General features: G+C 35.9%; 382 protein-coding genes, 3 tRNA genes, 2 other RNA genes and 6 pseudogenes (1 of these 393 only partly in view). 206 read left to right on the forward strand and 187 right to left on the reverse strand.

All coding sequences use genetic code 11. The features are described from left to right. From ABEB31_RS00005 to ABEB31_RS00020, 6 genes are all read right to left on the reverse strand, one after another. The coding region (locus tag ABEB31_RS00005) for a DUF6443 domain-containing protein (RefSeq protein WP_347049128.1) at positions 1–3,467 on the reverse strand (3,467 nt) is incomplete at its 3' end. 17 nt (positions 3,468–3,484) lie between these two features. Beyond that, positions 3,485–6,793 carry a hypothetical protein gene (locus ABEB31_RS00010; RefSeq protein WP_347049129.1) on the reverse strand — a complete coding sequence of 1,103 codons (3,309 nt, stop codon included), beginning with the start codon at positions 6,791–6,793 and terminating at the stop codon, positions 3,485–3,487. A gap of 61 nt (positions 6,794–6,854) precedes the next feature. Then, positions 6,855–8,510 carry a T9SS type A sorting domain-containing protein gene (locus ABEB31_RS00015; protein ID WP_347049130.1) on the reverse strand — a complete coding sequence of 552 codons (1,656 nt, stop codon included), beginning with the start codon at positions 8,508–8,510 and terminating at the stop codon, positions 6,855–6,857. Positions 8,511–9,106: 596 nt separating this feature from the next. Beyond that, positions 9,107–9,286 (reverse strand): DUF1254 domain-containing protein, encoded by a 180-nt coding sequence (locus tag ABEB31_RS21635; RefSeq protein WP_430408221.1) that lies wholly within the window; start codon positions 9,284–9,286, stop codon positions 9,107–9,109. After that, positions 9,286–9,501, reverse strand: coding sequence for a DUF1254 domain-containing protein (locus tag ABEB31_RS21640; protein WP_430408222.1), 216 nt, complete (start codon positions 9,499–9,501; stop codon positions 9,286–9,288). Before ABEB31_RS21640 ends, ABEB31_RS21635 begins: the two co-directional genes overlap by 1 nt. A 27-nt stretch (positions 9,502–9,528) precedes the next feature. Then, a complete protein-coding gene (locus ABEB31_RS00020; protein ID WP_347049132.1) occupies positions 9,529–9,825 on the reverse strand; it encodes a hypothetical protein in 297 nt (98 codons plus the stop codon). Between the two features lie 602 nt (positions 9,826–10,427). Here ABEB31_RS00020 and ABEB31_RS00025 point away from each other — a divergent pair. Beyond that, positions 10,428–10,742 carry a GNAT family N-acetyltransferase gene (locus tag ABEB31_RS00025; RefSeq protein ID WP_347049134.1) on the forward strand — a complete coding sequence of 105 codons (315 nt, stop codon included), beginning with the start codon at positions 10,428–10,430 and terminating at the stop codon, positions 10,740–10,742. 174 nt (positions 10,743–10,916) lie between these two features. Here ABEB31_RS00025 and ABEB31_RS00030 read toward each other — a convergent pair whose 3' ends face one another. The 3 genes from ABEB31_RS00030 to ABEB31_RS00040 all read right to left on the reverse strand — a co-directional run bounded on the left by ABEB31_RS00030 (position 10,917) and on the right by ABEB31_RS00040 (position 13,438). Beyond that, entirely contained in the window at positions 10,917–11,876 is a 960-nt protein-coding gene (locus tag ABEB31_RS00030; RefSeq protein ID WP_347049135.1) for a nitrilase family protein, read from the reverse strand. Between the two features lie 36 nt (positions 11,877–11,912). Next, a complete protein-coding gene (locus tag ABEB31_RS00035; protein WP_347049137.1) occupies positions 11,913–12,725 on the reverse strand; it encodes an AraC family transcriptional regulator in 813 nt (270 codons plus the stop codon). 101 nt (positions 12,726–12,826) lie between these two features. After that, positions 12,827–13,438 (reverse strand): GrpB family protein, encoded by a 612-nt coding sequence (locus tag ABEB31_RS00040; protein WP_347049139.1) that lies wholly within the window; start codon positions 13,436–13,438, stop codon positions 12,827–12,829. A gap of 323 nt (positions 13,439–13,761) precedes the next feature. On the opposite strand from ABEB31_RS00040, the gene ABEB31_RS00045 reads away from it, so the two are divergent. Continuing rightward, on the forward strand, positions 13,762–14,676 hold the full coding sequence (locus ABEB31_RS00045) for a helix-turn-helix domain-containing protein (protein ID WP_347049141.1): 915 nt from the start codon (positions 13,762–13,764) through the stop codon (positions 14,674–14,676). A gap of 87 nt (positions 14,677–14,763) precedes the next feature. On the opposite strand, the gene ABEB31_RS00050 is transcribed toward ABEB31_RS00045, so the two are convergent. Further along, positions 14,764–15,207: a GNAT family N-acetyltransferase gene (locus ABEB31_RS00050; RefSeq protein ID WP_347049143.1), complete on the reverse strand. Its 444-nt coding sequence runs from the start codon at positions 15,205–15,207 to the stop codon at positions 14,764–14,766. Positions 15,208–16,032: 825 nt separating this feature from the next. On the opposite strand from ABEB31_RS00050, the gene ABEB31_RS00055 reads away from it, so the two are divergent. From ABEB31_RS00055 to ABEB31_RS00065, 3 genes are all read left to right on the forward strand, one after another. Next, the gene (locus tag ABEB31_RS00055; protein WP_347049145.1) at positions 16,033–16,683 is read left to right on the forward strand and encodes a GIN domain-containing protein; all 651 of its coding nucleotides are present in this window, start codon (positions 16,033–16,035) and stop codon (positions 16,681–16,683) included. Positions 16,684–17,045: 362 nt separating this feature from the next. Further along, complete coding sequence (locus tag ABEB31_RS00060; RefSeq protein ID WP_347049147.1) at positions 17,046–17,576, forward strand: dihydrofolate reductase family protein; 531 nt, start codon at positions 17,046–17,048, stop codon at positions 17,574–17,576. A gap of 570 nt (positions 17,577–18,146) precedes the next feature. Beyond that, on the forward strand, positions 18,147–18,302 hold the full coding sequence (locus ABEB31_RS00065) for a hypothetical protein (RefSeq protein WP_347049149.1): 156 nt from the start codon (positions 18,147–18,149) through the stop codon (positions 18,300–18,302). 286 nt (positions 18,303–18,588) lie between these two features. On the opposite strand, the gene ABEB31_RS00070 is transcribed toward ABEB31_RS00065, so the two are convergent. From ABEB31_RS00070 to ABEB31_RS00080, 3 genes are all read right to left on the reverse strand, one after another. Beyond that, positions 18,589–18,822 carry a hypothetical protein gene (locus ABEB31_RS00070; RefSeq protein WP_347049151.1) on the reverse strand — a complete coding sequence of 78 codons (234 nt, stop codon included), beginning with the start codon at positions 18,820–18,822 and terminating at the stop codon, positions 18,589–18,591. A 358-nt stretch (positions 18,823–19,180) separates the two neighbouring features. Further along, positions 19,181–19,429, reverse strand: a complete 249-nt coding sequence (locus ABEB31_RS00075) for a hypothetical protein (RefSeq protein WP_347049153.1) — start codon at positions 19,427–19,429, stop codon at positions 19,181–19,183. A gap of 128 nt (positions 19,430–19,557) precedes the next feature. Continuing rightward, on the reverse strand, positions 19,558–20,250 hold the full coding sequence (locus ABEB31_RS00080; RefSeq protein ID WP_347049155.1) for a CPBP family intramembrane glutamic endopeptidase: 693 nt from the start codon (positions 20,248–20,250) through the stop codon (positions 19,558–19,560). 84 nt (positions 20,251–20,334) lie between these two features. Between ABEB31_RS00080 and ABEB31_RS00085 the strand changes: the two genes are divergently transcribed. Further along, positions 20,335–20,778, forward strand: a complete 444-nt coding sequence (locus tag ABEB31_RS00085; protein WP_347049157.1) for a helix-turn-helix domain-containing protein — start codon at positions 20,335–20,337, stop codon at positions 20,776–20,778. 678 nt (positions 20,779–21,456) lie between these two features. After that, on the forward strand, positions 21,457–21,849 hold the full coding sequence (locus tag ABEB31_RS00090) for a carboxypeptidase-like regulatory domain-containing protein (protein ID WP_347049159.1): 393 nt from the start codon (positions 21,457–21,459) through the stop codon (positions 21,847–21,849). Between the two features lie 80 nt (positions 21,850–21,929). Here the strand turns inward: ABEB31_RS00090 and ABEB31_RS21645 are convergent. The 4 genes and pseudogenes from ABEB31_RS21645 to ABEB31_RS00115 all read right to left on the reverse strand — a co-directional run bounded on the left by ABEB31_RS21645 (position 21,930) and on the right by ABEB31_RS00115 (position 24,143). Next, positions 21,930–22,594: pseudogene (locus ABEB31_RS21645) on the reverse strand (IS6 family transposase). Positions 22,595–22,710: 116 nt separating this feature from the next. Further along, positions 22,711–22,938, reverse strand: a complete 228-nt coding sequence (locus tag ABEB31_RS00105) for a hypothetical protein (protein ID WP_347049164.1) — start codon at positions 22,936–22,938, stop codon at positions 22,711–22,713. Positions 22,939–23,027: 89 nt separating this feature from the next. Continuing rightward, positions 23,028–23,480: a response regulator gene (locus ABEB31_RS00110; RefSeq protein ID WP_347049165.1), complete on the reverse strand. Its 453-nt coding sequence runs from the start codon at positions 23,478–23,480 to the stop codon at positions 23,028–23,030. A 282-nt stretch (positions 23,481–23,762) separates the two neighbouring features. Continuing rightward, positions 23,763–24,143, reverse strand: a complete 381-nt coding sequence (locus tag ABEB31_RS00115) for a response regulator (protein WP_347049166.1) — start codon at positions 24,141–24,143, stop codon at positions 23,763–23,765. Positions 24,144–24,633: 490 nt separating this feature from the next. On the opposite strand from ABEB31_RS00115, the gene ABEB31_RS00120 reads away from it, so the two are divergent. Then, complete coding sequence (locus tag ABEB31_RS00120; RefSeq protein ID WP_347049168.1) at positions 24,634–25,059, forward strand: response regulator; 426 nt, start codon at positions 24,634–24,636, stop codon at positions 25,057–25,059. Between the two features lie 272 nt (positions 25,060–25,331). On the opposite strand, the gene ABEB31_RS00125 is transcribed toward ABEB31_RS00120, so the two are convergent. From ABEB31_RS00125 to ABEB31_RS00145, 5 genes and pseudogenes are all read right to left on the reverse strand, one after another. After that, entirely contained in the window at positions 25,332–25,574 is a 243-nt protein-coding gene (locus ABEB31_RS00125) for a helix-turn-helix domain-containing protein (protein WP_347049169.1), read from the reverse strand. A 43-nt stretch (positions 25,575–25,617) separates the two neighbouring features. Beyond that, positions 25,618–26,022 carry a response regulator gene (locus ABEB31_RS00130; RefSeq protein ID WP_347049171.1) on the reverse strand — a complete coding sequence of 135 codons (405 nt, stop codon included), beginning with the start codon at positions 26,020–26,022 and terminating at the stop codon, positions 25,618–25,620. Next, positions 26,019–26,429 (reverse strand): sensor histidine kinase, encoded by a 411-nt coding sequence (locus ABEB31_RS00135; RefSeq protein ID WP_347050026.1) that lies wholly within the window; start codon positions 26,427–26,429, stop codon positions 26,019–26,021. The genes ABEB31_RS00130 and ABEB31_RS00135 overlap by 4 nt, the downstream gene beginning before the upstream one ends. A 78-nt stretch (positions 26,430–26,507) precedes the next feature. Beyond that, positions 26,508–27,068, reverse strand: a pseudogene (locus ABEB31_RS00140) (PAS domain S-box protein); the annotation flags it as partial. Positions 27,069–27,080: 12 nt separating this feature from the next. Further along, positions 27,081–28,637: a PAS domain S-box protein gene (locus tag ABEB31_RS00145; RefSeq protein ID WP_347049173.1), complete on the reverse strand. Its 1,557-nt coding sequence runs from the start codon at positions 28,635–28,637 to the stop codon at positions 27,081–27,083. Positions 28,638–30,122: 1,485 nt separating this feature from the next. On the opposite strand from ABEB31_RS00145, the gene ABEB31_RS00150 reads away from it, so the two are divergent. The 3 genes from ABEB31_RS00150 to ABEB31_RS00160 are packed head-to-tail and all read left to right on the forward strand — an operon-like array spanning position 30,123 to position 32,020. Further along, on the forward strand, positions 30,123–30,971 hold the full coding sequence (locus ABEB31_RS00150; protein ID WP_347049175.1) for an alpha/beta hydrolase: 849 nt from the start codon (positions 30,123–30,125) through the stop codon (positions 30,969–30,971). 1 nt (position 30,972) lies between these two features. Then, positions 30,973–31,440: an RNA polymerase sigma factor gene (locus ABEB31_RS00155; RefSeq protein ID WP_347049177.1), complete on the forward strand. Its 468-nt coding sequence runs from the start codon at positions 30,973–30,975 to the stop codon at positions 31,438–31,440. Then, positions 31,433–32,020, forward strand: a complete 588-nt coding sequence (locus ABEB31_RS00160) for a hypothetical protein (protein ID WP_347049178.1) — start codon at positions 31,433–31,435, stop codon at positions 32,018–32,020. The genes ABEB31_RS00155 and ABEB31_RS00160 overlap by 8 nt, the downstream gene beginning before the upstream one ends. 585 nt (positions 32,021–32,605) lie before the next feature. Here the strand turns inward: ABEB31_RS00160 and ABEB31_RS00165 are convergent. After that, positions 32,606–32,986, reverse strand: coding sequence for a response regulator (locus tag ABEB31_RS00165; protein ID WP_347049180.1), 381 nt, complete (start codon positions 32,984–32,986; stop codon positions 32,606–32,608). A 506-nt stretch (positions 32,987–33,492) separates the two neighbouring features. On the opposite strand from ABEB31_RS00165, the gene ABEB31_RS00170 reads away from it, so the two are divergent. After that, positions 33,493–34,104, forward strand: coding sequence for a hypothetical protein (locus ABEB31_RS00170; RefSeq protein ID WP_347049182.1), 612 nt, complete (start codon positions 33,493–33,495; stop codon positions 34,102–34,104). Between the two features lie 156 nt (positions 34,105–34,260). On the opposite strand, the gene ABEB31_RS00175 is transcribed toward ABEB31_RS00170, so the two are convergent. The 3 genes from ABEB31_RS00175 to ABEB31_RS00185 form a co-directional block, all read right to left on the reverse strand. Then, positions 34,261–34,443 (reverse strand): PLDc N-terminal domain-containing protein, encoded by a 183-nt coding sequence (locus tag ABEB31_RS00175; protein ID WP_347049184.1) that lies wholly within the window; start codon positions 34,441–34,443, stop codon positions 34,261–34,263. Positions 34,444–34,464: 21 nt separating this feature from the next. Beyond that, positions 34,465–35,142, reverse strand: a complete 678-nt coding sequence (locus ABEB31_RS00180) for a hypothetical protein (RefSeq protein ID WP_347049185.1) — start codon at positions 35,140–35,142, stop codon at positions 34,465–34,467. 365 nt (positions 35,143–35,507) lie between these two features. Next, the gene (locus tag ABEB31_RS00185) at positions 35,508–36,146 is read right to left on the reverse strand and encodes an NAD(P)H-binding protein (protein ID WP_347049186.1); all 639 of its coding nucleotides are present in this window, start codon (positions 36,144–36,146) and stop codon (positions 35,508–35,510) included. Positions 36,147–36,511: 365 nt separating this feature from the next. Between ABEB31_RS00185 and ABEB31_RS21650 the strand changes: the two genes are divergently transcribed. Next, positions 36,512–36,679 carry a DUF6965 family protein gene (locus ABEB31_RS21650; protein WP_430408217.1) on the forward strand — a complete coding sequence of 56 codons (168 nt, stop codon included), beginning with the start codon at positions 36,512–36,514 and terminating at the stop codon, positions 36,677–36,679. Positions 36,680–36,766: 87 nt separating this feature from the next. On the opposite strand, the gene ABEB31_RS00190 is transcribed toward ABEB31_RS21650, so the two are convergent. After that, positions 36,767–37,216, reverse strand: coding sequence for a response regulator (locus ABEB31_RS00190; RefSeq protein ID WP_347049188.1), 450 nt, complete (start codon positions 37,214–37,216; stop codon positions 36,767–36,769). Positions 37,217–37,926: 710 nt separating this feature from the next. Between ABEB31_RS00190 and ABEB31_RS00195 the strand changes: the two genes are divergently transcribed. The 3 genes from ABEB31_RS00195 to ABEB31_RS00205 all read left to right on the forward strand — a co-directional run bounded on the left by ABEB31_RS00195 (position 37,927) and on the right by ABEB31_RS00205 (position 41,043). Continuing rightward, entirely contained in the window at positions 37,927–38,442 is a 516-nt protein-coding gene (locus ABEB31_RS00195) for an alpha-ketoglutarate-dependent dioxygenase AlkB family protein (RefSeq protein WP_347049190.1), read from the forward strand. Between the two features lie 256 nt (positions 38,443–38,698). Further along, positions 38,699–39,577, forward strand: coding sequence for an ATP-dependent helicase (locus ABEB31_RS00200; RefSeq protein ID WP_347049192.1), 879 nt, complete (start codon positions 38,699–38,701; stop codon positions 39,575–39,577). A 17-nt stretch (positions 39,578–39,594) separates the two neighbouring features. Continuing rightward, positions 39,595–41,043 (forward strand): ATP-dependent helicase, encoded by a 1,449-nt coding sequence (locus ABEB31_RS00205; protein WP_347050027.1) that lies wholly within the window; start codon positions 39,595–39,597, stop codon positions 41,041–41,043. A 42-nt stretch (positions 41,044–41,085) separates the two neighbouring features. Here the strand turns inward: ABEB31_RS00205 and xseB are convergent, their stop codons facing one another. The 3 genes from xseB to ABEB31_RS00220 are packed head-to-tail and all read right to left on the reverse strand — an operon-like array spanning position 41,086 to position 42,429. Next, positions 41,086–41,304, reverse strand: a complete 219-nt coding sequence (gene xseB / locus ABEB31_RS00210) for an exodeoxyribonuclease VII small subunit (protein WP_347049193.1) — start codon at positions 41,302–41,304, stop codon at positions 41,086–41,088. Continuing rightward, positions 41,279–41,545 carry an exodeoxyribonuclease VII large subunit gene (locus ABEB31_RS00215; protein ID WP_430408218.1) on the reverse strand — a complete coding sequence of 89 codons (267 nt, stop codon included), beginning with the start codon at positions 41,543–41,545 and terminating at the stop codon, positions 41,279–41,281. The genes xseB and ABEB31_RS00215 overlap by 26 nt, the downstream gene beginning before the upstream one ends. A gap of 26 nt (positions 41,546–41,571) precedes the next feature. Beyond that, the gene (locus ABEB31_RS00220; protein ID WP_347049197.1) at positions 41,572–42,429 is read right to left on the reverse strand and encodes an exodeoxyribonuclease VII large subunit; all 858 of its coding nucleotides are present in this window, start codon (positions 42,427–42,429) and stop codon (positions 41,572–41,574) included. Positions 42,430–42,983: 554 nt separating this feature from the next. Between ABEB31_RS00220 and ABEB31_RS00225 the strand changes: the two genes are divergently transcribed. Further along, the gene (locus tag ABEB31_RS00225) at positions 42,984–43,262 is read left to right on the forward strand and encodes a hypothetical protein (protein WP_347049199.1); all 279 of its coding nucleotides are present in this window, start codon (positions 42,984–42,986) and stop codon (positions 43,260–43,262) included. Positions 43,263–43,598: 336 nt separating this feature from the next. Here ABEB31_RS00225 and ABEB31_RS00230 read toward each other — a convergent pair whose 3' ends face one another. Together ABEB31_RS00230 and ABEB31_RS00235 are read right to left on the reverse strand one after the other, a co-directional pair. Beyond that, entirely contained in the window at positions 43,599–44,690 is a 1,092-nt protein-coding gene (locus tag ABEB31_RS00230; RefSeq protein ID WP_347049201.1) for a sensor histidine kinase, read from the reverse strand. A gap of 407 nt (positions 44,691–45,097) precedes the next feature. Continuing rightward, complete coding sequence (locus tag ABEB31_RS00235; protein ID WP_347050028.1) at positions 45,098–45,661, reverse strand: YciE/YciF ferroxidase family protein; 564 nt, start codon at positions 45,659–45,661, stop codon at positions 45,098–45,100. 1,872 nt (positions 45,662–47,533) lie between these two features. Here ABEB31_RS00235 and ABEB31_RS00240 point away from each other — a divergent pair. The 5 genes from ABEB31_RS00240 to ABEB31_RS21655 all read left to right on the forward strand — a co-directional run bounded on the left by ABEB31_RS00240 (position 47,534) and on the right by ABEB31_RS21655 (position 55,030). Then, complete coding sequence (locus ABEB31_RS00240; protein WP_347049203.1) at positions 47,534–47,728, forward strand: hypothetical protein; 195 nt, start codon at positions 47,534–47,536, stop codon at positions 47,726–47,728. A gap of 714 nt (positions 47,729–48,442) precedes the next feature. Continuing rightward, on the forward strand, positions 48,443–50,431 hold the full coding sequence (locus ABEB31_RS00245; protein WP_347049205.1) for an ATP-binding protein: 1,989 nt from the start codon (positions 48,443–48,445) through the stop codon (positions 50,429–50,431). Positions 50,432–51,107: 676 nt separating this feature from the next. After that, on the forward strand, positions 51,108–52,619 hold the full coding sequence (locus ABEB31_RS00250) for a PAS domain-containing sensor histidine kinase (RefSeq protein WP_347049207.1): 1,512 nt from the start codon (positions 51,108–51,110) through the stop codon (positions 52,617–52,619). 1,085 nt (positions 52,620–53,704) lie between these two features. Then, positions 53,705–54,172 carry a LamG-like jellyroll fold domain-containing protein gene (locus ABEB31_RS00255; RefSeq protein WP_347049209.1) on the forward strand — a complete coding sequence of 156 codons (468 nt, stop codon included), beginning with the start codon at positions 53,705–53,707 and terminating at the stop codon, positions 54,170–54,172. 642 nt (positions 54,173–54,814) lie between these two features. Then, entirely contained in the window at positions 54,815–55,030 is a 216-nt protein-coding gene (locus ABEB31_RS21655; protein WP_430408223.1) for an ATP-binding protein, read from the forward strand. Between the two features lie 418 nt (positions 55,031–55,448). Here the strand turns inward: ABEB31_RS21655 and ABEB31_RS00260 are convergent, their stop codons facing one another. Next, positions 55,449–55,709 (reverse strand): hypothetical protein, encoded by a 261-nt coding sequence (locus tag ABEB31_RS00260; RefSeq protein ID WP_347049211.1) that lies wholly within the window; start codon positions 55,707–55,709, stop codon positions 55,449–55,451. Between the two features lie 229 nt (positions 55,710–55,938). Here ABEB31_RS00260 and ABEB31_RS00265 point away from each other — a divergent pair, with 229 nt between their 5' ends. Continuing rightward, positions 55,939–56,355 carry a hypothetical protein gene (locus ABEB31_RS00265; RefSeq protein ID WP_347049213.1) on the forward strand — a complete coding sequence of 139 codons (417 nt, stop codon included), beginning with the start codon at positions 55,939–55,941 and terminating at the stop codon, positions 56,353–56,355. A gap of 399 nt (positions 56,356–56,754) precedes the next feature. On the opposite strand, the gene ABEB31_RS00270 is transcribed toward ABEB31_RS00265, so the two are convergent. The 4 genes from ABEB31_RS00270 to ABEB31_RS00285 form a co-directional block, all read right to left on the reverse strand. After that, positions 56,755–56,901: a cold-shock protein gene (locus ABEB31_RS00270; protein WP_347049214.1), complete on the reverse strand. Its 147-nt coding sequence runs from the start codon at positions 56,899–56,901 to the stop codon at positions 56,755–56,757. Between the two features lie 203 nt (positions 56,902–57,104). Next, the gene (locus ABEB31_RS00275) at positions 57,105–58,343 is read right to left on the reverse strand and encodes an ATP-binding protein (protein WP_347049215.1); all 1,239 of its coding nucleotides are present in this window, start codon (positions 58,341–58,343) and stop codon (positions 57,105–57,107) included. 45 nt (positions 58,344–58,388) lie between these two features. After that, positions 58,389–58,832 (reverse strand): response regulator, encoded by a 444-nt coding sequence (locus ABEB31_RS00280; protein ID WP_347049217.1) that lies wholly within the window; start codon positions 58,830–58,832, stop codon positions 58,389–58,391. Between the two features lie 12 nt (positions 58,833–58,844). Next, on the reverse strand, positions 58,845–60,167 hold the full coding sequence (locus ABEB31_RS00285) for a sensor histidine kinase (RefSeq protein WP_347049218.1): 1,323 nt from the start codon (positions 60,165–60,167) through the stop codon (positions 58,845–58,847). A gap of 431 nt (positions 60,168–60,598) precedes the next feature. Here ABEB31_RS00285 and ABEB31_RS00290 point away from each other — a divergent pair, with 431 nt between their 5' ends. From ABEB31_RS00290 to ABEB31_RS00305, 4 genes are all read left to right on the forward strand, one after another. After that, positions 60,599–62,173: a Na+/H+ antiporter gene (locus tag ABEB31_RS00290; RefSeq protein WP_347049220.1), complete on the forward strand. Its 1,575-nt coding sequence runs from the start codon at positions 60,599–60,601 to the stop codon at positions 62,171–62,173. A 700-nt stretch (positions 62,174–62,873) separates the two neighbouring features. Beyond that, positions 62,874–63,731 (forward strand): helix-turn-helix domain-containing protein, encoded by an 858-nt coding sequence (locus tag ABEB31_RS00295; RefSeq protein WP_347049221.1) that lies wholly within the window; start codon positions 62,874–62,876, stop codon positions 63,729–63,731. Between the two features lie 78 nt (positions 63,732–63,809). Next, positions 63,810–64,976 (forward strand): FAD-dependent monooxygenase, encoded by a 1,167-nt coding sequence (locus ABEB31_RS00300; protein WP_347049223.1) that lies wholly within the window; start codon positions 63,810–63,812, stop codon positions 64,974–64,976. After that, positions 64,973–65,683: an FAD-binding oxidoreductase gene (locus ABEB31_RS00305; RefSeq protein ID WP_347049225.1), complete on the forward strand. Its 711-nt coding sequence runs from the start codon at positions 64,973–64,975 to the stop codon at positions 65,681–65,683. Before ABEB31_RS00300 ends, ABEB31_RS00305 begins: the two co-directional genes overlap by 4 nt. Before the next feature lie 755 nt (positions 65,684–66,438). On the opposite strand, the gene ABEB31_RS00310 is transcribed toward ABEB31_RS00305, so the two are convergent. Continuing rightward, positions 66,439–67,317 (reverse strand): LysR family transcriptional regulator, encoded by an 879-nt coding sequence (locus tag ABEB31_RS00310; protein WP_347049226.1) that lies wholly within the window; start codon positions 67,315–67,317, stop codon positions 66,439–66,441. A 188-nt stretch (positions 67,318–67,505) separates the two neighbouring features. Between ABEB31_RS00310 and ABEB31_RS00315 the strand changes: the two genes are divergently transcribed. The 6 genes and pseudogenes from ABEB31_RS00315 (at position 67,506) to ABEB31_RS00335 (ending at position 71,298) form a co-directional block, all read left to right on the forward strand. Further along, positions 67,506–68,024 (forward strand): GNAT family N-acetyltransferase, encoded by a 519-nt coding sequence (locus tag ABEB31_RS00315; protein WP_347049228.1) that lies wholly within the window; start codon positions 67,506–67,508, stop codon positions 68,022–68,024. A gap of 247 nt (positions 68,025–68,271) precedes the next feature. Further along, a complete protein-coding gene (locus ABEB31_RS00320; RefSeq protein ID WP_347049230.1) occupies positions 68,272–68,475 on the forward strand; it encodes a transposase in 204 nt (67 codons plus the stop codon). A 58-nt stretch (positions 68,476–68,533) separates the two neighbouring features. After that, the gene (locus ABEB31_RS00325; RefSeq protein WP_347049232.1) at positions 68,534–69,001 is read left to right on the forward strand and encodes an IS3 family transposase; all 468 of its coding nucleotides are present in this window, start codon (positions 68,534–68,536) and stop codon (positions 68,999–69,001) included. Between the two features lie 266 nt (positions 69,002–69,267). Next, a complete protein-coding gene (locus ABEB31_RS21660; protein WP_430408224.1) occupies positions 69,268–69,396 on the forward strand; it encodes an IS3 family transposase in 129 nt (42 codons plus the stop codon). Between the two features lie 390 nt (positions 69,397–69,786). Beyond that, positions 69,787–70,584, forward strand: a pseudogene (locus ABEB31_RS00330) (cation:proton antiporter); the annotation flags it as partial. A 417-nt stretch (positions 70,585–71,001) separates the two neighbouring features. Beyond that, the gene (locus tag ABEB31_RS00335; RefSeq protein ID WP_347049234.1) at positions 71,002–71,298 is read left to right on the forward strand and encodes a hypothetical protein; all 297 of its coding nucleotides are present in this window, start codon (positions 71,002–71,004) and stop codon (positions 71,296–71,298) included. A 614-nt stretch (positions 71,299–71,912) separates the two neighbouring features. Here ABEB31_RS00335 and ABEB31_RS21665 read toward each other — a convergent pair. The 10 genes and pseudogenes from ABEB31_RS21665 to ABEB31_RS00385 form a co-directional block, all read right to left on the reverse strand. After that, positions 71,913–72,308: pseudogene (locus tag ABEB31_RS21665) on the reverse strand (DKNYY domain-containing protein). 304 nt (positions 72,309–72,612) lie between these two features. Next, a complete protein-coding gene (locus ABEB31_RS00345; protein WP_347049236.1) occupies positions 72,613–73,170 on the reverse strand; it encodes a hypothetical protein in 558 nt (185 codons plus the stop codon). A 345-nt stretch (positions 73,171–73,515) separates the two neighbouring features. Beyond that, positions 73,516–73,707, reverse strand: coding sequence for a cold-shock protein (locus ABEB31_RS00350; protein WP_347049238.1), 192 nt, complete (start codon positions 73,705–73,707; stop codon positions 73,516–73,518). 490 nt (positions 73,708–74,197) lie between these two features. Then, complete coding sequence (locus ABEB31_RS00355) at positions 74,198–75,097, reverse strand: glycerophosphodiester phosphodiesterase family protein (RefSeq protein WP_347049240.1); 900 nt, start codon at positions 75,095–75,097, stop codon at positions 74,198–74,200. A gap of 13 nt (positions 75,098–75,110) precedes the next feature. Then, positions 75,111–76,685 (reverse strand): calcineurin-like phosphoesterase C-terminal domain-containing protein, encoded by a 1,575-nt coding sequence (locus tag ABEB31_RS00360; protein WP_347049241.1) that lies wholly within the window; start codon positions 76,683–76,685, stop codon positions 75,111–75,113. A gap of 9 nt (positions 76,686–76,694) precedes the next feature. After that, positions 76,695–78,128 (reverse strand): SusD/RagB family nutrient-binding outer membrane lipoprotein, encoded by a 1,434-nt coding sequence (locus tag ABEB31_RS00365; protein WP_347049243.1) that lies wholly within the window; start codon positions 78,126–78,128, stop codon positions 76,695–76,697. A gap of 7 nt (positions 78,129–78,135) precedes the next feature. Beyond that, positions 78,136–81,513, reverse strand: coding sequence for a SusC/RagA family TonB-linked outer membrane protein (locus tag ABEB31_RS00370; RefSeq protein ID WP_347049245.1), 3,378 nt, complete (start codon positions 81,511–81,513; stop codon positions 78,136–78,138). 142 nt (positions 81,514–81,655) lie between these two features. Next, positions 81,656–82,585, reverse strand: coding sequence for a FecR family protein (locus ABEB31_RS00375; RefSeq protein ID WP_347049246.1), 930 nt, complete (start codon positions 82,583–82,585; stop codon positions 81,656–81,658). Between the two features lie 89 nt (positions 82,586–82,674). After that, positions 82,675–83,262: an RNA polymerase sigma factor gene (locus tag ABEB31_RS00380; RefSeq protein WP_347049248.1), complete on the reverse strand. Its 588-nt coding sequence runs from the start codon at positions 83,260–83,262 to the stop codon at positions 82,675–82,677. Between the two features lie 284 nt (positions 83,263–83,546). Further along, the gene (locus tag ABEB31_RS00385) at positions 83,547–84,569 is read right to left on the reverse strand and encodes an LLM class flavin-dependent oxidoreductase (RefSeq protein ID WP_347049250.1); all 1,023 of its coding nucleotides are present in this window, start codon (positions 84,567–84,569) and stop codon (positions 83,547–83,549) included. Between the two features lie 206 nt (positions 84,570–84,775). Between ABEB31_RS00385 and ABEB31_RS00390 the strand changes: the two genes are divergently transcribed. Beyond that, positions 84,776–85,294 (forward strand): hypothetical protein, encoded by a 519-nt coding sequence (locus tag ABEB31_RS00390; RefSeq protein WP_347049252.1) that lies wholly within the window; start codon positions 84,776–84,778, stop codon positions 85,292–85,294. 55 nt (positions 85,295–85,349) lie between these two features. After that, the gene (locus ABEB31_RS00395; RefSeq protein ID WP_347049254.1) at positions 85,350–85,703 is read left to right on the forward strand and encodes a nuclear transport factor 2 family protein; all 354 of its coding nucleotides are present in this window, start codon (positions 85,350–85,352) and stop codon (positions 85,701–85,703) included. Positions 85,704–85,797: 94 nt separating this feature from the next. Here ABEB31_RS00395 and ABEB31_RS00400 read toward each other — a convergent pair whose 3' ends face one another. Then, positions 85,798–88,146: a TonB-dependent receptor gene (locus ABEB31_RS00400; protein WP_347049255.1), complete on the reverse strand. Its 2,349-nt coding sequence runs from the start codon at positions 88,144–88,146 to the stop codon at positions 85,798–85,800. 292 nt (positions 88,147–88,438) lie between these two features. On the opposite strand from ABEB31_RS00400, the gene ABEB31_RS00405 reads away from it, so the two are divergent. The 4 genes from ABEB31_RS00405 to ABEB31_RS00420 all read left to right on the forward strand — a co-directional run bounded on the left by ABEB31_RS00405 (position 88,439) and on the right by ABEB31_RS00420 (position 91,696). Then, entirely contained in the window at positions 88,439–89,440 is a 1,002-nt protein-coding gene (locus ABEB31_RS00405; protein ID WP_347049257.1) for a sensor histidine kinase, read from the forward strand. 5 nt (positions 89,441–89,445) lie between these two features. Further along, positions 89,446–90,150: a LytR/AlgR family response regulator transcription factor gene (locus tag ABEB31_RS00410; RefSeq protein WP_347049259.1), complete on the forward strand. Its 705-nt coding sequence runs from the start codon at positions 89,446–89,448 to the stop codon at positions 90,148–90,150. Positions 90,151–90,230: 80 nt separating this feature from the next. Then, a complete protein-coding gene (locus tag ABEB31_RS00415) occupies positions 90,231–90,839 on the forward strand; it encodes an AraC family transcriptional regulator (protein WP_347049261.1) in 609 nt (202 codons plus the stop codon). Positions 90,840–91,126: 287 nt separating this feature from the next. After that, entirely contained in the window at positions 91,127–91,696 is a 570-nt protein-coding gene (locus ABEB31_RS00420; RefSeq protein ID WP_347049263.1) for an NAD(P)H-dependent oxidoreductase, read from the forward strand. A gap of 80 nt (positions 91,697–91,776) precedes the next feature. On the opposite strand, the gene ABEB31_RS00425 is transcribed toward ABEB31_RS00420, so the two are convergent. The 5 genes from ABEB31_RS00425 to ABEB31_RS00445 form a co-directional block, all read right to left on the reverse strand. After that, a complete protein-coding gene (locus ABEB31_RS00425) occupies positions 91,777–93,063 on the reverse strand; it encodes a DUF6624 domain-containing protein (protein WP_347049265.1) in 1,287 nt (428 codons plus the stop codon). Positions 93,064–93,309: 246 nt separating this feature from the next. Next, positions 93,310–95,256, reverse strand: coding sequence for an OmpA family protein (locus tag ABEB31_RS00430; protein WP_488168024.1), 1,947 nt, complete (start codon positions 95,254–95,256; stop codon positions 93,310–93,312). 2 nt (positions 95,257–95,258) lie between these two features. Next, complete coding sequence (locus ABEB31_RS00435) at positions 95,259–96,167, reverse strand: PorP/SprF family type IX secretion system membrane protein (RefSeq protein WP_347049269.1); 909 nt, start codon at positions 96,165–96,167, stop codon at positions 95,259–95,261. A gap of 62 nt (positions 96,168–96,229) precedes the next feature. Next, a complete protein-coding gene (locus tag ABEB31_RS00440; RefSeq protein ID WP_347049271.1) occupies positions 96,230–103,741 on the reverse strand; it encodes an Ig-like domain-containing protein in 7,512 nt (2,503 codons plus the stop codon). Between the two features lie 11 nt (positions 103,742–103,752). Next, entirely contained in the window at positions 103,753–104,454 is a 702-nt protein-coding gene (locus ABEB31_RS00445; RefSeq protein WP_347049273.1) for a hypothetical protein, read from the reverse strand. Positions 104,455–105,061: 607 nt separating this feature from the next. Between ABEB31_RS00445 and ABEB31_RS00450 the strand changes: the two genes are divergently transcribed. Beyond that, a complete protein-coding gene (locus tag ABEB31_RS00450; protein WP_347049275.1) occupies positions 105,062–106,606 on the forward strand; it encodes a helix-turn-helix domain-containing protein in 1,545 nt (514 codons plus the stop codon). A 55-nt stretch (positions 106,607–106,661) separates the two neighbouring features. Here ABEB31_RS00450 and ABEB31_RS00455 read toward each other — a convergent pair whose 3' ends face one another. Then, positions 106,662–107,369, reverse strand: coding sequence for a DUF1826 domain-containing protein (locus tag ABEB31_RS00455; RefSeq protein WP_347049276.1), 708 nt, complete (start codon positions 107,367–107,369; stop codon positions 106,662–106,664). Between the two features lie 296 nt (positions 107,370–107,665). Here ABEB31_RS00455 and ABEB31_RS00460 point away from each other — a divergent pair, with 296 nt between their 5' ends. After that, positions 107,666–108,058, forward strand: coding sequence for a Rid family hydrolase (locus ABEB31_RS00460; RefSeq protein ID WP_347049278.1), 393 nt, complete (start codon positions 107,666–107,668; stop codon positions 108,056–108,058). Positions 108,059–108,337: 279 nt separating this feature from the next. Here ABEB31_RS00460 and ABEB31_RS00465 read toward each other — a convergent pair whose 3' ends face one another. Beyond that, positions 108,338–109,903 (reverse strand): arylsulfatase, encoded by a 1,566-nt coding sequence (locus ABEB31_RS00465; protein WP_347049279.1) that lies wholly within the window; start codon positions 109,901–109,903, stop codon positions 108,338–108,340. A gap of 652 nt (positions 109,904–110,555) precedes the next feature. Between ABEB31_RS00465 and ABEB31_RS00470 the strand changes: the two genes are divergently transcribed. The 3 genes from ABEB31_RS00470 to ABEB31_RS00480 all read left to right on the forward strand — a co-directional run bounded on the left by ABEB31_RS00470 (position 110,556) and on the right by ABEB31_RS00480 (position 114,863). Beyond that, a complete protein-coding gene (locus ABEB31_RS00470; RefSeq protein WP_347049281.1) occupies positions 110,556–113,807 on the forward strand; it encodes a PAS domain S-box protein in 3,252 nt (1,083 codons plus the stop codon). Between the two features lie 57 nt (positions 113,808–113,864). Continuing rightward, a complete protein-coding gene (locus tag ABEB31_RS00475) occupies positions 113,865–114,257 on the forward strand; it encodes a response regulator (protein ID WP_347049283.1) in 393 nt (130 codons plus the stop codon). A gap of 87 nt (positions 114,258–114,344) precedes the next feature. Further along, positions 114,345–114,863 (forward strand): DUF421 domain-containing protein, encoded by a 519-nt coding sequence (locus tag ABEB31_RS00480; RefSeq protein ID WP_347049285.1) that lies wholly within the window; start codon positions 114,345–114,347, stop codon positions 114,861–114,863. Between the two features lie 5 nt (positions 114,864–114,868). Here ABEB31_RS00480 and ABEB31_RS00485 read toward each other — a convergent pair whose 3' ends face one another. Further along, the gene (locus tag ABEB31_RS00485; RefSeq protein WP_347049287.1) at positions 114,869–116,002 is read right to left on the reverse strand and encodes a sensor histidine kinase; all 1,134 of its coding nucleotides are present in this window, start codon (positions 116,000–116,002) and stop codon (positions 114,869–114,871) included. 232 nt (positions 116,003–116,234) lie between these two features. Here ABEB31_RS00485 and ABEB31_RS00490 point away from each other — a divergent pair, with 232 nt between their 5' ends. The 3 genes from ABEB31_RS00490 (at position 116,235) to ABEB31_RS00500 (ending at position 118,779) form a co-directional block, all read left to right on the forward strand. Continuing rightward, positions 116,235–116,918 carry an SDR family NAD(P)-dependent oxidoreductase gene (locus ABEB31_RS00490; protein ID WP_347049288.1) on the forward strand — a complete coding sequence of 228 codons (684 nt, stop codon included), beginning with the start codon at positions 116,235–116,237 and terminating at the stop codon, positions 116,916–116,918. 11 nt (positions 116,919–116,929) lie between these two features. Next, positions 116,930–118,348 (forward strand): SDR family oxidoreductase, encoded by a 1,419-nt coding sequence (locus ABEB31_RS00495; RefSeq protein ID WP_347049290.1) that lies wholly within the window; start codon positions 116,930–116,932, stop codon positions 118,346–118,348. 206 nt (positions 118,349–118,554) lie between these two features. Beyond that, the gene (locus ABEB31_RS00500) at positions 118,555–118,779 is read left to right on the forward strand and encodes a hypothetical protein (RefSeq protein ID WP_347049292.1); all 225 of its coding nucleotides are present in this window, start codon (positions 118,555–118,557) and stop codon (positions 118,777–118,779) included. A gap of 74 nt (positions 118,780–118,853) precedes the next feature. On the opposite strand, the gene ABEB31_RS00505 is transcribed toward ABEB31_RS00500, so the two are convergent. The 5 genes from ABEB31_RS00505 to ABEB31_RS00525 all read right to left on the reverse strand — a co-directional run bounded on the left by ABEB31_RS00505 (position 118,854) and on the right by ABEB31_RS00525 (position 125,308). Beyond that, a complete protein-coding gene (locus ABEB31_RS00505; protein ID WP_347049293.1) occupies positions 118,854–120,212 on the reverse strand; it encodes an NAD-dependent succinate-semialdehyde dehydrogenase in 1,359 nt (452 codons plus the stop codon). A 150-nt stretch (positions 120,213–120,362) separates the two neighbouring features. Then, a complete protein-coding gene (locus ABEB31_RS00510; RefSeq protein ID WP_347049294.1) occupies positions 120,363–121,472 on the reverse strand; it encodes a catalase family protein in 1,110 nt (369 codons plus the stop codon). A gap of 85 nt (positions 121,473–121,557) precedes the next feature. Next, entirely contained in the window at positions 121,558–123,795 is a 2,238-nt protein-coding gene (locus ABEB31_RS00515; protein WP_347049295.1) for a xanthine dehydrogenase family protein molybdopterin-binding subunit, read from the reverse strand. Positions 123,796–123,813: 18 nt separating this feature from the next. Continuing rightward, the gene (locus tag ABEB31_RS00520; protein ID WP_347049297.1) at positions 123,814–124,830 is read right to left on the reverse strand and encodes an FAD binding domain-containing protein; all 1,017 of its coding nucleotides are present in this window, start codon (positions 124,828–124,830) and stop codon (positions 123,814–123,816) included. Beyond that, a complete protein-coding gene (locus ABEB31_RS00525; protein ID WP_347049299.1) occupies positions 124,823–125,308 on the reverse strand; it encodes a (2Fe-2S)-binding protein in 486 nt (161 codons plus the stop codon). The genes ABEB31_RS00520 and ABEB31_RS00525 overlap by 8 nt, the downstream gene beginning before the upstream one ends. 339 nt (positions 125,309–125,647) lie before the next feature. Between ABEB31_RS00525 and ABEB31_RS00530 the strand changes: the two genes are divergently transcribed. The 4 genes from ABEB31_RS00530 (at position 125,648) to ABEB31_RS00545 (ending at position 130,486) form a co-directional block, all read left to right on the forward strand. Continuing rightward, entirely contained in the window at positions 125,648–125,959 is a 312-nt protein-coding gene (locus ABEB31_RS00530; RefSeq protein ID WP_347049301.1) for a hypothetical protein, read from the forward strand. Positions 125,960–126,110: 151 nt separating this feature from the next. Next, positions 126,111–129,410, forward strand: coding sequence for a CheR family methyltransferase (locus ABEB31_RS00535; protein ID WP_347049302.1), 3,300 nt, complete (start codon positions 126,111–126,113; stop codon positions 129,408–129,410). A 21-nt stretch (positions 129,411–129,431) separates the two neighbouring features. Further along, a complete protein-coding gene (locus tag ABEB31_RS00540) occupies positions 129,432–129,854 on the forward strand; it encodes a response regulator (protein ID WP_347049303.1) in 423 nt (140 codons plus the stop codon). A 173-nt stretch (positions 129,855–130,027) separates the two neighbouring features. Then, positions 130,028–130,486 (forward strand): RNA methyltransferase, encoded by a 459-nt coding sequence (locus ABEB31_RS00545; protein ID WP_347050029.1) that lies wholly within the window; start codon positions 130,028–130,030, stop codon positions 130,484–130,486. Positions 130,487–130,558: 72 nt separating this feature from the next. On the opposite strand, the gene ABEB31_RS00550 is transcribed toward ABEB31_RS00545, so the two are convergent. From ABEB31_RS00550 to ABEB31_RS00610, 13 genes are all read right to left on the reverse strand, one after another. After that, entirely contained in the window at positions 130,559–131,926 is a 1,368-nt protein-coding gene (locus tag ABEB31_RS00550) for an efflux transporter outer membrane subunit (protein ID WP_347049304.1), read from the reverse strand. Then, a complete protein-coding gene (locus tag ABEB31_RS00555; RefSeq protein ID WP_347049305.1) occupies positions 131,916–135,089 on the reverse strand; it encodes an efflux RND transporter permease subunit in 3,174 nt (1,057 codons plus the stop codon). The genes ABEB31_RS00550 and ABEB31_RS00555 overlap by 11 nt, the downstream gene beginning before the upstream one ends. Before the next feature lie 15 nt (positions 135,090–135,104). Further along, positions 135,105–136,259, reverse strand: coding sequence for an efflux RND transporter periplasmic adaptor subunit (locus tag ABEB31_RS00560; RefSeq protein ID WP_347049307.1), 1,155 nt, complete (start codon positions 136,257–136,259; stop codon positions 135,105–135,107). Between the two features lie 57 nt (positions 136,260–136,316). Further along, complete coding sequence (locus tag ABEB31_RS00565; protein WP_347049308.1) at positions 136,317–137,279, reverse strand: hypothetical protein; 963 nt, start codon at positions 137,277–137,279, stop codon at positions 136,317–136,319. Positions 137,280–137,893: 614 nt separating this feature from the next. After that, complete coding sequence (locus tag ABEB31_RS00570; RefSeq protein ID WP_347049310.1) at positions 137,894–139,051, reverse strand: hypothetical protein; 1,158 nt, start codon at positions 139,049–139,051, stop codon at positions 137,894–137,896. Between the two features lie 308 nt (positions 139,052–139,359). Beyond that, complete coding sequence (locus ABEB31_RS00575) at positions 139,360–139,842, reverse strand: hypothetical protein (protein WP_347049311.1); 483 nt, start codon at positions 139,840–139,842, stop codon at positions 139,360–139,362. A 14-nt stretch (positions 139,843–139,856) separates the two neighbouring features. After that, the gene (locus ABEB31_RS00580; RefSeq protein ID WP_347049312.1) at positions 139,857–140,477 is read right to left on the reverse strand and encodes an OmpA family protein; all 621 of its coding nucleotides are present in this window, start codon (positions 140,475–140,477) and stop codon (positions 139,857–139,859) included. A 50-nt stretch (positions 140,478–140,527) separates the two neighbouring features. Then, positions 140,528–141,601, reverse strand: coding sequence for a hypothetical protein (locus ABEB31_RS00585; protein ID WP_347049314.1), 1,074 nt, complete (start codon positions 141,599–141,601; stop codon positions 140,528–140,530). A 44-nt stretch (positions 141,602–141,645) separates the two neighbouring features. Beyond that, positions 141,646–142,194, reverse strand: a complete 549-nt coding sequence (locus ABEB31_RS00590) for a YybH family protein (protein WP_347049315.1) — start codon at positions 142,192–142,194, stop codon at positions 141,646–141,648. Positions 142,195–142,236: 42 nt separating this feature from the next. Further along, entirely contained in the window at positions 142,237–143,523 is a 1,287-nt protein-coding gene (locus ABEB31_RS00595) for a hypothetical protein (RefSeq protein WP_347049317.1), read from the reverse strand. Between the two features lie 48 nt (positions 143,524–143,571). Next, positions 143,572–144,690: an amidohydrolase family protein gene (locus tag ABEB31_RS00600; RefSeq protein WP_347049319.1), complete on the reverse strand. Its 1,119-nt coding sequence runs from the start codon at positions 144,688–144,690 to the stop codon at positions 143,572–143,574. A 27-nt stretch (positions 144,691–144,717) separates the two neighbouring features. Further along, a complete protein-coding gene (gene glsA / locus ABEB31_RS00605; protein WP_347049320.1) occupies positions 144,718–145,734 on the reverse strand; it encodes a glutaminase A in 1,017 nt (338 codons plus the stop codon). Positions 145,735–145,789: 55 nt separating this feature from the next. Then, positions 145,790–147,013, reverse strand: a complete 1,224-nt coding sequence (locus ABEB31_RS00610; RefSeq protein ID WP_347049322.1) for a DcaP family trimeric outer membrane transporter — start codon at positions 147,011–147,013, stop codon at positions 145,790–145,792. A gap of 302 nt (positions 147,014–147,315) precedes the next feature. Between ABEB31_RS00610 and ABEB31_RS00615 the strand changes: the two genes are divergently transcribed. From ABEB31_RS00615 to ABEB31_RS00625, 3 genes are all read left to right on the forward strand, one after another. Then, the gene (locus tag ABEB31_RS00615) at positions 147,316–148,887 is read left to right on the forward strand and encodes a tetratricopeptide repeat protein (protein ID WP_347049323.1); all 1,572 of its coding nucleotides are present in this window, start codon (positions 147,316–147,318) and stop codon (positions 148,885–148,887) included. A 145-nt stretch (positions 148,888–149,032) separates the two neighbouring features. Further along, on the forward strand, positions 149,033–149,980 hold the full coding sequence (locus ABEB31_RS00620; RefSeq protein WP_347049324.1) for a hypothetical protein: 948 nt from the start codon (positions 149,033–149,035) through the stop codon (positions 149,978–149,980). A gap of 163 nt (positions 149,981–150,143) precedes the next feature. After that, positions 150,144–150,908, forward strand: coding sequence for a phosphatase PAP2 family protein (locus tag ABEB31_RS00625; RefSeq protein ID WP_347049326.1), 765 nt, complete (start codon positions 150,144–150,146; stop codon positions 150,906–150,908). 119 nt (positions 150,909–151,027) lie between these two features. Here the strand turns inward: ABEB31_RS00625 and ABEB31_RS00630 are convergent, their stop codons facing one another. The 3 genes from ABEB31_RS00630 to ABEB31_RS00640 form a co-directional block, all read right to left on the reverse strand. Further along, on the reverse strand, positions 151,028–151,480 hold the full coding sequence (locus ABEB31_RS00630; protein WP_347049327.1) for an Hsp20/alpha crystallin family protein: 453 nt from the start codon (positions 151,478–151,480) through the stop codon (positions 151,028–151,030). Between the two features lie 259 nt (positions 151,481–151,739). After that, positions 151,740–153,305 carry a SusD/RagB family nutrient-binding outer membrane lipoprotein gene (locus ABEB31_RS00635; RefSeq protein ID WP_347049328.1) on the reverse strand — a complete coding sequence of 522 codons (1,566 nt, stop codon included), beginning with the start codon at positions 153,303–153,305 and terminating at the stop codon, positions 151,740–151,742. A 29-nt stretch (positions 153,306–153,334) separates the two neighbouring features. Beyond that, positions 153,335–156,655, reverse strand: a complete 3,321-nt coding sequence (locus ABEB31_RS00640) for a SusC/RagA family TonB-linked outer membrane protein (RefSeq protein WP_347049329.1) — start codon at positions 156,653–156,655, stop codon at positions 153,335–153,337. A 997-nt stretch (positions 156,656–157,652) separates the two neighbouring features. Between ABEB31_RS00640 and ABEB31_RS00645 the strand changes: the two genes are divergently transcribed. From ABEB31_RS00645 to ligD, 3 genes are all read left to right on the forward strand, one after another. Next, entirely contained in the window at positions 157,653–157,877 is a 225-nt protein-coding gene (locus ABEB31_RS00645) for a hypothetical protein (protein WP_347049330.1), read from the forward strand. 30 nt (positions 157,878–157,907) lie between these two features. After that, positions 157,908–158,087, forward strand: coding sequence for a DUF3606 domain-containing protein (locus tag ABEB31_RS00650; protein WP_347049331.1), 180 nt, complete (start codon positions 157,908–157,910; stop codon positions 158,085–158,087). A 122-nt stretch (positions 158,088–158,209) separates the two neighbouring features. After that, positions 158,210–160,261, forward strand: a complete 2,052-nt coding sequence (gene ligD, locus ABEB31_RS00655) for a DNA ligase D (protein WP_347049333.1) — start codon at positions 158,210–158,212, stop codon at positions 160,259–160,261. A gap of 44 nt (positions 160,262–160,305) precedes the next feature. Here ligD and ABEB31_RS00660 read toward each other — a convergent pair whose 3' ends face one another. The 10 genes from ABEB31_RS00660 to ABEB31_RS00705 all read right to left on the reverse strand — a co-directional run bounded on the left by ABEB31_RS00660 (position 160,306) and on the right by ABEB31_RS00705 (position 169,914). Beyond that, complete coding sequence (locus ABEB31_RS00660) at positions 160,306–162,327, reverse strand: PAS domain-containing sensor histidine kinase (protein WP_347049334.1); 2,022 nt, start codon at positions 162,325–162,327, stop codon at positions 160,306–160,308. Between the two features lie 321 nt (positions 162,328–162,648). Continuing rightward, positions 162,649–163,161 carry a PRC-barrel domain-containing protein gene (locus tag ABEB31_RS00665; protein WP_347049336.1) on the reverse strand — a complete coding sequence of 171 codons (513 nt, stop codon included), beginning with the start codon at positions 163,159–163,161 and terminating at the stop codon, positions 162,649–162,651. A gap of 60 nt (positions 163,162–163,221) precedes the next feature. Further along, positions 163,222–163,377: a hypothetical protein gene (locus ABEB31_RS00670; RefSeq protein WP_347049338.1), complete on the reverse strand. Its 156-nt coding sequence runs from the start codon at positions 163,375–163,377 to the stop codon at positions 163,222–163,224. A gap of 210 nt (positions 163,378–163,587) precedes the next feature. Beyond that, positions 163,588–164,031: a Rid family detoxifying hydrolase gene (locus ABEB31_RS00675; protein ID WP_347049340.1), complete on the reverse strand. Its 444-nt coding sequence runs from the start codon at positions 164,029–164,031 to the stop codon at positions 163,588–163,590. A gap of 78 nt (positions 164,032–164,109) precedes the next feature. Then, positions 164,110–165,021, reverse strand: coding sequence for an alpha/beta fold hydrolase (locus ABEB31_RS00680; protein ID WP_347049342.1), 912 nt, complete (start codon positions 165,019–165,021; stop codon positions 164,110–164,112). A 226-nt stretch (positions 165,022–165,247) separates the two neighbouring features. Beyond that, positions 165,248–166,078: a helix-turn-helix domain-containing protein gene (locus tag ABEB31_RS00685; protein WP_347049344.1), complete on the reverse strand. Its 831-nt coding sequence runs from the start codon at positions 166,076–166,078 to the stop codon at positions 165,248–165,250. Between the two features lie 133 nt (positions 166,079–166,211). Further along, the gene (locus tag ABEB31_RS00690; RefSeq protein WP_347049345.1) at positions 166,212–166,817 is read right to left on the reverse strand and encodes a murein L,D-transpeptidase catalytic domain-containing protein; all 606 of its coding nucleotides are present in this window, start codon (positions 166,815–166,817) and stop codon (positions 166,212–166,214) included. 319 nt (positions 166,818–167,136) lie between these two features. Beyond that, positions 167,137–167,499 carry an SPW repeat domain-containing protein gene (locus tag ABEB31_RS00695; protein WP_347049347.1) on the reverse strand — a complete coding sequence of 121 codons (363 nt, stop codon included), beginning with the start codon at positions 167,497–167,499 and terminating at the stop codon, positions 167,137–167,139. 141 nt (positions 167,500–167,640) lie between these two features. Further along, positions 167,641–168,774, reverse strand: coding sequence for a Gfo/Idh/MocA family protein (locus ABEB31_RS00700; protein ID WP_347049349.1), 1,134 nt, complete (start codon positions 168,772–168,774; stop codon positions 167,641–167,643). Between the two features lie 183 nt (positions 168,775–168,957). Next, a complete protein-coding gene (locus ABEB31_RS00705) occupies positions 168,958–169,914 on the reverse strand; it encodes an SDR family NAD(P)-dependent oxidoreductase (protein ID WP_347049350.1) in 957 nt (318 codons plus the stop codon). 427 nt (positions 169,915–170,341) lie between these two features. Here ABEB31_RS00705 and ABEB31_RS00710 point away from each other — a divergent pair, with 427 nt between their 5' ends. Continuing rightward, the gene (locus tag ABEB31_RS00710) at positions 170,342–170,656 is read left to right on the forward strand and encodes a hypothetical protein (RefSeq protein ID WP_347049352.1); all 315 of its coding nucleotides are present in this window, start codon (positions 170,342–170,344) and stop codon (positions 170,654–170,656) included. A gap of 31 nt (positions 170,657–170,687) precedes the next feature. Beyond that, on the forward strand, positions 170,688–171,053 hold the full coding sequence (locus ABEB31_RS00715; RefSeq protein ID WP_347049353.1) for a hypothetical protein: 366 nt from the start codon (positions 170,688–170,690) through the stop codon (positions 171,051–171,053). A 237-nt stretch (positions 171,054–171,290) separates the two neighbouring features. On the opposite strand, the gene ABEB31_RS00720 is transcribed toward ABEB31_RS00715, so the two are convergent. Further along, positions 171,291–172,043, reverse strand: a complete 753-nt coding sequence (locus ABEB31_RS00720) for a transporter (RefSeq protein WP_347049355.1) — start codon at positions 172,041–172,043, stop codon at positions 171,291–171,293. Between the two features lie 111 nt (positions 172,044–172,154). Next, positions 172,155–172,739, reverse strand: a complete 585-nt coding sequence (locus ABEB31_RS00725) for a YciE/YciF ferroxidase family protein (RefSeq protein ID WP_347049356.1) — start codon at positions 172,737–172,739, stop codon at positions 172,155–172,157. 323 nt (positions 172,740–173,062) lie between these two features. On the opposite strand from ABEB31_RS00725, the gene ABEB31_RS00730 reads away from it, so the two are divergent. The 5 genes from ABEB31_RS00730 (at position 173,063) to ABEB31_RS00750 (ending at position 178,275) form a co-directional block, all read left to right on the forward strand. Further along, complete coding sequence (locus ABEB31_RS00730) at positions 173,063–175,249, forward strand: hypothetical protein (protein ID WP_347049358.1); 2,187 nt, start codon at positions 173,063–173,065, stop codon at positions 175,247–175,249. 28 nt (positions 175,250–175,277) lie between these two features. Further along, positions 175,278–176,033: an SDR family oxidoreductase gene (locus ABEB31_RS00735; protein ID WP_347049359.1), complete on the forward strand. Its 756-nt coding sequence runs from the start codon at positions 175,278–175,280 to the stop codon at positions 176,031–176,033. Positions 176,034–176,173: 140 nt separating this feature from the next. Continuing rightward, entirely contained in the window at positions 176,174–177,328 is a 1,155-nt protein-coding gene (locus tag ABEB31_RS00740) for a zinc-dependent alcohol dehydrogenase (protein WP_347049360.1), read from the forward strand. An 18-nt stretch (positions 177,329–177,346) separates the two neighbouring features. Continuing rightward, positions 177,347–177,886, forward strand: coding sequence for a hypothetical protein (locus ABEB31_RS00745; RefSeq protein ID WP_347049361.1), 540 nt, complete (start codon positions 177,347–177,349; stop codon positions 177,884–177,886). Positions 177,887–177,912: 26 nt separating this feature from the next. Continuing rightward, positions 177,913–178,275, forward strand: a complete 363-nt coding sequence (locus ABEB31_RS00750; RefSeq protein WP_347049362.1) for an SPW repeat domain-containing protein — start codon at positions 177,913–177,915, stop codon at positions 178,273–178,275. An 85-nt stretch (positions 178,276–178,360) separates the two neighbouring features. On the opposite strand, the gene ABEB31_RS00755 is transcribed toward ABEB31_RS00750, so the two are convergent. Then, positions 178,361–178,615, reverse strand: coding sequence for a hypothetical protein (locus ABEB31_RS00755; RefSeq protein WP_347049363.1), 255 nt, complete (start codon positions 178,613–178,615; stop codon positions 178,361–178,363). Positions 178,616–179,177: 562 nt separating this feature from the next. Here ABEB31_RS00755 and ABEB31_RS00760 point away from each other — a divergent pair. The 5 genes from ABEB31_RS00760 to ABEB31_RS00780 all read left to right on the forward strand — a co-directional run bounded on the left by ABEB31_RS00760 (position 179,178) and on the right by ABEB31_RS00780 (position 191,169). Beyond that, entirely contained in the window at positions 179,178–182,429 is a 3,252-nt protein-coding gene (locus tag ABEB31_RS00760; RefSeq protein ID WP_347049364.1) for a CheR family methyltransferase, read from the forward strand. Between the two features lie 148 nt (positions 182,430–182,577). Then, positions 182,578–183,696, forward strand: coding sequence for a chemotaxis protein CheB (locus ABEB31_RS00765; protein ID WP_347049366.1), 1,119 nt, complete (start codon positions 182,578–182,580; stop codon positions 183,694–183,696). A gap of 24 nt (positions 183,697–183,720) precedes the next feature. Then, positions 183,721–189,915, forward strand: a complete 6,195-nt coding sequence (locus tag ABEB31_RS00770; RefSeq protein ID WP_347049368.1) for a CheR family methyltransferase — start codon at positions 183,721–183,723, stop codon at positions 189,913–189,915. A gap of 29 nt (positions 189,916–189,944) precedes the next feature. Next, on the forward strand, positions 189,945–190,379 hold the full coding sequence (locus tag ABEB31_RS00775) for a response regulator (protein WP_347049370.1): 435 nt from the start codon (positions 189,945–189,947) through the stop codon (positions 190,377–190,379). Between the two features lie 61 nt (positions 190,380–190,440). Beyond that, positions 190,441–191,169 carry a DUF2243 domain-containing protein gene (locus tag ABEB31_RS00780; protein ID WP_347049371.1) on the forward strand — a complete coding sequence of 243 codons (729 nt, stop codon included), beginning with the start codon at positions 190,441–190,443 and terminating at the stop codon, positions 191,167–191,169. Positions 191,170–191,278: 109 nt separating this feature from the next. Here the strand turns inward: ABEB31_RS00780 and ABEB31_RS00785 are convergent, their stop codons facing one another. After that, positions 191,279–191,593 carry a hypothetical protein gene (locus ABEB31_RS00785; RefSeq protein WP_347049373.1) on the reverse strand — a complete coding sequence of 105 codons (315 nt, stop codon included), beginning with the start codon at positions 191,591–191,593 and terminating at the stop codon, positions 191,279–191,281. A gap of 65 nt (positions 191,594–191,658) precedes the next feature. Continuing rightward, a complete protein-coding gene (locus tag ABEB31_RS00790) occupies positions 191,659–191,931 on the reverse strand; it encodes a hypothetical protein (RefSeq protein WP_347049375.1) in 273 nt (90 codons plus the stop codon). A 362-nt stretch (positions 191,932–192,293) separates the two neighbouring features. Between ABEB31_RS00790 and ABEB31_RS00795 the strand changes: the two genes are divergently transcribed. The 12 genes from ABEB31_RS00795 to ABEB31_RS00850 all read left to right on the forward strand — a co-directional run bounded on the left by ABEB31_RS00795 (position 192,294) and on the right by ABEB31_RS00850 (position 203,400). After that, entirely contained in the window at positions 192,294–194,435 is a 2,142-nt protein-coding gene (locus ABEB31_RS00795; protein WP_347049376.1) for a catalase, read from the forward strand. Between the two features lie 17 nt (positions 194,436–194,452). Then, positions 194,453–195,043 (forward strand): YciE/YciF ferroxidase family protein, encoded by a 591-nt coding sequence (locus ABEB31_RS00800; protein WP_347049378.1) that lies wholly within the window; start codon positions 194,453–194,455, stop codon positions 195,041–195,043. 216 nt (positions 195,044–195,259) lie between these two features. After that, entirely contained in the window at positions 195,260–196,396 is a 1,137-nt protein-coding gene (locus ABEB31_RS00805; RefSeq protein WP_347049379.1) for a glycosyltransferase, read from the forward strand. After that, on the forward strand, positions 196,393–197,526 hold the full coding sequence (gene glf, locus ABEB31_RS00810) for a UDP-galactopyranose mutase (protein WP_347049381.1): 1,134 nt from the start codon (positions 196,393–196,395) through the stop codon (positions 197,524–197,526). The genes ABEB31_RS00805 and glf overlap by 4 nt, the downstream gene beginning before the upstream one ends. Beyond that, positions 197,526–198,665, forward strand: a complete 1,140-nt coding sequence (locus ABEB31_RS00815; RefSeq protein ID WP_347049383.1) for a hypothetical protein — start codon at positions 197,526–197,528, stop codon at positions 198,663–198,665. Before glf ends, ABEB31_RS00815 begins: the two co-directional genes overlap by 1 nt. 22 nt (positions 198,666–198,687) lie before the next feature. After that, a complete protein-coding gene (locus ABEB31_RS00820; protein ID WP_347049384.1) occupies positions 198,688–199,128 on the forward strand; it encodes an adenylyltransferase/cytidyltransferase family protein in 441 nt (146 codons plus the stop codon). Next, a complete protein-coding gene (locus ABEB31_RS00825) occupies positions 199,128–199,745 on the forward strand; it encodes an SET domain-containing protein (RefSeq protein ID WP_347049385.1) in 618 nt (205 codons plus the stop codon). The genes ABEB31_RS00820 and ABEB31_RS00825 overlap by 1 nt, the downstream gene beginning before the upstream one ends. A 23-nt stretch (positions 199,746–199,768) precedes the next feature. Further along, positions 199,769–200,251, forward strand: a complete 483-nt coding sequence (locus ABEB31_RS00830) for a CinA family protein (protein WP_347049386.1) — start codon at positions 199,769–199,771, stop codon at positions 200,249–200,251. 224 nt (positions 200,252–200,475) lie between these two features. Next, positions 200,476–200,880: a hypothetical protein gene (locus ABEB31_RS00835; protein WP_347049387.1), complete on the forward strand. Its 405-nt coding sequence runs from the start codon at positions 200,476–200,478 to the stop codon at positions 200,878–200,880. A gap of 52 nt (positions 200,881–200,932) precedes the next feature. Further along, positions 200,933–201,673: a DUF72 domain-containing protein gene (locus tag ABEB31_RS00840; protein WP_347049389.1), complete on the forward strand. Its 741-nt coding sequence runs from the start codon at positions 200,933–200,935 to the stop codon at positions 201,671–201,673. Positions 201,674–202,038: 365 nt separating this feature from the next. Further along, a complete protein-coding gene (locus ABEB31_RS00845) occupies positions 202,039–202,833 on the forward strand; it encodes a PhzF family phenazine biosynthesis protein (RefSeq protein WP_347049390.1) in 795 nt (264 codons plus the stop codon). A gap of 90 nt (positions 202,834–202,923) precedes the next feature. Beyond that, positions 202,924–203,400 carry a hypothetical protein gene (locus ABEB31_RS00850; RefSeq protein WP_347049391.1) on the forward strand — a complete coding sequence of 159 codons (477 nt, stop codon included), beginning with the start codon at positions 202,924–202,926 and terminating at the stop codon, positions 203,398–203,400. 106 nt (positions 203,401–203,506) lie between these two features. Here ABEB31_RS00850 and ABEB31_RS00855 read toward each other — a convergent pair whose 3' ends face one another. Then, a complete protein-coding gene (locus ABEB31_RS00855; protein ID WP_347049393.1) occupies positions 203,507–203,971 on the reverse strand; it encodes a hypothetical protein in 465 nt (154 codons plus the stop codon). Positions 203,972–204,148: 177 nt separating this feature from the next. Beyond that, positions 204,149–204,832, reverse strand: a complete 684-nt coding sequence (locus ABEB31_RS00860; protein WP_347049394.1) for a S24 family peptidase — start codon at positions 204,830–204,832, stop codon at positions 204,149–204,151. A gap of 156 nt (positions 204,833–204,988) precedes the next feature. Here ABEB31_RS00860 and ABEB31_RS00865 point away from each other — a divergent pair, with 156 nt between their 5' ends. The 32 genes from ABEB31_RS00865 to ABEB31_RS01020 all read left to right on the forward strand — a co-directional run bounded on the left by ABEB31_RS00865 (position 204,989) and on the right by ABEB31_RS01020 (position 250,240). Continuing rightward, positions 204,989–205,399 carry a hypothetical protein gene (locus tag ABEB31_RS00865; protein ID WP_347049395.1) on the forward strand — a complete coding sequence of 137 codons (411 nt, stop codon included), beginning with the start codon at positions 204,989–204,991 and terminating at the stop codon, positions 205,397–205,399. Between the two features lie 18 nt (positions 205,400–205,417). Further along, positions 205,418–206,128 (forward strand): DUF3164 family protein, encoded by a 711-nt coding sequence (locus ABEB31_RS00870; RefSeq protein ID WP_347049396.1) that lies wholly within the window; start codon positions 205,418–205,420, stop codon positions 206,126–206,128. Continuing rightward, the gene (locus tag ABEB31_RS00875) at positions 206,118–206,279 is read left to right on the forward strand and encodes a hypothetical protein (RefSeq protein WP_347049397.1); all 162 of its coding nucleotides are present in this window, start codon (positions 206,118–206,120) and stop codon (positions 206,277–206,279) included. Before ABEB31_RS00870 ends, ABEB31_RS00875 begins: the two co-directional genes overlap by 11 nt. A 1,516-nt stretch (positions 206,280–207,795) precedes the next feature. Continuing rightward, positions 207,796–207,936 (forward strand): hypothetical protein, encoded by a 141-nt coding sequence (locus ABEB31_RS00880; protein WP_347049399.1) that lies wholly within the window; start codon positions 207,796–207,798, stop codon positions 207,934–207,936. After that, positions 207,929–208,219, forward strand: a complete 291-nt coding sequence (locus tag ABEB31_RS00885; RefSeq protein WP_347049401.1) for a hypothetical protein — start codon at positions 207,929–207,931, stop codon at positions 208,217–208,219. Before ABEB31_RS00880 ends, ABEB31_RS00885 begins: the two co-directional genes overlap by 8 nt. A gap of 571 nt (positions 208,220–208,790) precedes the next feature. Beyond that, on the forward strand, positions 208,791–209,036 hold the full coding sequence (locus ABEB31_RS00890) for a hypothetical protein (RefSeq protein WP_347049403.1): 246 nt from the start codon (positions 208,791–208,793) through the stop codon (positions 209,034–209,036). A 272-nt stretch (positions 209,037–209,308) separates the two neighbouring features. After that, entirely contained in the window at positions 209,309–209,596 is a 288-nt protein-coding gene (locus tag ABEB31_RS00895) for a hypothetical protein (RefSeq protein WP_347049405.1), read from the forward strand. Next, the gene (locus ABEB31_RS00900) at positions 209,593–210,045 is read left to right on the forward strand and encodes a CHAP domain-containing protein (protein ID WP_347049407.1); all 453 of its coding nucleotides are present in this window, start codon (positions 209,593–209,595) and stop codon (positions 210,043–210,045) included. The genes ABEB31_RS00895 and ABEB31_RS00900 overlap by 4 nt, the downstream gene beginning before the upstream one ends. Positions 210,046–210,074: 29 nt before the next feature. After that, positions 210,075–210,566 (forward strand): hypothetical protein, encoded by a 492-nt coding sequence (locus ABEB31_RS00905; RefSeq protein ID WP_347049408.1) that lies wholly within the window; start codon positions 210,075–210,077, stop codon positions 210,564–210,566. Positions 210,567–210,636: 70 nt separating this feature from the next. Beyond that, the gene (locus ABEB31_RS00910) at positions 210,637–212,709 is read left to right on the forward strand and encodes a hypothetical protein (protein ID WP_347049409.1); all 2,073 of its coding nucleotides are present in this window, start codon (positions 210,637–210,639) and stop codon (positions 212,707–212,709) included. A 25-nt stretch (positions 212,710–212,734) separates the two neighbouring features. Beyond that, positions 212,735–216,457 (forward strand): hypothetical protein, encoded by a 3,723-nt coding sequence (locus ABEB31_RS00915; RefSeq protein ID WP_347049410.1) that lies wholly within the window; start codon positions 212,735–212,737, stop codon positions 216,455–216,457. A gap of 5 nt (positions 216,458–216,462) precedes the next feature. Continuing rightward, positions 216,463–217,605, forward strand: a complete 1,143-nt coding sequence (locus tag ABEB31_RS00920; protein ID WP_347049412.1) for a hypothetical protein — start codon at positions 216,463–216,465, stop codon at positions 217,603–217,605. A 593-nt stretch (positions 217,606–218,198) separates the two neighbouring features. Further along, positions 218,199–222,014 (forward strand): hypothetical protein, encoded by a 3,816-nt coding sequence (locus ABEB31_RS00925; RefSeq protein ID WP_347049413.1) that lies wholly within the window; start codon positions 218,199–218,201, stop codon positions 222,012–222,014. A 405-nt stretch (positions 222,015–222,419) separates the two neighbouring features. Next, complete coding sequence (locus tag ABEB31_RS00930; RefSeq protein ID WP_347049414.1) at positions 222,420–225,203, forward strand: hypothetical protein; 2,784 nt, start codon at positions 222,420–222,422, stop codon at positions 225,201–225,203. Between the two features lie 22 nt (positions 225,204–225,225). Continuing rightward, on the forward strand, positions 225,226–231,054 hold the full coding sequence (locus tag ABEB31_RS00935) for a VWA domain-containing protein (protein WP_347049415.1): 5,829 nt from the start codon (positions 225,226–225,228) through the stop codon (positions 231,052–231,054). A gap of 95 nt (positions 231,055–231,149) precedes the next feature. Continuing rightward, the gene (locus ABEB31_RS00940) at positions 231,150–234,128 is read left to right on the forward strand and encodes a hypothetical protein (RefSeq protein WP_347049416.1); all 2,979 of its coding nucleotides are present in this window, start codon (positions 231,150–231,152) and stop codon (positions 234,126–234,128) included. 92 nt (positions 234,129–234,220) lie between these two features. Continuing rightward, positions 234,221–234,493 (forward strand): hypothetical protein, encoded by a 273-nt coding sequence (locus tag ABEB31_RS00945; protein WP_347049417.1) that lies wholly within the window; start codon positions 234,221–234,223, stop codon positions 234,491–234,493. Between the two features lie 4 nt (positions 234,494–234,497). Continuing rightward, on the forward strand, positions 234,498–234,839 hold the full coding sequence (locus ABEB31_RS00950; protein WP_347049418.1) for a hypothetical protein: 342 nt from the start codon (positions 234,498–234,500) through the stop codon (positions 234,837–234,839). Between the two features lie 118 nt (positions 234,840–234,957). Then, a complete protein-coding gene (locus tag ABEB31_RS00955) occupies positions 234,958–235,755 on the forward strand; it encodes a DUF5977 domain-containing protein (RefSeq protein ID WP_347049419.1) in 798 nt (265 codons plus the stop codon). A gap of 12 nt (positions 235,756–235,767) precedes the next feature. Next, complete coding sequence (locus ABEB31_RS00960) at positions 235,768–236,640, forward strand: DUF5977 domain-containing protein (RefSeq protein ID WP_347049421.1); 873 nt, start codon at positions 235,768–235,770, stop codon at positions 236,638–236,640. A 196-nt stretch (positions 236,641–236,836) separates the two neighbouring features. Next, positions 236,837–239,977, forward strand: coding sequence for a tail fiber domain-containing protein (locus tag ABEB31_RS00965; RefSeq protein ID WP_347049423.1), 3,141 nt, complete (start codon positions 236,837–236,839; stop codon positions 239,975–239,977). Continuing rightward, positions 239,978–240,691 carry a hypothetical protein gene (locus tag ABEB31_RS00970; protein WP_347049424.1) on the forward strand — a complete coding sequence of 238 codons (714 nt, stop codon included), beginning with the start codon at positions 239,978–239,980 and terminating at the stop codon, positions 240,689–240,691. Between the two features lie 28 nt (positions 240,692–240,719). Beyond that, positions 240,720–241,046, forward strand: a complete 327-nt coding sequence (locus tag ABEB31_RS00975) for a hypothetical protein (protein ID WP_347049425.1) — start codon at positions 240,720–240,722, stop codon at positions 241,044–241,046. Then, on the forward strand, positions 241,027–241,704 hold the full coding sequence (locus ABEB31_RS00980) for a hypothetical protein (protein ID WP_347049427.1): 678 nt from the start codon (positions 241,027–241,029) through the stop codon (positions 241,702–241,704). The genes ABEB31_RS00975 and ABEB31_RS00980 overlap by 20 nt, the downstream gene beginning before the upstream one ends. Next, entirely contained in the window at positions 241,664–242,329 is a 666-nt protein-coding gene (locus tag ABEB31_RS00985) for a hypothetical protein (protein WP_347049428.1), read from the forward strand. Before ABEB31_RS00980 ends, ABEB31_RS00985 begins: the two co-directional genes overlap by 41 nt. A 53-nt stretch (positions 242,330–242,382) precedes the next feature. Then, positions 242,383–246,432, forward strand: coding sequence for a tail fiber domain-containing protein (locus ABEB31_RS00990; RefSeq protein WP_347049430.1), 4,050 nt, complete (start codon positions 242,383–242,385; stop codon positions 246,430–246,432). Further along, a complete protein-coding gene (locus tag ABEB31_RS00995) occupies positions 246,432–247,655 on the forward strand; it encodes a hypothetical protein (protein WP_347049432.1) in 1,224 nt (407 codons plus the stop codon). The genes ABEB31_RS00990 and ABEB31_RS00995 overlap by 1 nt, the downstream gene beginning before the upstream one ends. A gap of 1 nt (position 247,656) precedes the next feature. Beyond that, positions 247,657–247,995, forward strand: a complete 339-nt coding sequence (locus tag ABEB31_RS01000; protein WP_347049434.1) for an SET domain-containing protein-lysine N-methyltransferase — start codon at positions 247,657–247,659, stop codon at positions 247,993–247,995. A gap of 368 nt (positions 247,996–248,363) precedes the next feature. Further along, positions 248,364–249,368: an SDR family oxidoreductase gene (locus tag ABEB31_RS01005; RefSeq protein ID WP_347049436.1), complete on the forward strand. Its 1,005-nt coding sequence runs from the start codon at positions 248,364–248,366 to the stop codon at positions 249,366–249,368. 51 nt (positions 249,369–249,419) lie between these two features. Next, positions 249,420–249,623, forward strand: coding sequence for a DUF2188 domain-containing protein (locus tag ABEB31_RS01010; protein WP_347049438.1), 204 nt, complete (start codon positions 249,420–249,422; stop codon positions 249,621–249,623). After that, positions 249,613–249,861: a hypothetical protein gene (locus tag ABEB31_RS01015; RefSeq protein ID WP_347049440.1), complete on the forward strand. Its 249-nt coding sequence runs from the start codon at positions 249,613–249,615 to the stop codon at positions 249,859–249,861. The genes ABEB31_RS01010 and ABEB31_RS01015 overlap by 11 nt, the downstream gene beginning before the upstream one ends. Before the next feature lie 25 nt (positions 249,862–249,886). Further along, entirely contained in the window at positions 249,887–250,240 is a 354-nt protein-coding gene (locus ABEB31_RS01020) for a hypothetical protein (protein ID WP_347049442.1), read from the forward strand. 102 nt (positions 250,241–250,342) lie between these two features. On the opposite strand, the gene ABEB31_RS01025 is transcribed toward ABEB31_RS01020, so the two are convergent. Then, positions 250,343–250,780, reverse strand: a complete 438-nt coding sequence (locus tag ABEB31_RS01025) for a hypothetical protein (protein ID WP_347049443.1) — start codon at positions 250,778–250,780, stop codon at positions 250,343–250,345. Between the two features lie 191 nt (positions 250,781–250,971). Between ABEB31_RS01025 and ABEB31_RS01030 the strand changes: the two genes are divergently transcribed. Then, on the forward strand, positions 250,972–251,604 hold the full coding sequence (locus ABEB31_RS01030; RefSeq protein WP_347049445.1) for a DNA-3-methyladenine glycosylase: 633 nt from the start codon (positions 250,972–250,974) through the stop codon (positions 251,602–251,604). Between the two features lie 42 nt (positions 251,605–251,646). Here the strand turns inward: ABEB31_RS01030 and ABEB31_RS01035 are convergent, their stop codons facing one another. Then, positions 251,647–251,943: a hypothetical protein gene (locus ABEB31_RS01035; protein ID WP_347049446.1), complete on the reverse strand. Its 297-nt coding sequence runs from the start codon at positions 251,941–251,943 to the stop codon at positions 251,647–251,649. Positions 251,944–252,188: 245 nt separating this feature from the next. Here ABEB31_RS01035 and ABEB31_RS01040 point away from each other — a divergent pair, with 245 nt between their 5' ends. From ABEB31_RS01040 to ABEB31_RS01050, 3 genes are all read left to right on the forward strand, one after another. Continuing rightward, positions 252,189–252,767 carry a flavodoxin family protein gene (locus ABEB31_RS01040; protein ID WP_347049448.1) on the forward strand — a complete coding sequence of 193 codons (579 nt, stop codon included), beginning with the start codon at positions 252,189–252,191 and terminating at the stop codon, positions 252,765–252,767. 53 nt (positions 252,768–252,820) lie between these two features. Beyond that, positions 252,821–253,498 carry an SRPBCC family protein gene (locus ABEB31_RS01045; protein ID WP_347049449.1) on the forward strand — a complete coding sequence of 226 codons (678 nt, stop codon included), beginning with the start codon at positions 252,821–252,823 and terminating at the stop codon, positions 253,496–253,498. A gap of 148 nt (positions 253,499–253,646) precedes the next feature. After that, complete coding sequence (locus ABEB31_RS01050) at positions 253,647–254,303, forward strand: DUF6766 family protein (protein WP_347049450.1); 657 nt, start codon at positions 253,647–253,649, stop codon at positions 254,301–254,303. Positions 254,304–254,393: 90 nt separating this feature from the next. Here the strand turns inward: ABEB31_RS01050 and ABEB31_RS01055 are convergent, their stop codons facing one another. Next, entirely contained in the window at positions 254,394–255,563 is a 1,170-nt protein-coding gene (locus tag ABEB31_RS01055; protein ID WP_347049451.1) for a zinc-dependent alcohol dehydrogenase, read from the reverse strand. 198 nt (positions 255,564–255,761) lie between these two features. Between ABEB31_RS01055 and ABEB31_RS01060 the strand changes: the two genes are divergently transcribed. Continuing rightward, entirely contained in the window at positions 255,762–255,938 is a 177-nt protein-coding gene (locus ABEB31_RS01060) for a hypothetical protein (protein WP_347049452.1), read from the forward strand. Positions 255,939–256,010: 72 nt separating this feature from the next. On the opposite strand, the gene ABEB31_RS01065 is transcribed toward ABEB31_RS01060, so the two are convergent. Together ABEB31_RS01065 and ABEB31_RS01070 are read right to left on the reverse strand one after the other, a co-directional pair. Next, entirely contained in the window at positions 256,011–256,283 is a 273-nt protein-coding gene (locus ABEB31_RS01065; RefSeq protein WP_347049453.1) for a hypothetical protein, read from the reverse strand. Positions 256,284–256,386: 103 nt separating this feature from the next. After that, positions 256,387–256,986: a YciE/YciF ferroxidase family protein gene (locus ABEB31_RS01070; protein WP_347049455.1), complete on the reverse strand. Its 600-nt coding sequence runs from the start codon at positions 256,984–256,986 to the stop codon at positions 256,387–256,389. Between the two features lie 204 nt (positions 256,987–257,190). On the opposite strand from ABEB31_RS01070, the gene ABEB31_RS01075 reads away from it, so the two are divergent. From ABEB31_RS01075 to ABEB31_RS01085, 3 genes are all read left to right on the forward strand, one after another. Further along, on the forward strand, positions 257,191–257,562 hold the full coding sequence (locus ABEB31_RS01075) for a SpoIIAA family protein (RefSeq protein ID WP_347049456.1): 372 nt from the start codon (positions 257,191–257,193) through the stop codon (positions 257,560–257,562). Between the two features lies 1 nt (position 257,563). Next, a complete protein-coding gene (locus ABEB31_RS01080) occupies positions 257,564–258,283 on the forward strand; it encodes a YqjF family protein (RefSeq protein WP_347049458.1) in 720 nt (239 codons plus the stop codon). Positions 258,284–258,422: 139 nt separating this feature from the next. Beyond that, positions 258,423–258,737, forward strand: a complete 315-nt coding sequence (locus ABEB31_RS01085) for a hypothetical protein (protein WP_347049459.1) — start codon at positions 258,423–258,425, stop codon at positions 258,735–258,737. Positions 258,738–258,800: 63 nt separating this feature from the next. Here the strand turns inward: ABEB31_RS01085 and ABEB31_RS01090 are convergent, their stop codons facing one another. The 3 genes from ABEB31_RS01090 to ABEB31_RS01100 all read right to left on the reverse strand — a co-directional run bounded on the left by ABEB31_RS01090 (position 258,801) and on the right by ABEB31_RS01100 (position 262,139). Further along, on the reverse strand, positions 258,801–260,564 hold the full coding sequence (locus ABEB31_RS01090) for a mechanosensitive ion channel family protein (RefSeq protein WP_347049460.1): 1,764 nt from the start codon (positions 260,562–260,564) through the stop codon (positions 258,801–258,803). Between the two features lie 192 nt (positions 260,565–260,756). Then, positions 260,757–261,449, reverse strand: coding sequence for an SIMPL domain-containing protein (locus ABEB31_RS01095; RefSeq protein WP_347049462.1), 693 nt, complete (start codon positions 261,447–261,449; stop codon positions 260,757–260,759). A 51-nt stretch (positions 261,450–261,500) separates the two neighbouring features. Further along, the gene (locus tag ABEB31_RS01100; protein ID WP_347049464.1) at positions 261,501–262,139 is read right to left on the reverse strand and encodes a rhomboid family intramembrane serine protease; all 639 of its coding nucleotides are present in this window, start codon (positions 262,137–262,139) and stop codon (positions 261,501–261,503) included. 112 nt (positions 262,140–262,251) lie between these two features. Between ABEB31_RS01100 and ABEB31_RS01105 the strand changes: the two genes are divergently transcribed. Both ABEB31_RS01105 and ABEB31_RS01110 read left to right on the forward strand, forming a co-directional pair. Then, positions 262,252–263,124 (forward strand): lysophospholipid acyltransferase family protein, encoded by an 873-nt coding sequence (locus ABEB31_RS01105; RefSeq protein ID WP_347049465.1) that lies wholly within the window; start codon positions 262,252–262,254, stop codon positions 263,122–263,124. 202 nt (positions 263,125–263,326) lie between these two features. Next, positions 263,327–264,805 carry a glycosyl hydrolase gene (locus ABEB31_RS01110; protein ID WP_347049466.1) on the forward strand — a complete coding sequence of 493 codons (1,479 nt, stop codon included), beginning with the start codon at positions 263,327–263,329 and terminating at the stop codon, positions 264,803–264,805. Between the two features lie 69 nt (positions 264,806–264,874). Here the strand turns inward: ABEB31_RS01110 and glmM are convergent, their stop codons facing one another. Next, the gene (gene glmM / locus ABEB31_RS01115; RefSeq protein ID WP_347049467.1) at positions 264,875–266,263 is read right to left on the reverse strand and encodes a phosphoglucosamine mutase; all 1,389 of its coding nucleotides are present in this window, start codon (positions 266,261–266,263) and stop codon (positions 264,875–264,877) included. Between the two features lie 204 nt (positions 266,264–266,467). Here glmM and ABEB31_RS01120 point away from each other — a divergent pair, with 204 nt between their 5' ends. The 10 genes from ABEB31_RS01120 (at position 266,468) to ABEB31_RS01165 (ending at position 281,843) form a co-directional block, all read left to right on the forward strand. Then, complete coding sequence (locus tag ABEB31_RS01120; protein ID WP_347049469.1) at positions 266,468–267,052, forward strand: acyl carrier protein phosphodiesterase; 585 nt, start codon at positions 266,468–266,470, stop codon at positions 267,050–267,052. Positions 267,053–267,083: 31 nt separating this feature from the next. Continuing rightward, complete coding sequence (gene ggt / locus ABEB31_RS01125) at positions 267,084–268,772, forward strand: gamma-glutamyltransferase (protein WP_347049471.1); 1,689 nt, start codon at positions 267,084–267,086, stop codon at positions 268,770–268,772. Between the two features lie 71 nt (positions 268,773–268,843). Next, complete coding sequence (locus ABEB31_RS01130; RefSeq protein ID WP_347049472.1) at positions 268,844–270,628, forward strand: chloride channel protein; 1,785 nt, start codon at positions 268,844–268,846, stop codon at positions 270,626–270,628. Between the two features lie 59 nt (positions 270,629–270,687). Continuing rightward, positions 270,688–271,641: a Fic family protein gene (locus tag ABEB31_RS01135; protein ID WP_347049474.1), complete on the forward strand. Its 954-nt coding sequence runs from the start codon at positions 270,688–270,690 to the stop codon at positions 271,639–271,641. A gap of 100 nt (positions 271,642–271,741) precedes the next feature. Then, a complete protein-coding gene (gene uvrA / locus ABEB31_RS01140; RefSeq protein ID WP_347049476.1) occupies positions 271,742–274,573 on the forward strand; it encodes an excinuclease ABC subunit UvrA in 2,832 nt (943 codons plus the stop codon). A gap of 29 nt (positions 274,574–274,602) precedes the next feature. Beyond that, the gene (locus tag ABEB31_RS01145) at positions 274,603–274,833 is read left to right on the forward strand and encodes an addiction module protein (protein ID WP_347049478.1); all 231 of its coding nucleotides are present in this window, start codon (positions 274,603–274,605) and stop codon (positions 274,831–274,833) included. Positions 274,834–274,848: 15 nt separating this feature from the next. Continuing rightward, positions 274,849–275,136, forward strand: a complete 288-nt coding sequence (locus ABEB31_RS01150) for a type II toxin-antitoxin system RelE/ParE family toxin (RefSeq protein ID WP_347050030.1) — start codon at positions 274,849–274,851, stop codon at positions 275,134–275,136. A gap of 361 nt (positions 275,137–275,497) precedes the next feature. Continuing rightward, a complete protein-coding gene (locus ABEB31_RS01155; protein WP_347049479.1) occupies positions 275,498–276,226 on the forward strand; it encodes an LOG family protein in 729 nt (242 codons plus the stop codon). Between the two features lie 269 nt (positions 276,227–276,495). Further along, positions 276,496–279,243: a gluzincin family metallopeptidase gene (locus tag ABEB31_RS01160; protein WP_347050031.1), complete on the forward strand. Its 2,748-nt coding sequence runs from the start codon at positions 276,496–276,498 to the stop codon at positions 279,241–279,243. Positions 279,244–279,431: 188 nt separating this feature from the next. Continuing rightward, entirely contained in the window at positions 279,432–281,843 is a 2,412-nt protein-coding gene (locus ABEB31_RS01165; protein WP_347049480.1) for an alpha-ketoacid dehydrogenase subunit alpha/beta, read from the forward strand. A gap of 227 nt (positions 281,844–282,070) precedes the next feature. Here the strand turns inward: ABEB31_RS01165 and kdsB are convergent, their stop codons facing one another. The 3 genes from kdsB to ABEB31_RS01180 form a co-directional block, all read right to left on the reverse strand. Continuing rightward, the gene (gene kdsB / locus ABEB31_RS01170) at positions 282,071–282,805 is read right to left on the reverse strand and encodes a 3-deoxy-manno-octulosonate cytidylyltransferase (protein WP_347049481.1); all 735 of its coding nucleotides are present in this window, start codon (positions 282,803–282,805) and stop codon (positions 282,071–282,073) included. A 23-nt stretch (positions 282,806–282,828) separates the two neighbouring features. Then, positions 282,829–283,659, reverse strand: coding sequence for a 4,5-DOPA-extradiol-dioxygenase (gene ygiD, locus ABEB31_RS01175; RefSeq protein ID WP_347049482.1), 831 nt, complete (start codon positions 283,657–283,659; stop codon positions 282,829–282,831). A 79-nt stretch (positions 283,660–283,738) separates the two neighbouring features. After that, entirely contained in the window at positions 283,739–285,148 is a 1,410-nt protein-coding gene (locus ABEB31_RS01180) for an ATP-dependent DNA helicase (RefSeq protein WP_347049484.1), read from the reverse strand. 314 nt (positions 285,149–285,462) lie between these two features. Between ABEB31_RS01180 and ABEB31_RS01185 the strand changes: the two genes are divergently transcribed. Both ABEB31_RS01185 and ABEB31_RS01190 read left to right on the forward strand, forming a co-directional pair. After that, on the forward strand, positions 285,463–286,284 hold the full coding sequence (locus ABEB31_RS01185; RefSeq protein WP_347049485.1) for a DUF3822 family protein: 822 nt from the start codon (positions 285,463–285,465) through the stop codon (positions 286,282–286,284). Next, on the forward strand, positions 286,281–286,886 hold the full coding sequence (locus ABEB31_RS01190; RefSeq protein ID WP_347049487.1) for an RsmD family RNA methyltransferase: 606 nt from the start codon (positions 286,281–286,283) through the stop codon (positions 286,884–286,886). Before ABEB31_RS01185 ends, ABEB31_RS01190 begins: the two co-directional genes overlap by 4 nt. Before the next feature lie 50 nt (positions 286,887–286,936). On the opposite strand, the gene ABEB31_RS01195 is transcribed toward ABEB31_RS01190, so the two are convergent. Beyond that, positions 286,937–289,051, reverse strand: coding sequence for a TonB-dependent receptor domain-containing protein (locus tag ABEB31_RS01195; RefSeq protein WP_347049488.1), 2,115 nt, complete (start codon positions 289,049–289,051; stop codon positions 286,937–286,939). Positions 289,052–289,189: 138 nt separating this feature from the next. Between ABEB31_RS01195 and ABEB31_RS01200 the strand changes: the two genes are divergently transcribed. The 3 genes from ABEB31_RS01200 to ABEB31_RS01210 all read left to right on the forward strand — a co-directional run bounded on the left by ABEB31_RS01200 (position 289,190) and on the right by ABEB31_RS01210 (position 291,595). Continuing rightward, entirely contained in the window at positions 289,190–290,548 is a 1,359-nt protein-coding gene (locus ABEB31_RS01200) for a sensor histidine kinase (RefSeq protein WP_347049490.1), read from the forward strand. Positions 290,549–290,558: 10 nt separating this feature from the next. Further along, positions 290,559–291,248: a response regulator transcription factor gene (locus tag ABEB31_RS01205; RefSeq protein ID WP_347049491.1), complete on the forward strand. Its 690-nt coding sequence runs from the start codon at positions 290,559–290,561 to the stop codon at positions 291,246–291,248. A 152-nt stretch (positions 291,249–291,400) separates the two neighbouring features. Next, positions 291,401–291,595, forward strand: a complete 195-nt coding sequence (locus ABEB31_RS01210) for a hypothetical protein (RefSeq protein WP_347049493.1) — start codon at positions 291,401–291,403, stop codon at positions 291,593–291,595. A gap of 176 nt (positions 291,596–291,771) precedes the next feature. Here the strand turns inward: ABEB31_RS01210 and ABEB31_RS01215 are convergent, their stop codons facing one another. Both ABEB31_RS01215 and rnpB read right to left on the reverse strand, forming a co-directional pair. Next, positions 291,772–293,019: a cation:dicarboxylate symporter family transporter gene (locus ABEB31_RS01215; protein WP_347049495.1), complete on the reverse strand. Its 1,248-nt coding sequence runs from the start codon at positions 293,017–293,019 to the stop codon at positions 291,772–291,774. A 30-nt stretch (positions 293,020–293,049) separates the two neighbouring features. After that, positions 293,050–293,386, reverse strand: an RNA gene (gene rnpB, locus ABEB31_RS01220) — RNase P RNA component class A. Between the two features lie 105 nt (positions 293,387–293,491). Here rnpB and ABEB31_RS01225 point away from each other — a divergent pair. Both ABEB31_RS01225 and ABEB31_RS01230 read left to right on the forward strand, forming a co-directional pair. Further along, complete coding sequence (locus ABEB31_RS01225) at positions 293,492–294,004, forward strand: hypothetical protein (protein WP_347049498.1); 513 nt, start codon at positions 293,492–293,494, stop codon at positions 294,002–294,004. 98 nt (positions 294,005–294,102) lie between these two features. Beyond that, positions 294,103–294,396, forward strand: a complete 294-nt coding sequence (locus ABEB31_RS01230) for an SH3 domain-containing protein (protein WP_347049500.1) — start codon at positions 294,103–294,105, stop codon at positions 294,394–294,396. 103 nt (positions 294,397–294,499) lie between these two features. Here ABEB31_RS01230 and ABEB31_RS01235 read toward each other — a convergent pair whose 3' ends face one another. From ABEB31_RS01235 to ABEB31_RS01250, 4 genes are all read right to left on the reverse strand, one after another. Further along, positions 294,500–294,871, reverse strand: coding sequence for a LysM peptidoglycan-binding domain-containing protein (locus tag ABEB31_RS01235; protein ID WP_347049502.1), 372 nt, complete (start codon positions 294,869–294,871; stop codon positions 294,500–294,502). A gap of 6 nt (positions 294,872–294,877) precedes the next feature. Continuing rightward, on the reverse strand, positions 294,878–295,357 hold the full coding sequence (locus ABEB31_RS01240; protein WP_347049504.1) for a BON domain-containing protein: 480 nt from the start codon (positions 295,355–295,357) through the stop codon (positions 294,878–294,880). An 84-nt stretch (positions 295,358–295,441) separates the two neighbouring features. Further along, the gene (locus ABEB31_RS01245; protein WP_347049506.1) at positions 295,442–295,930 is read right to left on the reverse strand and encodes a hypothetical protein; all 489 of its coding nucleotides are present in this window, start codon (positions 295,928–295,930) and stop codon (positions 295,442–295,444) included. Positions 295,931–295,969: 39 nt separating this feature from the next. After that, positions 295,970–296,797, reverse strand: coding sequence for a hypothetical protein (locus ABEB31_RS01250; protein WP_347049507.1), 828 nt, complete (start codon positions 296,795–296,797; stop codon positions 295,970–295,972). Between the two features lie 203 nt (positions 296,798–297,000). On the opposite strand from ABEB31_RS01250, the gene dnaX reads away from it, so the two are divergent. Next, positions 297,001–298,086, forward strand: coding sequence for a DNA polymerase III subunit gamma/tau (gene dnaX / locus ABEB31_RS01255; RefSeq protein WP_347049508.1), 1,086 nt, complete (start codon positions 297,001–297,003; stop codon positions 298,084–298,086). Positions 298,087–298,349: 263 nt separating this feature from the next. After that, entirely contained in the window at positions 298,350–298,766 is a 417-nt protein-coding gene (locus tag ABEB31_RS01260) for a DNA polymerase III subunit gamma/tau (protein ID WP_347049510.1), read from the forward strand. Between the two features lie 20 nt (positions 298,767–298,786). Here ABEB31_RS01260 and ABEB31_RS01265 read toward each other — a convergent pair whose 3' ends face one another. The 5 genes from ABEB31_RS01265 to ABEB31_RS01285 all read right to left on the reverse strand — a co-directional run bounded on the left by ABEB31_RS01265 (position 298,787) and on the right by ABEB31_RS01285 (position 303,653). Further along, positions 298,787–299,365, reverse strand: coding sequence for an NAD(P)H-dependent oxidoreductase (locus ABEB31_RS01265; protein ID WP_347049511.1), 579 nt, complete (start codon positions 299,363–299,365; stop codon positions 298,787–298,789). A gap of 169 nt (positions 299,366–299,534) precedes the next feature. Beyond that, positions 299,535–300,095: a Crp/Fnr family transcriptional regulator gene (locus tag ABEB31_RS01270; protein WP_347049512.1), complete on the reverse strand. Its 561-nt coding sequence runs from the start codon at positions 300,093–300,095 to the stop codon at positions 299,535–299,537. A gap of 64 nt (positions 300,096–300,159) precedes the next feature. Beyond that, entirely contained in the window at positions 300,160–301,050 is an 891-nt protein-coding gene (locus tag ABEB31_RS01275; protein ID WP_347049513.1) for a Ppx/GppA phosphatase family protein, read from the reverse strand. A gap of 30 nt (positions 301,051–301,080) precedes the next feature. After that, positions 301,081–303,162, reverse strand: coding sequence for a polyphosphate kinase 1 (gene ppk1 / locus ABEB31_RS01280; protein WP_347049514.1), 2,082 nt, complete (start codon positions 303,160–303,162; stop codon positions 301,081–301,083). A 5-nt stretch (positions 303,163–303,167) separates the two neighbouring features. Beyond that, positions 303,168–303,653 carry a SixA phosphatase family protein gene (locus tag ABEB31_RS01285; protein ID WP_347049515.1) on the reverse strand — a complete coding sequence of 162 codons (486 nt, stop codon included), beginning with the start codon at positions 303,651–303,653 and terminating at the stop codon, positions 303,168–303,170. A 488-nt stretch (positions 303,654–304,141) separates the two neighbouring features. Here ABEB31_RS01285 and ABEB31_RS01290 point away from each other — a divergent pair, with 488 nt between their 5' ends. The 4 genes from ABEB31_RS01290 (at position 304,142) to ABEB31_RS01305 (ending at position 313,472) form a co-directional block, all read left to right on the forward strand. Beyond that, complete coding sequence (locus ABEB31_RS01290; RefSeq protein ID WP_347049517.1) at positions 304,142–304,696, forward strand: hypothetical protein; 555 nt, start codon at positions 304,142–304,144, stop codon at positions 304,694–304,696. Between the two features lie 15 nt (positions 304,697–304,711). After that, on the forward strand, positions 304,712–310,513 hold the full coding sequence (locus tag ABEB31_RS01295; RefSeq protein ID WP_347049518.1) for a T9SS type B sorting domain-containing protein: 5,802 nt from the start codon (positions 304,712–304,714) through the stop codon (positions 310,511–310,513). A 93-nt stretch (positions 310,514–310,606) separates the two neighbouring features. Further along, positions 310,607–311,518: a PorP/SprF family type IX secretion system membrane protein gene (locus ABEB31_RS01300; protein ID WP_347049519.1), complete on the forward strand. Its 912-nt coding sequence runs from the start codon at positions 310,607–310,609 to the stop codon at positions 311,516–311,518. Positions 311,519–311,528: 10 nt separating this feature from the next. Continuing rightward, a complete protein-coding gene (locus ABEB31_RS01305) occupies positions 311,529–313,472 on the forward strand; it encodes an OmpA family protein (RefSeq protein ID WP_347049520.1) in 1,944 nt (647 codons plus the stop codon). 115 nt (positions 313,473–313,587) lie between these two features. Here the strand turns inward: ABEB31_RS01305 and ABEB31_RS01310 are convergent, their stop codons facing one another. From ABEB31_RS01310 to pyrR, 7 genes are all read right to left on the reverse strand, one after another. After that, positions 313,588–314,127 carry a DMP19 family protein gene (locus ABEB31_RS01310; protein ID WP_347049522.1) on the reverse strand — a complete coding sequence of 180 codons (540 nt, stop codon included), beginning with the start codon at positions 314,125–314,127 and terminating at the stop codon, positions 313,588–313,590. Between the two features lie 152 nt (positions 314,128–314,279). Further along, a complete protein-coding gene (locus ABEB31_RS01315) occupies positions 314,280–314,783 on the reverse strand; it encodes a CAP domain-containing protein (protein WP_347049523.1) in 504 nt (167 codons plus the stop codon). 173 nt (positions 314,784–314,956) lie between these two features. Continuing rightward, positions 314,957–315,601, reverse strand: coding sequence for a pyridoxamine 5'-phosphate oxidase (gene pdxH, locus ABEB31_RS01320; protein WP_347049525.1), 645 nt, complete (start codon positions 315,599–315,601; stop codon positions 314,957–314,959). Positions 315,602–315,716: 115 nt separating this feature from the next. Next, the gene (locus ABEB31_RS01325) at positions 315,717–316,622 is read right to left on the reverse strand and encodes a ribonuclease Z (RefSeq protein WP_347049527.1); all 906 of its coding nucleotides are present in this window, start codon (positions 316,620–316,622) and stop codon (positions 315,717–315,719) included. 85 nt (positions 316,623–316,707) lie between these two features. Further along, entirely contained in the window at positions 316,708–317,040 is a 333-nt protein-coding gene (locus ABEB31_RS01330; protein WP_347049529.1) for a ribonuclease Z, read from the reverse strand. A 168-nt stretch (positions 317,041–317,208) separates the two neighbouring features. Next, positions 317,209–318,135 (reverse strand): aspartate carbamoyltransferase catalytic subunit, encoded by a 927-nt coding sequence (locus ABEB31_RS01335; protein WP_347049531.1) that lies wholly within the window; start codon positions 318,133–318,135, stop codon positions 317,209–317,211. A 157-nt stretch (positions 318,136–318,292) separates the two neighbouring features. After that, a complete protein-coding gene (gene pyrR, locus ABEB31_RS01340) occupies positions 318,293–318,832 on the reverse strand; it encodes a bifunctional pyr operon transcriptional regulator/uracil phosphoribosyltransferase PyrR (RefSeq protein WP_347049533.1) in 540 nt (179 codons plus the stop codon). Positions 318,833–319,086: 254 nt separating this feature from the next. On the opposite strand from pyrR, the gene ABEB31_RS01345 reads away from it, so the two are divergent. Beyond that, positions 319,087–320,001 (forward strand): class I SAM-dependent methyltransferase, encoded by a 915-nt coding sequence (locus tag ABEB31_RS01345; RefSeq protein WP_347049535.1) that lies wholly within the window; start codon positions 319,087–319,089, stop codon positions 319,999–320,001. A gap of 144 nt (positions 320,002–320,145) precedes the next feature. Next, positions 320,146–320,316: a hypothetical protein gene (locus ABEB31_RS01350; RefSeq protein WP_347049536.1), complete on the forward strand. Its 171-nt coding sequence runs from the start codon at positions 320,146–320,148 to the stop codon at positions 320,314–320,316. 44 nt (positions 320,317–320,360) lie between these two features. On the opposite strand, the gene ABEB31_RS01355 is transcribed toward ABEB31_RS01350, so the two are convergent. The 9 genes and pseudogenes from ABEB31_RS01355 to ABEB31_RS01390 all read right to left on the reverse strand — a co-directional run bounded on the left by ABEB31_RS01355 (position 320,361) and on the right by ABEB31_RS01390 (position 338,231). Next, complete coding sequence (locus ABEB31_RS01355) at positions 320,361–321,980, reverse strand: ABC-F family ATP-binding cassette domain-containing protein (RefSeq protein WP_347049538.1); 1,620 nt, start codon at positions 321,978–321,980, stop codon at positions 320,361–320,363. Between the two features lie 367 nt (positions 321,981–322,347). Further along, positions 322,348–323,106, reverse strand: a complete 759-nt coding sequence (locus ABEB31_RS01360) for a TlpA family protein disulfide reductase (protein WP_347049540.1) — start codon at positions 323,104–323,106, stop codon at positions 322,348–322,350. Positions 323,107–323,171: 65 nt separating this feature from the next. After that, entirely contained in the window at positions 323,172–323,462 is a 291-nt protein-coding gene (locus ABEB31_RS01365; RefSeq protein WP_347049541.1) for a hypothetical protein, read from the reverse strand. A gap of 147 nt (positions 323,463–323,609) precedes the next feature. Continuing rightward, positions 323,610–323,741 (reverse strand): annotated as a pseudogene (locus ABEB31_RS21670) (DUF3592 domain-containing protein); the annotation flags it as partial. Positions 323,742–324,128: 387 nt separating this feature from the next. After that, positions 324,129–328,862, reverse strand: coding sequence for a T9SS-translocated chitinase ChiA (gene chiA, locus ABEB31_RS01370; RefSeq protein WP_347049543.1), 4,734 nt, complete (start codon positions 328,860–328,862; stop codon positions 324,129–324,131). 486 nt (positions 328,863–329,348) lie between these two features. Continuing rightward, entirely contained in the window at positions 329,349–331,415 is a 2,067-nt protein-coding gene (locus ABEB31_RS01375; protein ID WP_347049544.1) for a beta-N-acetylhexosaminidase, read from the reverse strand. Between the two features lie 144 nt (positions 331,416–331,559). Beyond that, the gene (nagB, locus tag ABEB31_RS01380; protein WP_347049546.1) at positions 331,560–333,497 is read right to left on the reverse strand and encodes a glucosamine-6-phosphate deaminase; all 1,938 of its coding nucleotides are present in this window, start codon (positions 333,495–333,497) and stop codon (positions 331,560–331,562) included. 107 nt (positions 333,498–333,604) lie between these two features. Continuing rightward, positions 333,605–335,179, reverse strand: a complete 1,575-nt coding sequence (locus tag ABEB31_RS01385; protein WP_347049548.1) for a RagB/SusD family nutrient uptake outer membrane protein — start codon at positions 335,177–335,179, stop codon at positions 333,605–333,607. 10 nt (positions 335,180–335,189) lie between these two features. Next, positions 335,190–338,231 (reverse strand): SusC/RagA family TonB-linked outer membrane protein, encoded by a 3,042-nt coding sequence (locus ABEB31_RS01390; protein ID WP_347049550.1) that lies wholly within the window; start codon positions 338,229–338,231, stop codon positions 335,190–335,192. A 273-nt stretch (positions 338,232–338,504) separates the two neighbouring features. Here ABEB31_RS01390 and ABEB31_RS01395 point away from each other — a divergent pair, with 273 nt between their 5' ends. The 3 genes from ABEB31_RS01395 to ABEB31_RS01405 all read left to right on the forward strand — a co-directional run bounded on the left by ABEB31_RS01395 (position 338,505) and on the right by ABEB31_RS01405 (position 341,891). Then, positions 338,505–339,557 carry a sensor histidine kinase gene (locus tag ABEB31_RS01395; protein WP_347049552.1) on the forward strand — a complete coding sequence of 351 codons (1,053 nt, stop codon included), beginning with the start codon at positions 338,505–338,507 and terminating at the stop codon, positions 339,555–339,557. Beyond that, positions 339,547–340,248 (forward strand): LytR/AlgR family response regulator transcription factor, encoded by a 702-nt coding sequence (locus ABEB31_RS01400; RefSeq protein ID WP_347049553.1) that lies wholly within the window; start codon positions 339,547–339,549, stop codon positions 340,246–340,248. The genes ABEB31_RS01395 and ABEB31_RS01400 overlap by 11 nt, the downstream gene beginning before the upstream one ends. A gap of 173 nt (positions 340,249–340,421) precedes the next feature. Further along, a complete protein-coding gene (locus tag ABEB31_RS01405) occupies positions 340,422–341,891 on the forward strand; it encodes an MFS transporter (RefSeq protein ID WP_347049555.1) in 1,470 nt (489 codons plus the stop codon). Positions 341,892–341,980: 89 nt separating this feature from the next. Here the strand turns inward: ABEB31_RS01405 and ABEB31_RS01410 are convergent, their stop codons facing one another. Together ABEB31_RS01410 and fsa are read right to left on the reverse strand one after the other, a co-directional pair. Continuing rightward, positions 341,981–342,478, reverse strand: coding sequence for a hypothetical protein (locus tag ABEB31_RS01410; RefSeq protein WP_347049557.1), 498 nt, complete (start codon positions 342,476–342,478; stop codon positions 341,981–341,983). A gap of 89 nt (positions 342,479–342,567) precedes the next feature. Next, positions 342,568–343,224 (reverse strand): fructose-6-phosphate aldolase, encoded by a 657-nt coding sequence (gene fsa, locus ABEB31_RS01415; RefSeq protein ID WP_347049559.1) that lies wholly within the window; start codon positions 343,222–343,224, stop codon positions 342,568–342,570. A 284-nt stretch (positions 343,225–343,508) separates the two neighbouring features. On the opposite strand from fsa, the gene ABEB31_RS01420 reads away from it, so the two are divergent. Continuing rightward, positions 343,509–344,831 (forward strand): GAF domain-containing sensor histidine kinase, encoded by a 1,323-nt coding sequence (locus tag ABEB31_RS01420; RefSeq protein ID WP_347049561.1) that lies wholly within the window; start codon positions 343,509–343,511, stop codon positions 344,829–344,831. A 139-nt stretch (positions 344,832–344,970) separates the two neighbouring features. On the opposite strand, the gene ABEB31_RS01425 is transcribed toward ABEB31_RS01420, so the two are convergent. Then, positions 344,971–345,774 (reverse strand): SDR family oxidoreductase, encoded by an 804-nt coding sequence (locus ABEB31_RS01425; RefSeq protein WP_347049562.1) that lies wholly within the window; start codon positions 345,772–345,774, stop codon positions 344,971–344,973. Positions 345,775–345,941: 167 nt separating this feature from the next. Continuing rightward, positions 345,942–346,039, reverse strand: an RNA gene (ffs, locus tag ABEB31_RS01430) — signal recognition particle sRNA small type. An 88-nt stretch (positions 346,040–346,127) separates the two neighbouring features. On the opposite strand from ffs, the gene ABEB31_RS01435 reads away from it, so the two are divergent. Together ABEB31_RS01435 and hutI are read left to right on the forward strand one after the other, a co-directional pair. Then, the gene (locus ABEB31_RS01435; protein WP_347049563.1) at positions 346,128–347,180 is read left to right on the forward strand and encodes a glutaminyl-peptide cyclotransferase; all 1,053 of its coding nucleotides are present in this window, start codon (positions 346,128–346,130) and stop codon (positions 347,178–347,180) included. Positions 347,181–347,276: 96 nt separating this feature from the next. Further along, positions 347,277–348,515, forward strand: a complete 1,239-nt coding sequence (gene hutI / locus ABEB31_RS01440) for an imidazolonepropionase (RefSeq protein ID WP_347049564.1) — start codon at positions 347,277–347,279, stop codon at positions 348,513–348,515. A 99-nt stretch (positions 348,516–348,614) separates the two neighbouring features. Here the strand turns inward: hutI and ABEB31_RS01445 are convergent, their stop codons facing one another. Continuing rightward, positions 348,615–349,493, reverse strand: a complete 879-nt coding sequence (locus ABEB31_RS01445; RefSeq protein ID WP_347049565.1) for a hypothetical protein — start codon at positions 349,491–349,493, stop codon at positions 348,615–348,617. Positions 349,494–349,589: 96 nt separating this feature from the next. Between ABEB31_RS01445 and ABEB31_RS01450 the strand changes: the two genes are divergently transcribed. After that, the gene (locus ABEB31_RS01450) at positions 349,590–350,627 is read left to right on the forward strand and encodes a formimidoylglutamase (protein WP_347049566.1); all 1,038 of its coding nucleotides are present in this window, start codon (positions 349,590–349,592) and stop codon (positions 350,625–350,627) included. A gap of 136 nt (positions 350,628–350,763) precedes the next feature. After that, complete coding sequence (locus ABEB31_RS01455; RefSeq protein ID WP_347049567.1) at positions 350,764–352,011, forward strand: DEAD/DEAH box helicase; 1,248 nt, start codon at positions 350,764–350,766, stop codon at positions 352,009–352,011. Here ABEB31_RS01455 and ABEB31_RS01460 read toward each other — a convergent pair. From ABEB31_RS01460 to aroC, 3 genes are all read right to left on the reverse strand, one after another. Then, entirely contained in the window at positions 352,008–354,191 is a 2,184-nt protein-coding gene (locus tag ABEB31_RS01460; RefSeq protein ID WP_347049568.1) for an ATP-binding protein, read from the reverse strand. The two genes, ABEB31_RS01455 and ABEB31_RS01460, sit on opposite strands and share 4 nt — an antisense overlap. A 135-nt stretch (positions 354,192–354,326) precedes the next feature. Beyond that, positions 354,327–355,607 (reverse strand): dicarboxylate/amino acid:cation symporter, encoded by a 1,281-nt coding sequence (locus ABEB31_RS01465; protein ID WP_347049569.1) that lies wholly within the window; start codon positions 355,605–355,607, stop codon positions 354,327–354,329. Positions 355,608–355,659: 52 nt separating this feature from the next. Further along, complete coding sequence (gene aroC / locus ABEB31_RS01470) at positions 355,660–356,718, reverse strand: chorismate synthase (protein ID WP_347049570.1); 1,059 nt, start codon at positions 356,716–356,718, stop codon at positions 355,660–355,662. Between the two features lie 188 nt (positions 356,719–356,906). Between aroC and ABEB31_RS01475 the strand changes: the two genes are divergently transcribed. Continuing rightward, the gene (locus ABEB31_RS01475; RefSeq protein ID WP_347049571.1) at positions 356,907–357,731 is read left to right on the forward strand and encodes a UDP-2,3-diacylglucosamine diphosphatase; all 825 of its coding nucleotides are present in this window, start codon (positions 356,907–356,909) and stop codon (positions 357,729–357,731) included. Positions 357,732–357,858: 127 nt separating this feature from the next. Beyond that, positions 357,859–358,356 carry a hypothetical protein gene (locus tag ABEB31_RS01480; protein WP_347049572.1) on the forward strand — a complete coding sequence of 166 codons (498 nt, stop codon included), beginning with the start codon at positions 357,859–357,861 and terminating at the stop codon, positions 358,354–358,356. Positions 358,357–358,513: 157 nt separating this feature from the next. On the opposite strand, the gene ABEB31_RS01485 is transcribed toward ABEB31_RS01480, so the two are convergent. The 7 genes from ABEB31_RS01485 to ABEB31_RS01515 form a co-directional block, all read right to left on the reverse strand. Continuing rightward, a complete protein-coding gene (locus ABEB31_RS01485) occupies positions 358,514–358,936 on the reverse strand; it encodes a protease complex subunit PrcB family protein (RefSeq protein ID WP_347049573.1) in 423 nt (140 codons plus the stop codon). Between the two features lie 16 nt (positions 358,937–358,952). Further along, positions 358,953–360,098: an N-acetyl-alpha-D-glucosaminyl L-malate synthase BshA gene (gene bshA, locus ABEB31_RS01490; protein WP_347049574.1), complete on the reverse strand. Its 1,146-nt coding sequence runs from the start codon at positions 360,096–360,098 to the stop codon at positions 358,953–358,955. 364 nt (positions 360,099–360,462) lie between these two features. Further along, a complete protein-coding gene (locus tag ABEB31_RS01495; protein WP_347049575.1) occupies positions 360,463–360,945 on the reverse strand; it encodes an ABC transporter ATPase in 483 nt (160 codons plus the stop codon). A gap of 128 nt (positions 360,946–361,073) precedes the next feature. Next, positions 361,074–361,865, reverse strand: coding sequence for a (Fe-S)-binding protein (locus tag ABEB31_RS01500; protein ID WP_347049576.1), 792 nt, complete (start codon positions 361,863–361,865; stop codon positions 361,074–361,076). Positions 361,866–361,993: 128 nt separating this feature from the next. Further along, entirely contained in the window at positions 361,994–363,331 is a 1,338-nt protein-coding gene (locus ABEB31_RS01505; RefSeq protein ID WP_347049577.1) for a 4Fe-4S dicluster domain-containing protein, read from the reverse strand. 6 nt (positions 363,332–363,337) lie between these two features. Beyond that, positions 363,338–364,303, reverse strand: a complete 966-nt coding sequence (locus ABEB31_RS01510; RefSeq protein ID WP_347049578.1) for an MlaD family protein — start codon at positions 364,301–364,303, stop codon at positions 363,338–363,340. A gap of 50 nt (positions 364,304–364,353) precedes the next feature. Continuing rightward, complete coding sequence (locus ABEB31_RS01515) at positions 364,354–365,478, reverse strand: N-acetylmuramoyl-L-alanine amidase family protein (protein WP_347049579.1); 1,125 nt, start codon at positions 365,476–365,478, stop codon at positions 364,354–364,356. 81 nt (positions 365,479–365,559) lie between these two features. Between ABEB31_RS01515 and ABEB31_RS01520 the strand changes: the two genes are divergently transcribed. Then, positions 365,560–368,262: a putative LPS assembly protein LptD gene (locus ABEB31_RS01520; protein ID WP_347049580.1), complete on the forward strand. Its 2,703-nt coding sequence runs from the start codon at positions 365,560–365,562 to the stop codon at positions 368,260–368,262. Positions 368,263–368,290: 28 nt separating this feature from the next. Next, positions 368,291–368,671, forward strand: coding sequence for a Rid family detoxifying hydrolase (locus ABEB31_RS01525; RefSeq protein ID WP_347049581.1), 381 nt, complete (start codon positions 368,291–368,293; stop codon positions 368,669–368,671). On the opposite strand, the gene ABEB31_RS01530 is transcribed toward ABEB31_RS01525, so the two are convergent. The 5 genes from ABEB31_RS01530 to ABEB31_RS01550 form a co-directional block, all read right to left on the reverse strand. Continuing rightward, on the reverse strand, positions 368,652–369,026 hold the full coding sequence (locus tag ABEB31_RS01530; RefSeq protein WP_095954421.1) for a methylglyoxal synthase: 375 nt from the start codon (positions 369,024–369,026) through the stop codon (positions 368,652–368,654). The genes ABEB31_RS01525 and ABEB31_RS01530 overlap by 20 nt on opposite strands. A 10-nt stretch (positions 369,027–369,036) precedes the next feature. Further along, positions 369,037–369,888, reverse strand: a complete 852-nt coding sequence (locus ABEB31_RS01535; RefSeq protein WP_347049582.1) for an N-acetylglucosamine kinase — start codon at positions 369,886–369,888, stop codon at positions 369,037–369,039. A 130-nt stretch (positions 369,889–370,018) separates the two neighbouring features. Continuing rightward, positions 370,019–371,023: a type I glyceraldehyde-3-phosphate dehydrogenase gene (gap, locus tag ABEB31_RS01540; protein ID WP_347049583.1), complete on the reverse strand. Its 1,005-nt coding sequence runs from the start codon at positions 371,021–371,023 to the stop codon at positions 370,019–370,021. A gap of 91 nt (positions 371,024–371,114) precedes the next feature. Next, on the reverse strand, positions 371,115–372,101 hold the full coding sequence (gene pfkA, locus ABEB31_RS01545; RefSeq protein WP_347049584.1) for a 6-phosphofructokinase: 987 nt from the start codon (positions 372,099–372,101) through the stop codon (positions 371,115–371,117). A gap of 307 nt (positions 372,102–372,408) precedes the next feature. After that, positions 372,409–376,920, reverse strand: a complete 4,512-nt coding sequence (locus tag ABEB31_RS01550; RefSeq protein ID WP_347050032.1) for a translocation/assembly module TamB domain-containing protein — start codon at positions 376,918–376,920, stop codon at positions 372,409–372,411. Positions 376,921–377,127: 207 nt separating this feature from the next. Here ABEB31_RS01550 and tsaD point away from each other — a divergent pair, with 207 nt between their 5' ends. The 8 genes from tsaD (at position 377,128) to ABEB31_RS01590 (ending at position 384,328) form a co-directional block, all read left to right on the forward strand. Beyond that, on the forward strand, positions 377,128–378,144 hold the full coding sequence (gene tsaD / locus ABEB31_RS01555) for a tRNA (adenosine(37)-N6)-threonylcarbamoyltransferase complex transferase subunit TsaD (RefSeq protein WP_347049585.1): 1,017 nt from the start codon (positions 377,128–377,130) through the stop codon (positions 378,142–378,144). A gap of 3 nt (positions 378,145–378,147) precedes the next feature. Then, positions 378,148–378,855, forward strand: coding sequence for a 16S rRNA (uracil(1498)-N(3))-methyltransferase (locus ABEB31_RS01560; RefSeq protein ID WP_347049586.1), 708 nt, complete (start codon positions 378,148–378,150; stop codon positions 378,853–378,855). Positions 378,856–378,907: 52 nt separating this feature from the next. Beyond that, positions 378,908–379,546: a DUF4159 domain-containing protein gene (locus ABEB31_RS01565; protein ID WP_347049587.1), complete on the forward strand. Its 639-nt coding sequence runs from the start codon at positions 378,908–378,910 to the stop codon at positions 379,544–379,546. Positions 379,547–379,556: 10 nt separating this feature from the next. Beyond that, positions 379,557–380,054, forward strand: coding sequence for a TrmH family RNA methyltransferase (locus tag ABEB31_RS01570; protein ID WP_347050033.1), 498 nt, complete (start codon positions 379,557–379,559; stop codon positions 380,052–380,054). A 355-nt stretch (positions 380,055–380,409) separates the two neighbouring features. Then, on the forward strand, positions 380,410–381,369 hold the full coding sequence (locus tag ABEB31_RS01575; protein WP_347049588.1) for a zinc metalloprotease: 960 nt from the start codon (positions 380,410–380,412) through the stop codon (positions 381,367–381,369). Between the two features lie 107 nt (positions 381,370–381,476). Next, positions 381,477–382,568, forward strand: a complete 1,092-nt coding sequence (locus tag ABEB31_RS01580) for an AI-2E family transporter (RefSeq protein ID WP_347049589.1) — start codon at positions 381,477–381,479, stop codon at positions 382,566–382,568. Between the two features lie 2 nt (positions 382,569–382,570). Further along, positions 382,571–383,752 (forward strand): THUMP-like domain-containing protein, encoded by a 1,182-nt coding sequence (locus tag ABEB31_RS01585; protein WP_347049590.1) that lies wholly within the window; start codon positions 382,571–382,573, stop codon positions 383,750–383,752. A 3-nt stretch (positions 383,753–383,755) separates the two neighbouring features. After that, entirely contained in the window at positions 383,756–384,328 is a 573-nt protein-coding gene (locus ABEB31_RS01590; protein WP_347049591.1) for a hypothetical protein, read from the forward strand. Here the strand turns inward: ABEB31_RS01590 and ABEB31_RS01595 are convergent, their stop codons facing one another. From ABEB31_RS01595 to ABEB31_RS01605, 3 genes are all read right to left on the reverse strand, one after another. Next, positions 384,329–384,973 (reverse strand): M15 family metallopeptidase, encoded by a 645-nt coding sequence (locus ABEB31_RS01595; RefSeq protein ID WP_347049592.1) that lies wholly within the window; start codon positions 384,971–384,973, stop codon positions 384,329–384,331. A gap of 72 nt (positions 384,974–385,045) precedes the next feature. Next, entirely contained in the window at positions 385,046–386,149 is a 1,104-nt protein-coding gene (locus tag ABEB31_RS01600) for a fatty acid desaturase family protein (protein ID WP_347049593.1), read from the reverse strand. 157 nt (positions 386,150–386,306) lie between these two features. Continuing rightward, positions 386,307–386,633: a helix-turn-helix domain-containing protein gene (locus tag ABEB31_RS01605; protein ID WP_347049594.1), complete on the reverse strand. Its 327-nt coding sequence runs from the start codon at positions 386,631–386,633 to the stop codon at positions 386,307–386,309. A gap of 125 nt (positions 386,634–386,758) precedes the next feature. On the opposite strand from ABEB31_RS01605, the gene ABEB31_RS01610 reads away from it, so the two are divergent. Beyond that, entirely contained in the window at positions 386,759–387,028 is a 270-nt protein-coding gene (locus tag ABEB31_RS01610) for a hypothetical protein (protein WP_347049595.1), read from the forward strand. A gap of 68 nt (positions 387,029–387,096) precedes the next feature. Here ABEB31_RS01610 and ABEB31_RS01615 read toward each other — a convergent pair whose 3' ends face one another. The 5 genes from ABEB31_RS01615 to ABEB31_RS01635 form a co-directional block, all read right to left on the reverse strand. After that, positions 387,097–387,918 carry a phospholipase A gene (locus ABEB31_RS01615; protein ID WP_347049596.1) on the reverse strand — a complete coding sequence of 274 codons (822 nt, stop codon included), beginning with the start codon at positions 387,916–387,918 and terminating at the stop codon, positions 387,097–387,099. Positions 387,919–388,154: 236 nt separating this feature from the next. After that, complete coding sequence (locus ABEB31_RS01620; RefSeq protein ID WP_347049597.1) at positions 388,155–389,510, reverse strand: TlpA family protein disulfide reductase; 1,356 nt, start codon at positions 389,508–389,510, stop codon at positions 388,155–388,157. A gap of 532 nt (positions 389,511–390,042) precedes the next feature. Continuing rightward, a tRNA-Arg gene (locus ABEB31_RS01625) sits at positions 390,043–390,116 on the reverse strand. A 30-nt stretch (positions 390,117–390,146) separates the two neighbouring features. Continuing rightward, positions 390,147–390,221 (reverse strand) — tRNA-Pro (locus ABEB31_RS01630). 15 nt (positions 390,222–390,236) lie between these two features. Then, positions 390,237–390,320 (reverse strand) — tRNA-Ser (locus ABEB31_RS01635). A gap of 239 nt (positions 390,321–390,559) precedes the next feature. Between ABEB31_RS01635 and ABEB31_RS01640 the strand changes: the two genes are divergently transcribed. The 3 genes from ABEB31_RS01640 (at position 390,560) to ABEB31_RS01650 (ending at position 393,638) form a co-directional block, all read left to right on the forward strand. Then, positions 390,560–391,738 carry an acetyl-CoA C-acyltransferase gene (locus ABEB31_RS01640; RefSeq protein WP_347049598.1) on the forward strand — a complete coding sequence of 393 codons (1,179 nt, stop codon included), beginning with the start codon at positions 390,560–390,562 and terminating at the stop codon, positions 391,736–391,738. Between the two features lie 68 nt (positions 391,739–391,806). Next, a complete protein-coding gene (locus tag ABEB31_RS01645; protein ID WP_347049599.1) occupies positions 391,807–392,568 on the forward strand; it encodes a C40 family peptidase in 762 nt (253 codons plus the stop codon). 17 nt (positions 392,569–392,585) lie between these two features. Next, complete coding sequence (locus ABEB31_RS01650) at positions 392,586–393,638, forward strand: SMI1/KNR4 family protein (protein ID WP_347049600.1); 1,053 nt, start codon at positions 392,586–392,588, stop codon at positions 393,636–393,638. Between the two features lie 191 nt (positions 393,639–393,829). Here ABEB31_RS01650 and ABEB31_RS01655 read toward each other — a convergent pair whose 3' ends face one another. Beyond that, positions 393,830–394,675, reverse strand: coding sequence for an AraC family transcriptional regulator (locus ABEB31_RS01655; RefSeq protein WP_347049601.1), 846 nt, complete (start codon positions 394,673–394,675; stop codon positions 393,830–393,832). Between the two features lie 116 nt (positions 394,676–394,791). On the opposite strand from ABEB31_RS01655, the gene ABEB31_RS01660 reads away from it, so the two are divergent. The 3 genes from ABEB31_RS01660 to ABEB31_RS01670 all read left to right on the forward strand — a co-directional run bounded on the left by ABEB31_RS01660 (position 394,792) and on the right by ABEB31_RS01670 (position 397,060). Continuing rightward, the gene (locus ABEB31_RS01660; protein ID WP_347049602.1) at positions 394,792–395,778 is read left to right on the forward strand and encodes an aldo/keto reductase; all 987 of its coding nucleotides are present in this window, start codon (positions 394,792–394,794) and stop codon (positions 395,776–395,778) included. 395 nt (positions 395,779–396,173) lie between these two features. Next, the gene (locus tag ABEB31_RS01665) at positions 396,174–396,779 is read left to right on the forward strand and encodes an NAD(P)H-dependent oxidoreductase (protein WP_347049603.1); all 606 of its coding nucleotides are present in this window, start codon (positions 396,174–396,176) and stop codon (positions 396,777–396,779) included. 2 nt (positions 396,780–396,781) lie between these two features. After that, the gene (locus tag ABEB31_RS01670) at positions 396,782–397,060 is read left to right on the forward strand and encodes a putative quinol monooxygenase (protein ID WP_347049604.1); all 279 of its coding nucleotides are present in this window, start codon (positions 396,782–396,784) and stop codon (positions 397,058–397,060) included. Between the two features lie 90 nt (positions 397,061–397,150). Here ABEB31_RS01670 and ABEB31_RS01675 read toward each other — a convergent pair whose 3' ends face one another. After that, complete coding sequence (locus ABEB31_RS01675) at positions 397,151–397,858, reverse strand: class I SAM-dependent methyltransferase (protein WP_347049605.1); 708 nt, start codon at positions 397,856–397,858, stop codon at positions 397,151–397,153. Between the two features lie 155 nt (positions 397,859–398,013). On the opposite strand from ABEB31_RS01675, the gene ABEB31_RS01680 reads away from it, so the two are divergent. Continuing rightward, the gene (locus ABEB31_RS01680; RefSeq protein ID WP_347049606.1) at positions 398,014–398,895 is read left to right on the forward strand and encodes a LysR family transcriptional regulator; all 882 of its coding nucleotides are present in this window, start codon (positions 398,014–398,016) and stop codon (positions 398,893–398,895) included. Between the two features lie 429 nt (positions 398,896–399,324). Further along, positions 399,325–400,614 carry a DUF2130 domain-containing protein gene (locus tag ABEB31_RS01685; RefSeq protein ID WP_347049607.1) on the forward strand — a complete coding sequence of 430 codons (1,290 nt, stop codon included), beginning with the start codon at positions 399,325–399,327 and terminating at the stop codon, positions 400,612–400,614. Between the two features lie 231 nt (positions 400,615–400,845). Here ABEB31_RS01685 and ABEB31_RS01690 read toward each other — a convergent pair whose 3' ends face one another. Then, complete coding sequence (locus tag ABEB31_RS01690; protein ID WP_347049608.1) at positions 400,846–401,619, reverse strand: META domain-containing protein; 774 nt, start codon at positions 401,617–401,619, stop codon at positions 400,846–400,848. Between the two features lie 264 nt (positions 401,620–401,883). On the opposite strand from ABEB31_RS01690, the gene nirB reads away from it, so the two are divergent. The 11 genes from nirB to ABEB31_RS01745 all read left to right on the forward strand — a co-directional run bounded on the left by nirB (position 401,884) and on the right by ABEB31_RS01745 (position 414,358). Beyond that, positions 401,884–404,397 (forward strand): nitrite reductase large subunit NirB, encoded by a 2,514-nt coding sequence (gene nirB / locus ABEB31_RS01695; protein ID WP_347049609.1) that lies wholly within the window; start codon positions 401,884–401,886, stop codon positions 404,395–404,397. 269 nt (positions 404,398–404,666) lie between these two features. Next, a complete protein-coding gene (gene nirD / locus ABEB31_RS01700) occupies positions 404,667–405,044 on the forward strand; it encodes a nitrite reductase small subunit NirD (protein ID WP_347049610.1) in 378 nt (125 codons plus the stop codon). Between the two features lie 137 nt (positions 405,045–405,181). Beyond that, positions 405,182–405,766 carry a DUF4202 domain-containing protein gene (locus ABEB31_RS01705; protein WP_347049611.1) on the forward strand — a complete coding sequence of 195 codons (585 nt, stop codon included), beginning with the start codon at positions 405,182–405,184 and terminating at the stop codon, positions 405,764–405,766. Between the two features lie 6 nt (positions 405,767–405,772). Beyond that, positions 405,773–407,584, forward strand: coding sequence for a PAS domain-containing sensor histidine kinase (locus ABEB31_RS01710; protein ID WP_347049612.1), 1,812 nt, complete (start codon positions 405,773–405,775; stop codon positions 407,582–407,584). A gap of 578 nt (positions 407,585–408,162) precedes the next feature. After that, the gene (locus ABEB31_RS01715; protein WP_347049613.1) at positions 408,163–408,822 is read left to right on the forward strand and encodes a response regulator; all 660 of its coding nucleotides are present in this window, start codon (positions 408,163–408,165) and stop codon (positions 408,820–408,822) included. Between the two features lie 96 nt (positions 408,823–408,918). After that, positions 408,919–410,403: an MFS transporter gene (locus tag ABEB31_RS01720; protein WP_347049614.1), complete on the forward strand. Its 1,485-nt coding sequence runs from the start codon at positions 408,919–408,921 to the stop codon at positions 410,401–410,403. Between the two features lie 90 nt (positions 410,404–410,493). Next, positions 410,494–411,753: an alginate export family protein gene (locus tag ABEB31_RS01725; protein WP_347049615.1), complete on the forward strand. Its 1,260-nt coding sequence runs from the start codon at positions 410,494–410,496 to the stop codon at positions 411,751–411,753. Positions 411,754–411,890: 137 nt separating this feature from the next. Beyond that, a complete protein-coding gene (locus ABEB31_RS01730; protein ID WP_347049616.1) occupies positions 411,891–412,256 on the forward strand; it encodes a hypothetical protein in 366 nt (121 codons plus the stop codon). Between the two features lie 128 nt (positions 412,257–412,384). Beyond that, a complete protein-coding gene (locus tag ABEB31_RS01735; RefSeq protein ID WP_347049617.1) occupies positions 412,385–413,089 on the forward strand; it encodes a hypothetical protein in 705 nt (234 codons plus the stop codon). A 33-nt stretch (positions 413,090–413,122) separates the two neighbouring features. Beyond that, complete coding sequence (locus tag ABEB31_RS01740; protein WP_347049618.1) at positions 413,123–413,743, forward strand: class I SAM-dependent methyltransferase; 621 nt, start codon at positions 413,123–413,125, stop codon at positions 413,741–413,743. Between the two features lie 12 nt (positions 413,744–413,755). Continuing rightward, positions 413,756–414,358, forward strand: a complete 603-nt coding sequence (locus tag ABEB31_RS01745; protein ID WP_347049619.1) for a transglycosylase domain-containing protein — start codon at positions 413,756–413,758, stop codon at positions 414,356–414,358. On the opposite strand, the gene ABEB31_RS01750 is transcribed toward ABEB31_RS01745, so the two are convergent. After that, positions 414,355–415,059, reverse strand: coding sequence for a Crp/Fnr family transcriptional regulator (locus ABEB31_RS01750; protein WP_347049620.1), 705 nt, complete (start codon positions 415,057–415,059; stop codon positions 414,355–414,357). The genes ABEB31_RS01745 and ABEB31_RS01750 overlap by 4 nt on opposite strands. Before the next feature lie 181 nt (positions 415,060–415,240). Between ABEB31_RS01750 and ABEB31_RS01755 the strand changes: the two genes are divergently transcribed. The 3 genes from ABEB31_RS01755 (at position 415,241) to ABEB31_RS01765 (ending at position 421,250) form a co-directional block, all read left to right on the forward strand. Further along, positions 415,241–418,759, forward strand: a complete 3,519-nt coding sequence (locus ABEB31_RS01755) for a molybdopterin-dependent oxidoreductase (protein ID WP_347049621.1) — start codon at positions 415,241–415,243, stop codon at positions 418,757–418,759. Between the two features lie 275 nt (positions 418,760–419,034). Continuing rightward, the gene (locus ABEB31_RS01760; protein WP_347049622.1) at positions 419,035–420,465 is read left to right on the forward strand and encodes a rubredoxin; all 1,431 of its coding nucleotides are present in this window, start codon (positions 419,035–419,037) and stop codon (positions 420,463–420,465) included. Positions 420,466–420,602: 137 nt separating this feature from the next. Continuing rightward, positions 420,603–421,250, forward strand: coding sequence for a hypothetical protein (locus ABEB31_RS01765; protein ID WP_347049623.1), 648 nt, complete (start codon positions 420,603–420,605; stop codon positions 421,248–421,250). A gap of 99 nt (positions 421,251–421,349) precedes the next feature. Here ABEB31_RS01765 and moaA read toward each other — a convergent pair whose 3' ends face one another. From moaA to ABEB31_RS01850, 17 genes and pseudogenes are all read right to left on the reverse strand, one after another. Then, the gene (moaA, locus tag ABEB31_RS01770) at positions 421,350–422,357 is read right to left on the reverse strand and encodes a GTP 3',8-cyclase MoaA (protein WP_347049624.1); all 1,008 of its coding nucleotides are present in this window, start codon (positions 422,355–422,357) and stop codon (positions 421,350–421,352) included. Then, positions 422,344–423,258, reverse strand: coding sequence for a bifunctional molybdenum cofactor biosynthesis protein MoaC/MoaB (gene moaCB, locus ABEB31_RS01775; RefSeq protein ID WP_347049625.1), 915 nt, complete (start codon positions 423,256–423,258; stop codon positions 422,344–422,346). The genes moaA and moaCB overlap by 14 nt, the downstream gene beginning before the upstream one ends. 1 nt (position 423,259) lies before the next feature. Continuing rightward, the gene (locus tag ABEB31_RS01780) at positions 423,260–423,691 is read right to left on the reverse strand and encodes a molybdenum cofactor biosynthesis protein MoaE (RefSeq protein ID WP_347049626.1); all 432 of its coding nucleotides are present in this window, start codon (positions 423,689–423,691) and stop codon (positions 423,260–423,262) included. Positions 423,692–423,858: 167 nt separating this feature from the next. Then, positions 423,859–424,932 (reverse strand): molybdopterin-synthase adenylyltransferase MoeB, encoded by a 1,074-nt coding sequence (gene moeB, locus ABEB31_RS01785; RefSeq protein WP_347049627.1) that lies wholly within the window; start codon positions 424,930–424,932, stop codon positions 423,859–423,861. Between the two features lie 3 nt (positions 424,933–424,935). Then, positions 424,936–425,175, reverse strand: a complete 240-nt coding sequence (locus tag ABEB31_RS01790) for a MoaD/ThiS family protein (protein ID WP_347049628.1) — start codon at positions 425,173–425,175, stop codon at positions 424,936–424,938. A 2-nt stretch (positions 425,176–425,177) separates the two neighbouring features. Further along, positions 425,178–425,966, reverse strand: coding sequence for a uroporphyrinogen-III C-methyltransferase (gene cobA, locus ABEB31_RS01795; RefSeq protein ID WP_347049629.1), 789 nt, complete (start codon positions 425,964–425,966; stop codon positions 425,178–425,180). Between the two features lie 5 nt (positions 425,967–425,971). Further along, positions 425,972–426,541 carry a molybdenum cofactor guanylyltransferase gene (locus tag ABEB31_RS01800; RefSeq protein WP_347049630.1) on the reverse strand — a complete coding sequence of 190 codons (570 nt, stop codon included), beginning with the start codon at positions 426,539–426,541 and terminating at the stop codon, positions 425,972–425,974. 221 nt (positions 426,542–426,762) lie between these two features. Next, positions 426,763–427,509 (reverse strand): sulfite exporter TauE/SafE family protein, encoded by a 747-nt coding sequence (locus tag ABEB31_RS01805; RefSeq protein WP_347049631.1) that lies wholly within the window; start codon positions 427,507–427,509, stop codon positions 426,763–426,765. Positions 427,510–427,828: 319 nt separating this feature from the next. Continuing rightward, the gene (locus ABEB31_RS01810) at positions 427,829–429,001 is read right to left on the reverse strand and encodes a molybdopterin molybdotransferase MoeA (protein WP_347049632.1); all 1,173 of its coding nucleotides are present in this window, start codon (positions 428,999–429,001) and stop codon (positions 427,829–427,831) included. A gap of 164 nt (positions 429,002–429,165) precedes the next feature. Next, positions 429,166–429,414 (reverse strand): DUF6755 family protein, encoded by a 249-nt coding sequence (locus ABEB31_RS01815; protein WP_347049633.1) that lies wholly within the window; start codon positions 429,412–429,414, stop codon positions 429,166–429,168. A gap of 16 nt (positions 429,415–429,430) precedes the next feature. Beyond that, positions 429,431–429,943 (reverse strand): QcrA and Rieske domain-containing protein, encoded by a 513-nt coding sequence (locus tag ABEB31_RS01820; protein ID WP_347049634.1) that lies wholly within the window; start codon positions 429,941–429,943, stop codon positions 429,431–429,433. Between the two features lie 10 nt (positions 429,944–429,953). Further along, positions 429,954–430,523: a 4Fe-4S dicluster domain-containing protein gene (locus ABEB31_RS01825; RefSeq protein ID WP_347049635.1), complete on the reverse strand. Its 570-nt coding sequence runs from the start codon at positions 430,521–430,523 to the stop codon at positions 429,954–429,956. Between the two features lie 18 nt (positions 430,524–430,541). Then, positions 430,542–432,758 carry a molybdopterin oxidoreductase family protein gene (locus ABEB31_RS01830; RefSeq protein ID WP_347049636.1) on the reverse strand — a complete coding sequence of 739 codons (2,217 nt, stop codon included), beginning with the start codon at positions 432,756–432,758 and terminating at the stop codon, positions 430,542–430,544. An 82-nt stretch (positions 432,759–432,840) separates the two neighbouring features. Continuing rightward, positions 432,841–433,890, reverse strand: coding sequence for an MFS transporter (locus ABEB31_RS01835; protein ID WP_347049637.1), 1,050 nt, complete (start codon positions 433,888–433,890; stop codon positions 432,841–432,843). Positions 433,891–433,918: 28 nt separating this feature from the next. Next, the gene (locus tag ABEB31_RS01840) at positions 433,919–435,511 is read right to left on the reverse strand and encodes an MFS transporter (protein WP_347049638.1); all 1,593 of its coding nucleotides are present in this window, start codon (positions 435,509–435,511) and stop codon (positions 433,919–433,921) included. Positions 435,512–435,532: 21 nt separating this feature from the next. After that, the gene (locus ABEB31_RS01845; RefSeq protein ID WP_347049639.1) at positions 435,533–435,736 is read right to left on the reverse strand and encodes a hypothetical protein; all 204 of its coding nucleotides are present in this window, start codon (positions 435,734–435,736) and stop codon (positions 435,533–435,535) included. 228 nt (positions 435,737–435,964) lie between these two features. Then, positions 435,965–437,436 (reverse strand): annotated as a pseudogene (locus ABEB31_RS01850) (MFS transporter). A gap of 934 nt (positions 437,437–438,370) precedes the next feature. Between ABEB31_RS01850 and ABEB31_RS01855 the strand changes: the two are divergent. The 4 genes from ABEB31_RS01855 to ABEB31_RS01870 all read left to right on the forward strand — a co-directional run bounded on the left by ABEB31_RS01855 (position 438,371) and on the right by ABEB31_RS01870 (position 446,333). Beyond that, on the forward strand, positions 438,371–441,493 hold the full coding sequence (locus tag ABEB31_RS01855; RefSeq protein WP_347049640.1) for a SusC/RagA family TonB-linked outer membrane protein: 3,123 nt from the start codon (positions 438,371–438,373) through the stop codon (positions 441,491–441,493). Between the two features lie 11 nt (positions 441,494–441,504). Continuing rightward, a complete protein-coding gene (locus ABEB31_RS01860; RefSeq protein WP_347049641.1) occupies positions 441,505–442,977 on the forward strand; it encodes a RagB/SusD family nutrient uptake outer membrane protein in 1,473 nt (490 codons plus the stop codon). Positions 442,978–443,120: 143 nt separating this feature from the next. Continuing rightward, positions 443,121–445,037 (forward strand): arylsulfatase, encoded by a 1,917-nt coding sequence (locus ABEB31_RS01865; RefSeq protein WP_347049642.1) that lies wholly within the window; start codon positions 443,121–443,123, stop codon positions 445,035–445,037. Between the two features lie 243 nt (positions 445,038–445,280). Beyond that, positions 445,281–446,333 (forward strand): sterol desaturase family protein, encoded by a 1,053-nt coding sequence (locus ABEB31_RS01870; protein WP_347049643.1) that lies wholly within the window; start codon positions 445,281–445,283, stop codon positions 446,331–446,333. 74 nt (positions 446,334–446,407) lie between these two features. On the opposite strand, the gene rocD is transcribed toward ABEB31_RS01870, so the two are convergent. Then, entirely contained in the window at positions 446,408–447,661 is a 1,254-nt protein-coding gene (rocD, locus tag ABEB31_RS01875) for an ornithine--oxo-acid transaminase (protein ID WP_347049644.1), read from the reverse strand. A gap of 207 nt (positions 447,662–447,868) precedes the next feature. Here rocD and ABEB31_RS01880 point away from each other — a divergent pair, with 207 nt between their 5' ends. The 4 genes from ABEB31_RS01880 (at position 447,869) to ABEB31_RS01895 (ending at position 451,236) form a co-directional block, all read left to right on the forward strand. Then, a complete protein-coding gene (locus tag ABEB31_RS01880) occupies positions 447,869–448,321 on the forward strand; it encodes an Lrp/AsnC family transcriptional regulator (protein WP_347049645.1) in 453 nt (150 codons plus the stop codon). A gap of 107 nt (positions 448,322–448,428) precedes the next feature. Continuing rightward, positions 448,429–449,202, forward strand: a complete 774-nt coding sequence (locus tag ABEB31_RS01885) for a dienelactone hydrolase family protein (protein WP_347049646.1) — start codon at positions 448,429–448,431, stop codon at positions 449,200–449,202. 39 nt (positions 449,203–449,241) lie between these two features. Then, a complete protein-coding gene (locus ABEB31_RS01890) occupies positions 449,242–450,210 on the forward strand; it encodes a DUF3667 domain-containing protein (protein WP_347049647.1) in 969 nt (322 codons plus the stop codon). A 9-nt stretch (positions 450,211–450,219) separates the two neighbouring features. After that, a complete protein-coding gene (locus ABEB31_RS01895) occupies positions 450,220–451,236 on the forward strand; it encodes a M28 family peptidase (protein WP_347049648.1) in 1,017 nt (338 codons plus the stop codon). A 157-nt stretch (positions 451,237–451,393) separates the two neighbouring features. On the opposite strand, the gene rho is transcribed toward ABEB31_RS01895, so the two are convergent. Next, complete coding sequence (rho, locus tag ABEB31_RS01900; RefSeq protein ID WP_347049649.1) at positions 451,394–453,223, reverse strand: transcription termination factor Rho; 1,830 nt, start codon at positions 453,221–453,223, stop codon at positions 451,394–451,396. A 183-nt stretch (positions 453,224–453,406) separates the two neighbouring features. Between rho and ABEB31_RS01905 the strand changes: the two genes are divergently transcribed. From ABEB31_RS01905 to ABEB31_RS01915, 3 genes are all read left to right on the forward strand, one after another. Beyond that, positions 453,407–453,817, forward strand: coding sequence for a DUF4293 domain-containing protein (locus ABEB31_RS01905; protein WP_347049650.1), 411 nt, complete (start codon positions 453,407–453,409; stop codon positions 453,815–453,817). A 118-nt stretch (positions 453,818–453,935) separates the two neighbouring features. Continuing rightward, positions 453,936–454,595, forward strand: coding sequence for a response regulator (locus ABEB31_RS01910; RefSeq protein WP_347049651.1), 660 nt, complete (start codon positions 453,936–453,938; stop codon positions 454,593–454,595). A gap of 10 nt (positions 454,596–454,605) precedes the next feature. Further along, positions 454,606–455,511 carry a sensor histidine kinase gene (locus tag ABEB31_RS01915; RefSeq protein WP_347049652.1) on the forward strand — a complete coding sequence of 302 codons (906 nt, stop codon included), beginning with the start codon at positions 454,606–454,608 and terminating at the stop codon, positions 455,509–455,511. A gap of 1 nt (position 455,512) precedes the next feature. Here the strand turns inward: ABEB31_RS01915 and ABEB31_RS01920 are convergent, their stop codons facing one another. After that, a complete protein-coding gene (locus ABEB31_RS01920) occupies positions 455,513–456,007 on the reverse strand; it encodes a metallophosphoesterase family protein (RefSeq protein ID WP_347049653.1) in 495 nt (164 codons plus the stop codon). 347 nt (positions 456,008–456,354) lie between these two features. Here ABEB31_RS01920 and truA point away from each other — a divergent pair, with 347 nt between their 5' ends. The 4 genes from truA to ABEB31_RS01940 form a co-directional block, all read left to right on the forward strand. Next, positions 456,355–457,089, forward strand: a complete 735-nt coding sequence (gene truA, locus ABEB31_RS01925; protein WP_347049654.1) for a tRNA pseudouridine(38-40) synthase TruA — start codon at positions 456,355–456,357, stop codon at positions 457,087–457,089. An 84-nt stretch (positions 457,090–457,173) separates the two neighbouring features. Continuing rightward, positions 457,174–458,928, forward strand: coding sequence for an ABC transporter ATP-binding protein (locus tag ABEB31_RS01930; protein ID WP_347049655.1), 1,755 nt, complete (start codon positions 457,174–457,176; stop codon positions 458,926–458,928). Positions 458,929–459,000: 72 nt separating this feature from the next. Then, positions 459,001–460,518 carry a histidine kinase gene (locus tag ABEB31_RS01935; RefSeq protein ID WP_347049656.1) on the forward strand — a complete coding sequence of 506 codons (1,518 nt, stop codon included), beginning with the start codon at positions 459,001–459,003 and terminating at the stop codon, positions 460,516–460,518. A gap of 85 nt (positions 460,519–460,603) precedes the next feature. After that, positions 460,604–461,373, forward strand: partial view of a zinc-dependent metalloprotease gene (locus ABEB31_RS01940; protein WP_347049657.1) — the beginning only. The gene runs 1,825 nt beyond the window's last position; the window shows 770 of its 2,595 coding nt (coding positions 1–770); its start codon is at positions 460,604–460,606; its stop codon lies beyond the right edge, outside the window.

Here is a 461,373-nt window from a genome sequence, read left to right on the forward strand (position 1 = left end):
TCCAGTTTTATTTCATGACCGCTTCCCATTGCCCACGAATTCCCCGGAGCTGCCTGTTTTAAGATTCTGTTTAACGGTGAAGGTTCAAATTGTTTTTCTGAATATGGATTGGATGTATTATCATAGTTTTGTGTATTGTAGAAAGTTGCTGTATTATCTTTTGCATTGGTTTCGAATGCCATATTGGATGACGAAGAAACATACGGTAGATATTCCATATTCTGTCTCCCAAAATTGTCATAACCAATATGAGTTATAATATCTGTACCTGTAGCTGATTGCCTGTTAGCAATTTGCTGTATAGGCCTTCCCAATCCATCAAAATAAGTTATACTGGTGTGTACCTGTTCCAAAGAAGGAGATTCTATAACGGTATCTGTGGGTTCCTTATATTTTTTTGTAATTATATAATTATAATCTGAAGGAGTTACAATGTTACTACAATCTGAACTGCTCCCTGCCATTTGCGGGCAATTATCAGAGTTATTGCGCACATAATTACCGCTTGGAATTGTACATTGTTCCACATAATTTGAAGCATCACCTAACCCATCTAAATCATTATCAGCATACCATTTCGTATTTGGATTCATACCAGACTCTGAATCATTACAATCTAAATTATTGGAAACATAACCATTAGGCAGTATACTGTAATACACATTTACAGCAGCATTTCCATAACCGTCCCCATCGGCATCGTGATAAAAATATTGAGGTGCAATATTGGTTATATTTGCTGTGCTGTCATTGTAGTCTGATGAATTTCGCACATATCCCACTGGTTGGACACATTGTATTGCAGTTGTCGTTAACGCTCCATAACCATCTCCATCTGTATCTCTGTACCAGATTGTATTTGGACTAAGAGATGTATCACTGTCATTACAATCTAAATTATTTGTAACATAACCTCCAGGCTTAAAGCTGTAGTATACATTTGCAGATTCATTTCCATAACCATCTCCATCGGCATCCTGATAAAAATACTGAGGTGCAACATTAATGATATTTACTGTACCATCATTGTAATCGCCGGCTTGGCTAACATAGCCACTTAGCTGAAAACAGCTTGTCGCCGTTATCGCTGTATTTCCATAACCATCTCCATCGGCATCCTGATACCAAACTGTATTCGGATTTAAAGATGCATCACTATCATTACAATCCAGATTATTGGAAACATAGCCACTAGGCACATAACTATAGTAAACATAAATAGCAGCACTCCCATAACCATCTGCATCTGCATCTCTGTAAAAATATTGCGGTGCAACATTTGTTATGTTAACATTACTATCATCGAAATCACCTGCCTGCCTTATATAACCAATCGGTTTTGTACAACTATTAACTATAATTGCCGAATTTCCATAACCATCTGCGTCAGCATCCTGATACCAAATTGTATTAGGATTTAAAGCACTGTCACCATCGTTACAATCATAATTATTGGCTACATATCCGCCAGGCGCGTAACTATAATACACATAAATCGATGGGTTTCCATACCCGTCACCATCTGCATCAAGATAAAAATATTGCGGCGCAATATTGATTATATTTCCCGTAGTATCATCATAATCTCCTGCTTGTCTGATATAACCATTTGGCTGAGTACAATTGTTTGCAGTCAATGACCCGTTTCCGTACCCATCGGCATCGGCATCTCTGTACCAGACCGTATTTGGGTGTAAAGAACCGTCTGCATCATTACAGTCATAATTATTTGTGACAAAACCAGCTGGCAAATAACTGTAATAAACATAAACAGATGGATTTCCATATCCGTCATTGTCAGTGTCCTGATAGAAATATTGTGGAGCAATGTTGGTGATATTTCCTGTAGAGTCATTATAATCTGCTGCATTACGCACATAACCTGCCGGCTGCGTGCATGACGAAGTCAGTACACCTGCGTTTCCATAACCATCACCATCTGTATCCTGATACCAGGAAGTAGTTGGATTTAAGGAAGCATCTGCATCATTACAATCATTATTAGTTGCAACAAAACCTGCTGGCATATAACTATAGTAAACATAAACAGATGGATTTCCATAACCATCTCCGTCAGAATCCTGATAGAAATAGTTGGGTGCAACATTGGTAATATTTGCAGTAGTATCATTATAATCTGATGCAATACGTACATATCCTGAGGGTTGTGAACAGGAGGCGAGTGAAACACTTCCATTTCCATATCCATCTCCATCAGCGTCCTGATACCAAAATGTGTTAGGATTAGTTGTAAAATCAAAATCATTACAGTCTAAATTGTTGGCCACATAACCATTTGGCAGATTACTATAATAAACATATGCTGATTGGCTTCCATAAGAATCACCGTCGAAATCTTTGTAAAAATATTGGGGCGCTATATTCGTAATATTCGCAGTAGAATCATCATAATCTAATGCATTTCTTACATAACCTGAAGGCCTCGCACAGCTTACAGTTGTAATCCCTCCATTTCCGTACCCATCAGCATCCGCGTCACGGTACCACACTGTATTTGGATTTTGAGTAGCATCATAATCATTACAATCCAAACTGTTGGTCACATACCGTGCTGGCTGTACACTATAATAAACCGTAGTAGCTGGATCGCCAAAACCGTCACCGTCCAGATCTCGGGAATAATACTCCGGAGAAATATTAGTAATATTAACGTTATTATCGTCATAATCTTCAAAATTGAGGACATAACCAGGAAATCCTCCACATTTTTTTATACTAATTAAATCATTTCCATATCCATCTCCATCGGCATCCTTATACCAAGTAGTATTTGGATTAATTCTCGCATCGGAATCATTACAATCAGAACTGTTCGTTACATAGCCGGCTGGCTTATAACTGTAATAAACAGAAGCAGATCCGTTACCATATCCATCTCCATCGGCATCCTGATAAAAATATTGCGGTGCAACATTCATAACATTGGATGTAGAATCATCATAATCTGATGCATTTCGAACATACCCGCTAGGAGCAGTACATTGTTTCGCTGTTATCGACACCGTTCCATAACCATCAGCATCAGCATCGCGATACCAGATTGTATTTGGATTGATTGTGGCATCAGAATCATTACAATCCGTATTATTACCAACTTGATATGCGCGTTTTACACTAATATAAAGTCCTGTAGCCGGATCCCCAAATGTGTCACTATCACGATCGCTATAAAACCAATTGGGAGGAATATTTGTTATATAATAATTTGTGTCATTCAAATCTGTATTATTAGCCACATATCCTGCCGGCTGATTTGTGCTCTTAATTGGAGTCCATTCGAGTCCTTTTTCTCCGAATCCGTCTCCGTCTTCATCCCTATACCAATATGTTGCGACTCCTGCTGCTTGTACTGCTGTTGGCGCTACCATTGGACTAACCTCAGGGGTTTGTGCATGACAAATATTTACAATTATAAATAAAACAGTCGAAAGTAGTTTTGTTTTCATAAATAATAATTAAATGCCTAGTTTTTATAATGATAGATATTTTCTGTGAGCAACTTTCCTCTACTGTCTTTCACCCATTTTAATCTCAACTCTTCATCATATTCATAATATGAAGTCATTCCTTTTGGATCTGTGATACTTGTAACGCCAACTAAAGGATTATAGGTGTATGTTGAAACGAATGCATTTGGCACGGAATCTCTAAATAAATTTAAAGCCTTTCGGAGCTTCTGTTCTGAGCATTCTTGAGACATACAGTTATCTGAATCATTATTTGAAAGTGTCTGCAGATTTGAAATTATTTCAGCAGGAATCGCTGTATAGGCAGCATTATCAATTTTTGCTATTGGCTGGGTTTTATTGTAGCCCCAAATTATTGATGTATTTACACCAATTTTATTATGATACTGAAGAATATTTCCTTTGTTATCTCTTAGATCAATAACATCTTGTTCCTCCAATACTTGTAATCCAACAGATTTAGATAGGCTTTTTGGTAAAACAGTTCCGTTGCCAAAATCTTTATAATTAATCTGTTTTGTAGTTATTAAATTATTATCTCTAAATATTTTTTCTGTTACAACTTCGTTAATTCTATTAGCAGTTACTAAGTTGTTTATAATGGGTTGGGCTGCTATTTGATTTGAAAAATAAGAGTATAGTTTTTCAGTTTTAATATCTGCCAGTCCATTATTGAATATTTCCTTTGTTACAAAAGGAAAGTTTGAGTCGTATTCATAATCTACAGTTGTACTTAAAGTTTTTGTATTAAAGTGTGAAATATTTGTTTTCTTGGTTAAGAGATTTTGAGAAACTGGTAAATTTGATTTAATAGTAAGACTTATTCCTTCACGATGACTTGTAGTGCAAGTTTCTTCTAGACCTCCAAAATAAATTGTTACCTGATATGGAAATGTTTTGAGTTCTCTATAAGAATAATCGTTTATTTCTTGATCCAAAATTTGATTAGCTGAATTATATATAGTTTTATTGATTAGCTTTCCTCTTCTGCTTTCGTTATCTACAAAAGTCATCATTGGATATGAAGTGTTTTTTATAAAAAGACAACTACAAGCTGTGCAATTTGAATCGGTTTGGTTATTAATTCTTACTTCAGGAGTATTTGGGAATTCTAGAGGAGAAGAAAATTCATATTTTGTATAGCCATTGTCTATTTCTGTTTCTGTAATTTTCGAATATCCAACAAAACTTCCAGAAGTCAATTCAATACCTCCTTTGGCCATATCATAAACCGCAAATGATTTTGCCATCATAGTATCGGCGTAAAAGTCGCTTATATTAGCAAATTTTGGAATGTTATTAATATACCCAGAAGATTTACCATATTGATCTAGGTAAGAATAACTTACTTTTTTGAGTTGATTGTTATTATCTGTCAATTTTTGAGACTTTATTCTTGCGCCTCCTGATAAATAAGTTTCACCTTGATACTGGAATTGGTTATTTTCGTATTCAAATTCAGAACTTCCTCCTGAAGGGTAAGTAATCTTTTTTAATAATCCAGTTAAAGAGTAAGCATTTGGAATTAGACTGTAATTTCCTGGAATAATTTGAAAATTATTGTTGTTCGCCAGTTGAAATGGTAAGATAGAATTTATATAGTTGTTTTTATAAAAATAAAGTTCAGGTGTTAAAAGAACATTTGAGTTATTATCGGGAACACCATTGTTATTATAATAGCCTAAAAAATCATGTTCTAAAGACCCTCTTTTTGGCAATTTATTACTATATTCATAATCAAAAGTGTACGAATTAGATTTACTGTCGTTGCCAAAGATTTGAATACTTTCTAGTTTTAATCTTTTGCAATCAGGATCATCACAATTTTCTTTAGAATTAAAATAAGAATAGTTTAATACAAATCGTTTTACAATAATATTGTTATTATTTTTAACAATTATCTCTGTCAATGCATTTTCCCCTAGATAATCTTCTCTTCTTAATCCGTATTGAAAATTAACAGTCCCTTCCTCATAAGAAATGGAGGTCAATCTTTTACGTTTAGGATTCTTAGTCATCGAATTCATCTTTAAATAATTGTAAGGATCATTAGGAGCATACATAGCTATCATACATTTATTTAATGAATTTTCATTTTGAGGAGAACCTATTGTAAGATTTACAGGGGTATCAACTAAGATGTTATTTTCGATATTAGGATTTGCATAAGTTTGATAAAGAAAATCTACTGTTTTGTTGGTTTGGCTATCTTCAATTTGGCTTAAATTCCAAGTATGTATTCTTTTATTGTAATAATTGGCATGATAACTATTTATAATATCCATGCCGTTACTACTGCAAATTGCACCTGGAACGGGAATGATTCCAAAGGGACGATAAAAAGTTTCATTTACTTCTTCTTCATTAAATTTATATTTAACACCATTTGTATTTACAACATTAAATTCGTAGAAATCTTTGATTTTCTTTCCTGCTGTAATTTGATGATATGGGTTTGCATTTAAAAGGCTTAAATTATTCTCACCTAGATTTACATAATTGTAAAATCCATAACCAGGATTAGCTCTTTTATCAATAACTAACGAAGCCATCTTAATACCTGAATTGTCTAAAAAAGTAGTAGTTATACCATTATTATTATTTGGATAAATATCTTTTTCTGTATTATTTGAGGTTATAAATTTAGAACTCAATCCAGGAGCATTTACAATAAAGGTATCTGGTAAATCTGGATGAAAGTAACCTCCTGGATAGGGTATTGCAGAATCGGCCCAATATTTGCCATTTACACCATCAACCTCATTTTCATCTATATCCTCTCTATAAACAAAGCAAGGCGAATCATTAGGAAAATTTGAGTATCTGTAATAAGTTGCAAAAACGGGAATTCTTGCATTTATCTTTCTATTATTCCCTTGTCGGTTAATTATTGGGTAAATATGTATGCCTGTATCTCCACCATCTTGATAGTCCGTTCCGATTTGAGAATCATTATCAGGGATGTCATTAACAATTCTAATAATACTCCCTCCTGCATTTAAAACCCAGCCCATACCAACAGAGGTAGCTCGATCATCAACTTTAATACCCCCTGAGTCATAATTTATACTTATAGGAACATTGATATTTCCTGATTTTATTTCAAAAATTGGAATTTTAACATCTGTTTTGCCCGTATATAAATTTACCTCAGTGATATTATATTTTTGAAAAGCCATTACATCTGGAGAGGCACTAAATATTTTTTCTGGAACTGGGTTTATAATTTGTGAGAAAACACCAAAATTGCTAAATATTAGTATTATTGAGAGCAGGATATGACGTTTTCTTCGAAATATTTTCATAATTCTATTTTCTTTTAATAAATTAATGAGATAAGTTTTATTTTAGAATTTCTTGTAAATTTTATTTAACAGATTTTATTACTTTAACCGATTCGGTCTTAACATCAGTCTGGATTTTAATGATATAAACGCCCTCCGCATAGTGGGTGAGGTCCACCGGAACTGTCCGGCTTGAGATATCAAAATGCTGTAGGGTTCGTCCCAGCATATCAAATAATGACGCCGTTCCTTCTGTAAAGTCATATCCGATAATCACATTTGTATAGGTAGACGCAGGATTTGGAATTGCCTCAATACTGGCTTTAATTTTTTCGACTTTGGTTTTATCCTTTAATTTTACAACCCAGAAATCGTTTGACCCAATATTTGAGTTTTTATCTTTTGAAGATCCATTAGAAGTGCCCGCCATCAAATATCCGCCGTCTCGGGTCTGAACTAATTTTCTAAGAATATCTTCACCACCGCTTCCCACACTTTTACTCCAGATTTCTTCACCTTTATCACTGATTTTTAAAGCCATATAATCATTTATACCGTCTTTTTCGTTGGCAATTAATCCAACTGCTTTAGAAGCCAGACCTGCGCCACCTCGTCTTGGCGCTGAATTTCGCGCATGGCCTCCAATTAAATACGTACTATCATTATTTTCAACTAAAGAAGTTAAGATGTCAACTTTTCCAAAATCAAATGTTTTACTCCAGACCACACTCCCTTCTTCATTCAATTTAAGAATCCAATAATCAGTTCCATTAGCTACAATTCCTCCCTCTGTAGTTAGGGCATTAGAACTATTTGAATTTCCTCCAACTATAAAACCTCCATCTTGAGTCTGATGGATTACATACGGCTGATCATCACCATCACCTCCATATGTTTTCTGCCATTGTATGGCACCTTTGTCATCTATTTTCAAAATCCAATAATCTCCAGCACTTTTTGCTGCCTCGGTTTTTTCTCCCGATACAGGCGAATTCGAATAACCTGCCAAAATATAGCCATTATCTAAAGTCTGTTCTATGCTTCTTAATATATCAGAATACTGACCTCCATAGGTCTTCTGCCATTCTACAGTACCCTGCCTGTCCAGCTTTACAATCCAGTAATCCATATTTCCCCTGCTCTTCTCCGATTTTACGTACGGATCGCTGCTGAAGCTTTTTTCATTCAATTTGGAACTTGAAATTGATTTTGGACTAGAGCTCGATGACCCTCCTAAAATGTACCCCCCGTCCCACGTCTGGAACGCACAAAGCAGTTCTTCCTGACCATCACCACCGATAGTTCGCTGCCATTGTTCATCGCCGGTGGCATTAAGTTTTATTACCCAGAAATCAGAAAGCCCTTTACAATTTTCTTTTTTCTGAAAACTTTTAGATGAACTGGAAGTCCCGGCAAGAATAAACCCACCGTCACTCGTATTTTTTATACTTTGAAGAAGATCAAAACCGGAACCGCCAAAACTTTTCTGCCATTCAAGTTCACCGTTTTCTTTCATCTTCCAGATCCAGTAATCTAAATCGCCGTGATTTTCCTGCTCTTTATTTCCTGTTTTTTCAGAAAGAGAACTTCCTGCTAAAATAAAACCATAATCAGCAGTGGGCTGGGCATCAAAAAGATAGTCCGCATGTGTGCCTCCATACGATTTCTCCCACAGAATATCCTGTGAATTACTTAAAAATGGCACTAAAAAAGAAATGAGTAGGTAAAGTTTCCGCATAAGCATCTTTATAAAATTGGGTGTTATTATAATTATGCGGCGAATATAATTTAAGAAAAGCTATTTATTTTACGGGATTCCGTAAAGCTTTAATTTTTGTTTAATTTGGTGACATGAAATTTGATGAATAGAAAATATATTACTAAATGTAAATGAGTTAGCAATTTTATTTATTTATATATATATATATATAAAAAGGGAAATAAGCGCTAAATCAGACTTAAAATTTTCAAGTCATCTGTAAAATGGTTCGAAAATTGTCCCGTTACGGCTACAAAGACAAATTAAAAGCCTGATAAATCAAAAATTTATCAGGCTTTTTTGTGGTTCGAAAAATCTTTTTTCAATTTCTTAAAATTTTAAACTCCTGTATTTTCAGGTGAATTGGGTTCGAGTCCCGTTAAGTTAACTGAAAAAAAATCTAATTTGAAAGTTTGTCTTCGATACACCTAAAATGTGTAATCTATTTAAGCTTAATACCCGACTATCTAGGCCCTGCAGTACTCCGGAAAGAAGAAAAACGCCTGCGGGCTGATTAAGGATTTTCCGATTCGCAAAATGTTTTCGGAAAAGCTTGCCATTAGGCCTGTTTATAATCATTTCCCTTTACTAAATATCGCAAAAATACCATCGGTCTTTTCCAAAACTGAAACAGACCCCTTGAGATCCTTCGGATCCTTAAAAAATCCCCTCCAAAAAACAAAGACACCATAGGTACGGCTGCGATATACATAAAATCCTTCGGGAATAGACCCTGTATAATCCGGCGGTAAAATTAGGTACTTCCCGCCTGCACTTTATCTGGTCCCGGCAGACCTACATCACCGCACCATTTCTTACCATTGATCTCAGTTTCAGAGCATATGGGACGTTGCCAGAAATCATCCAAAATCCCCTGAAGACCCGGAGGTGCATCAATGACCATGGGACCATCCTCTTTTAAATCCAGATATCCAAGCGCGTAGATAACATCCGAATTGGGAGTAGTTATAAGGGTTTTGGCATTAAGTCTGTTTTTTCAGATAGGAAGAATATTGTATCCTTTTCCAAAGTCTTTTTCTGAGCCATCCTTCATTCCATACATATTTATTGCAGGAATTGCCCAGAGATATGCTTGTGTTGCCCTCTGGAATAAAAGTTCATCCTTTAGCTGTTGGATTGCCTGCTCGGTTGGGTAACCCTGTTTAAAATCCAGTGAAGCAAGTGCATCATATCTGGCAGCAATTTTGTCTGGCGATTGGGCGTGGCAAAATGCTGCCGCAAAAAATAATAACATACTGCATGAACTAATTGATAGTAATTTTTGTGCTTTCAAAAGATATAGTCTTAGGTTAAATGATTGACAATCTCGATAAAATATCAGGCTGTCTTAAGTAATGGCGCAAACAAAAAAAAACCAAGTTAACATCCTGACTACAAAAAACTTACAAAATAGTTATAAGAATTTCACCCCTACAACTGTTAAATAATTTATTATATCGAAAGTCTGTCCGTAATCTAATGTTATTTTGGCAAGACCTGAAAAGCCCGGCCTTGCTTTGGTTTATGGACACGGACAAGTCTTGCTCCGGAAATAAGACAAAAGCATACAGGGTCTTTGATAAAAGAAAGAGGGAAGCATAGGTATATTATGGATAAAGGGCATTCAGGAAGAAAAGCAGTGCGCTTTGAGATGAATACATAAAGGCTACCCCCTGAACCTACGAAGTATTGTAAAGGACACTGGCTAAAATTTCTTAGTCACAAGCTAAAATGATTTAGTATATATTCTTATATTGGCTTAAAATCTTACTAGGGGCACAAAGCCAATTACAAAAAGCCGTATTAGTGCTGTTTTATGGCTAGTATAAATTTGTTAGCGGCAAGTGTTACGAATGAAAAGACAACCAAAATAAACGACAAATCAAAAACCTACGGTTGACAGAGAAAAAATTATTAAAAACTACATTGAGAGTTTTATGCTTTGTTGGAGAACCAAACAGTGCCGGGGAAGTTGAAATTGGTTACGGAACCTATGAAACGTTTCGAAAAAAAGGCTACATGACGGAAGCCGTTGGTGGAATTATTGACTGGGCGGGCAAACAACCCAATATCAAAACCATTGTTGCATCTACTGATAAAACAAACCAGGCTTCGTCAAGTGTTCTTGAAAAAAACAATTTTCTAAAGATCGGTCAAACCGAAAACTTAAACAACTGGGCGCTAAGATTCCACACAGGAGATGCATTATGAATTAGTATAGCCCTAAAAATTACCAATTATGCAAAATATTTTTTAAACCATCATACGTGTGCTATTATAAGTTATATTTTTTGACGCCTGTCCATTCCGTTCTCTATCCAATACCTTTTTTTTCCGGCTTCCATTGCCCAAAATTATCAAAACATGTGACTAAAAAACACATTCCTATATTTGATCATCACCAGTTAGCCACGCCACTTTCTGCTGCGAATTGTGGGGAGCTCCTATAATATTTTTGTAAAGTTCGGGCCTTCTGGCTTTAATATATCTGCTGCCCCCTGCTGCTGCAAGTTTCTCTTTGGTGATAAGAGCAATAGCAATATCGTCACCCAAAGCAGTACATTCTGCCATTAGGGTCCCGAAAGGATCAACAATCATGGAGCACCCGTTTTTAAGCTGGTCATCATCCATTCCGATTGGATTTGAAAACACGCAATACAGGGCGTTATCATATGCCCTGGCGGGAAGCCATCTCATAAGCCATTCCCTTCCCGTGGTACCATTGAATTCTGCCCGAAGCTGTTGGGTTTGCTTATCTCTATTGTACCACAGCTCCGGATCAACAAATCCGGCACCAGGTCTTGGAGAGGGCGTACACATTGTAACATGAGGCATCAGCAGAATATCGGCTCCCAATAGCTTGGTTGCCCTGACGTTTTCGATTATATTATTGTCATAACAAATAAGGATACCCAGTTTCCATCCATAAAGCGTGAAAACGCAATATTGATTTCCAGGGCTGATGTGCGGATTGATAAAAGGATGCAGCTTCCTGTATTTGGCAACTATTCCTGACTTATCTACACATACATAGGCTTTAAATAAATTGTCATTCTGATCCTTTTCAAATAAGCCGGCACAAACTGCAATATTATTTTTTTCCGCAATTTCTCTAAGTTTCTCTACACTTTTACTTTCTGGCAGGTACTCTGCGGTATCCAGCATCTCCTGCTTGCTTAATTTCATGGCGAATGTATAACCGGTCACCGAACATTCATGAAAAACCGCAATATTGGCCCCTTCCAGCGCTGCCCTTTGCGACAGTTCAGCAATTTTCTGTAAATTATACTCTTTATCGTTACTTTTATTTTCAAATTGTGCCGTGGCAATTTTTATATCATCCATATCTTTTTTTGCACAAATTTATATTCTCATTTTCAACTATAATTGTACATTTTCGTCACGATACAATAGAACATTAACTGCCAGATGATTTTCAATTCTAGTGTAGCTGCCCGGTGTAAGTCCGGTAAATCGGCGAAACTCACGTATAAGATGTGCCTGGTCATAGTAGCCTGCATCATAGGCAAGCGCAGTAAGTTTTCCTTTCGCTTTTAGGTCCCTGACACCGCCAAGATAATGGTGCAGCCTTATAATTCCTCCCAGTTTTTTGGGGCTCAGACCAACAGCATCATTAAAAGCCCTCTCTAGTGAGCGCTGCTGCCAGCCTGTATGGCCCATAAGCTCTGCCGCAGTGAAAATACCATTGCGCCTTAGCATCCAGTGCGTTGTGCAGGACAACATAGCATGAAGCGGTGATTGCATTACTATTTTTCTTTTGAAAAAATGGTCAACCAAATGTGCCATGGCTTCCATGCTATCGGATTGCTCGAGCCTTTCCTGAAGTTCATTTGTTCCCGCTCCGAATATATCCTGGGAATCCGCCAGCATACTCTTTAACAGGTTTGCATTAATGCCCAGCAGACTATGCATTCCGAAGGGATGAAAAACCACAATAGCAAGAGAAATGCTTTTATTGGTACTTAAGGTCTTATAATCAGTAATCTGCCCATATACAAATGTTCTGGGCAATACTTGCTGATCTGTGGACAAAATGGTGGAATTGAGGCAGAAAACAACCCCGGTATTGCCGTCTGCAAATATCCGCAGCGCTCTTGCTATTGGCCCGCCACTGTTTATAAACAGGTAATGCTTTATATAGGGGCGAAGTTCCGGTGATGGAAGGATCTGCATGAGTAAATTGTTTAAAATAACTTAATAAAAAATAGTATTCAAATTGAAAGGTACGGCTCAAATTCCCCTCCTGATTACACACTCGGGGGACACTGCTATCATTATTCCTTGCTTTTATTATCGCTAACCATGTTTACCTTGCGGATTTCCCCCAATTCACTTTCGGAAAGGCCGCATTGTCTTAAAGCACCACTTATAAATTCCGTTTTATCGGAGACATACTGTCCAATGGACTCAGAACTAGCAGCAAGCTGGTATTTTAAATTGGCGTAGCGGGCTGCAGCCTCTGTATTATTCCTAAGATAATTTCTGAAACTGATATGGTTCTTCAGGGCAGTACTTCCCTTAATGCAGACATACAGATTATGTTTCATCCACATCTTGGATGGGTCTGTAAAAGGAATAAAAGGTGAATCAGCTGTAAACACATACCGCTCCGGGATCTCAACTATCCCTTTGCCAGTATAGCCCAGCTTTTCCAGTTTTTCAGTTATAGAGGGCAACGCACTGGCATCATCAATAATGAGGTCGATATCCAGTACAGGTTTGCTGGCAAGCCCCCAAACAGAAGTGCTGCCTATATGTTCTATTCCAGAAAGCAGGCCGCAAAGCTGTTCCTGATACACTTCTGAAAGCTGCTCAAATGCAATGCCCCATTGAGGCGAATAAGGTTCTACCACTATTTTCATGATGTACTGTTGCTGTTTTTTCAAATTTATAAAATTAAGCTGGGTCCAGCCTGGGCTACTATATTCTTTTACTGCTAAAATATGTAACGGTTCCATGGAAAATATACCTGCAAAGAATAAAATTCTACGGCAAAAGTATTATTAATTTTTGCCGTTAATAGCGCTTATGGGCACCAGCAGGAACATTTTTCTAAAATCTCTCTTGCGCCTGAGCTTGTTAAAAGTCATACAAAAATAAAGGTCCTGAATTTTTTTAATTAATTTAGCCGAAATCACAGTCCAGTGCCCAAAATATAAACGGCGCTGGCAATTATATAAGCAAGCTATAGTTTAATACCTGTTTTTTTATGCACACGCCTTTGGCACATCAGCGGTTGGATCAAATCTACGATTCTGAAATCATTAATCTGCGCAATATCAAGATTGTAAGCAACCATGCAACGAATATAGACAATGTCATTTTATATGAAAATGCGGACACATCTCCTTTTAAAAGAAAGGAGGATGTGGTACTTACATTGCTGCTTGATGGCAAAATCAATTCTTTTTATCAGGGGATTAATAATGAATTCCAGGCCAGTTCCCGCAGCTGCACCTTTGTTTATAGCCCCAATGATAACCAATACGAGATACCAGGTTCCCAGCATATTGACAGCATGGCCCTGGGGATCAACAAACTTTTTTTTCAGGAGATCCTAAATAGCGAAGACCGATGGATGAACCGGATGCTTAATCAGATAGAAAAGAATCAACCTTTCAGCCTTTCCAAAACCCCATATAAATTAACCCCTGAAATGTACTCCACCCTTCAAAAGATCAGGAACACCCAATTTTCTGGCAGCTTACGGACCCTTCACCTCCAGGGGCTGATGAGCGAACTGCTGCTGCAGCAGTTCCAGGAGATAAAAACCTCAGAAAACACACTGTACCATTCATCCTTAAAAGAAAGGGACATAAAAAAAATAAAAGACCTTAAAATGTACATTGACATACATTACCTGGACGATTTGACACTGGATTTCCTCGCACGCCTCTGCGGACTCAATACTTTTAAAGTAAAAACGGGCTTTAAGTCAATTTACGGCAAAAGTGTCTTTGAGTACATACGTGGAAAACGAATGGAGCATGCCTCGCTATTATTGCTGGAGGGCGGAAATACTATTTCTGAAGTTGCCTACCTTTTAGGCTATCAATATGTGCAGCACTTTTCAACAGCTTTCAAAAAACATTTTGGCGTACGGCCTGCAAAATTTAAATTCTGATCTGTGAATTATTAATGGAATTCAATTGACCGGATCACCTTTGCCAGAAGCTCTCTTCTCAATAATAAAAACCATCTTTACACCTTTTTAATTAAGTCTCATATGTATCAAGGGATAAGGTTTGCCTAATGCATCTGTTTCAGTACGCCCTGCCGGCTTAAAGCCTAATTTTAAATAAAAAGCCACTGCGCCCAGGTTTTGTTCGTTAACATCCACTGCGTTGCAATCCAGACTGTCCACTGCAAATGTCATTAGGGCTTTTCCTATGCCTTTGGAAAAGTGCGTCGGGCTTACAAAAAGCATTTCCACATTTTCTCGGTCAACACCTATAAACCCGGCAATTTCATCTTCAATATGTATACAGTACAGATCGACTTGTTTTAAATAATTATCCAGCAGAAGCTGCCTGTAGATAAGAAGGTCCTCTGCTACTAGAAAATTATGCGTCGCACGTACTGACTTTTCCCAAAGTGTTATAAGATCATTACGTTGTGCTGTATCTGGCACTTTTTCAATATTATATTTATTCATGTTTGTATAAATTAAATTCTATTAAAATTCCAAATCTCTTAATGACTTAGAAAAAACAGTGAATAGTCGTGATCCTTTAAAATATAAAAATATTAATTTGGTTCCTTTACAAATACTGCTGTTTTATCTGGTCTTAATTGGTAAGATTATTTAACCGCTGTCGCTGGATTTCGTAAAAACTTTCAGTTACTTTAAAATAAAAAACAGATACATTGTCCTTTAATCTGGCATTTTAGATGCTCTTTAAATTTTACTATAATACTGATTTTGCTGATGCAAAATCGGAACTATAAACTAAAGCTCCCCGCCCCATACATTTATAAACTTTTAATTGAGCTTGTTTTTTTAACCACAGCAAATTTATAACTGGATTTTTTACTAAACTACTATAAAAGTATTTTAACTTACCATTAAAGTATTTTACTTCGCCCAATTTCGATTAGGTTCTGCAAATTTAAAATTACACTATTAATATGTGAGAACTCTTTTAAGCAAATGTCAAAATGAATACAGAATTAGAGTATTCACAAACTTTGCATACACATGATTTATCTGCTGGCCCCGGGCACTATCGGTCAATTGCTTAGATCATCAGGTTTTCATTTGTGATGCATAGCTGTTGTGTGTGAGCCAGGTCTGTGCATTTTCTTTTTGTAAAACAACTTCAAAAATTATACTTTTTGCGTAGCTGAAAATACTTTACAGGTAAGTGCGCGTTGAAACGAAATTCTACTTTTGCGTTCAATTTCGAGCCTATTTATTATGGCATTCATTAGTAATACCATAAAACTGAACAAATCTTTAATCTTTTAAATCTGAATTGTTATGAAAAATATTTTTTATATTGTAATCTCAGTGGTATTCTTTGCCAGCTGTGATGATGATTCCCTAGTAGCTAGTGGCAGGAGCGCAACTGAGACTCGTGCTCTTGAAAGTTTTAACAAATTAAACATCAATGCCGCAAGAGACATTAAGGTCGTGTACTCAGATCAAACAGGAATTACCCTTACAGGTAGCGACAACCTGTTAAGTCACTTGCGCTCCAGTGTTAGGAACGAACAGCTTGACCTTTATTATGACCAGGATCAGATCAATCATGACGATCTGGAAATTACCATTACACTTCCTTATTTTAAAGAGTTGCGAATAAATGGCAGGCGTCAACTAACAACGTATGGTTCCTTTGATTATACTGATAATATCAACATAACTAGTAATGGTGAAAATGAAATGGAATCCGTTGATGATTTTGCTGCTGGAAATCTCAATATAAGCCTGACAGGTGCTGGAAAAGCAGACTTCCGGAGATTGTCCGGATCTAATGCGAAGGCTTCGATAATCGGCGGAGGAACTATTTATTTAAAAGCGGAACAATCCCTGACCGCTCAAATACATGGCAGTGGACAGATATACTACGCTGGCCATCCTCAGATAACCTCCGATATCACCGGCACAGGTTCAATCTGGTCATTGTAGCTCGTATTTTACATACTTACGCTTATCGTGCAGCAGCACCTTGGAGCAGATACCTTTCAGTTAAGCTTAAAGCTAAAGAAAGGATTGCTGCGAAGCTTTTCAAGAGAAGTGGGTTAAAGTCCGCATAGGTTCTATACTCTGAAAGGAATTTGCGAAACAATCACCCTACGGAAAGTAACCCGCGAATTAAACTTGCTGAACTGGTATATCTAACAGGGCTTCTATGACCAGGCCCACTTATTAGGATTTAAATAACATACCCATTAAGGCCCAAAGAGTTTTGTACTATAATTTTGAAAAGTTAAATTTCATACAATTTTCGATTGATCCAAAAAACGAAATTTGCCAAAAATTAAATATTTATGAGAAAAGTAATCCTTTATATCGCAACAAGTCTAGACGGCTACATTGCCCAGCCAAATGACGACCTTAGTTTTCTTTCCATTGTAGAACAAGAGGGGCAAGATTATGGCTACGCGGACTTCATAAAAACTGTAGACGCAGTCATTGTTGGACGAAAAACCTACGACAAGGTAATTTCTATGGGCTTTGACTTTCCACATGCCGACAAGGATGCCTACATTATCACAAGAACGTCAAGACCAAATATAGGTAACATAAAGTTTTATACAGGCGGCCTTAAAGCGCTTGTCGAAGAACTTAAATTAAAGAATGGAAAAAATATATTCTGTGACGGTGGAGCAGAAATTGTAAACGAACTCCTGAAATCCGACCTCATTGACGAGTTTATTATTTCTATCATACCAATCCTGGCCGGCAATGGGACAAAACTATTCACGGACGGCAGACCTGAACAAAAAATAGAATTTGTTTCAGTCAAATCCTTCGAGAAAGGTTTAACACAACTTCATTACAAGCGTGCAGTCCAATAACCAAATAAATCTAAGACAAGAATCCCGAACTGCTGACACGGGTTTGGCAAAAGTTGCGGTTCAGTGGTTAGCAGACATATACTAGTTAATCAAAGATTGGCTGTGCATCAACTTCCATGATGAAAACCGCCAAACCGCCACTTTCCCCAAGCCGAAAACCTAAGCAGCAAGCTATGAGACAGAACGACACATAAACCCTGACGACAAACAGCATTAATTTCATTCTTGTTCGGCAGTTTTATGTGGACTTTATCTCTTAATTTCACAGCCAACATGTAGCAATTCAATTGATAAATTAGCATTAAAGACTTATTCCCAGGCTGGCAAGCATCTTGCACGGATACGCAGACAAAATCAATAAAGCATTTCTAAAACAATCACGATGTATTTAACCTAGATATTCTATCGCGCGTATGAAGGCCGAAGGAGATATATTCAAAGGTGCACTGCAGAAAGGCATCGACATGAAAAAAGCGCTGGCTAAAGCACAGAGCATCTTTTTTTGAGAAATTCACAGATTAGCTGCAATTGATAAAAGCAGAACTGGAAATAAATTATAAACGGGAGATTATGAAAACAGCATATTTTTTGACCGGATCCTGTAACGATCAGGATAATGATTTTGAACTCAAAATCACCATAGCTGACAACCCAGAAAATGACAACCAGGATACTTCGAGCTTACTGATATTTCATCTGAAAACAAGCTGCTATGGCAGGCTTTGAAACCCGCTTTATTAGCGGCACTGAATGCGGTGGATGACTTTATAAATGAAAACAAAATTAATGCTGTACAGCAAGATATTGACGTCACCTGTCCGTGATCATGAAGTGGACAAGGAACTGGAAGGATTTATTTTAAACAGGCTGGAATTGATCAGGTCTGCCTGTAATAATGAGCATTTACCGTACTGATGAGAAGGCCTTAAATTAATATAACAGCAGATCGGCAAAACATTGCGCTGCTGTATTTACCCATACCAAAGTCCAGGATGGCTGCAGGCAGCAAAACTCATTCAATGTATTTAATTTTAGCTTTAGCAAACTCGTCCAAAATTTGCTGCACGGATTGTTCCACAGCTCTGGCGATCAAGGTAGACTGCAGCAGGTAATTATAAACGTAATCAAATACGGTTTTTTGAGTTTCATCCAATTTCCTTAGTGGATTTTCCTGAATAGAAGCTGCAAAAGTATCTTCCAAATGTATTTTCAAATCCTTTTCAAATTGTTCTAGTAATTCTTTCATTTTTTTTGAAATTTATTATATGTTACGTTCCAAAGTACAATGGAATTTAAAAAATAGTTTCAATCACCAGGTACTTTAATGGAACTATCGTACCATGTTACTCCAGCATCAGTATCATCAATGTATCTTAAAATTCGCTAAAATGTTAAGTCTGACTCAGCACTAGCCCCGATAGAAGTGGAAATCCTTTTGTGACGGGTTTCGGCACAAAAGAGTGGAACGTATAGCGGGAAAAGCTCCTAAAAAATAATATTTAATGATCTCTAACTGCTTTTTTAGTACCACATACATAATCTAAAAGCGCCTCTTCATTGATAAGGCGCTTTTTTGTAATGCTTTTTACAGAATTTTAAGCCCCTTACTTAAAAATCGATATACTGTCCTCAAGCTTTTCCCTTGCAATATATGCCGTAATGAATTCCCGAACCTCACTGTCAGTTTCGGTCCAAATGTCAAATGAATTGATATGGAAATCCTCGTCCTGATCCACAATGTGGATGATCTCGGTGTAGCCCTTTGAGATCAGACTGCCTTTTAATTTAATAATACTTGACTGCTGTCTGCCGTCCAGCTCTTTTCGAACCTTCAACTTCATCCCCTTTTCCATGGCCTGTAATTTAAAATAGTATGTTTTGGTATTTCCTATTAAATATAAAAATTATAAAATAATATTTAGTTTAAGGTCGGAAATTTAACCTGCCTCAAATATTCAAAGTGACAGTATGGGCTGTGAGTCTAGTTTACTTTTTTTACAGTGAAATATAAATGTAATCCCAAATACATCACAATACTTGGAAAAATACCTGTAAACAAAGACAAAAATAAATTACTAAGATCTGAAAGTCCGGTTTTGGAAACCTGGTAAAATAGCAGGGAGCCGTAGGGTTCTTTCCCTTTAAAGAGAGCCTGGGCCAGATTCCAGCTGAAGTGCATTCCCAGGGCAAGCCATATAGTGCCGGATTTAATAAAAGCACCTGCCCATACATAACCTGCTAATCCGGTAATAATAAAAATATACATCATCGGTACGATACCCGCTCCAAACAATTCATAGGAAAACCAATGATAAAATCCGAAACAAAGTGCTGAAAATATTCTGGCAGTTTTTGCATTTATAGTCTTTGCCAGCAAGTAAAGCAGAAAACCGCGGAAAACAAGTTCTTCCGTTAAAGCCGCAATAAAATAATAACGTGCTGCTGCTCCTAACAGAAAGAAATCAACAGGCTCCTTTATTTTCCATCTTATAAGGCGTATTGCGCTGTCGATCCATATAGTGGAAAAGCATAATACTGCGACCAGCACCATACTGATAATAAAATACAGCATCCTTTTCCTGGCAGGTAAGATGCCCAGTACATCCCACTGTTTTCCATACATAAGAAAAGCAATTACAGAAGATAAAACGAATAAAAGTGCTACTCCCAACATATCGTAATAAATTTATTGAATTAATACGGCAAACTTATATTTTTGTTTAATAAAATAGTGACGTCAAACACAAATGGCGTTTAAATGACATGTACAATTATGCAGTATGATAAAATTAAAATCGGTGAATCTGTTAAATCACAAAGGCTGGCAAAGGGATGGACGCAGCATCATCTCTCGCATATTAGCGGCATAGGCCTGCGGTCAATCCAAAGGATAGAGAATGGAGAGGTCGATGCGCGGATGTACACCCTTAAGATACTGCAGGAAAAACTCAATTTTCAATTCAATGAAACTCATTTAAAACCTTCCCCGTCCCCGCTCGATTACAAAGAAAAAAAAATCGGCCGCAGCCGGGTTGGAAAAATTGTATTATCTTACGCAACCGGCATCATAATAGTAATTTTAGCGGGAATATTTCTGACCCGCTCGGCCGCTTTCCCGGAAACAAACTTTGAATCCTTTATATTTATAAGCAGTATAATAACTTTATTCAGCTTTATGCTATTTTATATTTGGAGAAAATAAGTTTGTAATGGAATTCATTTTTTTTCCAAAAAAATTATAAGTTATTTTTTAAAATAGTTCATAAACGGGTTTTAATGTAGACCGTTTTAACACAGAAAGTAAAGGCTGTCTTTTTTTTAGAATTGAATACAATACCAAACTAACTGCTTTTTGAAATGAAACCCCGAGCGGTACAGCCAAACCAAATTCACAAAGCCGCTAAGGACAAACACTAAATGCAGTAAGCGACTTTTTCAGATCATCCAGAACTTGTTGCGCGACTGAGGCAAAATGCTGATTTATTTCTCATAAAAAACTGATTTGAATTTAAATGCAGTATCGGTGCATTAAGCTTCAAAATTAACTTAAGACACTGTAATAAAATACCGCGTAAAACTTAATGTCGAAACATTACTATGCTTATTATTGCTATATTTGCATGATAGCGCGCCAGCGGCACCATTCGGATTAAAAAGCTGGCCAAACAGTCAAAACCAATATGTCATTTCCTCCGGATGTACAATATACTCAAAAACCATATAGCCAAGTTCGCACAGGTCTCAGACAATGACTTTGAGCAGATCAAAAAATACTTCAACATAAAAGAAACGTGTAAAAAAGAAAATCTGCTAAAGGAGGGACAGATCTGCCGGCATCATTATTTTGTTTTGGAAGGCCTGCTTAGAAAGTTTTATATTAATGAGAAAGGCACCGAGCAGACCACTGATAAATGTTGTTCTTAAAAATTCAAAGTATGGCACATTTACAAATGAAGATGGCTATTTTGAACTTAGCAGAATAAGAGAAAATAATTATACACTTCAAGTATCTTTAACAGGTTATGAAACTTCTGAACAAGAACTTACTGTAGAGAACGGAAAAACAACTACAATAAATGTGCAACTGAAAGTCTCTAATAAAGAGCTGGAAGAAGTGGTCATTAATAATAGAAAAAGTTTAATTTCTAAGAAAACTACTTACGTAGCGAGAATGCCACTTAAAAACATTGAAAATCCACAAGTCTATAATGTTATCCATAAAGAATTGATTCAGGAGCAGGTTGTTATTGATATTGCAGGTGCTGTCTTATAAAACTGCTTTAAAGCCAAATCTGGAAAGAAATGGTTCTCTCATTAGCCATGTCAATCCGAAATAATTCAGGAATCCCAAAATTATGCAACCAATTTACAGAATGATTTGAACATGCTTATTCCTAGGTTAAGCATCTGATTTTTTCTTAACATGTGCAGAACTTCAATTCCTGCCCAGGTTCTTCTGGCAGACGCAAAACTTTTAAAACCCAAACCGTTTTGTATCCGCTACTTTATGAAACGATGGTCCTGTTCCACCATATTGTTGAGATTTTTTTGCACTGCCGGATTTTAATCTTTGAGAATGACCGTTTGTTATAAACCCATATTGCGCTGTTTTAGAGCCGCTTGTGTCTATATCCATTACTGTTGGCTGGTAATTATTTTTTATCGCTTTATCAGGAATGACTGTGCACTCATCCTTTTTCTTCTTCTGGTCAAAAGAAAATCCACCGTATTACCACATTTATCAACAGCCCGATACAAATAAAACCAGATACCTTTTACTTTTATATAAGTATCACGCATTGCCAGCTGGCCCCGACTCTGCTCTTTCCTTTTTTCATCTGAGATTCAACCATTGGAGTAAATTTAAATACCCAACGTTGGATCGTCGCGTGATCAACTGCTATTCCACGCATTTTCATTATTTCCTCAATATCCCTGTAGCTCAATGTAAATCTCAACTTGAAATAAACAGCCTGCAAAATAATGGCTTTGGGATAATAATGACCTCTCGTATTCATAAAATATATTTTGAACGTCTAAAGATATTATTTATTAAACAGATGCGACAGAACCCAGCGAATGACCCAGCCCAGTAAACTATAGTGAATGATACCTAGTTGCAGCACTCCAAAACTTATGCCGGTCCGCATATTTTAAGCTCGCGATAAAACAATTTATATCGCTTATTAGACGAATATCGGATCACAATTGTATCGTCAAAATCTTTATAGGCAAAATCCAACAGGTACTTTCTGAAATCCCCTGGCAGTTCCGGTATAAGAAATACTTTCATAATTTTGCCGCGCGTGTTTGTAAGCTCCGGATAGTTGAGTTTTTCAATAAGTGCCTCTTCATATATCATAAATTAATTTTTAGGTGATAAGAATAGGCGTAAAAAAGAAATAGGATGCCAGGTACCATGATTTGCACACTGGGAGGGAGTAGGTAAAATTAGAGGAGTCGGAACTTCTTCTTGCAATGCTCTGTGAGCTGCCAGTCTATTTCCAGTACTGCTGCTAAAAAGGTTTTCAGTACATCAAAGCTGTTGGGCTTTAGGGCGTAAAAGTTTGCTCCTAGCTCCAGCGCTTTCTCAATATTTTCGGGATCATTACTGGTAGAAAGTATAATAATATTAATTTCCTTGGCACTTCCTTCCTTTTTGCGTATCTCTTCCAGACATTCCAGCCCTGACTTTCCGGGCATATTAATATCCAGAAACAATATCGCCGGGATAGGATCCGATATGGTGCTGAGTATGTGCATCAGGTGCATGCCGTCCCCTGCTTGGGTAAGGATCACCGAGGGATCAACTTCCCTCAGCGCTTCGACAAAGAGTTCGCGGTCGTCTTCATCGTCGTCGGCCAGGTATATATAACGGGCAGATTTTTGTTTTTCTAGTGACATCGTGCTATTTTTTTTGTAAAACATAAAACAAGAATTTAAAAATGTGCAAATGTTTATACAAGTATATAAGTAACTGAAATCGATAAACAACCGAATTATAACCTTAACGGTTATGAATACTAAAGGTACTCTTTTATTTAAGAAAAGTAGGGTAAAAAAGTTTAAAAAAAAAATTCTTTAGCAAGGTTATCAATAGTACTCCTGATCCGGTTGATACCCATTAACTATAGCCAAACCATACAACCTGACAACGGTCGGTTCTAACTTTTATATTAGGATTGCCTATGCATTCAGTACAAGACGCAATATTTCCCTTAGCGCCTCGAAGCTCCCGGGTTTTGAGATAAACTGATCCGTGTCATTTACCAGTGAGAGCTGTTCGGCTGCGGCCTTCGAATAGGAAGAATACAGTACAACGGGAATATCCCTGAAACGTTCATGGTCTTGCAGTTTTTCGCGAAGATCCTGCCCGTTTATTGACGGCATATTCAAATCAAGGAATATTATCTCGGGCAGACTCTCAGCCCGTTGAAGGAGCTCTAAAGCCTGTAACGGATTGCTTTCAAAGCGGAACCGTATGCCGGCGTTTAGGGATTGCACTGCTTCGGCGAACAATTCGCCGTCATCTTTATCATCATCGATTAACCATATATTTCGGTACATAATAAAACATTTTGACTGTCGTACGACTGTCCGTTGGCGTATAATTTCTCAATAGGAAAGTTAAGAGTAACTTTAAAGTACCGGATCGACAATGGACTTTAGGAACACTCCGGTGTCTGGTGCCTGATTCAGTACGGCATAAAATTAAATATTCTCCATGATGCACTTTTACATAAATCCTGCCAGCAGTTACAAAATATAAACGACTGATTTAAAAATATCTAAGATCTGCCTGCTCAATAATCGAACCCTAAAAATTAAATCGCTGATCAGCTCTTATTTTTAGACTGCAATTTTTACGATCGGCATGCAGTTGCACCGTTTAAAGTCCAAAAATCCTGATAAATTATCCAAAACGGCATTAGATTAATAGATTTACCATTACCTTTATGCTTTCAACAACGTAGAGTATATAAGTGGAACAGACTAATTGCGATCAAGCGAGATTGCAATTCTACTACACGAATGCAGACAACATAAAAAGCAGGTCATGAATAAAAAAGGAGCTATTATCATTATAGAAGACGATCTGGACGATCAGGATCTTTTTAGGACGGTATTTGAAGAACTGGACTATAAAAACCAGATTCTGTTTTTCGGCGACGGCCAAGAGGCGCTTACACATCTCAAAGAAAGCAGGGATGAACCCTTTATTGTTTTTTCGGACATTAATATGCCTAAATTAAACGGTATAGAACTCAGAAATCAGATAATCGAGAATGAGAGCATCCGTTTAAAGACCATACCCTACCTGTTTTTCACCACAAGTGCCGCACAGCAGGATGTTATTAATGCCTACTCTAAATCAATCCAGGGATTCTTTGTAAAGCCGTCGGATTTTGAAGAACTAAAAGATACCGTCCAAACCATTGTAAAGTACTGGCAAAAATGTGTATCACCCAATTATGTATCGTGAAGCATTCTTATTCTTACCTGACCTTTAGCCGGGCAAGCGAACGTTATCGAGACACAAGGACCTGCATTAGAGGGATTGCTGTATTTAAAAAACCAAAGTAAGACCGTAAATACCATTCTAATATAAACTTTTTGAAGCATCGGTTGTGGTGGACATTCTCTGTAGAGTGGACAGAGACGCTAAATCGGCGCCTTTTCTGGAGCTTGCCCCCGCATTTCTGCTCATATGGTTCAGCATATTTTACCTGCAACCTAAAAAAAATTTACTGCACGTTATCGGTATTCTATCCCGACAATTTTTGCCCGATTTCCATTGTATCTCACAAATCGTTCTAATCCTGCGGATTTGATCCAGTCCAGGAGTTCGGACTTTATAAAATAAAGCTTCTTGCCGTGTTTGTTAACCGGGATCTCATTGCGGCATACCTTGGAATAGATGGTCGCCACGGAAAGATCAACCAGTTTGGACGCCTGTAGTATGGTAAGAAACTCCGGATCAGGACAACAAATGGCCACTGGAGAATCCCCATTTACACGATGGACTTCCTATACGGATCACTTACATTATCCGGTCCAGAAAATCTTTAGTAATGGGTTTCACCTGAAAAGAGACCACATTTTTATCCGCATCCGATCGGGCAATGTCCTGCTTATCAATTGTGGAGGACACAATATAAGTCCTGATTTCGTTTTTTAAAGAGGCGTCAAATTTGTCGTACTCTGCCAGAAATTCAAACCCCGACATTAAAGGCATATAGATATCCACAAAGATCACGTCGGGAAGCAAGGCTTTTTCATCCTGATGATCTTTCAGATATTTAAGGGCCTCTTCTGCAGAGGTATAAAGCAAAACATTGCTGCCAAAATTGTTTTTCGAAACCATCCGTGATGTGATATACAAATCGACACTATTGTCATCTATTATCATTACGGTATCAAATTTTGCCCCAGATGCTGCACTCATAGTTTTAAATTTTTTAGTGTGATAGTAAATGTTGTCCCAATGCCTTCTTCAGACTGTATTTCTATGGAACCCTCAAGTAATTCCAAAGCATCCTTTACGATATAAAGTCCAATGCCCGAACCGCTTTTTTTGACTGAAAGGCGAAAAAACATCTCATATATCCTTTGATGGTATTGTGGGGCAATACCCATTCCGTTGTCTGCAATGCTGAACTCAAAGCCTTTATTATCTGAATATCCGGTAATTTTTATAAATCTCCCGGGCTCTTCTTTTCTGTGGTATTTGATGGCATTGGAAATGAGGTTCTCCAAAACCGTGTTCAAACGCAGGCTGTCAGAGTAGAAAGGCTCTTTTTCCGTGATGTCAACTTGATAGTGAATACCTCTTGCGTCGGGCAGATCCTTCATCGAATCCACGATCTCCACTATGGTTTGCTGAAGCGGAATTTTTTCCACTTCAAGGCCTGCACGGTTATTTCGCGAATAGCTTAAAATGTTTTTAATGAACTCATCCAGGCGATTGACGCTAGTGCGTATCAGCCCGACATGAAAAAGCGTGTCATCCTCCTGGCTTTCTGACTCAATGAAAGCCAATAGTCCTAAAATAGAAGTAAGGGGAGAGCGCAGGTCATGGGATACACTGTATACAAATTTATCCAGTTCTGCATTGGTTTTGATCAGGTCGCGGTTTCTTTTTTCGAGATTTACTTCTGCTTTTATGCGGTCGGTGATGTCATGGGATAGGATTAACCTTGCCGGGGATCCTTCGTATTTAATATCGTGCGCCACGATTTCCACAGGAATAATAGTACCGTCTTTTTTCAGGTGGTTCCATTTTCCGCGATTGTAATTCGATCCGTTAATCTTGGAGGGATCGCTCGATTTTATAAAATGATCCCGATCATCAAATGGCCGTATGTCCAGAGCGGTCATAGCAAGGAATTCTTTGCGGCTGTACCCGTACTGAAGTACCGCCATTTTGTTTACATCCAGGAATTTAAAAGTCTTTAAGTCAATCACCCACATCGACATGGGATTGTTATCAAAGAGATGCCGGTATTATTTCTCGCTTTTCCTTAACTCGTGCCGTGCGAGTCTTACCTCTGTAAGGTCAGCCAGTACAATCACAGCTCCTGTTATCTCGCCCTGATCATTACGAAAAGGGACAGGGTAAGGCAGCACATTACGCTTGTCACCGTTAGGACGTTCAATAACTATCTCCCTGCCCAGACTGGGCTGTTCTCCCTCCAGGTCTGCAATGAGCGTACCTAAACTATATGGTTTGTATATGCTCTTATTATTATAAATATTCCACGAATCGTACCATAAATCCTTCCCTATTTCCGGCTCTCTTCCCCAAAGCGCGGCTGCGGCTTTATTATAGGTCAGGATCCGCCCTTCAGCATCACAGGAATAGGTGGCCACGGGTGATTTCTGAATTAGATCCCGGTACATCTTTTCGCGTTCTTCAATTTTTTTTCTCGATATAACCTGCTCTGTTACATCATTGGCAAAGAAAAGGATGCCGTCCACCTGGTTATCAACATCTCGGTGCGCCTGATAGATAAAGTTCAGATAAGCATCCGTTAAGGTACCATTGCCCTGTCGATCCAATTGAATACGCATTTCATTGGCCGAAAAGGGTTCTCCTGTTTTATAGACCTGATCCAATATCTCGAAAATTCCCTGCGAGCCCAGTTCCGGCAATACTTCTCTTACCGTTTTTCCAATAATATCCTTTCTACCGATTAATTGTAAAAAAAGCTCGTTTGCCAGTTCATAAACGTGGTTGGGTCCTTTTATAATCCCCATAGAGGATGGTGCCTGCGAATACAGATTGTGAAAACGCCGCCTTTCTATCTCAAATGCTTTTTCAATGTTTTTTTTCGAGGTAATATCCCTTCCGATACCATAACTCACTTTATACTGTTCGTCATAGCTCACAGACCAGAGCAGGCAGACCGAACTGCCATTTTTATGCAGGAATCTTTTCTCAGGTATATTGGACTGTTCGCTTTTTACCGCACTGTCGGCCATCTCAGGCCCGCAACAATCTTCCTTAAAGAGCAAGTCCTTGTATTGTTTACCGATGAGTTCGTGGATCTTGTAGCCCAAAATGTTCTCAAACGCGCTGTTCACATACAATAACCTGCCCTTTTCATCGAGACAGCAAACCATATCCATCGTCAGGTCCAACATTTTGGCGAAGTCCAATGAAGGCCGCTCAGGAATAATTACCGCATTTGGACTTTCATTATATAAAACAGCTTTAACACTAGCAGGTAAAAGATTCAGGTTCTCTTTTAGAATTACATCATAAGCCCCGATACGGACCAGCGTAATTGCTTTTTCCACCGTAATGGCCTGGGCGATAAAAATAAAAGGGATATGTGGAGCCAATTGCTTTTTGATGCTGAAAAACGATGCACCCTTCGCTCCCTCCAGCGTATAAGTGCAGATAATCAGGTGAGGCTTAAAATGGTGAATGGCTGTTGTAAATTCCTCTACGGAGCCGACAATTTCCGTAATACAGGTCACGCCACCGTTTGATAGTTCCTGGCCAATTAACCCAGCCTGGACGGGATACCGCTCGACAATTAATATTTTTGTTTCCATAGCCATTCCCTTTTAATTCCAGTACTTATCAGCACAATTTATCTCTGTTTTTAATTTTCTGGAGAATCCCCTGGGCCATTTGGCAAGCAGAAAACAACACTTGACAGTTGCCTAAACAGCGGTACAAAAGTGTATTGATGCGCTTAAGATAATACAGACTATCCTCAAAATGACTATTTATCCAGCTTGCCCCTAACCCAGCGCAGTGCTGGTTTTCTCTAAAATCTCGATTCACTAAAAGTAATGGAGTAAGGAGCATCGAGTAAAAAAACATATGGAGGTTCCTAAATTTAAAACTTTTATTTGTTCGTTCCTTAAATATATAAAATTGTATCATATTATCTTTTATATTTTAATTGATTTTTTACAGATTTTGCACTTATAGCGAAGCTGGGGTTGGATTGAAATTGGAATTGGGTACTACAGGTTGCGCAAGTTATATTCCGGATACCGGAGTTTCCAATACATACTTAGGGAACCTTCTATTTCGGACTTAAATGGCAAATCGTTGACCGTAAAAGCACCTTTCTGTTAGTATGAACGAACCGGTGGGCAGCTGTATTGCGGGGACCGGATCGGCAAACCCGCGCAATTATACTGGCTGCTTCCATTGGAAACGCCGAAGTACGCCAATAGTATCAAAGTGTCTTAGCACAGTTCTCACACTGTGGAAACCCTATTTTACAAGCGGGGCTAGACCTAACCTTATCAGATACGAAATGCCACCCTTTGTATGAGTTTTTTTTTACTGCCCCATAAAACATCATCCTAAGGATTCATTAAGCCATTATATAAAATAGGCTGCCAGTGGCAGCCTATCAATTTCCATGAAGATCTTTCCTTATAGTAACTAAAACAAACAAAGCTTAAAATCCCAATCGTCCAAAAAACAATCTTAAACTGAGCCTGTAAAGCAGACATTCATTAATCTGTATAGGACTTCAATACATGCTTAGCAATTTTAAGACGCCTACAAGAAAGGCATTTTTACAATTTTTCAATGCTTGTACATAATTGCCATATCATAATAATGCGCCTCTCGGGTCCGAAATCAATGGTATTGCTAAGATTGCCCTTTACCAACTACACACGGGTATTTCAGTTAAACATACTAAGGGCGGGGATTGGGACAGTCAACGTGAAAGATTCCTTGAAAGATTGGAGATTTAGATTCGGTGCTCAATGTCTGGTCTTCGAGTTCGCCCAGACCGCTAGAAAACGCACAGATATTTTCGCCACGAATTGTGCGGATCTCGCAAATTTCTTTTGGCACTTGCTATATGCAGGGGATAAAGGAAGCAACTCTACTTCTAAATCCCTTTTTGCGAAAATCTTTGCGCCCTTTGCGGTCAAACCCACTCCAACATTGGAATTGGTCCCTAAGCTTGGTTATTTAATTGAAATTTAAAAAAACTTTGTAACATTTTAATAGTTGTCGTATCAAAAGCATGGATCCGATTATTTATAAACTTAAAAACTATTATAATGAAAAAATATATTGTCTTAATTATCGCATTCTTATTTTCCGCATTGTGCTTAAATGTCTTTGGACAGACAAAATCATATCCGTTTGAAGTGGTAAAGACGGGAAACGGAAAACAATCAATCCTTTTTATTCCGGGGTTTGCTTCTTCCGGAGCAGTGTGGAATGAAACCAAAGCTAATTTCGAAAAAGAATTTACCTGTTATACTTTGACAATGGCTGGATTCGCCGGAGTAAAAGCACAGTCAGATCCTTCATTGGAAAACTGGAAAAATGAAATTGCTGCTTATATCAAAGAAAATAAAATTGAAAAGCCCATTGTAATTGGACACAGTATGGGCGGCGGATTGGCTCTTGCCCTGGCTGCAGATTATCCGGAACTAATAGGGAAAATTGTGGTTGTTGATGCGCTTCCATGTCTTGCGGCTTTAAGTGATCCTTCTTTTAAATCGAAAGAAAATATAGATTGTTCTGCAACTGTAAAGCAAATGACAGAACTTACGGAAAGTCAGTTTTATGATATGCAAAAACAAACGATGCCGAGACTTTTGGCAGATCGGTCTAAATTGGAAATGGTTGTTGACTGGAGTGTAAAATCGGACAGAACTACATTTGGGCAAATGTATTGTGACTTTTTTAATGTCGATTTAAGAGAAAGGATTTCTAAAATAAAATGTCCCTCGTTAATTTTATTAGAAGCCTATTTTATAAATTTAAAGCCGGCAATCGACGGACAATATCAAAACCTGAAAACGGGTAATTTTAAATATGCGTCTAAAGGCCTGCATTTTATAATGTATGATGATACAGCTTGGTATGTGGAGCAGTTACATAATTTTATAAAATCTTAAAATGGAATTCGAAGAAATTTACAGGGTTTACTGGGACAGGATTTTCAGGCTTTGTATGGGTTTTGTAAACGATTATGACGCAGCACAGGATTTGGCTCAGGAAACGTTTATTATCGTCTGGCAGAAGTTGGAGACCTTTAGAAATGAATCGGCTATTGGAACCTGGATTTTCAGGATTGCTTCCAATAATTGTTTACGGCAGATTGAAAAACAAAAACGTTTCCCAAAATCAGAATTGCCAGTTCATCTTTCAGAAGAAAAACAAAATTCAACAGAACCTCAGATTCAGTTTTTGTATAAATGTATCGCAGAACTTCCGGAAACGGACCGTATTATTGTTTCATTAGAATTAGAAGATGTCAAACAAGCAGAAATAGCTAGAATAGTCGGGCTTTCTGAAACTAATGTGAGAGTGAAAATTCACCGAATCAAAGAAAAACTGACTCAAAAATTTAAACAAAATGGATAATATAAATTTCAACGATTTATGGAAAAAACAAACCGTAAGTCAACCCAATATAGAAGATTTGAAAAATAGATTGAAGGAGTTTAAAAAAGCGGCTTTAAAAACCATGTGGAAAGTTAATATCCTGCTTTCACTAACATCTGTTTTTATTGTTTTTATCTGGATTTATTTTCAGCCGCAATTTATTTCGACAAAAATCGGAATTGTATTAACGATACTGGCAATGGTAATGTATGTGATCTTGTACAATAGATTATCAGAACATTACAGAAATATAGACACCGATCAAAGCAATCAGGAATATCTTCAAAAATTGATTTTAATTAAAAGGAAACAGCAATTTATGCAGACCAAAGGAATTACCTGGTATTTTTTGCTGTTAATTGCAGGAATCTGTTTGTATATGTATGAATATGCGTCGAGAATGAATATTGAATTCGCAATTTTGACTTATGCCATCACACTATTATGGATTGGCTTTAACTGGTTTTATCTGCGTCCGAAACAAATTAAAAAACAACAGCAGAAAATAAACAGTCTAATTGAAAAGTTTGAAGAAGTTGACCGTCAACTCAGATTATAAAAAAAGCTTCGTTATCAAGCGTGCTACACTCGCAAGGCCATAAAGATCCAAATGAAAATACAGGAAAGGGCGCAACATCGAGCATGAGGTAGACAGCAAGCCCTGACGACAATGAAAACGGAACAGCATATGGCGCAGTAGGCGCAGCAAGCAATTGAAGTGCAGCTATAAAAGCTGATATTTTAAGTCATTATTTCTAAAATAAATAATCAGCAGCGACGATTTAAAAAAATCCCACAGCATAGCTCCCGTACAAATACGAATCGAGATCATTTACTGAGCAGATGATATATGCAATGTCAGAAGGGAAGACTGCAAAGGAACGTTGACCAGGCAGATCATTGTGCCCGGGCCGTTGCGCGGGAGCTTTCAATATTTCCGTTGGCTGGATAGCGCCGCGGGAGTTGGAAAATAGTAGAAATGAAGTACAAAAGCTGGATGTGACGGTTTTCTTCAATATAGCAACGCCACTAAATACCTGTCGCCCAATTCAGAAATAAAGGCCACCTACCTGTCTCATCTGATCCCGATACTCCGGGCCTGTCAAAGAAATAAAAGGAAGTAATCGTACCTAACCAGCAAAATTCAAAGCAGTTCTGTGAGCATTTCTTTGAGCTCCTGAAAAGTATTGGGCTTGGAAATGTAACGCACCTCGGTATTGTTTTTCTCAAACCATCTCACCATTACTTCTTCGGGCGGCGTTGACATCACAATTACCTCGATATTCTTTAATTTCTCGGCATTGCGCATCCGCTTTAAAAACTCAAGCCCGTTTACCACAGGCATATTATAATCCAGAAATATGAGATCAGGCAGATCTTCCGCGGCGGTTAAGTGCTCATACGCTCTGGACGGATCGAGCTCTGTACGGCATATTACATCTTTCTGTGCAGCTTTGGCTGCTTGGAGGAATAACTGCGTATCGTCCTTATCGTCATCAATAAGCAGTATATTTTTATAAGGCATGTTTGGCTCGTTGTTTTTTAATTCAGGGATATATTTAAGGTCAAAGTTACTACTTTTCCACCGGAAGTGCCAAAGTAATCCTGCTTAATTACTTGTAAACAGGGGTCTATTTAAATTACTACTCCATACCTTTTATGGCTGACATCCTATCTGCTTTCTCCTTGGGACCATCAGTTGCTATCCGGTGAAATCTTTGCCGGAAAGGGATGTGCAAGGCAGCACTGGGCAGGTTTGCATCACCAAAGCCATTTAATTGCTTTACAATGATTAAGTGCTACTTTAAACGCGAGGCGATAATAGAATAAACTAAAAACATACAGACATTCATAAAGACAATTGAAAACGGATGTTACAAAAAAAACACCGCCAGTACTTTTTAGTGGCAGTAGGATTATTTATGGAAAAATGTAGCTTAAAATTTCTATATTAGCCAGACGCATTTTCAGAGTAAATCATTTAAAAAAGCAGCAACTTGCTTAGTGTTTAACGCTGCCACGGTTAACATTATGGATTTAGGAATTTTCACGAACTTTTGGGACGGAAGACCCCATCATCTGCCCTTTCTGAGTTTAACAGCACTACCTTGTGATGAAACGCAAAACTGCAATTTACAATGGAGTATTTCAAAACTGGAAGCTATACTGCAATCCAACCCGGATCCAACCATAGCAGAGGGTATCAGACTGTTATTACAACAGGACAACTGGAGGATGCACCTGGTAGGAGCAGTCTCCATGCTATTGATCAAAAAAGCAACGAGAGAAGATTTAATAGGGTTATTTTGGGAACGACTCTCGAAAGGTTCATGGGTTTCTCCACAATTACTGGTAGTACTTTCCATATCGGACAAGTCCTTTAACAGCAAAGGACAAATAATATTAGAGCAGGGCTTTAAGATCCATTATGCAACGCGCTCACCTATGGACCATCCCGGGTCAAGAGCAGGCATACCCACAACGATATCAGAGAATAAAATTATGGCTGTGATAAATTATTTACTGTATGATGTCATTGAAGATAATGATGATAATAATCATGCGGGATCGTTAGCAAAAAACTGGGAAGAAAGGTTATACGATTTAATGGATGCCAACATACTTAAGCATGGAAATTTTTAAATGCCGCCCTTATATAAATTGGCACTAAATCAAGGCAATCATCTAAATAGAAGACCTACTTTTTTTACGATGAAACAAAAGAGCTGCCCCCGGGCAGCTCTTTTTAATCATAAAAGCGCGAGAACATCCAGTCACCGGTTTTTTGGATTATTAGCATTATGATCCCCTTGCAGCCACAAAATACGCTATACTGCCAAAAAGTGGAAATCCCAAAATCAGTATACACCACAGGAGCTTCTTATCTGAAGAAAGTGAAGACCTCCCTAAAGCGTAAAGGGTATAAAGCATAAAACAAATAAGGGACAGTACAAAAAGCTGCCAGTAAAAGCTTGAATCCATATGGCTTAATTTTAAGCAAAATCAACTCCCTAATGCGCAGATAAAAGTACCCACATTATTATTGTTTTTATACGGGGTAAAGTATCCATAAATATCACATTTTCTGGTATATACCGTCCCTACGCCCTCGAGGAAAATATTGTAATGCAGCAGGCCGTAAATTTTTACATAATTAGGAGCTGCACCCCTTTTGTAGGTTGCTTCAATCATTTCATAGGATACCCCCAGGGTATAGCCTAACAGTCCGGCCTGCGCTGATTTAATACCCTGATCACTAGTGGTTTCCATATACAGCCTGTAATACCAAAATGCAAAGTAAATATCAAACAGCGCCCCCCTGACCGGAATCTGCTGTTCAAAACGGGTGATTTCCGGATTATTGTAATAATCCCAATAATCCCAGCTGCCGGCACTTCCCTCACCACTGGCCAATGGATTAAGGGCGGGAATATCTACACCCCCTTTTTTAGCATTTGAGTTAAGCTCAGGGGTAGCATATTGCGGGTCAGGGAATAAGTTTTCCAATTCATCCACTGAATTTAACACAATTTTATTGCTGCTGTCCCTAAGTGTATCGGTAAATTGGACGTCCTTAGGATCAAGCCCCAGGGCGTTGAACTTTTCAAGAATTTTTTTTTGCTTTGCTTCCTGCTGGGATGCCGGTAAAGGTGCGGCCTGTGCTTGCTGGTTTTCATCCATGGTACAGGAATTTCCTGCTAATACTACTGCTATTAATAAACAGGTTCGAAAAAACAATCTCATAATAAGGATTTAAAGTTACAATTTTTTTAAATCGGCTTTTCTTTTTTGTAGTCTAAAGTTTATAAATCAAAAAAAAAACCGGCGCGAAGGTATTTAAAAAAAAACTTACCTTATACCCGTAAAAATACCTGTTTTTTTTAAATGGAATGGTATCCCCACGCTGTTGCTTTGCAGCAGAAGCGGCCCGGGAACAAAGTCCATCTTTTAATAAACAGTCTGGCTTCTTCAGTATATCGGTTATACGAGTGGTGAGGTTGTTGCGGAAAGCTACGAACACCTGCTGTATGTACGGTGTACCGGATTCAAAATTCAGCTATCTCCTGAAGTTTTAAAACAGAGGTTCCCTGAGGTAATGTCCAGGGCGCCTTGGCCAGTTTCATGGCCAGGATTTCGGTGGGAAGAGCCTTATAGCGGTTCAAAAGACCCAACCTGTTGAAAAAGCCAAGGAATTTCAGCACTACTTTCTCAGCGGTTCTATCAGTTCCCTGACGTAAAAGCGGCCCTGGCCGAAAAATGATATATTGTCCGAAACCCAGCTCCGCAATTGTGGTTTCCAGTTCCCCTTTCATCCTGGAATAGAACACCCTGCTTTTGACCGAAGCGTCCGATGAGGAAACCAAAACTACCGAACTGACCCTGTTCAGCCGGGCAATTTTAGCAAAGCCGGCAGGAATCCCATAATCTACCTCCCATTGTTTTTGCCGGGAGCCGGCATCTTTAAGTGTAGTGCCCAGACAGGAAAAAACAACATCCCCCTTAATATATTCCCGATAGGGATTCAGATTGGAAAAGTCAATCACATGTTCGGTCAGTTTAGGATGTAACCTCCCGGTGGGGCGCCGTACAAAAATAGTTACCGCGGTGTAATGGTCGTCCTGTATGAGTTGGTCTAACAGGAATCTACCCGTGGCTCCTGTCGCCCCTATCAATAATGCTTTCATAGATCCCTGATTAAAGTTAACAGTATAAGTGCGGTGAGGAATCGCAAATAGATACCTAGCCTAAGATACGAAAAAAAAGCTTTGAATACGATGTGAAGTAATCCTTTCCATTATATTTCAAAGCGCAGCGTTCACACCGAACTCAATGAAAAACTTGCCCGTCTGGGGGCAGAAAAAAAAAGGTAAAAAGAAAAAAGAAGTGTAAACGGCTTTTCTATTTTGGCATAAAGAACAGCAAAATCCCCCACGCAACCAGACCCACAGGCTGTTATTGCTCTTGTCCCCTATTGGTTTTAGCTTTAATTTCGTGGTATGAATCACGAAGAAATAAAACGTCATTTCGAGAACTATCTCCCCCTGGGGAAGTGGATTGGACCCCTTGGGCCAAAATCAGCGACACCCCGATTTTTCTGAAGAGCTGGTATATCGGCATCCAGAACTTTAACGGCCCTCTGGACCGCTGTCCGGCCTGGTGGCACCTGAGGGATTTCCATATCCTAATCAAAAAAGACAGCATCGTACGCTTCAACTGAAAATAACGTTGAGCAAATTCCCGGACGAGCGTCAGCTGACACAGAAGTTGTGGTTTAAAACGCACTATGGGAGCTAAATTTGAAAACTCACCAGAGCAGGAATTTTGTTTTATTTCTTACAAAAGTACTCCAGTCTATTGCCATTACGTTTGTCAGCAGGCTTTTAAGCTCGGGATATGTACTGGGCTTCACAGCATAAAAATCGGCCCCCAGTTCAAAGCAGCGCTGTATATTGGAAGGGTTACTGCTGGTCGAGAGCATGATTACTTTTATGTCAGTGAACCGCTCGTTCCCACTGCGAATTTCTTCCAGGCATTCAAAACCGTTTTTTACGGGCATGTTGATGTCCAGGAAAATGATTTCCGGTAGCCTCTGTTGTGCCTGATGAAGTAATTTCATGAGCTGGCTTCCGTCCGCAGACGTGTATACCCGTACAGGAATACCCAGGTCCTCCACAGCATCAACAAACACCATCCTGTCGTCTTCATCATCATCTGCCAGATAAATAACTGTATGTGTATTCGGTCGTGTTGACATGGCTTTAAAATTAGGCAGTTACAGAAGACAAAAATCTAAAAATTCACAAATGCCCCTAGAATCTTGGCCTGGCAATTGTAACCGATAAACAATCGAATTATATCCGTGAACGGGTTTAATACTCCTCAAATATAGGCCTTTTTCCTCCATTAAATGACATATTGCGCGATGGAATATAGATTGGCAAAATAAAAACACCAATTACTGCATCATCCTCAATATACACTCTCCAGTATAACATTGTCCTATAGTACTCCTTAATGACGATGCGTAATTTCGAATAACAGGATTTTAACTATAAATACGTCCTTCACAGGGCCTGCAATTGGCAATTAATTTTGTTATCATTTGTAACACCTTAATTACAAAATATTGTCGCCATCTGTGTTAATTTTGATCTTCTAAGATAACAGCTAATGAAGTGCAGTACAATCTATCAGAATTACGACTTTTTGTCTCTTTTAAAACAGAACTATTAAGGGGTTGATGGATTCTTGGATTAGAAAAAAGTGTAGACCGTTGCGGTCAATTCATGACATACTATCGAAATTTTAACATGTCGCCAAAAAAGGGAAAATCTACGTCTAACACAACGCCCGCTATCCGCAGTAGCCTGAAACGGATATCGCGAACATAAAACAAAGAGCGGATGACGAATTCGACCGGGGCCATCAGGGAAAGTAAATTAAGTCCAACTAAATGTGAAAAAAATGATGCTATTTGATGACACTGAACTTTTCTCATCCGGCTGCGCAGGCAGAAGAATATTTGACGCTCCGTATGCCGATCTGCTGCTGATCGATAATTTTTTCCCTAAGGAAGAATCCGATCACTATTATAATTTTTTACTACACACTACCCAATGGCGCCAATACGAGATGCCCATGTATGATAAGGTAGTCACTGCTCCGAGAATGATTGCCTGGTACGGGGACACCAATAGTCCTGAGCGCAAGTCCAATCCCGAATGGCCCCGAGAGCTGCTGCTTATTCGGGAGCGTGTAGAGCTCGCAACCCGCATCAGCTTTAATGCTGTGCTGCTGAACCTTTACCGGAACGGCGGAGACGGGGTGGGATGGCACAGTGATTGGACTTACTCGAGCAATAAAAACATGAATATTGCTTCGGTTACCTTTGGTGAAACGCGTATGTTCCGCCTGCGCCATAAAGTGCTCAAAGGTATCCCACCAATTGAATCCCGCTGCATCACGGCACCTTTCTGCTGATGGCCGGAAACACCAATACCTGGTGGGAGCATCAGGTACCCAAAACGGCAAGACCCGTATTGCCCAGGATCAACCTTACTTTTAGACAGACCAGGGATATCTGATGCCATCAGGCAGATGCTATTCTATTGGTTCTCAAGACCGTCCCATTGGAATAAATTCCCTAAATTTGTGCATCACAGCGCTCTGTCCCTATCGCTGTTTTTAAGGGGTCTGCCTTATAGTCTGCCTTTAATTATTTTAATATTATTCTGTTATGACCGATCCGATTTTAGAGAACCTTAATCCCAAACAGCTTCAGGCAGTTAAAACCACTGAGGGTTATGTGCGTGTTATTGCCGGTGCCGGTTCGGGGAAAACAAAGGCGCTGACCTCCCGTTTTGCCTATATCGTGGACAGGCTCGGCATCAACTCTTCCAATATCCTGTGCGTGACCTTTACCAACAAGGCGGCCCAGGAAATGAAAAAACGCGTCAAGGCGCTTATCGGCGATCTTTATGATGTGAGTTTCATCACCACCTATCACGGTTTTTGCGTTCGCTTTTTGCGGGAGGAAATAAACAAGATCCACTACCCGAAAAACTTTATCATACTGGATGCCGACGACCAGAAAACCATCCTTAGGGAGGTGTTCACCGAACTGGATATCAATTCCAAAAACCTGACTTTCAAACAGGTTCTCCGCTTTATCTCCAAACAGAAAAGCACCTCGGATTACCTGGGATACATGATTGAGAACAAAACCTTTATTGCTGATGAAAAAGACTCGCTTTCCAGTCAGGTCTACCAGAAATACCTCGACAAACAAAAACGCAACTATGCCCTGGATTTTGATGACCTGATCCACTTTACGGCATTCATTTTAGACAGCAATCCCGACGTGCTTTCCAAATGGCAGCAAATGCTGCATTACATACAAGTAGATGAGGCGCAGGACAGCTCCGACAGCCAGTTCCACCTCGTGGAGATGCTCTCGCGCGTACACCAGAACCTTTTTCTGGTAGGCGACCCGGATCAGACTATCTACGAGTGGCGGGGGGCTAAACCTGAATATCTCGTCGACTTCGACCAGATGTTCCCCGATACCCAGACCATCATCATGAACCAAATTACCGCTCCACGCCCAACATCCTGAAAGTCGGCAACCATATTATCAAAAACAACAAGATCAGGGTAGACAAGGATATGGTAACCGAGAATCCCGAAGGGGTTGAAGTGGTGCATTTCCACGGCAAAAATGATTTCGAGGAAACGCTTTGGGTGGCAACAGAGATCAAGGAAATAGTAAAGACCGAAAATGCGTCCTATTCCGATATCACGATACTCTACCGCTCGAACCATCTCTCCCGTAATATTGAGCAGGCACTCATCAAGGACAATATCCCGTATATCATTTTTGGCGGGGTACGCTTTTTTGAACGCAAAGAAATCAAGGATGTACTCTCTTTTTTAAGGCTGATTGTCCAGGGGGACAACTTCTCATTCCTTCGCCTGTTCAACCATCCTACAAGGGGACTGGGCAAAAAGTTCATCGAAAGGCTGAGCCTTCTGGCCGGGGAACAGAACCTCTCGCTGCTTGAGGCATTGGAACGAAATGTACAAGATAAGGAACTCCATAAAAAAGGTGCGCTAGATTTTCTCAGCTTGGTCGCCGAACTAAAAAAAGATGCCGATACGGATTCCATATCAGATCTTGTAAAGATTATACTGGACAAAAGCGGGCTTTCCGAGCTCTATCGCAAGGACGGTGATGAGGACAGGCTCGAGAACATCAAGGAACTGGTAAGCTCTATGCTGCTGCTGGAAAAAGAAAACAACGGTCCGGTGAATATTGTCGAATACCTGCAGGAGGTTGCCCTTTACACCGATCTGGATAAGGATACCGAAAATCAGGACAAGGTGCGCCTAATGACCATTCACATCTCCAAGGGACTGGAATTCCCATACGTATTTTTGTGCGGGTTTACCGAAGGGGTGCTTCCAAGTGCGCTTTCGATCAAAGAAAGAAGAAAACGTGCCATCGAGGAAGAAAGACGGTTGATGTATGTAGCGGTGACAAGGGCCGAAAAAAGGTTCTACATGACCGATTCCGAAGGCTTTAATTTCACAACGGGACTCAACAAATACCCGTCCCGGTTCCTTTTTGAAATCAAAGAGGAATTCTATGTGCGTAAAGGAAAACTCTCTGCTGGGATCCTGCAGAACGCCCAAACTAGCGCTGCTGCAAAAACTTTAGAAGATACTGCCTTTTCCGTCGGGGATCTGGTCCTGCACCCGGTATGGAACACAGGGCAGATACAGCATGTGGACAGGGAAAAAAACCAGTATAGTGTCCACTTTTTTGAGATGGGAAAAGAAAAACCGATTGATTTTGCTTTTCGTTTTCTCACTGCCGCATCCGATGGACATCAGGGTTCCTCCCCTGCTGAACTTTTAAGCTTTCAGGAAAGCCTGAAAACCGCTCCGGATCCTTTTCAGGATGAGGAGCAATCCAGCGCTGAAGCTGATGCTGTTTTCAAAAACGAAGACCGTACTGACAGGTTTGATAACGACACTGAAAAAGAAGATCCGGAAAAAAAGTGGTACAAGCCGTGGAAGTAAACACCCACTGTTACCATGAACTTATTTACCGGGGGATCATTATCATTTTTCAGAATCCGGCTGCTTCTCCATACCGTCTATAATTTTGCCCACTTCGGTCTCGGTTGCCTTTAGCCTGCCCTGGCAGAACGCAATAAGCTCAGAGGCCCTTTTTACCTTAACGGCAAGTTCATCTACTGAAATGGTTTCATTTTCTATTTCCCCGGAAATTGCTGTAAGATCATTCCAGGCCTTCTCATAGGTCAGTGTCTCTTCCATCATAGGTTTCTTTGCTTGTAACGGTGGTTTTAAGTAGGGTATCGTAAAGGATTACTTCTATATGGTCTCCTTCTTTTATCTGCTCTGTACTGCTGGTAATTTTCGCCTGGACCCTCACCACGGCATATCCTTTTTTAAGGATGTTCCGAGGGGACATCATCCGGATGCTTTTCTGCATATGCTCCAGATTCAGCTTCCCGGTTTTCAGGTACCCGGCTGTAAAAAGCTTGAGGTTTGCTGCCATAAATACTATCTCATTCCTGCGGCGCTTCATAAGGTCTGCGAGAGGTTCGCGGTCCTCTGCCCGGTTAAGGCGAGCTGCCGATTGTTCTCATGCAGGATGTCTTTCACATTTCCGGCGAGTTTTTGCCTGGTACCATACAGCTGTTCTTTGTGCCGGGTCAGCAATTCAAATGAACTACGGGAAATATTTTTCTTGAGCACTTCGAGCTCCTTGTATTGGTTTAAGAACAGCTTCTGGGACTTAATTACGATATGCTGCTGAAGCGAAAGCAGTCCCAGTTCAAATTTTCGGTTGTGGGCAATAATAAATTCAGCGGCCTTGGTCGGGGTTTTGGTATGGGTGTGCGCCATTAAATCCGTGATACTTACATTTTTCTGGTGTCCGATCCCCGTGATAATAGGAATGGGAAACTTGGCTGTTGCTCTTCCGATGCTGTAATTGTCAAAAATCAGAAAGTCCGACTGTGCCCCTCCGCCCCTTGTAATGACCAAGGCATCGTACGGGATACCACTGTTATAGACCTCTATGAGTTTATTTAAAAAAAGTTTTGCATTGTTGTCTCCCTGCACTATCGTATAATAAGCATCAATCTGGAAGCTATAACCAAAATCATTGTGCTGCAGGGTATGACGGAAATCCTCATTACCCGCCGAATTGCTCGCTGATATAACGGCAACCCTCTGGATCACCACCGGGAGTTTCAGACGGCTGTTCAGTGTCGAATATCCCTCAGGGGTCTTACTTATATAATCATTTTCGGCTTCCAGTCTTTTAAGGGTGGCATTTCGCTGTTGTTCCAAAACACCCAGCGTGAAATTTACGTCTATATCCAGCACATTTACAGAGAGCCCGTACAGCGGATGGTAATCCACACTGACCTTCACCAGTACATGAAGGTTGTTGCTAAAACGCTGTCCGGTCTTCTTTTCAAAATCAGACAGGTGAACCGAGCCCTCACCCCATGCCTTGCCATAATTTTCGCGGTTATGGCACTGTTCTTTTTCCCTTTCTCCACCAGCTCAAAATAATGGATCTTTTTATCGGCCCTAAAGCTGTGACTGGTCACATCGGCCACTACCTAATAGGTGACACCTTTAAAGCGGTCCTGCACCGCCTGATGGATTTTGTGGTTAAGCGCGGAGAGAGTGATAATGTTTTCAGGTACCATAGCCTTTTGAAAATAGTTTCCTTTCTTTGTATTTCGTTTAAGCAGCTAAGATAGCAATAATCATCCACAAACATCTAATTGTCCCCATCGTTCGATCTATAATTTAACATCTTTTTTATTGGGGTACTACTGCTTTTTATTATTTTTACGTTTCATGTAACGCTATAACATCTTGGCGCAAAAACACGAGAGGAGAAGAGGCTCTCAACAGGTCTAAACTGCGTAAGCACACTAATATAAATATTTCAGCAAGAAGAACACATCAACATCATGCCGAAGACAATACATCTTAGGGTCAAAAAAGAAATGGACAGCCACGGCATGCAAAAAGTGCTCAAATTTAAGGGCGCTCTTATCAAAGGCTGTTACACGGAAATAATCCATATAGCGGATAAGGATGAAATTTTCCACCTGAATTTCTTCACTGTTTCTGCGGAGGATAAAAAACCCGCCGAAGAATTTATACGGCGTTATATCCAGGAAAATAACATCGGAGACCTCGTCTTCCTGATCAACGATAGTATAAAACCTGTCGTTCAACCCAAATAAGATCCGACCGGCCCCATCGCACAATTTTTCACCCTAACATAACTCTCGTCCATCCTGCAACTAAGGCCACCAGCACGTTGCTTTTATATATTTGCATCTCCAGTAACCACGCTGGCGCATATCCCTGCAGATGGTAGTATGATCAACAGAATTCCTCGCACTTTCCTGAGATCTTTTACAGATCCTGAACTTATGAAAAATTATACGGGCCAATGGATCACGAAAAGCACACGTCAAAAGAGCTTGACAAACTTATATTGAGAGGCTATTATTATTATTATTATTATTATTATTATTAACCTAAACATTACAAAATAAATAAACACTTCACAGAAATTAAAAAACAAGTTTTACCGAGGTTCCTTTAGAAATTGCACTGCTAATAAGCAGTCTACAGTTAATTTTTTCCGCAAGATTTAAAACAAGCTGCAAGCCCACCCCTATTCCTTTTTCGTTTGCCGTACCCCGTGTTGTTTTGTAATTGTTATCCATGATTCCATCGACCATATCCCCCGTCATTCCAATGCCATTATCTGACACCACTAATTCGCGGGCCGTGGCATTGATTGAGATCAACCCCCCTTGATGTGAGAACTTTATAGCGTTTGAGATCAGATTCCTGACAATAACAGTAAGGATTTCCGTGTCACATTTGATATCAACGAGCTTCTTCACATTGCAGGTTATTTTGATATTCTTTTTTTCATAAATGCATTTATAAACTTTAAGCACTCCCTCTAATAATACTTCAAAATCGATTAAAGTTACATTGAGCTGAATAGTATTAAAATTATGTCTTGCCCAGGCAAAAGTGGTATCCAGTAGTTTTAAGACCTCTGTGGATTCTTCTTTTATAAGCTGCATTAGTTCGGTAAATTCCTGTGGGGAAATTTCTGAGTTTTCGCCCAGAGTTGATATTGAAATCAGGTTTGCAATTGGACTTTTTAGATCATGCCCCAAAATTGAAAGCATTCTTTCATTATTACCATTATTTTTCTTTAATTTCTGTTGGAGCCTTACCTCGCTGTTAATATTGACAAAGACCGTAATATGTATATCATTTATAATGGAATCTTTTATCTGATACCATTTTTTCTTCCCGGACTTGAGAGTCAACTGTGCTTTGATTTTTACGTTTTTTTTTCTTTTTTTCCTGAAAGTAGTGTCTTTGGATTTCCAAAGATTTAAGACCTCACTGCGATAATTTTCGTCGGGATACAATAACTCGTTAAGCTTTACTGCATTGCCAGCCTCCTTTAAATTATAACCTATTTTATCTATAAAATTCTGGTTGAAGTATAAATAGTAATTTACAGTACCTATCCGTTCTGAAAGAATAATTGGGTAGGGTAAAAAATCAGCCAGTCTCTGTAAATGTGAACCGGCTGTTTCGAAATTCTCCTGCGCGCATACCATATTTGAATCCATTTTCTTTAGTAACTTCCGCCTATGAAATTAATCTCTTTTTGTTTAAACCTGAAAGCACGATGCTGAACAGTAAATTAAATGCTTTAATATGTACATATATCGTTATTTGAATGCTGTTGATGAAAGCCCTCATATAAATAGATATTCCGCAAAAAAGATTCTGTCATTGGAAGATAGCCACCAGCAGTTGGGTTTACATGCTAATGCATTGCCATACGCTAAAGAAACTAATCTTATCTATGACCGGGCCATTACAGCGGTAAATTTAAACTTACGGCAGAACTTCTGCAGATTATAACCTGCTACCTTATCATTCCGCCATACCCTTAAGACACTAATGGTATGAGAAAGGCCTGTACTTGAAGTACAGGCCTGGTATCTTGTTGTAGGCTGGGATAATAGTTAAATTACTGCTGTTTCTGATCTTCTTCATTAGCATCAAAATTAATCGTATTATACGCTGCTTGAGTTAACAATGTATCGGCTTCTTTTTCTTCTGCTAAAGTTTTCTCCAGTAGCAATACAGTGTCATCTTCGCCCAGCGTAGTTGCAAATGCAGCCAGCGTGCCGTATGTAGCAATTTCATAATGCTCTATCTTTTGTGAAGCGGCGATAATTCCGGCATCCCGTACAGGCCCTACTTCGGTTTGCTCCATGATACTTTCCCCTTCTTTGATAAGTCCTTCCATTGCATCACATTTCTTGGCTACAGCTTTCTCCCCGATTAATGAAAAAATTTTTTCCAGTCTTTTCACCTGCTCTTGTGTAATCGCAAGATGGTCGTTTATTGCTGTGATAAGATTTTCCGATGTTGCATTTTTAGCCATTTTAGGCAGTGCTTTGGTCAGTGCTTTCTCAGCCCAGTATATATCTTTTAATGAATCCACAAATAATTCCCTTAGGCCTTCGGCGGCTGATGCTTTCGCTTTTGCAGTGCCACTGGACTTTCCTGCTGCGGCCTTACTGTCCATTTTTGAAGAGACATTTTTCGCCTTACCTGCTGTAGTATTTTTTGCCGTCGTTGCCATACATTTTTTTTCAAAAGATTTATTCAAATATACAAAGGCATTTTAAAGCCCGTATTACATAATACCATCAATTGTATTACAATATTCAAACCTCCAGATGTAATGTTTATAATGCCTTCTTATAATGAACTATACATTAAATGAACATAAAATCAAGGGCTTCGGCTCCATCCTTAAACATGCAGAAGTTGTTGGTGAAGCCGCTTTTGTTAAGCGCGCGTTTAGTAAGCATAGCGTCATCTATAGTGTCCTCTGCAAATAAAATTTCGATATCGCCGTAATTCATTATCTTTAAAATTTAACGGTTTATTTTAGGAAGTGTAAAGTATAAGCTTGCACCGTCATTTAACTTTGACTTTGTCCATACCTTTCCATGATGCCATGTTATTATTTTTTGTACAATTGAAGACCAATACCGGTGCCGTCAAATTCATCTTGGGAGTGCAGCCTTTGGAAAACCCCCAAGATTTTGTCATAATACGTCATGTCAAAGCATGCCCCATTGTCCTACACACAGTAAACTACCCGGTCTTTTTTAAGATTTGATGTAATATTAACAATAGTCTGAGGTTTATATTTGGAATATTTCACTGCATTTGAAATTAAATTGAGCCAGACCTCTCTAATTAAGGAGTGGTCGCTTAGGGTCAGATCTAGCCGTCCACTTCAAATACTGGAATAGTATGTCCTTTTTCAACTTCCATTTCACTGATCAACCCCTCAACTAACGAAACCATGTTGATACTTTCAATGGACCCCCCTTGCGTCCCAACTTACTAAAAGCCAGAAGGTCATCAATAAGAAGTCTCATTTTTTTGAATTTTGAATGACAACCTGCAGCATTTTCTTTCCCTTCTGACCAATTAATCAGCATGATCCTCAAAGAAAGTTTGCATATATCCATTAATGACACGTATAAGAGCCCTTAAGTCGTGTGAAACCATATAAGAAAACGACTCTAATTCTTCCTGCGCTTTTTTTGAGTTCCTTATTAGCAAGCAGCAGCTCACTTGCTTTTTTCTCCTGATAGGCAAGTTCTAAATTAGTAACTACCAGTTGTGCAGCACCCTTTGATTCTCCACCTTTCTTTTTTGCTTCAGGATGTTTTCACGGGCTAGTTTTTTATGGGCAATAATCAATGCAGCTGCCCGTTTTTGTTCTTCCTTACTTAATAGGGTAAGTTGGTAATCTTGTACAAGCTGATATTGAAATAGAAAAACTTACTAAGCACTGTAATAAGGACGAAATACCACAGTGTATTTTTATAGATGTCAATTATTGATTTAAATGTGAGCACAATACTGCATTTCACACGCTGAGGAATATAAAATAAAAACATAAGCAGATTGACCAAAAAAGAGAAATAAAAAAGAGCTGCGTTGCAGCTCTAATCGCTTTTATACAGTCAGAAGGCGTGTAAACGTATAAATAATTATACAGCGGGCTTTATCCAAATTAATGTTCAAAAGTACTAATTTAATTCCTTATAACTATTATTAAGCTCTATTTATTATCAAAAAAAATCTACAAGACATCATTAATAACATTAGTGTTACACGAAGTGAATTTAAGCAGGCAAAATATTCAAATATCTTATAATGTCAAGGAAGTAAATCAGAGCTGCTTTTGTTCTTTTTTATGTGAAGATGATCCCTTCTCCTTTCAATTATAAGTAAAGCTACCCTTTACATCCTCTTTTTCAGTCAGGCACGGCTTAAATTGCTGCATTAATGCAATGTCCCTAATATTTTGGTTTTCGTAAAAAATACCTCGTAAAAATCGCTGATTGCTAATTATTTAAACTACCTTTAAAGAATGAATGATATTTATACCACAATCAATAAAGTAAACGCACTGGCAGACCGGATTGATTCGCGCTGTGATGACCTGCGTAAAATCATTGATTTTATCAGAACTTATACCGATAATATTGATGATTATTTGATAGCCACCTCAAAGTTTACCAGAAAAATAAGTACAGAGAAAACGCTTGGGACAAATCTGGAATAGAGAACAAATACTATAGCAGAGACTTCCCAACTAGGGGTGAGGTAAATTTTGATTACAGCAACTGATTTGATAAGGTTCCTACTCCTAGAAAATGTTTTAGCAGTTAATAATAAATTCAGAACCATAATTCTTGTATATTCCTATTTCTTCTTTTACTTATCAAATAGATGAAAATGGTGTAAAAAATATCGAAAATTATATAAAATAAATGACATTAGATGGTCTTAAATTCGTATCAAGCGAGAAAGCCTAGGCTTTGTAACTGTTCAATAATTCCAGGAGCTCAGCACAATATCTCGTAACTAACATCTAAAAACGTTCGCATTGATTAATTCTGTAATGGGACTTACCGCAGTTGCATTTATATCAATTCTTATCCTGTCAATCTTACCTTGGGCTGTCCACCCATTAGTAGTCGCTAAAAGCTGCTTATTATGTACCGCTCCAATTCAGACCTTACAAACACTAATAACCATGCAGGAGTTCCAAAAAAAAATTATTTTTTTGTGGTTCCACTATATTATTACTCAATGGCGAGGAATTCCACCGAAATTCCAAATCCATAGCACCGATATGATCAGTTTGCGATTTTTTCATCACCCAATGTTCTTTTATGTCTTCCCGAAGGTAAAGCCTGACATTGCTTTAGATCTTGCGACCGTATGAAGCTTAAAAAATTTAAAATCAATTTGTCCATAATATAATTTAAACCCTATGAATATCGAAAACCAGCTGGAACTTTACTTACTAGTTATGAATGCGCCAGTCGGTATCTGTGTTCTGGATGCTCAATCCCTTAAAGCCGAGATCGTAAATGACAGCTATGTAGCGGCAACCGGAAAGCCGCGCGAAGCAATCCTGGGTCATTTCCATTGGGATACCTTTTCGGAAGTACGCCATCTTTATGAAAATACACTGGCTGATGTGGTCACTTCAGGACATCCCTATTCCGTGAGCGAAGCGAAAGTCAGCCTGTTCAAACAGGGCAAGGAAGAAACTATTTACTTAAGTTTTGTTTATGCGCCGCTTAAAGACTCGACCGGAATAGTAAAAAAGGTGGCAGTTTGGGTTATGGATCATACCCAGCAAGTCACCCAAAGGCAGAGGGTGGAAGAAAGCGAAAAGTTTGCGCGTACCGTCTTCTATAATTCTCCCGTAGCAAAACTGGTTTACACCGGACCTTCAATGGTTTTACGGGAGGCCAATGAGAAAATGCTCGAAATATTTGGCAGAGGGGATTCCATTATCGGCATGCCAATCATGGAAGCGGTACCGGAGATGAAAGAAACCCATTTATTCCAGGCATATCATCAGGTATTAAGCACCGGGGAAACTCACAGCGAAACGGCTGTCCGTATTATGTTTGTCAGAAATGGATCACCATATTATGGTTATTATGACTACACATATAAACCTTTACCTGATGCGGAAGGAAAAATCCACGGGGTCATATGTACTGCTATAGATGTAACCGAGCAGGTTATGGCGCGCAACAAGCTACAGGAGGCCGAACAAAGCATGCGTGGCGCAGTGGATCTTGCCCAGCTGGGAACCTGGAGTATTGATGTGGCATCCAATGGACTAACATATTCCGATCGCCTGATAGAATGGTTTGGCTATGATCCTGCTGCCAAGGACTATAATGAAGTCATACCCATCCTGCTGGAAGAAGATCAGGAAAGGGTAGCCAAAGCAGTAGCTTGGGCACTAAACCCTGAGTCGGGCGGGTTGTATGATGAAACTTACACCGTGATCCATCCCAATACCGGAAAAAAAAGAATCCTGCATGCACAAGGCAAAACCGTTTTTGATCCTGAAGGCAACCCCATACGAATGAACGGGACCGCACAAGACGTTACTATCCAGACCGAACTTCAGATCGAACTGGAAAATTTGGTTCAGGAGCGTACCGAAGAGCTTGGCGCCGTAATAGAAGAATTGCGGGCTACTAATGAAGAACTGGAACAGACCAATGTACAATTGCTGCAATTGAATGAGGAACTCGAGCAGTTTGCCTACATTGCCTCCCATGACCTGCAGGAACCACTACGCAAGATCAGCACGTTTACAGGACTGTTACAGGGCAGGATTGAAAGCCATCTTGATGCAAAATCACTGAGCTATATCGATAAAATAAAAGATGCAGCCTCTCGTATGGGTAAACTCATCCGGGATGTTCTCGCCTATTCCGCCCTGCCCAAAGATGAGCAAGTTTTTGTTGAAGTGAACCTGGAAGAAATTGCTCGACAAACCCTCGAAGACTATGAGGTGGTAATAGAGCGCACCGGAGCCCAAATAACCAGGAACGCACTACCGGTTATCACAGGTATTCCCCTTCAGATGTCCCAGTTGTTTTTTAACCTGATCGGTAATGCCCTAAAATTTATACAGCCCGGGACCAAACCTACCATTCATATTCACTGCAGTGTTGCCGCACCTGAGGAGATTCATTTACTTACATTAAATAAAGCGCTGTCCTACTATAAAATTCAATTCACCGATAACGGCATTGGAATGAGGCCAGAAGATACTCATAAAATTTTCAACATCTTCCAAAAACTGCATGGAAGCACTGAATTTGCCGGTACGGGTATCGGGCTTGCAATGTGCAAAAAAATTGTACAGAATCATAATGGCGATATCAATGCTGATGAAAGTACTGCAAATGGCGCGGTGTTTAATGTGTATCTGCCAAAATCTTAAGAATACGTTGGATTAATAATCCACTTATAAATCTGCCTGCTCCATGGACGTCCAAAATTCCACATCATTACAGTTTTATATCAAGCTTGCGGTATCTTTGTAAGTACAGCAGGCAGTATCCCTATTTGATCAACGTGCAAAAAAGACCTTGTTCGAAAATCTTATCCTCTTATTGAAGCGTTCTTAATCAAACTGTGCTATTTCTGATCTTTACGGCCATCGAGCAAACTTAAACGAACGGCAAACCACTTAAAGATCATCTCCACAAGTAGTTAGATTATTAAAATGTTTTATTGACAATGTCCGTACTGGAATAAATTACCAAATCTTTATTTAACATGGTTCGGGAATTGATGAAATAATTTATCTAAATTTTAGCGCCCATTATTTTTAATCAACGCTTTACATCAAAATATCCAAGCTACTGCTTCGTATCAAAGCCTTTCTTTCTTTCTTTCTTTCTTTCTTTCTTTCTTTCTTTCTTTCTTTCTTATATAAGCATTTTCCAAGTCTATGAGAATGGTAAAACGGTCGTTATTAATTATAATACTAAATTGATATGCTATGTGGGATCGCCTTGATTTTTCACTTACTTTTATGGAAATTTTTATAATTCTGACAATTAAATTTGCTGTTCTCATGGCATTTTTAACTTATCGCTGCAAAATAGCCCCCTATGGAACAAAAACTACTCCTGCTTACTGACATGGTCAACCATTCCCCCTTTCCTATGGCGGTGTATTTAGGCGATGATCTAATTATTGAATCAGCTAACCCAGCCATTATACAGGCCTGGGGAAAAGGTGCGGATATTCTGGGCAAAAGGTATATTGATGTGGTACCGGAGATACAGCAGCAACATATCTACGGAGAGGCTGTACAGGTCTATCAAACGGGTGTCCCCTATCATGCGAAGGATAAAAAAGTGGATTTGGAAATAGAGGGAGTAATGACTTCCTATTACTTCAATTACAGCTTTACCCCACTGTTTGACAAGAAGGGCAATGTTTACGGGATAATGAACACCGGCCTTGATGTAACGGACCTGCATCTTGCGCACCAGCAACTCCGGCTCTCCAATGAAAGACTGCGCATTGCAGTTGACGCTTCGGGTATGGGCACCTATGAAATTGACCTTGCTACCAAAGAAATAAAAACATCCGAGAATTTCAACTTAATCTGGGCAGTTAATTCGCAGGAACAACCAATACTCACAAACGAAATGCTCGTTGCCCGTATGCATCCCCAGGACGTGTGTGTCCGCGACCGGGCATTAGCCGAAGGCAACCGCACCGGCCTGATTAATTACGAGATCCGAATCAAAAACGGCACGGACTATAAATGGATTAAGGTCAATGCCAAGATCATTACAGATGAATCCAACAGGCCCTGTACTATTATCGGAATCACACAGGACATTCACCGGCAGAAAGAATTTGCCGAGGAGCTAGAAAAGCAGGTCGTTGCCAATACCCGGGAGCTGACCCGGTCCAACGAGGACCTGCTCCACTTTGCACACGTTGTGAGCCATGATTTGAGAGAACCGGTGCGGAAAATCAACTTTTTCAATGCGCTGCTTCAGACGCAATCCGATGTGCCCCTGAATAATAAACAACTGGGGTATGCAGCCAAAATCACCAGAGCAGCGGACCGTATGCAGAATCTTATCGAAGGGATTTTAGCCTATTCTACGATAAATAACTCCACGCAGCCCATAGCCCCGGTCTCATTGCATCATATCCTGGGCAACATCCGGACAGATCTTGAGCTTGTCATTGAACAAAAAAATGCCCAGATTAGCATCGGAACCCTTCCGGAGGTTGAGGCTGCACCCATACTTATGCATCAATTATTTTACAATCTGGTTCAAAATTCACTGAAGTTTTCTAAAGCCGATATACCGCCTCATATCGTGATCCATACCTCGCCAACGGACAAGGAGGGTTATGTACAAATCGAGGTGGAAGATAATGGTATTGGTATCGAGGAACAGTATACGGAGAAAGTATTCAACGCCTTTGAGCGGCTGCATTCCAAAGACCGCTATGAAGGCAATGGGCTGGGACTATCCTTATGTAGAAAAATCGTAAAGCGCCACAAAGGCGTAATAACGGCTGGTGGAGCAGCGGGTAAAGGGGCAAATTTTACCATTTTACTTCCACTGAAACAAACAGGGCCTTTTATCTGAAAACCGACGCCTACTTGCAACGGACAATCGGAACAGCACTTGTAAAGGAACTCCTTTGAGTGCCTTGGGCGTATCATAGTTAGTATCTGTACAGCAGAATAATTACTGCCAGTGTGTGAGTTTAATTTCCTCTACAGCATCTTCAAGTAAAAGATTAAAGACTACAAAATAGTGAGAGAAAACAAAAAACAATAACTAACTAACTAACTAACTAACTAACTAAGAATCATCGACAACTTACCCATTCCTCCTGTCACTCCAAAAGCTTAGTATTGATGCGCTTACATTTTCTGCAATTGTAGCAGAGGTAAAATGGCAGAATCGGAATTCGCAAAGTATTTATCTAATACCTCTTCCCTGATATTTCCTGAATATGTTTAAAATTAACTTTACACTACTTTAGAAAGATGTTTACTAATGCTGGAGATACTAAAAATTGCGCTCCAAATAACTCCTCTTTGGCATAACTAGCTAATTTTAAACAAATTAATAAGACGAGGTAAATAAATAAACCACATTGTAAAAATAAACTCACAATTACTATATAACCAGTATTTAGCTTATCTAAGCGACTTTAATCCTAAAATTTAATAAAAATAAAACATAATTATCAGAAAAAATTACGCAACATAATCATATTCTATTATTTTTTGTAATAAATTTGATACAATTCAACTCTATTTCCAAGCCTATGATAAAGAATAATACTTTCAACTTAATTTTATAAGAATATTCGTTCTCCAATATAACATAGTTTAAAATTAGCGAATTCTCCTTCATTCATTCTGAAGAAAAAACGCATAAAATATGTTGTATTTGCGATGTCACTTCTAAATCTGATTTGTGGTAGTAACATTTATCACCTTATTTTTTAATTAGTTATTCAAAGGGTACGCCTCGATCTGAACACGCCATTGCTTTTTAAGATCAGTCAGGCACGCAAAAAAGTCTTTGACCCTTTTTGAGTACTTGTATTTATAAATTAATGCACTCCATATTTCATCCCATAACAGGCTCGCGAATTTCTTATGAAATTAAAACTGCGACTGTTAAAGACTTTTACCTACTCACTTAACCTTTATTCTATGAAGAAAATTTTACTTTTATTTATTGTCCTTCTCAGCATATTTGGCCTAAGAGGATATGCTCAGATTGGTTACAAATTTACTGGATCGCAGAATCAAATTGTAACTTCCGGTGATCTAAGCAATTACATCTCCAACCGTAACGCTCTGACGGTTGAATTTTGGGCCAGGTCATCAGCTAATAGTAATCTACTGTTTACAAGCATTTATGTTCCAGGTTCTGCAGGGCAAACTGAATTAGGCGGATTTGGACTTTATCAAAATACATTGATCGTATCCATTGGTTCTGATTTTGCAGGGTTTTCACAATCTGTTGATTTAGGCAGCAGGCTATCACCTGTAGGATGGCACCATTTCGCTTATGTATATAATGGTGCCGATTGGTTTTTTTACGTAGATGGTGCCTTAATAAGCTCAAATCCGGATCAGGAAGCATTAGGCGGCGCCACACCGAACTACAGTACGTAACTTGATTTTAAGATATATGCCTTTCGGGAATCCACCAATGCAAACTCGAAAGTGAATCGGTTGTGAGAGGCCACTGTTTTTCAAAAGAAATTTTTTCCCTAATTTACCAACGAGGAATTGGAGCAAACCAATGTACAATTACTCCAATTGAACCAGGAACTCGAACAGTTTGCCTACATTGCCTCACATGACCTGCAGGAACCCCTACGGAAGATCAGCACGTTCACGGGTTTTTACAGGGCAGGATCGGAAGCCAACTTGACGCAAAATCACTGAGCCATATCGATAAAATAAAAGATGCAACCACTCGTATGGGCAAGCTTATACGCGATGTACTCGCCATTCGGCCCTGCCTAAAGACGATCAGGTCTTTGTGGCTGTAGATCTGGAAGTAATAGCTCAAAATTCACTTGAAGATTATGAGGTGGCAATAGAGAGCACTAGGGCAAATAACCTGGGACGAACTGCCGATCATCAAAGGTAGTCCCCTACAGATGTCCCAGTTGTTTTTTAACCTGATAGGCAATGCCCCTAAAATTTATACAGACAGGGATCAAGCCTACGGTTCATATTCATTGTAGTGTTGCCTCCGATGAAGAAATTCACTCGGTTGGTCTAAGTAAAGCGCTGTCCTATTATTAAATTCAATTCACCGATAACGGCATCGGGATACGGCCGGAGGATGCTCCTAAAATTTTTAACATCTTCCAAAAACTGCATGGAAGCAGTGAATTTGCCGGAACGGGGATTGGGCTTGCAATGTGCAAAAAAATTGTTCAGAATCATAATGACGATATCAATGCTGATGAAAGTACTGAAAATGGCGCAGTATTTAATGTGTATCTGCCTAAATTATGAAAAAATACATTTGCGTCAATAATGCTCATATAAGTCTGCCAGCTCAATGAACATCCATATGACTTGGGATATTATCAGCACTAACAGCAATTACAAATAGTTAAAAACTTACTTAAAAATTAAATTCATTAAAAAACCACCTAAGTCGCGTACTTATGGGGGTTTATATTTACCTAATCACTAATTTGCGTAGAAATCAATCCCCAGCAGGATATCCAAACCCAATTCACAAGGCCAACGAAAGACAGCCTCTAGCTTCAATAAGCCAATCTCTTCAAATCCTCCATTAAAATGATTTGTAATCCGTCCTTTATGGGTCACAAACAAGCCAAACAGCGCCAATTGAAGACAATTGGCGCTGTTTTTTTATATCCTTGCTTATTTTTATTAGTCCAAAAAGCGGGGCTCCTCAGCAGCCCTAGCCCCGATAGCAGTGAAATCCTTTTGTGCCGGGGTTCGGCACAAAAGATTGGAACGAATAGCGGGAAGAGCTGCTAAAAATACCTTCAAAGGAAAGATTTAATTTATAGACCCCACACTGAATTGCGGCATGATCCACAAGCACTCCTCTAATTTTCATTATTTCCTCAACATCACGGTAACTAAGTGTAAATCTTAATTTAAAATCTACTGCCTGAAGGATGATATATTTTGGATAACAATGACCTTTGGTATTCATTTTTTTGACGAGTTTGAAATTATAAAGATAAAGTTATTCCCAAATGCGACAGAATAGATCCAGTAAAGCATATCTTTATTACAGCTGTTTTCTTAAAACTTTGCTTTTTATTTCCAGCAGGGCTATATATTTAGTACCTTCATAGAAATAATATCACATATCATGCAAAAAATGGATATTATGAAGTTTTAGAAATTATTTTAAAACACTAACCATTAAAATTTAGATTATGAAAAGAATCACATTACTTTTAGCTCTTATTTTTACAGTAGTTTCATCTGCCCAGACCATTACATCTAAACTGGAAGATGCAAACACCGCCCAGTATTCCCTGCTTGAAAAAGTAAATAAGTATTACCCGGACATTACGTTGAACAAGGCCATTACAAACTTCTATGCAGATGATAAAATTATAGATTCCCAGCAGTCATTTGATTTAAAGGGAACAAAGTTTTCAAGCTATAAGCTGGGAATCGAACCGGACAATAAAAAATTATTGTTCGAATATGTTACCGATGAAACAGGAAAAGTTTACGGAGATGTTTCGCTTTTCAAAGGAAGTGTCTTAAGAACAACATTTACCGAAAGGACCGGTGTGGCTGAAGTTTCATTAAACGGAAAATCTGTTTATCAGACTAAAATTTAATTTAGAACCTAAAGATTATATTCTAAAAGCATACGCCCAGAGGCGTATGCTTTTTTAATTTATCAGCTTTTTTGGAATAGGAAAATTTAAGTATACTTATTGAATCCTGGGTATAAGCATTGAAACACTTGGAAATACCTTACGGGTCTTAACCCTGAACTACTGCTATAAACTCTTATATGATCAGCATCAAATAAACCCAACTTATCTCTGGAAACAAAAAAAGCCTCTAAAATAATTAATTTAGAGGCTTTGAAATTTTAAAGCGTTTTTGTGGTTGTTTATTTTTTGGCTAAAAAACGCATTTGGTATAAGCAGATGCTGTTAAGAGATAATTATATTATTATTATTATTAAGCTATATCACTACATTTACTTCGTTAGGACCTTTACGGCCTTCCTAGATATCATATCTTAGCGCGTCTTCCTGACGAACGTTTTCTGATAAACCTGAAACATGGATGAAAACTTCGTCACCTCCATTACTTGGAGTAATAAATCCAAAACCTTTTTCTTCGTTGAAGAATTTTACTGAACCTTCTTGCATTTTATAAATTTAATTTTGTTAAAGGTAATCTATTTCATAATACATAATTGAAAAACAGCATTTTATATTTCATTTTAGAGATGAAAAAACAATTCGAAAATACAAAAATCCACATCTGATTTGATTTAAAAGAAAAATCCAATGAAAATTTGGTCTTCTTTCCTGTGAATAATTCACTATGACCTAAACTGAAATTAAAATCATTACGACAGGTCACTCTCTTCTACAGCCGGGATATAAATATCAAAAACCGCCCCTTCATTTAACTTTCCGCTGGCTGTAATAATTCCGTTATGATTCTCCACAATTTTCTTTACAATAGCCAGGCCAATCCCCGTACCTGAATACTGCTCAGGATGATGAAGTCTCTGAAAAATCACAAAAATAATTTCATTGAAATCTGCTTCAAAACCTATTCCGTTATCTTTAAAGCTTAGATGCCAGTAATCACATTTTAGTGAACTGTTATTTAAATTAAGCAGTTTAAAATCATTATTGGTAATTACAGCAGATTCTATGATGATTTGCGGCACAGCACAGGGAGCTGAAAATTTTAGGGCATTACTTAGTAAATTATGAAACAGTTGCCTAAATTGAAATATTCTAACATTTACCGGCACCAATTCTTTAATTTCTATAACGGCTCGTTTTTCTGAAATATCATCTTTTAGCTCCTCTTTAACATCTTCAATAATTGTACGAAGATCATTGATTTCATAAGTATCTTGTACAATACTGACTCTTGAGAAATTTAATAAATCCTCTATAAGCTGCCGCATTCTGGTGGCTGCCACATGTATTCTTTCTATACTGCTTTTTCCTGATTCACTCAGGTTTTCCATCTCTTTTTCCCTAATGACAGAAATAAAAGTCTGGATTTTACGAAGCGGCTCCTGAAGATCATGACTGGATATAAAATTAAAAGCCAAAAGCTCTTTATTTGCATTGAGCAGTTCAATAGTCCTTTTTTCTTTTTCAGTATTTTGAATCTCTAACTCCTGATTGGCAAGCAGCAGTTCGGCAGTTTGTGTTTTTAATTTTTCAAGCAATTCCTCTTTTTCATGTCTTTCTTCTGCTTCTTTTAAGGCGCGGATTACTTTTTGCGGCAGAGCTTCCAGATTCTCTTTTGAGGAAAAATCAGTCACTCCTTTTTTCATCAGCATCACCGCATTGTGCTCTCCTACTGTCCCGGAAACAATAATAAAAGGTATTTTTAGATTCCTGTTTTGTACTATTTCAAAAGCCGTTACGGCATCAAACGCAGGTAAAGAATAGTCTGACAATACAATATCAGGATTAAATAAATCTAAAGACTTTTCAAATTCTTTTCTTGCGTCCACCACCTCTGATGTAAAGGTTATACCTGATTTTTGTAAATAACGGACAAGTAAACCAGCATCATCTATATTATCCTCAATGATAAGAATTTTGATTTTACTCATTTATTTTCAAGGTTGTTTAGCATTATTAAAAAATTGAAAAAGTTCTTAAAGTGGCGGCTGGCTCAGTATCATCCAATACATCCCCATTTCCTTTATAGCATTAAAAAAATTATTACTGTCTACAGGTTTAACTATATAACTGTTAGCACCAAGACTATAACACTTAGCAATATCAGGATCTTCCTGAGAAGAAGTTAGTATTACAACTGGGATAGACTTAAAGTCCGGATCGTTTTTTACTTTTTCAAGTACCTGTAAACCCGAAATCTTAGGCATTTTTAAGTCTAAAAGAAGAAGTTTGGGATGTGCTTTAGCATTTCTTACTGAGTACATGCCCCTGCAGTACATAAAATCTAAGGCTTCAGCGCCATCCTTTACATGTAAAAGTTTGTTCGTAAAACCGCTTTTGTTAAGTGCACGTATGGTAAGCATAGCGTCATCCATACTGTCCTCTGCAAATAAAATTTCTATATCGTCGTAATTCTTCATTTATTTTTTTGTTTAACTGTCTATATTAGGAAGCGAAAAGTAAAAACTGGCACCAGCATTTAATTTTGACTTTGCCCAAACCTTACCATGGTGCCGGTTTATTATTTTATGCACTATGGCAAGACCAATACCTGTTCCGTCAAATTCATCCTGTGAATGAAGCCGTTGAAAAACGCCAAAGATTTTATCATAGTAAGTCATATCAAAGCCCGCTCCATTGTCTTTGACACAATAAATTACTTTATCTTTTTTAAGGATCGAAGTGATCTTAATGAGGGTCTGCGGTTTATATTTTGAATATTTTACAGCATTTGAAATTAAATTCAGCCAAACCTGTTTCATTAATGACTGGTCTCCGACAGCCGGTTCAAGTTCCTTAATTTCAAATGTGGGTATATTATCCCCTTTTTCAACCATAATTTCATTGATCAATCCTTCTACCAACGCAGCCATATCTATCTTGGCCGTGGATACTTGTTTGCGTCCCAGCTTACTAAAAGCAAGCAGATCATCAATAAGCAACCCCATTTTTTTAGAATTTTGAATTACAACATCTAAAATTTTCCTTCCCTCATGACCAATTGAACCGGCATGATCTTCAATAAAAATCTGTGTATATCCATTAATGGCACGTATTGGAGCTCTTAAATCGTGGGAAACCGAATATGAAAATGACTCTAGTTCTTCCTGTGCTTTTTTGAGCTCATTATTGGCAAGAGTTAGTTCCTTCGCTCTTTTCTCCTGATAGGCAAGCTCTAAATTGGTAACAACTAATTCTGCTGCTCGCTTTTCCTTCTCAACTTTTCTTTTTTGTTTGAGGATATTTTCACTGGCCAATTTCTTATTGGCTATAATTAATGCAGCCGCTCTCTTTTCTTTTTCCTTACTTAGTACGGCAAGCTCCTTATAAGCAGCTACCAGTTCTATTGCCCGCTTTTCTTTCTGTTCGTTCTGAAATTCAAGTTCTTTATTGGCAATAATAAGTTCTGCTGCCCTCTTTTCTTTTTCTTCATTTTGAAATGCAAGTTCTTTATTGGCAGCAATGAGTTTTTCTACCAGTTTTTCTTTTTCATTATTTTGAATAGAAAGTCTTTTGTTGGCAATAATCAACTGCGCTGCATTATTTTCTGCGTTATCCTGCTTAGAAGTTTTTTGAATAGAAGATACTGCCGCTGTTTTTTTTTGATTATCAGTATTTCCGCTTTTCGAAGACTTACCGGTAAGAAATATATTCCTATTTTGTTCTTTGCTTTTTTCTTGAAAGATGCGTTCTTCCGTAGAAGAAACGGTTTGATCTTCATCTTTTTTTTCTTGCCTGCCCATAATAATACGCATTGTATTTTAAAAATAAGGGCAATGATTTGCTGGAAAACAACCTATATTTTATGTTGCTAAATTAATCTTACCAAAGTTTGTGTAAGATCTTATAATTACTGCTGACTCTTTTCGTCTACAGCAATTTATAATATTGAAAGTATACATGACGAATATAGTCAAAATTAGAGACCGAAACTAATTTCTGAACTAGTAATAAATTATAAACCTTTAAATTTCCATTTAAACACTATTTTTTGAGATTTAAAATTTTTTTTTAAACTTAAAACTATATATTAGTATAAATCCTTCTGCGTATATCACTTTACAAATGTTTTTTATAAAGCCGTCAGTAGTTTTGTAGTTGCTATTTATCTACATGAGAATAAACATATTGCACTTAAATACATTTGCCACAATTGGACATTATAAATTAAATTTAACAACATTAAATGCTTGACAATTTTCCTTTTTATTTAGGCTTACTAATCGTTATCCTGCTTTTGATTATGCTTGCGCATAAAATTAAAGTAGCGTATCCTATACTTTTAATTTTGGCAGGACTGGCTATCAGCTTTATTCCCGGAGTTCCTGTTATTATTATTGAGCCTGAACTTATCTTTTTTATATTCCTGCCGCCATTGTTATATGAAGCAGCATGGACCGTTTCATGGAAAGAAATGTGGCGCTGGCGCCGTATTATTACCAGTTTTGCTTTTATAGTTGTTTTTCTCTCAGCTCTTTCTGTAGCGTTAGTTGCTAATTATATTTTCCCTGGCTTTTCGTTAGCATTAGGATTTTTACTTGGAGGAATTGTTTCTCCTCCAGACGCAGTCAGTGCAGGAGCTATTTTAAAATTTGTAAAAGTTCCTAAAACAATATCATCCATATTAGAAGGAGAAAGTTTATTGAATGATGCTTCATCCTTAATTATTTTCAGGTTTGCCATGATTGCTGTTGCAACAGAGCAGTTTCTATTTTATAAGGCAGCGATAAGTTTCAGCTGGATGATCTTTGGAGGTGTTGGAATTGGATTATTGATAGGATGGCTCTTTATGAAAGCCCACAAATACCTGCCAACTGATGCCAACGTTGATATTGTACTTTCTTTACTAACTCCATATATTATTTATCTTGCTGCCGAAAAAATGCACAGCTCAGGAGTTTTGGCTGTAGTAAGCGGCGGTTTACTGCTGGCCAATAACAGGCATCTTTTTCTGACCAGTAAATCCCGTCTGCAGGGAATAAATGTTTGGAAAAGTTTTTGTTTTATATTGAATGGATTAGTTTTCATGCTGATCGGTTTGGACTTACCAGAAATTACCAAAGGACTTGAAGATGTAAGCCTTACCACAGCAATTGGTTATGGCATATTAATAACACTTGTTTTGATAGTGAGCAGAATTCTGTCATCTTATTTTACAGTATTTGTTAAACTGTTTGCAAGTAAATTTGTAAAAACTGACCCGAGTGAAAATCCCGATTTTAAAACCCCTTTTATTCTTGGCTGGACCGGCATGAGAGGTGTCGTATCTTTAGCGGCCGCCTTATCAATACCTGTGTATTTAAATAACGGAAATGGATTCCCACAGCGTAACCTTATTTTGTTTATCACCTTTGTTGTTATTCTTCTAACACTTGTTATTCAAGGGCTTACACTTCCTTATTTTGTTCGAAAAATGCAATTTGACAGTAATGACGATACTTCATCTCATGAGCAGGCCCGCATCCTCTTACGCCAGGAATTAGGTGAATATGCTTTACACTATTTAAAAACCACATACTCTGACCAGATTGAAGATAATATACCGCTACAACAGCTTATAGAAAAATGGGAACATCGAAATACCACACTCGATGACGAATCAATAGCTGTCGACCTTAAAATTATATACATTGATCTGCTGGATCAGCAGCGAAAATGGCTTCGAAATAAAAATAAAGAAGATCAATCTTTAGATGAGTCCATAATTAAAAGACAGATGCACTATCTTGATGTGGAAGAGGAGAAATTACGATATTTTTAATATCATGGAGAAACTATTAAAAATGCGATAATAAAACTTTTTAAAGTAATTACTAAACGACGCAATGTTGTACTAACGAATAGTGAATTCTATTTTAAAGTCCTTAACACTGTGACGAAAAAAGCTTCAGATCTCATGAGACTTTTATTTTAATCTATTCATTACGCACATCTCGATTAGTCAAATAAAAATTTAAAATCTTTATACTTATAAATTTATCTTGGTAATATAATAGCAACTATTAATTTTATAAAATAATAACAAGCAATATGTCCGAAGACATTCGATAGTTATTTTATTGATCTTCCGAAAAAAAATATATCGAGTGCTAGATTGACTATTGTTGTTGACCTAATCGTGTTTCATCGAGATTTCAACCGTATATGGAAGCTAATTAACAAAAAATTCCACTTTCCTAGGGCAATTAGATATATCTTGAATGACGGCTCAAGTTGGATCCTGACATGAAGTTAATGCAGAAGAAAAGATTACAGATGCCTTTTTAAAAGTAGTGTCAACACTCGTCTGAGAATTAAGATGCGAATCAATGCAAAAGTAGAAAAGCAATTAATAAAGTAAAACAATATTATTTTATTATACTACTTTTGAAAATTATTTTGAGTTCATTTTACAATGCGCACCACCAGCATTTGCTGCCCACATAAATAGAACGCCCACTTTGCACAATAAATCAACACTTATGCATAATAAATCCGAAAGTCTCTCTTTAAAAACTATGTCTGACAGGTTCAATTCAGGTATAGCCGTTGGAAGAGCTACAATTAAATTTTTACGCACTTTTGAAGAAGCAGCACATCCACACCGGGATGATTATCATCTATTTTTCATTCAGGAAAAAGGATCTACTCCAATCGAAATTGACTTTCAAAAATATGAAATGCAGCCATCTTCAATCATCTATGTCACCCCATATCAAGTACATCGAATGGGGCCATTTGAAAATATAACTGCAAGCTTTTTAGCAATTAGCAATGAAAACCTGAATTCAGAATACCTGATACTCCTGAAAGATATTGCACCTGCAAAACCGTTAATATTAAACGGCGAAACGTTTTCTGTAATCTCTCAAGCTATATTACTTGCAGTAAGATTATCGGAAAGACATTATGATAAATTATATCATTCACTGCTAAAAGACAGCTGCAATACATTAGTTGCTCTACTTGCCTCACAGTATTTAGAACTCTCCAAGTCTATGGATGCACCGTCAAGATTTGAGACGATCACAAAAGCTTTTAGAGTATTATTGGAGCGTAATTATTTATTAAATAAAAAACCTACTGAGTACGCTCAAATGCTTAATATATCCACTGCCTATTTAAATGAGTGCGTCAAAAACATTACAGGCCATTCTGTTTCGTATCATATACAGCAACGCGTTGTTTTAGAGAGTAAACGATTATTATATTATACAGATAAATCTGTAAAAGAAATTGCCTCAAATTTAGGTTATGACGACTACCCATATTTTTCCCGTTTGTTCACTAAGGTTACTGGAATGACAGCTTTAGCTTTTCGACGTACACACCGCGATTAATCCAATACTTACCCTTTTTCATGCATAGTTTATCCTACTTAGGAGATGTTCCTTTGTAAAACATAAACTTCATATAAAATGGAAACAGAAAAAAAAATAAAGGTGTTAATCTCTGGTGCGAGTGTTGCAGGACTAACCACAGCCTATTGGCTTTTAGAATACGGCTTTAATGTGACTATTGTTGAACGTGCCCCATACATCCGGGCAGGTGGCCAGGCACTTGATGTACGTGGACCAGCATTAGAAGTGGCTGAACGCATGGGGATCTTAGAAGACATTCACGTCAACAGCACACACCTAAACGGAATGATCATTGTCGACGCTTCCAGCGGTAAAGAACTTTCCAGAACTACCGAACACACTATTACTCGAGGAAAACATGACAGCCCGGATGTTGAAGTGTTGCGTGATGACCTTTTACGCGTGTTACTTAAAGCGGTTGGCAGTAAAGCGGAATATATTTTCAATGACACTATAGTATCAATCAGTTCGGAAAAAGAAGGTGTCGATGTAACTTTTTCTAATGCTTCTGCCAAACAGTTCGACCTTGTAATTGGCGCAGACGGACTGCATTCAAATGTACGAAAAAAAGTGTTCGGAGATGAAAAACAATATATGCGTTATCTTGGACATTACGTTGCCATCTTTACCATTCCTAATATATTGGACCTAGACCATTGGGAAGTTATATATCAACATAATGACGCACCCGTTGCTGCGTACATTGTTAAGGAGCGAGAAAGTGCAGCAAGAGTATATCTAGGTTTTAGCAACGATACGCCATTGGAGTATGACTACCACGATATTAACATTCAAAAACGAATGATTACTGAGCGTACTGCAAATGTTGGCAAGGATATACCGAAAATACTCGAATATATGCAGGAGTCTAAAAATTTCTACTTCGATTCCATGAATCAAATATTAATGGACACTTGGTCCAAAGGAAAAGTTACACTTGTAGGCGATGCAGGTTATAGCGTATCGGTTTCACTCGGCCAGGGAACGACAGTCGCAATGGTCGGCGCCTATGTGTTGGCGGGAGAATTGGCCACTCACAAAAATGATTTGCAAAAAGGATTAAATAGCTATGAAGTCGCACTGAGAGATTATGTTGAACTTAATCAGAAACTTGCGTATAATTCTAATGATGAAATACAGCAAGAAAGCATGGCAGATCCTAATCATATTCCTGACTTTACACAATCTATAGTTCCATTTAAACTAAAAGAATATTTATTATGATTTCCAGCGTTCCGAAGTGGGTCAGTACTTTATTTGGAGATTCGATGCGTCCAAATGTAATTGTCTTTCAAACTCATTACATCACTGCATACATAAAACGTATCCGGTTTCAAGGTGATATATCTAAATGGAATTTCCACATTGGCTATGCGAGCGTCATTCGTGTAAGCGAATCAGAATTTAGGAATTATACAATTGAGTATCACGACAAGGAACTAGGTTTTTTTGATATTATTTTTCACATTCATGGCAATGGAGTAGGAAGCCACTATATCGACAGCTTAAATATAGGTGATGAAATTTTTATTGGTCCTCCACGGGGAAAGTCCCTGTATGTACCCAGTAGAAAGCAATATTATATTTTTGGCGATGAAACTTCATTGGGGCTTGCCTGTACTTTTCTTCCCGTTTTAAAACAAAATGGGCATCATTTCCATTTCTGCTTTGAATTAGATGACGCTAATAAAAATGTTCCCAAGTTATTGAACCTTGAAAACTATTCAGTATTTGCCAAAACTAACTTATTTAATAATGAAAAATGGATTGATGAATTGTCCTTTTTCAAAACTTCTGGCTTAATGACTACAATTTTTGTATTGACAGGCAATGCGCGATCCGTTCAAACTTTCAGGTACATGTTGAAAAAAAATAAGGGGGTAGAAATTTCATCTCAAGGTTACTGGTTGGCAGGAAAAAAAGGTTTGTGATCAGCCACCCTTATGGATATGATTTATGAAATCATAAGGTTTCAAATAACTTCAAAATTCAAACTCTACCGGCGTGTATAATTGTAGTATAAACCTGAATGATTGCGCTAATATTTATAATTGACAGTCGAAAAGAATCGCTAGAGCCATAACAACGCTGTTCAACGACTAAAGTTTTTGCATGCAACTTTATTGTGATTAAAAAAAAGTTACAATAGAATGTCCGCATTTGCTCATAGCAGGTACATTAGCGTCAACTAAAACTGATACACCTGCTTTTATTGACCATAATTAAAGGCTGGTAGCCGTTTTTGGGGTAAAAAACTGCAACATTTTACCCCATTTAATGGGCAAACTTATTTTTATAAGTTCAAGTTCTCTAGTTAACAATATCCAGTTTTTGGCGTAATAATTGCCCCAAAGATCATATCTCTGTAAGCCAAATCTGATTCATCTGTTTTTTCATGACAAAGATAGAAGTATAAAAAATAACAAAAATATATGAGCTTTCAGTTTTAGTTATCTATATAAAGTGGATTTATTTGGGTTTTAAGATTTTGGATTTAATACTTTCTGTAACAAAACCTAAGGAGAAGTCATAGCATTTATGTTGCAGATTATGGAACATAGATATTTAAATATCAAAAAGCAGCAAAACCACTTTTTGCCAAAGTAACTTTGAATCGGATGTACCATTCTTAATTTCAACCTTAATTTTTTTTAAACAACAAATGATCTACTCCATTTAAGTTATACTAGAGTTGAATTTGATCTCTAAGGACTACTTTTAAAACATTGGATAACACTGGATGATGTTCATTAGCACGCCAATTAATATATAAATCTGTTTTAAAAGGCAAAGAAATAAAACGGATACCCGGAATTTCATGGTAAATATATGAATCGGGCAAAATTGCAATTCCAAAACCTTTTTTTACTAATGCGATAATGGCTGAGCCAAATTCTGATTGGAGCGCTGCATTAGGCACCAAATCAAATGATCGAAATAGCTGATTGATAATTTCACTATAACTACTATGGCCATCTTTAATAGGTAATATAATTTTTTCTTCCTGAAGATTTTGTTTTGTTATATCCTCGAATGAACGGAAATGATGTTTTTCCTGTACAACAATTGCTATAGAATCTGTATGAATTTTTTCAGACCTTATATCTTCAGATTTATTAATGTCTCTCGTAATAGCAATATCAATTTTATAATTTCTTAAAAAATCCTGCTGATCTTCATATCGTACCTGCACTAATTCTATCTTAAGATCTGGAAATGCGGATAATATACGACTAAGAAGCTCGGGTATTAGTGAGGCTGATATGGAATCTGGATGCGACACGGTTACGGTTCCGCTTTCTCCCAACTGAATTTGTCTGGCGTGCTCGTGAAGAAAGGCCAATTCGCTTATTTTTACTTCCCACTTTTTTTGCAAAAATTCCCCCGCAGCTGTAAGTTTAACATTCCTTTTGTTTCTATCAAAAAGTCTGATGTCCAACTCTGCTTCCAAAGATTGAATCTGTCTAGAAAGGGCAGACTGTGTAATATTCATTTTGCCTGCGGTGTTCCAAAAGTGCAGTTCTTTGGCTAAAGCGAGAAAATATTTAATCTGTTGTAAGTCCATTGATGCAATTTAAGCATTAATAAATAAAAAATCAGCATTTTATAGAACTGCTAATTAACATAATTTTGCAGGATAAATAATTGTATAAAGTAATTCTGTTAAGATTTAATTTTTGAAACATTTCAAATTGAATAGTGACAGTTGAAATTTTACACTGCACACTCTACTAATTAAAATAACAACAAATTATGGAAAACATAGAAATCAAACGGGTAAGTACGAAAGACATTATCAGTTTACAAGAAATTGGACGAAAAACTTTTGCAGAAACTTTTTCTGAGAGCAACACAGCAGAAAACATGACAAAATATTTAGAGGAAGGTTTTGCAGCAAATAAACTTCTTGAAGAAATTAAACAAACTGATTCGGAATTTTATTTTGCAAACGTTAACGGTAATGTAGTAGGTTATTTGAAGTTAAACACCGGACAATCGCAAACAGAAATGCAGGATCACAAAGCATTAGAAATAGAACGTATTTATGTACTTGCTGCCTACCATGGAAAAAAGATTGGACAATTGCTATATGAAAAAGCAATGGAGGTCTCTACCAAGGTTAAATCAAATTACGTATGGCTTGGAGTATGGGAAAAAAACGTACGTGCAATTCGGTTTTACGAAAAAAATGGATTTATTGCTTTTGATAAACATATTTTCAAATTAGGAGATGACGACCAAGTAGACATTATGATGAAAAAAATATTGTAATGGGAAAAAAATATTTTTTACTGTTAATTGTAATTGGAGTTGATACCTCTTTTGCGACTAAATTCTTAGGCAGTGTTTTTCTGAAGCAATAAAAAATGAAGATATAGCCTAAAATTTCTGACTGGAGTTGATACCTTTTTTGCGACTAAAAGCTTAGGCAGTGTTTATCTGAAGCAGTAAAAAATGATGATATATTGCCTAAAATTTGTGACTGGCAGCTAATTTTATTTCTGCTAATTTTAACAGCATGAAAAATACGAGGAGAACCTTTACTTTAAGCTTTAAGATTCTGGCCGCTTCCATGAGCATCCACTGCGGAAGAGTCTGTGACGTGGCAAGAGAACTCAACATTAGTACAAGTACCCTTCAGCACTGGAAGAAGCTTTACCAAGAAGGAAGATTTACCATAAAGAAAACTCCCACCGAAATATCCTATAAAAATGAGCTGTAGAAGCTTCGAAAGGGACATCCTAAAAAAAGGCTCAAAATATCTTCTCCAAGAGCGGCGGGTGAAATATGAATTCATTAGAGAAAATGCTGAAGTATTTCCTGTCGACAAGATGTGCCGGATTTTTCAGATTCACAAAAGCAGTTTCTTCCGATGGAGGAAAAGAGCACCCACTGCAAAGTCAGTTCGGAAAGCCTATATAATAAAAGAAATTATAAGAATTTACCACTGGAGCCAATGCCGATACGGAAGCCCTAGAATTGCTAAAGAATTAGATTCCATCGGGATAAAAGTTTCCAGAAAATTTATTGGGCAGATTAAGAAGGAAAACCATCTGAGAAGCATTGCAAAATCATATAAAAAAACTACAAGCCCACCCCGCAATAACAGATCATCAGAAAACAGATTAGAACAGAATTTTAAGGCAGCCAGAAGAAACGAAATCTGGGTTTCTGATATAACGTACATCGAAATAGATGTAGGCTGGATCAATCTCACTGTGGTGATAGCCTTTTTGACCGCAAAGTGATCGGCTGGTCAATCAGCGAAACAATGAGAGCAAAAGATACCAGCATCACCTCTTTAACAAAAGCTCTTTTAACGTACATTGTAGAACAATAAGGAACTACTCTTTCAATCTGACAAAGAAAAGCAATATGCCCGCCGTGAGTTTATTGCTTTATTAGTCTCAAATAAAATAACCCAAAGCATGAGCCGAAAAGGAAACTGCTATGATAACGCAATGGCAGAAAGCTACTTCAAGACATTAGAGGTAGAACTGGTACCAAAATAAATATAAGACTAAGCGAAAGCAGAAAATCAATAACCGATTATATCGAGAACTTTTACAACACCTGCAGAAGACATTCTGCACTCGGAAACTTAACGATCGAAGAATTTCAGAATCAGCAGGCAATCAAATAATAGCTTTTCTTATGATGCTAGAATTAAACTGGGAGCACAATCGATGCATGTATATTTACAAGAACTTATAATACTGTATTAAAACAATTTAAAGGCTCAAGTTCGAAACATTACTAAACATCAAAAATGTTATAAAAATCATTGATCTGAGTTTTGTGGCAGAATTGTGGCACTTCCAATTTTAGAAAAGTAAAAGCCCAATAAAATCAATACTTACGTTTTTAGGTTCGAAACTGTATATTAAAATAATTTGTTTTAAAGTGGAAATCGTTGTGCCGGGGTTCGGCACAAAAGATTGGAACGCATGGAGGGAGAAAGCATAAAATAATTGTACTTATATGAATTTACCACAATTTGACATTATAAATTAATTCACGAACACACACATATATGCTTGATCATTTCCCTTTTTATTTAGGCTTACTAATCGTTATCCTGCTTTTGATTATGCTTGCGCATAAAATTAAAGTAGCATATCCTATACTTTTAATTTTGGCAGGACTGGCTATCAGCTTTATTCCCGGAGTTCCTGTTATTATTATTGAGCCTGAATTGATATTTTTTATATTTCTGCCGCCACTGTTATATGAAGCAGCATGGACCGTTTCCTGGAAAGAAATGTGGCGCTGGCGTCGTATCATTACGAGTTTTGCTTTTTTAGTCGTTTTTTTCTCGGCACTGTCCGTAGCTTTAGTAGCCAATTATATATTGCCAGGCTTCTCGTTATCATTAGGATTTTTACTTGGTGGTATTGTTTCTCCTCCAGACGCAGTCAGTGCAGGAGCTATTTTAAAATTTGTAAAAGTTCCCAAAACAATATCATCCATATTAGAAGGAGAAAGTCTATTGAATGATGCTTCATCCTTAATTATTTTCAGGTTTGCCATGATTGCCGTTGCCACGGAGCAGTTTTTATTTTATAAAGCAGCAGTAAGTTTCAGCTGGATGATTTTTGGAGGTGTTGGAATTGGATTATTGATAGGATGGCTCTTTATGAAAGCACACAAATACCTGCCAACGGATGCTAATGTAGACATTGTACTCTCATTACTTACTCCATATATTATTGATCTTGCTGCCGAAAAAATGCACAGCTCAGGAGTATTGGCTGTGGTAAGCGGCGGTTTACTGCTGGCTAATAACAGGCATCGTTTTTTGACCAGTAAATCCCGTCTGCAGGGAATAAACTTTAAATATGAAATTTTAAAAAATAAGGGCGTATTATTGCGCCCTTAACATTATCCTCATTTTTTCGTTAGCAAATCAATTTACCCTCAAACAGTAATTCATAGAGCCAAAGAAATACAATTTCTACTTAGACATTAAAATCATTTCAAATCCTCTATAATATTTGTAGAATTGTATATTAATTTAATGCCATAAACCAATTGTGTTTTTATATTTTTTGCATCATCCCCAGCAGGACATCTAAACCAAATTTACATAGCAAATGGAAGACAGACACTACATGTAGTAAGCCAATTGCTTCAAATCATCCAAAAAAGATTTTGAAATTTGTCCTGTTCCTGTCACTCTAATTAACAAATAAACCATACTTATTCGTAATAAATAATTGATTACATTTGAGTTAAAAATAACCAGAAGATGATTAATCAAAATGAAAACTGGAAAATTACTCCTGAGAAGGCACTTAAAATGCTAGCCGACGAGGGCATGAATGTTACCCTTGATCAAGCTGCGGAAATACTATCTTTTTTAAGACTTATGGCAGAAATTACAGTGAAGAAATTTTTAAAAGGTCCAGAAAGTGTGGAAGCGGCAGAAGATCTTGTTTTATATAAAAAATATGAAAAACCAACTAAAAGCCAAGAGAGAAAAAATGACACTGCCGAAGGAAAAATTTACTGCGGTACCTGTAATTTTTTAAACAATAATTTTTAAGCAGAGATTTTGGCCTCGTATTATTGAATTAAATTTGATATTAGCTAAATAAAGAATTTTTAACAATGTAAACCATCATAATTTTGTAGCAGAATCGTGGCACATTGAATTTGGAGGCTACTTTTTTACAACAAAAAGCTAAGGAATTCTCAAAGGACTTTCCATCTGAGAAGCATCAAAAATTAAATTTATCAATAATAAAAAAAATATTCATATATTTACAATCAAATTCGGAATAATTTCACTGAATATCAATTAGTTAAAGATCTATAAAAGCAACAATTAAAATTCAGGTGCAGAATCGGTGCAATTAGGTTTAAGACATCATAAAAACGTAGCATAGATGCGGTTTTGCGCGATATCGTTCGAATCCTGCTCTCCCCACAAAAAGTCCTAATCTTAGATTAGGACTTTTTTTATGATTAAATTCATAAAATAAAAAACCTGCAAAATCATATGATTGGCAGGTTTTTTATTTTTAGGGCATTTCAGTTTTATAAAATACTCTAAAATTCTATGACAGAATCGTGGAACATTCAGATCATCAAAAATGTGCCACAGAATTTGAGATGTATAATTATATTTTGCGTCATATTAATTACCACATTAAACAACTATTCTTCTCCTTTTGGAATCCGGAACGTCTTGACATTCGCATTTCGAATTTGTTCTCCGTAAAAAAAGACATAATTTTTATCTTTTGAATAATTTTTATCGCCATATGAATTTTTGTTTACGAAATCTATAATTTCAAATGTTTAAGGATCGGCATTCTTTATTATTATACCTTTTAGATAGACATATCTCTTATCTTTACCATAACCCGCTTCAAGTTCTTCAAAACTATCAGGGTCGGCATTTTTAGCTAAAATCTTATGTCCGTGCCCGCCGTGTTCTGCAAAAGATGTGGGTTGTATTACATAATAAATATTGTTTTTATCTGTAATATAACCGTCACTACAGCTGGCTAGAATAAATGACGTAATTAGAATTAACAGTGATTTTTTCATTATTCAATATTAAGTGCTTAAAAGATGGCTATTTTAGTGTTTTAGAAGTATTTTTATATTGATTAGACTCAAAGCACCTGCGTTATATGCGATAGCAATAGAGTTAACATACTTAGTTAAAACTGTAGCCAGAATTACTTTTCCATAGTTGACCTTCACTTGTTGTCCATAAGGAACAGCTGCCTTACGTACTGCTTCACCTGTAAAAGAAGAATCTATAACAGGGATATAACATGGAGATTTATTATGAGCTTTGGTTGGTCTCTTTTCATACTTATAACTGTGCGGGATTCTAACATTAAAATCAATAGGCCTTGCTGCCGGAGATGGTTAGGATATGCTGGGTTTCAATCGAAGGACAACAGTGCCCGTCATTTTCTGCATACTCCAATTTTTGCACATAAATTTTACCGTTATTGATTTTGTCAAACCGGAACATGGTCTCGGGTTCATATCCCGCTATAACTTTAACATCAAACCCACTGTTCTGATACAGGGTCAAACCTTGTCCTACAATGGCATTTCCCCCATCTTTTGGGACAAGGACAAAGTATATCGCAACATCCTCGATGCCGTCACCGGTAAAATCCCCTGTATAGGATTCCTGACCGTCGAGTACCGCATCGTGGGACGCCATGATTTTGGGCAGGTATTTTTGAAATTTACTTTCAGCGAGTCGAACCGCTTCGTTGGTAGTTATTTTTGGCCTGTTGCCCTGAACTTCCTTAAGGGACAGTTCTCTTTCTTTTAACAATAACTCCTTCTCCTTGAGTTCTAATTCTTTCTCACTTTTTGAAGTATTACAGCTTGTAAAAAATAGTGATAAAAGTACTATAACAGTTATTTTGGTCTTGATGTTCATCTGGATATAATTTTTTTAGGATTTACACTCACCAAATATAGGATTGTATTATTTTGAAATAAGAAAAACTTCCGAAATATTTTGAAGAATATTAAACAACCGTATTAAATTTTCAATTAATGAGGACTACAAATCCAATTACTGATTTTGTGATGGATTTGAATTACCACTTAATCTGTGTGATCGAATTTGCTATAAAATAAGTCATGTGTTGTCCTGAAAAAGCCTCTAAAATCAATAATTTTAGAGGCTTTGAAATTTTAAAGCTTTTTTTTAGTTGTTTAATTTTTGGCAAAAAAAAGCATCTGTTATTAGCAGATGCTGTTAAGAGATAATTATAGTATATTAAGCTATCACTACATTTACTGCGTTAGGACCTTTACGGCCTTCTTGGATATCGTATCTTACCGCGTCATCCTGACGAACGTTTTCTGATAAACCTGAAACATGGACGAAAACTTCGTCACCTCCATTACTTGGAGTAATAAATCCAAAACCTTTTTCTTCGTTGAAGAATTTTACTGTACCTTCTTGCATTTTATAAATTTAATTTTGTTAAAGGTAATCTATTTTATAATACATAATTGAAAAACAGCATTTTATATTTTTTTTTATTTCAGAGATGAAAAAACTATTCGAAAATGGAAAAATCACATCTGATTTGATTGAAAAGTAAAATCCCGTAAAGATTTAAACTTCATAGTTTATTTCACACAAATAGCTAAGATGAATTTTACTGCTTAGCAGTTTTCATTTTGTGACATAATCTTGGCGCATTATATTCTTACCAATACTTTTGACTAAGCAGGTTTTAATCATCAAACGATCTGTAAAATATTTTTCAGAATTGCATTTTGGTAAATATTACAGTAATCCTCACAAAATTTTTACAGGCAGGGTTGAGTTTTTGTTAAATATTAAGGTTGTAGTTGTTTGTAATTTTTACTAAAATTTAGGTACTACTTTTAAAAAAAAGGCCTTCAAAAATTGAAGGCCAAATAAAAAAACACAAAACCTGAAAAAACTTTTACAGTTTTCTCAAAACTCTTTCCGGATAATCCGTTATAATTCCGTCAACCTTTAGCTTAAACATAGCATCGATATCCTGCTCATCATTAACCGTCCATGGAATAACTTTTATTTGCATAGATCGCAGGGAATTTACCGCTTCTTTATTCAGTAATTTATAATTCGGACTATAAATTTCAGGTTTAAAATCAAGCTGTGAAAGATTTTTACTAACAGCACCTTCTCCCACCAAATACGCGATTTTTATTTTTGGATATTCTTTATGCATCACATTTAATACAACAGGATCAAAAGACTGAATGTTAATTTTCTCCTCCATCCTCTTTTCCTTAATGATTTGCATCACCATCTTAACAAAAGCCTCCGGTTGCGGCTGACTTTTACCATATTCTAATTTTTCAGATTTGATTTCGATATTGTATCTCACAGGTCTTAGATTATTTTTGGCGATATATTGCTCCACATTATCCATTATCTCAGACAATAAAGGTTTGTACGTTTTTTGTCTTTGTTGCTGTGGAAAAGCAGTATTTCCACGGGAACCGCTGTCAAACTTTCTAATGCTGTCATACGTCATTTCATAGAGATTGTAACTCTTTTGCTTTTCCTTAGAAACTGGTTTTCCATCAAGATCCAGCATATATTGAGAAGACATAAAAGGTTCGTGAGAAACAACAACTTTTTGATCTTTAGAAATTACAACGTCAAGCTCCAGAACATCAACTCCTTTTTTGATAGCACTAATAAACGCAGGAATGGAATTTTCCGGAAAATTACCGCGATCGCCACGATGTCCCTGAACTTCTGTTTTACTTTTTGAAGTGACGGTTTTTTGAATTCCGCAGGAACAGATTGCCATAACAGCAATTACAATACTTATATTTTTGATTTCTAGCATTTTACTAAACCAATTATTTTACTTTATCAATCCTGTAGCTGCTGGTAGATGTATGAGTTTTACCAAACATATCTGTAGCTTTTATCTCGATTTTGTGTTCCCCAATCGCAAGATCAGAAGGTATATTTCCTCTCCAGACGTGTGTGCTTTTTTCCGGATCTGATGAACGTTTTCCAGGCATCAGCACTTCCGATAATTCCCATTCGTAAACCAATTCTACATACGACGGATCCTGTACTTCGACATACTCCATTTCTTTCCATTCGCCCTGATCGACACGATATAGCACTTTATCTTTTTTACTTCCCATAAAGAAATTAGCAAAAACCCCAGATTTGGTACGCTTTCCTTTTGCCACTACTTTTGGGACGAAAACTTTCATTTGATAATTATCCGGTTTGCCTGCGACTTTATAATCTACCGTGTATTTATTGCCATTAAAATGTATAAAAGCATAACCTTTTGGAGTTCCGTCTCTCATAACAGAGATTGGAATTCCTTTTTCATCCAGTTTTCCCGAATACCAGTCACCTGAGGTTGTACCAATATTATAATGATGATGTGGATTTTCCTGTAACCATCCGTCTTTTTTATCGAAAAAATCCTGTCGCTGTAAATGTGTATGGGCTGAAAGTGAAAGCGTATTTGGAAAATCTTTCAACAATTCAAATAATTTCTGGCGGTCTGAATCTCTAAAAGAATCATCTTTACTGTCCGGCTCACTAATTGGAATATGAAACGCCATTACGATTAAATTGTCTTTTGGAACCGTCTTTAAATCGTTTTCTATAAACTGCATTTGCTCCTCTGTAAAACCTCCCCAATATCCCTGATGGTCTCTCGGGTCAGGATATAAAACATCATCAAGAATAATAAAATGCGCTTTGCCATAATTAAAAGCATAATTGGCTGGTCCAAAATGTGCTTCATACGTTTCATCGGCCAGATTATCTGCTTTAGCATCAAAATTTAAATCATGATTTCCGAGAAGATTGTACCACGGAATTCCGATTTTTTTAACGGCCTGAATATATGGATTGAATAAACTGAGATCGTTTCCGACCAAATCTCCCATACTTAATCCGAACGGAATGTTTTTAATTCCTTCTACTTCAGAAACAATGCCTCTTGTAAAAAAATCTACTTCTTCCAGCGTATACGGCTGTGGATCTCCAAAAACCAGCGCTGTAAAATCAGTATCTTCTTTTTGCGGTATCAATCCAAAATCTAAGGATTCGGGAAGTTTTCCTGTTGGAGCAACACCTTCGAACTTTCCTTTGGGAGAACCAGCAGGTTTATGATTGTAGAAAAATTGAGGCAGATTGTCTTTATTGACCTGAATCCCGTAACCAGAAGGTTTGATTACCGCAACTATATTATCATTTTGAACCGGAAGTTCATAATTTCCCTTCTTATCGGTCAGAACCACTTCGCGCCCGTTTGTTATGGCAACATTGGCGATTCCTTTTTCCTTCTTTTCTTTTTTACCGTTTTGATTTAAATCTTCAAATACGATTCCCTTTACAGTTGTTTGTGCTGTCAGAATACTGCAAAACAATGCTGCACTAAATATAAATGTCTTTTTCATCTTTAAAATTTATTTATCCCACCAAACTTTAGTATTAATATTGTCTCCTCCTACCATTTCAACTGCTTCCAGATAGTTTGCATTATTTTTAATCTGCTGATTATCCGGATACGTAAATCTTGACGGCATAACTGCGCCATTCAGCATCGCTGTTGTTTTAGGAAGTACAGGAAATCCGGTACGGCGGTATTCAAACCATTGCTGGTAATCTGTAAAATACAATGCATAATATTTTTGCAGCATGATTCTTTCTAAAGTTCCGTCGTATTTCGCTTCCGGTTTATCAAAATAAGTTGCAGGAGTTACCGCTTTTAATTGTTCAATTCCAGCTCTGACGCCTTTTTCGTAATGTGAAGCAGCGTCAGCAATAAGACCTCTTTGAGCCAATTCTGCTTTGATAAATTCAACCTCGGCAAACGTCAGAATGAAAATCTGCATTGGATTTTGTACCTGCACATTATAAAGTGTTGAAGCATTGTACTTAAACTGCGAATCTGCACCAGCATACCCGCTGTCAATTCCTTTAAATCCTATCGGTGCATTGGTAACCAAAGCTGTCGCACCAGTTGCAATTACCGCTCTTCTTGGATCTTCAAGTATGTTTAAATTGTCAATGAAAAAAGAAGCCATTTTGATACTCAGATTAAAATCCTGAGGTCTTCCCCATGGAGAAACATTTGGAGAAACACCTGTTATCTTCAAAATCGCACTTTCAGCGGTATTGGTAAAAACAGGATAAATTTCAGGATGATTGGCCATATACGTCAGTTTCTCAAAAGCACCGGTTTCGGTTCTGTTCGAAACCCTTAACAACAATCTCATTTTGAGAGAATTGGTGAATTTCTTCCATTTCAGCACATTATTCTGAAACAAAATATCCTCTGTATAAATCATCGGTTTGCTTACATCATAAAGTGTATTCGCTTTTTCTAAATCTGATAATAGTGTTTCATAAATAAACTCCTGCGTATCATACTTTGGATACAAAATAGCATCTTCCCCACGAACTGCTTCCGTCATCGGAACCGGTCCAAAAAGATCCGTAAGATTTGCATAAACCAGTGCATTTAAAGTTAATGCCACAGCTTCATAATTTCCGTCTCCGGCTTTTACTGAAGCGATACGCATTTCTCTGATATTGGACAACCATTTGTAATAATTATTCCAGGCTGAGTTTCCAATATTATTACTCACATCATAACGGTGCAAACCTCCGGTAATACTTGGAAAAGGAAGTGAAACCTGCATTAAATTGAATGTTACATCTGCACTTTGAGTCGCATTTTGCGAAGCTATTCCGTAAATAATCGGATTCAGTAAAGTGCCCGGACTTATTTCGGTGATAAGATTTGGGTTTTCGTTTAGTTCTTCAAAACCTCCCGAACAGGAAATACTAAAGCCCGTAAGCAAGAGTAGTATTGCAGTAATTTTTATCTTTTTCATTTTATAATTATAAAGTCAAACTTAAATTGAAACCATAAGTAGCCGGAGAAGGCATCTGCCCCATTTCTATACCCGGCAAAATTGTATCTCCGTTTAATGCAGCGGTTTCCGGATCGTATATTGGAAAATCTGAAACTGTTGCTAAATCTCTGCCGAAAACTGAAAACTGAACCGATTGTAATCCCGTATTTCTCAGCCATCTTTTTGGCATATTATATTGAAAACTGATTTCGCGAAGTTTTCCAAAAGAAGCATCAAAAGAGTTTGATTCAATATTGGCTCTTCGATAATAACGTACGTACCAGTCTGCTGTTGCTGCCTTTTTGGTATTGGGAGAAAAAGATCCATCTGCATTCTGGACCACGCCATCACCAATGATAAAGCCATCTGCCCTGCCCATTTCATTAGAGTTCAATTTTCCTTGTTCGGCAAGTTTGTGATGCGTCTGCGAATATATAATACCGCCGTACTGACCGTCTACTGTAACATTCATGGTAAAATTTCCAATTGAAAAACTATTGGTAAAACCTGCTTTCCATTTTGGGCTCGCATCGCCAATATATTGTATTTCTTCAGGATATGCCGGAAGCCCCGCATTATCGTATACAATTTTACCTTCGGGAGATCTCACAAATCCGAAACCGTAAATAGCACTTGTCGTACCGCCCACTTTAGCGATAATGGAAGCCGTTCCTCCGGTACCGATTATCTGCTGTCCGTCGATTCCTTCGGGTAATTCCATTACCTTATTCCAGTTACGGGACCAGTTTACAGTTGAATTCCATCTGAAATTCTCATTATCAATAATTTTTCCGCCAAGGACAAGTTCAATACCGCGGTTTTTAACTTTACCTCCATTCAAAACTGCACCGCTGTAACCGGTAGAAAAGTCCATCGGAATATCAATTATCTGATTTTTGGTCACACTTTCGTATACTGTCGCATCAGCTGTAAGTCTGTTTTTAAGCATTCTGATTTCAAACCCTGTTTCGAAACTGGTGGTGATTTCAGGTTTGAAATGATCATTATATAAAACAGTCAGCGTCTGTGCAGAACTTGGAAAAGCACTTTGTCCGTAATATTTCTGCGTTTTATAAGGTTCCGTATCATTTCCTACCTGTGCAAAAGACAGTCGGTATTTTAAGAAATCAATAGATTTTGGAAGTGCAAACATTTCAGAAACCACGGCACTGGTATTAATTGACGGATAGAAGAACGAATTGTTCTCTACCGGAAGTGTACTTGTCCAGTCATTTCTCCCCGTTACGTCAACAAAAAGCATATCGCGGTACGACAATGAAACTAGACCGTATAAACTGTTCATTTTTTTATTTGCATCGCCCAAAGTCAGAATTGGCGCACTTGAACCGTTGGATAATTTATAAACACCCGGTACAACTAAACCTGTAACTTCTGCCTCTGTTCTTCTGTACTTATAACTCATCGCGTTTCCTCCTGCTGAAGCTGCAAGTGAGAATTTACCTCCAAAGTCTTTTTTATAAGAAAGCAAAAAGTCTGAGTTGATTTCCTGTTTGAAAACATCCTGTCTTTCATAAAATCCTTTTGCATATCTGTTGATACTGTAAGGTCTTTTTTGTTCTCTGGTCTGATTATAAGTGTTCATAGAAGAACGCAGCATCAAATCTAAATTTGGAGACAAAGTAATATTGGCAAAAATATTTCCAACGATCTGATCACTATCCAACGTATTAGTTGCTTCATAAGCAATCAGATACGGATTATCGATAAATGAACTAAAAGGATGCAGCTGCTGAATCTGTTCTTTACCTTTCTCCCAAATTGGCCGGTACCAGTCTAAATCAATATTGGGTTGTTGAAAAATCATGAAATAGGCAATTGAGCCGTTATTGTATCCCGTAGATGGAAGATTGTCACTGTTCCTGGTATTGTAATTTACAGTTGAACCTAATTTTATCTTGTCTGAAACCTGATAATTAGCGTTAACCGCTGCTGTAACTCTGTCAAAACCAGTATTGGGCATGATCCATTCATTTTTTTGATTCCCCAAAGAAAGTCGCATGGATCCTTTAGTGTCACCGCCCTGAATGGAAATATTATTATTTAAAGTGACACCTGTTCTCCAGAAATCTTTACGGTTATCTCTGTACGATTGCCACGGAAGTCTTTCTGCCGATTGTCCCTGCAGCACAGGATCATACTGGTAAAAATTCTGACCTGTAAAAGCAGGTCCCCACGCACTGCTTGTGCCACTGGTTGAAGTTCCGTCAGCAGAATTTCCGTACGAATAATACTGATTACCGGCAGCATCTGGTGAATTTCCTGTTCCCTGTCCGTATTTATATTGGTAATCCGGCCATCTCTGGATGACATCGAAAGTTGCTCCGGTATTAAAAGAAATTCCCAAACCTTTATTTTTCTTACCCGATTTTGTAGTAATAATGAGGGCACCGTTTGCCGCACGGCTGCCGTAAAGCGCAGTTGCACCTGCACCTTTAAGAACTGTTACCGCATCAATATCATCGAGATTAAGATCTGAGATTCCGTTTCCGTAATCAATTGGAGAATCTTCTCCCATATAGGCACTTGTAGACCCGGATGTTGTCATCTCTGCATTGACCGGAACTCCGTCTACCACTATCAATGCATAATTTCCTTTTGGACTTAACGATCTGTTTCCTCTAAGCGTGATTTGTTGTGAATTTAAAGGTCCGGAACCTGTAGAAGTTATACTTAATCCTGCCACTTTACCTTTAAGTCCGGAAGACCAGTTATTAGGTCTTCCCTGAGATAAATTTTCAGATTTAATAGTCTGCTGCGAAAATCCCAGTCGTTTTTCTTCTCTTTTAATTCCTAAAGCCGTTACTACCACTTCATTTAGTTCGCTGGTGCTTAATTTCATAGTCACGGTAATCAGACCGGTACCGGCAGCAACTTCCTGCGAAACATATCCCATATAAGAAACGACAAGAATAGCAGATGAACCAACCGCAAAACTGAAATTCCCTTCCATATCTGTCATCGTGCTGGTTCGGGTTCCTTTTTCAAGAATTGTAACGCCTGGCATCGGCATACCACTTTCGTCCAGAACTTTTCCGCGGACGTTTAGCTGCGCGCGAAGATTACTGGTAACCGTAATGGTATTATTGAGTTTTCTAAAAGACAGTCCTGTTTTAGCTGCTATTTTTGTCAGCACGCCGTCCAGACTTTCCTTTTCTGCATAGATCGAAATACGTTGTGAAGTACCCGATATTTTTTCATCAAAAACAAAAGTAAAAGTCGTTTTCTGTTCTACTGCTTTAAAAAACTCGGTAATGGTCGCGTCTTTTAGATTAAGACTTATTTGTACGTCTTTCCCGGACTGACCTGAGGCAAATCCGTTAAGGGAAAAAATGAATAAAATCATTAAATAAAGATTTTTCATCTTTATATACTTATTGAAAAAAAATTGTAGTTTCGTGTTCATTACTATTAGGCTATAAATTTTATTTTTAGTCTGTTTTAAATCGCCCGTTTCCGTTGCACCGGAGGCGGGTTTTGTTTTTCTTTTAAGGCGTCTTTTTTCTTATAATGATTTGGTTTTTAGTTGTGTAATTTATTTGCAGCTGTTTTAAATAGGCAATACTTTCCAGTACATTTTCAAGTTTCTCATCCTTAAATTTTCCTGAAATTGTAAGATTATTCAGCTCCGGATCTTCAATTGTAATAGAGACATTGTACCAGTTTTCTATGATTTTAACCGTTTCAGAAAGTTTGGTGTTTTTAAGAATAATGGTATTGCTGATCCACGCAATTTTATCGTCGCTGTTTTCTGTAGAAATTTGTAAATCAAAATTTTTAATTAAATCGGCCTGTTGGTTTTTTGTGATCTGTACTTTTTTACCTGTTGGTGAAGTAACCTCTACTTTACCTGTAATCACACTGACTTTCGTATCATGATGATTATAAGAATTAATATCGAATGAAGTTCCTAAAACCCTGACTTTAACGTCATGTGTCTGTACGACAAATGGTCGTTTTACATCTCTGAATACTTTAAAATAAGCTTGTCCGGCAAGTTCTATATTTCTAATATTTTCAAATTCCTCAGGATAAGTGACGCTGCTGTTAGAGTTTAATACAATGACACTGCCGTCTTCAAGAAAAATTTCTTTCTTTTCTCCTTTGGCTGTAATTTGGGTAATTAATGCTGGTTTAAAAGCAAATTTTGCAGCAGTAAAAGCGATTGTAAGTCCGATAACTAAAACCGCGGCCACTTTTAATGCTTTTCGTATTGTGTATTTTTTCGGTTTAACCTGTAATTCTAAAAGTATTTTATTTAGCATTACAGTACCTTTTTCATCAGACAGCTGATTTTCTGCAGTTGCTGATTGTTCCTGCATCTTATCAAAAAATGTTTCAACGGCCATTTTCTCTTCAGGTGTGCAGGTACCTTGTTCATATTTTTTTGCCAGAAGCAAAAAGTTTTCTTTTTTCAAAATAGGTGCTTTTATAAACAAGTCACATTTTTTGAGTAGAACAAGTAGTCGAAAATACAGGCTTAACGTTTTCTTAAAACGTGTACTTTTTAGTTAACATAAAAGAACGCTGCCCAGTAAAAAAGAAGATAATTATACGATGTCGAATTTAAACGAAGCTGCTTAAGTGCATTGCTGATATGTTTCTCTACGGTATGAATTGACAAATTGAGTTTTGCCGCAATTTCAGCATTTGTAAAATGGTCCATTCTGCTGAGTAAAAAAACTTCCCGGCATTTAGGAGTCAGTTTGTCGATTTGATCCGTTATATTTTTTTCAAAATCAATATATTCCAGGTCATTTAACGATAAACCCGGATCCGGAATTGTTTCTAAAACTTCAATATGCTGCTGATCGAATTTTAGGTTTCTAATTTGATTGGCAATTTTATATTTCACCGATTTAAAAAGGTACGCTTCAAGATTTAAGATTACGGTATTGGATGCATTTTTCCAAAGACTTATAAAGATTTCCTGAACAATGTCATCGCAGACTGCCTCATCTTTATAAATCTTAAAAGCGTACGAATACAGCTTTTTCCAATATCGGTTAAAAACAATTGAAAAAGCAGCATCATTCCCCTCAAAAATTAATTTCTGAAGCTCCTCATCTGTCATTTTCAAAAGGTCTTTTTTCATAATTCGCAAAAAGCAAATGAAAAACAACCTGTATAAAATACCTAAAAAGTCAATTTAACTTTGTGTTAAATTAAACAGAAGCTTTAAAATGAAATCCCGACCTTGATTAGCAAGTTTATAAAGAGAATAAAGTTACTGAAGCATTTTTAAAATTAGACTATGGCTTATTTGGTAAATGATTGGAGCGTTATTAAAAAATGGCGCTTATCAGGCGCCACTTTTTTTTATATAGAGGAATAGAAAATTTCCCCGTAAGAGTTAATTTTTTATTTTTTTTTTAATTGTTAACGCCATCCTAACCCGGGTGCGACATGTTTGAGGATAGACGACAACACATGCACATTATAATCTACTCCCAGTGTATTGGGTATGGTCAGCAGTACGGTGTCCGCTTCCTGAATCGCTTCATCCTGAGCCAACTCTGCAATTAGCTTATCGGGTTCGGCGGCATAACTTTTTCCAAAGATGGCGCGTTTGTCTGCTTCAATATTACCAAAGCTATCCGATCCTTTACCCTGATTGCCAAAATAATAACGGTCCTGATCGTTAACCAGTGCAAAAATAGACCGGCTTACCGACACCCGTGGTTCGCGCTCATGTCCGGCATTTTTCCAGGCTTCTTTGTAGAGCCTGATCTGTTCGGCCTGTTGAATGTGAAAAGGTTTTCCGTTTTCATCAAACTTAAGAGTAGAGCTCTGCAGATGCATGCCGTTTTCTGCTGCCCAAACAGCAGTTGCATTAGAAGCGGCTCCCCACCAGATTCGATCTGCAAGTCCTTCTGAATACGGTTCAATTCGCAATAAGCCCGGTGGATTTGGAAACATCGGATTCGGGTTTGGCTGTGCAAATCCTTCTCCATTCAGCATTTTTAAAAATGTTAAGGCTTTTCTGCGCCCCATATCTGCGTCGGTTTCCCCTTCCATAGGTTCATAACCAAAAGAGCGCCAGCCTTCCATAACCTGTTCCGGTGATCCCCTGCTGATTCCCAATTGCAGGCGTCCTTCGGAAATCAGGTCCGCGGCACCCGCATCTTCCGCCATGTAAAGCGGATTTTCATAGCGCATATCAATTACACCAGTACCGATTTCGATCTTACTGGTTTTGGCTCCTATAGCAGAAAGCAAAGGAAAAGGCGAAGCAAGCTGTCTTGCAAAGTGATGTACCCTGAAATAAGCACCATCGATCCCTATCTCCTCAGCAGCGACTGCCAGATCAATAGACTGCAGCAGTGTGTCTGCTGCAGTACGGGCTTTATAAGAAGGATGATCGGCCCAGTGTCCAAAAGATAAAAATCCTATTTTCTTCATAAAAAATGCCTTTATTTACTCTCTCAAATATACGAAATCATTTCTGAAGATCTTGGGGAACTATTTCGCAATAACAATTCTTTTAGATCGTAACTTCCAAATCTCATATATTTTATTTTCACAACTTCTTTATAATCTATAAATTAGTGTTTAGAAAGTTTTTAAAATCTTTACTTTCTCGCTCTAAATATAAAACTATAATGATGATGAAATACGGTATTTTTTTATTAGCAATTCTATTTATAGCAATGAATGGCTGCGAATCTTCAAAGGTGGCCGATTTTAATAAATCGCTCGAACGATCGGAACGTAAAGCTTTTCAAATCATTGTGGGTAAAGAAGGTTCGGAAAACAAAAAGCTTAAATGTCTCGGAAAAGGGGATTATAAAGGTGCTATAGCGGCTGTGGAGCAACAGGCTGTAGAGTTTGACAGTTTGATTGCGAATATTAGGAAGCTTTCTACTGAGGGCATCCCGGACGGAGAGCCATTAAAAACTGCTTCCATTGCCTATTATCAGTCTCTTAAAGAACTTCATTTCTTTGATCGCAAAGAAATAGAGCAACAAGCACTTATTCAAACCTTAAAAAACGAGGAACGAAATACTTCCCAAAATACTCTTATTTCGCTCGCACGTAAAAAGAAAATGCTTTACAATAAGGTGTACGAGAAAGAGGCGCTTCTGCAAACCGCAACCGAAAACTTTAATGCTTCAAATGGCTTTTGATATCAGTAAAATTATAATTATCTTTAATAAGCAATAAAATTAAATTTCATATACAATGTCCCAAAACCACGAAGAAATATTATTAAAAGCAAACGCAGCAGTTCAGGAAGGAAATCATGAAGGATTTCTGGCTTTCTGCTCAGATGATATTAAATGGACCTTTGTTGGCGATCAGGTGCTCGAAGGAAAAGAGGCCATACGTGAATATATGGCCCAAACTTATCTTACACCTCCTGAATTTAATATTGAGACGACCATCGCTGAAGGTGATTTTCTTACTGTCATTGGCACTATCAACCTAAAAGATGAAAATGGTAAAACCACTTATTATGAATACTGTGATATCTGGAAGTTCAAAGACGGCCTGATGACAGATTTAAAAGCTTTTGTGATCGAAAGTAAAGGATAATTTTCTCATTTCAAACTCATATTAAAACGGTTACTGCAACTGCACTTCATTATATTTATATTGGATTTTATGCATTGAAAGCTGAACCTGACTATTACATCGAAGCCGGTAATCTGTCAGCTTCTGATTTGTTACGGTTAAAACGGTACATTACGGTCAGGTTTACATATCTACCCTGAGATTTATACTCTGAATCTATATAATAAGCTGCTGTTTTGGTTTCGCTTTTTCTGATTTGGGAATCGAAAAGGTTGTTTACATTTAAGGTTACGGACATTTTTTCGCCAAGAAAATCTTTACTCAAACCTAGATTGGCGCTGTATTGTGCTTCGGTAGCCGTTTGCACGCCCTGATTTTTACCACGGTATCTGAAACTAAAATCTCCTGAGATAATTTTCGGAAATTTGATAACCGAGCGAAAATTAGACAACCACGTCTGATCTTCGGCATTATAACTTACCTCCTTATAATTTCCTTCTTGTGTAAAATGGTAATAATTAAAATCTAATGACAAGCGAAGCCAGCTAGCAGGACTATAAGTTGTAGAAACTTCGGCACCATAACGATTTTCTGTTCCCAGATTTACAGGAGTATTAATAAAATAATTCTCATCGGTACGTTCTACAATATATTCGAAAAAATTAGTCGTATGCTTGTAATATAGTGATGGATTAATGCTGAACTTTCCTGGTTTTGCCAAAACGGTAAACTCAAAAGAATCGGTATACATTGGATTTAAATCCGGATTTCCAACTGTAAGGTTTCTCAGGTCTGAAAGTCCTGCAAACGGATTTAGCTGCCAGAATCTTGGTCGGTTAATACGCTTACTGTAACTAAACTGCAAATCTGTTTTGGATGTTAAATTGTAAACTAAATGCACTGTCGGAAATAAATTGATGTAATTTTTACTATTATTAAAAGTGTTTTTTTGATCCGAAATTTTGATGTCTGATAATTCAGATCGTAAACCTAATAAGTAATTAAATCTTTTTATTTTGCTTCCAAATTGAAAATAAGCACTGTATAGATTTTCATCATAGTTTAATTTATTGGTAAACTGATTTTGTAACACGTCATCTAAAATGGTGTAATAATCACTTCTTATAGCTCTTAAATCACTTCTGATTCCCATTTCGATTTTTGAATTTTCACTAATCGGATTAACAAAATCAGATTTTAAAAAAATATCATTACTGTGCTCAATATCATTAGTATATAAATTAGAAACAGGCGACTGATCGGGAAACATTCGCTGTTGGTCAATGTATTGATTTTCATTATCATTCCAGAAAACATATTGCAGGCTCGAAGTCCATTTTTTATCTTTTTTATCAAATGTTTTTGCATAATTTAACTCTAAAACATTGTAAATCTGAGGTTCCACATATTCTTGAGATCTGGAAACGATACTATCTGTTACATTATTTGCGTCTGCATAGTTGTAATTGTATTTGCTGTTTTCTCTGTTAATATTTCTGGAACGATAGTAACTTCCTGTCAATGTGTTTTTATCATTTATATAATAATCACCTCCAATGTAAATACTGGCAGTCTCATTGCTCCTTTTAATGTCATTATATTGATTTAAAAAACTCGTAATGCCGTTATTTAGGTTTCTTTGAAATTGTTTTTCATAACCATAGATGTTCATCTCACGATAACCCAGATTGGAGAAAAGATTTATTTTTTCTGTCTTGTAACTCACATTGGCATTGACATTATAATTTTCAGGATTTCCAATTCCCGCCTGCAGCGAACCATTAAACCCTTTGAGGCTGTTCTTTTTCAAAATAATATTGATGATTCCTCCGCCGCCCTGCGCTTCATAAGCAGCAGACGGATTTGTAATAACTTCTACCTTTTCAATATTGGCTGCCGAAATTTGCGACAGACCGTTATTTGCGGCTAAAATGGAAGGTTTTCCGTTAATTAAAACCGTTACGCTGCTGTTACCTCTAAGACTGACAACTCCGGCAACGTCTACATTTACAGATGGAACATTGTTTAAAATATCATTGGCAGATCCGCCTCGTGCCAAAATATCTTTTCCGACATTAAATACTTTTTTATCCAATTTAAGTTCAACAGCCGACTTTTCGGCAACAACACTTACTTCTTCTAATTGGTTCACTTCCTCATCCAGCGAAATATTCTGAACCAAATCGTTATTCAGTTGAAAGGTTTCAGAAGTAAAATTTTTATAAGACATGAATTCGGCTTTTAACTGATAAGTTCCCGAAACAGATTTTAAAATGTAATTTCCATTTTCATCAGAAACTGCTTGTTTTGTTTTTTGAGATGACGACAGCAAAGTGACGGTTACGTATGGCAACGGTTGTTTTGTTTTAGCATCTGTGATTTTTCCTTTGATGGTAAATTCGGCTGATTGTGCAAAAGTTGTAAATCCGAATAGTAATGCGATTAATAACAGGAATTGTTTCATTTTTGATTGATTTAAGAATTTGAAGCAAAACTCAGGATTAATTACAGTCAAAATTCTCACGCATGACAGAAGCATCATTATAGGCGATAAATGATGCAAAAAAGGTTTTATATTGCGTTTATAGGCTATTTCTATTTGTTGGTATCTTTTTTTTACATGTTCATCGACAACTTATATCTGTTTGCAAATAAATTGTAATTTTGACTGCATGACACCATTTGAAAAGATAATAAACTCCGCTACAGCCCATAGAATAAGTACGCACATACTTTTTTGGATTCTTATTTTTATAATGTTTTTTAGTAAAAACACGTCTTCCAATCCCGAAGAATTAAAGATTGATCTCTTGTACACCATATATTATGAGATTTTTTCGATCATTGGCGCTTATTTTTTATCGTACCGAATTTTGCCCCGTTTGATGGCCTCTCAAAAACATAACTGGGTTTGGGCAGAGCTTATTTTTGGAAGTTATGTTGTTTGCGTTATTGCCCGATTAACAATGGTTTATGTATTGGAGCCAATTACGCGAACACCGCCTTTTGGCCAGGAACCTGTAGCAGAAATCCTGACTGATCTGCCTACTTTGTTTGCTTCTTATTTTTTGCACATACTTTCCTTATCTGTCTTTTTTATTTTTATAAAATTGATAAAAGACCAGTATATCATTCAGAAAAGATCTTTATTGCTGGAAAAACAAAAAGCTGAAACCGAATTGAAAATTCTGAAAGCGCAATTAAATCCTCATTTTTTATTCAATACGCTCAATAACATTTATTCACTTTCTGTGACAAATTCTCCTATTACCTCACAATCAATCGCTGTATTATCAGAAATATTAGATTGCATTTTATACCGCTGCAGCAGTACTTATGTACCTCTTTCGCAGGAAATTAATTTACTTGAAAATTATATTTCACTTGAAAAATTGCGATATGACGACCGTCTCAGCGTAGTTTTTAATCATGAAATGGATCATAACGGCCAGATTGCACCTCTTATATTACTTTCTTTGGTCGAAAATGCATTTAAACACGGCGCCGGAGAAGATATTGGAAGTGCTCCGAAAATCGAAATTGATTTAAAATTACAAAACGACACTTTTAATTTTACGATTCGAAATACGATCAGTAAAGTGGAATCTAAAACCGAAAGCGGTAAAATCGGACTCAGTAATATCGTGCAGCAGCTTGATAAAATTTATCCGGAAAATTATACTTTTAACGTAACCAAAACCGATTACGATTTTACTGCTCAGTTAAAAATAAATCTGGCATCACAATATATAATTTAATCCAAATGAAAATAAAATGTTTATTAGTCGACGACGAACCTTTAGCAATCAGCTTGTTACAAAACCACATCAGTAAATTAGATTATTTAGAAGTGGTTGCTACATGTCCGAATGCGTTAAAGGCCGCAGAAGTTTTAAGAACTACCGCTGTCGATCTGATGTTTTTAGATATTAAGATGCCGCAGATTACAGGAATTGATTTCTTAAAGACTTTACGAAATCCTCCTTCTGTTATTTTTACTACTGCTTATCGCGAATATGCACTCGAAAGTTATGAGCTTGAGATTGTGGATTATCTTCTAAAACCCATAACTTTTGACCGCTTTTTTAAGGCGACTGATCGTTATTTACGAATAAGCGCCCCTGTAAATAATAAAGTTGTTGCGCCATTGCAGGAAGATTTTATTTACATTAAAAACGGAGCAAAATTTAATAAAATCAATGTGGAGTCTGTTTTATATATCGAAAGTGTAAAGGATTATATTATTGTACATCAGAAAGACGGCATAAAACTCAATGCTAAATATAAAATCAGCGATATTGAAATGGAATTACAGGATAAAAATTTCCTTCGTATACACCGCTCTTTTATCATTAATTTGAAAAATATTACAGCCTTTACAGCGTATGATGTTGAAATTGGCCAGATTGAAATACCGATTGGCGCCAGTTATAAGGAATATGTTTTTAAAATGCTTAAAAAGAATTAGATGCAGAAGGTCTTTTGAAAGTGAATCAGCTAAATATTTACTATTTACTACTGCAATTCGTGCAAATAAAAAGTTTAAAAATGAGTCATCAATCAGGATACAATGATTTTAGGATAGAAGTTCCAAAGGAGTACGAAAACTTTTTTACTCATTTTTATTTTGCTGAAAACAATTCGTCTGAAGAAATTACAAAAACATTATTACCAAGCTATCAGACCATTTGCGTTTTTAGTTTTGATGCGAAAGTTTTTTTTCATTCTAAACAAAATACGAAAATCGAAGTTGCGCAATGTCTTATTCTGGGTCCGATAAAGCAGGCTTTTGATTATTCTCTGGCAAGCGGTGCAAAAATAATGGTCGCCAATTTTAAGGATGATGCCTTTTACCGCTTCTTTGGCGATGCTTCTGTTGCAGAGCATGTTCCGCTGAACCCTGATGATGTATTAAATGAGAATTGCTTTTCTGTATTGTGGAATGAACTCAATACCATAAGTGACAAACAACGTAAAGCAAATCATATTCTACAATTCTGCACTCCTTATTTACGACAACAAAACAGCATTTCTGAACAGCTTTTAAATTTTAAGGATCAGGCATTAAATCCGATAAAATCAGTAGCCGGATCAAACAACCTGACTGAAAGAAATGTACAGCTCATTCATAAAAAACATCTGGGGTTATTCTGCTAAAGAGATAAGCCGCCATCAGCGTTTTTTAAAAGCTGTAGAACTCGTACAAAATATGGCTTTGTCCAATTCTAAGGCGGACTGGTTTGATGTGGTTAACAAATGCGGTTATTACGACCAAAGTCAGTTGATACATGATTTTAAACATTATACCCATTTGAGTCCTTCAAAATATCTCAAATTTCAACAGGATATTTGTTATCCAAAAAGCTGATTTCGTTTCGTTACAATTTTAGCAGATCCTTGTATTGTAGTTTTGTCTCATCAAATCATTTAAAAAATTAGAAACGATGAAACATTTAATCATTTATGCGCACCCAAATCCTGGCAGTTTAAGCAGTTATTTTAAAAACACACTGACTGCACATCTTCAAAATAATAATCATGAAGTTGTAGTAAGGGATTTATATCAGTTAAATTTTGACTGTACACTTTCTCTCGAAGACATGAATGGCCAGCGAAAAGGACAAGTGGCAGCTGATGTGGCGGCAGAACAGGAATTTATTACATGGGCAGACTGCATTTCCTTTGTACATCCTATTTGGTGGACCGGAATGCCTGCCATAATGAAAGGCTATATCGACAGGGTTTTCAGTTATGGGTTTGCTTATCGTTATGATCAGGGAATACAAAAAGGACTTCTTACCGGTAAACAGGCATTTATTATAAACACCCACGGAAAATCTCATGAAGAGTACGCTGCCATTGGCATGGATAAAGCGCTTTCACTAACTTCAGATAAAGGCATTTACACCTACTGCGGCTTAGAGATTAAAAAGCATTTTTTTTTCGATAAAGCAGACAGAGCGGCAAAGGAAGATGTTGAGAAGTGGACCAAGCAAATTATTTCCGCTTTATAGTCTGAAATTAACCCTGATTTAAATATAAAACTGACTAAGATTTTGTTGCAACTAATGGAAACAGCGCTAAAACAAAAAACCTAAAAAGTAAACGATGCAAGCCTGTTATACAGACTTACCCACCGCGGCTCTTTATATAATGTTTTAAAAGCATTTTGCTTAGCCAATTGTGCTTTTGTTAAACTTTTTCTGAGATCGTTTAGTTCTAAAAAATCTAAGGCTATACTTTTGTACTGCGGTTCGTTATTTTCAGCGGCTATTTTTGAAAAAATAATGGCCGCTTCAAAATGATTTTCATTGCTCATTCCGCCTAAGTAGGTTGACGCAGTGTTGTAATAATCATATGTTTTCTGAAACTGTTTTTTTGTATAGAAATATTTTGCGCTGTCAATTAAAATTCTGACATGATCTTGGTAAAGTGAATCCTTAATCTTTGATTCTTTAGCATCCAAATTATCATAAGAGAATCCATAGTTAAGTGCATAAACAGCAAGAGGTTTTAATCCTAATTCTTTTCTTCTCACATCTGCCAAATATTCCTCACTAATAGGTCTGAAGGCAGAAGCTTCTCCATTATTCGTCCAGACCACTTGTGTTCCAAATAGTTGCTTGTAATTTAAATTACATTGAACTCTATCATACAGAAAAGCGTAATTTTCCATATCGATTTCTGTACTTGCTTTTAATTTCTTCATTTCTGACAATACCTCTTGTTGAAATAAAACATCATTGTCAGCATGTTGCACAATTAACCATAAATTATTCTGTCCGTCTTTCCCTATTTGAGATTTTTTGAGCCATCCATATTGCTTTATAATTTCTTTTGCCCGTATTAGATTTTTTATATCCGACTCCTGAATTGCCTTATCCAGTATTTCAGTCCGGTTATCTTCTTTATTTTGTATCTTTTCGTACCGAAGCTTTTGATCATTAAGCGTCATAAAATTAATTTCTCTTCGTAAAGAGGGCAATACAATTCTTTTCTCCAATTGTTGCTCGACAACATAAGACTGTTGTTTTATCACATTCCATCTTTCGCTGTAGTTTTCTCTTAAATAATCAAAATAGGGATCAAATGACAGCCAGTCTGCTTCTGTCCATCCCGCGGATAAGGCAAGATTGAGATAATGAAAAGCTTTTTCAGCATTACCATCCAGTGAATAAACGCCCGCAATTTTGTAAGCAGTTAATGCATCGGGTTGTTTTATCTTTAGCGCTTCCTCATACAATCTAATCGCATTTTTTGGGTTTTTCTGTAGATGAAACAAACCTGCTTTTGCCAATAAGATTTCATAATCATGTTCTGACTGTGCCTTTACAGGCAACATAAATAAAAGACAGAAAGAAAGTATTATTAATGATTTCATACAGGTCGAATCAAAGGTCATTTAAAACTCATAAAAGACACAAACTTTTTATAAAAAAACATGAGATAACACATTGATTACTAAATAATCAACAAAGATTTAAAGATAATACATTTTACAAAAAATACCACTGAAATATTTCATCTAAAAATAAATGAGCCCTATACAATACCGGGCTCATTTATTATCAAATTAAATTAAAATTCATTTACAGTTTTACTGCAATCTGTTTTTAAGGATTCTGACTTATAAGGATAAGATTAAAAACTCACTTCTTCTGTTGGCAAGATGCTCGTCTTCTGTGCACTTTACGCCGTCTTTGCAACGGTTAAGCAGTTTGCTTTCGCCATATCCTTTTCCTCTTAGACGGTTTGCATCGACACTGTTTTTAACCAGCCATGCAATAATAGCTTTTGCTCTTTTATCTGATAAAACTAAATTATATTGAACTGAAGCTCTACTATCTGTGTGTGAACGGATGTCTATTCTCATTTTTGGATATTCCTGCATTACTGCTAAAATTTTATTCAGTTCAACCGTTGCTTTGTCTGTAATTAGCGCTTTGCCCAAATCAAAATAGATTAATGAAATGTCTAATGTTTTAGCTAAATCTGTTCCTACTTTAATCGTGCTAAGAGCAGGCATATTTGGTATTATTTCTTTTTCCAAAATAAAATCCAGCTTATTTTCCGGGTTGGTAGAAATTGCAAGACGATTTTCTTTGACCGGATATCCTGATTTTTCCACTCTTACCGTATAGTTTTTATTGCAATTTACCTTAAAACTATATTTTCCGTCTTTTCCTGATACTGTTTCTGCCACAACCTGATTTTTTTCATCAAGTAAAATTAATTTGGCTTCTGCTATAACAGCATTCGTTTTACTGTCAAAAACAGTTCCTGCTAAGGTTCTCTCGCAAACTAATTTTTTGGTTTCTGTAAATTTGTAAATATCATCGTTCCCCTTTTTATTCGAAGAAAAATAACCTTTTCTGGTATTACTGTCGATTATAAAAGCAAAATCATCAAAATTGGTATTTACAGGTTCCCCGATATTCTGAACCTGATCGAAAGTTCCGTTCTCTAAAATTTTCGAAACAAAAATATCCAGTCCGCCAAGTCCCGGGCGGCCGTCTGTAGCAAAATACAATTCGTTATCGCCAGATATAAAAGGAAAAGTTTCTCTTCCTTCTGTATTAATTCCGGATCCAAGATTCTCCGGTTTTCCAAATGTGCCATCGGCATTAATATTTACGCTGAACAAATCTGACTGACCTAAAGTTCCGGGCATATCTGATGCAAAATACAGTTTCTTTTCATCTGCACTTAAAGCCGGATGCGCTGTACTGTAACTATCACTGTTAAATGGAAGTTCTTTCACGTTTTCCCATTTACCATCTACAAGCTGTGCTTTGTATAATTTCAGAAGAGTGATGTTTTTATCATCTTTACCTCTAACGCCATTTAGAAAGTTGTTTCTTGTAAAATACATGGCTTTTCCATCTTTTGTAAAAATCGGAGAAGACTCATTAAATTTTGAATTTACTTCTTTATTTAATAAAACGGGATTAATGAGATTTCCGTCGGGTTTGATCTCTGCGATATATAAATTTGCAAAAGATTTATTCGTCCATTTAAATACTTTTAAATCCTTTTTACCCAATTGACGGGTCGAACTAAAAACAATGTTATGATTTAAAAAGGCACTTCCAAAATCGGACTGATCCGAATTTATACTGGTAAAAGATATATCAAACCTTCCTGAGTTAAATCTGATCTGCTCGATATAGTTTTTATTATTTTCGAACAAAACTCCTCTGCTGTCTGTATTTATTTTTTTATTGAATTCGTCCAGCATCTTATCCGATTTCACATAATTCCCCACCGCTTTAAGAGACTGAGCATATCTGTAAAAATATTCCGGTTCCTGCTGTGCATTCATCACAAAAAGCTTATCGTACCAGACTACTGCATTTATTAAGTCGGCATTAAAATAATAAGCATTTCCAAGCCTCTGAAACATTTTTTCATCCTGATACCCTTTAGCGGCAAGCTTCTCATAAATTGCAATTGCATCCGCGTAAGCGTACTCATTATATTCTTTTTCTGCTTTATTCAAAAGTGCTTTCTGGGCTATTCCGCTAAAGAAAAAAAGCAATAAAAACAGGGTGTATATTATTTTTTTCATTTTCATAATTAAAAGAATCTTGGTGAAGTTATACGGCTGTAATTATTCAAAAACTCATAACGCAGGAAGATCTCATGTGAACCTGAATTGTAGTGGTTTAAATTTGTTGTTTCATGATCATAAGCATAGCCGATATACATGTTTTTGTTGATCTGGAAACCAGCCATTGCACTCAGAGCAGCGCTCCATCTGTACGATACACCGGCAACAAATTTATCATTAAACATAAAGTTTGCAGAAACATCAACCTGTAATGGAGAACCTTCAACCATTTTGGCCAGAGCGGCAGGTTTGAATTTTATCATTTCGTATCGGTCTAAATTAAATACATACCCGGCGATTAAGTAGTAATTAATTTTATCTTTAAATATTGCTGTTTCATTATCATCGTAACGGTTTGTCTCGATAAAATTGGGCACAGATAAACCGATATAACCTTTGTCTGAGTGCCAATACACGCCTGCTCCAACATTAGGCGTAAATTTATTTTTAAAATTTGAAAACTGCTCATCACCCTGATCTTCGGGAGTTAATTTACTCGGATCAAGATTAAAAATGTTTCCCGATCCTTTAATTCCGAATGAAAGTTTCGTTGTAGCAGAGGTCGGTATTGAATAGGAGAAATCTACTGAAAAGTTATTTTCGTTTGTAGGTCCTATTTTATCATTTATTAAAGAAAAACCTAATCCTATCTTATCATTTACAGGTGTATTCAATGATAAGGTACTGGTTTCAGGCGCACCATCAAGTCCAACCCATTGGGTGCGATACAGACCAAAAACACTCATTACTCCTCTCGAACCGGCGTAGGCGGGATTTATAGTAATGGTATTGTGCATATATTGTGTAAACTGTGCGTCCTGTTGGGCAAAACCTGCCACAGAACAAAACAATAAAACTAAAGCTAATTTTTTCATCTTTTTATTTTTAAAATAATGGCTTAACCTATGGCTAAGCCATTTTTATTACTATGGAAATATTATCTGGTCAGATATAAGTAGCCCGCTTCCTGTTGAGGTTTAGACTGATTGTCTTTGTATCTCAATATGTAATAATATGTTCCTTCCGGCAACCCGTTTGATTCTTTTACTGTTGTTCTTCCTTCTGAGAAACCTTTAAACACGATATCATTGTTGTTATAGTGATCTCTTTCAAAAACCAACACGCCCCAACGGTTGTAAATCTGAACTGTATTGTCCGGGTAACACTCGATTCCTCTAATGTAAAATCTTGTGTTTTTTTCGTCACCGTTTAAAGAAACCGCATTAAAGATTTTTATACTACAACCATCCTTTAATTCAATGACAGTCGGAGTATCACCGTCGATATTCTCAGAATCTGAAATATCAGAAGTACTAACACCTTTTTGAGTAAATCCGGAAACTGTTGCCTGATTACTTACTAAACCGGCAATTATGTCTGCCTGAGTCAGCACATATTTTCCTGTAAATGTCATGGTATCGCTTTCTCCTACCGCTAAATTGACTGGTCCGCCGTTGATTACTACTCCAGGTAAGAGATCAGCAATTGTAATGTTTTGAAGTGCGGTATTACCTGTATTTTTAACTGTAAAAGTATAGGTTATCGTCTCTCCTGCTTCGGCAGTTCCATTTCCGTTAGTATCATTCAATGACGCTTTCATGATAAGCGATATTGCAGGAACCTCAACAAAAATGTGAACGGTTGCCGTAGTACAATTTGATGCATTGGCTTTTTCGCAGATTTGATAAGTCAGATCGTAATTTCCGCCCGGAGTTCCCGGTGCAACATCAATTGTTCCGTCTGCATTAAGAGTTATTCCGGTTGGGAAATTTTGTCCTTTTATAGTAACATCTGCAGGATTAACCGGAACACCATTTAATTTGTCATTATCTAAAACATTGACTACTTCTAATGAACCGTTAATTCCGTCTGCAATACTATTGTCATTATCATTTCCTGCTTCGATTCCGAATTGAGGTCTTGCGCTGCATCCCGATAAAGCAGAAGGATAGTTTACACTAACAGATTTAGTAGGGTTTAATGAAAACTGCATGTTAACCGCCGGTCTTGTTAATTCAAATCCGTCATTACCTTCTGTCCATTGTCCTTTAACCAATACCCATCCTGGCCAGTCGGTTGGTTTGTTATTTGCGTTTAAAATTGTTCCGGGCCACAATACCGTTCCATTTAGAGGCATATTAGTTTGTGTGGCCACAATATTGTTTGCGCTGTCAATCCAGTTGATTGTAACTAATCCTTTTGGTGTAAAGTTATCTGCTGCAACATTATAAGTGACATAAGCAGCGTTGTCTGAACAAAAACTGGTTGCAGTTACTGTGATTTCCGGTGCAACAACTGTCACAGAAACAGTTGCAGAAGAACAGTTGCTGTTATTAGCCTTTTCGCAAATCTCGTACGTAAGTGTATACGTACCTGCCGGAGCATTTGGTGCTAAGTCAGCAGTTCCGTCCGGGTTAAGCGTCAATATTCCTTTAGGATCCGGAGTTACTGTTTTAATAGTAACATCTGTAACTACAATTGGATTGTTATCTAAAGTATCGTTGTCTAAAATATTGATAACTTTAACCACTTCATTGATACCTACAACTGAACCAGCTTCATCTTTAACTGCGTTCAATTGTGATTTTACCACCGGTATTGTAACGATTGCAGGTGTTGCATCAATTGATCCGTTATTGTCGGTTGCAGTAAAAGTAAAAGTATCGTTCCCTGCAAATGCACCGCTTGGATCATAAGTCAATATTGCGGCTTCTGCTGGTGTTAAAACCTGATTAGCTACAACAGGAATACCGTTTAAAGCTAATATTCCGTTGGCTGGTAAGGTCAATACGATATAATTTACAATAGTTCCGTCGCCGTCTGAAGCTGTTAACGCATCGATTACCGTCGCACCAGCTTTAGAAGGAATAACAGAATTAGTTTGGTCATTGGCAACAGGCGCGTTATTTACAACCGGAATTGTTATAACTGCTGATGTGGAAACTGCTCCAAGATTATCTGTTGCTGTAAAAGTAAACGTGTCATTTCCTGTAAATGCTCCGTTTGGCTCATAAGTTAATTGAGCTGCCTCAGAAGGTGTCAATACTTGTCCTGCCGTTACAATTGTTCCATTTAATTTTAAAATTCCGCCTGCCGGCAACGTAATAATGGTATAATTAGTAATTGTACCATCAATATCTGTTGCAGAAAGCGCATTAATCGGAGTTTCTCCCGCATTTGACGACATGCTGTTATTACTATCAGCATTTGCAACCGGATTATCATTAACAGCCGTAACTGTTATAACCTGATTAGCCGTAGCAGTCCCTGCTTTTCCATCGCTGATTTCATAAGGGAACTGGATTGCTGTAGCTGAATTAAAATTAGCATCTGGTGTAAAAGTAATCAAGCCGGTAGCCGAGATATTTACTTTTCCGTTAGGAACGGTGATTTCCTGAACCCCGCCAGTTAAAGTGGTTCCGTTGATTGAGGTAATAGTTAAAGTGTCACCGTCAACATCTGTATCTGAGTTTAACGGATTTAATGTTACAGAACTATCTTCTGAAACCGTATAAGAATCGTCAACCGCAACCGGATTATCATTAACAGCTGTAACCGCTATGATCTGATTGGCCGTAGCAGTCCCTCCTTTTCCATCGCTGATTTCATAAGGAAACTGGATTGCTGTAGCGGAATTAAAATTAGCATCCGCTATGAAAGTAATTACGCCAGCCGCCGAGATATTTACTTTTCCGTTAGGAACGGTGATTTCCTGAACGCCTCCAGTTAAGGCAATTCCATTAATTGAAGTGATTGTTAAAGTATCACCATCAACATCTGTATCTGCATTTAACGGATTTAATGGTATTGAAGAATCTTCTGCAACGGTATACGAATCGTCAACCGCAACAGGATTATCGTTAACAGCCGTAACCGCTATGATCTGATTGGCCGTCGAAGTCCCGCCTTTTCCGTCGCTGATTTCGTAAGGGAACTGGATTGCCGTTGTCGAATTAAAATTAGCATCTGGTGTAAAAGTAATTACACCGGTAGCCGAGATATTTACTTTTCCGTTAGGAACGGTGATTTCCTGAACGCCTCCAGTTAAGGCAATTCCATTAATTGAAGTGATTGTTAAAGTATCACCGTCAACATCTGTATCTGAATGTAACGGATTTAATATTACAGAACTATCTTCTGAAACCGTATAAGAATCGTCAACCGCAACTGGTTTATCATTTACTGCCGTAACTGTTATGATCTGATTTGCCGTAGCAGTACCGCCTTTTCCGTCGCTGATTTCGTAAGGGAACTGGATGGCTGTAGCTGAATTAAAATTAGCATCCGCTATGAAAGTAATTACACCTGTAGCTGAGATATTTACTTTTCCGTTTGGAACGGTAATTTCCTGAACGCCTCCAGTTAAGGCAATTCCATTAATTGAAGTGATTGTTAAAGTATCACCATCAACATCTGTATCTGCATTTAACGGATTTAATGGTATTGAAGAATCTTCTGAAACCGTATAAGAATCGTCAACCGCAACTGGGTTATCATTTACTGCCGTAACTATTATGATCTGATTTGCCGTGGCAGTTCCTCCTTTTCCGTCGCTGATTTCGTAAGGGAACTGGATGGCTGTAGCTGAATTAAAATTAGCATCTGGTGTAAAAGTAATTACGCCAGTAGCTGAGATATTTACTTTTCCGTTTGGAACGGTAATTTCCTGAACGCCTCCAGTTAAGGCAATTCCATTAATTGAAGTGATTGTTAAAGTATCACCATCAACATCTGTATCTGCATTTAACGGATTTAATGGTATTGAAGAATCTTCTGCAACCGTATAAGTATCGTCAACTGCAACTGGGTTATCATTTACTGCCGTAACTGTTATAACCTGATTGGCTGTAGCAGTCCCTCCTTTTCCATCGCTGATTTCGTAAGGGAACTGGATTGCTGTAGCAGAATTAAAATTGGCATCTGCTATGAAAGTAATTACACCTGTAGCTGAGATATTTACTTTTCCGTTTGGAACGGTGATTTCCTGAACTCCGCCCGTTACAGTGGTTCCGTTGATTGAGGTAATAGTTAAAGTATCACCGTCAACATCTGCATCTAAATTTAACGGATTTAATGTTACAGTACTATCTTCTGCAACGGTATAAGAATCGTCAACTGCCACCGGATTATCATTTACTGCCGTAACTGTAATAATCTGATTGGCCGTAGCAGTACCGCCTTTTCCGTCGCTGATTTCGTAAGGAAACTGGATTGCTGTAGCAGAATTAAAATTAGCATCTGGTGTAAAAGTAATCAAGCCGGTAGCCGAGATATTTACTTTTCCGTTAGGAACGGTGATTTCCTGAACGCCTCCAGTTAAGGCCATTCCATTAATTGAAATGATTGTTAACGTATCACCGTCAACATCTGTATCTAAATTTAACGGATTTAATGCTACAGAAGTATCTTCTGAAACCGTATAAGAATCGTCAACGGCAACTGGGTTATCATTTACTGCCGTAACTGTTATGATCTGATTTGCCGTGGCAGTTCCTCCTTTTCCGTCGCTGATTTCGTAAGGGAACTGGATTGCTGTAGCAGAATTAAAATTGGCATCTGCTATGAAAGTAATTACACCTGTAGCTGAGATATTTACTTTTCCGTTTGAAACGGTAATTTCCTGAATCCCGCCCGTTAAAGTGGTTCCGTTGATTGAGGTAATAGTTAAAGTATCACCGTCAACATCTGTATCTAAATTTAACGGATTTAATGCTACAGAACTATCTTCTGAAACGGTATACGAATCGTCAATTGCAACCGGATTATCATTAACAGCATTCACCAAAAATGTAATATCCGCAGAATCACACAGTCCTAATGCATCACATAAAGTATACGTGATTTTTGCTGTACCATTATAGTTATTTGCCGGATTAAAAGTTACAATTCCTGTAGTGGTATTTAAAGTCCAAACTCCTTTAGCATCAGAAAATGTAGTCTGAATACCAGCGGTTAAAGGATCTAAATCTATTGTAAACTGATTTGCTCCATTTACTGGCGCAGTTGGATTTCCGTCAGAGTCGGTATCATTAACAAGTATCGCAACAGAACCGTCTGCTCCGTCTTCAGTTAAAGGAAAGGCAGTACGATCATCGTCATTTGCTACCGGCGCGTGATTCACAACAGGAGTTACTGATCCGGAATTATTAACCGGAGTTGGATCATTCTGCACTCCAGTGATCGTAGCGGTATTAATATACGAACCTGTTGCATTTACCGTCGCAGTAATGATAAGTGTTTCACTTACGCCATTAGCTAGAGAACCAACTGTCCAATCGGGCGCAAGCCAAGTTCCCGCTGATGGCGTTGCACTTACAAAAGTATATCCTGAAGGAAGAGAATCGGTAACAACAACTCCTGTAGCCGCACTTGGCCCTGAATTCGATGCTGTTATCGTAAATTTAACCGTGTCTCCCACATTAGGAGTACTCTTATCTACTGATTTAGTAACCGAAAGATTCGTTTGAATTATTGGCGTAGCTGTAGCAGAATTATTGGTAGTGCCCGTTTCAGGATTATTTCCGGAAATCGTAGCTGTATTTGCGTATGATCCTGTAGGATTTACTGTGGCAGTTACCGTTAGGGTAGCACTTGCCGCGTTTGCAAGATTACCAATTGTCCAGTCTGGTGCTGTCCATGTTCCTGCTGAAGGTACTGCACTGACAAAAGTATATCCTGAAGGAAGTGCATCATTAATTACAACTCCTGTTGCTTTGTAAGGACCATTATTTATAGCAGTAATTGTAAATACACTATTGCTTCCTACACTGGCATTTGTATTATCGACCACTTTTGTAACCTGAAGATCTACCGGACAAAGCGCGGCGTCAAAGTTTCGTGTCGTAACGGATGTTCCTCCACAAGCAGTTGTTACAGAATATTGAACAGAAACTGTACCGACTCCGGTAAAACTTAAAGTATTTCCCGATAATGTCCCGGGACCGCTTAGTATACTTAATGTACCTCCGGTTGGTGTTGGATTTAATAATACAGGATCATCCACACAATATTTAGAATTAGGTCCTCCTCCCGTTGAAATGGGCTGAATTGCAGGATTGGATTCTGCTCCGCAAATTTGTACATTAGCTGTAGCAAAAGTATAACTTTTTTCTGTTGCACTAGTACTATTACCATCACCCATACTACCGCTAATTCTATGACCAACGTAACCGAATTTAGTTTGGCAATTTTTAACAATCATCGAAGTATGACCTCCTGTTTCAACTGCAAGAATATCATCTGTTGGACTGAGACCATTTGGCATAATAGGATCTGACGGATTATTTGTAGTTCCAAGTAAGGAGCCGTTATTATTTCCAAACGCATAAATGTTCTTGCTGTCATTAATTACATTTACACTACCGTATTGGGAATCATGCTCTTGGGAGCTAAACCATTTAATATTGTTCATAACAGGACCTGTTGCAGAAGTATATCTGGGCTGTACCCAGGACAACCTGTCAGTAACTGTCCAATCTCCAAGTTCTCTGTTAGAATTTTCACCCACTCCGTACAAGTTTCCATCTGTGGCTAAAATATAATAAGATCTCGAAGTTCCATTTCCTGATGAACCAATCATTTTTGGAGTTATTCCGGAAGGAATTGTCATTTGGACTGCTGTGGTCTGATCCGCAATTACAGCAGAATTATTACCTAAATATACATTTTTTCCCCAGACATAAACAGTTCCATCTGACCTCAAAGCCATAAGTCCTTCATAGGATCCTCTACAAGCTACGACATCGGTAAGAAATGGATTCCCGTTCGCAGAAGTAGTAACTCTATACCATTTAGTTGCCGAAGTTGCACCAGTTCCGTTTCCTCTCATATTCAAACTTTGCGAAATTACCCAGACATCTCCACTACAAGTAGTTATTGCTAATGTCTTATAAGTCGCAAACAACATTTTTACATCTCCTGGACTTACACCTGCTGGTAAACCATTCGTATTTCCATCAATTGTTAGTTTTTGAAAGGCTGCACTACTGGTAATTGACTCATCAAGAACAGAACCTTCAGTAGCCCACGCATATAAACCGTCTGTGGCTAAAAGAATTCCCTGCACAGTATTTGACGAAAAACTTCCAAGTCCCGCCTTTAAAGGAGTAGCAGTAGTCAAAGCTGGAAAATTGGCGACATTCACTGTTAACGGAGTCAGTTGGTTTGATGTGCCATTATTTGCAATTTTTTCTCCCCATACCTGAAAGGAACCGTTAGAGGTTCTCACCACTGTAGTATGAAAACTCGAAACAAAATTATCATACTCTATAGTTGCAGCATTATTGTTTGAAGCAGTACCAAAGTTCGATAGATCGGTATTGGGACATCCCAAAACAGGAGTCGCACATTGTCCATGTGAAATCTGAATGAATATAAAAAATACAAAAAGAAGACAAATTGCCTTTTTTATATTTAATCCTCTATTTAAATTAAAGTAGTTTTTTATCATAATTGATCCTGTTATTTTATTATCTGAGGAAGATTGTACGTTTGTACCTGATTGCTGAAATCATAAAAATCAAACATCAGATACGTTTCCTCATTAATGATTCCTGACACTTTATATTTTAATAATTGAGTTTTATTCAGGCTGACTGCTTTTTCCATAGGCTCAGCAGTCATTGAAACTCCCAATCCGGCTATAAAAAGACCCGGCGCAGGTAATTTCGCAATAGAATTATCTGTATTGTTAATTATCACAGGAACTGTGATAATTAAATTGGTGTAGTTTTTCCCTTTGGAAATCTTTTCAGAAAAGGAAATTTTTGAAAAATCAAAAGATAATTTTACAGCTGCAACTTTTATTTTGAATCTGTCTGCAAACACTGGATGATCACATTCGCCTTCATGCTTTTTATTTTCCTGATAATTTATCTCATATTCACCAGGCTCAGCAAATACGTAATCGTTAATTTCATTTCCACGAATGGTTTTGAAAATACTTTTATTAGAATTAGCGATGCTCCATGTTACAGATTCATCGATAGTTCCAAAATCAATTTTTTCACCAAAAGAAATGGTTTTGTAAAACTGCTCAGAATTAAGGTTGAAGTTGTTCTGGGCTGTCGATTTGTAGCTAATAAACAAGATCGAAAAGAAAATGTAAATTAGGACTTTTTCATTTTTTAAACTGAAATGTTTCCAGTAAATAGTCTTAGTCATAATTGAAAATTTAGTTGAACACAGCTTTCGCTAATTGTGCGCGAAATTAATATTTACATAAAGTTTCCTGAGACCGTTACTTGTTCTATTACGCAAAAAGACAAATATTTATTGCATAATAAATCCGTATAATACTAGTTTACAGATTTTTACAAAAAACAGCTTTTCTACTGCCATTTGTAAATTTTGATCCGAAATATTTTGGTTACACCCAAAAGTCGTTATCCAACGACGATTTTTATTTCTGATTTAATGATACTTGATAAAATTCTTACCTAGTGTCGAAAACGTATTTCTATTTAAATCAATTAACTACACCGATTTCGTAATTTATATAATGTCATCACCACAAAATACAAATACACATTATAATTGTTTTATTTTTGCATGGCTTTATAAACTTCCAATTTCAGGGATTTCCAAAATTTATGCGAAGCCGATCTAATTATTTCAGTTGTATTTTATAACTTAAGAATTTGATGTTGTTAAGAAAATCCGGAAGTTTCTGTCTTTTAAAAAAATTCTGTAAATTAGAATGTCATTTTAGTTTTAATACCTTAACAAAAAACACCACCTACTTGCCATTAATTTAAATTTTACGACCTATATGCACTTCAAATCATTTTTACTGCTGATTGCCCTTGTTGTTTCTAATCAATTTAATTATTCTCAAAATTCAAAATACGACAAGGTTTTTGCCGAAACTGCTCAGGTTCTGTTAAGTTCTGATCCAAAAAAAGCGTTAAGCAATACCGATTATCTTTATAAAATTTCGCAAAATAATGCTGAAAAAATTAAAGCCTTTATGCTTAGGGCTACACTATTGCGCCAGTATGGTTTACGTAATGAAGCCATTACATCTCTAAAACGGGCAGACAGCATAGCAATTGTTGACAAAAATTATACACAGCAGGCAAGAATAAATGGTTTTCTCTCTACGCTGCATCGTGAAAACGAAATTTACAGCTTAGGAAAAATTTATTTGCAGAAAGCTTTGGCGGTAAGTAAGAAAATAGAAGATAAAAATGAAATGTACAGATTTCAGGGAAACCTCTCTCAGGAAATCGCATATTACGAAATGTACGCTTCTAATTATGCTAAAGCAATTGCACATCTTAAAAGTGGAAATATACTATTTAAAAAAGCCGGATCCAGTATCGATATCAACTTTCAAACGGCTGTAAATGATGAGCTGATCGCCAAAAATTATCTGTCCTTGCATCAGGTTGATTCTGCATTATTCTATTTTGAAAAAGCTTACGACGAGCTCGAAGATTCCCAATCTGCCAATAGTCCGTTAAAAGGTTTTATACTGAATGGCCTGGCAAACGTATACGCCCAAATGGGGGATAATCAAAAAGCGCAACTTCATTATAACAAAGCAGAACAGATAGCAGATGAATCAAATTTCTTTACTTTAAAGCAGGAAGTTTATACCTCTTTATTAGAGTTTTATAAAAAGACCGATAATAAAAAATACATTTTATATAATGAAAAAAATTCTAAACTAACCAAAGACGACGAGCAGAGCAGAAAAATTATTGCAGATGATTTAATCAAAACACTTCATAAAAACCAGATTAAAAGTAAATCGCAATACGAAAAAAGCAAATTTATTATTGTAGGTTGCAGCATTCTGGTCATTTTGATTTTGATAGCGTTTTTTACTTATAAAAGACGTCAGGATTATAAAAAATTTAAAACTTTTATCAGCAAAAACGAAACAGTTTACGATAAAGCAGAAACAGCTCCGAAGAAAGAAACTACCAAAGAATACATGTCGGAAGCCACTGAAAACACCATCTTAAATAGTATAAAGGAGTTTGAAAAATCGCACTTTTACCTGAACAAAGATATTTCGTTAAATACCGTAGCAGCCGACCTGGGAATAAATCACCGCTATTTATCTTATGTGATAAATAAAAACACCTCTAAGGATTTTGCTGGTTATATCAATGAGTTAAGGATCAATTACATTGTAGACCGCTTAAAAAATGATCCTAATTATTTGAAGTATAAAATTAGTTACCTTGCTGATCAGGCAGGCTTTTCGTCTCACAGTCGATTTACCATTACCTTCAAAAAAATAACCGGAGTTTCACCATTAGATTTTATACGATATCTGCAAAATGAACAACCTGATGTGTCATAAGTGATTATCAAAACATTATATAAAAAGCTTTGAGATTTCAAATCAACAAATTTCATTAACAGATCAACAATAGGCGATATTCACCCTCATTTTCTATTGGTGCTCTGTGAATACAGGGCAACACTTGTTGCTTAGGATGATCGACAGCCAGGCGCCAAAGATGCATTTTACCTAAGTTAACGGGTTTTGCATCTTCGTTTGCCTGATAATGCAAATCAAAAAAATTATCTTTTAAAAAGTTTTCAAATTCCTCCTCTGTTCCATTATGCAGCTCTTTTAGTTGTGCGCGGACTTCCGGAATCCTAATTTTCTGCCTTGCCTGTGAATTGGAAATAATATCACTTGCCGCTCCGTGATAGGTACACAAAAATGTATCTGTTGCAATGGGAGACCGATCAACATGAAAAGAGTAGACATCGGTTGATATAAAGTCAAATTCATCATCCCGTTCATAGCATTTTAGCAGATTAAGCGAGGGCGAAGCTCCAAAATCAGTCAGCAGTTGTAAATCATTTAAAATTATTTGCCTTGCCGTATTTCCCTTTTCTGAGAGTTGGAGCGCTATTAAATCTTTGGCATAAATTTCTGTTATATTTTCCCGTACATCTAATTGTATAAAGAGTTGGTTTACAATTTCGTTAAAATCGCCATCTGGATTTCTGTACCAGCATAACGCATTTGTTTCTCCTTTGAAATCGGTATCAACGAGCTCAGAAAAAGTGGAAACAATACCAATTTGATTACTAGAAAATGTATTGATCATCGAAAAAAATATTTAAAAATAAGTGATTTATGCATCACAAAAATAAGTAATACTAAGTTGCATGTCCTATTTATACCTCTAAACTTAAAATTTAAAATTGAACATTTAGACATTAAAACAGCAAGCTGGTCTTCTACTCGTGTACTAATAATGTATCTGTTTATTAAATATTTAATAAAATAACGAAATGTCGTAAAACAAATTCATAGTATTCATTCCTTATTAACTCACAATGAGAGATTTATATAATTGGCGTAATCATAGCATTACTATTTTAAATAGTAAAAACTTAAAGTATGTTAAACTTAAAAAAAGAGCTGGGCACCTTAAATATGCCCTGGGAAAAAGAATATGGTTATGCGCAAGCCGTAAAAAATGGAGATACGCTATGGATTTCAGGACAATTGGGTCATGACAGTGAGGGCAATCTTGGAGTTGGAATGGAAGATCAGTTCATTAAAACTTACGAAAACATTAAAATTCTTTTAAATAATTTTGATATGAATGAGGATGATATTGTAGAAGAAGTTATTTACGTGACAGATATGGCATCTGCATTTCAGGCAAGGAAAAAATTAGGAAGGTCCTTTTATCCGGATCCCCAAAGAGTTGCCAGCAGTATTGTTGCGGTAACCGAACTGGCACTACCGGGACAAATGGTAGAAATAAAAATTGTAGCTAAAAGTTAAAGCCTGATTTAATCTCAATACTAAATCATAAAAAAAGTATTTCAGTATTTTCAAAGATGTCAACTAAATAGCTAAAGATTTTAGAACCTGAAAAAAGAAAAACCGGCGTAAATTCCGGTTTTCTTTTTTTTACATTTAGATATATCATAAGGGCAAATTTTATTTTATTTAGGATCTCAGTTTTACAAATTCCAATCTTAAAACAGCAGTCCGTAAAATAAGGTCCAAAAATGCAGTCTTTTTTTTGCATTATTAAAATTCACCAAAAGTCTTTAAATCTTATTTATACTCCTGAGGAATAATCTTTGGAAGTCCCTCGCCAAATGGAATATATTCTTTATTGGGCACTTTTTTCATTTCCTCAAATAATTGTATAACATGCGGTGCCATATACATTCCGGCCCATCCATTGTCACTGCCGCTAAAATGTCCGGGAGAATTTCCGTTATCAGGGGCTGCACCGTTAAAAGTCATATCATAATGTTCTGCAGGATCCCATTGCAAATCGTAAGTAGCGACAACCTTTAGAGGTTTATCTGTCCCCAGCCAGCTGTCTTTGGCGGTAAACAGAAATTTAAAATTTTTAACCCTTACAGCACCGAATGTCTGTCCTGCAAAATAAATAAAGCTATCTCTTATTCCGGGTCCTGTACCTAGTAAAGATGCGCTTAAATCGAGACCGTCAAAAATTATTGTTTTACCTGAATTGTCTTTCCATTCATGAGTTGGAACCGGCTGTCCAATAATAGATGCTATAGTAGGCCACCAGTCCATATGAGAAAACATATCCATATTAACAGTACCGTTTTTAATATGTCCGGGCCACCATGCAAGTGCAGGACAACGGAAACCGCCTTCGTAAACAGAACCTTTCATCCCTCTAAAAGGAGTATATCCTGCATCTGGCCACGCATCTATCCACGCTCCATTATCTGTAGTCCAGATTACTAACGTATTTTCTGCAATTCCTGCATCCCGTACAGCCTGTAATATCTGCCCGCAATTATCGTCCATTTCCATCAAAGCATCTAGGTAGATTCCTCCACCGGGAGATTTACCTTTCCATCTTGGTGATGGATTATTTGGATTGTGCACTTTTTCAAAACATACTGTAGCAAAAAAAGGTTTATCATCTTTGGCGTGTTTCTTTATATATTCAACTGTTGATTCACGCATTTCGTCATCGACCGTAGCTAAATCATCAAAGCCCACTTTCTTCTTTACCACTTTTGCAGGCTGACCGGCTTTACCTTCAAATTCGCCAAGATTTATACTTTCCCAGACTTTCATAAATGCTGCATCATCTGATGGAAAATTAGGGTGAAGCGGTTTGTAATCGTATGCATATACACCTGCATAATAAGGAAGCATATGGTACATCTCATCAAAACCATGTTCTGTTGGGTAGTTTGCCTGTTTATCGCCTAAATGCCACTTACCAACAAATACGGTCGAATAACCAGCCTTCTTCATCGCTTGTGCTATGGTAGGCGTTTCTTTTGAAAGTCCGTTTGGATCGCCCGGAACCAAAACAGCAGAAAGTGCAGTACGCACCGGAATACGACCGGTAATAAAGGACGCACGACCAGCAGTGCAGCTTGCCTGTCCGTAGTAATTCACAAATCTGGCACCTTCATTAGCCATTCTGTCAAGATTGGGTGTGGGTGCGCCACGCATAACTCCCCCGCCATAACTTCCAAGGTCGCCCCAACCAACATCATCTGTCATTATCATAATAACATTCGGCTTATCCTTTTTTTGCGCAGCTAGTGGCAGCGACAAAAGTAAGCTTGCAATTAGCACCACATTTAAAATCATTCTTTTGTTTTTGTATTTTAAAATCATATGCTTATAAATTAATAGTTAAGTAGCAAAAAATCGGATTAGCGTATCTAGAATAAATAGCAGACAGATTATTATTGAGAAATAGCTGTATTTATATTATCTGCGAAGTTATCCATCCGAAGTAATTATAATTTTTCAATGAGCAGATTGACGTTTTTGACTATTCTGAAGAAACATCACAAGTGTCTGGATGTAATTAAGCACTATTGCTTTACTATTAAACTTTCAGCAGTAGATGTTTTATATATCAAAATTTAGTAAATAAAAATTAATAATTACTAAACCCATAAAGCTATATAAAACAGATAATTACACAATCAAAGATAAATTATTTTATTTAAAACAACAAAATATAAACATTAAATTTCTTACACGTTGTCATTTATTTAAAAGTAGGGAACGCCTATGTAAAAAAATAAAGTTTCTGGTATAAAAATCATTACAAAGTCAGCTTCGAATTTTAAAATTTAATAACGGTCTATTCATATTAAAAGAGAAATTATTCTGAAACAGCATAGCTTATTTTATTGATTTTAAATTGATACTAAAAAGCGGTCTTTTATTTGGGCTACTATTTAATTTACTACATTTACACACAATCAGAAACATATTGACAACAGTCCCCCCCGACTGTCTCTAAAAACAACATCACTTGAATAATACCGATAATAACTCCGATTACTTTTTTCTTCAAAACGGCGGAGAAGCAGCAGAAATCATTCGGAATATTGACTGGTCGTCTAACGTACTTGGAACACCCGATAATTGGCCTGAAAGCCTTAAAAACACTGTCGCTACCATTTTATCATCCAAATTCCCTATGTTTCTTTGGTGGGGAGAAGAGCTGATTCAATTTTACAACGATTCGTACAGACCAAGCCTTGGAACTGCCGGAAAGCATCCAAAAGCTATGGGACAAAAAGGCGCGGATTCCTGGCAGGAAATCTGGTATTTTATTCATCCGCTTATTACTAAAGTGCTTTCTACAGGTGAAAGTGTCTGGTATGAAGACCTGCTGCTGCCCATTTACCGAAATGGACAACTTGAAGACGTCTACTGGACTTTCAGTTACAGTCCTGTTCGCGATGACAACAGGAATATTAAAGGCGTACTGGTAGTCTGCAATGAAACTACTGAAAAAGTAAATTACAACCGAAAACTTAAAGAAAATAAAGAAGAGCTGGAGTTTGCAATTAATGCTGCGGAATTCGGAACTTTTGATCTTAATCCTGAAACCAACAGGTTTTCTGCCAACGCCAGATTAAAAGAATGGTTTGGTCTTAAGGCAGATGATGAAATCCTCCTTAGCAGCGCTACAGCAGCTATAGCAGAATATGACAGGGATAATGTTAACACTGCCATTAACAGGGCGTTGCAATATGAATCTGGCGGAAAATTTGACATTCAATATACAATTATTAATCCGCGAACAAAAAAGGACCGCATCGTACACGCACTAGGCAAGGCCTGGTTTGATGATGATAAAAAAGCATACCGTTTTAACGGCACTTTACAGGATATAACTGCACATCGTAAAACCGCCGAAGATCTTGTAAAATCACGACAGCTTACCGACCTGACTATTAAAAGTATGGGGCTCGGCCTTTTTAATGTTGACTTTTCAAACAACACCATAGATTATTCGCCGGAATTTGCTAAGATAATTTCCGGATCGGATAAAAAGCATCTTAGCCGCAAAGATTTTCTAAAATATGTACATCCGGATGATCTGGCACTTCGTGCTCAGGCCATTGACAACGGCATTCAGAATGGTACTTTTTATTATACGCCAAGGGTAATTTGGGATGATGGGAGCATTCACCGCGTTGCAATTTCTGCAGCAAGGATGATCAACTCAAACGGAGCCGTCACCGCTTTTTCCGGTACTGTAGCCGATGTTACCGAACAGGAGCAAAACCGTATTGCGCTGGAACAGGCTGAGTCTATATTGCAGCAGACCAAACGGGATGCCGACACACTTTTTCAAAACGTTACAGACAGTTCCCCAACCGGTTTATGGCTCTCTAATCAGGAAGGTACTCTTACCTATTTTAATAAAACACTAATTGAATTTACAGGACTAACTACTCAGGAGCTTCTAAAGGGCGGATGGTCTTCTGTTATTATCGAGGAAGATTTTAAAAATGCTGTGAAAGCTTATCAGGAAGCCATTGCCAAAAGAAGCCACTTTGATGTACTTTTCAGAGCGAGAAAAAACAATGGCGAGGTAATCTGGTGCCGTGCAGCTGGTGATCCCTTTTATGATGCAGACGGAAGTTATGCCGGTTATGCCGGTTTCTGCATGGATATGGACGAAATTATTTCTGGCCGTAAAGCAATTAGTGAAAGTCAGGAACGTATCAGCCTTATGATCGAGCAGTCTCCTGTTGCCATTTGCCTTTTCACCGGCAGTGATATGAAAATTGAGATTGCAAATGATATCATGATCAGTTATTGGGGCAAGGACAAATCAGTAATCGGTCAGCCGATGGAAGTTGCCGTACCGGAATTGAAAAGCCAGCCCTTCCTGGATATCCTGAATCAGGTATACATTACAGGAGAAACCTATTACGGTCGCGCTATGCCGGCCGACCTTAAAATAAACGGCGTGTTGAGCACCTATTATTTTGATTTTACCTACACTCCTATCCGTGACTCCAAAGGGGAAATTTATGGAATAATGGATATTGCCATTGATATTACCGATCAGGTAATTGCATCTAAAAAACTGGATGAAACACGTATAGCCCTAGCGGGTGCCATTGAACTTGCAGAACTTGCTACCTGGCGTCTCGATCTTGCAGCAAACAGCATTTTATGCTCTACGCGATTCAAGAACTGGCTAGGACTCTCCAATCATGTCGCACCTGTAGAAGAACTTTTTGAACTTATCGCTGAAACACACAGGCACAAAGTCATTCATTCGATTAATGAGGCATTAAAGCCCGGTTCATCAGATTTTTATGATTACGAATTTCCGATTACGAATAAACGTACCGGACAAGTTCGTATCATTCATGCCAACGCACAGGTACTTTATAATAAAGACGGCAGTGCGGAATGCCTGAGCGGAACAGCCCAGGATGTTACCAAGGAACGTGAGTTGCAGGAAGAACTGAAATTTAAGGTTAAGGAGCGCACCGCAGAACTGGATGCCGCCAATGCAGAACTGCTAACCAGTAATCAGGAGCTTAAACAATTTGCTTATATTGCCTCGCATGATTTGCAGGAACCTGTTCGTAAAATAAGTGTTTTTACAGAAATGCTTAAAAACAGTCTCGAAAAAAATCCGTCAAAAGCCGCTGTTTATCTTGAAAAAATTACAAACTCCACCAAAAGGATGGAAACGCTTATTAAGGACGTATTGGGATTCTCACAATTATCGAGTGCTGTTAAGAAATTTGAATCTGTTGATCTCAACACCGTACTGCAGGATATTATAAATGAATTTGACCTTACAATTGAGCAGAAAAACGCTGTTATAACGAGTCAAGATCTTCCTGTCATTGAAGCCATACCACTTCAAATGTCGCAACTTTTTGGTAACCTGATATCCAATGCATTGAAATACAGTAAAGCAGAGATCACACCTAATATTCATGTTAGTTCTGAAATACTTTCAGACACGCAGAACAAAATCGACAGTACTTATTTTCGTATTGGAAAATATGCTAAAATTATAGTGAGAGATAACGGGATCGGATTCAGTCAGGCGTATGCGGAACAGATATTTAATATATTTCAGCGTTTGCACGGAAGAGATGAATTTGCAGGAACCGGGATCGGACTGGCAATGTGCCGCAGGATACTTCAGAACCATAATGGGAGCATCACTGCAGAATCGGAAGAAGGCATTGGTACATCTTTTATCATTATTATACCTTTAAAACAACATTTATATTAAAAAAACGGACATCCGTATGAAATGACGTATATTTGTCGGCAGATGCCGAACTTCCATATGAAAACAGTACTTTTAATTGACGATGATGCCGATGACCGTGAAATATTTCAGGAAATACTTTTTTCTCTAAATCTGAATATAAGATATGAAGAAGCCCGAAACGGTGCTCACGCAGTTGAAAAATTAAACACACAATCTTTCCAAAAACCGGATTTGATTTTTCTGGATCTCAATATGCCCGTAATGGATGGCAGGCAATTTCTATTACATATCAAACAGGAAGACACTTACAGCGATATCCCGGTCATTATTTATTCTACTTCTTCAAGTGAAGAAGACAAAGCTTTTGCCCTTAAAAATAATGCTGCGCTATTTATGACCAAACATTATTCTATGACACAGCTTGAAAAAGATCTTAGAAAAACCATTACTGCGTTTTTAGGATTTTAATCTCTTCATTATAATTAAAAAAAACAACATATCTCCTTTAATTATTGTAAATTAGAGTAAGTATTAACATGCACTAATTAAACATTAATGAAAGAAGTTTTTTTTCGGGACTGGCAAAGTCTGGGAATTGTTGCCCTGACAGCTATTATAGCCTTTATTACACTTTTTCTTTTTGTGCGGATTTCCGGCAAAAGAACGCTTGCCAAACTTAATGCCTTTGATTTCGTTGTTTCGATTGCACTTGGTTCTACACTTTCAGATATGATGCTTGCCACTGTACCTGTTGTTGAGGGAGCTGTAGTTCTTTTTCTTATCATTTTAATGCAATACACCTTTGCTTGGCTCGCAAGATCTTCGGCTACGATGGAAAAAATAATCAATACAGAACCACATGTTGTTTTCTACGATAATCATTTTCTGGAAAAAACAATGCTTCGTGAAGGCATCACTCAGGAAGAGATTTATGCAGCCATCAGATCGTCAGGAACCGATCAGATTGATGATGTCAAAGCAGTAATAATGGAACTCAATGGTACAATGACAGTTGTAAAAAAATCAACAGTTGCAGGTCCAAGCTCAATGGATGATTTGAAAATCCCGCTGTAATGTTTTTAAATATTTTCCTTTAGCTGTTTAAGCGGCAAGATGACGATAAATTCAGCACCATCATCTTTTTGACTTTTAACACTAATTTTACCGGAATGTCTTTTTACAATTTTTTTACAAAGAGAAAGTCCGAGACCATTTCCCTCATACTGATCTTTAGAATGCAGTCTTTCAAAATTATTAAATATGCGTTCTGAAAAAGCTTCATCAAATCCGATTCCGTTATCTTTTATTGTAATTTCTACGCAAGATATTGCATTATATTCTATTGTTTTACATGAGATTATAATTCTTGGTGGCACATCTGCCTTAGAAAATTTAAGCGCATTTTGAATCAGATTATAAAACAGCTGTGTAATAAGAATTGGCGCTCCTTCGATTACGGGAAATGTACTGAGCACTAAAACAGCTCCTTTTTCTTCAATGATAAGTTCAAGATCAGCTTTTATATTTTCAATTACCTCATCAAGATTTACTTTTTCAATTTGCTGAGTAGTATTATCAATTGTAGAATAAGCGAGAATTCCTTCTATAATATTCTCCATTCTCTGTGTAGATTTCTCGATCTTACTAAGATATTTTTTTACGTTATCTGTAAAGACAGCTTTTTTCTCATCTCGCAAAAGTGCCTCAAATATCTTAATTTTTCTGATGGGTTCACGCAAGTCGTGACTTACTATACTGGCAAAGTGAAGAAGGTCATCATTAGATCGTCGCAGCTCCTGAGTCTGCTGCAGTTCTTCCTCAACTTTTTGTCTGGCAAAATTTACATCTGTCACATCTACACCCGTATTCATTACGGCATATACTTCTCCGTTTTCGTTATAAAGTGGTGTAAAACTATAATTAAAATAATGAAGTCTGCTGATGCCATCAATTACCAAATTCACTTTTTTATTTGTTTCATGAAAAGGAATTCCGGTTTTAAGTACTCCAACTGCCTCTTCAAAAAAAGCATCGTTTTTAACTTCAGGAAGTACTTCCAGATAATTTTTTCCGATTATCTGACTGCCTTTACCCCACGCCTCCATCATTGCCTGATTGGCAAGTATTATTTTTAACTGATATCCTTCTAACACTGCTATAGGTATAGGAGCCATTTGAATTATATCTTCTAAAAGCTTAATATGTTGATTCATAATAGTATAATTATATCAGATTAAATGCAATTGTTGTTTAAAAGGAATTTACTTGATTCCTCCAAACAAAATATGCAGATCCGGTTGTCGAAGATAAAAATAATTACGCATATTTTGTTTAATATTTTCGTAAAATAGTTAAACAATTACTACCTTTAATTTAGAATAAGAATATTTGACATCAGAACATTCGAAAATCATTTACTTTATAAGGAATTAAAAATCGTGCGATATGAAAAAAGTGGTAATAATTGGAGGCAGTAAAGGAATTGGTAATGCACTCCTGATCGAAAAACTAAAAGATAGTGTAGTATATAATCTAAGCCGCACCACGCCCGATATTGCGGATAAAAACCTGATTCATTTTTCTGTAGATATTTTAAAGGACGAACTTCCAGAAATAGAGAGTATTGACTCTCTAATCTACTGCCCGGGCTCCATCAACCTGAAACCAATTCAGAGTCTGAGTGTTGATGATTTTAGAAATGATTATGAAATAAATGTTATAGGAGCCGTCAAAGTAATTCAGAAATATCTTCCCGTTTTAAAAAAAGGAAATGATCCTTCTATAGTATTGTTTAGTACTGTGGCCGTAAAATTAGGAATGCCCTTTCATGCCAGCATCGCAGCTTCAAAATCTGCTGTAGAAGGACTTGTAAAATCCCTTGCTGCCGAACTGGCGGGTTCAGTGCGGATCAACGCTATAGCACCCACCATAACTGAGACATCCCTTTCAGTATCAATATTAAGAAATGACAGAATGAAAGAAGCCATGAAGGAACGCCATCCGCTTAAAAATTACCTTCAGCCCAAAGAAGTAGCAAAAATGGCAGATTATCTTATTTCTGAGAATGCATCATCAATTTCCGGTCAGATCTTTACGATGGATTACGGATTGGTGAGTTTTAAATTATAACAAACACAGACATGAAAATTCTTTTAACAGGCGCAACAGGATATATAGGAAAACGGCTTTTACCGATGCTACTCAAAGATGGTCACGAAGTAGTTTGCTGTGTCAGAGACAAAAGCAGATTTAATTATTCCGTAACATTATCTGATAATCTAAAAGTAATTGAAACGGATTTTCTAAATCCCGATACTCTTGCCCATATTCCTGAGGATATCGATGCAGCCTATTATTTAATTCACTCCATGTCTGATACTGCAGGAAATTATGACGAGATGGAAAGCGAATCGGCTCACAACTTTATAAAAAGACTCAATGCAACAGCCGCCCGTCAGATTATTTACCTCAGCGGAATTGTGAATGATACATCCTTATCCAAACATTTGTCATCCCGAAAAGCTGTCGAAGATATTTTAAACAGCGGAAATGTTCCTCTTACTACTTTGAGAGCGGGAATTATTGTTGGATCCGGCAGTGCCTCATTTGAAATAATTCGTGATCTCGTAGACAAACTTCCGGTCATGATTACACCAAAATGGCTCAATACCAAATGCCAGCCAATAGCTATTACAGATGTACTCGAAATTTTATTACGATCACTTTTAAATCCGCAAACTTACAATCAGAATTTTGATATTGGAGGTCCGGACATCCTTACATACAAAGAAATGCTTTTGCGTTTTGCAAAAGCCAAAAAATTAAAACGTTACATCTTTACAATTCCAGTAATGACTCCTAAATTGTCCTCATACTGGCTTTATTTTGTAACCTCTACTTCTTATAAACTGGCTTCCTCCTTAGTCAGCAGTATGAAGGTAGAAGTCATTTGCAGCGACAATCGCATTAATGCTGTTTTAGGAATTAGCCCCATTACATACGAAAAGGCATTGGAGCGTGCGCTGCAGAAAATACAGGAAGACGATATCGTATCGAGCTGGAAAGATTCCCTGGCTAACGGTCGTTTTAAAGGAAGCCTCAGCCAATATCTCAAAGTTCCAAAAAAGGATTGTTATATAGACCGCAGAAAAATGAAAATTGTAAATCGTGACTATACAATTGACAGAATCTGGTCAATTGGCGGCGAAACAGGTTGGTATTACGGAGACTGGCTTTGGAGTTTACGCGGTTTTATTGATAAAATTTTTGGTGGTGTTGGCACCAGAAGAGGACGAACTCATAAAAATGCACTGTTTCCAGGTGATGCACTTGATTTTTGGCGTGTCGTTTACGCTGATCGTCAGCAGGGAAAATTAGTTTTGTATGCCGAAATGAAATTACCAGGCGAAGCATGGCTGGAGTTTAAGATCATTAATAATACTTTATATCAGGCAGCTACTTTTAGACCAAAAGGTATTTTAGGAAAATTGTACTGGTATTCGGTTCTGCCTTTTCATGGTTTTATTTTTAAAGGAATGCTTAACAGGCTGATCATGTAACGTAATCTTGTAAATACTTTAAATGATCCCATGCAGAAGACTTTATAAATCAATTTTAAAAATTAGAAACAAAAAGTTACAGTTTTATCAAAATTAAATTACCGATTTTGGAGTGTCTTGTGAAACAGATCATAAAAGGAATGATAAAGTAATTTTTAAATGTTAAATTATTTGTTTAAATTAGAGAAACATTAAATCAAAAAGAAATGAATTTATCAAAAATACTAGGTATTGTACTAATTGCGATTAGTTTATCGGTTGGTTATATAGGAGCAAATAAAATTGCAGACAGCACAAAGGAAATTAATTTTTTAGGACTAAAAATTGACGCTTCAAATGAGTCCGGACAACAGCAAGGCTATATTTATTTAGGGCTTGCAGTTCTGCTTTTTGCCGGAGGATTGTATACCATACAAAAATCTGGAAAATAAAAGATTGATCCTTATTGATATTATAATATGCGTAACAGCAAAAAACCCGCATTAAAATAATGCGGGTTTTGCTTTTAATATTTGTTAATGTAAACCGTCTTCTTATTTACAAATTCCTGAATACCGTCCTGCGAAAGTTCACGTCCATATCCTGAGTTTTTGGTTCCTCCAAAAGGCAGCCTCTGATCGCTTTTTACCAGTTCGTTTACAAACACAGCACCTTCATCCAATTTCGGTATTAATCTGGATGCTTTTTCAAAATCCTCAGTAAAAATGGTAACTCCGAGTCCAAAAGGACTATTATTCGAGAGTGCAACCGCTTCATCTTCATTCTTAAAAGTTGTAATTCCGATTACCGGACCAAAAATTTCTTCTTTAAAAACAGACATATCAGCAGTAACATTTCCTACCACGGTGGGTTCGAAATACGCTTTATTTCTTTTACCACCCAGCAATACTTCTGCTCCTTTATCCAAAGCATTCTGGAGTTGTTTTTCTAATTCTTCGGCAAGGTCAACGCGTGCCATTGTGCCTATTGTGGTTTCCTTAAGTAATGGATCTCCCGGTTGAAGTTCTTTTACAGCTTCTAGAAAAGCCTTTGTAAATTCTTCTGCGATCGGCTCTTCTACCAGCAGCCGCTTTCCGGCAATACAACTTTGTCCTGCATTTTGAAAACGGGCCTGTACACAGGTTTTCACCGTTTGCTCAAGATTACAGTCTGCAAAAACAATCAGAGCATTGCTGCCACCAAGTTCGAGTACTGTTTTTTTAATTTCACTTCCGGCTGTGGCTGCTACAGATCTTCCTGCTGCCTCGCTTCCTGTTAATGTAACCGCTTTAACTTTCGGATTTCTAATGATTTCTTCAATCATCTTGCTCCCGATAGGCAAATTAGTAAAACAGCCTTGAGGAAAACCTGCTTTTTCGAATATTTTCTGAATACTGTCTGCGCATTGCATTACATTACTGGCATGTTTTAATAGTCCGACATTACCAGCCATGAGCGCCGGTACTGCAAAACGCATAACCTGCCAGAACGGATAATTCCATGGCATAATTGCTAAAACAATTCCTATTGGTTCAAAACTAACATAACTCTTATACGCTTCTGTATCTATTACTTTATCCGCAAGATGTTTAGAGGCATTATCTGCATAATAATCACATAAATTGGCGCACTTTTCTATTTCTGCTATAGATTGAGTAATAGGTTTTCCCATCTCCTGAGTAATAATGCGGGCATATTCCTGGGCATTGGTCCGCAATTCATTTCCTGCAGCTTTCATCAATACGGCACGTTCTGAAAAGGAAACTTCTCTCCAGTACTTGAACTGCTCATCTGCCCTGTTAATGGCAACCTCAATATCTTTCTTATCGAATTCGGCTACCTCGTACACTACCTCCTGTGTATAAGGATTTATAGACTTTATCATAACTTATTATTTTATCCTGTATCTTTTTTAAAATCTTATAAAAGGTACAATTTATTTTGATTTTTATAATATAAAAAAAAGAGTTCTTTAGCAGAACTCTTTTTCAGTAAGGAATGTCATTTTAGAATATTGAATACATTAAAACCTTTTTTATTCCGGCAAATCTTCAATACTTAATGGCTCTTTTCTTGGCTGTGCGTTCATATGATGTCTGTATTGACTTGAAGTTTCGTATGCCAGCTTACGAATGCGCATAATATTTCCCAAAGGGCGATGCTCCGGCAGACAATGAAAAGGATTAAAACTTAAAACATCATCAGCGTACACACGTCTTTCCGGACTAAAGGTTTGCTGAGGTTTAAAAGTAAGCTTTGCAATGGGCTGATAAGGACTTTTATCCTCAGGCCACTGTATCGAACCATCTTCAACAGGCATTATGCCCAGATCGGTACAAAGCTGGGCACTCATTTCATATTCTGCTGTACCATTCTCAAAAAAATCTGAGATGATTTTAGTTAAAAAAGCATTTTCATCAGCCTCGATAATTTCGTCATCAAGCTTTTTTCCGGCCAGCTCCTTAACATTTTCAGATAATGGCCGTACATTTATTTTGGCGATATAATCTCCAAATCGCAAAGCAGCCATACTGAAATAAGTGTCTCCAAGAATATGCGGGCCAGGCGCGCTTAAGTTGTTTGTATCATCTGCAAGACCTACTGCTGCCAAAACATTCTGAACTCCTACAGCCGCCTTTTGTGCTACCTTCTGAAACAGTTCTCCACTGTTAGCCTGACTTTCCAGGCCTTCCTGCATTTTAAGATATTCCCGAATAGTTCCGGTCGGTATAACTGGATAGTTAACCAGTAGAAAATCCTGTGTAACAGCATCAGATAATTCCGGAAGAAGTTTCGCTCCTTCTACCCCAATTATTTTTATAGCCATACCTCTAAACGCCGACATTTTATCGGGTACAATAGATCCCTGAGCAGTAGAAAAACGAACAATAACCGGATACGTTTTAGGAGTACGAAATAAACCCTGAGCCAGATGTGACGGAAGATTATCATAAACCTGAAGTTCGCCTTTTAGTATCCCATGACTTTTTGAATGAGCATCTCTGATGGCATGACGGTATTTCTCGTACATCAAACGGTTTACTCTGGCCATAGAGTCTACAATTTTTCGGCTAATTTCCTGTTCATCAGGCTGTATGGTTTCTATACTATCATTATATAGAATATATGGATTAGAATCTGTCATAAGGCTATTTTAATTTGTTTAATTAAATTTTAATTTACGGTCGTAGTTGATCGTCTTTAATCAGATTTCTTAAGAAAAAATAAGTCTACAAAAGCTGATCAAAATGTATGGGAAGATTATTGATACGCTTTCCCGTGGCATGAAAAATAGCATTCGCTACCGCTGCCGGAATAGCCGTAAGCCCGATCTCCCCTACTCCTTTAACGCCAAGCTCATTGATTAATGCATCTTTTTCTTCCACAAAAATCACATCCATTTCCGGGATATCGGCGTGCACCGGAATATGATATTCAGCCAGATTGGCATTCATATATTTACCAAACTGTTGGTCAATTATGGTTTCTTCGTGCAGCGCTTTACTTATTCCCCAAATCATGGAACCCAATATCTGGCTCTTTGCTGTCTTGGGATTTATAATTTTTCCGGCTGCAACTGCGGTTACCACCTTTGTAACGGTTATCGTGCCCAAATCTTTATCAACTTCGACTTCTACAAAGGAAGCGCTATGAGTTGCCTTCGTGAATTTTCGTAGTTTTAGAAGATCAGGACCGCCCATTTTGGTGACTTTAATTGCTTTTCCATTATTTGCCGCAATTATCTCGGCAAACGAAATGCTAAACCCGGAATTATTTTTCACGCCGATTTTACCGTTCTTAAAAAGAATCTCATCATTTTTCAGATTCTTAAAAGGCAAGTCAGGCTGGTCTTTTAATACTTTGATAATTTTTTCTTTTAATTCTTTTACTGCAACTACAATAGCTGCTCCGGTTGAAGCCGTTATTGCAGAACCTCCCTGAAACATAGAAAAAGGTTTTTTACTGTCGCCATAAGAAAAAGTAACATCATCGAGGGAAAGTCCCAGCTCATCTGCAGCAATCTGAGTCATTACGGTAAAAGTTCCTGTACCAATGTCGGTTGTTGCGTTGCTTATTTCCAGTTTTCCTTCTTTGGTTAAGATAGCCTGAACCCGGGCAGGAAATTGATATGCATCCCAGATTCCTGTTGCCATTCCCCATCCTACCAGTCGGTTTCCTCTTGTGGTACTGCACGGTTCCGGATTTCGCAAATGCCATCCAAATTTTTCTGCACCCTTTTCATAGCATTGTTTTAACTCTTTACTGGTAAAAGGTTTTTGCGTAGAAGGATCTATTTCTGAATAATTTTTTAAACGAAATTCCAACGGATCCATTTTTAGTTTATAAGCCAGTTCATCCATAATACATTCTATCGCATGCATACCCGAAACACCTCCCGGCGCTCTCATATCTATAGGAGTGGCCAGATCAAGAGGAGCAAGTTTGTATTCGTATAATGTATTGGCGGCAGGATAAAGCTTATGACTCCAGGTAACCAGTATTTCATTGTAATCTTCATATCTGGAAGTCTCTCCAATGGCTTTATGATTCATGGCTGTGACTTTCCCTGCCTCATCAGTGGCAAATTTAAGAGATTGTATCACCTGCGGACGATGGCCAAAAGAGAACATTTGTTTTCTTTCTAAAACAACGCGTACATTTCTTTTTAATTCAAGAGAAGCCATAACACAAAGAAATAACTGATATTGTGGTCGTAACCCTGATCCAAAAGCACCACCGACAAACGGAGCAAGCACTCGCACATCTTTGTATTTTAGTCCAAACACATTGGCCACATACAATTGATTATTTATGGTTCCCTGAGTTTTGTCGTATATTAAAAGTTTGCCTTCACCCTCGTAAACGGTAGTCGTAGCAAATAATTCTAATGGATTGTGATGTTCGGTACCATGAAAGTAAACTGCTTCCGATTTAAAAGGAGCTTTTTCGTATGCTTCAAAAAAATCTCCTGTCGGTTTTGGCGGAGGTGGTTTTAATGGCGTTGACAACCCTTTTTTAGGTTCTCTCGCCCGATCGGTGTTTTCCTGGAGCAAAGTTTCAAAAGCTTCTTGTTCATAAGTAAATCTGATTAGCTGTGCCGCATATCGCGCTGTTTCAAAATCTTCTGCTACAACCAATGCAATGGGCTGGCCATTGTACCTGATTTTATTATCGCTCAGTGGTTTAAAAACGGTTCCCGGCGGCGCGTCCATATCGGCATACTGTAAATCAAACCATGCCAGACCCGGACGGTTTTCATGGGTAAATATTTTGATAACCCCATTCACTTTTAATGCGTCGGCAGGATCTACACTTAAAATCTTACCTTTTGTTATAGTACTGCTTACCACGTACCCATATAATAAATCGGGTACGTGATATTCTGCGGCATATTTAGCGCCGCCTGTTACTTTTTCAAATCCTTCGATCCGGCTGACCGGTTGTCCTACTAAAGGTTTATTTTCCATTTCATTTATCATTTAGGATTAAAGGGACGGGCGGGCGCCGGGTCTTTGTGTTTTCGGATTGAGTGCCATAAAACAAGCTCGGATAATAGCACGTTTCGCCAGTGGAATCTTGAAATTATTTTCTCCTCTTCCCTGCGCGCCATCCAGAATTATATCGGCTGCATGGGCAAAGTTCTGTTCTGTTGCCTGCTTATCCTGTAAAAAATCTTCTGCTTCTGTTACACGCCATGGTTTATGCGCTACTCCTCCTAAAGCTATTCGCGCTTTTGCGATATGTTTTCCGTTTACTTCAAAACCAACACCCACCGATACTAGTGCAAATGCATACGAATGACGGTCGCGAAGTTTTAAATAGGTATAATTTTCTGAAAATTTATTGGGAGGAAGATCTATCGAAATAATTATCTCTCCTTTTTGTAAAGTATTATCCAAGTGAGGTCTATCATCCGGAAGGCGATGAAAGTCTGCAAAGGCAATACTTCTCTCGCCATCAGGACCTTTCACATTCACAACCGCCTCCAGAGCAGCCAGTGCCACACACATGTCGGACGGAAAAACTGCAATACAATCTTCACTTGTACCTACTATAGCGTGCATGCGATTGAAACCTTTTATAGCAGGACATCCTGATCCCGGAACCCGTTTATTGCAGGGAACATCGGGATCATAATAGTAATAACAACGCGTTTTTTGCAATAGATTTCCGCCGTTGCTGGCCATATTTCTAATTTGTGCAGAAGCTCCCGCTAAAATTGCTTTAGACAATAAGGGATAGCGTTCTTCAATTAAAGGATGATAAGCGGTAGTGGCATTTCTAACTAACGCACCCAGACGAATACCGCCATTTTCCAGTTCACGGATCTCATTTAAATCTGCTATATCATTTATATCAACAAGTGTCTCCGGATTTGTTAAGTTATATTTCCAAAGATCCAGAATGTTTGTACCTCCGGCTATAAATATGGCTCCATCCTGCAAAACACTCTGGATTGCGTCATTTACGGTCACTTCTTTTTTGTACTGAAAATTATTCATGATTACCTCCCTTCATAACCTGCATAATAGCATCTATTATACCGGCATTTGCACCACATCGGCAGAGATTTCCACTCATTAATTCTTTTACATCTTCACGGTCCTCTGCTTTTCCTTCCTGCATCATACCAATTGCACTGCAAATTTGTCCGGGCGTACAATAGCCGCATTGAAATGCATCATTCTCAATAAAAGCTTTTTGTAATGGATGAAGTTCGGAGTTTTCTGCTACTCCTTCTATAGTCGTAATTTCACTTCCGTTTTTCATCACGGCAAGTGTCATACAGCTCAGGATTCTTTTTCCGTCGCATAAAACTGTGCAGGCGCCGCATTGTCCGTGGTCGCATCCTTTTTTGGTTCCGGTTAAATGGAGTCTGTCCCGAAGTGTATCCAGTAATGATACCCAGGGAAGTATATCGAGTGTATAATCTTTATGATTAACAGTTAGTGTGGTTTTCATTAAAGGCTTATCCTTCATAATCATTTGATTTATAGCGTATATGCTCAAACAAATCTATTCAAACAATTTGCATTTCATCTTATATTATAGTGTTTGATATTTATATAATTTCCGTAAGATTATTTAGATAATGCTATTTAGTATAAGTGAAGCAGTATTTTTAAATAAAATCTAAAAATATCCATATCGGATGACCTTCACTAAATGCAAAATTCCTTGCTATATTTCATTAATAAATTATCGTAACTCTTTAAATTATATAAACATGCCAGAGAATCCTATAAATGAAAATGTTGACATAGCACATACTTTTGGATAAATATTAAGAGATAAATAATTCAGCAATATAAATATCACATGAAATCACAATCACATACTTTCCAAAATTCTAATTTGCGTACTTCATTTAACGCACAATCTTCGACTCTTTTCGTTGATGCAGAATTTAGTCCTGAAATGCAAAGCACAACCGAATTAATCGACTTACATTATAAATATGATGATGAACCGGATTTTGACTGCGAATTCCTGCACAGTTCGGCTCTACATTATGACGACAATGAAAGCACCATTGATCCCGATCAGGAAGAAGATTTAACAGATCATTATAATGACAGAACCTGGGATATGGATATGTACGATCCTTATTTAGAATCTACTTATTATTAAGACTTCGAGAAATTAGAACAAGTAAAAATGAACTTAAAAACGATGGATTAATTGTTATTTGATAATCTGTTTGTTTACAAATTTTCATCTTTATTTTTAAATTAGTTTAAATATGCTTTGATGCTCTAAAGTCAATAGTTATCTTTGAAATATGGACAATACCAGTGATAAAATTTTTGACATACGAAAACAAAGTTTTCCTATAGTTGGCGTTGCAGCATCATTAGAAAATCATGAAGACGTTATTAAGCTTGTAAAAAATCTCCCTTCTGTAAGTGGTATGTCCTTTATTTTATATTTGGAGAACAGACAGGAATCGGAAACTGAGCTAATTAAGCAACTTACTGAAAATACAAAATCGGAGGTCGTTGTTATTGAGCCCGGAAATTTTTTAGAACCTGATAAACTGTATATCTTTAAGCATGATCAGACTCTGTCGCACAGTCATGGCACTTTATCTGTAACAAGCAGAAAAAACAGCGTTGATTCACTATCTTCGATAGATCATTTTTTTGTGTCTCTTGCACTGGCATGCAAAGAATTTTCGCGCGCCATATTACTTTCCGAAAACAAAACAGATGGTTTTATTGGTTTAAATTATATAAAGGAACAAGGCGGAACTGCATTTGCCCGACTTTCTGAAGCTACTCATGAGTACAGCCGAAATTATAATGACTCTTTATCTGAAACAGCCGACTTTGTATTAAAAGTTGAAGATATTCCTTCACAATTAATGCTTTTAGAATCGGTTTATGATTCTAATTATTCTATGAATCCGGATAAGGATAAAAATATACTTCAGGGCGATGATGATATTTATATTGCGATATTAAATCTCCTGCGCCAAAATACCGGTAATGATTTTTCAAATTACAGACAGCCGACAATTCGAAGAAGAATTGCGCGCAGAATGGTAATTGCCAAAATCAGTAATTCAATAGAATATCTTGAATTTATTAAAGATAACCCGGTTGAACTGGATTTACTTTTTAACGATCTGCTAATTCCTGTTACTGATTTTTTCAGGGACTCTCAGGTTTTTAAAATGCTTCCGGAAGTGGTATTTCCTAAGATTTTGGAAAACAAAAAAAATCAGGAAGGAATCAGAATTTGGGTTGCAGGCTGCTCGACCGGACAAGAGGCTTATTCCATAGCAATCTCATTGCACGAATATCTTGCTTCGAAAAATATTTCTTTAAAAGTACAGATTTTTGCTTCAGACATATCTGAAAAATCTATCTCAAAAGCACGTGCCGGGATTTACTCCCGTCAGGATATAAGACGTGTATCCGAGAATCGCCTTGCAAGATATTTTACAAAAATCGAAAGTTCCTATCATATCAATAAGGAAATTCGTGATCTCTGTATTTTTGCATCACATAACTTTATTAAAGATCCGCCTTTTGCCAAACTCGACCTTGTCTCTTGTCGCAACGCGCTTATTTATCTGGATTCTTATCTTCAGAAAAAAGCATTTAAAACCTTCCACTACGGATTGTTGTCAACCGGTATGCTTTTACTGGGCAAATCTGAATCTACCAGTTACACACCCGGATTATTTGAACCTTTATCTAAAAATTTAAAGCTTTTTAATCGTCTTAACGGTGTCAACGCTAAAATTCCAATTTCGAGAGAAAGACTTGATACTGTTTCTTCTTCCCGTTCAAAGGCAGTAAAAAAAGAACTTTCTCAGCCCAATTATCAGGAAGCAGCACAGAACATTCTTTATAATCACTATACACCCGCAGCGGTTATTGTGAATGAAAAAAAGGAGATTATTCATTTTCATGGTGATACCGGCGCTTTCCTGCTTTCCCCGCAAGGGAAACCAAATTTCAATATTCTGGAAATGGTGCGTGAAGGACTTGCATTTGAGGTTCGTTCTGCGCTGCTGGACGCCCGAACCACACAGCAAAAAGCCATCAAAACTTCTATCCCGTTGAAAGACAGGAAATATATGGCCGATATTGAAGTGGTTCCGTTAACCTCTGACATTGAAGAAAAACACTATCTGGTTTTATTTCGTAAGAGCGTTAAAATAGTCGGAGAGGATTTGGATAATGAAGGTGTTAAAGGCAAAGCGGAGAAAAGAATTAAAACCCTGGAAAAGGAAATTGAGCAGTTAAGGGAAGATATTAAAAAAGTTACCGAAGACCAGGAATTATCAAACGAGGAACTGCAGAGTGCCAACGAGGAATTACTAAGCACCAGTGAAGAACTCCAGACTTTAAATGAAGAGCTTGAAACTTCTGCAGAACAGCTTCAGTCTAACAACGAAGAGTTGCTGGCTATGAATGAAGAACTGGTGGACCGACAGGAACAACTTGTTTTTTCACGTCTTTATGCCGAAGCTATTATTGAAAATATTAGAGAACCATTAATAATTATTAATAAGGAGCTGCGTGTAAAAAGTGCCAATGCTTCTTTTTATAATCATTTTTCAACGAATGAAGAAGCAATTGAAGGCCGCGTCATTTTTGATACCATTATTGGTGTCGGAACTCTCGCCGATTTACGTCATCAAATAGAACTCTCACTTTCCAAAGGCATAAAACTGGATAATGTAGAGGTTAAAATAGTGATGAACAACGGCAATGAGATGACAATGATTATGAATGTAAGACCTATAAGCGACAATAAGCTTGGAGAGCCTTTAGCATTGCTTGCTTTTGAAGATATTACTGACCTGCTTCGTACCAATAAAGTATTGGAATTTACCAACCATGACCTGGAAGATAAAAACAAACAGCTGGCTTCGTTTACTGCTGTTGCCAGTCATGATTTGCAGGAACCTTTAAGAAAAATCAGTATTTTTTCGGGCATGATCATTAAGAATAAAAACAATATTCTTTCAGAAGAATCAACCGGGCACCTTAACCGTATACTGGTAAGTGCCGGCCGAATGCAGCATCTTATTGATGATCTGCTGATGTATTCTAAGGTTACAAGTGTAAATCAGGGTGATTTTGTGGAGACCGATTTATCACAGCTTATTAATGATGCCTGCGATGAAATTGATGACATGATCCTGAATAAAAAAGGTATCGTTAAAGTGGGAGAAATACCTGCTTTGAAAACAATTCCGGCTTTAATTCGTCAGGTATTTATCAATTTAATATCCAATTCGCTAAAATACAGTAAAGAAAATGAGTCGCCTATTATCACCATTACGGCTTCTGCAGGCGGACCACCGTCAGGTTTTTTAACTGCTGCTAAAACCAATTTTATTAATATAAGTGTTAAAGATAATGGTATTGGTTTTCCGGAAACAGTTGGAGCACGATTGTTCGACCCATTTTTCAGACTGCATACTAAGGAAGAATATGAAGGAACAGGGATTGGCCTTGCATTATGTAAAAAAATAATGGACCTGCATTCTGGTTTTATAACATGTATAGGAGAAAGTGGAAAAGGTTCTGAGTTTAACCTCTATTTCCCTATTTTTACATGATAAAACTATAAAACAAATTGTATGTCAAAATCGGGACCCATAATTATACTTGAAGACGATCAGGATGACAAGCACCTGATGGAAAGAATTTTAAATGAGATTGGAGTTAAAAACGAGCTGGTTTACCTCAGCAATGGTGATGAAGCACTGGAATATTTGTACAAAGCTACTAAATCTTTGTTCCTCATTTTTTGCGATATCAACTTACATGGAATGAACGGGTTGGAGCTCAAAAGAAAAATAGATAATGATCCGTATTTGAGATTAAAGAGTATTCCTTTTGTATTTTATTCTACTTCTGTGCGTCAGGAACAGGTTATCGAAGCTTATTCTGAACTTACTATTCAGGGCTTTTTTAAGAAAGAAAATGATATTACTGATGCCAGAAATACGATTACCACAATTATAGAATACTGGAAACTTTGCAGACATCCTAACAAATAATATTTTGATTTTCTAAATAGTATTCGTTTCGATTATCTACAATTAGTTATATGTGAGTCGGTTCAAACTTTATTATTTAAATTTTAAAAATTGATATAATAATATCCGATACTGAAATTTTGTTCAGCCAATAAAAATTGATTTATACAATTACAGTTTGTATTTTTGCCGGCATGAATGATAATTTTATAAATGAATATTTTGGTATCGGAATACAAAATGGTAAAACGCCTGAAAATTTGGGTGTATTATGGCGATCGGCTCAAAATTTAGGCGCTACTTTTATATTTACCATAGGCAATCGCTACGCCAAACAGGCCTCTGATACTCACGATGCGGTAAAATCAATTCCGTATTTTCATTATGATACTTTTGAAGCTTTTTTTGAAAACTTACCAAAAGGAGCGCGATTGGTTGGCGTTGAACTAAATGAAAAAGCTGTTTCCCTGGAGACCTTTGAACATCCGCGTCGCTGTGTTTATCTCTTAGGCGCAGAAGATCATGGTTTATCTAAAAAAGTAATGGAAAAGTGTCATCATTTAGTGCAGTTTAAATCTGAAAAAAGTTTAAATGTGGCAGTCGCGGGAACCATTATTATGTACGACAGAAACTTATCTAAACCGCGATCATAGCAATTATTGATTGATCTAATATTGCTATGGATTTCTGTTAAGTTGTTATTTATAAAAAAGAAATCTTTAGCTTTAGTTCCAGCCTCCGCCAAGAGCTTTATACAGCTGCATTGTTGAGCTGAGTTGATACTGGGTCAACGATGAAAGACTTAATTCTGCTTCAAATAACGAACGCTGCACTTCTAAAACTTCCAGATAAGAAGTATATCCGTTATAATATCTGGCTTCAGATAATTCGAGGTTCTTTTTTGCAGCAAGCACTTGTTTGTTTTTTGCAATCCATTCTTCTTTGTATTTTTTCACATTTTGTAAAGACTGCTCTACTTCTGCTACAGCAATTATACAGGTTTTTTGATAGTTTAATTTGGATTCTTCGGCAATTTGTCTGTAAATTTCGACCCTTCTTTTATTTTTTCCGAAATTAAAAACGGGGCCTGCTAAAGAGGCACTTGCATTTTGCAGGTAAGAAGAGCTATTGAATAAATCGCTGACATGATTATTGGCAAAACCCGCAAAAGCTGCAATATTAAATGATGGAAAACGCATGGCCTGAGCCACTCCAATTCTCTCGTTGGCCGCTCTGTAAGTCATTTCGGCCTGATTTACATCGGGTCTGTTACGTAATAAAACTGACGGAATAGAAACAGGAATTGTATTAGCAACCTGAAGTTCCGTATTTGTTTTTCCGCGCGGAATCGCTCCAGGCATCTGACCGGTTAAAATCGATATGGTGTTTTCTAAATATGTTATTTGTCTTTCGGCAGCCGGGATCTCGGCTTCGGCAATAGCTACTTGTTGTTCTATCTGTGCTTTGTCAACTTCAGAAACATATCCGCCTTTAAATCTTTCATTAATAATATCAAAAGCTTTTTGTCTGGTGAGCAAGGTGTTCTGCGCGATTAATAACTGGTTATCATAGTCCCGAAGCTGAAAATATGCCACTGCTATATCATTTACCAAATTTGACAAGATAACTTTTCTGCCCTCATCACTGGCAATTAATTCATCTCTTACCGCTCTGTTTTCATGACGAATTTTACCCCAAAAATCCAATTCCCACGAAAGCGTTGCAGAAGCGTTAGAAGGCAGAAAAGCATTTTCATTACTATTTACAGTTGCATTATAACCTATATTAGGTAGTAAATCTGCTTTGGTATAACCCAATTCGGCACGTGTGCGCTCGATACGGGTCAGAGCAATTTTTAAATCATAATTATTTTCTAATCCTTTGCGTATCAAGCCAACCAAAACCTCATCATTAAAAAGTTCAAACCATTTTATATTGACTACAGATGCCAGAGTGTCGGCATTTGCAGTTCCATATTTAAAAGAGGCCGCTTTTTCGGTTTCGGGTTTTGAGTATTTAGGTCCAACCAGACAGCCTGCAGGCAGCAATGCAAGAAAAAGAATAACAACGATTATTTTAAATTTATTCTTCATGATCTGCAGTTTTTGAATCCATATTAGTCTCTGTTTCTACAACGTCATTTTTCTTTTTGCCAAAGTTCTCGATCATAACAAACAGTCCCGGAACAATTAAAACTCCAAGAATTGTCGCAATCAGCATTCCGCTAAAAACGGCCATTCCCATTACAATACGGGCTTGTGAACCGGCACCTGTTGCGGTAAGTAAAGGGACAACACCGAGAATAAAAGCAAATGCAGTCATAAGAATAGGACGGAAACGCAGTTTTGCAGCGACCATCGCCGATTCGTACAGCGGTTTTCCTTTCTCGTATTCTTCTTTTGCAAATTCCACAATCAGGATGGCATTTTTAGCTACCAGTCCGATTAATAATACTAGTCCGATTTGTGCAAACACATTATTGACATACGCATCGCTTCCTATTCTCGCGAGGAGCAATCCTAAGAAAGCGCCGAAGACCGCAAATGGCGCACCAAGCAATACGCTAAAAGGTAATTTCCAACTTTCGTATTGCGCCGCCAGAATTAAAAAAACAAAAATCAAAGCCATTAAAAATACCGTGCCGCCGCCCGGAGAATGTTTTTCCTGATAGGATAAGTTGATATAATCATAACTCATATCTGCGGGAAGCGTTTCTTTGGCAACTTGCTCTAAGGCATCTAAAGCCTGTGCACTGCTGTAACCATCATTTGGGCTACCTCCGATCTCAGCAGAACGGAATAAATTCAGACGGTTTGTAAAATCAGGTCCGGTCACTTTGGTTGTAGTTACCAAAGTAGAAATGGGCAGCATGTCGCCATTATTGTTTTTGACATAAATCAGGTTTAAATTTTCGGGTCTTACCCTGTCAATTGCTTCTCCCTGCAGATAGACTTTATACTGACGTCCAAAACGGTTGAAATCATTCACGTACGATCCGCCTAAAAAAGCGCCCAGTGCTTCGGTAACTTTGGAAACCGGTACACCTAATTTCATGGCTTTATCGTTATCTATTTCTAATTTAATCTGTGGAGTTCCGGCATTAAAAGTGGTATAAATTCTTTTTATCTCCGGTCGCTTTTGAGCAGCCGCAATAAATGCCTGAGTTTGTTCTGCGAGATACTGCGGGGTATTTCCACCTCTGTCCTGCAGCATCAGACTAAAACCTGCCGATGCGCCCAGACCCTGAATTGCGGGCGGGCCAAAAGAAAAAGCAGTTGCTGTCGTAATTTGTGTGGCCAGTCTTTTATTTAACCTGTCGACAAATTGTTTTGCGGTTTCGTCTCTTTCTTCCCATGGTTTGAGGGATATAAAAATAAATGCATTGTTGGGCTGATAGGAATTAGTCAGCATACTAAAACCGTTTATGGTAGTATAAGAAAGTATCGATTTTTCTTCTTTTAAAAAACTATCGACTTTTTTTGAAATTTCATCGGTGCGCTGTATCGAAGAAGCCGGCGGTAATGCAATATTCACCAACACATAACCCTGATCTTCTTCTGGTATAAATCCTAATGGGATTTTTTTCCCCAAGACAACTACTGCCAGTATGATTATCACTAATAAACCAATTATGCAAAATGATTTTTTAGCAAAAAATGTCGCTCCCTTAATATAGCCGCCTGTAACTTTTTCGAAAATTCTATTGAATCCCGTGAAAAATCTGGCAAGCCATCCTGTTTGTTCTTCTACAGGTTTTGTGGGTTTTAAAAGCATCGCACACAGAGCCGGACTCAGCGACAAAGCACTAAAAGCCGAAAAAGCAACTGAGACTGCAATGGTAATAGCAAACTGCTGATAAAAACGTCCTGTAATTCCGGGTGTCATCGCTACCGGAACGAAAACCGCAATTAAGATCAGGGCAATGGCAATTACAGGACCCGATACTTCACGCATGGCCTGAATTGTGGCCTCCCTAGGAGTTTTGCCTTTTTCGATATGATGTATCACGGCTTCTACCACGACAATTGCATCATCGACTACAATACCGATGGCCAGCACCAATCCTAATAATGAAAGTGTATTGATCGAAAATCCCAATAAGGGAAATACAGCAATAGTACCAATTAATGAAACGGGAACGGTGATTAACGGAATTAAAGTAGCCCGCCAGTTTTGAAGAAAAATGAACACTACGAGGATAACCAGTAAAACAGCTTCAAATAAAGTATGAACAATGTCATCAACTCCAGCCGTAATTGCTAATGTGGTGTCTAATGATTCCTGATACACAATGTCTTTCGGAAATTTTGCAGACATCGATTTCATGGCACTTTTGGCCAGTTCTGCAACTTCGAGAGCATTACTTCCCGGCATCTGGTATACAGCAATTACAGCACTTGGCGAACTATTTCTGCGGGCGGTTGAACTGTAATTTTCTGTCCCCAGCTCGATTCTTGAAATGTCATGTAAAAGAACCTGAGAGCCGTCTTCCTTACTTCTGACTACTATATTATTAAATTGTTTTTCTGTTATCAAACGATCCTGCAATGTAACTCCATAAGTAAATTCGGTACCCAGAGGAGCAGGTTCTGCACCAAATTTTCCACCCGGACTAATCATGTTCTGCGCATTCAGTGCATTTTTCACATCGTCTACCGTTATGCCTAATTTACTCATGATGTCAGCATTAAGCCAGATTCTCATCGAGTAATCACTTCCCCCAAAGAGGGAAACCTCTCCCACTCCTTTTATACGGGCCAACTGATCTACAATATTAATACTCGCATAATTATTTAGAAACTTAGCATCGTATTTTGGATTGGATGATGTCACGGTAAATAACATCATGGGGAATGACAATGATTTTTTTACCACCACACCTTGTTGTTTTACACTTGCCGGCATAAAAGGTGACGATTGGTTCTGTCTGTTTTGAGTGAGCATATTGGCATTATCCAGATTGGTACCCACATCAAACGTTACTTCTATCGTACACGCACCGTCTGAAGTATTAGTCGATTTCATGTACAGCATATTCTCTACTCCGTTCACTTTTTGCTCGATTGGCGTGGCAACGGCCTGTTCTACATTTAAGGCATTTGCTCCTGTAAAACTGGTTGTAATTTTTACTACAGGCGGATTGATATCCGGATATTGTGATACCGGCGTTTTTTGTAGTGCCAGCAATCCCAGGATTACGATTATGATACTAATAACCATCGCGACGATTGGTCTTCTAACGAAAAATTCTCCCATAATGTATTTTTTAAGTTAGCGCTGATTATTTTCTGTTTTGTCAGGATTCCAGTCTAATAGCTTTGGTGTTATTACACTTCCGCTTTTTAACAGAGAAGTACCTCCAAAAGCTACTTTATCATTTGCAGTTAAGCCTTTTGTAACAATGTAAGCATCTTTATAAGCAGGTCCTACCTCTATTATTTTCATTTCAACTTTATTGTCATTTCCCACAACATAAACTTGCGAAACACCCTGCATTTCGATAACAGAACGTTGCGGAACTATCACAGCGTCTTTTCTTACGTCTGTTACTACAGCTACTTTTACAAATTGTCCGGGACGAATTAATCTGTCCGGATTTGCAAATGATGCTTCTAGTGTTACGGCCCCTGTAGTAGGATCTATCTGTCGGTCTGAAAAGCTGATTTTTCCTTTTTCAGGATAAACAGAGCGGTCTGATAATATGAGCGAAATTGATTTTCCGGCGCCAATCAAACTTGAATTTTTCTTAGATATTTCTCTAAAAATCCTTAGGTATTCCTGTTCACTCAAAGTAAACCGGACTCTTACATCTCCTAAATCTGAAACTGTATTTAAAACAGATGCTGCGCCAGGACGCACATAATCACCTACTCTGACTTTTGAAATGCCGATTAATCCTGTTATTGGAGAGAGAATTCTGGTGTATCCCAATTCTATTCTCGAATTGGAAAGACCGGCTCTTGAAGCTTTTAGTGAAGCGACTGAAGCATTATAAGACGCTTTGGCAGCTATTAGTTCCCTTTGGCTTACTGCATTCATCTTAGCCAGCGGTATCATCATATCATAATCTGATTTTGTTTTGGCCAAACGCGCTTCAACCTCAGCAACAGATCCTTCTGCCTCGTTTACTTTAGCTTTAAATGGTAAAGGATCGATCGTATATAATAATTGGCCTTTTTTTACAACAGTTCCTTCATTAAAATTAAGGCTTTCTATAACCCCGTCTATTCTCGGATTGATTTGAATATCAGACTGGCCAAATGTCTGTCCGGTAAATTCAGATTCTAAACGGACATCCTGCTGAACTACTTTCACTACTGCAATTTCCAAAGGTTTTGGGGCCGGCGGTACTTCTTTTTTACAAGCAGCCAAAAAAACAGTGAAACTGGCAATAGAAACTATTCTTATTCTCTTCAAAGCATCCATACAATTATTTTTAAATTAATAGACTACGAAAAATGTTCTGCTGACTATTTTAAATTTTTATTCTCCAAAAGGTTTTCTGCTTCCAAATGCGTATGAAACGGTAAATAAAGGACCATTATATCCCCATTTAATATGACCATCCAGTTTGTCTTTTACAACATCTATAGTAAAGTTCATTCCGCTGTATCCCAAAGCCAGATCGAGATCCGGAAGCAACTGGTACATCACCGACAGATTATAACTAATAATTTTTCCTTTGAAATCATTTACTTTAAGAGAGAAATAATTCAGGTTTCCGTTGATGACAAATTTGTCTGTAAATGCATAACCTCCCCAGATTCCCAGATCGGGCAGCGGCGCCGTAAAATTAAATTTATCATTATAGTTCAGTTCAGCATTTTGTGCGGTAAGACCAATTCCGATATCCGTTGCAAGGGTATGCGTTCCAATCATAAGACCTAATTCGTATTTAGGTTTCAGAAAAAAAGCATAGCCATAAGAAAATAAATACATATTGATCTTAAAATAAGAATCTACAGTAGCATTTACAGGATAAGTATGATCGCCAAATTCTAATGTTTTTTGTAATTGATGGGTGGTGGAGCGATCGAGATGAAAATACCCCAAATCAAATCTGGATCTTCTTGAAGCGCGCCATTGTAAATTACCTAAAAAAGTAGTTGTCGCTTTTTTAAATCCCAGATTGTCTTCAAAATCAATTTCGGTCCCTTCAGAATTGGCGTCACTACCGACTCTTACATTGGTTCCGTTTACCGGAATAAACACTCCTGCTGTTATTTTAAAACGTCTGACAAACCAGGGTGGTGTAGGCTTCGGTTTTTTATAAAATTCAAGATCGTCTGTCTCGATGTTTAACGAGTCGGTTTGAATACTGTTATTTTGAATAGCTGCAGGAATACTGGCGGTGGTACTCTCTCTCAAATCCTGTGAAAAAGTTTTTACTGACAATAAAATTGTTGCAAGAATCAAAGCGTTGGTAATGGTAACTTTATAATTCATAGCTTACTTTTTATGTGTGAATGAATAATTTATTTATACCGGCTTAGAAATTTTAGTATTTCCTCTTCTAATTCTACAGACAAAGACTCGTAATCAGCCTTTGATTGTCGATCTTCTTCTGACTTCTTCTTGTACTTTTCAATATTAATTTTACTCGTACAATAATCATCGCATATTGCCTTAAATTCATCATCCGTTAAATACAGGATTATGATAGACTCCATGAAATTCTCAAACTTATCTATATAGAGAGCTTTGGGAACAGCCATACTTTTTAAATCATTTAAACTAGTACTAACTTTTTTTCAGAACAGATTATGAAGATTTAATCTTATCATAATCAAATGGTTATAAAACATCATAAAATTAAATAATTACATTGATCAATTTCTGTTATTAACTGTTAAACGACGTTAAATAGATAGATTAAAATACTGATTATCAGTAATTTAAGGAATTAAAATGTGCTTTAGAAACGATATACTTCACTATTTTTTTGAGCAAAAGAATCGCTTTAGTGTATAATAAAATTATACTTCAAAACAGGGATACAGATAACTGCACCGCAATTATTAGTTGCAGTGACAAGTAAATCAATATAAATGGAAGAAAAATTAAAGAGGAGAATTAAAACGGGGGGTATTGTCTTTTCTCAGCAGATTGACCCATGTCAAATTATGAAGTGCATGCCGGCAGTTCGGATCTATTTTAAGTGCATTTGCAGAACATTCATAACCCGCTTTTAGTGGATCCGGAACTGTTTCTATGGCCAGTAAAATACCATCAAGATATAATTCTCCGAGCATGGCCAATGCTAGTGCACGTTTTGGGTGTGTGTTCACGGTTTCCTGCAATGCTGTAACGGCGCCCTTAAAATTTTCTACAGAAAAAGACCGCTGGTATCGGTAATAACTATAAACTCCGTCCCTGATTTTTGCATTTGGTAACTTGTTCATCGAAGATTCCCGGGCTATTTCCTGAAAAATGCTGCCGTAATATCCTCCCAATGCACCGAGAAAACTTTGTACAATTTCATCGCATATTTCAAACATTCCATATTTGAGCACTTTATCAATTAACTTCGTCATCATCACTTCGCCGGTTGCTGTGGATAAAAGATTAATTCTGATACGCACTCTTTTTTCTATAAACTGAAGGCAGCCATTGATAATATAATCTGCATTTAGCAACTTTCCTGCTTCCAGAATATTATGATTAATGTTGGAAGTCATTTCTTTGGAAAAATAGCCAATTACCGAAATATCCTGAAACCGGGACAATTCGGCACTGACTTCTTCTGCTAAAAGAAGGGAAAAAGAAGCATGATCTTTTTTTTCAGATAAAGATTTAAAAGGAAATATCGCTACGATTGGTTTTTTGTCCGGGGAGGGATCCGGAGTTAATCTGCCCTTTTTAACTGGAACTTTTGATCGCCTTGTAAAATGAGGAATATACGAACCTTTTGGAATTTCAATATATATCGGATTGTTTTTTCCTTCACCATTATAATATTGGTCTAATGCTCTTCTAAGCCTTCCAGCGTGAATGCGTACGACTGCATCATCATTACAATTAAACCCCGGCGGGCGCTTAAGGACGTCTACGGCGATATTATATTCTTTAATACTTTGAAATCTGTTTTGGACAGTTTCAGTTACAATGTATTCTAAAAATTTAGAAAGGGTTGGAGAACTTTTAAAGCCAGCGAAACCAAGTACACGCTGCAGTTCGTAATCAATTTCTTCAGAAGAGAACATTTCAGGATTTTGCATACAACTATTTCTATTTTAGTTAACACTTTTATAAAAACTTGCTATGTGCGTATATAAATGTAAATGTACGTGATTGACTACAACAAAAATATATAAAAAGCTTTTATAAAAATTAACTTATGTAAAGAAATAGATTAAATGCAGGAAAAAAGTGCTAAATGAACAAAAAGAAAGATTTTTCATTCATATTTTTAAACTAAGAAGTGATAATATCAGTAATATTTAAGAAGCCGTCCACCTTCTGACCGTGTGTAGGAGGCATTTCATCATTCCTACTCTGTTTTCGGCTTCTTATTTATGATAAATAATTATTTTTTTGAAGTGTGTTTAAGTTCATCTATAAATGGAATTGCATCCTGCATTTCGGCCCTGATGATAACCTGCAGGTATTGCTCTAATTGAACAAACTTTGCAGCGCTGGTTCCGCCAATTTCTTTTTTTAATTTAGAATGTGTTTTTGATAATAATTTATCAAAATCAATAATATTCTTCAAATTGGCCTCTGTTAATTCTGAAGCTTTTGCATCACTCAGGACATCATAATTGGCGGCATACTCATCGAGGATTTTTAACTTTGTTGCTCCGAGCGCTTTTCGCTCCACTTCATAAGCATCATAAATTTTTTGAAAGGCAGTAGCTTTCGGTTCTGTAAGCGGGATATATTCTTTTATTACCTCCTGCTTACTTTTACCATAAATCTGCTGGATCAATGCCAGATCATCAGACATGGAAGATTGTGCTGATAAGTTTGCTGTAAAAGCAAGTACTACTAGTATTATTATCTTTTTCATATTACAGGTTTTAATTATTTACTGAAATCATAACTTAACGAAGCACCAAGACCAAACTGAAACGTAGAAACATAATCTGAAACTCCCACTAAACCGTAGTATGTCCAGTAATAATCGTTACCTACTGCTGCTGACATCGATTCGAGATAGGCATGCAGGTTTATTGAAAGCGGAGAATTGGTTTTGATTTTTACACCTGCTTTAATATCCCATGCAAAATAAGTTCCGTTGCCGCTTTGTGGAGTTTCCAGAATTCCCAGACCTCCACCTGCACCAAGAAAAGGCATTACAGTATCGGAGCTTAATTTGAAATAATGTGTATAATCCAGCAGTATATAATTTAATGCGCTTTTATCATCATCGCTGTTGATCTGCTCATTATTTAGTCCGTATACAGGTAAATTGCTGTCGAGTCTTTTATATTTTAATTCGATTGAACTGTTTTCCATAAAAAAATATTCCAGTCCGGCTCCATATTCAAATCCGTCTTCCACAGTGGCGTGGGAAACATCAAAATCTACTCTGTCCGAAAAGGTATAACCTCCGTATAAATTAAGCAGAAAAGAGTTTGAACTTTGGGCTGAAGCTCCTATAGAGCTTAAAATAAAGATGAGTAATAAATGTGCACTTTTCATAATGTTGATTTTTTAGTTAAATGAAATAATGTTTGACCGGGTATTCTAACTTATCTTCTTCGTCCGCCTCCGCCCATGCCGCCTCCCATTCCACCACCTGATCGTCCGGAACTAAAACTGCTTGCGTTTGTGGTACGTCCTGATCCCTGAGAAAAATTATTACTGGAGGAACGTGTGGCAGATCCTGATGAAGAACGGTTTGAAGTTCCTGCGGATGGCGCTTTTGAATCGCGTCCTGTGTTGTTTCTAGTGCCGGCCGACGTATTTGAGCCCCGATTTGAAGTTCCTGCAGAAGGTTTTGCAGAGGCACGGTTGGCAGCAGTATTTCCCGTATTGTATTTACCATTCGCCCTGTTGTTGGTTACGGTGTTTGACCTCATTTTGTTATTGTTGTAATTGTTGTAATTATTTCTGTTATTAATAATTACGGTATTTCCTCCTCCATAATGTCCACCATGATAACCTCCGTGATGGTGATAGTGATTGTGCCTGTAAATTCCCACTGCCATAACTGTAAAAGCAGCAAAATAAGGAGGATAAAATCCATAATAATAAGGAGGATAATACGGAACATAAGCTGGAGAATACACATATTGAACAATCGGAACGGTCTCTACAACTACTGTTGTTGTTGCAGGAGCGCTCTTTACAGGTTCTGTGCCCGTATAGGCAGGATTTGAAGTAACAGCAGGACTCCCTTTCTTTGATGGCTCTATAACATAATTTTTGCCATACAGATTTTCGTCCCCTACAATCTGCAGACTTACTTTTCCTTTTTTATCTTTATCAACCAGAATAACAGCGACATCCTGAGTTTCTTTTTTACTAACGGCGACCTGTAGAATAAACGTAAAAGACGATTCCTTTTGTTTGGTAACCACTTTTATAAAGTCAACCTTTTTATCCAGATCCAGATCCAGGTTATTTACACCTGATTTCTGTTCATTTAACTTTTTTTCAAAATCTTCAATCGTCTTGGATTTTTGAAAAAGATCCAGAACGGCATACAGATCCAGGTTATCACCAGGAAGTCCCAGCGCAGGCTGATCATCGGATTGGCAAAATACGTTTTGCGCTAAAAGGCAAAATACTGCCAGAAGAGAAATTCTTATATTGTTTTTCATATTGTTTTTGATTAAATAAAAACGAATACCTAAGCTTAAAGCTATTATTTAGAAACCGGAACGCTTTTCAGTTTCTGGTCCTGCAACGCCGTCGAATCTGCCATACTATATTCTCTTTCCTGAATAGACATATTTGAAGTACTCATATCCCGTACGCAGAAGTAGGTCCCGTTTCTTTTTTGAAACAGGCTCATATAATTACCCTGATTTACTACCATGTCCGTATTGTCCATCACTTTAAACAACCCTATTTCTACAACCTGATTGGCATCATCAGAAATAAAAACTTCCTGAGTTGTGTAAGAAATAGTATTGTGGTCTTTCGATATATTATCCCTTAAAAAAATCACAATAGAATCTTTTCCTACTAACGGTGGCATATTTTGGTAGTAACTAATTGCATCATCAGCATAATAGCCAATGCTTTTAATTATTCTGGCATTATATGTATTGGCAAATTCGGTTTCCTTTTCCTGAATTTCTTTTTTGATTTTTTCCTTATCAATGACAGGAGCATCCTCTTTTTTATTGCAGCTGTTAACCAATATAAGTACGCCGGCAATTACGAGTATTTTAATTTTTTCAGTTATCATATTCTAACAATTTAAGTTTAACGATTTACGAATGCAGCCTTTTTAGTAATTCAATTCGACATTGAGCATTCCGATTATTCCTTTTGAGCCTACCTGCGTAGGATAACTTAAATACCCAACGGGAGAGTGACTTTCGTACATGATTTCGGGATTGATCCTGAAAAATTTGGTTTTAAAAGGAAACCAGTTAAAACCGCCGGTTATTTCATACGGCTTTCCATAATCGCCATTTATGTAAGAGTATGTGGTATAAAACTGAAGTGTTTTATCAACCAGCATGGCAGATCCCTGGAGTGAATAACCTGTATCCGTTAGCTCAGTAACCGGGATTGGACCAGTTGATTCGAAATCTGAAATCCATCGGACATAAAATTCCGCATCCAGCGAAAAACCATTGTATTTAATTCCGGTATTGAAAGACGTCATTTGATACTTTGCGTTGATTACCTGAGTGTTTGGAGCAAATGCATTTAGGGCGAAAATCCCTGTACCGTCAGACAATCGTATTTGTGAATTCTCCGGTGCATCGGCATCTGGCTGCGACTGGCGGTTTTCTGTACTTCTGGTGTAAGCGCCTCCAAGAAGTGTTGCGATTTTCTTGTGCTTTTCGTAATCTCCATAAGTAGGGATTCTTCCAAAATTTCCGGTTGTCCACCAGAGAGCACCACTCCAGGTATCAATTTTATTATCCAATTGACCCGCATCTACACCCAACTGACTCAGGTTGTTACCAAGCATTGTTTTGTAAAATAGATTATCTGTGATTTGTCCCTGTGCATAAATACCGGTCGTAAAAGATCCCCTGAAGTATTCTTCGGCAATTGGTCTTGCGTCGCTTCTGAGCCATTCCGGCCATTGTCCCAGGATAGAGCGAACAGAAGGAAGTCCGTTAATTCCAAGTCCTATTTCAAAATATTTATTGAATTTATATTGAAGATTCCCCGCAACAACAACCTGTGCGCCTTGTCCTAAAGTGGCATTAGAAGTCCAGACAAAAACGGTATATCTTATTTTAGGATCGGCAACCCAGCCTCTAAAATAAAGATTCGCTTTTTGAAACATGATATCATTTCGTCTGTCGATTGGAATTACCTCGCCATTATGATTGGTGTAACTGTCGTCGATTCCCATTTGATTTAAATAGCGCGCCAGTGTATAGAAGGAAAGCGTCATAGATCCGAATTTGCTGTCTACGAGTTTAAAACCGCTTCCGCCACGATGTACTTCTTCGGGTAATTCCTGCAGCGTGCTGTCGGCTGGTGCATTGTTTATCTGAGCCCATGAAGAGCAGGTGCAGATCAAGGATAGTATTATATATTTTACTCGCATATCGATGAGATTTTTTTGTTAAAGAGCATATAAATCATTGGGTAATAACTACTGTTTTATGTTGGCTGACTCCCATTTCCTTACTTTCCGGCGTGCATCGTCAAAGAGTCTTATGTAATTTTGTTTCCTGATTTTTTCGCTTGTTTCGGGTTTCAAAACTTTAAATAAAGGGGCATACATTTCATACACCGCCATATAAAATTTCTGATCCGGCGGCGCCACTACATCAGTTCCAAATAAGAACCGGTCCGGATATTTATCCATTAAGGTGGCACATCTCTGTGTTACTTCCGGCGACGAAATAATATATTTGGCCACCTCATCCCAGGAAATATCAAAATAAACATTTGAAAAAGCCGGATCTTCCAGAATATCCATTACGATATCTATATGGTTTGGTGCTCTTTTATCAGAGGATTCATTTCCATAACCTGCGGGATATACAATTCGTCCCAGCCCTATATGTGCCCAGATAATGGTAGTTTTTTGATGGCGTTTTAATAACTCCTTCATTTCATTAAGATATACAGGCTCTGTTATTTGTTTTGCCATTGGTATATCCATATCATTATGAAGTATCACCACTAATCCTGTTTTTCCTGCAAAATCAAGAATGCTGTCCAAAGCAGGATTGGTAAGACTTGCCACTTCTCCGGCCACTTTTGCAGAAACGAATTCCTTATGTACAGAGAATTCTCCAATACCTGTAAATACTCCCGGAAAAGTTCGCAGTACGCGCTCAATATGTTTGTACGCATACATATCTGACGGATTAAATCCTGTAATCATAGGGTCAAAACGTGCTTGCTGTTCTTTGGTGAGTGATTTAAACTGCATGGCAATAAATGCATCTGTAAAAGAGTAATAATACAAAGGAGCATCAGTTTGCAGATAATAGGTCGGACTGTATTTGCCTGAATTCTGGTACGACCACTGCTGCTGCAGCGGAATACCAAATAAGGTTGATCGCCCGGCCTTATCGCCCATTATGTCCAGAAATTTAGTAACTGTAATTCCTTCCTGAATATAATTTGTTAAATGAAAGTGGCTGTCATTAAATAAATACGCTTCTTGTGAAGTCGCTTTTTGCCCAAATAACATCGAAACAGGCACTATTAAAGCAAATATTCCGATAAGCAACCTTGTTTTTTTTCGTACCTGATTCATATATTATGCTTTAATTATGTGAACTGATTATTTTAAAGGCTGTACAACAAAAGGATTGGCTTTAAGTTCTTTGACGATTTCAAAAATCGCCCTTTGTGCTTTAATACTGTTTCCGACCTCATTTAGTGGCGGGGAAATAACTGCAATTCCGAATTTTCCGGGGCAAACCGCTATAATGCCGCCTCCTACTCCACTTTTTCCGGGTAAACCAACTGCATAAAGCCATTGTCCGGAATCATCATATAATCCCGCCGTTGACATGATTCCCATCGTGAAAGCACAAGTTTCAGGAGATACCACTTTTTCTTTCGTCACCGGATTTAATCCTCCGTTTGCCAATGTTGAGGCCATAACCGCAAGATCTTTGGCATTTACATTAATAGCGCATTGTTTAGTATAAACATCTGTAGACTGAACAGGATCAAAATACATACGCCCATACGCATATAGTAAATGCGCAATAGCCTGATTTCTAAGATTATCTCCGGCCTCACTTATATAAACTGGCATATTTAATTTTAATTTTGTTCCTGCAAATGCATTATGTGTATCCAGAATGTTTTTCCATTTGGCTACAGAATCATTTCCTTTTACCATACTTACTGCAGCTATCGCTCCGGGATTTACAAGCGGATTTATTTCTTTTCCTTTTTGAAGTTCAATTGCGACAATAGAATTAAATCGTAGTCCGGTTGCGTCTACACCAATTTTGTCTGCCAGGACTTTTGGCCCCTGCTCCTCAATCACTCTTGCCAGAGTAAAAACTTTTGAAATGGACTGAATGGAAATACGCTGATTAAGATCACCTTTGCTGTACACTTTTCCATCTACAGTGACGATCGCAATACCAAAAATAGAAGGATCAACATTGGCGAGTTCTTTAATATAATCTGCATTTTTCCCTTCTTTGACATCCTTAAATTTATCGTATGCATGATCGATGGCCGCTTGATAATCAACCGATTTCTGAGCCTGGATCTGAGGAATAAAAATGAGAAGTATTAACGCTGTGAGCATAATACTCAATCGTAAATTTGTTTTCATATTGTACTAATTATGTTTTTATTTATTTGAATTTTATCTGTAGTGCCTCTAACTATTACTGATTTTTTTTGTAAAACACTTCCGAGAAATTATACTTAAAAGAGAATTGTATTTTAGAGATCGAAGTACTCCATCCATCTCTGAAGTTCTCACGATCTCCCCATTGGAACTCGGCTCCCATCATACAATTTTTTACAGGTGTATAAAGAAGATTGACTATTGCATATTGTCCTTTCTTAAACGAATTGTCTGTCTGAGCGTCCGAATTGTCGATATCAATCATCGAATATCCCAGTGCCGTGCTAAATTTATTACTCCAGTTATGGTCAATAAAGGCAACAATACCCATAAGAGGTAATGCCACTCCTTTGACAGGTTTTACCGCATTTCCGGGATTGTTTTGCAGACCAATATCTACAGGAGCATCATTCATATAGTTTTGAATTCCCTCTCCATAAACGATTTGACCTCTAAAAACATCATTTTTGGTAAACTTTAAATTGGTGCTTAAATTTAATCCCCAGCCAAGGGCATCTCCGGACAAATCAAACTGATCGTTGTTTTGGTCTTTCCATTCGATTTTTCTGAGCATTCCTGCTAATTCCACATAGCCCCAACTACTGCCGTATCGGTATTCTGCAGAAAGATCGGGTAATGAAAATCTTGGATAAACGCCCTGCAACTCTACACGATTGGCATATTCGCCCTGATCTGCACTCGCCCCAGGTCGCTCTAATGCAATTGTTAAACGTGTATCACCCTGAATAGGCATATAACGAATCTGGATATTCCTAAAAAATACCATTCCGGTTGGTCCCCAGTATTCAAGCGTATTAGGGAACACGTCAATATCCATAAAAGGACTCCAGGTCTGGCCGGCGCCGAATTTTCCTAATTCCGCGTAAGCGTGACGCAGACGAAAAGTAGTCTGACCTGCATCTGCGCCTGTCCCGAATAATTCAAATTCAAATTGGGTTTTCAATTCACCAATTCCGGTATCAAAGTAATTTTTAAAACCTAATCTGGTCTGTCGGACTGATGCATAATAATTTCCGTCAACTCCATATTCATTCTCATAGGATGGTAATTTAGTAGGTCTTACTACATCGTACCAATCGCTTTGTATCTGGTTAAAATTATAACCAACATCCGTCATAATAAACCCATAAATTTCCATGCTTTTCTCTTGTTCCTGAGCCTGCACTACATTTATGAAAACAAAATAAATTAAAGTGGCCGAATGGAGTATCCGCACCATTTGTACAAATTTTTCTTTCATTGTCGATTGTTATTTAATTTAGTGTTGGTTTTAATGCTGATAAATAATTTTCTTAAAGTTGTTTCTATAACGACTTAAATTCTATTGAAACCTTTATTTATCGCCTGCTATTAACCTGATAGCTAAACAAATGTATTTACATAATCGCCGTCATTTAAGTTATTAACGGTTACATTTAACAGTTAAATCAGAAAATAACTACTTAAAATGTTAAAGAAATTCTAATGCTATATTTAAATAATTTAACTTTGAGAAGTTTTAAAAAGTTTATAACTACTTTATTACCAAAAAGATAAATAGATATGGAAGCTTTAAATACAATTTCTCACGACAAGATTTACAGTGAACTGGATAACGTTTTGAAGTTTAGCTCATTTAAAAGTTCTACCACATTAAGTAAGTTTATCAAATACATTGTTACCGAAACTTTAGAAGGACGGAGACAGTACATAAAAGAATATACAATAGCCGTTAACGTGCTGAATAAGTCTGTAGACTTTAATTCTAATGACGATGCAGTAGTTCGCATACATGCCGGAAGGCTGAGAAGAATTCTTCTCGATTATTATCATACAGAAGGAAAAGAGAATTTGGTTGTAATTCATGTTCCAAAAGGCTGTTACGTTCCTGAGTTTACTTATAAGAATAAAGAAACTCCGCGCGAAGCGAATATTGATAATACTAATCCGATTGTTGCCGTTTTCCCTTTTAAATTAATGACGCAAAAGCCGAATTTAGAAATCCTGCCAGAAATTTTGTGTGAAGAGATTTGTGCCGAACTTTCACTTTTTGAAGAGATTGCAGTTATCGGACATTTTTCTCCGGATATCATTGGGAAAATTGATGAAAATATTTTAGAAGCGGCACAATTAGCCGGAGCAGATTTTATTATTACCGGTCTTATTAAATGTGTAGCCAAAAAACTTCAGATTAGAATTAGTCTTTTAAATTCGAAAACCGGACGTTACATTATGACGCGATCATTTGAGGACGATAATGTGAAAAATATTGCCAAGATCCAAAACAATATCGTACATGCGACCGCTTGTCTTATTGGCGGTTATTATGGCATTATCTTCAAAGAAATCATCAAAACTTCGTCTTCCGGAAAATCTAATAATATAGTATTATGGAATGCGATTTTCAATTATTATAAGTATCAGTGTTCGTTTACTGTAGAAAATTATACTACTGCCTTCAATAGTGTCAATGATGCGGTTAAACTATATCCCGACCACGCCGGTCTGTGGGCAATGCTTGGTGAATTGTATATAAATTCGCTTGCACACGGCATTGATAATGATAAAATGCAAATTGAGGAAGCATATCGCTGTGTAATAAAATCACTTAAAGCAGATCCAAATTGCCAGCACGCCTGGCATACACTTACGTGGATTAACTGCTTTAAGAAGGATTATGATGGCTGCCTGGAAACTGCTAGCCAATGTATCAAAATAAATCCCAATGCATCGGGAATGGTTTGTGGTGTAGGCTGCATCCTAATTTTTGCAGGTCATTACGAAAAAGGATTTTTAATAATGAATAATGCAATTGAGACTAATCCATCCTATCCGTGGTGGATACATATTGGTTATTGCTGTTATTACATTAATAAACAAGACTTTAACAAAGCATATTACTGGGTATATAAACTGGAATCTGAAGAAAATATTTGGGATCCACTTCTTAAAGCAGCTTGTTTATCGCTGTTGGATGAAGAAGAAAAAGCTAAAAAATATTTGGCAAAGCTGCTTGAGATACAACCCAATACAAATGAAATTCAATACATGCTCTCTAATTTCATTATCTGCACAAATTCTGTCTCACAAATTCTTTTCAGTATGGAAAAAATTGGATTTGAGATTGCAGTTTAGCATCCTTCTCAATTTAATTTTAAGGAGTGATGACATACTTTTTATCAGTAATACTTCTAATGGCAAATCTATAATGTTTTGGTTAAATTTTATAAAATGAAATAAAATCTAAACAACACTTTTGTAGGAATTAAATAGGTAATAAATGTTAAGACAGCTTTTTTATTTATACTTACTATTTCCCATTTTTTGTTCTGGACAGAAGGACGCATATAATCCTAAAATTATATGGGCTATCGAAACCTATGCTTATTTAAAAGGTCAGACCGCCGCGCTGCAAAAAATCGCCACAGAATTTCCTTCTTTACGAAATGATGTAGCAGCTACTGAATCAAATCTCAATAAAACATTTGGCAATGCAGAGCATAATATAAAACAATATCTTAAAGAAGAACTCGACAGTGCACAGCTCTTGAAATTTCATAATCAACTGGATTCACTTTTACATGAACAGTTGTTACATCCTGTTGAAAAAGAACAATACGCCCGTGATTTCATGCTGAGTGCTACAGAAAGATCAAAAAAGATTTCTAATACGGCCTTGTCAAGAGGGATTCTGGCGTTTAAATACCATCATAATCCTCATCAGGAAATTACAGACGGACATGTGCACTTTTTTGAGACCAGAAATCATCCCAAAGCAGATGACGTAGATGTAAAAATTCCGATCCCAAAAAGCTGGCTTGCGGAAGAAGCTGAAATGCCGCAAACAATTCAGCAGTTTACGAGCTGTAACGGAAACGGAATTGAAAAAATACTGCTGGTTGTTCATGATCTCCCAGCTGAACTGAATAAAATTACGCTGAACGAAAAATCAATTTTAACTTTTATTTCTCCCGAAACCAATGTGATTCGTATAGAAAAATTTAAAATGGATGATAGTACGGCTTTTATGGTCGAGGTTGAGGAATTAGTGGAAACTGAAGCTGACATGAAAATAAGAATGCTTCAGTTTATGCTGCTAAAAGACGAAAAATTATATTGTCTTCAGGGAAGTATTGGACCAACTGATCGCAGCGAAGATCTTGGGAAAGAAATTAAGAAATACGAACCGTTATTCCGTCTTGTAGCATCTCAGACACGCTTTGATTAACTTGGAATCGTATAGTTTCAAAGCATTTTCGTGACTTTACAAACCAAAAAAGACCACAATTCAGGCAAAATCAACTATTGTTTCTCAATGTAAATTATGCTATCTTGGAGTAAGCAATCAGATGTAAAAAAAATAAAACTTACTTTCTAAAACAGCTGCTTACATGAGAAAAACCATTCTCCTACTTTTATTATTTATGTTCGGAAGAGCGGCAGCACAAAATCTGACTGCAGCAGATAGTACAACTACGTTTCAAGATTCTGTATCTAACATTAGATTTAACTATAAGCAGCTTATAATTCCCGCCGTGCTGATTGGCTACGGATTCTGGGGAAACGAGAGCGGGCAGATAAAAAGTTTTAACCATCAGATTCGGGATGAGTTTACAGAAGATATTGACCGAAAAGTATCAATAGATGATTTTTCGCGGTACGTACCTGCAATTTCTGTTTACGCATTAAATGCATTTGGTGAAAAAGGAAAAAATACGATGCGGGACCGTTCTGTTATTTTGGCGACCTCAACAATTTTGACTGTCGGATCGGTTTTAGCATTAAAGTCAACTACAAATGTCGAAAGACCGGACGGAACTTCAAATAACTCTTTTCCTTCCGGTCATACCGCAATTGCATTTGCCGGCGCCGAGTTTCTCTATCAGGAATATAAAGATAAATCGGTCTGGTACGGAGTTGCCGGTTATACAGTCGCAATAGGCACAGGTGTATTTCGAATGTACAATAACAGACACTGGCTCACAGATGTAGCCGCAGGTGCCGGTATCGGAATTCTAAGCACAAAGATCGCTTACTGGACGAATCCTTATATTACCCGAAAATTATTCGGAAATAAAACCGAAAAATCAACTTCCTTACTCGTTCCATCCTATAACGGAAGAGACTTTACGGTATGCTTTGTAAAAACATTTTAAATAACTCGCTGCTAATTTTTTAAGCTTAGTACTGGAATCCTTTTCCGTTTTTCCATCTAAAGAAATACATAAAAAAAAGCTGCCCTATTAAGGCAGCTTTATATCTGAAAGATGTAAAATTAAAAGATGTCGATCATCCTTGGAGCTTTTTGTTTTGCCTGCTCCATTTTTGGAATGGATAATAATAAGAGTCCGTTTTCGTAACGGGCACTGATTTTCTCCTCATCGACTACATTTTTTGGTAGTACAAAACTTCGTTGAAAAGACTGATAACTAAACTCCCTGCGGATGTAATTTTCTTCCTCAGTGTTTAATTCGTTCTCTTTAACCGAAGAAATAATCAATTGTCCGTTATCCAGCGTAATCTTAAAGTCTTCTTTGTTCATACCCGGAGCGGCAACTTCAACTTCATAATTGTCGGCAGTTTCTTTAATGTTTACTGACGGCAGCGTAGTACTTGTTGTAGAAAAATTGTTGTTTTCCCAATTGAAAAGATCGCGGCCAAAAACATCATCAAAAAACAAACGCTGGAATGCAGGTACGCGGTTTCCATTTCTTTTAATAAGATTCATAACTGTAATTTTTAAAATTGTTATACAATAAATTTTTGAACGTACATCTATAGATGCAATACTAAAAAAACAAATAATATGCCAGTAGAAAATTATGACATTTTTTCAGAATCTGATTCTGAAAAAATGTCATAAAAAGCTTTTAATAGCATTATAATTTTAGTAAGAACTAATTTCCATTTCAGAGCTTTATAAAATAAAAAAAACCTTGATTGAAAATTACAATCAAGGTTTACAGGACGTTAGTAACTCTAAAATACTATTTTACATCCCAGAAAATTTTAGCGCCTAAATTATCATTTGCTTTAACAGCATTGTAATTATCAGCATTATAAACACTTTCTGAATTTGGATATGTCCAGCGTGTAGGAGGAGTTTTTCTAATTGTACTTGTTTCATCTTCCTGGAATGTTAAAACCGGAAGTTTTAGTCTTCTTTGTTCTGCCCATGCTTCATCTGCCTGCATTATATTGTAGTGAATGTACTTTTGAAAAGCGATTAATGCCAATTGATCTGAGGTTGTCGTTGCACCTGCAAAATTGATTGCGGTAATATATGCATTGATCTGCGTAGCTGTTGGCTCAACAGTTGGTTTCCAGTCCAAAATATCTGCCTTATCTCCTAATCTTACATAATATTCTACAGATTGTCCAATTGCTTTTTCATAATAAGTTTTTGCTGTTGCCGCATTTCCATTTCTTGTATAATATTCTGCCAGAAGTAAGTTTACCTCGGCCGCATTTATTAATGTTCCCGGAAGCCATTTATTTCTACTGATAACAGATCTGTTGTACACTGCTATTTTACCATCAACAATTGACTTTTCCTGAACACCTGATGTTAAGGTTGGGTCTAGTCCGGTAAAAACTGTCGCCGTTGTCCCTTTTTCAAAAAGCCATGGCAAACGTGGATCTGCATTTGCATTCATGTGGTCGATCATTAACTTAGGAGCTACATTATTATAACCTGTTTCTAATGCATCGATAAAGCCAGATGTATCTAAATCTATATCCTGGGTATAAACTTTAAACGCGATATTCTCTGCATTCTCATCTACCAGTTTTCCTTCATTGATTATTTCTGCTATTTCACTATTTGCTCTTGCACTAAAAGACGGAACTGCAGAAACCCTGTTCAGGATTCGCAATCTCAATGAGTTACAATAATTTTTCCATGCTGCCAGATCTCCCTTATTGATAAGATCCTGGTTTTTAAATTCTAAACCTACTTTAGTCGATAAAGTAATTGAATTTAACTCCCCTGAAAAAGTTTTTAATTCGTCCAGCATTTTGGTATAAAGCTCCGTCTGATTGTCATACTTTGCTGATGCGTTTGCATAATTACCTCCTGTCGAGCTGATTTTACCAGCTTCAGAAAAAGGAATATCACCAAAATTATCAATCATTTTTTGTGTATGATCGTACAAATAAATCGTCGAAGTAATGGTATAAATCCTATTCTCTGCCTGTTCTCCTGCAGGTAAAGCAGCCATTACTTTTTCTAATTCTCTGTATTGGGTAATAAACCTGTAATATCTGTTCCATCTGTCGTTAACTGCTGCTCCCGGTATGTAACGTCCGGTTGAGTTTAGAAATCCGTGAGCTTGAGTATAGTTCAGAGAAGTCGTTCTTAATACTGTAAAATAATTCCAATAAGATGGAATAACATCCTCAAAATTAACTTTCATAAAACCAGCATACTGTTTAGGTACAGTGGTCGATGTAACTGTAGAAGGATCTCGGTAGGCATTTTCAAAATCATTCTGCGTACATGAAGCTAAGAGAAGTGCTGTTACAGCGAGTGATGTATAAAATAATTTTCTCATGTCGTATTTTTTTAATTATAAATTATCAATTAGAAAGAAGCTCGCAGCATTGCCCCAAAACTTCTGGTAGATGGAGTAAGTCCGGCATTATTAACATTCTGCGACCATCTTGAACCTGATGTAGTAGCCTCAGCATCCATATCCTTAATTGTTCTGTACAGGTAAAATAAATTACGTCCGAATACAGAAAAACTTAATTTGGAAGCGCCTATTTTTTCAGCCCATGCAGATGGCATATTGAAGCCCAATGATACCTCTCTAAGTTTTACATAATTGTTTTTCTGAATATATAAATCATAACGGGAACTACTGTATTGAGGACCACCCCAGTTATACGTCATATTATAATAACCTGCCTGAGAAATAACGTTTGTATTTGGTGAGCCATCTGTAGTAACACCATCCATTAACATTCCATCACGATATAATGTTTGTCCGGCAGGTCCTGTAGTTGCGCTGTTAGGTACCTGAACCCCTCTACCATTTTCCATATAATATGTTAAACCACCGCGATCATTCGTGCTGTAATTTAAACTTTCTTCAGTAAGACCTCTGGAGTGCATCCAGTTAATACCTGTTGGCATTAAGTATCCTCCGTAAGAATAATCAATATTCACATCTAATGTTACAAATTTATAGGTAAATGTGTTCAACAAACCTCCTACACCCTGAGGAGTTGCGGTTCCGTATTTCTCCCATTTATCTCCGTCGATCATGTAATATCCGTCAGAATCAACCATTTTGTTGCCATTTGCATCTGTCTTTAATGGATGTGCATAAATTCCGCCCATCGGCTGTCCTACTACAGATTTCAACTGCGCTGCAGATCCATCATAGTCTGCATGAAGTAATTCTGTTGCTCCATTTGCCAGCTTAATAATTTTATTGATATTTTTTGCCCAGTTTACTGTAACATCCCACGAAAAACTTTCGGTTCTAAAAGGAGATGCAGTAAGTGAAACTTCGAATCCTTTATTGCTGAGTTCTCCCACATTGGCTAAAATCGAGGTTGCCCCTGTCGTTGGAGCCAAAGTCAAATCAAGAATTTGATCTTTAATAGTGGCGTTATAATACGAAACATCCAGACCTAATCTTCTGTCAAAGAATTTCGTTTCAAAACCAAATTCATATTCTGTTTTCATTTCCGGTTTAATGCCTTCATTTCCATATTTTGACGGAGAAGTCGTAATTAGTACCGGAGTTGCTGTTCCCTGATTACCTAAAGAAGTCTGCGAAAACGCAATATTGGCAGCATAACGATCAGGATAATTACCTACAATACCCCAGGACCCACGCATTTTTGCATAGCTAATGAATTCTGGCAGCGGCACAGCATCAGAAAGTACGAAACTTGAGTTTACAGATGGATAGGTAAAAGCGTTATTATTAGGATTCATAGTCGAAGTTCTGTCTCTTCTCACCGTACCTTCAACAAATAAATAATTTTTATAGCTTAAATTTAAAGTTCCAAATACTGCATCTTTTATAATTTCATATTTAGATGATGTACTTGTAGGAGTGTTAACAGATGAATTCATATCGTACCACCCTTCAACACTCAAACCTCCATTAGTAGAACGGGAAAGAAATTTACCGGTTTCCTGTGATCCTGAATATCCAAGAACGGCACTTAAATTAAAATTATCTGTAATTTTTTTATTGTACGTTAGCAGCAAATCCCCGTATAAAATGTTGTAATCATTCGAATCAATTAAATAAGAACCAGGTCCAAATCCGTAGATTATTGGTTTATCAACAGGGTTTCTCGATTCAATATTAACAGATGTTAAATCGGTAGAAACACGGCCACGCAATGATAGCTCTTTTGTAATAGTAAGTGTTTCTGTAATACTGGCAATCAGACGATTTGTAATTTCATCCTGCTGATTCGCATTTACATTCCAGAAAAAATCACCAATATCTGCTTTAAAACCATTACGAATAATGTTTTCATTTGGTGTTAGACTTTGATTTGTTCCTGTCACATACTTATAGCCCAAACTTGTTTTGTATCTTGCTTTGTACCAGTCCCCATTATCAAAAGGGCTCAACATTCCTGTAAAATTATTAACCAGACGATCCAAGGCAAAAGTACGATTGGCAATATTTTGGTTCATGTAACTTACAATTACATCAGTTTTAGAATGGGAGCCCGTTTTGAATGAAGCATTTAAGTTGAAAGTATTTTTCTTATTGGTATTTCCCATACTTAATCCTTCAGATTCTGTATGTGTATAGGAAAAACGCAAATTGGAGTTTTCCGTATTATTGGTAAGGGCAAAATTTGTTGTTCCATCCCAGGCATTTTGGAATAAATTTTTATATCCATTTTTCTGAGCAGAGTACGGACGAATTACTCCATCCCAGGACATAATTGGCTGTCCGTCAAACCACGGCCCAAAATTATTTGAGCTAGCTGATACTCCTCTGGTATCATTTATACCGTCGCCATTTGTATCATAATGAGCAAAACCGTCCGGAGCCAGATAACCGGTTGAATAATTTGCGTTGGTCCATCCTGGTCCTCTTTCATATTGAAATCTGGGCAGATAAGCAATTGAATTATTAGAATAACTAGTGCTAAAATCTACACCCAATCCTTTTTTTCCTTTTCCTGATTTAGAAGTAATCAATACAACACCGTTTACAGCTTCGGAGCCATATAATGCAGCAGCTGAAGCTCCTTTAAGAATAGAAATATTCTCTATATCTTCTGGATTTATATCTGCCAGACCATTACTCTTTACACGTTGTTGGTTCCAGTAATCACTATTATTTACCTCTCCATCGCGAATCGGAACACCATCCAAAACAATTAAAGGCTGATTTTTACCGGTTATAGAGTTTAATCCACGAATCTGTATATTAATTGCTCCGGCTCCTCCGGGAGTAGATGAAACCCGAACGCCAGGCGCCTTTCCATACAAAGAGTTAGCAATTGTTGGAGACGCAGTTTTTACAATCGCATCTGCTTTAATTGTACTTGTAGCATATCCGATTGATTTATTCCTTTTAGATTGTCCTAATGCCGTAACGGTAAGACCATCTAATTCGTTAGTGGCACCTGCCAGTTTTACTACTATTCCTTCTGCCGCTTTTACTTCTGTGGTTTTAAATCCTACGGAGCTTATAATTAGAGTGGCTCCGGGTTTTACTGCTATTTTAAAAGCACCATTTTCATCTGTAATAGTTTCCTGATTTGTGCCTTTCTCTTTGACATTGACAGAAGGTACAGGAATATTTGCATTATCTCTGATTACACCAGATATAGTATTGTTCTGAGCATGTGTTTCATGAAAACACATCAACGTTAGAAAAACTAACAACACTTCATACAACAGTTTTTTCATATTAATTTGGTTTGATTGGAAATTGGTTTGTTTGGTTTTTTAGCTTTCGAAATTATCTTAGAGAGAAAAAATCAAAAACAGTCTTAATTACTTTCCTTTTAGTGGAAGTCATAATTATTTGAACTTGCATACTTTTATCTTTTTTTCATAAGCATTTTTTTTGGTGATTAATAATTAACTGGCGGATAATAAATATTTGATAAATCGATTTAGTAAATCGATTTAGCGATTGCATTAAAAAATTTCCTAAAAAGATTCTATTGTAAGATTTGTATTTTTTGCAACGTTGACTGCTTAATAAATAGTTGAATTCTTCTTTGCATCTGACTAATTTCGAGAGACAGTTTTTAGATTAATTCAACGACTCTAAAATGTTAATTTTATATTAAAATCAACCCCACGTTGTTAAACAAATATAAATATTTTATTGATTTATAAATATCATTTAAACTGTTTTAACCTTATAAAAATGTTTATTTTTAACTTTAAAATTTAACATTTACTTGCTATACCGCATTATTACTGACATTTATTCATTTTTTAATGAAGAAAATTTATCACAAAAAAAACACAATTTAACAATTTGAAGAGCGTGGAGATTTTTTTAGATTTGAAATTCTACAGCCTCTTTTTGATGCAAAAAAACACCTTAAACAGGAACTAAATGTTATTCATAGTTTGACATTTGTCATTCGTCTAAATTTTATATTAAAAAATATTTCAATTGAAAATTGAGTCTTCGAAGAGTGCATTTCGACATTTTTTATCAAAAAAAGCGAGGGACTGAAAAAATTTAATGAAATATCACTTTTAATTTTTTCCACCAACATCTATTTTTAACAAGATCGGATATAAAAATATTACCTTGATTTTTTAGTTTTTAATTACAACGAGTATTTGTCAAGGTGATAATTAAATAATAAATGCTTTTTTTTCTGTAAGTATATTTTAATCTATCAAATTAATTTTAGTTGATTAATCTTAAAAAAAAGTAATTATGGAAAATACATCAAATTTCAGTGCCGAGGATTTGCAAAAATGTCCTTATCACAGTCAGCTTTTAAATATGCAGGGGAATAACGATTCGAAAGAAAATACAGGTGACTGGGATGACCTAGATAGCAATGATGATGCAGGAACAGATCCTGATCGTAATGAACAGGGCGGAAACGATAATTCGGGAGGTGCCGGAAGCACTGGAAGCGCAGCAACAAACAGTTAAAAAAACTTTCTAACCTTAAATACAAATATCATGAGCGACGATTTAAACAAAAAAGGATCACAAGACAGGTCACGAATCAATATGAATGAAGACCATGAAGTAGCATACTGGACCGAAAAATTCAATGTTACAAGAGAAGAACTCCAGCAGGCAGTTGATCAGGCAGGCAGTTCTGCAGATGCCGTAGAACAGGCACTTCGCAGTAAATAACACACTAAAATATCCCCGTCATGACTATGCCGGGGATTTTTATCTTTATTGATTTCTGTTAAGCTTTCCTGACCAATCTTCTAATACTTATTAAGAAAGTCTCATTTACTAATAACCATCAGATGAAAAAGAAAAATGTGAATTCCGAAAATGATGAAAGCCTGAATATTCTTCTTGAAAAAGGCATTAATACTTCTATTCCAAAAGGGGTTAAACCTATGTTGGCCTCACTTGTTAATGCACCTTTCGATGATCCGCTTTGGAACTTTGAAGTGAAATGGGACGGTTACAGATCAATTGCTTATATAGAAAAAGGAAAAGCGGAGCTTGCTTCACGAAATAACAAATCATTTACCGGCAAGTATTATCCCATAACAGAAGCTTTAGAAAAATGGTCAAATGATACCGTTTTAGATGGGGAAATTCTGGTAATTCAGGATGATGGAAAAGCCGATTTTAGCGCACTACAAAACTGGCGAAGTGAAGCAGACGGACATTTAGTATATTATGTTTTTGATATTTTATGGTATAATGGTATAAATCTTACGGAGCTTCCATTATCAGAACGACAGGAAATCCTAAAAAAGATAATGCCTACAAATGATGACCGTGTACGCCTAAGTCAAAGTTTTAGCGGAGGTATCGATTTTTTTGAAGCAGCAAAAAAAATGGGACTGGAAGGCATAATGGCTAAAAGAAAAGATTCAACTTACATTCAGGACAGTAGAAATAAACAGTGGCTTAAAATTAAAGTCAATAAACGACAGGAAGTTGTAATTGCCGGTTACACTAAGAATGACACTTCTTCAAAACTATTCAGTTCACTACTTTTAGGAATTTATCAAAATGGAGAACTTCGCTACACCGGAAAAGTTGGTACAGGATTTACCGATAAAATGCAGAAAGAAATGATGCAGCAATTTACACCGCTCATCACCACAAAAATTCCTTTTGCTACCGAGCCGGATATTAACAAGCCTTCGCGCTTTCGTCCTAACCCTCCGCATGCGCAGGCCGTCTGGTTAAAGCCATCGCTTATCTGTGAGGTGAGCTTCGCCGAGATTACCTCAGACGGAGTATTCCGCCATGCTTCTTTTGAAGGAATGCGAAATGACAAAAAGGCAACAGATGTGGTATTGGAAACAGCGGAGTCATCGTCTTCTGCCCTTCAAAAAAACAAATCGAATGACAACGCAAAAAATAAATCCCCTTTAACTGCGCCTGAAACTACTGGACGCAAAACTCTTTTAAATCCAACAGAAGAGACACAGTCTAAAAAAATTAAAGGAGAAGTTATTAAATTTTCAAACCTCAGCAAAGTTTACTGGCCCGAAGACGGTTTCACTAAACGTGATCTGTTTAATTACTATTATCAGGCCGCAGAGTTTATTTTGCCTTATCTTAAAGATCGTCCTTTATCACTTAACCGATTTCCCGGAGGTATTCACGGAAAAAGCTTCTATCAGAAAGATGTTAAAGGGAAAGCTCCGGATTGGGCAGAAACTTTTCCTTATACAACTAGTGACGGAGAAGCCAAAGAATTTCTGGTTGGTGGCGATGAGAAAACACTTTTATATATGGCGACACTTGGCTGTATTGAAATGAATCCGTGGTTTAGCCGGACGCAGCATCCCGATAATCCCGATTACTGCGTAATCGATTTAGATCCTGACCAGAATAGTTTTGAGCAGGTTATTGAGGCCGCCTGCGAAGTAAAAAACATACTCGATGCACTGGAAATTACCGGCTATGTTAAAACGTCAGGTTCAACAGGAATTCACATCTATATTCCACTTGGTGCAAAATATGATTATGATCAGTCGCAAATGTTCGGAAAACTCATTGTTTCGATTGTTCACGAGCAACTCCCTGATTTTACCAGTATGGAGCGCCAGATCAAAAACCGGGATGGTAAGATGTATCTCGATTTTCTTCAGAACCGTCCGGGCGCAACCATTGCATGCCCCTACTCACTTCGTCCTAAAATCGGTGCAACAGTTTCGATGCCGCTGCATTGGGAAGAAGTAAAAAAAGGTCTGACAATGAAAGATTTTACAATAGAAAATTCCATAGCCCGCATGCGAGCTGAAGGCGATATTTTTAAGGGTTCGCTTCAGAAAGGAATCGATATGAAAAAAGCTTTAGCGAAGGCGCAGTCATTATTTTTTAAATAAGAGACCAAGCCATAATATAAAAAACAGTTTAAATCATTAAACTTTTAGTACAGAAATTTAGAGATGCTGCCTGTAGCTTTATCATTGATAGTTAAAGGAAGATAGATATTGAAATTTGCGCCATTCTCAGAACTTCCTTCAGCCGTTATGACGCCCTGATGATTGTATACAATTTTTTTACAAATAGACAATCCTATTCCGGTTCCCTCAAACTGCGATTTATTGTGCAATCTCTCGAATATTCCGAAGATTTTATCAGCCTCTTCTGGTCTAAAACCTATTCCATTATCGCTAACCGTTATTTTTACATATTCCTGATCATCAAAAAGTTCCAGTCGTTCTAATTCGTTTCTGTCAGCCTGAAAAGTCTGAATGCTAATGTGAGGTGAACTTCCCTCATGGTGAAATTTTAAAGCGTTCCCAATTAAATTACTAAAAAGCTGGGTTAACTGGAGTGCCTGTCCCGGAATGAACGGCAACTCTGAAAAAGAAATCACAGCCTGCTTTTGCTCTATAAGAAGCTCAAAGTCAGATAAGATTCCGTCAAGAACTTCATTAAGGTTAACCGGTAAAAATTCGCTTACTTGCTTATTAAGCTGCGCATATCCCAGAACATCTTTCACCAAAGCCTGCATTCTGCCAGCCGACTGACCGATTTTTTTAAGCTGTTCCTGCGATTTTTGATCAATCGTTTGTCCGATCTTACCCTCCAGCAGCTGTGTAAAAATACTAATCTTACGCAACGGTTCCTGCAGGTCATGAGATGCTATATAGGCAAATTGCGCCAATTCTGAGTTAGAACGTGCTAAATCTTCGTTTGCCGCTACCAGCTGCACTGTTCTTAATTTAACGAGTTCTTCAACCCTTTGACGCGCAAGTACCTGTTCTGTTACATCATTTGCTATTGCAATTACACCAAGAACTTCACCTGCACCGTCTTTGTACGGTGAGTAAATAAAATTAAGATATACTATTTCTGGTTTGCCATAACGTATCAGTTTTACAGGTCTCTCATTAGAAATAGAGGCTTCTCCGGTTCTGTAAACGCTATCCAGAAGCGCTTCAAGTCCTTGCTCACGTGCATCTGGAAGCCCTTCGAATATGGGTTTGTCCATTACCTCCTCTTTGGCTTTGCCCCACAAATCGATAATAGAATCATTAGCTACCTCTACTGTATGAAGTGGTCCCGTCAAAAGACACATCGATACAGGAGACTGTAATATCAGATTAACAAAATTGGTATGGCTTTGCTCAACTTTAAGTTTTGCGAGATTTAATGCTGTTACATCTGCGGCAGTATTCATTACACCATACACTTTTCCCTGCTCATCAAAAAGCGGAGTAAAACTATAATTGAAATAGAATGTCTGCAGCTCATTCTGAAACATAAGATCAACCGGCTGATTGTAAGCATGAAAAGGAATTCCGGCATGAAAAACATTTAAGAGCTTAGGATAAATTTCCTGATCTGCCAATTCGGGAAGAACATCAAAGTAAGTTTTCCCAACTATGTCTGACCCTTTATCCCAAACATCGATAATAGACTGGTTTGCCAGTGTAATTCGCATTTCAGGACCTTCATAAACACCAATTGGAAAAGGGACATTTTCCAGCAGGGTTTGAAGTCTCCATACTGTTTCGCTGATTTCAGAACAAATAATTAATACTCCATCTGCATTTTCCGTATCTCCATAAATCGGACTGTAGTTACAACTGTAAAATTTATTTCGAAACTTTGTTTGATTTTTGAAGTAAGACTGTTTATCCTCTGCATCATTTACTTCCCGGGATTGCATTATTTCTTTTACTAAAGGTCCGAAGATATTCCATGTTTCAGGATTTTCAGAACCACTATTTCCAATGGTGCTTTTAGCATTACTATCTTCATGAAAATTACAGAAAAAAGCATCATTAAAAAACTGTATGTTTTCCTGACCCCAATAAAGCATCATCGGGATTTCAGATGTCATCAAAATCCCAAGAGATGTTCTTAAACCCGAAGGCCATTTATCCGGTTGTTGTAAAGAATTAAGACTCCAGTCAAAGTCACGTATTACAGCGCTCATCTGGGCACGATTCGGGAGAAAATAAAAATTATTATAGTTTGCAGGTTGGTAATTGTTCATGTGATCTATCAAAGTCAGATTGATAAGGCGCATTGTATGTTCTACGCTATGCTCAAAGGTAATTTTTTTTTACACAATTGCGATAACTATTGTTGTATTACATTATAGATTGTCCGGAATTTCGGCGATTCTGAAAATAAAAAATAAAAATTAGCGGATTAATCCTATGCATTTCCAGTTCTTAATCAAATGTATAAGCACAAAAAAAAAGATCAAACCGTAAATGGTTTGATCTTTTTTTGTGATGATAAAATAATCCGGTTAGTGATTATCAAATTCCCTGCGATTGTAAAAAGTATCATCTTCGCTGTCATAGCCAAATTGTGACTCATCTTCAGGATAGTACGATCTCATTACTCTTCTTTCATAATTTCTGTCAAAATTATGTTGCTGATTATATCTGCTTGTTTTTCTAAAAGTATCATATCCGATACTGTTAGCCATAACAATTTTGGTGTCTTTATTTATGCTCACAGATCCAATTGGGATAATGATATGACTGTCTCCGTCTTTATAGACAAATTCTCTTCCATTATCATTAACTATTGCATCATGCACTTCATTTTTGCTGTCGTCAATTAAACCTTTATCTACATTTACATCCAGATAGACAACGCGTTGCATATCTTTATTTACCCATAGATTGTCAATTTTACCAATTGTTCGGTTATCAGCATCAACTATTTTCCATCCGCGTACGTCAGAATAGTTGGAAGCTATTTTATAATCAGAAAGTTCATCCAGTCTGTATAAATTTCTATGTTTATTTTCCATACATTCAATTTTAATATTATATTTTCCCTAAATCTAATTGCAGTAAACCTAAAATGATTTTTATTCTGCAGTTGTAGTATTTTCAACTTCTACTCTGTTTTCAACCTGTGAATCAGTATCTCTTAAAAACACATAATATACCAATGCTGCGATTAACAGAACAGCAACGATCCACGGCCATACGGGTTTCTTTTTTTCGATTTTAATTTCTGCCATAACTTTTTTTTTTAGTATTATACTTTTAATAGTATCCTAAAGGTACAAAGGAGAACAGAGTATGTTGTACTTAATTTCAGACAGAAGTTATACAATTCCCAGTAGTGTAAAAGTCTAATATTATGCATATTATAGAAAATAATAGCATCAAAAATTGAGAATCAATTCTGCAAAAGAGATTATTAATAACAATAATTATATGTAAACAGTTTATTTTCTGATTTTTACCGCGATGCATTCTATTTCTATAGCTGCTTGTTTTGGTAATGCTGCTATTTGAATAGTACTTCGCGCAGGAAAGTGATTTTGAAAATAACCCGCGTAGATCTTATTCACGACAGCGAACTGTTGCATGTCGGTAATAAAAATAGTCACTTTTGTTATATGATTTAAATCGGACTCGTTGTCTTTAAGTATGATCTTTAAATTTTCAAATATTTGTATGGTCTGTTCCTGTAAACCGTCTTTTAGCATAGTTGATTTTGGGTCAATACCAATCTGTCCCGAAACAAAAATTAAATCCCCGTAATTTATTGAAGTGCTGTAGGGTCCAATTGGGGCAGGCAGCGTAGAATGATTTACTGTCCTGATTGTTTTTGCAGTATTGCAGGACGATATAGTTAGTACAAGTATAATTAAAATTATTCTTTTCATTGCCATTGTTTTTATTTAACAGATAAAAAAAAAGGGACTGACTTCTGATCAATCCCATTTTATTTTAATTGCTATTACTTATTTTTTAATGAATTTTAATAATTCTGAATTAAATTTTTCCAACTCTTCAATAAATAAAGCATGACCACTTTTTTCTAAAGGAACCAATGTAGAATTAGAAAGAAGTCCGTGCATTTGTTCTGCCAAGTCATAAGAACAGATTTTATCCAGTTTACCATGAAGAATCAATGTTGGAATTTTAATTTTTTTCAAATCATCACGTAAGTCTGTGTCTCTAAGTGTTTTTAAACCTTCAGCCATTGCATAAGGCGAAGCCTGCGCCTGAATTGTTCCCAACCATGCACCATATCCGGCAGAAACACTAGTTGCGTTGGCAGGAAATATTTGACCGAAATTCTCCAATAGCTGTGGTCGGTTTGTGTTATTTAACTGAATTAATCCGTCAACATCTGCTTTTGTCCAGTTGCCATAGTTAAAATCGGCTCTTTTTGTCCAGATTGGTGCTGCTGCGCCAAATAAGGCTAATTTAGAAATGTGTGCTGCATTGTATTTTGCCGCATAATGAATTACTGTTGCACCTCCCATAGAAAAACCTCCTAATGTTGCATTTTCTATTTTCAGTTTATCCAGAACCACTTTGATATCATCTGCAAAAACATCATAATTATATTTTCCGCCCGGTTTATCAGATTGTCCAAAACCTCTAAGGCTTATTCCGATCACACGATATCCTTTTTCAACAAAATAAGCATATTGATATTCGTACATGGCATCGCTCAATGGCCATCCGTGGATTAAAACTATTGGTTGTCCGTCCCCAAGATCTGTAACATGAAGTTTTACATTTTTCTCTACTTCGATAAATTCTTCCCTTCCATAAGAAGCAGGTGCTCTTTTTGTTTGCGCAAAAGATTGCATAGTAATTAATAGTGCAGTAAATAGTCCGATTGATAAGATTAAATTTTTCATTTTTGTAAATTTTAAAATTGATTATTTTTATATTGTTAATTTGATATTGCAAAGTTGCATCAATTGTAACCCCACAACAATGGACGGTTTTCTCTTTGAACTGCACTTTTTTCCCCTTTCTACAGAAATAGCTCTTATATTCCCATTAAAGTTCTTTTTGTGACTTTTTTTAAAACAAAAAAGCATGACTTTTCAGCCATGCTTTTTCAATATAGAGTTATTTATTTTAAAACTGCTTTCGGAAAGAAAGCGGAGAAATTCCGGTACTTTTTGTAAAAAACCTGATGAAGTAAGCATCATCATCATAGTTTAAACTGAAAGCAATTTCTTTGACAGAAAGTGCTGTATGAGCCAAAAGTCGTTTGCTTTCCAGAATAATCCTGTTTTTAATAATGTCGTTTGGGGTATCCTTGCTTACCAGTCCTATTTTCTTACTGAGATTTTTCGGAGTTAAAAACAACATTTCGGCGTAATCTGAAACCGTATGATGTGTTTTATAATGCTGCTCGACTAACTTACTGAACTTTCTTAGAAACTGAACATCCGACTGTTGGTCTTTTTCTGATAAAAGATGCTGCTGTTTCCATATTCGTGTTGATTTTAAAATGATGAGTTTTAATAAGATTCGCAGCATTTCTTCTGTATTTGAATCTTCATCTTCCATTTCAGCTTTTATCTCTCCGATTATTTTCTGAATGTCGGCTGACTGGCTTTCATTTAATTTAATAAATGGAATTTCAAAAACATTATTATATAGGATGCCATCACATGCCACTTCCTGGTCATGAATTTCAATACAATAAAAATCCCGGTTAAAATGCAGCAAAAGTTCACCACCAAATTCTGCTCCTATCGGTTTTACAATCACTTTGGGATTTATAAAAAGCAATGAATCGGTTTCAATCTGAAATTCCTGAAAATCAACATGTACTTTAATATTCTTTGGGAGAAAAAGTACTTTTATATGATCATCAATTTTAATTAATGTTGTCGGATCAAGATCCTGAGAAGTAAAATTAAGATTGCCAAATTGTTTGAACGAGAATTCTTTAAGCATATTTATATTTGATTTTAGGCAGTTGTATAGAAGAGAAAAGTATTAGACGAATACTCTGCTCCAGCCACAAATATAAATTATAAAGGCTTATTTTTTTAAAGATAGCTTAGAATTACCCTTAAGAAAACACTAATTAATAGTAAACAGAAAGCATGATTTTAGAATTTGAACTTTCAATGATCTTTTCCAATCTTTTGAAAAATAATTCGCTAACCATTGGGCAACCGTGACTATTGATGATGTAGTATTCTTTTTCCTCATCTGGTACTTCTTTGTAACAGTGCAGGACTACAGCTCTTTTCATTGCATTGTTATTACTTGCATCAAGACCAGAAAGTCTGAAAGCTTTTCCGAAAACGCCTTTATAAGATTTTTCAATGGCATATCTCCCAAGTGAAGTGCAGTTAGAATTGGGAAGATTACTAAATTGCAGTATATCGCCTTTGATTCCGGTTTCAGAACCCGATCCGTGTGCTACTAAACCTTGATCAATGATTTCATTTTTCTCCAAATCATAAACAAAAAAACGGTTTTTACCGGATTTGATTTTCATATCAACCAGAAAAGCAATTTTCTTATTATAATTTTTATCACTTGCAGTAAACGATTTGATTTCGTTAACATGTTCGTTGAGTCTTGCAAATTCAAGCTCAGATAAAATTTCTTTTTTATTTGCTACATTAAAAGTAGTAAAAGAACTTAAAGAGAAAAGAAGCGTCGCTATAATAAGTATTCTCATAAATAATTAGAAGTAAGTTAAACAGATTTGGGATCTTTTATTATTCACTAATTGTTGGTTGCAAAATTATATACAAATCTTATACAATTCCCATGTCGAATGTTAAAGATATGATAAATATTTTAAAATCAAAATGTTATAGTAAAAAAAAAAATTCCAGCCGTAATAACCCGTTAATTAAATGAGAAGAAAATAAAATTAATTTTAGAAAACGCTTAAAAACAGTTCTAAAATGAAGTCTGTTCATTTATAGCCATAAAAAAAGGCAGAATATATCTGCCTTTTTGCTCATTATAAAATATAAACCTGGGTAAATTTATTAAAATCTACTAAGACTATTATTTTGTGTTTTTGTTCCAAGACTTATAATTATGGTCATAACTCCAAAAAAAAGATGTGGGAAAAATACTTTTCCTGCAAAACCAAATATCCATGGTGAGAGAGCAAAAAACAATCCGGTTACTACCTCAATAACCACATGTACTTCTACCGGTAACAGTTTATAAAGTCCAGCTTCGTAATCTGTATGCAGCGCTAAAAACAGTGTAAAGATTCCGAAGATATAAAATATAAGGCTTTGTGCGGTGTGCGCTTCCAAATGCATTACTGAAGGTATAAAAAGAAGAAGTATTCCTATTGTGTAGTCCAGATAGCCATGGAACTTTGTGTCTAAAAATTTCATATTATAATTATTTTTTAAAATGTAAAGCAAATTTACAAACCCGATACCCAAAACACTTTACATTTCAAAGCTTCGGGTTTATATAATTTCATGGGAAACGCCCATTACTGTACATTCTAATTTTAATATAAGTTTTCTAATCTAACGTGAAGCCAAAACTGCAGTTTGCAGCGCTTCGAAAGCATCTTCAATAGTGATCGTCAAAACGTGTTCTTTATTTTCTATTTTTTGAATGATATCAGAAAGTATGAGCTGTACGCAGCTTCCATAGACTTCTCCTTTGCTTTTTTGAATTTCAAAAGTTCCGGAAACCGTCTCATCAACATCGTATGCAATACCTCCGGCCGTAATACCTGTTTTCTTTTGTTCTTCTGTTTCTGCAGAACCCCAGCCTTCAGGTCTTGATTCATCGCCCACTTTAGAAAAAATTTCCGAAGCAGATTCGCTCCACCCTGGCAAATTGTTAAGTTGCTGTTTGGTCTGTGAATTAACCAGCGCCTTTACTTTTCCTTTCATCGGCATCCAGCCTTCAATTTCTATCCTTGCCAGATCAAATGCAAGCTGAATGGTAGTCTGCTCAAAGAATCCCGGACCAGAAAAAGCATGGTAATAAGATGCTATCAGCCCTTCGTTATATAGTACCATTGCAGAAACGCGGTCACGTTGGTTCTCATTTCGTTTATGGGAAACGCCGCAAACTTCCTGGCGTTGCTGGCCACTCAATGCATTAATGATATCAAAAAAATGCACACCATGTTCTACCATAATTCCACCTGACATTTCTTTATTCCAAAACCAATGTTCGACAGGCAGCGCTTCATCCTGTGCATAATTATTAACCACCGCGTGACGCATTTGACCAAATACTCCACTTTGGGATAATTCTTTTATGGTCTGAATAATAGGATTATAACGAATCATGTGATCAACGGTGATAACACTGCCGGTTTCTTTTTGTACAGCCAAAATCTGTTCGGCCTCTTCTATCGTTATGGCAATTGGTTTTTCAAGCAAAACATGTTTCCCTGCCTTCATCGCTGCACAGGCCATTTCAGCATGCATTCCGGGCGGAGTGACAATACTTACAATATCAATTTCCGGATTTTTAATAAGATCTTCCCAGTTTTTATACAGCCTAAATTTATCATTCTCTTCGTTGCTTGATCCATGATCTGCAATGGCTATTATTTCGGCATTTTCGAGTTTAGACCACCAATGATGCAGAAATTTACCGAAACCTCCATATCCAATTATTCCAATTTTATATTTTTTCATAGTTTTTTAATTTCTTTTAAAGTCAGGGACTAATTGAGTCGGGCTATCGTTTAGCGTATTAATTTTTATTTTATTTTCTATCGGAGATTTTTTCTCCTGCCCGTAAATGGTAAGACTTATACAGCTGATAATTAATATCAACAGTAATAATAATTTGATTTTCATAGTACAAAGTATATAAGGTTATTGATCTTTTTTAGTTTCGGGTTTCAATTTTCTTTTTTTATAAAGCTTCATTCTTTCGGCAGCACCGTCAGACACACCTTTACCTTCCGGCATAGGTTGGTACAATGAACCTTTGGTGTCCGGCGCTTCAGGTCCGGTTTCGATCTGATATTTTTGAGAGAGGTTTCCGCTGAGCCATTCACTAAATCTCGGAAAAACATTGGCACTAAACGATGCGCCTTTAGCCTTCCAGCCCACCGGTACAACTTTAGAAGGACGGAGCGATTTGCGAAGAACAGCATTTACTACTTTATCCGGCTGATCCATCATGGCCATTTTGGGTTCTACCCCGGTATAGTTGGCAGAATGTCGCCAAATCGGAGTATCAACAGCCCACGGCTCTATAACAACAACTTTAATTTTATCGTAGCCATTTAGCCTGAGCTCCTGCGAAATAGAAAGACTGAGACTTCTTACACCAGCTTTTGAAGCGGCATAACCTGTTTGGTAAGCCAGCGGGATTTCACTCTCTACCGATCCCATATTGATTAGTACGCCTTCTTTTTGTTTTATAAATTGGTCAATAGCAACCCTGCTTCCGTAGAAAAAACCTTTTAAATTTACATCTACAACACGCGCCTGATCCTCAACAGGTACTTCCCAAAAGCGACCCATTGCCGCAACGCCTGCCATATTAATCCAGACATCAATTTTATTGAATTGTTTTACTGCAGCTTCAGAGACACTTTTAACCTCATCGAGTTTGCTGATATCTGCTGTAACAACAATAGCCTTTCCGCCGGAATTCCTAATGATATCGGCAATTTCCTCGAGCAATTCTGTTCTTCTCGCAACTAGTACAACATTGGCTTTATACCTTCCTAACTCCTGCGCAACACCACGTCCCATTCCGCTCGAGGCACCAATAATGACGTACGTTTTTCCGGCAATTTTCTCTTGACCTGATTGGCCCATTTTCCAGGTTGTGCAGCCCTGCAATAAGAGCAAACAGAACATAAATGCGCATAGTCTGAAAAATTGATTATATCTATATAACTTCATATAATTATTATTATTCTTTTAAAAGAAAATCACATAATCTCTCTTTTGACTTTCATTTGTTTTAAACCAAACAATAAAATTGCAGATTTTCGATAGTATAAAGTTGAACTGATTTTTTCGAAAACACTTATAAGATTTTTAAACCTATTTGTATAATTATCACGATATCAATAATTTGAATATAACATTATTATCTTTGGAAAAAAGGTTAGAAGTTCTATGTTCTACTTACATATCATAATCATTCTGCTAATTATATAATGTAGCTTTCAAATTATATAAAATGACACCATTTAAAGCTTGTAGTTTTAAACTTATAACTATAAACTAAACTACACGTATGGAAAATTTAATTAGCCCGGAGAACCTTGAGGAAATAAGAGAAGCGATAGAAAGTAAGATTGCCAATGTTCCAGGTCATTATATATTATGTGGCGCATTGGGATCGCTGCTGCTGTCGACTTACCTTGATAAATTCGGCAAAAAAGATGCCGCCTCAGCTATTGGCAAACTTGCAATTCCTTTTATCGGAATCGGATTGACAAAATATAAAGACTTTATTAAAGAGGGTGTTGAACAGCTGGAATCTGTAGCAAACGTTTCAGAGAATGAGAATTCCTCAAACCAACTGCAGAGTACTTCTGCAATCGGATAAAAAATTAATTAATCTATTAAATACTAAAGCTATGAGAACAAATAATTATCAAAATTACAATCAGGACGAGGGTAATTTTACTGAAAACAATCACGATTATCAAAGTGATTATGAGCAATATGTTGGAGACGAAAATAATTTAGAAGAACCAATGCTGCTAAATGACAATAGTTACCTGGACAGCGAATTCTCTAACGAACTTGACAGCAATGATTCTGATCAGGATTTTGACGAAAGCAGTCTTGAAGAGGAAGATCTGGAAGAAGGAAATCCTGATGATGAGCTAGAAGAAGAAGAGGATGATTGGGAAGATAATAACGATGACGATTGGGAAGATGATGAAGAAAATGGTGATGAACCTGATACTTTTGCTGACGACAGCTTAAAAGTAGATTAGTCATGAAACACAATCGAATCTTATTTCAAAATTAATGGCAGGCTACAAGAGTATCCTGCCATTTTTTTAAGAATATTTTATAACGAATAATAAGTTTTTCTTTCCTCTTTTCTCTTTCCACTTTCCTCTTTCCTCTTTCCTCTTTCCTCTTTCCTCTTTCCTCTTTCCACTTTCCACTTTCCTCTTTCCTCTTTCTTCTTTCCTCTTTCCTCTTTTCTCTTCTTTCTTTCCTACTCCTTAAATTCGAATTGAAAACCCCACTGCTTCAAAAAAGTGATGGTATTCGCCGTCTTTTTTAGTGCATTCCCAGCCGAGTGCCAAATCGAGCTGCACATCGGGATTAAGCCGCAGCGACAAACCACCGTCTATCCATTGTTCACCCCTATGGGCGACAGAAAAATTTCCAAAACTTTCTGCAAAGGCCTGAAGTTTATCCGTGATTTTTAAATTGGGAGCAATCGTATAAAAGTATTGAGGCTGAGTCGAAATTCCGTCCCATTTCACACCTGCATTATATCCTAAATCACTTTTCTCAGATAATTTATTTCGCATCACCAATCGCAATTCCGGCGCAATATGTTGAGATTTAAAACCCTTCGCCTCCACTTTCGGAATCTGGAATTGTGCAATAAAAGATACAGCCGGAATGACACCTTTTTCGTCATTAATCTTAATTTTAGTTCCAATTTTCAGTTCCTGTAATCCATAACTTTCCGGCTCCTCCGTTTTAGTATAGGCAAATTCTGTTATAAGCCTAAGTTCTATATTTTCATGAAGTCCGTATTTACTTAGAATTTCGGGAGCTGTTAACTCCATTTGATTTGAGGCGGTCTGTTCATGTTTCAAACCGGTTTCAAACTGGAATCGTCCTTTTGGTACCAAAGCAGAGTTTTCGGTCTGGTCGGGACGATCTGTTTCAATTTCTTCCTGTGCGGCAGCGGCAAAAGAAATAAGAAAGGCAAAAAGTGTTATCGCATTTAATAATTTCATTTTTCAATATGTTTGATGAGACAAATTTCTACATTCATTCCTCCATCTTTATTATATTATAATATGTACTGTTTATATAATTTATGATACAGATATTTCTTCTGGATCAGCTTATAAATTGTGAGGCTTATAATGAGGGGCAGTAATATATTTATTTTCATCTATTGCGGCATCAAAATTTATAGTGTTCTGTGACGCGTCTGTGAGCAAAATATCTATTTTTCTGCTATTGGCTACAGCACTTTCAAAATCTCCGATTATAGCATCTTCACCTAACATTCTGCCAACAATTTCCAGAGACCGATAAGTTGCAATATGATAATGCAGTATTTTTTGTAAAGCAGAAATTATGGCAGCATCTCTTACAGGTCCTTTTTTTCTTTTTTCGAAAAGAATCGTAAATTCATTGATAAGTGATTGCATTCCGGGAGATTTCTTACCCCGAGCAGTGATTCCTGCATCATTTAGTATTTTAACTGTTTTGGCTGCATGTAATTTTGTAAGCTTTTTATAATCCTTAATTACAAAGGATAGATTTGGCGAGCCAACGTTGTATATAATTTTAGAAAGTACTGTGGCAGATAATTCCCTTTCTGCCCACAAAACTTCTTTTAGTCTGTGTATAAAAAATTTATGCAGCGACCAGAAAAGAGGAACATCTTCATTTAATCTAGGCTTTTTAAAATTAATTTTCATACCTGTAAGTGTTTAAAATTATAACTAAACTTAAAATCAATTTTAAGTTCCTGTTTACATATATAAAATTATGCGTTACATAATTCACGATAATATTTCAGTAAACAGTATTGTGAAAAGATTTTTTTTAAAGAAAAAAGACCAAGCTCAACAAATCTCCAAAAGATTCACATTTAGGGATATTTTGTCATTATAAAAAAGTTGATTTCTTTAAAATCTATAAATTCTGACGGAAATTCTGTAAGAAAAACACAAACTGTAGTTTGAAATTTGATAATCAACAACTTGTCAATTTTAATCATTCAACTATAAACACTTTTATTATGCAGGCAGTTTCACCTTGGGCTACAACAGCTCAAACCGATATTGAGATTAATGTACCGTTATTAACAAAAGAAATTTCAGGTTATACGTTTGAAGTTTTCAATTCAGGAGATTCCATTTGGATTGTAAGCAAAGGACCAAAAAATGAAAGATTTGGTTTTCGCGTTGCATTTGCCTTAAATAGCTTTTTTGAGGTGGAAGATATTGTGGATGACGAAAATAAAATCACAATTAATTTAAAAAGCGGACATGGAAAGTATGAGGTGTATATCGATTTTCCCAAAACCGATATTCCTCCGCTTTTACATTATAAGACAACATTTACCGCAAATCAGGCACTTCTTATTCCGTATTGGCCTAAAGATGTAATACCCTTGACCGACAATGGTATTATCGAAAATACAATTGGTAAAATTCATGTCCATCAGGTGGGTACCAGAACAGGTCTCATTTTTGCCAGTGTGCAGAAACCAAAAAAATGTACGTTGTTTTACTTCCAAAACCTCAGCTCGATGTCTGAGTATTGCGAAGCTACCAAAACTTCCCTGGGAGAAACCGTTGGCGGAACATGGCCCGAGATTGGGTTTAATTTACCGAAAACAATGGAAAATCCTATTCCGGCAGGAAAAAAATTCGTAATTTCTGATGCGTATGTTTTATTGGGAGATGAACTAAAAGAAGACCCTTCAAAACTCTGCGCAGAATATTTAGAAAACCTTGCACAGATTTATATGGTTATCCCGCATCCGGAAACCGAATATCACGAATGGACAGACATTGTGCAGAAAACCAGCGAACATCTCTACAATAATAAAGGTTGCTGGACACAAACCAAAGGATTCCCTTATCTAAATGCCTACCTGACTGATTATGAAACACCCGCTGAAAGTATGGTGCAGCTTGCCGTTTTAATACCGCTGAAGGAATACGAAAAGTGGGATGGCGCACAAAGCCCGATATCGAGAGATTTGGCAGGCGGTATAAGTGCTTTTTACGATCCAAAAATCAATTGTATTACACGCTGGCATCCCGCACTTCAGGATAAACTGGATCAGTCTGAAGAGCAAAAAAAAGATACTACCATGGATTCCTGGTATTTACATCATCCCTTAATTAATCTGACCAGACTTGCATTAGACGGAAATAAGGAAGCAAAAGAACTGGTAGTAAACTCAATTGACTTTGTGATTAAAGCGGCGCATCATTTTAAATATGAATGGCCTGTCTTTTACAATGTTGAAACTTTTGAAGTTATAAAAGAAGAAACAGAGCCCGGAAAAGGCGGAGAAAAAGATGTACCCGGTGCTTATGCACACTTAATGCTGTTGGTGTACAAACTTACAAAGGATAAAAAATTCCTTAACGAAGCTGAAAAAGCCGCTAAACAACTTACACAATGCGGATTCGATATTTTTTATCAGGCAAATAATACGGCTTTTGCCGCTAATGCCTTACTCGAACTGTATAAAATTACAGGGGAAAAAATTTATTTGGATACCAGTTATATGTGTCTTGCAGGAGTTTTTAAAAACGTTCAGGTATGGGATTGTCAGTATGGCTTTGGAAAGAATTACGCTAATTATTTTTCTGTCTTTCCCCTTAATGACGCACCTTACTGTGCTGCTTACGAAGAAATGGAAGTTTATGCAGCGCTTACAGAATACATGATCCAGGCCAAAGATGTAGAAATCCTGCCTGCACTGCGCGTGCTGATACCGGAGTTTGTAAAGTATGCCGTTAACCGAATTCCTTATTATTTTCCTTCTCTGCTTCCCGAAGATATGTTGTCTGAAGAAGTTAAAACAGGAGAAATTCAAAAAGATCTGTGGATTCCGCTTGAAGATCTTTACACAGGCTGGGAACAAAGTGGACAGGTAGGTCAGGAAGTTTACGGTGTCGGTTCTGCCTTTGCTATCGTTCCGCGGCAATACATTAAAGCAAATGATGATTTTATGATTTTCATTGACTATCCTGTGACTAATTATACCAAAAGAAAAGACACAGTAACCATTAGAATCGATGGAAACGAAAACATGAATTGCGATTTGAAAATCATAAAAAGGGGTACTAAAAAAATAAATGCAGAAGTAACCCAAAAAAGAAAAGCTGTAAGCCCATTTAAGAAAAGCGCTGATATGCACGAATATAAAATAAGTGGGCAAGGCACCATCACAGTAAAATTTTAAATAATAAAACTAAATAAAACAACAGTTTATGGAAAACTTATCTAATTATTTTGGACAGAATATTGACAGAAAACGTATTGTTATAACAGGCGGCACTACCGGAATTGGAAAAGCCACTGCCGAACTGCTGGCTTCATTGGGAGGCCATGTTTTTATTTTTGGAAGAGATAAAGATGACTTTGATAAAGCAATCGGCGATATTAAACAACACGCCGAAGGAGAGGTTTACGGCATAACCGCCGATATATCCAAAAAAGAAGATATTGAATTAGTCTGGAAAGAAATTGACAATACACTGGGCGGCATAGATATTTTAATAAACAATGCTGCCGTACCTGCCGACGGAATTGTCGAGGAAGAATACGAAAGCATTAAATACATTCTTGAAACAAACATTTTGGGTTACATCGCTTTTACTAAAGAAGCGGTTTCCAGAATGACGGAAGAAAAAGCCGGTCACATTGTTAACATCGGATCAATGAGCGCAGAAACACGCGAAGAGACGGGAACGATCTACGTAGCAACAAAAGCTTCTATACAAGGATTTACCGCGGCACTTCGTAAAGAAATAAATCCGCTTGGAATAAAAGTTTCACTTATTGAACCCGGTTCTGTTATGAGTGACCTTCAGCCTGCACCAAAAGAAGAACAGCGGGAAAATATAAAGAAATTAGAAATGATGAAACCCGAAGATATTGCAATGAACATTTTATTCTGCTTATCACAGCCAAAAAGATGCGATGTAGTAACAATTCAGGTCAGACCACATCTCCAGCTTATTTAAACGCAAAATCTATTTGCCAAGATTCTCAATATAGAAATTACAAATAATTTATGACGGTGCAATAGGAACTATTCCTGCATGTTGGTGCCCGATACAATAACAATAAAGATTACTGAAGTTTAATTTAAATAAATAAAAATATGTTAGCAATGAACTATCGCGGGCCACACAGAGTCCGTATTGACAAGGATAGACCTATTCCTGAAATTTTACATCCCGATGATGCCATTGTAAAGGTACTGCGTTCCTGCATCTGCGGATCTGACCTTCACCTCTATCATGGTCTTGTACCGGATACCCGAATCGGATCTACATTTGGTCATGAATTTATTGGAGAAATTGTAGAAGTAGGTTCCGGAGTAGATAAAGTAAAAATAGGAGATCGTGTAATGGTCCCGTTTAATATTGCCTGCGGAAAATGTGCTTTCTGCCGTCAGGAATTATATGGGAATTGCCATGAATCAAATCCGGAAGCAACTGCAGTTGGCGGAATATTTGGTTATTCTCATACTGCCGGAGGTTATGATGGCGGTCAGGCCGAATATGTACGTGTTCCTTACGCGAATGTAGGTCCTGTTGTAATACCAGACTGGATGGATCCTGATGATGCAGTGCTTCTAACAGATGTTGTACCAACAGGTTATCAGGCAGCAGAAATGGGTGGTATTCAACCTGGAGATACAGTGGTAGTTTTTGGGGCCGGACCAATTGGAATTATGGCTGCAAAATGCTCCTGGCTTTTTGGAGCAGGACGTGTGATCATAATAGATCATATAGATTATCGTCTGGAATTTGCCGAGAAATATGCCCAATGTGAAGCTTTTAATTTTAATTCGATCGGCGATCCGGTGGTGTTTTTAAAAACTATAACAGATTCTCTTGGTGCAGATGTCTGTATTGATGCCGTCGGATGCGAAGCGGCCGGGAACGCAATTAATACCCTTACCGGCAGAAGACTTCTCCTTCAGGGCGGGTCGACAACAGCATTGCACTGGGCAATAAATGGTGTTAAAAAAGGCGGTATCGTTTCGATTGTTGGTGTTTATGGTCCGATCGACAGTTTGATCCCGATTGGAAATGTCGTGAACAAAGGAATTACTATTCGCGCCAATCAGGCTTCTGTTAAACGATTACTACCAAGACTTATCGATCACGTACAATCTGGAGTTCTAAATCCAAAAGGATTAATTACCCATCGCATTCCTCTTGAAGAAGTGGGTGAAGCGTATCATATATTTTCATCCAAATTAGATAACTGTATAAAAACTGTTTTAGTACCGCCATCTGCGGGCTAATATTTAAACTTTACAATTATGATAACAGATCAGACAAACCCGGAAGATTTTACAAATAAAAGACGAGGCAATCACAACCATATAAAAGGTTGGGGAGTTGACATTAATACAGAAAATGACCCTACATATCCTATCAAAAAGCGAAATGACGATGAGCACAAAGGCTATGCCTGGGAGCGTCCGGAGTTACAGGAGGAAACCGTAGAAATACTTCAATCTGTAGAAAGACCGAACCTTACAGCAGTTTACGGCACATCAAAACCGCCATCCGGATTAAGCGGCATGATAAGAAGAATTGCTTATATGTACAGCGAATCCAGTTACGGACGCTGGCTGCCGCTCATGCTTGCGGACCGAATAGATATGATGGAAGGTATTCTGGAAGATTTTACAAAAGGACATGTTCCTAATATTCCAAAAGAAATAGGCTTAAAATCGGAGTGGAAATACAACAGGGAAAAATTCCTTATCAAAACTGCTGTAAAAGTCCTGATCGTGGGAGCTGCATTAGCGGTAATTTTTTCCTCTTCTAAAAAATCGCGCCAGACACAACTGTAGGTTTTTATTAATCAAAATTTTATATCATGAAACCAATTGATACTAAGACCCATGGATATTTAGATTATATTATGGGTATATTTCTTGTTGCAGCGCCTTCGCTGTTTAGTTTTGAAATGAATGCGATGCAAAGCTATGTTTTTTACATTGCAGGTATTGCTGCTATAGTTTACAGCCTTCTCACTAGTTATGAATTGGGACTGATTAAAATAATTCCGATGAAAATCCATTTGGTACTGGATCTTATGTCTGGTATTTTTCTGGCGCTTTCGCCATGGATTTTTCACTTTTCAGATCAGGTTTATGTACCTCATCTGATTTTAGGAATAATTGAAATTCTGGCTGCGGTTCTTACTAATTCCAGACCTGCAGTAGCAATTAAAGCTTAGATAAAATTATAATAAAAAAAATAAAGCTGCTTCTTTTAATATAAGAAGCAGCTTTATTGCTTTAAAGAAAAATATTTAAATAAAATTAGTTTCCAGGTTTATCCTGAGCGTCATGGCCGTCTTGTTTTACAAGCTTATTATAAATACCCAAAAGTAAAAACGGAGAAGCCCATTGTCCTACAAATAAGGCATTGTGTTTGCTTCCCATACATTTTAATGCCAGTGAAGTTCCCATAGCCGCTAATGAAGCGTACAAAAATAAATCAGAAGGGATTTTTGAAGTTTGTTCCTCAATTGCTTTAGCCGTGCGGCCTTCGGTGTTTTCATTTTCTAATAACATAACATTTAGTTTTTATAATTAATATGATTGCAAAGTATAACATCATACTGTTGTCTGCTTACAGAATTAAACTTCAATGTTACAATATCCAAATTATTGAGAATCAATTAAATTCATACTTTTAAAAATTGAAATTCATAAATTAGACAAGCTTATACAATAGTATATCGCCCACACCAACATGTGAATTATAAAAAAATCGATTAAAATTATATAAATACAATTTGAGGTGTTCCTCTATATTTACCTCCCGCTCAAATTATAATCATTATGAAATAATCAATCATATATAAGAATAATCTCAGTATAAATTAATAAGGTAACAAAAAGGAGAAAGTGATATTCAGCATTCACTATAGATCCCTCCACGTATGCTTTTAAGTGTGCAATACTTATTTTCTCCAGCAAAACTGCAGGGAGGATTTTTTTTGTTTATTAGTATATGATTACTGTATTTTATTTTGTAATTTGCTATATAATAAATAGTTAACAACTTATATTATCGGTTCGGGACATTATTTTTTAAGCAGTATTAAAAACTGCACATTTAAAATTGAAGGATATGAACATCGCTGAACTAAATAACAACATTACCTCTATATTTCCGGTTGTAGGAATTGCTTCTGCAGCGTCTGAAATTAAGGCGTTACAAGAAATTATATCAAATCTGCCTGAAGATTCGGGAATGGCATATATCATTATTGAAAATCTTGCCATTCCGCAGCACGAAGATTTGACTGATTTACTTTTGGACTCTGCCAAATTGCCCGTACACGAAATCGTAAGCACGGTAGAACTTCACCCAAATAATATTTATATTATTCCGCAAGGTAATTTTCTGGTGTGGGAAAACGAAACTTTACAGCTAAAACCATCGACCAGAAGTACTAAACCAACCAATAGCCTTGACCTGTTTTTCGAAGCTCTGGCAGAAAAATACGGTTCTTATGCGGTTGGTATGCTATTGTCATGGTCATCCCTTGACGGAGCGGCAGGTCTTAAGAAATTAAAAGAGCTTGGCGGAGCGGCAGTTTCTGCTGTTAATAAAGCCGGTTTCTCTCATAATGATAAGATAGCAGAATTTATAGATTATTTTACAACTGCAGATAATGCGGCGTTACAGCTTCTTGAGATCAAAAATAGTTATCAGACGAATCACGCATATGTCGAAGAAGACATTTCACAATTTGATGAAAAGATTTTTGAGGATATTCTGGAGGTAATTTCTTTAAGAACCCAAACCAATTTTCATAAATACAAACCGCAGACACTTCGCAGGAGAATCGCCAAAAGAATGGTGCTGACTAAACAGGAGTCTGCAGAAAAGTACCTTAATCTTCTAAAAGAAAACAAAAAGGAACAAGATTTATTGTTTAATGATTTTCTGATTTCGGTAACATACTTTTTCAGGGATCCCGTATTTTTTGAAAGTCTGCAGACAAATGTTTTTCCTGCTTTAATAGATAGTATCAAAGGAAAAGAATTAAGAATCTGGTCGGCTGGCTGCTCTACCGGTGAGGAAGTATATTCGCTGGCAATATGTCTGGACGAATATTTACAGAAGACCGATAACACAGATATCGCAGTTAAGATTTTTGCTTCAGATATATCTGAGAAATGCGTTGAAAAAGCCCGAACTGGCGTATACGCAGCTCAGGATTTGAAAAATGTGAGCGAAAAAAGACTTTCGTCGTATTTTACTAAAAGAGACAGTGGTTATTACATTAATAAAGCGATACGTGATACCTGTATTTTTGCTGTACATGATTTAACCAAAGATTTTCCTTTCTCTAAAATCGACTTTATAGTATGCCGCAATGTTCTTATTTATTTTAATACAGAACTGCAGGGACAAGTATTATCAGCATTTCATTATGCACTTCGGGAAAATGGCTTTTTATTTCTCGGAAAGGCAGAGACAGCACTTACAATTCCGAATTTATTTTCTGCTGTTGAAAAGCAGGAGAAAATTTTCATGCGCCAGGATGCAGCTGTCCGCTTAACACCGAATCTGCTTTTAAAAGAAGAAAGTAAAGTAAAAACCGCAGCTCCTCCCGCTCGTTCTGTTGAAAAAGATTACAGAACCATAACGGCAGACATAATTTTAGAAAACTATTCTCCGGCAGCAGTTTTAGTAAACGAAGATCTGGAAATTGTCCATTTTCATGGCGATACCAGTCCATTTTTACAGCCGCCCGCGGGGACGCCAAGTTTTAATGTTATAAATATGCTGCATCAGGAGGTGCGCAATGAATTGAAAAATGCAATCGTAAAAGTTCAAAGCGAGAAAAAAAATATTGAAGTCCTTAATATTGCAGTAAAAAACCAATCGTTTCTTACTTCATTTGAGGTTGTTTATCTTCCTTCTTACAAGGATTTACTTCTGGTTATTTTCTACAGAAAGTCAATTTTGGATCGTACTGATAATAAAAAAGGAGAAAGCTCCGGAGAATTCTTATCGCTTCAGGATGATTACAGACAATTAAACGAGGAACAGCAGATTTATTTTGAAGAACTTCAAACCACTAATGAAGAATTACTAAGAAGAACAGAAGAACTGCAGTTGTTAAATGAGCAGCTTGAGACTACAGCTGAAGAACTTTTATCCAATAATGAGGAATTATCCTGTACGAACGATGAACTTCAAAATCGCCGAAACGAGCTTTCTTCGATGCGAAATTTTTATGAATCGATTGTAAAAACTATCAGGGAACCCTTGCTTATAATAGACCAGAATTTTATTGTGCGCAGTGCAAATCCTGCATTCTATCATTATTTTAGAACTCAGGAAGAACACACAGAAGGAATTTCGATATTTGAACTGGAAAATTCGCAATGGAATTCACCCGAGATCAAGGAATCCATTCTTAACAAAATCAGAAAAAAAGAGACGGTTGAAAATGTTAAAATTGAATTTGACCTGGGTCAGGGAAGAAAAAAAATCATGCTGGTTAATACCGCTAACATTCTGGATTCCATTCCTGAAGGTATGATTTTGATTGCACTGGAAGACATTACAGATCTGGAACAAAGCAATGAAATCTTAAAAAATAAAAATGCAGAATTAGAAAACAGAACCCGACAGCTTGAATCTTTTACACTTGCCGCCAGTCATAATTTACTGGAGCCAATTCGAAAAATTCACATGTTTGGAAAAAAAATCATAGACAGCGACTCATCATTGCCTGAATCTGTTCAGCATAATGTGAACCGACTCCTGAATACTGCTGTTAATATGAATCAGCTTATTGAAGATCTCATTAACTTCTCTAAGATCAATTTTGCAGAAAAAAAATTCAAAAAAACCGATTTGAATATTGTATTAAAAAAAGCGCTTAACGATCTTAAATACATTATAAATGAGCGAAAAGCGATTATATCAGCAGATCCTCTTCCGCCCATGAATATTATTCCGTGGCAGATGCACCTGCTTTTTACGCATCTCATTTCAAATGCAATAAAATATGCTAAACAAGATACGCAGCCTCAAATAAAAATAGAGTTGAACTTTACCGATATTGAAGAAATTAACAATATAGATATGAGGCCTCATACAGAGTATATTAAATTATCTATTATCGATAACGGTATTGGTTTCAGCAAAAATTTTGAAACTTTAATCTTTAACCCGTTTTACAAACTTGAAAGTAATGATATGCAGTACGGAACCGGACTTGGACTAACATTGGTGCAGAAAATTGTATGGAACCACAAAGGTTTTATTAAAGCGTCAAGTTCGCCGGGAGAAGGTACCGCTATCTATATTTTTCTGCCTTTAGAAAATTCACTGATTGAAAATTATAGTCAGAACTAATTTAAATCCTTATAATTGACGGATCAATACTCCATTGATTCGTCAATTTCATATTCATTTATAAGAGACTGCCATTACTTAGAATAAAGTGTACTAATTAAATGAATTGTTTTTGGATTAGGAAACTGCTGCGTTAATAAAATTAGAAATGGCTAAAAACTCCAATCAGATAACTGTTAAAAGGTCTGAAACAAAAACGAGCAGAGCAAAACTCTCCGATCATCCTATTATCGTAATCGGCGCATCTGCAGGCGGATTTGATGTTATAAAGACAATAATCCGAAATCTCCCTGCAAATTTTCAGCCTCCCATATTTATCGTCTGGCATACAGGAGCAGAAATTCAGGGAGTTATGCCAGGTGTACTTAGTAAACTTAATAATATACCGGCGGCCTATGCCGAAGATAATGAAGAAATCCGGTTAAACCGGATTTACATAGCGCCTCCGGATTATCATCTGCTTCTGCAGAACGATAGTATACGTCTGACACACGGTCCTAAAGAAAATCACTTTCGCCCTGCTATAGATCCGTTATTTCGATCTGCAGCTTATAATTTCGGAAACCGTGTTATCGGAGTTATTTTATCAGGAGCATTAGATGATGGAACCGTGGGATTGTGGCGGATAAAAAACAGTGGCGGAATAGCTGTGGTACAAAGTCCCGGTGATGCAGAAGTACCCTCTATGCCTCAAAGTGTTATAAGAGAAGTTGCCGTTGATTATTGTGCTCCTGCGGCAGATATTGCCGGTATTCTGGCCAGAGTCTCCAAAAGTAGAAATGAAAATCAAAATCCGATAATCCGAGATAAGAGAACAGAAACAGAATTGCTTTCTGCCGCTGGTGATAAAAATGCAGCCCGGGAATCTTTTGCCATGGGCGAACTTTCTCCTCTGACATGCCCGGAATGCAACGGCGTACTGGCCAAAATAACAGAAGGAGGATTTTCCCGATACCGCTGCCACACGGGTCATGCTTTTTCTGCCGACACGCTGCTGGCGACGCTTCACGAAAGAGTGGAAAATGATTTATTTACTGCCTTAGCCGGAATTGATGAAAGCATATTTCTCCTGAATCATATTGGCGATCATCTTGCCGAAATCAACAAGTCGCAGATGGCCGCACTTTATTTTTTAAAAGCAAAAGAAACCGAAGCACATGCAGACGCATTGCGAATTACAGTAAAAAATTACGAACAGTTAAGCAATGCCAAATTACAGTTTGATATAAAAAATCTGAAAGATGTGAAAAATGAAACTAAATGTTAACTTTGTTTCATTGTTAAAAATACTATGAAAAAAAACGACGCTGACAACAATAGCAAAGATGTAAGACAGTTACAGCAGAAACCCAAACAGAATGAATTCCTAATTGTAGGAATTGGTGCTTCTGCAGGCGGTATCCAGGCACTTCAGGAATTTTTCAGGTACGTGCCTGAAGACAGTGGTATTGCCTATGTCGTAATATTGCATCTTTCGCCAGATCATGACAGCGCACTAACTGCTGTTTTACAGCGTGAAACCAAACTCGAGGTCACAAAGGTTACAGATAAACAACGGGTTTATCCAAATCATATTTATGTCGTATCGCCCAACAAACATCTCAAAATAGAGGGTGATGTTCTTATGGCAAGCACTAATGTACTGATGGAAGAGCGTCGCGCGCCTGTAGATATCTTTTTCCGTACTATGGCAGATGAATTTGGACCGCGTTCTATTGCCGTGGTTTTATCCGGTACGGGTGCAAACGGATCTATGGGATTAAAACGTGTTAAAGAACGAGGCGGCGCGTGTTTTGTTCAAAATCCACGCGAGGCAGAATTCAACGAAATGCCCCGCAGTGCGATTTCTACTCAAATGGTTGACGAAGTATTGCCGGTTGCAAAGATTCCGGAAAAGATTATTTCGTATAAAAACAGCATCAGCAAAGTAGAAATTATAGACGAGCCCGAAAGAAGAACAAACGATCAACAACAGGCACTACGTGAAATTTTTACGCATCTAAGATTGCGTACCGGTCATGATTTTACAAATTATAAACGTCCGACATTACTGAGAAGAATTGAAAGAAGAATAAACATCAGCGGTCTTCCCGACCTTCCCTCCTATGCTTCCTATCTTCACAGTAATCCTGATGAGCCGGCTTCACTGCTCAAAGACCTTTTAATTTCGGTTACTAATTTTTTCAGGGACAAAAAGCCTTTTGAACTTATTGAAGCTGAAGTCCTGCCTTTGCTTTTTAAAAACAAAACCAGCGAAGATCAGGTACGTATATGGATTCCTGGCTGTGCTACAGGAGAAGAAGCGTATTCTCTGGCTATTTTATGTGCCGAAATTACGCTGGGTGCGATAGATGCTCCAAAAGTGCAGATATTTGCAACCGATATTGATGAAGCAGCAATTGCACATGCCCGTGAAGGATTATATAGTTTAAATGATACAGCAGATGTAACCAACGAAAGACTTCGCCGATTCTTTAACAAAGAAGGTGATATGTACAGAATTCGTCGTGAGATACGCGAAACTATAATGTTTGCAGCGCACAATGTTCTCAAAGATCCGCCGTTTTCTCATCTGGATATGGTAAGCTGTCGAAATGTGATGATCTACCTTAATCAGGTAGCGCAGGAAAGAGTTATAGAAACTTTTCATTTTGCATTAAAACCGGGAGCCTTTTTATTTCTTGGCACATCTGAATCTGTAGACGGTGCTAGCGATTTATATTCTGTACATAACCGTGAAAACCATATCTTTCAAAGAAGACAGGTTACGCCACGCTCTTACCCTATTCCGGAATCTACACCAACACTTCATTTTGAAAAATTCAAAAATGACGATACCTCACAGGAAAAAGAAAAAAAGATACTCGACCGCATTTCTTTCGGAGATCTGCACCAGCAGCTACTAGAAGAATATGCACCGCCCTCTCTGGTAATAAATGAAGAATTTGAAATCCTCCATCTGACGGAGCGCGCAGGTCAGTTTTTGCAGATTTCAGGAGGAGAACCTTCAAAAAATCTTCTGAAATTAATACGATCAGAGCTGCGACTGGAACTAAGATCTGCCTTATATCAGTCGGCACAAAGACAGTCGGCCGTAGAAGCACGCGGATTAAAAGTTAATATTGGAGACAAAACCGAAATCATTAATATTAAGGTCCGCCCTGTCCTGCGTTCGGGAGATACAGCCAAAGGTTTTATATTGATTATTTTTGAACCCGGCAGCAATGAAAGCGGTCATGAGATTCTATTATCCTCTGATGAGCCTTTGGCCAAACAAATGGAAGAAGAATTAATAAGGGTCAAAATCCAGCTTCGCACGGCAAACGAACAGCATGATTTTCAGGCGGAAGAAATGAAAGCTTCCAATGAGGAACTTCAGGCGATGAATGAAGAATTACGTTCTGCTGCAGAAGAACTCGAAACCAGTAAAGAAGAACTTCAATCTATTAATGAAGAGCTCAGAACGGTTAATCAGGAGTTAAAGGTTAAAATTGAGGAAACGAGTATTGCCAGCAATAATCTGCAGAACATCATTAATTCTACAGATATCGGGACTATATTTCTGGACAGAAGTTTCAGGGTAGCCCTATACACTCCTGCTGCAGGAGGTATTTTTAACTTAATACCTGCCGATTACGGACGTCCGCTGAGCGATATCACACACAAACTCGAATATAAAGAATTACAACGAGATGCAGAAAGCGTACTCGATAAACTCAATGTAATTGAGAAGGAAGTCAGAACTATTGACGGCAATGTTTATTTGATGCGTTTAACGCCTTATCGTACAGATGAAGACCGTATTAATGGTATAATTATCACGTTTGTAAACATAACAGAACTAAAACTAGCAGAAGAAGCGCTGCGCTCCGCAGAAGAAAAATACAGACTGCAACTCGAACATCAGGTTGAAGAACGTACTGCTGAACTTAAAATAAGCAGGGACCAGTATAGAACTGCGGCAGAAGAAATTCAACAAAAACAAGAATTGTTACAAGCCACAATGGACAGTTCACCGGATATGATACAGGTTTTTGAGGCAGTAAGAGACAGCAAAGGCGAAATTGTAGATTTCCGTTGGATCTTGAACAATCATGCGGCAGAAGAAACATACGGTGATGTAATTGGCCAAAGTCTGCTGACACTTAATCCGGGTGTGGTGAAAGAAGGCATTTTCGATACCCTGAAGCAAGTAGTAGAAACCGGAATGGCAAATCAGTCAGAGCACCATTATGCTCATGAACAGTTTAATGACTGGTTTCAGCAATCTGCCGTTAAGCTGAATGATGGCGTAGTAACAACAACAATAAAAATTACGGAACTTAAAAAAGCAGAACAGGAAATTAAATCCGGCAGAGAATTTTTAAGATCCATACTTGATAATTCATTAGATGTAATCCAGGTATTTAAAGCCGTAAGAGATAAGGACGGCAAAATCATAGATTTTATCTGGCTGGTACAGAATATTAAAGGAGTCGAAGAAAATGAGAATGTGGTGGGCGAAAGACTTCTGACCAAAAATCCTGGTATTATAGACTCTGGTATTTTTGACAAACTCGTTCAGGTTACCGAAACAGGAATACCACTGGAACATGAACAATATTACTCCTCTGAACAGTTTAACGACAATTGGTTTTATCAGGCAATGGTTAAACAGGATGACGGAGTGGTCATGACCAGCCGAAACATTACCGAACAAATTAAAGCAGAAAGAGAACTTCTTGGACTAAAAGACGAATTAGCTCAAAAAGCCAATGATCGTTATCTCGAACTTTTTAATTCGATAGATGAAGGTTTCTGTATAGTAAAAATGCTGTTTGATGAAAATGGAAAACCGTATGATTATCGTTTTATCGAAGCCAACAAAGCTTTTAACAGACATACCGGCATAGATGATGCTGTAGGTCATACAATGCTGGAAATTCATCCGGACCACGAACCTATCTGGTTTGAGATTTACGGCAGAATTGCTAAAACATTACAGCCCGAACGATTTGAGAATGAAGCAAAAGCACTGGGATGCTTTTACGAAGTGTATGCATTTCCTACCGGCAATCCCGAAGATTACATGGTTGGTGTCTTATTTAATGATATCACGCAGCGTAAAAAAGAGGAAAACAAACAGCGGGCACTTCTTGAACTGAGTGATACACTGCGTCCTCTTACCGATTCGCTGGAGATAAAAAAGGCCGCAATGAGATTGAGCGCTTCAGTACTGCAGGCTGACAGTGCCTGCTATTATGAAGTCGAAAATGAACAGTGGAACGGAGCGCCTCATGGGTATACCATTGACGGAATTTGTGCGCTGGAAAAATTTCCAACAGCTGAATTTGACAAGCACTGGCTCGATTATTTTTCGAAAAATGAATTTCTTGCGATCGAAAATATAAATTCTGATGGACGATTTACCGAAAAGGAAAGAAGTTTCTGGAAAAAAAGCGGGATCAAAAGCGGAATTGGAGTTCCGTTTATAAAAACAGGACAGCTTGCTGCGATTTTGGTTGTTAATACAATCGAACCGCGTCATTGGACTACCGACGAAATAACACTGCTGCGAGACATTGCCCAAAGAACCTGGACAGCAGTAGACAGAGCGCATGCAGCAGAAGCCCTGCAATTATCAAAAGAAAAATACCATCATTTATTTGATGCTATAGATGAAGGCTACTGTATTATAGAAGTGCATTTTGATGAAAATGAACGACCTTACAACTGGACCTTTATAGAAGTAAATCCTGCTTTCGAAAAAAACAACGGATTGGTAAATGCAACCGGAAAAACGATTCTTGAAATGGCTCCGGATATTGAACATAAATGGTTTGAGATCTACGGACGTATAGCCAAAACCGGCGAACCACTTCGTTTCAAAGAAAATTCTACAGCACTCAAACGCCACTTCGATCTCTATGCATTTCCTGTCGGAAGAGCGGGCGAAAACTTAGTAGCTGTAATTTTTACCGATATATCTAAACGTGTATTAGCAGAAGAGGCTTTAAGACATTCAGAAGAGCGCTTACGTGTGACGATGAAAAGTGCTATAGATTTTGTAATCATTACCATCGATGGAGACGGCAATATTGACCAATGGAATACCGGTGCAGAGCAAATTTTAGGCTATACCGCAGAGGAAGTTCATGGTAAGCCTTTCGCTATTATTTTTACAGAGGAAGATCAGGCAGATAATATTCCACACAAAGAATTACAGATCGCACGCGAGCGAGGCATTGCAGAAGACGGTCGCTGGCATCGCCATAAAGATGGTACTCATTTTTTTATGAGTGGTATTGTAAGGCCAATTTACAATCCGGAATTAACCGGATATGTAAAGGTAGCGCGTGATATGACCGGACAGCAACAGGCACAAGAGCAGCTTCGCATTTATGAGGAACGCTCTCGAATTGCATTGGAATCTGCCGGAATGGCTTCCTGGGACTGGAATATTCAGCAGGACCTTATAAGCTGGAATGAAAATCATTATAGTATATTGGGTATTAAAGCCGAAGATCAGAAAATAGATACTCATTTTTTTATTCAGTTTGTACATCCGGAAGATCAGGCCCGTGTTATGACTATGTTGCAGGAAGCGGTTGAAAATGCAGGAGAGTTCCGCGATGAATTCCGCATTATCAAGGCAGACAACCAGGCAGAATTATGGATGAAAGGTTATGGAAGCACCGTAAACAGCGAAGACGGACGTGCAGTACGAATGGTTGGTGTTATGTTTGACATTACCGAACAAAAACAGTTTACCGAAGAATTAACCCGTCAGGTAAAAGAAAGAACAATAGAACTGGAGCGCTCAAATGATGATTTACGACAATTTGCGCATGTAGCCAGTCATGATTTAAAAGAACCTGTTAGAAAAATCAGAACATTTAATAACAGAATTTTAGAAGAGTTTAGCGATGTAATTCCGGAAGACGTCAGATCTTATTTAATGCGAATAGAAATTGCAGCTGCAAGGATGTACGCAATGATAGATGGCGTATTGCATTATTCAAAACTGGGCAGCGAAGAGGAAGAACTTGAAGTAATCGATCTTAACGAAATTATAATGGCTATCCGCACCGATCTTGAAATACTGATTGAAAGTAAATCGGCAACCATTGTCAGTGAAAAATTGCCATTTATTAAAGCGCATTCGACTCTAATATATCAGCTTTTTTATAATATTATACTTAATTCATTAAAATTCGCAAAAACCAGCGAGCCTTCACAAATTAAAATTGTAGCTTTGATAGAGAATCAACAAAAAGGCAGGTTTTGCAAGATTAAAATTCAGGACAATGGTATCGGATTTAGGCCAGAGCAGTCTCAAACTATCTTTAATACTTTTACCCGATTAAATGCTGCTGATAAATATGAAGGTTCCGGAATTGGACTGGCATTATGCAAAAAAATAATTGAACGTTACCATGGTACTATTTCAGCAGAAGGAGTACCGGGAGTTGGAGCGACATTTACAATTTTACTGCCTATAGATTAAAAAAGTATATAAATTTCACCCAAAAAATTATGCCTTATCATATATTATTAATAGACGATGATCAGGATGATCGGGATTTTTTTCTTGATGCTGCTGCCGTTGTATCAAACGAATTGATAGTTACGGCATTGCAAAATGGTGTTAATTTAATATCAGATTTAATCAGTGGTGAATTACAGTTTCCTGACCTTATTTTTCTGGATATCAATGTTCCGGAAATGGATGGATGGACCTGTCTTTCAAACCTAAAAGAAAATGTAGACTATGCCCATATACCGGTTATTATGTATTCTACCTCTAACTATCAGGAAGATGCCAAAAGAGCAAATGCAGGCGGCGCATTAAGTTTTTTAAGCAAGCCGTTTGATTTTAAAGATTTAAAAGAGGCTTTGAATGAAGTTCTGAAAATGCTCCAAACAGGAAATATTAGTAATCTTCCCGTAAATTCTAAATGGTTTAAATAATAATCTCATTCTCTTTTAAGCTGATTAGTATAGCATTTATTTAATTTTAAATTCTACAGCGATGAAAAAATCACCTACATCTTTCGCAGGGAAAACAAAACTCCTGAATACGGCTTTGAGTATTGTATTTATTCTATTTACCATAAATGGATATTCCTGTGTAAACTGTAACCAGGAAGTACAGGACGGCATTCAACAAAGCTTGTATGAGAATCATTTTTCTATGTTTACAGCTTTTATCGTGCTGGCAATTGTAGTTATACTTTTAGTATATCTTACAATTAAAAATTTAAAAATTATCCGTGATAGTGACCATCATACATTATCGGCATTACCGCTTAAATACACGGCCATGGTTTTGGGAATTGGCCTGGGTGGATTTGCAGATGGCATCGTGCTTCATCAGATTTTACAGTGGCACGAAATGCTGACTAATAAACTTCCATCAACTACTATAGTTTCTAAAAGCGTCAATATGTTTTGGGACGGAATTTTTCATCTTTTTACATTTTTGATTACGCTAACCGGAATTTATTTATTTTGGAATTTACTTCAGCATTTCCACATTAATAAATCCAGGAATCTTCTAACCGGAGGTTTACTTTGCGGATGGGGAATTTTTAATGTGATTGAAGGCGTTATCAATCACCAGATATTAAAACTGCACAATGTTAGAGAGTTCAGCAGTCATACAGATTTATGGAATTATGGTTTCCTGTCTTTTGGACTTCTTTTAATAATTGGCGGATGGCTTCTTATGCGTAAAACAAATAATCAGCTAAAATCTTAAAGTTATTATTGCTATTTACTTTTAATATATTTTAAATAAAGAAGCCTGTTGTGAAATATCACAACAGGCTTCGGGGTTTAAATAATAAGTAAGTAAGAATGATTGCTTTTTACTTGGCATTATCAGTTCCGGATCCCGAGCCTGAACTTCCTCCGGTTCCCGTTCCATCTGTTCCGGTACCACTCGTTCCTGTTCCGTCTGTACCTGTTCCTGTTCCATTCGCGTCTTGTCCGCTTGCAGCAGGATCTGTTACGTGCGTTGTATCAGTAGCAGTTGCCATAGTATCAGTTGTTTGCTGTGTTTCTGTTTCATTGCTATAGCCGCTTCCTTCTTCAGGAGTAGTACTATTATTATTTTTGCATGAAAATAATAAACCCGTGAATCCTGCAAGTAATACGATTTTGTAATTAAAGAATGTTTTCATAATAATAAATTTTAGTTTTTAATTTTATTGAATTGGAAATTGTATCCATTGCAGACCCAGCATTATTAAGGTCTTGTAGTTCCGCCTACAGAATCTTTTCTTTGTGGAACAGTCTCTGTACTACCTGATTTTGTTGTTCCTTTTTTGTGTTTATGATTACTGTTTACCGTATCTGTCTTACGTGTAGTACTTGTACTTTTTTGAGTTGTAGTCTTACTTTTTTTACTGTAAACCGTATCAGATTTTGTTTTAGACTGTTTGGTCTTCTGTGGTGTGTCCTGAGCAGATGCAAATGCAAAGCATAATAACATACTGCAGGTTAAAATTAAATTTTTCATAATTAATTTTTTAGTTAATAAATTGACTGTTAAATAAATGCATTATTGTATTTGACAAATTTTAGAAGAAATAAAAGTTGATTTTTACAATAAAACCTTTAAAATTTATAGGATTGCCATAATTGATTGAAGGATCCTATATATTATTTTATCATTTTTTAGCTAGTAATCTCAGATTTTCGTTTTATAAGAATTTGACTTTATGGTAATCCTATAATCATATTGATTAATTATATAAAAATGGTGTGTATCAGCAAATTAAATTTGAGATGCTGAAAAAATATACTTTCCTATTTTGTAATCCAGCATTTTTATTTTGACTGTAAAATCCTCAAAATAGTTAACTAATAAGATTATTTTTTATGAAAAACTTGCAAAACGAAAAACAACGCGATTTATCGACAAACAAATCAGATGGCACAAATAAAGTCCTGACTACCAATCAGGGTGTGAGCATCAATGATGACAACAATTCGCTGAAAGCCGGCGAAAGAGGCCCTTCCTTACTGGAAGATTTTATACTCCGTGAAAAGATTACCCATTTTGACCACGAGAGAATTCCGGAACGAGTTGTACACGCCAGAGGTTCCGGAGCACACGGATTTTTTGAAGTAACCAATCCGATTCCAGAGTTAACAAAAGCTGGATTTCTGCAGGAAGCTGGTCAGAAAACACCTGTTTTTGCAAGATTTTCAACAGTAGCAGGTTCCCGAGGTTCTACCGATCTTGCAAGAGATGTAAGAGGATTTGCTGTTAAGTTTTACACTCAGGAAGGTGTTTATGATCTAGTGGCAAATAATATTCCTGTATTTTTTATTCAGGATGCATCAAAATTTCCAGATTTAGTACATGCCGTAAAACCAGAGCCTCATAACGAAATGCCTCAGGCGTCTTCTGCACACGATACATTTTGGGATTTTATTTCGCTTATGCCAGAATCTATGCACATGATTATGTGGGTAATGTCAGATCGTGCGATTCCGAGAAGTTACAGAATGATGGAAGGATTTGGTGTACACACTTTCCGTTTGGTAAATGCTGAAGAACAATCTGTGTTTGTAAAATTTCACTGGAAACCAAAATTAGGAACCCACGCAGTTGCCTGGGATGAAGCTCAGAAAATCTCAGGAAAAAATCCTGATTATCACAGAGAAGATTTATGGGATGCAATTGAAATGGGGAATTTCCCGGAATGGGAATTAGGAGTGCAAGTTATTCCGACGGAAGACGAACACAAATATGATTTTGATCTTCTGGACCCGACAAAAATAGTTCCAGAAGAATTAGTTCCTGTAACTATTGTGGGAAGAATGGTACTGAATAAAAATCCTGATAATTTCTTCTCAGAGACAGAGCAAATCGCTTTTCACCCAGGGCATGTTGTTCCGGGAATCGATTTTACAAATGATCCGTTACTTCAGGGAAGATTATTTTCTTATACCGATACACAGTTAACAAGATTAGGCGGACCTAATTTCCATGAAATACCAATCAACAGAAGTATCGCACCGACTCATAACAACCAACGTGATGGATTTATGCGTCAGGAAGTGAATGTTGGAAGAGTAAGTTATCATCCAAATTCACTTGGCGGAGGATGTCCTTATCAGGCTAAAATTGCCGAGGGAGGATTTTCTAGCTTCAACGAAAGAATCGAAGCGCATAAAGTTAGAGAAAGAAGCGAAAGCTTTGCAGATCATTTTGGTCAGGCAAAATTATTCTTTAACAGCCAGACACCCGAAGAAAAAAGCCACATTGTAAAAGCGCTTCGTTTTGAGCTTGGTAAAGTAGAAACCACAGCGATCCGGGTAAGAATGCTTGGCTTATTATCTCAGGTTGATGCAACCCTTGCAGAAAAAGTAGCAATTGGTCTTGGAGCAACTGTACCTCCTACATTAGAGTTTCCTGTTAACAAAGGAGTTTCTCCGGAAAACGAAGGTGGTGATCAGGAGCCAAAAACTGTCGAGCAAGAAGTTTCTTCGTCTGATGCGTTGAGTATGATAAAAAACCCAACCAACTCTCCTACTATAGAATCACGTAAAGTAGCAATTCTTTGTTCTGATGGTGTTTCTGAAAGTGCAGTGATGAATATGAAAGACGCGTTGAAAAAAGAAGGCGCAAAAGGTTTTGTAGTAGCACCTCACTTAGGATCAGTATTAACAGATTCTGATGGAGCACTTTCTGCAGAATTTAGTTTCCTTACCGCATCATCTGTTTTATTTGATGCTGTTTATATTCCTCACGGAATTGGATTAAATGTTCTTGCAGAAAATGACGATGTAATGGAATACTTAAACGATGCTTACAAACATTGTAAAGTGATCGGCGCAGACGGCGATGCTTCTGCAATTGTTAGTGCAGCACCTTTTGCTTCCAAAATAACAAACGAGGACTCAGGAATTATTTTAACCAACGAGACGGGATCTCAGGAATTTGCCCAGGATTTTATAAACGCAATGTATCTGCACCGTTTTTGGGACCGTGAACCAAACTTATACCTTTAATATAAAAAAATACAACAATGAAAAATTCAGAAAAACCAAATCAAACGAATACTACGCAGCCAAAAACTGCCAAAAATAATGCAAAAAGTAACATCAGCATGGTAGAACCATCATCTGACGCTGCTTCAGAATTAAAAGAATTATTTATTGACAGCTTAAAAGATATTTACTGGGCAGAAAATGCACTTGTCGGTGCACTTCCTAAGATGGCTGCAAATGCAACATCTGCCGGACTTTCGAGCACAATATTAGAACATCTGGCTGTAACGCAGCTTCAGGTTTCAAGACTGGAACAAATTTTTGAACTTCTGGGAGAAAAAGCCGAAGGAAAAAAATGCGAAGCTATGGCAGGTTTATTAAAAGAAGGCGATACTATCCTTGAAGAAACAATGCCGGGCGCCGTAAGAGATGCCGGAATCATTGCCGCTTCACAAAAAATCGAGCACTATGAAATTGCTACGTACGGTACATTATGTGCTTTTGCAAAAACTTTAGGCGAAAATGACGCTGCAAAATTATTAACACAAACACTTGCAGAAGAAAAAGAAGCAGACTGTTTATTGAATGATGTTGCACTAAATAGTGTAAATGTTGTGGCAGCAGAATAACACAAAAATTAAATCATTTCTTTGTTTTTTTCCAAAAGCATCTGTACTTCGGTCCAGGTGCTTTTTTTTTAAAATGATAAATAATACAAAATAAGTTTCAACTGTTAATTATGTAACTCTTGCGCATTTATTTGTAAGAAATGACCGAACTGCCCCTATACATTTGTTTTCACTCTTTACAAACAATATGAGTTAAATAACTAATAATTAAACATTATGATAAACAATTTAAAAAAAACAATAGCAGGCAGAGAGGCACAGAAAAGTGCGGCAGATGAACAAGCTCAGTATTATGATATGATAGTTTTTTGTCATTTAAGATGGCAGTTTGTTTATCAAAGACCTCAGCATATCATTAGCCGTATGGCCGAAACTATGAAAGTTCTGTTTATTGAAGAACCGGTGAGAAATCATGAAAATAAAGCTTCCGGTAATTTATTTGCTGTTAGTGAAAACATTAATGTATTACAGCCAAATGTAGATGATATTGCTTCTATCGCAAACATAATTCCCGAGTATGTAAAAAACAAAAATGTTTCTGTAGGATGGTTTTATTCGGCATCATTCTGCCCGCTTATAGAATCCTTTCAGTTTGATACAACAGTATATGACTGTATGGATGAACTTTCTTTATTTAAAGGAGCACCAGCGCATTTAATCGATCAGGAAAAATATTTAATGGCGAATGCAGATATCATTTTTACCGGCGGAAAATCATTATACGAATCAAAAAAACAATTCCATAACAATGTGCATTGTTTTCCAAGTTCTGTAGATCAGGATCATTTTGCACAGGCATTAAAAAATATTTCGATTCCTGGAGATATTGGAGATATTAAAGGTCCAATTGTGGGTTATTATGGTGTCATAGATGAAAGAATAGATTTAGCATTAATTGAGGAAACGGCTAAAAATCTGCCAAATGTTTCTTTTGTTATGGTTGGGCCGCTTGCTAAAATTAGTGACAATGACCTGCCTAAAGCTGCAAATATTCATTATTTAGGAATGAAATGTTATAACGAACTGCCTTTTTACCTAAAAGCCTTTGATCTTGCCATGATGCCTTTTGCATTAAACGACGCTACAAAATACATCAGCCCGACGAAAACGCTGGAATATATGGCGGCAAGAAAACCAATTATTTCAACCAAAATTATGGATGTTGTTCGTGATTACAGCGATTGCATAGAGTTAATCGAAAATGCGGATGACTTTACCAATGTAATTACGTTTTTATGCGAAGATCACGATTGTGAAGATATGGAAGTGAGATATGATAAAATACTTCAGGATACTTCATGGGATCAGACAGCTTCTAAAATGAAATCAATCATTAAATCTTTTGCCAAATGAAACCAATCGACATTTTAATTATTGGAGCCGGTATATCTGGCTCCGTATTAGCAGAACGTTACGCTTCTATTGGAAAAAAAGTTCTGATTATTGAAAAAAGAAATCATATCGCAGGAAACTGCTATGACTATATAGACGAAAACGGAATCCTGGTTTCTAAATACGGTGCGCACTTATTTCATACCAATGAAGAATCGGTTTGGAAATATGTAAATAAATTTTCAGACTGGTACCCGTGGGAACATAAAGTCGTGGCCAGAGTCGATGATAAAACAGTGCCTATTCCTGTCAATATAACGACGGTAAATCAATTATTTGGCAGTAGTATTACTACCGAGGAAGAGATGAAGAACTGGCTGGAAAGCAACAGAACTCCTATAGAAAAACCATCCAACGGAGAAGAAGCGGTTTTAAATCGTGTGGGACCGGTTTTATACGAGAAAATGTTCAAGCATTATACCAAAAAACAATGGGACAAATATCCGGCAGAACTTGATGCTTCTGTATTGGATCGTATTCCTGTACGAACCAATTACGACGACCGTTATTTTTCTGATTCCTTTCAGGCACTTCCAACCGGGGGTTACACGCAGTTGTTCGAAAATATTCTGGATCATCCGAATATTGAAGTTCTCTTAGAAACGGATTATTTTGATGTAAAAGACCAGTACAAAGGTTATGAAAAACTGTTTTACACCGGTCCGGTTGACCGTTTTTTCGAATTCAAACACAGCATGCTCGATAAACTCGAATATCGTTCTATCAACTTTGTGAGTGAAACCGTAGATGACGAGTTCTTTCAGGAAAACTCAGTTGTCAACTATCCGGGAACCGAAGTAGACTTTACCAGAATTATCGAATACAAACATTTTGGAAATCAGAAATCTGACAAAACTACGGTAGTTAGAGAATATACGGTAGATGAAGGAGAACCTTATTATCCGGTTCCGAATCCGAAAAATCAGGAAATATATTCGCGTTACAAACAAGAAGCAGATAAATTAATTGACATCCACTTTGTAGGAAGACTGGCCAATTATAAATACTTTAATATGGATCAGGCTTTTAAAAATGCTCTGGATTTGTTTGAAGAGCTGGAAAAAGACAACCAATTTAAAACAGCTGGATAATGGCGATATTCAATACTTTTTTTATGGGCGGATTTGAATGTGCCGACCACATTAACCGCTCGGGCGAAAGAGTAAATCTACTCAGGGAAACACAGCATGATAGTCGCTTTTATGAAGATTATAAAGCTCTGGTTTCAATTGGTATTAAAACAGTCCGCGAAGGCATCTGCTGGAGCGATGTCGAAAGTGCTCCGGGAGTTTTTGATTTTTCGGAAATCCTTAAGCGAATAAGAATTGCCGAAGAACTTGGCGTACAACAGATTTGGGATTTGATTCATTTTGGATATGCTGACGGAATATATCCAACCCATCCCCTGTTCTGCCAGCGTTTTGAGCAGTTGTGCGAAGCTTTTGCCGTATTTCATAAACAGCATTCGAAACAGCCGCTTTTGGTTGTACCCATTAATGAAATCAGCTTTTTGTCCTGGCATTCGGGTGATGTTCGCGGTACAGTTCCTTTTGCAGTAAACAGCGGTTGGGATATTAAATATCATCTTTGTAAAGCTGCGATTCTGGGTATAAAAAAACTTAAAAGTACCAATCCCGACTGCACAATTATATTGGTAGAACCTTTGGTTAAGATTCATCCCACAGACGAATATCAGGATGTCTCTGCCAGTAATGAACATCAGTTTCAGGCCATGGATATTATTGCCGGAAGAATTTGCCCGGAACTCGGTGGATCTGAGGATTTTCTCGAAATTCTGGGTTTTAATTATTATTGGAATTGTCAATGGAAAGGAAACGGGCAATCGCTGGACTGGCCAGATACAGAGAAAAAAAGAGCCCCATTCTCAGAATTACTGCAAAATGCGTACGAAAGATATAAGAAACCTGTAATTATTTCTGAAACCGGACACTTCGGTATCGGACGTGTCGAATGGATCGAAGAAATTACGGCCGAATGTGTGATAGCAAGAGACAATGGGGTCGATCTACTGGGTATTTGCATTTATCCGGTTACCGACAGGCCAGACTGGGATAATCTCACTAAATATTGTGATTGCGGAATTTGGGATCTGGATCATGAAAAAAACAGAATTCCGGATTTACAATACATTGACGCTATTTTAAAAGCGCAGCATTCCATAAAGAAAAAGAAAAATATACTGGGTGAGATAGTAGATTTTTTTAGTTAATGTTTAATGAAAAACTGAAGTGATGGAACTAATAAAAACGATAACCGGAATTACATTTAGTGCATTTGATTTATTGCATGCCGGACACGTTAAAATGCTGGAAGAAGCAAAAGCACACTGTGATTATTTAATTGTCGGATTACAAACAGATCCAACAATAGACAGACCCGAGAAAAACAAACCAACACAAACTGTTGTAGAAAGATATATTCAGCTAAAAGCCTGCAAATTTGTTGACGAAATTATACCCTACGCTACCGAGCAGGACCTGCAGGATATTCTTCAGGCGTTTCCGATCGATGTACGCATTCTGGGAGACGAATATAAAGATCAGAATTTTACCGGCCGCGAATACTGCGAAAAGATGGGCATCAAACTAATTTATAATCAACGCAATCATCGTTTCTCCAGCAGCGGACTTAGAAGAGAGGTATATGAATGTGAATGTTTAAAAAAAGTATAATGATACATCCAGATACAGAAGTACGATTTATAAGTCCTGAAAAAGGATACGGACTTGTGGCTACAAAATTAATTCCGAAAGGCACAATAACCTGGGTACAGTGCGAACTGGATCAGATTTTTGCAAGGGATAAGGTGGAGAATTTAAATCCCATTATAAAAAAATATCTCGAAACCTATTCTTTTACTAACAAAGATGGAGATCTGGTATTGTGTTCAGATAATGGCAAATTTGTAAATCACAGTTTTAAGCCAAGTTGTTTTAGCACCGCCTATGATTTTGAAATAGCAATTAGAGACATTCATCCGGGCGAAGAACTTACAGATGATTATGGTTATTTAAATGTAGAAGAACCTTTTGATGTTATTGATGAAGGAACCGTGAGAAAAACGGTATATCCGGATGACATTCTTACTTTTTATAAAGAATGGGACGAACTAATCCGAATAAATGCTCCAAAAGTCCTGGAAACAAAACAAGTATTATTGGATTTAATACCAAAATATACCTGGAAGGAATTCTGTAACGGAATCGATAACCCGTCTCAGATGAAATCTATTAAAGAATGCTATTACGACCAAAAAAGAACTCTTAACAGCGTTTCTCATCAAATTTAATAACAAATTTAAATCGCAATTATATGCCATCAGAAATTGTTAAAAAATGTAGTAAAGCCATAAAAGCAAAAGGATGGAATATTGCTTTTGCAGAAAGTGTAACGGCAGGACGAATGTCAGCAGAATTCTCTATGACAGAATTTTCAGGCTCGATACTCAGAGGAGGAATCGTGTGTTATGAAGTCTGGGTAAAGGAACAGATCTTAAAAGTTCCGCATGCCGCGATCGAAAAACATACTCCCGAATCTGCTGAAGTAACACAAATACTGGCACAGCAGGCATCTCAAATTTTCAATTCAAAAATCACGGTTGCCATAACCGGATTAGCTTCTCCGGGAGGAAGTGAAACGGAAGAGAAACCCGTTGGCACCATATTTTTTCACATCATCATGCCGAATGAAAAAATAAAACACCGGGAAGTTTTCAGTGGTTCACCGGAAGAAATTGTGATGCAGGCGATCGATAAAACCGCTGAGCTTATTTTTCTTAATCTTTCCAATTTATAAAATAAATCCTATTGGCGTTTTTAGTTTGATACAGGGTTTAGCTTCAAACGATCAAAATGATACTCTTTCTCACTGGAAATCTGTGAATTATACAATTACAATAGTTTTACTTATAAAAATTATATGCTAAATGCCTCTACTTTTACCATATAAGATTTTAAACCCTTTAGAAAACAGGCAAGACGCCTTATCTCTATACAATCACTAACTTAAATAATTATATTATGAATACCACACAAAACAACAGCGAAGATCAATTTTATCAGTTTGATAACGAACAATATGAAACCAATAACAAGATGTCTGCAGCAGACCATTCTATTAGCGACAATGCAGAACCGGATTATGGCGATGACCTTGTAAACGAAGAACTGGATCAAAATTTCGATAACGAAAATCTGGGTTCTGACAACTACCAGGAAAATTTAGGAAACGACGACGATATCGATAACGAATTTGATATTGAAGAATCTACCGAATTTGATAACGATGAGTTTGACGAGGAAAGTACAGATTTTGACAGCGATGATGAAGATTCATTTGAGGATGAAGATGACGATACTTTTGAAGCAAAATATGATTCTTTTGATGACGAAGAAAATGATACAAATTCAAATCGTAACTTATAAAAAGTTCGTACAAAGCCCTTCTAACAGAAGGGTTTTGTATGTTATTTAATTTATGAAAAAGCATACTATTCATATTGGGACCTCGGGCTGGTCATACAAGCACTGGCGTGGCACTTTTTATCCCAACGAAATAAAAGTTAAAGACCATTTTGCTTATTATGTCAGGATGTTTAATACAGTTGAAATCAACAATACCTTTTATGGAATGCCCGCTGATGAAACTTTTTTAAACTGGCAAAAAAATGTTCCTGACGATTTTGTTTATGTAATAAAAGCCAATCGATTTATTACACACATGAAAAAACTTCATGATCCTGCAGAAAGTATCCTTTCGTTTATGCAGAAGATCGAAATTCTGGGCAAGAAATTGGGTGCAGTTTTATTTCAGCTCCCTCCTTTTCTGAAAGTTGATACAAGATTATTAGAAAATTTTCTTCTCGCACTTCCTCCTCAACATCGATATATTTTTGAATTTCGCAATACAGAATGGTACATTCCTGAAGTTTATGAGATTCTTAAAAAACACAACATCGCATTCTGCATTTATGAACTGGCCGGGCACACTTCACCATTAGAAATAACCGCAGATTTTGTTTATTTACGGTTACATGGTCCCGGTGCCAACAAATATCAGGGAAGTTATTCTGACGAGACTTTAATGAAATGGGCAAAAGAATGCAAAACATGGTTAATAACCAAAGACGTATTTGTTTACTTTGATAATGATGAACAGGGTTTTGCAGCATTTAATGCCTTGCGATTGCGGGAATTAATTTCCGATATTTCTACATAACAAACATGGAAATTATATAACATCTGAGATTAATTATGAAAGATTGAAATTTCCGTCAAATTTATTTTCGGATACTATAAAATCATAATTATGAAAATCCCTTACATACCATTTGTACTATTAATTTTTATATCCGTTTTATTGTACAGCTGCTCTGAGCATTGCGATGATGAAGATTACACAAGAGATCAAAAAGATCAGGCCGCACGAGTGATTATTGACTCATTGAAAGTTAATAGTGTGGACTAGTTAATACATACTTTTGAGAGAATTAATATTTTTGAAAATCGTCATTGTCATAACTCTATAATGACAAAGAAATGATAAATTTGATCATACAAATTTAATCTGCGATAAATCTAAATATGAAAACCTATTTTGTTGATTCTTTCACCAATCAAAAATTTAAAGGGAATCCGGCCGCTGTCTGTCTTGCAGAAACAGATCTGGATAATGCTACAATGCAAAATATTGCAACTGAAATTGGTTTTTCTGAAACCGCTTTCATTAAAAAAATCCAGGAAAGTAATTATAGCATTAGATTTTTCACTCCAAAAATGGAAATTTCCTTATGCGGACATGCAACACTGGCAGCATCCAAAATAATTTTTGATACCATAAAACCGGAGAATATAACTTTTATCAATTGCGACGGTATTGAATTAAAAATCGAAAAATTTAATGATAAAATTGTCATGGAATTTCCTGTGTACGAAACAATTGAATTTGATGTTTCAACAGCAGTACTTAAAGCAATTGGAATAGACAGCACCATTAACATTCGATTCTGCGAAGACCGAAAAATCGTTTTAATTGAAATTGATGGTTCTGAAAAACTTGCCCAACTGCAACCAGATTTTGCGACTTTATTCCATTCAATTACCGGCATTAACGGAATATTGGTAACAGCAAAATCAAACACCCCTGAATTTGATTTCCACTACCGCTATTTTTGGCCTTGGGCGGGTACAAATGAAGATCCCGTTACAGGTGGTGTACAAACTTTTCTAACGAAATATTGGGCAGATAAACTTCAAAAAAATAAATTTAAGGCTTTCCAGTCTTCTTCCCGAACCGGTAAAATGGATACTGAATTACTTGGAAACAAAGTCCTGATTTATGGAGAAGCCGTTACCGTTTTGGAAGGAATTTTGAAATAGAACTTGATTTTATTACAAAATTCAGGTAATATTATGTAACAAAATATTTGAGTGAAAAATTTAAATTTGAGTACTAATAAAAATATTATTATGAAAAATTTCTCCATACTATTATTCTCTATTCTCTTTTTTTCATGCCAGCAAAAAGAAAATAAGCATGAAAATCCAGAAGCAAATCCAGAGATAGAAAACAAGGAAATAATCACTGAAAAAGCACCAAGAGAGAACACTCAAACGGGCGATACCATTTTCATGAATTATCAGGACGATAAAGGCATGTACACTGCAGAAGGTTCAGTAGACTCTGTGCGCACCAGAATATATATTAAATTTAAAAATGAAAATCCGGGTCAATTAAACGGACAAATTATTCCTGCTGCAGGCAAAGGAAACATTCGGTTTAACCAAATTATTTTTCCGGATAAAAGCTCAGATGGGCCTTTTGGAATGGATTTAAAATTGGATCTTCCACAAAAAGGAAATCATATACTTGTAATTGGACACTCGCAAATGGCAGACAATCCTTATTTTGGAACATTTAAGGTTGAATTAGAAGTTAAGAAATAAGTAATTAATCTTGCTGCCTCTTAAGAAAATAAACATGAAATTATTATTCCTAAAACGCAAAATAGGTGTTGAACTATTTGAAGTATTATTGATTTGTGAAAAAGAATCACTTAACTGATTTGGTGATGTAGATATTCTCTATCTCATCAATTATCTTTAACCCGTCTTCGATTTCCTTCGCGGTCTGGGTCTTTTTTAAATTTGTTTGTGAAGACAAAAATTCTATTTTACTTTTGTAAAAATCTATCTGCTCCAATAAGAATTCAAGTTTTTCTTTTAATAAACTATTCTCAGAAACAAGCATTTTATATTCTAAATCCTTATTATGAGAAGAATTCTGTTCGTTTAAACTTATATATCTCCCAATTTCAATTTTATCAGAAAGCAAATAGTCAAAACTTATTTCAAGCAAATCATGCAGTTTAACAATAAAATCAAGTTTGGGCGTTGTGTCTTTCCTATAATTACGAATATTTGCCTCGCTCGTATTCATCGCTTTTGCGAAGGAACTATTGTTTCCTTTAAATTCCTTAACTGCTATGTCGTCAATCTTTTCATTTATCGTACTCATATAACCAATGTTAAGAAATAATACCAAATGGGTTTGGTACTGGTTTCGAATTTAAGTACAAATTTAAAAAAAATTATGGAATCTCTATAAGGTTTCGAAGTCAGTAAAGACAAAAAAGGAATTTCAAATAATTGAAATTCCTTTTTTTTATCTAAATTCTGGGCAACAGAAATCACTTTACATCATAGTGTTTATACGAATACTAGCTTTTATAAGTGCCAGTGCTGATATTTTTGAAATATGAATATCTTTTGGCTGATGATGTGAATTTTGACTTACCAATTTTACAAATTCTTTTCCCTGTTCTGATTTCTGAACATACTTTACAGTAATATATTCCTCCCAATCGTTAAGTTTAACACTTAAAAGATACATTTCACCAAAAAATACATTTTCAAATTCTGTTTCTTTATACAAAATTATATCTCCTGATTTTAACAGAGGATACATACTATCTCCTGTGACAGAAATAGCTCCGTCACACTTTGGCAGATTCGGAATTTTAATCGTATCTAAAATTCGCTGGGGCTTTCCGCTATTAAATAATTCTTTAAGACCTGCAACAGCTTCAAGATCATACAATGGTATTTCCTGGCTTAAATGCAATGAGTCGATCGTTTTTCTGTCATTATTCATAATTACAATATCTGTTTTATTTTCTTTCAACATTGATCCGTTTCCAGTCAATAGCCATTCGGAATTTATATCCGGAAAGTGATGTAATATTTTACATGCTTTGTCCGTTCCCATATTACTGCTGTTATCTAAAAACTTATTGGAGAATCCTAAATCATTACAGAATTTATATTTACTAATTCCCATATAATCAATGTATTCCTTTATTCTTTCAGTTGATCCCATTGGAAGTGTAATTTTTTACGTTAAAAATTTGTTTTGATGTATTATTTTACATTATATTTGCAAAGTAAAGAAATTAAAACGGAAAAATGAAATATTTTTTCAGATAAAATAACCACTATTAAGTACCAAAAAACATTAATCCTAAATATATAAAAAATGAAAATTAATAAAATTGAAGAAAAAATCGGTGAACTCGAAAACTGGCTGCTCAAAAACCCAAATAGCTCCGAAAGAAATTTAGTTGATTCTGATTTAAAAGAATTAGAAACACTATTAGACGAAAAAAGAAAAACCAGAAGACAAATCCAACAACGTATTGCATTACTTTATTTAGCACTTCAGTTTTGTTCTGAAAAATCGAAAACGTTTACATCCGGGGAAAGAATATGCATCAACCAGGAGCGTTTTCAATGGATGCACATTCTGGAAAACGAAACAGCATCACCCCGACCGGTTTCATCTGTCATAGAAAATAAAATTATAGACATTTCCAAACTGGCTTTGCTATACAACTTCAAACCTTATTACGAAGACCCTCTTAAAGAAGAAACTGAAATCACACTATAATAATTAAAAACAAATACCATGAACACTTCAATTACAAACATTCCGGCTATCGATTTATCTCAGTTTTCTGCACAACAGCTTAAAGAAGCTTTAAGTCAGATAGAAAGTAAAAAAACAGAGGAGAGAGAAACGTATAAAAAGCTGGTTGCAGAAACAATTCCCAAAGCCCTTTCAAAACTTCAAAAAACATCAGAAATGATCCGTAACGTGAAAACAGAAACATTTCAATTATTTGAAACTATCTTAGATTTAAAAAACCAGGTTTATGGTTTTAAAGAAAAACAAATGTCGCACACTTTCTCTAATGATAATGAAGAAATCACAATTGGATACCGCATTAATGAAGGCTGGGACGACACTGTAACGATCGGTATTGAAAAAGTCCAGAATTTCATCTCCTCTCTTTCAACTAGTAAGGAAACTGCTTCATTGGTTAAAATTGTATTTAATCTTCTAAAAAAAGATGCGAAAGGAAACCTAAAAGGCTCAAGAGTTTTGGAATTACAAAAACTAACAAAAGAATTTAATAATGCTGAATTTTCAGATGGTGTGGAAATTATCGCATCATCCTTTAGACCAATTCGTTCAAGCTGGTTTATTGAAGCAAGCACTATTAATAAAAACGGAACCAGAACCAGTATTCCACTTTCTATGTCTTCTGTAGATTTTTTACACGGTTATGCTTTTAATTTTTTTAACCAACAAAACCAACATACAAATGCAGCCTAGTCACGACATCTACACATCGGTACTTTTGGCAATTTTATTAGTTGCAACCAATTTAAAACCTATTTTAATGTTTCAGGAATGGCTGAGCTTTAAAATAAATACAACTTACAAACAATATATAAATGAGCGTAAAAACAAGGCTCATAATTAATCAGGTAAGCAAAATAACACAAAACCACGATTAAACATATCATACCAATTTATAAAGAACAGCTTACTGCAACACTAACATGAAACATTTTAACTTTTAAATAAAAATCAATCCTATGGCAACAACTTAAATACCACAAAAACTTCATCCCATTCTCTAATCATTTATACTTTATCATTATGCCTATCTCAAGTCAAAGAAGTCTCGGAATTCAGAAAAACAAATTACTTAGATATAAACTTATCAAAGAATTATATCAAAAACACAAAACGGAAGACATTCCTACCACCGTTGTGTGGCGTAAATATGTATACCCCGTTTATCCAATATCACGAACTACATTGTATGAAATTCTATGTACTCCAATTACAATAGAATTAAAAAAAATTGAAGAATTAATAGTTAGTCAAAAACTATTATCATAATTCAATATCTAAAAACCAGATTATAAAATCTGAACTCACTTTACCTTACAATACTGTAAACACTTCGTACATTATTGTTTAAAAACCTTGCACTTACTTTTTTAAAATATTATATAATCTCATCTTTACCTTCTCTACCATTTTTAGAAAATGGCAATTTAATCTGAGAAAGATTCGTCTGAAAATTTCACAATGCAAAAAGCCTGTACATTTTACAGGCTTTTGCTATAGTGTAGATTATTTTAAATTTTGAATATATTTTACAAAATGTTAAATAAATAATAATTGAAATATAAAATTCATTGTTGTTCATTTAAAATCTCAAATAATCCATTCGTTAAATTTTAGCTATTTCTCAGAAATCCATTTGAGTGATAATCCATTTTGTGAAAAAATCAAAATTTAGCTTGAGTAAAGCAAAAAAATTTAATAATGAAATTTTTATTAAATGTTAATTTTGAACGGATGTTTTCTAATAGAAAAGAGCATTACGTGAAACCTCAAATTTAGCACCCACAATATTGCGAATTTTACTACTTAACCTATAAACAACATAATCATGCTTACCAAAAAATTAGAGTACATAAAATTATTACGCAAATTATTTCTCGAAGGAAAAATAAGTATTGAATTACTTGAAGCCTTACTTATATCTGAAAAAGAATCATTTAACTAATTACTTTGATTTGAAATTTCGAATAAAGCCCAGTCCCAATCCTGCGTTCAGGGCTTTTTTTACTACTTCTTTAACTTATAAGGAAGTTGTCATCGATCTTGACTCTCTGAAAATTATATCTCTTCTAGCGCATCAATAACACGAAACTAATTTCGAATATTAAATTATACGATTCTGAACTACACATGGTAATTTCGAATTGATAACTGTGCAACATACCTACAATATCTTATATCTCTATTGTTATAAAATTAAATAGTTTCTTAAAGCTACAATCAATATTTATCGAAATATTTTTCGTTTTTATTTGTTTATTCGAAATAACTTTCGATATTTGTTCCGGATCCAAAAATAATTCTTTTAATAATTATTGAACTTAAGAAAAATAAATATTAACAAACCTAAACTGAATTAAATGACAATTTCACAAATAAATGAAAAAATACAAAAGCTCGAAACATGGCTTATTAAAAATCCTGACAGCCAGGAAAGAAGCCTAATTGAATATGACCTGAAAAAATTACGAACTATTTTACAATTAAGAAAAAATGAATAGATCTCAAATTATTGAACGTATCGCGCAACTTTATATCGCTCTTCAATTTTGCTCTGAAAAAATTAAAACGTTTACATCCGGGGAAAGAATATGCATTAATCAGGAACGATTTCAATGGTTACATATTTTGGATAATCCGGAATCAGAGCCACGCAGAATATCGCCTCTATTAGAAAATAAAGTTAAAGATGTTTCAAGACTTGTTATGAAATATGACTTTAAACCCTATTACGCTGATCCCTTTACAGAAGAAAATGAAGATAGAACTATAATAGAAAATTAAAGTTCAAATCAATTACTCATTTACTAATAAATAAAACCAAAAAAACTATGCAACCTAATAATGATATTTACGCTTCTTTGCTTTTGGGCGCTCTTTTAATTGCGACCAATTTAAAACCGATCATAATCTTTCGCGAATGGATCAATTTCAAAATTCATTCCAGCTTTAAACAATATCAAAGTCAGCGCAAAAATAAGCCTAATACATAAATTAGGTTATACAAAGATTTGCATACCCTATACAACACAAGCTTTACCACTAGCTATCAAATAAAAATTCCTGTTTTCATCTAAGCGAGAGAAAACAGGAACTACAAAACGGGCGCTTTCTGCCCTGTTCAAATAACACAAAACCATTTTTTTCCTGAAGTCCCAGCTTTTTAAGCATTGGGAACAGTATTGTCGTGGAAACTGCAGACTTAACTAGACATTGCAGCATAACTTCAGAACGAAGTTCCGGACAGTTGCGACTTTAGGAGAACAGCCATTGATATATTAGGATCAAATGGTTTTGATTATCTGTTATAGTATTAATTATCTAAAACAATTCTTTAATCTTTTACAAATTTATTATGCCAATATCCAATAACAGAAGCCTCGGAATTCAAAAAAATAAACTTTTACGTTACAAGCTCATCAAAGAGTTGTATCAAAAACATAAAACGGAAGATATTCCGACAACTGTGGTCTGGCGTAAATATGTTTATCCTGTCTATCCGATTTCACGCACAACATTGTACGAGATCCTGTGCACTCCCATCACTTCTGAACTAAAAAAAATAGACGAAATGATTCTGAACCAGAATAAAGCTTCATAGCAGAATTGTTCTGCAAAGATGTGCCTTTTTCTATAGTAAAAAAGACTGTTGTTCGTTGTCTGAACAACTGTGTAAAGCTCCAGACTATAAGTGTTTAAGTACCTTGCATTCATTTTTTTTACCTCTTTTTTAAGCTAATCTTTGTACTCTCAAAAGGAAACAACTACAGCAATAAAACAGAAAATTAAGGCCATATTTCTTCAAAAAAATACTTCTCTAAGCTGTTTCCTGAAAACATATTTAACCTAACAACTATTTTTTAAACATTCAAAATGGAACAGTTTCTATACCCCACTCTTACCGCATTTTTTGCGGCATTTATAACCTGGTTTTTCTCGATGAGAAAATCTTTGGCTCAGGACAGAGCCGCCGAACTTGACAACGCAGTAAGCGCCGTAAAATATTACCGCGATCTGCTGGACGATCTTACTGCCAGATTAACCGCTGCTACCAATACGATCAAAAAAATGGAAATACAACATAGAGAGCTCATGTTGGTTAACCAACAATTGGTAGATGAATTACAAAAATTTAAACAACTAAATGGAAAACAGCAATGACACTAGCCGAAAAAACTTTAGAAATTGCCACTGCACAGGTTGGTGTGGAAGAGATGCCAAGAAATAGTAACGCTGGTCCCGAAGTCGAAATTTATCTAAGAAGTGTCGGACTTGCAAAAGGATATCCGTGGTGCATGGCTTTTGTTTACTGGTGTTCTCAGAAAGCCGCATTGCAGTTAGGACTTAAAAATCCTTTAAAGAAAACCGGAGGTGTATTAGATCAGTACAATTCCAGTAAAAGTCTTGTAAAAAAAGAACCTCAGCCCGGAGATGTCTTTATCATCGATTTTAAAAACGGAACAGGACACGCCGGAATTGTTGATAAAGTTGCAGGATCTCTTATCTATACCATCGAAGGAAATACTACTGACATGGGCGGCCGTGAAGGTTACAAAGTTGCCCGAAGAAAAAGAGAGATTAAAAGCATTAAAAGCTTTTTAAGACTCTAAAAAACATACTATAAATCCAATTATAACTTATGATGAATCATCTAAAACGTCTTGTTTTTTTGTTTTTTTCAGTCTTAGTTCTGGTTTCGTGTAAAAGCCCGAAGCCGGTTCTAAGCGAAGAAAAAACCAAAACGATTACTATCAAAGAAACGGTACATGATACTGTTTTTAAAATTCAGAAAGACAGCAGTTCTTTCAAAGCATTATTAGAATGTCAAAACGGAAAAGTAGTTGTTAAGAATGTTACTCAGGCCGAACCAGGGCGTAAATTAAAAAGCCCAAAGGTTCGTCTTGAGAACAACAAACTTAACGTCGACTGCGAACTCAAAGAACAGGAACTCTACGCCCGCTGGAAATCGCAACAGAAAAATGAAACCGAAGTAAAAACGATCAACACCACAAAATTTGTCAATTATTTGACTTTCTGGCAAAAGGTGCAGATCTGGCTGGGGAGGATTTTTCTGGTGGTGCTGGTTTATTATGCTGCCAAACCAATTGCGAGATTCTATAGGCTATTCTAAGTGGCTTGCCATTTTATACAATAATTCATTCTAAAACTTCAATTGAATTTTAGATCTAAAAAACAAACATATGTCAAAAATATTTTTTTTTACGAAGGAAAGTTCAATCCAAACTGATCAGTTAGCTGAGTTAGCCTTTGGACAACTTCCTGATGTGGATAATGTTGAAAAATACAATTTAGATAATAAGTTTTCTGTTACAGAAGGCGCACCAGCTTATGCCATTACAAAATCATTAGTACTAGCAATGCCAACTGCCAATTCATCATTACTAAACATTGCACTGCTGCCACTAAATACTTATGTCAGCGGCTTCCCAATTAAGATGTTCATTTACAGAGGAATTCAAAAGTCTTCTTTGGTTGACAATCTTGAAAATATACCAGAGTCAGATGGCTCCTGGAGTTCAGACAATATTCTTAAAGTAATAAAAGATGTTCAGACCAAGTTAAACACTAAAAACGGTACCAATTTAACTGCTAAGTCCGATTGCTTAGGATTGAATTTTTCATCGCTTCCAGACAGCACTTTTATCGAAAAAATATTTTTTGATGATACGGATAGTTTTCATCCTTTGATTGTTGAGGGAGGATGTCAAATCGGAAAATTTGCCGGAGGATCTAATCTTGCCGGAATTGAGGTAATACTTGATATGATTGGTTATGAACCAACATTAAAACTCTTAATGGCTTCAAGCCATAGTCTTGAAATTCCAAAACTAGTAATTGACAGCGGTTTGAACGAAGTAGAAAAACTCAAATTAAAATTCAATAACCGATTTAAGAAAGAAGAAATTCTAAGCTATCTGGATATTACGGCTTTTTATGGTGCAACAAAAAATCAAGGGCTAAGGGTAAAAGGTGCTGATAACGGAAATGACTTTTTAAGTAGGTTCTATAACAAGAACACTGTTTATATTGACATCAGAGACGATTGGGGCTTTTCATACAATCACTTCTTTAAATTCAAAGATGAGTTAAATGTTGGTTTTTATTCTGCAGACAGTAATGTTAAAGATCCTGTATATTCCCCAATGAATTATTATACCAATTGGCCAATTCTTAAAATTACCAATCAGGTTTATAATAACAGTAAAAAATGGTTTCATATCAAAATACCTATTGGAATTGGCAGCCCTGTAAACGCAAACTTCTTATCATCTTATGTGGGCAAAATTTCAACAGAAGTTGATACGACGCAAAAAAAACATTTTATAATTGCAGATGGTGACGGCAGTAATTCTATACAATTTGAAGAATCTGAAGCAATTAAACTAAAGAACTGGAAATATGGAGATAATAAATTAGGGGCAAATTACTTCCTTCTAAAAAAATCTACAAAAGGAAATGGTAATAATAATGAGTTTCAAAATTTACCATCGATATGGGATAATCTTTTCTCGTTAAAGATGAATAATATTTTTGGGTTTGATGATTTAATTGATGGCGACTTTAGAGTATACAATTACTCCTCTATTAACTCTCCAATAGTTATAGATTCTAAAAGAGGTGAAGCTTACTTACCTGCTTCAGGAATCGCTATCGATAAAAATCATGTGACATTTTTTTCTTATAAAGACGAGGTTGTACATAAAGAAACAACAAGTAAAGCAGATAATCCTGTTGCATTGATTGGTAAAGGCAAATTTAATTTAAAATTTGATACTGCTGATTACGATTACGAAAATACAACACATCCACACATTGGCTTTTTGAATCAAATTGTAAAAACTTCTAAAATTGGAAACTTTGAGCTGAATAAATTCTCAGTTACTGATTCAGAAAGCAACAATACTGTTAGATTTCTTTCATACTCAAGATCTGGAGATTATAGTGAGAATGATATTGTTTTTGAGACTTTTGAAACCATTACTTTCACTCATGAAGAGTATAATGCATTAAAAACATATCAGCAAAATCAAAATAATGAATTTCCTAATCATCCAGCATATGTAAAATGTAAGGAGTATAACTTCACCGAATATTCAAAATTTGCAGTAGAAGAATATACTCTAACATTAGGAGTGCCATTACTAATTGAAAACGAAGACACTTCTCTACTTTATGTTGATATCATTGATTCAATTGATGATATCACATACAATAATTTACCCATTAGCTTCACTAGTGCAGCTGTAGACTAAAATTAAATAATAAAGATTATTAATTATGCCAATATACACATCCAAAAACGCTATAAACAACGTTCCTCTAGCTGAAAAAAATCAAACTAACAATGATGGCGGAGGTAAACTTCACTGTTTACTTTTCCAAGACAATTCCCGTTTAGTAGATATAGCTAGAGGCGGTATAAAAACATCTCCATTAAAAATTGGAGATGAAAATGAAGCTGTTAGATTAGTTAAGGTTGCATTAAATTTTATTGATGAAAGGGATGATCTATACCCTGCATATAATATTTCTGAACTAGATGTGAACTCATATAAATTTGACTTAAATCTAAAAGATGCAATTACTCTCTTTCAAGAAAAGTTTAATATTCCGATTACAAGTGTGATCGATTGTATAACAATACTAAAAATAGATAGTAAATTTCTAGGAGATGAATTTTTCGATGCTCAAAGAAAAAAATATATCGGAAGGTCAAGTAATAAGGAATTTAGTTTCGTACAACAATCTCTTACAAATAATAAATATGAATATACAATCTCATTTCGTGAAAATGACCAACCTATTAAAATTGAATTAGATACAGTTCTTAAAGGAAAAATAGTTCGAAAAGATATTCTTGTTAATGATAAAATAAATATCGATTTATCAAATAAGACCAAAAATGAAATTCTAAATAAACCTGAAGTACAGCAAATATTTTCAAGTTATAATATTGACGGTCAGAATTTTATCGCAATTCTTAATCCCGCAGAAACTAAAGTGCAATACAGTACCGCAAATAGTTATACTAATACTTATATATTAGATTACCCAGAAGAAGAAGAAAACACCCCTCCGTTATTATTTGATGACGAAGATGCCAAATTACATAAAATAGAAGATGGTGACTCTCCTGAAAAAATAATTCTTGATAATTATTATGGAGGTGGCGGTTCCCCAATTATGGATCCGTATAATAACACGGTAATATTTACTCTCCCCGAAAGAAAGGCATTTCCTGCCGCGAAAAGAAAATATGATTCCCGCTTTCAATTTTATCTTAATTTGTTATATTACTATAATTCAGAAGAAAAAGGTTCAAGCGTAAAAGAATGGGGATTAGTAAAAGCTAATGATTATCAAAGGTATCCGGTTAACCATCTAAATGATATAAATATTTTTGAAAATGAATTTTATGAAGATGAGCCAAAAACTGCATTACCCAATTATTATCGTTTTTTAAAAGAAATGGAAAGGTTGAATCCTAATAGTAAAATTGAGTTTGACAGCAATGGGAATACAACTTCGTTTTCAACCATAAAAGGGAAAAACATTAGAATTCCTTCAAGAAAGTTTGCTGATTCTATGTATTATTTTCTAAACTTCAGGCCAAACGAAATGTTAACGCCTGTAACTGTTCCGCCTACTACTCCTAATACTCAACCTACATCGGTTATGGACTATGTTATTGATGAAGTTTTAGATCTTTTTGTTAACAGAGCGGGTACATCTCTTGAGAATATTGTTGAGACTGGTCTAGATTATGTTGACGAAATGGTAGATGACGCAATTGCATTGTATCAGGAAGCTGCAGAGTTTTTTAAAAAAGCATATAATTTTGCTATTGACGTTTTGACTAAATATTGGCCAAGAGGTCTTGGAGGTACTATTGCAATTGGAGGAAGCATCACCTGGGGTATTCCAATTCAAACAAAAGGGAATGTAGAAAGAAGTCTTTCTCGAAAAATGTCCAAAGAAAAAGAATTAATAATTGTCTATAGTACTCAATCAACATTTGGAGTCGGAGCTGATGTAGCAGCCGGAACAAGTCTAGGATTCCATACAGGAGGGCACGGTACCTCCCAGAAAAAATTCGGATTAAATGTAGGTGCAGGTGCAGGAAAATCATATGATATTAAAATTGGTAATGAATATGAATTTCCAGTTAGAAAAGAGGAAACAGCATTATTAACTATGATTATTAATGTTTTCGGAGGAGCAATGGTAAATGCTACAGCTGATGTATTAGAATACTTTGATGTCATAAACTTAAATCCAAGGCAATACTTAACAAAATTTGAAGTTTCCTTCGAAAAAAGCCTTACTGGCTGGGCAGGCGCACAAGTAGGAGTTGATACAGGAAATGGTATAAGTACACCAACACAAAACCAAGATACACCAGCTCAACAAGATAACAATAGAGGTTATGGATTTATAGATAATATTTTCAATAAATTACCCGGTATGGGCGCTACAGGTGAAGCAGCTTTTAAAAGTGGCGTTGCTTTTAGTTATCAGGTAGACTATGGAGACAACCCTTTAACTAAAGATCATTCAGGCAGAGTTTTTAAGACTATCGAGATTGATACAAACTATTATTCCCAAAATACTTTAAGTTTTGGACTATTGGGTGGCTTTCTAAAAAAATTATTTATAAAATTACTTCCTGGAGCAGACTTGGTAGGAGCCTTTTTTAATGCAATCTCATTTGATAAGGGAACGATGTTTGGCGTCAAATATAAATTAGATAGAATTGACTCTGCTGATTCTCTAGGTCCTGGTGATTTCGATTTTACTGGTCAAAATGTCATTGTCGATACCCTTAGTGGTCATTCTATAAAATATTCTAGCCCAGGAGAAAAGGTAATCAAACAAATTTCATTGTACTATAGCACTTTTACAGGGGATGTTAATTCTCTTTGTCAGCCTGGTACCGAAATAAAATACAACTTTAATGTCGGTACTCTTTATCAGATGATTAAAGATAGGGAAACTTACGATTATAACTTTGAAAACGTTTTATCATTATTTAGAAGTATAGAATTTCACAAAAAAGTTGGTGCTTTAAATATTAACACAGGACAAACCAAACTTGTCCGAGTAAAAATGCCTGACAAAAGCCTTACTGGTCAAATTGTGGGTGCGCATAGAGGTACTGCAAAACCTGAAGCCGAATTAATCTCTAGAATGTTAGAACAATCTTTAAAATTAAGCAAATCAAATACATTTTTTGAAGGAGGATTAGCAATTGATGTAAAAATGGAACTAGAAACAAATCTAGTAGCTAAAGCAATAAAATTTTATCTAAAAAAACTCAATTATAAGTATGTCACTTTAAACACTCCTGCTCAAAGAAAAACATTCGAAGATAAACTAGAAGAAAAAAGACGTCAAATTCATAATATAATTAAAGAAAAAGAGAAAGAGAAAGTTAATCCAAATGCCACCGAAAATCAAACAGTAGCTGCATTAGGAGCTGATTATTATGAAAAACTTTTTGATGATAATAAATCAGGAATCTATCCAGGCACTAGTATTGTAGGTTTAAATGCTGAAATGGATAAATATATAAAATTGGCACCTCCAGTAAATTATGTTACTGCCTTACTAAGATTTTTAAAGGGTCTTAATCATTTTGACCTCTATCTTAATAATAAAAAACCATCACGTGGGACAGATCTTGATTATGGAATAACTAAAATTATCGATTATTTTAATTTTATTGCTACTTTAGCACAACTTGATGTAACATTAGAAGCAAAAGCTGGTGCCAGCTTTGGAGGAACCGTAAAAGCAGGGGAAGGAGCAACTATCGGTGCAACACTTGAAGCATTGGCTGAAATAAACTATCAAGCCCAATTATATAAAAATGGAAATTTAACATTTTTAGACCCGGAAGATCCTTTACGAATTACTTACGAAAAAATACGTGGTTTGTTAGGTTATCAAAAAGAAAGCAAACGTATTGCAGCAAAAACAGTATTGCAGACCTTAAAATAATAATTATGAAGAAAACATTTTATTTTATTTTCATTTATTTAACATTATTCTCAACAACATTTTTAAACGGGCAGAATTCAAACAGGTATAATCTATTTTATTCTGAAAAAAATGAAATAAATTTAAAAGGTTCTGTAAAATCAGCTCATACATTCTACTCCAAAATCAATGAAAATCTTCCAAAAAATATTAAAAATGCTATCCAATTAAATAATGGTGCTCCTTGGGTTTACCCATATTTAGAGCTTTATAAAAATGGCTCTCAAAAAATCGCTGTAAATGGGATTCCAAATTTTGGCTTAACAAATCTTTCTTTGAAGGAGGTTAATGTTAATTATTCTAATTATGATAGCAAAGACCTTGAAAAAAAAGAAAGCAAAAAAACGGTTTATAAAAAGTATCCCCAAAATAGTGATTATTATTTACTATTAAAGCCAAATGTTGATAAGTATACCTTTTCTAAGTATTTAGATTCTACAGGAACAAATGAAGTATATCAGAAAGATTTAATCCAAAGTCTATATGTTTATCAATATGATAATAAAGGAAGAATAAAAGAAGAATTAGAATATGTTTTAGACCCTATAGATTCTGTACCCCTAAAAAAATATAATGTTCAATACTTTGATATTAAAATATTATTCTTTTACAACGAAAAAGACCAGGTTATAAGCCAAAAAATTGTTTCCGGCCCAGAGAATGAGGAACAAATAAAATCTTATTCTTTTAATGCATTAAATACCGAATATGAATTTTGTAGTGATTTACAATTGAAGTATAAATACGATAACCAAGGTCGTATGACTCAAGCATTGTTTTATGGAGATGGCGAAACTATATCTAAAGAAGATTATATCTATCATTCTACAAAAGATTATGTAGAAAAAGTAAAATATTATGTCACAGGGCCAGGAGAAATTTCTAGTCCTACAAGGAACTTTCTAAAAACATTTAACGAACAAGGTGATATAATTGAAAAAGAATTTATTCCTAATTATCCTGAACAAAATCTTGATGTTAAAAAACTCTACTATACCTACGAATACGACAGCCATAACAACTGGATAAAATGCAACATGTTTCTTGAAGGAACCCCAGATGGAGAACCCACTTTGGTTGCCGAAAGAAAAATCGAATACTACAATTAGTTTTTTTACAAAACACTATCTCAATTACTGCGCTTACGTTTTAGGCGCAGTAAAAGATAGTTTTATACTTCATTAAACAGACATATTATCTGACAATTCATTCTACATAAGTAGATTCCTAAAATCTCATCCGTTGAGATCAAATTGATATTGGAAGTTCTCCAAAAATCAAACCATTTCCTACTCTCAATATTTTTATTGTTGAGTAAAAAATCGCTTTTGCTCTTCTTCAAGGGCTCTCTTTTTACTTTGCAAAAGGTAAGTTGTCCACTTTCTGTACAACTTTGTCAAGTATCAAAATACAAGTGTTCAACGACCTTGCAGTTGTTTTTTTTAGCACTTTTTTTTGTAAATCTTTGCAATGTCAAAAAGTAATAAGACTCTAATAAAGAGCATCCTGCATTCAAAAACTACTTCTAAACAGAGTAGTGAAAAATTCAAAAAATACTTTTCGAAATTATTATTGTCCTCTTTTTTAAGTAAGGAATACAGAGTATTCATGTCTTTTCAAAAAGAAAATTATCCTGCTGAGACAGAAGACAAATTTTGAATAGTGATCTACAAACCACTAACAAAGAAATAAATTTAAAAATATGTCAAATCAAATAATGCACCCGTCATTAAGCCAGTTATTACCATTGGACAAGATTCCAAATGAGTTAGAGGCGATTAGAGATGCACTTGCCAGTCTTTTTGATTCTGTTTATGTCAAAAATCTTATTGCTAGTCAGAGTTACGATAACTCTTCTGGTTTTTACAGCATGACATTGACCACATACAATTCACTTGGGCTGGATATTCCGCTTGCTCAGGATTTAAAACTGGTTTTAAATCCTACTGTAGATGGTAATACCGAAATTCCTATCAGCTTTGATTACTCCTGGATTATTCTAAAATATATTAATGACTTCAATTTTGAATCATTTGATAATGCTGTCGAATCTGTATTGCGCATCCTTTTTGAATTGGCAGAAATAAATGAAAAAACATTTTTAAATGAGGTTATCAATACCTTCTATCCGGGAGCAAATGCACTTGTAGACTTTGTTAATCAATTTAATAGTGTTCATACAGACGCATTAACAACTTTAAGCGACAGTAATGCCTCATTTGATAATCAGTTAGAACATTTGTCTCAGCAGATAGGAAGTTTAGACATTGACTTGCTAAAATTTGCTTATGATAGTCTTCTAAATGTAGGAAATGAAGGATTAGATCGTTTGAAAATATTATTTGCCCGCTATTTCGACAATATTGAAAAAAACATCAAAGAAGCCCTGACTCTTCAGTTTAGAATGGCTATAAATGAAATAAGCGTTGGATTGCAATTTCCTCATAAATGGTTACAGCCTGTTTACACCGGAACTGAAAGTGTTGATGGACTGGAACTTGATGAACCATTACCGGAAAACTATTTTAGCTACCTAAAATTTGATGTAGGAAGTTTAGAATATTCCTCGAATCGCGGATTTATCTTTAATAATATTTCAAGTTTTAGTTTAAACAGATCTATGATCGGAAACACTGGATTAATCGCAGAGTTTTCAGGATTAAAAGTAGATTTAAGCAGAGATAAAAATATAGCCGAAGCCGATGCAGATGGCAGAGGTTCAGCATTTAGAGGTGTGTACGCTGAAAAGGCCGCAATAAAATTACCTGAAAAATGGTTTAACAAAGAGAATGATGCCACATTACAAATTACCGGTAAACAATTATTAATTGGTACTGAAGGTGGAATCTCAGGAACAATCGGATTAGAATCTCTAATTGTTGGTAATCCCGTTGGAGAAACAGATTACATGTGGTTTAAATTGGCAAAAAGTTTCAGGGTTGGTTTTAACAAATTTGATATTTCTTTTAAACAAAATAGAGTAATCTCATCAAACATCAAGGGTGCAATAGAAATTAATAAACTAAAATTTCCTGAAGACCATCCATTAAAAGGAAAACCTTTTCATGTTGATATCGAAGGCCACTTATACGACGACGGAGATTTTAACTTAACCGCTTCTTTTGATAAAGCAAATGAACCAAAAGCGAACTTATTTGATTTAGTAAACTTCGACTTCCACAGTTTTGAACTAGGCAAACAAGATGAAGATTATTATATAGGAACTTCTTGTTACGTTTCTTTCCCTGAAGGAACATTAATAAACCGATTAACCAAAGGCCAAGGTTTTGACGTAGAAAAACTACGTATTTACAGCGATGGAAATATTGAAGTTGAGGGTGGTTCTATACCGATTCCGATTAGTTTATCTGTAAATCTTGGACCTGTCCAGATGGCCGTAAGCAATATCAACTTTGGTTCTACTCAAATTAACGGACGTAAATATAATTTCTGGGGATTTGATGGCGCGATCAGTGTCAATCCTTTAGGGTTAGATGCACGTGGTGAAGGAGTTAAATACTACTACTCTACAGATGATGGCCCAAAAGATTCATTCTTAAGAATTCAGACTATTGAAGTCGATTTGATGATTCCGGGAACGGCTACAGAAGAATCGGCTATGGCGATTATTCATGGTATGATTTCACTTCCTCAGCCTGGAGTTTCACCGGAATTTATGGGTGAGGTTTCCTTAAAATTACCGAAAGCAAAAATCACAGGAAGTGTAGGAATGCGTTTTGCGCCTAAATACCCAGCATTCTTAGTAGATGCAAGTATTGAATTACCAACTGGTATTCCGCTTGGATTTATTTCTATTACCGGTTTTAGAGGTTTATTAGGATTCAGATATGTGGCAACTAAACAGGCTGCCGGATTAACAACAGATAATTCCTGGTACGAATTCTACAAACATCCTAAAGCGGGTATTAATATTCGTAAATTCAGCGGTCCGCCCGACTCTATGCAGTATAAATCACCATTTTCTATTGGTGCGGGTGCAACTTTTGAAACAACGGGAGGAACTATTCTGACACTTCGGGCGATGTTGTTACTTTCTCTTCCGACCTTATTTTACATCGAAGCCGGATTAAGCGTTCTGAGTGATCGTTTAGGACCAATTGAAAAAGATCAGAGTACTCCCCCATTCTTTGCCATGGTTGCCTTTGGTGATGATTCGCTTGAAATGGCTGCAGGAGCCGATTTCCAGATGCCTAAAACAGGTGGCGAAATAATTCAGTTACATGCTTTATTAGAAGCTGGTTTCTTTTTCAAAAATCAGAAACCATGGTATATCAATCTTGGATCTAAAAAAGATCCTATTGTGGCGAGAATCCTGACTTTATTTACTGCTAAAGCATTCCTTATGCTTTCTGCCCAGGGAATTGAAGCCGGTGCCAGATTAGACTTTAAACTGCAAAAAAGTTTTGGACCTGCTAAAGTCAAATTATGGGCTTACTTAGAAATGGGTGGGAAAATTTCATTCAAACGTCCTCAAATGGGTGGTTATATTGCTGCAGGAGGAGGAATTCAGATTAAAATCTGGATCATCAATGTCGAAATTGTTCTCGATACTATCTTCTCTGTCGAATCTTTCAAACCATTCCTTATTTATGCAAAACTGGAATTAAGTGTTCGTGTAAAAATTGCCTTTGTAAGAGTTCGTAAAACATTTCTGATTGAGCTTCAGTGGGACATTAACAGAATTGTTGACCGTACGCCTTACAGTCCTCTTCCTATGGGAACATTCGGAGATGTTAACGACAACAGAACAGCTGAGTCTGTAAAAGGGGTACACATGCTTACGAATGAAGCATATTTGCTTAATTATTTTTCAAATGAACCTCTTAATGCAGATGGAATTTCCAGCGTAATTCCTTTAGATACGTTTATCGATATTAAAATGGCTAAGGGGGTTTTACCTAACAAAAGTCTGAATAAAGTAATCGGCGGTTATACCGCAGATGCTAAAAACTACACGGATATGATGCCTCCTGAAGGAATATCTAAAGCAGGCAGAAAACTTCGTCAGGTAAAACATGAATATGCAATTGAATCGATTGGATTAAAATCCTGGAACGAAAAGACAAATAAATGGGTACCCTATCATCCTTTTGAAGCGGTTACTCCAGAAGATTCCAGAGGACTCGTAAGTAATTTACCCTGGGCACAATGGCAAAAAGTAATTGATCAGTATGATAGTATTCGAGTACTGGCAACCAATCCGTTCTCTTATTTGAGCGCGGGTGAACCTGGCTGGCATGTTCCGGAACAATTCGGAATTACTCCTTCAAAATTATTCTGTATCTCAGATCAAATTGAAGAGGAATCTGTGAATTTCTTAAATAAAAAAATTGGAAAACGTTATTACGTACCAACGCAATATGGAGCAGATAAAATCAATGGCTTGTTTTTTAAACTGGTTGGAGAAGCTCCGGAAATTGTAGACGGAAAACTTATTGATGGTGATTTTATGAGCATCACGGGCGAAAGGAATCCGTTTGGTTTTAGAAGATCTTAATCATTCAAAAACTATGATAAGTTAGAAATTATCTTCCCTGAAGGAGCTATTGAACCTTCTTTAAAAATTACAACGCATGCAAAAACAGTTAAAGTTAGTGCTTACACATCCTATTTTGAGAAGGGCGACAAGTTACCTAAATATAAATTTGTCCAAATTCGTAAATCTAATAGTGGTTCAGTTTCAGATGAAGTAACTTATACCAAAGCTGAGTTAAATTCTTGTATCAAATTATTCGATAATGTTACTGATCTAGCACTAAAAGATAAAATCGATAAAATTGTTATTAGTCCGGTTGCTGCATATGCAGAGGCTATTTTAGATGTTCGTAATAAGATCGCTGCATTATTTGATGCAACTTACGCTTCTGAAGATGGAGAATTTACTGTTCTTGAACCAAGTGATTTGGAAGAGTTTGACAGATTGATGGCACTATTAGCGCAATTAAAAGCAGATGCTGGTAACGACAATCCAACTGGAACTTCTGCTCCATTAACTTTTACCCGTTTTTACGGATACAACGGAAAAGCGGTTTATAATTTTGATAAAGTTTTCAAATATAATGACACTTATTTAGTTTCATTTCATCCGCAGCCCAATACTACTGTTATTGCTCAAATTGATGCCAAAGGTAATCTTATAAGAGAACGTTTATTGAATGGTGTAGTAACATCAATGCAGGTTATAAATGATAATTTATTAATTACTCAAGCTTTAGATGCAACACAGTGCAAAGGAATCGGAGAAGCAGTAATCAATGATGATTTTATTGTAGGTTGTGTAACTCCTGCCCGCACTACAGCTATCATTGAACTTGATCCTGAGTTAAATAAAAACTTTGGAATGCAATATTTGAACACGTATTCTACAGGTTACAATAAAGTAGTGCCTCTTTCAAATAATGAATTGTTTTGGGTGAACACTTTAGACAATGCAACTCAAATTAACTGGGTTAACGGTACGGATCGTTCAATCATTAAACGTCTAAAAATTGACGAAATCGCCATTAAAGTTCTTCAACATAATGCTACTGATTTTAGTTTAATTACCAATAATAAAAAAATCATTCGCTTCAGTATTAATACAAGTACAAAAGCGATTTCGGTTACAGATACTAAAGTAATTTCTGAGGCATCTGTTTCAGAAATTAAAGATGCAGTGATTGCAAACGGAAAAGTTTTACTTACTGTTAAATTGACGAACGGAAAATTTGGATTAGCACAAATTAACGGAACAAATATCGACATCGTGAAAAACGATACCATTTTTGATTCTGCCGTTTATTTGTCTAATAAAACTTTAGCAGACAATTCGGTTCTTGCTTATAATCAAAAATATCTGTTTGTATTTAATACTTCATTGACTCTGACAAGATTAATTGAAAGAGGAAGCGAAGATGATAATGCAACTATTGTCAACATTCAAAACGAGCCATCAGTTAATGAAATTTTGATGCTTTCGTCTAAAGCAAATGAAAAAGGAATTTATTTCTCTCTGTTTAATGATCAATTTGACAACTGTTCTTTACATCCTGCAACCACTGTTTCTGTAATTTCGTCTGCTTCTGCCCTGACAATTGGCACTGCAAATTCCACGGCACTTGATATTGTTGAAAAATTGGAGTACAGTAAAGGTACAAGATCTTCAAAACTGCTTACTATCAATAATGTAATTTGTACCGCAGGAGGAAATTCTGATGATGATCCTGAATTAGATTACACTACTTACATTCAACAAATTAATTGGTTAAGTAAAGAAAGTATAATGCATAATTTAACTATTCCGAGTTCTCAGGAAGTCATGGAAGATAACCAGGCAATGGAAGCGGCAATTCAGAATACGGTTCAGCCTATCTGGAGACCCAATACTAAGTACTGTCTTAGTTTTACTTTAACCGATAGGGTTGATGATAAAGACACGACCAAATTTAATTACCATTATGGTTTCAGGACTTTAGGACCTGTTGGACACTTCCCTGTTCCAGATCCGGTTCTTCTGCCTAGCCCGGATGCACCGCCGAAAAATGAGTTAACAAACTTGTCAAAATCACCTTTGACTTCTTTGAGACAATATTTAGATTACAACCGTTCTTACCCTAATGCTGATGGAAGTTTATTATTATCTAAACCTTCATTCTACGGAAATGAACAATGCAAAATCTCGTTGTTCTTTAAAAATCCTTATGTCTCTCACATGCTTAGAGATTGGGAAGCCTATGGCGGAAAAGGTGCAATTGATGGCGCATTAAATCTTATTATCAAAGATCCTTTAAACGATGTTGTTATTCCATATCCTTTACCAACTGAAGTAACATCATATCCTAAAGCTGAAGAAAAAAATGCGGACTGGGTTGACGATAATGATCCCAGAATTCCTTTAAACATTAAAATGTTGCAAAACATGATTAAAGGAAGTACTGATTTACAATGTACGATTCAAATTGGATCGGCTCTAAAACCAAAATCTTTTGGATATGAAGTAAAACTTACAGATTTAAAACCTTCAAAGTTATACACCATTTTAGCTAAAAATTATTTTGATGATAACGAAGATAAAATTGCAACCGATAATGAAAACGTATTAATACATCAATTTGGCTTCCAGACTTCCCGCTACAGAGATTTTGCCGAACAGGTAAATAGTTTTGAGATTGATGCAACAACGTCAAGAAAAGCTCTATTTGATATTCCTTTAAGTTTAACTGAAGATCAGATTACTTCTTTAAACAATGTGATTTTTGGTCACACCGATACATTTAGCAAATCGATTGCTCTGAAATACCAGCATTTATTTGATCGTGCAGTAGAAGGTATTTTAAAATTGTCGCCTTTAGATCCTGCTCAGTCAACAGAGGTTAACCGAATTATTAATACTGATACTGATGAGATTGTAGCACTTTTAATTCGTAATCCGGAACCGTTCAATATTCCTAAAATTCCATTAGAAGAAATTCAGAATACAGTTTCTGTTGTCGACGATGCCGGAACAAAAATGTCAAACTATAAAGTATTGCATTCTAAAGATTATTCTCAAATTCTGATTATGAATAACAGTAAAAAAATTACTGATCCAACTTTAAACATCAAGTTTGAATACAGAATGTGGAATAATAACGGAACAGTTGGCGCAAATGCTACTGCATTAACAGTTCGTGTTGATCAGCCTGTAATCTTAGCTGTAGAAATATAAATCCTTAAAAAAACAATAAAAAATGAGTTCTATAAATCTTCAAGAAAGCCAATCCTCAGGTTGCGAAACGTATATCGCTATCGTAGTCGATGAGTCGGGTTCGATAAATGGAAACGAAGCGCAGCAAATACGTGATGGGCTGACTTCATTTATCAATTCTCAGCCTCAGAGTAAAATTACGCTTTCGTTAATCGGAATGTCAAATAGCGACAGTAATACAAGATCAGAGCATGTTATTCAAAAAAGAATTTTAGGTAATGCCGCTGCTTTTCAAAGCTGGATAAATGCTTTTGGTTTAAGATCTGCCGATCCTCAATCCGATCACTGGGCATCTGGTCTGGAAGTCGTAAATAGCTTAACTGTAGTTCCGGACATTGTTGTGGTAGTTACAGATGGTTTGCAGGTAAATGATAATGATTTACTGAAAAATTTATACAATAATCTAAATGATAAATCGCATGTTTTTGTTTACGGTGTTACAAGCACCGTAGACAATGCTGTCGAACTTATAACTCCGCTTACTACCTTTTTAGGAAAAGCCCCGGTTGCAAAAACCAGCGGACTTACGATCCTAAATACTGATTACATCAGAGTTCCGGATTTTAGCACTTTAGGATCTGAATTAAATCAACTTGCAGGTGCTTTGTCTGGTGCACAAATCGGATGTTTACCAAATGTCAGCATTGTGCAAAACAAAATGGTTTATCCTGCATTAAAAAAAGGTTTTGCCGTGCATCAAAGTGCCGGAACTTTAGTCCTTAGAAATAAAAGCCGCGTGGCTCTTACACTTCCTGCGGGGACAAGGATTCACAATGCTAGTAGTATTGATGGTCTGGTTTTTAAACTTCAGGATACTGTTGTGATTCCAGGTTTAGCAAATTTAGAAGTGGCAATCCGAATTGACGGAAGTCCGGTTGTAATGGGTACTTTCAATGCTGCTATTTCTTTAGTAAATGTTAGCAATCCCGGTAATGCGTTTCAGATTAGTTTTAATGTAAGCAAAGAGGTTCAAATTGTTGAAATGACTTCTGGAAAAACAGCTTTACAATCGACTAGTTTACAAATTACTGCTGCCGGTTCTAAAGGTATTGACAGTACAAAGGGAATTCATCTTCGTTGGCTTTTGGCTGGAGAATTGGGTGAAAACCATCTTCCGAAAGGAGATTTATTTACAGGAGTTAATTCTAATTACAATAAAAAAGATGATTTCGTAAAAGTTTACAGAGCTCCTTATACCAAAGTTAAGCACACAATTGATTTAGCCCAAAAACCTAAGTCAACAGATACTATCAATGCATTATGGGTTTATAAAACATCAGATCCGCAAAGATCGATCTATGTTTATTTTAGAAACAAAGCAAAATACCTTTCAACCAAAGCAAGTATTAACCCTGCTCAAAATCCGTCAGGTTTTATTCAGGCTTACGGAAACAATATTATTGAGATTGAGAATAAAAGTGATTTGTTCTTTGCTGCAGAATTAACTTTCAATTCTACTGTTAGTTCAAGCGTTGTTAAAATAGAAACTTTATCTGTTGCAGAAAATAAAATTGCAGCACCAAAAAGACTTACTAACAGGAAAACTTATACCTCAGCTCAGGCAGGAAATGTGCGTGTCATTGCAGAAAACGGAAGAAGTATTCGACTTAAAGCCAACAATTGTATAGTAAATAAAATCGAATTTGAATTCTATTCTGATTTTATCCAAAATGCAAATGAAAATGCGCTTTGGGACCTAAAAGGGAAGTATGCTTTAACTCTTGATGACAATAAAGCATTTGAACAATTAGAGCCGAAATTGAATACTGTTCACGGAAAGTGGTTAAAGTTTAATGATGAAGAATATGTAAACGTAAACAATTATAAAGATAAATGGAAACGCGCGACAGCCGAAGATGATAAGAACATCAAAGAAGTTGTACAAAGTTACATTGATTTGAGTGTTAACGATCTAAATCCGAAAGCTGAAGAACTTGTAAAGTTCAATGACAATATTCCGACCAACGATCCTAAACCAGGAGAAACAGCAGAATTTGCAGAGAATTCTACAAAAATCTCCAATCTGGACTTGTTGAACATTGCTGCCAATGATTATCATATTGCCAGAATGTTAGGTTTGGGATGTATCGATATTGATGAAACGGTTCTTTCCGGAGAGTTTATTTATCTGACAGAATATGTTACACTTAAAAACTTAGAAGGAGGTTCGACACCAAAAGAAGTACAGCATCTTTCTATGAGTATTCCAACTTCTGTAAACACAGAACGTTTGCCTCTTCCGGTGCAATTAAGCAAATTTTTACCAGGATTAAATGCAGGTTCAGAGGAAGAAGAACAGGCAAAAATTACCGATCCGGATGGTTATAGCTTTGACGGCAAGAAAAGATACATCAGTTTGTTTATGAATGATATTAAAGATTACAGTGTAAATACTGCATTCTTTGATGCTACTGAAGAATTTGACGGAAGTTCTTTCACCTTCCCAATTTATGCTGGTGTTGATTACAAATTTAAAGGGGAGACAGGCTGGCAAAAACCAGAATTAGCCTCCGACACAGCCTACTCAAACGTTAAAAAAGATTTATCTATCGGTTCTTATGAGCCAGCGCCGATTATTATTCCGGAATCAGGAAAATCATTTTTGAATGTTCGTCAGGAAAAAACCGGTCAGCAAACGTATGTTTATCAAGGGTATGGAATTAATATCTTTTCGAGAGCAACATCTGGAAGACAATTAGAGGTTAAATCACATATTAAACCCAAAAACACGTTGTTGCCTCCGACAGGTATAAATCCGTTACTAATTACGGAAGAAAACCCTTTGATGTTTACATCAATTAATGAACAGATCAAATTTAAAGAACTTAATGATAACACGGCTATAACAGATAAAACATACATTCGACTTTTATTTGAGTATGGTGCAATTCAGGAATTACAAAATTATCCGATTCCTGATGATATGAGTACCGAAAATGCTTTGCTTGCCGATACTATTTTCCCTGATAATGAAGAACTTTTTGCTGACTATTTTAATGTGTATTACAGAGATAGTCTGCCTCAGGTTGAGCATGCCAAAATTTTGAACATCACAAATAGTCCCACAAATGAGCTTACTTCAATTATTAGAATTCAGGAATACACAATTCTGAGTAGTGGCGAAGAAATTAAAATCAACCTAACTAATACTAATAAAAACAGATTTGTTGGAGGTATTCTGACAGTTGGAGAGTTAAATTATATTATTCAGAATATTACTATTGTAAATTCAGCAGGAAAATTTAACTATGCAGATGTTGAAGTACTTAAAAAAGAAGTAAGCGATAGTCTTGTTTCTGATGGAGATGCTACAATAGATTCTGAACAAATTAAAGATGTCAAAAAACCTGTTAATGGATTATGCACTTTAGTGGAGAATATGCTAACGAGTGAAAACTGGAATCAGCCAAGCCCGCTTAATTTTCAGGTTCAGTTGCCACAAGCTCTGAAAAATGTTAACCGAGAGATTATTTCGCAAAAAGACAGTCAGGGAAGTGACTCTTTACAGATTGAAAAGACTAGAGGAATTTGGCATGATGAGGTATTGATTGAAGAAGTTTTAGAAAAAGCCTATCAGGTAGATGCAAACGGAGAATATGTATTGGATAATAATGAAAGTCCAATTCTCTTACCTGAAACAGAAAATAAACATTTTGGTTTGTACAAACTGACTTTTAACGGATATCAACTCGCACAACATCCACAGTATAACTCTGAAAACGGACACTCTGTTGAATGGATGAATGGCTCGGTTCGCTTATTTACAGATAGCTGTTTTAATGGTTCAAATCCGATTCCGGTAAAATCCAGAAAAGAATTTAAAGTCGTTAGAACTGAATCTAAAACAACCGGAGAATTAGTGGTTTACATTAATGATCCAAACTTTAAAATTAAAAAAGACGGAAGCCAATTGGTGGATCCAACTTATGATAAAATTATTGTTGGAACAAAAAAAGTAAATTACTCTCCAGGTTACAAAATATATCTTTTTGCAGATGCGGCAAACGGAATTACAGCGGCAAACATTCAGCCAAGAGCAGGAGAAAATACCCATTATTCCATTTTCGGAATCAGCAGTCATTCTAATTATTTAAATTATGATTCCAGAATTAGTGTTCCAAGTCCGATGTATGCCGTAAGGATTGAAAAACCAGTTAAACCCGAAGATGTACAAGGTCCTTTGTATGCAACAAGACCCGATTTCTTTAACCGATCAACTTATACTCTGACCACCAGATACACACATCAACCTTACGGAATGTTGCATTACAGAGCTAGCGATCAGGCATTATTAAATGCTTTGTACAAAACTGCGACAATGGCAAATATTCGCGAAGAACTGGGTAAACTCGGCGGTAATAATGAAGTTTATTTCACCAACAGATGGCAAAATTTCTTAGATCTTGAAGGTCTAATTACAAAGAACAATGTTATGAATCCGACTGATTTACTTGGACCTGAGGAAAAACCTAATGTATTGCCTCTGAGAGAACCGCTACATTATACAGAATATCCCGTTAATGGTGATCCATTGCTTAGATATCGTTTTCCAGTTCCGGACAGTGAATTCTTTATTAAGTCTATTAATGACTTTATTAAATGGCATAATGAGTCACATCCTCCGGCATTACATGCTCCAGAAATTGAGTCGCTTAATACTTTAAACGATATCATAATTTCGACAAAACATGGAATTGAAAGAAATCTGCTAGCGATTCATTTTATCGAACAAGTCATTCATGCCACATTTGTACCACTTACTGAAGTACCTGTTATTTATGAATATATTAAAGGGAATGATTACGTTCCTGTTAATAAGAAACAAACGATTAAAGACAAAAATGGAAATGTTTTAAAATATCCGGATCCGGAACTTGACATTGCACCTATGATGAAAATCACAGACGCAACCAATTTTAAAACTCAATTTACTGATTTCACTCTGGACGGAAATTCACAAGACGTTTATTTCTATGGTGTTCGTGAGATGGATATTAAGCTAAACTTTAGTGATTTCAGTACATTTTGGGGGCCTGTAAAATTAGTAGCTTCAAATCCGCCACAGACTCCGGAGATTAAACGAATCATGCCAGTTCTGGAAAATGAAGTTTTAGGAATTAAACCTGCTATTCAGATAGAACTAAACGCTTACAAACCAGAATATAACATTAAAAAAATTAATATCTATCGTGCAAAAAACATGCTGGATGCGCAATCCATCAGAATGATGACAGCTGTCAAAGAGATTTTGATTACCGAAGATACGTTATCTACTGATTTTAATAGCGTCTGGACCGTTTATGATGAATTTGAAGACTTAGAAAATGTCCCTTACGGAGAAGGTATCTTTTACAGAATTACAGTTTCAAGAGAAATTGAATATGCAGATCCAAGTTCAACAGAACTTAATCCAATTATCAATATTGATTACACACCATCTCAACCCTCAAAAATCACGGCTACGGTGATTGCTGATACTGTTTCGCCAGAATCTCCGGTTTTAACAGCTTCGGGAGATGTAATGGGAGAAAATGAATCGATTCTAAAACCTGTTGTTTTCAGTTGGGGAAAAACGGTTCATAATGGTAAATATCATTTGTATAAAATGAATAATCAAGGAAACTGGGATAAGATTCAGGAGAAAGTTTCAAATGAAGAAACCGTTACATTGACTTTACTGGAAACTAAATTAACCACGGATGAATTGATTATCAAAAACGCTGATGACGAAAGAATCTACCATCATTTCAAAGTAATTGCCGAAAACTCATCGGGAATGTACAGCAGCGAAGAAAAAATTCTAACTCTTTAAAATCCAAATTAAAAATACCAATGAAGTAAAATTCATTGGTATTTTAAATCAGTGATCAAATAAATATTTACAGCAAGAAAATAAAATTAAATAACATGGCAACAAGCAGAATTAACATTGGCAATAAATTCAAAAATGCTGATATCCCTTCAGAAAATGACTTTGAAGAAATCTTTGACAGTTTTGTTCATAAAGACGAAGACAAGGCCAATTTTCAAATGGTCGAAACAGGAACAGATAATGAGCATTATGTAACTCCTGCCCTTTTGCGTACAGGTTTACAAAATATCGGAATCATCACCGGAAACAGTTACATGCCTGTTAAAGAGCATTTTGACAGCTTTATCGGCAGTACTTTACCCTTAGAAAAACTACCTGTAAAATTTAGTGTTCAGGCATTTAAAAATGGCCAATTATTATTAGAAAAGGAAAATCCGGGAGATGAAGGAGATTACACGATTAATTACGATACCGCAGTAATCACTTTTTCTTCTAATATTGACAACAGAAATATTGAAGTAGATTATTGGTACAAAAACCTAACACCAAATCCAGGTGGAGGTTCTGGTCAACAAATTGATTTTGGCAGTTTTTTACATACATCTGGAAACGAAACCAAAAACGGAATCCTGACTTTCAACAATACTACTCCAACCTCAACAAGCGGAATTGTATTAACTAATAGCGGTGCAGATGCAAATGCAAAAGTACTGGATGTCACAGTTACCGGAGCAGGAAGTGGAGTTTCTGTTCAGAATACAGCAGCTGGAACAGGTATTAAATTATCAAATACCGGAACCGGTGTAGGAATTTCTTTGAACTCAACGGCCACTGCTTCGGGAGATCTTTTACAAGTATCGAAAGATAATGTTGTAAAAGCTAAAATTGATAAAGACGGAAATGTAACTGCTGCTAAATTTGTTACTTCTGGAGGAACAGAAGACAAATTTGTAAAGGGAGACGGTTCTCTTGATCCTAAAACTTATGCTGAAGACACTAAAGTAATTCACACTACTGGAAACGAATCCAAAGACGGGGCTTTAAATCTAACACATAATGATGCTGTTCAGGATGTTTTAACAATTACAAAAAACAATAGTGCAAACTGTTTAAAATTAGTTCAAAACTCTAGTTCAAATGCTACCACTTCTACTTTTGATACAGGAAGTGAGGATGTCAACAGAAAAGCAATCAGCATTCAGAAAATAACAGTAGAAAAAGCCTTTATTACACATGATGGAAATGTCTCAGGAACTTCATTTACAACCTTAAACGAAAAAGCCGACATTACCGATGGATTCTTGACTTTAGCGAATTCTGCTTCTCCAGCTGCAATGACAGATCATGCAAAATTATATGCCAAAAAAGACGGTGCTAATACCGACATGTATGTAATGGGTAGTGATGGTGTTGAGAAGAAGATTGGTGCAAGTGGTGACCTGAGTAATGTATTACATAAAACAGGTTATGCTACAGAAACCAAAACTGGAGAGTTAGTAATTGATAGTGGAATAAATGGTGATAGCGGATTTATGTTAAGTAAATTACCTACTTTTATAAATAGTGCCCCACATTCTACAGGACTTGATAATGATTATAATCTATGTAGACTTCCAAATGGTGATTTATTAACTCAATCATCAAGAGCTCCTTACAATGTTAGCATAAGCCCATCGGGTGGAGGTACTCCCTCGTCATATAATGTGACATCATACAGCTCTACTGCTTATATGAAGTCTTTCCCTAATGGAGATGTTTTACTTTCTAATTCAAATGGAACAAATGTTGAAAAAATACCATTTGGAGGTGGAAGCAAAGTTGTATATTCAAATGAAAGAAAGTATGATGATATAGTTATACTAGCAAATGGTGACTTCTTGGGTGTTTTTAACACTAACGTTTATAAGGTTCCTTTTGGAGGTGGAGCTTCAACTATATTTGCTACAGGATTTATTGCACTTAGATCAATTACTGAGCTCCCGAACGGAGATATTATAGTTGCAGATGGCTACAATGATAATATGACTCTTTATAAAATACCTCCTGGCGGCGGATCAAAAACAGTATATCTAAGCGGTAATTACTCATTTAGAAGATTACTTTCATTTTCTAATGGTGATATTTTGTTCCACTATCTTAATGTTGTATACAAAGTTCCCTTTGGAGGAGGATCTCCGATTATATATGCCTCTGGATTTGAATATTCAATCACAGGCCTTATCATTTTAAATTCAAATGAGATTCTCGTAGGTCAACTATATAGTATTGTTAAAGTAAGTGGTTCAATCTCTAAAAATGTTCTTACAACAGATTCTGCAGGAAAAGTAATAAAAACAACTTACTTAGAAGATGTTCAATATGTAAAATCTTCTGAACTGAATAATTATATTGATAAAACAAGTAATCAAACTATAACAGGAATTAAGACTTTTAATAGTAGCAGCACAGATCTCGGTATGATATCTATGACCTCTACTAGAGGTTCTATACCTCTAATAAAACTTGCAAATTCTGGGCTAGGTAGTACATGTATTAATTCAATTCAAAATGATACTGTAGGACGAAACCTTGTATTGACTGCCGGTCCAGAATCAACAGGATTTGCTATTGAATCAGTAAATAATGGTTTATCTACATTTTCATTAAATAAAGAAGGAAATGTAACTGCAAATTCTTATATCAAAAAAAACGGTACATCGATACAATATCTTATGGCAGATGGATCTGTAACGACTTCTTCTCCTCAAGCATTGCCTTATAAGGTTTATACTGCTATATTAACTCAAACATCTACAAATGATCCCGTTGCGAATGTTTTGGAAAACACTTTGGGAGGAACAGTTGTGTGGACTCGTACAGGAATTGGCAATTACTTGGGAACGCTAGCAAATGCATTTACGATGAGCAAAACTATTGCATTTATAACACTTGGCGGGTCTGTTAGCTCTCAACCACATAACATTGCATGTTTTGCTAATTCATCAAATACAGTACTAATTCAAGCAGCTAGAGCCGGAGTAAATTCAGATAGTGATATGGCTCCCGCATCAATAGAGATAAGAGTTTATAACTAATAAAAGAAGTCTATAATTTTTTTCTAAATTAATCAATTTAGAAAAAGATACGACTTATAACAACAAAACGAAAAACAATTAAAATAATAAAGATGAAAACACAAGAAATGAAAAAAGAAGAAGCAAAAACAATTAACGTAGAGCAATTAAAGAAATTACAAGACTTTAATGTCTTTATGGATAAAGCGAGATTATCGCTGGGAGAATTATCGATTCAGTATGAGTTTCAAAAAGCCGATATTTTGAGTCAGATTGCCGTTCAGCAGCAAAATTTTAATGAGTTGGAAAAAGCAATCAAAGACGAATACGGAGATATTCGTGTGAATATCGAAACCGGCGAAATTGTAAAACAGGAAGCAGAATAAATTCTTGAAAACAGTTTTAGAACAGCTATCAGGAGCCACCAATTTGTTCGTTTTTTTAACGTGGTTCCTTTTAGCTTTTATCGGGGCTTTTACGGCCGTGGTAATTCGGGCGAAATTTAAATACAAGTATAGTATCGATACTCCATATCGTTGGTCCTGGTCGTTTTTACTTCAGGATAATCTTGTCAATCTGACCATTGGATTTTTCATTTCGCTTCTCTTCTTCAGATTTACCAGTCAGTGTTTGCAGGCAAATCTAAACATTTGGCTTGCATTTATTCTTGGCGGAACTTCTAACGAATTAGCATTGCAATTCGTAAAATTTAGCCTTAGCGCTAGAAAATAACTTCATGTCCGGCGAAGCAGTTTAAAATTTCTTCTTAAAATTTTACTCAATATTCTTCATTCAAACTATTTCATTCGAAATAGTAATGGACAAACTATAATCATTTATTAGATAAAATATGGAATACTATAACATTGCAAAGTCACTGACTGCAGCAAAAAATGACTGCGCTGCCGGAGTCAAAGGAAGTTCCGTAACTCTTACCGCAAATCCGAATCAGTTTGTATCTACAGTAAGTGTAGCAGATGCCAATGCAAAAGCCGATGCATGGTTAGCCGCAAATGTTCAGGCTTATGCAAACAATGCAGGAACCTGCAGGGTTACGGCATGGAGAGGTGCAAATCCTTCTTGTGTTATTGAGCCTACAGTAACATTGTCGCCTTTTAACTATATGGTCATCCGATACAAATGGGCATTAGGAGCCGGACAGGATTTTGACACCTACACCGGAATCGTAAACTCTGGAACTTCTTTGGACAACAAATGGATGGGATGGGGCCACGGATTCAACAACGAAATTCCCGAAAATGCTCAGGCTGCGAACTCCTACCTCATTTGGGCAGGTGATAATACCCAGGCAAATGGCGTAGAGAGCTGTCTTGTAAATTTTAGTAAAATAACAACTGACTACCCTACTCTAAATACTGTTCAGGTAAGAATGGCCGGATCATGGTACAGAACATTAGGTACCGGAAACATCGATGTTGAAATAGTTACCTATCAGGGCGGGACAATGGTAAAATCAGGTTATGACATTATTAATGTTGGCGGTACTATGGTAGATCAAAAGAATTTTTCTAAAAAAGTATCTATACAGGGTACCAATTTGTCAAAAAATATTGAAGCTGTCACTAACCTTGGGTTCATTACCTACATCAAAGATTCTGCTACAGGGCAAATTGTAATTAAATACTAAAAAAACAAAAATATGGGAAATACAGGATATAAATCTTTTGCGGAACTTGAGCTATATTATGTTGATGACGGAAGTTCTGCAGGTCAAAAAAAACCAAATGTAGTGACAGATCCGGATTATATTGCACCTGTTTTAGATACTGTTACATGTGCGCCTAGCACAAGATATTACAGCGTAGAAAAAAAATTAAGTGCGAAAAAAAATAACTGTGGAACGGGATATAGCGGAAGTACCGTAACACTTACTTCTTATCCAAATCAATTTTTTTCGACAGTAAGTCAGGCAGATGCCAATGCACAGGCAGATGTGTGGCTGGCTGCCAACGTTCAAACTTATGCAAACAATTCCGGAACGTGCGAGAAAACGTATACACCTCCAACAGGTGGCGGTGGTAGTGGATGTTTTGTTGAAGGAACTTTGATCACATTGCCGGACGGAACAACAAAAGCAATTGAAGAACTTACACTTGATCAATTATTGCTTTCTACTGAAATTCATACACTTAACGATACCAATAATGCCGATGAATTGTATAAATGGTCATGTGCTTATTTAGCTGAAAACAGGATTACATCGCCTATCACAAAAATTACAAAACAAACAGCTGACAGAACTATTATCGTAAATAATGGATTGTTTGAGGCCACTCCTACTCACTTGCAGTTAATTCAGCGAAATGGACATTGGAGATTTATTCCTTTAGACGATATTTTGGTTGGAGACAATTTGTACACCATTGATGAAAAAATTATACCAGTGACTTCAGTAGTAATTAATTTGGAAAAACGAAACATCTATCCAATGACATTAAATCCTTTTCATACCTATTTTGCAAATGGAATTTTAACACATAATTATAAACAACCATTGGCTAATGATGATTAAATAAAGCATCAACTTAATCAATAAAAATAGTCTCTTCGTTTAAAAACGTTATAAATATTTAATCCAAATTCTACAGAAAAATTCTTTTGAAATTGATCCTCAATAATCTTAGTCAAAAAAGAATGTAGAATTTGGATTTGCGTTTATATCATTTTAAACAAAAAATTTTAAAAGCATGTAATTACATAAAATAAAAATGGATACCAATCACAACAGAATAAAAGTCTCTGACTTAGAAATAAATGAAGCAAACAAAATTTTAACTACAAACGATAATGGTGAATTAGAATTTAGCGACATAAGTGATATTAAAATCGACAGTTATAACTCACTTGATTACATTATTCCCGGCAAGGCTTTAGACGCAAGGCAGGGAAAGGTTTTAAAAGATTTAATCGATAACGCAAATCAGTTGCTTGCTTCTGATAATATTGATTTGAATACACTTCAGAAATTAGGCGACGCAATTGAAGTAGTAAATACTTCATTAAATACAATATCTCATGATATAAATGAAGTAAAAACGAGTAGTTATAACGCTTTAGATTGTATCATTCCCGGAAAAATCTTAGATGCAAGACAAGGAAAAATTTTAAAGGATTTAATTGATGATGCAAATGAATTACTCGTTTCTGACAATATCGATTTAAATACACTTCAGAAATTGGGTGATGCAATTGAAGTTGTCCGCAATTCTTTAAGCAACATTTTGGTAAATGATTTAGCCACTGGAGGTTCTGCAAAAGCATTAACAGCTGAAATGGGCAAAAATCTGCAAAACAATAAAGTAGATAAAATTGCCGGTAAAAGTTTAATTTCTGATAGCGAAATTAGCCGTTTGTCAACACTTTCAAATTATACACATCCGGCAAATCATCCGGCATCTATCATTACTCAGGACAGTAGTAACAGATTTGTAACCGACTCTGAAAAAGCTTCATGGAATGCTAAACAATCATCTCTTGGTTATACCGCAGAAAATAGTATCAATAAAAATGCCGCAAATGGTTACGCCGGACTTGGCGCAGACGGGAAATTGATTTCTTCCCAACTTCCTTCAATTACTGTTAATGATACATTTGTGATTGCTACCCATGCTGAAATGCTGGCGTTAACAGTTCAAACCGGAGACGTTGCAGTGAGAACTGATTTGAATAAATCTTTTATTTTAAAAGGTACAAATCCAGCCGTTTTAAGCGATTGGCAGGAATTATTAACGCCAACCAGTGATGTTACTACTGTTTTTGGTCGTAACGGAGCAATAATTTCTCAGGCCGGAGATTATTCAGCAGATCAGATTACAGAAACTTCAGGTAGAAAGTTTCAATCTGCAAATCAGCAGGCATTTAACGATGCTACTTCCAGTATTCAAAATCAATTAAATTCAAAAGCTTCTGTGGATGGTTCAAATGTTTATGGTAACTGGCCAATTAATATTTCAGGTAATTCCAATTCCTCGGCATACTCTAGTCTTTTATCGAGAAACAATGACACTGGAAATTTAATTACATCTTTTAGAAACACAACTGCTGGTAACAAAAGCTGGCACGATGGAAATAGTGAGATTGATGCTCCGATAGGTGGTCAATGGTTCAATGTTGAATCTATGAGACATTCGAATGCATCAAACGTGTATGGAACTCAGCAGGCATATTTATGGGGAGGAGGAAACCCCGACATGTATTTACGTCAAGTAAATAACGACAGTTTTGGTGCATGGGCACGAGTCTTAAACTCTACCAACTATTCTTCTTATTCAAGCTTTTCAGATGTTGTTTCTTCTGGAAATGGTTTTCAAACATCAGCATTTGCAGTTAATACAAGAAACAGAATTTGGTCTTTTGGTAATGCAGATGGATTTGGTTTAAGTTATTTCCAAGGAACTTCTGGTCTATATAGCACAGATTCTATAGGAATCCATTTTGGAGACCCTACAAATAATGGATCCCAATTTATTTTTGCCAGTAATGGTGATTTGCTTACGGGCGGATTAACAACCAGTAATGCTTTGGGTGTAAACCAAACAAACGGAGGCGGACAAGGAATTTCGTTGTATTCCGGAGCTGTAAATGGTATGCCTTCTTATGGATTGATGTTTGCCACAACATCAAATTTTGGTGGTCACGGATCAGTTGGCGGCGATTGGGCGACTTATTTTACAATGGCCGGCGCTAATAACCGAGGCTGGATTTTCCGTTCCGAAAGCAATAATGTAGCGAGTATAAGTGCAACTGGAGTGTTTACGGGATCAAACTTTGTTGGATCATTGTCAGGAAATGCCAGCACTGCAACTATAGCAAATCAGATGAATTGGACCAATTATGGAGCAGGCCATATAATTTTCGATGCTTCATCTTCATTATCTCCGTCAGGCAGATCAATAAATAATCTTAATTCTGAAATTCCCTGGACAACAACTTTTCCAACTCTAATGGGCTGGAACGGAAGTAATACTTACGGAGTAAGAGTTGATACATCCAGAATTTCAGACAGATCGCTACGTGCCAATGGCAATTTTTATATTGATGACAACTATGGTAATGGGGTTGTTGGTGTATACTCTTCAACAAGATATCAGGGTGTTTTCGCCATGGGTGATGCTTATAAATTATCTGATGATGGTACTGCTACTAATAATTGTTACGGCCTGGCATGGACACATTCTAATGTCGGCGGTCAGTCAATAGCAGGACTTGAACATCAACTTTTAGTTTTAAACGCCGGAGTAACTAAAACATCAATTGGTAACGGGATTTGGACTTCAGGAGCTGTGACAGGATCAAGATTTGCTGCTGGTTATGACGCTGGTGTTGCGAATTCATTTTCTTGCGATGGATGGTTTAGATCTGGAGGACCTTCTGGTTGGTTCAACGGAAGTTATGGCGGTGGTATATGGATGCAAAATACTACAAACGTTGAAATTTATGGCAACAAACAACTTTTAGTTAACAATAATATTACTGCTACAGGAGATGTAATTGCATACTATTCTGATGAACGTTTGAAAACCAGAAAAGGCAATATTACTAATGCGATCGATAAAGTTAAGACTCTGAATGGCTTTTATTATAAAAACAATGGTTTGGCAAAAAGCTTTGGTTATAAATCCGAGGATTTACAAGTTGGACTTTCTGCCCAGGAAGTACAAGCAATCCTGCCAGAGGTAGTTACTATGGCTCCTTTTGACAGAGAAATTGCAGAAGACGGAACTGAAGTTTCTAAAACAGGAGAAGACTACTTAACTGTAAATTATGCAAAAATAGTTCCGCTTTTGGTTGAGGCTATCAAGGAACAACAGATACAAATAGAATATTTATTAACTCAAATTAATCAATAAATGGCAATAGGTTCTAATGGTCCGTTATCAATAAGTACTATTTGTGTAGAGAAAAGCATTTCTTCGACAAATGCCTCTCTGGCTACATTATCAACAACTAATATTAATACTGCGAGTCTCTCAAAACCAAATGGTAATGCACCGTATAATATTAGTGAATTTTACAGTTACAATCATACGGCAACTGCTCCATCATTAACTATTACAGGATACAATTCTGGCTATATTTATTTTATTGTTAGCGGGACAGGTTATTCACCTTCCGTATTGACGTTGAAATATAGTACGACTTCTGCTAACGGACCTTGGACCTCCGGTACAGCCGGATCTACTTCTCCCAGAAATGTAAGTATTCCCTCGGTAACTACCTGGTATCAATTACAGGATACAAATACACCATCCATACTTTCAAATGTCTATCAATATACTATTTCAGATACAACCCCTCCCCCTGCACCAATCTTAACAGGAACTTTTAACAACACTCAGAGAGCACTTACTTTATCATGGAGTGCTGTAAGTGATCCATCAGGTCCTGTCTCTTACAAGGTATATTCCAGCAATGTCCAAAGGACAGTGGTTTCATCTGGAACATCTATAACATTATATGGAGCATGGATATCTACAGGATATAACTCGTGGACAGTCCGGTCTGTAGATGCAGCCGGAAATACTTCTGCAAACAGTAACGCTTACATATTCACAGCTTCTTAAAAGCAATTGACAACTAAAAAAATAAAAAATGACAAAACTAATTAAACACAGTAAAGAAAATATAGGCGTAAAACATAATGCGACTAATTATACTGCAACAAGCAATGATTTAAAAGGTCATCTTCAGGGAATTGATCATGCTTTGGGAAACAATCCAGGAGGATCCGGATCTGCTCAGAATAATTTTGCCAGAAATTTGTATATCAATCTATATGATTTACATGAATTTGGGGCTGAAGAAGACATGTTAACAGCAATTAACAGTTACATTTTGACGTTACCGGCTTCTCAAAAAACAATATTAGATACTGACAGCAAAGTTAATATTGTCTTATATGAAGGAAGATATAGCTAATAAAAAAAGAGTATACATCTGTTCTTATTTTAAAGAAAAAACTATTCGGAAATCCTATTTCAATATAAATATAGCATTATATACTAAGCTAGGTTACGATATAATAGTTTTATGGATGAATAACGAAAAAGACAAAATCATTCAGGAAAACATACAATATATACATTCAGATATTGTAAACGCGTCTACTGCAAGAAATAAATTACTACAGCTATTTTATAATTCACAATGTACCGAAGCAGTATTTAGCGATGATGATACAATCATTCTTAATCCAGAAATATTAGAAAAAAAGATTGATGATTTTGACATATTAAGTTACATAATAAATCTAAACAGCAAAATATTAGATCGTCCAATATTTTTATCCGGAATATTTAAAATAAAAAACCTGAAACTTAGTAATAAAAAGATGATTTTTTTTGACGAAAACTTAGAATCAAATCAGGATGTAGATTTTGGGTATAATGCGAATCATAACGGTATTAAGATTAAGAATGTATTCACAAAGGATATTCTCAATGATCAGAAAAACTCTGTTATGTTTCAAGATAAAAAAGATCGAAATAGAAAAAAAGAAGAAAGTATAAAAACTATAATAAAAAAATGGAATAACCATGGAAAACACATATCCACAATATCCTATAATGGAAGTTAAATTTATTTATGAGTTAACAAATATTGGCAAAGGAATAATACCAACTCTCGAAGCTCAAAACTTAACTTTAATATATTCATATATAGAGATCCCGGGCACACCTTCGTGGCAAGAAACTTTAGGGGATTATCCGATTCTTTACGGATCAGTTGAAATCCAAACATTTCATAGCATTTTCAAACATTTCGCAGCAAATAATGGTTCTTTTGATTCTAATTATAATCGTGGCTTTTACATGATTGATGGAACTGATGAAGCATTTTTCAACAATAAGGATTTAGTCGGAATTGGAACAGAAACTAACGATAGCAGTTTACAAAAAGGGATGTTTTTTTCGAAAACAAAATCAAGAGTAGTTGACAATTATACTCAAAAAGGACTTGAAAACGAGGGCGATTACGAGGCAAATTTTACTTCCAGAAGTTTAGTGACAAAACAATATGTAGATAACCGAACTGTAGCTAATAATACTACAACTGCATTGAGTAAATCTCAGTTAAACACATCTTATCCGTTAGCGATTACAGGCTTCAAAGTTCAGTGTCTAAACATAACTCAGGGAGCATTAATGTATGAAAAAACAGCTACCGGCTGGTTACAATATGCTGTACAAGTAGTTGCTTAGAATGCATAGAAAAATCAGTAAACAAATTTTTCAAAAATTAAAAATTAATTCAAATGAGTACAAATCATAACAGAATAAAAGTATCCGACTTAGAAACAAGCGCACCAAATAAAATTTTGGTAACTAATCAGGATGGAGAACTATCATTTAGTGATGCTGGGAATCTTGGCTTAGGAGCCAGTAATTTCAAAAAAGAAAATTTTGAGTTTCAGGGCTCAAAAATATTTATATTATCAGAACCTGCATTAAATATATTATCAGTAGTTGTAGATGGTATCATTTTAAATGGGACTGCCGGTGCCCCTTTGCAGTATAGAATGAACAATTCCACTACATTAGAGATCCTTGACGAAATGCTTTTAGGCGAGGATTTTTGGGTAAGTATCACCTATAATTACACAGGCTCGGTTGATGGTGAACCCGCTCCAGGAAGTTATAACTCAGATCAAATTGCAGAGACAGAAAACAGAAAATTCCAATCTGCTAATCAAAAATTATTCAACGACGCTACCTCCAGTATTCAGACACAATTAGATACAAAAGAACCGGCAATTCCATCTGGTGTGAGTTCTCAATATTTTAGAGGTGATAAAACGTGGCAAACTCTTGACAAAACCAAAATTGGTTTAGCAAGTGTTGATAATACTGCAGATGCGGCTAAAAATGTTTTGTCTGCCACTAAACTAGCTACAGCAAGAACAATCAACGGAGTTGCTTTTGATGGTTCTTCAAATATTACTATTAATGCTACAGACGCAACTTCAAGAATTGCCTCTAGCGAAAAAGGTGCAGCAAATGGTGTTGCAACCCTTGATGCAAGCGGAATTATTCCTACAGCACAATTACCAAGTTATGTTGATGATGTTTTAGAATTTACAAATCTCGCAGGCTTTCCTGCAGCTGGAGAGACAGGAAAAATTTTTGTTGCAAAAGATACAAACAAAACGTATCGTTGGAGCGGAACTGCCTATGTTTATATCACAAGCGGTGCAGTAGACAGCGTGGCAGGTAAAACTGGCGTGGTAACTTTGGCAAAAACCGACGTAGGTTTGGCAAGTGTCGACAATACTGCCGATGCAGCTAAAAATGTCTTATCAGCAACTAAGTTAACAACTTCAAGAACGATTAATGGCGTTGCTTTTGATGGCTCTGCGAATATTACAATTGTTGACGCTACAAAAGAAAACAGTATTGGTCTTGGTACAACAACTCAATACTTCAGAGGTGACAAAACCTGGCAATCACATGATAAAACATCTGTTGGGCTTGCAAATGTTGATAATACTGCTGATGCAGCTAAAAATGTATTATCCTCAGCTAAATTAACTACAGCAAGAACAATTAATGGCGTTGCTTTTGACGGTTCTGCTAATATAACAATAAATGCAACAGACTCAACTTCAAGAATTGCCGCCAGCGAAAAAGGTGCAGCAAATGGCGTTGCAACTCTTGACGCAAATGGAACGATTACTGCATCGCAATTGCCAGGTTCTGTTGATGATGTATTAGAATTTTCAAATTTAGCTGGGTTTCCTGCAACTGGCGAATCCAGAAAAATTTATGTTGCAAATGACAGCAATAAAATTTATCGCTGGAGCGGAAGTGCTTATATCCTGATTACAAGTGGGGCAGTTGATAGTGTTGCAGGAAAAATAGGTATAGTAACACTTTCTAAGGCCGATGTAGGATTAGCAAGTGTTGATAATATTGCCGATGTTGCAAAAAGTGTTTTGTCAGCTACTAAACTAACAACAGCAAGAACAATTAACGGAATTGCTTTCGATGGTTCTGCTAATATCACCATTACAGATACAACTAAAGAAAATAGTATTAGTGCAGGTACACCAACTCAATATCTAAGAGGAGATAAAACATGGCAACAACTAAATACTGCTAATGTTGTTGAATCGGATAATCTATATTTTACTAATGCCAGAAGTATTGCTTCAGCCTTAACTGGTTATACATCTTCGACGGGAACAATTGCAGCAACTGACACCATTTTATCAGCCATCGGCAAATTAAATGGAAATGACGCATTAAAAGCGCCAATTGCTTCACCAACATTTACAGGAACAGTTACTGCTCCGACTTTTGTTGGAACATTGACCGGAAATGCAGCTTCTGCCACAAAATTGTCTAATCCAAGAACAATTAATGGCATTTCTTTTGACGGTTCTACTAATATTACAATAAATGCAACAGATACAACTGCAAGAATTGCATCCAGTGAAAAAGGTGTTGCCAACGGAGTTGCAACCCTTGACTCAAGCGGAATTATTCCGGCATTACAATTACCAAGTTATGTCGATGATGTTTTGGAATTTACAAATTTAGCAGGTTTTCCTGTAACTGGTGAAACCGGAAAAATCTATGTCTCAAAAGATACGAATAAAACGTATCGCTGGAGCGGAACTGCTTATGTCTACATTACCAGTGGAGCAGTCGACAGTGTGGCAGGCAAAACTGGCGTAGTAACACTAACTAAGGCTGACGTGGGATTAGCAAGTGTTGACAACACTTCGGACGCAGCAAAAAGTGTTTTGTCGGCAACAAAATTAACGACAGCAAGGACAATTAACGGAGTAGGTTTTGATGGTTCAGTAAATATCACCATTACTGATTCTACAAAGGAAAATAATATCACTGCGGGTACAACTTCCCAATATTGGAGAGGTGATAAAACCTGGCAATCTCATGATAAAATTTCTGTTGGTCTTGGCAATATTGATAATACAGCGGATGCGGCTAAAAATGTTTTATCTGCTACAAAGCTTACTACAGCAAGAACAATCAATGGAGTATTGTTCGATGGCTCTGCAAATATTACAATGAAAGTAGTGCCTCATCAGGATGATACACGTTCTGGTCTAAATTATAACACTGCCTTAACATCGGGATTTTATAATGTTGATTCTGTGGGAACAAATGGTCCCGGCACTTCGTACAATAATCTTATTGTAGCAAAAGGAATCGATACTGGTCTACAAATTGCGGGTGGTCATAACAATGATACATTATGGTTTAGAGGATGGAGTTCATCGGGATCATCTTTTACCCCTTGGAGAAGAATAGTACACGACGGCAATTTCAACTTATATTCTCCGTCTTTAAATGGAGCCGGAGCAAATGGAACATGGGGAATAAACATTAACGGTAGTGCGAATGGCTCAGCAAGATATGTAGACTTATTACCTAACAGAACCGATGCTGCAGCTTATCCAATATTATGGGGTGTTAATCAAGCTACCAATCCAGTAACTGGCAATGCCTCAACTTATGCTTTTTCATGTGATGCTGTAAAAATTCAATCTAGTACAGGTACAGTAATAGCCAATAACTTTAGTGGCACTGGAACAAATTTAACTGGCACCGCCGGATCATTAAATATCGGGGGAAATGCCGAAACTTCAACTTCTTCAAAAAGAATATCATTCCTGGATGGTCCGAGAACACTGTCCGATAGATTACCAAACACATTTGCAAGATCCGTAAATTTTGACTTTGTCAATGCTGCGACAGTTGGCGGATCTGGTAATTATGGAGGTGTTATGACATTTGCTCCATGGGATGGTCTTTCATCATCCACCGGAGATTCGTCGTATCAATTGGCCTTCAGAAATGAATCTGGAGTGAATGGTTCAGGATTACCAGGACTTAGGATTCGTAAAGGTATTGACACTACATGGGGAGGTTGGTATGATATTTTACATTCTGGTAATTATACCTCGTTTTCAGCTTTTTCAGGAGCGATTACCGGAGCATCATTAACAGTTTCCGGAGATGTTACAGCATTTTCTGATGTTAGAGTTAAAGAAAACATCAGACCTATTGAAAATGTTATTGAAAAAATAAAAGCTTCCCGTGGAGTAATTTATGATAGAATTGATACCAAAGAAAAAAATAATATTGGCTTTATAGCTCAGGAGCTTGAACAATCTTTTCCTGAATTAGTAATAACTCAAAAAAACGGAACAAAAGCGGTTAAATATCAAAATGCTGCTGCTGTACTATTTGAAGCTGTTAAAGAACAACAGAAACAAATTGAAAATCAAGATAAAAAATTGAAATTTATTCTAGAACATTTAAATTTAAAATTATAATGGCACTTTCTACAAACGGTTCTATTTCTATGGGAGATATAAATCAGGAAATAGGCAGAGCCAGAACAGCATCCATATCTTTGGATGCCGCCGAAAATGGTTCTTATGCAACTATTAATCAAAGTAGTCCTAACAAGCCTTCAAGTACAAATCCTGCGACAATAAGTGAGTGGCGTGGTTATAATCATACTGCAACCGCTCCTTCTATTGTTTTAAACAGCTATAGTAATGGTTATCTTTACTTTACAGTAAGTGGAACTGGATATTCTCCTTCAGCTTTGACTGTAAAAAAGAGTATAACTTCTGCAACAGGGCCCTGGACTAACGAAACTGCAGGACCCAATTCGCCAAGAACTGTTGCAGTTCCGACAGTAACTACATGGTATATGATTGAAGATGCAAGTAATCCTTCGATATACTCTAATGTATATCAGCATATAAGCGCTTTAGACACAACTCCTCCAAGTATTCCGGATAGTTTGGCTTGCGATCAGGGAAGCGGAGTAAGATCAATGTATGTTTCCTGGAATCCTTCTACAGATAATAAAGGGGTTACAGGCTACGAATTACAAAGAAGAACAGGCGCAGGCGTATGGTCTACCAAATATGTGGGTCCAAATATATTTTACCAAGATGAGGGAAGTTATAGTACCACATACTCATTTCAAGTCAGAGCATTTGACGCAGCAGGGAATTATTCCGCCTATTCAGCCATAGCAACCTGGAAAACAGGAGCAACTAGTTGCTTTGTCGAGGGAACATTAATAAGCTTACCAGATGGTACACAAAGAGCTATTGAGACATTACAAGTTGATAACTTAGTACTTTCTGCTGAAATTCGTACTCTAACTGATACTAACAATGTAAAAGAACTTTACAAGTGGTATAGCAGTCATTTATCAGAAAACAGAGTTACAGCCCCAATTACCTACATTGAACAAAAAATAGCTTACGAAACTATCATTATTAATAATGGTTTATTAGAAGCTACTCCTCTACATTCTCAATTAATTCAAAGAGATGAGGTATGGAAATTCATTCCAATCGGTGAAGTTATTGTTGGAGATAATTTATATGGAATTGACAAAAAAATCATTCCTGTAACTTCTATAGCTATTAATCGTGAAAAACGAAGTATTTATCCGATGTCTTTAAGTCCTTCTCATATTTATTTCGCGAATGGGATTTTGACACATAATATCAAACCTAAAGATCCGGTTTAAAATGAAATACAAAATCAATAGAGAAGATTTAACAAATATTAAAATAACTGCTATTGAAGATATTCTTCCTAATGAATCGATTGGTATCTGGGTAAGTACTATACCAATGGGTAATAAATCCAGATACCTTTTTCAATGTAACATGCCAAAAAAATGGTATGAGACAGATGATTTAGGAAGATATTGTAATCATTCTCCAACACCTAATACAGTGGTAGATAAAATCCACGACAATCTAGAGCTCACAGCGAGAATAACTATACTATCCGGAATGGAAATATTTGTCGATTACAAGCAAATAACTGAACACACAGGATATATTCCCGACATTAATTTTTAGAAAAAGCTTTGTTTAAAACATTAAAAATAAATAAATGGTCATTCGCAATTTTAATGAATATGTTAAGTCTACATATCCACAGTATTATAACGCAATAAATATCCTACTTAAATAACAAAATTTTCTTTTTAATAAATTATAGATTACTAATCTATTACGATTAAGTCCTGATGAATTCAGGACTTTTTTATTATAAAAAATTTAAAATCAATTAGGTAGTGCTCGTTAATCTTATCAATTTAACATTCTAATAAAATTTAATAAACAGCACATATTATGTAACAAGTCAAAATAATTATATAAAATACTGATAATCAAGTTCATTAGTTTAGTAATATAAAAGATTTACTAATTCAAAGTTTTTAATTATGGACAATAAAAACAAAATATCAAGACGAACGGCATTAACAAGTATGGGGGCAATATGTCTTACGACTGCTTTTACTCCTGTTTTAGGTGCTGATTTTTCTTTAGATGAAAAAAATGCTTCGACACTTCCTGAAGATCCCACAACAAAATATCCCCGTCCTCCTTTTAAGGAACAGAAACAGCCATGGCCCGGACTGGTAAGTAAAATGGATCCACGTCCTGATCATGGCGAAAAAAGTTATAAAGGTTCCGGACGACTGAAAGGCCGTAAAGCATTAATAACAGGTGGCGATTCTGGTATGGGAAGAGCTGCTGCAATTGCTTATGCACGTGAAGGTGCCGATGTGGCTATTAATTATTATCCTAATGAAGAGGAAGATGCTCAGGAAGTAATTCAGCTTATAAAGGCAGAAGGCAGAAAAGCAGTTGCGATTCCGGGAGATTTAAGAGATGAAAGTTTTTGTACGTCATTGGTAAATCAGGCAGCAAAGGCACTTGGCGGACTCGACATTGTGGTTAATAATGCTGCAAGACAACAAACTCATGCATCTATTCTGGATATTTCAACAGACGATTTTGATGCTACAATGAAAACTAATATTTATGCTCCATTCTGGATTATAAAAGCGGCTTTACCGTATTTAAAACCAGGTTCTTCTATTATCGGTACCAGTTCTGTACAGGCTTATGCGCCTACCGAAGATTTATATGATTATGCACAGACCAAAGCTGCAACTACCAATTATATCAAATCACTGGCAAAACAACTGGCGCCAAAAGGTATCAGAGTAAATGGTGTTGCACCGGGACCAATCTGGACACCTCTTCAGGTTAGTGGCGGAGCAACAATGGAAAAACTAAAACAATTTGGTTCTCAAACACCAATGGGCAGACCGGGACAGCCGGCAGAACTTGCTTCTATTTATGTACAGCTAGCTGCCGAAGACGCGAGTTATGCAACGGGACAAATATACGGGTCAAGTGGTGGTGAAGGTAATCCTTAATCACTGAGAAGTGTATAGAATAGCTTAAAATTAATTTAAAAAGTAAAAATTATGCCTTGGTACAACGGAGACTATCCTCCATCCTATAAAAATCAACCGGATGAACTGAGAGAAAAAGCTGTTGAAATAGCCAACGCTCTCCTTCAGGACGGTACAGAAGAAGGGATCGCAATTGCAACAGGATTAAAACAAGCGCGGGAACTTCTTAAAAATCACGGAGTACATAACGATAAAAACAAACATCATGGAAAATAACAATCAGGATTCTGAAAATAGAAACGAAGAAACCAATCAAAATGCCAATAGTGCTTACAGCGGATCAGGAAGTATGCAGCCCGGCGGTAACGAGGGCCAGGCAGGTCGCTTAAATGATTACTCTGAAGAAGCCGAAGTGGAAGATGAAAAACAAGCGAACGGAAAAAATGATCAAAACAATCCGGAAGGAAAAAGTATCGATGAAGCAACAGATCCTTCAAAGCTTTCTAAACTTTAATTATTAACTCACTAAATTAAATATTATGTCAAGAGAAAACTATGATAACTACGATCAGGAAGATTTTGGTTATTACGCAGCCGACGATTCTATCAATTCTGAAACAATGGAAAATAAAGATCCTGCTATCAATCAGCACCAGAATGATTCAGACAGACACACTCATACCTCAACTCATTATGAGAGCGAAAACAGTCATTCTTATCAATCAGATGACCAGGAAAATGACCCTTCAGATCCATTCTTTCAAAAAAACGCACCAATAGCACAGGATTTGGATAATGATCTGAGAGGCGAAGACGATGATTTTGATAATGATGCCGACAGAAGAACTTTGGATGAAGAAAAGGCAGATGAAGATGAGGATGAAGATTATTAAATCTCAAATAATTGAATTTGTTATTCAAAAGTAAATCCTGAAATGAATTTCGTAAAATTCGTTTCAGGATTTATTTTTTATGTGAATATTAAAAGTAGCTATTTAATCGGCTGCGTATTTATTGTTCCAATACAACATCAGTAAAAGAGTTACAATAATGCAGGATGCGCTTCCTTCAAAAAATAAAGAAATACAATACGATGCAACTGACGGTTCTCCACCAAACATAAATGCTTCAGAAAGAGAGGTTACATAACGATCTCCGCCTTTGGCATAACTGTAAATAAGAAGTGCCACAATACTTATAACTACAGCTGTAAATGAAGTAACCATAGCCGATATAGCATTGGGAACAAAACCGTTTTTTCCTTCCGCAAGATTCATTTTCAGAGTTCTGTTTACTCCGTAGAAAATAAATAATACATTAAGAAGTCTCAGATAAAACAGATTGGAGAGATTTAGAAGTTCCATTACTAAAAAGAACAATCCAATTCCGACAAAGATCAGAATTCCGTTAATAATTTCTTTAGGTAGTTTCATAATTGCTAATTTAATTTGTCAAATATTTAATAAACAGTGATTTACAAAATAACTAAAGAATTCGTGAAGATGATTTTAGGATTTATTCTATTAATTACAAAATGCCCATTAAGTAAAAAGGCTTTTTTATTTGCTAATGTGCCAATTGCACCTTAAATTTAATACGATCAATATTTGCCTTTAAAAGAAAAATGAAAAACTCGTCAACATTTAAACCTGCCAAATTAACATTTCCCTATTATCAGAATTTGGATGTGCTTTTTCTTGCCCGGGATTTACTGGGAAAAGTGCTCTGCACCATGATAGACGGAAAATTATCCTCAGGGATTATAGTCGAGACTGAAGCTTATATGGGCGCCATCGATAAGGCATCTCACGCTTATGGCGGAAGAAGAACTAACAGAACTGAAACTCTTTATAGCCAAGGAGGTATTTCGTATGTTTATTTGTGTTACGGCATTCATTACTTATTCAATATTGTGACTGCATCAGAAGGTGAACCTCATGCGGTTTTGATACGTGCAGTTGAACCGCTGGAAGGTATTGATCTGATTGAGAGCAGACGAAATATGAATGCCGCAAATGCGCGAATTTCGTCCGGGCCGGGTTCTGCAGCAAAAGCGTTGGGAATTGATTCTACTTTTAATAAAAAAGCATTAGACGGCGAAGAAATTTGGGTAGAAGATCACGGAATTAAATACGATAGTAATGCTATTGCAAGCGTTCCCCGCGTAGGTGTTTACTACGCGGAGGACCATGCACTTCTTCCCTGGCGTTTTTTTGTTAAGGAAAATAAATATGTCAGCAAACCCAACAAATTATAAAAGAACTATAAAAGTAATTTCTTTTACAATCTCAAAAAAGATTTATTTAACTGAATCTCTTCTAATATTTTCATTTCCTTTTTCAGTAGAACCGGCGGTTCCGGATCCTGTACTGCCTTCGCCAGTCGCTCCGGTTGTACCCTGCTTACCGCTTTGATCGATTTCTGGCGTTGCTGTTGAATCCATTGCCGGACTAATCGTATCTACAGACATATCCATAGAGTCTGTTTGGGTTGCGTCTGAATTTGCATTTTCGTTATTATCGTTTTTCTTGCACGAAACTACGAATGCTGCTGCTAAAAGCAACATTGCGATTTTTGTTTTCAATTGTGTTTTCATAATGTCAAAATTTCATTTGTAAATTTTCTAAACTCAAATATAAAATACTGATTAGCAAACATTTTACATAATTTCCAAAAGGATTTATAGATGCAACAAACTATAAATGTAAAATCTGTAAATGAAATATTTAATCGTGTAAATAAAATCTGTTTAAATATCGGAAATTTGAGTGAATTGAAATGTCTTCAAAATCAAACCTTTATAAAATATTGATCTGAAGCAAAAATTAAATTAGTACAATTATGAAAGCTGTTATCTTATTAGCCACATTAAAAAAAACCGGTATATCCAACACAGAAATCCTAGTAGACTTTTTTAGCTCCTTCCTTTCCAAACAAAATATTGATTTTGAAATTATCAAGTTGATGGATCACAATATTCTTCCGGGAAGTTATACGCATCTTGATGTGGAGGATGACTGGCCGGGAATTTATGATAAAATAATAGCGGCTGATATTATATTGTTTGCCACTCCAATTTGGTGGAACAATCATTCCTCTGAATTGCAGAAATGCATCGAACGTCTTGATGAGGTTTATGATATTATAAATTCTGGTGAAGATTCTCCGCTTGACGGAAAACTGGGCGGCGTTATTATAACAGGAGATTCTGACGGAGTTGAGCATGTAACCGGAAATATTGCCAACTTTTTCTCCTGCCTGGGAGTAACAGTTCCGGCTTACACATCTTTGGGTGTAATCTGGGAAGGACACGGTAAAGACTCGAAAAAGACAAAAGCACAAATAAAACAATATTATACAAAAAACTACAGCGAAGACGCAAGTGCTATGGCAGAATCGCTTGCCAAAGCTGCAAAATAAATTGATGTACCGCAAAAAGTCATCTAAATACTAATATTCAAAAACTTAAAGCTATGAACACAACGACATTAAAACGAAATCTGACATCAAAACCTTTATTAAAGACTAATGTGTCAACTTTAGAGAGAATCTTAATGGTTACCAGCGGAGCTTATCTTTTATACAATGGATTATCTAAACAAAATAAAAATATTGCCAAAGCCGGAACTGGCGGTGCAATGCTTTTAAGAGGAATTTCAGGATATTGTCCGATATACGATGCTGCAGGTCATTTGATGAATGACAAAGCTTCTAATGTTAATATCAGAATCAACAGTGTGATCAACAAACCGGTAAGTGAGGTGTATGCTTTTTGGAGAAATCTGGAAAATCTGCCGAAATTCATGAATCACCTGGATTCTGTAAGATCTGTGAGCTCCACTATTTCAGAATGGACTGCAAAAGGTCCGGCTGGTCTTGGAAAAATTTCATGGAATGCAGAAATCGTAAGAGATGAAAAAGAACAGCTTTTAAGCTGGAATTCAATTGAAGGATCTACGATTAAAAATGCAGGAAAAGTAACTTTCAAATCCAAAGGAAATGCAACCGAAATAGATGTTACCATCTCTTACCATGCTCCACTAGGAGTAGCCGGAGAAAGTGCCGCTAAATTACTGAATCCTTATTTTGAAAAAATGGTGAAAGATGATATCTCTAACCTGAAATTATATCTGGAATCTGGTCAGAATTAATTATATTCAATTATAAAACGTCTCTTATTAAGAGGCGTTTTTTTTATAAAATCAAAACATCAATGCGAAAACTATAAACAGACAAGTAAATCATGTAATATTTTATTTGTTATTTATTTGAAATTTGAGTTAAATAATAAGATACAAAATGAAAACATTTCTTAAAAATAACGGATTATGCATTTGCTTTCTGACATTATTTATTGTGTCGTTTGCAGGCCAGGTAATTTTAGGTTACAAAGAACACAATAAGGAACTTGTTGACGAAGGAGCGGCAATTATTGGGCTTGCTTCTTATCTCACTTCCGGACATTTTTTTCAATCTACTTTTGAAAACTGGGAAAGCGAATTTCTCCAGATGGCCTTACTGGTTATATTTACCATTTTCTTAAAACAAAAGGGATCTTCGGAATCTAAAAAAATTGATGAACCCGAAGAAGTGGACCGTCAGCCGGATCCTAATAAAAAAGATGCACCCTGGCCGGTAAAAAAAGGCGGTTTTATTTTAAAAATATACAAACATTCACTTACAATTGTGCTTTTGTTATTGTTTGTAATCTCTTTTGTAATTCACTTTTATGGAAGTTTAAAAGATGAAAATGAACAGCTTTTGAGAAAGGGCCAACAACTGGAAACAGTTTCTTCTTATATGGGAAATTCAAGATTCTGGTTTGAATCTTTTCAGAACTGGCAAAGCGAATTCTTATCTGTTTTTGCTATTGTCATGTTATCAATTTATTTCCGTCAAATTGGTTCTTCACAATCCAAACCTGTAGACGCACCACATATGGAAACGGGGGAATAATATTAAAAAATACTGGTTTTCAGATAAAAAAAATTAAAGGTGGAGTTCCGTAAATAGGGAACTTCACCTTTAATTTTTATTTCTTAACTTTTATTTCCATGGATCTAAAACAACTTTGACACAATTATCTTCTTTCTTTTTAAATATTTCATAGGCATGAGCTATTTCAGACAGCGGCAATCTGTGCGTAATAATATCATCCAGTTTCACTTTTCCCTGTACTACATATTCCATTAGTTTATCTATATGTTTGTGGGCAGGCGCTTGTCCTCCTTTCAGAACAATTCCTTTATCAAAAAATTGTCCTAACGGAAAATTATCATAATTCACAGGATAAACTCCCAATACAGAAACAATACCATTTCTTCTAACGGCGCTCATACAAGCCTCGAGTACTTTGATAGACCCTTTTTCAAAATTAATTGTAGCCTTAATGCGATCGCCTATATTTCTGTCGGGTTCAAAACCAACGGCATCTATACAGACGTCAGCACCACGCCCATTTGTCATCGCTCTGATTTGCTCAATTACATCCTTAGGACCATCTTCCCATAACAATGTTACAGAATCTGTTGTCGCTTTTGCCTTATCAAGTCTGTACTGTACGGTATCGACAATAATAACCAGACCAGCGCCTCTTAGCCACGCACTTTTTGCAGCCATAATTCCGACAGGACCTGCTCCAAAAATAGCAACCGTTTCGCCCCCTTTAACTTCTCCCCAGTCAACACCTGTATAACCGGTTGGAAAAATATCTGTTAAAAAAAGCAATTGTTCATCAGATAAATCTTCGGGCACAACTCTTGGTCCGTAGTTTGCATATGGAACCCTTACATATTGCGCCTGTCCACCGTCATAACCACCATATAAATCTGTATAACCAAAAAGTGCTCCTCCTTTTTCTGTAGCTATCCCTCCTTCAGGGCCATAATTCTCGGGATTACTGTGCTCGCAATTTCCAGGCGAATCATGATTACAAAAAAAACAATTTCCGCAAGCGATAGGAAAAGGAACTACCACACGGTCACCTCGTTTTAAATGAGTAACGCTCGAACCTGTTTCTTCAACAATTCCCATAAATTCGTGCCCTAAAACCATCGGTCTGGGCTGCGGAAATCCACCTGAATAAATATGCAGATCTGAGCCACAAATGGCTGTCGAAGTTACCTTTAAAATAATATCATCTTTTTCTTTTAAGATCGGATCGTCGACCGTGTCATATTTGATAGAACCCGGTCCGTGAATAACAGCTGCTTTCATAATAATATCTTTAAAATTAGAATCACTAAGTAACTATAAATAAAATAGTTAAGATTACATTATTTAAACACATTTTTACATAACCTCAAACTTAATTGAAAATTTGTGATGCTTTAAATCCTATAAAATCTGCGCTTAAAAATGTAATCGGAATAGTTAATTATTTTTAAAATTTGTTTTATAAAAATCATAGTTATTATGGAAGCAAAATTTAAAAAAGGTCAGGATGTAAAACAGGAATTTGGCGGGCCAGTTATGAAAGTAATTGGTTTTGAACCTGAATTAATAGAAAATATTATTACACAATGGGAAGATGAGGAAGGAACTATAATTACCGGAAAATTTATGGACTCTGTTTTGGTTCCTGCCGAATAATTTTATAAAGTAAAATTTATTAAAAAGAAGAGCGGGCAGTCTACTATAGACTGCCCGCTCTTCTTTTTAATATTAACTATTAGTGGATTCGCTTCCCGTGCTTCCTGCACCTCCACTGTTATCATTACCGAGATTTTCTTCATTATCCTTCTCGTTTTCATTCTCATCCCAGTCACCTTCGTCGCCCCAGTCTCCTGTATTTGGTTTTTGGGCAGGATCTCTGAATGTTTCTCCTTTTTCTTCTTCGCTATCGGGGAATGACATCTGGTATGCAGGATTTATTCCCATCTCTTCCTGATGGTTACTTTCGCGGATCCAATCAGCATTATTAACATTATTTTCCATGATATTAATTTTAAACGATCATAAATGTGTTTTTTATTTAAAAAAAACCTGTAATCAAACAACTTGGTTACGATTACAGGTTTTTTTCAAATTCTGATGAGAATTATTTTTCGTTTTCATCTTCTTCAGAAGCATCAAAATTGATTGTGTTGTAAGCTGCCTCAGTTAAGATTGTATCAGCTTCTTTTTCTTCTTCCAGAGTTTGTTGCAATAAAGCGGCTGCATCCTCTTCTTCCAAAGTAAGTGCAAAAGCAGCTAATGTACCGTAAGATGCAATTTCGTAATGTTCAATTTTTTGAGAAGCACTAATGATTCCCGCATCGCGCACCGGCCCTTGCTGCGTTTCTTCCATAATGCTTTCGCCTTCTTTAATCAAACCTTCCATAGCATCACATTTCTTTGCTGTAGCTTTCTCTCCTAAGATTTCAAAAACCTGCTCTAATCGTTCTACCTGACCCTGAGTTACTGTAAGGTGTTCATTGATTGCAGTAATAAGGTTTTCTGAAGTTGCATTTTTCGCCATTTTAGGAAGTGCTTTTGTTAAAGCTTTTTCTGCCCAGTATATATCTTTTAAAGAGTCTATAAATAATTCTCTTAAGCCTTCAGCAGCGTTAGATTTTGCTTTTACTGCTCTACCTTTAGATTGTGTTTGTTTTGCGGGAGCTTTTTTTGTACTTGTTTTTTTAGTTTCTGTAGTTTTCATAATAATATTTTTTTTGATAATTAAACTATTCCAAATTTAGATTTCAATACCATACTCTTTTTACAGAATTACGCCAGTTAATTATAAAATAAACATTTTTAATTAATTGTTATTCAAATAGATATTCTATAAATTCTAAATTTTATTTTATAAAAAACTATTATCATCAATATTTACTTTTAAATAAAATCAAAAATTATTACTATGATACAGATAATTGAAGCACCAGAAAACGTCGCTGCTTTCAGAGCTATTGGTGAAGTTACGGCAGATGATTACAAAAATGTTCTTATTCCGGAAGTGACCAGACTTGTGGAGAAAATAAACGAAATTAACTTTTTATTTCTGATTGATACAGAAATCAAAAATTTTACGGCAGCTGCCTGGATGGAAGATGCTTTGCTGGGTTTAAAAAATCTAGGGAAATGGAATCGCGCTGCAATCGTAACCGATTCTGATAAAGCTATAACTTTTACAAACGGATTTAGCTATTTTGTTCCGGGCGAGTTTAAAGGCTTTGCTAAAGATAAATACAATGAGGCGCTGAATTGGGTAGCAAACGGTGATACAAAGTAATATGGCTTCGATAAAAGAAATACTGAACTTTACCAGAAACAGGCAATATCCCTTACCTCAGAGAAAATGGAAATTTTATCAGGAATGGCATAAAACCTTGTTTTTTCATTGGGAAGTTCCGGTTTCTTTTTTAGAACAATATATTCCTGAAGATTTAGAACTCGATACGTACCAAAATAGGGCATGGATTTCTCATGTTTCTTTTGAAGTAAAGAATATGAGAATTCGAAACCTTCCTCCTTTTCCGTATGTATCAAATTTTGAGGAAATCAATATCCGGACATACGTTATTAAAGATGGTATTCCCGGAATCTTCATGCTTTCTATAGAAACCAATAAATTAATTGAGGTTCTCCTTACACGAACATTTATGGGACTTCCTTATCAAAAAGCCATAATTAAACGCCAGAAGAATCAACTGTTTTCAAGAAGTGAAAAATTAGATCATCATCTTGACATCAAAATAGGAAAAACCACTTCTCTCCGAAAAAAAACCGAATTAGACATCTGGCTAACCGAAAGACTTTCGCTTTATGATGTCTGCAATAAGAAGATTTGCCGTTTTGACATTCATCATATGGAATGGAACCTGACAGATCCGGAAGTTACTATAAACGAAATCAGATACGAAACTGAAAAATACAGCTTACATACTTATCCTGATAAAATTCATTATGCAGATAAGATCCAGGTGCTGTTGTGGGGGAAAATCAAGGCATGAAGGGTTCCGTAAAATGTAAATTTAGTAACGCGTAGCTTTAAATTGTATAATTTATTTTTTTTGTAAAGTTCTACTTTTAAATACTCTAATTAGAATTAGAATTAGACCAACTCTCGCTATTAATTAAAATTTATATATTATGACACCTGAAAACTACTTTAATTCGAATCAGCACTATGATGGTGATTTGACATCATACGAAGAACAGCTTCTTTTGAATTACGATAATTATCTGGAAGCTCCACTTACAGGTTTTATGGCTTCTCATAATCATTATGCAATTAACCTTGATAGTCTTCAGGACGAAGAACTCGAAGACGATATGGAATCAGAATATGATGAGAACGACTGGGAAGAGGTAGAAAATGATCTTGACGACGACTTAGTAGAACACTATGATGAAAATGAGCGCGATGTCGACACATTTTCTGAAGATGGATATAAAGTCGATTAAATAAAATATTAAAAAAGCTGATGATTATTTCATCAGCTTTTTTGTTATGGAGCTTATTATAAATTATAATTCATTTTTAAAACTTCCCTCTCCGGGATATTGTATGGATCCTTTTAATTCTTCAATTCTTTTTGGATCAAATTTTGGAAGTTGCAATTCGTTTTGTTCTTTCCATTTTTTCACAGTTTCAGAGACTTCGGCCGATTTTTCTTCCGATATCGGAGTTTCTCTTGCCATATAAATTGTCTGTGAAGGATACGCCAAAGATGTTCCGCTTTTTTCAATAATATCCATCATTCGTAACAATATATCTTCCTGCACTTCTTGTGAAATTTCAAAAGTTACTGCTTCAATGTAGGCTGTTATTTCTACTTTTAAGGCATCAGTTGTTATTCCTGTAAAGCGGACAACAGGAGACGAATTTAAAATCTCCGGATGCGAATACAGCAGCGTCCTCAACTCTATTAACAAAAAGCGCATTTGATCCGGAGTAGTATCCATTCTGAAATTAAAAATCGGATTAAAGAAATAGCGATCCCTGTGCGCAAAATTTTCTATTTTACTGGCAGATAATTGTCCGTTCGGAATGGTCACAATTGTGCGCGCAGACGTACGCAACGTAGTAGAACGCATCCCGATAGATTCGACGGTTCCTTTAATATCGTCGACTCTGCAGAAATCTCCCACTCGTAGCGGCTGGTCGGCAATAAGGCTTACACTGCCCACAAAATTTTCAATTGTTTTTTGCGCACCCAATGCCAATGCTATACCTCCAATTCCAAGGGCGGCCAATCCGGCTGTAACATCTACACCAATGATTCCGAGTATCGCTATAATTCCGATAAAGACTATAGCCACTTTGGTGGTGCGGCTCAAAAATAATATAGCTGAAACCGCAGAAATTCGTCCGCGTCTGTTCATTCTGCTGCGGGCGTACAAACTGACGAAATCGGTCATTCTCCACAGTAATAATAAAAAAGCAACGATTCCGATGGTGATTATAATAATGCTAAATCGCTGCCGCACTACAATAGAAATCCCGATACGCTGCGTAAATGCAACAAACAAAATGACAGCCAGATACATTTCTACCGGCAACGAAAAAGCATCTATTATTGCCAGTCCTTTTTCGCTGTTGGCTTTTTTCCATAATTTCTGAGTCAGAAAAACGGTCAGAAAAATTAGTAATCGCGCAAGAAAATAAGATACAACCGTCATAATTACAATAACAGCCCAATGTCCAATTGGAACATTTCCTAATTTTGTTTCTTTTAAAACTTTCGGAAGAATTTTATCTAAAAATGTTTTCTCGCCTTTAATATCAGCCGACAATATTGCATCTACAGTTTCAGAAGAAAACAGCCATATTGCGGGCTCACTATCATCGGACTGATTTTCGACATATATCGGAATAGAATTTTTATCTGTCGCTATATTTCCAACAAAATCCACTCCTGTCGCTAAATCATCATCTATACGGCCCAGTTCTTTATTACTGATAATTGATGAGGGTGAAAAATTTCCTCCCTGATCTAAAAGCTGCTGAAAAGTCTTTACAATCCTTATTCTTTCGGCATTTTTTCTGTAAGAGCGTTTGCTTAGCACAAAATATTGACTTGCGCGCAGATAATTCTGGTCTCCAATGGCTTTAATAAACCCATTTACTGTTCCCTGCGGCGATCTTCTGCCGAGAGAATCATCCGGAATTTTAGCCTCTTCTTCGGCAGGTTTAACTGAACCCAGAAGCTGTGCCTGCATCAGATCTGGCTTTATCAGTAAGGCCAGAAACAAAAAAGACAACAGCAAACGCTTTATACCTAAAATCATGTTTTACTTATTAGTAGTTCAATTACTAAAATAAGAATTATTAAAGAAAAAAGAAAGCTGAAACTTCCTTCTAACCATTAAAATTTCATTAAAAAGTTATTTAGAAATTCTTTTAAACAAAAAATCCAAATTCCGGAGAGATCCGAAATTTGGATTATATCCCGAAGTTCCGGGATTGAAATTTTATAAGGTTTAGTCTAAAACAAAACTTACGCTCACATTTGCTGTAATTTCTATTTCTCCAATTGCAAGGGTTTCATTAGAAGCGCCTCCCATAGAATCTGCTTCTTTCATTCTCATCGCAGCATACATTGGTTGCGGATGGTAAACCTGAGAATTGTCAGAAATTGTAAATGCTTTACCTACTTTTTGCCCTAAAACAGAAACGTATTCTTCGGCTTTAACTTTTGCATCTTTCATCGCCAGTTTTCTTGCTTCAGACTGGTATTGTGCTAACTTAGAAGATTCAAAAGAAACTCTGTCAATACGGTTAATACCTTGCTGAACAAGACCTTCCATTAATTCATCATACTTAGACAAATCTTTAACTACAATTTCAACAGTTTGGGTAGCATTATAAGAAGTTTTCTTTTTCTCATAATCGTACTGCGGATTAAGAGCTACTTGTTTTGTTTTAAAATCTGCTGTTGGAATATTCATTTTTTTGATGAATTTCAGAACCGCATCCATTTTTTCGTCGTTTTGTTTTTTAACGTCTTTAGCATTATTCCCTTTTGTTTCAACCGAAGCAGAAATACAAACCTGATCCGGAGCAACTTTTACTTTTCCCTCTCCATTAACATTAATTAGAGGTATTTGTTTGATTTCCTGGCCGTAAGACATAGTCATAAACATGATTGTTAAAAATAATACTAGTTTTTTCATTTTTGTTAAATTTTAATATTTAGTTATAGCATTCCAAAAGTTGTGCCAGCATTACAGTTTTCCTAATTTTGCCATTCCAAAAAGTATCAAAATCGGAATCGCCAATAGTATCACCATCAATGTATTGTCTGTAAGCAGGGAGGGCTGTTTGATCAATGTAATTAAATATCCGCCAATAGCACCTCCAAAATGTGCTGTATGGCCAATATTGTCATTTTTAGCCTTCATTCCGTAGATGGAATATAATAAATATAAAATTCCGAAAATATAGGCTGGCATCGGGATAATAAAAAATACTCCAAGCATCATATCAGGCTGTAATAATATCGCCGAATACAAAACCCCTGTTACTGCACCCGAAGCTCCAACGGCACGATAACTGTAATCATTTTTATGCAATAACATGGTAAGAAGGTTTCCGAAAATCAAACTTCCGAAATAAATTAAAACAAAAGAAAAGTTACCAAGCCAGTTTAAAACTACGGGAGCAAAAAAGTAAAGTGTCAGCATATTGAAAATCAAATGCATCATATCTACATGTAAAAAACCCGATGATAACATTCTGATTTGTTCGCCGGAACGAATACTTCCTACATGAAATTCGTATTTCCTAAAAAAATAAAGATCATTAAAACCTTTGTAACTTATAACAGCGTTTGCAATGATAATCGCCACTAAAATGATATTCATAAATAATAATTATTGTGAATTGTAAATATAATCATTCTTAAAGATAAGTTAGCAAGATTGCAAAATATCCATCGTTAATCATTTTTCATTTATCTTTGTAAAAAAAAATTAGATGCAGTTTCTCGTTTACATTTTAGCCTACCCTTTACTTTGGCTGATTTCTATACTTCCTTTTCCTATATTTTATTTGTTCTCCGATTTTGTATACTTTCTGGTTTACAGAGTTATAGGATATCGTAAAAAAGTCGTGCGCGAAAACCTGGCGCTTACTTTACCACATCTTACTATTTCTGAAAGAAAGGAAATTGAAAAGAAATTCTACAAACATATGTGTGATATGTTTTTGGAGATGATTAAAACCATGAGTATCTCAGCCGAAGAAATGGAAAAGAGATTTCATGTAACTAATATAGATCTGGTACTGGATTATGCAAAAAAAGGAAAAAGTGTCATCCTGGTAGCTTCGCATTATGCGAGTTACGAATGGTTACTGACTATAAATAAAAAAATTGGCTTTCAGGGAGTTGCCATTTATAAAAAACTTGCAAATCCGTATTTTGATAAATTAATTCGAAAAATCCGGACAAAATATGACACTGAGCTAATTGAAACCCGAAAAGCAATCCCAACCATGGCGCAAAACCAGCGTGACGGAATTTTAAGCATGTACGGACTCGCAAGCGATCAGTCGCCCAAACTGGACCGAATTTTTCATTCTATGCCCTTTCTTGGTATTGAAGTACCTGTGCATACGGGAGCAGAAATGCTGGCAAAAAAATATGATCTTGCTGTTATAATGGTAAAAGTAACAAAAGTAAAAAGAGGATATTATGAAGCTACATTTTTGACTCTTGCAGATGATTCGAAACAATTTGAAGATTTTGAAATTACCGAAATGTATTTACAGGAATTAGAAAAACAAATCCTTGAAGCTCCTGAATTTTATTTATGGACGCACAAAAGATGGAAGCACCGCATTAAATAATCTACCAAACAAATCAACAAAAAGTCTGAAAAGCAAAACTGTTTTTCGGGCTTTTGTTTTTTATGAAAGTCTTAGATCTCCAAATTATATCCTGTATAGCTTATTTGATGTGTTTTTGTAATGATTTTTAAAATGGATAAAAAAGAGAAACAATTTAAATTTGAATTCTCTAATCTATCTAATAAAACAAAAATTAGTAACCATGATCAAAAAATTACTTCTTTGCATTTCAATATCGTTTTGTTTTTGGACAGTTTCCGCACAAAGTCCGAAAAGAGGAATCGCTTACGGAAATCATTCCAAAAATGATATTCTGGCTTTACAGCCAGGCATTTCCTGGTGGTACAACTGGTCACCAGAACCGGAAACTGCTATTAATCCTGATTATCAATCCTTATCAGTTGAATTTGTACCAATGGCGTGGGGCAAAATCAGTGATGCGGATCTGCAGGCCTTTATCGATAAAATAAAACCGGGCGCAAAATACCTTCTTGCGTTTAACGAACCTAATTTTAATGACGGTGCACGTTTAACACCTCAGGAAGCGGTAAATGCCTGGGGAAATATTGAAAAAATAGCGGCAGCAAAAAACCTGGAGATTGTGAGTGCTTCACCAGCTTATAACGGTCCTGCGAACTATGGCGGAATTTCAGATCCGGTGGTATGGCACAATCAGTTCTTTCAATTATGCCCAAACTGCAAGGTAGATTATATCGCATTTCATACTTATGATGATACCGCGGGATCTGTAATTGGCGTTACCGGACTTCTTAAAAAATTCAACCGCCCTATCTGGGTTACCGAATTTGCAAACCGGGTGATACAAAGCGCTGCAGATAAAACTGCATTTATGAAACAGATTCTTACCAGTTTTGAAAACGATCCGGATATTTACCGTTACTCGTGGTTTACGGGAAGAGTTCCTTCTAACTGGACCGATATGCAGGAAGGCCAACTTTTGGGAGCAGATGGTGTTTTGAGACCAATTGGAACCGAATATATCAATGTACCGTACAATTCTAAAAAAATGACGGTTCCCGGCAGAATTACGGCAAACAAACACTATAGAAGAAAAGGAACAGGACTACAAGCTACAACTGACTCAGGAACAGGTCAGAATGTTTGTTTTAGCAATGCAGGTGACTGGAATGAATTTATGCTTAATGTTGCTCAAGCCGGAACTTATAATATGACTTTTAGAATGGCGGCATTTGCCGATGGTAAATTTGACATTAGCGTAAACGGCATCAAAGTAAAAACAGACGAAACTTTTACCGCGACAGGAGACTACCAGACATGGGGGAATAAAACCGTTAATGGAATTGCACTTACTCAGGGTGAAGTTTATTTGAGAATTCATTTTAAAACAAACGATTTAAATTTCAATTTTATTGATGTCGCAGCCGCAAATTTGGGAGGTGAGGATCATAGTTTAGACCAGGATAGTTTTACGATTTATCCAAATCCGGTTAAAAACCAATCGACTTTGCATATAAAATCTAAAGTGATTGAGCCTCTAACCTTAAAAGTAATTGATATGAAAGGTGACATCTGCTTTTCTTCCAGCGATTATTTTACGAATGAAGATATTAAAATCGGCGAAAAACTCGCGCCTGGCGTTTATATTGTAAATGCTTCTTATGGCAACATTAAAAAGTCTGTCAAAATAATTAAAAACTAAATTAATTATTCAATAAAAAAATCCTCTTTCTGAAATTTCAAAAAGAGGATATTATTTATAGCCGAAGTATTAAATTCCGGCAATTACTTTTATTTCATCAATAATTCTCAATGCCAATTTATCTGCAGCATCCTGAGAAGGCGCTTCGGTATAAATACGGATAATTGGCTCTGTATTTGATTTTCTTAAATGAACCCATTCTGTAGCAAAATCAATTTTTACACCATCAATTGTAGAAATATCTTCGTTTTTGTATTTTTCTGTCATTTGAGTCAGAATCGCATCGACATCGATTTGAGGTGTCAGTTCGATTTTATTTTTGCTCATATAATATTCAGGATATGAAGCTCTCAACGCAGAAACTGACATTTTTTTGTTTGCTAAATGTGTCAAGAATAACGCCACTCCAACCAAACTGTCACGTCCGTAATGCAATTCCGGATAAATGATTCCGCCATTACCTTCACCACCAATTACCGCATTATTTTTCTTCATTAATTCTACCACATTTACCTCTCCTACTGCACTTGCTTCATAGCTGCCGCCGTTAGAATTGGTAACGTCTCTCAAAGCTCTAGAAGAAGACATATTCGAAACTGTATTTCCCGGAGTTTTACTCAAAACGTAATCTGCACAGGCAACTAAAGTATATTCTTCACCAAACATTTCTCCATCCTCAGAAATAAAAGCCAGACGGTCAACATCCGGGTCAACCACAATTCCTAAGTCTGCCTTTTCCTTTACAACCAATTCAGAAATATCCGTTAAATGCTCTTTTAACGGCTCCGGATTATGTGGGAAATGTCCGTTTGGTTCGCAGTATAATTCGACAACTTCAACTCCCATTAATTTTAAAATTTTCGGGATGATAATTCCTCCCGAAGAATTTACACCGTCCACAACCACTTTAAATTTAGCCGCTTTAACCGCTTCGATATCTACTAATGGAAGATTCAGGACTTCATCAATATGAATATCCATGTAGGCATCATTAATTGTAATTTCGCCTAAACTATCTACATCCGAGAAATCGAAAGCTTCTGCATCGGCAATTTCAAGAATTTTTGCTCCGTCTGCACCGCTTAAAAATTCTCCTTTTGCATTTAATAATTTTAACGCATTCCATTGTTTTGGATTATGCGATGCCGTTAAAATAATTCCGCCATCTGCTTTTTCAAGTGGTACGGCAACTTCAACTGTTGGTGTTGTGGAAAGTCCAAGGTCAATAACATTAATTCCTAAACCAATTAAAGTATTCACAACTAAATTATGAATCATTGGTCCCGAAATTCTTGCGTCACGGCCAATTACAACAGTCAATTTATCTTTAGCAATATTATTTTTTAAGAAAGTTCCGTATGCAGATGCAAACTTCACAGCATCTACAGGAGTAAGATTGTCTCCGACTTTTCCTCCGATCGTTCCACGGATTCCGGAAATAGATTTTATTAAAGTCATTTTTATGAGTTAGGGTTATTTTTTTACAAATATAACAAAGTTGCCGGGTTACTGAGGCGCTAAGTTTGCAAGAATTCACATAAAACTATAAGAAAGTACTTTCAGAAGACTATTTTTATAACAAAACCATTTAAAAAAGTTTTTATACATTTACTAAATAACTTAGAAACTTAGTCGCTAAGTATCTCAGAAACTTTAAGAAAAATGAATTTCCTAGCCCATATATATCTTTCCGGAGAAAACGATCTGATTAAAATTGGGAATTTTATGGCCGATGGAATTCGCGGTAAACAATTCGCGCATTTTCCAGAAGATGTTCAAAAAGGCATTTTACTGCATCGGTTTATTGATACTTATACCGATTCCCACGATATTTTCAGAACGAGCACCAAACGCTTACATGACCGATACCATCATTACGCCGGTGTTATTGTAGATATTGTATATGATCATTTTCTGGCAAAAAACTGGGCAAAATATTCTGATGAAAAACTGGAAGATTTTATCCATAGATTTTATAATTCATTACATGAGAATTATGATATTCTAACTGAGAAAACACAGGGTTTAATGCCGTATATGATTGAAAGAAACTGGTTATTGAGTTATCGTACAGTCGAAGGAATTCATCAAATCCTTACTCAAATGGACCGTCGCTCTAAGAACATTTCTAAAATGCAGTTTGCCGTTGAAGAACTAAGAGAATTTTACGACGAATTTGAACAGGAATTTACATTATTCTTCGAAGAAATTAAAGTGAAAGCTAAAGAAAAATTAAACGCTCTTTAATTGCTTTATTTCAATTAAATCTCATTATAATATGAAAAAAATTACGCTTTTACTGGCATTTATTTTTATATCTAATATTCAGGCACAGCAGGCAAACCCCCATCCAACAGGTTTAGTTGTCACTAAAGCGATGGTGGTTTCTGCCCGTGAGGAAGCTTCAAAAATCGGAGCCGACATTATGAAAAGAGGCGGTAATGCTTTTGACGCAATGGTCGGGACAGAACTGGCGCTGGCAGTTTCTTTCCCGTTTGCCGGAAACATTGGCGGAGGCGGTTTTATGGTATACAGAAAAGCAAATGGCGAAACAGGTTCCCTGGATTATCGCGAAAAAGCGCCTTTAGCAGCATCGAAAGACATGTTTCTGGATGAAAATGGAAATGTAATAAAAGGCAAAAGTACCGAAACCGCTTTGGCTATTGGCGTTCCGGGAACTATTGCAGGCGTTTTTGCTGTTCATAAAAAATATGGCACAATGCCAATTGCAAAGATTCTTGAACCTGTAATCGCACTGGCAGAAAGAGGTGTTGTGGTGACAAAGAAACAAGAAAAAAGCTTAAAGGATTATCACGAAAGTATTGTAAAAATAAACGGAGAAAACTCGCTGCTTTCAGGAAATTTCAAAGAAAATGATACTATAAAATATCCGGCGCTTGCAAAGACTTTAAAAAGAATTCAGAAAAAAGGAAGAAATGAATTCTACAAAGGTGAAACTGCAAAAATACTGGTAAAATACCTGAAACAAAAAGGCGGTATTATTACGCTGGAAGATTTAGCAAAATACGAAGCCAAATGGAGAAAACCTTTACAGTTTACTTATAAAGATTTAAAAATTACGTCAATGGCGCCTCCAAGCAGCGGAGGAATTTGTCTGGCCCAGATTCTAAAAATGCTGGAACCGTATGATTTATCCAAAATGGGACACAATACAGCCGAGGCTATTCAGTTCATTATTGAAGCTGAGAGAAGAGCTTATGCCGACAGAAGTTTCTTTTTGGGTGATCCTGATTTTGTCAAAATCCCGGTAAAAGAATTATTGGCAAAAGAATATTTAACCAACCGAATGGTAAGTTTTAATCCTGAAAAAGCAACTCTTTCTTCTGAAATAAAAGAAGGAACTGTAAATTATGCTGAAAGTACCGAAACCACACATTATTCTATCGTAGACCAGTTCGGAAATGCAATTGCCGCGACTACGACATTAAATGATGGGTACGGTTCTAAATATTATTGTGACGAATTGGGTTTTTTCCTTAATAATGAGATGGACGATTTTAGTGCCAAACCAGGTTCTCCAAATATGTTTGGTTTAGTGGGTAACGAAGCCAATAGTATTGCACCTCAAAAAAGAATGCTGAGTTCGATGACGCCAACAATTGTCGAGAAAAACGGAAAATTATTTATGGTGGTAGGAACACCGGGCGGTTCGACGATTATAACTTCTGTTTTGCAGACAATTTTAAATGTTTACGAATATAATCTAAGCATGCAGGAAGCTGTAAATGCACCTCGTTTTCATCATCAATGGCTTCCAGATTTAATAACTTTCGAACCCAATACTTTTGAATCCGGAACAATTGACAAACTCAAATCCAAAAATTACCTGATCAATGAAAAGCCAACTCCTATAATAGGAAAAGTAGATGCTATTTTAGTTTTACCGGATAAAAAACTCGAAGGAGGAGCCGATTTTAGAGGCGATGATAAGGCTGTTGGATTTTAATAGTTCCCCTATTTGTTTTTTTATCTAAGATTATAACCTAATTTTGTAAAACCGATAATTTAAAAACCCAAATGTTAAAAAAATATTTCAGAAGACTCGAAAGCATAATTGCTTTGGCACAATCCTTAATGACCCCAAAGCAGTTTATTTTTTTATCAAGTGTTTTAATTGGTATATCGTGTTCCCTTGCGGTAATTGTTCTGAAAACCTTTGCGCACAGTGTTTTTTCATTCGCAACATACATTAACGAAATTTTAAAATTAAGCTTCATCAATAGTATTTTGCCAATCGTAGGTATTTTATTAACTGTTTTTGTGGTTAAAAAAGTGCTGAATGGAACCATTCAAAAAGGAACTTCTCAAATATTATATGCCGTAGCAAAAAAAGCAAGTATAATTCCGAAAAAGCAAATGTACGCCCAAATTGTTACCAGTTCCTTGACTGTTGGCCTTGGAGGTTCTGCAGGTTTAGAAAGTCCGATTGTGATTACCGGTGCTGCATTTGGTTCTAATTTTGCGCAAAATTATAAATTACAATATAAAGACAGAACGTTATTAATTGGATGTGGAGTTGCAGCAGGAATTGCAGCCGCTTTTAACGCGCCAATAGCGGGAGTGCTTTTTGCAATCGAAGTTTTATTGGTCGATGTAAGTATTTCTGCCTTTACTCCTATTATGATTTCTGCTGCAACTGGTGCTTTGGTTTCTGCTATTGTCCTGGACGAAACCATTTTATTGAGTTTTAAAAAGCAAGAAACATTCGACTTTCATAACATTCCTTTTTACGTACTTTTGGGAGTACTGACGGGATTAGCGGCGATTTATTATTCCCGTAACTTTCAACGTGTCGAACATTATTTTTCGAAACAGCAGATCGATCCGTATAAAAAAGCTTTGATCGGTTCTTCGCTGTTAGCCTTATTAATTTTTATTTTTCCGACACTTTTTGGTGAAGGATATGAAAGTATAAAAACGCTTTCTGAAGCAGATCCGGGGAAAATTTTGGATAATACATTGTTTGCCGATTTTAGAAACAATCAGTGGGTTTTACTGCTTTTTGTTGGTGCGACGATGATGATGAAAGTTTTTGCTTCCGGACTAACACTTGGAAGTGGAGGAAACGGAGGAAACTTTGCCCCTTCTTTATTTTTAGGTTCTTATTTGGGCTATTTCTTTTCTAAATTTATTTCCTTAATCGGATTATCAAAACTTCCGATTTCTAATTTTACAATGGTCGGAATGGCCGGAATCTTAAGCGGTCTTTTCCACGCGCCACTTACGGCCATATTCTTAATTGCAGAAATTACAGGAGGTTACGGTTTGATGATTCCGCTTATGATAGTTTCCTCTATAAGTTTTGCGATCTCAAAACGTTTCGAAAAATATTCGCTTGACGTAAAAGGCCTTGCCAAGAAAGGCCACGCATTTACCAGTAATAAGGATTCTAACATATTATCGACTTTGGATATTGACGCAATCATTCAATGTGACTATTTAACCGTGCATCCGGAGGAGAATCTAAGCAAATTAGTCGACTTGATTTCACATTCTAATCAGGTTGTTTTTGCTGTTGTAAATCATGACAAAGATCTCGTTGGTGTCGTGCATTTTAACGATATCAGAGAAATTATTTTTAATGCGTATCGTGTAAAATATACTTTGATTAAGGATGTAATGAAAACACCACTGGCTACAATTTCATCTCACGATAGTATGGAAATTGTAATGCGTAAATTCGAAACCACAAAATCGGCTTTTCTTCCGGTTTTAAGAGATGGAAAATATCACGGCTTTATCTCCAAATCCATAGCGCTTGAAGCTTACAGAACCAAACTACGTTCTATGACAATTGAATAGCTTAATATCGGATAAGTTAAAAATTTTATTTATCCGATATTAAAAATTATCTTTGTCGGATGTGGAACATCGATTTAACATATCGCTCAGAATTTGAATCAACCTTTGAAAGATTGTATCAAAAAAGACAGGATCTGCAGAACAGCAGACCGCTGCCTAACATCGCCTTGAATAAAATCCGCGAAAGCTTATCTTTAGAATGGACTTATAACTCCAATAGTATCGAAGGAAATACAATGAGTTTAAGAGAAACTCAAATGGTTATTCAGGAAGGAATTACCATTAAAGGAAAATCGCTTAGAGAACATTTTGAAACTCACAATCACGATAAAGCGATTGATTATCTGTATGCGATTGTTGGCGAAGATTATAAACTTAGAAGTATCGATATACTTTCAATACATGGTTTAGTGTTAAGATCTATTGAAGATAATTTTGCAGGAAGAATTCGCAATGGAGGCGTTCGCATTTCCGGCGCTAATTTTATGCCTCCAAATGCTAATAAGGTTTCAGATTTTTTGGATGAACTGATTGATTTTGTTAATACAAATCCTTTGGGTTTAAATGATGTAGAATTAGCCACTCTTTACCATCATAAACTAGTCTGGATTCATCCTTTTTTTGATGGAAATGGACGCACAGTCCGTTTGAGTATGAATTTACTTTTAATGCGTTGTGGTTTTCCCCCGGCTATTATTTTAAAAAATGACCAAAAAAAATACTACGAAGCTCTAAATCAAGCCAATAATGGCAATTATCATAAACTTATACTTCTAATGTGTCAGGCTTTAGAAAGAACATTAAATATTTATTTGAATTCGATGCCAGGTTACGATAATGATTTTCAGAAAATTTCTGACATCGTACGTGAACCGCAGACGCCATACGGACAAGAATATATAAGTTTATTGGCCAGAACAGGTAAAATTGACGCATATAAAGAAGGCAGAAATTGGTACACAACCAAGGAAGCAATTGAAAATTATATGCAAAACAGGCAAAGAAAACGCTAATCAATAATAGCTTATTTTGTTATTAATTGTAACATAAAGTTTTGCTATCGAGCACAAAAAGACCAAATCAAAGTGGTAACTTTGCGTTTTGCTCAAAATTATGTTAGAAAAAGACAATACTATAGAAGTTCTTGGTGCAAGAGTTCACAATCTAAAAAACATTGATATTTCTATTCCGCGCGAAAAACTGGTTGTAATAACCGGTTTATCAGGCTCAGGAAAATCATCATTGGCATTTGACACTATTTATGCCGAAGGTCAGCGTCGATACGTTGAAACTTTTTCGGCCTATGCCAGACAATTCCTTGGCGGACTGGAACGTCCGGACGTTGACAAGATTGACGGACTTTCTCCTGTTATTGCAATTGAACAAAAAACAACCAGTAAAAGTCCGCGTTCTACCGTTGGAACTATTACCGAAATTTACGATTTCCTTAGGCTTTTATACGCTCGTGGAGCTGATGCATACAGTTACAATACCGGCGAAAAAATGGTTTCCTATTCTGATGAACAGATAAAAGATCTGATTATTGAAGATTATAATGGAAAACGAATCAATATCCTTGCGCCGGTCATTAAAGCCAGAAAGGGACATTATGCAGAATTATTCCAGCAGATCACCAAACAGGGATTTCTGAAAGTTCGTGTAAATGGCGATGTTCAGGATTTGGTTTCAGGAATGAAACTGGATCGTTATAAAACCCATGATATTGAAATTGTAGTAGACAGAATGGTTATTGAAGATAACCCAGACACCCAAAAAAGACTGGCAGAAAGTATAAATACTGCCATGCACCACGGCGAAGATGTCTTGATGATTTTAGATCAGGATTCGAATGAAGTGCGCTATTTCAGTAGAAATTTAATGTGCCCATCAACCGGAATTTCTTATCAAAATCCGGAGCCAAATTTGTTTTCATTCAACTCACCAAAAGGTGCCTGTCCACACTGTAACGGATTAGGAACTGTGAATGAAATCAATGTAAAAAAGATTATCCCAAATCCGAAATTATCTATTAAAGGCGGTGGATTTGCTCCATTGGGTGAATACAAATCTTCGTGGATCTTCAAACAACTGGAAACCATTGGAGAAAAATACGGTTTTAAAATAACCGATGCCATTGAGAAAATTCCGGAAGAAGCCATGACGATGATTTTGTATGGCGGAAAAGATAAATTTGCGGTAAATTCAAAAGATCTTGGTGTAACCCGTGAATACAAAATTGATTTTGAAGGAATTTCTAATTTCATCAAAAATCAATATGACGAAAGCGCCACAACCAGCATTAAACGTTGGGCAAAAGATTTTATGGATGAAATTCCATGTCCGGTTTGTGAAGGTTCACGTTTGAAAAAAGAAGCACAATTTTTTAGAGTGAATGGCAAAAATATCACCGAATTGTGTGATATGGACATCTCGGATTTAACAGCCTGGTTTCAGGATTTAAATAGTCATTTATCTGACAAACAGCTTTTAATTGCTTCTGAAGTAGTTAAAGAAATTAAAGACCGACTGAACTTTTTAATGAATGTTGGACTTAATTATCTGGCTTTAAGCCGAAGTTCAAAATCACTTTCGGGTGGTGAAGCACAGCGTATTCGTCTCGCTACACAAATTGGTTCACAATTGGTTGGAGTTTTATATATTTTAGATGAGCCAAGTATTGGTTTACATCAAAGAGATAACGAAAAACTGATTAAATCACTGGAACAATTACGTGATATTGGTAACTCGGTTATTGTTGTCGAGCACGACAAAGACATGATCGAAACAGCAGATTATGTAATTGACATCGGGCCAAAAGCAGGAAAATATGGTGGTGAAATCATTAGTATTGGAACACCGGAGGAAACTTTAAAATCGGATACTATTACCGCTCAATACCTGAATGGTAAAATGAAGTTGGAGATTCCGAAAGAAAGAAGAAAAGGAAACGGCAAATTCTTAAAACTAACCGGAGCGACCGGAAACAACCTGAAAAATGTTTCAATTGAGATTCCGCTTGGTCAATTAATCTGTGTTACGGGAGTTTCTGGAAGTGGGAAATCGACTTTAATTAACGAAACCCTCTACCCGATTCTGAATGCGTATTATTTTAACGGAGTTAAAAAACCACAACCTTATAAAAAAATTGAAGGTTTAGAACATATAGATAAAGTTATCGATATTGACCAAAGTCCGATTGGAAGAACGCCACGTTCCAATCCAGCAACTTATACAGAGGTTTTCACCGAAATCAGAAATCTGTTTACGATGACTTCTGAAAGTATGATTCGCGGTTACAAAGCCGGGCGTTTTAGTTTTAACGTAAAAGGCGGACGTTGTGAAACCTGTGAAGGTTCTGGTGTACGAACTATTGAAATGAACTTTCTGCCAGATGTATATGTTGAATGCGAAACCTGTCAGGGAAAACGTTTTAACAGAGAAACCCTGGAAATTCGTTACAAAGGAAAATCCATTTCTGATGTTTTGGATATGACAGTTGATGAAGCAGTTCCGTTTTTTGAAAATATTCCGAAGATTTACAGAAAAATCAAAACGATCCAGGATGTAGGTTTAGGTTATATCACACTTGGTCAGCAAAGTACAACACTTTCTGGTGGAGAAGCGCAACGTATTAAACTTGCAGGAGAATTATCTAAAAAAGATACCGGAAATACATTTTATATTTTAGATGAGCCTACAACCGGGCTGCATTTCGAAGACATTCGCGTTTTAATGGAAGTCATCAATAAACTGGTTGATAAAGGAAATACGATTCTGGTTATTGAACATAATATGGACGTTATTAAACTTGCCGATTATATTATTGATATTGGCCCCGAAGGCGGAAAAGGCGGTGGGCAGCTGATCGCGAAAGGAACTCCGGAACAAGTAGCTAAGAATAAAAATAGTTACACGGCTAAGTTTTTGAAAAAAGAATTATCTTAGTATTTAATATTTACAAAATATTTTTGATTATGAACGGTTTAAGTTTAAAAGTAGATTTGGATTTTAAAGAATTACTAAAAGTAGTTAAACAATTATCTCCTGCTGAAAAATTAAAACTCAATGATGTAATTTGGAAAGACAATGATTTTGAAATACCTGAAGAACATCAGAGGATTGTTTTAAGCAGAATTGAAAAAAGTAAAAATTCACCTGAAAGAATGCTTGATTGGGATGAAGTTTCAGATTTACCTATTCAATAAAAATGTACCAGATAGATAGATGAGAACGCCTTAAAAGATTTGAGGGAAATTGTTAAGTGGTATAGTGAGCAATCGCAAAATTTAGGGACTAGATTTCATAAACAAGTCAAATCTCAGATTAACTATTTAAAAACATATCCCTTTGTATGTACCATTCGTTATCAGAATATTCGATGCATGCTTGTTAAGAAATTTCCATTTATGATTCATTATATAGTAAATGAAGAATTAAATGTTGTAGAGATTTATTCTATATTCCACACCAGCAGAAATCCAGAAATTTGGAATTCCGAAAAGAGATAAAGCAAAAAAATATTTAGCGCCAAAAAGTAACATAATTCACTGATAATGAATCAAAAGTCTCAAATTGATTATTATCATAAGATTACTTTTGGATTATAATTTGTGTTTTCTGTAACAATTCTGGAAAAAAGAGTTAATTTAGTGTCCGCTTTTTCTGAAAAATGTAAAGTTTAAAGAAAGATTTTTCAATTAAACCAATTGTTTATTTTGAACCAACTGCCCTAGCCCTGATGGGAGCGGCATCCTTTTGTGGTGGGGTTCACCACAAAAGATACAGCGGACAGCAGGAAATAGCTTCTTCCTCTGACTACGCTCAGGATGAAAAAAAACATAAATAAAATAATAAACTAAAATACCTAAAATGAGATTAGAAGATTTTGATAATGACGAAGATAGAGTAATTCAGGACCGTTTGAAACAAAAAACGTGGAATGAGATCCGAACCAATGACAGCTGGGCGATTTTTAAAATTATGTCGGAGTTTGTAAATGGTTACGAAGCAATGGGTCGTATTGGTCCGTGTGTTTCTATTTTTGGATCGGCCAGAACAAAACCGGACGACAAATATTATTTACTGGCTGAAAAAATAGCTTTCAAAATTAGTAAGGCAGGTTACGGTGTAATTACAGGTGGAGGACCCGGAATTATGGAAGCCGGAAATAAAGGTGCACATTTAGGCGGCGGAATTTCGGTTGGACTGAATATTGAACTTCCTTTTGAGCAGCATTTTAACCCTTATATTGATCACGATAAAAACCTGAATTTTGACTATTTCTTTGTGAGAAAAGTTATGTTTGTCAAATATTCACAAGGTTTTGTTGTTATGCCGGGTGGTTTCGGAACTTTAGACGAAATGTTTGAGGCCATAACATTAATTCAAACCAAGAAAATTGGAAAATTCCCAATTATTTTAGTCGGAGTTGAATTTTGGTCTGGACTAATCGAATGGGTAAAAACAGTTTTGGTTGAAAAAATGCAAACCGTAAGCCCAGACGATTTGAATTTGTTTAAGATTGTAGACACTGAAGATGAGGTTGTTGAGGCTTTAGATAAGTTCTACAAAAAATACGATCTTAGTCCGAATTTCTAAAATTTTTTTTTTCAGCAGAAAATATTTCATAATAAATATATTCGCCGTTTGGGGCTCAAATACCTAAAGTATCGTAAAAATTGAAAGCTGTTTTATAAACAGCTTTTTTTATGTTATTTTTACAAAAACCAAAGTTACGATAAGTCCGTAACTTAGATATATCCTGTAATTTTTAAGCCAGTTTTTTTTTGAAAGTATTTTATAAAATTATCTGCCCATTATTAGTTTTATTCTTTTCGATGAAACTATCTGCACAACATCAGTCGAAGATGGAAGTGGCGGTAAATCTTGAACTTAAAACACTAAATATCAAACAGGATATTACGTATTATAATACTTCAAACGACTCACTGACTTCGATTGTTTTAAATGACTGGAATAATGCTTTTGAAAATAAAAATACGCCTTTAGCCAAACGTTTTTCAGATGAATTTTACAGAGGATTTCATTTGGCAAAAGCAGCCGACAGAGGAAAGACGACTATTATCAATCTTACAGGTAACGATTTAACTGCACTTGAATGGGAAAGAACTGCGGAAAATCCTGATTATATAATTGTAAAGCTGAATCGTAAGCTTCTTCCGAACGAAAAAATCGATATTCATCTTAATTATATTTCAAAAATACCGAATGATAAATTTACCCGTTTTGGCTTTGATCAGAACGGCGGAATGGCTTTAAAAAACTGGTTTTTAAGTCCGGCGCGGTTTGAAAACAGCAGTTTTATTAAATATAACAATTTTAATCTGGATGACATTGCAAATGCTGCAACCGATTATGAACTTGAAATTAAAATTCCAAATCCATATTCATTAACCACAGATTTAAATTCGGTTTCAAAAAATGTCACTAATCCGGAGTATAGCATTTATAAATTTACAGGAAAAAACAGAACCGATTTTAATCTCTATATTGAAAAACAAAATCACTTTAAAACTTTTGATAACGGATTAATTGAAGTTTCTACCGATTTAAAAAGTAAGCGAATTGATGACATTCAGAAAGCTGTAATTATAGATCGTATTGTTTCTTTTGCAGAAAGTTTTATTGGCGAATATCCACATGAAAAAATAGTAGTTTCCCAAATCGATTATGACCGAAATCCTTTTTACGGATTAAATCAGCTGCCGTCATTTATCAGTCCGTTTTCAGATGATTTTATATTTGAAATTCAGTTTTTAAAAACATTCTTAAACAATTACCTCAAGAACAGTCTCCGTTTAGATCCACGAAAAGACAATTGGGTTTACGACGGAATCCAGATTTATGCGATGATGCATTATATGGATGAACATCATAAAGATCAAAAAATGCTCGGAAGGCTTTCGGATATGAAACTTTTTAAAAGCTACCATATTACCAATCTCACATTTAATGAGCAGTACAGCTATTATTATATGCTGATGGCACGTAAAAATCTGGATCAGCCATTGGGAGATTCCAAAAATACACTAATCAAATTCAACGAACAAATTGCAGGTAAATATCGAGCTGGTCTTAGTCTTAGATATTTAGATGATTATTTAAACCACAACATTGTACCCGAAAGTTTAAAAGAATTTTACAATCTGAATAAAGTTGGACAATCAAACCGTTATGACTTAGAGAAAATCTTAACCAAAAAAAGTCCAAAGAATATAGAGTGGTTTTTTAATACCATAATTGATTCCCGAGATATTATTGATTATAAATTTTCTCATGTTTCCAGAACGGCTGACAGTGTAAAATTTTCAATTAATAATAAAACCGGAATTTATGCTCCGATTCCTGTTTACGGAATCAGGAAAAATCAAATTGTCTTTAAAGAATGGATTGAGCCCAAAACCAGGGATTCTGTTTATGAATTTGACAGAAAAAATGCAGATAAAATTGTCATCAACTACGATAATGAAGTTCCAGAATTCAATCAAAGAAACAACTGGCGATCTCTAAAGAGTATTTCTTTCAACCGTCCTGTCAAATTTAATTTTGCCAAAGATTTAGAAGATCCATATTACAACCAAATCCTATATTTGCCGACTCTATATTATAATTATTACGACGGATTTACACCCGGAATTCGCTTTAGTAACAAAACCATTCTGGACAAACCTTTTAATTTTGACATAAATCCTGCGTATTCGCTAAAAGCCGGAACATTGTCTGGATCTTCGGCATTTTCATGGAGTCAATATTACAGAAACAGTACTTTATATAATGTTCGCTATTCGATAAGTCAGAACTTTTTTCATTATGCACCAGATGCTACTTACCTGAGATTAAACCCGATGGTACAGTTTCGTATTCGCGAAAAAGATCTCAGGGACAATAGAAAACAAATGTTTTTATTCCGCCAGGTTATTGTAAATCGGGAAGCAAGTGAATATATCACAGACAATTCAGAACCTAATTATTCGATTTTTAATGCCCGATATTCCAATACCAAAACAGAATTAATAAATCATTTTAATTTCATGACCGATTTACAATTTGCCGGAGAATTTGGCAAGGTGTCGGGGGAAATTGAATACAGAAGATTATTTCAAAATAACCGAAAATTAAATTTGCGACTATTTGCCGGAAGCTTTTTATACAATACCACAAATTCAGATTATTTCAGTTTTGGTTTAGACCGTCCGACCGATTATTTGTTCGATTATAATCTTTTTGGAAGATCTGAAAGTACCGGCTTTTTTAGTCAGCAATATGTCAATGCAGAGGGAGGTTTTAAATCACTGATAGAACCCTCCTACGCCAATCAATGGATGACCACTTTCAACGCCAGTTATGCCGTATGGAACTGGATAGAATTGTATGGTGATGTTGGTTTTCTAAAAAATAAACATCAAAATCCGTTCTTTGCTTATGATACCGGAGTGCGTTTAAATCTGGTTCCGGATTATTTTGAGCTTTATTTTCCGGTGTACAGCAATAACGGCTGGGAAATAACACAAACAAAATACAACGAAAAAGTTAGATTTATAATTACTTTCTCTCCTAAAACATTACTTACTCTTTTTACCCGAAAATGGTTTTAATTAAATAAATTTTAATCAAAAACATAAATTATTATCAATAATTATAGATTAAAAATAAATATAACATAAATAAAATACGTAGTTTTTTCATTTTAAATAGAAATAATTAAATTATATTTATTTTAAAGAATTATGATTATTGATTGTTTTTAAGTAATTTCGCGTCATAAACATGAGCCTTCCAGATTATGATAAAAGAAAAAAACAATACTACGCTGACATTTGAAGATTTCAAAACTGAGGTATTGAATGATTACAGAATCGCTGTTACAAGCCGTGAATGTAGCCTTTTAGGTCGAAAAGAAGTTTTAACAGGAAAAGCTAAATTTGGAATTTTCGGAGACGGAAAAGAAGTTCCTCAGCTTGCAATGGCAAAGGCTTTTAAAAACGGAGACTTTCGTTCCGGATATTATCGCGATCAGACTTTTATGATGGCTATTGGCGAATTAACTGCCAAACAGTTTTTTGCCGGTTTATATGGTCACACCGATCTGGACTTTGATCCCATGTCTGCAGGAAGACAAATGGGCGGACATTTTGTAACGCACAGTTTAAACGAAGACGGTTCCTGGAAAGATTTAACCAAACAGAAAAACTCAAGCGCAGACATATCTCCAACAGCCGGGCAAATGCCCCGTTTATTGGGATTGGCACAAGCCTCTAAAATTTATAGAAATGTTGACGGAATAACCATTAAGGAGAAATTTTCTGTTGATGGAAACGAAGTTGCCTGGGGAACTATTGGTAATGCCAGTACTTCTGAAGGTTTGTTTTTTGAAACTATAAATGCCGCGGGAGTTTTACAGGTTCCGATGGTAATGAGCGTCTGGGATGATGAATACGGAATTTCCGTTCATGCTAAACATCAGACAACTAAAGAAAATATTTCTGAAATATTAAAAGGATACCAACGTGATGAGGATTCTAAAGGTTATGAAATCTTCAGAGTTAAAGGCTGGGATTACGCCGAATTGGTTTCGACTTATGAAAGAGCCGGAGCAATTGCACGCGAACAGCATATTCCGGTTTTAATACACGTTAACGAATTAACGCAACCACAAGGACACTCTACTTCGGGTTCGCACGAGCGCTACAAAAGTGGAGACAGACTTGCCTGGGAGAGAGATTTTGACTGTATTCGTCAAATGCGTTTATGGATGATTGCCATAAATATTGCTTCTCCGGAAGAATTAGCCGAGCTGGATTTTGAATTAAAGAAAGAGGTTCTGGAAGCTAAAAAACAAGCCTGGAACGATTTTATCAATCCAATTATAGAAGATCAAAAAAATCTTCTTGCTTTGCTGGAACAAATTGCAGAGGCAAGTATCAACCACAAAGACAAAATAAAAAAATATATTGCTGAATTAAGCGCTATAAAATCGCCTTTAAAGAAAGAAATGCTTTCTATTACAAGAAAGATTTTGCGTTTTATTGAAGTCCCAAACAGCAGAAAATTATTATCGGACTGGATCACTAATTATATTAGTGCGACACAGGGTAGATTCAGCAGTAATCTTTATTCTGAATCGGACAAAAATGTTTTTTCTGTTGAAAAGGTTCTTCCAAAATATGCTGAAAATGCAAAACCGGATTCTGACGGAAGAATGATTATTCGGGATAATTTTGACGCTTTGTTTACTAAATATCCGGAGACTTTAATTTTTGGTGAAGACGTTGGGAATATCGGAGACGTTAATCAAGGTCTTGAAGGAATGCAGGAAAAATACGGTGAACTTCGTGTTGCCGATGTTGGTATTCGTGAAGCTACGATTATTGGTCAGGGAATCGGGATGGCATTGAGAGGATTACGCCCAATTGCTGAAATTCAGTATTTGGATTATCTATTGTATGCAATTCAGATCATGAGTGACGATTTGGCTACACTTCAATACAGAACCGTTGGAAAACAAAAAGCGCCGTTAATCATCAGAACCCGCGGACATCGTCTGGAAGGAATCTGGCATTCGGGATCTCCTATGGGAATGATTATTAATGCGATTCGTGGAATACACGTTTTGGTTCCGAGAGATATGACTCAGGCAGCAGGGTTTTACAATACACTTCTGGAGTGCGATGAACCAGCTTTAGTGATTGAATGTTTAAACGGATACCGTCTAAAAGAAAAAACGCCACTTAATTTTGGTGAATTTAAAACACCAATTGGAGTTGTTGAGACTTTAAGAGAAGGTACTGACATTACTTTGGTTTCTTACGGATCTACTTTAAGATTGGTTCAGCAGGCTGCCGGAGAATTAGCAGAAATCGGAATTAATTGCGAAGTAATCGATATTCAGTCTTTACTTCCATTCGATATTAATAAAGATATTGTAAAAAGTATTGCAAAAACAAATCGTGTTTTGGTAATTGACGAAGATGTTCCCGGTGGAGCTTCGGCGTATATTTTACAACAAATTCTGGAGGAACAGGATGCTTATAAATACCTGGACAGCAAACCACAGACTTTGGCTGCAAAAGCACACAGACCTGCTTACGGAACTGATGGAGATTATTTCTCTAAACCTTCTGCAGAAGATATTTATGAGAAAGTTTACGGAATGATGAATGAAGTTAATCCTTCTAAGTTTCCTGAATTGTATTAATTAGATTTTAAATTTTAGTCTCGATCCCGAAGCCTCGGGACGGGATAGATTTTAGATTTTATAATAGAAAAAGCTCCATTCGGAGCTTTTCTTGTTTAATCCATCTTATGCCACAATCTTGTCATCCTGACGAAGGAAGGATCTCCGCGACGTGAGTAACCAACGAAGATCCTTCCTTCGTCAGGATGACATACATTATCGAAATCTTTATTTTAATATTCATTTTTTTATCTAGAAGCCAAAATACCCCTCGCCTTTTCCAAATCTTCAGCAGTATCAATTCCAATACTTATATGAGTCGTTTCAACCATTTTAATACGTTTTCCGAATTCTAAATAGCGAAGTTGTTCCAGTTTCTCTGATGCTTCAAGAGATTTCATCGGAAGGCTGTAAAAATCTAATAATGCCTGTTTTCTAAAAGCATAAATTCCTATATGCTGAAAGTAACGAACTCCTGCGCTTATATCTCGCGGATACGGAATTACAGATCTTGAAAAATACAACGCAAACTGCGACTGATCAACGACAACTTTCACATTATTGGGATTATTGATTTCATCCTCATTTTTAATTTCGCGCATCAGCGAAGCGAGATCAACTTTATTCTCAGCATCATTTTTAAAAACCGATAAAACTTGTTCCAAAGGTTCTGCTTCTGTAAAAGGTTCATCACCCTGAACATTTACTACAATATCAACATCTAAATCCGAAATCGCTTCGGCAATTCGGTCGCTACCGGATTCGTGTTCCTTGATACTCATAATCGCTTTTCCGCCATTTGAAATAATTTCATCAAAAATCAAATTGGAATCTGTAACCACAAAAACATCCTGAAATAAGTTTGTAGAAACTGCAGCTTCATACGTTCTTAAAATTACTGTCTTGCCTCCTAAATCCTGCATTAGTTTTGCAGGAAAACGTGTTGAAGCATATCTCGCCGGAATTACCGCTATTATTTTCATTTTATATCTTTAAAATTATTTATCTACATTATTTTTACTGAAGTCATACTTAAAGAACCCGCTAATAATTTATCGTTGAACAAACTCAAATCATCGGTTTTATCTTTTAATCCTAATGAGTATAACAAAGGAAGATAATGTTCCGGCGTTGGAATTGCTAGTTGCAGGGCTTTATTCAATCTCTCAAAATTAATTAAAGGATCAAAATTTCCCTCCAACAAATAATTGTTTACCGTTTCCCTTGCTTCTATCGCCCAATCGTAACCATAATTGTCCTTATCGAAATTCCTGAAATCAACCATCCTGAGATTATGTACAATGTTTCCGCTTCCAATTATTAAAACGCCTTTATAACGTAAAGACTGAAGTTTCTGGGCCAGTTCAAAATGATATTGTCCCGATTTGGTATAATCGATACTTAACTGAATTACCGGAACATTTGCTTTGGGATATAAATGTTTGATCACACTCCAGGCACCATGATCTAATCCCCAGTGTTCGTCTAACTCGACCAAAACCGGATCCAGGATTTTTTGTGTTTCAACAGCCAGTTCCGGACTTCCTTTAGCCGGATATTCTACATCAAAAAGTGCTTGTGGGAAACCTCCAAAATCATGAATCGTTCTGGGCATTTCCATCGCCGTAACTTTTGTTCCTTTGGTAAACCAGTGTGCAGAAACGCACAAAATAGCATTTGGCTGAGGTAAAGTCTTAGCCAAATCCCGAAAACCGGCCACAAACTGATTTTCCTCAATAGCGTTCATAGGGCTGCCGTGTCCTAAAAAAAGAACCGGCATTTTATCGGTATTCGAAAACGAAGAAGAAATCGAATGTAAATCCTGTAGTGTTGTCATCGTTTAGACTTTTTTTTGCCACGAATTCACGATTTTTAATCTTTAGAATAATTTAATTCGTGAATTCGTGGCCAATCAACTATTCTTCAAAACTTTCGTCTTTAAAGCCAATCAAATATAACTTATTTTTGGCACGTGTCATGGCCGTATAAAGCCATCTGATATAATCGCGGTCAATTCCGTTTGGAAGATACGGCTGTTCGATAAAAACTGTATTCCACTGCCCTCCCTGCGATTTATGACATGTAATGGCATAAGAGAATTTAACCTGTAAGCCATTAAAGTATTCGTTTTCTTTTACTTTTTGAAATCTTTTATATTTAGTCGGTTCGTCTTCGTAATCTTTCATCACTTCTTCGTACAAACGATTCGATTCTTCATACGTTAGAGATGGAGATTCACTTTTTAAAGTATCTAAAATTAAAACCGTTTCGAACGGAATTTGATTGGGATAATCGACCATTCTGATTTTGACTTTCGCAAAAGTAAATCCGTATAATTCTTTGATTCCGAAAAGTTCCAAAACTTCAATAATATCTCCATTGGCGATAAATCCCGCTTCATCGGTTTCTTTTAGCCAGAAATAATTATTTTTTACGACCATCAGGAAATCACCAACAGAAAGCTCACTTTCTTTAAATAAAATCCGGCTGCGAATTTGTTCATTGTATTGATTGGCTCTTTTATTAGACCTTACAATAAAAGCAGTGTCTTCGATACTCCAGTTACTGTACGCGGTATTTATTGCATCCTGAATATCATAACCATCTGTTAATCTCACAATATCCTTAAATCGCTTAACATTGAATTTAAACTCTGTAAGAAAACTTTCTTTTAGCAGTTCACGAAGTTCTGTGGCATTGTATAAAATACCCGAACTTTCTTCCTGACGCATTACTTCGTCGAGTTCGATATGTTCGATTTCCTTATCATAATGCACGCCCAAAGTTTGTATATCCAGGGCGGGACTAATATCTAAATTCACCGGAGGCAGCTGGGCAGTATCTCCCAGAAGAATCATTTTACAATTATTTCCTGAATAGACATAATGTATTAAATCGTCTAAAAGTGAACCGCTGTCCAGCGTACTGTCTGAAATCATAGAAGCTTCATCGACTATAAAAATGGTATTTTTATGTTTGTTGACCTGTTTGGTAAAAGCGATTCCTCCACCTGAAGATTTCTTCGGAAAATATATTTTTTTATGAATAGTAAATGCCGGTGTATTCGAGTAGTTGGCGATTACTTTTGCAGCCCGACCCGTTGGTGCCAACAGCACGTATTTTTTATTTATATCCTGAAGATTATTGACAATAGTAGATATAACAGTTGTTTTTCCGGTTCCGGCATATCCTTTCAAAACGAAAATGGTGTCGTTTTGCGGTTCGGTTAGGAAAATAGCAATCTTTTGAAAAAAAATATCCTGCTTATGAGTCGGAGCAAATGGAAATCGTTTTTGTAAAATACCGTAAAACAGTGCAGAATTCATAAAATAATATTGAAATACAAAGTTCGCCTTTTTTAATGGCAATTTCAACTTTAAATTTTTAAACACATTAACCATGTCTTCAGAATAGCAAATCAGCGTCATCAGCGTTAAACAACTTCTCATTAACTTTAATGAACTTAAATCACTAATATGTGTTCAAAAAATCTAATAAACCTTTTTCTTAACCTTGTTTTAAAACGCAATTGAAATTGTTTTTTGAAATTGCAATTATTATTGTTCCTTTTTAATTTGTAAGTTTGTGACGCCTAAAATTCTTTCTTGACTTAAAACAGGTAACGAATTGTAAATCAACTATGTCATTACAAAACACCAACATCACTTCAAAAATTTATAAAAAACTTTCAATTCAGGTTTCCCTGACCGGATTTTCATATTGCTGTTTTGATACTTTAAATAATATTATTACTTCTTTTAAAGAGGTTCAGTTTGAAACCACTAATAAAACTACCAGAATTGAAGAATTGTACAGTGATGCATTTAAAAACAATCCTGACTTAAAAGCAAGTTACGATGAAATAATGGTGATTCATGAAAATAATCTTTCCACGTTTGTGCCGACAGCCTTATTTGATGAAAATTATCTGGGAAGTTACCTTCAGTATACTACCAAAGTCTTTGAAACAGATTTTTTTACTTACGATACGATTTCAAACTATCAGATGAATGCGGTTTATATTCCGTACGTGAATATCAATAATTTCCTGATTGACAACGTTGGTTCTTTCGACTACAAACACGCTAACAGCATTTTGGTAGAAAAAATTCTGGACAATTCACGAAATAATGACGACAAGAAAATGGTCGTAAATTTTAATCCCGGGAATTTTGAAATTATTGTGGTACAGAATCAGAAACTGCTGTTGTTTAATTCATTTGAATATCAGACACCCGAAGATTTTATTTATTATATTCTTTTTACAGCAGAACAACTAAGTCTGAATCCGGAAAGTTTTAAATTAGAATTACTGGGTACTATTACAGAAAATGATGCTTTTTATGCTATTGCATACAAATATATCCGCCATATTTCTTTTATGGATGTTAGTACGCTGAAAGAGAAAAACAGCTTTACAACTGCTCAAAATCAAAAACATTATATCTTATTTCAATCATGAGAATCATTTCAGGAAAATACAAAGGACGCAGAATTTTTCCGCCAAAAAATCTACCTGTACGCCCCACTACTGATATGAGTAAGGAAGCATTATTTAATGTTTTAAACAACCATTTTAGTTTTGACGGCTTAAAGGTTTTGGATTTATTTGCGGGAACGGGAAATATCAGTTTTGAGTTCGCTTCACGCGGAAGTGCTCCAATTACCTCTGTAGACGGAGATTTTGGCTGTGTTAAATTCATAAAACAAATTTCATCAGAATTTGATTTTGATATCGCTGCAACCAAAAGTGATGTTTTTAAATTTCTGGAAAATGCCAAAACTACTTACGACATCATTTTTGCCGATCCACCTTACGGACTGGATCAGGCCACTTTTGAGAAAATTGTTTTAACGGTTTTTGAAAGAGATTTACTAGAGGAAGACGGAATGATGATAATCGAACATTCTAAATATACCAAAATGGACCATTTGAGTAATTTTTCCTTTCAGAAAAGTTATGGTGGATCTTTCTTTAGTTTTTTCGAATTAAATTCTACCGATGACGATGAGGAATTGCCAAATGAGAGTTCGAAAAAAGAAACAGAAGAAGACGAAGGATAATAGTCTTTGTAAAGTATAAAAAATCCCTTAGTTATAAGGGATTTTTATTTTTATTTAATTCGATTCTCGTTTTCATCTACCGTTTTCTTTTTAAACTCCGATTCCGTTATTTTTCCAAAAGAGTATCGAAGCGTAATGGAAATCTCATTAGCATCAACCAGATACCGTCCTCTCGAACTTACATTATTGACCGTAAATCGATCGATATAAATAGTATTTTTAAAAATATCATTATAATTTAAAGTCAGATTCCAGTTTTTACCTAAAGCTTTCGCCAAAGACAAATCAAAAATCAACTTTGCATTTCGCTCAAAAACGCCTTCTTTTTGCTTGGTTGTACCCCAAAATGATAAAACAAATGCAAAATTCTTTGGCAGTTTAAAAGTGTTATTAGAATAGTAATATAAATAGGTTCTGGAAGAATTAAAAACTGCCGATTCATCTTCAATTTTGTTAGTTGCAAAAACTAATGAATTTATGTTTGTCCATATTTTATAAGTAAAAGGCAACGCAAATTCGATATTATAACCTGATTCCTTCTGAAAATTTTTCTCCGTAAAAGTCAATATGTTATTTTGATTATCAAACACAAAATCCTGATAAGTTGGATTTTTATTCTGATAAAAAGTAAGCTTTACAGATTTGTCATGATACTGGAAGACACCCGAAATCACATCGGCAAAAGTTGGTCCTAAATTAATATTGCTCCCATAAACAAAATAAGGATTTATATACGTTGCAATCATACTTAATGAAGAATAATTGGGTCGCGAAATACTTCTTGAGTAATCGACACTTACACTTTTTGTGCTGTCAATTGCAAATGAAACCTGGGCCTTCGGAAAAACATTGGCGTAGTTTTTATCAATTAAAAGAAAATTATCTGTACTGTATTTTCCCCTTACATTTGTATTTTCAATTCGTAATCCAACGGAGAAATCCAGTTTATTAATTTTCCCTGAAAGTTGTGTGTAAGCTGCAAGATTATATTCTTTAAAATTATAGTTAAAAGCAGTATCTTCCTTTTTCTCATAATCAAAAACATCATAATCCGATTTCGATTTTGCCAATGAATAAAGTCCGCCGTATTCCCAGTTCATTCCATTTTTAAACTTTTTTTTCAAATCAATCCGGCCGGAAAATACATTTACATTAAATTTTTGGTCACGATTTTGAGATAATTCAAGTTCTGTTTCATTAAAATTATTTTGAACCAAACTCCACAAATGCTGATTAAAATTTGAAGCCTGAAAACCAGCAAATAATTTAGTATCTATTGCTTTTATTTTCCTGGAATAATTTACAAATGAATTAATGAAATTTTTTGAACTTGAATTCTCACTCCACGTAAAAACATTATTTATCTCGCCCTGATTGTTATTGAATGTAAACGTGTTAATATCAAAAACATCTCTTTTCAATTTATCATTTACATTTATTGAAAAATAATCTTCATCGTTAATTTTATAAAACAGCCCTGCTCCAAAAATATATTCATTTACATCAGAAATTGCGGTTACATCATAATTGGAGATAATATTTGCCTGAGGAATTTGATAAGCAATACCATGGTTTTCCCAGGGATTCCGTCGATTGTAGTTTAGATTGGCTTTCCATTCTAATTTGTCTTTTTTAAAACTGGAATTAAACCCGAAATAATTATTATAATTCTTTTTAAACGAAGCTGTTTCAGAAGCATCGGTTTTAAAACCATCTTTCTTACTTAATTTTCTTGCAATTAAAATTACGGCGCGGCCCTCGGCTTCATATTTAGAAGACGGATTCTGTATAATTTCGATAGTTTTGATATCAGAAACACTTAAAGCGTTTAAATCATTCATTCCGACTCTTTGATTGTCGATATAAATTAACGGAGTTCCTTTACCCACAATTGAAATACTTTCCCGATTGGAACCTATCTGAACCAAAGGAAGTTTTGCGAGTAAGTCGACGGGATTTGGAATCGAATTATAAACCGAATTGGCTACATCTACCTTTATATTGCCGTTATTATTTGTAAATGTTTTTTTATTCTGAGTAACTACGACTTCTTTCAGTTCTTTAGAAATGGAATCTTTTTTTATTTCATTCTGAGCATTTCCGAGCAGCGAAAACAAAAAGAAATATACTATTATGAAAATCTTTAAAGGCAAATAAATATTCATTCTTAAAAATAGTTTGGGTTATGATGATACAAAAGTGAATCAGAAAAGAGTTTTTGAAAGTTAATTGGAGGTTAATGCAGGGTTAATCTGTGCATTGTGTGATAAAAGCACTATTTTTGAAACAGATTTAATAATGATATGAAGCAAAGAATCAACCTCTTAATAACATTTTCTGCTGTGGCGCTTATTGTCCTCACAATGGTGCAATGTTATTTGGTTAAAACCACTTATGATTATAAAGTGGCGCAGTTTCATACTCAAATCAAAAATGAAATTGCACAGATTACCAATAATTACAGTGATATAGATTCTGCCTTTATTTCTAAAAAAGAGATTTTATATAAAGAACTATCAGAGCGTTATATTGAAGGAAAAAATAACAAATTTCAAATCCGAAAAAGTATTATTGAAAATGAATTCAGAGACTCTGTAACTCAGAAAATTCAACGCAAACTGGAGCGTGACCTTCCTAATTTTAAAATTGATTTTGCAATCGTTCTTAACAAATTTATATTGTATAAAAGCACTCAGAAATCTGATACTATTTTTTCTGAAAAACCATTTATACAAAATAAACTGTATGGTAATCTTAACTCTTTAAATCAGGCTTTTCTGGTGCGAAATTATGTCGGAACCACCAATGCCAATCTTGCCGGAGTAGATTATAAATTACTGACGGAGGATTCTATGTACGTTTCTGTTGTCGATTGGGAAATGATTATTTTAAGACGAATGACGTTAATTCTGGTTTTGTCTTTGCTATCTGTTATAACCTTGATCAGTCTTTTTGTAATTGCTATTAAAGCTTTAATCAAACAGAAAAAAGTTAGTGATGTTAAAACCGATTTTATTAATAATATTACACACGAACTTAAAACTCCTTTGGCCACTCTGGGAATTTCGACTAAAATTCTGGAGCAGAAAAACATTCGTGACAACGACGAAAATTTCAACATGATTGTGAATACTATTTCACGTCAGAACAATCGTCTTCAGAATTTAATCGATCAGGTGATGGCCAATTCTTTGGCTGAAAATGAGATTGAACTTCAGAAAGAAAAAATCGAAACAGAAGATTTCCTTTTGTCAATAGTGAATGATTTCAAAATCACATTTCCAAAAATCCATCTTAAAACTGATTTTCAAACACAAAAAACAATTTTGATTCTGGATAAATTTCATGTAACAACTGCGTTTTTAAATGTTTTGGAAAATGCTGTAAAATATGGTTCAGATACCATTACTGTTAAAACCAGTATTATTGAGAACCACTTTTCTATCAGTTTTGAAGACAACGGAATAGGCATTTCAAAAAGCAAACAATCGCTTCTTTTCGATAAGTTTTATCGTGTAGAACAAGGAAATCTGCATAATACAAAAGGCTTAGGTTTAGGGCTTTATTATGTCGATCAAATTATTAAAGCGCATCAGGGTTCTATTGCCGTTATGAGTGATTTAGGAAAAGGTGCCATTTTTACCATTAATTTTAAAGTTTAAATTCTTCCTCTTGAAAAAAATACTTTTAGCCGAAGACGATTCTGATTTTGCTGTAATTCTGAAACAATATTTAGAACTGCACGAATACGAAGTTATCTGGGCAGCAAATGGTGAAATAGCTTTAGATTATTTTAAAAACCAAACTTTTGATATTTGTGTTTTTGATGTGATGATGCCCAAACTCGACGGATTTTCGCTGGCAGAAAAAATAATCAAAATCAACCCCGAAACTCCTTTTATTTTTCTGACAGCCAGAAAACTAAAAGAAGATAAAATTATTGGTCTTAAACTCGGCGCCGACGATTATATTGTAAAACCTTTTGAAGCCGATGAACTTATTCTTCGTCTGCAAAATATATTAAAGCGGGTAGAGCAAAAAAGAAGCCTTAACGGAAATAATATTATCGAAATCGGTTCGTATATTTTTGATAATGAACGTCTAACGCTCAATAGTCAAAATCATATACAGCAGCTTACCGAGAAAGAAGCTTCTCTTATTGAGTATTTATTCCTCAACCACAATCAATTATTAAAAAGGGAACAAATCTTAATGTCGGTATGGAAAAATGACGATTATTTCTCGGGCCGCAGTATGGATGTTTTTATTAGCCGACTACGAAAATATTTTAATTCTGATCCAAAAATCAGCATCGAAAGCGTGCGGAATGTGGGGTTAGAATTTAAAATAAAGAAGGATTGATCATAGAGTGCTTTTATTATTAAAGGAGTATTAAAGAAAAACTTCATAATTCCCAATTATATCAGATGCAAAAGATATAATTTTCGTAATCAATTGTATAATAAACAAATAACAAATCCATTATACATTTGATTAACATTAAACTAAAAGTCATGAACCTAAAACGCTTTTTTGGAGGCTTATTGACGATTCTGGGAATCGTAGGCCTTATTTATACTGCTGTTATTTTCGCCGGAACTTCCGGCGAAACACGCGATGTAAAATCACTTATTATATATGGAATTCTTGGAATAGTTTTCTTCATGTCGGGCATTAGTCTGGTTAGAGCTACTAAGGACGAAGCTTAATATCTTGTGGGTGCTAATAGGCTAAGTTACTAACGTGCTAAGTTTCTTCCACATCCTAAAACTTCTTTTTCTCTCGCAGATTTTGTAAATTTTGGAGATTTAATTAAAATCTGCTTAATCTGCGGGAAAAAGACTTTGTGACTTAACGTCTTCGTGGCAAATCTTCCCTAAAAACCTTATTCTCTAACCGGATCAAGATTCAACTCTGTAAAATCCCGTTCTGTTTTTGAGATTATAATAGTAGCCACTGTATTTCCTATAAGATTGGTAATGGCTCTGGCTTCGCTCATAAATTTATCTACGCCCAATAAAAATGCCAAGCCTTCAACCGGAATTTTATGAAGTGCTGTCAGTGTTGAGGCTAAAACAATAAATCCGCTTCCGGTTACGCCGGCTGCTCCTTTTGATGTAATCATTAAAATGCCAATCACGGTCAGAATCTCAAAAAAGCTCAGATGTACATCATACAATTGTGCAATAAATAAAACCGCCATTGACAAATAGATAGAGGTTCCGTCAAGATTGAAGGAATAACCAGTTGGAATTACTAATCCCACAACTGATTTACTACAACCCATTTTTTCCAGTTTTACCATAATACTCGGCAAAGCAGCTTCCGAAGATGAAGTTCCTAAAACCAGTAAAAGCTCTTCTTTAATATATTTCAAAATCGAAAATATACTTATTTTATAATACTGAAGTATACTTCCTAATACTAAAAACACGAAAAGTGCCATTGTGAGATAAACGCAAAGCATCAGTTTTCCAAGCGGAATCAAAGTTGCCAGTCCAAATTTACCGATTGTATACGCCATTCCGCCAAAGGCACCAATTGGCGCCAGATACATAATATATTTTAATCCTGTAAAAACAACTTTGGAAAATCGCTCGAGAATCAGAATAGTCTGTTCTCTTTTTTTATAAAAATTCAAAGCGATTCCGCAAATAATGGCAACCAATAAAACCTGTAATGTAAAGTTGGAGAGGAAAAAATTGAACCACGAAAAATGTTCCGCAGTTCCTCGTGTGTATTGAGTCGCATCGCCAAAAGTCAAACCTGATTTGTCTATTTTGCCCGGTTTAAAGATATAAGCTACAGATACACCAATAGCGAGCGCTACTGTCGAAACCACTTCAAAATAAGCCAAAGCTTTAACACCAATTCTGCCTACTTTTTTTAAATTTCCCATTCCAGAGATTCCCAGAAGAATCGTCAGAAAAATAATCGGTCCGATGAAGAGAGAAATCAGCTGTATAAATTTCTTTCCAAGAAATTCCATTTTAACCCCGTTTTGCGGAGAAAAGTGTCCCAGTACAATACCGGCAATAATGGCAATTAAAACCCAGAAAGTAAGATTGGTGACAATCGTCGTTAAAAGATTTTTCTTAGGTGATGAAGAAGAATTAGGGGCAGAAATATTCATGAAAATTAGTTAGATAGTTCACAAATATATAAAAAATGCAGACCTGTAAGCCGGATTCTGTTCTTGTCTTATTTTGCAACAAGACAATACCTTATCATTTATCTAGATCCAGCATTACTACTGGACTCCATCTACCTACCCTTCGGCAACGAACGAGAAGCTCTTAAATGCCGATATACTTGGTATTTCACCGCATAGAGTTTACCTGGTTTCACTACAGCATTACCTGTACATACTTTCTGCTGCACTTGTCCTAATCTCATCCGAAGACGTGACCGACGGGCGTTACCCGCTATGCTTCTCTGTGGTGTCCGGACTTTCCTCCCTCCCATCCATAAGACGAGACGACGATAAGGCGGTCTGCGCTGCAAAAGTAGCGATTTATAGAGTAAGAATTCGAAAATTTTATTATTTTAGTTTTTTAGAATTATATAATTAAATCTAAAAACGTAACCTTTAATTTTTTACATCTTTGAAAAAATTTTTAATCTCAATTCTTATCGTTGTTGCTCTTGTTTATCTCTCCGGAAAATTTTACAATATTTATCACGATAATAATTTATTGGAAACTGAAACCGTTGTAAACATTTACCCTAATCTTCCTGATCATAAAGTCGATGAATTCTTTAATCTTCCAAAAGGAACATTTGACAGTAAAAAACATCAAATTTTGTATAGTTTTGTAAAATCCGATGGCTATTTGCTTGACTATTATCTAAATTTACCTATTTACAATTACCAAAACAGAAATAACATTAATTGCGAGGAAAGCTATTCAAACGAAAAACATTCACGTATTTCAAGAAATGAAATTGTTGATGACGGAATGTTATATGTAAGATTATCAAGTGATTTACGAGCTGGCACTTCCAAAGCAAAATCACAATCAAATCTTGCGATTAAAACGCTGCCAATCAGTTTTACATTTGGTAAAATCAACAGTGTAATTGTTAATGAGAAAGGAACCATCAGATATTGCCCTTGATACAACTGCGGTCATTTTTGTTATTTAAAACAATTCTTCTAACTTTTTAATTTTAAATTGGTTATCTTTAAAATTCAGTAATTTTTAAAGTCAGTATTATGAAAAGAATGTATCATTACGCAACTGTTTCAAAAGCTTTAGATCAATTGAATGAGAAAGGGTTTACCTGCGATTTTAATTTAAATGCAGATATGATTAAGAAAAATCCCGAGAAATTTGAAATTGTTCATGTGTATCGATACGAGGGAGAATCGGACCCGGGCGATGAAGCAGTTGTATACGGAATTAAATCTGTAACAGGCAAAAAAGGAGTCTACGTAGCGGGTTTTTCGGCCGATTCTGATCAGGAAACGGCAAAATTTTTATTTGATTTGAGTATTAGAGGAAGGTAAATTCTTTAGGCTTAAAAATGTAAAATCCAAATTCCAATTGTGCAGATGCAGAATTGGAATTTGGATTTTTTAATTGAATCTTTTAAATCTTCGCGATTCGAAATTATAGCGTCGGAATCTTTAGTTTCCATCCCGGCTGAATTAGATCAGGGTTTGAAATAATATCTTTATTGGCTTCAAAAATATCCTGCCAGGTCACACCATATGCTTTGGCTATTTTAGAAAGTGAATCTCCGGATTCTACAGTATATTCTCTTGATGCTCCTTCGATAACATCAATATTCATTACCAGATCTGCAGAGCGATAATCGGGATCTATTTTATTATAGGCATCCCAAATTTTATCCTTATCTGCCGCAGATTTCGCTGTACCATCAATATATAGTACATTATTTTGTTCTCTCACTTCTAAATTAGAAACTCCTAATTGAGAAGCAAGATCTGTTACACCTTTATACTTATCCTGTAAATTCATACTGCCTTATTTTACAATTAATTTATTATCTACTTTTCCGGGTTTTAGTTCCTGCAGACTTTGCATTAAAGGCTGTAATTTTTCTCTTTTGATTTCGCCAGAAAGTGTTACAACACCACCAACTACAGTTACACTAACTCCATCGTAAGCATCTACTACTTTGTGCACAGATTTATCCAGCTCTGCATCTGAATTAATCACAACAGTTGCCGCAGCAGGTTCCTGATTTGCTCTTGCAAGTTCACAAGTGTTCACGACAGATTTTACTCCTTTTACCGCTTTTACACTTTTTTCAATATTTTTTTTGAAAATTTCATCCTCACAAGTACCTGTAATAGTGGCCACTCCTTCGTGAACTGTAACTTGTACGCCCGGGCTATCGCCTAATTTTTCAGTGATTGCTTTTTCAATATCTGCATCTTTTGGAGCGCATGACGCAAAAGACAACGCAAGGACCATTCCTAATAAGATTGATTTAAATTTCATAATGATATATTTTTAATAATTAACCTTTTCAAAATTAAACAGATTAAGTATCAAATCATTATAGGAATGTTAATTGGTTTTATATCATTTCCAGTTATTCGCCTCCCGTAATTTAAGCAGCAATTCTTGCATTTGAGTTGCAGGCATTTTCACTGCCGATTCTACTTTTAAATTCTCTTCAGTAATAATCAAAACTTCCTGGTTATCTTCTACGAAACCCGATGGATAACTTTCAAAGCTAGGATTCGAAATTAAAGTTTCTTTTTTACCATCGTTAAACCAACCATAATTTACTTCATAAATAACCTTATTTTCTAAAATTTGAATCGTTTCCTGCCCATAAGTATTCCACAAAGCTATTCGAAGTGAATAAAAGCCTATTAAGGAGAAAATACCTATTGAAATGAAATAACCAATATGTAAGCCGCTTCCCAATACGATACCGAAAATTGTGCCTACTATCGGAAAAGCAAAAAAAGCAAAAGCCAGAATAAACAATATTAATCTTACTATATAAGGAGATTTTTTTACTTTTAAATTTAAAATATTGTTTTGAAAAGAATGTTGTTGCATGTATATTTTTTTATTTCTTAATAACTTTTCGTGCCTGATTTAAAAGAAACTTACTCTCAAAGGAACTTTTGTTCTCGCTATATTTCCTTTATAATTTCCAGGATTCCAATTATTATATTTTTCCTGAATTGTTTGTATTGCGAAATTTATTAATTTCTGTTTAAGCTCTTTATCTTTAAAACTCGAATGATAATAACTTACTTCAAACTGGGTTAAAGTTCCATTTTTTTCAACAATGAAATCTAAATAAAGAAAAATGTATTTTTTCAAACTTTGCTTTATTGGTAAATTTGTTTTTAAGGTTAAATAATAATCATTTTCAAAATAAACTTTTTTGTCTAATGATTGAGGCATTTCTTCTTTTTTCAAATCAAAAACATTTATTACTGCATTATTTTGGTTAATGTTTTTTATAAATAATTTTTGAGCTTCATTTTCAATTTCCGAAATATAATTCTCTCCATATTTTTCTTTCATTTTCAAATTAATATAATCTTTGTAGCAACCTCTTGTATGACCTTCATAATCTACACAACCCAGCTCTTCAATTCCTAATTTAAATCCTTTACTTTTTAACACAACTTCAATTTCAGCTTGATAAGGTATTGAATTACATCCATAACATATAGTCTGTACATAAACACCTTTATGTTTTTTAAGATCTTTTTTTGCTCTTTCCACAGAAAAAAAACAAAGAGAATCCGATGATGGGGGATTCATCAAATATTTTATATCCATAGTTTTCTTTTGTGGAAGTTTAATCGTCGAAATATCTAATGAATTCTTTACTTTTTTATAAGGCTGATCTACACAACTAACCATAAAAAGTATTAAAAAAATATAGAAAATCAGGTATTGTTTAATCATCTTCAGCTAATTGTTTGGGCTAAATTAATCCTTTTTTCATTACAAAAAATAAATACCAAAATTGAAATAAAGAATTACATTTATGTAAAGCCCTTAATCACAAATGATAAATATTTTATATTTCGAATGGTTAGAATCTTTCAATTTTTAAATTTTTAAATCCGTAAATTATACTCTATATTTGCTATCGAATAAAAGAGAATATGGAACAATTTGTAGTATCGGCTCGTAAGTATCGCCCGCAGACCTTTAAGGATGTTGTGGGGCAGAAAGCCATTACCAACACTTTGTTGAATGCTATTGACAGCAATCACCTTGCTTCTGCTCTTTTGTTTACAGGACCTCGTGGAGTTGGTAAAACTACCTGTGCACGTATTTTGGCCAGAAAGATAAACCAGCCCGGTTACGACGATCCGACGGAGGATTTTGCATTTAACGTTTTTGAGTTAGATGCCGCTTCCAACAACTCTGTTGATGATATTAGAAGTCTTATTGATCAGGTTCGAATTCCACCGCAAACCGGACAGTATAAGGTTTATATTATTGATGAGGTTCATATGTTGTCTTCGGCTGCTTTTAATGCTTTTCTTAAGACATTGGAAGAACCGCCAAAACATGCTATTTTCATTTTAGCGACAACAGAAAAACACAAAATTATCCCGACGATATTATCCCGTTGCCAGATTTTTGATTTTAAAAGAATTACAGTTAAGGATGCTAAAGAGCATCTGGCTGAAGTTGCTGCAAGTCAGGGAATTAATTTCGAAGACGATGCACTGCACATTATTGCGCAAAAAGCAGATGGCGCTATGCGTGACGCTTTGTCGATTTTTGACCGTGTGGTTTCTTATTGCGGAACCAATTTAACACGTCAGGCTGTAACGGAAAACCTAAACGTTTTAGATTACGAAACGTATATTTCTGTCACGGATCTTATTTTAGAAAATAAAATTCCGGATCTCCTTTTGGCTTACAATGATATTCTGTCCAAAGGATTTGACGGACATCATTTTATAGCCGGCCTTGCTTCGCATTTTAGAGATTTATTGGTAAGCAAAACCCCTGCCACTATTGCTTTATTAGAAGTTGGAGAACAAGCACAGCAAATGTATGCCGCACAGTCTCAGAAATGTTCCCAAGATTTTCTGTTAAGAGGAATTGATATTGCCAACGACTGTGATTTAAAATACAAACTAAGTCAGAACCAACGTCTTTTGGTTGAATTATGTCTGATGCAACTGGCCTCTATCAACTTTGATGGAGAAAAAAAAAAGCTGAGCAATTCATAATTCCGCCCGTTTACTTTAAAAATGGAGGTTATTCTATTGTTGAAGTCCAAAATCCAAAACCTATTGTCGAAAATGCTTCGGTAATACAAAACCAGTCATCTTCAACTGAAAAAACGGAAGATGCTCCACAAAATACGATTCCGCAACCCGCACAAGTTGTTGAAAATCTGAAAGTTCAGACGCCAGAAACTCCCAAAACAGAAACCAATAATACCCCAAAAGTCTCTGCTTTTTCGCTCGCCAGTATTCGTAAGAAAAAAGAAATGGAAGCCAGCAGCAAATCCTACGTTAAACCGACTTCTGTTTTACCGACGGAAGAATTTAACGAGACAGACATGCGTCTTCATTGGAATAAATATGCAGAGCGTCTGGGACAAAAAGGACTGAAGATAATGGAATCTATTTTATTGATTAATGATCCTATTTTGGAAGGTACCACAATTACATACGAATTGCCAAATGAAGGTTCCAAACTGGATTTTGAAAGTCAGATGAATGGATTATTGGGTTATTTAAAAGGACATTTGCATAATCATGATATCACTATCGATGTTATTGTAAACGAGCAGGTAGAAATGAAGAGAACGTACAACAATCAGGATCGTTATAATCGCTTTTTAGAAATAAATCCAAACATTGAACTTTTACGCTCAACATTTGGATTAGATTTGAAGGAGTAATTTTTCGCAAAAAATCTCGTTTATTTATTTTTAAGACCTAAATCATAGACTTTTTCAAGCCATTTTTTTCTTTGTTCTTCGGCGGCAGTTTTTACAATTCCGATATAGCTTACTTTTATTGGCTTTACTCCGCAAAATTCTAAAGTTGATTTCTTTAACTGATTGACGCTTGGTCTTCCAAAAGCAAGACGATAATACCAACCCGGCTGATCTAAAGTAGTGATAATGTGCGCGGTTTTCCCTTTAAGCAATTTGTCCCACCAAACGGAATTTTCCCGGTATTGAAATGTCATTCCCGGCAAAAACAAACGATCAATAAAGCCTTTGGTAATAGCCGGAAGTCCGCCCCACCAAACGGGATGCAACCAGACCAGATGATCGGCTCTTTTTATTTTCTCCCAGGATTCTACTAAATCCGGTTCTAAATCTGTTCGTTTTTGGTAACCAAACTTTAAATTCGGATTGAAGTTTAAATTTGCAATTGTAATAGTTTCGACAGCTGCTCCTGAAGCAATAGCGCCATTTTTATACGATTCTGCTAGTGCGAAATTGAAGCTTTCGGCATTTGGGTGTCCGTTTATAATCAGTATTTTTTTCATAGTAATGTTTTTCCAAAAATACTTTTTGCGATTTTTCTTTTACAGGACAAATGTCCTAAAAACGCTCTTTATTATTTCATGCAGGTTGGGCAGATGCTGATGATTAAGATTTTACAGATTTCTCTATAATCCTGCATGTCTTACTTGTCTTGAATCTGCTAATTTTATGCTAAATTACAGCTTTCCTGATGCGGCTTAAGTGTCTTGGTGTTACTCCTAAATACGAAGCTAAATATTGCAGCGGAATTAGCTGTACATATCTTTGATGATTTTTATAAAGCTCCTCATATCGCTGGGCAGCGGAAAATTTCTGAAATGAAACCATGCGCTTGTGAAGATTGACAAATTCCAGTTCAGTGAGTTTTCTACCGGTTTCCTGCCAGTTGAAACCTGATTGATAGAGTTTTTCCAGATCTTTTCTATTTAAAACCTGTAACTCTGTATCGGCGAGTGCCTGAATATTTTCTTCTGCTTTTTCTTCTGTAATAAAACTGGCAAAAGAAGCCATAAACTCATTTTCAAAAGCAAAACAATTGGTAATTTCATCTCCTTTATGGTTGACGAAGAAAGAACGCAGAATTCCTTTTTTTATAAAGACAACTTCATTACAAACTTCATTTTCAGTCAATAAAAGCTCTCCTTTTTTTAAGGTACGAAATTGTACTAAATCATCTAAAAGATTTAATTCCACGTCAGAAAAATTTTGAACGGATTTAAAAACTGATTTCATAAGATAATTTTGCCACGAATTAATAAATTATACAGCAACTAATGGAAAATCCGTGGCTAAAAAATTAAATTTTTCCGTAATACATTGCTTTTACGATCCCATCAGAAAGTCCGATTTTAGGAACATAAATTTGTCTGGCACCGCTCCATTTCATTGCATTCAGATAAATTCTGGTGGCGTGGATAATTACGTCTGCACGGTCAGAATTCAAACCTAATTCTGCAATTCTCTGTTCGTAAGTCAATGAATTTAAAAAAGCATATTGCGAGTTGACATAAATGTACGAAAGCGGCTTTTCCTGCTGTTTTCCGGACATTTTAAACAGTTTATTAATGTTTCCGCCAGAACCAATTAAGGTAACCTCATGATAGTCTGCTGTATTAGTCTTGATCCATTTTTCGATTTCATCCCAAACCACATCGTGTACCATATTATTCAGCAAACGAACGGTTCCGGCTTTAAAAGATCTTGAATTAATTAATTTACCGTCAGAAAACAATGTAAATTCTGTACTTCCACCACCCACATCAACAAATAAATAGGTTTCGTCTGATTTTATTAAATGATGTAAATCAGTCGATGCAATAATAGCCGCTTCTTTTTTACCGTCTATAATTTCGATTTTTATGTCGGCTTTTTTCTTAATTAATGCCACAACTTCTTTGGCGTTGTATGCTTCGCGCATTGCAGAAGTTGCAAAGGCCATATAACGCTCTACTTTATGTACTTTCATCAAAAGATTGAATGCTTTCATGGCATCAACCATTCGGTCTATATTTTCGGGTGAAATTTCTCCAACAGTAAAGGCATCCTGCCCCAGACGAATCGGCACACGAACGAGGGAACTTTTATTAAACTGCGGTTCTTTACCATCCTGCTCCACAACATTAGATATCAATAGCCTCATGGCATTTGATCCGATATCTATTGCTGCAAACTTCCTAATATTAATCATGCTCACTTTATGATTTGAAATTGGTTTTTATTATAATTTTACTTTTTGAGGAACCTGTTCTAACAATGCTAATTTATTCTGGTAATATTTATAGGTCTCAAACTGGGCTCTAAATGGAGCATGATGATTTTTCGGCTTATATTTATTATCTAATTTATAAGAATGATATCTCACTTTTACATTTCCTTTCCAGGCAATATTAAAATTATCAATCAATTCTTTTTTAATTTCAAGATCGTAAATAGGACATGTAACTTCTACTCTTCCATCAAGATTTCTGGTCATGAAATCGGCAGACGAAATATAAACTTCGGTTAAACCTGCATTTCCAAAAATATATACTCTTGTATGTTCCAGATAGTTATCTACAATGCTAATGGCTTCTATGTTTTCGCTCATTCCGGGAATTCCGGGAATCAACGAACAAATTCCTCTTACCTGCAACTGAATTTTCACTCCGGCATTACTGGCTTCGTATAATTTATCTATCATTTTAAAATCAGATAAACTATTCATTTTTAATTTAATATGCGTTTTTCTTCCTGCCAGTGCGTGAAGAATTTCGCGGTCAATCAGTTTTATAAATTTCGTTCTGGTATAATGTGGTGATACAATTAAATGTTTGTATCGGTGTACTCTGTAATTGATATCAAAAAACTCAAATATCTTTGAGGTATCTTTTAAAATTCCCTGATGACATGTTAAAAGCGTTACATCTGTATATATTTTAGCTGTAGACTCGTTAAAGTTACCGGTCGAAATAAATCCGTATCGACGGTTTTTACCTTCCTCTAATCTTTCTATAACACATATCTTACTGTGGACTTTTAGACCTTTTATTCCAAAAATAAGTTCAATACCTTCTGTCTGCATTTGCTCTGCATATGAAATATTAGAAGCTTCATCAAAACGCGCCTGAAGTTCTATCTGAACGACAACCCTTTTACCGTTTTTTGCTGCATTTATCAATGAACTGATTATCTGAGAGTTCTTTGCCAAACGGTACAAAGTAATTTTGATGCTCGTCACTTTAGGATCTAATGCTGCTTCCCTAAGGAACTTTGTCAGATAAGAAAAGGACTGATAAGGTGCATGTACCAAATAGTCTTTTTTTGAAATCTTTTCTAAAATACTACCTTCCAGACTTAGCCCCGGAACCGGTAAAGGTTCGTTTGGTTTGTATAATAAATCGAAGCGTCCCAGATTGGGAAAGTCCATATAGTCTCGGCGGTTGTGATATCTTCCGCCGGGAATGATACTGTCTGTTTCTACTATTTTCATTTTATCCAGAAAGAAATGAAGCGTATCATCTTCAATTAAACTATCATAAATAAAACGGACAGGCTCTCCCATTCTTCGGTCTTTCACAGACGAAGATATTTTTTCGAGCATACTTTTACTCAAATCACTGTCGATATCTAATTGTGCATCCCGGGTAATTTTGATCATGTGGGCAGAAACACTCTTATAATCGAATATATTGAATATGTTTTTAAGCTTAAAACGAATTACATCGTCAATTAAAATGACATATTGTTTTTCATCTTCAGAAGGAAGAACCACAAATCGGTTTATGTTTTTCGGAATCTCGATTAGAGCATATCTAACCTCATCGTTATTGAGTTCCAGACGAACGGCCAAGTATCCTAAAGTATCTTTTAAGATTGGAAAAACGGCCAGATCATTTAAGATAATGGTAACCAGTTCGGGACTTAATTTTTGTGTATAAAAGTCTTTTAAAAAACATTCCTGTTGTGGGGTAATCTGGGTTTCGTTAATAATAAAAATATTTTCAGCTTCAAGCTCGGCTTCGATATTTCCAAGAATACGCAGACTTTCAGACTGTTGTTGTATAACAATTTCTGTGATATCTTTAATTAACTGATGAGCAGAAACACCTCCTAAATATTTTTCGCCAGAAATACCAGAGAGACTTAATCGTCGAATGGCTGCATAACGAACCCTGAAAAATTCGTCTAAATTGTTCGAAAAAATTCCAACAAAACGCAGTCTGTCTAAAAGTGGTACCGTATTGTCTGCTGCTTCCTGAAGCACGCGCGCATTAAACGCCAGCCAGCTTTTTTCTCTATCAATATATTTCTGTTCGTACACGGTTATTATTTTAAATCTTTGGGGAAAATTGTTTTATGTGTTTTGCCTTTACTGATAGTGTCCCAACTCTCGGCATCAAATTGCAATGAAACAAAGCCGGACGTGGGTACATTCTCTATAAAAACATCCCCAAATTTATTAACAAAATTTGTAATAGCCTCGTTATGTCCGAAAAGAATAACGCTTTCGAAACTATTATCACATGATTTGATAACTTTTTCCAGTTGTTTTTCGTCAAAAGTATAAAGATCGTCTTTGTAAATAATACTCTCAATAGGATACGAAAGATTTTGTGCAAATATCAAGGCTGTCTCTGAAGCTCTGGCGGCAGGACTGCTCCAGATTATGAAAGTTTTCGGAAGATAATCTGATATATGTAATGATACATCATGTGCAGCCAGAATTCCTCTTTTCATCAAAGGGCGATCGAAATCTTTTAGCGGTGCTTCCCAGCTGGATTTGGCATGACGTATTAAAATGAGATTTTTCATAAGCTTCAATTTTTTAATATCCTGATACGGAAATTATTCAAGTTCTAATTTACAAAAGTTATTTTAAACGCTTTCCTTTTTTTAATTCTGTTAACACTAAATCAAAATTTTAACAGGAATGTATAAGTCTGAACTAGTCTGTATAACAAAACAATCAAAATCTGAAAAATGTTGTTCCTGTACTTCATCTATGAAATGAGTACTTAGTCGAGGTTTTCTAATTTTATAGATTTTTAACTAAAACACTGAATATTAACCACTTAAAAAGTTTAAAAAGTTCTTGTTTTAAAACAAAAATCAAATAATTAAGATAAAATTTTGATAGTCTTTTTGTTAAAAAATGTTCTTTTAGACGGAATTTTTTGCTAAAAAAGAACACTTCAACGAGTTTTTAGGTTAGTTACAGATAAAAAATTTAATTCGAAAAAGTCTCGTATAACTTTGATTTTGTTAAAATTCCATAAACATTTAAAATCAGATATTAAGATATGAGAACTAAATCTACTCTTGAAAAAGCAGTAAAATTTGTTTCAAATTGTAAGTACATTTTTTCTTTTAAAAAGAACATCTTTCAAAAAAACACTTTTTTCATTTTGTTATTTCTATTAACTGCAAATGTATTCAGTCAGACTGAAAATGTAGATTTATATATAGCAAATCTGGAAAATTCCGGTCAGATTGCACGACGAGATCAGCTTAAACATCTTTTATACGGTTTACAGTCTGCTGTTTATTCTTCACCTAATGGAGAAATTAAAGTTTATGGAGAAAAACCTACTGCACTTTTTTCGAGTATCCAATCAATCAATACTCTCAATTTATCTGCCCACTCAAAAAAAGACATCCAAATTGTTACTATAAAAATTGACAGCACTTCCGATTTAAATCAATCAATAGATCTAAACGCCTTTTCTGATTTCGAAAATCTCAAATACATTTTTATTATTTCTCAGGTTCCGACAACTGCCTCTGTCATTAATAATTTAATTAAAAATGACTCTTCAAAGTACACTCTAATGTATAAAATTTCTATTGGCGGATAATTAAAAGCTCTTATTATGAAAAAAAAATACTCTCCATATTTTGTGTTTTACGCCCTTTCTATGCTCTTATGCGGATTTTCTTTTACAGCAAACTCACAAGTAATTGTTCCGTTTAAAGAAAGAACTTCTTCGTATTCACCCATTAAAACGAATTATAAAATTAAAGGCAATTTTACAATGATGGGGAACACAAACCTGACTTTGCAAAATTATGATATACATGAAACCAATGGCCCTAATCCGATGGTATACGTTGATGTAGATAATGATTCTCAAACTATTAATTCTTCATCTTCAACTTTAGATCTCCCAGATGATAATGGCACAAAATTAACCAGTTGCTATACTATCGTTTATGCGGGTTTATACTGGACAGGCAGGGTTACGGACGATGCCATTAGTCCCAACTCTTTTGATGTAACCAAAAACGGGATAACCACAAACTTAGATAAAAGAAAAATTTTATTTAAAGGACCTAATGAAAATTCATACGATGAGTTTACGGCTACAGAAATTCATTTCCCTACAAATTCTGACCTCAATATGTATACCGCTTACGCTGAAGTTACAGATTATGTGCGAAAAAATGGCGTTGGCGATTATTTTGCAGCCAATATTGCGGTAACTGAAGGCACTGATGGTGGCGCAATTGGAAAATATGCCGGTTGGGGATTGGTAGTTGTTTACGAAAATTCTAAAATGAAAAACAGAGACATCACCGTTTTTGATGGTCATGCATTTGTACAAAACAATATAACGGCCAGTCATACTTTTCCTGTTTCGGGATTTAACTCGGTTACTTCGGGCCCAGTCGGAATTAAATTGGGAGTTATGGCAGGAGAAGGCGATATTAATTATGATGGTGATTATTTTCAAATTGAAAAATTGAACACCAATAACTTTTTGAGTTTGAGTCGTCCTGGAAATTCAACTAATAATTTCTTCAATTCGACTATTAATACCGGAGGAAATAACCGAAATCCAAATTTAGCTAATAATTCGGGTATTGATATCAGCATGTTTGATCTTCCGAATACGAACAAGGATATTATTGGAAATAATCAGACTTCGACGACTTTTAGATACGGATCTACTGTCGATACGTACGTTATTTTTTCGATTGTAATGGCAATAGATGCCTATGTTCCCGAAATAGAAGGTGTTCTTTCTGCGACAACTGTTAATGGAAATCCTGCTGGTGCGGGTCCGTATACGGTAATGCCTGGTCAGGAACTTGGTTATAAAGTTCAGATCAAAAACAGCGGAACTGAAGCTGTACAGAATAGTAGAATTGTGATTCCAATTCCGTACAACGCTTCTTTTATTGCCGGAAGTTTAGCCGGAACCGTCAATTTTTCTCCATTGCCTTCACCAAACTCTTTAACTTATGAACCAACAATTGGTGCCAATGGTTCTATTGTTTGGGAAATTGGTACTTTACCATTACCTGCTGATCCAAATACTGTTTTAGCAGAGATGACATTTACCTTTAAATCGACAGAGAATTGTGCACTCCTTAAAAATTCAGGCTGCAGCAATCTCATTCAGGTTGGTGGTAGTTTAAGCGGTCAGGGAACTATTTCTACTGTTAACGTAACCGACAAACCTTTAATTTTAGGTTTTACATCATCTGGAAACTGTCAGGGCACATCGATTGCAGGTCCGCTTTCAACAACCATAGATTCCGCCAATTATACGAATGTCAATTGTCAGGCCATTTCTCCGATGATTTCGTTTACTTTTTGTAATCTCAATTCCTCCATTCCAATTACAGATGTAACGGGTTCATTTCCTTCTGGTTCTACGTTTTATAACGCTTATCCTGTAGTTTCAGGAACTACAACACAGTATAATATAAATAATCCATTTCCGGCTACGGTGGGGAAATCCACATATTATGCAATTCCTCCCGGAGCTGCTGCCGGATGCTATTTTGAATTTACGATCACTATCGAAAGCATCACCAGTACTCCGGTGGTAGAAAGTCCGATCAATTATTGTGTAGGCGATACTGCATTACCCTTAACTGCGACTCCAACAAAACCTGAATATGTTTTATATTATTATGAAACCGAAACATCGACAGGGCAACAATCCATTACACCTTCATCTACAACTGCCGGTCAGTTTACTTATTATGTGGCCGAAGGAAAAACGAATGCCTGTATTGGCCCTAAAAAAGCCATTGTAGTAAATATAAATGCCAAACCAACTGTTACAATAACCAATCCACTTCCTGTTTGTGCACCAGCGTCTTCTGCAGATTTAACTGCTGCAAATATCACCGCTGGAAGCACAACCGGGTTAACCTTTACGTATTGGAGTGATGCTGCTGCAACAATTCCATACGCAGATTTTACTGCTGCCCTTCCCGGCACCTATTACATAAAAGGGACAAATGCATCAAATTGTTACGATATTAAACCGGTCGTAATCACCAAAAGTACAATTGAAATTACAGAATTAACCTCTTCTCATACTGATGTAAAATGTTTTAATGCCTCTACAGGAGCTATTACAATTAACAATGCGTCAGGCGGAGTTGCTCCCTACATTTATTTCTGGACAAAAAATGGATCTGCTTATGCCAGTAATTCTCAGAACTTAACCAATTTAGGATTTGGCGTTTATGAAGTAACCGCATCAGATGCAAACGGCTGTCAGGGAACTTTAATTATCTCTATTTTACAACCTAATGAAGTTTTATCTGTAAGTGCTTCTCAAACAGATGTAACTTGCGGCGGTGGCAATGATGGCTCTGCAACAGTAATCGTTGCCGGAGGAACTGCAGGATATACCTATTCATGGAATACAAATCCGGTTCAGAACACTTCTCAGGCTACAAACCTTACAGCAGGTAATTATACAGTTACGGTTACGGATGCCAATGGATGTACCATTTCTGAGTCGTTTACAATTTTAGATGGAGATTTGGTTAAACCGATTATCAATCCGTTACCTCAGGTTACTGTTATTAATTGTCCTGAAGAGCCCGTTTTTGAACAGGCTATGGCGACAGATAATAGTGACACTATTTCTACTTTGACTTATATCGATAACGTTGTCCAGGGAAATTGCCCCAATTCATACACCAAAACCAGAACCTGGACTGCAGAAGATTCCTGTGGAAATATTTCGCTTCCCGCCAGCCAGACCATTATCGTACAGGACATCTCTGCGCCCGTTTGGCTGACTCCAACCGCATCTTTAGACAAAACAATAGAATGCAGCGATGCAAATGCGCTGACTCAGGCTCAGGCATTATTTCCAACTGCTTCAGATTCCTGTGATAGTGATGTCACAAACATTACAAAAATAAGTGGTTCATTTGTCGCTTCTGCAGATTGTAGCACTACGGGAACTTATACCAATACATGGACGGTAACGGACGATTGCGGAAATCTCTCTGATGCATTCACGCAGGTAATCTCTATTCAGGATACCACTATGCCGGTATTTACAGGAAATCTTCCCATGGATATTGAGGTATCATGTGATGCAGTTCCTGAACCTGCAGAGGTGCACGCTAGTGATAATTGCAGTGATAATCTTCCAATTGTATTTTCAGAAGTAAAATCTAATATTCAAAATGGCTGTATGTCTAATTATACGTTAACCCGTAATTGGAAAACCAGCGATTGTGCCGGAAATACTGCTTCTTATACTCAGATTATTACTGTGAAAGATACACAAGCTCCTACCGGAACTGCATCCGCGAATGTAATGAATTTAGGCAGTATTGATTTGATTCCAATTGGAAATCCTGCAGACATTACAGATGCCGCCGATAATTGCAGTCCAATAGTAAATATTACGGTAACAGATTCTAATAATGGATGTGATGGAAACTTCTACATCTTAACCAGAACTTACACTTTAACCGATTGTGCCGGCAATAAGACAGAACTTGTTCAGACCTTTAGTGTAGATTGTAAAGTTCGCAAAAGCATTGTTGCAAATGATGATACTGCCGGACCAATTGCCGGTGAAAATCACATTACTGCAAATGTCTTAAATGTGTTTTCAAATGACACTTTGGATGGTGCAGCAATAACAAAATCTGATGTTATTTTAACGACAGTCACACCAAATACCTATTTGCAATTAAATCCGGATGGTTCGGTAGATGTATTGCCAAATGCACCAGTTGGAACATTAACAATGGTATATCAAATTTGTGAAGCAGCCCAAACAGATAACTGTGATACTGCAACTGTTTCCATTACAATCGAAGCGCCAAAAATGACCGTTACCGCTACAGCTATTTGTGTTAATGATGTTCCATATGTTGATTACGTGGTCACTCCAATAAATTTCACTCCTGTGAATGGTGTAACAATTTCGTGGGCAGACAATGCAAACAACATCATTACAACTTCTGCAGATTTACCTTTGAAAGGCAGAATATTATGGCCAGGAGCAATTGTTGATGGAAATGGAAAAGGAATTGACTGGCCGGGATGGATTTTTGAAGACAATAAATGGATTCAGGGTGCTGACGGATTTGAAAAATTACGTCCAACTGCTAATCTAATTGTGACTTTAAATCCGAGTGAGACTGTTATCGTTACTTATCCTCCTTCAGATCCCTATTGCACCGCAAAACCCACATTTGCAATTGTGGCCAATGATGATAATCCTGCGCCAGTTAACGGACTTACAGGAGCCAACAACATCATAAATGTTTTGACTAATGATATCCTAAACGGTACTGCAGTAAATATAAATGATGTTACACTGTCAGTTACTATTCCAGATCCAAAAGGTGTTATAACATTAAATCCTGATGGTTCTGTAAATGTTGCGCCCAATACACCTGCAGGCACTTACTCTTTAACTTACCAAATTTGCGAAAAGGCAGACTTTGGAAACTGTGATACCGCAGTTGTTACCGTAATCGTAAATTCACCGGCTCCTCCAACTCCAGTTGTTGCAAATGATGATAATTACAATATTATGGGCTGTAATGCTTTCGGAATAGTGGGTAATGTTTTCGGTAATGATTTTAAAGGAACAAGTCCGGCAACATTACAGCTCGTAGACTTGACGCTTCTTAACGAAGATAATAGTTTTAAAACAGATCCTAATATTACTATTGACAACTCCGGAAATGTAACTGTTTCAGGATTGACGCCACCGGGAACTTATACTTACAGTTACAGGATCTGCGATAAATTAAGTGCCGATAACTGTGATACCGCAATTATTACCATTACGGTTCCTGCAAATGGAAGTACTGAATTTGCCAGTACAGCCTGTACAGATGATTCTACTCTCATCAATTTAACAGAGTTACTTCCCGAGGGAAGTCCGTTAAACGGAAAATGGCTGGATAAGAGCAACAGTAATACACTTCAGGGCAATATTTTTAATCCTTTTGGATTAGCATTGGGCAATTACGCATTTGAATATACGATTACAGATGAAAATTGTCCCCGAAAAATCATTCTTAATATGGAAGTAAACAACGACTGTAAAGTTTTAGCCTGCGGAAATCTATTAGCACATAATGCATTCACACCTAATGGTGATGGATTGAACGATAATTTTGAAATTGATAACATCAATGATTTAACCTGCTATCCTGAAAATACAGTAGAAATATATAATCGCTGGGGAATTTTAGTTTTCGAAACCAAAAATTATAATAACAATACAAACGCTTTCGACGGAACCTCCAGAGGAAGAACAACCGTTAAACAATCTGACGGACTGCCAACAGGAACCTATTATTATATTATCAATTACAAATCTTTAGATGGAAATAACAATGTTCAGGATAATAATCTAAACGGTTATTTATACCTGTCCAAATAAAAACCATCGAAATCTGATCCATTTTAAATAAGATAATTGAATGATTTTAAAACTTAAGATCACTACAATTATTTGAATCACAAAATATCTACTATGAGAACAATATTATTTTTATTCGTCATTTTGTTAGTTACCTATTCCGGACATGCGCAGCAAGATGCGCAGTTTACCCAGTATATGTACAATACAATCAATATAAATCCTGCCTATGCCGGTTCCCGTGGCGCTTTGAGTGTATTTGCCTTACACCGTGATCAATGGATAGGATTAGACGGAGCTCCGAAAACAAATGCCATTTCTGTAAATACTCCGATTAACAACAGTAATGTGGGACTTGGCGTATCATTAGTTAATGATAAAATCGGACCTACCACAGAAAATCAGTTTTCCGTTGATCTTTCTTATACTATTCCAACATCAGATAATTGGAAACTTTCTTTTGGTATAAAAGGTTCTGCTAACATCTTCAATCTTGATGTAAGCAAATTAAATCCGGCAGATCAGGGCGATCCGCAATTTCAAAATCTCGAAAACGACTTTTCTCCTAATGTCGGTGCCGGTATTTATTGGCATTCTGATAAGGCATACATCGGATTATCCGTTCCTAACTTCATTCAGACAAACCGTTATAACGATAATGATGTGGCTATTTATAAAGACCAGATCAACTATTATTTAATGGGTGGTTATATTTTTGATTTTTCTCAGGAAATAAAATTCAAACCTGCCGTTTTAACCAAAATTGTTGAAGGTGCTCCACTTCAGGTAGATGTATCGGCGAATTTTCTATTTTTTGAAAAACTGACATTGGGAGTTGCCTACCGTTGGGATGCTGCCGTAAGTGCAATGGCAGGATTTCAACTTACAGATGCCATGTATATTGGTTATGGGTATGATAACGAAACAACTCAATTAAGGAAATACAATTCGGGCTCGCATGAAATTTTTCTGCGTTTTGAATTATTCAAAAATAATAGCAAAATGACAACACCTCGTTTCTTCTAAAAAAAATATCATGAAAAACTTTACTCTTCTTTTCCTCCTTATTTTAAGCGTTTCTACACAAAAAAATTATGCACAACAGACAAAAGTAAATTCAGGGGACAAAAAATATGACAGTTATGCCTACGTAAACGCGATTAAAACCTATGAAAAAGTAGCCAATAAAGGGTATAAATCTGAAGACATGTTTAAAAAACTGGGCAACTCTTATTATTTCAATTCTGATTTCAACGGAGCTGCAAAATGGTACGGCGAATTATTTGCAATGAACAGCACTGTTGAAGCTGAATATTACTACAGATACGCACAGTCATTAAAATCCATTGGTCAGACCGCTAAGGCTAATACGTTATTAGACGAATTTTACAGTAAATCAAAAAATGATACCCGAGCCAAATTATATAAAGAAGATGTAAATTATCTGGACGAGATAAAGGCCAATTCCGGAAGATATAAAATTGAAGATGCCGGAATAAACAGTAAATACTCCGACTACGGAAGTTTTACTGCTAACAACAAAATCTATTTTGCCTCAGCAAGAGATACCGGAAATTTTTCGCAGCGCAAACATACCTGGACGGGCGAATATTTTACTAATATCTACAATGCCGACCTTGATCCCGAAACGGGAAGTGCGCTTAAAGTAAACAAGTTTAAATCTGCTATAAATACAAAATTCCATGAAGCCTCGCCCGTTTTTACCCAGGACGGAAAAACAGTTTATTTTACGAGAAATAACTTTGTTAATGGAAAAAAAGGGAAAAATGACAATAAAGTAACTTTAATTAAAATTTACAAAGCCACTTTAGGAATCGATAATAAATGGGGCAACATACTGGAACTGCCTTTCAACAGCGATAATTACAGTACTGCACATCCAGCGTTGAGTCCTGATGAAAAAACATTGTATTTTACTTCTGATATGCCGGGAACCATCGGACAATCTGATTTATACAAAGTCAGTATTAATTCAAATGGCGGCTATGGAACACCCGAAAACCTCGGAAATACTATTAATACCGAAGGCAAAGAAACCTTTCCTTTTGTAACCAATGAAAATGAAATTTATTTCTCTTCTGACGGACATCCCGGTTTAGGAGGATTAGATGTATTTGTCGCGAATATTGACAATGAAGGCAAAGTCAGCAACATACAAAATGTTGGAGCTGATGTTAATTCTCCTAAGGATGATTTTGCTTATAGCATTGATCCCGTTTCCAGAAGAGGGTATTTCAGTTCCAATAAAGACGGCGGACAAGGTTCTGATGATATTTACAAATTTGAGGAAACAAGGAAACTAAAATGTATACAGGAACTTGAAGGGATTATTACAGACTTAGAAACCGGTATTATTCTACCGGGCACAAAAGTGACCTTATATGATAACCAGATGACAGTTAAAAATTCTACAGTCTCAGATGAATCGGGAAAATATTCATTTGCTGTTGAATGTGGTAAAACTTATTTTGTAAGGGCCGAAAAACCAGAATATCAAACTAAAGAAGTAAGTATTACCATTGCAAAATCAAGTGGTAAAACGAATTTGCCTATTGCTCTGGAAAAAGAAAATTGTAAGGTTACAATTGGAGATGATTTAGGTGTTTGTTTTGGAATAAAAATGATTTATTTTGATCTGGATAAATCGAATATCCGAACCGAAGCCGCATTAGATCTTGAGAAAATATTAGTGGTTTTAAATGAAAATCCAACCATGAAAATAGATATCCGATCTCATACAGACAGCAGAGCAACAAAGAAATACAATAAATCCTTATCTGATCGAAGAGCAAAATCAACAATTCAATGGTTAATTAAAAACGGAGTAGCTCCAAATCGCTTAACAGGAAAAGGTTATGGTGAAACACAATTAGTAAACAAATGTTCAGACGGCGTTGCTTGCAGCGAATCACAACATCAGGAAAATCGTCGAAGCGAATTTATTATTACTGCTTTATAAATTAAAGCAGAACGTAGTATTGCTTAAAAACTGCCTAAAATTTAGGCAGTTTTTCTATTATTTTTAATTATTAACTTTGTAAAAAAGAAAGATCAAAATGGTTAAATCATTTTTTTTATTCCCGGGCAATTTTTTTACCTGTAATTTTTTCCAGTTCGGTATACATATCTTCTTCTGATAATGGCTGAAGTTTAGGATGATTTCGAAGCCATTCTGCATTTAATTGAACAATATCTTCGTCTAAGGAATAAAATGAGCTATTTCTTAATTGTTCCCTTGTTGGATTTGGACCAAAATAATCTCTTTCTAAAAAGGCATTTAATTTCTCTTCACCAAGCTCATAAACTTTTAAGCTTTGTTCTTTAAAAAGTTCCAGATTTTTATGTGCGCCCATTTTCTCCAGCCCTTTTATAATAATCTCATTTAAACTTTCATTCCACTTTGAATTCCATACAAATTGAGAAAAATTTCCGTTTTTGTATTGTGCTGTATAATAATCAACATAATAACTTGCCAAGGCATCTTCATTAATATCATTTTCATCAACATCTTCTTGCAATAAAAGATTAGTTACTGAAATATTAGAGCTTATGATATAATATACATCACTACTCTCAAATGAATTTTTTGACACAATAATTTTATCTATTTTCATAACTGTTTGTTTAAAACGTAAACATAAGAATAAGCTACATATAAATATGTTTTAAGTTTTTTAAATATCTGTCCCAAAGTCTAAAAATAAAAAGTCGTCGCAACTCAAAGAACTGCAACGACTTCTAAAAAACCAACCTGTTCAATTACTTTCTAAATTTTGGCAAAAATATTAGTGTAGTACTTTTTGCCTGTCGCCGGATCTGTGGAAACAGATAATCCGAAATGCGTATAATCACCTTCGATATTTTCTTTGTGTCCCGGACTATCCAGCCATGCTTTTACAGCTGCCTCTGGAGTTTTATAATTATAAGCCACGTTCTCGCCTACTTTTATAGCTCCTAAAACCTGCATAATATTTTTTGATCTTTCAGCAAAATCATTGTGATTCACCACATTATTGGCTATCATATATAAATTATGTTCTTCACATTTGTATGATATATGATTTATTTGTTCCAAAGTTTTCAAACCAATACTCAAACGGTATTCGTTTATTAACCTCATAGTTTCGATCTCTGTATCGTTGTAAGTATAATTGGAAACAAGCGCTTTGACAGAAGTATTATCCACGCTTCCTTCTACAGTATCGGCAGAACATGAGTTCATTGCGATCAGAATCGCAATGAACAACATGATGCGCATAATCTTTTTCATAATCAACAGCATTTTAGCGGTTTAAAGTAGATGTTGGGGCAAATCCTTTAAATTTATTTTTGAATAATTTCGTCTAATTTTCTGTGTCAAACATATTCAATTGGTCGCTAAACTACAAATATAATCGATGAAATGCATTAAGTTTTTTCAGATAAATATAAAAATCTTACAAATCAGGAAGATAATCGTTCAATTTTCCATGAAAAATCAGATTGACTGGTATAACGTATCCTGTCATGGAGTCTGTTCGCTCTTCCCTGCCAAAATTCTACCTGTAACGGTGTAACAATATATCCTCCCCAATTTTCGGGTCTCGGGATTGCTTTTCCTTCAAAATCTGCTTCTAACTTTTTTAAACTATCTTCTAAAAAAGTCCTGGACGGAATCACGTCACTTTGGTTCGAAACAATAGCACCCAGTTTACTTCCGTCAGGACGGGAATCAAAATAATTGTCGGATATAATTTCAGATGTCTTCTGAGCTATTCCCTTAATAATTACCTGACGTTCCATTTCCTGCCAGAAAAAAGAAAGACAAACATGCGGATTGGCTTCTATTGCTTTTCCTTTTTCAGAATTATAATTGGTATAAAAAATAAATCCTTCTTCAGAGAATTTCTTTAAAAGCACCACACGTGATTTTGGAAATCCGTCAAGGCCAATAGTAGATACGGTCATGGCATTAACTTCTCCGCTTCCGTCGAAATCCTCCACTTCATGAAACCAACGATTAAAAAGATTAATCGGATCTTCCGGAATGTTGCTTTCCAGTAATTCACTCTTCTCGTACGATTTTCTATAATTGCTTAAATCACTCATTTTTTAGATTTTTAGACTTCTTAGATAGTTAGACATCTTAGAGGTTTGTTTTTTTTACATTTTATCTTTAAGGTTACAAAATCTAGTAGATTAGCACCTTAGAATCTTAGTTTCTTTAAAAATCAAAAGAAAGTCCGTCATCTCCCAATAGGACATTCGGAAAAATGGTTTCTGCTTCCCTTTTAAAAAGTTCAATTCCGTCGTAACGCGTAGAATAATGACCTAAAATTAGCTTTTTAACATTGGCTTTTAAAGCAATAGTTGCAGCTTCTTTTGCTGTTGAATGCAATGTTTTTTGTGCTAAGGCAGCTTCAGAATCTAAAAAGGTAGATTCATGATATAGAATATCAACATTCTGAATAACAGGAATTATTTCTTCATTATAAACGGTATCCGAACAGAAAGCATAACTTTTTGGCGGCTCGGGATCAAAAGTCAGTTTTTCGTTTTCAACAACAGTTCCGTCATCGAGCGTTACGTTACCGCCGTTTTTAATCTTCTGATAATAAGCGATATGAATATTATATTGCTGCACAGCTTCTATATTCAGTTTTCTTTCAGCAGGTTTTTCCTGAAATAAATATCCGTTTGTGTAAACACGATGTTTTAGCGGAATCGTTTTTACAATTACTTTGGCATCTTCAAAAATCACTTCACTGTTTTTCGATTCCAATTCATGGAAAAAAAGACTGTAAGTTGTCCAGGATTCTGTCAGTTTCAATTGAAGAAGAATTAATTCCTTTATTCCTTTTGGACCATAAACGTGTAAATCTGTCGTTCTTCCCAAAAGGGAAAAGGTAGAAATTGTTCCAATTAATCCATATAAATGATCTCCATGGAGATGGGAGATAAAAATTTGATTAATTTTAGAAAATTTGATTTTATTTTTGCGTAGCTGAACCTGAGTTCCTTCGCCACAATCAATTAAAAATAATCGGTTTCTAATTTCTAAAACCTGCGAAGTCGGATTCGTAAGCGTTCTGGGAGTTGCGGCATAACAGCCAAGTATCGTTAATTTCAATTGTTTATTCGTTTATTTGGTAAATCGTTTAATCGTTCAAAATTAAATCAAAATCGATTAAACGGTTAAACGAATAAACCAATATTTAAAATCCTAAATCTCTTTCGATTTCTTCCATCTCAATAATGTCGTGCGCCTCCAAAAGAGAAGGAACAACGGCTAATTTATCTGAAATAGCATTAAAATCAAGATCTGAAGCCACAATTACAAATGATTTTTTTGCTTTTTTATGAACTTTAGAAAGCGGTAAAAAAAGTTTCAAATCGTTTTCTGTCACCGAAGCATCCGCTGTCAAATCGATTATAATATTTTGTTTTTCAAAGGTTTTAAACTGCTGTGTTACTTTTTCAACAAAAGCAGTCACATCTCCCTGAGTATCTTTTATTGTAGTGGTATGTCCTTTTTGATCTACTTTCATTTTTTAAAATTATGGGGCTTATATAAAAATTGATTCCTAAGAGCTAAGGTACGAAGTTTTTTTACTTTTTTGTTTCAGGTTTTTTTAGTTTCAGGTTTCAGGTTGAATACTATTGTCCGTCTGTGCAAAGTAGTTTACACAACTTTAAACTTAAACCTGAAACAAAATTTATTGAATTTTAGACGCCAAAAGATAAATAACTGCCATTCTGATTGCTACACCGTTTTCTACCTGATTCAAAATTACAGATTGACCGGAGTCCGCAACCTCAGAAGTAATCTCCACTCCCCTGTTGATTGGTCCCGGGTGCATGATGACGATTTCTTTGCCAAGAGAATCCAAAAGTGGTTTGTCTACACCGTATTGCTGTGCATATTCGCGTGTTGAAGGGAAGAAATTAACATCCATACGTTCATTTTGTACACGAAGCATATTGGCCACATCACACCATTCCAAAGCTTTTCTAAGATTGGGTTCAACCGTAACTCCTAAAGATTCAATATACCTCGGAATCAGTGTTTTGGGCCCGCAAACTTTTACTTCTGCGCCCTGTAGCTGCAAAGCATATATATTAGAAAGTGCCACTCTTGAGTGCAGAACATCACCTACAATAACTACTTTTTTTCCGGCTACATCGCCCAATTTTTCGCGAATTGAATAACTATCCAGTAAAGCCTGCGTTGGGTGTTCGTGCGCTCCGTCTCCGGCATTTACGATACTTGCTTTGACATTTTTGGATAAAAAATAAGCCGCTCCGGGATTGGAGTGGCGCATTACAACCATGTCAACTTTCATGGAAAGGATATTATTAACAGTATCAATCAGGGTCTCTCCTTTTTTAACCGATGACTGAGCCGCAGAAAAACTGATTACATCAGCAGATAAACGTTTCTGCGCTAATTCGAAAGAGAGTTTCGTCCTTGTACTGTTTTCGAAAAAGATATTGGCAATGGTTATATCTCGTAATGAAGGAACTTTTTTAATAGGTCGGTTAATGACTTCTTTAAAATGATCTGCCGTTTCAAAAATCAGGTTAATATCATTCTCATTGATATATTTTATTCCTAATAAATGATTTACGCTTAATTCTTTCATCTTTATTGTTTAATTGTTTATTTGTTGAATCGTTTAATCGTTTGCTTTGCGATTAAACAGTTAAACGATTTAACGGTTAACCTATTTTTATAATTTTTAAATTGAGTAATCGAAATGAATCGATTAAACAATTAACCGATTAAACGATTAACCAAATTTAATTTGTCACTAAATGAACCACATCTTCACCATCATTTTCTTTCCAGCTCACAATTACTTTTTCGCCGTTAATAGCATCTACCTGACGACCGCGATAATCGGGCTGAATGGGTAAATGACGGCTGAAACGTCTGTCAATCAAAACTAATAATTCGATTTCTGAAGGTCGCCCAAAAGACTGAATCGCTGTTAACGCCGAGCGAATGCTTCTTCCCGTAAACAATACATCATCAATAAAAATGACTTTTTTGTCTTCGACTATAAAATTGATTTGGGTTTTATTGGCTTCAAGCGGTTTTTCGGTACGACGAAAATCATCTCTGAAGAAAGTAATGTCCAGATATCCCAAGGAAATTTCAGGAACCTTATATTCGTTTTCTAATATTTGTTTTAAACGTTCAGCTAAAAAAACACCGCGAGGCTGAATTCCCACCAAAATAGTATTCGAAAAATCTAAGTGTTTCTCAATTAACTGACAAGCCAAACGATGGAGTATGATAGTAACTTCTTTTGAATTAAGTAATACTTTTTGGCTCATAATAACTGATATATTTAGTTGGGCAAATATACGGAATCAAAATTTATTTGTTGGTCATTGAAAGAGGATTTTATCTCGCCGGGGTATAAAAACATCAAAGCTGTTGTTTTAATTTATAATAAAATATTCGATATTCTTTAATGCTTCTCCAAAATTAAAATCATAATTTTAGCCACTTTATTTAAAATTAAGATTCATCAAAAAACAACTGTCTTACTTCAGAAAAGTAAAGTCAACATTTTTACAATCTCCTTATGATATTAAAACGTAAAATTAAAAATCTCGTAAACAAACTACCTTATGTAAGAACATTGTATAAGCAAAGTTTAAATTCTCATTACCCTAACGGGCATTTTTATTCTCCGGTTATTTCACTTGAAGAGGTTAAGCAAAGAGAAGCTGATATATGGAAAAACACAGAAATTGACGGCATTCCGGGAATTGATTTACGTACCGAAGCGCAAAAAGACCTCATTAAGCAATTTTCTCAATATTATGGTGACATGCCCTTTAAGGCAGAAAAACAGAATGATTTCAGGTATAATTTTGAAAATCCTTACTACTCTTATACCGATGCCATTATCCTATATTCTTTTATAAGACATTTTAAACCAAGAAGAATTATAGAAATTGGTTCCGGTTTTTCATCTGCCGTTATGCTAGATACCAATGAAATTTTCTTTAATAATGAAATCGATCTGACATTTATCGATCCCTATCCTGAAAGACTGGAATCCTTACTAACAAAAGATGACACTGAGAGAACAACATTAATAAAAACCGATGTTCAGGTAATTTCATTAGATGTATTTAAAAAACTCGAATCAGGAGATATTTTATTTATAGACAGTACACATGTGTCCAAAACAGGTAGTGATGTAAATTATATTCTATTTGAAATCTTACCAATTCTTAATCCGGGTGTTTTAATTCATTTCCACGATATTTTTTACCCTTTTGAATATCCTAAGGAATGGGTTTATAAAGGATTTAACTGGAACGAAGATTATATTTTAAAAGCGTTTTTGATGTACAATCAAAAATTTGAAATTAAAGTTTTTTCTGAATACCTACATAAGCATCATAAAGACATCTTTTCACAATTGCCTTTAACCTATTTAAATCCCGGAGGAAATTTATGGATTGAAAAATTAATTTTTAATAAGTAATGGAGTTCGGTATTATTTAAAAGCATACAATTATCAATGAAGTGATTTGTAAATCCAAATCCTAAAACATTTCTCAAAAATTATATAAAACATTTCTCCCCATCCTGAAGTAATTTTATTAAAGCAATTTAAAACAACAAAATCATGCAAAATAAAATACTAAGATTGTTAATGGTATTCGTTATACTGTTTTCATTTACAAGCTGTGAAGTTATTGGAGACATTTTTAAAGCCGGAATGGGCGTTGGAATCTTCATCGTTATATTTATAATCGCTATTGTAATCTGGATCTTTACCCGATTTTTTAAGAGATAAGACATAAAAAAATCCCGTTATTTTCATAACGGGATTTTTTTTTTTTAAAGATTATACATCTTCTTTCTTTGTTCCTGAATCTTTTCATCATCAAGATATTCGTCAAATGTCATGTAACGGTCAATTACTCCGTTTGGTGTTAGTTCTACAATTCGGTTACCAACAGTTTGCGCAAACTCGTGGTCATGCGTTGTAAAAATTACAGAACCTTTAAAGTTTTTCAAAGAGTTATTAAAAGCTGTAATCGACTCCAGATCTAAGTGGTTTGTTGGTTCATCCAGCATTAAAACGTTTGCACGCTCCATCATCATTCTGGATAACATACAACGCACTTTTTCTCCTCCGGATAAAACTCTCGATGTTTTTAAGGCTTCTTCTCCAGAGAAAATCATTTTCCCTAAGAATCCTCTAATAAAAACCTCATCGCGTTCTTCTTCTGTCTTGGCGTATTGACGTAACCAGTCTACTAAAGTTAAATCATTCTCGAAGAAATCATGGTTTTCAGCTGGTAAATAAGCCTGATTGGTTGTAATTCCCCAGTCAAAAGTTCCGGAGTCTGCTTTTTGTTCTCCGTTTAAGATTTCGTAGAAAGCTGTTGTAGCACGTGAATCTTTAGAGAAAAGAACAATTTTGTCGCCTTTTGCCATATTCAAATCAACATCTTTAAACAAAATTTCTCCATCTACAGAAGCTGCTAAATTTTCTACATTCAAAATCTGATCTCCGGCTTCACGATCCTGATCGAAGATAATTGCAGGGTAACGACGGCTGGAAGGTTTGATTTCAGAAATATTCAATTTAGAAATCATTTTTTTACGGGAAGTTGCCTGTTTCGATTTCGCCACGTTGGCGCTAAAACGACGAATAAATTCTTCAAGCTCCTGTTTCTTTTCTTCCGCTTTTTTGTTTTGCTGTGCACGCTGTTTTGCCGCTAATTGACTAGACTCGTACCAGAACGTATAGTTTCCGGAATAGTGATTGATTTTTCCGAAATCAATATCAGAAATATGGGTACAAACCGCATCTAAAAAGTGACGGTCGTGAGAAACTACAATTACAGTGTTTTCATAATTTGCCAGGAAGTTTTCTAACCATGCGATGGTTTCAAAATCCAGGTCGTTGGTTGGCTCATCCATAATCAATACATCAGGATTTCCAAAAAGTGCCTGCGCCAAAAGCACACGAACTTTCATTTTTCCTTCCATATCGGCCATTAAGGTATAATGATGCTCTTCGTTAATTCCTAAGTTAGACAACATCGATGCTGCGTCAGAATCTGCGTTCCAGCCATTCATTTCTTCAAACTGAACCTGAAGTTCACCAATTCTGTCTGCGTTTTTATCGTTGTAGTCTAAATAAAGTTCATCCATTTCTTTTTTAACAGCATACAAAACTTTATTTCCCATTAAAACGGTTTCCAAAACCGTATGTTCGTCGAACATGTTGTGGTTCTGGTTCAAAACCGACATACGTTTTCCCGGCTCCAGGTGAATGTGACCGGAAGTTGGGTCCATATCGCCCGAAATGATTTTTAAGAATGTAGATTTTCCAGCACCATTGGCTCCAATAACGCCGTAAATATTTCCGTGAGTGAATGTGGTATTTACTTCGTCAAACAAAATTCGTTTGCCAAATTGTACTGATAAATTATTGACTGTTAACATGAATGTCTTTTTAATTAATTTGGTGCAAAAGTAGTGAAAAAGGTTCTAAGTTGCAAAGATGCTGAGGTGCTATGTTTTTTTTTGAACCATATAAGTTATATAAGTTCATTTAAAAGAAATGCTAGACGTATTTCGTCTCGCAAAGTCGCTAAGACGCAAAGTTTTTTATTGATTGTCACCCACAGTTTGTCATTTCGACGAAGGAGAAATCTCCGCGAGTAGCTCGACAAGCAAAAGAGCCAATCTTTGTAGAGTTTCTAATGTGATTTATCCTTTCAGACGAAATGAGAAAAACTTAGCGTCTTCGCGTCTTTGCGGGATTCTCTCAATACAAAACTTAAAATTATCTTATATACCTTAAATGGTTTTAAATTTTTTCCAAAGCAACTTCTAAACTTTTATAATTATTTAAAACCTTCGCAATTTTCCCTTCTTTATTAATGATGAAATGGGTTGGGAATGCATTCAATTGCAAAGTAGTATTCATATATTCCTTCATGTTGGGAATAACAGAATAGGACAATGGTTTTCTGGCCAGAAATGTTTTTAATTGTTCGGGAGTATCTTCTGCAAGACTTATAAAAACGATATCTTTTCTGTTTTTGTATTTTTCGACTAATGCGTTTACGGCTGGAAATTCTTTTATACAGGCGGCGCAGTGTATGTACCAACATTTTATTACAATGATTTTTCCTTTCATAGTTTCGTTTGAAACTTCATTTCCGTCTAAATCTTTAAAGGAAAAATGCGGAAAAGGTTTTCCTTCCATTTCATAATTTTTCAAAGCATCAAAAGCTTCCTGATTAATAGTTGCTTTGATACTTGAATCTGATTTTGGCTGGATTTTAAATAATTTATAGTAAACTGAATCCTGAGATTTTAAACGAATTGGAATATAATTTTCGTTTGTTAATGCATTTAGAAATTCTTCCTTTGTCATTTCTTTTGAAGATGCATCAAGAGCTGTAAAATCACTGGAAAGCATTATATTTTTGTTATAAGCAGACCATGTTTCGAATGTTTTCTGAATTTGAATAGGATCTGCATCGGGATTTCCGAATTTTTCCTGACTGAAAGAATTTGTAATTATTAAAAAGAAAACTAAAAAATGGATTGACTTTTTCATTAAATGAAATAAAAATAAATGAGCAGCAAAATTACTCAAAAGTTTATTTAAATCCGGATCTGAAGTTAACTATTCAATTTCCGTAAAAATGAAATATCCATGTAGTATTTCTTTGGATTTACCGGATCAATTAGGACTTTTATTTCTTCTGTCAGAATATAATTTGCCGGATCAAACCAAATATTTTCGCTTTTAAACAAGTGTAATTCGTTTGTTGAGGGATTGAGCCATTGGCTATAAATAACAAACGGACTTCTTCCATTTACTTTGTAACTGGTGTTTAATGCTACATTGTCGAATTTTGTTGTAATTTGTTTTCCATTAAATTTTAAATCGTCAATTCTCTTTTGTTTCATTTTACCTACTAAAATAATGAAGAATCCAATTAAAAAGAAAACGGTTCCAGTAATTCCGAGAATTAAAGTTCCAAGCCACAAAGAAGCAAATCCGTTAATACTTGCATCGTGAGGATTTACCTGATCGTAAAAAATTTCTACGATTTCGCCTTCATTATAACTCGGAGGATTACTGCCTACAGATGAAGTATATTCTATCTGTTTCCCGTTATTTGTTGTAAAAGAAACAACCGGTCTGTAGGTTGTAGATTTATCAGATCTTGAAGCTATTAATTCTATAACGGGCCTTTAGTAGTTACTGCTTTGTCTAAAAAGGTTTGTTTGTCCTGATAAAGAAAAAAGGCACCGCCTAATAAAGCTAAGCCGATAATAGGGAAGATGAATTTTATAATTTTCATTTGGGTTGGTTGTACTGTTAATATTGATGTAAAAATATCGAAATAGATCAGAATTATTAATTATTGTCCTTCAATAAAATAAAAAAACCCGACAATGAAAATTGCCGGGCTTATAATGCGCGCCTCTACGTGAAAACCAAATAACAAATCACTTAAATTCGCTGCATTTATTCGAAATAAAAAATAGATTAAAAAATAAATAACCAAACTCAATTTTAACCCTACCAGATTTCTCTTTTATTTCGTTTTTGTCCATTCTTAGTTTTTCTTAGTTTAAAAAGTTGATTACTTTGAATGATTTTTTGTTTCCTGCTTTGTCTGTTACAATTACTACAAACAATTGTTTTGTTGAAAAACTATAGCTTTGAAGCAGTACTTCTTTATTATTCTGAATGTTTTTATGATTCACTAATAATTGTCCCGTAGAATTAAAAACGTCTACCTGAGCAATATTTTCTGTATCATTTGTAACTGATAGTGCATCGTTTTTAAAATACACTAAAGTGCTGTTACTGACTTCGATTTTATCGACTGCCAATGTTTTTGCTGTTGCTAATGATGCAAAATAAGCTGCATACGCTTTAGATAATTCAGACGAATTACCACAAGAAGAAGCATCCCAGTTTACAGACCAGGTCATTAAACCTCTCAAATTAGGATAAGGTCCGCCTGACTGCATGGTATATATTCTTCCGGAAAAAGTGGTTCCTGTTCTTAAATAATGTAAAGCACTAATTCCTTCTGCCGGCGTAATATAACCGCTGCCTGCCGCACTTGGACAAGCGGGTAATCCGATAAGAACTTTTGATGGTGGTAAGGCATCAAAATGCATTCCGGTTGTACCAATATTAAAGCCCTTTACAAGCATATCTGTTAGCGCTGTTACCATGTTTGCTCTCTTAGCTGATCCGTAATATTGACCATCTAATCCGTTTTCTCCACCTGTATTGTACAATTGTACTGCTAATAAATCCAATTCGTTACGTAAGTTTTGAATGATTGGTAGGAAAGAACCAAAAGTATCCGTATAGGTAGAATATCCTCCTTGTACATATTGTGTTTCCGGCGCTGCAGTTAGTAAAAATCCAGTACCATAGTAGGTTTTTAATTCTTTGAAAGCATCTACTACATTTTTTAATCTTGGATAAGCAGAAATACCAGCATAAGAAATATCTCGTAAACCTCCTGCATTAAAATTCATGGATCCGCCTTCAAAATCAATATCAACTCCATCAAATTGATACTCGTCAATAATGGCTTTCAGACCATTAACAAAAATATTTTTTTGCGTTACATTGTCTAAAACAACGTGACCATTCTGACCTCCGATAGAGACAATAACCGGAACACCGCTATCTCTTAAAGATTTTATATCATTTTTCAACAATTGCTTGTTGAAAACACCATTCGTCAGATATCTAGTGTCATTCGTTGTTAATACCGGCGTATATCCGTCTCGATTAACTGTTTCTATAAAAGCATAATCAACTACGTTAAACTTGCTTCCTACAATTTGAGAAAAATATAAGAACGGAGCAGATGTATTTTCCCAGGAATGTGCATATCCTAAAAGAACTTTAGACGGAAGCGGGATAAATCTATTAGTGCTTACCGGAGCAATTTTGATAGTGTTGTTTAAAGTAGTTACGCCAGATTTATTATCGGTTGCTTTAATTACAACCAGATAATCCTGATAAGCTGACGGCGTAAAATTGTAGGTATAAGTATTGTTTGCAGCCGCAGTCATATTAAAAGTACCGCCATTGATTGTAATGGTAACACCTGAAACCGATCCGTCACTGTCAACAGCGGTAACTGAAATGGGTACAACCTGAAAAGAACTTTGATTTACAGTGGTATTCGATGGTGAACTCCATGTAATGACCGGCAATGAATTTGGACAGTTTGTGCCTGAACAATTTAATGTAAAACTATATGTTTTTGAATCTGTTGTTCCGTTTGAAGCAGTAGCTGTAACAGTTAACGTATGAGAAAGCGAAAACTGATTTGCTGCTGGTGTCCAAATCGCTGTATATGTTCCCGAAGAATTGGAAGCACTCAAACTTTGCCCGTCTAAACTAAATACAACAGATGAAATTGTAGTAGCATCGGCAGCACTTAAGCCAACTGTTGCAACAAAATTAACTGCTGATCCTAAATTTATAGCAATCGCCGAAGCTGTTGGCGCTGTAATGGCCACCACTGGTTTAGTAGCAACTACCGCTTGTCTGTTAAAATTATAAACTGTTGGCGTTGTCGGCACGGCAAAGTTGGCTAAGTTGTTTGGGTAATAAGTCACTTCACCATTTTCCCATGTGTTTAATTTTAAACTTAAAATTTGCGTATAACCTGCGACAACAGTATTATCGAAAGTATAATTTCCCTGTGCATCTGTTGTTGCCAAAACGCTTTTCCAGCTATGTGTATTATCTGTCCATGGCAGAACCAATTCTACTTTTGCTCCTGAAACCGGAGTTGAACCATTTTTAACGCTTCCGCTGATTAAATTTGTAGCCGCAGCCAATGCTACTTTTGCTGTAGAACTTGTATTGAAATTATAAACTGTCGGATTTGCCGGAATTGCAAAGTTTGCCAGATTATTTGGAAAATAAGCTACTTCTGAATTCTGCCAGGAGTTTAATTTTAAACTTAAAGCTTGTGTATAACCATCAGTAACTGAATTATCAAAACTGTATTTTCCCTGAGCATCTGTTATTGCAATAACACTTTTCCAGTTGTGTGTATTATCTGTCCACGGCAAAACCAATTCTACTTTTGCTCCTGAAACCGGCGTTGAACCATTTTTAACAGTTCCGCTGATCTTACCTGAAACTGAAACAACATCCTGACTAAAGTTTAATGTTTTGTTTGCATTCAAATTTGTATAAACCGTAGACGCCGGAGTAAACGTTTGTCCACTCAAAGCTGCCGTTACAGTATAATTTCCGCCGGAAGGCAAACTAAGCGAATAGACTCCGCTTGTATTGGTAACAGCCGTAAAATTTCCTCCTGTTGAAGATGCTGTTACCGTTACACCGGAAACCGGAATTGAATTATTTAAAACTGTACCGCTAACAGTGTAATTTACCACTATAGCACCTTGCGTGAAATTTAATGTTTTATTACTGTCAATGGCATTGTAAACTGTAGATGCAGGTGTATAAGAGAAGCCAGTTTTAGAAGCAGTAACGGTAAAATTTAATCCTGCAGTTAATCCTGCAATACTGTACACTCCGCTTGCATTTGATACCGCTGTTAAAGTTGTAGTGCCGGAAACTGCAGAAACTGTTACACCCGAAACTGGTGTTGTTCCGTCAAGAACTGTTCCGCTTACTGTATATAAAGGCTGCGTTCCCTGAATAGTAATTCCGGTCTGATTTATTGTCACATTTGTTAAACTAACCGGTACAAAAGTATAAGAAGCTTTTAAAGCTGTTAGCGAATAATTTTGACCTGAAGTTAAACTATTAAAAGTGAAATTTCCTGTTGCAGAAACTATTGTTTGCAGTACAACATTACTTGAATTTCGCAACTCAACTGTAACATCTGTAACCAAAGTCGATCCATTTTTTGCAGAACCGGAAATGCTTACTGTTCCGGGAGTAATCCCTCCGAAAGACGTATCAACCTGATTCAATAATGAATTCGGAATCGAACCTCTGGTATCCTGAGACAATTCCCAAATCATACCTCCGGCAAGATTTTTTGATTTTATATATTGAACTTTTAAATCCATTGATTGTTTATCTTCATAAGAAATAAACTGTTTTAAAGTCGCATTGTATAAATAAGGAACCTTTGTTGTGTTGTCAAAATAACGAACCCATCCTGCAGAAGCAGCACTTGGCGTTACTAACATTGTACTTGGATCCAGATAAGCATGTGAATTGGTAACCGGATTTCCGACTAAATCGCAAATCTCTATACTTCCTGATTTTTCACAGGCGGCGGAACCATCCCATGTTCCCGTTGGGTTTTGTGGATTCGTACATCCCGGAACAATATCTCTGGGTGCTGAAACGAATAATCCGTTGGTTGAATTTGTAGCAACGTGATCGAATTTTTTTCCGTAGAAAGGCAATCCCATGATTAGTTTATTCGCAGGAAAACCAACAACATTTAAAAATTGATTGGTTAATTCATCTAAAGATTCAGATTGTGCAGCTCCGTATAAAGGATCATTGGGATTTCCACTTGCGTATAATGGAGCATTGTAACAGGTCTTGTCGTACCAGTTACCTCCAAAATCATATCCAAAATAAGTAATATAATCACAATAAGTCGAAATATCCTCTGTCATCCCGTATTGCGATCTGTTATTTGGTCCTAAATATTGTTTGGAAACATTTCTAACATTATTTCCGGCAGCAATGGTAACCAGTTTATTTGGCATTGCCTGACGCATTGCTTTTAATAAATAAACTAAATTCTTGTTGTCATCCGGACTATATTTTTGTGGAGGAACCGGAGAACCATTAACAATTTCGGTTCCGTCTGTTCCGCCGGACAGCGGGTATTCCCAGTCAATATCAAATCCGTCAATAAAAGGATAAGTTGTAATAAAATTTGCCATATCTGCAGCCAGCGCCGCTCTTGCCACCGGACTGGCAGCAATTGGAGAAAGATCCTGACCTTTGGTCCATCCTCCAACAGAAATTAAAATTTTTAAATGGGGATACTTTTGTTTGAGTTTCATTAAATCGTAAAAGTTTCCTTTTACGGGAGCGTCCCACGGAATTCCACCTTCCATATGCTCATAATCGGCATAAGTGTCCAAACATTTCAACTTTGTATTCTCCGGATGCGCCGGGTCAAAAGTTGTTCCATAAAAAGAATAATTCAAATGCGTCAATTTACTTCCGTCAATCTTGGGGACATTAAAATCCCGGGCATAGATCGACCATTGCGCATAATACCCAACTACTTTTTTTCCGTGTGCCGGTTGTGCAAACGTAAGTAAGGGAAACAGTAACAAAAAAAGCAATCTGTAATAATGTTTCATAATAATTAATATTGGTTAATAGAAAATAAATACTCCAATTTCAATGTTTACGCGTTTCGCATAAAACAATTCATTCAGCCCGATACAAAAACTGCATCTCGCCGGAAACAAATTCATAATTACATTTCTAAACAGTACGTACTATTACCAATACCATAAACATTAGTAAGCAGTTGTTCTGTTTATTCAACTTTTAATTCAGTATTACATTCAATAAGATAAATCTGGGGAAACCTTAATCATCATAAATACTTTTTTGTCATGTTTACTATTACTCTTTTTCTTTATTTGGTTTTTAAAGGTTAATAATTCAATTCATACATCATGTTGTGGAACATATTTTTTTTATAAATTTTGAAAAGCTTGCTGATTAAAATTCGCCACAATTATCTCTACCGGAAACTCCAATAGAGATAATTAATTATTAACTCTAAATAACAATATGATGGCGATTTACTTCATTCAACACTAATCCAAAACCTAACTTTAGATTAATTTTTTAAGACTATTATAAACTGACAATTCAACATCAGCATGGTCTTTTGTATTACATTCTTCAATTAACGCTTTTAAATCGTCTGCTTTTAATTTTGATTTATTATCCAAAACCAAAAGCATCTCCTGCGATACATCGTTTAATTTTTTCGATAAGGGTAAAATTGGCTGAACAAGCGGTGCATTAGTACTCAATTCAACTAAACCTTTATTTACGGCAATCCATTTGGTGAAGAATGCGGTTACTTTTGCTTTATTTTCGGGAGTTTTAGATTTTAAATACTGATTTACAGCTTCATCAAAAGCCAGGGAATCTTTCGCATCCGGTCCGCAGGCATCGGCAAACAAGGTAAACGGAGAATACATTTGGTATTCTGTTCCGCCTTTATTTCTGGTGTAGCCTTTTAATGGCTCGCATACATTGGTAAATTCGTTAAGAGATTTTATATTCTGGTTATTTGAAATATTTCTCAAAATCACTGCTTTATTTCGAATATGTGTTAATCCTAATTCTTCTAGTCTGAAAGAAACCACTTCAAGACGTTTACGCATATTAGCGACATCTGTAATATCTTCTGCAGACCAAAGTCTTTCGGCGATTGCAGCCGTTCTTGGCCAGACTCTGGAATCTACCGTTTCCGGCGTTACCAGTTCTGTCCACATTGTAGCTTCGCCACCCAGAATTCTTGCTTTTTCTTCGGCCGTTAAATTGCCGTCTTTTGGCATGGGATCATTTAAATAATGACTTGCAACGGGATACATCAAATCGATATAATAACCATTGGACAAAACTGTTTTATATCCTTTTTTAACAGCATCTACAAGAGATTGTCCTGCGGCCATACCTTCGTTCGGACCTCTCCATGAATGTACAATTGCTTCTTTAGATAAATCTTTAGTTAATATTTCTTCCCATCCCATTAATTGTTTTCCGTGTTTCTTTAACATAGGAGCCAATTGCATCGTAAAATAAGTCTGTAATTCGTGGTTGGTTTTTAAATTATGTTTCTTTTTAAACTCCTGAATTTTAGGGTTTGCATCCCAGTCCTTTCCTTCGTTCTCATCTCCTCCAATATGGAAGTAAGCTCCCGGAAACAAAGGGCAAACCTCATCAAAAACTTCACTTAAAATCTGATATGTTTTAGGATTTGAAGGATCTAATGTCGGCGAAAAAATACCTGCATTTCTTTCAATTCCATAGGTCGCAATTGCGGTGCCCTGAATATTTTTTTCGGATGTTCCTCCTGTCAGCGTGGTTACTTTACTGCCAATTTCCGGATAAGCCGTTAAAATTGCAGAACCGTGACCCGGAACATCTATTTCCGGAACAATTAAAATACCGCGTGCATCGGCATATTTTACGATATTTTTAATTTCCTCTTGTGTGTAGTACATCCCGTCTGAAGCCAAATCAATAAACTTGGGATGTTTTTTCATTTCAATTCTCCATCCCTGATCATCAACCAGATGCCAGTGAAAAACATTCATTTTCATTGCTGCCAGTCCATCAATATTTCTTTTAATAACATCAACCGGCTGAAAATGTCTTGAAGCATCAATCATCAAACCTCTCCATGTAAATCGTGGAAAATCTGAAATTTTTGAAGCCGGAAAATAAAAAGATGAAGCGTTGTTTTGAAGCATTTGCAACAAGGTTTCTAAACCATGCAAAGCACCTAAATCGCTTGATGCATTTAAGGTAATTTTGTTTGAAGTAATATCCAGATGGTAACTTTCGTCTTCGTATATACCAATTTTACCGCTTTTGGTGCAATTGATTTGTAATTCTGCATTTGGGACCTCATTTAATTTAGCAATAAATCCCTGCTCAAAAAATATTCCTGTTCTACCATCTAATCGGCGCAAAAAACGCGTTACTCCACCAAAAATTCTTGGGTTTGGATTACCTGTAATGTTTACTTTAAAATTTTTAGTTAAATTAAAATTACCGTCATTAATAACAACACTCTGAGGCCATGGCATAAGATTTAGCTGCTCTTTCTGGATTTGAGCACCCGCAGATATGCCTGCAAATAATAGTACAAATAGATATTTCATTTTTTTCTTTTTTTTGTTTTTGGATGTTTTAATATCCTAAATATATAAAAAACAAAACTCAGAGTGACATCTGCATACCTCACTTTGCCATGAGGTCAATCTGGATTTTGTTTCTATTTTTATTCTTTGAAGAATTGCTGACGTTTAGTAATCAAAACGCTTAAAAGCTTCTATTGCTTCATACTCCGCGAGACCTAACTCATCATACAGAATAGCCGTGTTTTTGTTTCGGTCTTCTGCCCTAACCCAGAATTCACGGGAGTCATTTCCCTGAAACATCACTCTGTCTTTTTGAGATTGGTGGTACAAAATAGCATGGCGCTTTAATAAAACTTCTGACGGACTTAAAGGAACTGCCATATCTATTTCATGAATATCCCACTCGTGCCAGGCTCCTCTATAAAGCCACAGCCAGCAGTCGTCCATGTATTTTTCTGGTTTAAGTTCTTTTAATGCTGCAAAAATCGCATTAAGACAAACTTCATGTGTACCGTGCGGATCTGCAAGATCTCCAGCCGCAAAAACCTGATGCGGTTTTATTTTAGCAATAATATCTTTTACAATAGCAATATCTTCCGGCCCTAACGGATTCTTTTTAACCTGTCCGGTTTCATAAAAAGGAAGATCTAAGAAATGTGTGTTCTCATCTTTCAAACCAATATATCGGGTTGCAGCGTAAGATTCTCTTCTTCTGATTAGTCCTTTTAGTTTTCTAACTTCTAAAGAGTCTATTTGATTCCCAGATTTGTTGTTTAAAAATTCAATTACTTCTTTAAAATTAATACCCAAAGATTCTTCTCCAATAAAATCACTTGCCACTTCAGCAAATTTCAGAGCTTCGTCGTCTGTAACCGCAATATTTCCGGAAGTCTGATAGACCACATGAACGTCGTGACCCTGCTTGATTAATTTTGAAAAAGTGCCTCCCATCGAAATAACATCATCATCGGGATGCGGACTAAAAAGAATTACTCTTTTCTTTGCCGGATTTGCTCTTTCGGGACGATGTGAATCATCTGTATTGGGCTTTCCTCCGGGCCATCCGGTAATGGTATGCTGCAAAATATTAAACATATTGATGTTCATATCATAAGCAGAACCTCCCTGCGCCAAAAGATCAGACATCCCGTTGTTATTATAATCACGGTCTGTTAATTTTAAAATAGATTGTTTTGTTTTCTGACACAGCCACACAATTGCCTTGCTTTTTAATTCTGGTGTCCAAAGACATTCGCCAACCAGCCAGGGCGTTTTGAAACGGGTTAATTCGGATGCTGCAGACTGATCTAAAACAAAAGTCGCATTAGGATGATTTTGCAAAAATGTCGCCGGAATTTCAGAACTTATATCGCCCTGAATTGTCCTTTTGATGATTTCGGCTTTATTTTGTCCCCAGGCCATCAAAACAATTCGTTTGGATCTCAAAATTGTAGAAACTCCCATTGTGATAGCACGTTTTGGGACATTATCAATACCATTAAAAGCAGATGAAGCATCGACTCTGGTAATGTGATCTAATGTAATAATTCGGGTTCCTGAGTTGATGTGTGAGCCTGGCTCGTTAAAGCCTACGTGTCCCGTACGACCAATTCCAAGCAATTGAAAATCAAGACCACCTGCATTTTTAATATTCATTTCATAGTCAATACAGTATTGATTTATTTCTTCAATAGCGACAGTACCGTCAGGAATATTTACGTTTTCCGGCTTTATATCAATATGATTAAAAAGATGCTGATGCATGAAATAATGATAGCTCTGATTATTCTCTTTTGTCATTGGATAATATTCATCCAGATTAAAAGTGATTACATTACTAAAACTCAGTCCTTCTTCTTTGTGCATTCTCACCAATTCTTCATACACTTTTATAGGTGAAGAACCTGTTGCTAAACCTAAAACACAGGATTTGTTTTTCTCCTGTTTAGATCTAATAAGCTGCGCAATCTCCTGCGCGACAATCACAGAAGCTTCTACTGAGCCTTTGAAGATTTCGTTATGAATTTTTTCAAATCGGGTTTCTTCAAATTTTCCAGCGCTTTTATAACTGATGTCAGGTTTTATTTCTAAAGCACTTTTCATTTCTTTTTCTTTTTTGTAGTCTTTACCATTTTGGTTCAAGAATAGCATAGACAGCTTTCGCCGTCTATACCATCTTACTAACCAAACTTACATTCTCTTGTTTTTTCTTAGAAATTTGGAGCATTAACATCCCACCATGTTCTGGTTCCTCCATTGTCCGGACCGCCAAGTTTTGCGATACCCGTTTTAAGGCCTTCTGGATTTCCATCTTTTTCTGTCGAAACAAAGTTTATTCTTCTTACTCCTAAATCGCTATTAATTGCACCGCCACTTTGATTGTTAAGAATTGGCAATAATTTAGGATAACCAGTTCTGCGGTGCTCTGCCCAAGCTTCCATACCATCAGGGAAGTTAGCGATCCATTTTTGAGTAATGATTTTTTGTAATTTAACTTCATTACTTGCTGCATGATCCCATGCAACAGTAACTTTATTTACAGCCAAACCACTGTTAAAAGCAACAACCGGATCTACGTAATCTTTAGCCATTTTTACATTATCAGCCATATAATCTGCAGCACCACCAGTAGAAAGCTGCGTAAAAGAAGCAGTAATACCGGCTTTGTAGAATGTTTCAGCATCGCCGCCCATGTTCCATCCTCTCAGGGCTCCTTCCGCTCTTAAGAAGTAAACTTCTGCTGTATTTAGCCAAACCACTTGTTTGTCTTCATCTATGATCTTACCAAAATTCGAAAATTTCATATGTAAGGCTTTTTCACCAAGAATTCCACCAGTACGTATTCCCTTGTATTGACCGGGAAATTGTTCAGATGTTTTAAAGTATACATTCATTCGGGGATCATTATATCCTCCCATAATCGACTCCATATCAGCAGACATTCTACTATCATTATAGTCATAAGCTGCTACTCTCAGCGGATGCTGCGCTACATCTTTATTTACTATAAAGCTATCTGAAGCAACTGTCATTACACCAAATTTTTGATTAACCGCTTTTTCAGCTTCTGCTTTAGCCAGTGTAGGATTTGCTTTTACAATACGCATGGCAAGTCTTAATCTCAGGGAGTTTGCATATCTAACCCACTTTGTATAATCTCCTTTGTATGTTGAACGATCCGTGTTTGTAAAAGAACTTGCTTCTCCGGCGTCAATTCTTTTTGTTAATTCTGTTACGGCAAAATCAAGGTCTTTAAACATCAGGTTATAAGCTTCTTCCTGAGAATCATATCCAATTGCAGCATCAGTAGTCCCTAATTTGGAGTAAACGATTGGTCCCCAAGCATCGGCAGCTTTATGTAAAGTCTGAACTTTAATAATTGTAGCCAAAGCATAAAATTCATCATACTTACCTTTTGATTCTCTTTCAACTTTCAGGAAATTTGACATCACTTGTGCATAGATTGCCTCCCATCCCCAAAGGTTCCAGTTGTCAGAAAGTGCATAAGAAAGATTGTTATTTCCATCAAAACCAGGTGCGGTAGTATAGCCTCCCCACGTATTTCCAGATAAGTCAATGGCAACCTGATATTTCCAACCCGGAGTATTGACCATTACGTTCTCAAACATATTTTTGAAAGGTCCTTTAATATGATTAAAGTCCTGTGTTGTTTCGTCATAGGTAAAACCATCAGGATTACTGTTGACATCATCGAAATTATCTGTACAACCTACTAAAGCCAAAAGACCAAAACAGATTAATGATTTTTTTATATTTGTTTTCATGAGATTTTAATTAGAAAGTTACATTTAAATTAAGACCAATGCTTCTTGTTGATGGCAAACCATAAATATCAACCCCCTGCAAGCCCTGACCTGTACTTAAAGCAATGTTTGGATCAAAAGGTGCATCTTTATAGATAAAGAATAGATTTCTCGCTATTACTGACAATGTTGCAGAATTAACGAATGGTAATGTTTTTTTGTTAAAAGTGTAACCAATTGAAACTTCTCTTAAACTTACGTTTGTAGCATCATATACATACTCCGCAGTAGCACCATTAAGTCCTCCAACAGCTTCGTAATATTTTTGAGGATCCATAGAAGTTACTTTTGTACCATCTGGTTTAACTGCGTTGATAGCGACTCCACCTGCATTTCTTGCATCTCCACTCCTTTGTGAAACTCCGTACCAGTCGTTCATAGATTCTGTAATACTCATTACATCTCCGCCAAAACGTCCGTCAATTAAGAAGTTAGCTGTAAAAGAACCAAATTTAAATGAGTTTGACCAGCCTAACATAAAATCAGGGTTTGCATTACCAACCTCATGAAAGTCAGCTTCAACAGCTAAATTGCCATCTGCATCAAGCATAATTTCTCCCTGATCGTTTCTAACAATACCTTTACCTTCAATAACTCCAAATGGTCTTCCTTCAGTTAAGGCATATCTGTAATTAATATTGTTTACCGGAGTCAACGGAATTGTTCCTCCTAATTCTTCAGGAATAGATTTTACTTTGTTTTTGTTCTGAGAATAATTTACAGTAGTATCCCATGAAAATTTATCTCCAGTCACGATTTTTCCTGTCACGACAACCTCAAAACCTTTATTTTCGATACTACCTGCGTTAATTCCGTAGAATGTATAACCGTAAGGATTTGTTGCAGGAGCAGGAACCTGAATGTATTGATTTTTAGTTTCTGAGTTATAATAAGAAACTTCAAAACCGAATCTGTTGTTGAACATTCTCCACTCTGTACCAAATTCAAATTCTGATTTTAATTCTGGTTTCAATGATTCTCCCGGTCTTGGCCCAACAACAGGAGGGATAATTAAACCTCCCTGAACAGTTGATCTTGGAGAAGTTACAAATGCTGAAACGTCATTTCCAACTTCTGCATAAGTTCCTCTTATTTTTCCAAAATTAATCCATTCCGGCATTGTTGCCATTTCACTGATAAGAGCGGTAACCCCTACAGAAGGATAAAAGTATGATCCGGTATCTGTATTTACTAAAGTAGAAGACCAGTCGTTACGTCCTGTAACATCCAGATATAACATGTTTTTATAACCAAAAGTTGCAGAAGCAAAAATAGACTGTACCTCTCTTGAAGAGCCTGTAGACTGAAGACTTAAATTGTCAACTCCGCTTGCACCTGCAAAATTACCTAAAGTAAAAAGGTTAGCATTTACAAGTCCGCCAACAATTCCCGAATCCAATGTAGTAGCATGGTTAGCTAGAGTATTATTAATACTTGCTCCCACTATAGCATTAAAAGAAAAATCTTCATTGAAATTGGTATTGATTTTAGCAATCAAATCCCCATAACGCTGCGTACTTAATGTCCCCACATTTATATATCTACCATTTATATGAGATAATGAAGTATTTGTAGTAGCGTATATTCTTTTATCAAAATCATTTTCAATTCTGTTATAGCTATATCTTGCAGCAATACTTAACCAGTTGTTTGCTTTATAATCTACAGCTAGGTTTCCATTAAAGAAACTATCAGTATCAACAGATTTGTTTCTGTTGATTAACCAATATGGGTTTTGTACATATATATCTGAAGTAGAATAAAAATTTTGTCCGTATAAATTTCTTGAAGGGATAAAAGTTTCATAATTATCTCTGTAAAAATTAAAATCGTTTGCTCTCTGGAATAAATATACTCCTGTCAAAGGATTTGAATAAAGTCCATTAACCGGCCTGTTATCAATCGTTTGGCTTGTATATTTAGCATCAGCAGAAACAGTTAATTTATTATTGAAAAATTTACCTGTCTGACGTATTCCAAAATTATTTTTCTTTAATCCATTTCCTTCTATAATTCCTGAAGCAGAAGTATTTGCATAAGACAAACTAGTTGTAGAGACATCTGTTCCCGTTGTAAATGCTAATGAAGTAATTTGTGTAACCCCAGTCTTAAAGAAGTCTTCTACGAAATCATTCGATGCTACTTTACCTCCCCATGATTTCTGAGCATCTACTGTACCATAATCATTTTGGAATTTTGGTAAAGAGTGAACAGATTCAAAAGTAGTAACAGAAGAAACTGCTAGATTTGAAGTATTTTCTTTACTCTTTTTAGAAGAAAGTAAAATAACCCCATTTGCTCCCTGTGAACCGTATAATACAGAAGCTGCCGCACCTTTAAGCACAGTCATACCCTCGTAATCGTCAGGATTAATTAAAGACACCACATCTCCACCATCACGGTTACCTCCTGCAGTACTACCAAAAGAATCATTAGGCTGATTTGAACTTCCGTTATACAAAGGGATACCATCAATAACATAAAGTGGCTGACTGTTCATGATGGAAGAATTTCCACGAATTACAACTTTTGTAGATCCTCCGGTACCACCAGAACTTTTTGTTACAGCAACACCCGCAATTTTACCAGCTATTGTATTGATAACGTTAGCATCCTTAACACGGGTTAATTCTTCTCCTTTAAGTTCCTGAGCTGAATAAGTTAGAGATTTTCTTGTTTTTTTAACACCAAGAGAAGTTACCACTACTTCGTTTAATGCATTTGATGCAGCTGGTATCATTTTTACATTTAATGTAGCAGCATCTCCCACAACAATTGTCTGCGTCTCAAGCCCCACATAAGTAAAAACTAAGCTTTGACCTTTTTGAACTTCTATTGAATACAATCCGTCAAAATCGGTAGTTGTCCCTTTTTGACCTCCTTGTACCGCAACAGAGGCTCCTGGCAACGGCATACCATCAGAATCTGTAATCACACCTTTGACACTTTTTACCTGAGCAAGAGAGACCTGCGCCGTAAAAACAATCATAAAGATTAAGAAAATTTTTTTCATGTTTATTTTATTTTGTTAGTTATGAGGTAAAATTATTCTTAAGATACTGTTAAAAAAAATAAATTAAACCAACGACAATAAATTTTAAACCAACGACATAAAATATTCAATAATGCGTTTCACGAAAACGTTTTATACCAAAAAAAAGATACTTTTACGATTATTTATTGAAATTTTATTCAAAAGAATTGTTATTTTACCTTTAATTGTTTAAAGTTGCACCATAATTAAACAGGGTTATGAAAAACCAAATATTGCCTAATTGTAAGACCATTGAAAGAAATTCGAAAAGTTAAATTTGACATCAAACTTCAAAATCATTTTTGGTTCTGGGGAGTATATTTTACACTAAACTTTTTAAGGTGGGGAGCTTACTTTAATGATTATCCGTATGCGTTCAAATCCAACTTAATAGAATTTTCGCTGGTAATTCCGCTGGTTTATTTAAACTTGTTTGTTCTGGTACCAAAATATGTATTGAAGCAGAAATACATTCAGTACACCGCATGGCTTTTAGTTAGTCTGTTTGGCATTTATCTGCTTAAAACGGCCCTGACCTATTATATCATCTCCGAAAATATATGGCCGGAAGCCAACAGAGAATATCATCCTTTTGAAATTAACCATATTGTAGCCGTTTGTATCGGCGAATTATATGTTCTCGCAATGGCATCTTCTGTCTATCTTACTTTAACCTGGCTGCGCGAACGTGAAAGAAACAGATCCTTACGTGAAAATCAATTTAAGATCAAACTGAAATATTTAGAAAATCAGATTCAGCCACATTTTTTCTTCAATACCTTAAATAATCTTTACGCTTTATCATTAGAATCATCAAAAAAAGTTCCGGATGTGATTATAAAACTCTCTAATTTAATGGAATATGTATTGTACGATGTAAAAGGAACAAAGTTTGTCCCTTTAATTAAAGAGATCGATTATATTCAGAATTATATTGAAATCGAAAAATTGCGTTTTGAAAATGTTGAGGTTACCATTAATCTCGAATCCAATATTGAAGATGTAGTGGTGCCTCCGTTAATATTTATTTCTTTAGTAGAAAATGCATTTAAGCACGGTGGTTTAAATAACAGGAATTTAAAAATCAAGATTAATTGCAAAGTTATAGACAACAAAACACTGGATTTTGAGATCTTAAATAATTTTGTAATTTCACAAAATTATAATCCTAAAAAAGGAATTGGCTTAGTTAATACAAAAAAGAGATTAAAGTTAATTTACAAAAACGAATTTAGCCTTAAAAACAAAACCAAATTCAATTTCTATATAATCAGATTACAAATACCTATCCGGAATGAAGATTAAATGCGTGTTAATTGATGATGAACCTTTGGCGATCAAAGTGCTGCAGAATTACTTTACTAATTTTACAGACTTTGAAGTTATTGCGACATTCAACAACTCTCTCGAAGCTCTGGATTTTATAAACAGCACCGCTGTCGATGCTGTCTTTCTGGATATTAACATGCCCATGATGACAGGTTTTGAACTGATAAGCCTTATTGAAAGTAAAACAAAAGTTATTATTACAACAGCTTTCAGAGAATTTGCTGCTGAAAGTTATGATCTGGATGTTTTAGATTATTTGGTAAAGCCAATCCCTCTTCCGCGATTTATAAAATGCATTAATAAAATTACAACCGAATACAATTTAAAAAACAACATTAAGGTCGAAACGTCCAAAGTTGATTCGCATATTTTTATCAAAGTCGATAAAAAAATGATGAAAATTAATATCGAAGAAATCTTGTTTGTTGAAGGAATGAAAGAATATATTAAAGTTGTCACTCCTGATAAAACCTACATTACACACAAATCTTTAACCTCATTATCGGAAGAATTGCCGGCCGAGCGCTTCCTTCGAATTCATAAATCTTATGTAATCGCGTTAAATAAAGTAAAATCTATCGAAGGCAACCGCATTCAGATACAATCTTACACGATTCCGATAGGAAGAAACTACAGTAAAGATGTTAAAAATAAGATATTAGAATAATTCAACTCTTAAATCATAAATAGATGAGGTTAAAATTAACACTTTGTTGAAAAAAGAACGTCGTTGGTATAATTTTAACATTATTTTTGTCTTTTTATTTTTTTTTGATAATCCTAACAAATATATTTACGGTCTTCAAAAAACATTAAAATAAAATTAACCTCATCATTATTATGACTTCAGAAAATGTACAAACCAAGTGGGGACAATTTATCTCTTTGATAATTGTTTTCTTCTTCTGGGGATTTGTTGGTTCTGCCAATGACATCCTGATTCCGGTATTCAAAAAAGTATTTACGCTATCGCAGGTACAATCACAATTAGTAGCATGGGCATTCTATGCCGCTTATTTTGTGGGTTCCATTATATTCTTTTTAGTATCTTTAAAAAGAGACGTTTTACAGCAATTTGGCTACAAAAAAACACTTGCCGCAGGTTTACTCCTTTCTGCGGTAGGATCATTTTTATTTATCCCTGCAGCAACTATGGAAAGTTTCCCTTTCTTCCTGGCTGCTTTATTCACAGTAGGATTAGGTTTCTCGATTCAACAAATCGTTGCCAATCCTTTAGCTATTAAAATGGGAAGCCCGGAAACAGGCGCACACCGTTTAACGTTAGCGGGTGGTATCAACTCTTTCGGAACCACTATTGGTGCTATCTTACTAGGAATTGCCCTTTTCGGAATGGGAGACAATAAAAAAACAAACCTTTCTTTAGAAGACATCAAATTACCTTTTATCATTTTAGGACTTGCTTTTATTGTAGTAGCAATTTTTATGTACTTTTCAAAAATCGAAGATCCTGCAAAAGCAGACGTTGAAGAAGTAAAAGTTGCACATACAAAATTTAATATTTTAGACTATCCACAATTATACTTAGGTATGTTAGGGATTTTTATCTACGTAGGAACAGAAGTTACCATCATCAGTAACTTACCTGCATTATTACACACAGCAGAATTTGGAAACATTCTGGAAGATGCCATTGCACCTTTCATTGCCTTATACTGGGGAAGTTTAATGATCGGAAGATGGAATGGTGGTGTAAACGTATTCAACACTTCAAACCTCGTAAATACTGCGCTTAAATTTATTGTTCCGGCTTTGGCTTTTGGCGTAATTATAGGAGCAAATATATTTGCTGCACACGATGTTTCATCTTTCTACATTTACCCTTTCTGGATTTTACTTTTCATTGCAGTAAGTTTCGTAGGCGGAAAAAATGCCGGAAAAACATTAATGCTTTTCGGAATCTCGGGACTTTTAATGATGGTTTTAGGATTGGTGTGGCCAGATCCGCAAATTGCTAAATTCTTCTTTATCTCAGGCGGTTTATTCTTATCTATTATGTGGCCTTCAATCTTCGATTTAGCAATCGCAGGTTTAGGAAAAAACACAGGTAAAGCGTCATCTTTCTTAATCATGATGATTCTTGGTGGTGGAGTTATTCCGTTAGTACAAGGAAGTATTTGTGACTTAGATGCTACACATCCGGACGGAATTATGGGTATTACTTATACGCATTTCTCTTACGTAGTACCACTTTTAGGATTTGCTTATTTAGCATTCTATGGTTTTTATTGTCCAAAAATATTGAGAAGACAAGGTGTAAGTCACGTTATAAGTGAAGGCGGAGGACATTAATCTTATTATAAAATAAAAAAGTGCCGATTACTAAGTAATCGGCACTTTTTTATTTGCAGTAAATGCAATAGTACCAAAAAGTAAATCTACTATTTTGCCGAAATTACTGCATTTAGATTTTTCTTAAAAATAGCTTTATCCTTGGCTGAAATCGAATAGACCACATCCTTATCTGCGTGAACAATAATCTTGTCGACATCGGCAGCCAAAAGGGCTTTCGGATCCTTAATCTTCAACGTACAGGCGCCGTCAAAAAATCCATCCTCTTCAATTGTTTTTCTGGCTTCGATAACAGTACCATCACTTAAAACGGCAGAAATAGTCATCTCACTGTTTAATGTCTTCGAATAAAAACCATCCATCACCAGAAGTAACCGATAAATATTTTTCAATTCCGGACCTTTAAATTCATGCCTCGTAATATTGTACTTGAGACCTTTGGCTAAAACAGGAAACTTTAGCGAGCAATCCAATTCATAAGTAGCAACATCACCGGCTTCGTTGACAGAAGTAATAACTTTTGCCGACTGTGCATGAAGCGATAAATTCGTTACAACATAACACACAAATAAGAGTATAACTTTCATATTCAATTATTTAAGGTTGATATAAAAGTAAATAAAAAACGTCTTTCCCGTTAGAAAAAGACGTTTTTTTATATGTATGTTACCTCGAATTATTTATTTCCTTTCTCGAAGTCAGCAACAAACTGAGCTAAACCAATATCCGTTAATGGGTGTTTTAACAAACCATAAATTGCAGAAAGAGGTCCGGTCATCACATCAGCACCAATTTTAGCACAATTTACAATGTGCATAGTGTGACGTACAGAAGCCGCCAAAATCTGAGTTTCGTACCCGTAATTATCGTAGATTTCTCTAATTTCCTGAATGAGGTTCAAACCATCAACAGAAACATCATCCAGACGGCCAATAAAAGGAGAAACATAAGTTGCACCAGCTTTTGCAGCCAATAAAGCCTGACCAGCAGAAAAAACAAGAGTTACATTCGTTTTAATTCCTTTATCAGAAAAATATTTTGCAGCCATTACGCCTTCTTTAGTCATTGGTAATTTCACCACGATTTGATCGTGTAATTCAGCCAGCTCCTCACCTTCTTTAACCATTCCGTCAAAGTCAAGCGCATTAACTTCAGCACTTACATCACCTTCTACAAGATTGCAAATGTCAACATAATGCTTCAGGATATTATTTTTTCCGGTAATACCTTCCTTCGCCATCAAAGACGGGTTAGTCGTTACACCATCCAAAACACCTAAAGCCTGTGCTTCTTTAATCTGAGCTAAATTAGCTGTGTCAATAAAAAATTTCATAATTTATATTATTTAAATTGTGTTGATTTTCAGGGCGTGACCATATTTGCAAAAGGCGCACTTATCAGATCGCATATAAGCGCCTTTTTCAAATCTGGTCGGGCTATCCACACTACTTCGGTAGTTTGCTTCTATCCCTCACGCGATTCACGTGCAAAATTACAACTTATAATTTCAAAAAGTAAATTCTTAAAAAATAATTACAAATTAAACAATTTAGTGAAATAAAAACACCAACGCCCAAAGCAAATTATTTTGTACTTTTAAAAAATAAATAATTACCAGTGTTAGAAGAAAATTTTAAACAAGACATCCTGAATATCCAGAGTATACCAATGGTTCCAAAATTGCTTAGCGTAATTTGCCAGAGTACCGGAATGGGATTTGCGGCGGTTGCCAGAGTTACCGAAGACCGATGGATTACCTGCGCTTCTGAAGATCATCTTAATTTCGGACTAAAATCCGGAGACGAATTGGAAATTAAAACAACCATTTGCGATGATATTCGAAAAAATGTACAGCCTGTAATTATAGACAACGTTAGCGAAGATCCCGATTTTCGTGATCATCACACACCCGCTTTATACGGATTGCAAAGTTATATTTCGATGCCCATAATTCGCCAGGACGGAACTTTTTTTGGTACTCTTTGTGCAATTGATCCAAAACCGAACAGTTTAAAAACATTCAAGGTAAGAGAAATGTTTACCCTTTTTGCCGATTTAATTTCCTTTCACATTGAAGCAATCGAGCAGGGAGTCGAAAACAAATCTATTTTAAAAGAAAAAAGTAACCTACTAAAAAAGACGGAAGGCCAGAAAAAAGAAGCAGAAAGACAAAAATCAGACGCGGAGCAAAAACTAATCGAAAAAAACATTTCACTCGAAAAAATGAATAGTGAACTCGAAGCTTTTAATTACATTTCGAGTCACGATCTTCAGGAACCATTACGAAAAATTCAATTCTTTACCGATACAATTGAAAAAGAAGAGTTCGAGAATCTTTCTGAAAAAGCCAAATATGCATTTGACAAAATTCGTGTTTCGGCGCTTAGAATGCAAAATTTAATAAACGACCTCCTTACCTATTCTAAAACCAAATTTGACGAACGTAAATTTGAATTAAAAGACTTAAACAGCATTGCCAATGATGTTATCGAAGATCTTACAGAAGAAGTAAAAAATAAAGACATTCAATTTGAAATAGGCAAATTAGGATTTCTAAATGTAATCGAATTTCAATTTCGTCAATTATTATACAATCTCATCAGTAATTCGATCAAATTCTCCCACCCTGACAGAAAATTAATTATCAGCGTCACATCAGCTATCATCAAAGGCTCCGATGAAAATCACAGCAAACTGGATCCAAATGTATTCTATTATCACCTTAAGGTTTCAGATAATGGTATTGGTTTTGACCCGGCATTCACCGAGAAGATATTTGGTCTTTTTCAGGCTTTACACACAAAACCCCTAAAAAGCACTGGTATCGGACTTACCATTGTAAAGAGGATCGCAGAAAACCATAAAGGCTTTGTAAAAGCAGAAGGTATTTTAAATGAAGGCGCGACTTTTAATATCTTTATTCCGGTAAAGAATAATTAAATTTTGCTTTATAGTATTAAAATGTACTATCTAAAAATAGTTTTAGAAGTCTTAATGTTGACTAAAAAAAAGTAATAAAATAAAAATGCGGGAATAAACATATATTTCCGCATTTTTTATCTGATATTTCGACCCATCACTACAACTTGTAATGATTCATCAACATCTTTTCATACATTTTATCTGGCAGTGCGCGTTTTAATACAATGGAGAATTTCTGCATAAAAGCGCCCACTTTATAATGCACATTTGGTTTTTGAGTCTGAATTATTTTATAAACCGCTTCTGCCATTTCGTTTGGGTTACTTCCTGCATCTACATGATCATTCATTGTAGCAAGCATGTCGCCGTACACTTTTTCATAAGCAGAGTTTTTAATAACCGGCGCATGATAACGACCCGCGGCAATATTAGTGGCAAAATCTCCTGGCGCTACGTTTGTAATTTCGATTCCGAAAGACTTTACTTCCATTCGCAATGCTTCGGTAATTAATTCCAATGCCCCTTTGGAAGCCGAATAAACACTTCTGTAAGGCAGTCCCATATATCCTGCAATAGATGTAATATTGATGATAAGTCCGGACTTTTGTTCACGCATTTGAGGCAAAGCAGCTTTCATCACCTCAATCGGACCAAAGAAATTAGTTTCAAAATTATTTCTTATTTCCGCTGTCGGAATTTCTTCTAAAGGTCCGGTTATACCGACTCCGGCGTTATTGATAACAATATCCAATCTTCCCGAAGCGGCAATAATTTTTTGAACAGCAGTTTGTATCGATTCTGCATTTCGGGCATCTAATGCTACTAACGGAAAAACTGAATTTAAAACCCTTTCCGGATTTCTGCTCGTTCCGTAAACAATAAAGCCTTTGTGATGCAAAAATTCTCCAATAGATTTCCCGATTCCGGATGAACCGCCGGTAATTAAAACTACTTTACTCATTATTTAGGATAGATGTTAAATGTTATAAGTTAAATGTATTTGCGGTCTTTAAAAATCATTCTTCGGCTAAAACTTTTATCTTCTAACCAATAACTTCTAACTTCCAGCAGGGTAAAAATAAAAAAATCTTCCCATAAGGAAGATTACAAATTAAATATTCTAAAAAAAAATGGCAAGCGACCTACATCGCACCGCTCAACCACGTACCCTTGCTATGTTCCCATCCTGGGGGAGTCTGCAGGAGCTGGTCGTGTAGGACTTGCCGGTGCAAATATACAACCTTTTTATATTTTTGCAAGACCTTTGCCGCAATAAAAATATCGTCGTATATTGCCTTATTCAAATTTTAAACTATGAAAAAATATAACTTCCTAACTTTCATTTTATTAGGAATCACATTAGTTGGATGTGGAGAAAAAAATAAAGGTGAAAATTCTTTATTTACAATCGATGATTCTGCTTTTCCGGCTCATCTTACCCAAAAAGAAGTACTTTCAATCGGAATTTTAAACCCAAAATCGAAAGAAATCGATAGTATTGCTTACTTTGTAAATGACCAAAGAGTTGGAGGCACAAAAGGTGCTGAAGATTTTAGATTTGAATTAATAGATCAAAAATTAGGATATCAATACCTGAAAGCTAAAGTATATTTTGACGGAGATTCGTCTGATGCTAACAAAAGAATAGAATTGGTTTCGGATATTGAACCAAAACTTCTTAAGTACAAAGTTGTAAATACTTTTCCTCACGACAAGAAGGATTTTACAGAAGGATTCGAATTTTACAATGATACATTATATGAAAGTACGGGACAGGAAGGCGCTTCTTTTATTAAAAAGTATGATTACAAAACCGGAAAAATTTTCAAAAAGATCGATTTGGAGCAAAAATATTTTGGGGAAGGAATCACTTTCATTAATGGAAAATTATTTCAATTAACGTATAAAAATAAAACTGGTTTTATATACGATGCGAAGACTTTAAAACTTGAAAAAACATTTGCTTACGAAAAAGATATTGAGGGTTGGGGAATGACAAATGATGGAAAATTTATCTACCAGACAGATGGTACAGAAAAAATCTGGAAGGTTGATCCTGCAACTCAAAAAATGGTTGATTTTATCAATGTTTATTCAGGAGATTCTAAAATAAAAGCTATTAATGAATTAGAATGGATTAACGGAAAAATATATACTAATGTCTGGTTTAAAGATGCAATTGCGGTTGTAAATCCAAATACTGGAGCTGTTGAAGGAATTTTAAATTTATCTGATCTGAGAAAAACGATGACAGATATTACTAAAGACGACGTTCTAAATGGAATTGCTTATAATCCTAAAACTAAAACCATTTTTATTACAGGAAAAAACTGGAGCAAAATGTTCGAAATTACAGTTTCAGAATAAAAGTAATACTCCATAATCTAAAACACAAATTTCACCAATTACCACAAATTCTGAGTGTTAATTCGTGAAATTTGTGTTTTTATACTACTTTCAAATATGACAACACTTATAACTAACATTCAAGAATTACTGCAAGTTCGGGAAACTTCAATTGAAAAAGTTTCAGGTGCAGAGATGGCACTTCTTCCGACCATAAAAAATGCTTATTTGCTTCTTAAAGATAATCTTATTGAAGATTTTGGTATGATGGAAAACCTTCCGGAAACAAAAGCAGATAAAATTATCGATGCAACAGGAAAGGTTGTTTTGCCTTCGTGGTGCGACAGTCACACACATATAGTGTACTCGGGAAATCGCGAGCAGGAATTTGTTGATCGAATAAACGGACTTTCGTACGAAGAAATCGCAAATCGCGGCGGGGGAATTTTAAATTCTGCTAAAAAACTCAACGACAGTACCGAAGATGAAATTTACGAACAATCTAAAGTTCGTCTGGAAGAAGTAATGCATTTAGGAACGGGAGCTGTAGAAATAAAATCCGGTTACGGTTTAACCGTTGACGGCGAACTGAAAATGCTTCGTGTCATAAAAAAGCTTGCAGAAAATTATCCGGTCACCATCAAGGCCACTTTCTTAGGAGCGCATGCTTTTCCGTCACATTACAAAGAAAACAAAGAAGGATATTTAGACGAAATCATTAACGAAATGCTGCCTGAAATTGCTAAAAACAAGTTAGCCGATTTTGTAGATGTATTTTGCGAAAACGGTTATTTTTCTGTAGAAGAAACAGAAAAAATTATGGAAGCAGGACTGGCTTTTGGTTTGAAAGCTAAAATTCACGTCAATCAATTTAATTCTATAGGCGGCATTCAGGCCGGGGTTAAATTTAAGGCGCTTTCTGTAGATCATCTTGAAGTTATGAATCCGGAAGATATTGAAGCTTTAAAAGATACCGAAACTATGCCGGTCGCATTGCCTTCGTGTTCTTATTTTTTAAGCATTCCGTATACTCCGGCAAGAGACATGATTGAATCCGGATTACCACTAGCGTTAGCAACCGATTTTAATCCGGGTTCTACTCCGTCCGGAAACATGAATTTTGTAGTAGCCACGGCATGCATTAAAATGAAAATGACACCCGAAGAGGCTATCAATGCCGCAACAATTAACGGAGCTTACGCAATGGGAATTTCTGAGACGCACGGAAGTATTACAAAGGGCAAAAAAGCCAATTTAATCCTTACGAAACCCATTTCATCATACTACCAGATTCCGTACGCTTTTGGAAGTAATTTAATTGAATCTGTTTTTATTGAAGGACAAATTCTTTCTTAAAATTTTTACTTATATTTTTTCCAAAATTAGCCAAAAAAAAAGGTCTGTGAAAATCACAGACCTTTAATATCAAAGTGGTATTCTTATCCTTATGGCCGATTATCTTAAACTGAAACTAGTTTTAGATACTAATTCATCATTATCAAATACATTGATAAAATAAGTTCCTTTAGGAAAATCTTTTCCTGGAAGATCCTGAACAACATTTACAGATTTATTTTCGTACTGCACTGTTGTTTTAAAGCTATAAGTTAAAGTGTTGTCACCAAAACTTTCCGTTTTCTTATCGCCTAAAACATTGTTTTTTGCATCGATAACCTGTACATAATACGTTTTATCTCCAGACTTTGCAATTTGGTTTTCAGCAATTGTAAAACTAATTTTTAAAATGTCAGCACGGCTTGCTTTATCTGTTTCAATTTGTTTTCCTGAGCTTCTCATTTTGTAAGCTGCAGTTTTTGTGTTCAGAATTGAAAGCTTAGAACCTTTTTCTACTGTTTTAGCCAATTCTTCGTTTTGACCTACCAATACTTCATTGTATTTTTTTGATTCTCCTAAAACTACAATTGTACTGTCTCTCTGTGTTGTTAAAACTCCATTTTGTTTTTTCAACTCATCGTTTTCAGCAACCATAGTTTTCATTTTGCTTTGCATTGCCTGAACCTGAGATTTGTATTTAGAAACATCTCCTTTAGATTTATTCAAATCATCCATTAAAGCGACAACTTTATCTCTCTCCTGGATTAATTCGTCAGACATAGAAGTGTTTTCAGCAATTGCAGCATCATAAGTTGCTTTTAATTCCTGCAAATCTTTCATAACAGATTCTTTTTCTGTTAATGTTGTTGTCAGTTCTGTTTTTTGAACATCTGAATCAGAAGACAATTTAAAAATATACACTAAGCTACCAATAAGTAGGACTGCTAAAACTGCGATTACCGCCTTTAGACTTGAATTGTTGTTCTTTGGGTTTTCCATATTTAATAATTTTCTTAATAACAAATTTAACAATTAATATAAGGTAATAACGTAAGTTTGTACAATTATATTATTTTTGGAAAATATTTTTTTTTAATGGAGAAACTGATCCCTTTTACTATTAATGATTTAGCAAAAGTCACAAATCATCGAAGTGGTGAAATAAAATTCGGAGAAAAAATGATTGTCATTCCGCCTGGAGTAGACAAGGTTGATTTTCTTAAAGAAAGCGAAGCTAAATATGTACTCTTAGGAATTCCTGAAGATATTGGTGTACGTGCCAATTACGGAAGACCCGGAGCGGCATCAGCGTGGCAGTCTGCGATAAAAAGCATTGCCAATATTCAACATAACCGCTTTTCTAAAGGAAGCACAATCATTGTCTTAGGCCATATCGATGTTACAACAGAAATGCGTGAAGTCGAAAACCTGGATTTTAATGATGTTGATGATCGTTCTAAACTAAGTCAGCTCGTTGAAAAAATCGATAAGGAAGTATCTCACATTATTTTTACCATTATTAAAGCCGGAAAAACTCCGATAATTATTGGCGGAGGTCATAATAATGCTTACGGAAATATTAAAGGTGCCGCTTTAGCGAAAGGAAAACCGGTAAATGCAATCAATTTTGATGCGCATTCAGATTTCAGGATTCTCGAAGGTCGTCACAGCGGAAACGGGTTTTCATATGCTTATGAAGAAGGTTTCTTAAAAAAGTATTTCATATTTGGTCTTCATGAAAATTACACTTCAAAAAGCGTATTGGATATTATTAAAAAACTGGAAGACCGTGTTCGCTACAATACCTATGACAGTGTAAACATCCGAAAAGAAAAAGATTTTAATCGTGAAATGATTACCGCTTTGGATTTCGTTAAAAACGATGCCTTCGGAATCGAGATTGATCTGGACGCCATTCCTAATATTGCCAGCAGCGCTATGACCATTAGTGGTTTTTCGGTTGAAGAATTAAGACAATTTGTTTCTTTTTTCGGCGAACATAAAAATGCTGCCTATATACATATCTGCGAAGGCGCACCCGATTTAGACATTGCCCCAAACCATAATTTAATTGGAAAACTGATTGGTTATCTGGTAACCGATTTTATAAAGGCAAATATCGAAAAAGACTGAACTTTACATATAAATCCGTTTTTAAAAAAGGTGCTTTTGCCAAATAAAAGTCAATTCAAACAAACGATTGACTGAATAAACCTATCTTTGCACAGCATTTTAGTACTTATAACTAAAATGCTTTAATACCTAAGATATGTTATTCGAAGATTTATCACTTTCAAAAAGTATACAAAAAGCCGTATTTGAAGAAGGCTATTTAAATCCAACTCCTATTCAGGAGCAGTCCATTCCGATTGTTCTTGCAGGAAGAGATTTAATTGGCTGTGCGCAGACGGGAACCGGAAAAACGGCAGCATTTGCTATTCCAATCATACACCAATTACACCGAATTGTAGGCTCATCAAAAAAAGCCAAACAAATTCGCGCCCTTATAGTTACTCCAACCCGTGAACTGGCCGTACAAATTGGAGAAAGCTTTGAAACTTATGCCAAATATACGAACCTAACACAGTTGACTATTTTTGGAGGTGTTTCTCAAAACCCGCAGGTCGATACGCTAAAAAAAGGAATCGATATATTAGTAGCAACTCCGGGAAGATTATTAGACCTTCAGAAACAAGGCTTTATCGATCTGGATCATTTGCATACATTAGTCCTGGATGAAGCAGATCAAATGCTGGACATGGGTTTTATCAATGATGTCAAAAAAATTGTAAAACTGACTCCAAAAAACAGACAAACACTTCTTTTCTCAGCCACGATGCCAATTGCAATTCGTGAACTGGCAGAAATGTTTTTGACTGATCCTGAAAAAGTAGAAGTTTCTCCCGTTTCCTCAACAGCTGAAAATGTAGAACAACGTATTTATTTTGTCGATAAAACAGAAAAAAGAAATTTATTATATCATTTGATTAAAGAAGAAAATCTGTCCAATGTCCTGGTTTTTTCAAGAACTAAACATGGCGCAGACAATGTTGTAAAGGCACTCAGAAAAAAAGATATTCCGGCAGAAGCCATTCACGGAGATAAATCTCAAAATGCAAGACAGCGCGTTCTGGATGCTTTTAAAAATAAAGAAGTAGGTGTTTTGGTAGCTACAGATATTGCGGCTAGAGGAATTGATATCGAACAGCTTCCTTTTGTAATTAATTTTGATTTACCCAATATTCCCGAAACGTATGTGCACCGAATTGGCCGTACAGGACGTGCAGGAAATGGTGGAATCGCGATTTCATTTTGTGGAAAAGATGAGCTTCCGTATTGGAAAGACATTCAGAAATTAATCAAAGTGGATGTAAAAACAATAGCAGATCATCCATTCCAATGGCATTCAGGAAGTCCGGAAGCCGGAGAAAAGCCTAAAAGCTCCAACAGAAGCGGCGGTGCACACAAATCGAGAAAATCTGAAACTTCTAAGAAAAACAAAAAACGCTGGTACTAAACAGCGTTTTTTTCATTTATAAGGTAGTTTATAATCTTAAACAATTTGACAGGCTCAAATGGTTTAATAATAATATCATTTATGCCCGATGAAATTGCTTCATCTGTAATTTCATCTTTATCAAAGGCGGTCAACGCTACAACCGGCGTATCTATTCCCATTAAACGAATTCTTTTCGTGGTTTCAAATCCGTTCATCATAGGCATGTTGATATCCATCAGAATGAGATCAAATTCGTCATTTTCCAAAACTTTAAGCGCTCCAAAACCATCATCAACCACTTTACAGAAGTAATTGTTTTTTTCGATTATTTTTCGTGTCACCAACTGATTAATCAAATTATCTTCTACAACCAGTATTCTGTAAATTTCACTTGATGTAAGATCGACTTCAATTTCATTAATAATAGTTTTGGTTTTGACTAAATCATGCTCAAACGAAATTGTAAAAGAAAATGAAGTCCCTTTTCCAATGTCGCTCTCAAGCGTAATCGTACTTCCGAATAAAGTAAGCAGTCGTTTAACAATACTGAGTCCGAGTCCGGTTCCCTGATAATCTTCTTCTTTACGCCCAACCTGGACAAATTTCTCGAATATTTTGCTTTGATCGGCAAACGCAATTCCCACCCCGTTATCTTTTATTATGAATTCCAGAAAATTCAGTTTGCCTTCAACTTTACTTAAGCGGACCGTAATTTCGACCTCTCCGTCTTTTGTAAACTTCAAAGCGTTACTTACTAAATTCATCAGGATCTGCGACAAACGAAGTTTATCACCAATTAAATATTCGGGAATATTGGGATCAATATCGATGTAAATCCTGTTATTATTTTTCTGCGAAAGAAAAGACAAAGAGTTTTTAATAACAATAATTTCATCTGATATATTAAAAGTCAAATTCTCTAAAACGACCTTATTCTCTTCAATCTTATTAATTTGAAGTATATCATTAACCAATGATAACAAATAACGGGCAGAAAATTTAAGAGAACTCAGATGCTGACTTTTAGACAATTCCTTATGTTCTTCCAGCAACATGTTTGTAATACCAACAACACCGTATAACGGAGTACGTAATTCATGGCTTATGGTCGAAATAAACTGAGTTTTGAGCAAGGAAGCCTCTTCTGCTATTTCTTTTGCTTTTAAAAGCTCTAAATTATGTTTTTTCTTAAATCGGATATTTTGTACTAAGGTTATAATTAAAAATACCAGAATAAATGAAGTCAAAACAAAAAGGATAACAATAATCCGTGATTTTTTTAAGCTCTGCGATTGTTCTACCTTTTCACTTTCAATTTTATCAATATGTCTTTTGTATTCATCCAGTTCCAGACTCATTCCCGCCAGAGAAGCTTTTTTGATTTTCTTTTCGCCATACAATTCATCAGAAATCTCGTGATGCTTAATAAGGTTTTCATAAGCTTCTTTATGTCTTTTTATCTTATCCAGAAATTTAGAATATTCCAAATACACATGTGTAAGATCCGATCTGTCTTCTGAAGCCATCCCGGATTGAATTGCAGTTAAAAAAAACGTATTTGCTGCTTCATTTTCCTTTTTATGACTTAGATAAATACCGTTGAGCATATTTACAATAGTACTGGTCGAGGTGTCTCCGTATTTATCTTTATTACTGTTTAGATATTTTAAATAAAAAGAACCTTCATTAAAATTCCCGGCATCAAAATAAGCCCAGGTGACATTCACATAAGTGAAATAAACCTGCCTGAGATCATTAATTTTGAAACCATAAGCAATTGATTTTTTATAATAACGAATTCCTTCTTCAAAACGTTTTTTCTCGAAGCAAAACATGTTGCCCAAATTATTGTAGAGATCACATTTTAAGGAATCGTTCGTTGTTTTATTGGCGTAGAAAAGACTTTTTTTATAGAAGAAAATTGCTTTATCAAAATCGGCTAATTCATTGTAATTAGCTGCAATAATATTATATGATCTGGAAATTAAACAGTAGTCTTTTATAACGGTTGCCGAATTGAGTGCAGATCTGGAAAGAATTAAAGATTGTTCAAAATTCGATTCTCTAAAATTGAGTAAAGCGTTTTTTACGAGTTTATCAATCTTAGGATCTGTATTACAGTCAGACTGAGCCACAGCCAAAGTGCCAGAGCAGTTCAGCAGAAGATATAAAAATAAAAAAATCCGTATTTGGGGCATTAATCGGCTAGTTTCGCCAAATATACACTTTAAAATAAAAGAAAGCTGTATTTATCAATAAAATACAGCTTTTCTATACTATTTTTTAGCTCTTTAATCCAGTAAAAACCAGATACGTAGGCTAAATATTACGTATTATTCAGTGAGGTCTGTTTCCATACCTTTTCCGTCTTCCCATTGTCCTACAACAGAGGTTGCAAGGGCATTTCCTAAAACATTGGTCGCACTTCTAAACATATCGCAGAAATGATCGATTGGCAAAATTAATGCTATTCCCTCAATTGGAATATCAAACATTCCGCAGGTAGCTGCAACTACAACCAAACTGGCTCTGGGAACACCTGCAATACCTTTACTGGTCAACATTAAAACCAAAAGCATGGCCATTTGTGTACCTAAATCCAAATGAACGTTGTAGAACTGTGCAATGAAGATACTCGCAAAAGTCATGTACATCATACTACCGTCAAGATTAAAAGAATAGCCAAGTGGTAACATGAAAGAAACAATTTTATCTTTTACCCCAAAACCTTCCAATTCTTCAGTCAGTTTAGGAAATACAGCTTCGCTGCTTGTTGTACCAAAAGCAATTGCCAATGGTCCGATAATACGTTTTAACAATTCAGTCATTCTTCCTTTTAGAAAAATATATCCAATTGCAATTAAAATAACCCACAATGTACCAATACCTACTAAAAACGATCCAAAGAATTTAAAATATGTAATAACCAGCTCTTCTGCATCTCGTATTGCAAAAACTCCTGCAATAGCACCAAAAACTCCAATTGGAGCAAAGTTCATTACATAGTTTACCATTTTTAATACAATGTGCGACAACTTATCAAAAGCATTTACAATTGGCTTTACAGTAGATCCTAAAGAGGCTGCTGCTAATCCGAAGAAAATAGAAAAAACTACAATTTGCAGGATTTCATTAGTTGCCATTGCTTCGACAATACTTTTAGGCACAATATGTTCAACGAAGTTTTCGAAAGACAGATTTTGTGTTTTACCGGTAACCTCAGAAGCGGCAGCCATGTCAACATGATCTAATTTAAGGCCAACACCCGGCTGCAGAATATTTACATAGAATAATCCAATTAACAGAGAAATAAATGAAGCTGTAAAAAACCATCCAAGTGCTTTTCCTCCAATTCTTCCAACAGTTTTAATATCTCCTAATTTCGCAATTCCTACTACCAGAGTCGTAAAAACAAGCGGCGAAATAATCATTTGCACTAAACGAATGAAAATAGTGGCCAGCATTTTAATTTTCGTACTAAATGACTGGGCTGCTTCCGGCGAAATAGTATTATGAAGAATAATTCCTAAAGTTGCTCCAAGAATCATTGCAAGTATAATTTGCCCTGTTAATCCTGAAAGAAATGATTTTTTTTTGGTTTCTGTAACTTGCATTAATGTTTTTTTTAATTATTAAAATATAAGACCCTCACTGTCTTACCTTTTATTAATATGTTTTGTTGATCAGGTAAAAATCTGCCAAAACAATTGCTGCCATCGCTTCTACGATTGGCACTGCGCGAGGCACTACACAAGGATCATGACGGCCTTTTCCCGTCATTGGTGTAATATTACCTTTATTATCTAATGAGTCCTGAGTCTGCATAATTGTTGCAACAGGCTTAAAAGCTACTCTGAAATAGATATCCATTCCGTTACTGATACCGCCCTGGATTCCGCCAGAAAGATTCGTTTTCGTAGTTCCGTCCGTATTATATAAATCGTTATGTTCGCTACCTTTCATTTCAGATCCGGAGAAACCGCTTCCGTATTCAAAACCTTTCACTGCATTTATAGAAAGCATTGCTTTTCCTAATTCTGCATGAAGCTTATCAAATACAGGTTCTCCTAAACCAACCGGAACATTTTGTATAACGCAGGATACAACACCTCCTACAGTATCACCTTGCTTGCGAATCTCACGAATATATTCTTCCATAACCGCAGCCGATTTTTCGTCGGGACAACGCACCGGATTGCTTTCAATTTTAGAAAAATCCAGATCCTGATAAGGTGTCTCTAAATGAATAGGACCAACTGAAGAAACATAAGCATTGATTTTAATTTCAGGAAGCATTTGTTTTGCAATTGCACCTGCTACTACCCTGCTTGCAGTTTCTCTGGCAGAACTTCTTCCACCACCGCGATAATCACGAAAACCATACTTCTGATCGTATACATAATCAGCGTGACTTGGCCTGTAATTGTCTTTTATATGAGAGTAATCGTCTGATTTCTGATTGGTATTGGGAATAATAAAACCAATTGGGGTTCCGGTTGTTTTGCCTTCGAAAATTCCGGATAAAAACTGAACTGCATCCGGTTCTTTTCTTTGCGTTACAATTGCTGATTGTCCCGGTTTTCTTCGGGCCATGTCCAGTTCAATTGCTTCAAAATCAAGTTCAATTCCTGAAGGACATCCGTCGATAATCCCGCCGAGAGCTTCACCATGTGACTCTCCAAAGGTGGTAACTTTATATAGGGTGCCGTAGCTGTTTCCTGCCATTGTATTTTGTTTTGAGCAAATGTAAGTTTTATGAATTAAATTAAAAAATTTAAAACTGGTATTATTAACTAAACATTAAACTGATTAAAAATTACAATTTGGTAAAAATATCCGCTTTTTGATAACCTTTTGATAAAATAATAATGAGCAAACTTTCTTTCATTTGTAAAACTTCAAATCGAGAAAAATTGAAAAAGAGAAATGTCGAATTGGTTGTTATTTCTGATGTTCATTTGGGCACCTACGGAAGTCATGCAAAAGAACTAAACAACTACCTTTCAAGCATTAAACCTAAAACCTTAATCCTTAACGGAGATATTATTGATGCCTGGCAGTTTAGAAAATCTTATTTTCCGAAAGCGCATTTAAGAGTAATTCAGCGTATTATCGGAATGGCTTCTAAAGGAACAAAGGTATATTACATCACTGGAAACCACGATGAAATTCTGCGCAAGTTCAGCGACATGAACATGGGAAATTTTGCTTTAGTAGATAAATTAGTTTTAGAACTTGATGACAAAAAAGCGTGGATTTTTCACGGAGATGTTTTTGACGCCTCTGTTCAGCATTCAAAATGGATAGCAAAATTGGGTGGTCTGGGATATGATTATCTTATTTTAATCAACCGGTTTGTAAACTGGTGTCTGGCTAAATTAGGCCGGGAACCCTATTCTTTTTCTAAAAAAATTAAAGCAAGCGTAAAAAAAGCTGTAAAATTTATCTCTGATTTTGAAACCACGGCTACTGATTTAGCAATCGAAAAGAACTATGACTACGTAATTTGCGGTCATATACACGAACCTAAAATTGCCACTATAGAAAACAAACACGGTTCTACTTTATATTTAAATTCCGGAGACTGGATAGAAAATTTAACCGCACTTGAATATCATAAAAAACGCTGGAAAATGTTTTCTTATAAAGCCAGTAATTTCGCAGAAGACGAAGAAAATCTCTTTGAAATGGAAGACGTTATAACCTCACAAATGATAACTTCAATTATATTAAAATAATGTACTACCTGTAGATTTATATAATTCAAATCATCTAAATGTAAATTATATAACAATTTTCAAAAATAATATACGTTCTCTGTACGAGTGTAATTATACATTTGAAAAAAAATTAATAACCATTTTTATGAAAAAGATTTTATTATCTGCCCTTATGCTTTTTGGATTAGCATTTACGGCTCAATCACAAGAAATTTCAAAACATGCCTTAGGATTACGTTTAGGAGACAATAACGGATTTGGAGGAGAAGTATCTTACCAATTAGGTTTAAACCAGAAAAACAGACTTGAATTTGATTTAGGCTGGAGAAACAGCAGAGATGTTGATGCTATAAAAGGTGTTGCTCTTTACCAATGGGTTTGGAACATCGATGGAGGTTTCAACTGGTACGCTGGTGTCGGTGGTGGAGTTGCTGCCTGGGATTACGATTACCGTTTCAACGATGACAGATATAATGATAGCGGAACTTATGTTTTTGCTGCCGGAGATATCGGTATCGAATATAGATTTAGTGAAGTGCCAATTACTTTGTCACTTGACGCAAGACCTGAAATTGGTTCAGGATATTATGATGATGACAACTTCGGATTTGACGTAGGTCTTGGAGTTAAATTCAGATTCTAATTAAAAATAAAAAAAATTGTAAGGAGAAACCTGTTGTGTTAAAGCGACAGGTTTTTTTTTGGTAAAAAGGCTTCGAATTCGCTCAGCCGGGCAAACAAGACGAAATAATTTCATCGACTTTTGTATGTCATGCGGAGCGAATTCGAAGCTTTTATTTTTATTTAATAATAATCTCTTTCTTAGAATTAATTTTCACAACTGTATAAGGATAAGAAATCATCTGCATCGTCATAGCATCTTTTGCAGGACCGTTTTCCTTAACGGTTATAATAACATTTTTATCTGTTTCTTCTACATTGACCACTTCAATACTGTAACCGCTTGTATTTTTCTCACCCATGTTCAGAATCACATAATTGGAGCTGCTGGTATCACCTTCTTTTACCTTACCAGCCAGAAGCGGGTCATTCTCCAGCATTTTAACTTCATTAGGTTCCGTCAGAATCTCAAAAAACTTAATATTTCCTCCACCGTCAGACTGTGTGGTAAGTACCTCATACAACCCCTTTGAAGTCGAAGCTTTTTTAGCTCCGCAGGAAATCAAAACAAAAATTACTAAAACCGAAATTACTTTTCTCATTACGTTATTTTAAAGATTAATGTTTTTCATATTTATAATCATCAACAGCTTTTTGGTATAACGCTTCATATTTAGGAAGAATGTTTTTAATATCAAACTTTCTTGCCACTTCCAGCGCATTTGTTTTAAACTGACTTAAAACTGCATCATCTTTTAAAATTTTAAGTGCATTCTCGGCCATTTCATCAACCTTTCCGACATCGCTCAAATATCCTGAAAAACCGTCGAAATTTACCTCGGGAAGTCCACCTGAGTTACTCGAAATTACCGGTACTCCGCAGGCCATCGCTTCCAAAGCCGCCAAACCAAAACTTTCAGTCTCAGAAGGAAGAAGAAACAAATCTGTCATGCATAAAATTTTATCAATCTCGTGGCTGTTTCCAAAGAAAATTACTTTATCCAAAATTCCCAGTTCCTGACACAAAATTTCTGCTTTTTCTTTTTCAGGTCCGTCTCCAACCATCATTAGTTTTGCCGGAATTTCTTTCTGAATGTTGTAGAAAATTTTAATAATATCCGGAATTCGCTTTACCTTTCTAAAGTTGCTGATATGCGTTATAATACGCTCATTTTCCTTTGCCATAACATAACGATGACAAGGAGCCAGCGGATCTTTCTTAACCTTATCCAATTCAATAAAGTTCGGAATAACTTTAATTTTATTTTTAATTTTAAATAATTTCAAAGTATCATCTTTCAGACTCTGCGAAACCGACGTCACATAATCCGATTTATTAATACTAAAAGTAACTGCAGGCTTGTAAAAAGGATGATTTCCAACCAAGGTAATATCGGTTCCGTGAAGCGTAGTAATCATCGGCAGATTGATACCTTCGTTCTTCAGCATTTGTTTCGCCATATAACCCGCATAAGCATGTGGAATAGCATAATGCACGTGAAGTAATTCAATTTTGTAAAGCTTAACCATATCAACCAGTTTACTCGACAAAGCCAGTTCGTAAGGCTGATAATGAAACAATGGATATTCCGGAACGTTTACCTCATGGTAATGTACATTCGGATTCAGGAGCGCCAGTCTGACAGGCTGGCTATAAGTTATAAAGTGTATTTCGTGTCCTCTTCTGGCTAATTCAAGTCCTAATTCCGTAGCTACAACGCCACTTCCGCCAAAAGTAGGATAACAGACAATTGCTATTTTCATGTATTAAATTTAATTCTACGAAAATACTCAAAAATAGCGTTTCATTACGCTTTTAAATTGTTAGATTTTTGACAAAATTAGATTAACTCCACTGATTGAATAATTAGAAGCAGACGTGCGGGTTTTAAAGCAACACCTGTCCGCTCCCGGGGCTTCGGGACACTATATCTTTTCCGGCCCTCATTAAAAAACGAGAACAAAAAAAAGGAACCGCTCCCATCGGGACTAGACTAGAAGTCTTATTTTCAAAAGAAATATTCCCTCAGTTCAATATTTATTATTTCAGGACATTAGAAATAACCAAACATAAGGACAAAAAAAAAAGCAGAAATTAAATTTTCTGCTTTGAATATCGATATGAATATTAAAAAAATCTGCTGTGCCAGCTATCGGCAGCAGGAACTTCCCAGGCATCATTAAACTCTTCAATATTAGTAACAAGATTATTAAATACAATAGTATTTCCTGTTACCGCTTTATCTTTAACCATTTTTTTAAAATCAATTAAAGGTTTATGCGCAATATGTTCACCCAGTTTAAAAGTAACGTTCATTTTATCCAGTAAATCAACGTCGTATTTCTTTTCTAAATTCTGAATAAATTCCACAGAACTATCAATAGAACATCCCGTAGCAGCTTGCACATCCTGATTTACAGCCAAAATAATAAATCGGTTATATTTCATTAAATAAGAAGCTTCCAGACTTGTGCCGTGTGCAGCCCATTGTTCTACAAAAGCTTTTAGATCAGTTTCTATTTCAGAAAATTCTTCATCAGAAAATTTCCTGTTCGACTGGTAAATCCAGATTCTGGATTCTCCCGGTAAATCTTCAAAAGGTATATACATTTTTAATTTTAGATTTAAAATTTTGGATTGTTGATTTAAGATCTTTTTGAAAGTTTCAGGTTTCAGGTTTCAAATTTTAAGTTTCTAAACCTTTGTACCTATGCCTCTCAGAACCTTATAACCTTTTTTTACAAATCCTGCGCATTTGCAATTAACTCAGCAATATCAAGCACTTTTACCTGACCTTCTTTTTCTTTATTTTTTATTCCGTCAGTTAACATCGTATTACAAAAAGGACAAGCCGCTGCAATAATATCAGGCTGAACTTCCAACGCATCTTCCGTACGAAGCACGTTTACTTCTTTGTTCCCCGGTTCAGCATCTTTAAACATTTGCGCTCCACCCGCTCCACAACATAAACCGTTTGATTTAGAACGTTTCATTTCGACCAATTCTACATCCAATTTTTCAATTAAATCTCTTGGAGCTTCGTAAACTTTATTTGCTCTCCCTAAATAGCAGGGATCATGAAAAGTTATTTTCTTTCCTTTAAATTGTCCTCCTTCAACTGTCAGTCTTCCATCATCGATTAATGATTTTAGAAATTCCGTATGATGAATAACTTCGTATTTTCCTCCCAGTTCCGGGTACTCATTCTTCAAAGTATTAAAACAATGCGGACAAGCCGTTACTATTTTTTTTGCTTCGTATGCATTTAGAACCTCGATATTCATCATCGCCTGCATCTGAAACAAAAATTCATTTCCGGCTCTTTTTGCCGGATCGCCAGTACAGCTTTCTTCTGCTCCCAGCACTGCAAAAGAAACATTCGTACGGTTTAAAATTCGCACAAATGCTTTTGTGATTTTCTTTGCTCTATCATCAAAACTTCCTGCGCAACCTACCCAAAACAAAACCTCTGGTTGTTTCCCTTCGGCCAGCATCTCAGCCATTGTTGGCACTACTAAACTTTCTGACATCTTCTTAATTTTGTTAAATCGGTTAATACGGTATTTGTTTAATCGCCTGTAGCGCAAACAAAACTAAAACCGAAATTATTTTAAAATTGTTAAAAAGTTAAAAGTAAAAACCTTTTAAACAATAGATTTTAATTTTCGTTTTTCCAATTCAGACGATCCTGTTGACTATATTGCCAAGGTGCCGCATTATTTTCAATATTGGTCATCATGGCGTTTAATGACATTGGAGCAGCACTTTGTTCCATTACCAAATAACGACGCATATCCATAATAATAGACAACGGACTAATATTTACCGGACATTCTTCTACACACGCATTACAAGATGTACAAGCCCATAATTCTTCCGGAGTAATATAATCGTTTAAAAGCGTTTTATTATCGGGAACAAAAACACCTTTATTGGCATCAATATTTTTTCCGACTTCTGTCAAACGGTCTCTCGTATCCATCATAATTTTACGGGGAGACAATTTTTTTCCGGTTAGATTTGCCGGACAGGAAGAGGTGCATCTTCCGCACTCTGTACAAGTGTAAGCGTTTAATAATTGCACCCAGTTTAAATCCTGAACATCACTGGCGCCAAATTTTGCCGGATGCGCATTTTCGTCTGCCGGTGCTGCTGCAAAAGGATCTGCATTTGGATCCATCATTAATTTTACTTCTTTCGTAACCGATGCCAAATTATCAAACTGACCTTTAGGCCTTAAATCTGCAAAATAGGTATTTGGGAAAGCTAAAAGAATATGCAGGTGTTTAGAAAAATACAGGTAATTCATAAAAATCAAAATTCCTGTAATATGCAGCCACCAAAAAACTTCGTATAATAATCCAACCAATTCGTTTGAAGTTCCGTTGAAAATCGGCGCGATAAACTGACTTACCGGAAAACTTCCGGCTTTGTGAAAATGAGAATATCCGCCAGGAACATTTTGCAAATGCAGATCTGAGGCATTCATCAATAAAAACAAAATCATTAAGACTGTTTCAAAGTATAAAATGTAATTCGCATCACTTTTCGGAAAACCTTTTAAATCAGAATGAATAAAACGTTTCATTCTGATAATGTTTCTTCTGATCCAGAAAGCCGTTACCGCAACAATAACCAGCAGCGCTAATATTTCAAAGGAAGCGATCAGAACATCATATACAACTCCTAAATACGGAGCAAAAATTCTATGTGTTCCAAACAATCCGTCAATAATGATTTCTAATAATTCGATATTAATTATAATAAAACCGACATATACTAAAATATGCAGGATTCCGGCAACAGGACGTCTCACCATTTTTGACTGACCAAGTGCAATCAAGGCCATGTTTGCCCAACGAGCTTTTGGATTATCTTTTCGATCTACATCAACTCCTAAATTAATATTTCGGATGATCTTTTTTACGCTCGCTGCAAAAAAACCGAAACCAACTATAAGAAGTATGGCAAATAAAATATTATCTAAATAACTCATTTATAATTATTTTTTATCAGTTGAGTTTGTTTCCTCTGTAGGTGCTACGTAAGGTTTGTTTTTCTTTCCAAAAAGAGAAACATTTACATAACGCGTCGGGTACAGACGTACATCTTGTAATAACAATTCAAGTTCTTTTGAAGTTTTCGCCAGATTATTATACAATGCATCGTCGTTTAACAATTTACCTGCAGTACCTTTTCCGGTGTTCAGGTTATTCATAATACCATCTACTTTTGCTAAAGTCTTATTCAGGTTACGAACTGTTTTCCCTAAATCTGCTTTGTTTAAAGAATCAGAGATTTTGTTGAAGTTACTTGACATTTTATTGAAGTTTGTCACCACTCCGTTAATCTGGTTTTTATTGGTATCCAGAATAGAATTGATGCTTCCTGAAGCTTTATGAAACTGCTCCATAGTCTGACTTAACTCTGCAATTGTCTTCTTCAGATTTCGTTGTGTACTTGGATCTAAAGTTCTGTTTAAGCCGGTAACAAGAGTGTCAATACTCACTAACATTCTCTCCAGTTTTTGCTGAATCGGTTCGATTTTCCCACCTAATGATTCGGTTAAACCAAGCTCTACAGTCGATTCTAATTTCTGCTCGTCTTCTGCCAGTTCTTTATCATTAAAGTTTGGAACAATTTTTATTTGTTTCCCGCCAATTAAACTTGGCGAATAAATGACAGCCTTACTGCTTTTTGAAATTGGAAAATCTGTTTTAAGCTGAAGTTCAACTAATAATTTACCTGTTACTTCGTTAATGGTAATCTTACTTACCTTACCAATTCCAAGTCCGTTTAAGGTTACCGGCGCAGAGGCAGATAAATCTTCAACATTATCATACTCAGCGTATAATACTTTATAATTTGTAAAAAGGTCTCTGCCTTTTAAAAAACTATATCCCCAAATAAATAATAAAATGGACGCGATGACTAAAATAGCCGTTTTAATTTCTCTTGTTAGTTTCAAAATTCTTAGTGTTTATACAAATTTAATATAAATATTCGAACTTGCGCTTATTATTTAATGGCGTCCTGAATATTGATTTTTTCTCCATCTTTAGTTGCTACTAAAAATGCAGCACCATACCCTTTACTTTTAGCTTCTTGTAAATATTTCTGAGCTGTTTCGTAGCTTGAAGTTTCCTCGTAGAAATATTTATAAATATTATTTTCGTATATCATCGATACATTTTTAAGCCCTTTAAAGTTCTTAGGCTCCAAAGGTGTTTTCTTAATACTGGCAATAAGCTGCACCTTAAAAAAAGTTCCTTTCGGAGCACTTTTAGAAGCCGCAACCGGAGTCGTCTTAGGTTTAACCGGAGTCGAAGTATCTCTTACAGGTCTGCTTTCATTAGCTTCCGGCGCTCCTGAACCAAAATATTCTCTTTTATAACTCAGGATTGCTTCTGCAATGGCTCTTGCGATATCATCCTGACCTTCTTCAGAATTTAAAATATTTCCTTCTGTCGGATTTGAGACAAAACCCGTTTCAACTAAAACTCTTGGCATATACGCTTTATGAAGTACCATAAAAGGCGCCTGCTTAACACCTCCCTGACGAAGTTTTTTTCCTAATTTCTCAAAGTTATCTTCAATTTTTGTGGCCAGCGAAATACTATTATCCAGATATTCTTCCTGCATCAAAGTCATACCAATCATAGATTCAGGAGAATTGGGATCGTAACCTTCGTATTTTCTTTTATAATCTTTCTCTAATGTAATTACAGAGTTCTCTTTTTTAGCAGCTTCCAGATTGGACGCTACTTTACTTAAACCCATTACATAAGTTTCGGTTCCGTCAGCAGCAGTATTTTTATTAGCATTACAGTGAATGGAAACAAAAATATTCGAGTTGGCCCTGTTGGCAATGTTGGCTCTTTCAACCAAATCTATAAAAACGTCTGTTTTACGGGTATAAATTACATTTACATTTGGATTAAGTTCTAAAATTTTACCCACCTTCAAAACAATAGCTAAAGCAATATTTTTCTCAATTCTCCCACTGTAAACAGCTCCAAAATCGTGATCTCCGTGTCCGGCATCCAGCGTAACCTTAAACACATTCGACTGACTATGAGCACAAAACGACAGTATAATTAAAAATAAAGTAGTTATTGCCTTAAATTTGTTAATTCTATTCATAAATCTAAAAGTTAATTTTAATAAAAGCAGCTGTTATAATTTTTAGAATTGATTATTTTTGCCAAAAAATTATATGTAAGTTTGACATGTCAAAAAACAAGCCATAATTTTACAAAAATAGCATTTAAACCTTTGCATACAAACTTATTTAATATCGTTTTAATATCATTTTTCCTGACTATAGGTTGTGGTAATGTATATTCGCAAGAAATAAAAAATAAAAAAAAGCCTTTACCTGCTGTAAAACAAACAGATAAGGAAACTCCTGCAATTACAGACACCATAAAACTTGACACCGTAAGACCCAAAAAGACTTTTTTGGATGGAAAAGTAAGATACACCGCTAAAGATTATGCTAAAATTGATCAGAAGAAGAAACTGATTACTTTGTATAATGAAGCCGAATTATACTATAAAGATGTTGAATTAAAATCGGGTATAATTGTTCTTAACTACGAAAAAGATGAAGTTTACGCCGGAAGAATTAAGGATTCTGCAGGCGTTTTATCCCAATATCCTAATTTCAAACAGGGTTCCAACGAAGTCCAGCCCGACTCCATCCGATTTAATTTTAAAACTAAAAAAGCTTTAATTTATAACTCCAGAACCAAACAGGGTGAACTAAACATTAAAGCGGCTGTAACCAAAAAAGAAAACGATTCTGTTTATTATCTGAAAGGTGCTCATATTACCACATCTTCTGATGTTGATAATCCGGAATACTATTTTCGAACGAGTAAAATTAAATTTGTTCCCGGCAAAAAAATTGTTGCAGGTTTAACGCAAATGGTAATTGCCGACGTTCCTACTCCTATTGCCCTGCCTTATGGCTTTTTTCCGCTTAGTCAGGAAAAGAGCGTTTCGGGAATTATTATTCCGAGTTACAATGATTCGAACACGAGAGGTTTTTCGCTTCAAAATGGTGGTTATTATTTTGCTCTCAGCGATAATTACGACCTTACAGTGCTGGGAGATTATTATACCAACGGAAGTTATGCCATGCGATTTGAATCAGCATACGCAACACGCTATAAATACAGGGGAAATGTAAATATCCGTTTTGAGAATTTAATTAACAGTGAGCGTGGTTACCCGGATTATTCCAAGCAAAATATTTACAATATCCAGTGGTCGCATTCGAAAGATTCAAAATCAAATCCGAATTCAACCTTTTCTGCATCGGTTAATATGGGTAGCAGTAAATACTTCAAACAATCCATAAATCAGGCAAATATTGGTTCGAATTTAAATAATACACTAAGTTCGTCCATCAACTATAATAAAACCTTTAACACTATTCCGGGATCTCGTATTTCGCTTTCTGCCACACATAGCCAGAATACGCAGACAGAAGACATTATTATGACTCTTCCTTCTTTACAGGGAAGTATTGACCGTATTTATCCTTTTGTGGGTAAAAATGGCGTTAAAAAGGGTTTAATAAAAAATATCAACCTGCAATATAATGTAAGCGGTAAAAATTATTTTAAAACAAAAGATTCCTTGTTTTTTAAACCGCAAATGTTTCAGGACGCACAATTGGGAATGCAACATACCATTCCGCTTAGTACCAATTTTAAGATTTTTAAATATTTTAGTGCCGGAGCTTCTACCACTTATCAGGAAACCTGGGTCAACAAAACCATTGAAAAAGTTTACGATCCTGCTCAGGGTAAAGCAATTGACAAAACAGTAAACGGATTTGACTCTTTCAGAACATACAATTTCAGCACTAATTTAGGTACTACCATTTACGGAACTTTCAATTTCGGAGAAGATAAGAGAATTCAGTCCATCAGACACGTCATGCGTCCAAGTGTAACATATGCATATACACCAAGTTTTGAAAAATATTACAATACTTATGCAGTAGATGCAACCGGAAGGATTACTTCTGAATATACCCGATTTGAAAACGGACTTTACGGACAGCCCGGAAAAGAAAATTCGAACATTGTTGGTTTTGCCTTAAGCAATACTTTTGAAGCCAAGGTTAGAGACAAAGACAGTACCAAAACTGAGCCGAAAAAGATAATGCTGTTAAACAATCTAAACTTTAGCACAAGTTATAATTTTGATGCTGACGGAAAAACAACATTTGGATGGCAACCTGTTCTGGTAAGTGGAGGAACACAGTTTTTTGATAATAAAATGAATATGAATTTTGGTGCCACATTAGATCCTTATGCGATTGACAACGGCGGTAACAAAATTGACAGATTTAACATAGACAACGGTGGAAGTTTATTCCGAATGACCAGTGCCAATGTAACGGTAAATTACTCATTCTCAAACAAGGGAACCGACAAGAATAAGGAGAAAAACACCCAAAGTCAGCGGAATGGTGGTCGAAGCGATGATTTATTTGGTACTAATACCGACTTAAACGACAGCCGCAACAGCCAATTTATCGATGATCCCGAAAAAGAAGATGTAATAACCGAATTCTTTAATTCTAAAGTTCCGTGGGATATGACTCTTGCCTATTCACTAACATATTCGAATGTAAGAAGAGAAAATACCATTTCAGGAAATTCTATCATGGTTTCTATCAATACTGATTTAACTCCTAAATGGAAAGCCGGGGTTTCTACCGGTTACGACTTTGTACAGAAAGGGGTTACTTTTACTCAATTTCGTTTTGAAAGAGATTTATTAAGCTGGAGAATGGCATTTAACTGGCAGCCTTTGGGAACAAACTCAAACTGGAACTTCTTCATTGGAATTAAGTCCGGTCTTCTTAGCGACATCAAATGGAACAAACGAAGCGTTTCAAACCGATAACTACTTTTTGACTTTAAATAATTTCATTATGAAAAAAATCATTTTTACCGAAAAAGCTCCGGCTCCTATCGGACCTTATAATCAGGCTGTATTGTCTGGAAACACACTTTATGCGTCCGGACAAATTGCAATTAATCCTGCGTCGGGAGAATTAGTTACAGACAACATCAATGACGAAACCAATCAGGTTATGCAGAATATTGCAGCTATTTTAGAAGCTGCAGACATGACATTTGAGAACGTTGTAAAAGCAACTATATTCATTATGGACATGAATAACTTTGGCGCTATAAATACCGTTTACGGATCTTATTTTAACGAAAAAACCGCTCCAGCTCGTGAAACGGTTCAGGTGGCTTGTCTGCCAAAAAATGTTAATGTAGAAATTTCTATAATTGCTGCGCAATAGCATCTAATAATAATTGTGCCGTTGCTTCATTTGTTGCCAGCGGCACATTATGCACATCACAAACACGAATCAGCATATTTATATCTGCTTCATGAGGATGACTTGAAAGTGGATCTTTAAAGAAGAAAACCATTTGCGTAATTCCTTCTGCTACCCTTCCGGCAATTTGCGCATCGCCGCCAAGAGGTCCCGAAAGCATTCTTTGGGTTTTAAACCCGGCCGCCTCTGCTTTTCCTCCGGTAGTTCCTGTACCTATCAGTCTTACTTTTTCATTGTGCAATACCGCTTCATTTTTGATTAGAAAATCAATTAAATCCGCTTTTTTTCCATCATGTGCAATAATGGCAATTTCCATAAAACCAGAACTATTGATTAGCGACATGGTATGCAATTAATCCGTCAATAGGTCGTCTTAAAACATTTCCTAACTGAAGTTCATATTTATCAAAAGTCTCCTGTAATTCATCTTTCAGATAAAATGCAATAGAACCCACAAAATGAACAGGAACTTCTTTACAGTTGTCGAATTGTTTAATGTAATTCTTAACGAAAGATTTCATTCCTTTAAAAATAATTTTTCTGCAGAATTCCGTGTCTTTATGTTTGATCAGGAACTTTGCATACGTTGCTAAATAAGCATTCGGATTTGGTTCTTTGTATAATTTATTTTTAATAAAATCAGGATCAACGTCATACTCTTTTTCAAGTTCTACAGCCAGTTCCTTTGGCATTTTATTAAAATAGTACTTTCTAATTAATTCTTTTCCAAATACATTACCACTACAATCATCCATAACAATGTAACCTAATGACTGTACTTTCTGATGCAACACTTTTCCATCAAAATAACTGCAGTTAGAACCCGTTCCTAAAATAGAAACAATAGCCTCTTCACCTTTTGGCGTTGTTGCATAAACAGCAGCATACGTATCTTCCTGCACATCTACAATAGCGTTAGTAAAATACTCCTGAAAAATTTGGGATAATGCGGTTTTCATTCTTTCAGTACCACATCCGGCACCGTAAAAGAATAAATGTGTAGCTTCTTTTTTGTTTTGTAAGATATCAAAACGGTCATTTAATCTTTCGATTATTTCTGGCGCGTCAAGAATTTCAGGATTTAATCCTAAAGTTTGTGTTGTGAATAATACTTTTCCATTATCATCTATCGCAATCCAATCGGCTTTAGTAGATCCACTGTCAACTATTAATTTCATTTGTTTAGTTTTTGGAATTAGTTTTTCTACATTTAATTTAAAAGTGTAATTTTTACATTAATTATAGAAGCAACAAAATAAGAAAATCCCGTTATTTTGAAGTAACGGGATTTTGCAAAAATATATATTATTATTTTAAACCTGCAATATGCACAGATAAATCAATTAATTTACTTGAGTATCCGTACTCATTATCATACCATGATACTAATTTGAAGAAAGTTGAATTCAAACCAATTCCTGCAGTTGCATCAATGATTGAAGTTCTTTTATCTGAGATAAAATCCTGAGAAACAACAGCATCTTCAGTATATCCTAAGATACCTTTCAACTCATTTTCAGAAGCTTTTTTCAATACAGCCATAATCTCTTCGTAAGAAGTTTCTTTAGCTACTTTTACAGTTAAATCTACTGTAGAAACGTCTGCTGTAGGTACACGGAAAGCCATACCAGTTAATTTTCCATTCAATTCAGGAATAACTTTTCCTACTGCTTTTGCAGCACCTGTAGAGGAAGGAATAATATTGATTGCAGCAGCACGTCCACCTCTCCAGTCTTTTCTTGATGGTCCGTCAGCAGTCATTTGAGTTGAAGTAGTTGCGTGAACTGTTGTCATTAAAGCTTCAACAATTCCGAAATTATCATTGATAACTTTAGCTAATGGAGCTAAACAGTTTGTAGTACAAGAAGCGTTAGAAACAACTAAATCAGTTGCTTTTGCAGTTTCGTGGTTAACTCCCATTACAAACATTGGAGCATCTGCAGACGGGGCAGAAATAATTACTTTTTTAGCACCACCTTTAATGTGCTCATTTGCAGTTTCAACAGTTGTGAAGATACCAGTACATTCTGCAACAACATCTACATCAACTTCGTTCCATTTTAAATCAGCAGGATTTCTTTCTGCAGTGATACGGATATTTCTTCCGTTTACATACAATTTTCCTTCTTTTACTTCTACAGTTCCGTCGAAACGACCGTGAACTGAATCATATTTTAATAAATAAGCTAAGTGATCTACGTCTAACAAGTCATTGATTGCAACAACTTCTACATTATCTCTATTGAAAGACTCTCTAAAAACGATTCTTCCGATACGTCCAAATCCGTTTATTCCTAATTTTACTTTTGACATTTTACTAAATTTTTGTTTTTGTTTTTATTACACTAATTCAAAGTCTAATTTCCTCACAATAAACTTCTCTTCTTTTTAAACTTTATATTGGTTATGTAGACATGATGTCTGACACTCTTAATAATTCTCTGTCTATTTCAGATTTTCCTTTAATAGCCTGCTCAAGCGGAGTTAAAGTCACTTTATCTTCGCGAAGACCAACCATATAATTTGATTTTCCTTCGATTAAAGATTCTACTGCTTTTACACCTAAACGGCTTGCTAAAACACGATCGAAACAAGATGGAGAACCACCACGCTGCATATGTCCTAAAACAGAAACTCTAACGTCGTACTCAGGAAGATTTGCCTCTACATAATCTTTCAGTTCAAATACGTTTTTACCAATTTTATCTCCTTCAGCAATTACCACAATACTGGATGATTTTCCTGAAGCCTTACTTTTTTGCAGTGAATCTAAAAGACGGTCCAAACCTAAATCCTCTTCAGGAATAAGGATTTCTTCTGCTCCAGCACCAATACCGGCGTTAAGAGCAATATGACCCGCATCTCTACCCATTACTTCTACAAAGAAAAGACGGTTATGAGAACTTGCGGTATCTCTGATTTTATCAATACAATCTACCACTGTATTTAAAGCCGTATCGTACCCTAAAGTAAAACTTGTACCGTAAATATCATTATCAATTGTACCGGGAATTCCCATTACCGGGAAACCATATTCTGCATTAAAAATCAAACCTCCTGTGAAACTTCCATCACCACCAATAACAACCAAAGCATCGATTCCGGCTTTTAAAAGATTTTCGTGTGCTTTTTTTCTGCCTTCCGGAGTTCTAAACTCAACTGAACGAGCCGATTTTAAGATCGTTCCGCCTTTGTTTACAATATTATTTACGCTACGGGGACCCATTTCTTTGAAGTCGCCTTCAATCATTCCCTGGTACCCTCTATAAATCCCGATGCATTCTATATTATGGTATGCGCAAGTTCGAACAACTGATCGTATTGCAGCATTCATTCCAGGTGAATCTCCTCCTGAGGTTAGAACACCTACTTTTTTTATTGTTTTTGGCATTATTTAAGTATTAAAGTGTAAAATTAGCAAACATTCAGCACTTCTCAGGTTACAATTATCATAAATTAATAGAATTTGTTAAATTCAAACGTTTTCGTTAATAAGTTTTTTCGAGGAAAAAATTTCATTAAAAATAATAAAACGCTATCTTTTTGATTAAATCATCAAAAATAACAATACCAGAATGAAGTGTTATAAAAATTAGAATTTCTCTCTCACATGAAAAATCCTTAAAGTGGCCCTAAATTTAGCACAAAAAAAACCATTATGAGAATAATGGTTTTATAAATATTTATTTTAACAGGTGTTAATAATCATTATCAGGAATAAGCCCTTGATTATTACCTGTTTCTTGTTTTTCCTTGTTGTCCTGATCTTTTTTCTTTTTCTCTTCTTCTTTCTCCTGTTTCTTTTTATTTTTCTCGGTCTCTTTTTTACCGGAAAAATTAATATAATCCGGATTAAGACTGGAATCCTGTAAATCGTCAGAGGTTTTTACCGCTCTTTCAATTTTATGATTTTTAAAGAGTTTGTTCACAAATTCGCTAAAAGTATCAAAATCTACCTCATATGAAATACCCACTCCCTGTGTATATCCAATTCCCTGTCCTATATAATTAATATCATTTTCTTTATTAAATAACCGCAGATTCATGGTACCATCTTCATTTACGCGGTACAGTATCTCAATATCTCCGACAATTGCAGATTCATTAACTCCGCCAACCGGAACTCCCAATTTGCCATTTATTGTAATTCGCTCATTGACCTGAGACGAAATATTTGCCACAAACTGACCATCAACTTCCTGCCCCATTCTCCTGTCTGCAGCAATATAATTTAGATCAATATTTACTTTATCATTGTCTGATTTTATAAGAGAACCAAATAAACTCGAAGCCGTTTCGCTCAATGTACCAGAGAAATCTCCCTGACTAAAGCCATCTGTACTCATAAACGAACCGGTAGACAACAGATAGAGTGCCTGAGTCTGGCGGATATCCTTATCGTCTAATTTATATTGTATCTCTGATTTTAATACATTACTAACAGACGGAAACTGAATATCAAAATTGGGTTCCGGACTTGCTAAGTCTCCTCTTAAACCAATTACCACTTCTACAGGAACCTTTTTATTAAATGAAGAAGTATTATCTAAAAGGACGGCCGGATTTGCCGATGTTTTATAAACAGCTTCCAGATTCAGCTGCGCACGCATCGGGTTTCCTTCCCAAATAATAGAACCTCCTTTTTTAACGGAGAATTTTTTATCTATAAGTCCGCCGTATTTAAAATTATAAGTTCCTTCGTATGCCTGGAAATCTCCCCACATATTAAATTTACCCAGTGTATTAATTTTAAATAAAAGCGATCCGTATCCTTTTCCTTTCATACCGTGACCGGAATTTCGATCCAGAATAACTTCAACTTCGGCATCTGGCGTGATATCAAAATCAAATTCCAATTCAAGTCCGTTGTAATTTTTTGTTTTTTCAACAATTCCGTTAGCGAGATTGTATTTTTCTTTTGGTGTTACAAAGTGAATCCAGCTGCTTTCTCCAACACTCTGTACATTATTAATAGGTATTTTTACTTCTGTACCTTTCTCAGATTTGGCATCGACCTTAATAAATAAACCATCAACAGGTCCTCTTATACTTGCTGATCCATTTATAAATGCGGTACCAAAATAGGCTGCATCATCACTGTCTTTTGTATCCAGTGCCAACAATCGCTTGGACGTGATATTCAAATCCAATTTCCAGTCAGTAAAATTGTTATGCTCGATACTTCCGTTAAGCAAACCTTTTGTATTGTATTTGGTATCGGTTAACTGATTATTTCGAAACAAAAACTTTTCATTCGTTAAATCGATAACAGTCCGGTCACTTAACTCATAATCAACATTCAGGTACGGAACTGTCATTCCGGCTTTTTCTACATATAAACGACCGTTGATTTCAGGCTTTTTCAAATTCCCTATCACAGCCGCATTTCCAGACACAGACCCCCTGATATTAGACAAAACATCTCCGCCAATCGTTCCTAAGGTCGCGAGATTGAATCCTTCCAGCTTTAGACTCATATCCATAACAGTTTCCTTGTTTTCTACTGCAAAAGTTCCGTTTGCTCTGAAGGATTCTGTAAAACCGTTTTGTATCGAGGAGTTAACTGTAAACTTTCTAAAGGATTCATCACCCGAAATATCAAAATTCAGTGTACCGAGTTCTGTTTTATTCAAAACAAGATGATCAATTTTAATCGAAGCCGTTGGCTGATAAATATTCTTATTCTGCTTATAATTTACCGTTCCGTTTAGATTACCATCGAAAACAAATTTGGAATTTAAAGGCGTGATCTTATTTATATCAACATCTTCAAAATTCAGTTCCAGGTCTTTATAATCTGTTCCCTTAATGACACCGTTTAAATCAATTTTCTGATTTTCATGCGATAAGACAATATTATCAAATGTAAAATTTCTAAAAAACTGGTCAATCACAATTTGATTGTCTTCTTCCGAATCTTCATTTAAATACCAGATATAGTCTTTAAACTTCATCTCAGATTTCTTGATTCCGACAATATTATTTTTATTCTTGTCAATCGTATGGTACAAATCGAGATTAAAATAATCTTCACCTTTATTACCGCCTTTAAATTCAGAGCGTACAAAAAGTGTATCTTTCGAAGTAACATTAATTAAATTAAAATCCCTGATTTTATAATATGGTGTTTTGATGCTATCTAACTCAACGTAAGCATTATAAAGTGGATTTTTATTATCGATATTTATACGGATATTGTCAAATGTGTTTTTTGCTGCAGTGACTTGTTTTGACCTGAAACGGAATTTAAATTCCTGCAAATCAGAATCAATTTTTCCTCTCACAACTGTAGATGAATCTATATTTATTTCCGGATAAAGCATTTCTACTACCTTATCATAAACACGGAAATTGAAACGAAGAAACTGGCCTTTTTTAACTTTATAAGGTTTATAATTGGTATACAAACTTCCTACCGAGTTCATAACCAATTTGTCCAACTGATCAAATCTAAATTTACCTACAATTTTTCCATCCACAACATCATTAGAACTAATGGTAATGGTTCTCAATCGATCGGCATCAAAACTGGAATTTAAATTTACCTGCTCAAATGCATACGTTGCCTTCGGATTCTGATATTCTGCATCATTGATAAAAATATCGCCCTGCAGATTTTCTAATGAATTCCCGGTCAGCTGAACGACTACATCTCCTTTAAAATGTGAAATGGAATCGCCAATTATTTTAAGTTTTCGTAAATCGGAATTCTCAACATTGATATGAAAGTCATAACGGTTTTCCCTCTGGCTTAAATCAAGTAAACCATCAAAAGTTAAACTTAAATTAGGATCATTCACGGCAATTTGTCCTTTATAATATGGAAGTTTAAAATTTCCGTTAACGACAATATTGTTGTATGTATATTTATTGTAATCTAATTTGGAAATATCTCCTTTGATAACAGTATTTAGATATTTTTGTGTAAAACCAACCCCGTCTACGTCTAGATTTAAAGTTGTTCTTCCCATATCTTTTCTGGCTAAAACTGCTCCCACGTCAAAATTATTCAGAATTATATTCCCTGTATAAGACGCTTTATCAATAAAATCCATATTATTTAAATGGAGATCAACCTGACCATTTCCAAGATCTGTCGCCATCTTGAAATTTGTTTCTAATGCTGTTGTAGAAACTTTAGCTTTTCCGACAATATTAAATTTTCCGATTCTCTTAAGTTCTTTCGGAAGCTTTTTACCCAAAACTTCAGGCAGCAAAATTACCAGATTATCGTAGCTCGAAAGTAATTTATCAAACTTTCCATCCATAGAAAACTTCTGGGTTTTACTTCCCAAAAGATTTCTGAAATTGATCGTTCCGTTAATTTTCGAACCATTGGTATCGCTTAATTTTAATCGGGTAAGCGTTAGATTATTCAGCGGGCCATTTAATTTTGTCTTTAGTTTAAAATGTTGATTTTTCCCTAAACCATTATAAAAATGACGAATATCGTTGGTAGCGATCGAAGAAGAATCTACCACCACATTAAATCTGACTTTATCTGTAAAATTCTGAAAATCTTCCGGTTTATAATTTAAAACTGCGACTCCGTAAATAGAAGATCTTTTTGTTTTAATAGCCAGATTTTCAACCTTAATCTGTTTTTTAGTATAACTAAATTTTCCTGCAAAATTAGAAACATACAAGCCGCGGTGATCCATAAACGAAAACCTGTGAATAGTGGTATTGATATCCGGACCGTATAATCTAAACTCGCTTATGTATGCGTTTAGCTTGGTAAAATCTAAAAATTTCGGAGTGGTTTTATTTTCATCGACCACCGAAAAGCGCCCTTTTTCGATATAGGCATTTTTTGCGGTAAGAAGAAAATGTCTCGTTGATTTCTTCTTAGGAGTATTTTTAACCTCAAAAGCTTTTATAAACTTATTGATATTATTTTCATTTTCACCTTTATAAGTTTTCAGATTAAACACCACACCTGTTAAACGCAAATCGCCAAAAATCATATCACCGTCTAATAATCGGGTAAAACTTGCAATATCGGTAGTGATGATATCCGAGTAAATCAAAGTCTTTTTATGGTGATCTAATATCCTGACATTCTTTAATTTTACTCCGCCAAATATATTAATGGCTGTTTTCTCGACACTAATATTTACCTTAAAATCTTCATTTAAAGAGTTGGTTACATAATTGGCAATCTGAGTCTGGACAACAGGAAGAGAAAGTGTGATAGCAAGTATCAACAAAAGTAAAAGCAACCCTAGTAGGGTTCGTGATATTATTTTCTTTACTATTCTGATAGCTGTTTTAATTTTAGTTTTCTTTTAATTTATTTTGAACAGACAAAGAACGGCTGTTTTTGATAAAAATTCTTTAATTTTGGGCACTGCTTCTATCAAAGATATTTCTAAAGATTTAACTTGTCAAATATAATTCAAAATTTGTGCCTTTATATGCAAAATCCAGAGGTTTTTATCCTAGCCATCGAAAGTTCATGCGATGATACTGCTGCCGCGGTTTTACATAACGACAAAGTATTGTCAAATGTTGTTGCCAATCAATTAATTCACAATCAATACGGAGGTGTTGTTCCGGAATTGGCTTCACGCGCGCATCAGCAGAATATCGTACCCGTGATCGATGCTGCACTTCGTAAAGCAAATGTACAAAAAGAACAGTTAAGCGCAATCGCTTTTACACAAGGTCCGGGACTAATGGGCTCTTTATTGGTGGGAACTTCTTTCAGTAAATCGTTATCTCTTGCTTTAGGCATTCCGTTGATCGCTGTAAATCACATGCATGCACATATTTTGGCTCATTTTATTGATGAGGAAGGCTTTGACAAACCCGAGTTTCCTTTTTTAGCCTTAACCATAAGCGGCGGACATACTCAAATTGTAAAAGTGAACAGTTTTTTTGATATGGAAATTATCGGAGAAACTACTGATGATGCAGTTGGAGAGGCTTTTGATAAAAGTGCCAAAATTCTCGGACTCCCTTATCCGGGAGGACCTCTGATCGATAAATATGCAAAAGAAGGAAATCCGAAGGCTTTTGTTTTTACCAAACCCAAAGTTCCGGGTTTAGACTTTAGTTTCTCCGGATTAAAAACAGCTATTTTATATTTCATACAAAAAAATAAAAAAGAAAACCCCAATTTTATTGAAGAAAATCTGAATGATATTTGTGCTTCTATCCAGTATACCATTATTGAAATTTTAATGGATAAATTAAAATTGGCAGTAAAAGAAACCGGAATTACCCAAATTGCAATCGGCGGAGGAGTTTCCGCAAACTCGGGAATCAGAACGCGCCTGAAAGAGAATCCATACGGATGGAAAACTTTTATTCCGAAGTTTGAATATACCACAGACAATGCTGCAATGATTGGAATTGTAGGTTATCAAAAATATTTATCTAATCGTTTTGAAACTTCTGCTGTAGTTTCTAAAGCAAGAATTGAATTTTAAATCATGCAATTATTTTTTAATCCGAATATAGACGAAAAAACAGAAAGCTTTTCTTTTGATAAAGAAGAAAGCCGTCATATAATCAAAGTTTTACGAAAAAAAGATTCGGATATTCTTCTGGTAACCAATGGTTCAGGCTTATTATTTGAAACGCAGATTACTCTCGCATCTGATAATAAATGCACGGTTCAAGTTCTCTCTGTAAAAAATGCAGAAAAACCGAAGTATCGTTTGCATTTGGCCGTTGCTCCCACTAAAATGAATGACCGTTTTGAATGGTTTCTGGAAAAAGCAACCGAAATAGGCATTCAGGAAATAACACCAATTTTTTGCGACCGTTCGGAGAGAAAAGTAATTAATCGCGATCGTTTTGAAAAAATTATTTTGTCGGCAATGAAACAATGCAATGAAACTTTCCTGCCGAAATTAAATGATGCTATTTCGTTTAAAGAGTTTATAAAACAACAAAATGAAGGATTGCAATTAATTGCGCATTGCGAAGAAACCGATAAAAAATCTCTGAAAGAAGTCTTAAAACCAAATGAAGATGTAACCATTTTAATTGGTCCCGAAGGTGATTTTTCTGAGAAGGAAATTGCATTGGCTCTAGAAAACAATTACAAACCTGTAACTTTAGGAAATACACGTCTGAGAACAGAAACGGCAGCGGTTGTAGCCTGCCATAGTGTTGTTTTCTTTAATGAAGAATAAATTGAAAAGTTAAGTTTTCATCCTGAGGAAAATGAAGCAAAAATATAATTAAATGAAAAAAATATTTTACTTACTCTTACTAATTTCCATTTCTTCTTTTTCACAAGAAATTGCTTTGCTTAAATATAGCGGCGGCGGCGATTGGTACGCTAATCCCACTTCGTTACCGAATTTGATTAGCTTTTGCAACGCCAATATTTACACCCGAATAAAAGCAAAACCGTCTACTGTAGAACCTGGTAATCCGGATCTGCTATCGTATCCGTTTGTGCACATGACCGGTCACGGAAATGTTGTTTTTAGTGATGCAGATGTGACCAATTTAAGAAATTATCTTACTGCAGGAGGTTTTCTTCATATTGATGACAATTATGGAATGGATCAGTTTATTCGAAAAGAAATCAAGAAAATCTTTCCTAATAATAGTTTAGTCGAAATTCCGGCAAATCATCCCATTTTTCAAAAGCCATTTCCTTTTCCGAATGGATTGCCGAAAATTCATGAACACGACGGGACCCGCCCTCAGGCATTTGGAATTTTTGTAGAAAACAAACTGGTTTTACTTTATACTTACGAATGTGATTTAGGCGACGGCTGGGAAGATGCCGAAGTACATAATGATCCTGCAAACGTAAGAGACAAAGCGCTGAAAATGGGTGCCAATATTATCAATTACATTTTTACCAATTAATTTACAGAATGTGCAGCTGACTCACGAAGAAAATCAATTTCAGAGAAAAACCTTTCCGATTACATTAGTTTGTGATCATATTTACTTTCAGCAGAATATTGGTTCTTTATTTAGAATTGCTGAAGCTTTTGGTGTGGAAAATATAATCTTTTTTGGAAAAGACATTCCCCTGACGCCACGTAAAATTAATAAAACTTCACGCAGTACACATCTTCATGTGGCTCATTCCGTTATCGAAGAATTTATAGAACTTCAATCTTTTCTTCTGGATAAAAATTTTGAAATTATTTCACTTGAAATCGCATCAAACAGTAAACCTCTTAAAGAAGTTACTATTCCCACAAACAAAAAAATCGCGCTTATCATTGGCAGTGAAATCAATGGAATATCAGAAGAACTTCTAAAACTTTCTCATCAAATTGTTCACATTAATATGTTTGGAAAAAACAGTAGTATGAATGTGGTTCAGGCTGCGAGTATCGCCCTTTATGAAATTACTTCTTTGTAGAATTATATTTTCTTAAAATCTATTTTTAAAATAGCATTGTGAAATATTAATTTAATCTTTTTCAGCGGAGTAGAATCTTTTTAATAAGCTATTTCTTTTTAAAATATAAATTTTTACTTATTTTTTAATCGACTAACGGCAAATATAATCGTTAAAATACATTAAAATTTTTAAAAAGAAAGAAAATACATCTTAATATTTTTTTGTTAATTTTTGTAGGAACGAGTGTTTGTAAGGGATTGTAAAATTTCTCACAAATTATTGTTTGTAATATTTTTCGATAATGATATTTTGTTATAAAATTGCATCAATGATTAACCAATCAACATTTTTATAACAAAAAACTCAAATTATTATGAAAAAAGTTATTATTACCACATTTGCGGCATTAATGCTGTTTGCTTGTCAAAACGATCAAAATGAGTCTTCTGGTGCAGACGCAACTGTTGCCTCCCGAAGAGGATGCGCAACACAAGAAGTTTTGGAAGCGCAATTAAAGGCGAATCCTGCTTTGGCAATCAAAATGAATGAAATTGAAGCATTTACAGCAAAACATGCTGCTTCAAGTTTTACCGGTCGTTTAGTTAATGGCAAAATTGAAATTCCGGTTGTAGTAAATGTTTTGTACAGAACCACCGCACAAAATATTTCTAATGCACAGATTCAGTCTCAGATCGATGTTTTAAACAAAGATTTTAATGCTTTAAACTCTGATTTTAATAATGTACCAGCATTATTTTCAGGCGTTAAAGCCAACGTTGGAATTACATTTGTTTTAGATCAGGTTATTAGAAAATCTACAACAAAGACATCATGGGGAACAAATGATGCAATGAAAAAAACGGCTCAGGGCGGACTTGCACCTACTTCTCCAACTACTAAATTAAACATCTGGACGTGCAATATCGGAGGCGGAATTTTAGGATATGCACAATTTCCGGGAGGTTCTTCGGCTACTGATGGTGTTGTGATTGATCCTCGTTATTTCGGATTATCTGGTACTACCAACGCGCCATTTAATTTAGGAAGAACAGCTACACACGAAGTAGGACACTGGATGAATTTACGTCACATTTGGGGAGATGCAACCTGCGGAAGCGATCTTGTTGCTGATACTCCGACTCATAATGAAGAAAATTATGGCGTTCCGGCATACCCACATTACAGCACATGCTCAGGAACACCAGTAGAAATGACAATGAACTATATGGATTATGTGGATGATGCAGCAATGTACATGTTCTCAACAGGTCAGAAAAACAGAATCTCTGCTATTTTTACATCTGGAGGAGCCAGAGCTTCTTTTGCGCAATAAGCGGGTTTATCAATAAGAATAAAAGCGGGATGTTTCATCTCGCTTTTTTTTGATTGCGTCCGTAATTAAAAAAGCTTTTTGTTATATTTATAGTCTAAATTATAAATATGATAACATCAAAAACTATTTCAAACGGAATTTTAAGAGCCTTAGCCACAATTTTAATAATTGGTGTCGTTTTATACTTCTTATATGAAATACAAACCGTTATTGTTTATTTATGCATATCTCTTTTACTTTGCCTGATTGCCAATCCGTTAATTTTATTTCTGAAACAAAAGCTTAAATTTGGAAATTCGATGGCTGCGGCAACAACCATCATACTTTTTATCTTTTTAATTGTTGGCTTTATATTATTATTTGTGCCTTTAATTATCTCACAGGCAAACAATTTAGCCCTATTAGATAAAGCGCATCTGCAAACCAACTTCATTGAAGCAGAGAACCAGCTCGAAGCCTACTTTAATGTTCAGCATATTGATTTAAATAAAGTTATAAAGGATTCGAAACTTACCTCGGTATTCGATTTTAGTTATTTTACAAGATTCATTAATTCGATACTGAACTTTATGGCCGACATGGGAATGGGATTGGTTTCGGTATTTTTTATTACTTTCTTTTTAATTAAAGATCAGGAAACTTTTAAAGATCAGGCCCGAAGACTACTTCCGGACTCCAATGAAGACAAAATATTAAATTCAGTAACCAAAATAAACCATTTACTAACCCGATATTTTATTGGTTTGTTACTGCAATTGATAGTTGTATTTATTCTTTACCTAATCGTATTAATCATTTTCGGAAATAAAAATGCATTCGTTATTGCTTTTCTGTGTGCTATTTTAAACATAATACCGTATTTGGGACCTATAATTGGAACTATTTTGGCAGGAATCCTAACCATGATCAGTATGATCGGACAGGATTTTCAATCGGAGATTCTGCCAACGACAATTTATGTTATTATAGGATTCTTAATTGTTCAGGCTATTGACAACAATGTCAGTCAGCCTATAATTTCATCAAAAAGTGTAAATTCGCATCCGTTAGAAATATTCCTGATCATTTTAATCAGCGGTATCACTTTTGGAATTGTCGGAATGATTATCGCCGTTCCTGTTTTTACCATGATAAAAGTTATTCTGAAAGAATTTTTTCCTAACAATAGAATTGTCTCTGTATTAACTGAAAGAATTTAGCATTGAACACCTCCATTTTACGAAAAGATATTCAGCATTTTATTATAGAAAATACTGGTGCAGATCTAACAAAATTGGCACTTCAGAAAAATCCGTTCCCCGATGTGGAATGGATTTTAATTTTAAATCAGATCGAGGCGCGAACAAAAGCGAAAGACAAACTTCCGAGCTGGTTTGCAACAGAGAATATCGTTTATCCCACTAAAATTTCGGTAGAACAAACTTCCTCAGAAAAAACAGCACTTTATAAGGCATCTTTAATCTCCGGAAATTCTTTAATTGATCTCACAGGTGGTTTTGGTGTTGATGATTTTTATTTCTCCAAGCAGTTTCAATCAGTTACGCATTGCGAAATCAATGAGGATTTATCCGCAATTGTCCAACATAATTTCGAACAGTTAAAGATCGAAAATTGTCATTTCTACACAGGAGATTCCTTTCATTTACTGGAAGAAACAAAACACAAATTCGATTGGATTTATATTGATCCTTCGCGAAGAAACGACAGCAAAGGAAAAGTTTTTATGCTGAAGGACTGCCTTCCTAATGTTCCTGAATTATTGGAATTCTACTTTGAAAAAGCAGATTCAATTTTAATTAAGACAGCACCGTTACTGGACATTTCAGCAGGATTATCTGAGCTGAAAAACGTTAAAAACATACATATCATAGCTTTAGAAAATGAAGTTAAGGAATTGCTTTTTGAAATTCACAAAAATTATTCCGGCCCAATAACTTTAAAGACGGCCAATATTCTAAAAGAAAGTACAGAAATCTTTGAGTTTAATTTTGATAATGAAAAGCCGTTTCCGGATTATGATCTTCCAAAAAAATATCTTTACGAACCCAACGCTGCAATAATGAAATCCGGCGGTTTTGATGAAGTAGGTATTGCTTTCGAAATTAAAAAACTTCACAAACATTCGCATTTATATACCTCAGAACAATTAATAGATTTTCCTGGAAGAAAATTTGAGATTCAAAAAGTCATTTTTTATACCAAAAATGAAATGAAAAACGAATTGGCAAATCAACAGGCCAATATTACCACACGTAATTTTCCCGAAACGGTAGAAAACATTAGAAAAAAGTGGAAAATAAAAAATGGCGGAAATTTGTATTGTTTTTTTACCACCGATGTAAAAGATAACAAAATAGTTTTAATTTGCACCAAAATTATCTAAACAATGAAACAACTATTTACTCTGTCTATTTTTTTATTAACCTTAACTGTATTTGCCCAAAAACAAAAACCATGTGAATACAGTGTCAATGTAAACGACTCAATCGGTTCTTATAAAGTAACAAACGAATACTTAATGAGTGAAAAATATTTTGGAGGCAACTTCAGTTACATTTTCTTTTCGCTTGCTCAGACTGATGGCTTACCGACCTTAAATTTACAGCTCATTCAGAAGAGCAAAGATTTTATTAAAGCTAATTGTTTTGATAAAAGTTCGAAAATATTTCTGCAATTAGAAAACGGAAAGATTGTTACCCTAATGCACATCAATCAGGAAAACTGCGGAACACTCGTACATGACGATAAAGGTTTTGATAACCGAATCAATACGGGAATTTTTGTTTTTATGAAAGACAGTTATGAAGAGCTTAAAAAATCTCCAATTTCTATAATGCGAATTAAATATCTGACCAACATTGAAGATTATATCGTCAAGCGTGAACTTACTTCTGAATTAACCGGTAAGGTAACGAATCCGAATACTTATTTTATGGAAAACATTCGATGTGTTGAATAATCAATCACATTTCCATTTCTGATTGGCAACTTTATCTTTTAAACCCGCTTTCAGATTATAATGCCACCATTCAGAATCAAATGAATTAAATCCGTTTTTGATCATCGTCTTTTTTAAATAAGCTCTCTTTGAAAGTATTTCCTTTGAAAGCTGTTTAAAATTGTGACTTGCCTGAATTCCGAAAAAATCAAACGGAGTTCCCATATCAACTTCTTTTCCGGTTAAATCTACCAGAGAAATATCAACGGCTCCTCCTCTATTGTGGATGGAGCCTTTTTTTGGATCTGCCACATATTTAGGATTAGATACAATCTCCCACATTCTTTTCTGAATATCCAGAGGTCTGTAGCAATCATATAATTTGATTCGGTAACCTTTATTTAAAAAATCATTATTTGCTGCGATCAAAGCTTTGACTGTCTTTAAACGCAACATACATTCTGCGCAATCGTAGACTTTTGCCTTTAGAAAATTATCTTCGGTTGCATATTTCATATCGTAAGCAAAATCATTGCTGTAATCTCTAAGATTCACAAAAGTTGTATCAGAAACTTCAACTGCGGGACTTATATAAGCTTCCTGTTGAGCTTGTAATGATGTAATAGCAAAGAGAAGACTTAATAAATATATTTTGAAAAAATTCATTTTAAATAATTTGAAAAAATGAAGTTACAAAAAAAACTGAGATGATTCTGTTCAGGATTAAAAACCGCTCTTTTAAATTTCGCCAGTCATTAGAATATTTTCTTTTACACCTTTACTTTTAAGCATTCTAAAATGCGAACGAACCGCGTGATAAAAAGGATAAGCAGTATACGGAAGATTATACTCTTTGGCATATCGCTTTATAATGGGTGTGATGTACGGATAATAAGTATGACCTACATTAGGAAAAAGATGATGCGCGACGTGATGCGTGAACCCGCCGTACAGAAAATTGGCTAAAGTGCTCTCTGTGCTAAAATCTTTTGTTACAATCATTTGATGGACTGCCCAGGTATCAGAAAGATTTCCATCCTGGTCTGTATTGGGAAAATGGGCATCTTCATCCACATGTGTAGAGACAAGTGCTACTACTCCAAGTGCACTGCCCGACATGTGCATACACAACCAGGCGAGAAAAACCAGGTACCAAGGATGATCTAAAAAAATTATGGGAATAATAAGCAGATAGCTCAGATTAATGATTTTTGCTGCAAATAGCTTATATATTTCGCGTTTGGGAATTGTTTCGACTATTTTTTTGACGTAGTTGTCTTTTCTTCCAAAAAGATCTTTAAAATCCCGTATATAAATCCAGTTCAGACTGTATAACGGATAAATAAACCACATGTAAATATGCTGATATTTATGATAATCCAACAATGGACTAGTGGGAAATATTCTGATAATATCACTCTGCTTGATATCTACATCCCAATCGGGCACATTGGGATAAGCATGATGGAGACCAATATGCCGCCGCATCCAGAGCCAGTGATTGCTGCCGAAAAGTTCTAAAACATACAAAAACCACTGATTATGCTTAGGCTTTTTAAACAAAGCTCCGTGAGCAGCATCGTGAAAGGCATTTATAAACAATACAATCATCAGGATTCCGCACAAAATATAAAAGAGAAAAAGTAAAGGTGTGCTATCCCCAAAAATTAAAATGCAAAAAAAAGACAAAAAGAAAATTGCCAGCAGGCCAACAGATTTTACAATGTTCAATACATATAAAGTCGAGTTTTTTAAGACCGTTTCATTTACTTCCAAACGCATCTTCTTAAAAAAATCATCGGCTCCAGGTTTTGCATAAACTGGTCGTTTTAATTTTTCCATAGTGGTTATTGCTAGAAAATTGGTAACCAAATTTAATAAAAAAACAGGTAACATCTCACACAAACAACTAAAGTTAAGCACGTTAAACAAAAAACCACTCTTTACGAGTGGCTTTAATGTCTTATTTTATAATTGAAGTATTTTGGACATATATAGCTTATTCCTCAAACTTTTTCTCTGAGAGTTTTTTTCGAATAGTATGAATGCGGCCTTCAATTTCTTCAAGATCATTAAGAATATTTTGTTTTTCATAAACCGCTCCCGTCTCCCTAATCATATTTTGCTCACTTTCAGGAGCAAAAAGATCATTCAGATCTACATCAGGAAAATTTTTACTTAAACTCAGAATAAATTCAGAACCAATACTCGCAGTTCCATGTAAATATCTTCCAATCATTGCCGGACTAAATCCTAAGATTGCTCCAACCTCTTTTTGCTTTAATCCTTTAGCTTTAAAGAATTTGCTTAATTTCTCGTTATACATCATCATTCAATTCAATATGAAATATAGTTACAATATATTTTTTAACATAAAATAGAATGTTAAATATAATATTATTCCTACATTTACGTAAAATATGGAAACATTAAATTATTAGCCGCAAATATATGTCAAAATTAATCAATAATAGCAATTTTAAAGAAGATAATTCTCACAATAAAAAAGCTTATGAATTTATAGATAAGCATTTACCTGTAACCTATGTGGATCTCACGATTAATTGTATTGTAGCAAAAGGCAGTCCGGCACCAAGTAAATCACTGGTTAGAAATGTAAGAAATAAAACCATATTTAGAAACGACATTCTTTTAGCATTGGTGGAAGTTGCCCATCAAAATAAAGAAGCTATTGAAAGAATTAAACTTCTTATATCTTAAATAGTAAAATCACATATATCATCGTACGGTAACAATCTAAATAATTTATACGGATGTCAGAAAGGTATTTAGAATATACCCATTCCCTCAGGTTTTATAGTAAATCCTAGTCTGATCATACTTTTATGTTCCTGATAATCAATTAAACTTTCGGTATATCCTATAAACCATTGTAGGGTTAGATAATAATTTTCTTCTTTATAAGGCCTCCAGTTGACTTGTGTCTGTAAAGAGCCGTAATTAATTAATCCACTGCCTTTTCTAAATAAAACATCTGCACTCCATCTTCCGGGCTGAATTTGGTATGTAGCACTGGCTTCACCATAACCAACATACTTCGTTAGAGTGGGATTATCCTCTTTATCCACAAGTGGAATCCAGCCTCTTATTCCCACAACCCATCTTGGAGAAACCTGAGACTTTAGGGAGAAAGCAAGCATGTTCCAGGTTCTGGAATAAATAGAATCCCTTCCATTTGATTCATGTTCTAAGGAAATGGTGCCATACGTTAATCTATTTCCTTTCAGATAAAACGGACGAACGATTGCGACACCGGGATTGAAATTGATTTCAGAAAAAGGTTTTGAGTTCGCATAAATGTCCCAAAAAGCTTTTTGAGTGTACATTAAATACGGAAAAAAACCACCCAAAATGGGCTTAGAATTCAACCGAAGTTTAAAACTGACCTGATATTTAACATCTGCAGAATTGCTGGTAATAGGTTCGTCAAGCGGAACACCGGTTAAGAAGTAATTATCGCGGTGAACAGAAAAACTATTTTCTTTTAATAATGAATCGGCGGCACGAAAGTTTTTTTTCTCTTCAACAATTTGAGAATTTGATTTAAACGAAAGTAAAACAAAGAAAATTAGTAGATATTTGAAGCGCATTTTTACTGTTTATATGAAATGTTTAATGACCTATTTATACTAAGTTAAACTATTTCACCAATGAATGAAAATATTTGGGAGTACTTTATAATTTTTACCCACTGCTAATTACTTTTGGTAAGTAATTGTAAAATAAAATTTAAAAATAAAAATACAGAAATAAAAAAAGCCACTTGAATTATGACTTTTAGCTTTTAAAAACTCTAAATATCTCTAAAACCTTATATTTGGTAAAATTATATTTTTAAACTGCTTAATAACTCAATCAATTTAGGGTCAGATGGTTTTGGAGCGCGTGCTGTCACAATATTACCATTCGGATCAAGAAGAATAAATGTCGGAACTCCATCAACACCGTAATCTTTTATGATTTTCGACTTCCATTCATTTTCTGCCAATAACTGAATCCCGCCCAATTGCTTTTCAGTAACAAATTTACTCCATTTCGTCTGATCCTTTTTTGCGTCTATTGAAATGCTGACAAATTCAATATTTTTTCCTTTATATTTTTCTTCTACTTTTTGAAGAAATGGAATCTGCTCCCGACATGGACCACACCATGTTGCCCAAAGATCAATGTAAATATATTTTCCTTTCAGGTTTTCTAAAGAAGTTTTTCCCCCTTTTTGATTTTCGTAGTCAAATGTTGGAGACGGTTTGCCAGGTTGTAAAGTATTTGCTAAATTATATTTGTCTGTAAGCTTTTGTTTCAATATCGCTTTATTTGTAATCGATGAAAATTCCTTATATAAGAGATCATAGTTTGGATTCCCGATATTTATATCATAAGACAATTTTTCAACTAAACGGTTTTTTATGCTTTGACTTTTTAAAGCTCTAATTTGTGGAATTGCATTTTTAGCCGAAACATCAAAAGGCTGATCATCATCTATTTTGACACTCGCGTAGAAGTTTCGGAGTACAATATCACAGTATTCATTTGAAAATAAAAAATCCGAATCATTGCCCAAATCCATAGTTGCATCAAGCTTTGGATATGTTTCAGAAACTATAAAATTATCCACTTGGCCATAATAATTATGATATTTTTTATAATAAAATAAATGCTTTTGTTCTAAAAAATAAATACTTCGAGCTTCTTTTTCTTTAAAATTTACATCAGTAAATTTTGTTTTTTTGTACAAATTAAGGACTGAACTTTTTATTTCATGAAGTTTTTTCAGGAATTCATTTTCACCAGGTTTATAAAGTTCCTGATCTGGAGTCGCAGAAGTAACAAGCTGTTTTTGATATAGATAATTGTTTTCCACGCTTCCTTTCCCAGTAAATTTTAAAGTTGGTGTCAGGTTTGCGTCATCAGCATTAATTACCAATCTGTAATCTTTAGAAACATATATAGGAAAGCTATTCCTGGTAGTTTCAATTTTATAAATGCGATCCAGTTCTAATACCAAATTTTCTGAAAAACTGCCATTTGCTTTTAGTTTGATTTCTTTATCCAGCAATTCTCCCTTAATCCTGATTGTGTTATTTTCTGCGTTCATTATCTTTCCAGAAATAGTTGTTATTTCTTCAGGAGTGGTAAAGGAACACAACACTATACTTAGCAATAGAAGGGAAATTTTCTTCATTTTTGGTAGTTTAAACAGTTAGTTTTGAAGTTAATACTGACTAAAAATAAGAATTAATCTTTTAAAAATGAATTTGTTGTCTATTATTTGCATGCTTTCGAAAAATAGGATACAAAAAAACTACATTTCTCGAAAGCTTTCTCTCCATACAACGAGGTTAGTCAAGGATCTTTACAATAAACATGACGAATCCGGAAATTGAACTTTCTGACACTATTACAAAAATATTTTTTTAATACGAATAACTCTTTCTAAATGAGACACTAGTCTGGTAAGTTTCAAAAATTGCAAAATTTAAATTGAGCATTTATGGTATCGTTTAAATTTAGTGTTTATCTGTGATCAAGCGAGTAACCTAAATCTTAAAATCTTTACATAAAGACAGACGGTACAGAGAGTGAAGGAAGTAAAAACTATTTAAGTTTCGTTGGAGCCTCTTTTCTACTATTGGACAGCAGAAAAAAGCACCAATTTTAAAACCCAAATAAGTTAAAACAAAAAGAGGATAATCATCACTGATTATCCTCTTGAGTGATCCCAGAAGGATTCGAACCTTCGACCTACGCATTAGAAGTGCGTTGCTCTATCCAGCTGAGCTATGGAACCAGTGAGTTTTTTGCAAAAAACCTTAAAAAGTCGGGGTGGCAGGATTCGAACCTGCGGCCTCCTGCTCCCAAAGCAGGCGCGATAACCGGGCTACGCTACACCCCGAAGGCAAAATTTAAGCGGAGAGACAGGGACTCGAACCCTGGCGACGGTTACCCGTCGACAGATTAGCAATCTGCTCCATTACCGCTCTGGCACCTCTCCAAGCTCAAGGAACGTGTCCTGTTTTGCGGTGGCAAAGGTATAACAACATTCCATATCTCACAAGTATTTTTTCCATTTTTTTAAACTTTTTTTAATCTTTTTTCAAAAAGACTTCACAATCAAACAAATAGAATTAATAAAAATTTCAAGGGAATTTAAAATCTTTCCTATTTAAACCAAAATTTGAATTTATTTAAATATTAAGTAAATTTGCTACATTAACTAATATCTAACAGAAAATGAACAAAAGAGTTGTTATCGTTTCTGCCGCTAGAACACCTATCGGAAGTTTCATGGGAGGTTTATCTACCGTACCCGCACCAAAATTAGGTGCTGCCGCTATTAAAGGCGCACTTCAAAAAATTAACCTTGACCCAAAATTAGTTGATGAAGTTTTTATGGGTAACGTAATTCAGGCCGGTGTTGGACAAGCTCCAGCACGTCAGGCGGCATTTTTTGCCGGTCTCTCTGAAGAAGTTGCCGCTACAACTGTAAACAAAGTTTGTGCTTCTGGTATGAAAGCTGTAATGTTTGCGGCCCAGGCTATTGCTTGTGGAGACGCAGAGATTGTAGTAGCCGGAGGAATGGAAAACATGAGTTTGATTCCGCATTACGTACAAATGCGTGCCGGAAATAAATTTGGCCCTGCAACAATGCTGGACGGAATGCAAAAAGATGGTCTGACAGATGCTTACGATAACAACGCAATGGGAGTTTGCGCTGATTTATGTGCAACTGAATACCAGATCAGCCGTGAAGAACAGGATGCTTATGCCATTCAGTCTTACGAAAGAAGTGCTAAAGCATGGGATTCCGGAAAATTTGATAACGAAGTGGTTCCGGTTGAAGTTCCGCAACGACGCGGAGAACCCGTTATTTTTTCAAAAGATGAAGAATACACTAATGTAAAATTAGACAAAATACCTTCTTTAAGCGCTGTTTTTACAAAAGACGGAACGGTAACTGCTGCAAATGCCTCGACAATTAATGACGGAGCTGCCGCCCTGGTTTTAATGTCTGAAGAAAAAGCAAATGCCTTAGGATTAAAACCTTTAGCTTACATAAAAGGTTACGCAGATGCCGCTCAGGAACCAAAATGGTTTACCACAAGTCCGGCAAAAGCTTTACCAAAAGCCTTGGATAAAGCTGGAATTTCGATTTCAGATGTTGATTATTTTGAATTCAACGAGGCTTTCTCTGTAGTAGGACTGGCCAATTCAAAAATTCTTAATTTAGACAATAACAAAGTAAATGTAAATGGTGGCGCGGTCTCGCTGGGACATCCCCTTGGAGCTTCGGGAGCACGTATCATTGTAACTTTGCTAAATGTCTTAGAACAAAATAATGCCAAAACCGGAGCTGCAGCAATCTGCAATGGCGGGGGCGGTGCATCTGCAATTGTTATAGAAAGAGCTTAAATAATATTATTTAAAATTAGGAGTTATGGTAAAATAGCTCCTAATTTTCAACTTATAAATTTCCATCAATGTTCGGAATTTGCAATTTAGCCATAGTACCGGTTCGAGCTGAAGCCAGCGACAGAAGTGAAATCGTAACACAACTTTTGTTTGGCGAACATATCGAAATATTAGAACGTCAAAATCAATGGGCTAAAATCCGAATTCAGTACGATGATTATGTAGGCTGGGTAGATTCTAAGCAATATCAGGTTATTTCTGAAGAGCAGTTTAAACAATTGAGCCAGGAGTCCATTATACTAAATGCAGATCTGATTGACTATATCACCGGATCTAATAACTTATTACTTCCAATTCCGCTTGGGGCTTCCTTATCATTTTTAAATAACAGCGAAATTAATACTTCAAATTTTGAATTTGAAGGAACCAAAACCAGCGGTTTAAAACCTAAAAGCGCTCTTATTAAAACCGCTTTTATGTATTTGAACGCACCTTATCTCTGGGGTGGAAAAACACCTTTCGGAATTGATTGTTCGGGGTTTACACAAATGGTTTACAAATTAAACGGCTACAAAATTCACCGTGATGCCTCTCAACAGGCTTTAGAAGGCGAACCTTTAAGCTTTATTGAAGAAAGTGAGGTCGGCGATCTGGCTTTTTTTGATAATGATGAAGGAAACATCATTCACGTTGGAATCATAATGGAGAACAATTACATTATTCACGCAAGTGGAAAAGTACGCATTGACCGTTTGGACCACACCGGAATTTATAATCCTGAAATGAACAAACATACACACAAACTTCGCGTAATCAAGAAGATTATCTAATTCTTAAAAAAGCAAAAATGACAAAACTTGAATTATCCAAAACAGGCTTTCAGATTAACAACATAACCATTGAATTCCCAATTGATATCTCAGTTTTAAAACAAGCTTTAGGAGATTGCAGACAAATCAAAAAACAGTATAACCACATTTTTACCTGGGATGATCGCGGTATTGTTGCTTTTTCTAAAGAAGGACAGGAAGCAGAAAGTCTGGCTGTTGAATTTGAAATTAAAGAATATGACTTTTGCGCAAAAAGCATTTTTGCAGGAGAATTTATTTTTGACGGACAGGAAATATTGCAATACTACAAAAACAATAAAAACGAGCTTGTCAAACTTTTTAAAGGAGACAGAAGCGGCGCTTTGGTTCGCAACGGAATCAGCGTGTGGTTTGACAAAGAAGACGACAAAATTACAAGTCTGAGTATTTCTGCGTACGAAGAAAAAGAAAAAAAGATCTCTGCAAACCTTGATTCGGAATTTAAAATTTTCGAACCTTTATGGAACGAATGGATTTTAGAAATCAATAAAATAGTGCCCACAGATAATGATTACTACAATCTTACAGAAGGTATTTCAGAAGAAGATATAGAAAATCATTCTACTTTGGAAGACGGAATTACGGTTCCTCCTGCTCTGCTCAATTTTTACAAAATCCAGAATGTAGAATACGACGCCGTTACATCAGCTTTTCAAATCCTAATAAACAACTGGCCTTATGAACTCATTCCGTTTGAAGACATTGCAGAAGAATGGAATTCTATTCAGGATTTACAATTTCACGAAGATGATCTTCCTTTAATGGATTATGACCTTGAAAAAATCAATATAAATAATTATGCAAATCCAAAATGGATTCCGTTTGCAACAGGAAGAAACGGCGATTATTTACTTTTTGATGCCGATCCTGCTCCAAAAGGAAAATTTGGGCAGATTATAGAATTGCAAAATGAATCGTGGTCAAGAGACATTGTTGCAGAATCGCTTGAAGAATTAATTCAAAACGAAATCAATAATCTCAAAACAGGCAACACAGAACATTTTGATTTTATAGTTGGAAAAGAAAATTAAATGGCATCAAATCTCTTCATAAATTGAAATTAACTTCCTGTCATCATTTCTATCCATTCAAATTTATTTTTATCTCTTTTAATCTGCTTAAATCTATAAAAATCTGCGTGAAATAAAATTCTCTATAATCCATTTAATCTGTGGCCAAATAAAATTAGAGAAATTCGTGAATTCGTGGCTAGCAAAAAAACCTAAGCACTCAATCGAATCGTTTTTCTAAATTCAGACGGACTATAGCCTTTTTGCTTTCTAAAGAATTTATTGAAATGACTTTCATCTGTAAAACCAAACTCATACGCAATTTCATTAATACGTTTGTCACTGAACTGCAAGCGATGTTCAATCAGTTTCGTTTTATAATTACTGATATATTGCTGCATCGTTTCGCTGGCATGCTTCTTAAAATAACGGCCTAAATACGTATTCGAAATTCCGAAATAACCACTTATCGATTCCGCTTTTATGCGCTCCGGATAATAAATATTATTCTGAATATACTGCAGAATATCCATTGCTTTTGCTTCTGTACTAATGGAAACCTGTTCTGGAAGATATTTCGCAATATTTCTCGCTACAATAATAATCAGCGTATTGACCAGCTGCTGAATCAATTCCTGATTGTACACATCCTTATCCTGATGTTCACGACAGATCGCCTCAATCATCACTTTTACCAGACATTTATCAGGATCATTTTTTAAAATACAACCTGGCTGGTGATTCGCATTTTGCAGAATATATTCCAAACGCTGAATATTCTCGTTCTGCAGACTTGAATTTTGCAAATAAATATCATTGAATCTCAAAAAGAAAAACCTCGTTTCCGTTTCAATCGTAAAATTATGACAATCTTCGGGCGTCAGTAAAAACAAATGCCCGGGATCGTAGCTAAAAACATTCTTATTGATACATTGAGAACCAGTTCCTTCCAGAATGTAAACCAATTCAAAAAAATTATGACGATCCCCAACATCAGGATATTCACTTAACGTCTCAAAAGAAACCGTAAAAGGTTCGTATAAATTTTCTTTTTTCATGGTTGAAATTATTTGAAGATGCAAATATACCTAAAAAAGACAAATATATACCAAATTACTATCGTAAAAACAGTATAATTTTGCCAAATCAATTTTAAACGAAAAAAATCACAATTATGGAATATAGAAAATTAGGCAATTCAGAACTGGAATTATCATCTATAACTTATGGTGCATTTGCTATTGGAGGAACCATGTGGGGCGGCACCGAAAAGAAAGAATCAATCGACTCGATCCGCGCTTCAATCGACCTCGGAGTTACCACAATCGACACGGCTCCTTTTTACGGATTTGGTTTAAGCGAAAAAATGATCGGCGAAGCCATAAAAAATTTAGATCGTTCCAAAGTTCAGTTACTGACTAAATTTGGTTTGGTTTGGGACGGAAGCAACAACGGAAAAGGCGATTTCTTTTTTGATGCTGATGATAACGGTAAAAAAGTGCCCATTTATAAATATTCATCAAAAGAAAATGTAATCAAAGAAATCGAAGACAGTTTAAAACGTCTTCAAACCGATTATATCGACTTATTGCAAATTCACTGGCCCGATGTTACCACACCCATTTCCGAAACTATGGAAGCCGTTGAAAAACTCATTCAGCAAGGAAAAATAAAAGCTTTCGGAGTAAGTAATTACAATATTGCGCAAATTCAGGAAGCGCAAAAAACCGTTCACATTGCCTCCAACCAAGTTGCATACAGCATGTTAAATCGAACAATCGAAACCGATTTAATTCCGTTTACTGTCTCAGAAAATATTGGAATCATTGCTTATAGTCCGATGGAAAGAGGTTTACTGACCGGAAAATATTTCACCGACAGCAAACTAAAAGAAAACGATCACAGAAACGGTTATTTCGGAAAATTCGACCTTCAGAAAGTAAAAACTTTAATTGAAGAATTGAGTTCACTGGCAAACGACAAACACATTTCGATCTCACAATTGGTTCTTCGCTGGACGACTTTACAAAAAGGAATTTCAATTGTTTTAGCCGGAGCCCGAAATGCAGAACAAGCCATCTCAAACGCAAAAGCCATGGATTTTGATTTATCTATTTCGGAATTAGAATTTATCAATCAGGCCATTTCTAAAGTAAAATAGCACTCATTTTTAAACACATAGAAACATAGTTTTGCTTTGCAATTAAAGACATTTCACTTACATCAATTCACATAGTCCACACAATATTGTCATTTCGACTGAAAGGAGAAATCTCAATAGAAACTTCACTAGTGGCAAATCTTTGTGGTTACGAGTGTAATTTCTCCTTTCAGTCGAAATGACAAACTTTGAGGCAAATCGGTTACAAAATTAGTTTTTTACCACCTCATGTTTCTATGTGTTAAAATTAAAATCTCAAAAAATAAATAATAAAAATAATTAGGGTGTGTCCCTCCGGGTCGGGCTTTCGGCTATATCTTTTGCTCCATTTCATTTCACAAAAGGATACCGCCTCTATCCCTCACACAACATTTCATAAGAAAAAACATTTAAAAATGACAAAGATCTTTATAATTAACGGCGGACAGAAATTCGCACATTCAGGAGGAAAATTCAATCAAACTGTTCAGGACTGGACAATTGAATTTCTGTCTAAAAACAACAATTACGAAATCAAAACAACACATATCGAAACTGAAATCGATCTTCAGGAAGAAGTAGAAAAATTCGTTTGGGCAGATGTAATCATTTACCATACACCGGTTTGGTGGTTTCAGCTGCCGAATCTTTTCAAAAAATACATCGATGACGTTTTCACACAGGGACACAACAACGGAATCTACAGAAGCGACGGAAGAAGCCGTGTAAATCCCGACATCAACTACGGAACCGGCGGACTTCTCCACGGGCGCAAATACATGTTAACTACAAGCTGGAACGCACCTGCAACCGCTTTTACGCTTCCGGGCGAGTTCTTCCAAGAAACTTCAGTAGACGACGGCGTCATGTTTGGTTTCCATAAAATGAACAAATTTACCGGAATGGAACGCATAAACGGATTTCATTTTCATGATGTCGAAAAAGGAGCAACACCAGAAAATATCATTATCTTTAAAGAGAATTATATCAAGCATTTAGAAGAAACTTTTAAAAACTTATAATTATGATTTCAATTACAGCCATTTTAAAAAGTAAACCTGAGAACTTAATTGAAGTTCAAAATATGCTGACACATCTGGTGACAGAAACCAGAAAAGAAGCAGCCTGCATTCGTTACGATTTACACACTTCAGAAAACGTTTTTATTCTTTGGGAAGAATGGAAAGATCAGATTGGACTGGATTTACACAACAATCAGTCTTATTTAAAAGAATTTATTCAAAAAACAGAAAGCTTAGTTTCAAGCCCAATTCAGGTTTACAAAACAGCTCAAATTTTATAAAGTTTTTTATAGCCACGAATTCACGAATTAATTAAAAATCCTTTGCGCATAGATTAAAAAAAATAAATTCGTGAATTCGTGGCTAAAACTTTATTTAATTCCGCCAAAAGCACCGAAACACATATTTTTGTGCAAAATTTCTACTTTAGAAAAACCAACTTTCTTCATCAGATCCAATTGATAATTCATAGATCTTGGGGTATCTTCTTTTTCGATATAATCAAGCACCTTTTGGCGATACTCTTCCCCTCCTATTCCTTCTAAATACTCCGCGTAACGTTGCCAGGTATAATCATTTAACAAATCTGTGTCTTGCGTGATCAAATCAGAAATCATTAGACAACCGCCCGGTTTCAATAATCTGAATAATTTCGTGAAAGTCGTTTCCCAATCTTCATCATCACGCAAATGATGCAAAACTGCCCCGGCCAGAATAATATCAAAGTGGTTTTCCGGCAACGGGACTTCCCGAATATCACCTTGTAAAATTTCGACATTTCCGTTTGTTTCCTGAGACACTCTCTCAAAAGCCCTTTCTAACATTGGCAAACTTAAATCGACTAAAGACGCGTTTAAATTCGGCATTTTAGAAAGCATTTTCAAAGTATAATTTCCCGCTCCGCATCCCACATCCAAAACATTTTTGGCATTTGGAACAATTCTTTTTGAAGCTTCAGTTATTAATTCTAGTGAAATTGTGGCATCGATTGTAGCGACCTGCCCTGTTTCTAAATTTGAAAATCGTTCGACATCATTGTCAAATCGTTTCCTGATTTCTTGTGTAGTTGATTTTTTCATGTTTTTTGTTTTAAGTTATAAGGTTATTTGTTATAAGTTACTGGGTTGCACTTTTTACATTTAACTTCTAACATTTAACTTCGAGTCAAAACTAAAACTTCAATATATACTTTAAAAATACTATTTTTATCAATTAATAATACTTTAAAAGTATCATGGAATTACGTCATCTAAAATATTTTCTGGCTGTAGCCGAAGAACTCAACTTTACCAAAGCGGCAGAAAAACTCTTTATTTCACAACCGCCATTAAGCCGGCAAATTATTGAACTGGAAGATGAACTGCAGGCAAAGCTTTTTATTCGAAACAACAAAAAGGTCGAACTCACTGAAGCCGGAAAATACTTTGAAAAAGAAGTAAAAGCCATTTTTCAAAATTTGGAGCAAATCAGCACAAAGACAAAGAAAATTGCAGAAAATGTGAGCGGAGAATTTCGCATTGCCTATATCAGTTCGATTTATTCTTCTGTGATTTCAGAATTAATTCAGTATCTGAAAGGGCAATTTCCTTACGTGAATTTTAAACTTTTTGAAATTTCGACAACCAAACAAATTGAAGCTTTAGAAAAAGGAAAAATAAATTTAGGAATTATTCGATCGCCAATAAAATCTCCCAAAATAAAATCGCAATTGTGGTTTCGTGACGGATTTTCGGTTGTTTTTAATAAAAATCTCATCAAAATTAATTCAGAAAAAGACATTCCGAATCTGGAGAACGAAACTTTTGTATTTTTCAATAAAGATTATGCGCCGCATTATCACGAAGTTTTATTAGAACTTTGTGCTTTTTATGGCTTTACTCCCAAAATTATTCACGAAGCCAATAATATCAATTCAATCGTACAATTAGTCAAAAACGGATTGGGAATTTCGATTATACCTTCAAACGTGGCAAAAGATAATCAAGATCAGGATTTGGGTTTTATAGAATTGAAAAAAGTGAATTTGTTAACAGATGTTTCACTGATTACTTCAAAAGAAGATTACTCTGAAATTACGCAATCGGCTGTTGCTTTTTTGTTGCCACAAAGATGCTAAGACACGAAGTTTTAATTGTTAATCTCGCAAAGGCGCTAAGACTCAAAGTTTTTTTGCAAAGTAACCATTCATTATGTCATCCTGAGGAACGAAGGATCTCCGTAAGTAGCTCCGCACCAAAAATCAAATCTTTGTCGAGTTTCTTGTGGAGATCCTTCGTTCCTCAGGATGACAAAAAAAAGAGAATAATCATTTGCTTGATCTGCCTAAATCTTATAATCCCGATAGCTATCGGGAGTGTGAAACAAAACTTTGTGCCTCTGCAACTTTGCGAGATTAAAAAAAACTTTGAGCCTTAGCGCCTTAGTGGCAAAAAATGTAGCCATAACAAAAATTCGTTACAATTTAGTACAGAAATCCACATCAGAAAAACAGAACTTTTAAATACCTTAGCAAATTATAATTCTACAATAATACAATTCAAAAAAAATGGCTGAGCAATCTTCAATTCAGTGTCCAAACTGCGGAACTCCTATCGATGTTAATGATGTTTTAAAACATCAGCTGGAAGACAGCATCCGTAAGGAATTTCAACAAAAGGCTAATCTTCAAAATCGTGAATTAGAACTTAAAAACGAACAATTAGAAAAAGCCAAATTAGAATTTGAAGCCAAGAAAAAACACGAAAACGAACTTTTTGCTGAGCGATTAGAGCGTGAGAAAAAAGCGGCTGAAAAAGAAATTGGTGAGAAACTAAAAACCAAACTGGAAGAAGAAAACAAAGACCGGTTGTTATTGATGGAAAAAGAACTCTCTGAAAAATCAGCAAAAATCAGGGAGCTAAACAAAATGGAAGGTGAAATCGCCAAACTCCAACGCGAAAAACTGGAAATGAAAGATGCGATTCAAGCCGAAGCAGAAAAACAATTGAATACGCAATTGGCTTTGGAACGCGAAAAAATAAGAAAACAGGAAGACGACAAAAACGAGTTAAAATTTAAAGAGCTCCAAAAGCAGTTGGAAGAACAAAAAAAGCTGACGGAAGAAATGAAACGCAAGCAGGAACAAGGTTCTATGCAGTTACAGGGCGAAGTAATGGAATTGGCAATTGAAGAATGGCTGGCCAACAACTTTCCGCTAGACAGTATCGATGAAATTAAAAAAGGTGCAAACGGAGCAGATTGTCTTCAGATTGTCAACACACGTGAGCACCAAAATTGCGGTTCTATTTATTACGAAAGTAAAAGAACAAAAGCGTTTCAGCCTTCGTGGATTGAGAAGTTTAAAAACGATATCAGAATCAAGAGAGCCAATATCGGCGTTTTGGTTACTGAAGTAATGCCCGCCGGAATGGAGAGAATGGGAATGCGGGACGGAATCTGGATTTGTACATATGAAGAATTTAAAGGTTTAAGTGCTGTTTTGCGTCAGTCTTTAATTCAGGTCAATCAGGCGGTTCAGGCACAGGAAAACAAAGGCGATAAAATGGAAATGTTATACGACTTCCTGACAAGCAACGAATTTCGTTTACAAATTGAAGGTATTGTAGAAGGTTTTACACAAATGCAAAGTGACTTAGATTCAGAGAAAAGAGCCATGCAGAGAATCTGGAAACAACGCGAAAAGCAAATAGAAAAAGTGGTTCATAACACTCTGGGAATGTATGGTTCGATTCGTGGTATCGCCGGAAATGCCGTTCAAAGTGTAAAAGCTTTGGAATTGGATTTTATTGAAGGTAATGAAGAAGAAAACGACGATCCTAAGGAATTGTTTGAATAATTCTTTTATACTATGTTTCCCAATGGTTGAAACCATTGGCTATGTTCAATTGATTCTGCTCAATAGATTTTCGTTTTAGTTTGTCATTTCAACGAAGGAGAAATCGCACTAGTTTGTCGACAAAGATTGGAGACTTTGTTTGCGGAATTTCTTGTGCGATTTCTCCTTTCAGTCGAAATGACAGAACTGGCAAAAACCTGAAACTTTAAACTTGAAACAAATAAAAAACTTCTAATCAACCTTCTTAAAAACAATCAATTTCGTTGAAGGATTAGAAAGTGTCAATCGGTTATCTCCAATAGAATAAGTAGTCGCCGCCTGCAAAGCTTTCAAAAACTCTCCTTCTTTATTTCCCTGAGGGCAAGCCATTAGAGTAGAAACCACTTTGCTAAAACGTAAAACATCTTTTTCAAAAAATATTTGTCCTGTCATAGAATTACAGCCTCCAAAACCGGAAAATCGGTTTTCTGCAGAATTAATTTCGACTCTGGGAAATTCCTTCTGAAAGTCAGTTATAAATACCTTATACCCATTTAATTCCTCTAAAACCCAAATATCGTGTAAACGATAATCTGTAAGATACTTACCGCAACCGGTTAGTTTTTGCGTTTCTAATTCTGAATTATTCCTGATTTCCACTTTTGCACTGTAGGGTGAAATAGCACCCGACATAGAATCCTGACAATCTAATTGCTGAATTGTAATAGTGGCAGTCGTTTTTTCGTTACTTACCTTGTACATTTTTACATTAGCATCCATTGCTTTAACAGGTTCGGCAGATGAGAATGTGATATTTTCTTTCCCCGGAATAATAGAGGTAAAAACAACTTTCTCGTTTCCCAGTTTTATACTCCAAAAAGGTTCGTTTCCGGAAGCTTTAAAATAATAGTGTAAATCCTCTTCTGTAGATGGTACCGAAGAAACAGTATTGGAATCTTTTCCAGCAACTGATTTACAACTTGTTATTATCATAAATAACAACAAAAGTGAAAGTATTTTTTTCATGAGATTTAGAATTAAAAATATCTTTAGTTAAAACACAGGTAAATTCTTATGAATTTACGACATTTTTTTAAAAATCTTATTTAGAATCTTTTCAAATTTAGAAAAAATGCAATAGAGCAAATTTTTAAAAACTTCGCACTACGTAAGGCATCCCAATAAAATACTTAGATCTTAGAAATCAAAAATTAATTAAAATTAAATTAATACGTATTTTTATAAGTATAAATACTTATATTTGCGTAGTAATACTTAATTAATGAAATCATGATAAGAGTAATAGTAGTTGGAAACGGCATGGTTGGTTATAAATTTTGTGAAAAGTTTGTTGCAAAATCGGGACAGGAAAAGTATCAGATTACAGTGTTTGGTGAAGAACCACGAAGAGCTTACGACCGTGTCCATTTAAGTGAATACTTTGGTGGTAAAACGGCAGATGATCTTTCTTTGTCAACAACAGAATGGTACTTAGAAAATAACATTACTCTCAATACATCTGAATTAATTACAGATATTAATCGCGATGTTAAAACGATCCATACTCATTTGGGCAAAACACATACGTACGACTACTTAGTTTTAGCTACTGGCTCTTCTGCTTTTGTACCGCCAATTGAAGGCGTAGAAAAAGAAGGTGTCTTTGTTTACAGAACGATAGAAGATCTGGACGCTATTATGACATACGCAAAAAAAATAAAACAAAGAGGTGCGACAGAAGCCGCAGTTTTAGGAGGCGGATTATTAGGTCTTGAAGCTGCAAAAGCGGTAAGAGATTTAGGATTGAATCCGCATGTAGTGGAATTTGCACCCCGTTTGATGCCGAGACAATTAGATCAGGGCGCGAGCGATATGCTCCAGTCGAAAATTGAGGAATTGAATATTGGAATTCACCTTAATAAAGCAACACAATACATTGACGGAAAAGAAAGTATAACAGGAATGATGTTTGCCAACGACGAATTGCTAAAAGTGGATATGTTGGTTATTTCTGCCGGAATTAAACCCCGCGACGAACTGGCAAGAGTTTCCGGATTAGAAGTTGGCGTAAGGGGCGGAATCGTGGTCAACAACCAAATGCAGACATCTGATCCTTCGATATTTGCTATTGGTGAAGCGGCACTTTACAACCAAAACATTTACGGACTTGTTGCTCCCGGCTACGAGATGGCCGATGTGGCTGCCGAGCAGATCTTAAATGGCGATAAAACCATGAGAGAAACCATCGACATGTCGACACAATTAAAATTAATTGGTGTTGAAGTAGCAAGTTTTGGTGATCCTTTTATTGAAAATGAACATGTAACTGCGATCGTATACGAAAACAAATTAAGTGGAATTTATAAAAGAATAAACGTTACAAAAGATTCTAAAACTTTATTGGGCGGAATCTTAGTGGGCGATTCAAGCGATTACAATTCGTTATTTCAGATTTATAATAACGGAATAGCTTTGCCTAAAAATCCGGAAGATTTGATTTTAGGTTCGCGCGACGGATCTGAAGGTTCTTCAATGGGAAGTGTCATGGATTTGCCGGATACTGCTGTAATTTGTTCCTGCGAAAATGTAACCAAAGGCGCTATCTGCTGTAAAATTTTAGACGAAAGCTGTGCTTCATTTTCAGATGTTGCTAAAGCAACAAAAGCGACATCCGGATGCGGAGGCTGTAAACCAATGGTTTCTGATTTGGTAAAAGCCACTCAAAAATCGCTGGGAAAAGAAGTCAAAGAGGTAATTTGCGAACATTTTAACTACACCCGTCAGGAATTATTTGATTTGGTTAAAATCAATAAATATGAAAATTTCTATGATGTACTGGATCACCACGGAAAAGGTGACGGCTGCGAAATCTGTAAACCCGTTGTAGCTTCTATCTTCTCCAGTATTTACAATGACACAGCAAACAAACACGTAACTACACAAGATACAAACGATAGATTTTTAGCTAATATTCAAAGAAACGGAACCTATTCTGTAGTGCCAAGAGTTGCCGGCGGTGAAATAACAGCAGAAAAACTAATTGTAATAGGCGAAGTAGCAAAACAATTCGATTTGTACACCAAAATAACCGGAGCGCAAAGAGTCGATTTATTCGGAGCGCATCTAAGTGATCTGCCAAAAATCTGGAAAATATTAATCGATAATGGCTTTGAAAGTGGTCACGCCTACGGAAAATCCCTTCGTGCCGTAAAAAGCTGTGTTGGAAACGCCTGGTGCCGCTACGGAATGGACGACAGCGCCGGATTTGCGATAGAACTGGAAAATCGCTACAAAGGAATTCGTTCTCCGCATAAATTAAAAGGTGGTGTTTCGGCCTGCATCCGCGAATGCGCAGAAGCACGCGGAAAAGATTTCGGTTTAATCGCTGTTGAAGGTGGCTGGAATTTATACATCGCCGGAAATGGTGGTGCAAACCCAAAACACGCCGTTTTACTAGCCGAAAAAATCGACAAAGCAACCGTGATCAAATACATGGATCGTTTCTTAATGTATTACATAAGAACTGCCGGTCCGCTAATTCGAACATCAACATGGTTAGAAAAACTGGACGGAGGTTTAGAATATCTAAAACAAGTAATTATTGAAGACAGTTTAGGAATTTGTGAAACTCTTGAAACCGAAATGCAGACGATGGTAAACACTTTTGAATGCGAATGGAAACAGGTTTTAGAAAAACCAAGATTATTAAAACGTTTCAGTCACTTTGTTAACACAGACGAGAAAGATGATAATATAGCTTTTGTGCCTTTAAGAGATCAAAAAGCACCAAAAGCCTGGTCATAAAAAAAATCTCGCAAAGACGCAAGGTCGCAAAGCTAATTGCAAAGTTTACGAAAAAAACTTTGCGTCCTTGCGACTCCGCGAGATTAAAAGACAAAGAATAGAAAAAAAACTCTGCGCCTTCGCGTCTTCGTGTCAAAAAAATCAGCTCCAAAAAAAGAAAAAAAAATTAAGCGTTTGCTGTCCTTCTTACCCTCTTTTTTACTGCGCCATCATAACTCTTATGATTGTAAAAAGAGGGCTAAGAAACAGGAACTAAAACAAAAAAAACCATGGAAGAAATCTTAAATCAATACGAAACAGTTCATGCGAGCGAGGCGACAATTTGGTTCAAAGCAGGTAAAATTGAAGATTTTCCAACCAATCGTGGCGGATGTATCAAATACAAAAACAAACAAATCGCGATTTTTAATTTCGCACGTCGCAACGCCTGGTACGCCTGCCAAAATGCCTGCCCGCACAAAATGGAAATGGTGCTTTCAAGAGGAATGACCGGTTCTGCAGACGATATTCCGAAAATTGCCTGCCCGATGCATAAAAAGACATTTTCGCTTGTTGATGGTTCTAACTTAAATGGCGAAGATTTTAAAATAGCAACCTATCCGGTAAAACTCATTGAAGACGAGGTATTTGTTGGGTTTGTGGATTAGAATTTGAAGAAGCAAGAAACAAGAAGCAAGAGGATACAGATTTTTTAAAATCTTGCTTCTTGCTTCTTTCATCTCTTTCTCCGACTATTAATTTCCGCACTAATTCCCTATCTTTGAAATCTATTACTAAACCAAAAATGACAACACCTTTTCAAAAAGCCAGCGAATGGATTGATGCCGAAAACGCGCAAGATCCAAACATCGAATTAGATCAAAATATTGAATATCCTAAAGAATTATTGTATTCTAACAGGATGTACAAAAAGCTTTTACAATTTGAACCTAATGCTTCAGAAGAAGTTCAGATCGCTTCAAAAGCACAGCATATCTGCAGATGGAAAGTCGCGCGCGAATCCTACCCGATGGATCGTGTCGGTTATTTGAAATGGCGCGGAGATTTGAAAAAATTTCATGCTGAAACCACTGCTGAAATTTTAGAAAAAGCCGGTTACGACCAAACCTTTATCGACCGCGTTTCCTTTCTAATTGAAAAAAAACTATTAAAAAAAGATGCAGAAACGCAATTGCTCGAAGACGTAATCTGCCTTGTTTTTCTGGATTATTATTTAGAGCCTTTCGTGCAGAAACACGACGAAGAGAAACTCAAAAACATCATCAAAAAAACCTGGGAGAAAATGTCGGACAAAGGACATCAGGAAGCCTTAAAAATCAATTATTCTGAAGAAAATTTAAATCTCATAAAAGCATCTTTAGGTTTATAAAAAAATATGAAGAAAAGCAATCCTGAAGCAGCAGAAAAAATTACTTTCAAAAATTTACGGCGACTGTATTTTTTTGCGCTGCTTACTATTGCCTTAACTATAATTATTAGTCAGTTTTTAGTTCAATACAATCTCAATCAGCAGTTAAGCGATTCTAAAATCATTAATTTTTCGGGCAAACAAAGAATGCTGAGCCAGAAAATTGTTAAAGAAGTTCTGATTCTGCATTATGTTTCTGATACTGCTTCTGCTGAACAAATTTCGCATTTAGAAGAAGTACTTTCACTTTGGAAAAAAAACCAGAATGCACTCAAAAACGGAAATGACAGTTTGGCTTTTCCAAAAGAAAAAAGCGAAAATTTAAACCAACTGTATATCGAAATCAATCCGATTTTCAATACAATGGCACATTCTGCAGATTTATTTTTATCGAATTTAAAACAGAAAAAACACTCAGGGGACAATCAAAAACTGGTTCAGAACATTTTAGAAAACGAAGGACCTTTCCTTTCTAAAATGAATGAAATCGTAACACAATACGATCTCGAAGCCCACGAAAAAGTAACCGAACAACGCCGAATTGAATATTGGATCTTCGGTTTTACACTTTTGATTTTACTACTGGAATTTTTCTTCATTTTCAAACCAACCAACAAAAAAATCGAAAGGTTAATCGCCAAGCTTTTAGCATCAGAAAAGAAAGCTTTAAAACTAGCCTACGATACCGAAGTCATCAGCGAAATAAAAGAAAACTCCGTAAAAGAGCTTAAATCGCTCAATTATGCGATGGAAAACACTTTATTGTATTGTCGAATTTCACCCGACGGATCCATTATTCATATCGGGGAAAAATTTGCCAAACTTTTAAATTATACTAAGTTTTCATCTAACAAAAAATTCTCAGAAGTCCTTACCGAAGACGAAAAAGAACAGGTTAATTTCGATCGTTTAATTTTCGAAAAACAGCGAAGCGGCTGGCAGGGCGAACTTAAAATTGTCAATAAAGACGAAAAAGAAATCTGGCTCGATTTGTCGATGGTTCCCGTTATGATCAAGAAAGACGAACTCGAACTTTTAATTGTTTGTTTCAATATTACCGAACGCAAAAAAGCACAACGGGAAGTTGAGCGTCTAAACCTTGAAAATACAACCGAAAAAATCAATCAGCAAAAGATTATTTCAAGCAAAATCGTTGAAAATCAGGAAAACGAACAAAACCGAATCGCCAAAGAAATTCACGACGGAATTGGTCAGATGTTAACCGGTTTAAAATTCAGTTTAGAAAGCATCAATCTGGACGACAGAGAAAAATCAGAACAAAAAATTGAATATTTAAAGAAACTTTCGCTGGATATTATAAAAGGCGTAAGAACAGCAACTTTCAATCTGATGCCGCCGGAATTAAGCGATCACGGAATAGTTTCCTCACTTTCAAAACTCACGCAGGAACTTTCAAAACTCACCGGAAAAGAAATCCTTTTCTACAACAAAACCGATTTTGACCAGCGTCTGGATTCCCTAATCGAAATCAACATTTACCGTCTCACACAGGAAGCCATCAACAACGCCATAAAATATGCCGAATCATCGCATATTATTGTCCAGCTTTCCCACAGCGAAACACTTTTGAGCATCATTGTAGACGACAACGGAAAAGGTTTCGACGTCAATTCGGTAGACAAAAAACGCAACAGCGAATCCGGCATGGGACTTCTTTTCATGAAAGAAAGAATCCAGTACGTCAACGGCCGCGTTTTCATGAACTCCATTCCCGGCGAAGGAACGAGAATTACTTTCAATATTCCGATTCTTAAGTAGGAAATTCCAATTTGTGACAATCTTTGTCAGGCACAGCATCGCGAGACTTCGTGAGAAATCCCGCAAAGTAAACCACAATCTAAAATAATTAGGGCGAGCCACCATTAAGAAAAGGGGCTAAAAGTTGCATGTCTACATAAAGCCCCTTTCCTTAATGCTGTCGGGCTGTCCACGCTACTTCGGTAGCCTGCTCCCATCCCTCTCGCGGCCAAACGGTTTCAAAAGATGTTTTATACTAATTGATTTATCATTCAATAATCAACATAATCCTTGTCATCTCGACGAAGGAGAGATCGCACTAGAAACTCCACAATCTGAATCGCCAATCTTTGTAGAATCCCTCGTGCGATCTCTCCTTCGTCGAGATGACAAACCTAATGCGTAAAACTTTGTCAAAGTTGAACTCTCTGCATTTGGAATTTATTTATTGGAATTTATCATTAAGATTTCTAATGATTTTTTAATATTCGAATCTCTAAATACAAAATTTGAATTTTACTTTTAAAAAAAGTACGTATATTAGCATCTTCTTTTTAGATGAATATACGTAAAAATTCAAAATCAAAATTAAGTAAACTATGAGTAATATCATTCGTGTAGTGTTGGCAGACGATCATGTTTTTGTTCGGGACGGAATCAAATCTTTACTGGAAAATGAAGCAAACATTGAGGTTGTCGGTGAAGCAATTGACGGTGCAGATGCGCTCGAAGTACTTGCCGAAACAAAACCGGATTTACTTATAGTAGATATCCGTATGCCTCACTTAACAGGTATAGAGGTAGTAGAAAAACTTAGAACTGATAATAACAACGTAAAAATCATCATGCTTTCGATGCACGAATCGGAAGAATATGTGCTAAAATCCATAAAAGCCGGAGCAGACGGTTATTTACTAAAAGGTTCAAGCAAAGAAGAATTCTTAAAAGCCCTGCATATTGTGGCATCAGGCGGAAAATATTTCAGCGGTGATATTTCATCCATCTTAATTAGTCAGCTTACCAATGGCACACCTTCATTGGAACCTAAACAAACTTTGGGCGAGGAAATGATGATTACCAAAAGAGAAAAAGAAATCCTGACACTTTTATTATCCGGAAAAGGAAATAAGGAAATCGCTGAAGCACTGGATATCAGTAAAAGAACTGCCGAAGTGCACCGTTTTAACCTGATGAAAAAACTAAAAGTTAAAAACTTAATGGAACTTTCTAACAAAGCGAGTGAATATTCGTTAATATAAAATTACGTATAAATACTTAATTATTTTTTAAAAACTGCGTTTTAGCAGGTTTTAACTAAGTTATAGTACTTATTTTTACATAAAAATATAAGTGCTATGAAAAATACAAACTCATTATCGCAATCACACAAAATTTTATTTTTAAACACATTGGCCTTCACGGTGTGTTTTGCCTGCTGGACACTAAACGGTGTGCTGGTAACCTTTTTGGTCGATAACGGCATTTTTCACTGGAGTGTTGTCCAGGTGGGATGGCTTTTAGGAATTCCGATTTTAACGGGATCTATAATGCGTCTGCCAATTGGAATCCTAACCGATAAATTTGGCGGTAAATATGTCTTTTCACTTTTACTACTGCTTTCATCAATACCTTTATTTCTCCTTCCCTACGCCCACAGTTTTTTTATGTTTGCCTTATTAAGTTTCTTTTTCGGAATGGTCGGAACGAGTTTTGCAGTCGGAATTGGCTACACCTCAATCTGGTACCCAAAAGAATGGCAGGGCCGCGCGCTGGGAATTTTCGGAATGGGAAATGCCGGTGCAGCAATTACCACCTTTCTGGCTCCCTCCCTGTTAAACCATTTTTCGATTGGGGACCCACAAAATGGGTGGAAAATTCTTCCGGTAATCTACGCCATTTCATTAGTAGTAATCGGAATAGCGTTTCTGATCTTTGCTGAAAATAAAAAACTCGAAAACAATTCCAAAACGATTCCACAAATGCTTAAGCCTTTAAAATCGGAAAGAGTATGGCGATTTGGAGCGTATTACTTTTTAGTTTTCGGATGTTTTGTAGCCTATTCGCAATGGCTTTTACCTAATTTCATGAATGTCTATCAGACCAGTCTGGTAATGGGCGGATTGTTTGCTACGATGTTTAGTCTTCCTTCTGGTGTTATAAGAGCATTTGGTGGTTATTTATCAGATAAATTCGGAGCCAGAAAAGTGATGTACTGGGTTTTAACCTCTTCGGTACTATTAAGCGCCTTATTAATGATCCCGAAAATGGAAATCACTACTGCAGGCCCCGGAATTCTAGCGGCTAAAAAAGGAGTTGTAAACCAAATAAGTGACAAAACGGTAAAAGTTGGCGATAAAGAATATCCAATTATGCAAAAAGCATCTATTGTAAATGAAAACACTATTTTTCCAACTACTTCAAGCTGGCAGAATGTAGTGGTTGCCAACAATCAAAATGTGGCAAAAAAGGAACTGATTGCCAAAGGAGTTACGGTTATAAAATTTGATGCAAACATGTGGGTTTTTCTCATTTTGGTAATTCTGATTGGCATTTCCTGGGGGATTGGAAAAGCCGCCGTATACAAACATATTCCGGAATATTTTCCCAATGAAGTGGGTGTGGTAGGCGGAATGGTCGGAATGATTGGTGGTTTAGGAGGCTTCTTTGGCCCTATCATTTTTGGCTATTTATTAACTGCAACCGGTATCTGGTCCAGTTCATGGATTTTTATCTTATTATTTTCGATGGTTTGTTTGATCTGGATGCATTATACCATAACGCAACTAACAAAAGAAAGACAAATTAAAGCAGGCAGCAAAGAACTGAATCCAGTGTATTAAAATCCTATTAAAAATAAATTAGAAATATGATTATAATCATAGTAAAGGACGCCTTTTTCTTATAAATTTACAGGGTAAAAACTATCATTCATGAAAAAACTTAAACTAATTTTAATACTCATCGTAGGGTTAAGCTTCAAAATGCAGGCACAGGAATTAGATGTCAATTTACAGATCAGGCCACGTTTTGAATATCGAAATGGTTACAAAACACTTCTTCCGGAAGGACAAAAAGGCACATCCCAGATTTCGCAGCGTTCCCGTTTAAACTTTAATTATAAACAGGAAGATTTAATTGTTAAACTAACGCTTCAAAACACCAGAACATGGGGTGATGTAACGCCGACAGCGACTGCAGATAAAAATGGTGTAGCTGTTTTTGAAGCCTGGGCACAATATAATTTCACCGAAAAATGGAGCGCAAGAATGGGACGTCAGGTTCTTTCTTACGATAACCAACGTATTTTAGGAGAACAGGATTGGGGACAACAGGCGCAAAGTCATGACGCTTTAACAATATCCTTTCATAACGAAAAACAAAAACTGGATTTTGGGGGCGCATACAATTCTACTGCCGAAAATGTGGTTCAGACTCCTTACACCGTTACAACTTATAAAACGCTACAATACGCCTGGTACCACAATCAGTTTACCAGCGATTTGGGCTTAAGCTTCTTACTTTTAAACACAGGTTACGAATATGCCAATGCCGACGCAAAGTTACTGGTGGATTACAAACAAACTTTTGGACCATATTTAACTTATAAGAACAATAAAATAGACAGTAACTTTTGGGTGTACGGCCAGACCGGAAAAAGTACCGATCTACAAGTGAGTGCCTGGAATGCTGCTGCGAATTTTAATTACAGTTTAACAGATTCTTTCAAGGCAGGTTTAGGTTATGAATTTTTATCAGGAAAACGATCTGATGATGCAAGCACAGTAATCAAATCTTTCAACCCGATTTTTGGTACGAACCACGGATTCAACGGTTATATGGATTACTTTTATGTGGGCAATCACCTGAACAATGTTGGTTTACAAGATGCTTACATCAAATTGAATTACAGTGTAAACAAATGGCAGTTCGCTCTGATCCCGCATGTATTTTTATCAGCGGCTGATGTTGTGACTCCCTTAAACGAAAAATTAGATTCGTATTTGGGAACTGAAATCGATGCTACTTTCGGTTATAATTTCAAAAAAGACATCACCGTAACAGGAGGATATTCTCAAATGTTTGGTTCTAAAACAATGGAATATATAAAAAACGGTGACGCTTCCCATACGAACAATTGGGCGTGGTTAATGGTTTCTGTGAATCCAAGAATTTTTAGCTGGAAAAAATAATTTTTCTACAAAATTAACTTCTAAATTTTACCCTTTTCTAATTTCCGAAAAGGGTATTTTTTTTGATGTGATAAAAATTTTTTATTTCATTTAATTAATTATATTTGAAGCGATTATGAACCCCAAATTCTATCCTGATGAAACCATTTTTAAAATTATCAATGTTAACTTTCATTGTTACCCAAACGGGTATTGCGCAAAAATACAATGATGCTTTAATTTCAAAAAATTCAGAAATAAATTTTGCGAAAACACAAAAGAGAGGCATTAAAAAAAACAACATGATTTATTATGTTGAAAACGATCTGCAAACCATTTCTGCTTACAAAAGAAGCAAATTGAAATGGCAGACCAATGTCATTTCGGTGTGTGGAAAACCAAAAAACGGTAATCCTGAAATAAGATATGTCAAATATAATTCCGACAAACTGCTTATCGTAATGGGAAAACACAATTTTGCAGAAATCGATGTTAATAGTGGCGCAACAAAACTTGTTGGTTAAGTGTAAAGATAGTTTCTTTCTAAAATATATTTTAAATCACCCTTTTTCAGATTTGAGAAAGGGTATTTTTTTGTCGTAACTTAAATATCTAAAATAATTATATTTGATATTCCATTTTTATTCTAAATATGAAAAAAATCAGTTTTTTAATATTCATCGCAACATCCCTCTTTTTTACGAGTTGTAAAAATAAAATTTCCGATCTGGAATTTGAAAAAAAAGTAATGACCGAAATATTCCCTGATTTAATTGATTCAACATGTATGGATACAAGAGTATTTACTAATTTTCCTCCTGAGTATGGTGAATCAATATTTGATAAAAAAGGTCATTATATTGGTGTTGATAGTACAAAAGCCACCAAAGAACAAAAGCAAAAATTAGTAGAGTGGAAAATTAATACCGAAAGAATCAAAAAAGACACTTCAAAAATTATAATTGCATTTGACCCTACAATTGAATATAGCGGCGAAGACCTGAAAGAATATCTTGAAAAGCACTTTAAAAGCACAAAAGCTTTTGTTCCAAAAGAAAAAATTTACAACGAATATATTTTTGATTTTAAAAACATCAAACTAAATAATAGATTTGAATTAAGAAATATAAATCAATTTCCAAAAGAAAGGGGGAAAATTTGGGAAACCAAATATAGCTTCAATTTTTCAGGAGCTGTTTTCTTTACTAGAATACAATTTGATCAAACTAAAAAGTTTGGAGTTCTAAATGCAGGCTTTGCTTGCGGGAGACTTTGCGGGCAAGGTTTTAGAATTTATATAAAAAAAATAAATGAAAATTGGATTATAGATAAAATCGAAGAAACTTGGGTCTCTTAAAAAATGTTTTAAAATTAAATTAATATATAAACCATGAACAACTGGACAAAAAGATGGGACGACCGTTACAAAAGCGAAGAATTTGCATACGGCGAAGACCCAAACCATTATTTAAAGGAACAACTCGAAAAACTCGAAACAGGCACTATTCTATTTCCTGCTGAAGGCGAAGGAAGAAATGCCGTTTTTGCTGCAAAATCAGGCTGGAATGTTTCGGCTTTTGATATTAGTGAAGAAGGCAAAAACAAAGCGCTTCGTCTTGCCGAAAACAACAATGTTTCTATTAATTATGAGGTTGGAGAACTGGAAACATTAGATTTTAAGGAAGAGCAATTTGATGCAATTGCTTTGATTTATGCACATTTTCCGGCAGAAATAAAGTCTGTAATTCACAAACAGCTTGACAAACTTTTACGAAAAGATGGCATTATTATTTTTGAAGCTTTTAGTAAAAAACATTTGGAATATGTAACCAAAAACGAAAAGGTTGGCGGCCCAAAAGATATTGAATCTTTATTTTCGATAGAAGAAATTAAAGCCGATTTTCCGGATTATGAAATCATTGAATTAGAAGAAAAAGAAATCGAATTAAGCGAAGGCTTATTCCATAATGGAACGGGTTCTGTAATTCGGTTTGTGGGAAGAAAAAAATAGAAACTTTTATTTATGATAAAAAAATCACTAAAAATCTTTCTTGGAATACTAATTTTTGTTGTACTGTTAACATTCTATTTGCTAAGTGATTTTAATCCAATATATCAGAATTATGAATTTGTAACTCTAACTAATAAATTGAAAGATACCAAGAAAGAAAATCTAAACGCTTTTATTTTGATTTACGAAAAAATTAATAGTAAAACAAGAGAAAAAAAATGCCAATGCGATCGGGCGACAGATTACATTGGGCCTTACAGACATGGCTATTCACCTACAAAATTATTATATAAACTAAAAATCCAAAGAGAATTTACACAAACAGATTGCTTTAAATATATATTATTAAATACTAATTTTAAAAGCACGTATAGTACTTACAATTACAAAACTTTTGGCGTTAAAGAAGCCTCAAAGTTCTATTTTACTAAAAACGTAGAGCAACTCAACAGAATTGAGGTAATAACATTATTCGCAATGTTACAAAATCCAAGCTTATATGATCCCAGGCGAAATAAGGAAGGACTATATATGAGAGTTAAAGTGCTTGAAAGCATTTTAAAAAGCAGCATACTTAAACCAAGAACTATTGAACCTTACAGCCTAAAAAATTAAAAATATTTATGCTCCATAATTTCCGATCTCAACTCCGAAATTCCTAAAATTCCAACACGCTTTCCAACTGTTTTTATTAGTAATTCCTTTTTTAGACTGGATAAAATGCGAATCGCCTGCTCTTCAGTCGTTCCGGCAAAATCTGCCATTTCCTTCCGCGAAAGCTCAATATCAATTAACCCATTCACCTGTCCGAATTTACGATGGATATAAAGCAGTAGATCTACAATACGCTCCCTAACATTCATGTGGGCAATCTTACGAATATTATTTTCGCTTTTATTTAATTCCTCGGCATAAAAAAGCATTAAAGCATACGTAAATTGAGGAACATTTTGCAATATATCCAACATGGTTTCGTTAGAAAAATTACACAAAATCGTATCTTCAAGTGCATAAGCCCCAATCAAATATCGGTTGCCGGTTCCAAATCCGCGAAAACCAATTGTATCGCCGTTTTTGGTCAGCCTTACAATTTGTTCGCGACCGTTTATTCCTGTTTTTACCGTTTTTACTTTTCCGGAACAAATAAAATATAGTCCTTGCAACGGAGCGCCTTCGGTAATAAATTGTTGTGATTTTTTACAGACAAAACTATTTTTTTTCAGGACATATTGATTCATCTGCTCTAAATGCAAATGCTTTTTAATGAAACAATTTTCATTGCTGCAGGTATAACAAATAGCTTCTTCTTTTTTCATAAGCTTAATTTTCTGCATTAAACATAATTGCTCTGCTCATTATCGGTCATCAAAAATAACAAATAAATTTAAAAAAATAAGTATTAATACGTAAAAAATACTTATTTTTGTTTTAGAGATAATAAAGTATTTAGAGTTTAACAATCCTATACTAATCTGGTATTCCAAAATCAAAACTGTAATGCAAAATACAAAGATCAAAACTACCTGTTCCTATTGTGGCGTTGGCTGCGGTATAATCGTGACAAACGATGCTAAAAATGGTGTGATGGTCGAAGGCGACAAAGATCATCCTGTAAATAAAGGATTGTTATGTTCTAAAGGAATGAATCTGCATTACGTAGTTAACGATACTTCCGACAGAATTTTATATCCCGAAATGCGCGGAAGCAAAAATTATCCGCTCGAGCGTGTAAGCTGGGACACGGCACTTGATCGTGCTGCTGCTGTATTTTCATCCATTATAAAAAAACACGGCCCCGACAGCGTGGGATTTTATATTTCAGGACAATGCTTAACCGAAGAATATTACCTGGTAAACAAACTGGTAAAAGGCTTTTTGAAAACTAATAATATTGACACCAACTCCAGACTCTGCATGAGTTCTGCGGTTGTGGGTTATAAAAAAACTTTTGGAGAAGATTCTGTTCCAATTGCTTACGATGATATAGAATTGGCAGATACATTTTTAATTACGGGTGCAAATCCTGCCTGGTGCCACCCTATTCTTTTCAGAAGAATTGAGAAACACAAAGAGAAAAATCCAAAAACCAAAATAATTTGTCTCGATCCGAGACGTACAGATACAGCCGCTTTTGCCGATTTACATTTACAGATTATTCCAGGTTCTGACATCATTTTATATCATGCAATCGCCAAAAGAATTATCGAAAAAGGCTACGTAGATCATGATTTTGTAAAAAATAATGCTGAGAATTTTAAACAGTACAAAGATTTAGTTTTAAGCACTTCACTGGAAAAAGCATCCAAACTGTGCGGAATTTCTGTTCCCGATATTAAACTTGCGGCTGACATTATCGGAAAAGCAAAAGGATTTATCTCGCTTTGGGCCATGGGATTGAATCAAAGCGCCGTTGGTGTGGATAAAAATACGGCTTTGCTAAATTTATCATTATTAACGGGACAAATCGGTAAACCTGGTTCCGGACCCTTTTCATTAACAGGTCAACCCAATGCAATGGGCGGACGCGAAGTGGGCGGAATGGCGACACTTCTGGCTGCGCACAAAGACATAGCCAATCCGGCACATCGAAAAGAAGTTGCCGATTTTTGGGGAGTTGACGAGATTTCGGAAAAGCCGGGCTTAACGGCGACAGAAATGTTTGAAGCATTAGAATCGGGAAAAATGAAAGCGGTCTGGATTATCTGTACCAATCCTTTGGTGAGTTTGCCAGATTCCAGAAAAGTAGAAAAAGCACTTCAAAATGCAAAATTTGTGGTGGTTCAGGATATTTCGCATAATGCAGACACCGCAAAATTTGCCGATTTGCTTTTACCCGCAGCAGGCTGGTTAGAAAAAGAAGGAACCATGACCAATTCTGAGCGACGCATTTCGTATTTACCAAAAGGAATCAACGCACCGGGAGAAGCTCTTTCTGATATTGAAATCTTAATTCGCTTTGCGAAAAAAATGAATTTTAACGGATTCAATTTCAACAGTGCAGAAGAAATTTATAAAGAACATTGTGCGCTTACCAAAAACACTAATATTGATATTTCTTTTCTAAATTACCACCGATTAAAAACCGAAGGTACTTTTCAATGGCCGGTTCCCGATTATGGTCATCCTGGAACTCCACGTCTTTTTACCGATAAAAAATTCTATACGCCTTCGCAAAAAGCAATTTTCAATCTTCCGGTTTCAATAGAAAATACTTCTGTACAGCCCAATGCCGAATTTCCTTTTATTCTGACCACAGGAAGAATCCGCGATCAATGGCATACGATGACAAAAACAGGAAAAGTGTCCCGTTTATTAACCCATATCCCGAGTCCGGTTTTGGAAATAAATCCAATTGATGCTTTTAAAAACGAAATCAAAAATGGTGATATTGTCGTGGTTTCCAGCAAAAATGGCGAAGTCAGGGTCAAAGCAAAAGTTACCGATTCTATCAAAGAAAGTGTGCTTTTTCTGCCGATGCATTGGGGAAAACAGCTTGAGAATGATTTAAACAGAACCAATAATCTTACAAATACAGTTGTAGATCCGGTTTCTAAAGAACCAGATTTTAAATTCACCACCGTTTCGATTAAAAAGTATGTAAAACCATTTCAGAAAATTGCGATTATCGGCGCCGGAGCCGCGTCTTTCCGATTTATTCAGAATTATCGCGAATTCAATTCTACCGACGAAATTATTGTTTTTTCTAATGAAGTAAATCCGTTTTACAATCGTGTTTTGCTTCCGGAATATATGACGGGCGAATTCAGCTGGGAACAGCTTTTAAAAGTCAAAGATGGCGAAGCTTTCAGTAAATTAAAAATAAGCATGAAAGCCGGTGTTGCCATTGAAAAATTAGATTCAAAACAAAAAACAATAATAGACAGCCAAGGCGAAATCCATACTTTTGATACGCTTATTATGGCTACCGGAAGCCGCCCTTTTGTACCAGAAAACGCGCAGCTTCATCTTCCCGGCCGATTTACAGTAAGAAAAAAAGAAGATGCCGATCGTTTAAAAAAACATCTGGACAATACCAACCTTCCTCCGGAAGAACAACATGTTGTGATTATTGGCGGGGGTTTATTGGGTTTGGAATTGGCTGCCGCTCTAAAGCATAAAAAAGTAAAAACTACCATTGTCCAAAGAGCTTCCAGACTTATGGAACGCCAGTTGGATCGAATTTCAAGCAAATTACTGGCAGAGGAAGTTCAGCTTCGTGATATTCAAATTTACTTTGATAATGAAGTGAGTACGGTTTTTGAAACTGATAATCCGAATGAAATTGAAATTGCTTTAAAAAGTGGCAAAATAATTACTGCAAACGCCATTGTCTATACAATTGGAACCATTCCTAATATTGAAATCGCACGTGAAAGCGGGCTGTCATGCGGACGCGGCGTAAAAGTCAACCAATATCTGCAAACTTCAAATCCGGATATTTTTGCTATTGGCGAAATAGCCGAATTCAATAATAAATTATTCGGAATCACTTCTGCCGCCGAAGAGCAGGCCGATATTCTGGCTAACTTTCTTGCAGGAGACATCAGCAGTTATTACAAAGGTTCGATTTTAATGAATATTTTAAAATTAGAAGACATAAATCTTTGCAGCATCGGCGATATCGAAATTCCCGAAAACGATGATTCCTATGAAGAAATTGTTTTTACCGATTTGAAAAAACGTTATTATAAAAAATGTATTGTCAAAGACGATCTGCTTGTGGGCGCTATTCTGATGGGGGATAAAAATGAATTTGCCGAATTTAAAACGATGATTGAAAGTAAGATCGAATTATCAGACAAACGAAATACACTTTTAAGAGGAAGTTCAAATGCAAAACCTGTTTTAGGAAAACTAGTCTGTTCGTGCAGTCAGGTTGGAGCCGGAAACATTGAAGAAACCATCAAAGGCGGTGTTAGTAATTTTACCGATTTATGCAAAAATACCGGCGCAGGATTAGGCTGTGGAAGTTGTAAAACCGAAGTAAAAGAGATACTCGCAAAGTGCAAAGTTTAATTTTATTTTTGTTTTGTTTCAGGTTTCAAGTTTCATGTTTCAGGTTGTTGAAAAGTTAAGAAAACCTGAAACTAATACGATATGTGTTCCTGCAAGGTTTTCAAAACCTTGTAGGTATTAAAGTTTATTAAATAAAATATCAATTTAAAAAATTAATTATAAAGGTCTTGATAGATACCTACAAGGTTTTCGAAACCTTATAGTAAACCGCTGATCGAACCTGAAACGTGAAACCTGAAACCTTAAACAAATTAAACCTCAAACAAAAAACAAAAATGGAACTAACAAGACTTATAGTAAAAGGAGGCGTAATATCTCCGGGAGAATTGCGGGAAGTTGTAAATATCGCTATTGAGGAAGGTCTGGATTCTATTTCATTTGGTTCCAGACAGGATATTATTTTTCCAAAGGGATTTAAATCTTTAGACAAAACTACTTTAGGAAAACACCATTTTGTTTATCCCGATCAAAAAAGTGGTAATAATATAGTTTCTTCTTATGTTTCGACAGATATATTCAGAAATACAAATTGGCTGACCGGAAATCGGTTTTTATATATTCTGGAAGAATTTAAAAATCAGCCAAGGCTTAAAGTGAACATTACCGACCCAAAGCAACAATTGGTACCATTGTTTACCGGTCATTTAAACTTCATTGCATCCGAACATGAAGACTATTGGTATCTCTATATCCGATTACCACAATGGGAAAAGATGGAAGTTTATCCCGTTTTGATTTACAGCTGGGATCTGTCCAAAATATATTATGAGATCGAAAAAATTTCAGAAGAGGCAGATATTGATATAGAACTGCTGTTTTCACTAACAAGTGAAGCTCTTGAAACAAACAACAGAACCATTGACAAACCTCTGCATGTTCCATTTTATCCCTTTCCTTATTACGAAGGAATGAACAGAATGGGTATCGATCAATACTGGTTGGGATTGTATTGGCGAAATAACCTTTACGATCTGGATTTTCTAAAAGAAATGTGCGATCTATGCTTTGAATGTAAAATTGGGAAAATCTGTATAACACCATGGAAATCATTTATTATAAAAGGAATCCCAAAAGACCGTAAACTCGAATGGGAAAAATTCCTTGGAAAAAGAGGCATCAACGTTCGTCATTCTCTGTTGGAACTTAACTGGCATTTACCTGTGGCGATGGAATGGGCTTTGAATCTTAAAACGTTTCTCGTTAGAACATTAGATCAATTTGACATTAGTACGTATGGTTTAAACTTCGGAATTTCAGAATACAATCGCGACGGGCATTATTTTACTTCGATTGTAATCGAAAAAAACGAATTACCGGCAGCTTTGGAATCGATCAAAATCAGGGATACCTATAACGTTTTGTTTGCTAGGAATTTCGATCCCAACACGCGCGAATATATTGTACACTCTCAAGATATTGATAAACTCGAACTTCCGACAATTTTGATTGAATTAAGCCGTAAATATTTTGAGGATCTCGGAAATTCATCCTTGGAGACAACAGAAAATCCGCAGAAAAAAGAAAAACCGCAACTGGATGTTTACCAATGCCAGGAGTGCCTCACACTTTATAAATCAGAATACGGAGATGAAATGCAGGGAATTCCCAAGGGCATTTTATTTACAGATCTTTCTGAAACGTATTGCTGCTCTTTATGCGAGGCGCCGAAGAGCAATTTTAGAATTCTGGAAACAGTTCATGCGTAGATTTCAGGAAAAACTTAACATTTCTATATTTAAAAATTGCGTATATTTAGCTTATTGTAGAATTAATACATTGAAAATACATTTTTAATCTCCTTAATTCTTTACTCTATCTATTATACCCATAAAAAAATATAGTCATGATTAAAAGAAATCCGATACCTCAGGATGATACTCAGCCGACAGACATTTCATCGAACATACCGGCAGAAACTGCGGTAGAAAGCACAACAGAACAGCAACCGGAAAGCCAAACAACCGTTAAAAGAACAACGAGAACGGCTGCTCAAACAGCTACCGGGATTATAAAACCAGCAGCTAAAACTCCAGTTCGTGCCGCTACAACCGGAACGAGAAAAGCTGCTGCAAAAACTGTCCCGCCAACCCAAAATACAGAGCCAATTGTTTCTGAAATAATTGAGATTCAAACCAATGATATTCCGGTTCCCTTCGAAAACGCAGAAACATATTTAGAAGAGGAGGAAGTAAGCGGAGAACTTGATCTTTCTAACTTAAAAGTGGTAAAAGATAAATCTAAAAACAAAAAAAAGGCACAGCTGAAGGCAAAAAAAGAGAAGGAAAAGAAAAAAGCAAAAGCTATAAAATCTATTATAAAAAAATTAGAGAAAGTAAAAAAAGAGCGGGCAAAAGCAGAAAAGAAAAAGAAAGAAAAAGCTAAAAAAGAAAAGGAAAAAGCTAAAAAAGCAAAGGAAAAAGCTAAAGCCAAAGCTAAAAAATCAGAAAAGAAAAAAGCAAAAAAAGCTAAGAATAAAAAAAAGAAAAAATAACAGCAAAGGTTTGACTTGAAAAAGTTGAACCTTTTTTTATTAAGATATTTTTATCCCTCTCATTTTAGCCGAAAACACAAAGTCTTATATATTGTTAACTTACCCGCCAATCGTAATCATACTGCGATTATCAAAATGAAGAGCCGGATCGTCCATTTCTGAAATCGTTACCATTCCTGCCCTAACTTTCTTTTTAGTCTGAATAGATTTTGAAATCAATTCTGTTATGGATTCTCCATTTCTAAAAGCGGTTAACAAATCGGTTTCTGAATTTGAAAAAAGACAGTTTTTAATTTTTCCATTTGCCGTCAGGCGGATTCTGTTGCAGCTGTCACAAAACGGATTGGTAATAGAACTTATAATTCCGAAATCGCCCTGAAAGCTTTTTATTTTATAATTACGGGATGTAAAGTTTTTTTCGTCTTCCATTTTTTGAATTTCTTCTGATGAAAAAGCATTTTCTACCAGAGAAAGTATTTCGTTTTGAGAAACCATTTTACTTCTGTCCCACTCGTTTCCGGCAAACGGCATAAACTCAATAAAACGAATAGAAACGGGAAGAAATTGCGTTAGTTTAATAAAGTCGATAATTTCATTATCATTAAAACCTTTTATTAAAACCACATTTACTTTGACTTTAAAATTATTATTTAAAAGCAAATGAAGATTATCAATTACTTTTTCAAACTGATTTCTAAGCGTTATAGAATGAAATTTGGAAGCAATTAAAGTATCCAGACTCAAATTGATTCTATCCACTTTAAACTGCTTTAAAATAGCAATATGCCGATCTATTAAAATTCCGTTAGTAGTTATGGAAAGCGACGTTTTTAAAACTCCCAGTTTCGCAATAATCTCTGGAAAATCTTTTCTCAAAAGTGGTTCACCGCCTGTTAATCTTATTTTGTCAACCCCATTTTCTACGAAGGTTCTGGCTATTGCAAAAATCTCATCGGCCGTCATTAGGTCGGCTTTTGGAGACAGGGCAATTCCGTCGGCAGGCATGCAATACGTGCAGCGCAGATTGCATTTCTCCAACAGCGAAATACGCAAATAATTGTGTTTTCGCCCAAAATCATCCGTTAAAACAGTGTTAGAGGCTGTCATGGTTTTTACCTTTTAAAATATGAAAAACGTGCAAAAGATGCGGAAAAACAGCATCCATAGATTCTCTTGCACCATTTGTTGAACCCGGCAAAGCCAGAACTATGGTTTTTCCTAAGGTTCCTGCAACAGTTCTGGATAACATGGCGTACGGCATTCTTTGCTGTCCGTAATTTCTAATCGCTTCTTCGATACCCGGAATTCTGCTTTCTAATAATGGTTCTAATGCTTCCGGAGTAACATCGCGCGGAGACAAACCTGTTCCGCCTGTAAATATTACCAGTTGATTTTCTTCCGCGAAAGCTTTTGTTTTTTCCTGAATGATATCCAATTCATCGGGAATAATTTCATAATGTGCGGTTTCTACTCCGTAAGAAGTTAATTTTTCGACTATTATTTTTCCAGAGCGATCTTCTTTATTTCCCGCAAAAATAGAGTCCGAACAAACAAAAACTGCGGCTTTAATTGTATTCGGAAATTTATTTTTGAAAGAAGATTTTCCGCCTTCTTTATTAATCAGTTTAATTGTTGAAATCTCGATTTCCTTATCTATAGGTTTCAGCATGTCGTACATCGTCAACGCGACAATAGAAGCGCCGTGCATAGCCTCAACCTCAACACCGGTCTTGTAAACAGTTTTTACTTTAAAAATAATATGAATTTCTAAACCTTCAATTTTATAATTAACCGATGTAAATTCTATAGGAAGCGGGTGACAGTCGGGAATTGCCAGATGGGTATTTTTTACCGCAAATAATCCTGCCGTTTTTGCCATTTCAAACACGTTTCCTTTCGGCACAAGATTTTGCTCCACAGCTTCAATGGTTTCCAGTCTGCTGACTTTTACAATTGCGGTTGCAGTTGCCTCTCTTAAAGTGCTTATTTTATGCGTAATATCTACCATTTTAGGTGTTTTGTTTCCAGGTGAATGTATCGTTTTCAAACATTTCTTTACCAAAAATCGGCACATCGGTTTTAATCCAGTTTACGATCGACTCTGTTGCTTCATAAACTTGTTTTCTTCCCGTCGCAGACACAAAAACAAACAAACAAATTTCTCCTGCTTTTACAACGCCCAAACTGTGGTAGATGTGCATGCAGGTTAAATCGAATTTGGCAAATGCTTTTTCCCGAATAGCATGTAAAGCTTCGTTTGCCATATCGGTGTAAGCCGAATAATCGATTGCAACAACAATATTATCGTGAATCACATCGGCGCGAACCTGACCCAGAAAAATATTATGCGCACCAATAGTATGTTTGGATTGATGTTTGGCAATTGACTCTGCAATAAATTCCGGCGAAATTGGTCCCTCTACAAATACGTTTTTACTCATTTTTTTTATTTTTTTGCTCCAGATTTCACAGATTAAAAATGATTTTTGTTTTGTCAGGCTGAGCGGAGTCGAAGCCCTGTCCAATCTGGATGCCCTTCGACTCCGCTCAGGGTGACAATCTAACTTCACATTTTTAATTTATGAATCCCGATCGCTATCGGGAGTGGTTATATTTTTTCTTCTTTTAATAATAATTTCATTGCCAAAGCACCGCCTTCAATACTTTTTACATTCTTAAATTGATGTTTTTGAAACAATTCAACAGCTAATTTACTCCTGATTCCGGACTGGCAGAAAATATAAATGGTTTGGTTTTTATCAAACTTTTCGATTTCGTTTTCTAAATTCTTTAACGGAATTTGTATTTGATTTTTGATACTGATTTTTGGAAGTTCCTCATCATTTCGTACATCTAAAAAAAGAACCTCATCATTATCAATTTCTTCCGAAATCAAATCAAATTTTATTTCAGGCACTTCGCTTTCAATTGAATTGTATTTTCTGTCAAAATCCTCTTTGGTCATTTCAAAAATCGAACTTCTATCGAAATCATATTTTTGTTGTTCGTTATTTAAAATAGTATAAACCAATATTTTTCCACTCAAAACATCTCCAATTCCAATAATCATTTTAATAACTTCATTTGCCTGAAGCATCCCAATAATCCCAACTGTAATCCCGATGACACCCGCTTCTTCACAATTTATGGCGTTTGAACTTTCGGCGGGATACAAACATCTGTAAGTTGGCCCGTTTTGAAAATTAAAAACCGAAACCTGTCCCTGAAACCTAAAAACAGAACCGTAAACCATTGGTTTATTGGTAACCAGACAAGCATCATTTATTAAATATTTAATCGAAATACTATCAGTTGCATCAACAATTATGTCATAGGCTTCAAATAAGGAAATCGCATTTTTACCCGATAATCTTTCGGCAAATACATTTACCTTTATTTCAGGATTTAATTCCGAAATCATCAATCCGGCTTCTTCTGCTTTTGATTTTCCAACTGCTGCAGTTTTATAAATTACCTGGCGATGCAAATTTGAAACTTCAATATCATCATCATCCACGATTCCGATTTCACCAACTCCGGCAGCGGCCAGATATGGTAAAATGGAAGCGCCCAAACCTCCGGCACCAATTACCAGAACCTTAGCTTTAGATAATTTCTGCTGGCCTTCTTCTCCTATTTCAGGAAGTATGATTTGTCTGTTATATCGGTTTCCTTCGTTCATAAATTATCCTCCTGCAAATGGGGGCAATAATGCTATTGTATCGCTGCTTTGCAATTTATAATCACTTTCTTTAGAAACTATTTTTTGATTTACCGCCACACTGAAAGTCATCGAATCAAATTCATATTTTTCGTCTAAATCCTGCAACAACTTTTGCAGTGATAATTCTTCAGAAAAAGATAATTTTTCGAATTCGCATTTTGTTTTTTCAGCAACCGCTCCAAAATATTTAACCTCAATCATTTTTATAAATTTAAATTTTGAAAAATGAATTCATCATCAAAATGTTCCTGGAAATATTCCGTTATTTTTGATGTATTTTTCACTACTTCGCCAATGACAATAATAGCAGGCGAAGAAATATTATTTTCTGATACCAATTTAGTAATTGTACGAATGGTTCCTATTACTTTTTGCTCCGAATTTTTCGTTCCGTTCTGAATAATCGCAATCGGCAGATCGTCATCGCGATTTTCCTGATAAATGGATATGATTTCGTCTAATTTATGCATTCCCATCAAAATAACCACGGTCGCCGCCGATTTTGAAGCCAAATGCACATCTTTTGACAATTTATGATCTGATGTTGTTCCTGTGATCACCCAAAAACTCTCCGCGATTTGCCGTTGTGTCAAACTAATTCCCGCAGCTGCCGGAACACCCAGAGCCGACGAAATTCCTGGAACTACAGCGGTTTCCAAACCCGATTTTACCGCATAATCCACTTCTTCACTACCTCTTCCAAACACAAAAGAATCGCCTCCTTTTAAACGCACTACATGTCCGTAACGATTGGCCATCGAGACAATTAGTTCGTTTATCTGATCCTGCGTGTACGCATGACAACCTAAACGCTTACCCACAAAAACAATTTCTGCATGGGGTGCGTACTGCAACAATTCTTCGTTGACCAACGCATCATACAAAACAACATCGGAGCTTTCCAATGCTTTAATTGCCTTTATTGTAATCAGTTCGACATCGCCCGGACCTGCGCCTACAATGGTCAATTTTGGTGTTTTTAAATTTCGCATAGTCTTTAAGTTAGATTGGTATTCAAATCGTTTAATTCGTCAGCTGAATTTATATTGGTTAAAGGAAAAGTTTCGTTTTCCTCTATTTTTATAATTTGATGCGGCACTTTGGACAGCAAATCCATCATTCTTAATTCACCCGCATCAATAGATTTTTTGATTACCGGTAAAATATCCTTCGAATAAATACCAATTAAAGGATGGGTTTTACTTTCGGAAGCAAAAATTGTAATTCCGGCTTCTCTGGTATGTTTCGAAATCAATTCCTGCAATAACCCGGTCGAAATTAATGGAATATCACAACTTAAAATCAGATTAAATTCGGTTTCAGAATGTGATAAGGCGGTATAAATTCCTCCTAAAGGTCCTTTATCAACAATTATATCAGGTACTTTTTCATATTCTAAATAATCATATTCACTTGATGCTGTGATTAGCTTTATCTGATTTGTAACAGGCAAAATCGCCTGAATTATATGCTCTATAAATGGTTTATCCTGAAACAGAACCAATCCTTTTTCTGACTGCATTCTGGAGCTTTTTCCACCGCAAAGAATAAATACTGTTGTTTTCATCGTTTTTTGTTTAGGTTTTTCCTTTGTTTCAGGTTTCAGGTTTCAGGTTTTCTAATCTTTGCTTTACAATGGTTAAACCATTGGTTATGCTTTTAAATTCTTTTGTTTTTTTGACGTTGCCAAGGTTTACACCTTTGGACGCATTGTAAATCTCTTTTAGTTTTTCAAAATCTTGTCACCTTGAGGAATGAGAAATGACAAACTAGATCTATATTTTTTTCTCATGGGAAAATCAATTTTATACTCGCCATTAAAATTACTGTTCCTAAAACCATTTTTAATGTTCTGTTGGAGAAGGAGCCGCTTCCGTAGAATCCTCCTAACACTCCTCCCACAACTGCAATGGGCACTAAATAAAAACTTTCCATCGGAATTGCTTTTCCTCCTAAAAAGAATCCCATCATTCCTGCAAATGAATTCACGAAAATAAATAAACTCGAAATTGCTGCTGATTCTTTTACATTTGCCCAACCTAAAAACAATAAAATCGGACTTAAAATAATTCCGCCTCCAATTCCTAACATTCCGGATAATAATCCGATTGCAAAGCCAATGACCAGTGCAAGCGGAATATTTATTCTAACTTCTTCTTTTTCTTTAAAATTAAAAATTCCAAATAATCTCAAGGCCGCAAAAACCAATACAATTCCGAGAATTATTTTATAAATCGTATTATCTAATGTTATAAAACCTCCAATAAACGCTGCCGGAATTGACGCAATCGCAAATGGATAAAAGAGCTTTGGCTTGAAATAATTATTCCGGTAATAAAACAAAAATGAAATACTGGACACAAAAAGATTCAGCAACAATGCCGATGGTTTCATTACTGAAATCGGAAATGCAAAAATGCTCATTAAAGCCAAATATCCCGAAGCCCCGCCGTGACCAACACTTGAGTATAAAAACGCAATGATGATTAAGGCAAAACTGAACAGGATTATATTTTCGGAACTTAAGAGATTCATTTCTGTTTTTTGTTTTTTGTTTTTTGTTTTTTGTTTTTTGCTACAGTTTTTTTTGTAATCTTTTTGTTATGAGCGGATTAAATAACTTGGATTATTCACATGGCGAATCCTCCGACTTCGCTCAGGAGGACAAAACTGTGCGTTATTTTAATTCTGCTTTTTGTTATTTTACACCATCTTATTATTTCGACTCAAAGGAGAAATGACAACTATCTGTTTATTAATAGCTATATGTTTTTATTTACACAGCGCTTTTCAACATCGCCTCTAAAATCTATTTTCTTTACTCTATTTTCTTTACTCTATTTTCAAAAAAAAGCTAATCAATCGGCAATAAAGTTACTTCCTGCCCTGTTTTATAATTCTCTACATTTTCCGGAACAATCAGTAAACTGTTTGCCAAAGCAAAAGTGTTCAGCATTGCAGAACTTTGACCGTTTAATACCGTAACAGTTGTCTCGTCGTACTTTGCTTTTAAAAACAAGGTTTTTCCTGTATCGTTTTTAATATCAGAATTTAATTTGCGAACTAATTTTGGTGTATGACTTTCGGCAAATCCCATTCTGTTTTTTATTGCGGGAGCCACATAGATATAAAAATTAGTCAACGATGAAGCAGGATTCCCCGGAAGGGCAAAAACCAAAGTTTCATTTTTAGAACCAAAGAACATTGGCTTTCCTGGTTTTTGGTTTATTTTATAAAAAAGTTCTTTTACATCGTTTTGCAATAAAGCCTCTTTTACAAAATCGTAATCACCAACCGAAATTCCTCCCGAAATCAAAACAATATCATTTTTTTTTAAAATGCTTTTTAACGCTTTTTTTGTTGCTTTTAAATTGTCTTTAACCCGATAAACTTTTGCTTTTGCAATTCCGATACTCTGCAATGCAGCTTCAAGCATAATGGAATTACTTTCAAAAATTTTTCCTTTTTTTAATTTTTTACCCGGAGCAATCAATTCGTTTCCTGTGACTAAAATCGCAACTTTAGGCTTTTTGTAAACCTCAACTTCTGTAATTCCTAAACAGGCTAAAAATCCAATTGCGGCAGGCGTTATTAAAGTGTCAGCTTCGAAAACTATATCATCTTTTGCGATTTGTTCACCCTTAGCACGTACATTGGCCAGTTTCTCAGGCATTGTGGCGATGAGGATTGAATCTTTGCTCCCCATTACATGCTCCTGCATTACTACCGTATCTGCACTATCGGGAACATAAGCACCGGTAAATATTCGAATAGCTTCTGTTTCTTTGAGCTTTATATTGAAATGATCTCCTGCTTGCGAAATACCCACGATATCATATTGATGCCTGATACTGTGCTTAAAAGCGTATCCATCCATGGCCGATTGCCGAAACGGCGGCATATTGATCGGCGAAATTACTTTCTCTGCCAAAACATATCCCAAAGCTTTTGCAACCGGGATTCGTTTAGTTGGCATCTTAGTACTGTTTGCTTCAATTATTGCTATGGCTTCTTCAACTTTGATCATTAGGCTATTTATTAAAAGCAAAAATACTTATTACAAATATAAGTACTTTTACTTAGTTTAAATCATTAATATATCTTAAACTTTTAAAAAATATAAATTTAGCGTAATTCCTTCAAATACTTTCAGAAAAAACTAAAATAGCCTTTCGAAATTGATGATTTCGTTTATTCTTTTCTGAAATTTCCTTTTGGAAGATAATACAGCCATGCAAATCCAATAAAAAACAGGACTGCAGATGCTATAAAAGCGGGAATTAATATTTCTTTATTATTATCTAATGCATTATTTAGTGAGGCATATAAAAGCCAGATTTGAATACTGACATTTAAAATCAGGATAAAAATAAGTGTAGAAAGTATATTATTTAATTTGTTCGGATTTGCGCGGTTCTGACTTCTTCTGAATGTACTCATAATTCAAAAATTTAAATTAACTGTCTTTTTTCTCTATATAGGCTTTTACAAAAACAGCATTTTCTTTAAAAAACACTTCCAGTTGAGGCAAAGCTCTTGGCGGCGGTCCAGCAATTACATCTCCCGTCATGGCATCAAAAGATCCTTCATGACAGGGACAGTGAATAATTCCGGTTCCTGGTTTGTAGAAAACCGAACATGAAAGGTGTGTGCATTTTTGTTCATACGCTCTGAATTCGCCACTTTCCAAATGAATTAAAATATAGGGAATTGTACTACCTTCCAACACAAAACCTCGTGTTCCTCCCACTGGAACCTCTTCTTTATTACAGATAAAATGTTCTCCCTGAACTTCCTCTTTGGGTAGTAAAAATGCTTTTGCCGTTACAAATCCGCTGCCTACCATTAATCCGCCGGAAACAAAAGTTAGGAATTTGGCAAAATCACGACGGCTGACCTGTGTTGATTCTTGTTTTTTAATCGGAAAATCTTTTTTCCAATTTTGATTTAAATTATCTTCTTTAGACATGACTTGTCATTTAATAAATTCGTAATTCTGTACTTCCTTTAGGCATCATGATATTAACCTTCGTTTTTACTTTTTCTTTGCCAAAAACGAAATTATTAATCGGTGTACTATTGGGTCTCATTTCTTCGATTTGCTCTTTCGTTCCGTAAAACAAAGCACCACTTGGACAAACAGTGGCACACATTGGCTTTTTACCAACGCTTGTCCGGTCATAACACATGGTACATTTCATCATTAAATCATATTCTTCCACTTTTTTAGGAACTCCGAAAGGACAAGCCATCACGCAGTTTGAACAGCCAATACATCGCTCGGTGCTTGCCGTGTGTACCACTCCAAATTCGTCCTGCGAAATGGCATCTGCCGGACAGACATTGGCACAAACCGGATCTTCGCAGTGCATGCAGACCTGTACCGTTGTCTGAATGGTTGACGCACGATCAACATAATTGACGCTGATTAAAGTCTGCTGACCGTTTGTTTCACATTCTGCGCAGGCCATTTCGCAAGCTTTACAGCCAATGCAGCGCTGCATGTCTACAAAAAATTCTTCGCTTGTATTAAAATTGGTTAAATTCATAAGGTCCTTTTTTATAGATTAAACACTTGCATAAGCTTCAGATTCTTTAGACGGGGGCGCAATTGTTCCTTGCGGATCAAGGAAACACGCACATACTTTAAATTCCGGGATTTTAGAAATCGGATCCAGAGTTCCGGGCGTTAACTGATTGGCTGATTTACTACCCGGCCAATGATAAGGTATAAAAACAGTATCTTTTCTTATAGTCTCCACAATATTGGCAGGAAAAATCCCCTCGCCTCTTCTTGTTACGACGCGGACTAATTCGCGTTGCTTAATTCCGTATAGCAAAGCCATTTCCGGATGAATTTCCACCATAGGTTCAGGAAACTGATCAACTAATTTTCCGATTCTTCGGGTCTGTGTCCCACTTAAATATTGTGAAACAACGCGGCCAGTCGTCAAAGTAACCGGATATTCGTCATTCGTTACTTCACCCGGTAATTTATAAGGCGCAGGATTAAAATGTGCTTTTCCGTCTGGCGTTTTAAATTTTTTATCTTCCCACAATCTTGGCGTACCCGGATGATCTTCTGTTGGGCAAGGCCAGAACACGCCCATATTGTCTTCTACCTTTTTATATGAAATTCCGAAATAATCTGCTGTTCCTCCTTTTGAAGCAACTCTTAATTCGTTAAAAATTTCCTCGCTGTTATTATATGTAAATTTATCTTTCTCTCCTAGTCGCTCTGCAATTTCCAACAATATCGAAGTATCGGTCCTGGCTTCTCCCGGAGGCGTTACGGCCTGTCTGATTCTGATCACACGCCCTTCTGCAGAAGTGGTCGTTCCTTCTTCCTCTTCCTGTAAAGAACCTGCTAAAACAATATCCGCATGACGGGCAGTTTCATTTAAAAAGAAATCGATACAAACGTAAAACTCTAATTTTTCGAGTGCAGATCGCACATAATTATTGTTTGGAAGTGAAACCAGCGGATTAAAACAAAGCGAAATTAGTCCTTTGATTTCGCCTTTGTGTATGGCTTCAATAATTTCATAAGCTGTAAGTCCTGTATGGGGCATATCTTCTTCTTTGATTCCCCAAACTTCTGAGATATATTTACGATGTTCAGGATTTTCAATATCCCGATTCCCCGGTAACTGATCGCACTTATGTCCGTGTTCTCTTCCGCCCTGACCGTTTCCCTGTCCGGTGATAGTGCCGTAACCACAATAAGGTCTTCCGATTCTTCCTGTTGCCAAAACGAGGTTGATACATCCTAAAACATTATCGACACCTTTGGAATGATGCTCGATACCACGAGCGTGAAGTAAAAAGCTGGTCTTTGCTTTTCCCCATAATTCGGCGGCCGCTTTTATTTTTTCTTTATCAATTCCGGTAATTTCCTCTGCCCATTCTAAAGTATACTCTTTTACAGCATCTAATGTTTCCTGAAATCCAGATGTATAATTATCAATAAAGTCATGATCCAGCATATCGTGATCTGCCAGATATTTCAGCATTGCACCGTACAAAGCCGAATCTGTCCCGGGTTTTACATCGAGATGAATATCGGCTGTTCTTGCTAAGGGAATCATTCTTGGATCAATCACAATTAATTTGGCACCGCGGTCCCTGGCTTTCCAAATCCAATGTGTAAGTGTTGGGAAAGTTTCGCTTATATTTGCTCCGGTTACAATGATTACCTCGGCATATTCCAAATCCGAATAATTGTTGGAAGCGCGGTCTAAACCAAATGCTTTTTTATTTCCGGCGCCTGCGCTGACCATACAAAGTCTGCCATTGTAATCCAGATTTCTGGTTTTTAATGCTACGCGGGCAAATTTTCCAACTAAATAACTTTTTTCATTTGTCAAGGAGACTCCTGACAACATTGAAAAAGCATGTTTTCCGTATTTTTCCTGAATTCGTTTTATTTCGGAAACGGTTTTATCCATTGCATCATCCCAGGAAATTTTTTCAAAACCTTTTCCTTCTACTCTTTGAATGGGATGCAAAAGTCTGTCAGGATGATTATTCTGGAGATATCTCTGAACTCCTTTCGGGCACAAACGGCCTTCATTAAAAGGAAATTCCATCCAGGGTTCAAAGCCTACTACTTTATTTTCTTTGACTAACAATTGAATCCCGCATTGCATTCCGCAAAAACAGCAATGTGTTTTCACTACATCATCGGGTTCATCTTTTCCATCGTAACCGTCTACTGGTGCATAATTTAAATGTGGCCCAAAAACGTCTATGATTTTCTCTATTTCTACTGGTAGTTTAGCCATTTTGCTTTTTGTTTTTTTGTTTCAGGTTCCAAGTTCCAAGTTCCAGGTTCTCTACAAACATTAAACCTGAAACTATTTAAGATTATCCAAATAAGTTTCCGCCATCCAATCTGGCTTTTAAATGTGCCTGAGCCAATCGTGATCTTTTTCCTTCCGGACTTAAATCCAGATGAGAGGTTCCGTCTTCGTGGGTAAAATCGAAACCTAATTGTTTGGTTACCACTTTTAAATCATCTATATGAAGTTGAGTAGCAAATTTTTCTCCTGTATGAGGACAAACTGCCATTCCTTTTTTTATACCTTCCTTTTTGTAAATATGTGCGCCTATCTGTGCCGGACGCTGAATGATGTGAAAGAATTTACCAAACGGAATCCATATCAAAAACATAATTACTGTTACGGCGTGAATTACAGCAAGAAAATCATACGCAAAACCTTTCATAAACTGATACGAATATGTTAGGCATAAACCTGTTACTGAGATGGCAATCAATAAAATCAACGGTAATAAATCGCCTTCAAAAGTTTGGGTTGCAATTAAACCCGGATTGGTTAATCTTCTTCTTAAATAATAAACAGAGCCAATTATTACCAGCCAGGAAGACCAGTTTAATGCATGAAATATCAAAAAAGCTAAGATGGAGCCTATTTCAAATTCCATCATCTTAAATCCGAAGAAGTGAGCTTCATATATCGAAATAGAATTCGGTGCCAATGTAAAGTGAATCCATCCAAATGTTAGCGGAATCGTAATAGCGAAAGCAGATAAACATCCGATCGCAATACAAAAATGGGCAAACCATCGGTATTTACTTCTCGGATAAATAAATTTCTGAACGACAATGTTCTGAACAGATTCTTTTCCCAGAAACCATAAGTGTGAAAAAACTTTTCCTGTAAAAAGAAATTTAATACTTCTTTTAAAATACATCCAGGTTGGCGGACGCTGTAACCAAACCGTATACCGATAAACGATTCCAAAGAAAGCAAATACGGTTCCGAAAAGATAAGTGATTAGTGCGGCATCAAAGTTTTGTAATTCTCTGGAACCATAAAATACAAATACAATTGTAAGTACAGAAACCAAAGAAGCGACGAGTAAGGCCTTGGTATTAAACGTTTTATTTTTCATCCTTAATTTGAATTTAATGATTACTTATTTAACTTGGTTTCTCACAATTTTTACGATTGTAAAACCACCAATTGATACCTGTAGCTAATATAGTAAAAAAAGCAACACCAATAAAGAATTGATTTACAGTACCATTAGCAGAAATATTATTACCAATTAATTTAGAAAATATAAAAGGTCCAAATGCAGCAATGGCAGCTGTCCAGCCAATAACTCCTGCAGCCTGACGCGGATTTTCCTTGAAAATAATTGGATATTGTCTAAAAGTTCCCGCATTTCCAATTCCGGTAAAAAAGAACATTGCTAAGATTACAGTTACAAAAAGTGGAAATTGATCCATACTTGTAGGCGCAACCAAGCCCTGAGTCACTAAAAGTACTGCTCCTGCCAAAATTCCTAAACCTGTAATAGTTGTTAAAACGGCACCTCCTACTTTATCTGCTACAAATCCGAAAACTATGCGGCTGGCAGAACCAATTAGCGGACCGTAAAATGCATACACTAAAGGATCCGGTGCATTTGGGAAATCTCCGTACAAAAATTTAATCATTAGCGGAAACGCAGCTGATAAACCTGCAAATGTTCCAAATGTCATTACGTAAGTAATTGTGCAATACCAGGTATGCTTGTTTGAAAAAATATCCAATTGTTCTTTTACAGACGCTTTCATTGGAATACTTCTTAAATAGAACCAGCTTATTACCGCCATTATCAGCAAAAACGGAGTATACCAAAATGCAGCAGATTGCAGATAAATTGGCTTATTTTTGACTGCTGCATTTTCAGGTTTAATGTTGTTTAATATTTTCTCTGCTACTTTTGGATTTGCATTGGCAATTGCTTTTGCTTTTGCTTTAAGTGGAAGGGAAGTAAAAATCAACACATTATCATTTGTATTCTTTGAAACACTTACAGAATCAATGATGTTTTTCTTAACATTAGAAAGTATTTTAGTCTGAACTTCAGGATATAAAGCTCCAAATACTTCTTTTTGCTTCTCAATTGAGGAGTTTTGAAAAACCGCTAAAGTTTCCTTTGGGTCAATGCTTGTAAAAACGGTGGATGCACCAAAAATACCTACACTAATAACCAACGGTGTCACAAACTGTGCGACCGAAACCCCAAAATTTCCTATTCCAGCCTGAATTCCCAAGGCTGTTCCTTTTAATCTTTGCGGAAAAAACAAACTGGTACTTGGCATGTATGAAGAAAAATCGCCGCCTCCAAAACCTGTTGTAAAAGCCAAAACTGCAAATACCCAAAAAGGAGTGTTTACATCCATTATGGCAATCCCGATTCCGATTACCGGAATTAATTTTATCGCTGTAGCGAATGATATAATGTGTCGTGTTCCAAAAATTGGCAGTAAAAAAGTGTGAATGATTCTTAAAAATCCTGCTGCCAGTCCAGGAATTGCCGTTAACCAGAACAACTGATCTTTGGAAAAATTAAATCCTAAACCCGGTAATTTTACTGCAATTACACTCATCATAAACCACGATGCAAATGATAGTAATAATGTAATAGTTGTAATAGTTAATGTTCTCCACGCAATTTTACTTCCGCCAGAATTCCAAGACGCTTCATCTTCAGGGTTCCATTTGTCTAACCAAGTTTTCATTTTATTTTGTTTTAATTTTTATTAATTCTCTTCTATTTCTCTTTTAAAATTGGGTGATTTGTTATGCATTGCACTTATAATTGTTCTGTGCATCCAGATTAGGCAAAGCACAGAAACCAGACAAATAAATATCCACCAACTCGTCCAGAGACCTGTGTAATTAAGGAGATAGCCAAAAATTATCGGACCCAAAAATCCTCCAAGTCCTCCAATTAAACCCACCATTCCGCCGACCACTAAATGAGTATATAGCTCCCAATTACAGGGTCAAAATTAAGTTCATAAAATCTTACTAAAAATGACAAATATCATATTAAGGACAGGTTTGTCCTTATTTAAAATTATACTAAACAATTAATGAAATGTAGTTCTTATAAAGCGAAAAAGCCTTTTTTCTTCAAACAGAAAAAAGACTTTTAGCATTTATTAATTTAATCGAATAGTTTAAATATTCTAATATTTACGATCCATATCCCGGGCATATTCCGGAGATTTTTCTTTCATCAATTTAACGACTACTCGGTGCATCCAGATTAAGCAAATTAGTGAGATTATTAAAATGAAAATCCAGGAACTGGTCCAGAAACCTGTAAAACTCAGTAGATATCCAAAAATGATGGGACCGAAGAAACCTCCTAGTCCTCCAAGAAGTCCAACCATTCCGCCAACGACACCCACTTCATCGGGGAAATAATCGGGAATATGTTTGTATACTGCCGCAGCGCCAATTCCCCACGCGGCCCCAATTAAGATAACGAGAATAAGATATATCCACATATTAGCTTCAAAGTGAATTTGAGTAACTCCCTGAGCCAATAGATCTTTCTTTTGAACCTGTTGATTTTGCTCTACAACAATTTCCTGCCATGATTTTTTAGAAGGAAAAAATTGGCTTTGTACAGCATTTGCATTTTCTTGTATGATGGGATAGGTTTTATCTTCTATGACAATTTTATCTTTTGAAACTTCGGTTACAGTTCCCGCTTTTGAGGCGACTAATCCGGAACCAGAGGTTGTAATATCCATTTTCGGAAACATTAAAAGAAAACTCAAAGCTACAGAAGAACCTAAAACCCAATACATTACTTTTCTGGCTCCAAAACGGTCTGACAAAAATCCACCAAAGGCTCTGATAACACCGGAAGGCAGACTAAAAATAGCGGCGAAAAAACCACCCATAACTAAGGTAGTATGATATACATTTAGAAAATTTGGTAAAAGCCATTGTGAAAAAGCTACAAAAGAGCCGAAGACCAGAAAATAATACAGGCCGAAACGCCAGACTCTTATACTTTTTAACGGTTTTAAAACTTGTTGTACTGTTTTAGGAGGCGACGCTACTTTTTTATTTTTTGTAAAAATTAAAAATACAATTCCCATTGTGAGTAATACCGAAGCATAAATTACAGGAATCCATTTCCATCCATTTTCGGGATCACTTTCTGAGAAGTGGGTCAGTAATGTCGGAACAAGAAAAGTTGTTAATGCCGCCCCTGAGCTTCCCATTCCGAAAATACTTAATGCCCTGCCCTGCCATTCTTTTGGATAGTATACTGAAGTATATCCTACTCCAATGGCAAAACTGGTACCGACCATTCCGAATAAAAAACTTAAAATGGCAAACGTCCAGAAACTATCTGCAAAGGGCAATAAATACAGGGGAATGGAAGATAAAATAGCAGGCAGGAAAAGACGGGTTTTCCTCCAAATTTATCAGTAAGAATTCCCATTGGCAAACGCATTATCGAACCTGTCAAAATCGGAATTCCTAAAAGCCATCCTATCTCGACGACACTCCATTCAAAAATTCCGCGGTCGTTTAAAAAAGTTACTAAGACACCGTTAAGCGTCCAGCAGGCAAAACAAACCATAAAGGCCAAAGTGTTGAAAAAGAGAATACGATGAGATTGTGAAAGATTTTCCATAGAAAAATGTGTTAGTGGATAGTTTAACAAATACTCTAGAAATCGATAATACAATGATGGATTTAAAAAATGTCCTTTAAAGGAATAAAAAAAACATATTAAAAGTAATAAAAATACCTAAAACACTAACAATTAATACCTTAAAATAAAATATTAGATAATAAAAATGAAATTCCTGTATCTATTTTTTTTATAAGTGCCATCTCTTTGATGCATTTAAATTTATAAGGAGTTAGCATTTAGGCATAAAGAAATTGGTATAAATATTACAATAACTCTGAGACTGAAAAATAAATTATAATTTCCTTCTTGATTTAATTCCACGCAAATCTCTCTAAAATCAAGGCTTAAGACAGATTAACTTTTTCTAAATTATCCATGAGCCTAATTTTTTTTCAAAAAAAAAGCAATAAAACTTTTGGTTTTTATTATATTAAAATTAACTTTGTCTATAGAATTAGTAGAGTTTAAATATAATCAAACCATAAAATACTATATTTTGAAAACAGCAGAAAACATCTCGTTTTATATTCTTCCAAAAAAATACGCTTATAACGCTATGTGTTATATGTGTAGCTGCTGTTAATACTCTGCCCTTTTGCATTTGTTTGCAATGGATAAATTCCAAAACAAATCACAAAACAAATTATCTAATTATTATTATAGTTCCAAAAATCTCTCTGATGCATTTTTGTTGCGTCGTTAAGATTCTTGAAATCCTGCTTAAATTCAGAAATTAAATAACTAACAAATTAAAAAAACTAAAAATGAAAACAATGCAAATGTGCTGCTCTAAATAAAAAAAGCCATTTCTGCGGCAACAGAAATGGCGAGGCTTAAAGAAACATTTATCACTAAATCAAGAACACATTCAGAGTGCTGTAAAAACAGGGCTCAGGGCGTCTTGTTAATTACTTAAAACCAGTACAAAGAAATGAAAAAAAAGTTAAACATCTACACACTGCTGTTTCTACTCTCCATAACCGCAGCTATACAAGCCCAAAATACCACACCCTTAATTCAGTCCAAACTAGACGGAACAGTAGTGGATGACATTACAAATCAGCCCATTATAGGGGCATCTATAACCATAAAAGGAACAACTCACGGCGTGGTAACCGATGCTGAAGGAAAATTTTATTTTCAGACGGGACAGAAATTTCCTTATACTTTAATTGTAAGTTACATCGGGTATAAAAAAGCAGAAGTAATTGTAGAAAAGAATCCGGTTATTATTCATCTGAAAGAAGAGCGGCAGGAATTGGATGAATTAGTAGTTGTTGGTTACGGAACCCAGAAAAGAAAAGACATAACCGGTTCTGTTGCGTCTGTTCCTAAAGCTAATTTGTCTCAGGTAACTTCTTCTGCAGATAACCTTTTAAGAGGTGCGGTGGCCGGAGTGGTAGTTACGCAAAGTTCGGGTCGTCCGGGCGCTTCGTCGAGCGTGCGTATTCGTGGGGGAAACTCCATTACGGCTGGAAATGAACCGCTTTATGTGGTAGACGGAATTTTAATATATAATGATAATACCAACAGTTCGGCAGGCGTGACTTATGCAGGAGCAAGTGTAAACGTAATGTCGACCATTAATCCGTCTGATATTGAGTCTATGGAAGTTCTAAAAGATGCTTCTGCAACGGCCATATACGGTTCACGCGGTGCGAACGGAGTTGTCATTATTACCACTAAAAAAGGAACAAAAGGTCAGGATAATATTTCGTATCAGGGTTATTTCGGATTTCAGAATATCTCTAAGAAATTAAAACTAATGAATGCCAGTGAGTGGGCAAGTTTGAGAAATGACGTTCAGGCGAGTATTGGTCAGGCACCATTCTTTACAGACGATCAAATCGAAGCTTTTAAAACTTCCGGAAATTACGACTGGCAGTCTGAGGCTTTTAGAACGGCAGCTCCTATTCAGAGTCATAACTTATCATTTTCCGGCGGAGATGAAAGATCAAGATATGCTGTTTCAGCGGGTTATTTTGATCAGGAAGGAATTGTTTTGGGTTCTGACTTTAAACGCATTTCGCTTCGTGCCAATTACGAACGAAACTATTCGCAAAATTTTAAATTTGGTGTAAATGCCAATTATACCTACTCTCTTGCAAATGGTGTAGGAACTGCAGGAAGCGGAAGAACACCAAATCCTTTGGTGGCTGCGGTACTAACTGCACCGGTTGTTCCTATTAAAAATGAGAACGGAAGCTATAACGTAACCAATAATCCTTATGCTACTTCTGTAAATGGCTACGTACCAAACCCTATTAATGATCTTGAAAATACAACTAACGAGACCAATCTCAACAGAATCTTAACGAGTTTATTTGGAGAATATAAAATCAACAAAAAACTGACTGCCAAGGTCGCAGTAAGCGGAGATGTTTTAAACACTAAACAAAATTACTACGCCCCGTCTAATACCACTACAGGAGCAGGAACAAAAGGTTTGGCATCCGTGGGAGATCGTCTTGTGGGTTCTGTATTGAACGAAAACACCCTAAATTACAATACCAATTTTGGCGAAAATCATAAGTTTTCCGCTTTAGGCGGATATACACTGCAATATACAAAAGGTGAAGTGGTAAACGCAGGAGCCAATACTTTTGTGAATGATGCGAATACTTTTAACGCCATTCAGGATGGTGTTGCAGTAAAGCCTTATAGTGAAGCTTATGAAAGTGTCCTGAAGTCCTGGCTGGCGAGAGTCAATTATTCGTATAAAGGAAAATACAACTTTACCGTTTCAGGACGTGCGGATGGATCTTCAAGATTCGGTGCCGAATCACTCTGGGGTTATTTTCCTTCTGCAGGATTTTCATGGAATATTACCGATGAAGAATTTGCCAGTAACATTAAAGGCGTTACAGAAGCAAAATTGAGGATTACTGCAGGAACAACAGGAAATCAGGAAATTGGCAATTATCTATCTCTGGCATCCATGGGTTCTGTAAATTATTCTTTTGGCGGAACTTTATATACCGGAATCGCTCCTACCCGACTGTCCAATCCGGATTTAAAATGGGAAAAAACAAATCAGTATAATGTTGGATTGGATTTATCCTTATTAGACCGAAAAATCAATTTTGTTTTTGATGTTTATTACAAAAAAACACAGGATTTACTGATCAGTGTTCCGGTTCCGCTGAGTTCTGGTTATGCCACTGTACTTCAGAATATTGGAGGAGTTGAAAACAAAGGTATTGAGATTGGCCTAACAACAGAAAATATCAAAACCGAAAACTTTGCATGGAATTCTAACATTGTGTTTTCTGCGAATAGAAATAAAGTTACTGAAATTGGAAATGGTGTAAACGAGTTTTTTCCTGTGGTTCCAAATGGATCATTGTTGCAACAACAGCCTGTAATAGTAAAAGTGGGTTTGCCTTTAGGAAGTTTCTGGGGATACAGAACAAACGGAATTTTCCAGACCCAGGAAGAAGTGAACACACAGCCAAAAATCAATAGTTTGGCGAACACCAAAGTAGGTGACAGAAAATATGTAGATACCAATGGCGACGGTGTAATTACGGCATGGGACAAAGGAAATTTAGGAACTTCACAACCCAAATTTGTTGGAAGTTTCAGCAACACCGTTTCATACAATGATTTTGATCTGAATTTTTCTTTCCAGGGCTCTTATGGCGGGAAAATATTCAATGCCTTAAATCAGCAGTTAGAAATTTCTACTCTTGGAACCAACGCAGCATCGACTTTAAATGACAGATGGACAACGACCAATCCGAGTAATGAAATTCCGAGAGCATCGAGTTCTCCATTAGGAATCGTTTCTGAAAGATATGTTGAAGACGCTTCTTTTCTGCGTTTAAAATTAATCACTTTGGGTTATACATTACCCAAAAGCGTTTCTAAAAAACTGGGAACAAAAAGTGTAAAAATTTACGTCTCTGCCGAAAATTTAATCACATGGACAAAATATACAGGTTATGATCCAGAGGTTAGCTCGTACGAACAAAACAACTTATATCCGGGAATTGACTTTGGTTCTTATCCAAATTCTAAAACTTTCATTTCCGGTATTAACGTAACATTCTAAGTAAAAATACAATGAAAAAGATCATCATAACATTTCTATTGAGTGCGGGCTTATTGGTCTCGTGCACAGAACTTGAGGTAACTCCAAACTCCTTTGTTACCGAAGAAAACTATTTTGTAACTCAGGACGATGCCGTTGCAAGCGTTACTGCAGTTTATGCCTCATTAAGTATCGATCCGGGTGAGCAGAGCTTGTTTGGAAGGAATCTTTATTTCTTAACCGATATGGCATCTGATTATGCTTCGGCTGGTGTTTCTGCTACTAATCCTCAGGTTAGGGCTTTAAGCAGTTTAACACATGATGCTACTTCAGATCGCGTTCAGGTCGCTTGGAGACAGATTTATGCGGGAATCAACAGAGCCAATGTTTCTATTGATAATATTCCGAAAGTATCAGGTTCTGAAATTATTAAAACCAGATTAATTAATGAAGCTAAATTTATCAGAGGATTGCTTTATTTTCAGGCAGTTCGTCTTTGGGGCGGTGTTCCGATTGTTTTGCACGAAGCTACTTCTATCAATTTAAATGATTTAAAAACAAACAGAGCTACAGTTGAAGAAGTTTACGCGCAGATCATTAAAGATTTAACTGATGCCGAAGCGTTGCCTAAAACCTATACCGCGGCAGATGCGGGACGTGCTACTTCCGGAGCGGCAAAAGCAATTTTAGCCAAAGTATACATCACAAGAAAAGACTGGCCAAATACCATTTTAAAAGCAAGAGAAGTTATTGACGGAGGTTACGGCTATGCTTTGTTTGAAGATTTCCAGGATATTTTTACTAAAACCAAAAAGAACGGTAAGGAACATATTTTCTCTGTTCAGTTTGAACCCAATCAAGCCGGAAACGGTTCCAGCGGAAGTACTTTTCAGGCGACAGCTTTTACCGGATTTACAGCGACTGAACCTGCGGATATTATCTCAGACGTGGCTTTGTTCTATGACATTTATGCTCCGGGAGATACCAGAAGAGATGTAAGTTATGCCAAACAGCTTCTGAATCCGACCACGGGAACACTTTATACTTTTCCGAAACCGATTTTTAAAAAATATCTGGACCTGAGTAATCTGGCCACTCCTTCAAACGTAGCGATTAATTTTCCGGTAATTCGTTATGCAGACATTCTTCTGACTTTAGCGGAAGCGATAAATGAACAAAGCGGACCAACTGCAGAAGCTTACGAATTAATCAATCAGGTTAGAAGAAGAGCTTTTGCAAAACCAATTAACATTCCGGATGCAGCTGTTGATTTAGTTGGATTGAATCAAAACAGTTTTAGAGCAGCGATTCAGGAAGAGCGTAAAAAAGAATTTGTTCAGGAAGGACAAAGATGGTTTGACTTAGTACGCTGGGGAACTTTGGTTACGGAAGTGAAAAAAGTAACCGCTAAAAATTCAGTTTCAGAACGAAATAATCTGTATCCGATTCCGCAAAGCGAAAGAAATATTAATCCGGATGGATTGCCTCAAAATCCTGGATATTAATACGAAATAATTATAAACACAGACATATAGTTCTTTTTCACTTTACGGAATTTTCAGTGTGTTTCGTTCCCCGAAATGACAAAACTGAATCAAAAAAAACAACAACTATTTATTTAAAATCATATAACTAAAAAATTATAAAAATGAAAAAATGGAATAATAGCATTGCAATTAAAAGTCCGAAAAAAGGACTTTTAATTACTGCTTTTCTGGTTTTGCAACTGGGATTAGCACAGGAAAATCAAGAGTTTAAAGGCACAATTGGCAAAACACTGGCTGATTCTAAAGAATACTGGCCAGATCCGGTAACGGCTCCAAAAGACGCTCCGAATATTGTGTGGGTTTTACTAGACGACGTAGGTTTTGGAGCTGCAAGCACTTTTGGTGGATTAATCAATACACCAACATTTGATAATCTGGCGAATAATGGTTTACGATATACCAACTTTCATACAACCGCCATCTGTGCTCCAACGCGTGCCGCTTTATTAACCGGAAGAAACTCAGGAAGAGTTCATGTAAGCGGATTTTCACATACAATTTTATCGGCTGGCTTTCCGGGATGGGATGGCCGTATTCCTTCGGATAAAGGAACTATTGCAGAAATTCTCCGTGAAAACGGCTACAACACTTATGCCGTTGGAAAATATGGTGTAACTCCGGATGAAGATGCAACAGATGCCGGGCCGTTTGACAGATGGCCAACCGGAAAAGGTTTCGATCATTTTTACGGTTTCTTAGGTTCTCAGACCGATCAGTACAATCCGGATTTAGTAGAAGATCAGGCGCATATTAAACCAGATGGCCGTCATTTAAATGAATTGATTACCGATAAAGCAATCAGTTATCTGCAGAAGCAACAAAAGGCAGCTCCGGGAAAACCTTTCTTCCTTTATTATGCACCGGGTGCTGTTCATGCTCCTCATCAGGTAGCCGAAAAATGGGTTGAACCGTACAAAGGTAAGTTTGACGAAGGCTGGGATGTGTATCGTGAAAAAGTACTGGCTAACCAGAAAAAATTAGGAACTGTTCCCGCAAATGCCGTCCTACCGGAACGTAATGCCTTAATTACAGAATGGAAAAAACTTAGTCCGGAACAAAAGAAAGTATACGCGAGATTCATGGAAGTTTACGCCGGATTTTTAACCTATACCGATTATGAAGTTGGAAGAGTAGTTAATTATCTAAAAGAAAGCGGGCAGCTGGAAAATACATTGATTTTTGTCGCAATTGGTGATAATGGAGCCAGTAAAGAAGGAACTTTACAAGGAACTATTAGCCAGAGTTTATTTTCTCAGGGGAAAACAGATGAAGAAAACTTTCAAAGCAATTTGAATAATATTGGTGAAATCGGAACTGCAAAAGGTTTAAACACCAATTATCCTCTCGGGTGGGCGCAGGCAACAAATGTTCCTTTTAAAAACTGGAAACAAGATGCACATTCTGAAGGTGGAACGAGAAATCCTCTGATTGTTTATTATCCTAAAGGCATTAAGGAAAAAGGCGGCATCAGAAACCAATACAGTCACGTTACCGATCTTTTACCAACGACTTTGGATATTGTGGGAATCAAAGCACCGGAATACATCAAAAATGTAAAACAGGATATTATTCAGGGTTCTACTTTTAAAGCTTCTCTGGAAAATCCGAAAGCAGAATCGCTGCATAAGGTGCAATATTATTACATATTTGGAAACAGAGCCATTTACAAAGACGGATGGAAAGCTTCTGCAGCACATTTACCGGATTCTTTCGCAGTAAAAAAATCTATAGGAAATAATGAAAAACCTGCTGAAAGTAATTTTGAGACTGATGTCTGGGAATTGTATAATCTTAACGAAGACTTTAACGAACGTAATAATCTGGCAAAAAAATATCCGGAAAAACTGGCTGAGCTTAAAAAATTATTTGATGAGCAAGCCAAAGAAAACAATCTTTATCCGCTGATTGACTGGCAGGATGTTTACAACAGAAGAATACATAATACAGGGGCCGATAAAGGTAAAAGTGTTTCTGATTTAATTAAACAGGCTACAAAACCAGCCGGAAGTACAAACTAATCTCGCAAAACCTGCAAGATTACAAAACCTCGCAGGTTTAAAATTACACAAACTAAAAAAACAGCTGTAAGGTTTTGAAAACCTTGCAGGAAATCTAATCATTAAATGAAAATGATCATGAAACGGGTAGACTATGAAATTATAGGAAAAAAGATTGTCGTTGGGATAATCTTGTTTTTAGTTCCGCTGGCCATTCTTGCCGGAGGATTATCATTAATTAATCAATTTTTAAAATAAGAAATCATGGCAGCAGTTCAAAATTCAAAACTGACAAGAGACCTTACCATAAGTCTTTTTATTTACGCATTGCCTGTGTTGGCAATTTACCTTTATTTTAAACTGGGAAATGGCGTTATAACAGAATCTCACGTTACATTACCTTCCTTTTTAGAATTCATACAACCAGCTTTTGCTAACATCAGAACATGGGGGTTAACCGTATTTATGATTGTTCTAGGAATAATCGAATTCGGTGCCGGTCTATACGACGACCAATGGACGGGAGAAGAACGCAAAATTGATATCGTTTCTTTCCTGGCTCCAAAATTAATTTTACCGCCGGTAATTGCCTTTTTCAGTTTAACGGCTTTACCTTATCTGTTACCAAATTTGGCCAATTCCTTATCGTGGGTTCCGTTTTGGGGAGGTTTTTTCCTGATCGCAATTGCCGATGACCTGACGCAATATTGGTACCACAGATTGCATCATCAGGTTCCGTTTTTGTGGCGTTTTCACCGCACACATCACTCAGCTCCTTATATGGGAATGGCAATGGCTTCGAGACAAAACTTTATTTACACAATTTTCTTTTCGCAGATTTACCTAACAGCAACTTTAACCTATTTAGGATTAGGTCTGCCTGCTTTGTTTGTTCTGGTTATTAAAAGTTTCATCACTTTAGGCGCTCATTCCAGTATTGCCTGGGATAAACCTTTTTACAAATACAAAGTGTTACATCCCATTGCATGGGTTTTAGAAAGACTGATTTCTACCCCTGCAACACATCATGCACATCACGCAGATACCAGCGGAGATGGCATCGGACATTTTAAAGGAAATTTTGGAAACATGTTTTTTATCTGGGATATGATTTTTGGAACGGGATTAATTACCCGTAAATTCCCAAAATCGTATGGAATGAAATCATACAAACAGGAAGAATGGTACGCACAATTTCTTTGGCCGATTTTCAAATCTAAAAAAGAAGGAAGCGCTTTGGCTGAAGGAGTTTTGGCTGTTCCTGCTAAACCAAAAACGGCTGAGGTTGAGGTTCAGCCAGTTTTAGAACAAGTTTAGTCTTCTACAAAATAGTCTACAAAAAAGCAGCAATTTAAGATTGCTGCTTTTTTATTATATATTCAGGTAAGATGTTAATTTCTAAAATCGTTCAGAGATTTTTCGATAATCTCCAGACATTCGTGAATTTGCTCTTCTGTCATAACCAAAGGCGGTGCAAATCTAATTTTATTGCCATGCGTTGGTTTTGCCAACAAACCGTTGTCTCTAAATTTTAAACAGATTTCCCAAGCCAGGTCAGAATCTTCACCGCTATTAATTACGATAGCATTCAGTAATCCTTTTCCGCGAACCAAAGTAATTATATCATTTCTTTCTGCGATCTTATTCAGTCCATCTCTTAAAATTATCCCCAGACGTTCTGCGTTTTCAGCCAGTTTCTCGTCTTTTACCACTTCCAGAGCTGCGATTGCAACTGCCGCCGCAACCGGATTTCCTCCAAAAGTAGAACCGTGTTGTCCTGGTTTAATTACGTTCATGATCTCGTCGTTACATAAAACTGCTGAAACCGGATAAACTCCTCCAGAAATTGCTTTTCCTAAAATTAAAATATCCGGTTGTACATTTTCATGATGCACCGCCAGTAATTTTCCGGTTCTTGCGATTCCGGTTTGTACTTCATCAGCAATAAATAAGACATTGTGTTTTTCGCAAAGTGCTTTTGCTTTCGCTAAATAGCCTTCAGAAGGAACATACACCCCGGCTTCACCCTGAATAGGTTCAACAAGAAATCCAGCAATATTTTTAGATGAATTTAAAGCGTTTTCAAGTGCCTCGAGATTATCATATTCAATTTTAATGAATCCGTCTGTAAAAGGACCAAAGTTATTACGAGCCGTTTCATCATTAGAAAATGAAATAATTGTAGTTGTTCTTCCGTGAAAGTTATTTTCGCAGACAATTACCTGCGCCTGATTTTCCGGAATTCCTTTTACTTCATAAGCCCATTTTCTGCAAACTTTAAGTGCTGTTTCAACGGCTTCTGCACCTGTATTCATTGGCAGAACTTTATCAAAACCAAAATATTTGGTTACGTATTCTTCGTAATTTCCTAATTTATCATTGTAAAACGCACGAGAGGTCAAAGTCAGTTTTTGAGCCTGATCCACCATTGCCTGCACAATTTTAGGATGACAATGCCCCTGATTCACTGCAGAATAAGCTGATAGAAAATCATAATATTTTTTACCGTCAACATCCCACACATAAACTCCTTCACCACGTTCTAATACTACCGGAAGCGGATGGTAATTATGAGCTCCATATTTATTCTCTTTTTCGATCAAAACTTCTGATTTTGACGAAAGTGATTTTTCTGTACTAATCATAAACTATGTTTTTATTACTGCAAAAATATCAAAAATTACTTTAAAAACAATTAAAAAACACACAATTGACTTTGTAATCACTCTTAATAAGTCAAAATAAACATTTTGAACATTTAAAAGTGAAATATTTCTATTTGATATATTTTTTATCACTTGTAATTAAAAAAATTAATTACTTTTATAAATTACAAAAGCGAATTTAAGCCAATGGAATTATTAGACGAATTTGATATCAATATCATAAAAGAATTAGAAAAAGACGGCAGAATGGCCTTTTCTGCCATTGCTGCTAATTTGAAAATATCAAATACAATGGTTCATCAGCGCGTCAACAGGATGATGGAACAAGGGGTAATTGGAGGTATAAAACCTATTATTCAGGAGAAAAATATTGGTTATGACTGGGCATCCTTTACCGGAATTAGTTTGAACAAAGACTCCGATTCTGATCGTATTATTGAAGCTTTAAAAGAAATTCCTGAAATAACCGAATGTTATTACGTCACCGGTTCGTTTACACTTTACATTAAAATTATTGCTAAAAATCACGAACATATGCGTCGTATACTTTACGAAAAAATCGATGGTATTCCGGGTATTTCCAAAACAGATTCTATTATAGAATTGGGCTGTGCCTTTAAAAGAAACATCACCTTATAAAATACTGATACTTTTTTAAGAATTTGCGTTATAAACCTCACAAGTATTTACCTGTGAGGTTTTTTTGTAACATATTATTTCTGATATTTGTTAAAAATTGTAGAATTATGAAAAACGCAGTACTACTTTTATTTAGTGCAATCTTATTTTCTAACGTTATGAATGCGCAATTAAAACCAGTAAAATACAAAGATGGAAGTCAGCAGTTAAATGGCTTATTTATACCATCTTCTAAAAAAAGCAGTAATAATCCCGGAATCCTGCTTTTGCCGGCGTGGCTGGGAATCGATAATGCTTCTAAAGGAATCGCCGAAAACTTATCAAAATTGGGTTATCATGTCTTTATAGCTGACATTTACGGAGAAGGTAATTACCCTAAAAATACGGGCGAAGCAGGAAAACAAGCCGGTTTTTACAAAACAAATTACGAAGCATATCAAAAGCGTATTGATGCCGCCTTAAAAGAGCTGGTAAAATCCGGAGCAAATGCCGATAATATTGTAGCAATTGGATATTGTTTTGGAGGAACTGGAGTTCTGGAAGCCGCAAGAGGCCATTTGAATCTGAAAGGTATTGCTTCTTTTCATGGTGGTTTAGGAAAAGAGGCCACTCGAAAAACAGAAACAATCAATACCAAGGTTTTAATCTGTCATGGCGCAGATGATCCTTTTGTTCCTAAAGAAGAAATTACATCTTTTCAACAGGAAATGCGTGATTCAAAAGCCGACTGGCAAATGATTTATTACGCGAATTCTGTTCACTCTTTTACGAATCCAGAAGCAGGAAATGATAATTCGAAAGGCGCGGCATATAATCCTGTAGCTGCAAAAAGATCTTTTGACCACTTACAGCTTTTTCTAAATGAAGTTTTAAAGAAATAAACCACAAAAACTACCAAAAAAACCAAACCAAAAAAACCAATGTCACACAGTAAAATCAGAGAAGACAAAACTTGTTTAAATTGCAGACACGTTGTAGAACAAAAATTCTGCCCGAATTGCGGACAGGAAAACAGCGACAGCCGGAAAACTTTTCATCATTTATTTATACACTTTTTTGAAGATTTAACACATTATGAAAATGCTTTCTGGAAAACGATTAAAAACCTTCTCTTTAAGCCTTCTACGCTTACCAAAGAATATCTTTCGGGAAAACGACTTTCTTATTTAGCACCGGTTCGCCTTTATATCTTTATCAGTTTTATTACTTTTTTATTAATTGCAATGTTTCCAGGCAAGGTAAACGACCAGATGGATAAAAGCGATAAAGAATTAAAAAAAGAAATGGAAAAAGCCAATATTAAAATTGGCAACATCACGAAGGACAAATATTTCCATCTTAAGTCGATGAAGGAAATTGATTCTATTCAAAAATATGGCAAAGAAAGCAGTAAAATGAATGCCTTTTCCTATTGGGTTTACGAAAAAGCAGTTCATGTTACAGAAAAATACACTAAGAAAGAGATTGTGGAAAAATTTATAGATTCTTTTTTACATAATCTTCCTAAAATTCTATTTCTCATTATGCCATTTTTTGCTTTTTTCTTATGGCTTTTTCATGATAAAAAAAGGTGGTATTATTTTGACCACGGAATTTTCACACTTCATTACTTTTCTTTCCTGCTGCTTATCTTTCTGATTATGTTTATTATAGACAAAATATTTGGGCTATTTGGCGATGACAGTCCTTTAACTTACATTTCGGGACTTACCACTTTTGCGGGTACAATATGGATGTGTTATTATTTTTATCCGGCACATCATCGTTTTTACGGTGAATCCAGAATAGTTTCGTTTGCCAAAAGTGTATGCCTGTTTATAATAAACTCAATTTTTATTACGTTTTTAATTACCTTTTACGTTCTTTACACATTTATTAATTTACACTAACTATTTAGAATGAAAAAATTACTCATTTTATTATTAATTGCTTCTGCTTATTCCTGCAAAACGGCGCAATCGTCTGCATCTAAAGACAATTCGGATCCGACAAAATATGTAAAAGCTATTTCTGAAAAAGACCTCAAAAAAATGCTTTATACTGTTGCTTCTGATGAAATGGAAGGACGCGAAACCGGTTCTAAAGGACAGAAAAAAGCAGGTCTTTACATGATCGAACAATACAAAAAAAACGGAATATCTTTTCCTAAAGGAGCTTCAGATTATTATCAGCATATTCCTGCAGCGTTCTTAAATGCAAGACGTAATGAAAATCTTCCTGATTCTGAAAATATCTGGGCCTATATTGAAGGTTCTGAAAAGCCGGATGAAGTTTTGGTGATTTCTGCTCATTACGATCATGTCGGAATTAAAAATGGCGAAATTTACAATGGCGCCGACGACGATGGTTCGGGAACGGTAGCAGTTATGGAAATGGCTAAAGCTTTCGCGAAAGCAAAAAAACAAGGTCACGGACCTAAACGTTCAATTTTATTCCTTCATGTAACCGGGGAAGAACACGGGTTGCACGGATCAAGATATTATTCTGAAAATCCGCTGTTTCCAATTGCCAATACGATTACAGACATTAATATTGATATGATTGGCCGTCGCGATGTCGAGCATTCAAATACAAATAATTATGTGTATGTAATTGGTGCAGACAGGTTATCATCAGATCTGCATAATGCTGTTGTGGCTCAGAATGATAAGTACATTAAAATGGACTTAGATTTTAAATTTAACGACCCGAAGGATCCAAATCATTTTTACGAGCGTTCTGATCATTATAATTTCGCTAAACATGGCATTCCGTCTATTTTCTTTTTTAACGGGGTTCACGCAGATTACCACGGTAAAGACGACACTCCCGAAAAAATCGAGTACGATGCCTTAACCAAAAGAACAAAATTGGCTTTTGTATTGGCTTGGGATTTAGCAAACAGAGAAAACAGACCGGTAGTTGATAAGAAATAAGGTTCAAAGGGGACTTAGATCCAAAGGCGCAAAGGTTTTTCTGATTGTGCAAAAAAAAGGATGAATTCAGAAATATTCTGAATTCATCCTTTTTTGTATATTTTAACTATAGTAGGAAACCTTAGCGCCTCTGTACCTTAGAAACTTTGTCCCTCAACTAGTCATTCATAGAAATCAAAAACTCCTCGTTGTTTTTGGTTTTCTTGAAACGGTCGTTTACAAAATCCATCGATTCTACCGGGTTCATGTCTGATAGATATTTACGCATGATCCACATTCTTTGTAATGTTTTTTCGTCTAATAATAAATCGTCACGACGTGTACTTGAAGACGTAAGATCAATTGCAGGGAAAATACGTTTATTGGCTATCTTACGGTCTAACTGAAGTTCCATATTACCGGTTCCTTTAAACTCTTCAAAGATTACTTCGTCCATTTTAGAACCTGTTTCTGTCAATGCAGTTGCGATGATACTTAACGAACCTCCGTTTTCTACATTTCTTGCCGCTCCAAAGAAACGTTTTGGCTTTTGCAGTGCATTTGCATCAACACCACCACTTAATACTTTTCCAGATGCCGGCTGTACTGTGTTGTATGCTCTTGCTAAACGTGTTATAGAGTCTAGTAAAATTACAACATCATGTCCGCATTCTACTAAACGTTTTGATTTTTCAAGCACAATATTGGCAATTTTTACGTGTTCCTGTGGTTCCCTGTCAAAAGTTGAAGCGATAACTTCACCACGTACACTTCTTTGCATATCTGTAACCTCTTCCGGACGTTCGTCAATAAGAAGAACAATCAAATAAACTTCCGGATGGTTGGCAGCAATAGCGTTTGCTATATCTTTAAGAAGCATTGTTTTACCTGTCTTTGGCTGGGCAACGATCATACCACGCTGACCTTTACCAATTGGTGAAAACAAATCTATAATTCGGGTTGAAACTGAACTGCCTTTTTCGGCAAGTTTGAATTTTTCTGAAGGGAAAACCGGTGTAAGGTGTTCGAAAGAAACTCTGTCGCGAACCACCTGAGGATCGTGACCATTAATTTTTAGTACACGAACTAAAGGGAAAAACTTCTCTCCTTCTTTTGGAGGGCGAACCACTCCTTTTACAGTATCTCCGGTTTTTAAACCAAATAATCTGATTTGTGAAGTTGATAGATAAATATCATCGGGAGAAGCTAAATAATTATAATCTGATGAACGTAAAAATCCGTAACCATCCGGCATCATTTCTAAAACGCCTTCACTTTCAATAATTCCGTCAAATTCAAAGTCTGAATCCCTGAAATTATTATTTTTTTTATTTTTATGATTTGGATTTTGATTATTGTGATTTCCGTTTCCGTTAGTATTCCCGTTCTGATTCTGATTCGGGTTTTGATTCGGATTCTGGTTTTGATTTGGATTCTGGTTCTTATTCTGATTCGGATTGATCTTTTTAGCAGGAGCAGCCGGTGCCGTTTTTTCAGTTGTTTCAGAAGTTACTTCAGCGGGTGCCGCTTCTGTATTATTCTCCGCTACAACTTCCTTTTCAGTTTCCTTTTCTTTTTGAACAGCAACTTTCTTTTCATATGCCGACTTATTAAATTTAATAATTTTCGGTTCTTTTTTGGCTGCTGGTTTATTTTCTTTTGCTGTAGTCGGCTCAGTCTCTTTAATGGGCTGAACGGTTTCGGCAGTATCTTTATTCTGAACAGTTTCCTCTACTTTCTCAAATTCTAAAACCGGAGTATTTTTGGTATTTGCTGCTTTACTTTTTGCCGGTGCTATTCTGGCACGTTTTGGCTTATCATCTTTAGCATCTGAAACTACAGCTGTTTGAGGAGCTTCAGCGGGTGCATTAGATGTTTCCTGATGCGCTAAAATCTGACTGATTAAAGTCTCTTTTTTAACACCAGTAATCTTTATTGTTTTAGCTAACTTAGCTATTTCTTGAAGCTCAGCAAGCTTCATTTCTTTTAATGCAGAAATATCAAACATGAATGTTCTATGAATTTAATTATTTTAAAGGAAATACTGTAAAAAGAATAGGTAGATAATAAATTTGAATTGACCGCAGTATGAAGTGCTTACGGTATTATGATGCAATAATACGAATAAAATTTAATCATACAATAGTATTTTAAAAAAAGAAAATATATTTTTGTAAAACAATTTTAGACCATGATACAAAGAATTCAGACTGTATATTTATTTTTGGCTTTTGCTGCAACTGGCATTTTAATGCTTTTTGTTCCGCTATGGACAACAAGTGCAGGAAAATCATTCTTTTTTATGCAGGATCAGCTTTATACTGTTTTGTTAGGATTAACAACAATGCTTAGCATTATCAGTATAATGTCATTTAAGAAAAGACAAAATCAGTTTGTGCTGAACAGACTGAACATAATATTAAACTTAATTTTATTAGGATTATTTGTATATCGATCACTAAATTTATCTGGAGAGACAGAAGTCTCTGAGAAAGGTATTGGGATGTTCTTACCAATTGTTGCTATCGTACTATTAGTTTTAGCTAATAAGGCCATCAAAAAGGATGAAGATCTCGTAAAATCTGTAGATCGTTTGAGGTAAACCTATAAACTTAATTTATTTGTGTGAAAAAACCCGGATTTCTGTCCGGGTTTTTTTGTGCCTAAAAACACCTAATTGTAAGATAATTATCCTAATTTTGCTTTTTAATTATCTTAAAATGAATCCTAAAATTAAAATTCATCTCGCAGACGATCATCAGGTTTTAATTGATGGACTTACCAACCTGTTACAGACTGTACCCAATTTTGAGGTCGCAGGAAGTTCGCTTGACGGCACAACCGTTTATCAGGACGTACTTGCTGATAATGCAGACGTTCTGATTCTCGACATTAGCATGCCTAAAAAAGATGGAATTGAAACTTTGAAGGAATTCAACGAAAAACAATCTTCTTGTAAAGTGATTATTCTCTCGAGTTATGATGATTTAAAAATCATTAAAGAAGTCATGAAACTGGGTGCAAAAGCTTATCTGACAAAAAATTGCGCTGGTGAAAATATAATCGAAGCTGTTGAAGCCGTTTACCACGGACAGGAATATTTTAGTGATGCTGTACGAGAAAAAATCTTCCATAGTTTTATGGACAATCCGAAATTAAATCAAAATACTGCTATAGAAAATCCGCTTTTGAGCCCGCGTGAAATTGAGATCATCACTCTGATAGCATTAGAATACAGCGGAAAGGAAATCAGTGAAAAGCTTTTTATCAGTTCGCACACTGTAGAAACCCATCGCAAAAATATCATGAAAAAACTAAACATCAAAAGCACAATTGGTTTGGTGAAATATGCCCTTAAAAACAATTTAATTAATCCTTAAAATTGCTTGTATGTCCGGCATTACATCTTTTATTTCGCTGCTTTTAGCTTTTACCGTAAAAGGAACCGCTTTTATTCAAAAAACTTTTTTTTCTGCTTCCCTTTTACAAATAGAAAATATAAGCCATCCTGTTACTGGCCAAATGGCAGAACAATTGCGGAATAAAAAAATCATCAGCTTATCTATAATGCTCATCATCATTGTTTTCCTTTTATTTTATTTCCTTTACGAGAATCATAAATTGAAACAAAAAATTAAGCGAAAAGACACCAAACAAAAAATTCTTCTCAATATTATTAATTCCGGAATCGATTCTCAGGAAGTAGAACGAAAAAAAATTGCTTCATTTCTTCATGACAACATTAACTCGCTTTTATCTTCTGCCGGATTGCATCTGAATACTTATACAGCGCAGCATGATATACAGTCAGAAGAAATTCAGAAAGCCGGAAAGATTTTATCTGAAGCGCATGAACTTTTAAGAGATATGTCTCATGATTTGGTTCCCGCACTTTTGGTTCGTTTTGGATTGATTTTCGCATTGGAAGATTTGTGCGAAAAAAATTCCAATTCAGCCATTCAATTTGAATTTTCCAGTTCGATCCCAACCAGCGTACGTTATGTCGAAAAGTTCGAAATGAAAGTCTATTTTATTGTCAGCGAGTTATTCAGCAACATTACAAAACACAGTGGTGCCACACAGGCAAAACTCTCTGTACAAGAAAAAAACAATCAGTTGATTCTGCGAATTGAAGATAATGGAATTGGTTTTAAAACCCAAAAACTAAAAGATCCCGAAGGTTTCGGATTAAACAGAATCAGGGCCAGAATTAAAAAATACAAAGGCACGTTATCGATTACTTCTAAAGAAAATGAGGGAACAAAAATAAAAATTCAGATTCCCCTGCCACATTAGACTATTTCTCTCCTATTTCTATAATTTCGAGATCTTTAATTTTATCATCGTCAATGACAAATCGTAGCATGGTTCTCACTTTATGAAAACCGCTTTTTCCTGCCGCACCCGGATTCATGTGTAACAAATTGTTTTTTTTATCAAACATTACTTTGAGTATATGAGAATGCCCACAAATAAAAAGCTTCGGTGGATTCTGTGCCATTTCTTCCTTTATATTCGGATTATATTTTCCAGGATAACCGCCAATATGCGTGATCCAGACAGAAACATTTTCGCAGAAAAATCTGTTATTTAGCGGAAATTCCATTCTAGCTTTGGCATCATCTATATTTCCGTAAACTGCCCTGAGAGGTTTTATTTTTTTTATGGTATCAGTAACATTTAAATCTCCAATATCGCCCGCATGCCAAACTTCATCTGCCTGATTAACATATTTTAAGATCGTTTCATCAATATGACTATGGGTATCGGATAGCAGAAGGATTTTTGTCATTTTTTTTTTAGGTACAAAGGTTCTAAGTTACAAATGTACAAAGGTTTTTCTGTAGAGACGCATAGTTAGTGGGTCTAACGCATAGATTATCTCAATTCCCTCATTCTACAAAATTACAAACATACTCGTTTGTTATTTCTCGCCGTTTATACTAATTGATATTCATCTATACATGAAAACTTTGCAACTCATAATCTTTGCAACTCCGAGCTGCAGAAAAAACTTTGTGCCTCTGCACCTTTGCAACTCTGAACCTAAAAAAAATCTTAGAACCTTAGTCCCGTATAATCTTAGCTTCTTCAAAAAAACCTTTGTACCTTTGTCACTTAGAACCTCTGTCCCTTAAAATGAGATATTTTATTCAATTTGCTTATAACGGAACACATTATCATGGCTGGCAAATACAGCCGAACGCCTCTTCTGTACAGGAAACTTTAAACAAAGCTTTTTCTGTTTTATTGAATGAAGAAATCAGCATCATGGGTGCAGGAAGAACAGATACCGGAGTTCATGCAAGTGAGATGTTTGGGCATTTTGACACAGAAAAGACGTTGGACGTTCCTGTTTTGGTGCATAAACTGAATTCTTATTTACCAAAAGACATCGCAATTTTTGACCTTATTCCTGTTCATAACGATGCGCATTGCCGTTTTGATGCCAAAAAGCGAACTTACGAATACCATATCAATACGGTCAAAAATCCATTTCTGGAAGAATTGAGCTGGTATGTGAATCAGAAACTCGATTTGGATCTAATGAATGAAGCCGCACAAATTTTATTGAAACATACCGATTTTCAATGTTTTTCGAAAGTCCATACCGATGTTAACACTTTTGACTGCACGATTTTTGAGGCATTCTGGAAAAAAGAAAACAACAAAATTATTTTTACCATTTCGGCAAACCGGTTTTTAAGGAATATGGTTCGAGCTATTGTTGGCACATTGATAAATATTGGTTTAAAGAAAATTAATTTAACAGATTTTGAAAATATCATAGCCAGCAAAAGCAGGGAAAAAGCAGGATTTTCAGTTCCTGCACATGGTTTATATTTAACCAAAATAGATTACGAATATATATAAAGCTTTAAGCTGTAGGCTTTAGGCTTTAAGCTTTTAAAACTGCTTATAGCTTATTGCCTCTAGCTTAAAGCCAAAAATAAATAAATGAAAGCAAAAGCATTTGATACCGGATTATTCAAACGAATTTTAAAATATACCAAGCCATATAAGTGGCGATATTATGGCGTCATTATTTTTGCCATTTCGTTGTCTGTATTCGCGGCGCTGCGTCCGTATTTATTAAAAGAAACGGTCGATGGTTATTTGAAGACCCACGATAAACACGGCTTATTGATGTATATTATATTAATGGGCGTCGTTCTCATAATGGAGGTTTTCTCGCAGTTTTACTTTGTGTACTGGGCGAACTGGCTGGGACAGGATATTGTAAAAGATATCCGCACAAAACTCTTTAAGCACATTTTGAGTTTCAGAATGAAATATTTCGATTTGGTTCCGGTTGGGCAGTTGGTTACGCGGGCAGTTTCAGATATCGAGTCGATTGCACGTATTTTCAGTCAGGGATTGTTTATGATTATAAGCGATTTAATGAAAATGCTTGTCGTTTTAATTTTCATGTTTTATATGAATTGGAAACTGACCTGGATTGTTGTTGTTGCCATGCCTATTCTGGTTTTTATAACCCGGATTTTTCAGCGAAAAATGCAGGTTGCCTTTGAGGAAGTCCGAACACAGATTGCAAACATGAATTCGTTTGTGCAGGAACGTGTCACGGGAATGAAAATCGTTCAGCTTTTTAACCGTGAAAAAATCGAAGCCGAAAACTTTAAAGATATCAACAATAAACACCGTGTGGCGTGGATTAAGACCATTTTGTACAACTCGATTTTCTTCCCCATTGCCGATATTATTTCCTCTATAACTTTGGGTCTAGTCGTAGTTTACGGCGGATTCAGAATTTTAAACGGAGATCACTTTACCACTTTTGGAGACTTATTTTCGTACACCATGTTTATCGGAATGTTGTTTAACCCGTTGAGACAAATTGCAGATAAATTTAACGAAATGCAATTGGGAATGATTGCTGCCAATCGTGTTTTTGATATTATTGATACTCAGGATCATATTCAGGACACGGGAACTCTTGAAGCTCCGGTTTTTGATGGCAGTATTCAGTTTGAAGCCGTGCGCTTTAGTTATATTCCTGAAGAAGAAGTCATAAAAGGAATTGATTTATCTGTTTCTGCGGGGCAAACCATTGCGATTGTAGGCTCGACAGGTGCAGGAAAATCTACTATTATAAATCTGCTGAATCGCTTTTACGAAATTAACAGTGGTACCATTTGTATCGATGGAGAAAATATTGAAAACTATACTTTGGCTTCTCTTAGAAAACAAATCGCAGTGGTACTTCAGGACGTATTTTTGTTTGCCGATACCATTTATAACAACATCACTTTGCACAATCCCGACATTACAAGAGATAAGGTGATTGATGCAGCGAAAAAAATCGGTGTTCACGATTTTATTATGAATCTGCCTGACAATTATGATTTCGATGTAAAAGAAAGAGGCGTGATGCTTTCTTCGGGACAAAGGCAGCTTATCGCATTTTTACGTTCGTATGTAAGCAATCCGAGTATTTTGATTTTGGACGAAGCAACTTCATCAATTGATACGTATTCTGAAGAACTGATTCAACGCGCAACAGAAACCATTACAAAAGGAAGAACTTCTATCATTATTGCACACCGACTGGCTACAATTGTAAACGCCGATAAAATTGTGGTAATGGACAAAGGTCTGATTGTAGAACAAGGAACGCATCAGGAATTACTAAATAAAACTGATGGATATTATAAAAATTTATACGACTCACAATTTGCGGTAGCGAATTAGTCCTAACAGAAACAGCATTCTTTGAAATTTAGATTAAAAAAAATAACTTCCAGACGAGCCTTTATAATATATATGGCCGTTTCTATATTTGTTACTGTCTCTTCTGTTTATATTCTTAGTAATTTAATTGCAGAACAGACAGAAAAGGCAAATGAAGATTTGGCGCAACGTAATTGCATCAAAAAGAATGAATTTATGTTGCAGGAATTTTCAAAACTTCTGGAACAGGAAAACAGAATAAAACATGTTTTAAAAATAAGCAAGCCGGCGAATCTGGATTCTAACTTACAATTGTTATCCTCGGTTCAAACTACAAATGTGCTGGTTGTTGACAATTGGTTTCAAATCAATGACAATGAAATTCAGTTTGGAAATGATACTATTTCTAATGACACCAAAAAAGGCGTTATAGATTTTATTCGTCTGAATAAAAATTCAGATCATGTGAGCAGTGTTATTCAGGAGGAAAACGAATGGGTCTGGAGAATTTATTTCAAAGTCAGTTCCAAAAACACAACAGTACGTTACGGATATGATATCAGCTTAAAAAAACTGCATGATTATTTTATTCCACTGGATAAATCAACCAATAATTATGCTTTTATATTTGACAAATCGGGAAAATGCATCTATCATCCGGAACGTGATTTTATAGGCAAAAATATTTATGAGGTTTCTTCGACCCAATCTGTTGATACTATTTTTACCAAAAACCAGGATTTTGTAAAAAGAATCACTATGTCTGAATTTTTGAAACTGGATGTTATCAGATTTACTAAAAAATTTGATGTCAAAAATTCGCATTGGTTTATCTGCGTCAATTTTCCGAAAATTTTTGTGAATGAAAATGTGACTTTGATCAAAAAATATTCAACCTGGATTTATTCTCTAACCACGATAATGCTGTTAGTGATTTTTTACCTATTCTCATACGCAAACAGGCGCGCTTATAAAGAAAAAGGAATCGCAATAAAAGAGAAAAATAAACTCCTGGTTGAAAATGAAAAAATCATCAAGGAAAAAGCTCTTATTCAGCTGCAGCAATTAAAAGAACAGATGAATCCGCACTTTTTATTCAATTCACTTAATTCTCTTTATATGTTAATGGGAAGCGATGTTAAAACAGCGCAAAAATTCACTTTGAATTTGTCCCGTATATATAGATATCTTATCGATCCGCCGGAGCATAATCTTGTTCCGCTAAAGGATGAATTATTATTTATTGAGAAATATATTTTTTTGCAGCAAACCCGATTTAAGGAAGAATTGTTTTTTTCGATTGAGATCGAAGACGAATCTGCTTTAGAAAAACAAATACCATATCTGGCCTTTCAGACTGTGGTAGAAAATGCTGTAAAACATAATAATGCAACACAGGAAAGTCCGCTAATGACTAAAATTCTTATTAAATCTAATCAGGTGATTATCAGTAATAATTTACAAAAAAAATCGACTGCCGAACCGGGCACAAAATTTGGCCTAAATTACTTGAAAAGGACCTATAAACACTACGGAAAAACCGATTTTAAAACCTCAGAAAAAGACGGCAATTTCGTCTGTATTCTTCCATTAATATCCATTCACTCCTAAAAAAAAGCCACTCACTCCTTTTTGTTTTTTTTCCACGCAAAAACAAAATAGTTTCGGTCCAAAATTAACCTAAACTTAACATCTGATGAAGGAAAAGGCATTCCTGCATAATTTGATAACATGCTTACTCATATTATTATTGTTACCACTTACTGTTCAATCTCAAAAGAAAAAAAAGGACAAGAAAGAAACGTCGACTGAAATCGCCAAAGATTCTGCCGACTCCAAAAAAGGAAAAAAATACAATGATCTTGTAAAAAAAGGGACGGTAAAAAAAGGTTTGTTTAACATCATTCAGGTTAAAACAGATGTTTATTTTGAAATTCACGACAGTTTATTCACGAGAGAATTTTTGGTTGTAAATAAATTATCTCAGGTTCCTTTTCAGGTAAATGAAGCCGGATTGAATAAAGGAATGAATTATGAAAACAAAATCATCAGTTTTTATAAAGATACAATTGCAAAGAAAGTCTGGGTAAAATCCTATGTTCCTAAAGTTTCTTCACCAAAAGAAGACGCGATTACACAATCTGTACAAAATAATTTTGCCGAATCTATTATTGAAGTTTTTGATATTGAAACGAAAAGTAACGATTCAAGCGCTGTTGTAATTAAAGTAAATAAGATTTTTGACGGAAAGCAAAAAAGCTTCAATGATGTCCTGAGCAATATTGGCTTTGGCGGTTCTGTAAAATCGGAGCTTTCTTATATTCAGGATTTAAAATCATTCCCAAAAAATATTGTTGTAAAGTCACAGTTAACAACTTCTGTCAGCGAGGGCGGACCGGCATTATCGGTAACCCTAGGTGTGACAAGTAATATTATTTTATTGGATAAAACTCCAATGAAACCACG

It is taken from the genome of Flavobacterium olei, from assembly GCF_039749035.1.
GTDB classification, from domain to species: domain Bacteria; phylum Bacteroidota; class Bacteroidia; order Flavobacteriales; family Flavobacteriaceae; genus Flavobacterium; species Flavobacterium olei.

Coding starts and splice junctions, on each gene's coding strand:
- ABEB31_RS00010 (WP_347049129.1), bottom strand. CDS start 6,793: ATGAAAATATTTCGAAGAAAACGTCATATCCTGCTCTCAATAATACTA.
- ABEB31_RS00015 (WP_347049130.1), bottom strand. CDS start 8,510: ATGCGGAAACTTTACCTACTCATTTCTTTTTTAGTGCCATTTTTAAGT.
- ABEB31_RS00030 (WP_347049135.1), bottom strand. CDS start 11,876: ATGGATGATATAAAAATTGCCACGGCACAATTTGAAAATAAAAGTAAC.
- ABEB31_RS00035 (WP_347049137.1), bottom strand. CDS start 12,725: ATGCAGATCCTTCCATCACCGGAACTTCGCCCCTATATAAAGCATTAC.
- ABEB31_RS00045 (WP_347049141.1), top strand. CDS start 13,762: ATGCACACGCCTTTGGCACATCAGCGGTTGGATCAAATCTACGATTCT.
- ABEB31_RS00050 (WP_347049143.1), bottom strand. CDS start 15,207: ATGAATAAATATAATATTGAAAAAGTGCCAGATACAGCACAACGTAAT.
- ABEB31_RS00055 (WP_347049145.1), top strand. CDS start 16,033: ATGAAAAATATTTTTTATATTGTAATCTCAGTGGTATTCTTTGCCAGC.
- ABEB31_RS00060 (WP_347049147.1), top strand. CDS start 17,046: ATGAGAAAAGTAATCCTTTATATCGCAACAAGTCTAGACGGCTACATT.
- ABEB31_RS00065 (WP_347049149.1), top strand. CDS start 18,147: ATGAAAACAGCATATTTTTTGACCGGATCCTGTAACGATCAGGATAAT.
- ABEB31_RS00070 (WP_347049151.1), bottom strand. CDS start 18,822: ATGAAAGAATTACTAGAACAATTTGAAAAGGATTTGAAAATACATTTG.
- ABEB31_RS00075 (WP_347049153.1), bottom strand. CDS start 19,429: ATGGAAAAGGGGATGAAGTTGAAGGTTCGAAAAGAGCTGGACGGCAGA.
- ABEB31_RS00080 (WP_347049155.1), bottom strand. CDS start 20,250: ATGTTGGGAGTAGCACTTTTATTCGTTTTATCTTCTGTAATTGCTTTT.
- ABEB31_RS00085 (WP_347049157.1), top strand. CDS start 20,335: ATGACATGTACAATTATGCAGTATGATAAAATTAAAATCGGTGAATCT.
- ABEB31_RS00090 (WP_347049159.1), top strand. CDS start 21,457: ATGAGAAAGGCACCGAGCAGACCACTGATAAATGTTGTTCTTAAAAAT.
- ABEB31_RS00105 (WP_347049164.1), bottom strand. CDS start 22,938: ATGATATATGAAGAGGCACTTATTGAAAAACTCAACTATCCGGAGCTT.
- ABEB31_RS00110 (WP_347049165.1), bottom strand. CDS start 23,480: ATGTCACTAGAAAAACAAAAATCTGCCCGTTATATATACCTGGCCGAC.
- ABEB31_RS00115 (WP_347049166.1), bottom strand. CDS start 24,143: ATGTACCGAAATATATGGTTAATCGATGATGATAAAGATGACGGCGAA.
- ABEB31_RS00120 (WP_347049168.1), top strand. CDS start 24,634: ATGAATAAAAAAGGAGCTATTATCATTATAGAAGACGATCTGGACGAT.
- ABEB31_RS00130 (WP_347049171.1), bottom strand. CDS start 26,022: ATGAGTGCAGCATCTGGGGCAAAATTTGATACCGTAATGATAATAGAT.
- ABEB31_RS00135 (WP_347050026.1), bottom strand. CDS start 26,429: ATGAAGGATCTGCCCGACGCAAGAGGTATTCACTATCAAGTTGACATC.
- ABEB31_RS00145 (WP_347049173.1), bottom strand. CDS start 28,637: ATGGAAACAAAAATATTAATTGTCGAGCGGTATCCCGTCCAGGCTGGG.
- ABEB31_RS00150 (WP_347049175.1), top strand. CDS start 30,123: ATGAAAAAATATATTGTCTTAATTATCGCATTCTTATTTTCCGCATTG.
- ABEB31_RS00155 (WP_347049177.1), top strand. CDS start 30,973: ATGGAATTCGAAGAAATTTACAGGGTTTACTGGGACAGGATTTTCAGG.
- ABEB31_RS00160 (WP_347049178.1), top strand. CDS start 31,433: ATGGATAATATAAATTTCAACGATTTATGGAAAAAACAAACCGTAAGT.
- ABEB31_RS00165 (WP_347049180.1), bottom strand. CDS start 32,986: ATGCCTTATAAAAATATACTGCTTATTGATGACGATAAGGACGATACG.
- ABEB31_RS00170 (WP_347049182.1), top strand. CDS start 33,493: ATGGATTTAGGAATTTTCACGAACTTTTGGGACGGAAGACCCCATCAT.
- ABEB31_RS00175 (WP_347049184.1), bottom strand. CDS start 34,443: ATGGATTCAAGCTTTTACTGGCAGCTTTTTGTACTGTCCCTTATTTGT.
- ABEB31_RS00180 (WP_347049185.1), bottom strand. CDS start 35,142: ATGGATGAAAACCAGCAAGCACAGGCCGCACCTTTACCGGCATCCCAG.
- ABEB31_RS00185 (WP_347049186.1), bottom strand. CDS start 36,146: ATGAAAGCATTATTGATAGGGGCGACAGGAGCCACGGGTAGATTCCTG.
- ABEB31_RS00190 (WP_347049188.1), bottom strand. CDS start 37,216: ATGTCAACACGACCGAATACACATACAGTTATTTATCTGGCAGATGAT.
- ABEB31_RS00195 (WP_347049190.1), top strand. CDS start 37,927: ATGATGCTATTTGATGACACTGAACTTTTCTCATCCGGCTGCGCAGGC.
- ABEB31_RS00200 (WP_347049192.1), top strand. CDS start 38,699: ATGACCGATCCGATTTTAGAGAACCTTAATCCCAAACAGCTTCAGGCA.
- xseB (WP_347049193.1), bottom strand. CDS start 41,304: ATGATGGAAGAGACACTGACCTATGAGAAGGCCTGGAATGATCTTACA.
- ABEB31_RS00215 (WP_430408218.1), bottom strand. CDS start 41,545: ATGGCAGCAAACCTCAAGCTTTTTACAGCCGGGTACCTGAAAACCGGG.
- ABEB31_RS00225 (WP_347049199.1), top strand. CDS start 42,984: ATGCCGAAGACAATACATCTTAGGGTCAAAAAAGAAATGGACAGCCAC.
- ABEB31_RS00230 (WP_347049201.1), bottom strand. CDS start 44,690: ATGGATTCAAATATGGTATGCGCGCAGGAGAATTTCGAAACAGCCGGT.
- ABEB31_RS00235 (WP_347050028.1), bottom strand. CDS start 45,661: ATGGACAGTAAGGCCGCAGCAGGAAAGTCCAGTGGCACTGCAAAAGCG.
- ABEB31_RS00240 (WP_347049203.1), top strand. CDS start 47,534: ATGAATGATATTTATACCACAATCAATAAAGTAAACGCACTGGCAGAC.
- ABEB31_RS00245 (WP_347049205.1), top strand. CDS start 48,443: ATGAATATCGAAAACCAGCTGGAACTTTACTTACTAGTTATGAATGCG.
- ABEB31_RS00250 (WP_347049207.1), top strand. CDS start 51,108: ATGGAACAAAAACTACTCCTGCTTACTGACATGGTCAACCATTCCCCC.
- ABEB31_RS00255 (WP_347049209.1), top strand. CDS start 53,705: ATGAAGAAAATTTTACTTTTATTTATTGTCCTTCTCAGCATATTTGGC.
- ABEB31_RS00260 (WP_347049211.1), bottom strand. CDS start 55,709: ATGAATACCAAAGGTCATTGTTATCCAAAATATATCATCCTTCAGGCA.
- ABEB31_RS00265 (WP_347049213.1), top strand. CDS start 55,939: ATGAAAAGAATCACATTACTTTTAGCTCTTATTTTTACAGTAGTTTCA.
- ABEB31_RS00270 (WP_347049214.1), bottom strand. CDS start 56,901: ATGCAAGAAGGTTCAGTAAAATTCTTCAACGAAGAAAAAGGTTTTGGA.
- ABEB31_RS00275 (WP_347049215.1), bottom strand. CDS start 58,343: ATGAGTAAAATCAAAATTCTTATCATTGAGGATAATATAGATGATGCT.
- ABEB31_RS00280 (WP_347049217.1), bottom strand. CDS start 58,832: ATGAAGAATTACGACGATATAGAAATTTTATTTGCAGAGGACAGTATG.
- ABEB31_RS00285 (WP_347049218.1), bottom strand. CDS start 60,167: ATGCGTATTATTATGGGCAGGCAAGAAAAAAAAGATGAAGATCAAACC.
- ABEB31_RS00290 (WP_347049220.1), top strand. CDS start 60,599: ATGCTTGACAATTTTCCTTTTTATTTAGGCTTACTAATCGTTATCCTG.
- ABEB31_RS00295 (WP_347049221.1), top strand. CDS start 62,874: ATGCATAATAAATCCGAAAGTCTCTCTTTAAAAACTATGTCTGACAGG.
- ABEB31_RS00300 (WP_347049223.1), top strand. CDS start 63,810: ATGGAAACAGAAAAAAAAATAAAGGTGTTAATCTCTGGTGCGAGTGTT.
- ABEB31_RS00305 (WP_347049225.1), top strand. CDS start 64,973: ATGATTTCCAGCGTTCCGAAGTGGGTCAGTACTTTATTTGGAGATTCG.
- ABEB31_RS00310 (WP_347049226.1), bottom strand. CDS start 67,317: ATGGACTTACAACAGATTAAATATTTTCTCGCTTTAGCCAAAGAACTG.
- ABEB31_RS00315 (WP_347049228.1), top strand. CDS start 67,506: ATGGAAAACATAGAAATCAAACGGGTAAGTACGAAAGACATTATCAGT.
- ABEB31_RS00320 (WP_347049230.1), top strand. CDS start 68,272: ATGAAAAATACGAGGAGAACCTTTACTTTAAGCTTTAAGATTCTGGCC.
- ABEB31_RS00335 (WP_347049234.1), top strand. CDS start 71,002: ATGATTAATCAAAATGAAAACTGGAAAATTACTCCTGAGAAGGCACTT.
- ABEB31_RS00345 (WP_347049236.1), bottom strand. CDS start 73,170: ATGAACATCAAGACCAAAATAACTGTTATAGTACTTTTATCACTATTT.
- ABEB31_RS00350 (WP_347049238.1), bottom strand. CDS start 73,707: ATGCAAGAAGGTACAGTAAAATTCTTCAACGAAGAAAAAGGTTTTGGA.
- ABEB31_RS00355 (WP_347049240.1), bottom strand. CDS start 75,097: ATGCTAGAAATCAAAAATATAAGTATTGTAATTGCTGTTATGGCAATC.
- ABEB31_RS00360 (WP_347049241.1), bottom strand. CDS start 76,685: ATGAAAAAGACATTTATATTTAGTGCAGCATTGTTTTGCAGTATTCTG.
- ABEB31_RS00365 (WP_347049243.1), bottom strand. CDS start 78,128: ATGAAAAAGATAAAAATTACTGCAATACTACTCTTGCTTACGGGCTTT.
- ABEB31_RS00370 (WP_347049245.1), bottom strand. CDS start 81,513: ATGATTTTATTCATTTTTTCCCTTAACGGATTTGCCTCAGGTCAGTCC.
- ABEB31_RS00380 (WP_347049248.1), bottom strand. CDS start 83,262: ATGAAAAAAGACCTTTTGAAAATGACAGATGAGGAGCTTCAGAAATTA.
- ABEB31_RS00385 (WP_347049250.1), bottom strand. CDS start 84,569: ATGAAGAAAATAGGATTTTTATCTTTTGGACACTGGGCCGATCATCCT.
- ABEB31_RS00390 (WP_347049252.1), top strand. CDS start 84,776: ATGAAATACGGTATTTTTTTATTAGCAATTCTATTTATAGCAATGAAT.
- ABEB31_RS00395 (WP_347049254.1), top strand. CDS start 85,350: ATGTCCCAAAACCACGAAGAAATATTATTAAAAGCAAACGCAGCAGTT.
- ABEB31_RS00400 (WP_347049255.1), bottom strand. CDS start 88,146: ATGAAACAATTCCTGTTATTAATCGCATTACTATTCGGATTTACAACT.
- ABEB31_RS00405 (WP_347049257.1), top strand. CDS start 88,439: ATGTTTTTTAGTAAAAACACGTCTTCCAATCCCGAAGAATTAAAGATT.
- ABEB31_RS00410 (WP_347049259.1), top strand. CDS start 89,446: ATGAAAATAAAATGTTTATTAGTCGACGACGAACCTTTAGCAATCAGC.
- ABEB31_RS00415 (WP_347049261.1), top strand. CDS start 90,231: ATGAGTCATCAATCAGGATACAATGATTTTAGGATAGAAGTTCCAAAG.
- ABEB31_RS00420 (WP_347049263.1), top strand. CDS start 91,127: ATGAAACATTTAATCATTTATGCGCACCCAAATCCTGGCAGTTTAAGC.
- ABEB31_RS00425 (WP_347049265.1), bottom strand. CDS start 93,063: ATGAAATCATTAATAATACTTTCTTTCTGTCTTTTATTTATGTTGCCT.
- ABEB31_RS00430 (WP_488168024.1), bottom strand. CDS start 95,256: ATGAAAATGAAAAAAATAATATACACCCTGTTTTTATTGCTTTTTTTC.
- ABEB31_RS00435 (WP_347049269.1), bottom strand. CDS start 96,167: ATGAAAAAATTAGCTTTAGTTTTATTGTTTTGTTCTGTGGCAGGTTTT.
- ABEB31_RS00440 (WP_347049271.1), bottom strand. CDS start 103,741: ATGATAAAAAACTACTTTAATTTAAATAGAGGATTAAATATAAAAAAG.
- ABEB31_RS00445 (WP_347049273.1), bottom strand. CDS start 104,454: ATGACTAAGACTATTTACTGGAAACATTTCAGTTTAAAAAATGAAAAA.
- ABEB31_RS00450 (WP_347049275.1), top strand. CDS start 105,062: ATGCACTTCAAATCATTTTTACTGCTGATTGCCCTTGTTGTTTCTAAT.
- ABEB31_RS00455 (WP_347049276.1), bottom strand. CDS start 107,369: ATGATCAATACATTTTCTAGTAATCAAATTGGTATTGTTTCCACTTTT.
- ABEB31_RS00460 (WP_347049278.1), top strand. CDS start 107,666: ATGTTAAACTTAAAAAAAGAGCTGGGCACCTTAAATATGCCCTGGGAA.
- ABEB31_RS00465 (WP_347049279.1), bottom strand. CDS start 109,903: ATGATTTTAAAATACAAAAACAAAAGAATGATTTTAAATGTGGTGCTA.
- ABEB31_RS00475 (WP_347049283.1), top strand. CDS start 113,865: ATGAAAACAGTACTTTTAATTGACGATGATGCCGATGACCGTGAAATA.
- ABEB31_RS00480 (WP_347049285.1), top strand. CDS start 114,345: ATGAAAGAAGTTTTTTTTCGGGACTGGCAAAGTCTGGGAATTGTTGCC.
- ABEB31_RS00485 (WP_347049287.1), bottom strand. CDS start 116,002: ATGAATCAACATATTAAGCTTTTAGAAGATATAATTCAAATGGCTCCT.
- ABEB31_RS00490 (WP_347049288.1), top strand. CDS start 116,235: ATGAAAAAAGTGGTAATAATTGGAGGCAGTAAAGGAATTGGTAATGCA.
- ABEB31_RS00495 (WP_347049290.1), top strand. CDS start 116,930: ATGAAAATTCTTTTAACAGGCGCAACAGGATATATAGGAAAACGGCTT.
- ABEB31_RS00500 (WP_347049292.1), top strand. CDS start 118,555: ATGAATTTATCAAAAATACTAGGTATTGTACTAATTGCGATTAGTTTA.
- ABEB31_RS00505 (WP_347049293.1), bottom strand. CDS start 120,212: ATGATAAAGTCTATAAATCCTTATACACAGGAGGTAGTGTACGAGGTA.
- ABEB31_RS00510 (WP_347049294.1), bottom strand. CDS start 121,472: ATGACAGATTCTAATCCATATATTCTATATAATGATAGTATAGAAACC.
- ABEB31_RS00515 (WP_347049295.1), bottom strand. CDS start 123,795: ATGGAAAATAAACCTTTAGTAGGACAACCGGTCAGCCGGATCGAAGGA.
- ABEB31_RS00520 (WP_347049297.1), bottom strand. CDS start 124,830: ATGAATAATTTTCAGTACAAAAAAGAAGTGACCGTAAATGACGCAATC.
- ABEB31_RS00525 (WP_347049299.1), bottom strand. CDS start 125,308: ATGAAGGATAAGCCTTTAATGAAAACCACACTAACTGTTAATCATAAA.
- ABEB31_RS00530 (WP_347049301.1), top strand. CDS start 125,648: ATGAAATCACAATCACATACTTTCCAAAATTCTAATTTGCGTACTTCA.
- ABEB31_RS00535 (WP_347049302.1), top strand. CDS start 126,111: ATGGACAATACCAGTGATAAAATTTTTGACATACGAAAACAAAGTTTT.
- ABEB31_RS00540 (WP_347049303.1), top strand. CDS start 129,432: ATGTCAAAATCGGGACCCATAATTATACTTGAAGACGATCAGGATGAC.
- ABEB31_RS00545 (WP_347050029.1), top strand. CDS start 130,028: ATGAATGATAATTTTATAAATGAATATTTTGGTATCGGAATACAAAAT.
- ABEB31_RS00550 (WP_347049304.1), bottom strand. CDS start 131,926: ATGAAGAATAAATTTAAAATAATCGTTGTTATTCTTTTTCTTGCATTG.
- ABEB31_RS00555 (WP_347049305.1), bottom strand. CDS start 135,089: ATGGGAGAATTTTTCGTTAGAAGACCAATCGTCGCGATGGTTATTAGT.
- ABEB31_RS00560 (WP_347049307.1), bottom strand. CDS start 136,259: ATGGATGCTTTGAAGAGAATAAGAATAGTTTCTATTGCCAGTTTCACT.
- ABEB31_RS00565 (WP_347049308.1), bottom strand. CDS start 137,279: ATGAATTATAAAGTTACCATTACCAACGCTTTGATTCTTGCAACAATT.
- ABEB31_RS00570 (WP_347049310.1), bottom strand. CDS start 139,051: ATGCAAAATCCTGAAATGTTCTCTTCTGAAGAAATTGATTACGAACTG.
- ABEB31_RS00575 (WP_347049311.1), bottom strand. CDS start 139,842: ATGAAAAAGATAATAATACTAGTAGTACTTGCTTTTACAGCAAACTTA.
- ABEB31_RS00580 (WP_347049312.1), bottom strand. CDS start 140,477: ATGAAAAGTGCACATTTATTACTCATCTTTATTTTAAGCTCTATAGGA.
- ABEB31_RS00585 (WP_347049314.1), bottom strand. CDS start 141,601: ATGAAAAACAATATAAGAATTTCTCTTCTGGCAGTATTTTGCCTTTTA.
- ABEB31_RS00590 (WP_347049315.1), bottom strand. CDS start 142,194: ATGATAACTGAAAAAATTAAAATACTCGTAATTGCCGGCGTACTTATA.
- ABEB31_RS00595 (WP_347049317.1), bottom strand. CDS start 143,523: ATGCGAGTAAAATATATAATACTATCCTTGATCTGCACCTGCTCTTCA.
- ABEB31_RS00600 (WP_347049319.1), bottom strand. CDS start 144,690: ATGAATCAGGTACGAAAAAAAACAAGGTTGCTTATCGGAATATTTGCT.
- glsA (WP_347049320.1), bottom strand. CDS start 145,734: ATGAAAACAAATTTACGATTGAGTATTATGCTCACAGCGTTAATACTT.
- ABEB31_RS00610 (WP_347049322.1), bottom strand. CDS start 147,013: ATGAAAGAAAAATTTGTACAAATGGTGCGGATACTCCATTCGGCCACT.
- ABEB31_RS00615 (WP_347049323.1), top strand. CDS start 147,316: ATGGAAGCTTTAAATACAATTTCTCACGACAAGATTTACAGTGAACTG.
- ABEB31_RS00620 (WP_347049324.1), top strand. CDS start 149,033: ATGTTAAGACAGCTTTTTTATTTATACTTACTATTTCCCATTTTTTGT.
- ABEB31_RS00625 (WP_347049326.1), top strand. CDS start 150,144: ATGAGAAAAACCATTCTCCTACTTTTATTATTTATGTTCGGAAGAGCG.
- ABEB31_RS00630 (WP_347049327.1), bottom strand. CDS start 151,480: ATGAATCTTATTAAAAGAAATGGAAACCGCGTACCTGCATTCCAGCGT.
- ABEB31_RS00635 (WP_347049328.1), bottom strand. CDS start 153,305: ATGAGAAAATTATTTTATACATCACTCGCTGTAACAGCACTTCTCTTA.
- ABEB31_RS00640 (WP_347049329.1), bottom strand. CDS start 156,655: ATGAAAAAACTGTTGTATGAAGTGTTGTTAGTTTTTCTAACGTTGATG.
- ABEB31_RS00645 (WP_347049330.1), top strand. CDS start 157,653: ATGGAAAATACATCAAATTTCAGTGCCGAGGATTTGCAAAAATGTCCT.
- ABEB31_RS00650 (WP_347049331.1), top strand. CDS start 157,908: ATGAGCGACGATTTAAACAAAAAAGGATCACAAGACAGGTCACGAATC.
- ligD (WP_347049333.1), top strand. CDS start 158,210: ATGAAAAAGAAAAATGTGAATTCCGAAAATGATGAAAGCCTGAATATT.
- ABEB31_RS00660 (WP_347049334.1), bottom strand. CDS start 162,327: ATGAGCGCTGTAATACGTGACTTTGACTGGAGTCTTAATTCTTTACAA.
- ABEB31_RS00665 (WP_347049336.1), bottom strand. CDS start 163,161: ATGGAAAATAAACATAGAAATTTATACAGACTGGATGAACTTTCTGAT.
- ABEB31_RS00670 (WP_347049338.1), bottom strand. CDS start 163,377: ATGGCAGAAATTAAAATCGAAAAAAAGAAACCCGTATGGCCGTGGATC.
- ABEB31_RS00675 (WP_347049340.1), bottom strand. CDS start 164,031: ATGAAAAGAATAATTTTAATTATACTTGTACTAACTATATCGTCCTGC.
- ABEB31_RS00680 (WP_347049342.1), bottom strand. CDS start 165,021: ATGAAAAATTTAATCTTATCAATCGGACTATTTACTGCACTATTAATT.
- ABEB31_RS00685 (WP_347049344.1), bottom strand. CDS start 166,078: ATGCTTAAAGAATTCTCGTTCAAACAATTTGGCAATCTTAATTTTACT.
- ABEB31_RS00690 (WP_347049345.1), bottom strand. CDS start 166,817: ATGAGAATACTTATTATAGCGACGCTTCTTTTCTCTTTAAGTTCTTTT.
- ABEB31_RS00695 (WP_347049347.1), bottom strand. CDS start 167,499: ATGAAATTTTTAGACACAAAGTTCCATGGCTATCTGGACTACACAATA.
- ABEB31_RS00700 (WP_347049349.1), bottom strand. CDS start 168,774: ATGAAAAAATATAAAATTGGAATAATTGGATATGGAGGTTTCGGTAAA.
- ABEB31_RS00705 (WP_347049350.1), bottom strand. CDS start 169,914: ATGGGCCAATCAGGTCAAGAGAAAATTGCCGGAAAAACGTACGTCATT.
- ABEB31_RS00710 (WP_347049352.1), top strand. CDS start 170,342: ATGGAAAATTTAATTAGCCCGGAGAACCTTGAGGAAATAAGAGAAGCG.
- ABEB31_RS00715 (WP_347049353.1), top strand. CDS start 170,688: ATGAGAACAAATAATTATCAAAATTACAATCAGGACGAGGGTAATTTT.
- ABEB31_RS00720 (WP_347049355.1), bottom strand. CDS start 172,043: ATGAAATTATTAAATGCGATAACACTTTTTGCCTTTCTTATTTCTTTT.
- ABEB31_RS00725 (WP_347049356.1), bottom strand. CDS start 172,739: ATGAAAATTAATTTTAAAAAGCCTAGATTAAATGAAGATGTTCCTCTT.
- ABEB31_RS00730 (WP_347049358.1), top strand. CDS start 173,063: ATGCAGGCAGTTTCACCTTGGGCTACAACAGCTCAAACCGATATTGAG.
- ABEB31_RS00735 (WP_347049359.1), top strand. CDS start 175,278: ATGGAAAACTTATCTAATTATTTTGGACAGAATATTGACAGAAAACGT.
- ABEB31_RS00740 (WP_347049360.1), top strand. CDS start 176,174: ATGTTAGCAATGAACTATCGCGGGCCACACAGAGTCCGTATTGACAAG.
- ABEB31_RS00745 (WP_347049361.1), top strand. CDS start 177,347: ATGATAACAGATCAGACAAACCCGGAAGATTTTACAAATAAAAGACGA.
- ABEB31_RS00750 (WP_347049362.1), top strand. CDS start 177,913: ATGAAACCAATTGATACTAAGACCCATGGATATTTAGATTATATTATG.
- ABEB31_RS00755 (WP_347049363.1), bottom strand. CDS start 178,615: ATGTTATTAGAAAATGAAAACACCGAAGGCCGCACGGCTAAAGCAATT.
- ABEB31_RS00760 (WP_347049364.1), top strand. CDS start 179,178: ATGAACATCGCTGAACTAAATAACAACATTACCTCTATATTTCCGGTT.
- ABEB31_RS00765 (WP_347049366.1), top strand. CDS start 182,578: ATGGCTAAAAACTCCAATCAGATAACTGTTAAAAGGTCTGAAACAAAA.
- ABEB31_RS00770 (WP_347049368.1), top strand. CDS start 183,721: ATGAAAAAAAACGACGCTGACAACAATAGCAAAGATGTAAGACAGTTA.
- ABEB31_RS00775 (WP_347049370.1), top strand. CDS start 189,945: ATGCCTTATCATATATTATTAATAGACGATGATCAGGATGATCGGGAT.
- ABEB31_RS00780 (WP_347049371.1), top strand. CDS start 190,441: ATGAAAAAATCACCTACATCTTTCGCAGGGAAAACAAAACTCCTGAAT.
- ABEB31_RS00785 (WP_347049373.1), bottom strand. CDS start 191,593: ATGAAAACATTCTTTAATTACAAAATCGTATTACTTGCAGGATTCACG.
- ABEB31_RS00790 (WP_347049375.1), bottom strand. CDS start 191,931: ATGAAAAATTTAATTTTAACCTGCAGTATGTTATTATGCTTTGCATTT.
- ABEB31_RS00795 (WP_347049376.1), top strand. CDS start 192,294: ATGAAAAACTTGCAAAACGAAAAACAACGCGATTTATCGACAAACAAA.
- ABEB31_RS00800 (WP_347049378.1), top strand. CDS start 194,453: ATGAAAAATTCAGAAAAACCAAATCAAACGAATACTACGCAGCCAAAA.
- ABEB31_RS00805 (WP_347049379.1), top strand. CDS start 195,260: ATGATAAACAATTTAAAAAAAACAATAGCAGGCAGAGAGGCACAGAAA.
- glf (WP_347049381.1), top strand. CDS start 196,393: ATGAAACCAATCGACATTTTAATTATTGGAGCCGGTATATCTGGCTCC.
- ABEB31_RS00815 (WP_347049383.1), top strand. CDS start 197,526: ATGGCGATATTCAATACTTTTTTTATGGGCGGATTTGAATGTGCCGAC.
- ABEB31_RS00820 (WP_347049384.1), top strand. CDS start 198,688: ATGGAACTAATAAAAACGATAACCGGAATTACATTTAGTGCATTTGAT.
- ABEB31_RS00825 (WP_347049385.1), top strand. CDS start 199,128: ATGATACATCCAGATACAGAAGTACGATTTATAAGTCCTGAAAAAGGA.
- ABEB31_RS00830 (WP_347049386.1), top strand. CDS start 199,769: ATGCCATCAGAAATTGTTAAAAAATGTAGTAAAGCCATAAAAGCAAAA.
- ABEB31_RS00835 (WP_347049387.1), top strand. CDS start 200,476: ATGAATACCACACAAAACAACAGCGAAGATCAATTTTATCAGTTTGAT.
- ABEB31_RS00840 (WP_347049389.1), top strand. CDS start 200,933: ATGAAAAAGCATACTATTCATATTGGGACCTCGGGCTGGTCATACAAG.
- ABEB31_RS00845 (WP_347049390.1), top strand. CDS start 202,039: ATGAAAACCTATTTTGTTGATTCTTTCACCAATCAAAAATTTAAAGGG.
- ABEB31_RS00850 (WP_347049391.1), top strand. CDS start 202,924: ATGAAAAATTTCTCCATACTATTATTCTCTATTCTCTTTTTTTCATGC.
- ABEB31_RS00855 (WP_347049393.1), bottom strand. CDS start 203,971: ATGAGTACGATAAATGAAAAGATTGACGACATAGCAGTTAAGGAATTT.
- ABEB31_RS00860 (WP_347049394.1), bottom strand. CDS start 204,832: ATGGGATCAACTGAAAGAATAAAGGAATACATTGATTATATGGGAATT.
- ABEB31_RS00865 (WP_347049395.1), top strand. CDS start 204,989: ATGAAAATTAATAAAATTGAAGAAAAAATCGGTGAACTCGAAAACTGG.
- ABEB31_RS00870 (WP_347049396.1), top strand. CDS start 205,418: ATGAACACTTCAATTACAAACATTCCGGCTATCGATTTATCTCAGTTT.
- ABEB31_RS00875 (WP_347049397.1), top strand. CDS start 206,118: ATGCAGCCTAGTCACGACATCTACACATCGGTACTTTTGGCAATTTTA.
- ABEB31_RS00880 (WP_347049399.1), top strand. CDS start 207,796: ATGACAATTTCACAAATAAATGAAAAAATACAAAAGCTCGAAACATGG.
- ABEB31_RS00885 (WP_347049401.1), top strand. CDS start 207,929: ATGAATAGATCTCAAATTATTGAACGTATCGCGCAACTTTATATCGCT.
- ABEB31_RS00890 (WP_347049403.1), top strand. CDS start 208,791: ATGCCAATATCCAATAACAGAAGCCTCGGAATTCAAAAAAATAAACTT.
- ABEB31_RS00895 (WP_347049405.1), top strand. CDS start 209,309: ATGGAACAGTTTCTATACCCCACTCTTACCGCATTTTTTGCGGCATTT.
- ABEB31_RS00900 (WP_347049407.1), top strand. CDS start 209,593: ATGACACTAGCCGAAAAAACTTTAGAAATTGCCACTGCACAGGTTGGT.
- ABEB31_RS00905 (WP_347049408.1), top strand. CDS start 210,075: ATGATGAATCATCTAAAACGTCTTGTTTTTTTGTTTTTTTCAGTCTTA.
- ABEB31_RS00910 (WP_347049409.1), top strand. CDS start 210,637: ATGTCAAAAATATTTTTTTTTACGAAGGAAAGTTCAATCCAAACTGAT.
- ABEB31_RS00915 (WP_347049410.1), top strand. CDS start 212,735: ATGCCAATATACACATCCAAAAACGCTATAAACAACGTTCCTCTAGCT.
- ABEB31_RS00920 (WP_347049412.1), top strand. CDS start 216,463: ATGAAGAAAACATTTTATTTTATTTTCATTTATTTAACATTATTCTCA.
- ABEB31_RS00925 (WP_347049413.1), top strand. CDS start 218,199: ATGTCAAATCAAATAATGCACCCGTCATTAAGCCAGTTATTACCATTG.
- ABEB31_RS00935 (WP_347049415.1), top strand. CDS start 225,226: ATGAGTTCTATAAATCTTCAAGAAAGCCAATCCTCAGGTTGCGAAACG.
- ABEB31_RS00940 (WP_347049416.1), top strand. CDS start 231,150: ATGGCAACAAGCAGAATTAACATTGGCAATAAATTCAAAAATGCTGAT.
- ABEB31_RS00945 (WP_347049417.1), top strand. CDS start 234,221: ATGAAAACACAAGAAATGAAAAAAGAAGAAGCAAAAACAATTAACGTA.
- ABEB31_RS00955 (WP_347049419.1), top strand. CDS start 234,958: ATGGAATACTATAACATTGCAAAGTCACTGACTGCAGCAAAAAATGAC.
- ABEB31_RS00960 (WP_347049421.1), top strand. CDS start 235,768: ATGGGAAATACAGGATATAAATCTTTTGCGGAACTTGAGCTATATTAT.
- ABEB31_RS00965 (WP_347049423.1), top strand. CDS start 236,837: ATGGATACCAATCACAACAGAATAAAAGTCTCTGACTTAGAAATAAAT.
- ABEB31_RS00970 (WP_347049424.1), top strand. CDS start 239,978: ATGGCAATAGGTTCTAATGGTCCGTTATCAATAAGTACTATTTGTGTA.
- ABEB31_RS00975 (WP_347049425.1), top strand. CDS start 240,720: ATGACAAAACTAATTAAACACAGTAAAGAAAATATAGGCGTAAAACAT.
- ABEB31_RS00980 (WP_347049427.1), top strand. CDS start 241,027: ATGAAGGAAGATATAGCTAATAAAAAAAGAGTATACATCTGTTCTTAT.
- ABEB31_RS00985 (WP_347049428.1), top strand. CDS start 241,664: ATGGAAAACACATATCCACAATATCCTATAATGGAAGTTAAATTTATT.
- ABEB31_RS00990 (WP_347049430.1), top strand. CDS start 242,383: ATGAGTACAAATCATAACAGAATAAAAGTATCCGACTTAGAAACAAGC.
- ABEB31_RS00995 (WP_347049432.1), top strand. CDS start 246,432: ATGGCACTTTCTACAAACGGTTCTATTTCTATGGGAGATATAAATCAG.
- ABEB31_RS01000 (WP_347049434.1), top strand. CDS start 247,657: ATGAAATACAAAATCAATAGAGAAGATTTAACAAATATTAAAATAACT.
- ABEB31_RS01005 (WP_347049436.1), top strand. CDS start 248,364: ATGGACAATAAAAACAAAATATCAAGACGAACGGCATTAACAAGTATG.
- ABEB31_RS01010 (WP_347049438.1), top strand. CDS start 249,420: ATGCCTTGGTACAACGGAGACTATCCTCCATCCTATAAAAATCAACCG.
- ABEB31_RS01015 (WP_347049440.1), top strand. CDS start 249,613: ATGGAAAATAACAATCAGGATTCTGAAAATAGAAACGAAGAAACCAAT.
- ABEB31_RS01020 (WP_347049442.1), top strand. CDS start 249,887: ATGTCAAGAGAAAACTATGATAACTACGATCAGGAAGATTTTGGTTAT.
- ABEB31_RS01025 (WP_347049443.1), bottom strand. CDS start 250,780: ATGAAACTACCTAAAGAAATTATTAACGGAATTCTGATCTTTGTCGGA.
- ABEB31_RS01030 (WP_347049445.1), top strand. CDS start 250,972: ATGAAAAACTCGTCAACATTTAAACCTGCCAAATTAACATTTCCCTAT.
- ABEB31_RS01035 (WP_347049446.1), bottom strand. CDS start 251,943: ATGAAAACACAATTGAAAACAAAAATCGCAATGTTGCTTTTAGCAGCA.
- ABEB31_RS01040 (WP_347049448.1), top strand. CDS start 252,189: ATGAAAGCTGTTATCTTATTAGCCACATTAAAAAAAACCGGTATATCC.
- ABEB31_RS01045 (WP_347049449.1), top strand. CDS start 252,821: ATGAACACAACGACATTAAAACGAAATCTGACATCAAAACCTTTATTA.
- ABEB31_RS01050 (WP_347049450.1), top strand. CDS start 253,647: ATGAAAACATTTCTTAAAAATAACGGATTATGCATTTGCTTTCTGACA.
- ABEB31_RS01055 (WP_347049451.1), bottom strand. CDS start 255,563: ATGAAAGCAGCTGTTATTCACGGACCGGGTTCTATCAAATATGACACG.
- ABEB31_RS01060 (WP_347049452.1), top strand. CDS start 255,762: ATGGAAGCAAAATTTAAAAAAGGTCAGGATGTAAAACAGGAATTTGGC.
- ABEB31_RS01065 (WP_347049453.1), bottom strand. CDS start 256,283: ATGGAAAATAATGTTAATAATGCTGATTGGATCCGCGAAAGTAACCAT.
- ABEB31_RS01070 (WP_347049455.1), bottom strand. CDS start 256,986: ATGAAAACTACAGAAACTAAAAAAACAAGTACAAAAAAAGCTCCCGCA.
- ABEB31_RS01075 (WP_347049456.1), top strand. CDS start 257,191: ATGATACAGATAATTGAAGCACCAGAAAACGTCGCTGCTTTCAGAGCT.
- ABEB31_RS01080 (WP_347049458.1), top strand. CDS start 257,564: ATGGCTTCGATAAAAGAAATACTGAACTTTACCAGAAACAGGCAATAT.
- ABEB31_RS01085 (WP_347049459.1), top strand. CDS start 258,423: ATGACACCTGAAAACTACTTTAATTCGAATCAGCACTATGATGGTGAT.
- ABEB31_RS01090 (WP_347049460.1), bottom strand. CDS start 260,564: ATGATTTTAGGTATAAAGCGTTTGCTGTTGTCTTTTTTGTTTCTGGCC.
- ABEB31_RS01095 (WP_347049462.1), bottom strand. CDS start 261,449: ATGAAAAAACTAGTATTATTTTTAACAATCATGTTTATGACTATGTCT.
- ABEB31_RS01100 (WP_347049464.1), bottom strand. CDS start 262,139: ATGAATATCATTTTAGTGGCGATTATCATTGCAAACGCTGTTATAAGT.
- ABEB31_RS01105 (WP_347049465.1), top strand. CDS start 262,252: ATGCAGTTTCTCGTTTACATTTTAGCCTACCCTTTACTTTGGCTGATT.
- ABEB31_RS01110 (WP_347049466.1), top strand. CDS start 263,327: ATGATCAAAAAATTACTTCTTTGCATTTCAATATCGTTTTGTTTTTGG.
- glmM (WP_347049467.1), bottom strand. CDS start 266,263: ATGACTTTAATAAAATCTATTTCCGGAATCCGTGGAACGATCGGAGGA.
- ABEB31_RS01120 (WP_347049469.1), top strand. CDS start 266,468: ATGAATTTCCTAGCCCATATATATCTTTCCGGAGAAAACGATCTGATT.
- ggt (WP_347049471.1), top strand. CDS start 267,084: ATGAAAAAAATTACGCTTTTACTGGCATTTATTTTTATATCTAATATT.
- ABEB31_RS01130 (WP_347049472.1), top strand. CDS start 268,844: ATGTTAAAAAAATATTTCAGAAGACTCGAAAGCATAATTGCTTTGGCA.
- ABEB31_RS01135 (WP_347049474.1), top strand. CDS start 270,688: ATGTGGAACATCGATTTAACATATCGCTCAGAATTTGAATCAACCTTT.
- uvrA (WP_347049476.1), top strand. CDS start 271,742: ATGTTAGAAAAAGACAATACTATAGAAGTTCTTGGTGCAAGAGTTCAC.
- ABEB31_RS01145 (WP_347049478.1), top strand. CDS start 274,603: ATGAACGGTTTAAGTTTAAAAGTAGATTTGGATTTTAAAGAATTACTA.
- ABEB31_RS01155 (WP_347049479.1), top strand. CDS start 275,498: ATGAGATTAGAAGATTTTGATAATGACGAAGATAGAGTAATTCAGGAC.
- ABEB31_RS01160 (WP_347050031.1), top strand. CDS start 276,496: ATGGAAGTGGCGGTAAATCTTGAACTTAAAACACTAAATATCAAACAG.
- ABEB31_RS01165 (WP_347049480.1), top strand. CDS start 279,432: ATGATAAAAGAAAAAAACAATACTACGCTGACATTTGAAGATTTCAAA.
- kdsB (WP_347049481.1), bottom strand. CDS start 282,805: ATGAAAATAATAGCGGTAATTCCGGCGAGATATGCTTCAACACGTTTT.
- ygiD (WP_347049482.1), bottom strand. CDS start 283,659: ATGACAACACTACAGGATTTACATTCGATTTCTTCTTCGTTTTCGAAT.
- ABEB31_RS01180 (WP_347049484.1), bottom strand. CDS start 285,148: ATGAATTCTGCACTGTTTTACGGTATTTTACAAAAACGATTTCCATTT.
- ABEB31_RS01185 (WP_347049485.1), top strand. CDS start 285,463: ATGTCATTACAAAACACCAACATCACTTCAAAAATTTATAAAAAACTT.
- ABEB31_RS01190 (WP_347049487.1), top strand. CDS start 286,281: ATGAGAATCATTTCAGGAAAATACAAAGGACGCAGAATTTTTCCGCCA.
- ABEB31_RS01195 (WP_347049488.1), bottom strand. CDS start 289,051: ATGAATATTTATTTGCCTTTAAAGATTTTCATAATAGTATATTTCTTT.
- ABEB31_RS01200 (WP_347049490.1), top strand. CDS start 289,190: ATGAAGCAAAGAATCAACCTCTTAATAACATTTTCTGCTGTGGCGCTT.
- ABEB31_RS01210 (WP_347049493.1), top strand. CDS start 291,401: ATGAACCTAAAACGCTTTTTTGGAGGCTTATTGACGATTCTGGGAATC.
- ABEB31_RS01215 (WP_347049495.1), bottom strand. CDS start 293,019: ATGAATATTTCTGCCCCTAATTCTTCTTCATCACCTAAGAAAAATCTT.
- ABEB31_RS01230 (WP_347049500.1), top strand. CDS start 294,103: ATGAAAAGAATGTATCATTACGCAACTGTTTCAAAAGCTTTAGATCAA.
- ABEB31_RS01235 (WP_347049502.1), bottom strand. CDS start 294,871: ATGAATTTACAGGATAAGTATAAAGGTGTAACAGATCTTGCTTCTCAA.
- ABEB31_RS01240 (WP_347049504.1), bottom strand. CDS start 295,357: ATGAAATTTAAATCAATCTTATTAGGAATGGTCCTTGCGTTGTCTTTT.
- ABEB31_RS01245 (WP_347049506.1), bottom strand. CDS start 295,930: ATGCAACAACATTCTTTTCAAAACAATATTTTAAATTTAAAAGTAAAA.
- ABEB31_RS01250 (WP_347049507.1), bottom strand. CDS start 296,797: ATGATTAAACAATACCTGATTTTCTATATTTTTTTAATACTTTTTATG.
- dnaX (WP_347049508.1), top strand. CDS start 297,001: ATGGAACAATTTGTAGTATCGGCTCGTAAGTATCGCCCGCAGACCTTT.
- ABEB31_RS01260 (WP_347049510.1), top strand. CDS start 298,350: ATGGAAGCCAGCAGCAAATCCTACGTTAAACCGACTTCTGTTTTACCG.
- ABEB31_RS01265 (WP_347049511.1), bottom strand. CDS start 299,365: ATGAAAAAAATACTGATTATAAACGGACACCCAAATGCCGAAAGCTTC.
- ABEB31_RS01270 (WP_347049512.1), bottom strand. CDS start 300,095: ATGAAATCAGTTTTTAAATCCGTTCAAAATTTTTCTGACGTGGAATTA.
- ABEB31_RS01275 (WP_347049513.1), bottom strand. CDS start 301,050: ATGATTAATATTAGGAAGTTTGCAGCAATAGATATCGGATCAAATGCC.
- ABEB31_RS01285 (WP_347049515.1), bottom strand. CDS start 303,653: ATGAAAAATCTCATTTTAATACGTCATGCCAAATCCAGCTGGGAAGCA.
- ABEB31_RS01290 (WP_347049517.1), top strand. CDS start 304,142: ATGAGAACTAAATCTACTCTTGAAAAAGCAGTAAAATTTGTTTCAAAT.
- ABEB31_RS01295 (WP_347049518.1), top strand. CDS start 304,712: ATGAAAAAAAAATACTCTCCATATTTTGTGTTTTACGCCCTTTCTATG.
- ABEB31_RS01300 (WP_347049519.1), top strand. CDS start 310,607: ATGAGAACAATATTATTTTTATTCGTCATTTTGTTAGTTACCTATTCC.
- ABEB31_RS01305 (WP_347049520.1), top strand. CDS start 311,529: ATGAAAAACTTTACTCTTCTTTTCCTCCTTATTTTAAGCGTTTCTACA.
- ABEB31_RS01310 (WP_347049522.1), bottom strand. CDS start 314,127: ATGAAAATAGATAAAATTATTGTGTCAAAAAATTCATTTGAGAGTAGT.
- ABEB31_RS01315 (WP_347049523.1), bottom strand. CDS start 314,783: ATGAAAAAGATTATGCGCATCATGTTGTTCATTGCGATTCTGATCGCA.
- pdxH (WP_347049525.1), bottom strand. CDS start 315,601: ATGAGTGATTTAAGCAATTATAGAAAATCGTACGAGAAGAGTGAATTA.
- ABEB31_RS01330 (WP_347049529.1), bottom strand. CDS start 317,040: ATGAAAGTAGATCAAAAAGGACATACCACTACAATAAAAGATACTCAG.
- ABEB31_RS01335 (WP_347049531.1), bottom strand. CDS start 318,135: ATGAAAGAATTAAGCGTAAATCATTTATTAGGAATAAAATATATCAAT.
- pyrR (WP_347049533.1), bottom strand. CDS start 318,832: ATGAGCCAAAAAGTATTACTTAATTCAAAAGAAGTTACTATCATACTC.
- ABEB31_RS01345 (WP_347049535.1), top strand. CDS start 319,087: ATGATATTAAAACGTAAAATTAAAAATCTCGTAAACAAACTACCTTAT.
- ABEB31_RS01350 (WP_347049536.1), top strand. CDS start 320,146: ATGCAAAATAAAATACTAAGATTGTTAATGGTATTCGTTATACTGTTT.
- ABEB31_RS01355 (WP_347049538.1), bottom strand. CDS start 321,980: ATGTTAACAGTCAATAATTTATCAGTACAATTTGGCAAACGAATTTTG.
- ABEB31_RS01360 (WP_347049540.1), bottom strand. CDS start 323,106: ATGAAAAAGTCAATCCATTTTTTAGTTTTCTTTTTAATAATTACAAAT.
- ABEB31_RS01365 (WP_347049541.1), bottom strand. CDS start 323,462: ATGAAACAAAAGAGAATTGACGATTTAAAATTTAATGGAAAACAAATT.
- chiA (WP_347049543.1), bottom strand. CDS start 328,862: ATGAAACATTATTACAGATTGCTTTTTTTGTTACTGTTTCCCTTACTT.
- ABEB31_RS01375 (WP_347049544.1), bottom strand. CDS start 331,415: ATGAAATATCTATTTGTACTATTATTTGCAGGCATATCTGCGGGTGCT.
- nagB (WP_347049546.1), bottom strand. CDS start 333,497: ATGAAAAGTGCTTTAGAAATAAAACCTGACATCAGTTATAAAAGCGCT.
- ABEB31_RS01385 (WP_347049548.1), bottom strand. CDS start 335,179: ATGAAAACAAATATAAAAAAATCATTAATCTGTTTTGGTCTTTTGGCT.
- ABEB31_RS01390 (WP_347049550.1), bottom strand. CDS start 338,231: ATGAAAAAAATTTTCTTAATCTTTATGATTGTTTTTACGGCGCAGGTC.
- ABEB31_RS01400 (WP_347049553.1), top strand. CDS start 339,547: ATGAAGATTAAATGCGTGTTAATTGATGATGAACCTTTGGCGATCAAA.
- ABEB31_RS01405 (WP_347049555.1), top strand. CDS start 340,422: ATGACTTCAGAAAATGTACAAACCAAGTGGGGACAATTTATCTCTTTG.
- ABEB31_RS01410 (WP_347049557.1), bottom strand. CDS start 342,478: ATGAAAGTTATACTCTTATTTGTGTGTTATGTTGTAACGAATTTATCG.
- fsa (WP_347049559.1), bottom strand. CDS start 343,224: ATGAAATTTTTTATTGACACAGCTAATTTAGCTCAGATTAAAGAAGCA.
- ABEB31_RS01425 (WP_347049562.1), bottom strand. CDS start 345,774: ATGAGTAAAGTAGTTTTAATTACCGGCGGTTCATCCGGAATCGGGAAA.
- ABEB31_RS01435 (WP_347049563.1), top strand. CDS start 346,128: ATGAAAAAATATAACTTCCTAACTTTCATTTTATTAGGAATCACATTA.
- hutI (WP_347049564.1), top strand. CDS start 347,277: ATGACAACACTTATAACTAACATTCAAGAATTACTGCAAGTTCGGGAA.
- ABEB31_RS01445 (WP_347049565.1), bottom strand. CDS start 349,493: ATGGAAAACCCAAAGAACAACAATTCAAGTCTAAAGGCGGTAATCGCA.
- ABEB31_RS01450 (WP_347049566.1), top strand. CDS start 349,590: ATGGAGAAACTGATCCCTTTTACTATTAATGATTTAGCAAAAGTCACA.
- ABEB31_RS01455 (WP_347049567.1), top strand. CDS start 350,764: ATGTTATTCGAAGATTTATCACTTTCAAAAAGTATACAAAAAGCCGTA.
- ABEB31_RS01460 (WP_347049568.1), bottom strand. CDS start 354,191: ATGCCCCAAATACGGATTTTTTTATTTTTATATCTTCTGCTGAACTGC.
- ABEB31_RS01465 (WP_347049569.1), bottom strand. CDS start 355,607: ATGCAAGTTACAGAAACCAAAAAAAAATCATTTCTTTCAGGATTAACA.
- aroC (WP_347049570.1), bottom strand. CDS start 356,718: ATGGCAGGAAACAGCTACGGCACCCTATATAAAGTTACCACCTTTGGA.
- ABEB31_RS01480 (WP_347049572.1), top strand. CDS start 357,859: ATGAAAAAGATTTTATTATCTGCCCTTATGCTTTTTGGATTAGCATTT.
- ABEB31_RS01485 (WP_347049573.1), bottom strand. CDS start 358,936: ATGAGAAAAGTAATTTCGGTTTTAGTAATTTTTGTTTTGATTTCCTGC.
- bshA (WP_347049574.1), bottom strand. CDS start 360,098: ATGAAAATAGCAATTGTCTGTTATCCTACTTTTGGCGGAAGTGGCGTT.
- ABEB31_RS01495 (WP_347049575.1), bottom strand. CDS start 360,945: ATGTATATACCTTTTGAAGATTTACCGGGAGAATCCAGAATCTGGATT.
- ABEB31_RS01500 (WP_347049576.1), bottom strand. CDS start 361,865: ATGTCAGAAAGTTTAGTAGTGCCAACAATGGCTGAGATGCTGGCCGAA.
- ABEB31_RS01505 (WP_347049577.1), bottom strand. CDS start 363,331: ATGAGTTATTTAGATAATATTTTATTTGCCATACTTCTTATAGTTGGT.
- ABEB31_RS01515 (WP_347049579.1), bottom strand. CDS start 365,478: ATGAATAGAATTAACAAATTTAAGGCAATAACTACTTTATTTTTAATT.
- ABEB31_RS01525 (WP_347049581.1), top strand. CDS start 368,291: ATGAAAAAAATCATTTTTACCGAAAAAGCTCCGGCTCCTATCGGACCT.
- ABEB31_RS01530 (WP_095954421.1), bottom strand. CDS start 369,026: ATGGAAATTGCCATTATTGCACATGATGGAAAAAAAGCGGATTTAATT.
- ABEB31_RS01535 (WP_347049582.1), bottom strand. CDS start 369,888: ATGAAATTAATAGTTGACAGTGGATCTACTAAAGCCGATTGGATTGCG.
- gap (WP_347049583.1), bottom strand. CDS start 371,023: ATGTCAAAAGTAAAATTAGGAATAAACGGATTTGGACGTATCGGAAGA.
- pfkA (WP_347049584.1), bottom strand. CDS start 372,101: ATGCCAAAAACAATAAAAAAAGTAGGTGTTCTAACCTCAGGAGGAGAT.
- tsaD (WP_347049585.1), top strand. CDS start 377,128: ATGCAAAATCCAGAGGTTTTTATCCTAGCCATCGAAAGTTCATGCGAT.
- ABEB31_RS01560 (WP_347049586.1), top strand. CDS start 378,148: ATGCAATTATTTTTTAATCCGAATATAGACGAAAAAACAGAAAGCTTT.
- ABEB31_RS01565 (WP_347049587.1), top strand. CDS start 378,908: ATGAAAAAAATATTTTACTTACTCTTACTAATTTCCATTTCTTCTTTT.
- ABEB31_RS01575 (WP_347049588.1), top strand. CDS start 380,410: ATGAAAAAAGTTATTATTACCACATTTGCGGCATTAATGCTGTTTGCT.
- ABEB31_RS01580 (WP_347049589.1), top strand. CDS start 381,477: ATGATAACATCAAAAACTATTTCAAACGGAATTTTAAGAGCCTTAGCC.
- ABEB31_RS01590 (WP_347049591.1), top strand. CDS start 383,756: ATGAAACAACTATTTACTCTGTCTATTTTTTTATTAACCTTAACTGTA.
- ABEB31_RS01595 (WP_347049592.1), bottom strand. CDS start 384,973: ATGAATTTTTTCAAAATATATTTATTAAGTCTTCTCTTTGCTATTACA.
- ABEB31_RS01600 (WP_347049593.1), bottom strand. CDS start 386,149: ATGGAAAAATTAAAACGACCAGTTTATGCAAAACCTGGAGCCGATGAT.
- ABEB31_RS01605 (WP_347049594.1), bottom strand. CDS start 386,633: ATGTATAACGAGAAATTAAGCAAATTCTTTAAAGCTAAAGGATTAAAG.
- ABEB31_RS01610 (WP_347049595.1), top strand. CDS start 386,759: ATGTCAAAATTAATCAATAATAGCAATTTTAAAGAAGATAATTCTCAC.
- ABEB31_RS01615 (WP_347049596.1), bottom strand. CDS start 387,918: ATGCGCTTCAAATATCTACTAATTTTCTTTGTTTTACTTTCGTTTAAA.
- ABEB31_RS01620 (WP_347049597.1), bottom strand. CDS start 389,510: ATGAAGAAAATTTCCCTTCTATTGCTAAGTATAGTGTTGTGTTCCTTT.
- ABEB31_RS01640 (WP_347049598.1), top strand. CDS start 390,560: ATGAACAAAAGAGTTGTTATCGTTTCTGCCGCTAGAACACCTATCGGA.
- ABEB31_RS01645 (WP_347049599.1), top strand. CDS start 391,807: ATGTTCGGAATTTGCAATTTAGCCATAGTACCGGTTCGAGCTGAAGCC.
- ABEB31_RS01650 (WP_347049600.1), top strand. CDS start 392,586: ATGACAAAACTTGAATTATCCAAAACAGGCTTTCAGATTAACAACATA.
- ABEB31_RS01655 (WP_347049601.1), bottom strand. CDS start 394,675: ATGAAAAAAGAAAATTTATACGAACCTTTTACGGTTTCTTTTGAGACG.
- ABEB31_RS01660 (WP_347049602.1), top strand. CDS start 394,792: ATGGAATATAGAAAATTAGGCAATTCAGAACTGGAATTATCATCTATA.
- ABEB31_RS01665 (WP_347049603.1), top strand. CDS start 396,174: ATGACAAAGATCTTTATAATTAACGGCGGACAGAAATTCGCACATTCA.
- ABEB31_RS01670 (WP_347049604.1), top strand. CDS start 396,782: ATGATTTCAATTACAGCCATTTTAAAAAGTAAACCTGAGAACTTAATT.
- ABEB31_RS01675 (WP_347049605.1), bottom strand. CDS start 397,858: ATGAAAAAATCAACTACACAAGAAATCAGGAAACGATTTGACAATGAT.
- ABEB31_RS01680 (WP_347049606.1), top strand. CDS start 398,014: ATGGAATTACGTCATCTAAAATATTTTCTGGCTGTAGCCGAAGAACTC.
- ABEB31_RS01685 (WP_347049607.1), top strand. CDS start 399,325: ATGGCTGAGCAATCTTCAATTCAGTGTCCAAACTGCGGAACTCCTATC.
- ABEB31_RS01690 (WP_347049608.1), bottom strand. CDS start 401,619: ATGAAAAAAATACTTTCACTTTTGTTGTTATTTATGATAATAACAAGT.
- nirB (WP_347049609.1), top strand. CDS start 401,884: ATGATAAGAGTAATAGTAGTTGGAAACGGCATGGTTGGTTATAAATTT.
- nirD (WP_347049610.1), top strand. CDS start 404,667: ATGGAAGAAATCTTAAATCAATACGAAACAGTTCATGCGAGCGAGGCG.
- ABEB31_RS01705 (WP_347049611.1), top strand. CDS start 405,182: ATGACAACACCTTTTCAAAAAGCCAGCGAATGGATTGATGCCGAAAAC.
- ABEB31_RS01710 (WP_347049612.1), top strand. CDS start 405,773: ATGAAGAAAAGCAATCCTGAAGCAGCAGAAAAAATTACTTTCAAAAAT.
- ABEB31_RS01715 (WP_347049613.1), top strand. CDS start 408,163: ATGAGTAATATCATTCGTGTAGTGTTGGCAGACGATCATGTTTTTGTT.
- ABEB31_RS01720 (WP_347049614.1), top strand. CDS start 408,919: ATGAAAAATACAAACTCATTATCGCAATCACACAAAATTTTATTTTTA.
- ABEB31_RS01725 (WP_347049615.1), top strand. CDS start 410,494: ATGAAAAAACTTAAACTAATTTTAATACTCATCGTAGGGTTAAGCTTC.
- ABEB31_RS01730 (WP_347049616.1), top strand. CDS start 411,891: ATGAAACCATTTTTAAAATTATCAATGTTAACTTTCATTGTTACCCAA.
- ABEB31_RS01735 (WP_347049617.1), top strand. CDS start 412,385: ATGAAAAAAATCAGTTTTTTAATATTCATCGCAACATCCCTCTTTTTT.
- ABEB31_RS01740 (WP_347049618.1), top strand. CDS start 413,123: ATGAACAACTGGACAAAAAGATGGGACGACCGTTACAAAAGCGAAGAA.
- ABEB31_RS01745 (WP_347049619.1), top strand. CDS start 413,756: ATGATAAAAAAATCACTAAAAATCTTTCTTGGAATACTAATTTTTGTT.
- ABEB31_RS01750 (WP_347049620.1), bottom strand. CDS start 415,059: ATGAAAAAAGAAGAAGCTATTTGTTATACCTGCAGCAATGAAAATTGT.
- ABEB31_RS01755 (WP_347049621.1), top strand. CDS start 415,241: ATGCAAAATACAAAGATCAAAACTACCTGTTCCTATTGTGGCGTTGGC.
- ABEB31_RS01760 (WP_347049622.1), top strand. CDS start 419,035: ATGGAACTAACAAGACTTATAGTAAAAGGAGGCGTAATATCTCCGGGA.
- ABEB31_RS01765 (WP_347049623.1), top strand. CDS start 420,603: ATGATTAAAAGAAATCCGATACCTCAGGATGATACTCAGCCGACAGAC.
- moaA (WP_347049624.1), bottom strand. CDS start 422,357: ATGACAGCCTCTAACACTGTTTTAACGGATGATTTTGGGCGAAAACAC.
- moaCB (WP_347049625.1), bottom strand. CDS start 423,258: ATGGTAGATATTACGCATAAAATAAGCACTTTAAGAGAGGCAACTGCA.
- ABEB31_RS01780 (WP_347049626.1), bottom strand. CDS start 423,691: ATGAGTAAAAACGTATTTGTAGAGGGACCAATTTCGCCGGAATTTATT.
- moeB (WP_347049627.1), bottom strand. CDS start 424,932: ATGAACGAAGGAAACCGATATAACAGACAAATCATACTTCCTGAAATA.
- ABEB31_RS01790 (WP_347049628.1), bottom strand. CDS start 425,175: ATGATTGAGGTTAAATATTTTGGAGCGGTTGCTGAAAAAACAAAATGC.
- cobA (WP_347049629.1), bottom strand. CDS start 425,966: ATGCGAAATTTAAAAACACCAAAATTGACCATTGTAGGCGCAGGTCCG.
- ABEB31_RS01800 (WP_347049630.1), bottom strand. CDS start 426,541: ATGAAAACAACAGTATTTATTCTTTGCGGTGGAAAAAGCTCCAGAATG.
- ABEB31_RS01805 (WP_347049631.1), bottom strand. CDS start 427,509: ATGAATCTCTTAAGTTCCGAAAATATAATCCTGTTCAGTTTTGCCTTA.
- ABEB31_RS01810 (WP_347049632.1), bottom strand. CDS start 429,001: ATGATCAAAGTTGAAGAAGCCATAGCAATAATTGAAGCAAACAGTACT.
- ABEB31_RS01815 (WP_347049633.1), bottom strand. CDS start 429,414: ATGAGTACATTCAGAAGAAGTCAGAACCGCGCAAATCCGAACAAATTA.
- ABEB31_RS01820 (WP_347049634.1), bottom strand. CDS start 429,943: ATGTCTAAAGAAGATAATTTAAATCAAAATTGGAAAAAAGATTTTCCG.
- ABEB31_RS01825 (WP_347049635.1), bottom strand. CDS start 430,523: ATGAATTTAACCAATTTTAATACAAGCGAAGAATTTTTTGTAGACATG.
- ABEB31_RS01830 (WP_347049636.1), bottom strand. CDS start 432,758: ATGGCTAAACTACCAGTAGAAATAGAGAAAATCATAGACGTTTTTGGG.
- ABEB31_RS01835 (WP_347049637.1), bottom strand. CDS start 433,890: ATGAAAAATAAAACGTTTAATACCAAGGCCTTACTCGTCGCTTCTTTG.
- ABEB31_RS01840 (WP_347049638.1), bottom strand. CDS start 435,511: ATGAAAACTTGGTTAGACAAATGGAACCCTGAAGATGAAGCGTCTTGG.
- ABEB31_RS01845 (WP_347049639.1), bottom strand. CDS start 435,736: ATGGTGGGTTTAATTGGAGGACTTGGAGGATTTTTGGGTCCGATAATT.
- ABEB31_RS01855 (WP_347049640.1), top strand. CDS start 438,371: ATGAAAAAAAAGTTAAACATCTACACACTGCTGTTTCTACTCTCCATA.
- ABEB31_RS01860 (WP_347049641.1), top strand. CDS start 441,505: ATGAAAAAGATCATCATAACATTTCTATTGAGTGCGGGCTTATTGGTC.
- ABEB31_RS01865 (WP_347049642.1), top strand. CDS start 443,121: ATGAAAAAATGGAATAATAGCATTGCAATTAAAAGTCCGAAAAAAGGA.
- ABEB31_RS01870 (WP_347049643.1), top strand. CDS start 445,281: ATGGCAGCAGTTCAAAATTCAAAACTGACAAGAGACCTTACCATAAGT.
- rocD (WP_347049644.1), bottom strand. CDS start 447,661: ATGATTAGTACAGAAAAATCACTTTCGTCAAAATCAGAAGTTTTGATC.
- ABEB31_RS01880 (WP_347049645.1), top strand. CDS start 447,869: ATGGAATTATTAGACGAATTTGATATCAATATCATAAAAGAATTAGAA.
- ABEB31_RS01885 (WP_347049646.1), top strand. CDS start 448,429: ATGAAAAACGCAGTACTACTTTTATTTAGTGCAATCTTATTTTCTAAC.
- ABEB31_RS01890 (WP_347049647.1), top strand. CDS start 449,242: ATGTCACACAGTAAAATCAGAGAAGACAAAACTTGTTTAAATTGCAGA.
- ABEB31_RS01895 (WP_347049648.1), top strand. CDS start 450,220: ATGAAAAAATTACTCATTTTATTATTAATTGCTTCTGCTTATTCCTGC.
- rho (WP_347049649.1), bottom strand. CDS start 453,223: ATGTTTGATATTTCTGCATTAAAAGAAATGAAGCTTGCTGAGCTTCAA.
- ABEB31_RS01905 (WP_347049650.1), top strand. CDS start 453,407: ATGATACAAAGAATTCAGACTGTATATTTATTTTTGGCTTTTGCTGCA.
- ABEB31_RS01910 (WP_347049651.1), top strand. CDS start 453,936: ATGAATCCTAAAATTAAAATTCATCTCGCAGACGATCATCAGGTTTTA.
- ABEB31_RS01915 (WP_347049652.1), top strand. CDS start 454,606: ATGTCCGGCATTACATCTTTTATTTCGCTGCTTTTAGCTTTTACCGTA.
- ABEB31_RS01920 (WP_347049653.1), bottom strand. CDS start 456,007: ATGACAAAAATCCTTCTGCTATCCGATACCCATAGTCATATTGATGAA.
- truA (WP_347049654.1), top strand. CDS start 456,355: ATGAGATATTTTATTCAATTTGCTTATAACGGAACACATTATCATGGC.
- ABEB31_RS01930 (WP_347049655.1), top strand. CDS start 457,174: ATGAAAGCAAAAGCATTTGATACCGGATTATTCAAACGAATTTTAAAA.
- ABEB31_RS01935 (WP_347049656.1), top strand. CDS start 459,001: ATGGCCGTTTCTATATTTGTTACTGTCTCTTCTGTTTATATTCTTAGT.